Source organism: Sporosarcina sp. QA0331 (assembly GCF_055808055.1).
This window is the reverse complement of the sequence record NZ_CM147850.1, coordinates 2,476,077-2,895,000: the sequence shown is the minus strand read 5'-3', so window position 1 is coordinate 2,895,000 and position 418,924 is coordinate 2,476,077. Positions and strand designations below refer to the sequence as shown.

The 418,924-nt window shown below is 41.6% G+C and carries 420 protein-coding genes, 38 tRNA genes, 5 rRNA genes, 1 other RNA gene, 8 pseudogenes and 4 riboswitches (2 of these 476 only partly in view); of the genes and pseudogenes, 357 read left to right on the top strand and 115 right to left on the bottom strand.

What is annotated here, in order from left to right:
* The 19 genes from AC0L13_RS14775 to AC0L13_RS14685 all read left to right on the top strand — a co-directional run.
* Positions 1 to 1,824 (top strand): 23S ribosomal RNA (locus AC0L13_RS14775); it begins 1,110 nt to the left of the window's first position.
* Positions 1,825 to 1,969: 145 nt separating this feature from the next.
* Positions 1,970 to 2,085, top strand: a 5S ribosomal RNA gene (gene rrf, locus AC0L13_RS14770).
* A gap of 49 nt (positions 2,086 to 2,134) precedes the next feature.
* Positions 2,135 to 2,209: transfer RNA gene (locus AC0L13_RS14765), tRNA-Asn, on the top strand.
* A gap of 3 nt (positions 2,210 to 2,212) precedes the next feature.
* Positions 2,213 to 2,303: transfer RNA gene (locus tag AC0L13_RS14760), tRNA-Ser, on the top strand.
* A gap of 18 nt (positions 2,304 to 2,321) precedes the next feature.
* A tRNA-Glu gene (locus tag AC0L13_RS14755) sits at positions 2,322 to 2,396 on the top strand.
* Positions 2,397 to 2,560: 164 nt separating this feature from the next.
* Positions 2,561 to 2,636, top strand: a tRNA-Val gene (locus AC0L13_RS14750).
* A gap of 172 nt (positions 2,637 to 2,808) precedes the next feature.
* A tRNA-Met gene (locus AC0L13_RS14745) sits at positions 2,809 to 2,883 on the top strand.
* 3 nt (positions 2,884 to 2,886) lie between these two features.
* Positions 2,887 to 2,962, top strand: a tRNA-Asp gene (locus AC0L13_RS14740).
* Positions 2,963 to 2,971: 9 nt separating this feature from the next.
* Positions 2,972 to 3,047 (top strand) — tRNA-Phe (locus AC0L13_RS14735).
* Between the two features lie 12 nt (positions 3,048 to 3,059).
* Positions 3,060 to 3,132, top strand: a tRNA-Thr gene (locus AC0L13_RS14730).
* Between the two features lie 12 nt (positions 3,133 to 3,144).
* A tRNA-Tyr gene (locus AC0L13_RS14725) sits at positions 3,145 to 3,229 on the top strand.
* A 6-nt stretch (positions 3,230 to 3,235) separates the two neighbouring features.
* Positions 3,236 to 3,309: transfer RNA gene (locus AC0L13_RS14720), tRNA-Trp, on the top strand.
* A gap of 22 nt (positions 3,310 to 3,331) precedes the next feature.
* A tRNA-His gene (locus AC0L13_RS14715) sits at positions 3,332 to 3,407 on the top strand.
* A 39-nt stretch (positions 3,408 to 3,446) separates the two neighbouring features.
* Positions 3,447 to 3,522, top strand: a tRNA-His gene (locus AC0L13_RS14710).
* A 9-nt stretch (positions 3,523 to 3,531) separates the two neighbouring features.
* A tRNA-Gln gene (locus tag AC0L13_RS14705) sits at positions 3,532 to 3,603 on the top strand.
* Between the two features lie 4 nt (positions 3,604 to 3,607).
* A tRNA-Gly gene (locus tag AC0L13_RS14700) sits at positions 3,608 to 3,682 on the top strand.
* Positions 3,683 to 3,692: 10 nt separating this feature from the next.
* Positions 3,693 to 3,766 (top strand) — tRNA-Cys (locus AC0L13_RS14695).
* A gap of 34 nt (positions 3,767 to 3,800) precedes the next feature.
* Positions 3,801 to 3,881 (top strand) — tRNA-Leu (locus AC0L13_RS14690).
* 83 nt (positions 3,882 to 3,964) lie between these two features.
* Positions 3,965 to 4,045: transfer RNA gene (locus tag AC0L13_RS14685), tRNA-Leu, on the top strand.
* Positions 4,046 to 4,143: 98 nt separating this feature from the next.
* Here AC0L13_RS14685 and AC0L13_RS14680 read toward each other — a convergent pair.
* Positions 4,144 to 4,857, bottom strand: coding sequence for a B3/B4 domain-containing protein (locus AC0L13_RS14680; protein WP_473640857.1), 714 nt, complete (start codon positions 4,855 to 4,857; stop codon positions 4,144 to 4,146).
* A gap of 55 nt (positions 4,858 to 4,912) precedes the next feature.
* Between AC0L13_RS14680 and queG the strand changes: the two genes are divergently transcribed.
* The 3 genes from queG (at position 4,913) to AC0L13_RS14665 (ending at position 7,795) form a co-directional block, all read left to right on the top strand.
* A complete protein-coding gene (queG, locus tag AC0L13_RS14675; protein ID WP_473640855.1) occupies positions 4,913 to 6,052 on the top strand; it encodes a tRNA epoxyqueuosine(34) reductase QueG in 1,140 nt (379 codons plus the stop codon).
* 1 nt (position 6,053) lies between these two features.
* On the top strand, positions 6,054 to 6,527 hold the full coding sequence (gene trmL / locus AC0L13_RS14670; RefSeq protein ID WP_473640853.1) for a tRNA (uridine(34)/cytosine(34)/5-carboxymethylaminomethyluridine(34)-2'-O)-methyltransferase TrmL: 474 nt from the start codon (positions 6,054 to 6,056) through the stop codon (positions 6,525 to 6,527).
* 437 nt (positions 6,528 to 6,964) lie between these two features.
* The gene (locus tag AC0L13_RS14665; RefSeq protein WP_473640851.1) at positions 6,965 to 7,795 is read left to right on the top strand and encodes an aldo/keto reductase; all 831 of its coding nucleotides are present in this window, start codon (positions 6,965 to 6,967) and stop codon (positions 7,793 to 7,795) included.
* Between the two features lie 70 nt (positions 7,796 to 7,865).
* Here the strand turns inward: AC0L13_RS14665 and AC0L13_RS14660 are convergent, their stop codons facing one another.
* Genes AC0L13_RS14660 through AC0L13_RS14650 form a run of 3 tightly spaced genes read right to left on the bottom strand, consistent with a single transcriptional unit; the run spans position 7,866 to position 9,623 of the window.
* Positions 7,866 to 8,720 (bottom strand): RluA family pseudouridine synthase, encoded by an 855-nt coding sequence (locus tag AC0L13_RS14660; protein WP_473640849.1) that lies wholly within the window; start codon positions 8,718 to 8,720, stop codon positions 7,866 to 7,868.
* On the bottom strand, positions 8,720 to 9,196 hold the full coding sequence (locus AC0L13_RS14655; RefSeq protein ID WP_473640847.1) for a thioredoxin family protein: 477 nt from the start codon (positions 9,194 to 9,196) through the stop codon (positions 8,720 to 8,722). Before AC0L13_RS14655 ends, AC0L13_RS14660 begins: the two co-directional genes overlap by 1 nt.
* 1 nt (position 9,197) lies before the next feature.
* A complete protein-coding gene (locus AC0L13_RS14650) occupies positions 9,198 to 9,623 on the bottom strand; it encodes a disulfide oxidoreductase (protein ID WP_473640844.1) in 426 nt (141 codons plus the stop codon).
* Between the two features lie 129 nt (positions 9,624 to 9,752).
* Between AC0L13_RS14650 and AC0L13_RS14645 the strand changes: the two genes are divergently transcribed.
* The gene (locus AC0L13_RS14645) at positions 9,753 to 11,297 is read left to right on the top strand and encodes a GNAT family N-acetyltransferase (protein WP_473640842.1); all 1,545 of its coding nucleotides are present in this window, start codon (positions 9,753 to 9,755) and stop codon (positions 11,295 to 11,297) included.
* A gap of 59 nt (positions 11,298 to 11,356) precedes the next feature.
* Here the strand turns inward: AC0L13_RS14645 and AC0L13_RS14640 are convergent, their stop codons facing one another.
* A complete protein-coding gene (locus AC0L13_RS14640; RefSeq protein WP_473640839.1) occupies positions 11,357 to 12,691 on the bottom strand; it encodes a hemolysin family protein in 1,335 nt (444 codons plus the stop codon).
* A gap of 163 nt (positions 12,692 to 12,854) precedes the next feature.
* Here AC0L13_RS14640 and chrA point away from each other — a divergent pair, with 163 nt between their 5' ends.
* From chrA to AC0L13_RS14620, 4 genes are all read left to right on the top strand, one after another.
* The gene (chrA, locus tag AC0L13_RS14635) at positions 12,855 to 14,036 is read left to right on the top strand and encodes a chromate efflux transporter (protein ID WP_473640836.1); all 1,182 of its coding nucleotides are present in this window, start codon (positions 12,855 to 12,857) and stop codon (positions 14,034 to 14,036) included.
* A gap of 725 nt (positions 14,037 to 14,761) precedes the next feature.
* Positions 14,762 to 16,501, top strand: a complete 1,740-nt coding sequence (locus AC0L13_RS14630; protein ID WP_473640834.1) for an ABC transporter ATP-binding protein — start codon at positions 14,762 to 14,764, stop codon at positions 16,499 to 16,501.
* A gap of 1 nt (position 16,502) precedes the next feature.
* Complete coding sequence (locus AC0L13_RS14625) at positions 16,503 to 18,254, top strand: ABC transporter ATP-binding protein (protein WP_473640832.1); 1,752 nt, start codon at positions 16,503 to 16,505, stop codon at positions 18,252 to 18,254.
* Between the two features lie 940 nt (positions 18,255 to 19,194).
* A complete protein-coding gene (locus AC0L13_RS14620; protein WP_473640829.1) occupies positions 19,195 to 20,451 on the top strand; it encodes an MFS transporter in 1,257 nt (418 codons plus the stop codon).
* A 159-nt stretch (positions 20,452 to 20,610) separates the two neighbouring features.
* Here AC0L13_RS14620 and AC0L13_RS14615 read toward each other — a convergent pair whose 3' ends face one another.
* Positions 20,611 to 20,769 carry a hypothetical protein gene (locus AC0L13_RS14615; RefSeq protein WP_473640827.1) on the bottom strand — a complete coding sequence of 53 codons (159 nt, stop codon included), beginning with the start codon at positions 20,767 to 20,769 and terminating at the stop codon, positions 20,611 to 20,613.
* A 47-nt stretch (positions 20,770 to 20,816) separates the two neighbouring features.
* Positions 20,817 to 21,020 (bottom strand): YheE family protein, encoded by a 204-nt coding sequence (locus tag AC0L13_RS14610; protein WP_473647034.1) that lies wholly within the window; start codon positions 21,018 to 21,020, stop codon positions 20,817 to 20,819.
* Between the two features lie 70 nt (positions 21,021 to 21,090).
* On the opposite strand from AC0L13_RS14610, the gene AC0L13_RS14605 reads away from it, so the two are divergent.
* From AC0L13_RS14605 to AC0L13_RS14590, 4 genes are all read left to right on the top strand, one after another.
* A complete protein-coding gene (locus tag AC0L13_RS14605; protein ID WP_473640825.1) occupies positions 21,091 to 21,483 on the top strand; it encodes a ferritin-like domain-containing protein in 393 nt (130 codons plus the stop codon).
* Positions 21,484 to 21,621: 138 nt separating this feature from the next.
* Complete coding sequence (locus AC0L13_RS14600) at positions 21,622 to 21,849, top strand: helix-turn-helix transcriptional regulator (protein ID WP_473640823.1); 228 nt, start codon at positions 21,622 to 21,624, stop codon at positions 21,847 to 21,849.
* 2 nt (positions 21,850 to 21,851) lie between these two features.
* Positions 21,852 to 22,154, top strand: a complete 303-nt coding sequence (locus AC0L13_RS14595) for a hypothetical protein (RefSeq protein WP_473640821.1) — start codon at positions 21,852 to 21,854, stop codon at positions 22,152 to 22,154.
* Between the two features lie 14 nt (positions 22,155 to 22,168).
* The gene (locus tag AC0L13_RS14590; protein ID WP_473640819.1) at positions 22,169 to 23,479 is read left to right on the top strand and encodes a serine hydrolase; all 1,311 of its coding nucleotides are present in this window, start codon (positions 22,169 to 22,171) and stop codon (positions 23,477 to 23,479) included.
* A 48-nt stretch (positions 23,480 to 23,527) separates the two neighbouring features.
* Here the strand turns inward: AC0L13_RS14590 and AC0L13_RS14585 are convergent, their stop codons facing one another.
* From AC0L13_RS14585 to AC0L13_RS14575, 3 genes are all read right to left on the bottom strand, one after another.
* The gene (locus tag AC0L13_RS14585; protein WP_473640817.1) at positions 23,528 to 24,307 is read right to left on the bottom strand and encodes an ABC transporter substrate-binding protein; all 780 of its coding nucleotides are present in this window, start codon (positions 24,305 to 24,307) and stop codon (positions 23,528 to 23,530) included.
* 18 nt (positions 24,308 to 24,325) lie between these two features.
* Positions 24,326 to 25,348 (bottom strand): hypothetical protein, encoded by a 1,023-nt coding sequence (locus AC0L13_RS14580; protein ID WP_473640814.1) that lies wholly within the window; start codon positions 25,346 to 25,348, stop codon positions 24,326 to 24,328.
* 70 nt (positions 25,349 to 25,418) lie between these two features.
* Positions 25,419 to 26,438, bottom strand: coding sequence for a S66 family peptidase (locus tag AC0L13_RS14575; protein WP_473640812.1), 1,020 nt, complete (start codon positions 26,436 to 26,438; stop codon positions 25,419 to 25,421).
* A 104-nt stretch (positions 26,439 to 26,542) separates the two neighbouring features.
* Between AC0L13_RS14575 and AC0L13_RS14570 the strand changes: the two genes are divergently transcribed.
* The 13 genes from AC0L13_RS14570 (at position 26,543) to AC0L13_RS14510 (ending at position 37,069) form a co-directional block, all read left to right on the top strand.
* Entirely contained in the window at positions 26,543 to 27,025 is a 483-nt protein-coding gene (locus AC0L13_RS14570) for a DUF6843 domain-containing protein (protein ID WP_473640810.1), read from the top strand.
* 23 nt (positions 27,026 to 27,048) lie between these two features.
* Entirely contained in the window at positions 27,049 to 27,339 is a 291-nt protein-coding gene (locus AC0L13_RS14565; RefSeq protein ID WP_473640808.1) for a hypothetical protein, read from the top strand.
* A 2-nt stretch (positions 27,340 to 27,341) separates the two neighbouring features.
* On the top strand, positions 27,342 to 27,989 hold the full coding sequence (locus AC0L13_RS14560; protein ID WP_473640806.1) for a glyoxalase: 648 nt from the start codon (positions 27,342 to 27,344) through the stop codon (positions 27,987 to 27,989).
* 175 nt (positions 27,990 to 28,164) lie between these two features.
* Complete coding sequence (locus tag AC0L13_RS14555) at positions 28,165 to 28,692, top strand: sigma-70 family RNA polymerase sigma factor (protein ID WP_473640804.1); 528 nt, start codon at positions 28,165 to 28,167, stop codon at positions 28,690 to 28,692.
* Positions 28,682 to 29,695, top strand: a complete 1,014-nt coding sequence (locus AC0L13_RS14550; RefSeq protein ID WP_473640802.1) for an LCP family protein — start codon at positions 28,682 to 28,684, stop codon at positions 29,693 to 29,695. The genes AC0L13_RS14555 and AC0L13_RS14550 overlap by 11 nt, the downstream gene beginning before the upstream one ends.
* Positions 29,696 to 29,929: 234 nt before the next feature.
* The gene (locus AC0L13_RS14545; RefSeq protein WP_473640799.1) at positions 29,930 to 30,400 is read left to right on the top strand and encodes a tetratricopeptide repeat protein; all 471 of its coding nucleotides are present in this window, start codon (positions 29,930 to 29,932) and stop codon (positions 30,398 to 30,400) included.
* Between the two features lie 642 nt (positions 30,401 to 31,042).
* The gene (locus tag AC0L13_RS14540; RefSeq protein WP_473640797.1) at positions 31,043 to 31,663 is read left to right on the top strand and encodes a zf-HC2 domain-containing protein; all 621 of its coding nucleotides are present in this window, start codon (positions 31,043 to 31,045) and stop codon (positions 31,661 to 31,663) included.
* 81 nt (positions 31,664 to 31,744) lie between these two features.
* Entirely contained in the window at positions 31,745 to 32,887 is a 1,143-nt protein-coding gene (locus tag AC0L13_RS14535) for a DUF445 domain-containing protein (RefSeq protein ID WP_473640795.1), read from the top strand.
* Between the two features lie 13 nt (positions 32,888 to 32,900).
* Positions 32,901 to 33,251, top strand: coding sequence for a YlbF family regulator (locus AC0L13_RS14530; protein ID WP_473640793.1), 351 nt, complete (start codon positions 32,901 to 32,903; stop codon positions 33,249 to 33,251).
* Between the two features lie 72 nt (positions 33,252 to 33,323).
* Positions 33,324 to 34,832: a coproporphyrinogen III oxidase gene (locus AC0L13_RS14525; RefSeq protein ID WP_473640791.1), complete on the top strand. Its 1,509-nt coding sequence runs from the start codon at positions 33,324 to 33,326 to the stop codon at positions 34,830 to 34,832.
* Positions 34,833 to 34,887: 55 nt separating this feature from the next.
* A complete protein-coding gene (locus tag AC0L13_RS14520; protein WP_473640789.1) occupies positions 34,888 to 35,271 on the top strand; it encodes a VOC family protein in 384 nt (127 codons plus the stop codon).
* Positions 35,272 to 35,396: 125 nt separating this feature from the next.
* Entirely contained in the window at positions 35,397 to 36,176 is a 780-nt protein-coding gene (locus AC0L13_RS14515; RefSeq protein ID WP_473640787.1) for an enoyl-CoA hydratase, read from the top strand.
* Positions 36,177 to 36,256: 80 nt separating this feature from the next.
* The gene (locus tag AC0L13_RS14510; RefSeq protein WP_473640785.1) at positions 36,257 to 37,069 is read left to right on the top strand and encodes an STAS domain-containing protein; all 813 of its coding nucleotides are present in this window, start codon (positions 36,257 to 36,259) and stop codon (positions 37,067 to 37,069) included.
* Positions 37,070 to 37,075: 6 nt separating this feature from the next.
* On the opposite strand, the gene mgsA is transcribed toward AC0L13_RS14510, so the two are convergent.
* Both mgsA and AC0L13_RS14500 read right to left on the bottom strand, forming a co-directional pair.
* Positions 37,076 to 37,522 carry a methylglyoxal synthase gene (mgsA, locus tag AC0L13_RS14505; RefSeq protein WP_473640784.1) on the bottom strand — a complete coding sequence of 149 codons (447 nt, stop codon included), beginning with the start codon at positions 37,520 to 37,522 and terminating at the stop codon, positions 37,076 to 37,078.
* Positions 37,523 to 37,598: 76 nt separating this feature from the next.
* Positions 37,599 to 37,784 carry a YhzD family protein gene (locus tag AC0L13_RS14500; protein WP_473640782.1) on the bottom strand — a complete coding sequence of 62 codons (186 nt, stop codon included), beginning with the start codon at positions 37,782 to 37,784 and terminating at the stop codon, positions 37,599 to 37,601.
* Positions 37,785 to 37,946: 162 nt separating this feature from the next.
* On the opposite strand from AC0L13_RS14500, the gene AC0L13_RS14495 reads away from it, so the two are divergent.
* From AC0L13_RS14495 to yhaM, 8 genes are all read left to right on the top strand, one after another.
* Entirely contained in the window at positions 37,947 to 38,144 is a 198-nt protein-coding gene (locus tag AC0L13_RS14495) for a helix-turn-helix transcriptional regulator (protein WP_473647032.1), read from the top strand.
* A 2-nt stretch (positions 38,145 to 38,146) separates the two neighbouring features.
* Complete coding sequence (locus AC0L13_RS14490; RefSeq protein WP_473640780.1) at positions 38,147 to 38,458, top strand: hypothetical protein; 312 nt, start codon at positions 38,147 to 38,149, stop codon at positions 38,456 to 38,458.
* Between the two features lie 19 nt (positions 38,459 to 38,477).
* A complete protein-coding gene (locus tag AC0L13_RS14485) occupies positions 38,478 to 38,780 on the top strand; it encodes a DUF2178 domain-containing protein (protein ID WP_473640778.1) in 303 nt (100 codons plus the stop codon).
* 63 nt (positions 38,781 to 38,843) lie between these two features.
* Complete coding sequence (locus tag AC0L13_RS14480) at positions 38,844 to 39,743, top strand: ABC transporter ATP-binding protein (protein WP_473640776.1); 900 nt, start codon at positions 38,844 to 38,846, stop codon at positions 39,741 to 39,743.
* Complete coding sequence (locus tag AC0L13_RS14475; protein WP_473640774.1) at positions 39,736 to 40,989, top strand: ABC transporter permease; 1,254 nt, start codon at positions 39,736 to 39,738, stop codon at positions 40,987 to 40,989. The genes AC0L13_RS14480 and AC0L13_RS14475 overlap by 8 nt, the downstream gene beginning before the upstream one ends.
* A 121-nt stretch (positions 40,990 to 41,110) precedes the next feature.
* Positions 41,111 to 42,340 carry a metallophosphoesterase family protein gene (locus tag AC0L13_RS14470; protein WP_473640772.1) on the top strand — a complete coding sequence of 410 codons (1,230 nt, stop codon included), beginning with the start codon at positions 41,111 to 41,113 and terminating at the stop codon, positions 42,338 to 42,340.
* Positions 42,337 to 45,225 carry an ATP-binding protein gene (locus AC0L13_RS14465; RefSeq protein ID WP_473640770.1) on the top strand — a complete coding sequence of 963 codons (2,889 nt, stop codon included), beginning with the start codon at positions 42,337 to 42,339 and terminating at the stop codon, positions 45,223 to 45,225. Before AC0L13_RS14470 ends, AC0L13_RS14465 begins: the two co-directional genes overlap by 4 nt.
* Complete coding sequence (gene yhaM / locus AC0L13_RS14460; RefSeq protein WP_473640768.1) at positions 45,222 to 46,160, top strand: 3'-5' exoribonuclease YhaM; 939 nt, start codon at positions 45,222 to 45,224, stop codon at positions 46,158 to 46,160. The genes AC0L13_RS14465 and yhaM overlap by 4 nt, the downstream gene beginning before the upstream one ends.
* 256 nt (positions 46,161 to 46,416) lie before the next feature.
* Here yhaM and AC0L13_RS14455 read toward each other — a convergent pair whose 3' ends face one another.
* Positions 46,417 to 47,298: a peptidylprolyl isomerase gene (locus AC0L13_RS14455; RefSeq protein WP_473640766.1), complete on the bottom strand. Its 882-nt coding sequence runs from the start codon at positions 47,296 to 47,298 to the stop codon at positions 46,417 to 46,419.
* 141 nt (positions 47,299 to 47,439) lie between these two features.
* On the opposite strand from AC0L13_RS14455, the gene AC0L13_RS14450 reads away from it, so the two are divergent.
* Complete coding sequence (locus AC0L13_RS14450; protein ID WP_153010094.1) at positions 47,440 to 47,532, top strand: YjcZ family sporulation protein; 93 nt, start codon at positions 47,440 to 47,442, stop codon at positions 47,530 to 47,532.
* Positions 47,533 to 47,580: 48 nt separating this feature from the next.
* Here the strand turns inward: AC0L13_RS14450 and AC0L13_RS14445 are convergent, their stop codons facing one another.
* Positions 47,581 to 47,766: a hypothetical protein gene (locus AC0L13_RS14445; RefSeq protein ID WP_060210602.1), complete on the bottom strand. Its 186-nt coding sequence runs from the start codon at positions 47,764 to 47,766 to the stop codon at positions 47,581 to 47,583.
* Between the two features lie 59 nt (positions 47,767 to 47,825).
* Positions 47,826 to 48,425, bottom strand: a complete 600-nt coding sequence (locus AC0L13_RS14440; RefSeq protein ID WP_473640763.1) for an HTH-type transcriptional regulator Hpr — start codon at positions 48,423 to 48,425, stop codon at positions 47,826 to 47,828.
* 496 nt (positions 48,426 to 48,921) lie between these two features.
* Here AC0L13_RS14440 and AC0L13_RS14435 point away from each other — a divergent pair, with 496 nt between their 5' ends.
* The 12 genes from AC0L13_RS14435 (at position 48,922) to AC0L13_RS14380 (ending at position 57,374) form a co-directional block, all read left to right on the top strand.
* Complete coding sequence (locus tag AC0L13_RS14435; protein WP_473640761.1) at positions 48,922 to 49,305, top strand: hypothetical protein; 384 nt, start codon at positions 48,922 to 48,924, stop codon at positions 49,303 to 49,305.
* Positions 49,306 to 49,984: 679 nt separating this feature from the next.
* Positions 49,985 to 50,419 (top strand): NUDIX hydrolase, encoded by a 435-nt coding sequence (locus tag AC0L13_RS14430; protein WP_473640759.1) that lies wholly within the window; start codon positions 49,985 to 49,987, stop codon positions 50,417 to 50,419.
* Between the two features lie 60 nt (positions 50,420 to 50,479).
* Positions 50,480 to 51,058, top strand: coding sequence for a histidine phosphatase family protein (locus AC0L13_RS14425; RefSeq protein ID WP_473647029.1), 579 nt, complete (start codon positions 50,480 to 50,482; stop codon positions 51,056 to 51,058).
* Positions 51,059 to 51,177: 119 nt separating this feature from the next.
* Positions 51,178 to 51,807 carry a histidine phosphatase family protein gene (locus AC0L13_RS14420; protein WP_473640757.1) on the top strand — a complete coding sequence of 210 codons (630 nt, stop codon included), beginning with the start codon at positions 51,178 to 51,180 and terminating at the stop codon, positions 51,805 to 51,807.
* Between the two features lie 64 nt (positions 51,808 to 51,871).
* Complete coding sequence (satA, locus tag AC0L13_RS14415) at positions 51,872 to 52,396, top strand: streptothricin N-acetyltransferase SatA (protein ID WP_473640755.1); 525 nt, start codon at positions 51,872 to 51,874, stop codon at positions 52,394 to 52,396.
* A 124-nt stretch (positions 52,397 to 52,520) separates the two neighbouring features.
* Positions 52,521 to 52,832 carry a hypothetical protein gene (locus tag AC0L13_RS14410; RefSeq protein WP_473640753.1) on the top strand — a complete coding sequence of 104 codons (312 nt, stop codon included), beginning with the start codon at positions 52,521 to 52,523 and terminating at the stop codon, positions 52,830 to 52,832.
* A gap of 61 nt (positions 52,833 to 52,893) precedes the next feature.
* Positions 52,894 to 53,136 (top strand): hypothetical protein, encoded by a 243-nt coding sequence (locus tag AC0L13_RS14405; protein ID WP_473640751.1) that lies wholly within the window; start codon positions 52,894 to 52,896, stop codon positions 53,134 to 53,136.
* A gap of 428 nt (positions 53,137 to 53,564) precedes the next feature.
* Entirely contained in the window at positions 53,565 to 54,503 is a 939-nt protein-coding gene (locus AC0L13_RS14400; RefSeq protein ID WP_473640749.1) for a M23 family metallopeptidase, read from the top strand.
* A gap of 271 nt (positions 54,504 to 54,774) precedes the next feature.
* Complete coding sequence (locus AC0L13_RS14395) at positions 54,775 to 55,158, top strand: hypothetical protein (RefSeq protein WP_473640747.1); 384 nt, start codon at positions 54,775 to 54,777, stop codon at positions 55,156 to 55,158.
* A 96-nt stretch (positions 55,159 to 55,254) separates the two neighbouring features.
* Complete coding sequence (locus AC0L13_RS14390) at positions 55,255 to 56,049, top strand: alpha/beta fold hydrolase (protein WP_473647027.1); 795 nt, start codon at positions 55,255 to 55,257, stop codon at positions 56,047 to 56,049.
* A 29-nt stretch (positions 56,050 to 56,078) separates the two neighbouring features.
* A complete protein-coding gene (locus tag AC0L13_RS14385) occupies positions 56,079 to 56,351 on the top strand; it encodes a DUF4190 domain-containing protein (RefSeq protein WP_473640744.1) in 273 nt (90 codons plus the stop codon).
* Positions 56,352 to 56,516: 165 nt separating this feature from the next.
* On the top strand, positions 56,517 to 57,374 hold the full coding sequence (locus AC0L13_RS14380; protein WP_473640742.1) for a hypothetical protein: 858 nt from the start codon (positions 56,517 to 56,519) through the stop codon (positions 57,372 to 57,374).
* Positions 57,375 to 57,382: 8 nt separating this feature from the next.
* Here AC0L13_RS14380 and AC0L13_RS14375 read toward each other — a convergent pair whose 3' ends face one another.
* The 5 genes from AC0L13_RS14375 to AC0L13_RS14355 all read right to left on the bottom strand — a co-directional run bounded on the left by AC0L13_RS14375 (position 57,383) and on the right by AC0L13_RS14355 (position 60,717).
* Positions 57,383 to 57,559 (bottom strand): hypothetical protein, encoded by a 177-nt coding sequence (locus AC0L13_RS14375; RefSeq protein ID WP_473640740.1) that lies wholly within the window; start codon positions 57,557 to 57,559, stop codon positions 57,383 to 57,385.
* A 141-nt stretch (positions 57,560 to 57,700) separates the two neighbouring features.
* Positions 57,701 to 58,063, bottom strand: a complete 363-nt coding sequence (locus AC0L13_RS14370; protein WP_473640738.1) for a YtxH domain-containing protein — start codon at positions 58,061 to 58,063, stop codon at positions 57,701 to 57,703.
* A 175-nt stretch (positions 58,064 to 58,238) separates the two neighbouring features.
* Entirely contained in the window at positions 58,239 to 59,357 is a 1,119-nt protein-coding gene (locus tag AC0L13_RS14365) for an RNA-guided endonuclease TnpB family protein (protein WP_473647025.1), read from the bottom strand.
* Between the two features lie 294 nt (positions 59,358 to 59,651).
* Complete coding sequence (locus AC0L13_RS14360) at positions 59,652 to 60,176, bottom strand: tryptophan transporter (RefSeq protein WP_473640736.1); 525 nt, start codon at positions 60,174 to 60,176, stop codon at positions 59,652 to 59,654.
* 115 nt (positions 60,177 to 60,291) lie between these two features.
* On the bottom strand, positions 60,292 to 60,717 hold the full coding sequence (locus AC0L13_RS14355) for an HIT family protein (RefSeq protein WP_473640733.1): 426 nt from the start codon (positions 60,715 to 60,717) through the stop codon (positions 60,292 to 60,294).
* A gap of 151 nt (positions 60,718 to 60,868) precedes the next feature.
* Between AC0L13_RS14355 and AC0L13_RS14350 the strand changes: the two genes are divergently transcribed.
* The 6 genes from AC0L13_RS14350 (at position 60,869) to AC0L13_RS14325 (ending at position 69,530) form a co-directional block, all read left to right on the top strand.
* Complete coding sequence (locus AC0L13_RS14350) at positions 60,869 to 61,618, top strand: ABC transporter ATP-binding protein (protein ID WP_473640730.1); 750 nt, start codon at positions 60,869 to 60,871, stop codon at positions 61,616 to 61,618.
* On the top strand, positions 61,602 to 62,813 hold the full coding sequence (locus AC0L13_RS14345) for an ABC transporter permease (protein ID WP_473640729.1): 1,212 nt from the start codon (positions 61,602 to 61,604) through the stop codon (positions 62,811 to 62,813). Before AC0L13_RS14350 ends, AC0L13_RS14345 begins: the two co-directional genes overlap by 17 nt.
* 99 nt (positions 62,814 to 62,912) lie before the next feature.
* On the top strand, positions 62,913 to 63,146 hold the full coding sequence (locus AC0L13_RS14340) for an IDEAL domain-containing protein (protein WP_473640727.1): 234 nt from the start codon (positions 62,913 to 62,915) through the stop codon (positions 63,144 to 63,146).
* Positions 63,147 to 63,385: 239 nt separating this feature from the next.
* Positions 63,386 to 65,368, top strand: a complete 1,983-nt coding sequence (uvrB, locus tag AC0L13_RS14335; RefSeq protein WP_473640725.1) for an excinuclease ABC subunit UvrB — start codon at positions 63,386 to 63,388, stop codon at positions 65,366 to 65,368.
* Positions 65,369 to 65,375: 7 nt separating this feature from the next.
* Positions 65,376 to 68,246 carry an excinuclease ABC subunit UvrA gene (gene uvrA, locus AC0L13_RS14330; RefSeq protein WP_473640723.1) on the top strand — a complete coding sequence of 957 codons (2,871 nt, stop codon included), beginning with the start codon at positions 65,376 to 65,378 and terminating at the stop codon, positions 68,244 to 68,246.
* Between the two features lie 117 nt (positions 68,247 to 68,363).
* Positions 68,364 to 69,530, top strand: coding sequence for a DUF4097 family beta strand repeat-containing protein (locus tag AC0L13_RS14325; protein ID WP_473640720.1), 1,167 nt, complete (start codon positions 68,364 to 68,366; stop codon positions 69,528 to 69,530).
* 111 nt (positions 69,531 to 69,641) lie between these two features.
* Here the strand turns inward: AC0L13_RS14325 and AC0L13_RS14320 are convergent, their stop codons facing one another.
* The gene (locus AC0L13_RS14320) at positions 69,642 to 70,202 is read right to left on the bottom strand and encodes an N-acetylmuramoyl-L-alanine amidase family protein (protein ID WP_473640718.1); all 561 of its coding nucleotides are present in this window, start codon (positions 70,200 to 70,202) and stop codon (positions 69,642 to 69,644) included.
* Positions 70,203 to 70,370: 168 nt separating this feature from the next.
* Between AC0L13_RS14320 and hprK the strand changes: the two genes are divergently transcribed.
* The 12 genes from hprK to AC0L13_RS14260 all read left to right on the top strand — a co-directional run bounded on the left by hprK (position 70,371) and on the right by AC0L13_RS14260 (position 81,099).
* The gene (hprK, locus tag AC0L13_RS14315) at positions 70,371 to 71,321 is read left to right on the top strand and encodes an HPr(Ser) kinase/phosphatase (protein ID WP_473640716.1); all 951 of its coding nucleotides are present in this window, start codon (positions 70,371 to 70,373) and stop codon (positions 71,319 to 71,321) included.
* Between the two features lie 4 nt (positions 71,322 to 71,325).
* Positions 71,326 to 72,132 carry a prolipoprotein diacylglyceryl transferase gene (gene lgt / locus AC0L13_RS14310; RefSeq protein WP_473640714.1) on the top strand — a complete coding sequence of 269 codons (807 nt, stop codon included), beginning with the start codon at positions 71,326 to 71,328 and terminating at the stop codon, positions 72,130 to 72,132.
* A 15-nt stretch (positions 72,133 to 72,147) separates the two neighbouring features.
* A complete protein-coding gene (locus AC0L13_RS14305) occupies positions 72,148 to 73,092 on the top strand; it encodes a nucleoside recognition domain-containing protein (protein WP_473640712.1) in 945 nt (314 codons plus the stop codon).
* Complete coding sequence (ppaX, locus tag AC0L13_RS14300; protein WP_473640710.1) at positions 73,085 to 73,735, top strand: pyrophosphatase PpaX; 651 nt, start codon at positions 73,085 to 73,087, stop codon at positions 73,733 to 73,735. The genes AC0L13_RS14305 and ppaX overlap by 8 nt, the downstream gene beginning before the upstream one ends.
* Positions 73,732 to 74,256, top strand: a complete 525-nt coding sequence (locus AC0L13_RS14295) for an acyltransferase (protein WP_473640707.1) — start codon at positions 73,732 to 73,734, stop codon at positions 74,254 to 74,256. Before ppaX ends, AC0L13_RS14295 begins: the two co-directional genes overlap by 4 nt.
* A gap of 101 nt (positions 74,257 to 74,357) precedes the next feature.
* On the top strand, positions 74,358 to 75,881 hold the full coding sequence (locus AC0L13_RS14290; protein ID WP_473640705.1) for a tetratricopeptide repeat protein: 1,524 nt from the start codon (positions 74,358 to 74,360) through the stop codon (positions 75,879 to 75,881).
* A 93-nt stretch (positions 75,882 to 75,974) separates the two neighbouring features.
* Positions 75,975 to 76,925 (top strand): thioredoxin-disulfide reductase, encoded by a 951-nt coding sequence (gene trxB / locus AC0L13_RS14285; protein WP_473640703.1) that lies wholly within the window; start codon positions 75,975 to 75,977, stop codon positions 76,923 to 76,925.
* 552 nt (positions 76,926 to 77,477) lie between these two features.
* Positions 77,478 to 77,960: an NUDIX domain-containing protein gene (locus AC0L13_RS14280; protein ID WP_473640701.1), complete on the top strand. Its 483-nt coding sequence runs from the start codon at positions 77,478 to 77,480 to the stop codon at positions 77,958 to 77,960.
* Positions 77,960 to 78,847: an RNase adapter RapZ gene (gene rapZ / locus AC0L13_RS14275; protein WP_473640699.1), complete on the top strand. Its 888-nt coding sequence runs from the start codon at positions 77,960 to 77,962 to the stop codon at positions 78,845 to 78,847. The genes AC0L13_RS14280 and rapZ overlap by 1 nt, the downstream gene beginning before the upstream one ends.
* A 4-nt stretch (positions 78,848 to 78,851) precedes the next feature.
* Entirely contained in the window at positions 78,852 to 79,835 is a 984-nt protein-coding gene (locus AC0L13_RS14270; protein WP_473640697.1) for a gluconeogenesis factor YvcK family protein, read from the top strand.
* A gap of 27 nt (positions 79,836 to 79,862) precedes the next feature.
* On the top strand, positions 79,863 to 80,810 hold the full coding sequence (gene whiA / locus AC0L13_RS14265) for a DNA-binding protein WhiA (protein ID WP_473640695.1): 948 nt from the start codon (positions 79,863 to 79,865) through the stop codon (positions 80,808 to 80,810).
* Between the two features lie 31 nt (positions 80,811 to 80,841).
* Positions 80,842 to 81,099, top strand: coding sequence for an HPr family phosphocarrier protein (locus AC0L13_RS14260; protein ID WP_473640693.1), 258 nt, complete (start codon positions 80,842 to 80,844; stop codon positions 81,097 to 81,099).
* A 101-nt stretch (positions 81,100 to 81,200) separates the two neighbouring features.
* On the opposite strand, the gene AC0L13_RS14255 is transcribed toward AC0L13_RS14260, so the two are convergent.
* A tRNA-Arg gene (locus AC0L13_RS14255) sits at positions 81,201 to 81,272 on the bottom strand.
* A 184-nt stretch (positions 81,273 to 81,456) separates the two neighbouring features.
* Between AC0L13_RS14255 and clpP the strand changes: the two genes are divergently transcribed.
* The 15 genes from clpP (at position 81,457) to ssrA (ending at position 96,416) form a co-directional block, all read left to right on the top strand.
* Complete coding sequence (gene clpP / locus AC0L13_RS14250) at positions 81,457 to 82,065, top strand: ATP-dependent Clp endopeptidase proteolytic subunit ClpP (RefSeq protein ID WP_473640692.1); 609 nt, start codon at positions 81,457 to 81,459, stop codon at positions 82,063 to 82,065.
* 202 nt (positions 82,066 to 82,267) lie between these two features.
* Complete coding sequence (locus tag AC0L13_RS14245; RefSeq protein ID WP_473640690.1) at positions 82,268 to 82,846, top strand: LemA family protein; 579 nt, start codon at positions 82,268 to 82,270, stop codon at positions 82,844 to 82,846.
* A 20-nt stretch (positions 82,847 to 82,866) separates the two neighbouring features.
* Entirely contained in the window at positions 82,867 to 83,664 is a 798-nt protein-coding gene (locus tag AC0L13_RS14240) for a TPM domain-containing protein (protein ID WP_473640688.1), read from the top strand.
* A gap of 261 nt (positions 83,665 to 83,925) precedes the next feature.
* Entirely contained in the window at positions 83,926 to 84,153 is a 228-nt protein-coding gene (locus tag AC0L13_RS14235; protein ID WP_473640686.1) for a glutaredoxin family protein, read from the top strand.
* Between the two features lie 135 nt (positions 84,154 to 84,288).
* A complete protein-coding gene (locus AC0L13_RS14230) occupies positions 84,289 to 85,323 on the top strand; it encodes a sugar-binding transcriptional regulator (protein ID WP_473640684.1) in 1,035 nt (344 codons plus the stop codon).
* A gap of 50 nt (positions 85,324 to 85,373) precedes the next feature.
* Positions 85,374 to 86,381 (top strand): type I glyceraldehyde-3-phosphate dehydrogenase, encoded by a 1,008-nt coding sequence (gene gap, locus AC0L13_RS14225; RefSeq protein WP_473640681.1) that lies wholly within the window; start codon positions 85,374 to 85,376, stop codon positions 86,379 to 86,381.
* Between the two features lie 444 nt (positions 86,382 to 86,825).
* Positions 86,826 to 88,007: a phosphoglycerate kinase gene (locus AC0L13_RS14220; protein WP_473647023.1), complete on the top strand. Its 1,182-nt coding sequence runs from the start codon at positions 86,826 to 86,828 to the stop codon at positions 88,005 to 88,007.
* Between the two features lie 13 nt (positions 88,008 to 88,020).
* A complete protein-coding gene (tpiA, locus tag AC0L13_RS14215) occupies positions 88,021 to 88,782 on the top strand; it encodes a triose-phosphate isomerase (RefSeq protein ID WP_473640679.1) in 762 nt (253 codons plus the stop codon).
* On the top strand, positions 88,775 to 90,301 hold the full coding sequence (gpmI, locus tag AC0L13_RS14210) for a 2,3-bisphosphoglycerate-independent phosphoglycerate mutase (RefSeq protein ID WP_473640677.1): 1,527 nt from the start codon (positions 88,775 to 88,777) through the stop codon (positions 90,299 to 90,301). The genes tpiA and gpmI overlap by 8 nt, the downstream gene beginning before the upstream one ends.
* Positions 90,302 to 90,318: 17 nt before the next feature.
* Positions 90,319 to 91,614 carry a phosphopyruvate hydratase gene (gene eno, locus AC0L13_RS14205; protein ID WP_473640675.1) on the top strand — a complete coding sequence of 432 codons (1,296 nt, stop codon included), beginning with the start codon at positions 90,319 to 90,321 and terminating at the stop codon, positions 91,612 to 91,614.
* Between the two features lie 298 nt (positions 91,615 to 91,912).
* The gene (gene secG / locus AC0L13_RS14200; RefSeq protein ID WP_473640673.1) at positions 91,913 to 92,140 is read left to right on the top strand and encodes a preprotein translocase subunit SecG; all 228 of its coding nucleotides are present in this window, start codon (positions 91,913 to 91,915) and stop codon (positions 92,138 to 92,140) included.
* Between the two features lie 160 nt (positions 92,141 to 92,300).
* Positions 92,301 to 93,047, top strand: a complete 747-nt coding sequence (locus AC0L13_RS14195) for an alpha/beta hydrolase (protein WP_473640671.1) — start codon at positions 92,301 to 92,303, stop codon at positions 93,045 to 93,047.
* Positions 93,048 to 93,135: 88 nt separating this feature from the next.
* Entirely contained in the window at positions 93,136 to 95,424 is a 2,289-nt protein-coding gene (rnr, locus tag AC0L13_RS14190) for a ribonuclease R (protein ID WP_473647021.1), read from the top strand.
* Positions 95,425 to 95,484: 60 nt separating this feature from the next.
* Positions 95,485 to 95,952, top strand: coding sequence for an SsrA-binding protein SmpB (gene smpB / locus AC0L13_RS14185; RefSeq protein ID WP_473640669.1), 468 nt, complete (start codon positions 95,485 to 95,487; stop codon positions 95,950 to 95,952).
* Positions 95,953 to 96,055: 103 nt separating this feature from the next.
* Positions 96,056 to 96,416: a transfer-messenger RNA gene (gene ssrA / locus AC0L13_RS14180) on the top strand.
* A gap of 244 nt (positions 96,417 to 96,660) precedes the next feature.
* Here ssrA and AC0L13_RS14175 read toward each other — a convergent pair.
* Entirely contained in the window at positions 96,661 to 96,978 is a 318-nt protein-coding gene (locus AC0L13_RS14175) for a tyrosine-type recombinase/integrase (RefSeq protein WP_473647019.1), read from the bottom strand.
* Positions 96,979 to 97,058: 80 nt separating this feature from the next.
* Positions 97,059 to 97,598 carry a GNAT family N-acetyltransferase gene (locus tag AC0L13_RS14170; protein WP_473640667.1) on the bottom strand — a complete coding sequence of 180 codons (540 nt, stop codon included), beginning with the start codon at positions 97,596 to 97,598 and terminating at the stop codon, positions 97,059 to 97,061.
* Positions 97,599 to 97,729: 131 nt separating this feature from the next.
* On the opposite strand from AC0L13_RS14170, the pseudogene AC0L13_RS14165 reads away from it, so the two are divergent.
* The 14 genes and pseudogenes from AC0L13_RS14165 to AC0L13_RS14100 all read left to right on the top strand — a co-directional run bounded on the left by AC0L13_RS14165 (position 97,730) and on the right by AC0L13_RS14100 (position 115,822).
* A pseudogene (locus AC0L13_RS14165) lies at positions 97,730 to 98,118 on the top strand (arsenate reductase/protein-tyrosine-phosphatase family protein).
* Between the two features lie 961 nt (positions 98,119 to 99,079).
* Positions 99,080 to 101,851: a TrlF family AAA-like ATPase gene (locus AC0L13_RS14160; protein ID WP_473640664.1), complete on the top strand. Its 2,772-nt coding sequence runs from the start codon at positions 99,080 to 99,082 to the stop codon at positions 101,849 to 101,851.
* Between the two features lie 246 nt (positions 101,852 to 102,097).
* Entirely contained in the window at positions 102,098 to 104,344 is a 2,247-nt protein-coding gene (locus tag AC0L13_RS14155) for an AAA family ATPase (protein ID WP_473640662.1), read from the top strand.
* Positions 104,325 to 105,212: an HNH endonuclease gene (locus AC0L13_RS14150; protein ID WP_473640659.1), complete on the top strand. Its 888-nt coding sequence runs from the start codon at positions 104,325 to 104,327 to the stop codon at positions 105,210 to 105,212. Before AC0L13_RS14155 ends, AC0L13_RS14150 begins: the two co-directional genes overlap by 20 nt.
* On the top strand, positions 105,193 to 105,582 hold the full coding sequence (locus tag AC0L13_RS14145; protein ID WP_473640657.1) for a hypothetical protein: 390 nt from the start codon (positions 105,193 to 105,195) through the stop codon (positions 105,580 to 105,582). The genes AC0L13_RS14150 and AC0L13_RS14145 overlap by 20 nt, the downstream gene beginning before the upstream one ends.
* A gap of 558 nt (positions 105,583 to 106,140) precedes the next feature.
* Positions 106,141 to 108,288: a transglycosylase domain-containing protein gene (locus AC0L13_RS14140; protein WP_473640655.1), complete on the top strand. Its 2,148-nt coding sequence runs from the start codon at positions 106,141 to 106,143 to the stop codon at positions 108,286 to 108,288.
* A 348-nt stretch (positions 108,289 to 108,636) separates the two neighbouring features.
* Positions 108,637 to 110,130: a serine hydrolase domain-containing protein gene (locus AC0L13_RS14135; RefSeq protein ID WP_473640653.1), complete on the top strand. Its 1,494-nt coding sequence runs from the start codon at positions 108,637 to 108,639 to the stop codon at positions 110,128 to 110,130.
* Between the two features lie 257 nt (positions 110,131 to 110,387).
* Positions 110,388 to 110,537: a hypothetical protein gene (locus tag AC0L13_RS14130; RefSeq protein ID WP_473640651.1), complete on the top strand. Its 150-nt coding sequence runs from the start codon at positions 110,388 to 110,390 to the stop codon at positions 110,535 to 110,537.
* 201 nt (positions 110,538 to 110,738) lie between these two features.
* On the top strand, positions 110,739 to 111,077 hold the full coding sequence (locus tag AC0L13_RS14125; protein WP_473640648.1) for an ASCH domain-containing protein: 339 nt from the start codon (positions 110,739 to 110,741) through the stop codon (positions 111,075 to 111,077).
* A 278-nt stretch (positions 111,078 to 111,355) separates the two neighbouring features.
* Positions 111,356 to 112,396, top strand: coding sequence for a threonine aldolase family protein (locus AC0L13_RS14120; RefSeq protein ID WP_473640646.1), 1,041 nt, complete (start codon positions 111,356 to 111,358; stop codon positions 112,394 to 112,396).
* A gap of 110 nt (positions 112,397 to 112,506) precedes the next feature.
* Positions 112,507 to 113,541, top strand: coding sequence for a serine hydrolase domain-containing protein (locus AC0L13_RS14115; protein WP_473640644.1), 1,035 nt, complete (start codon positions 112,507 to 112,509; stop codon positions 113,539 to 113,541).
* A 61-nt stretch (positions 113,542 to 113,602) separates the two neighbouring features.
* On the top strand, positions 113,603 to 113,911 hold the full coding sequence (locus AC0L13_RS14110; protein WP_473640642.1) for a hypothetical protein: 309 nt from the start codon (positions 113,603 to 113,605) through the stop codon (positions 113,909 to 113,911).
* Positions 113,912 to 113,953: 42 nt separating this feature from the next.
* A complete protein-coding gene (locus AC0L13_RS14105) occupies positions 113,954 to 115,006 on the top strand; it encodes an ankyrin repeat domain-containing protein (protein WP_473640640.1) in 1,053 nt (350 codons plus the stop codon).
* A gap of 75 nt (positions 115,007 to 115,081) precedes the next feature.
* On the top strand, positions 115,082 to 115,822 hold the full coding sequence (locus tag AC0L13_RS14100; RefSeq protein WP_473640638.1) for a YwqG family protein: 741 nt from the start codon (positions 115,082 to 115,084) through the stop codon (positions 115,820 to 115,822).
* Positions 115,823 to 115,888: 66 nt separating this feature from the next.
* Here AC0L13_RS14100 and AC0L13_RS14095 read toward each other — a convergent pair.
* Positions 115,889 to 116,839 (bottom strand): annotated as a pseudogene (locus AC0L13_RS14095) (SMI1/KNR4 family protein); the annotation flags it as partial.
* Positions 116,840 to 117,104: 265 nt separating this feature from the next.
* Between AC0L13_RS14095 and AC0L13_RS14090 the strand changes: the two are divergent.
* From AC0L13_RS14090 to AC0L13_RS14035, 12 genes are all read left to right on the top strand, one after another.
* On the top strand, positions 117,105 to 117,641 hold the full coding sequence (locus tag AC0L13_RS14090) for a sigma-70 family RNA polymerase sigma factor (RefSeq protein WP_473640636.1): 537 nt from the start codon (positions 117,105 to 117,107) through the stop codon (positions 117,639 to 117,641).
* Positions 117,642 to 117,643: 2 nt separating this feature from the next.
* On the top strand, positions 117,644 to 118,042 hold the full coding sequence (locus AC0L13_RS14085; RefSeq protein WP_473640633.1) for a helix-turn-helix transcriptional regulator: 399 nt from the start codon (positions 117,644 to 117,646) through the stop codon (positions 118,040 to 118,042).
* Entirely contained in the window at positions 118,032 to 119,339 is a 1,308-nt protein-coding gene (locus AC0L13_RS14080; protein ID WP_473640631.1) for an FtsW/RodA/SpoVE family cell cycle protein, read from the top strand. Before AC0L13_RS14085 ends, AC0L13_RS14080 begins: the two co-directional genes overlap by 11 nt.
* A gap of 189 nt (positions 119,340 to 119,528) precedes the next feature.
* On the top strand, positions 119,529 to 119,639 hold the full coding sequence (locus tag AC0L13_RS14075) for a putative holin-like toxin (RefSeq protein ID WP_473640628.1): 111 nt from the start codon (positions 119,529 to 119,531) through the stop codon (positions 119,637 to 119,639).
* Between the two features lie 297 nt (positions 119,640 to 119,936).
* Positions 119,937 to 120,893, top strand: a complete 957-nt coding sequence (locus AC0L13_RS14070; RefSeq protein WP_473640626.1) for a hypothetical protein — start codon at positions 119,937 to 119,939, stop codon at positions 120,891 to 120,893.
* A gap of 201 nt (positions 120,894 to 121,094) precedes the next feature.
* Positions 121,095 to 121,571, top strand: a complete 477-nt coding sequence (locus AC0L13_RS14065; protein ID WP_473640624.1) for a hypothetical protein — start codon at positions 121,095 to 121,097, stop codon at positions 121,569 to 121,571.
* 113 nt (positions 121,572 to 121,684) lie between these two features.
* Positions 121,685 to 122,326 carry a DUF3885 domain-containing protein gene (locus AC0L13_RS14060; RefSeq protein ID WP_473640622.1) on the top strand — a complete coding sequence of 214 codons (642 nt, stop codon included), beginning with the start codon at positions 121,685 to 121,687 and terminating at the stop codon, positions 122,324 to 122,326.
* Positions 122,327 to 122,450: 124 nt separating this feature from the next.
* Positions 122,451 to 122,639: a hypothetical protein gene (locus AC0L13_RS14055; RefSeq protein ID WP_473640620.1), complete on the top strand. Its 189-nt coding sequence runs from the start codon at positions 122,451 to 122,453 to the stop codon at positions 122,637 to 122,639.
* Positions 122,640 to 122,667: 28 nt separating this feature from the next.
* Positions 122,668 to 122,901, top strand: coding sequence for a permease (locus tag AC0L13_RS14050; RefSeq protein ID WP_473640617.1), 234 nt, complete (start codon positions 122,668 to 122,670; stop codon positions 122,899 to 122,901).
* Between the two features lie 69 nt (positions 122,902 to 122,970).
* The gene (locus tag AC0L13_RS14045) at positions 122,971 to 123,534 is read left to right on the top strand and encodes a hypothetical protein (RefSeq protein WP_473640614.1); all 564 of its coding nucleotides are present in this window, start codon (positions 122,971 to 122,973) and stop codon (positions 123,532 to 123,534) included.
* A gap of 117 nt (positions 123,535 to 123,651) precedes the next feature.
* Complete coding sequence (locus AC0L13_RS14040; RefSeq protein WP_473640612.1) at positions 123,652 to 124,092, top strand: serine hydrolase domain-containing protein; 441 nt, start codon at positions 123,652 to 123,654, stop codon at positions 124,090 to 124,092.
* 9 nt (positions 124,093 to 124,101) lie between these two features.
* Positions 124,102 to 124,554 (top strand): serine hydrolase domain-containing protein, encoded by a 453-nt coding sequence (locus AC0L13_RS14035; protein ID WP_473640610.1) that lies wholly within the window; start codon positions 124,102 to 124,104, stop codon positions 124,552 to 124,554.
* A gap of 322 nt (positions 124,555 to 124,876) precedes the next feature.
* On the opposite strand, the gene AC0L13_RS14030 is transcribed toward AC0L13_RS14035, so the two are convergent.
* Positions 124,877 to 125,506, bottom strand: coding sequence for a hydrolase (locus AC0L13_RS14030; protein WP_473640608.1), 630 nt, complete (start codon positions 125,504 to 125,506; stop codon positions 124,877 to 124,879).
* A 145-nt stretch (positions 125,507 to 125,651) separates the two neighbouring features.
* Between AC0L13_RS14030 and AC0L13_RS14025 the strand changes: the two genes are divergently transcribed.
* The 9 genes from AC0L13_RS14025 (at position 125,652) to ltaS (ending at position 135,153) form a co-directional block, all read left to right on the top strand.
* Positions 125,652 to 126,500: a LysR family transcriptional regulator gene (locus AC0L13_RS14025; protein WP_473640606.1), complete on the top strand. Its 849-nt coding sequence runs from the start codon at positions 125,652 to 125,654 to the stop codon at positions 126,498 to 126,500.
* A 92-nt stretch (positions 126,501 to 126,592) separates the two neighbouring features.
* Complete coding sequence (locus AC0L13_RS14020) at positions 126,593 to 127,840, top strand: MFS transporter (RefSeq protein ID WP_473640604.1); 1,248 nt, start codon at positions 126,593 to 126,595, stop codon at positions 127,838 to 127,840.
* A gap of 330 nt (positions 127,841 to 128,170) precedes the next feature.
* The gene (locus tag AC0L13_RS14015; protein ID WP_473640602.1) at positions 128,171 to 129,184 is read left to right on the top strand and encodes an ornithine cyclodeaminase family protein; all 1,014 of its coding nucleotides are present in this window, start codon (positions 128,171 to 128,173) and stop codon (positions 129,182 to 129,184) included.
* Between the two features lie 16 nt (positions 129,185 to 129,200).
* Entirely contained in the window at positions 129,201 to 130,163 is a 963-nt protein-coding gene (locus AC0L13_RS14010; RefSeq protein WP_473640600.1) for a threonine ammonia-lyase, read from the top strand.
* 368 nt (positions 130,164 to 130,531) lie between these two features.
* Entirely contained in the window at positions 130,532 to 130,675 is a 144-nt protein-coding gene (locus AC0L13_RS14005; RefSeq protein ID WP_473640598.1) for a hypothetical protein, read from the top strand.
* A gap of 250 nt (positions 130,676 to 130,925) precedes the next feature.
* Positions 130,926 to 131,048: a hypothetical protein gene (locus AC0L13_RS14000; protein ID WP_473640596.1), complete on the top strand. Its 123-nt coding sequence runs from the start codon at positions 130,926 to 130,928 to the stop codon at positions 131,046 to 131,048.
* Between the two features lie 291 nt (positions 131,049 to 131,339).
* Complete coding sequence (locus tag AC0L13_RS13995; protein WP_473640594.1) at positions 131,340 to 131,858, top strand: RNA polymerase sigma factor; 519 nt, start codon at positions 131,340 to 131,342, stop codon at positions 131,856 to 131,858.
* On the top strand, positions 131,842 to 132,888 hold the full coding sequence (locus tag AC0L13_RS13990) for a hypothetical protein (RefSeq protein ID WP_473640592.1): 1,047 nt from the start codon (positions 131,842 to 131,844) through the stop codon (positions 132,886 to 132,888). The genes AC0L13_RS13995 and AC0L13_RS13990 overlap by 17 nt, the downstream gene beginning before the upstream one ends.
* Positions 132,889 to 133,197: 309 nt before the next feature.
* Complete coding sequence (gene ltaS / locus AC0L13_RS13985; RefSeq protein ID WP_473640590.1) at positions 133,198 to 135,153, top strand: lipoteichoic acid synthase; 1,956 nt, start codon at positions 133,198 to 133,200, stop codon at positions 135,151 to 135,153.
* A 298-nt stretch (positions 135,154 to 135,451) separates the two neighbouring features.
* Here ltaS and AC0L13_RS13980 read toward each other — a convergent pair whose 3' ends face one another.
* The 4 genes from AC0L13_RS13980 to AC0L13_RS13965 form a co-directional block, all read right to left on the bottom strand.
* Entirely contained in the window at positions 135,452 to 136,534 is a 1,083-nt protein-coding gene (locus AC0L13_RS13980; RefSeq protein WP_473640588.1) for a GerAB/ArcD/ProY family transporter, read from the bottom strand.
* A gap of 99 nt (positions 136,535 to 136,633) precedes the next feature.
* The gene (locus AC0L13_RS13975) at positions 136,634 to 136,858 is read right to left on the bottom strand and encodes a hypothetical protein (RefSeq protein WP_473640586.1); all 225 of its coding nucleotides are present in this window, start codon (positions 136,856 to 136,858) and stop codon (positions 136,634 to 136,636) included.
* The gene (locus AC0L13_RS13970) at positions 136,855 to 138,066 is read right to left on the bottom strand and encodes a Ger(x)C family spore germination protein (protein WP_473640583.1); all 1,212 of its coding nucleotides are present in this window, start codon (positions 138,064 to 138,066) and stop codon (positions 136,855 to 136,857) included. The genes AC0L13_RS13975 and AC0L13_RS13970 overlap by 4 nt, the downstream gene beginning before the upstream one ends.
* 23 nt (positions 138,067 to 138,089) lie before the next feature.
* Positions 138,090 to 139,760, bottom strand: coding sequence for a spore germination protein (locus AC0L13_RS13965; RefSeq protein ID WP_473640581.1), 1,671 nt, complete (start codon positions 139,758 to 139,760; stop codon positions 138,090 to 138,092).
* Between the two features lie 605 nt (positions 139,761 to 140,365).
* Here AC0L13_RS13965 and AC0L13_RS13960 point away from each other — a divergent pair.
* Positions 140,366 to 141,949, top strand: coding sequence for an alkaline phosphatase family protein (locus tag AC0L13_RS13960; protein WP_473640579.1), 1,584 nt, complete (start codon positions 140,366 to 140,368; stop codon positions 141,947 to 141,949).
* 24 nt (positions 141,950 to 141,973) lie between these two features.
* On the opposite strand, the gene AC0L13_RS13955 is transcribed toward AC0L13_RS13960, so the two are convergent.
* A complete protein-coding gene (locus AC0L13_RS13955; RefSeq protein ID WP_473647017.1) occupies positions 141,974 to 142,801 on the bottom strand; it encodes a metallophosphoesterase in 828 nt (275 codons plus the stop codon).
* A gap of 213 nt (positions 142,802 to 143,014) precedes the next feature.
* Here AC0L13_RS13955 and AC0L13_RS13950 point away from each other — a divergent pair, with 213 nt between their 5' ends.
* A complete protein-coding gene (locus AC0L13_RS13950) occupies positions 143,015 to 143,236 on the top strand; it encodes a hypothetical protein (protein ID WP_473640577.1) in 222 nt (73 codons plus the stop codon).
* Positions 143,237 to 143,308: 72 nt separating this feature from the next.
* Here the strand turns inward: AC0L13_RS13950 and AC0L13_RS13945 are convergent, their stop codons facing one another.
* On the bottom strand, positions 143,309 to 143,875 hold the full coding sequence (locus AC0L13_RS13945) for a YkoP family protein (protein ID WP_473640575.1): 567 nt from the start codon (positions 143,873 to 143,875) through the stop codon (positions 143,309 to 143,311).
* A gap of 140 nt (positions 143,876 to 144,015) precedes the next feature.
* Here AC0L13_RS13945 and AC0L13_RS13940 point away from each other — a divergent pair, with 140 nt between their 5' ends.
* Complete coding sequence (locus tag AC0L13_RS13940) at positions 144,016 to 145,140, top strand: MGDG synthase family glycosyltransferase (protein ID WP_473640573.1); 1,125 nt, start codon at positions 144,016 to 144,018, stop codon at positions 145,138 to 145,140.
* A gap of 20 nt (positions 145,141 to 145,160) precedes the next feature.
* On the opposite strand, the pseudogene AC0L13_RS13935 reads toward AC0L13_RS13940, so the two are convergent.
* Positions 145,161 to 145,355, bottom strand: a pseudogene (locus AC0L13_RS13935) (thiol-disulfide oxidoreductase ResA); the annotation flags it as partial.
* A 302-nt stretch (positions 145,356 to 145,657) separates the two neighbouring features.
* On the opposite strand from AC0L13_RS13935, the gene murA reads away from it, so the two are divergent.
* Positions 145,658 to 146,968 carry a UDP-N-acetylglucosamine 1-carboxyvinyltransferase gene (gene murA, locus AC0L13_RS13930; protein ID WP_473640571.1) on the top strand — a complete coding sequence of 437 codons (1,311 nt, stop codon included), beginning with the start codon at positions 145,658 to 145,660 and terminating at the stop codon, positions 146,966 to 146,968.
* A gap of 149 nt (positions 146,969 to 147,117) precedes the next feature.
* On the opposite strand, the gene AC0L13_RS13925 is transcribed toward murA, so the two are convergent.
* Positions 147,118 to 148,566 carry an amino acid permease gene (locus tag AC0L13_RS13925; RefSeq protein WP_473640569.1) on the bottom strand — a complete coding sequence of 483 codons (1,449 nt, stop codon included), beginning with the start codon at positions 148,564 to 148,566 and terminating at the stop codon, positions 147,118 to 147,120.
* 109 nt (positions 148,567 to 148,675) lie between these two features.
* Positions 148,676 to 148,853: riboswitch (Lysine riboswitch) on the bottom strand.
* 149 nt (positions 148,854 to 149,002) lie between these two features.
* Here AC0L13_RS13925 and AC0L13_RS13920 point away from each other — a divergent pair.
* Complete coding sequence (locus AC0L13_RS13920) at positions 149,003 to 149,338, top strand: VOC family protein (RefSeq protein ID WP_473640566.1); 336 nt, start codon at positions 149,003 to 149,005, stop codon at positions 149,336 to 149,338.
* A gap of 270 nt (positions 149,339 to 149,608) precedes the next feature.
* Here AC0L13_RS13920 and AC0L13_RS13915 read toward each other — a convergent pair whose 3' ends face one another.
* Positions 149,609 to 150,148: a hydrolase gene (locus AC0L13_RS13915; protein ID WP_473640564.1), complete on the bottom strand. Its 540-nt coding sequence runs from the start codon at positions 150,146 to 150,148 to the stop codon at positions 149,609 to 149,611.
* 210 nt (positions 150,149 to 150,358) lie between these two features.
* Here AC0L13_RS13915 and AC0L13_RS13910 point away from each other — a divergent pair, with 210 nt between their 5' ends.
* Positions 150,359 to 150,943 (top strand): helix-turn-helix domain-containing protein, encoded by a 585-nt coding sequence (locus AC0L13_RS13910; RefSeq protein ID WP_473640561.1) that lies wholly within the window; start codon positions 150,359 to 150,361, stop codon positions 150,941 to 150,943.
* A gap of 284 nt (positions 150,944 to 151,227) precedes the next feature.
* Here AC0L13_RS13910 and AC0L13_RS13905 read toward each other — a convergent pair whose 3' ends face one another.
* Positions 151,228 to 151,494, bottom strand: a complete 267-nt coding sequence (locus tag AC0L13_RS13905; RefSeq protein WP_473640559.1) for a YqhV family protein — start codon at positions 151,492 to 151,494, stop codon at positions 151,228 to 151,230.
* Between the two features lie 242 nt (positions 151,495 to 151,736).
* On the opposite strand from AC0L13_RS13905, the gene AC0L13_RS13900 reads away from it, so the two are divergent.
* From AC0L13_RS13900 to AC0L13_RS13890, 3 genes are all read left to right on the top strand, one after another.
* Positions 151,737 to 152,375 carry a TetR/AcrR family transcriptional regulator gene (locus AC0L13_RS13900; RefSeq protein WP_473640557.1) on the top strand — a complete coding sequence of 213 codons (639 nt, stop codon included), beginning with the start codon at positions 151,737 to 151,739 and terminating at the stop codon, positions 152,373 to 152,375.
* Positions 152,376 to 152,570: 195 nt separating this feature from the next.
* Complete coding sequence (locus AC0L13_RS13895; RefSeq protein ID WP_473647015.1) at positions 152,571 to 153,224, top strand: GTP pyrophosphokinase; 654 nt, start codon at positions 152,571 to 152,573, stop codon at positions 153,222 to 153,224.
* A 212-nt stretch (positions 153,225 to 153,436) separates the two neighbouring features.
* Complete coding sequence (locus tag AC0L13_RS13890) at positions 153,437 to 154,042, top strand: RraA family protein (protein WP_473640555.1); 606 nt, start codon at positions 153,437 to 153,439, stop codon at positions 154,040 to 154,042.
* 126 nt (positions 154,043 to 154,168) lie between these two features.
* Here AC0L13_RS13890 and AC0L13_RS13885 read toward each other — a convergent pair whose 3' ends face one another.
* The 11 genes and pseudogenes from AC0L13_RS13885 to AC0L13_RS13835 all read right to left on the bottom strand — a co-directional run bounded on the left by AC0L13_RS13885 (position 154,169) and on the right by AC0L13_RS13835 (position 161,915).
* Complete coding sequence (locus tag AC0L13_RS13885) at positions 154,169 to 154,804, bottom strand: 2OG-Fe(II) oxygenase (RefSeq protein ID WP_473640553.1); 636 nt, start codon at positions 154,802 to 154,804, stop codon at positions 154,169 to 154,171.
* Positions 154,805 to 155,078: 274 nt separating this feature from the next.
* Entirely contained in the window at positions 155,079 to 156,305 is a 1,227-nt protein-coding gene (locus AC0L13_RS13880) for a PqqD family protein (RefSeq protein WP_473640551.1), read from the bottom strand.
* Between the two features lie 67 nt (positions 156,306 to 156,372).
* Positions 156,373 to 157,560: an HD-GYP domain-containing protein gene (locus tag AC0L13_RS13875; protein WP_473640549.1), complete on the bottom strand. Its 1,188-nt coding sequence runs from the start codon at positions 157,558 to 157,560 to the stop codon at positions 156,373 to 156,375.
* Positions 157,561 to 158,141: 581 nt separating this feature from the next.
* Positions 158,142 to 158,624, bottom strand: coding sequence for a DUF2621 family protein (locus tag AC0L13_RS13870; RefSeq protein ID WP_473640547.1), 483 nt, complete (start codon positions 158,622 to 158,624; stop codon positions 158,142 to 158,144).
* A 159-nt stretch (positions 158,625 to 158,783) separates the two neighbouring features.
* A pseudogene (locus AC0L13_RS13865) lies at positions 158,784 to 158,933 on the bottom strand (ferredoxin--NADP(+) reductase); the annotation flags it as partial.
* 31 nt (positions 158,934 to 158,964) lie between these two features.
* On the bottom strand, positions 158,965 to 159,204 hold the full coding sequence (locus AC0L13_RS13860; RefSeq protein ID WP_473640545.1) for an indolepyruvate ferredoxin oxidoreductase subunit alpha: 240 nt from the start codon (positions 159,202 to 159,204) through the stop codon (positions 158,965 to 158,967).
* A gap of 21 nt (positions 159,205 to 159,225) precedes the next feature.
* Positions 159,226 to 159,702: a DUF1189 family protein gene (locus tag AC0L13_RS13855; RefSeq protein WP_473640543.1), complete on the bottom strand. Its 477-nt coding sequence runs from the start codon at positions 159,700 to 159,702 to the stop codon at positions 159,226 to 159,228.
* A 45-nt stretch (positions 159,703 to 159,747) separates the two neighbouring features.
* Positions 159,748 to 160,239, bottom strand: a complete 492-nt coding sequence (locus tag AC0L13_RS13850) for a flavin reductase family protein (RefSeq protein ID WP_473640541.1) — start codon at positions 160,237 to 160,239, stop codon at positions 159,748 to 159,750.
* The gene (locus AC0L13_RS13845) at positions 160,240 to 160,776 is read right to left on the bottom strand and encodes a YwhD family protein (RefSeq protein WP_473640539.1); all 537 of its coding nucleotides are present in this window, start codon (positions 160,774 to 160,776) and stop codon (positions 160,240 to 160,242) included.
* A 68-nt stretch (positions 160,777 to 160,844) separates the two neighbouring features.
* Entirely contained in the window at positions 160,845 to 161,465 is a 621-nt protein-coding gene (locus AC0L13_RS13840) for a superoxide dismutase (RefSeq protein ID WP_473640537.1), read from the bottom strand.
* 153 nt (positions 161,466 to 161,618) lie between these two features.
* Entirely contained in the window at positions 161,619 to 161,915 is a 297-nt protein-coding gene (locus AC0L13_RS13835; protein WP_473640535.1) for a hypothetical protein, read from the bottom strand.
* 185 nt (positions 161,916 to 162,100) lie between these two features.
* Between AC0L13_RS13835 and AC0L13_RS13830 the strand changes: the two genes are divergently transcribed.
* The 9 genes from AC0L13_RS13830 (at position 162,101) to AC0L13_RS13790 (ending at position 170,663) form a co-directional block, all read left to right on the top strand.
* On the top strand, positions 162,101 to 163,462 hold the full coding sequence (locus tag AC0L13_RS13830; protein ID WP_473640533.1) for a sensor histidine kinase: 1,362 nt from the start codon (positions 162,101 to 162,103) through the stop codon (positions 163,460 to 163,462).
* Positions 163,463 to 163,482: 20 nt separating this feature from the next.
* Complete coding sequence (locus AC0L13_RS13825) at positions 163,483 to 164,160, top strand: response regulator transcription factor (protein WP_473640531.1); 678 nt, start codon at positions 163,483 to 163,485, stop codon at positions 164,158 to 164,160.
* Positions 164,161 to 164,222: 62 nt separating this feature from the next.
* The gene (locus AC0L13_RS13820; RefSeq protein WP_473640529.1) at positions 164,223 to 164,957 is read left to right on the top strand and encodes an urease accessory protein UreH domain-containing protein; all 735 of its coding nucleotides are present in this window, start codon (positions 164,223 to 164,225) and stop codon (positions 164,955 to 164,957) included.
* Positions 164,958 to 165,248: 291 nt separating this feature from the next.
* Complete coding sequence (locus tag AC0L13_RS13815) at positions 165,249 to 165,959, top strand: cytochrome c biogenesis CcdA family protein (RefSeq protein WP_473640527.1); 711 nt, start codon at positions 165,249 to 165,251, stop codon at positions 165,957 to 165,959.
* Positions 165,960 to 166,203: 244 nt separating this feature from the next.
* Positions 166,204 to 167,235 (top strand): C40 family peptidase, encoded by a 1,032-nt coding sequence (locus AC0L13_RS13810; protein ID WP_473640525.1) that lies wholly within the window; start codon positions 166,204 to 166,206, stop codon positions 167,233 to 167,235.
* Positions 167,236 to 167,445: 210 nt separating this feature from the next.
* Positions 167,446 to 168,912: a multicopper oxidase family protein gene (locus AC0L13_RS13805; protein WP_473640523.1), complete on the top strand. Its 1,467-nt coding sequence runs from the start codon at positions 167,446 to 167,448 to the stop codon at positions 168,910 to 168,912.
* Positions 168,913 to 168,952: 40 nt separating this feature from the next.
* Entirely contained in the window at positions 168,953 to 169,474 is a 522-nt protein-coding gene (locus tag AC0L13_RS13800) for a CueP family metal-binding protein (RefSeq protein ID WP_473640521.1), read from the top strand.
* 189 nt (positions 169,475 to 169,663) lie between these two features.
* Complete coding sequence (locus AC0L13_RS13795) at positions 169,664 to 169,990, top strand: four-helix bundle copper-binding protein (RefSeq protein WP_473640519.1); 327 nt, start codon at positions 169,664 to 169,666, stop codon at positions 169,988 to 169,990.
* A gap of 109 nt (positions 169,991 to 170,099) precedes the next feature.
* Positions 170,100 to 170,663 carry a YdhK family protein gene (locus tag AC0L13_RS13790; RefSeq protein WP_473640517.1) on the top strand — a complete coding sequence of 188 codons (564 nt, stop codon included), beginning with the start codon at positions 170,100 to 170,102 and terminating at the stop codon, positions 170,661 to 170,663.
* An 85-nt stretch (positions 170,664 to 170,748) separates the two neighbouring features.
* On the opposite strand, the gene AC0L13_RS13785 is transcribed toward AC0L13_RS13790, so the two are convergent.
* Both AC0L13_RS13785 and AC0L13_RS13780 read right to left on the bottom strand, forming a co-directional pair.
* Positions 170,749 to 171,726 carry a tRNA dihydrouridine synthase gene (locus AC0L13_RS13785; protein ID WP_473640515.1) on the bottom strand — a complete coding sequence of 326 codons (978 nt, stop codon included), beginning with the start codon at positions 171,724 to 171,726 and terminating at the stop codon, positions 170,749 to 170,751.
* Positions 171,727 to 171,928: 202 nt separating this feature from the next.
* Positions 171,929 to 172,690, bottom strand: a complete 762-nt coding sequence (locus AC0L13_RS13780; protein WP_473640513.1) for an NRDE family protein — start codon at positions 172,688 to 172,690, stop codon at positions 171,929 to 171,931.
* Between the two features lie 227 nt (positions 172,691 to 172,917).
* On the opposite strand from AC0L13_RS13780, the gene AC0L13_RS13775 reads away from it, so the two are divergent.
* A complete protein-coding gene (locus tag AC0L13_RS13775) occupies positions 172,918 to 173,793 on the top strand; it encodes an AraC family transcriptional regulator (protein ID WP_473640510.1) in 876 nt (291 codons plus the stop codon).
* A gap of 110 nt (positions 173,794 to 173,903) precedes the next feature.
* Here the strand turns inward: AC0L13_RS13775 and AC0L13_RS13770 are convergent, their stop codons facing one another.
* A complete protein-coding gene (locus AC0L13_RS13770; RefSeq protein WP_473640508.1) occupies positions 173,904 to 174,290 on the bottom strand; it encodes a DMT family transporter in 387 nt (128 codons plus the stop codon).
* Positions 174,291 to 174,292: 2 nt separating this feature from the next.
* A complete protein-coding gene (locus tag AC0L13_RS13765) occupies positions 174,293 to 174,826 on the bottom strand; it encodes a TetR/AcrR family transcriptional regulator (protein ID WP_473640506.1) in 534 nt (177 codons plus the stop codon).
* A gap of 190 nt (positions 174,827 to 175,016) precedes the next feature.
* Between AC0L13_RS13765 and AC0L13_RS13760 the strand changes: the two genes are divergently transcribed.
* The 8 genes from AC0L13_RS13760 to glmS all read left to right on the top strand — a co-directional run bounded on the left by AC0L13_RS13760 (position 175,017) and on the right by glmS (position 181,793).
* The gene (locus AC0L13_RS13760; protein ID WP_473640504.1) at positions 175,017 to 175,886 is read left to right on the top strand and encodes a DMT family transporter; all 870 of its coding nucleotides are present in this window, start codon (positions 175,017 to 175,019) and stop codon (positions 175,884 to 175,886) included.
* Between the two features lie 21 nt (positions 175,887 to 175,907).
* The gene (locus tag AC0L13_RS13755) at positions 175,908 to 176,315 is read left to right on the top strand and encodes a hypothetical protein (protein ID WP_473640502.1); all 408 of its coding nucleotides are present in this window, start codon (positions 175,908 to 175,910) and stop codon (positions 176,313 to 176,315) included.
* Between the two features lie 29 nt (positions 176,316 to 176,344).
* Positions 176,345 to 176,539, top strand: coding sequence for a DUF6366 family protein (locus tag AC0L13_RS13750; RefSeq protein ID WP_473640500.1), 195 nt, complete (start codon positions 176,345 to 176,347; stop codon positions 176,537 to 176,539).
* Between the two features lie 22 nt (positions 176,540 to 176,561).
* Positions 176,562 to 177,176 carry a hypothetical protein gene (locus AC0L13_RS13745; protein ID WP_473640498.1) on the top strand — a complete coding sequence of 205 codons (615 nt, stop codon included), beginning with the start codon at positions 176,562 to 176,564 and terminating at the stop codon, positions 177,174 to 177,176.
* A 110-nt stretch (positions 177,177 to 177,286) separates the two neighbouring features.
* On the top strand, positions 177,287 to 177,937 hold the full coding sequence (locus tag AC0L13_RS13740) for an SDR family oxidoreductase (protein ID WP_473640496.1): 651 nt from the start codon (positions 177,287 to 177,289) through the stop codon (positions 177,935 to 177,937).
* Between the two features lie 189 nt (positions 177,938 to 178,126).
* Complete coding sequence (locus tag AC0L13_RS13735) at positions 178,127 to 178,609, top strand: RNA polymerase sigma factor (RefSeq protein WP_473640494.1); 483 nt, start codon at positions 178,127 to 178,129, stop codon at positions 178,607 to 178,609.
* Positions 178,599 to 179,492 (top strand): zf-HC2 domain-containing protein, encoded by an 894-nt coding sequence (locus AC0L13_RS13730; protein ID WP_473640492.1) that lies wholly within the window; start codon positions 178,599 to 178,601, stop codon positions 179,490 to 179,492. The genes AC0L13_RS13735 and AC0L13_RS13730 overlap by 11 nt, the downstream gene beginning before the upstream one ends.
* Positions 179,493 to 179,990: 498 nt before the next feature.
* On the top strand, positions 179,991 to 181,793 hold the full coding sequence (glmS, locus tag AC0L13_RS13725) for a glutamine--fructose-6-phosphate transaminase (isomerizing) (protein ID WP_473640489.1): 1,803 nt from the start codon (positions 179,991 to 179,993) through the stop codon (positions 181,791 to 181,793).
* Between the two features lie 319 nt (positions 181,794 to 182,112).
* Here the strand turns inward: glmS and AC0L13_RS13720 are convergent, their stop codons facing one another.
* Positions 182,113 to 182,511, bottom strand: coding sequence for a multidrug DMT transporter permease (locus AC0L13_RS13720; protein WP_473640487.1), 399 nt, complete (start codon positions 182,509 to 182,511; stop codon positions 182,113 to 182,115).
* A gap of 742 nt (positions 182,512 to 183,253) precedes the next feature.
* On the opposite strand from AC0L13_RS13720, the gene AC0L13_RS13715 reads away from it, so the two are divergent.
* The 5 genes from AC0L13_RS13715 (at position 183,254) to AC0L13_RS13695 (ending at position 187,589) form a co-directional block, all read left to right on the top strand.
* Positions 183,254 to 185,152, top strand: coding sequence for an endonuclease MutS2 (locus AC0L13_RS13715; protein WP_473640485.1), 1,899 nt, complete (start codon positions 183,254 to 183,256; stop codon positions 185,150 to 185,152).
* A gap of 214 nt (positions 185,153 to 185,366) precedes the next feature.
* Complete coding sequence (locus tag AC0L13_RS13710; RefSeq protein ID WP_473640483.1) at positions 185,367 to 185,810, top strand: NUDIX hydrolase; 444 nt, start codon at positions 185,367 to 185,369, stop codon at positions 185,808 to 185,810.
* A gap of 84 nt (positions 185,811 to 185,894) precedes the next feature.
* Positions 185,895 to 186,098, top strand: coding sequence for an alpha/beta fold hydrolase (locus tag AC0L13_RS13705; RefSeq protein ID WP_473640481.1), 204 nt, complete (start codon positions 185,895 to 185,897; stop codon positions 186,096 to 186,098).
* Complete coding sequence (locus tag AC0L13_RS13700; protein WP_473647013.1) at positions 186,099 to 186,638, top strand: alpha/beta fold hydrolase; 540 nt, start codon at positions 186,099 to 186,101, stop codon at positions 186,636 to 186,638.
* Positions 186,639 to 186,785: 147 nt separating this feature from the next.
* On the top strand, positions 186,786 to 187,589 hold the full coding sequence (locus tag AC0L13_RS13695) for a nucleotidyltransferase (RefSeq protein ID WP_473640479.1): 804 nt from the start codon (positions 186,786 to 186,788) through the stop codon (positions 187,587 to 187,589).
* A 195-nt stretch (positions 187,590 to 187,784) separates the two neighbouring features.
* Here AC0L13_RS13695 and AC0L13_RS13690 read toward each other — a convergent pair whose 3' ends face one another.
* The gene (locus AC0L13_RS13690) at positions 187,785 to 188,321 is read right to left on the bottom strand and encodes a lysozyme inhibitor LprI family protein (protein WP_473640477.1); all 537 of its coding nucleotides are present in this window, start codon (positions 188,319 to 188,321) and stop codon (positions 187,785 to 187,787) included.
* A 228-nt stretch (positions 188,322 to 188,549) separates the two neighbouring features.
* Here AC0L13_RS13690 and AC0L13_RS13685 point away from each other — a divergent pair, with 228 nt between their 5' ends.
* Both AC0L13_RS13685 and AC0L13_RS13680 read left to right on the top strand, forming a co-directional pair.
* Positions 188,550 to 189,824 (top strand): helix-turn-helix domain-containing protein, encoded by a 1,275-nt coding sequence (locus AC0L13_RS13685; protein ID WP_473640475.1) that lies wholly within the window; start codon positions 188,550 to 188,552, stop codon positions 189,822 to 189,824.
* Between the two features lie 15 nt (positions 189,825 to 189,839).
* Positions 189,840 to 191,054, top strand: coding sequence for an MFS transporter (locus AC0L13_RS13680; RefSeq protein ID WP_473640473.1), 1,215 nt, complete (start codon positions 189,840 to 189,842; stop codon positions 191,052 to 191,054).
* 97 nt (positions 191,055 to 191,151) lie between these two features.
* On the opposite strand, the gene AC0L13_RS13675 is transcribed toward AC0L13_RS13680, so the two are convergent.
* On the bottom strand, positions 191,152 to 191,337 hold the full coding sequence (locus AC0L13_RS13675; RefSeq protein ID WP_473640471.1) for a hypothetical protein: 186 nt from the start codon (positions 191,335 to 191,337) through the stop codon (positions 191,152 to 191,154).
* Positions 191,338 to 191,453: 116 nt separating this feature from the next.
* Here AC0L13_RS13675 and AC0L13_RS13670 point away from each other — a divergent pair, with 116 nt between their 5' ends.
* The 11 genes from AC0L13_RS13670 (at position 191,454) to AC0L13_RS13620 (ending at position 202,953) form a co-directional block, all read left to right on the top strand.
* Positions 191,454 to 191,891, top strand: coding sequence for a GNAT family N-acetyltransferase (locus AC0L13_RS13670; RefSeq protein WP_473640468.1), 438 nt, complete (start codon positions 191,454 to 191,456; stop codon positions 191,889 to 191,891).
* 119 nt (positions 191,892 to 192,010) lie between these two features.
* Entirely contained in the window at positions 192,011 to 193,309 is a 1,299-nt protein-coding gene (locus tag AC0L13_RS13665; RefSeq protein ID WP_473640466.1) for an NCS2 family permease, read from the top strand.
* Between the two features lie 278 nt (positions 193,310 to 193,587).
* The gene (locus tag AC0L13_RS13660) at positions 193,588 to 194,595 is read left to right on the top strand and encodes an LLM class flavin-dependent oxidoreductase (protein ID WP_473640464.1); all 1,008 of its coding nucleotides are present in this window, start codon (positions 193,588 to 193,590) and stop codon (positions 194,593 to 194,595) included.
* Between the two features lie 56 nt (positions 194,596 to 194,651).
* The gene (locus AC0L13_RS13655) at positions 194,652 to 194,984 is read left to right on the top strand and encodes an ArsR/SmtB family transcription factor (RefSeq protein ID WP_473640462.1); all 333 of its coding nucleotides are present in this window, start codon (positions 194,652 to 194,654) and stop codon (positions 194,982 to 194,984) included.
* Positions 194,985 to 195,003: 19 nt separating this feature from the next.
* Entirely contained in the window at positions 195,004 to 195,960 is a 957-nt protein-coding gene (locus tag AC0L13_RS13650) for a TIGR03571 family LLM class oxidoreductase (protein ID WP_473640460.1), read from the top strand.
* 107 nt (positions 195,961 to 196,067) lie between these two features.
* Positions 196,068 to 197,267, top strand: coding sequence for a Bcr/CflA family multidrug efflux MFS transporter (locus tag AC0L13_RS13645; RefSeq protein ID WP_473640457.1), 1,200 nt, complete (start codon positions 196,068 to 196,070; stop codon positions 197,265 to 197,267).
* Between the two features lie 452 nt (positions 197,268 to 197,719).
* Complete coding sequence (locus tag AC0L13_RS13640) at positions 197,720 to 198,679, top strand: NAD(P)-dependent alcohol dehydrogenase (RefSeq protein ID WP_473640455.1); 960 nt, start codon at positions 197,720 to 197,722, stop codon at positions 198,677 to 198,679.
* A 151-nt stretch (positions 198,680 to 198,830) separates the two neighbouring features.
* Positions 198,831 to 200,282, top strand: coding sequence for a 4-hydroxyphenylacetate 3-monooxygenase, oxygenase component (hpaB, locus tag AC0L13_RS13635; RefSeq protein ID WP_473640452.1), 1,452 nt, complete (start codon positions 198,831 to 198,833; stop codon positions 200,280 to 200,282).
* An 86-nt stretch (positions 200,283 to 200,368) separates the two neighbouring features.
* Positions 200,369 to 201,625 (top strand): GNAT family N-acetyltransferase, encoded by a 1,257-nt coding sequence (locus AC0L13_RS13630; protein WP_473640450.1) that lies wholly within the window; start codon positions 200,369 to 200,371, stop codon positions 201,623 to 201,625.
* A gap of 28 nt (positions 201,626 to 201,653) precedes the next feature.
* Positions 201,654 to 202,520, top strand: a complete 867-nt coding sequence (locus AC0L13_RS13625) for a GNAT family N-acetyltransferase (protein WP_473640448.1) — start codon at positions 201,654 to 201,656, stop codon at positions 202,518 to 202,520.
* Positions 202,521 to 202,602: 82 nt separating this feature from the next.
* The gene (locus AC0L13_RS13620) at positions 202,603 to 202,953 is read left to right on the top strand and encodes a DUF3139 domain-containing protein (RefSeq protein WP_473640446.1); all 351 of its coding nucleotides are present in this window, start codon (positions 202,603 to 202,605) and stop codon (positions 202,951 to 202,953) included.
* Positions 202,954 to 202,978: 25 nt separating this feature from the next.
* Here the strand turns inward: AC0L13_RS13620 and AC0L13_RS13615 are convergent.
* Together AC0L13_RS13615 and AC0L13_RS13610 are read right to left on the bottom strand one after the other, a co-directional pair.
* A pseudogene (locus AC0L13_RS13615) lies at positions 202,979 to 203,314 on the bottom strand (MFS transporter); the annotation flags it as partial.
* Positions 203,315 to 203,527: 213 nt separating this feature from the next.
* Positions 203,528 to 204,169, bottom strand: a complete 642-nt coding sequence (locus AC0L13_RS13610; protein WP_473640444.1) for a hypothetical protein — start codon at positions 204,167 to 204,169, stop codon at positions 203,528 to 203,530.
* 189 nt (positions 204,170 to 204,358) lie between these two features.
* Between AC0L13_RS13610 and AC0L13_RS13605 the strand changes: the two genes are divergently transcribed.
* The 3 genes and pseudogenes from AC0L13_RS13605 to AC0L13_RS13595 form a co-directional block, all read left to right on the top strand.
* On the top strand, positions 204,359 to 205,177 hold the full coding sequence (locus AC0L13_RS13605) for a ZIP family metal transporter (protein ID WP_473640442.1): 819 nt from the start codon (positions 204,359 to 204,361) through the stop codon (positions 205,175 to 205,177).
* A gap of 194 nt (positions 205,178 to 205,371) precedes the next feature.
* The gene (locus tag AC0L13_RS13600) at positions 205,372 to 206,043 is read left to right on the top strand and encodes a hypothetical protein (RefSeq protein ID WP_473640440.1); all 672 of its coding nucleotides are present in this window, start codon (positions 205,372 to 205,374) and stop codon (positions 206,041 to 206,043) included.
* Between the two features lie 4 nt (positions 206,044 to 206,047).
* Positions 206,048 to 206,122: pseudogene (locus tag AC0L13_RS13595) on the top strand (four-helix bundle copper-binding protein); the annotation flags it as partial.
* On the opposite strand, the gene AC0L13_RS13590 reads toward AC0L13_RS13595, so the two are convergent.
* Positions 206,109 to 206,249 carry a cation transporter dimerization domain-containing protein gene (locus tag AC0L13_RS13590; protein WP_473640438.1) on the bottom strand — a complete coding sequence of 47 codons (141 nt, stop codon included), beginning with the start codon at positions 206,247 to 206,249 and terminating at the stop codon, positions 206,109 to 206,111. The pseudogene AC0L13_RS13595 and the gene AC0L13_RS13590 overlap by 14 nt on opposite strands.
* Before the next feature lie 182 nt (positions 206,250 to 206,431).
* Here AC0L13_RS13590 and AC0L13_RS13585 point away from each other — a divergent pair, with 182 nt between their 5' ends.
* The 3 genes from AC0L13_RS13585 to AC0L13_RS13575 all read left to right on the top strand — a co-directional run bounded on the left by AC0L13_RS13585 (position 206,432) and on the right by AC0L13_RS13575 (position 207,807).
* Positions 206,432 to 206,740, top strand: coding sequence for a hypothetical protein (locus AC0L13_RS13585; RefSeq protein ID WP_473640436.1), 309 nt, complete (start codon positions 206,432 to 206,434; stop codon positions 206,738 to 206,740).
* 69 nt (positions 206,741 to 206,809) lie between these two features.
* Entirely contained in the window at positions 206,810 to 207,127 is a 318-nt protein-coding gene (locus AC0L13_RS13580) for a hypothetical protein (RefSeq protein ID WP_473640433.1), read from the top strand.
* 329 nt (positions 207,128 to 207,456) lie between these two features.
* The gene (locus AC0L13_RS13575; protein ID WP_473640431.1) at positions 207,457 to 207,807 is read left to right on the top strand and encodes a hypothetical protein; all 351 of its coding nucleotides are present in this window, start codon (positions 207,457 to 207,459) and stop codon (positions 207,805 to 207,807) included.
* A gap of 295 nt (positions 207,808 to 208,102) precedes the next feature.
* On the opposite strand, the gene AC0L13_RS13570 is transcribed toward AC0L13_RS13575, so the two are convergent.
* The gene (locus tag AC0L13_RS13570) at positions 208,103 to 208,972 is read right to left on the bottom strand and encodes a cation diffusion facilitator family transporter (protein WP_473640428.1); all 870 of its coding nucleotides are present in this window, start codon (positions 208,970 to 208,972) and stop codon (positions 208,103 to 208,105) included.
* Between the two features lie 197 nt (positions 208,973 to 209,169).
* Positions 209,170 to 210,141, bottom strand: a complete 972-nt coding sequence (locus AC0L13_RS13565; RefSeq protein ID WP_473640425.1) for an arsenic resistance protein — start codon at positions 210,139 to 210,141, stop codon at positions 209,170 to 209,172.
* 271 nt (positions 210,142 to 210,412) lie between these two features.
* On the opposite strand from AC0L13_RS13565, the gene AC0L13_RS13560 reads away from it, so the two are divergent.
* The 9 genes from AC0L13_RS13560 (at position 210,413) to ltrA (ending at position 221,417) form a co-directional block, all read left to right on the top strand.
* The gene (locus AC0L13_RS13560; protein WP_473640423.1) at positions 210,413 to 211,069 is read left to right on the top strand and encodes a sugar transferase; all 657 of its coding nucleotides are present in this window, start codon (positions 210,413 to 210,415) and stop codon (positions 211,067 to 211,069) included.
* Positions 211,070 to 211,109: 40 nt separating this feature from the next.
* On the top strand, positions 211,110 to 212,420 hold the full coding sequence (locus AC0L13_RS13555) for a tyrosine-protein kinase domain-containing protein (RefSeq protein WP_473640421.1): 1,311 nt from the start codon (positions 211,110 to 211,112) through the stop codon (positions 212,418 to 212,420).
* 38 nt (positions 212,421 to 212,458) lie between these two features.
* Entirely contained in the window at positions 212,459 to 213,760 is a 1,302-nt protein-coding gene (locus AC0L13_RS13550; protein ID WP_473640419.1) for a lipopolysaccharide biosynthesis protein, read from the top strand.
* Positions 213,753 to 214,931: an O-antigen ligase family protein gene (locus AC0L13_RS13545; RefSeq protein ID WP_473640417.1), complete on the top strand. Its 1,179-nt coding sequence runs from the start codon at positions 213,753 to 213,755 to the stop codon at positions 214,929 to 214,931. Before AC0L13_RS13550 ends, AC0L13_RS13545 begins: the two co-directional genes overlap by 8 nt.
* A complete protein-coding gene (locus tag AC0L13_RS13540) occupies positions 214,928 to 216,046 on the top strand; it encodes a glycosyltransferase family 4 protein (protein ID WP_473640415.1) in 1,119 nt (372 codons plus the stop codon). The genes AC0L13_RS13545 and AC0L13_RS13540 overlap by 4 nt, the downstream gene beginning before the upstream one ends.
* 67 nt (positions 216,047 to 216,113) lie before the next feature.
* The gene (locus AC0L13_RS13535; protein ID WP_473640413.1) at positions 216,114 to 217,799 is read left to right on the top strand and encodes a GNAT family N-acetyltransferase; all 1,686 of its coding nucleotides are present in this window, start codon (positions 216,114 to 216,116) and stop codon (positions 217,797 to 217,799) included.
* Positions 217,800 to 217,942: 143 nt separating this feature from the next.
* Positions 217,943 to 218,578: a hypothetical protein gene (locus AC0L13_RS13530; protein WP_473640411.1), complete on the top strand. Its 636-nt coding sequence runs from the start codon at positions 217,943 to 217,945 to the stop codon at positions 218,576 to 218,578.
* Positions 218,571 to 219,560, top strand: coding sequence for a polysaccharide deacetylase family protein (locus tag AC0L13_RS13525; protein WP_473640409.1), 990 nt, complete (start codon positions 218,571 to 218,573; stop codon positions 219,558 to 219,560). The genes AC0L13_RS13530 and AC0L13_RS13525 overlap by 8 nt, the downstream gene beginning before the upstream one ends.
* Before the next feature lie 594 nt (positions 219,561 to 220,154).
* Positions 220,155 to 221,417 (top strand): group II intron reverse transcriptase/maturase, encoded by a 1,263-nt coding sequence (gene ltrA, locus AC0L13_RS13520; RefSeq protein ID WP_473640407.1) that lies wholly within the window; start codon positions 220,155 to 220,157, stop codon positions 221,415 to 221,417.
* A gap of 74 nt (positions 221,418 to 221,491) precedes the next feature.
* Here the strand turns inward: ltrA and AC0L13_RS13515 are convergent, their stop codons facing one another.
* The gene (locus AC0L13_RS13515) at positions 221,492 to 222,148 is read right to left on the bottom strand and encodes a hypothetical protein (RefSeq protein ID WP_473640405.1); all 657 of its coding nucleotides are present in this window, start codon (positions 222,146 to 222,148) and stop codon (positions 221,492 to 221,494) included.
* 266 nt (positions 222,149 to 222,414) lie between these two features.
* Here AC0L13_RS13515 and hutH point away from each other — a divergent pair, with 266 nt between their 5' ends.
* Positions 222,415 to 223,893: a histidine ammonia-lyase gene (gene hutH, locus AC0L13_RS13510; RefSeq protein WP_473640402.1), complete on the top strand. Its 1,479-nt coding sequence runs from the start codon at positions 222,415 to 222,417 to the stop codon at positions 223,891 to 223,893.
* Positions 223,894 to 223,943: 50 nt separating this feature from the next.
* Here hutH and AC0L13_RS13505 read toward each other — a convergent pair whose 3' ends face one another.
* Together AC0L13_RS13505 and AC0L13_RS13500 are read right to left on the bottom strand one after the other, a co-directional pair.
* On the bottom strand, positions 223,944 to 224,387 hold the full coding sequence (locus AC0L13_RS13505) for a hypothetical protein (protein ID WP_473640400.1): 444 nt from the start codon (positions 224,385 to 224,387) through the stop codon (positions 223,944 to 223,946).
* Positions 224,388 to 224,445: 58 nt separating this feature from the next.
* A complete protein-coding gene (locus AC0L13_RS13500; protein ID WP_473640398.1) occupies positions 224,446 to 225,678 on the bottom strand; it encodes an NAD(P)/FAD-dependent oxidoreductase in 1,233 nt (410 codons plus the stop codon).
* A gap of 80 nt (positions 225,679 to 225,758) precedes the next feature.
* Here AC0L13_RS13500 and AC0L13_RS13495 point away from each other — a divergent pair, with 80 nt between their 5' ends.
* The gene (locus AC0L13_RS13495) at positions 225,759 to 226,655 is read left to right on the top strand and encodes a 5'-3' exonuclease (protein ID WP_473640396.1); all 897 of its coding nucleotides are present in this window, start codon (positions 225,759 to 225,761) and stop codon (positions 226,653 to 226,655) included.
* Positions 226,656 to 226,826: 171 nt separating this feature from the next.
* Here AC0L13_RS13495 and AC0L13_RS13490 read toward each other — a convergent pair whose 3' ends face one another.
* The 3 genes from AC0L13_RS13490 to AC0L13_RS13480 form a co-directional block, all read right to left on the bottom strand.
* Entirely contained in the window at positions 226,827 to 227,345 is a 519-nt protein-coding gene (locus AC0L13_RS13490) for a C39 family peptidase (protein WP_473640394.1), read from the bottom strand.
* A 23-nt stretch (positions 227,346 to 227,368) separates the two neighbouring features.
* The gene (locus tag AC0L13_RS13485) at positions 227,369 to 227,824 is read right to left on the bottom strand and encodes an STAS domain-containing protein (RefSeq protein ID WP_473640392.1); all 456 of its coding nucleotides are present in this window, start codon (positions 227,822 to 227,824) and stop codon (positions 227,369 to 227,371) included.
* A 115-nt stretch (positions 227,825 to 227,939) separates the two neighbouring features.
* Positions 227,940 to 228,257, bottom strand: a complete 318-nt coding sequence (locus AC0L13_RS13480) for a thioredoxin family protein (RefSeq protein WP_473640390.1) — start codon at positions 228,255 to 228,257, stop codon at positions 227,940 to 227,942.
* A gap of 210 nt (positions 228,258 to 228,467) precedes the next feature.
* Here AC0L13_RS13480 and AC0L13_RS13475 point away from each other — a divergent pair, with 210 nt between their 5' ends.
* The 37 genes and pseudogenes from AC0L13_RS13475 to AC0L13_RS13295 all read left to right on the top strand — a co-directional run bounded on the left by AC0L13_RS13475 (position 228,468) and on the right by AC0L13_RS13295 (position 267,832).
* Positions 228,468 to 230,852 carry a 3-hydroxyacyl-CoA dehydrogenase/enoyl-CoA hydratase family protein gene (locus tag AC0L13_RS13475; protein ID WP_473640388.1) on the top strand — a complete coding sequence of 795 codons (2,385 nt, stop codon included), beginning with the start codon at positions 228,468 to 228,470 and terminating at the stop codon, positions 230,850 to 230,852.
* Positions 230,853 to 230,882: 30 nt separating this feature from the next.
* Positions 230,883 to 232,058, top strand: a complete 1,176-nt coding sequence (locus tag AC0L13_RS13470) for an acetyl-CoA C-acetyltransferase (protein ID WP_473640386.1) — start codon at positions 230,883 to 230,885, stop codon at positions 232,056 to 232,058.
* Positions 232,059 to 232,652: 594 nt separating this feature from the next.
* Positions 232,653 to 234,440 (top strand): acyl-CoA dehydrogenase family protein, encoded by a 1,788-nt coding sequence (locus AC0L13_RS13465; RefSeq protein WP_473640384.1) that lies wholly within the window; start codon positions 232,653 to 232,655, stop codon positions 234,438 to 234,440.
* Positions 234,441 to 234,513: 73 nt separating this feature from the next.
* The gene (locus AC0L13_RS13460) at positions 234,514 to 234,873 is read left to right on the top strand and encodes an arsenate reductase family protein (protein ID WP_473640382.1); all 360 of its coding nucleotides are present in this window, start codon (positions 234,514 to 234,516) and stop codon (positions 234,871 to 234,873) included.
* Between the two features lie 452 nt (positions 234,874 to 235,325).
* Complete coding sequence (locus AC0L13_RS13455; protein ID WP_473640379.1) at positions 235,326 to 236,315, top strand: ABC transporter ATP-binding protein; 990 nt, start codon at positions 235,326 to 235,328, stop codon at positions 236,313 to 236,315.
* Positions 236,312 to 237,346, top strand: a complete 1,035-nt coding sequence (locus tag AC0L13_RS13450; protein WP_473640377.1) for an ABC transporter ATP-binding protein — start codon at positions 236,312 to 236,314, stop codon at positions 237,344 to 237,346. The genes AC0L13_RS13455 and AC0L13_RS13450 overlap by 4 nt, the downstream gene beginning before the upstream one ends.
* Positions 237,347 to 237,487: 141 nt before the next feature.
* On the top strand, positions 237,488 to 239,323 hold the full coding sequence (locus tag AC0L13_RS13445) for a peptide-binding protein (RefSeq protein ID WP_473640375.1): 1,836 nt from the start codon (positions 237,488 to 237,490) through the stop codon (positions 239,321 to 239,323).
* Positions 239,324 to 239,391: 68 nt separating this feature from the next.
* The gene (locus tag AC0L13_RS13440) at positions 239,392 to 240,357 is read left to right on the top strand and encodes an ABC transporter permease (protein ID WP_473640373.1); all 966 of its coding nucleotides are present in this window, start codon (positions 239,392 to 239,394) and stop codon (positions 240,355 to 240,357) included.
* A gap of 14 nt (positions 240,358 to 240,371) precedes the next feature.
* Positions 240,372 to 241,289: an oligopeptide ABC transporter permease gene (gene opp4C / locus AC0L13_RS13435; protein ID WP_473640371.1), complete on the top strand. Its 918-nt coding sequence runs from the start codon at positions 240,372 to 240,374 to the stop codon at positions 241,287 to 241,289.
* 229 nt (positions 241,290 to 241,518) lie between these two features.
* A pseudogene (locus AC0L13_RS13430) lies at positions 241,519 to 241,626 on the top strand (ArsC/Spx/MgsR family protein); the annotation flags it as partial.
* Positions 241,627 to 241,706: 80 nt separating this feature from the next.
* On the top strand, positions 241,707 to 242,090 hold the full coding sequence (gcvH, locus tag AC0L13_RS13425; protein ID WP_440500178.1) for a glycine cleavage system protein GcvH: 384 nt from the start codon (positions 241,707 to 241,709) through the stop codon (positions 242,088 to 242,090).
* Positions 242,091 to 242,282: 192 nt separating this feature from the next.
* Positions 242,283 to 242,624, top strand: coding sequence for a toprim domain-containing protein (locus AC0L13_RS13420; RefSeq protein ID WP_473640368.1), 342 nt, complete (start codon positions 242,283 to 242,285; stop codon positions 242,622 to 242,624).
* 12 nt (positions 242,625 to 242,636) lie between these two features.
* Positions 242,637 to 242,945, top strand: a complete 309-nt coding sequence (locus AC0L13_RS13415; protein WP_473640366.1) for a thioredoxin family protein — start codon at positions 242,637 to 242,639, stop codon at positions 242,943 to 242,945.
* Positions 242,946 to 243,001: 56 nt separating this feature from the next.
* Positions 243,002 to 243,106: riboswitch (SAM riboswitch) on the top strand.
* A gap of 97 nt (positions 243,107 to 243,203) precedes the next feature.
* Entirely contained in the window at positions 243,204 to 244,217 is a 1,014-nt protein-coding gene (locus AC0L13_RS13410; RefSeq protein WP_473640364.1) for a methionine ABC transporter ATP-binding protein, read from the top strand.
* Positions 244,210 to 244,878, top strand: a complete 669-nt coding sequence (locus AC0L13_RS13405) for a methionine ABC transporter permease (protein WP_473640362.1) — start codon at positions 244,210 to 244,212, stop codon at positions 244,876 to 244,878. The genes AC0L13_RS13410 and AC0L13_RS13405 overlap by 8 nt, the downstream gene beginning before the upstream one ends.
* Positions 244,879 to 244,933: 55 nt before the next feature.
* A complete protein-coding gene (locus tag AC0L13_RS13400) occupies positions 244,934 to 245,782 on the top strand; it encodes a MetQ/NlpA family ABC transporter substrate-binding protein (RefSeq protein WP_473640360.1) in 849 nt (282 codons plus the stop codon).
* Positions 245,783 to 245,939: 157 nt separating this feature from the next.
* Positions 245,940 to 247,139 (top strand): dicarboxylate/amino acid:cation symporter, encoded by a 1,200-nt coding sequence (locus AC0L13_RS13395; protein WP_473640358.1) that lies wholly within the window; start codon positions 245,940 to 245,942, stop codon positions 247,137 to 247,139.
* Positions 247,140 to 247,589: 450 nt separating this feature from the next.
* Positions 247,590 to 248,369 carry a Fe-S cluster assembly ATPase SufC gene (sufC, locus tag AC0L13_RS13390; RefSeq protein WP_473640356.1) on the top strand — a complete coding sequence of 260 codons (780 nt, stop codon included), beginning with the start codon at positions 247,590 to 247,592 and terminating at the stop codon, positions 248,367 to 248,369.
* A gap of 18 nt (positions 248,370 to 248,387) precedes the next feature.
* Positions 248,388 to 249,692 carry a Fe-S cluster assembly protein SufD gene (sufD, locus tag AC0L13_RS13385; protein WP_473640354.1) on the top strand — a complete coding sequence of 435 codons (1,305 nt, stop codon included), beginning with the start codon at positions 248,388 to 248,390 and terminating at the stop codon, positions 249,690 to 249,692.
* On the top strand, positions 249,692 to 250,912 hold the full coding sequence (locus AC0L13_RS13380; protein WP_473640352.1) for a cysteine desulfurase: 1,221 nt from the start codon (positions 249,692 to 249,694) through the stop codon (positions 250,910 to 250,912). Before sufD ends, AC0L13_RS13380 begins: the two co-directional genes overlap by 1 nt.
* On the top strand, positions 250,912 to 251,352 hold the full coding sequence (gene sufU / locus AC0L13_RS13375) for a Fe-S cluster assembly sulfur transfer protein SufU (RefSeq protein WP_473640350.1): 441 nt from the start codon (positions 250,912 to 250,914) through the stop codon (positions 251,350 to 251,352). The genes AC0L13_RS13380 and sufU overlap by 1 nt, the downstream gene beginning before the upstream one ends.
* Before the next feature lie 21 nt (positions 251,353 to 251,373).
* On the top strand, positions 251,374 to 252,771 hold the full coding sequence (sufB, locus tag AC0L13_RS13370) for a Fe-S cluster assembly protein SufB (RefSeq protein WP_473640347.1): 1,398 nt from the start codon (positions 251,374 to 251,376) through the stop codon (positions 252,769 to 252,771).
* A 230-nt stretch (positions 252,772 to 253,001) separates the two neighbouring features.
* A complete protein-coding gene (locus AC0L13_RS13365; RefSeq protein WP_473640345.1) occupies positions 253,002 to 254,051 on the top strand; it encodes a 2,3-butanediol dehydrogenase in 1,050 nt (349 codons plus the stop codon).
* Positions 254,052 to 254,217: 166 nt separating this feature from the next.
* The gene (locus AC0L13_RS13360) at positions 254,218 to 255,078 is read left to right on the top strand and encodes a DUF72 domain-containing protein (RefSeq protein WP_473640343.1); all 861 of its coding nucleotides are present in this window, start codon (positions 254,218 to 254,220) and stop codon (positions 255,076 to 255,078) included.
* Positions 255,079 to 255,080: 2 nt separating this feature from the next.
* Positions 255,081 to 255,905, top strand: coding sequence for a sulfite exporter TauE/SafE family protein (locus AC0L13_RS13355; protein WP_473640341.1), 825 nt, complete (start codon positions 255,081 to 255,083; stop codon positions 255,903 to 255,905).
* Between the two features lie 3 nt (positions 255,906 to 255,908).
* The gene (locus tag AC0L13_RS13350; RefSeq protein WP_473640339.1) at positions 255,909 to 257,324 is read left to right on the top strand and encodes a bifunctional metallophosphatase/5'-nucleotidase; all 1,416 of its coding nucleotides are present in this window, start codon (positions 255,909 to 255,911) and stop codon (positions 257,322 to 257,324) included.
* A 41-nt stretch (positions 257,325 to 257,365) separates the two neighbouring features.
* Complete coding sequence (gene yunB, locus AC0L13_RS13345; protein WP_473640336.1) at positions 257,366 to 258,181, top strand: sporulation protein YunB; 816 nt, start codon at positions 257,366 to 257,368, stop codon at positions 258,179 to 258,181.
* 53 nt (positions 258,182 to 258,234) lie between these two features.
* Positions 258,235 to 258,410: riboswitch (Lysine riboswitch) on the top strand.
* Between the two features lie 140 nt (positions 258,411 to 258,550).
* Entirely contained in the window at positions 258,551 to 260,128 is a 1,578-nt protein-coding gene (locus AC0L13_RS13340; RefSeq protein WP_473640334.1) for a Na+/H+ antiporter NhaC family protein, read from the top strand.
* A gap of 322 nt (positions 260,129 to 260,450) precedes the next feature.
* A complete protein-coding gene (locus AC0L13_RS13335; RefSeq protein WP_473640332.1) occupies positions 260,451 to 261,659 on the top strand; it encodes an ABC transporter substrate-binding protein in 1,209 nt (402 codons plus the stop codon).
* A 76-nt stretch (positions 261,660 to 261,735) separates the two neighbouring features.
* Positions 261,736 to 262,611, top strand: coding sequence for a branched-chain amino acid ABC transporter permease (locus AC0L13_RS13330; protein ID WP_473640330.1), 876 nt, complete (start codon positions 261,736 to 261,738; stop codon positions 262,609 to 262,611).
* 11 nt (positions 262,612 to 262,622) lie between these two features.
* Positions 262,623 to 263,573 (top strand): branched-chain amino acid ABC transporter permease, encoded by a 951-nt coding sequence (locus AC0L13_RS13325; RefSeq protein ID WP_473640328.1) that lies wholly within the window; start codon positions 262,623 to 262,625, stop codon positions 263,571 to 263,573.
* Positions 263,563 to 264,357 (top strand): ABC transporter ATP-binding protein, encoded by a 795-nt coding sequence (locus tag AC0L13_RS13320; protein ID WP_473640325.1) that lies wholly within the window; start codon positions 263,563 to 263,565, stop codon positions 264,355 to 264,357. Before AC0L13_RS13325 ends, AC0L13_RS13320 begins: the two co-directional genes overlap by 11 nt.
* Entirely contained in the window at positions 264,350 to 265,060 is a 711-nt protein-coding gene (locus AC0L13_RS13315) for an ABC transporter ATP-binding protein (RefSeq protein ID WP_473647010.1), read from the top strand. Before AC0L13_RS13320 ends, AC0L13_RS13315 begins: the two co-directional genes overlap by 8 nt.
* A gap of 209 nt (positions 265,061 to 265,269) precedes the next feature.
* Positions 265,270 to 266,196 carry a lipoyl synthase gene (gene lipA, locus AC0L13_RS13310; protein ID WP_473647008.1) on the top strand — a complete coding sequence of 309 codons (927 nt, stop codon included), beginning with the start codon at positions 265,270 to 265,272 and terminating at the stop codon, positions 266,194 to 266,196.
* Positions 266,197 to 266,212: 16 nt separating this feature from the next.
* Complete coding sequence (locus tag AC0L13_RS13305) at positions 266,213 to 266,515, top strand: YutD family protein (RefSeq protein WP_473640323.1); 303 nt, start codon at positions 266,213 to 266,215, stop codon at positions 266,513 to 266,515.
* Between the two features lie 106 nt (positions 266,516 to 266,621).
* Positions 266,622 to 267,071, top strand: coding sequence for a DUF86 domain-containing protein (locus AC0L13_RS13300; protein ID WP_473640322.1), 450 nt, complete (start codon positions 266,622 to 266,624; stop codon positions 267,069 to 267,071).
* A 2-nt stretch (positions 267,072 to 267,073) separates the two neighbouring features.
* A complete protein-coding gene (locus AC0L13_RS13295) occupies positions 267,074 to 267,832 on the top strand; it encodes a TIGR01457 family HAD-type hydrolase (protein WP_473640319.1) in 759 nt (252 codons plus the stop codon).
* 90 nt (positions 267,833 to 267,922) lie between these two features.
* On the opposite strand, the gene AC0L13_RS13290 is transcribed toward AC0L13_RS13295, so the two are convergent.
* Positions 267,923 to 268,159 (bottom strand): YuzB family protein, encoded by a 237-nt coding sequence (locus tag AC0L13_RS13290; RefSeq protein ID WP_473640317.1) that lies wholly within the window; start codon positions 268,157 to 268,159, stop codon positions 267,923 to 267,925.
* 139 nt (positions 268,160 to 268,298) lie between these two features.
* Between AC0L13_RS13290 and AC0L13_RS13285 the strand changes: the two genes are divergently transcribed.
* On the top strand, positions 268,299 to 269,363 hold the full coding sequence (locus AC0L13_RS13285) for an NAD(P)/FAD-dependent oxidoreductase (RefSeq protein ID WP_473640315.1): 1,065 nt from the start codon (positions 268,299 to 268,301) through the stop codon (positions 269,361 to 269,363).
* A 78-nt stretch (positions 269,364 to 269,441) separates the two neighbouring features.
* Here AC0L13_RS13285 and AC0L13_RS13280 read toward each other — a convergent pair whose 3' ends face one another.
* On the bottom strand, positions 269,442 to 269,768 hold the full coding sequence (locus AC0L13_RS13280; RefSeq protein WP_473640313.1) for a YuzD family protein: 327 nt from the start codon (positions 269,766 to 269,768) through the stop codon (positions 269,442 to 269,444).
* Here AC0L13_RS13280 and AC0L13_RS13275 point away from each other — a divergent pair.
* Positions 269,767 to 270,089: pseudogene (locus AC0L13_RS13275) on the top strand (NifU family protein). The gene AC0L13_RS13280 and the pseudogene AC0L13_RS13275 sit on opposite strands and share 2 nt — an antisense overlap.
* Before the next feature lie 51 nt (positions 270,090 to 270,140).
* Here AC0L13_RS13275 and AC0L13_RS13270 read toward each other — a convergent pair.
* Both AC0L13_RS13270 and AC0L13_RS13265 read right to left on the bottom strand, forming a co-directional pair.
* Positions 270,141 to 270,401, bottom strand: a complete 261-nt coding sequence (locus AC0L13_RS13270) for a hypothetical protein (protein WP_473640311.1) — start codon at positions 270,399 to 270,401, stop codon at positions 270,141 to 270,143.
* A gap of 52 nt (positions 270,402 to 270,453) precedes the next feature.
* On the bottom strand, positions 270,454 to 271,149 hold the full coding sequence (locus tag AC0L13_RS13265; protein WP_473640309.1) for a DUF2225 domain-containing protein: 696 nt from the start codon (positions 271,147 to 271,149) through the stop codon (positions 270,454 to 270,456).
* Positions 271,150 to 271,273: 124 nt separating this feature from the next.
* Between AC0L13_RS13265 and AC0L13_RS13260 the strand changes: the two genes are divergently transcribed.
* The 4 genes from AC0L13_RS13260 to AC0L13_RS13245 all read left to right on the top strand — a co-directional run bounded on the left by AC0L13_RS13260 (position 271,274) and on the right by AC0L13_RS13245 (position 274,135).
* Entirely contained in the window at positions 271,274 to 271,639 is a 366-nt protein-coding gene (locus AC0L13_RS13260; protein WP_473640307.1) for a HesB/IscA family protein, read from the top strand.
* A gap of 284 nt (positions 271,640 to 271,923) precedes the next feature.
* Positions 271,924 to 273,141, top strand: coding sequence for an NAD(P)/FAD-dependent oxidoreductase (locus AC0L13_RS13255; RefSeq protein WP_473640305.1), 1,218 nt, complete (start codon positions 271,924 to 271,926; stop codon positions 273,139 to 273,141).
* Between the two features lie 66 nt (positions 273,142 to 273,207).
* Positions 273,208 to 273,705 carry an NUDIX domain-containing protein gene (locus tag AC0L13_RS13250; RefSeq protein ID WP_473640302.1) on the top strand — a complete coding sequence of 166 codons (498 nt, stop codon included), beginning with the start codon at positions 273,208 to 273,210 and terminating at the stop codon, positions 273,703 to 273,705.
* Positions 273,706 to 273,808: 103 nt separating this feature from the next.
* Positions 273,809 to 274,135 (top strand): YuiB family protein, encoded by a 327-nt coding sequence (locus AC0L13_RS13245; protein WP_473640300.1) that lies wholly within the window; start codon positions 273,809 to 273,811, stop codon positions 274,133 to 274,135.
* Between the two features lie 59 nt (positions 274,136 to 274,194).
* On the opposite strand, the gene AC0L13_RS13240 is transcribed toward AC0L13_RS13245, so the two are convergent.
* The gene (locus tag AC0L13_RS13240; RefSeq protein ID WP_473640298.1) at positions 274,195 to 274,674 is read right to left on the bottom strand and encodes a divergent PAP2 family protein; all 480 of its coding nucleotides are present in this window, start codon (positions 274,672 to 274,674) and stop codon (positions 274,195 to 274,197) included.
* 152 nt (positions 274,675 to 274,826) lie between these two features.
* Here AC0L13_RS13240 and AC0L13_RS13235 point away from each other — a divergent pair, with 152 nt between their 5' ends.
* Positions 274,827 to 276,338 (top strand): leucyl aminopeptidase, encoded by a 1,512-nt coding sequence (locus tag AC0L13_RS13235; protein WP_473640296.1) that lies wholly within the window; start codon positions 274,827 to 274,829, stop codon positions 276,336 to 276,338.
* Between the two features lie 123 nt (positions 276,339 to 276,461).
* Positions 276,462 to 276,704 (top strand): hypothetical protein, encoded by a 243-nt coding sequence (locus AC0L13_RS13230; RefSeq protein ID WP_473640294.1) that lies wholly within the window; start codon positions 276,462 to 276,464, stop codon positions 276,702 to 276,704.
* A gap of 44 nt (positions 276,705 to 276,748) precedes the next feature.
* Here the strand turns inward: AC0L13_RS13230 and mnhG are convergent, their stop codons facing one another.
* The 7 genes from mnhG to AC0L13_RS13195 all read right to left on the bottom strand — a co-directional run bounded on the left by mnhG (position 276,749) and on the right by AC0L13_RS13195 (position 282,617).
* Positions 276,749 to 277,126, bottom strand: a complete 378-nt coding sequence (gene mnhG / locus AC0L13_RS13225; RefSeq protein WP_473647006.1) for a monovalent cation/H(+) antiporter subunit G — start codon at positions 277,124 to 277,126, stop codon at positions 276,749 to 276,751.
* Positions 277,110 to 277,391: a Na(+)/H(+) antiporter subunit F1 gene (locus tag AC0L13_RS13220; RefSeq protein WP_473640292.1), complete on the bottom strand. Its 282-nt coding sequence runs from the start codon at positions 277,389 to 277,391 to the stop codon at positions 277,110 to 277,112. Before AC0L13_RS13220 ends, mnhG begins: the two co-directional genes overlap by 17 nt.
* Complete coding sequence (locus tag AC0L13_RS13215; RefSeq protein WP_473640290.1) at positions 277,388 to 277,867, bottom strand: Na+/H+ antiporter subunit E; 480 nt, start codon at positions 277,865 to 277,867, stop codon at positions 277,388 to 277,390. Before AC0L13_RS13215 ends, AC0L13_RS13220 begins: the two co-directional genes overlap by 4 nt.
* A gap of 120 nt (positions 277,868 to 277,987) precedes the next feature.
* A complete protein-coding gene (locus tag AC0L13_RS13210) occupies positions 277,988 to 279,466 on the bottom strand; it encodes a Na+/H+ antiporter subunit D (RefSeq protein ID WP_473640288.1) in 1,479 nt (492 codons plus the stop codon).
* Positions 279,459 to 279,800 (bottom strand): Na(+)/H(+) antiporter subunit C, encoded by a 342-nt coding sequence (locus AC0L13_RS13205; RefSeq protein WP_473640286.1) that lies wholly within the window; start codon positions 279,798 to 279,800, stop codon positions 279,459 to 279,461. The genes AC0L13_RS13210 and AC0L13_RS13205 overlap by 8 nt, the downstream gene beginning before the upstream one ends.
* Positions 279,800 to 280,222, bottom strand: a complete 423-nt coding sequence (locus AC0L13_RS13200) for a Na(+)/H(+) antiporter subunit B (RefSeq protein ID WP_473640285.1) — start codon at positions 280,220 to 280,222, stop codon at positions 279,800 to 279,802. Before AC0L13_RS13200 ends, AC0L13_RS13205 begins: the two co-directional genes overlap by 1 nt.
* Complete coding sequence (locus AC0L13_RS13195; RefSeq protein ID WP_473640283.1) at positions 280,209 to 282,617, bottom strand: Na+/H+ antiporter subunit A; 2,409 nt, start codon at positions 282,615 to 282,617, stop codon at positions 280,209 to 280,211. Before AC0L13_RS13195 ends, AC0L13_RS13200 begins: the two co-directional genes overlap by 14 nt.
* Before the next feature lie 162 nt (positions 282,618 to 282,779).
* Here AC0L13_RS13195 and AC0L13_RS13190 point away from each other — a divergent pair, with 162 nt between their 5' ends.
* Positions 282,780 to 283,340 (top strand): DUF5366 family protein, encoded by a 561-nt coding sequence (locus AC0L13_RS13190; protein WP_473640281.1) that lies wholly within the window; start codon positions 282,780 to 282,782, stop codon positions 283,338 to 283,340.
* Positions 283,341 to 283,590: 250 nt separating this feature from the next.
* Here AC0L13_RS13190 and AC0L13_RS13185 read toward each other — a convergent pair whose 3' ends face one another.
* Together AC0L13_RS13185 and AC0L13_RS13180 are read right to left on the bottom strand one after the other, a co-directional pair.
* The gene (locus AC0L13_RS13185) at positions 283,591 to 285,450 is read right to left on the bottom strand and encodes a transglycosylase domain-containing protein (RefSeq protein ID WP_473640279.1); all 1,860 of its coding nucleotides are present in this window, start codon (positions 285,448 to 285,450) and stop codon (positions 283,591 to 283,593) included.
* 61 nt (positions 285,451 to 285,511) lie between these two features.
* Entirely contained in the window at positions 285,512 to 286,744 is a 1,233-nt protein-coding gene (locus AC0L13_RS13180) for an MFS transporter (protein ID WP_473640276.1), read from the bottom strand.
* 219 nt (positions 286,745 to 286,963) lie between these two features.
* Between AC0L13_RS13180 and AC0L13_RS13175 the strand changes: the two genes are divergently transcribed.
* Entirely contained in the window at positions 286,964 to 287,743 is a 780-nt protein-coding gene (locus AC0L13_RS13175; protein ID WP_473640274.1) for a peptidylprolyl isomerase, read from the top strand.
* Between the two features lie 23 nt (positions 287,744 to 287,766).
* Positions 287,767 to 287,979 carry a hypothetical protein gene (locus tag AC0L13_RS13170; RefSeq protein WP_440500126.1) on the top strand — a complete coding sequence of 71 codons (213 nt, stop codon included), beginning with the start codon at positions 287,767 to 287,769 and terminating at the stop codon, positions 287,977 to 287,979.
* Between the two features lie 160 nt (positions 287,980 to 288,139).
* On the opposite strand, the gene AC0L13_RS13165 is transcribed toward AC0L13_RS13170, so the two are convergent.
* Positions 288,140 to 289,312, bottom strand: a complete 1,173-nt coding sequence (locus AC0L13_RS13165; RefSeq protein ID WP_473640271.1) for a MalY/PatB family protein — start codon at positions 289,310 to 289,312, stop codon at positions 288,140 to 288,142.
* Between the two features lie 83 nt (positions 289,313 to 289,395).
* On the opposite strand from AC0L13_RS13165, the gene AC0L13_RS13160 reads away from it, so the two are divergent.
* From AC0L13_RS13160 to yugI, 6 genes are all read left to right on the top strand, one after another.
* Positions 289,396 to 289,656, top strand: a complete 261-nt coding sequence (locus AC0L13_RS13160; RefSeq protein WP_473640269.1) for a DUF1871 family protein — start codon at positions 289,396 to 289,398, stop codon at positions 289,654 to 289,656.
* A gap of 105 nt (positions 289,657 to 289,761) precedes the next feature.
* On the top strand, positions 289,762 to 290,316 hold the full coding sequence (locus AC0L13_RS13155) for an RNA polymerase sigma factor (protein WP_473640267.1): 555 nt from the start codon (positions 289,762 to 289,764) through the stop codon (positions 290,314 to 290,316).
* On the top strand, positions 290,306 to 292,489 hold the full coding sequence (locus tag AC0L13_RS13150) for a hypothetical protein (RefSeq protein ID WP_473640265.1): 2,184 nt from the start codon (positions 290,306 to 290,308) through the stop codon (positions 292,487 to 292,489). The genes AC0L13_RS13155 and AC0L13_RS13150 overlap by 11 nt, the downstream gene beginning before the upstream one ends.
* 95 nt (positions 292,490 to 292,584) lie before the next feature.
* Complete coding sequence (locus tag AC0L13_RS13145; protein ID WP_473640263.1) at positions 292,585 to 294,285, top strand: RNA polymerase sigma factor sigma-70 region 4 domain-containing protein; 1,701 nt, start codon at positions 292,585 to 292,587, stop codon at positions 294,283 to 294,285.
* 39 nt (positions 294,286 to 294,324) lie between these two features.
* The gene (locus tag AC0L13_RS13140) at positions 294,325 to 296,046 is read left to right on the top strand and encodes an RNA polymerase sigma factor (RefSeq protein WP_473640261.1); all 1,722 of its coding nucleotides are present in this window, start codon (positions 294,325 to 294,327) and stop codon (positions 296,044 to 296,046) included.
* A gap of 111 nt (positions 296,047 to 296,157) precedes the next feature.
* Entirely contained in the window at positions 296,158 to 296,532 is a 375-nt protein-coding gene (gene yugI, locus AC0L13_RS13135) for a S1 domain-containing post-transcriptional regulator GSP13 (protein WP_440500119.1), read from the top strand.
* 348 nt (positions 296,533 to 296,880) lie between these two features.
* Here yugI and AC0L13_RS13130 read toward each other — a convergent pair whose 3' ends face one another.
* Complete coding sequence (locus AC0L13_RS13130; RefSeq protein WP_473640258.1) at positions 296,881 to 298,191, bottom strand: sigma 54-interacting transcriptional regulator; 1,311 nt, start codon at positions 298,189 to 298,191, stop codon at positions 296,881 to 296,883.
* Positions 298,192 to 298,332: 141 nt separating this feature from the next.
* Between AC0L13_RS13130 and pruA the strand changes: the two genes are divergently transcribed.
* The 3 genes from pruA to AC0L13_RS13115 all read left to right on the top strand — a co-directional run bounded on the left by pruA (position 298,333) and on the right by AC0L13_RS13115 (position 302,489).
* Positions 298,333 to 299,877 (top strand): L-glutamate gamma-semialdehyde dehydrogenase, encoded by a 1,545-nt coding sequence (gene pruA, locus AC0L13_RS13125; RefSeq protein WP_473640256.1) that lies wholly within the window; start codon positions 298,333 to 298,335, stop codon positions 299,875 to 299,877.
* An 87-nt stretch (positions 299,878 to 299,964) separates the two neighbouring features.
* Entirely contained in the window at positions 299,965 to 301,158 is a 1,194-nt protein-coding gene (locus AC0L13_RS13120) for an ornithine--oxo-acid transaminase (RefSeq protein ID WP_473640252.1), read from the top strand.
* 86 nt (positions 301,159 to 301,244) lie between these two features.
* Entirely contained in the window at positions 301,245 to 302,489 is a 1,245-nt protein-coding gene (locus AC0L13_RS13115) for a Glu/Leu/Phe/Val family dehydrogenase (protein WP_473640250.1), read from the top strand.
* A gap of 43 nt (positions 302,490 to 302,532) precedes the next feature.
* Here AC0L13_RS13115 and AC0L13_RS13110 read toward each other — a convergent pair whose 3' ends face one another.
* Positions 302,533 to 302,769, bottom strand: a complete 237-nt coding sequence (locus AC0L13_RS13110) for a DUF378 domain-containing protein (protein WP_473640248.1) — start codon at positions 302,767 to 302,769, stop codon at positions 302,533 to 302,535.
* A 105-nt stretch (positions 302,770 to 302,874) separates the two neighbouring features.
* On the opposite strand from AC0L13_RS13110, the gene AC0L13_RS13105 reads away from it, so the two are divergent.
* Positions 302,875 to 304,041 carry an iron-containing alcohol dehydrogenase gene (locus tag AC0L13_RS13105; protein WP_473640246.1) on the top strand — a complete coding sequence of 389 codons (1,167 nt, stop codon included), beginning with the start codon at positions 302,875 to 302,877 and terminating at the stop codon, positions 304,039 to 304,041.
* Positions 304,042 to 304,079: 38 nt separating this feature from the next.
* On the opposite strand, the gene AC0L13_RS13100 is transcribed toward AC0L13_RS13105, so the two are convergent.
* A complete protein-coding gene (locus AC0L13_RS13100; RefSeq protein WP_473640244.1) occupies positions 304,080 to 305,090 on the bottom strand; it encodes a cation diffusion facilitator family transporter in 1,011 nt (336 codons plus the stop codon).
* A 15-nt stretch (positions 305,091 to 305,105) separates the two neighbouring features.
* A complete protein-coding gene (locus AC0L13_RS13095) occupies positions 305,106 to 305,828 on the bottom strand; it encodes an MgtC/SapB family protein (protein WP_473640242.1) in 723 nt (240 codons plus the stop codon).
* 117 nt (positions 305,829 to 305,945) lie between these two features.
* Between AC0L13_RS13095 and AC0L13_RS13090 the strand changes: the two genes are divergently transcribed.
* The 24 genes from AC0L13_RS13090 to AC0L13_RS12975 all read left to right on the top strand — a co-directional run bounded on the left by AC0L13_RS13090 (position 305,946) and on the right by AC0L13_RS12975 (position 314,540).
* Positions 305,946 to 306,848, top strand: coding sequence for a DMT family transporter (locus AC0L13_RS13090; protein ID WP_473640240.1), 903 nt, complete (start codon positions 305,946 to 305,948; stop codon positions 306,846 to 306,848).
* 294 nt (positions 306,849 to 307,142) lie between these two features.
* A 16S ribosomal RNA gene (locus tag AC0L13_RS13085) occupies positions 307,143 to 308,694 on the top strand.
* A gap of 357 nt (positions 308,695 to 309,051) precedes the next feature.
* A 23S ribosomal RNA gene (locus tag AC0L13_RS13080) occupies positions 309,052 to 311,985 on the top strand.
* A gap of 159 nt (positions 311,986 to 312,144) precedes the next feature.
* Positions 312,145 to 312,260: ribosomal RNA gene (rrf, locus tag AC0L13_RS13075) — 5S ribosomal RNA — on the top strand.
* Together the 16S, 23S and 5S rRNA genes with 20 tRNA genes alongside form the textbook arrangement of a ribosomal RNA operon.
* 239 nt (positions 312,261 to 312,499) lie before the next feature.
* Positions 312,500 to 312,575, top strand: a tRNA-Val gene (locus AC0L13_RS13070).
* Positions 312,576 to 312,597: 22 nt separating this feature from the next.
* A tRNA-Thr gene (locus AC0L13_RS13065) sits at positions 312,598 to 312,673 on the top strand.
* Between the two features lie 6 nt (positions 312,674 to 312,679).
* A tRNA-Lys gene (locus AC0L13_RS13060) sits at positions 312,680 to 312,755 on the top strand.
* A 30-nt stretch (positions 312,756 to 312,785) separates the two neighbouring features.
* Positions 312,786 to 312,867 (top strand) — tRNA-Leu (locus tag AC0L13_RS13055).
* Positions 312,868 to 312,874: 7 nt separating this feature from the next.
* Positions 312,875 to 312,949: transfer RNA gene (locus AC0L13_RS13050), tRNA-Gly, on the top strand.
* 8 nt (positions 312,950 to 312,957) lie between these two features.
* A tRNA-Leu gene (locus tag AC0L13_RS13045) sits at positions 312,958 to 313,046 on the top strand.
* A 17-nt stretch (positions 313,047 to 313,063) separates the two neighbouring features.
* Positions 313,064 to 313,140 (top strand) — tRNA-Arg (locus AC0L13_RS13040).
* Positions 313,141 to 313,155: 15 nt separating this feature from the next.
* Positions 313,156 to 313,232, top strand: a tRNA-Pro gene (locus tag AC0L13_RS13035).
* An 11-nt stretch (positions 313,233 to 313,243) separates the two neighbouring features.
* A tRNA-Ala gene (locus AC0L13_RS13030) sits at positions 313,244 to 313,319 on the top strand.
* Positions 313,320 to 313,338: 19 nt separating this feature from the next.
* A tRNA-Met gene (locus AC0L13_RS13025) sits at positions 313,339 to 313,412 on the top strand.
* A 7-nt stretch (positions 313,413 to 313,419) separates the two neighbouring features.
* A tRNA-Ile gene (locus AC0L13_RS13020) sits at positions 313,420 to 313,496 on the top strand.
* A gap of 19 nt (positions 313,497 to 313,515) precedes the next feature.
* Positions 313,516 to 313,608 (top strand) — tRNA-Ser (locus AC0L13_RS13015).
* Positions 313,609 to 313,808: 200 nt separating this feature from the next.
* Positions 313,809 to 313,883 (top strand) — tRNA-Met (locus AC0L13_RS13010).
* Between the two features lie 3 nt (positions 313,884 to 313,886).
* Positions 313,887 to 313,962 (top strand) — tRNA-Asp (locus tag AC0L13_RS13005).
* Positions 313,963 to 314,048: 86 nt separating this feature from the next.
* A tRNA-Phe gene (locus AC0L13_RS13000) sits at positions 314,049 to 314,124 on the top strand.
* 6 nt (positions 314,125 to 314,130) lie between these two features.
* A tRNA-Gly gene (locus AC0L13_RS12995) sits at positions 314,131 to 314,201 on the top strand.
* A gap of 4 nt (positions 314,202 to 314,205) precedes the next feature.
* Positions 314,206 to 314,279: transfer RNA gene (locus AC0L13_RS12990), tRNA-Ile, on the top strand.
* Between the two features lie 6 nt (positions 314,280 to 314,285).
* A tRNA-Asn gene (locus tag AC0L13_RS12985) sits at positions 314,286 to 314,360 on the top strand.
* 9 nt (positions 314,361 to 314,369) lie between these two features.
* Positions 314,370 to 314,460: transfer RNA gene (locus tag AC0L13_RS12980), tRNA-Ser, on the top strand.
* Between the two features lie 8 nt (positions 314,461 to 314,468).
* Positions 314,469 to 314,540 (top strand) — tRNA-Glu (locus AC0L13_RS12975).
* 490 nt (positions 314,541 to 315,030) lie between these two features.
* Here the strand turns inward: AC0L13_RS12975 and AC0L13_RS12970 are convergent.
* Positions 315,031 to 315,780, bottom strand: coding sequence for a TraR/DksA C4-type zinc finger protein (locus tag AC0L13_RS12970; RefSeq protein ID WP_473640238.1), 750 nt, complete (start codon positions 315,778 to 315,780; stop codon positions 315,031 to 315,033).
* Positions 315,781 to 315,948: 168 nt separating this feature from the next.
* Entirely contained in the window at positions 315,949 to 316,860 is a 912-nt protein-coding gene (locus tag AC0L13_RS12965; protein ID WP_473640235.1) for a 1,4-dihydroxy-2-naphthoate polyprenyltransferase, read from the bottom strand.
* Between the two features lie 197 nt (positions 316,861 to 317,057).
* Between AC0L13_RS12965 and AC0L13_RS12960 the strand changes: the two genes are divergently transcribed.
* The 5 genes from AC0L13_RS12960 (at position 317,058) to AC0L13_RS12940 (ending at position 323,333) form a co-directional block, all read left to right on the top strand.
* The gene (locus AC0L13_RS12960; protein ID WP_473647004.1) at positions 317,058 to 318,443 is read left to right on the top strand and encodes an isochorismate synthase; all 1,386 of its coding nucleotides are present in this window, start codon (positions 317,058 to 317,060) and stop codon (positions 318,441 to 318,443) included.
* Complete coding sequence (gene menD, locus AC0L13_RS12955) at positions 318,436 to 320,145, top strand: 2-succinyl-5-enolpyruvyl-6-hydroxy-3-cyclohexene-1-carboxylic-acid synthase (protein ID WP_473640232.1); 1,710 nt, start codon at positions 318,436 to 318,438, stop codon at positions 320,143 to 320,145. Before AC0L13_RS12960 ends, menD begins: the two co-directional genes overlap by 8 nt.
* Positions 320,138 to 320,962, top strand: coding sequence for a 2-succinyl-6-hydroxy-2,4-cyclohexadiene-1-carboxylate synthase (menH, locus tag AC0L13_RS12950; RefSeq protein ID WP_473640230.1), 825 nt, complete (start codon positions 320,138 to 320,140; stop codon positions 320,960 to 320,962). The genes menD and menH overlap by 8 nt, the downstream gene beginning before the upstream one ends.
* Positions 320,963 to 320,981: 19 nt before the next feature.
* A complete protein-coding gene (menB, locus tag AC0L13_RS12945) occupies positions 320,982 to 321,800 on the top strand; it encodes a 1,4-dihydroxy-2-naphthoyl-CoA synthase (protein ID WP_440501003.1) in 819 nt (272 codons plus the stop codon).
* Positions 321,801 to 321,875: 75 nt separating this feature from the next.
* On the top strand, positions 321,876 to 323,333 hold the full coding sequence (locus AC0L13_RS12940) for an o-succinylbenzoate--CoA ligase (protein ID WP_473640227.1): 1,458 nt from the start codon (positions 321,876 to 321,878) through the stop codon (positions 323,331 to 323,333).
* 28 nt (positions 323,334 to 323,361) lie between these two features.
* Here the strand turns inward: AC0L13_RS12940 and AC0L13_RS12935 are convergent, their stop codons facing one another.
* Together AC0L13_RS12935 and yidD are read right to left on the bottom strand one after the other, a co-directional pair.
* Positions 323,362 to 324,330 carry a metal ABC transporter solute-binding protein, Zn/Mn family gene (locus tag AC0L13_RS12935; RefSeq protein ID WP_473640224.1) on the bottom strand — a complete coding sequence of 323 codons (969 nt, stop codon included), beginning with the start codon at positions 324,328 to 324,330 and terminating at the stop codon, positions 323,362 to 323,364.
* A gap of 119 nt (positions 324,331 to 324,449) precedes the next feature.
* Positions 324,450 to 324,680, bottom strand: a complete 231-nt coding sequence (yidD, locus tag AC0L13_RS12930) for a membrane protein insertion efficiency factor YidD (protein ID WP_473640222.1) — start codon at positions 324,678 to 324,680, stop codon at positions 324,450 to 324,452.
* A 102-nt stretch (positions 324,681 to 324,782) separates the two neighbouring features.
* On the opposite strand from yidD, the gene AC0L13_RS12925 reads away from it, so the two are divergent.
* From AC0L13_RS12925 to AC0L13_RS12900, 6 genes are all read left to right on the top strand, one after another.
* Positions 324,783 to 325,232, top strand: coding sequence for a Dps family protein (locus AC0L13_RS12925; RefSeq protein WP_473640219.1), 450 nt, complete (start codon positions 324,783 to 324,785; stop codon positions 325,230 to 325,232).
* Positions 325,233 to 325,294: 62 nt separating this feature from the next.
* Positions 325,295 to 325,474: a putative motility protein gene (locus tag AC0L13_RS12920; protein ID WP_440501011.1), complete on the top strand. Its 180-nt coding sequence runs from the start codon at positions 325,295 to 325,297 to the stop codon at positions 325,472 to 325,474.
* Positions 325,475 to 325,592: 118 nt separating this feature from the next.
* Complete coding sequence (locus tag AC0L13_RS12915) at positions 325,593 to 326,915, top strand: NAD-dependent malic enzyme (protein WP_473640216.1); 1,323 nt, start codon at positions 325,593 to 325,595, stop codon at positions 326,913 to 326,915.
* Positions 326,916 to 326,973: 58 nt separating this feature from the next.
* On the top strand, positions 326,974 to 327,336 hold the full coding sequence (locus AC0L13_RS12910) for a transposase (RefSeq protein ID WP_473640214.1): 363 nt from the start codon (positions 326,974 to 326,976) through the stop codon (positions 327,334 to 327,336).
* Between the two features lie 91 nt (positions 327,337 to 327,427).
* Positions 327,428 to 327,823, top strand: coding sequence for an NUDIX hydrolase (locus AC0L13_RS12905; RefSeq protein WP_473640212.1), 396 nt, complete (start codon positions 327,428 to 327,430; stop codon positions 327,821 to 327,823).
* A complete protein-coding gene (locus AC0L13_RS12900) occupies positions 327,813 to 328,607 on the top strand; it encodes an alpha/beta hydrolase family protein (protein WP_473640210.1) in 795 nt (264 codons plus the stop codon). Before AC0L13_RS12905 ends, AC0L13_RS12900 begins: the two co-directional genes overlap by 11 nt.
* A 42-nt stretch (positions 328,608 to 328,649) precedes the next feature.
* Here the strand turns inward: AC0L13_RS12900 and AC0L13_RS12895 are convergent, their stop codons facing one another.
* The 3 genes from AC0L13_RS12895 to pckA all read right to left on the bottom strand — a co-directional run bounded on the left by AC0L13_RS12895 (position 328,650) and on the right by pckA (position 332,968).
* A complete protein-coding gene (locus tag AC0L13_RS12895) occupies positions 328,650 to 329,834 on the bottom strand; it encodes an amidohydrolase (protein WP_473640208.1) in 1,185 nt (394 codons plus the stop codon).
* A gap of 13 nt (positions 329,835 to 329,847) precedes the next feature.
* Positions 329,848 to 331,233, bottom strand: a complete 1,386-nt coding sequence (locus AC0L13_RS12890; RefSeq protein WP_473640206.1) for an MFS transporter — start codon at positions 331,231 to 331,233, stop codon at positions 329,848 to 329,850.
* Positions 331,234 to 331,381: 148 nt separating this feature from the next.
* Positions 331,382 to 332,968 (bottom strand): phosphoenolpyruvate carboxykinase (ATP), encoded by a 1,587-nt coding sequence (gene pckA / locus AC0L13_RS12885; RefSeq protein ID WP_473640204.1) that lies wholly within the window; start codon positions 332,966 to 332,968, stop codon positions 331,382 to 331,384.
* Positions 332,969 to 333,139: 171 nt separating this feature from the next.
* Positions 333,140 to 333,257, top strand: a riboswitch (SAM riboswitch).
* A gap of 186 nt (positions 333,258 to 333,443) precedes the next feature.
* Between pckA and metK the strand changes: the two genes are divergently transcribed.
* A complete protein-coding gene (gene metK, locus AC0L13_RS12880) occupies positions 333,444 to 334,646 on the top strand; it encodes a methionine adenosyltransferase (protein WP_473640202.1) in 1,203 nt (400 codons plus the stop codon).
* A gap of 308 nt (positions 334,647 to 334,954) precedes the next feature.
* Here metK and AC0L13_RS12875 read toward each other — a convergent pair whose 3' ends face one another.
* Positions 334,955 to 335,467 (bottom strand): gamma carbonic anhydrase, encoded by a 513-nt coding sequence (locus AC0L13_RS12875; RefSeq protein WP_473640200.1) that lies wholly within the window; start codon positions 335,465 to 335,467, stop codon positions 334,955 to 334,957.
* Between the two features lie 81 nt (positions 335,468 to 335,548).
* On the opposite strand from AC0L13_RS12875, the gene AC0L13_RS12870 reads away from it, so the two are divergent.
* The 9 genes from AC0L13_RS12870 (at position 335,549) to nhaC (ending at position 344,878) form a co-directional block, all read left to right on the top strand.
* Positions 335,549 to 336,337 carry an alpha/beta fold hydrolase gene (locus AC0L13_RS12870; protein ID WP_473640198.1) on the top strand — a complete coding sequence of 263 codons (789 nt, stop codon included), beginning with the start codon at positions 335,549 to 335,551 and terminating at the stop codon, positions 336,335 to 336,337.
* Positions 336,338 to 336,356: 19 nt separating this feature from the next.
* Positions 336,357 to 336,950 carry a histidine phosphatase family protein gene (locus tag AC0L13_RS12865; RefSeq protein ID WP_473640195.1) on the top strand — a complete coding sequence of 198 codons (594 nt, stop codon included), beginning with the start codon at positions 336,357 to 336,359 and terminating at the stop codon, positions 336,948 to 336,950.
* A gap of 70 nt (positions 336,951 to 337,020) precedes the next feature.
* On the top strand, positions 337,021 to 337,548 hold the full coding sequence (gene lepB, locus AC0L13_RS12860) for a signal peptidase I (protein ID WP_473640192.1): 528 nt from the start codon (positions 337,021 to 337,023) through the stop codon (positions 337,546 to 337,548).
* A 63-nt stretch (positions 337,549 to 337,611) separates the two neighbouring features.
* On the top strand, positions 337,612 to 337,800 hold the full coding sequence (locus AC0L13_RS12855; RefSeq protein WP_473640189.1) for a hypothetical protein: 189 nt from the start codon (positions 337,612 to 337,614) through the stop codon (positions 337,798 to 337,800).
* A 116-nt stretch (positions 337,801 to 337,916) separates the two neighbouring features.
* Positions 337,917 to 340,067, top strand: coding sequence for an ATP-dependent helicase (locus AC0L13_RS12850; RefSeq protein WP_473640186.1), 2,151 nt, complete (start codon positions 337,917 to 337,919; stop codon positions 340,065 to 340,067).
* A complete protein-coding gene (gene crcB / locus AC0L13_RS12845; protein WP_473640184.1) occupies positions 340,064 to 340,441 on the top strand; it encodes a fluoride efflux transporter CrcB in 378 nt (125 codons plus the stop codon). The genes AC0L13_RS12850 and crcB overlap by 4 nt, the downstream gene beginning before the upstream one ends.
* Entirely contained in the window at positions 340,438 to 340,797 is a 360-nt protein-coding gene (locus AC0L13_RS12840; RefSeq protein WP_473640182.1) for a fluoride efflux transporter FluC, read from the top strand. Before crcB ends, AC0L13_RS12840 begins: the two co-directional genes overlap by 4 nt.
* A gap of 73 nt (positions 340,798 to 340,870) precedes the next feature.
* Positions 340,871 to 342,937: a catalase gene (locus AC0L13_RS12835; protein ID WP_473640180.1), complete on the top strand. Its 2,067-nt coding sequence runs from the start codon at positions 340,871 to 340,873 to the stop codon at positions 342,935 to 342,937.
* A 561-nt stretch (positions 342,938 to 343,498) separates the two neighbouring features.
* Complete coding sequence (gene nhaC, locus AC0L13_RS12830; RefSeq protein ID WP_473640178.1) at positions 343,499 to 344,878, top strand: Na+/H+ antiporter NhaC; 1,380 nt, start codon at positions 343,499 to 343,501, stop codon at positions 344,876 to 344,878.
* Between the two features lie 39 nt (positions 344,879 to 344,917).
* On the opposite strand, the gene AC0L13_RS12825 is transcribed toward nhaC, so the two are convergent.
* The 3 genes from AC0L13_RS12825 to AC0L13_RS12815 form a co-directional block, all read right to left on the bottom strand.
* Positions 344,918 to 345,451 carry an isoprenylcysteine carboxyl methyltransferase family protein gene (locus tag AC0L13_RS12825; RefSeq protein ID WP_473640176.1) on the bottom strand — a complete coding sequence of 178 codons (534 nt, stop codon included), beginning with the start codon at positions 345,449 to 345,451 and terminating at the stop codon, positions 344,918 to 344,920.
* A gap of 10 nt (positions 345,452 to 345,461) precedes the next feature.
* Positions 345,462 to 346,541, bottom strand: a complete 1,080-nt coding sequence (locus AC0L13_RS12820) for a type III polyketide synthase (protein ID WP_473640174.1) — start codon at positions 346,539 to 346,541, stop codon at positions 345,462 to 345,464.
* A gap of 148 nt (positions 346,542 to 346,689) precedes the next feature.
* Complete coding sequence (locus AC0L13_RS12815; protein WP_473640172.1) at positions 346,690 to 347,142, bottom strand: YaiI/YqxD family protein; 453 nt, start codon at positions 347,140 to 347,142, stop codon at positions 346,690 to 346,692.
* A gap of 149 nt (positions 347,143 to 347,291) precedes the next feature.
* Between AC0L13_RS12815 and AC0L13_RS12810 the strand changes: the two genes are divergently transcribed.
* Positions 347,292 to 347,522 (top strand): hypothetical protein, encoded by a 231-nt coding sequence (locus AC0L13_RS12810; protein WP_473640169.1) that lies wholly within the window; start codon positions 347,292 to 347,294, stop codon positions 347,520 to 347,522.
* Positions 347,523 to 347,689: 167 nt separating this feature from the next.
* Here the strand turns inward: AC0L13_RS12810 and AC0L13_RS12805 are convergent, their stop codons facing one another.
* Positions 347,690 to 348,721: a DUF4097 family beta strand repeat-containing protein gene (locus tag AC0L13_RS12805; RefSeq protein ID WP_473640167.1), complete on the bottom strand. Its 1,032-nt coding sequence runs from the start codon at positions 348,719 to 348,721 to the stop codon at positions 347,690 to 347,692.
* Positions 348,714 to 349,037 carry a PadR family transcriptional regulator gene (locus AC0L13_RS12800; protein ID WP_473640165.1) on the bottom strand — a complete coding sequence of 108 codons (324 nt, stop codon included), beginning with the start codon at positions 349,035 to 349,037 and terminating at the stop codon, positions 348,714 to 348,716. Before AC0L13_RS12800 ends, AC0L13_RS12805 begins: the two co-directional genes overlap by 8 nt.
* A gap of 175 nt (positions 349,038 to 349,212) precedes the next feature.
* Here AC0L13_RS12800 and AC0L13_RS12795 point away from each other — a divergent pair, with 175 nt between their 5' ends.
* From AC0L13_RS12795 to AC0L13_RS12695, 21 genes are all read left to right on the top strand, one after another.
* Entirely contained in the window at positions 349,213 to 349,668 is a 456-nt protein-coding gene (locus AC0L13_RS12795; RefSeq protein WP_473640163.1) for a hypothetical protein, read from the top strand.
* Between the two features lie 16 nt (positions 349,669 to 349,684).
* Complete coding sequence (locus tag AC0L13_RS12790) at positions 349,685 to 349,840, top strand: hypothetical protein (protein WP_440501045.1); 156 nt, start codon at positions 349,685 to 349,687, stop codon at positions 349,838 to 349,840.
* Between the two features lie 72 nt (positions 349,841 to 349,912).
* On the top strand, positions 349,913 to 351,289 hold the full coding sequence (locus tag AC0L13_RS12785) for a leucyl aminopeptidase family protein (RefSeq protein WP_473640160.1): 1,377 nt from the start codon (positions 349,913 to 349,915) through the stop codon (positions 351,287 to 351,289).
* A 357-nt stretch (positions 351,290 to 351,646) separates the two neighbouring features.
* Complete coding sequence (locus tag AC0L13_RS12780) at positions 351,647 to 352,588, top strand: phosphotransferase enzyme family protein (RefSeq protein WP_473640158.1); 942 nt, start codon at positions 351,647 to 351,649, stop codon at positions 352,586 to 352,588.
* A 173-nt stretch (positions 352,589 to 352,761) separates the two neighbouring features.
* On the top strand, positions 352,762 to 352,917 hold the full coding sequence (locus AC0L13_RS12775; RefSeq protein WP_473640156.1) for a hypothetical protein: 156 nt from the start codon (positions 352,762 to 352,764) through the stop codon (positions 352,915 to 352,917).
* 1 nt (position 352,918) lies between these two features.
* Positions 352,919 to 353,443, top strand: a complete 525-nt coding sequence (locus AC0L13_RS12770; RefSeq protein WP_473640154.1) for a histidine phosphatase family protein — start codon at positions 352,919 to 352,921, stop codon at positions 353,441 to 353,443.
* Positions 353,444 to 353,475: 32 nt separating this feature from the next.
* Positions 353,476 to 353,907: an NUDIX hydrolase gene (locus AC0L13_RS12765; RefSeq protein ID WP_473640152.1), complete on the top strand. Its 432-nt coding sequence runs from the start codon at positions 353,476 to 353,478 to the stop codon at positions 353,905 to 353,907.
* Positions 353,908 to 353,934: 27 nt separating this feature from the next.
* On the top strand, positions 353,935 to 354,669 hold the full coding sequence (locus AC0L13_RS12760) for a glycosyltransferase (protein WP_473640150.1): 735 nt from the start codon (positions 353,935 to 353,937) through the stop codon (positions 354,667 to 354,669).
* A gap of 175 nt (positions 354,670 to 354,844) precedes the next feature.
* On the top strand, positions 354,845 to 355,774 hold the full coding sequence (locus AC0L13_RS12755) for an RNA polymerase sigma factor (protein WP_473640148.1): 930 nt from the start codon (positions 354,845 to 354,847) through the stop codon (positions 355,772 to 355,774).
* Positions 355,775 to 356,033: 259 nt separating this feature from the next.
* The gene (locus AC0L13_RS12750) at positions 356,034 to 357,230 is read left to right on the top strand and encodes a serine hydrolase domain-containing protein (protein WP_473640146.1); all 1,197 of its coding nucleotides are present in this window, start codon (positions 356,034 to 356,036) and stop codon (positions 357,228 to 357,230) included.
* Positions 357,231 to 357,243: 13 nt separating this feature from the next.
* A complete protein-coding gene (locus AC0L13_RS12745; RefSeq protein ID WP_473640144.1) occupies positions 357,244 to 358,095 on the top strand; it encodes a pentapeptide repeat-containing protein in 852 nt (283 codons plus the stop codon).
* 53 nt (positions 358,096 to 358,148) lie between these two features.
* Complete coding sequence (locus AC0L13_RS12740; protein ID WP_473640142.1) at positions 358,149 to 358,664, top strand: GrpB family protein; 516 nt, start codon at positions 358,149 to 358,151, stop codon at positions 358,662 to 358,664.
* Between the two features lie 87 nt (positions 358,665 to 358,751).
* Positions 358,752 to 359,486 carry a class I SAM-dependent methyltransferase gene (locus AC0L13_RS12735; protein ID WP_473640139.1) on the top strand — a complete coding sequence of 245 codons (735 nt, stop codon included), beginning with the start codon at positions 358,752 to 358,754 and terminating at the stop codon, positions 359,484 to 359,486.
* A gap of 47 nt (positions 359,487 to 359,533) precedes the next feature.
* A complete protein-coding gene (locus AC0L13_RS12730; protein WP_473640137.1) occupies positions 359,534 to 360,043 on the top strand; it encodes an NUDIX hydrolase in 510 nt (169 codons plus the stop codon).
* Positions 360,044 to 360,131: 88 nt separating this feature from the next.
* Positions 360,132 to 360,677, top strand: a complete 546-nt coding sequence (locus AC0L13_RS12725) for a GNAT family N-acetyltransferase (RefSeq protein ID WP_473640135.1) — start codon at positions 360,132 to 360,134, stop codon at positions 360,675 to 360,677.
* 100 nt (positions 360,678 to 360,777) lie between these two features.
* A complete protein-coding gene (locus tag AC0L13_RS12720) occupies positions 360,778 to 361,326 on the top strand; it encodes a DJ-1/PfpI family protein (protein WP_473640133.1) in 549 nt (182 codons plus the stop codon).
* Between the two features lie 86 nt (positions 361,327 to 361,412).
* Complete coding sequence (locus AC0L13_RS12715) at positions 361,413 to 361,904, top strand: GyrI-like domain-containing protein (RefSeq protein WP_473640131.1); 492 nt, start codon at positions 361,413 to 361,415, stop codon at positions 361,902 to 361,904.
* Between the two features lie 74 nt (positions 361,905 to 361,978).
* Positions 361,979 to 362,371: a hypothetical protein gene (locus AC0L13_RS12710; protein ID WP_473640129.1), complete on the top strand. Its 393-nt coding sequence runs from the start codon at positions 361,979 to 361,981 to the stop codon at positions 362,369 to 362,371.
* A 38-nt stretch (positions 362,372 to 362,409) separates the two neighbouring features.
* Positions 362,410 to 363,315, top strand: a complete 906-nt coding sequence (locus AC0L13_RS12705; RefSeq protein WP_473640127.1) for an alpha/beta fold hydrolase — start codon at positions 362,410 to 362,412, stop codon at positions 363,313 to 363,315.
* 21 nt (positions 363,316 to 363,336) lie between these two features.
* Positions 363,337 to 363,807 (top strand): hypothetical protein, encoded by a 471-nt coding sequence (locus AC0L13_RS12700; protein WP_473640125.1) that lies wholly within the window; start codon positions 363,337 to 363,339, stop codon positions 363,805 to 363,807.
* Positions 363,808 to 363,825: 18 nt separating this feature from the next.
* Positions 363,826 to 364,152 (top strand): MazG nucleotide pyrophosphohydrolase domain-containing protein, encoded by a 327-nt coding sequence (locus AC0L13_RS12695; RefSeq protein ID WP_473640123.1) that lies wholly within the window; start codon positions 363,826 to 363,828, stop codon positions 364,150 to 364,152.
* Between the two features lie 77 nt (positions 364,153 to 364,229).
* Here AC0L13_RS12695 and AC0L13_RS12690 read toward each other — a convergent pair whose 3' ends face one another.
* The 4 genes from AC0L13_RS12690 to AC0L13_RS12675 are packed head-to-tail and all read right to left on the bottom strand — an operon-like array spanning position 364,230 to position 367,300.
* Complete coding sequence (locus AC0L13_RS12690; RefSeq protein WP_473640121.1) at positions 364,230 to 364,796, bottom strand: SurA N-terminal domain-containing protein; 567 nt, start codon at positions 364,794 to 364,796, stop codon at positions 364,230 to 364,232.
* 36 nt (positions 364,797 to 364,832) lie between these two features.
* The gene (locus tag AC0L13_RS12685) at positions 364,833 to 365,789 is read right to left on the bottom strand and encodes a TRM11 family SAM-dependent methyltransferase (protein WP_473640119.1); all 957 of its coding nucleotides are present in this window, start codon (positions 365,787 to 365,789) and stop codon (positions 364,833 to 364,835) included.
* Entirely contained in the window at positions 365,786 to 366,346 is a 561-nt protein-coding gene (locus AC0L13_RS12680; protein ID WP_473640117.1) for a branched-chain amino acid aminotransferase, read from the bottom strand. Before AC0L13_RS12680 ends, AC0L13_RS12685 begins: the two co-directional genes overlap by 4 nt.
* A 51-nt stretch (positions 366,347 to 366,397) precedes the next feature.
* Entirely contained in the window at positions 366,398 to 367,300 is a 903-nt protein-coding gene (locus tag AC0L13_RS12675; RefSeq protein ID WP_473640114.1) for a cation diffusion facilitator family transporter, read from the bottom strand.
* 284 nt (positions 367,301 to 367,584) lie between these two features.
* Here AC0L13_RS12675 and argH point away from each other — a divergent pair, with 284 nt between their 5' ends.
* Positions 367,585 to 368,913 (top strand): argininosuccinate lyase, encoded by a 1,329-nt coding sequence (gene argH / locus AC0L13_RS12670; protein WP_473640112.1) that lies wholly within the window; start codon positions 367,585 to 367,587, stop codon positions 368,911 to 368,913.
* A gap of 87 nt (positions 368,914 to 369,000) precedes the next feature.
* Here argH and AC0L13_RS12665 read toward each other — a convergent pair whose 3' ends face one another.
* The 4 genes from AC0L13_RS12665 to AC0L13_RS12650 all read right to left on the bottom strand — a co-directional run bounded on the left by AC0L13_RS12665 (position 369,001) and on the right by AC0L13_RS12650 (position 373,088).
* Complete coding sequence (locus AC0L13_RS12665; protein WP_473640110.1) at positions 369,001 to 370,563, bottom strand: YndJ family protein; 1,563 nt, start codon at positions 370,561 to 370,563, stop codon at positions 369,001 to 369,003.
* A complete protein-coding gene (locus AC0L13_RS12660) occupies positions 370,556 to 371,173 on the bottom strand; it encodes a DUF4166 domain-containing protein (protein ID WP_473640108.1) in 618 nt (205 codons plus the stop codon). The genes AC0L13_RS12665 and AC0L13_RS12660 overlap by 8 nt, the downstream gene beginning before the upstream one ends.
* Positions 371,170 to 372,072, bottom strand: a complete 903-nt coding sequence (locus tag AC0L13_RS12655; protein ID WP_473640106.1) for a DoxX-like family protein — start codon at positions 372,070 to 372,072, stop codon at positions 371,170 to 371,172. The genes AC0L13_RS12660 and AC0L13_RS12655 overlap by 4 nt, the downstream gene beginning before the upstream one ends.
* 236 nt (positions 372,073 to 372,308) lie before the next feature.
* On the bottom strand, positions 372,309 to 373,088 hold the full coding sequence (locus AC0L13_RS12650; RefSeq protein ID WP_473640104.1) for an enoyl-ACP reductase FabI: 780 nt from the start codon (positions 373,086 to 373,088) through the stop codon (positions 372,309 to 372,311).
* Positions 373,089 to 373,285: 197 nt separating this feature from the next.
* Between AC0L13_RS12650 and argC the strand changes: the two genes are divergently transcribed.
* From argC to AC0L13_RS12590, 12 genes are all read left to right on the top strand, one after another.
* The gene (argC, locus tag AC0L13_RS12645; RefSeq protein ID WP_473640102.1) at positions 373,286 to 374,320 is read left to right on the top strand and encodes an N-acetyl-gamma-glutamyl-phosphate reductase; all 1,035 of its coding nucleotides are present in this window, start codon (positions 373,286 to 373,288) and stop codon (positions 374,318 to 374,320) included.
* A 13-nt stretch (positions 374,321 to 374,333) separates the two neighbouring features.
* Positions 374,334 to 375,560 (top strand): bifunctional ornithine acetyltransferase/N-acetylglutamate synthase, encoded by a 1,227-nt coding sequence (gene argJ / locus AC0L13_RS12640; protein ID WP_473640099.1) that lies wholly within the window; start codon positions 374,334 to 374,336, stop codon positions 375,558 to 375,560.
* On the top strand, positions 375,523 to 376,302 hold the full coding sequence (argB, locus tag AC0L13_RS12635; protein ID WP_473640097.1) for an acetylglutamate kinase: 780 nt from the start codon (positions 375,523 to 375,525) through the stop codon (positions 376,300 to 376,302). Before argJ ends, argB begins: the two co-directional genes overlap by 38 nt.
* On the top strand, positions 376,299 to 377,444 hold the full coding sequence (locus AC0L13_RS12630) for an acetylornithine transaminase (RefSeq protein ID WP_473640095.1): 1,146 nt from the start codon (positions 376,299 to 376,301) through the stop codon (positions 377,442 to 377,444). Before argB ends, AC0L13_RS12630 begins: the two co-directional genes overlap by 4 nt.
* 141 nt (positions 377,445 to 377,585) lie before the next feature.
* The gene (locus AC0L13_RS12625; RefSeq protein ID WP_473640093.1) at positions 377,586 to 378,803 is read left to right on the top strand and encodes a CynX/NimT family MFS transporter; all 1,218 of its coding nucleotides are present in this window, start codon (positions 377,586 to 377,588) and stop codon (positions 378,801 to 378,803) included.
* 68 nt (positions 378,804 to 378,871) lie between these two features.
* On the top strand, positions 378,872 to 379,822 hold the full coding sequence (locus AC0L13_RS12620) for a stalk domain-containing protein (RefSeq protein ID WP_473640090.1): 951 nt from the start codon (positions 378,872 to 378,874) through the stop codon (positions 379,820 to 379,822).
* A 160-nt stretch (positions 379,823 to 379,982) separates the two neighbouring features.
* Entirely contained in the window at positions 379,983 to 380,282 is a 300-nt protein-coding gene (locus AC0L13_RS12615) for a hypothetical protein (RefSeq protein ID WP_473640088.1), read from the top strand.
* A 402-nt stretch (positions 380,283 to 380,684) separates the two neighbouring features.
* Positions 380,685 to 381,824, top strand: a complete 1,140-nt coding sequence (locus AC0L13_RS12610) for a sensor histidine kinase (protein ID WP_473640086.1) — start codon at positions 380,685 to 380,687, stop codon at positions 381,822 to 381,824.
* Positions 381,817 to 382,449 (top strand): response regulator, encoded by a 633-nt coding sequence (locus AC0L13_RS12605; protein ID WP_473647002.1) that lies wholly within the window; start codon positions 381,817 to 381,819, stop codon positions 382,447 to 382,449. The genes AC0L13_RS12610 and AC0L13_RS12605 overlap by 8 nt, the downstream gene beginning before the upstream one ends.
* Positions 382,450 to 382,575: 126 nt before the next feature.
* The gene (locus AC0L13_RS12600) at positions 382,576 to 383,508 is read left to right on the top strand and encodes an ABC transporter ATP-binding protein (protein ID WP_473640084.1); all 933 of its coding nucleotides are present in this window, start codon (positions 382,576 to 382,578) and stop codon (positions 383,506 to 383,508) included.
* A gap of 12 nt (positions 383,509 to 383,520) precedes the next feature.
* The gene (locus tag AC0L13_RS12595) at positions 383,521 to 384,786 is read left to right on the top strand and encodes an ABC transporter permease (RefSeq protein ID WP_473640082.1); all 1,266 of its coding nucleotides are present in this window, start codon (positions 383,521 to 383,523) and stop codon (positions 384,784 to 384,786) included.
* Positions 384,786 to 385,886 carry an ABC transporter permease gene (locus AC0L13_RS12590; protein WP_473640080.1) on the top strand — a complete coding sequence of 367 codons (1,101 nt, stop codon included), beginning with the start codon at positions 384,786 to 384,788 and terminating at the stop codon, positions 385,884 to 385,886. Before AC0L13_RS12595 ends, AC0L13_RS12590 begins: the two co-directional genes overlap by 1 nt.
* A 58-nt stretch (positions 385,887 to 385,944) precedes the next feature.
* Here AC0L13_RS12590 and nspC read toward each other — a convergent pair whose 3' ends face one another.
* Genes nspC through speD form a run of 6 tightly spaced genes read right to left on the bottom strand, consistent with a single transcriptional unit; the run spans position 385,945 to position 392,301 of the window.
* Complete coding sequence (nspC, locus tag AC0L13_RS12585; protein WP_473640077.1) at positions 385,945 to 387,087, bottom strand: carboxynorspermidine decarboxylase; 1,143 nt, start codon at positions 387,085 to 387,087, stop codon at positions 385,945 to 385,947.
* 17 nt (positions 387,088 to 387,104) lie between these two features.
* Positions 387,105 to 388,304 carry a saccharopine dehydrogenase family protein gene (locus AC0L13_RS12580; protein ID WP_440501078.1) on the bottom strand — a complete coding sequence of 400 codons (1,200 nt, stop codon included), beginning with the start codon at positions 388,302 to 388,304 and terminating at the stop codon, positions 387,105 to 387,107.
* 24 nt (positions 388,305 to 388,328) lie between these two features.
* The gene (speB, locus tag AC0L13_RS12575; protein ID WP_473640074.1) at positions 388,329 to 389,180 is read right to left on the bottom strand and encodes an agmatinase; all 852 of its coding nucleotides are present in this window, start codon (positions 389,178 to 389,180) and stop codon (positions 388,329 to 388,331) included.
* Positions 389,170 to 390,021: a polyamine aminopropyltransferase gene (speE, locus tag AC0L13_RS12570; RefSeq protein ID WP_473640072.1), complete on the bottom strand. Its 852-nt coding sequence runs from the start codon at positions 390,019 to 390,021 to the stop codon at positions 389,170 to 389,172. Before speE ends, speB begins: the two co-directional genes overlap by 11 nt.
* Positions 390,018 to 391,445 (bottom strand): aminotransferase class I/II-fold pyridoxal phosphate-dependent enzyme, encoded by a 1,428-nt coding sequence (locus AC0L13_RS12565; protein WP_473646999.1) that lies wholly within the window; start codon positions 391,443 to 391,445, stop codon positions 390,018 to 390,020. The genes speE and AC0L13_RS12565 overlap by 4 nt, the downstream gene beginning before the upstream one ends.
* 43 nt (positions 391,446 to 391,488) lie before the next feature.
* Complete coding sequence (gene speD, locus AC0L13_RS12560) at positions 391,489 to 392,301, bottom strand: adenosylmethionine decarboxylase (RefSeq protein ID WP_440501083.1); 813 nt, start codon at positions 392,299 to 392,301, stop codon at positions 391,489 to 391,491.
* A 392-nt stretch (positions 392,302 to 392,693) separates the two neighbouring features.
* Between speD and AC0L13_RS12555 the strand changes: the two genes are divergently transcribed.
* A complete protein-coding gene (locus AC0L13_RS12555) occupies positions 392,694 to 393,116 on the top strand; it encodes a DUF1801 domain-containing protein (RefSeq protein WP_473640070.1) in 423 nt (140 codons plus the stop codon).
* Positions 393,117 to 393,269: 153 nt separating this feature from the next.
* Here AC0L13_RS12555 and AC0L13_RS12550 read toward each other — a convergent pair whose 3' ends face one another.
* Positions 393,270 to 393,410: a hypothetical protein gene (locus AC0L13_RS12550; RefSeq protein WP_473640068.1), complete on the bottom strand. Its 141-nt coding sequence runs from the start codon at positions 393,408 to 393,410 to the stop codon at positions 393,270 to 393,272.
* Positions 393,411 to 393,468: 58 nt separating this feature from the next.
* Between AC0L13_RS12550 and AC0L13_RS12545 the strand changes: the two genes are divergently transcribed.
* The 9 genes from AC0L13_RS12545 (at position 393,469) to nadX (ending at position 405,423) form a co-directional block, all read left to right on the top strand.
* Positions 393,469 to 395,364: a PrkA family serine protein kinase gene (locus AC0L13_RS12545; RefSeq protein WP_473640066.1), complete on the top strand. Its 1,896-nt coding sequence runs from the start codon at positions 393,469 to 393,471 to the stop codon at positions 395,362 to 395,364.
* A 77-nt stretch (positions 395,365 to 395,441) separates the two neighbouring features.
* Positions 395,442 to 396,599: a sporulation protein YhbH gene (yhbH, locus tag AC0L13_RS12540; RefSeq protein WP_473640063.1), complete on the top strand. Its 1,158-nt coding sequence runs from the start codon at positions 395,442 to 395,444 to the stop codon at positions 396,597 to 396,599.
* On the top strand, positions 396,596 to 397,999 hold the full coding sequence (locus tag AC0L13_RS12535) for a SpoVR family protein (protein WP_473640061.1): 1,404 nt from the start codon (positions 396,596 to 396,598) through the stop codon (positions 397,997 to 397,999). The genes yhbH and AC0L13_RS12535 overlap by 4 nt, the downstream gene beginning before the upstream one ends.
* A 276-nt stretch (positions 398,000 to 398,275) precedes the next feature.
* Positions 398,276 to 398,782 carry a GNAT family N-acetyltransferase gene (locus tag AC0L13_RS12530; protein WP_473640059.1) on the top strand — a complete coding sequence of 169 codons (507 nt, stop codon included), beginning with the start codon at positions 398,276 to 398,278 and terminating at the stop codon, positions 398,780 to 398,782.
* Positions 398,783 to 398,802: 20 nt separating this feature from the next.
* A complete protein-coding gene (locus tag AC0L13_RS12525) occupies positions 398,803 to 399,738 on the top strand; it encodes an aminoglycoside phosphotransferase family protein (protein ID WP_473640057.1) in 936 nt (311 codons plus the stop codon).
* A 1-nt stretch (position 399,739) separates the two neighbouring features.
* Positions 399,740 to 400,267 (top strand): DinB family protein, encoded by a 528-nt coding sequence (locus AC0L13_RS12520; protein WP_473640055.1) that lies wholly within the window; start codon positions 399,740 to 399,742, stop codon positions 400,265 to 400,267.
* 161 nt (positions 400,268 to 400,428) lie between these two features.
* On the top strand, positions 400,429 to 401,442 hold the full coding sequence (locus AC0L13_RS12515; RefSeq protein ID WP_473640053.1) for a YcjF family protein: 1,014 nt from the start codon (positions 400,429 to 400,431) through the stop codon (positions 401,440 to 401,442).
* 236 nt (positions 401,443 to 401,678) lie between these two features.
* Positions 401,679 to 404,546, top strand: coding sequence for an S-layer homology domain-containing protein (locus tag AC0L13_RS12510; protein WP_473640051.1), 2,868 nt, complete (start codon positions 401,679 to 401,681; stop codon positions 404,544 to 404,546).
* Between the two features lie 76 nt (positions 404,547 to 404,622).
* The gene (gene nadX, locus AC0L13_RS12505; protein WP_473646997.1) at positions 404,623 to 405,423 is read left to right on the top strand and encodes an aspartate dehydrogenase; all 801 of its coding nucleotides are present in this window, start codon (positions 404,623 to 404,625) and stop codon (positions 405,421 to 405,423) included.
* A gap of 4 nt (positions 405,424 to 405,427) precedes the next feature.
* Here nadX and AC0L13_RS12500 read toward each other — a convergent pair whose 3' ends face one another.
* Positions 405,428 to 406,237 (bottom strand): DUF2935 domain-containing protein, encoded by an 810-nt coding sequence (locus AC0L13_RS12500; RefSeq protein ID WP_473640049.1) that lies wholly within the window; start codon positions 406,235 to 406,237, stop codon positions 405,428 to 405,430.
* Positions 406,238 to 406,407: 170 nt separating this feature from the next.
* Between AC0L13_RS12500 and AC0L13_RS12495 the strand changes: the two genes are divergently transcribed.
* Positions 406,408 to 407,319 carry a methyl-accepting chemotaxis protein gene (locus tag AC0L13_RS12495; RefSeq protein WP_473640046.1) on the top strand — a complete coding sequence of 304 codons (912 nt, stop codon included), beginning with the start codon at positions 406,408 to 406,410 and terminating at the stop codon, positions 407,317 to 407,319.
* A gap of 77 nt (positions 407,320 to 407,396) precedes the next feature.
* On the opposite strand, the gene ypfJ is transcribed toward AC0L13_RS12495, so the two are convergent.
* Together ypfJ and AC0L13_RS12485 are read right to left on the bottom strand one after the other, a co-directional pair.
* Positions 407,397 to 408,233 carry a KPN_02809 family neutral zinc metallopeptidase gene (gene ypfJ / locus AC0L13_RS12490; protein WP_473640044.1) on the bottom strand — a complete coding sequence of 279 codons (837 nt, stop codon included), beginning with the start codon at positions 408,231 to 408,233 and terminating at the stop codon, positions 407,397 to 407,399.
* Positions 408,234 to 408,358: 125 nt separating this feature from the next.
* On the bottom strand, positions 408,359 to 408,781 hold the full coding sequence (locus AC0L13_RS12485; RefSeq protein WP_473640041.1) for a YusW family protein: 423 nt from the start codon (positions 408,779 to 408,781) through the stop codon (positions 408,359 to 408,361).
* Between the two features lie 245 nt (positions 408,782 to 409,026).
* On the opposite strand from AC0L13_RS12485, the gene AC0L13_RS12480 reads away from it, so the two are divergent.
* The 13 genes from AC0L13_RS12480 to AC0L13_RS12420 all read left to right on the top strand — a co-directional run.
* Positions 409,027 to 410,265: a hypothetical protein gene (locus tag AC0L13_RS12480; RefSeq protein WP_473640039.1), complete on the top strand. Its 1,239-nt coding sequence runs from the start codon at positions 409,027 to 409,029 to the stop codon at positions 410,263 to 410,265.
* A 27-nt stretch (positions 410,266 to 410,292) separates the two neighbouring features.
* Positions 410,293 to 411,480 (top strand): hypothetical protein, encoded by a 1,188-nt coding sequence (locus AC0L13_RS12475; RefSeq protein ID WP_473640037.1) that lies wholly within the window; start codon positions 410,293 to 410,295, stop codon positions 411,478 to 411,480.
* Between the two features lie 14 nt (positions 411,481 to 411,494).
* The gene (locus AC0L13_RS12470; RefSeq protein ID WP_473640035.1) at positions 411,495 to 412,196 is read left to right on the top strand and encodes a hypothetical protein; all 702 of its coding nucleotides are present in this window, start codon (positions 411,495 to 411,497) and stop codon (positions 412,194 to 412,196) included.
* A gap of 127 nt (positions 412,197 to 412,323) precedes the next feature.
* Positions 412,324 to 412,557: a hypothetical protein gene (locus tag AC0L13_RS12465; protein ID WP_473640033.1), complete on the top strand. Its 234-nt coding sequence runs from the start codon at positions 412,324 to 412,326 to the stop codon at positions 412,555 to 412,557.
* 173 nt (positions 412,558 to 412,730) lie between these two features.
* Positions 412,731 to 413,660: a heme o synthase gene (gene cyoE, locus AC0L13_RS12460; RefSeq protein ID WP_473640031.1), complete on the top strand. Its 930-nt coding sequence runs from the start codon at positions 412,731 to 412,733 to the stop codon at positions 413,658 to 413,660.
* A gap of 176 nt (positions 413,661 to 413,836) precedes the next feature.
* Positions 413,837 to 414,634 (top strand): basic amino acid ABC transporter substrate-binding protein, encoded by a 798-nt coding sequence (locus tag AC0L13_RS12455; RefSeq protein WP_473640029.1) that lies wholly within the window; start codon positions 413,837 to 413,839, stop codon positions 414,632 to 414,634.
* Positions 414,635 to 414,705: 71 nt separating this feature from the next.
* Positions 414,706 to 415,422: an amino acid ABC transporter permease gene (locus tag AC0L13_RS12450; RefSeq protein ID WP_473646995.1), complete on the top strand. Its 717-nt coding sequence runs from the start codon at positions 414,706 to 414,708 to the stop codon at positions 415,420 to 415,422.
* Positions 415,419 to 416,141, top strand: coding sequence for an amino acid ABC transporter ATP-binding protein (locus AC0L13_RS12445; protein ID WP_473640027.1), 723 nt, complete (start codon positions 415,419 to 415,421; stop codon positions 416,139 to 416,141). The genes AC0L13_RS12450 and AC0L13_RS12445 overlap by 4 nt, the downstream gene beginning before the upstream one ends.
* Positions 416,142 to 416,285: 144 nt before the next feature.
* Positions 416,286 to 416,936 (top strand): SIMPL domain-containing protein, encoded by a 651-nt coding sequence (locus tag AC0L13_RS12440; RefSeq protein WP_473640025.1) that lies wholly within the window; start codon positions 416,286 to 416,288, stop codon positions 416,934 to 416,936.
* A 121-nt stretch (positions 416,937 to 417,057) separates the two neighbouring features.
* Entirely contained in the window at positions 417,058 to 417,507 is a 450-nt protein-coding gene (locus tag AC0L13_RS12435; RefSeq protein ID WP_473640023.1) for a GNAT family N-acetyltransferase, read from the top strand.
* Between the two features lie 12 nt (positions 417,508 to 417,519).
* Entirely contained in the window at positions 417,520 to 418,284 is a 765-nt protein-coding gene (locus AC0L13_RS12430; RefSeq protein WP_473640021.1) for an alpha/beta fold hydrolase, read from the top strand.
* Between the two features lie 17 nt (positions 418,285 to 418,301).
* Complete coding sequence (locus tag AC0L13_RS12425; RefSeq protein WP_473646992.1) at positions 418,302 to 418,850, top strand: NUDIX hydrolase; 549 nt, start codon at positions 418,302 to 418,304, stop codon at positions 418,848 to 418,850.
* A 2-nt stretch (positions 418,851 to 418,852) separates the two neighbouring features.
* On the top strand, positions 418,853 to 418,924 hold the 5' portion of the coding sequence (locus tag AC0L13_RS12420) for a Rossmann-fold NAD(P)-binding domain-containing protein (protein ID WP_473640019.1). It continues 471 nt past the right edge of the window; only the first 72 of its 543 coding nucleotides appear in the window; the start codon lies at positions 418,853 to 418,855; its stop codon lies beyond the right edge, outside the window.

Below are 418,924 nucleotides of genomic sequence, written 5' to 3'. Positions count from 1 at the left end.
TTAGAAGCAGCCACCATTTAAAGAGTGCGTAATAGCTCACTGGTCGAGTGGCGCTGCGCCGAAAATGTACCGGGGCTAAACGGATCACCGAAACTGCGGATTGACACCTTTGGTGTCAGTGGTAGGAGAGCGTTCCAAGGGCGTCGAAGCCAGATCGTAAGGACTGGTGGAGCGCTTGGAAGTGAGAATGCCGGTATGAGTAGCGAAAGAAGGGTGAGAATCCCTTCCACCGAATGCCTAAGGTTTCCTGAGGAAGGCTCGTCCGCTCAGGGTTAGTCGGGACCTAAGTCGAGGCCGAAAGGCGTAGACGATGGATAACAGGTTGATATTCCTGTACCACCTCCCCGCCGTTATCAGCAATGGGGGGACGCAGAAGGATAGGGTGAGCGCGCTGTTGGTCATGCGCGTCCAAGCAGTGAGGTGTGGAACGAGGCAAATCCCGTTCCTATAACATTGAGCTGTGATGGCAAGGGGAATTATCCCCGGAGTCCCTGATTTCACACTGCCAAGAAAAGCCTCTAGCGAGGCGGGAGGTGCCCGTACCGCAAACCGACACAGGTAGGCGAGGAGAGAATCCTAAGGTGATCGAGAGAACTCTCGTTAAGGAACTCGGCAAAATGACCCCGTAACTTCGGGAGAAGGGGTGCTCTGGTAGGGTGTTAAAGCCCGAGAGAGCCGCAGTGAATAGGCCCAGGCGACTGTTTAGCAAAAACACAGGTCTCTGCAAAACCGTAAGGTGACGTATAGGGGCTGACGCCTGCCCGGTGCTGGAAGGTTAAGAGGAGAGGTCAGCGCAAGCGAAGCTTCGAATTGAAGCCCCAGTAAACGGCGGCCGTAACTATAACGGTCCTAAGGTAGCGAAATTCCTTGTCGGGTAAGTTCCGACCCGCACGAAAGGCGTAACGATCTGGGCACTGTCTCAACGAGAGACTCGGTGAAATTATAATATGCGTGAAGATGCGCATTACCCGCGACAGGACGGAAAGACCCCGTGGAGCTTTACTGTAGCCTGATATTGAATTCCGGTGCAGCCTGTACAGGATAGGTAGGAGCCTTGGAATCCGGAGCGCCAGCTTCGGAGGAGGCAATGGTGGGATACTACCCTGGCTGTATTGGACTTCTAACCCTTGCCCGTGATCCGGGCAGGAGACAGTGTCAGGTGGGCAGTTTGACTGGGGCGGTCGCCTCCTAAAGTGTAACGGAGGCGCCCAAAGGTTCCCTCAGAATGGTTGGACATCATTCGTAGAGTGCAAAGGCATAAGGGAGCTTGACTGCGAGACCTACAAGTCGAGCAGGGTCGAAAGACGGGCTTAGTGATCCGGTGGTTCCGCATGGAAGGGCCATCGCTCAACGGATAAAAGCTACCCCGGGGATAACAGGCTTATCTCCCCCAAGAGTCCACATCGACGGGGAGGTTTGGCACCTCGATGTCGGCTCATCGCATCCTGGGGCTGTAGTCGGTCCCAAGGGTTGGGCTGTTCGCCCATTAAAGCGGTACGCGAGCTGGGTTCAGAACGTCGTGAGACAGTTCGGTCCCTATCCGTCGCGGGCGCAGGAAATTTGAGAGGAGCTGTCCTTAGTACGAGAGGACCGGGATGGACACACCGCTGGTGTACCAGTTGTCTTGCCAAAGGCATCGCTGGGTAGCTATGTGTGGACGGGATAAATGCTGAAAGCATCTAAGCATGAAGCCCCCCTCAAGATGAGATTTCCCATTACATTTGTAAGTAAGATCCCTCAAAGAAGATGAGGTGGATAGGTCCGGGGTGGAAGCGTGGCGACACGTGCAGCTGACGGATACTAATCGATCGAGGACTTAACCTTATCGGTTAAAAAAGTACGGTTGAACTTGAGTTCAGCAACAATGTTGGTTTTATCCGGTTTTGAGCGAACAAAATAATTTATTTTGAAAAAAACGCTTGAATTATTCACCAGATATGATATAATAATTCTTGTCTTGTGAAAAAAGTCCAGTGATGATGGCGAAGAGGTCACACCCGTTCCCATACCGAACACGGAAGTTAAGCTCTTCAGCGCTGATGGTAGTAGGGGGCTTCCCCCTGTGAGAGTAAGACGTCGCTGGGCTGTCATTCTTCAAATGACTTAATGAGTGAAAAACTCATGCTAACATTATTCCGCAGTAGCTCAGTGGTAGAGCAATCGGCTGTTAACCGATCGGTCGTAGGTTCGAGTCCTACCTGCGGAGCCAATTGGAGAGCTGTCCGAGTGGCCGAAGGAGCACGATTGGAAATCGTGTATACGCTAACCGCGTATCAAGGGTTCAAATCCCTTGCTCTCCGCCAGATTTATTACATGCATATGGCCCCTTGGTCAAGCGGTTAAGACACCGCCCTTTCACGGCGGTAACACGGGTTCGAATCCCGTAGGGGTCACCATTTCACTAACAGCCTTTCCACTTTAGATGCGACTTCTGTTTAAAGTGGGAGAAGCAAGCAGGTCGCGGAAGCGATTGAAGGAAAGAGGGAGCGTACTTAAGTACGCGACTGAGTGAGTGAAAGAAGCTGACAAAGAGATGCGCAGCTTATCACAATTTAAACCCGGAGGATTAGCTCAGCTGGGAGAGCACCTGCCTTACAAGCAGGGGGTCGGCGGTTCGAACCCGTCATCCTCCACCATAATTACCTTAAAGAAAATTGCAACAAAGCAAATTGAATTATTATTATCGCGGGGTGGAGCAAATCACATAACGCAGAATGTGATTTGTGTAATTTACTAAAAGTAAATTACAACAAAGTCCCAAAATAAAACCGAATGCGTAGGCTTTAAAATTCCTACAACTAACATTATCGCGGGGTGGAGCAGTGGTAGCTCGTCGGGCTCATAACCCGAAGGTCGCAGGTTCAAATCCTGCCCCCGCAACCAAAAGGTCCCGTGGTGTAGCGGTTAACATGCCTGCCTGTCACGCAGGAGATCGCCGGTTCGATCCCGGTCGGGACCGCCATTTTTATGTGGCTCAGTAGCTCAGTCGGTAGAGCAAAGGACTGAAAATCCTTGTGTCGGCGGTTCGATTCCGTCCTGAGCCACCATTTTAATATTATGCCGGTGTAGCTCAGTTGGTAGAGCAACTGACTTGTAATCAGTAGGTCGTGGGTTCGACTCCTATCGCCGGCATATGCTTTTCTTGGTGGGGTAGCGAAGTGGCTAAACGCGGCGGACTGTAAATCCGCTCCCTCCGGGTTCGGCGGTTCGAATCCGTCCCCCACCACCATTTTACAGGGGCATAGTTTAACGGTAGAATAGAGGTCTCCAAAACCTTTGGTGTGGGTTCGATTCCTACTGCCCCTGCCATTTCTGTTTAACCAATACTATGGCGGTCGTGGCGAAGTGGTTAACGCATCGGATTGTGGTTCCGACATTCGGGGGTTCGATTCCCCTCGTCCGCCCCATCCATGTAGTATTACGTATTTATAACTCATTTTATTATGGCGATTGTGGCGAAGTGGTTAACGCATCGGATTGTGGTTCCGACATTCGAGGGTTCGATTCCCTTCAGTCGCCCCATTTAGTTTTTGGGGTATAGCCAAGCGGTAAGGCAACGGACTTTGACTCCGTCATTCGTTGGTTCGAATCCAGCTACCCCAGTTTTGCGGAAGTAGTTCAGTGGTAGAATACGACCTTGCCAAGGTCGGGGTCGCGGGTTCGAATCCCGTCTTCCGCTCCATCTTTCTTACGGCGGCATAGCCAAGCGGTAAGGCACGGGTCTGCAACACCCTTACCACCGGTTCGATTCCGGTTGCCGCCTCCATATTTCATGTATGCTGTAAGTAATTTGTTATTATGCCCGAGTGGTGGAATGGCAGACACGTCGCACTCAAAATGCGATGCCGCGAGGCGTGCCGGTTCAAGTCCGGCCTCGGGTATCCACATCGAAAAGATGCAACCCTGGTTGCATCTTTTCTCTTTCTACATTATTGTAATAAATGTTCTTGGTATTCTCAACTATGCCCAAGTGGTGGAATGGCAGACACGTCGCACTCAAAATGCGATGCCGCAAGGCGTGCCGGTTCAAGTCCGGCCTTGGGTATCCAGTACAAATAAAAAACGCTCCTTCCACATTCGCGTGGATAGGGGCGTTTTCCATGAGGCGGAGTCGTCTATTGCTAGTCTATCGTACGTGTGTGTTCAAAAATTGAATGGTTCCTTTCCATTCACTATAACGGAAGAACTCTCTTCATCAATCACATAGCAAGACGCCTCTCCGCCGCTAATGGACGTAAACATATTGCCGCATGCAGTAGTCAGTTTCAAAGCTTCCTCCTTGTCCATAGAAGGTCGGAGAAATAGAACGTGCAGCGCATCCGTCGTCTCTTCCGTAACAGCCGTTCTGATAGAGTCTACATAAGGGCTGCCGAAAGGGCTGTATTCGTCTTTTAATTGAAGAATGTGGTGTAATGTGTTGAAACGACCATTCAAACCGTCATAACCGTCTTCTTCTCCGCCTACGGTTAATTGGATATCTCCGACAAGCTTAGCTGCGTCGTAAATGCCCGCGGGAATTTCATATTGGAGAGAGAAAAACGTATTAAGGTCAACCGCAGTATGGACAGTGCGCAAGTAATTTTGCTTCTTAATTCTTCGGTATAGAGCTTCTACAGATGGTCGGTATCGATTTGGATCTGCTCCAAAAGCTTTCCACGTCTCTCTCCATTCCTTAATGCCTGGAAAGTCAGTCAAAGGTTTGGTGTCCAATTCGAAAAAGAGCTGTTCTTGGAATAATTGGAGCCTTCCTCTTAGCATTTGAGGAGATTCAGACACTGTAATTTTGGTATAATGGATAATGCCCAATTTCAATCCGGGCATCTGCTTCAATAGATGTTTATCTAAAGTTATTTTCATCCTCATCACCTTTGTTATCTTTTAATCAATCCTATCATAAAGGAGGCGGAATGTTGTGAATGTCGCTCATCTACAGTCGTCAATAAAAGAATATGCAGCTACGATCGGCATCGATAAAATCGGCTTTACAACCGCCGCTCCTTTTCTTGAATTAAAAAATAGGCTGCGGCGTCAACAGGAATTGGGCTATCAATCCGGCTTCGAAGAAAGTGATGTTGAAAAACGGACAGAACCGCTCATGTTGCTTGATCGCGCTGAAAGCATAATTTCCATAGCGATCGCTTACCCTTCTAAAATGGCAGATGCGCCAAAAGGGAAGAAGGGAGAGCGGCGAGGCATCTTTGCGAGGGCATCGTGGGGGATGGATTATCATCACGTTCTTCGTGAAAAGCTGCAGCTCTTAGAATCGTTTATTTCCGAAAAGATGCCAAATGCGACAATGCGTTCGATGGTGGACACAGGAGAACTTGTTGACCGGGCTGTGGCCGTTCGGGCGGGAATCGGCTGGTCCGGTAAAAACTGTTCAGTTATCACACCTGAGTTCGGTTCGTATGTTTATTTAGGGGAAATGATTACGAATATCCCGTTTGCGCCTGACGTTCCGATGGAGGATCAATGCGGGGATTGTACGCTCTGTTTAGATGCCTGTCCCACAGGGGCTTTGATTCAAGGAGGACAGCTCAATGCACAACGGTGTATCGCCTTTTTGACACAGACGAAAAAGCCTCTACCTGAGGAATTCCGTGCAAAAATTGGAAACAGGGTATACGGCTGCGATACATGCCAAACTGTTTGTCCGAAAAATAAAGGTAAATACAATCTTCACCAGCCGGCGTTTCAGCCTGAACCCGAATTGGCGAAGCCGCTCCTCGTACCGATGCTCAGTTTGTCGAATCGTCAATTCAAGGAAACGTATGGACATATGTCGGGTTCTTGGAGAGGCAAGAATCCGATACAACGGAATGCCATCTTGGCACTTGCTCATTTTAAGGACAAGACTGCTGTACCTACTTTGTCGGAACTGCTTGTGAAAGATCCGCGTCAGGTCATCCGTGGGACAGCCGCATGGGCACTCGGACAAATTGGGACGAGCGAAGGCATCGCAGCGGTTGAAAAGGCATTGCGTACAGAAGAGGATCCGGACGTACGGATCGAGATGGAAAAAGTATTGGAAACTATAAAAAGGAAGTGCTGAAATGGCGATACATGTCGCATTATTTGAACCGTTGATACCCGCGAATACAGGCAATATCGCTCGTACATGTGCCGGGACAGGAACAAAATTACATCTTATAAAACCACTTGGATTTTCCACTGATGATAAAATGCTCAAGCGTGCCGGGCTGGATTATTGGCAATACGTAGATATTACGTATCATGAAGGGATACAGGAGTTTTTTGACGCATATCCTGGGGCGCAGTTTTTCTTTATTACGAAATTCGGGGAACGGACGTATTCAGACTTTGATTTTTCGGATCCTTCCCAGGACGTCTTCTTTGTTTTCGGGAAAGAAACGACAGGTCTGCCTGACGAAGTGATTGAACAGAACAAAGAAAACTGCTTGCGCATACCGATGAATGATCATATAAGATCACTGAACCTATCCAACACGGCTGCGATTCTTATTTACGAAGCGCTACGACAACAATCATTTTTAGAGTTGAAATAGCAAAAGCGGAGGATGGCGGTAAGCTGTGACAGGCATAAGGCAGATCTGCGAAACGGTGGTCTTTGCCGTGCAGAGGAGCTGACTTATGGCCCGAGCAGCTGCCATCCGAAGCTGGATGATAAAAAAACGGGACAGCCAATTATGGCATGTCCCGTTTTTACTACTTATTTTTTTACTTTACCTGGTTTATCTTCGTATCCACCTGTAAGGATTGCAGAAAGGAATGCGAAGCAAACGCCCATGATAAGGATAAGATTCATCAGATGTACCTCCTGTAAAATCAGTAGTCCTTCAATTAGTATACCCTAATCAGTTAGAAATTGAAATGACTGGACTGAAAAATTGTGTCATTCTGATTAACAATTGATGATCTTTGTTCGTCAAAATTAATAAATACAGGTACAATAAAAGCAGAAACATGGTAGGAGGAGAGTGGAATGGATTATTTCGACGGTAAGGTGACACTATCAAACGGAGTAGAAATGCCTCAACTTGGTCTTGGCGTTTACAAAATGACTAATAGTGAAGAGACGATACAGGCTATCTCACATGCATTGAAAGTCGGCTACCATGCTATCGATACAGCCGCAATCTATGAGAATGAGAAAGAGACAGGCGAAGCGATCCGGCAATCGGGAATTCCGCGTGAGCAGCTATTCATCACGTCAAAAGTGTGGAACACTGACCAAGGGTATGATGCGACATTAAAAGCGTTTGAAGCCTCATTGGAAAGACTCGGCATGGAATATTTGGATCTATACTTAACCCATTGGCCAGTGGCGGGTAAATTCGTGGATACATATCGTGCAATCGAACGGCTTTATGATGAAAAACTGATCCGGGCTACAGGAGTATCCAATCATCATATCCATCATCTTGAGCAGGTTTTCAATGTTGCGAATGTGAAGCCTATGGTGAATCAAATCGAATTGCATCCTCGGCTTACACAGGAACCTCTACGAAACTTCTGCAACGAACATAGCATTGTTATCACTTCATGGTCGCCATTGGCAAGAGGAAGGCTTATGGACGAACCGACATTGCAACAGATCGGGATGAAATACGGAAAGACGCCTGCGCAAGTTATGATAAGATGGCATTTGCAACATGGATTAGTTGTCATTCCTAAATCAGTGACACCAGCCCGCATCGAGTCAAACATCGATGTTAATGACTTCGAGTTGGCGGTGGAGGATATGATGAAAATCGATGGCCTCAATCTCGACGAGCGAACGGGTACAAATCCGGAAACATATGATGAAGCGTAAAGTTACCAATTTCTCTATATAAAAAACGCGGAAAGAATGAACTGAATCATTCAATCTTTTCCGCGTTTTTTTATATAACTTCTATCGTAGTCTGTTCTTTTGTAAAAGGATGCTCGAAAGAAACCTTTTTCGCCACTAATCGGTAGTTGCCATCGGCAGTTTCACTTCCGCCATAAAGTGTATCGCCTTTGACAGGGTGTCCGATATGGGAGAAGTGTACCCGGATCTGATGGGTTCTTCCGGTTTCAAGGCTCGCCTCTACAAGTGTTGTGTCATTGTTTCGTTCAATGACACGGTAGCGGGTGATGGCGTCTTGCCCGCCTGGAGACACTCGGCGACGCGTCGGATGGTGGCGGTCCCGTCCAATCGGATATTGTAGCGTCCCTCGCATCCGTTTCAAGCGTCCACCCACTTCTGCATGATAGATTCGTGTTATGGCACGTTCCTCGATCATCCGGTCGAAAAGCGCTTTTGCAATTGGATGCTTCGCAACGAGTACGATCCCTTCCGTCCCTTTGTCAAGACGGTGGATATGCTCTGCATAAGCTCCGCCATTCCTTACAACATGCGCCATGATGGCATTCATGAAAGTCCCGCCTGCATCGTCATCATCAGGATGGATGGCGATGCCCGCCGGTTTCGTAGCGGCGATGATATGCTCATCCTCGAATAGGATGGAAATTGTCGCTCGATCATCCGGCTTATAGGATGATATGGCATCTTTGAAGTGAAAAACAAGTTCTGTCCCTTCTGCTAAAGGCGTGCGCCAATCAATAGGCTGCTCAGCTATATCCGTAACAGCCTTCTCCATCCTCATTTGATGGACAGTCTTCTTACCTGCTTTCCAATCATCCCGAAGAAGTTCCTCAATTGTTAATCCGTCCTGAATCATTCGAAAACGGAAGACTGTATGCAGTTTTTCCATCATTCTTTATCATACGCATCGAAGAAGGCTTTAATATCATCCTCTGGATTTACAGGCAAGCCAACGATACGGGAAACTTCTTTTCCATCCTCATAATGGATTAATGCCGGCCAAGATGTGATGCCGTACGGTTGCGATTTATTGCCGAATTCAAGCATATTGAATTGATATACATCAATCCCTTTTTCTTTCGCAATTGGCATGAGGATTGGTGTCATCTGCTGGCAGTATTGGCACTCGGGGTGGAAGAAGTATGCAGTAACGGATTCACCTGAAGTGACCTTTTCGTAAAGTTCATCCGGAAGGACGATATTGCTGTAATTTTCATTGCCCAGCAAGTCGATTGTCGGTTGTTTAAGATTGTTTGTTCCATATGGATTGTCCTTCAGCTTATCTTTGTTGGTTTGGTTATTCAACACGATGATTAAAGCGAAGATGGCGACGATGACACCGCCGATGATAAGTAATTTCTTCAATTCAATTAGACTCCTTTTGCCATTTCAATAAGAAGAGGCTTGTAATGAGGATCAGCACAAATGCCGTCAAAGCCATGAATGGAATTGTGATGAATCCAAGGTAGTTCACATACTGTCCTGTACAGGATACATTTCCGCAAGCGGGCGCGCTGTCTTGTAAAAAACGCAGTTTCTGCAGTCCATAATGGTAGATTGAAATGGAACCGCCGACAATCGAAAAGACGGCTGTTGTCAATGCGATTTTTGCATTTTTCTGGAATAAAGCGACACCGGACATCAACACGATCGGATACATAAAGATGCGTTGATACCAACACATTGTGCAAGGTTCAAATCCACGTACGTTTGAAAAGTACAAAGATCCTAATGTCGCGATAAGGGAAGTAGTGAAAATGAAAACAAGACCGTTCTCCAAGCGTTTATGCATACCATCAACTCCTGTTCCTACGACTCCACTTTGATTATACGGTGAAGGTGTATTCATGTAAAATAATCGCAACTAGATGACTTTACTTCATCAATTATGGGTACATATTATGTAGAAAGGGTGAAGTGGATGAGTGAAGAAATTGATTTATCATCATTTGAAATGAGTATGGTCATCCGGGAGATGAAAGAGGATGACATCGAAAAGATTTTAAAGATGCAGGAAGTATGCTTCCCAGGCATGGATCCTTGGGAGGAGGGGCATTTGAAAAGCCATCTGTCCATATTTCCGGAAGGGCAGTTCGTAGCTGAGCTCGATGGGGAAATTATCGGATCTTGTTCAAGCTTGATCATCAATTTTGATGAATACGATGATCGTCATTCGTGGGATGATATTTCCGCGCATGGTTATATAACGAACCATAATCCTGAAGGCTATAATCTATACGGCATCGAAGTGATGGTCCATCCGGATTATAGAAGGATGAAGGTGGGGCAGCGACTGTATGAGGCGAGGAAAGAGCTTGTACAACGGTTGAATTTGAAATCGATTATTATCGGCGGAAGAATCCCGAATTATCATCGGTATGCTGCGGAAATGTCTGCCCGTGAATATGTAGAAGCGGTAACGCGACATAAAATTTATGACCCCGTGCTCACGTTCCAGCTTTTAAATGACTTCACGCTCATGCGGATCAATCCGAATTATTTGCCTGACGATAAAGCATCAAAAAGATACGCAACATTGATGGAATGGAATAATGTCGATTATAAGGCGACGACGAAGCGGCATTATAAGACAAGCTATCCGGTTCGTATTTGCGTCGTCCAATATTTGATGAGAAAAATATCTTCATTCGAAGAAATGGCAAATCAATGCGAATACTTTGTGGATGTTGCGTCTGATGCAAACTCGGATTTCGTTGTCTTTCCTGAAATATTTACGACGCAGCTCATGTCGTTCTTGGATGAACCTTCTCCAAGCAGGGCCGTACGGAAGATGACAGAGTACACACCACAGTACATCGAATTGTTCACGAATCTTGCCGTACGCTACAATGTGAATATTATCGGAGGCTCCCATTTCGTCGAGGAAGAGGATGAGGAAATTTACAATATCGCCTATCTGTTCAGAAGGGATGGGTCAATCGAAAAGCAATATAAAATCCATATTACGCCGAATGAACGGAAATGGTGGGGAATTAGCCAAGGCGATGAAATAAAAGTGTTTGACACCGACTGCGGAAAAATCGCCATCCAGATCTGTTATGATATCGAATTTCCGGAGCTTGCGCGTATTGCGACGGACAAAGGGGCGAATATAATCTTCACTCCTTTTTGTACAGAGGATCGACAAGGTTATTTGCGCGTTCGATATTGTGCACAGGCCCGGGCAGTTGAAAACCAGATTTACACAGTTATTTCCGGAACGGTCGGCAATTTGCCGCAAACGGAGAACATGGATATCCAATATGCGCAGTCAGCCATCTTTGCGCCATCCGATTTTGAATTCGCGAGGGATGGAATTGTAGGAGAGACGAATGCGAATTTGGAAATGGTGTTAATTGGGGATGTGGATCTTGAAATTTTGCGAAGACAACGCCAAGACGGAACGGTAAAACAGTTGAAAGACCGCAGGCATGATGTGTACCGAGTGGAGTATAAGAAAGGCTAATATGCACATAAACGGCATCCCTCTTAAGCGGGATGCCGTTTAGCTTTTATCTACTATATTTACGCTTCGATCTGCAGGTCAGCAGATCCATTCGTTTTTTCATTTTTCATGACTTCTAAGTAAAGGATATGATGTCCTTCAACATCTTTCACAGTGAACTCATAGCCTTGTTCAATGATTTTTTCACCCGGAACGGCTTCGAAACGTTCCGACATGAACCATCCGCCGATTGTATCGATATCTTCTTCATTAATATCGATGTCGAGTACATCGTTAACGCTTTCAATTAACATTTTCGCGTCCAAAATATAATGGTTTTCATTGATTTTCTGAACTTCAGGCACTTCATCTATATCAAACTCATCTTGGATTTCTCCAACAATCTCTTCTAAAATATCTTCAATTGTCACGAGTCCGGAAGTACCGCCGTATTCATCCATCAGAATAGCCATGTGAATCCGTTCACGTTGGATTTTAAGCAATAAATCACCGATTGCCATCGATTCGATGACCCGGATGATCGGTTGCATATATTCGCTGACGGGCTGATCTCCTGTTTCAGGATCTTTAATGTAAGCGGTCAACAGGTTTTTCATATTCACCAAGCCGATGACATGGTCTTTATCGCCGTCTGTGACCGGGTATCTAGTGAATTGCTCGACACCCATTAATTCAAACATTTCCCTCAATGTGACATCTTTCTCAATTGTCATCATTTCAGTACGTGGCACCATGATTTCTTTGGCGAGCCGATCATCGAACTCAAATATCTTGTTGACAAACTTATATTCCGACTGGTTGATTTCCCCACCTTTTAAGCTATCGGATAAAATCATCCTCAACTCATCCTCAGAATGGACCATTTCCGATTCTGAAGCTGGTTTGAAACCGAAAAGGCGGATAATGGCACGTGCCGATCCGTTCATCCCTTTAATGACAGGGTACATAATGAAGTAAAAAAATATGAGCGGTTTCGCTGATGCCAGCGTAATGGCTTCCGCTCGCTGAATTGCGATCGTTTTAGGAGCCAATTCACCAACTACCACATGTAAAAACGTTACGACTGTAAATGCGATGATGAAAGAAAGGATGGTCGCAGCATTTGGGGCAATATCAAATTGGGTAAAAACTGGCTTCATAAGTAGTTTGACGGTCGGTTCGCCTAGCATACCGAGACCTAAAGCAGTTATCGTTATTCCCAATTGACAAGCGGATAAATACTCATCGAGATTGCTAATGACTTTTTTTGCTGTAATCGCCCGGCGGTTCCCTTCCGCAACAAGCTGGTTAATCCGTGTTGTTCGTACTTTCACTATTGCAAATTCACTCGCAACAAAAAATGCGGTGAGTGCGATCAAGGCAGCAAATGCTGCCAATCGTATGGCAATGTCCAAATAAGTTTACTTTGCCCCGCGCCCGAATGAGGGGTAGAACAAAGTGCACACCTCCTGTAAATTTAAAATGGGTATTTAAGATAATGATAAATTATTTACAAGAAAAAAACAAATGGTTTTGCCTAAGTTTTGTATAATGGATGAAATAAACGGAGGTGTAGTTTTGAAGAAACGGGGTAGTGCAACAGAGATTTTACGTACATCTTTGCTGCTAGGACTAACATCTTTCGGAGGTCCCGCGGCCCATATCGGTTATTTCCGAGATGAATATGTAAAGAAAAAGAAATGGCTCGACGATAAAATGTATGCGGATATCGTGGCGTTATGCCAATTCCTGCCTGGTCCTGCAAGCTCGCAAGTCGGGATTGCGATCGGGTTGATGCGGGGCGGTTTACTAGGAGGGATTCTTTCCTGGATTGGTTTTACATTGCCGTCGGTGTTGCTTTTAATGGCATTCGCATGGTTAATTTCATCGACAGCAACATTCGACCTCGGATGGATTAAAGGATTGAAAATTGTTGCAGTTGCTGTAGTAGCACATGCACTTGTCGGAATGAGCAAGTCACTGACGCCTGATCGGCCAAGAATAACACTCGCTCTCACTGCGGCAGTTTTAACATTATTGATTCCAACTGCGATTGGCCAAATCGCCATCATCGTAGGAGCTGGAATCTTCGGGTATGCGCTGTATCGGAAAGAACAGGCACCGAAGCCGGAGTCAATCGATCTTTCATTTGGAAAGAAGACGGGAGTGGCGGCATGGGCAATTTTCTTCTTGCTGTTCATCATCGTTCCGGCGATTAGAACTTTCATAGAAAATACGTTCCTTGCGATTTTTGATATTTTCTATCGGGTCGGTTCAATCGTTTTTGGCGGGGGGCATGTCGTATTGCCGATGCTGGAACGGGAAGTCGTGCCGGCTGGCTGGATGGATGCTGAGACGTTCATTGCAGGATACGGGGCGGCACAAGCCGTACCTGGACCTCTTTTTACATTGTCCGGTTATTTGGGACATTTGATGAATGGACCGTTGGGGGCTGCGGTTGCGGTAATTGCGATGTTCTTGCCTTCATTCTTGCTTGTCATCGGCACATTGCCATTTTGGTCGGCAATTCGATCGAAGCCTGGAATTCAAGCAGCCTTAAAAGGGGTGAATGCGGCGGTCGTCGGAATTTTGCTCGCCGCGCTATATGATCCCGTTTTCACAAGCTCTATCGGCCATCCAGTCGATTTTGGAATTGCAATCATCGCTTTCGGTCTTTTAATGTATTATAAAATGGCTCCTTGGCTAGTAGTGCTGATTACGGCTGTATTAGGAGCGCTATCTCATTTGTTCATAGGATGATGTATTTTAGATGCGACTCTTGCATACAATGAAAAATGCCAGGAAACGTTCTCCTGGCATGCCCATTTCTATATATACTTTGCCGTGGGGTTCTGTTGATGAACTTTGCCGCACATCAATTACAACCGGTAGAAGACCACTTCATCAATTGCTTTGAGTGGTATAGTGTTTATTACCCGATTGCCATGTATTAAAACAATGGAGCTAAATTGTGCAGAAATGTATTGACAAATGGAAATTATCAGTGGTACTGTTGAATTATTCGAAAATCGAAATAGTGAGGAAGGTGCGGAAAATGAAAAAAATCCTTTTTATCAAAAAACAATCAAATTTGAATACCGTGCTGACCTGCTCTTTCTCTATTCTATGAAATGTACCAGGGCGGCATGACTTAGTCGTCCCTTTTTTTGAGCACACGCTTATGTTAAAAGGCGTGTGCTTTTTTGTCTTTAGAAAGAATATTTGGTGTTTCCACGTTATTTAACGTGTGAGATAAGGTGAAACTTCAATCAGTGGTGGTTTTCCACTGATTGTTAGTTGAGCCAATCAGGCATTTGCTGGCTGATGATTCCCACAGGAATCTTACAGCGAGTTAATGCGTGGTATAAAAAAATGAAGGAAAGGAGCGCTGGTTATGAAAATTATCAATCAGCAACGGAAACTATTAAAGAAGGAATCTCTAGAAAGTGGATAGTTGAAAGAATTGAAGGAAGAAGGTTGAAAGTATGTTTTCGGTTTTATTTAAATTAAAGTGGTTTTTCAAAGAAAACCGCAAAAGGTATACGGTGGCACTTGTCCTCTTAATGGTGGCGAATGTGCTCGTCATTTTACCGCCGTGGTTAATCGGGCAGGCGATTGACGCCATTTATACGAAGACGATGACGACGCATCTGCTTGCACTTTTCATCGGAGCGATGTTTCTTATCATGCTTGTCGCATATGTCGGAAACTTCGTCTGGCAGTATCAGCTTTTCGGAGGAGCATATGTAATTGAAAGGCAACTGAGGACACGGCTTATGCGCCATTTCCTTAAAATGACTCCGACATTTTATGAGAAAAACAAGACCGGGGATCTGATGGCACGTTCGACGAATGACCTTCGCGCGATTTCGGAGACAGCAGGTTTTGGGATTATGACGCTCGTCGACTCGACTGCGTATTTAGGGACGCTCATTATTACGATGGGATTCGTCGTCTCTTGGAAATTGACATTAGCAGCAATTTTGCCATTGCCAATCTTAGCTTATATATTGCAAGTGCTCGGAAAGAAAATCCACGAACGGTATATGACAGCCCAAGAGGCATTCGGGGACCTGAATGACAATGTGTTAGAGGCTGTGGCAGGTGTCAGGGTCGTTCGTGCATACGTACAAGAACGTGCTTCGGAGCAGCGTTTTGCGGATATGACAGAAGATGTCTACAAGAAGAATATGCATGTTGAAAAAATCGACGCGCTGTTCATGCCCTTTTCGAAAGTGCTTACGGCGCTGACGTATATGATCGGACTCGGGTATGGTGCCTATTTAGTATCGGCAGAAGAAATCACGTTAGGAAATCTCGTTACGTTCAATGTCTATTTAGGGATGATCGTCTGGCCGATGTTTGCAATCGGAGAGTTGATTAACGTATTGCAGCGCGGAAATGCTTCCTTGGATCGTGTTATGGAGACGCTTAATTATGAGGAAGACGTGAAAGATCCTGATAAGCCAGTCGACGTCGATCAACCTGAAAGTGTCGGCTTCAATGACGTCAGCTTCACGTATCCAATGTCACATGCGGTCAATTTGGATCATATCGAACTTCAATTGGACCGTGGCCAAACGCTCGGCATCGTCGGAAAGACGGGAAGCGGGAAAACGACGTTCGTCAAGCAGCTACTGCGTGAATATCCTGCAGGGGACGGAGAAATCGTCTTCTCGGACGTTGCTCTTCAATCATTGAAGAAAGATCAAGTCCGTGATTGGATTGGATACGTACCACAGGATCATGTTCTTTTCTCACGCTCCGTTCGGGATAATATCCTGTTCGGGCGTCCGGAAGCGACAGAGGAAGATATTGCGGAATCAATCCGTCTATCCCATTTTGAAAAGGATTTACAGATGTTACCATCGGGACTTGATACACTTGTAGGTGAGAAAGGCGTTGCATTGTCAGGTGGTCAGAAGCAGCGTATTTCAATCGCTCGTGCTCTCGTGAAAAATCCAGAAATTCTTATTCTCGATGACTCGCTCTCGGCGGTTGACGCGAAGACGGAAGCGAAGATCATCGAAAACATTCAGTCAGAACGTTCAGGGAAAACGACGATAATCACGACGCACCGTCTATCCGCAATTCAACATGCGGATTGGATTATCGTGCTTGACGATGGACGTGTCATTGAAGAAGGAAGACATGAAGACTTGCTTGCGAATAACGGATGGTATAAAGAGCAATTCGACCGCCAGCAGATCGGGGAGGTTGAATAAGATGAGTACCGGAAAACGTTTAGTGCGGTATGCGCTTGATTATAAGAAGCTTTTAATTACTGGAATTATCCTTCTCGGATTCGCTGTTGCAGCGGATTTGATGGGACCGATGATTGCGAAGAAGATTATTGACGATCATATTGCCGATGCAGTTGATAAGACGATCAATTTTACACCAATTGCTAAACTGCTAGCTGTATTCTTTGGGCTAGCTGTAGTGACAGCTATTTTAAGGTATTTCCAATATTTATTGCTGCAAAATGCTGCAAACCGAATTATTCAGAAGATGCGGAACGAATTGTATGGGCATATCCAGACGTTGCCGATCCGATATTTCGATAATTTGCCTGCAGGAAAAGTCGTCGCGCGAATTACGAATGACACGGAAGCAATCCGAAACTTGTATGTGACGGTCGTTTCACAGTTTGCAATTAGCGGGATGTATATGCTTGGGATTTTCATCGCCCTTTTCATTTTGGATCCGAAAATGGGAGCCATCACACTTTTCGTCTTGCCAGTACTATACGTCTGGATGAAATTGTATCGGAGATTCGCTTCGAAAGTGAACCATATTATCCGGAGCAAAAACAGTGAAATGAATGCGATGATCAATGAATCGATCAACGGCATGACAATCATCCAAGCTTTTCGCCGGGAAAAGCAGATGGATGGTGAATTCAATGAATTGAATGATGAACATTATAAGTATCAAAGTAAATTATTGAAAGTCGAGGCTGCGACGTCCCATAATCTAGTCGACATTATCCGCTCGCTAGCATTCGTCTTTCTAATCTGGTATTTCGGCGGTGCTTCGTTGTCGGCGGAGAGTGTCATTTCTGTCGGTATGCTATATGCATTCGTCGATTATATTACACGGCTATTCAACCCGATTACGGGAGTCGTCAATCAGTTTGCGCGACTTGAACATTCCCTCGTGGCAGCAGAGCGCGTCTTTAGTCTGATGGATCGCCAAGGAGAGCCGGTCAGCGATGAAAAGATTGCCCGGTATCGTGGAAACGTCAGATTCGAAAAAGTATGGTTCGCTTATAAAGATGAGGAATATGTGTTGAAGGATATATCATTTGAGGCGAAGCAAGGGGAAACCGTCGCACTCGTTGGTCATACCGGATCCGGAAAAAGCTCTATCATGAACTTGCTTTTCCGTTTCTATGATGTATCGAAAGGTAAGATCACGATCGATGGAATGAATATCGGGAACATGTCGCGCCAAACAATACGTGATCATATGGGAATCGTATTACAGGATCCGTATTTGTTCAGTGGGACAGTAGAGTCAAACATCAGCTTGGGTGATGCACGCATTTCACGCGAAAAAGTGCAAGAGGCGCTTGACGCGGTCGGTGGAGAACGCGTACTAAAGCATTTGCCAGGCGGGATTGACGAGCCGGTCGTGGAGAAGGGAAGCACACTTTCTTCGGGGCAGCGCCAGCTCATTTCATTCGCACGCGCACTTGCCTTCGACCCGGCGATTCTGATATTGGATGAAGCGACATCTAACATTGACACGGAAACAGAGGAAATCATCCAGCATGCGATGGATGTGTTGAAGAAGGGACGGACGACGTTCATTATCGCCCACCGTTTATCGACCATTAAAAACGCGGACCGCATTTTAGTGCTGGACCGCGGCGAAATCGTCGAGCACGGCAATCACGACGAGTTGCTTGCGCTCGGCGGACAGTATGCACAAATGTATAAACTGCAGGCGGGGAACGGTTCGAAAGTTGGGTAATTTGTAGATATGGGCTGTCACGGAAAGTCAGAACAATGACTTTCCGTGGCAGTTTTTTTATTTTAGAAGGCGAGCGTCTAAAGTCGGTGGTTGCGCGTCCAAAGCGAAGGGTTGCGCGTCCGTCCAAAGCGAAGGGGTGCGCGTCCGTCCAAAGCGTAGGGTTGCGCGTCCAAAGGGAGGAGTTGCGCGTCCAAAGTGAGGGGTTGCGCGTCCAAAGCGAGGGGTTGCGCGTCCAAAGGGAGGGGTTGCGCGTCCAAAGGGAGGGGTTGCGCGTCCAAAGGGAGGGGGTTGCGCGTCCAAAGGGAGGGGTTGCACGTCCAAAGGGAGGAGTTGCGCGTCCAAAGTGAGGGGTTGCGCGTCCAAAGGGAGGGGTTGCACGTCCAAAGGGAAGGGTTGCGCGTCCAAAGGGAGGGGTTGCGCGTCCAAAGGGAGGGGTTGCGCGTCCAAAGGGAGGGGTTGCGCGTCCAAAGGGAGGAGTTGCGCGTCCAAAGTGAGGGGTTGCGCGTCCAAAGCGAGGGGTTGCGCGTCCAAAGGGAGGGGTTGCGCGTCCAAAGTGAGGGGTTGCGCGTCCAAAGGGAGGGGTTGCGCGTCCAAAGCGAAGGGTTGCGCGTCCAAAGCGAAGGGTTGCACGTCCAAAGGGAGGGGTTGCGCGTCCAAAGCGAAGGGTTGCGCGTCCAAAGGGAGGGGTTGCGCGTCCAAAGCGAGGGATTGCACGTCCAAAGGGAGGGGTTGCGCGTCCAAAGCGAGGGGTTGCGCGTCCAAAGGGAGGGGTTGCGCGTCCAAAGGGAGGGGTTGCACGTCCAAAGGGAGTATCCCGCGCTTAAAGCAAGTTGTCCCGCATACAAAGGTTTGATTATAATGAAAATTCCGTTGCGAAATGTTTCGTAAACACGTATATTTAGAGTGTCGAAGTATTTGCTGCGGAAAGTTGGAATTAAAGATGAAATGGTTCAGTGAATGGGGACGTAAATTTTCCTCTTTCAATCGGAATGTCAGGCTTTTTATAATCGGGAACGCGCTTATCCAAATCGGGATGGGTGTTTTCATGGTCATGTACAATTTATACATACGAGAATTAGGGATGCCGGAAACGGTAAATGGGAAAGTGATTTCCATGACTGCGATGGCTTCTGCAATCATGCTAGTGCCTGCCGGGTTTTTAAGTGATCGATTCGGGCGAAAATGGATGATTGTTGGTGGTGCAGTTTTAACGGTGACGACGCTATTCTATAGGGGGATTGCAGTCGCAGAAACTCCTATTATTACGGCTGCATTTTTGACGGGTTTATTCATGGCATTCGTTCAAGTATCAGGCATCCCGTTTCTTGCGGAGAACTCATCCCCGACGGAACGGGTAAAGCTGTTCAGCATCAATTTTGCAATCGTTACTATCGCGAATGTATTCGGCAGTTTGGCAGGCGGGATCATTGCGGACGTGTTGGAAACAGTATTCAATCTAAGCGCAACTGAAGCGATTCGATATGCGTTGCTTTTAGGAGCGGCTATTTTTACAGCAGGCTTAATTCCATTATTCAAATTGCAGGAGAGATCGACTGAATCCCCGAAGGAAAAAAAGGAGCAAATAGAAGAGGCCTCACTAGCAGATGATAGCTTCAAGCGGAATTTAATTGTCATCTTCCATTTTTCATTTGCAAGCTTATTGATCGGATTCGGTTCTGGTTTAGTCATTCCGTATTTGAATTTGTATTTTGCGAATCGTTTTGATGCTTCCAATTCCTATATCGGACTTGTTTTATCATTAGGTTCAGCAATGACCGCGGTAGCCGCGATGATTGGTCCAGCACTCTCGCGGAAAGTTGGTAAGGTGAGGGCAATTATTTTATTCCAAGCGTTGTCGATCCCTTTCCTACTATTAACGGCGTATACGACATCATTATGGTTGGCGTCACTAGGATTCTTGCTTAGACAGGCGCTCATGAACGCGGGCAACCCGATCCAAAGCGCCGTCGCGATGGAAGTCGTATCCGATAAATACAAGGGACTCGCCAATTCCATGAACCAGATGGTGTTCAATCTTGGGTGGGCAACGATGGGCTCGGTCGCAACTGGATTAGTCGTTGCGCACGGATCCTATTGGGGCTACGCATATGCATTCACGATTACTGCTGGACTGTATATTGTATCGTCATTCTATTATTATTTCATATTCGGAAGAAGGAAGTTGGCGGGGGAGTAAAAATGGGCAGATCCCAATTTGGGATTGCCCTTATTTATCGTCTAGACTCCGGGCGCCAGAGGCTCGGGGTCATAAGTCAAAGATGCTCTGTGGCAAAAAGCGCCACGCCGCATCTTCGCCTTATGCCCATCGCCTCTAAGCAGGCGCCCTGCGCTTTTGTTATTCGCCGCGTCTATACTGGGTTTCTTTCCAAGCGTTTTGCTCATTAGGCACCCGGCTTTTATCCTCAAAGACGTTTTCAGTTTTCTGGTTTTGCACTTTCAATTGATCTTTTTCTTTCTGCAATTGCTCAGGGGTCTTTTCATTATCCTTCATCATATCTATCGCCTCCTTATCGAGGGATAGTATGGCCGGAAAAATTTCCATCATTCATAAACATGGAATGTCATCAGCTCGTGGATCATTTTTATGACGTTTGCTTCGTCGGTTGGCGTTTCGCCGGTCCACTCAATAGTGCCGTCTGGTTTATAGTCTCCCGTGAAACGTTCGTTTTTATAAAAAAATGAAAACGTCCAACCAGGTAAGCTGCCGCCCGCAAACATCGGTTTATAGCTGAAATGCTGAAGCAATTGAATCGCTCCTTTCATAGACAAGCGCCCGTCCGCATAAAGTGTACAAAAGACGCGAAAGGGTGCTGACGTGTTTGTCGATAAATTAAAGCAAGCCATCGAGGGTGAATACAAGGACTATTATTTTTACAAGTCCATGTATGAGAAAACAGACGATCCGCTTTGGCGGGACTTCATCCAACATGCATATGAGGATGAAAAAAGCCATTATGAAATGTTTCAACAACTCTATTATATGATGACTGGGACGTTTGTACAAAATCCAAAGAAACCGATTCCATGCTATAACTTCAAGGAATGCGTCAAGCAAGCACTTGTCGATGAATTGGATGGAGTAGAGACGTATAAGGAAATGTTGTTGACGATTCCTTTTCAGCAAGCGTACAACCCGCTCTTCATCGCTATGCATGACGAGATGGAGCATGCTATTCGGATGTCGACGATCTATAATTCATTAAGGTAATTAAAAACACGAGACCATCTTTACGATGCTCCCGTGTTTTTTATATGCCGACAAGTAAATTATTTCAGACTATATGTAAAAAATACTTTACTTAGTGTTAAAAATATATTACACTATATTTATAAGAGGTGAGCTGAGATGTCGTATTCTAATGAAAGAAAGATTCGTAATCGAATTGTTGTATTAAGAGCTGAAAAAGGATTATCACAAAAAGAAGTAGCCGACGGGTTGGGCGTTAGCAGGCAAACGATAATTTCGCTTGAAAAAAACAGGTATAATCCATCACTGAAATTAGCCTTTGATATAGCATTATTTTTTGGTGTGGATTTACACGAAGTTTTTCAATACGAAGTGGGGGAGGAATAAAAATGGAAGTTTTTCTAGCTGTTCTACGAATTATTTATGTACTCATTTTCTTTGTCGCAGTCTTTATCTCGCTGAAATTCGAAATGGGCGAGGAGAATAAGGATGAGCGGGGAAAGAGCATTTCAAACAAATCTTATGGAATTGTATTTCCTTTAATTCCATTAGGATGGTTTTTAATCGAGTTGTATGACCATTTCATTAGTCATTTGGATTACGATACATACAAATTAGTTATTTGGTTTTTAATTTCAGGTTTAATGATCCTTCATGGAATCCTCATTTCGGTGTTCAAGAGAATCTATTAAAAGGAAGTGACTAAGTGAACATTTATGCTTGGATTGGGATGTTAGGTATTATAATTCTTACACCTTTGTCTTTACTTAAAAAAGAGAATCGAACGAAAGAGGAAATAAGAAGGGTAATTGTGACGGAGATAATTGCGCTATCAATTATTATGGCGGTCCTATTGTTTAATGTGAATTATCTTCTTGCAATTGTTGTTGGTTTTATTGCAATGATCGTATTTAATAAAAAAACGTATACAAAGAAGAGATTAATAACTTATGGGGCAATTATTCTTGTCGTAGGAATTTCAATCATTTCTATCTTTCGAGATAACCCTGATTATGTTTTAAAGCATGTAAAAGAAAATCCGCAAACGACATCTTTTTACTTAGCGGAAAATGGCGTTGAATTAATCACTTATCAATCCGATGTAGTCCGACCATTGGCAAGCACGGTGAAGATGTTGATTGCTGTTGAATATGCGATGCAAATAGATGAAGGATTGTTGGATAAAGATAGCCGCGTATCCTTGGATGAGCTATCCCGGTATTATTTTAAAGACACGGATGGGAATGCACATGAAGAGTGGCTGAAAACGATGGAAAGCGATGGGGAAATTACTGAAAATGAAGTAACGCTACATGACGTTGCAAAAGGAATGGTGACCTATAGTTCCAATGCCAATACAGATTATCTAATCCATTTGCTTGGCGCAGATGCTATCAATGAGCGTGCAATATCCCTTGGGCTTACGGAGCATGAAGAAGTCTATCCGATTGTCAGCGCTCTTTTAATTCCGGAATATTGGAAAAGTGAATCGATGAACAACGAGGAACTAATTAGCGATCTTGAAGCGATGCCGCCTAAGCAATATCGAGAGTTAGCGATGCATTTAAGTACCCAACTGAAGGAAGGAGTTATCAAGATTGAAGATTATACATTTAATTTGCCCTTACAGGTACAAAAAGTATGGTCGGATCGTCTGATTGGTGCATCAGCTAATAATTATGGAAAGTTATTGGCGGTAGTTTCGAATGATCAGCTTCCTGAGAAAGCTGCTGAGACAGCAAGGGATTTACTTGAGTGGCCGATGCAACTAAACGAAGGCAACAAGAAGCGTTTTGTACATCTTGGTGCAAAAGGTGGATCGACTGCATTCATTTTAAACGACGCAATGTACGCAGAAAATCATAATGGCGATAAAATTCAAATGGTGATCTTTACCGATGATTTAAGCTTTTGGGAAGGAATGCTCATTCGAAACAATCTTAATTCGTTTGAATCAAACTTGCTTGGTAATGAAGAATATCGTCTAAAGATCCAGAAAGAACTCTCCGATTTGTAATGAATGTAAAAAGCCAGCATCGAAGTTGATGATGATGGCTTTTGTTTACTATATTTCTAACTGTTGTTGAAAGTAAGCTGCGGCTTCAAGCATCCTTGGTCCATACCAGAACATTTCCCCGTCAACGAGGACCGGTTCAGTTTCCGGCATCATGTCCAAAAACTCGCTGAAATGTTTTTCTTTAAACGGAAAGGGCTCTGATGCAAGCAATACGTAATCCAATTTCGCTTTTTGAAAATCGTCGGCTGTAACGGCGGGATATCTGCCATCCGCTTCGGTAAATGGATTGACAAATCCCATCTTTTCTAATAACGAGTTGATGTATGTATCTTTCCCGACGACCATATACGGCTTTCTCCAAATGACGTAGCCGATGCGCTTACTAGCTGCTTTTGGCAAAGAGGCGAATTGGAATTGGATAGAGTTAATTAACTTCGCGGCAGCATCATCCCGATCTGTCAGGGTTCCCATTTCCTCGATCATCTTGTATGCTTCATCTACCGATTGAACTTCGGCGACGTACACAGGGAAGAATTTCTCCAGTTCCTCTACAATTTCTTTCGTATTTTCCTCTTTTTCAACGACGATAAGATCCGGCTGAACGTCTTGGATTGCTCCCAGTTTGATGTCCTTTGTGCCTGCAACAGCGGGTACATTTTCGACCTTGCCTTTCGGATAGATGCAAAATCGGGTCCGCCCGACGATTTTCTTTTCTAGATCAAGTGCAAATAATGTGTCGGTAATGCCCGGACATAATGAAACGATTCGTTTTGGTGGGAAGGGAAAAGTAACGCTTCTTCCGACCCGGTCTATAACTGTTTTATTCAAAACTTTGCTTCATTCCTTTCACCCAAAGAACTTTGCTGCTGCCTTGGCTACATCTTCAGGAGCTTTCAATGACAAAGGTTCTCCATGCAAGTAATTGAAAACATTCATATCGCTTGTTTCAAGCATCCCTATTGTTATTCGGGGGATCAGCCGGAAATGAACTTTCTCGTACGTCTGCTTATTCACTGGGATGAATAACGCAGCATTGAAGCTTTCCAATCCGACTTCCTTGAAATAGCTGAAGAAACGGAGAAGGCTTTTCGCAAGATCATCATAGCTTTCAGCAGCCAGTTCATTGAAAGAATCCGCTTCGAAAACCCCGATGAAGTCGCAATGGCCCTTAGGAGCATAAGCGTGCATCCAGTTGATGTTGCCTTCTTTTCCGATCCAGCGTTCGTTCAGCTTGCTTTCTTCAGAAACAAGTGAAGTAAAGTAGTTCCTTCCTTCATTTTCATAATAAGCATGACTGTTTGATGTGACGGCTGCCTGATAATTCGTCGGCTGTTCGGAAGCCAACACATGGATATGCGGATGAAGGATGCTTCCTCCGGATGGTGGCAAGTAGTTCCAATTGACGGAGACATACTTCGTTTTTTCATCAAACTCCAGAACGTTTTGGATATACTGATGAGCAGCTTTAAAAGCATCCGCAATAAGGGCTTCCGTAAATTCCTCGAGCTTCACATAATGTTGATTGGACATGCGGACAACTGCATTATGCTTGCTGTAAGGGAAGAGATTCGGAAAGACTACCGCTTCTTTTCCAACAAACCGTCCGCCTTCCACGAGTTCATCAGGGAACCGAGGTGTGATTTTAGATACATTTTCAGCGCAGAAAGGGCATTTTGCACCTTCCGTCGCCTTGGCAAGCTCAGAATAATCCTTAGTCACGAATGGGGCGTCCGGATCGAAAATGATCCGGGACGTTTCACCGGTTAATGGATCGAATCTGATTTCTGTTTTTCTGTCAATCAGCTTCCCGTCTTGCATCGGGTCGTGGAATGTGAAAAATTCTTCATGTTTGCGAAAAGAAATTGGCATCGTCATACTCCCCCTTAAAAACAACTTTCTTCCATTCTATCGTTAACTGACAGAAAAGTCAGCCGGATGATTATCGAAATGTCGTTTTCACACGACCTTTTCCATTTTTAACTGACACTCGTCCGTGTGCCCCGTTCACGAATGTGATTTGTGGGGGTACATGCCCTACATCAGAGTCGTAAATGACCGGCAATCCAATCAGCTCTTTTATTCTTTCCATTGAATCTAGTACAGTAAAGCCACCGACTTCTTGACCAGCAGGGGAGCGACCGAAAATGATTCCTGAAGCATTGTTAAACCATCCTGCATAGACGAACTGAAGCATTGACCTATGGAAATCAGCAGCGTTCAATTCGCAGTTCTCGAAATACCATAAAATCGGCTCATCATTCAAGAAGTTCTTCTGAAATGAAGCGATATCGCCATAAGTAGTTCCAACGAGATGGCGGATTGTATCAATGCAGCCGCCTAAAAAACGTCCTTCCAATTCAATAGTATCTGTTCCGATCGTCTTCCATTCTGTAAGAGAATCGAGTTTATATACATAAGGGTCATTCGGTGCATCGTGCTGCCATTTGGATTGGAACTTTTCAGAGGAATGTTGTTCAATGCTTGATCCTTCAGGAGTTTGTAATACATTCGTAAACTGACTTGCAACAGGTTCCCATTCATCACTACGCAATTCAACGAAGTTCGGACCATGTGCAGTCGCAATACCGGTTTTGACTGACATCGCAAATAGGAGGGTGCTCAAATCCGAATAACCTAAAATCCACTTCGGGTCAATTGCCTCCCAATCGATCAAAGGCAATATTTCCATCAGAATTTGTCCTCCCCAAGGAGGAATAATTGCGTTGATTTCTGGATTGTTGAACATATCCATTAGCTCTGTTGCACGGATTTCTTTCGCCGCTGAAGCAGACTTATTTTGTGTCCACACTGTATCACCTACGCTTACCTTAACCCCCCTTTTTTCAAATTGGTGTTTTGCATGATGGACGAGATGGTGAAGACTTTCATCAACTCCAGACGAAGGAGCTGTCACGCCAATAGTGTCTCCTTGCTGCAATGGTCTTGGATAGCGGATCATAAGAATCACTCCATTTTTATTCATAGTATATGGTAAGATAGTTGTAGAGTAGTTTATCAAGTATTCTTAAAACTGTCACTACTATTTATTGGAGATGACGATTAATGAAGCAGGGGATTTCCATAATCATTTTAGTTACAATGTTGTTTTTGTCTGGTTGTGGACAAAGCGAAACGAAAGCAATTTATTTAATCCCTGAAGGCTACACGGGTTATGCAATGGCGGTCTATAATGTGCAAGGAGCGCATGCTCTCACATATGAAGGGGATCTCGCAATCCATCACATAAACGAAGACGGTTATTTTGCAACATCCTTGCCTGATATGCAATATGGTACGGTGACCGATCACTATTATTATGTAGATCCAGCAGGAAACAGGACGCCAATCGATCCAACGTGTATCCATACTTTTGGAACAGGCGGATTTACTACAGATAAAGTGGATATCCTCTATACCGGAATAGAAGTGACCGACAGTTGTTCAAAGGAATTTGCCAATGGCATAGAAAACTTTGAAGACGGTCCGAAAATGGAGATTTTGAATAAGGTGACGAAAAAATTTTACGGCGTTGAATTGCATCCATAAAAGTAGGGAAAGGCGGAATGGCATTGCTGAAATATAAAAAGATGTTTGTACTGAGTGTCATCCTTGCAGTTGCTTCTGCATTTATACTTCCGGGGAATGAATATGGATTCGGATGGCCATTTGCATGGATGGAGTATTATGGGAACTCCTCAATTACATTTGGATCGGAGCTATTTCAACAGAATAATTTCGGAGCTATTTTCTTCGACCTATGGAATTTAATATTCGGGGCATTACTTATTTATGCTGTATTATTGTTAATGTACAAAGGTTTGAATAAATTAAATAAAGATGCAGAGATAGGGGAAAAGTGAAGATGATCAAGTCTGCGAAACTATATACAAATAACATAAAAGCATTACGTCGTTTTTACGTAAACATACTGGAACTCGATATGACCGAGTCGACAGCTGAGCAGTTTACTGTAAGGATCGGCGAATCACAGTTGACATTCCAGCAAAGTGAACAACCCGCATTTTATCATTTCGCCATTAATATCCCGGGTAATCAATTTTCCATGATGAAATATTGGATGCTGGATCGTGTGACGCTGAGTCGCGAAGAAGGGCGGGATGAAGTTTATTTTCCAAGCTTTGATGCGGATTCGATGTATTTTGAAGACCCAACCGGCAATATTGTTGAATTGATCGGTCGTAGGAAACGTGATCTTTTTGGAGATTTGACAAAAGAATCGTTCTTAAATATTAGTGAGATCGGAATGACAACCCCTCATGTTGTCGAAGTAGGCGATGAGTTGCAGGATCTTGGTATCCCGTTACGCAATGGAACCGAAGTGGAGCCAAATGAGCTGAACTTCCTCGGACGCGGTGATACCTTTATCGTCCTCGTTCCAACAGGTCGTCGTTGGTATTTTTCAAAAAAGGTATCGGAATCATATCCGCTTGAGCTAACTTGGAATGATACGCATATCAAATTGGATGAAGAAGGAAAATTGGCTCTTTGAGAGGCCTATGCAATAATTCCAGACTGTAAAATAGGAACAATAACCAAAAAGCCTGTATCTATGATTACTTTGTGATCTAAGATACAGGCTTTTTAATCAGTCATAATTGAACCCATTATGTTTTGGTAATCGTCTAATAGCGAATTCGTAATTGATTGAAGGGAGGGATTGTAAAGTGGACAAGGAAGAGAAAGATTACGTGTTGGAAAAACTGATGATTGAATATGGTAATGAATTGGTGCGAGTGGCATTTTCTTATGTGAAAGATACAGAGATAGCGAAGGACATGGTTCAAAATACATTTATCAAATGCTATAAAAAACTGGATTCGTTTCGAAATGACGCACAAATTAAAACTTGGCTCTATCGTATAGCTATTAACGAATGCAAAGATTATTTAAAAAGTTGGAATTACAAAATGGTCAAAGTAAAAAGTTTTATAAATGAAACGGCAAGATCCATATCCCCATCAGTAGAGAAAACTGTTATTGATAAATACAAAAGCGACGAGATGAAAGACGCAATTTTTTCCATTCCAAAAATGTACCGGGAAGTTGTATATCTATACTACTATGAGTCGTTAAAGGTAGAAGAAATATCCAATGTCTTAGATATCCCATTTAATACGGTAAAAACTCGATTGAGAAGAGCAAAACAAAGATTAGAGCCGTTGATAAAGGAGGCTGAACTTAATGAAAGATAAACGATTAAGAGATAAGTTTTATAATACGTCTGATCACGAACTAAGATTTACGAAAGAAGACCGTAATAAAGTGTTTCAAAAAATACATAATCCAGAACAGAAGGATTATACAAAAAAGAGATCACTTATTTCTTTTTCAAAAAAATTCGCTCCGCTTACAGTTTCTTTATTAGTGGTGGGTTTATGTATGTTTCTGTTTATTCCATCGACCCTTCAAGGGAACATTACTAATGAAATTAAGGAAAATAACGTAGGGAATGCAAGTGAATCAATATTTAAAGAAGACGAGTTGTTCATGACCACTCTACTGACAGTGAAAGATGTTAATAATAGAATACCTATTAACCTTTTACTTACGTATAATAAAGAAAAAAATATGATGAAAGTTCTATCAATCCCTCGTGATACTTATGCTCCAATACTGGATAAAGAAAGTACGACCCCATATGAAAAATTGTCACATGCTTATGTAAACGGTTCGGGAGGAGCTGAAGATGTAAGAACAGCTGTATCTAACCTATTTGATTTAACAATTGATTATTATGCTGTTATTGATTTAGAAACCCTTTCAGAAATGGTTGGCTCAGTGAGTGGTATCGAGTACGAATTACAAGAAGATATTCGGGTAAGGGCAATATCAACAGTAGCATTCGAGTTGAAAAAAGGGACGAATCGTTTGAATGGAGAAGAGGTTGTCGCCTTACTGATGGATGCTACAGTAGGAGGAAGCCTAACCGAAGAAGATCAATTAAACCTTATTAACGCAGTTATAAATCAAACAACAAACGGATTAACAGAGACACAATTTAAACAATTTACTACTGAAATAGAAGGCAATTTTCCAATTGAACAATTGTTTGAGAATGAAAAGGAACTTCCCTCAATACAATTGGTATCTCTAAAAGAAGGGATGATCGGTTCAAAGATCGATGAGGCTTACTATATTAAATTTGAACAAGACTTTTTAACCTCAGTTATAGAAGAGTTATCTACATTTGAGTAAATCATTGGGGATTTTTTTGTGAAGATGAAAAACCAAATCACCTAATCCAAAAAGATCATTCTTGATAACTCTTGTACTCAAATGGGAAAGCATGATAATACTGTTCATTATTCCTCATAAAACTAACAAGATAGATACTTTGATAGAAGCAATATAATTATAGTTGTAAATATTCAAAATAAAATGTACGATAGGATGGCAAGGAATGAAATAGATAGATTAGAGGAGACTATGATGAAGAAGAGAAATTTTGTTTTTGTTTTTGTAAGCTTAATTTCTGTAATTGGTTTGTATCTTCTATTGAATGTGGAAAAGGACTATAGCCAGCTTTCAATTGAAGAGTTGCACGATTTGGCACTAAACGATGATGTAGAAGCACAAGGAATTTTAGCCTACTATTATCAAGAAGGAATAAATGTAAATGTTGATTTTGAAGAAAGCTTAAAATGGTATTTAGAAAGTATTAATAATGGAAATACAACAGCTATGATCAACTTAGGTTATCTATATGGAAATGGAATAGGTGTAGAAAAAGATTTAACAAAAGCATTTGAATTGAATTTGAAGGCTGCTAATAGTGGAGATTCGGATGGGATGTTTAACGTAGGGAAGAAATATGAGATGGGTATAGGAGTTGTTCAAGATACTGCAAAAGCTAATTACTGGCTGGAGAAATCCGAATCATCAAAGGGAACAATAAAGTAATTGTCCCGTTAGAAAATTAGAACATACAATGCTTTGTCTTGTTCAGTCCATCTATTTAAAAATTGCATATATACGCTGAATACGTCCATTTTGAACAGAGATTGTTCAAAATGGATTTTTTTATTGGTCTTGATATTGGCACCATTCCTAATGCGGTGAGAGTTATAGTAAAACCCCATACAAATAGCTTTTTTAATTCAGACAAAAATAATTATATGTTTCTTGTAACGAATATGATTTTCATTCTATATATAAGTAGGCAAGCCATTATAGAGGAAGGAGGATAATGGTACGTGCAAAACATCAGTTTGGTTATGTCAGATCGCCAAGCATACCCATTATGATCATTTGAAAAAGGAGAAATATAGAAATCATGCAAGCTTTGAGCAATTGACACAAACTGGCGTTCACTTTCAGTCCAATGAGGATTCACCAGATGTTGCACTACTGAAAGAAGATATCCAACAATTAATTCATATGGAAATCGAGAGATTAAAGGAGCCGTATCGAGAAATCTTTCTGCTTCGCACAAAACTTAATTGAGCTTTAAAGAAATTGGGCTTATCTTTGGAAAAACTGAAAACTGGGCGAGAGTTACATATTATCGTGCGAAATGCACTTTAGCAGAATGGATGGAACTAGATGAAATGTAATGTTATCCGAGATTTATTACCTTCTTACATTGATGGAATTTGTAGCGAAGAAACGATTGACTTGGTAGAAGCACATATCGATACTTGTGATGATTGTAAAAAAGTCTTGCAATTGATGCAACAGCCCAATGAACAGATAATCGAATCTAACTTTGAAGAAGCGAAAAAACCGTTTAAACGCATTAATAAAAAGCGTCGTTTACAAGTATTTATAGGATGCTTAATTACCTTTGTGATTACTATAATCGGTTCTCTAGTCGTGCAAGATGTAGGAGTTGTTAATCAATTATTTTTTCCAAAGGTTACTGGGATAGTGGAAATAACAGGGGAGCGTGGAGAATGGCATGACATTAGTTTCTCCTATGACGGGATTACTTCACAAGATTACGTAATATACGATAGCCTTTTTTGGACAAAGAAGGTTATTAACGATGCGAATAGTGAGAACGATGTGTGGCTACGAGTGAAAGATGAACAGGGGAATATTATCATAGATGAGTTACAAATTTCACCTGGAACTGGCAAGGAGTTAAAAAAATTAAAGAAAAATAAAAAATACTTCTTTGAAATAAACGCACCAGATGGAAGGTATTTTATCAATGCGGTTTAAGATGAGAGGGTCGAATGTTTTTTCCAATTGAAGGCGTTCTGTTATAATGGAAACCGAACGAAATGGAAATAAGGTGAAGCGATGGATTTCATATGGACGTTGTTGTTTATGGCTTTCATTGGGGCGTTGATAGGTGCTTTTACGAATCATTTGGCAATAAAAATGCTGTTCAGACCCCATGAAGCGAAATATATCGGAAACTGGCGGCTGCCTTTTACACCAGGGTTGATTCCAAAACGGCGTGACGAGCTTGCCGTGCAATTAGGGAGGACGGTCACGAATTATTTAGTGACGCCCGATGTATTGAAAAATAAATTACTGACTCCAGAAATGGAAAGAAAAGCGGAAGCGTTCCTCCAAAGCAAGCTTGAGGAGCATGTACTACAATCGGACAAGACATTGCATGATTGGCTGCAAATGGCGGGTGCGAACGATGTTGTTGAGAAAGCGGAGCGTAAAATCGAGTCTCTACTTGACGCCCAACTCATGAGCGTGCGCACGAAATTGACATCGGGCACAATTGAAGAGATTGTGCCAATAGAGTGGCAGGAACGGGCGAAAGCACATATTCCTGTAATGACAAACTATGTCCTGAAGCGATCTGAGCAGTTTGTGGATTCGTATGAAGGAAAAGTGATGTTCCAAAAATTGATCAATGACTTTCTTGAGTCAAAAGGGACATTCGGCGGCATGTTGAACATGCTCTTCGGCGATTCCAACTCGCTTGTTGAGAAGGTGCAGCGGGAAGCATTGAAATTCATCAATGCGCCAGGAACTTACAATCTCTTGCATTCAGTTATCGATAAGGAATTTGAGAAGCTGCAAAAACGGCCGATGGGGGAACTGTTTGCTGGGTTTAATTGGGGTGGACTGTTCACTTCCGTCAAAGCATATGCTAACAAGGAACTTGCGCTAGATGCTCGATTGAATAAAACAATTCAGGATTATTGGCCGAATGGTTCCGACTGGACGGCAGAAAATTTGACGCCAAAAGTTACGCAGTTCGCTTTTGATCAAGCGCAAAAGCAGTTAGAGGAATCATTGAAAAAACTAAAGCTCGATCAAATTGTCAAAGAGCAAGTCGATACTTTCCCAGTAGCTGTCTTAGAAGATCTCGTCCTCGGCATTTCAAAGCGGGAATTCAAAATGATAACAGTTCTTGGCGGGTTTTTAGGCGGTCTCATCGGGATTGTGCAAGGGTTAATCGTCTTGTTTACAAACTAAGGGGGAATATAGGATGACTATTAATATTTATGACGACTTGAACAAATTGGAGTCTACATTTCGGAAGACAGACGAATTTGCAGAGGTGAAAAACGCGATTGAGGAAGTGAAGAATGATGAGCAGGCGCTTGAGCTGTTCAAAAGCTTCCGCAAGATCCAAATGACTCTTCAACAAAAGCAAATGCAAGGCGAAGAAATAGCACATGAGGAATTGGAATACGCCCAAAAAACGGCTCAATTAGCTCAGCAAAATGAAAAAATCATGCAAATGCTGCAAGCGGAAATGAAATTGAGCGGCCTAATTGAAGAAGTGAACCGTGTACTGATGAAACCGGTTCAAGAAATGTATGAATCCATGCAATAAAACCGGCTCAGCCGGTTTTTTTGTGTTATTATTTCAGGTATTAGAAACGATAATAGAAAGATGGATCAAAACATGCAAAAAATAATTCTTACAAAACCATTCGAACAAGATTGGATACGGATGTTCACCCATCTCGCTAACCTCTTCTTCGAACAATCGAAAGTCCTCACAGATCCAAAAGAAGAAGGAATTCTTGTCGATCTATCCATAAGTAAAGACAATGGAACAATTCAAGGATACGCCTATTTAACGTACGATGGCAATGAATTCAATGCGACGTTTATTGAACAAGTAACGACGGACAATTCCGAAACCGAGACACGTCAGCTGAAAAGGGTTTATTCCCACGTATTCCTCGAAGTTTTGGAGCAGCTCACCGGCATGAAACAATCTTGGGGAATTCTGACGGGAATTCGTCCGATGAAACTTTTCCACAAGTACCGCCAACAAGGACATGATGTCGAAGCGGCAAAACGTCTTTTAATGGAGAAGCACCGGATTTCCGAAGAGAAAAGTGAGCTTTTAGCAACGATAGAGAACGTTCAGCTACAGGCAATCCCTGACTTGCATCAAATTGAAAACGATGTGAGCATCTATATCGGCATTCCATTTTGCCCGACAAAATGTGCATATTGCACGTTTCCGGCTTACGCAATCCATCGGAAAAACGGCCGTGTCGAATCTTTCCTTGACGGGTTGCATGAAGAAATTCGTGAGATCGGGAAATGGTTGAAAGAACGGGACATCAAGATTACGACAATCTATTTTGGCGGAGGAACGCCGACTTCTATCGAAGCAGATGAAATGGATGCCCTTTATAAGACGATGTATGATTCATTCCCTCATATGAAAGAAGTGAGGGAAGTAACTGTCGAAGCGGGGCGTCCTGACACAATTACGTCTGCTAAAATCGATATCCTGAAAAAATGGGGCATCGATCGGATCAGCGTCAATCCGCAATCGTATACGGATGAGACGTTGAAGGCGATTGGCAGGCATCATTCCGTCCAAGAAACGATCGATAAATTCTGGCTGTCCCGAAATATGGGGATGAAAAACATTAATATGGATCTTATTATCGGCTTGCCGAATGAAGGGCTCGAAGAATTCCGCCATTCGCTTGATGAAACAGAAAAGATGCAACCCGAGTCGCTGACAGTCCATACGCTTTCATTCAAACGGGCTTCCGAGATGACGAGGAACAAAGAGAAATATAAAGTGGCGGATAGAGAAACGGTTGAACAGATGATGAAGATGGGCGAGCAATGGACGAAGGAAAACGGTTATGTTCCGTATTATTTGTATCGCCAAAAAAACATTCTCGGTAATTTAGAGAATGTCGGATATGCGAAGCCGGGCGAAGAGAGCCTTTACAACATCATTATTATGGAAGAAGTGCAAACGATCATCGGAATCGGTTGCGGCGCATCGAGTAAATTCATGGATCCGGCTACCGGCAAAATTACCCAATTCCAAAATCCGAAAGATCCCGCTGCCTACATCCTAACGTTTGAAGAATATATCGAAAAGAAAATTGAGCATCTTGAAAGGATTTTTCCTCAGACAATCCAAGTTGACTGAGCGCAAAATAATGGAGTTAGTTGAGTACCATATATAAAAAATGGAGGCAAAAATAATGAAAATCATTGTTACAAGTTTATTCGTAGATGATCAAGAGAAAGCGCTAAAGTTTTATACGGAAAAGCTAGGCTTTGTAAAAAAGCACGACGTTCCAGCCGGAGAGTTTAGATGGATTACGCTAGTTTCTCCTGAGAATCAAGAAGGTACCGAACTTTTGCTTGAACCGAATAACCATCCTGCGGCCAAAGATTATCAAAAAAAGATATACGCAGATGGCATCCCAGCAACAATGTTCGCAGTTGAAGATATTCAAAAAGAATTCGAGAGATTACTGGAACTCGGTGTGAAGTTTTTTATGGAGCCGAAGACAATGGGCGAAATCACTCTAGCGGTCTTCGACGATACATGCGGAAACCTAATTCAAATTGTGCAACAGTAATTTTATAACTTGCAACAACCCCTGTCATTTTGTGATAGGGGTTTTTAAAAAAATAAAGGGTTTCTAGAATAGTCATCGAATAAGTAGTAATGAATGGTTATTCATTAATGAAGGGGTGGAATGTGATGTACTCTACAATTGAACTGACGAAGGAAGGGCGCCTTGCCCGGTTAAAGCTAAATAGGCCAGCTTCCATGAATGCGATGGACGACATAATGATGAAGGAATTAGCGGATGCTTTCGAAGCATTGAAATCAGATACGGAAGCCCAAGTATTGATCATCCATGGAGAAGGTAGAGCATTTTCGGCTGGTGGAGATATTAAGAAAATGGTTGACCCGGATTCACCAATGGATATTGGAAAGGTGATGATCGATGTATCGCGCTTGGCAAAAGAGTTATACGAACTGCCGCAAATTACGATTGCTTCAATTCACGGCGCTGCAGCTGGGCTCGGTTTCAGCATGGCGCTCGGCTGCGATGTCATCGTTGCTGAAGAAAACAGTAAACTTGCGATGAACTTTATCGGAATTGGTCTTGTGCCTGACGGAGCGGGCCATTTCTTTTTGAAAGAGCGAATCGGAGTGCCGATGGCGAAACAACTCATCTGGTCCGGAGAAGTGATGAACGGAGAAAAGGCGAGAGAAAAGGGGCTTGTCGATCAAGTAGTTCCGGACGGGACTGTTGGCCAAGCTTCCGAAGCACTCGCACAAAAGTTTCTATCGGCTCCAATCGCAGCGATGCTTGCCTCCAAAAAGATTTTACATGAACAGAAGATTGCTGAATTGGAAAATGTGTTGCGGTTGGAAAGCGAAATGCAAGTAAAGATGCGAAAAACAAAAGACCATTTGGAAGGAATTAAAGCATTCGTAGATAAACGAAAACCAGTTTTTATAGGAGAATGATTTTACGTACAGCTGTTGTCCCATAATAGAGGATAACAGCTGTCACTACCTGAAAGTATAAAATCAAGTGGAGGGAATTTATGTCAAATTCAATTGATTTCGAAGTGAATAGATTTATTAAAGAACATGGGGAGAGCTTTGAAGAAGAATTATTGAAAGAGGCGTCAACAGTAAGGGCAAAAATTAATAACATACTTGAAGTGGGGAATATTGATTTAATCAATAATGCACATAAACTTGTCAGTTATACGATGGAATCTAAGTTGGAAGAACTTCAGCAATTTGCTGGAAGGGAAGGAATTGCTTGGGCAACTCATTCATTGACATTAGCGTTTAAATTGGAGTGGGTGCAAGCCATCCGTAGGACAGTTTGGACGTTCGTTCAAAAATTTATCGATGAATATAAGGTGGAAATTGACTTTTTTCAGTTGGAGAAACAGATTAACATTTCTATCGATAAATTCCTAAACGCTTTTTTCATTAGTTACTCCTCCTATAAGGATGAACTATTGAAGGCTCAAAGGGAATTGGTTGAAAACCTATCGGTACCTATCATCCCGATTACACCTACTGTTTGCATTCTTCCTATCATAGGTTCCATCGATTATTACAGGTCGAAAGTGATGGAAGAGAAGGTGTTGATGGAAGTTGGAAGATTGCATATTCAAACATTACTAATGGATCTATCAGGAATAGCTGATATGGAAGCGGAAGTGATTGATGAGTTAAAGAAGATCATTGACGGGGCAGCCATGATGGGATGTACGACTGCAATTACGGGATTAAGACCGGATGTCGTTCGGGGTATGGTGCGTCTAGGTGTACAATTCGATAGGAATACTCAAATGGTCGGAACGCTACAGCAAGCATTGAGCATTTATTTTACAAATTGAAAAGACTTAATCCTCTACGGGATCAAGTCCTTTTGATTTGTATTTATCTGCTGTGTCGCGCCATGTGAAATATCCTCTTTCCACTGCAGCAATTAACAGTTCGGCTGTTGCGATATTTGTTGCGAGAGGTATTCCATATACATCGCAAAGGCGCAGCAATGCGCTAACGTCAGGCTCATGGGGTTGGGCTGTTAGCGGGTCGCGGAAGAACAGGATCAAGTCCAGCTTTCCGGTAGCGACCATGGCGCCGATCTGCTGGTCCCCTCCTAGTGGTCCGGACATCATCCGGTTAACGTGGAGCCCGGTTTCCTGCATAATCCGTTTTCCAGTTGTACCAGTTGCATATAACTCATATTTCGAAAATACATGTTTGTATGCAATCGTGAAATTCACCATTTCATCTTTTTTCTGATCGTGGGCAATGAGTGCAATATTCAAGTGGAGCACCTCCATACTGTGGCTTGCCCCATTAACATATCATAGCGGCACAATTGAAGCCAAATCTTATAAATGGTTTTGCCAATAATTATTATACGTGAAACAGCAATAGCTTCCCTGCCGGTGATGCGAGGCGATGCGTTTGTTCAAGGAGATTCTTTTCTTCGAGCAATGCATGGCCTTTTTCTTTTGCCGAGTCATCGTTTTCTGCCGTAAATGTTTCCTCTGCAATTAACTTTCCTGTTTTTTCATAAGCCGTCAATTTATAAGTTCTCAACCTGATCACCCTTCCGTCCTTTTCTCCATTATACTATGAACGCTTCAAAAATGAATAGTTATTCATTTCGAAAAATAATTTGTAAAGGTTGCTTGACATTTCGCATATAGTAAAGTAACCTTTACGTAAAGCGACCTTTACAATGAAAGGGGGAGCATGTAACTGAATAACTTGATAAAAGAAATGCGTACTGAGATGGGATTGACGCAAGATGATCTTGCGGAAAAGCTGGAAGTATCAAGGCAGACAATCATCTCTCTTGAAAAAGGCAGGTATAATCCATCGTTGGTATTAGCATTTAAAATTGCGAAGCTCTTTGATTGTCGCATTGAGGATATCTTCAAACCGGAGGAGGAGTGATTATGTACGAAGAGTTTGACATTTGGGTATTTTTGTCGGGGTTGCCGCTTGGATTAGCCATATGGGCAATCGTTTGGTTTTTTGTGAGAAAAAAAGGGAAAAAAGAACGTATTTTTGATGAAAGATATATAAATCTCCATCGACACGCAAGATCAATCTCCTGGAAGGTGATGACTGGTGCCATTTTAATTGCTTGGATCATCGTCATGATTGTTGAAGGAGCGAAATTGGCGTTTTTCATCCTAACCGCGCTGTGGGTCATTCATATGCTTTCATGGCTGATTGGGGCAGCGATTGCCAACAAACATCATTAATCGGAAAGGCGGGGGGATTATGATACCAACAATTGAAAGTTTAGCAGGGTTCATTACGGGCGCGGGTGTCGTCTTATTCATAGCCTTCCTTTATTTCAGGAAAGGCAAAAAGGAACGTCGTTTTGATGAGAGATATGAAGAAGTTCATACAAAAGCGAGAACGATATCGTGGACGATAACCCTTATTGTCCTTATGTTCATGTGGCTAGGATCTTTGCTGTTTGAAGGTCCGAAGCTCGCATTCCTGCTGTTGGCGATAACATATGGAGTGATGCTCATTTCATATGGTATCGGAGTTGTCATAATGAATAAGCGGATTTGACGAAACTATTGGCCTAGGAAGCACGTAAATGAATGAAGACAGATAAAGGAAGGGAAGAAAAAAATGGCATTACAAATCGAGAACGTCACAAAGCGGTTTGGAGATTTCACCGCTGTCGACCAATTGAATCTCACTGTAGACAAAGGGTCTATGTACGGATTCCTTGGCGCGAACGGGGCTGGTAAAACAACTACGTTCCGCATGATTTTAGGGTTATTGAATGCGAATGAAGGGCATATCACTTGGAACGATAAAACAATCTCTTACGAAACGAGTCCGGAAATCGGCTATTTGCCGGAAGAACGCGGCCTGTACCCGAAGATGAAAGTGGAAGACCAGCTCATCTTCCTTGGCGAGCTGCGCGGGATGAAGAAACCAGATGCCAAGAAGGCAATTGATTATTGGCTGGAACGATTCGAAGTGTCTCAAAACAAGAACAAAAAAGTGGAGGAGCTGTCAAAGGGGAATCAGCAGAAGATCCAAGTCATCGCCGCCCTTATGCATGACCCGAAGCTGCTTATCCTTGACGAGCCGTTCTCAGGCCTGGACCCGGTGAACGTTGAAATGCTGAAGCGGGCGATCACAGATTTCCGAAACAACGGAGCGACCATCCTCTTCTCGAGCCATCGGATGGACCATGTCGAAGAATTATGCGAGCGGCTCAGCATTATTCATCGCGGTAAACAAATTGTAAGCGGCTCGTTGCGGGACGTGAAACGGTCATTCGGCAGACAAAATGTACGAATCCGATCTGATTATGATTTGAAGAATCTTGATAATGTACAGGGAGTCATTTCTGTCGCCCATTCAGTCGAGGGTGCTCTGTTCCAAATCGAGAAAGAAGAAGTCGCGAACGATTTGTTAACGGCTGCATTGCAAGCTGGGCCGATCCGTCATTTTGAAATCGAAGAGCCTTCCTTGCAAGACATTTTTATCGCAAAGGTGGGGAAAGAATATGCGTGAGTTTTGGATCGTCTTTAAACAGGCATTTGCGTCAAAGGCAAAATCAAAGTCTTTTATCATCACAACCGTACTCATGATTGCAGCCATCTTTTTATTAGCAAATATCTCAAAAATCATTGAGACGGTTCAGGACGTGACAGGATCAGGAGATTCACAGAACGCCCTTCAAGTCGTTGATTCAAGCGGGGTGCTCGTCGATAAGCTGCAGTTGCAGTTAGCGGACGATATTTCGATCGAGGCGACCGATGAATCGGAAAAGAATCTTGAGGATAAAGTATCGTCTGGGGAAATCGATTCATTCCTTAGTCTCTCCGTCGATGATGCTGGGCTTATCCATGCGAAATATACGACGATGAGCATGATGGATTATTCGTTCCCGATGCGTATCCAAGATGCATTGCAATCAATCCAAACCGAAATGAAAGCAGAAGAGCTTTCACTTACGGGTGCACAAGTTCAAACTTTGTTTACACCCATCCAATTTGACCAGAAGAGCGTCTCACCTTCCGCAAAATCGGAAGAAGAGCTGAATCAGGCGAGAATTCTCGTCTATGTTCTCATGTTCGTCATCTATATGGCGGTCATCATGTATGCGAGCATGATTGCGATGGATGTGGCGAATGAAAAATCTTCTAGAGTAATGGAAATCCTCATCTCAAGCATCTCACCTGTAAAGCATATGTTTGCGAAGGTGTTAGGAATTGGATCATTAGGGATTCTTCAAATTATCATTTACGGAATAACAGGCTACATCGCATTGAAAACGTCTGCGACGGAAGTGCCTGGAGGGTTTTCAGATTTCTTCAGCATGAAAGATGTAAGTATCAGCACATTAGTGTATGCAGCGGTGTTCTTCGTGCTCGGATACTTCCTCTATGCAACGCTTGCTGCATTACTAGGTTCGTTAGTTAGTAGAGCAGAGGATGTTCAGCAAATGATTATGCCGATGACAATGCTCATTGTCGTAGCATTCATCATCTCTGCGACGGGCTTGAGCAACCCTGAGCTCGGCTATGTGACATACGCTTCATACTTCCCATTCTTTGCCCCGCTCGTCATGTTTTTGCGGGTCGGCATGCTCGATTTGCCGATGTGGGAACCGTTGCTTTCGATCGCCATTTTGCTGTTGACAATTTTTGTTCTCGGCTGGTTCGGTGCTCGTGTATACCGTGGCGGCGTCCTAATGTATGGACCTTCACGTTCATTGAAAGACATTAAAAAAGCGATTCAATTAGGGAAAGAATGATGACAAGCCGTTTTTCGTCGAAAGGATCGACGGAAAGCGGCTTTTTCATGAATTATTTTCTAATCTGCTTTCACGTATGGTAAAATTAGAACAAATATTCGTGAGGAAGGGAAGATGCTTGTTGTCTACAATCCGTTTTATACATACGGCAGATTTGCATCTCGATAGTCCGTTCAAAGGGATGACAGGCCTGCCTGCTGCCCGTTTGAATGAATTACGGGAAAGCACATTTACTGCTTTCAACCGACTCATTGACTATGCGGTCGAATCTTCACCGGACTTCGTGGTAATTGTTGGAGATATTTATGACGGAGAAGACCGAAGCTTGCGGGCCCAGCGGAAATTCCAGGAAGGGATGGAAAAGCTCCATACAGCAGGAATTCCAGTCTATATCACGTATGGGAATCATGATCATCTAAGCGGGAACTGGACCCGTTTCAAGCTGCCGCCGAATGTCCATGAATTTTCCGGGGAAGTAGAAGAAATGTCATTGACGGTAAGAGGACAGGACGTCGTAATCCATGGCTTCAGCTACCCGAATAGACATGTTAAAGAAGAAATGGTCAGCAAATACCCGACCGCTTCAAACAATCAATCGTTCCATATCGGGCTATTACACGGAAGTCTCGCCGGAAACGATACACATGCGGTCTACTCGCCTTTCACAATCTCGGATTTGCAGTCAAAGCATTATGATTATTGGGCATTGGGCCATATCCATCTCCGTCAGCAATTATCGGACAACCCTCCGATCGTCTATCCGGGGAATATTCAAGGACGTCATCGGAATGAATCGGGTGAAAAAGGGTTTTACGAAGTGGAGCTCAGTAAAACAGATGCAGTTCTGTCATTCGTTGCGTCATCAGCCGTCCATTTCGGACGTATTCAAATCCCTTGTGCCCGAATTACGCATGCGAATGAATTTCTTGCGGTTTGCGAGGAGGCACTTCTTTCATTCGCAACAGAGCATGGGCCAGCCGTCGTCGATGTTGAAATCGTACATCTCGACGATGAAACAGCCGCTTTCTTTACACAGACAGCAGAAGATATATGGCTGGACGCAATCCGTGAGGTGATGGAAGGCCAGGAACCGTTTGTATGGGTGCAGCGTTTGACGAGCGTCGTCGCTCTCCATAAGCAGGAAAACAATTCGCTTGTAGAATCCGTACTTGGACAAGTTGACAGTTGGTCGACTGAACAGTGGAAACAAGTGCTAGAAGATGTTTATCAACATGTACGAACCGCTAGATACCTCGATCCATTATCGGATTTAGACATCCATGATTTACGGAATGATGTTGAGAAGCTCTTGTTGAATGAATTGCCTACACTGTTGGAGGTGAATCAGTGAAAATTAAACAGATAGTCATTTATGGCTTCGGGAAGCATGAAAACAAGACGATCGAATTCAGTGACGGCATCAATGTCCTCTACGGGCACAATGAAGCGGGCAAGACGACGATCCAACAATTCATTATGCAAACGCTTTTCGGTTTTCCACAAAAGAATAGTGCGCAGCTTCGATATGAACCGAAAGCGGGCGGTAAATTTGGCGGTCAAGTCCATCTGCACGATGATGTGTATGGAAACTGCATTATTGAGCGCGTGAAAGGAAAATCATCGGGGGACGTTACCGTTTATTTCGAAGATGGCACACAAGGCGGGGAAGAAGCTGTCAAAGCTATCGTCAGACAGTACGATCGCGCTTCGTTCGAATCAATTTTCTCTTTTTCTCTTCTTCAGTTGCAAGGCTTCGAGCGGATGGATGAAACCGAGTTAAGTAGGACGCTCCTCTCCTCTGGCACAACTGGCGTCGATACATTATTGCGTGTTGAAAAAAAGATGGAGAAGGAGATGGGGGATTTATTCAAAAAAACTGGTCGCAATCCGGAAATGAATGTCCTTGCCTCCGACTTGAAGGAAATGGAGAAGGAGCTGAAAAACGAACAGGAACGGATTTCTGCATATGCTCCGAAAACGAAACGTATCTATGAACTTGAAAGGGAATGGGACGAAGCTAAACGAGCGTATGATTCATTGCGGGAGCAATATCGGGATCTGGAAGTAGATCTTCAATTATTGCCGTTGAAGGAGAGGAAAATAAAACTCTCAAACAGACTGGAAGAAGTACATACTAACTCTTTTCCAGCTGACGGAATTCGTCGCTTTGAAACGATTACTAGCAGACTGACAGAGATGGAAGCAAAGAAACGCGGTTTGGAAGCCGAAATAACAGCGCTGGCAGAGAAGATGCCGGATGATCCTATTCCGGAGAGACTTACGGAAATCGAGCGTTTGCTTGCGCGTGAGCCGGAGTGGCATGAATGGCGTTCGACAATCGGCGCGCTACGCGAAAATATGGCGCAGTTAAAAGTGAAAAGACTCCGCCTGCTGGACCGTTTAGGCTTGGATAACGCGGATACGGTGTTGCATGCGGACGTTTCGATTCATCAAGAAGAGCAATTATATGAACAACTGCAGAGAGCGGCTGCAATGGATCAGCAAATCGGGTATATGGATAGGCAACTCTCACAGTTGGAGAATGAATTGCGGGACATTCGAAACGAGCAGCTTACTTTGCAAAAGAACTCACCTTCTGAAGTGGAGAGGAAGAAAGCAGAGGAGTGGCCATCTATTCGAAATCGGCTGGCCGAAGCGAAAGCATTTATTCAAATGGGACAGTCGAGGCGAGAAAATGGAAATTCAACAATGGTTTTGATTTTGCTCGTTGTGGCGGCTGCCTTGTCCGTTGTAGGATTGTTCAGCGACCAATGGATCGTCGTTGGACTTGGTGCGGTTCTTGCTGTGATTGCTGTCATTTCAAAACTTGGGAAACGCGGAGGTCAGCCTTCCCAAAAAGATATGGATATGAAGCGATTTGTAGAAGCTTACACAGGACAGGAATCAATAATGGAAGCCATTGTTGAAAAAGTGCGGGACTACGAACAGAAGCAAAGCAGGCTAGCGGAAGTCGCACAATCAACCGAGCGGAAAATGGGAATGCTTGAGGAAGAGTATGGGGTTATTATGCAAGAGAAGGAACAGCTTGAAACATTATTAAGCGGATTCTTTCTTGCTTATGGCCTACGGAAAATACCGAACTCTGGAATCCTTCATGAGTTTTTCAGCATGGTCCGCTCGTTGCAAGAAATGGAGCGTGAGTTGGAAGACAATGAGCGCAAGTCGGACGCGATCCAAGAAGAGATTCGCTTGAGGAAAGTGGAAATAGAAAGTCTTCTATCGACGGACGTGCAGGAATCATCGATCTATGATCAATTGCGTACGGCCTATATTTCATCAAAAGAGAAGTCGCAATCATTTAAAACGATCACGCGTAGGATTGAAGAAATCAAAATACAGAAGCAAGAGGCGGAAGAGCTTCTATCCTCGTTGCGTAGTCAGCAACAGGAGTTGTTCAGAGACGCCGGCGTAGAGACGGAAGAGCAGTATTACAAAGCTTATACGGCATTTCAGGAAACGCTCACTTTGACGCAGCAAATTGACGATATTAATTCCCAACTCTCTATGCATGGCGCAATTGATAAAGAGCTTGGACGTCCGGAAAGCGAACTGCGGGCGGAACTCCACAAAGTTGAAAAGCGCATTTCTGGACTGGAAGAAGAGATGAATTCGTTAGTGAAAGAAAAAACCGCTTTGGAAGTTGAAACGGAGAAGTTGTTAACCGACGATTCCTATCAACGGAAACAGCAACTGTTTGAAATGAAGAAAGCGGAATTTGCCGAGCTTGCGAAACAATGGTCAGTCCGCCAAGCGATTGTCGCTGCTATCAGTGGCATGATGGAAGAGTTAAAGGAGAAAAAGCTGCCTGAAGTGCTGAACAGAGCGGAAAAACTGTTCAGTGAACTGACGGGGGGTGCTTATATTTCTCTCGTATTATCGGAAAATGGTTTATTCCAAGCTGTTGCTCAAAACGGAATCCGTTACCCGATCATTGAACTGAGCCAAGCGACGAAGGAGCAGGCATATATCGCATTGCGACTTTCGTTAGCCAGTGCTAAAGAGGAAACAGCTCCGTTTCCACTATTGTTGGATGATCCTTTTGTCCACTTTGACGAAACTAGATTTTCACGTATGATGACAATAATGGAACGGCTAAGTGCGAAGCATCAGTTCATCTACTTCACATGTCATGATAAGATAGTAGAATACTGGTCGAATGCAACGATTATTAACGTTTCCGAGATAGGAAGCGCCAAGGGGGCGATGACAAGGTGAAGAAAATATTGGAACATCAAGTCGGGGAACCGGTTGATATTTTTTTACTCATTAAACAATCGACGAAGGGTATTACACAACAAGGAAGCCCTTTTATGACACTCATTTTGCAAGATAAAAGCGGTGATATCGAGGCGAAACTTTGGGATACCGGTGAAGAGCAGGAACGTCTATACGCTGCTGCAACGATCGTCAAAGTCGGCGGAGAAGTGCATGAGTACCGGGGGAAAAATCAGCTGCGCATTAAAAGCATACGGCCTGCAAAAGAAGAGGAAGGCGTGACAATTTCAGATCTCGTTCCTTCATCTGCAAAAAGTAAGGAAGTCCTTTTTGAAGAGCTATTGCAATATTTCTTTGAAATGAAAAACCCGCATATCCAGCGAATTACGAGACATCTGTTAAAGAAACATCAAGCAGACTTCCTCGTTTACCCGGCTGCGACAAGGAACCATCATGATTATGTATCGGGCTTGCTTGATCACGTCGTCTCGATGCTGAAGCTAGGAAAGGCAATTGCCGAACTGTATCCGGCTTTGAACAAAGATCTGTTATACGCCGGCATTATTTTGCATGACATCGGGAAGGTCTTTGAGCTATCAGGCCCTATCGGCACGCAATATACGGTAGAGGGGAATTTGCTCGGACATATTACGATCATGGTGAATGAAATATCGAAAGCGGCGGATGAACTCGAAATCCAAGGGGAGGAAGTGATGCTTCTTCAGCATATGGTCTTGTCCCATCATGGAAAAGAGGAATGGGGAAGCCCGAAACGCCCAATGCTGATGGAAGCGGAAATCCTTCATTATATCGATAATATCGATGCGAAAATGAATATGCTTGGCCGGGCATTGTCCAAAACGGTGAACGGTGAATTTACAGAGCGGATTTTCCCGCTGGATAACCGATCATTTTACAAACCGAATATTGATTGAAAAAAGGCTGCCGCAATTCGATATGAATTGCGGCAGCCTTTCAGCCTGTTGACAAACGCTCGCATCCGTTGTTGCTCGTTTCGCTCGTCCGCTCATGAAGTTTAGTTCTATTCGCGTCTTCGCTCAACTTCGCGCCTAGGCTGGCAAGCGTTTTCAATCAGGCTGAGGAAATTCCTGCCCATTGCTACATGCCTAAAAAAGAGTGTAGACAAAGTCAAAGAACGACTTTGTCTACACTCTGGCAGCCTTTTTGTTATTACTTTTCTTCTTCTTTTGTGTCAGCGCTTGCTGGCAAGTAGCTGTCCAAAGCTTTTTTGAACTCATCGACTTTAATGTCGACATCAGCAGCTTTGATTAGTTCTTGAAGCTTCTCTTCGAATTGGACACGTTTCAAGCCATCTTCGATTTCAGCTTTGATTTCATCTTCTGTTTTTTCGGTTTCGGCTTTACGAGTGTCGAGCAATTCGATGATATGGTAACCGAAGCTTGTCTTTACAGGCTCGCTAATTTCGCCTTTTTTAAGAGCATATACTGCGTCTTCAAACTCCTGCACCATTTTGCCAGGACCGAACCATCCGAGGTCTCCGCCTGAATCTTTCGCAGCTGGCTCAGTGGAATATTCCTTCGCTAATTCTGCGAAGTCTCCTCCGTCTTTCACTTTAGCTAATACTTCTTTTGCAGTCTCTTCGTCTTTAACGACGATATGGCGCGCATGAACTTCTGTTTTCGCACGTTCTACGCCTTTTGCGATATCTTCATCAGACACTTTCAATGACTCGATCATTTTCTTTTGAAGCATTTGAGATTTTACGTTCTTCTCAAAGAACTTTTCAGTGATTCCTTGTTGTTGGAGGTACATTTCAAAATTTTCCCCGAAAGGTTCTTTTTGTGCTTTGATTTCCTCTTTCAATTCCTTATCAGAGATTTTATATTCTGTTTCTAATGCTTGTTGAAGAAGCAAGTTTTCAACTACTTGTACACCAATTGCATCCTTCATTTCTTCATATAGATCTTCTTTTGTAATATTTCCGACTTTGGTTGTAGCGATGATTTCATCATCAGCCGCTTTTTGGTCGTTACATGCTGCTAACGTTAAAACCGAAGCTGCCATTGTCATTGCAAGGATTGTCTTTTTCATTATTTTTTCTCCCCTAACTTTTCTGTACGACAGTTGATACTATAACATAAAAACGTCCATAAAACAAAAAGGTTCCTTACCGAAATGCCTAAAACGATAAAAGTCCAACGCATAGGATACAGAGAGAGAGGAGGTGCTCCAATGAGTGGATATGGCCAAGGCTCTTCTGGATTCGCTTTGATTGTTGTGTTGTTCATCTTGTTAATCATCGTCGGAGCTGCGTTCATTTACTAAAAGAAAAAGTCCAACTCCCTGTTAAAAGGGAGTTGGACTTTTTCATCCTTATACGTTCAATAAGACTTCAAGATAGAACGAAAGAATTAAGATCGTAATAAGAATATTGACGGTACGATATATTTTTGGTTGCTTTTCTTCAGGGATTTCCCGTGATTGACATAGAGCGAATGTCATCTTGTTGATTTGGAATAAATAAAACAATGAGAACATGACAGTTACGATAAGGATCAAATCAATTCCTCCTCTTTACAGCTTCACTTTATCATAGCAGACATTTGAGGAAAATGACATTAATTTTCTTCGACGGCCTGTAATTCGGGAACTTCTAGCGACTCTCGTTGGTTATGGTCCAAGGAAACTAAGTCATCATCAAAAGAATTATCAATCCGTTTAAAGCCGAGCTCAAAGATTTCCATGAAGTCTTCACCGTAAATATTCCGGATGACAGACATGACTTCTAAGAACTCGGGAAACTTCCCATAAATGCTTTTTATTGGAAGTGAGCCGTCCAAGATGCCGTGTTCGGAGTCATAATAGTGTTCATTCATGCCAGTAATAAGTTCTTCACCTTCTTCGGTGACTGATACATATGTATTCCGACGATCGTCTTCTTTTTTGAAGAATTGCAAGTATCCTCGTTCTTCAAGCTTTTTGGAGAAGTTGAAAGCTGTGGAAACGTGCATGACGCCAAATTTTGCGATGTCAGAGATAGTTGCACCTTGGAGATGGTAGGCGATCCATAGAATATGGTGTTCATTAATATTCAAGTCATAAGGTTTTATCCATTGCTGCCAGTCTTTTTCGACAGCTTTCCAAAGTGCTTTTGACATCTGGGCAACGCGTTGACTATAAATCATTGCTTCTTTTTGGGAAAACTTTTGCTCAGCCATAAGATACCTCCAACATCAAATAGTTAGTCTTTTTTCATTATAGCAGGAAAACTTCAAATTAAAAAGTTGAAATTCCAAAAATACTATATATTCTTAAATGATTTTCTGTGTCAATATGAAATTGGTCGTATTTACCAAGCACATCGAAGCAAAAAAAATATTCTGAACGCGTTGATTTCCGTTTCAGGCGGACGGTGAACCGTTTTGGCATTCCTGTTCGCAACACTTCGCATTTGCTCGCAAATGCCATTCTTCGTAACAGTATTCGCTAGTCCCCCAAGAGTCGCCGCCTTCCGCTACAATCAACTAAGTTTCGTATTTAAGAACTATCAAAACGAAAGAGTGTCATTGTTAATTTAGGTATTATTTGAATAACATCTTTGGCAGTCGTGCTTAATTGTAGTGGGATAATTCCTTTTATACATTCGTATATTTAAGTTAAAAAGGAAGTGGACAGACGAAAAAGAGGAATGGTGCTTTAGTTGGCACATTGATTATGTTGTTTATTTTGAGCCTGTCATTTTTGAACATGTCCTCGTTAAAAGGAGAAAAGAATGAAGCTGCCTTTTCTATAAGTTCTGAAGCAGATAAGGAACTGGAAAGAGCGGAGGAGATGTCAAAGGAGATTTTTAAAGAGGGAGGCTTGTTGGAACAAGTGACCGTGAAGTTAAAAGAAAAAGGTTATGAATTTCAAACGTTGCTTGCGGTTTTTTCAAAAGAAGATATCCGAGTGAAATATGTTCTAGTAAATATAGAAGCTGGTGAATCCGTGCAAGATGAGATAAGAGCGATTTTCTTTGATTCAGTTCGAAATAGCAATCTAGATGCCAATTCGTTTGAGCTTAAAATTGGTGATAGCAATGATGGTCCGGATTGGTGAAAAGAAATAGGTCTTTTATTCAAGATAAACAGCAAGGAATTAAGGAGTAATTCAAAGAATATTCCATTTTATTTCGAATCGTGATACAGTTGATTTACGAATAAATACTTCCAAATATTCCTGTATTAGAAAAGTCGTAAGTGAGGTGGTTCCCGTGACAATATTCATTATGTTAGGTGTACTCTTTATTGTGAACTTTGTTGTTTGCAGTTTTGTAAGTATTCTATTCCGGCAAACTCGGAAGGTCGATTGGGGAATGTCTCTCGTAATGAGTTTTATGATCTCGATTGCTGCTATAGGGATATTGGGAGCCTGACAATAATAGTAACACCTTCGATGATGTTCACATAACAAGTGATCAATCGGAGGTGTTTGTTTGTATTAGTATTTAGATGGTAAAGGGAAAGGGAGTAAACTGTCTGGAATTCGATGTAAGACCTAGAAAAGGATTCTAAGATCAAACGTATGTACCAGGTCTGATAAACAGCGTGATAATTGCATGAAGATGAAAACTTTATACTTAGCAATAACGGTAATATTGATGATGTTCATTGTTGGTTGTACGAATAACCAATATGAAGAAGAAATGACTGATAGTTATGAGAGTATTAGAAAAATCGCTTGGGAATATATCGAGAAGCAAGGTTGACTTGTATAGCGAATTAAGGGAGAAAAGTGTATGAAAAGAGTCAATGTTGTTTATGTGCTTTTATTCGATGAAAATAATGAAAAAGTATTAATGGTGAAAAATAAAGGGGAGGGTTCATCTTACTATACTCTTCCTGGTGGTGCAGTAGAAGATGATGAAACATTGGAGGAAGCAGCAATTCGTGAGGTTAAAGAAGAGACTGGAGTAGATGTTGAAATAGACGGTATTCTAACTGTCAGTGAAGCATTTTTTGAAAAGAGAGGTCATCACACTATCCTCTTCACGTTTAAAGGGAAAATAATTGGAGGAGAATTAAACATCTCCTATCCTGAAGAAATTGAAGAAATTACTTGGATGGAATCAAGTTTGGCAGAAAGCTATATACATATACCAATAGAAATGAAAGGATTAATAAAAAACAATTCTCAAGTACCGTATATTTTTAGGGGTAAGGTTATTCATTGACTAACCGTTTCGTCGAAAGAGATGTATAGAATATGATGAAGGACAAAGGGGAGAATCAAAATCACTGAAATATGCTTAATTAGACACGGAGAAACTGATTGGAATGCAATAGGAAAGCTTCAAGGAAGAACGGATATCCCATTAAATGAAAATGGAATTTTACAAGCTAAGGAAAGTAGTGAATTCCTTAAAACATCACATTGGGATGTCATCATAACTAGCCCTCTTAAAAGAGCAAAACAAACAGCGAAAATTATAAATAGCAATGCCAATGTATCTCTTGTAGAAATGGAAGAGTTTTTGGAAAGAGACTATGGGGATGCTGAAGGAATGGCATACGAGGAAAGGAAATCAAAGTTTCCGGATAATATATATCCAAATCAAGAAGAAAGAACGTCTCTTAATAACAGGGTCATGCAAGGTATTGAGAAAATAAATCAAATGTATGAAGGCAAGAAAATACTTCTTGTTGCTCATGGTGCAGTGATTAATGCTATTTTAGCCATATTATCAGATGGTAGGATAGGGGCGGGAAAAACCAAATTAATAAATGCATGTATCAGTAATATTTACTTGCATCAAGATAAATGGCATATACAAGACTTCAATCAGATTTCGCATCTTTCAAAGCACATCTAAATTGGATGGAGCAAGACTGGATGAATAGTAACACCTCGATTGTTCACTTAACAAGTGCTAATCCGTAGGTGTTTTTTCATGGAAATACGACGGCTTAAATGATTATAGGGGGAAATGGGATGAGCAAGTTAATCTTGATTCAGCATTGCCAATCGGAGCATCATGTGAATAATATGTCAGGTGGTTGGACGGATACTCCTTTAACTGACTTGGGTAGAAAACAAGCAGAACTGCTTGGAGAGAAGTTAACAGGATTGGTAGAGGAAAACGATTTTACTCTGTATTCATCTGACTTATTGAGAGCATCTCACACCGCGGAGATAGTCGGAGCGCAGTTAGGTGTAGGTGTCATTCATGATCAAGGACTTCGAGAAATTAATACGGGTGTCGCAGCGGGTAAAACAAAGGATTGGGCGAGGGCAAATAGAAACCCGCGGACGAAGAGTGGATTGGATTTAGATTATCGTGAGTTTCAAGATGGTGAAAGCTGGCGAGAGTTTTATAGTCGAGTTTGCAGTTGTATGGATAGAATATATGAGTTGAAAAAGGATAAACATCTCGTGATTGTCACACATGGGGGGACCTTGGGATACATACTTGCTTGGTGGATGAAATTCGAACCGGAAATGATCGTGAATGCATACTTCTCCTCATCTGTAGGTGGCATTACTGTACTGAGTCAAAATAGTTATCAGCAAAACGTTGTGATTAAATTTAATGATACATCGCATTTTGATTTAATTAGCTGATGTGGTGCGATGGCCTTTTCTTCTTCAATTAACGGGCACGTCTTTCAAATGGAAGGAGATTGATATGATAATTAAAATGACTCGATTAAACATGAAGGACTTTAACGAGCCAAACGAAGACTTTATTGTTTTTGGGAGAATTGTACCGACGTTTGTCAACTATGTTTGGAACTATACAGAGGAGATATTTCCTGAACCTTATTTCAAGAAGTATGAAAATGATGAAATTGATATGAGCTACGTTGAAGAAGATGGGAAAGCAGTATTTTTATATTACGATAAAAACAGATGCATAGGTCGAATTAAAATAAGGTCAAACTGGAATGGATTTGCGTTAATTGAGGACATCGCTGTTGCAAAAGATTATAGAAAAAATGGTGTGGGAAAAGCGTTATTACATAAAGCTTTTGAGTGGGCAATGGAGAAGAACTTTATTGGTTTAATGCTTGAAACGCAAGATATTAATATATCAGCCTGTCGTTTTTATGCCAAAAACCACTTCGTAATAGGTGCTGTAGATACTATGCTATATTCAAACTTTCCAACAGCAAATGAAATTGCGATTTTTTGGTACTATAAATTTAATTAATTGCAGATAAAGAGAATGTTGTTGCTAATATACCCGTTCTACTTGTACCCCCAAAACTTATGAAGTAATTGGATATATAGCAGGTGAATAAAAAACTATTAAACTAATGCAAGTAAGTTGAAAAGTGGATTCTTATACGCTTGTCGAAGTAGATAGATTAGAAAGGTATGAAATAGTGGAAAGAAAGTTTAGTAAGTTTTCTGTTGCATTAATTATCATTGGAATTTTCACTACGTATATGGGATTCCTACCATTTAATATTTTGGGGTGGTGGGGAATATTCATTGGTTTTGGTATCTATCTAACGGGCTTTGTGCTTGGTATCTGTGCTTTCTTTAAAAAAGAAAAAGGGTTTATGAAGTATATTTCGTTACTTTCCATTTTATCAAGTGTTTTATTTATCGCATTTCTTTATGGAGTCATCGGCGAAATTTAAGGTAAATAATTTAGTGATGTAATTCACGGGGCGGTTTAGATAGTGAAATACTACATTTGTTATGGAGGTGTGTTTTATGAACATAAAAGAAGTAGATAGCAAAGTGATTATAGATGACTTTGAATTTTATGGTCAAATTGAACAAGAAAAATATTGTTCTAAGTGCAGGTCTAATTTAATTTATTATGATGACTATGATACATATTTTTGTCCTAACTGTAATTATTGGATTGAGTCTAAATGTAGTGATCTTAATTGCAAATATTGCTCTAATCGACCAGAAAAACCATTACCACGGAAATAGTGTTATTGAACAAACTATTTGAATGTAGTGGTTTAGCTATTTCCGGCCTAATAGGCGCGTAATAGGGGTAATGATTCAAACTTTTGGGATCGTAGCCATTATCGACTCTTACTAATAATGTATTTTTATTTGGCTATGTTAAAGATAAAGGTTGATTTATAGTAAAACGGTATGGGCACATGTACCCTTCATCTGATTATGTAAAATGAGAACAAGTTAGTGAAGGTGTACACTTAATCTAACGAAGCAGGTTAGCACAACATTGAGTATCGTATCGTCGTACATAAGTGGGATATACAGCGCAATAAAGAAATGTTACCAAACGAACGTTTGGGAATATATAAAAATTTGAAACTTCCAATAAATATGTTTCGTATAAGTAGATGGATGGAGATTTCTTATTCAAACGATGAAATTGGAGGATACAAATGTCAAAATTAGATTTAAATAATTTCGGACAATACTTTATCAATGAAGAGTTTGAAATGCTTTATAAAGCTACATCAACAGATTTTCAACAACTGCTAGGGTTAAATGAATTTCAGAATGTCTGTCATTCTTATAAGCAGGGTATAAAGGAACTAGAGAAGTCTTCTGAAAAGGAATGGTTTGGTACAACACAAGTTGTCTGGTTAAGCCAAAACAAAGAAAAAATGATTCAGTTGGCATACGACCAAAATCAAGTGATTACAAGTCTCTATTTTAAACCTTCTATAACTTATCCCTCTGACCAAATATTGACCAAAAAAAAAAAAAAATTTTGGGGTGGTACAAATGAATTTGATAATTATCATTATGCCTACGAAAACCAACGCTATGCTTATGATTTAGTGCGAGTAAAAAATGGGTCAACATATGAAGGTACAAATTTAATAAATGACAATTATTATGCTTTTGGTACAGAAATTGTCGCTCCTTTACATGGAAAAGTCGTAAAGGTGGTAAATGGGATTAAGGATAATGTACCGGGGGAGATGGATGAACAACATCTAGCAGGTAACTATGTCGTGATTGAACATCCAAATAAGGAATATAGTATGATTGCACACTTAAAAGATGGCTCGATAGTAGTTAAGGAAGGTGAACTTGTTAAAGAAGGGCAGTTAATAGGGCAGTGTGGGAATTCTGGAAATTCGTCAGAAGCACATATCCATTTCCAAGTAATGGACCGCCCACAATTTGAAAAAGCAAAATCAATTCGTATCCAGTTCCAAGATCAACTCGAACCAGTACAGGGTGATATAGTGAATCCGTTGCCTTTTGTGGCTAATAAAATGGATACTTTCGATAAAATAGATAACTCTTTAACATTTACGGAGATAGTGATGACGATTCCGAAAATCATTGGCCAGTATTTTAAAGGATAAAGAGAAATTTATAAAATTTACAATGTCGACCAATGTTAAACAATCCTCAGTTTTTGCTACATTGTAAATCTACAAAAATCTAGCGAGAACAAAGTAAGCTCATGTAATTATGCTTTGATTACCCATTTAGATAATTAAGTTCATAAAGGTAATAATGGTTGTGAAGTATTCTACTTAAACTCACGGGAGCTTTAGTAAAAAACAGACATCAAAATGCAATGAGCTTGGAGATGCAATTCACAGCTCATTTATTATATGGTGGAGTTGCGTTTTGAAAAAAGTAATTGCACTACTTGCATTGTTCCTGTTATCTGCCTGTCAAATGAATAAGAATGATTTAACATTTGTTGGTGAAGGGAAAGATTGGTTAGCTGAAGTAATCGTTATTCAAACGGATGGAGAAGAAACTTATCAAATTCAAATTAAGTACAAAGGAAAAAACTCAGATGATATTGACGCTTTTAGTTATTATGTCGAATCAAAAAGTAATGGAGTACTAGACTTCGGCTCGAATGAGGCTACGTTAAATAAAGAAGGCGAGTATCATAACCAATCATTAAGTTCAAATAGTCCTTCAACGAGTACTGATGATGAGTTAGTTATAAAAGTAGATTGGAACGGTACAAGCGAAAGTTTTGATTTGAGAAGTAAGTAAGTGATGCACGAATAGTTTTTTCGGAGGAGAAACAAAGTGGAAATCTCTTCTGTAAAGATGGGCACATCTTATTTTACAGGGAAAGGAAATACATACATGACTATTTATCATAAAGTAATCGGAGAAGGATTCCCGATAGTAATGCTCCATGGTTGGTCACTTGACCATCAAGTAATGTTACATGCTATGGAACCGTTATTCGAGAAACGAAGCGGATGGAAGAGAATATATATAGACTTGCCAGGTATGGGGCATTCCGAAGTACAACCATCTATTAAGAGTTCAGACGATATTTTAGAAGCGGTAGTCAGTCTGTTGGACGAGATTATCCCTGGGCAACCGTTTGTTATTTGTGGTAATTCATATGGTGGTTATATTGCGAGAGGGATAGCTCGTTTACGGCATGGGCACGTTCGTGGATTACTGCTGATGGCACCAATGACAATACCTGAACTTGGCGAAAGGGAAGTACCCAAGCAAACAGTTCTAAAAAGAGATTCCAACTTAATATCAGAATTGTCTACAGAGGATGCCGAAGAATTTTGCGCCATGGGGGTTGTGCAAGGTAAAACTGAATGGGAAAGGTTTAGAAATGAAATTTTACTTCCTTCAAAACAAACAAACTATGATTTCATCAACGAAATTCGTCAAAGTAGTTATGGCTTTACCTTCGATATTTCATCCAAACTGGAGTACCCTACGCTGATCATTACAGGGCGGCAGGACAATGTAGTCGGATACAACGATGCATGGCGACTAATAGAAGATTACCCAAGGGCAACTTTTGCTGTGCTTGATATGGCTGGTCACAATCTACAAATCGAGCAACCCGATGTATTTAATACATTAGTTCATAACTGGTTAGATAGACTTGAGTCGGAAGTTAATTGACTATAATGCAAACGAGGTGAAAAAGAGAAATGCAAGTTGCTGAGAATACTCAAACAAACAGTAATTCGGTAGTTTCTTTAACGCTTGGTATACTTTCAATCTTACTACCGTATCTCGGTTTTATACTTGGTGTGATAGGAGTTGTAGTTTCAAGAAAAGCGACAAAAGAAATTGTGAAAACCAATGTAGGAGGCCGTGGTTTAGCTACTTCTGGTTTAATTTGCAGCGTAATTGGAATCGTGATTCACACATTTGCGGTCGTGGCTATTATCGCTTTCTTTTCACTAACTACTGTAAATTAGTTTAGGGATTTTTGAAAATGACTAACATGTATTTGAAGCAAGCTTTCAATTTGAATTGTTAGCGCAACTGAAGAAGATCGAAACCTAATCCTTGTATAAATAATGGGGCAGGATAGCTGAAAAAATTTCGGGAAAGATACTTATAAAGAAAAGAGGTGGGCTTTAGTGAAGAAAAAACTCTACTTTCTTTTTTGTATCTTCTTTCTAGTGAATAATACTGTTATTTTTGCGAAGCAAGGAGCACTCAACCAAATAGCTGTTAATCCGATCAAGTCAGCCAGCAGAATGGTTGAAGAAATTAAGAAGGATACCAATCGGCCTTTTTGGGAGCAATTAACGACGCATTCATTGGAGCATTCTGATGTTCAAACTATCAAAGTTGAAAATAATTCCGGACTTCAGCGTGTGTTCAGCATCAATGATGGTTTTCAAGAAAGTGTACTGAGAAAAGTGGTCTACTGGCTTAATAACTCTAGCCGCGTGGATGGAACAATCGAGTTATCTTTAGATAACCCATCCAATAAGTTGACGTTACAAATGTCAAATGATTATCTGATCAACATTGAACCCGCTTATACATGTGTGACTGACAATGCGCGTATAATATGCACGGCTAAAGAAGGGGAATTAATTGTTTCGGAAAATAAACAAAGGGTCCGAATAAAGTCACAACCTCTTTATGATTGGCTTATGGTAGGGTGGAGAAATGAATTGGATGGACCTACGAAAGAAGAGTTACTTGAAGAGGCATTGTTTTCACGTTATTTATACCTTTTAGACCCAACTTATTCGGAATATTTCATGTGTCCGAAAATCAAAATCGAACCCATTGACGGGGATTCAAGACGACATCTCATTTTTGCTAGCGCTTTAAACTATTCAGGACATCATGGCGGAGATTATAACAAACTTACTTTTTCCGTAAGTGATTCTAATTTAACAGGGCTACAAATAACAAATATAGAAATAAAAAAACATATTTCACAGGAAGAAATCCAAAAACAATGCCAGACGATTGAATAAATATAGTTTTACGAGATGGATGTTGCATTCGGCAAATAGAACCGTCCAAAGCGAGCCGCTCCGCGTCCAAAGCGAGCTGCTGCGCGTCCAAAGCAAGCCATCCCGCGTCCAAAGCAAGCCATCCCGCGTCCAAAGCGAGCTGCTCCGCGTCCAAAACGAGCCGCCCCGCGTCCAAAGCAAGCCATCCCGCGTCTAAAGCGAGCTGCTCCGCATCCAAAGCGATCTACTCCGCATTCAAAACAGACCTCCCAATCACAGAAAGCACCAAGATTAGATCGAAAAAAGCCAAACTCATTATAACTAGAGTTTGGCTTTTGTCATGTCTTTCACTTCTGTTGTGCCGCGATGGATTGTTCCAATTCTGCGAGCGAGTTCTGGATTGCTGAAAGTTCCTTTTCAAGCTTAAGTCTGTTAGTCTCCGTAGAGAGCTGCCATTGTTCGATCGATCCCTTAATTCCATTGACGGCTTCAGGAACTAATTCTTTCGCTTCCTTCGTCATATGAGTGATGGAGTCTTTCAACGCGGAGATTTTTCCTTTAACATCTTGCATTTTATGCTTCATATCAGCTGAAGCGTTTTTAACGGACGAGCGAATTTCGCTGCCTGTTTGTGGAGTGGAAAATAACACAGTGACAGCAGCTGTCACCGAACCTGCAAGTAGCCCAGCGAGAAACGTAGATGCTTTCATGGGGGAGTGCACTCCTTTCATTTTGAATAGTATTCCTTTTCATAGTTTAAGTGAACTACCCGCCACTTATAGACCGCTAAGTCTGTTTAAAGTGGGGACTTCTCGACTTATCGTTGCTTCTGCTAGCCAACGAAAACTAACCGAGCTAACCCTCTTGTTCCAAGAGTTTTTTGTTTCAAGACAGATTTAATAACAGCATTCCTTCATTTTTTATATTGATGGCGGCATTCCAATCCCGATCGGCAACGAATCCACAGTCGCAATTGTAGGTTCGCTCAGAAAGAGGAAAGGCAATCTTTACACTCCCACAACTTGAGCACATTTTGGACGAAGGAAACCACTTGTCAATTTTGATTAGGTGCTTACCTTGTTCATCCAATTTGTATCGAAGATATATTGTAAACATTCCCCAGCCATTATCGGCAACACTTTTGCCTAAACGGAGAGTTTGCGACATCCCTTTTATATTGAGTTCTTCGATGAAGACGCAATCATATCGATTTACCAAATTCCTGGATTCTTTATGCAGAAAGTCTTTTCGTTGGTTTGCTACTTTTTCATGTAGCTTTGCAACTTTTATTCTTTGTTTTTCCCAACGAGAAGAACCTCTTGTTTTCCGGGATAATACACGCTGTTCTTTTGCTAATTTTTCTTCAGCCTGTAGATAAAATCTTGGGTAATTGGCTTTCTTACCCTCTTCGCTCTCGACAAACAGACCGTTCATGGCAAAGTCTAAGCCGACCGAATGGCGGATTTCATTTTTTTGTGGGTTGTGCTCATACTCTGTCAGAATAGATATATGGTATTTACCTGTTGCAGCGCGTGATACTGTACATGACTTGATGACATGATGGGAAGGAATTTCGCGATGCTGCCTTAATCTGATTGGTTGAAGTTTCGGTAATTTGATATAACCATCCAAAAGTTTAATATTTCCGTTGACCATGTTTGTTGTATAAGATTGCCTTGACTTGCGTTTCTTAAACTTAGGATATTTTGATTTACCTGAAAAGAAGTTAGCAAATGAGGTTTGTAGATTCAATTGTGCGTTCGCAAGGGCTAAACTGTCTACTTCTTTGAGCCACTCAAATTCTTTTTTATACTTAGCTGGAGTTGGGAATTTTCGTTTCTTCAGCAAGTCTTTGTTGTCTTTGAATTGTTCATATGCATCCCTTTGTTCAGCCAGCATTATGTTATAGACAAAACGCACACAACCAAAAGTTTTCGAAAGAATTTGTTCCTGTTCCTTTGTCGGGTACAAACGGAATTTATAAGCTTTGTTCGCCATATCAATTCACCTCACTTATTATATAGATCGTCAAATTGCCTTGGAAGTTCTAACTTGATATCTCTCGAACTACTTAATAATAAACTTTGAGGAATTTTGACAACTCTGTGTTTGGACTGATTTTACCATAACATAAAAAGAAAGACCATTTTGGCAATCCGACTGTGAGTTCTTACCTTTAACTATGGAATTCCGCCTATTACACACTTGAAAAGGGATTGCTTTATGAACTGGTTAAAACATGGCAAACAGTTTCGGGCAAATGAAAAAAGCTTCCCCCTGAGGGAAAGCTTGATGTTATTAGTTTGATAATGCTGTTTTGAATGAAGTGCGTTTCAATAATGTCTTAATGATCGGGGAAATGATAAAGAAGGCAACCCCATTCATTGCTATTGCAGGAAGAACGACTGTGACGAACAAAAATCCGAATGGAATGTTTATGCCCATGATGAAGATGGCGACAGATAGGAAGATTGTTCCGGATAACAGTGTTCCGCAGCAAGTGATGATAATCGAAACGATTAAATTGTTTGCGGCTTTTCTGAGCAGTGCAATGACTGCAAAAACGACAAACGCTGTAATGAACTTATCGATGACATTTGGAATGAATCCTCCTGGAAGGCTTGTAAAAATTCCTGAAAGGACTCCTGTCGTAGCTCCGAGCAAAAAGACGCTTCTAACATCCGGAAATAAAAAGATGCCGATGAACATCATCGTCAACATGAAGTCTGGCTTCATGCCTTCCCCATAACCCGGTATGACCAAGTACAAAGCGGCCCCCACTGCTACTAGCAGCGCCATCAACGTAAGATTTTTCGTATTCAATTCTCATCTCTCCTCAACTAGACTCTAATTTTTTCGTTCTCCTGACGTATCCTCGTGATCGGCAGCGAAAACTTACATAAATTATATAGGTAATTTTATGAACTAGCAAGTGACATTAATTGCCGAAGCGGCCTCTAATCTGCTCTGCAATTTCCTTGATACGGTCTTGTGTGAACTCTTCCACCTTCGGATTCCAGTCCGATTGGAAGCCATCCGTTTGATCATATCGCGGGATGAAATGCATATGGAAGTGGAATACAGCTTGGCCGGCTGCCGCTCCATTGTTTTGAAGCAGATTCATTCCAGCAGGCGTGAACTCCTCTTTTAGAACGTTCGCGATTTTCGGGGCAACCGAGAATAAATGGGATGCTTCTTCTTCGGTCATTTCATACAGATTCTCACGATGGTTTTTTGGAATTAGCAAAACATGCCCTTTCGTTACGGGCATTACGTCCATAATGGCGATAACGTGCTCATCTTCATAGATTTTTTCGCTAGGGAGGGTGCCTTCAGCGATTTTACAAAAGATACATGATGTCATTTGAGGTCATCCTTTCCGATTCTACGTCTCCGTTTAGGAGAAGTATTCATTAATGACAACAGTGTAGCATATTTTCTGTTAATGCGTGAAAGATGGACAAAGCATTCCGGTTCGATGTTTGGTAAAATGGAAACAAGAATGGAGGATGACTATGGCGATTCTTGAAGTAAAAGACGTGACAGGCGGATATACACGAAAACCTGTCTTGCATGATTTATCATTTGAAATTGGAAAAGGCGAGCTTGTCGGGTTGATCGGCTTGAACGGTGCCGGAAAAAGTACGACGATCAAACATATTATCGGACTAATGAATCCACATGAAGGCGAAATCGCAGTAAATGGTGTCACGTTTCGTGAAAACCCTGAAGCATACCGTCAAGCGTTCACATATATTCCGGAAACACCGATTTTATATGAAGAGCTTACACTGAAGGAACATCTAGAGTTGACAGCAATGGCGTACGGATTGGATCGGGAAGTGTTCGAGGCGCGCGCTGAAATGTTATTGAAAGAGTTCATGATGGAGAAACGGTTGAATTGGTTTCCATCACATTTCTCAAAAGGGATGCGACAAAAAGTCATGATTCTTTGCGCGTTTTTAGTGGAACCTTCGCTATATATTATCGATGAACCGTTTGTCGGGCTTGACCCGATCGGAATCCGTTCATTGCTTGATCAAATAGAAGAAAGAAAAGCGAACGGCGCTTCCGTACTGATGTCGACACATGTGCTTTCTACTGCTGAAAAATATTGCGACCGGATTATTTTGCTGCATGAAGGACGCGTAAGGGCGCAAGGGACGATGGATGATTTGAGGAAAGCCTTCAACAGACCGAATGCTTCTTTGGACGAGCTATATATTTCGATGACCGGGGACCATGATCATGAACAGCTTGCGTGAAATCTGGAGCGATCGTTTTGTCCGTTACATGACAGAACTGCAAAAGTATATGAAGTTTGTTTTCACAGGTCACATAGCAATCGTGCTGCTCTTTACAATTGGGGCAGGCGGATATGCATACAGTGAATGGTTGAAAGAAGTACCGTCCGAATTCCCTTCTGCAATCATCGCGGCGGTTCTAATCGGCGCAGTATCGTCCATCTGCTCGCCGGTTACATTGTTGAAGCCCGCAGACATCGTCTTTTTCCTTCCGATGGAAAACAAACTTGAAGAGTATTTGAAACGGTCTTTGCGGTATTCGCTATTTTCACAGCTACCGCTGCCGTACATTTTATTTATCATTCTATTACCTTTGCTAGCAGCGACAGATGTTGCAGGGAAGCCTCAATTCTTATTGACTGCCATCGTCATTTTGCTCGTGAAATGGCTGTATGTCGAGACAGAATACCATTATCGGCGTGCCAATGAAGGAGAGGGAATTTGGAAAGACCGCCTCGTCCGGTTTGTGCTAGCAGCGCTTCTTCTCTATGTGATGCTTGCTGGTAATCCTTTTTTCATACCTCTCATCGGTGTGCTTATGGCTGTCTATTATTTATTCTGGAAGAAAAGAAGTGCAGCAAAACCTTTCCCGTATGAACATTTCATATCGTTGGAGCAAAATCGTATGATGCGTTTTTATCGCTTCGCCAATTACTTTACGGACGTGCCGCATTTGAAAGGCTCGGTCAGCCGTCGTGCATGGCTTGGGTTCCTATTGCGCTCTGCACAATTCGGACAAACGTCGCCTCAACGATATTTGCTAAGAAGGACGCTCGTACGCACGGATGATATATTTTGGCTTTGGGTCAGATTGACGGCTTTATCAGTACTAGGTGTTGCCCTCATTCCGTTTCCGATTGTCGTCTATATCTTTATCGGAGCGTTGGCATTCGCATCATCCATTCAATTGGTTCATGCATTGCGGGCGGGTGACGATTTCCGAATGGATATGCTTTTCCCGGAATCTGAAAATACACGGACACCTGCCATACGAAAAACAGTGAGCGGAGTTCAATTATTACAAGCGATTATTGTACTTGTGGTGGGTCTAATTGCAATCGGAATATCCGTGACACCGGTTATTATGGCGGTACTTGTATTTATTGTTTCCGAAGTAACCATTCGAATGTCGAATGAAAAAAAAGAAGAGATTTGATCGGTTATCTGAAAAAGTAATAATAGAATATTCTTAAAAACCTTGCAATTGATCCCGGGATTTATGTATAATAAAAAAAAGGCATCAGGGGTGAGGGAGATGGAAAACAATTATTCATATGCCGAGTTCTTAAAAGCCGTGGGGAAAAATAGTACTTCGCTTCAAGCGGAGAGACTATTGAATGATATTTACATGGATCTATTCCTGAACCATATTCATCGAGAACAAACGAAAAAACGTCTCTTGAGGCTGATTGATCTTGCGCTTGATGAAAAGGACGAGTGCGCTTTTAACAAGCTTACGGATGAATTAGTGAAACTGGAAGAAAACTAAACAAATTTGCAGCGGGCTGCCAGCTAGTCGAAAACCGATTAGCTGCGTAGACCCGCTTTTTATTATTTCGCTAGAATAGCTAGGAAAAAGATGTGCTCGTAACGCTTCCCTTGTACTCGCAAAAGCCGTTCTTTGTTACGGCTTTCGCTTTTATTTATTTGAACATACGTTCTCTTATTTCTTTGGTATTGGCAAAGTCTATGGTAAAATGGAAATAATTCAATTGGGGAGGGGCTTCCATGGTCCAGAAATTTGATTTGCACGCTCCTTATGTTCCGTTAGGCGACCAACCTGCTGCCATTTCAAAGCTTGTGGAAGGCATACAGGAAGGGAAAAAGCATCAGACGCTTTTAGGTGCGACCGGGACAGGGAAGACGTTCACCGTTTCGAACGTTGTAACGGAAGTTAATAAACCGACACTAGTCATTGCACATAACAAAACACTTGCAGGCCAATTATATAGCGAATTCAAAGAGTTTTTCCCGAATAATGCGGTGGAGTATTTTGTCAGCTTCTATGATTACTATCAACCGGAAGCCTATGTACCGCATACGGACACATATATAGAAAAGGATGCAACGATCAACGATGAGATCGACAAGCTGCGCCACTCCGCAACATCTGCTTTGTTCGAAAGGAATGATGTGTTGATTGTCGCCTCGGTATCTTGTATATACGGCCTCGGTTCGCCTGAGGAATACGGGAAGCATGTCGTCTCGCTCCGGACAGGGATGGAGATCGGTAGAAATGAGCTGCTGCGTCGATTTGTCGATATCCAATATTCAAGAAATGACATCAACTTCACGCGGGGTACATTCCGAGTGAGAGGGGACGTTGTGGAAATATTCCCAGCCTCGCAAGACGAAAACTGTATCCGCATCGAATTTTTTGGAGATGAAATCGACCGTATCCGTGAAGTGGATTCACTTACGGGAGAAATTTTAGGGGAACGCGAACACGTCGCCATCTTCCCGGCGTCCCACTTCGTCACAGGTGAAGATAAAATGGTGAAGGCGATTGCGAATATCGAAACGGAGTTGGAGGAAAGACTTGCTGTATTGCGCAAGGAAGATAAACTTCTTGAGGCACAACGACTTGAGCAGCGCACTCGGTACGATTTGGAAATGATGAGGGAAATGGGTTTCTGTTCAGGGATTGAAAACTATTCTAGGCACTTGACATTGCGACCTGCGGGGGCTACCCCTTACACATTGCTCGACTATTTTCCGGATGATTTTCTGATCGTCATTGATGAAAGTCATGTCACTTTGCCACAAATCCGAGGCATGTATAACGGTGACCAAGCGCGTAAGCAAGTACTGGTCGATCACGGGTTCCGCCTGCCTTCAGCTTTGGACAATCGACCGCTTATGTTCGATGAATTCAGGAGGTATGCAAACCAATCGATCTACGTATCCGCAACACCGGGTCCTTATGAAATCGAGCATACACCTGAGATGGTTGAGCAGATCATCCGACCGACAGGATTGCTTGATCCGATTATCGACGTACGGCCGATTGAAGGACAGATCGATGATTTGATTGACGAGATCAATGAGCGTACAAAACGGAACGAAAGGGTATTGATTACTACATTGACGAAAAAGATGTCCGAAGACCTTACCGACTATTTGAAGGATATCGGCATCAAAGTCCAATATTTACATTCGGATGTCAAAACACTAGAGCGGATTGAAATTATTCGCGAACTCCGTTTAGGTAAATACGATGTCCTCATCGGCATCAACTTGTTGAGGGAAGGGCTCGATATTCCTGAAGTGTCGCTCGTTGCGATTTTGGATGCGGACAAGGAAGGATTCCTTCGTTCGGAACGTTCCCTCATACAAACGATCGGACGGGCAGCACGTAACTCCGAAGGAAAGGTCATCATGTATGCAGACCGTTATACGGATTCAATGAAGAAGGCGATCGACGAAACGAAAAGACGCCGGGAAATCCAAATGGCATACAATGAAAAGCATGGAATCACTCCAACGACGATCAAAAAAGCAGTACGTGAAGTTATTCGAGCGACTCAAGTCGCTGAAGATGATATTTCAGCTTTGGAAAAAGTGACGAAAGGCAAGAAATTGTCGAAGGACGATAAGGTGAAATTGCTTGCGAATCTCGAGAAGGAAATGAAAGAGGCGGCAAAAGCGCTTGATTTCGAAAGAGCTGCCGAATTGCGCGATACGATTTTAGAATTGAAGGCTGAAGGGTGAAAATGCGATGAAAAATACGGAAATAGTCATTCAAGGGGCAAGGGTTCACAATCTGAAAGATATTGATGTCCGCATCCCGCGTGACAAGCTCGTCGTTATGACCGGCTTGTCAGGCTCGGGGAAATCGTCTCTTGCATTCGATACGATTTATGCGGAAGGGCAAAGGCGGTATGTCGAATCGCTTTCTGCATATGCGAGGCAGTTTTTAGGTCAGATGGACAAGCCGGATGTGGATGTGATTGAAGGGCTGTCGCCTGCAATCTCGATTGATCAGAAGACGACGAGCCGCAATCCACGTTCCACTGTCGGGACAGTTACTGAAATCTATGATTACTTACGTCTACTATTTGCACGGGTCGGTAAGCCGATCTGTCCGAATCATGGAATTGAAATATCCTCTCAGACGATCGAGCAGATGGTCGATCGCATTATGCAGCTGCCGGAACGTTCCCGGCTTCAAATCCTTGCGCCTGTTATATCCGGCAGGAAGGGAACGCATGCGAAGCTGATCGAGGACATTAAAAAACAGGGTTATGTCCGGATTCGCGTCAATGGGGAAGTAATCGATCTCGATGACAATATTGAATTGAATAAAAATAAAAAACATACGATTGAAGTCGTCATTGACCGGATTGTCGTGAAGGAAGGAATTGAAGCCCGTTTAAGCGATTCACTTGAGTCGGCGCTTCGATTGGCGGAAGGGACAGTGCTCGTCGATGTGATCGGTGTCGAAGAATTGCTGTTCAGTGAGCACCATGCATGCCCAATTTGCGGATTTTCCATCGGCGAACTCGAACCGCGGATGTTTTCATTCAACAGTCCGTTCGGGGCTTGCCCCGATTGTGATGGTCTTGGGACGAAGCTTGAGGTTGACCCTGAGCTTGTCATTCCGGACACGTCCCTTTCTTTGAAGGATGACGCAATCGCTCCTTGGATTCCGACAAGCTCTCAATACTATCCTGAACTATTGAAGACAATCTGTAAGCATTTCAAAATACCGATGGATGTACCGGTGAGCGACTTGCCAGATGAAGATTTGAACATCATTTTGTACGGTTCGAAAGATCAAAAAATCAAATTCCAATATACGAATGAATTCGGAAATACACGTGTGAACAACATTTATTTCGAAGGTGTGCTCGCGAATGTGGAGCGCCGGTTCAAGGAGACGTCCTCCGATTATATTCGTGAACAAATGGAGAAATATATGGCGAGCCGCGCTTGTCCGACTTGTCACGGGTACCGATTGAAAGAGGAAACACTCGCGGTTAAAGTGAATGGCACGCATATCGGAGAAGTGACTGCGTTGTCCATTACGGAGGCAGATCGTTTTTTCAGCAACCTCGTGCTTTCTGAAAAGGACATGCAAATTGCAAGATTAATATTGCGAGAAATCGCTGAAAGATTAGGATTCCTCATTAACGTCGGGCTTGACTATTTGACGTTATCGAGAGCGGCTGGCACATTGTCGGGTGGTGAAGCACAGCGTATCCGGCTTGCGACGCAAATCGGATCTAGATTGACGGGCGTCCTTTACATTTTGGACGAGCCTTCGATCGGTCTTCATCAGCGTGACAATGATCGTCTTATCGGAACGTTGCAAAGCATGCGTGATATAGGGAATACGCTTATTGTCGTAGAGCATGACGAAGATACGATGATAGCTGCCGATTATTTAATCGACATCGGTCCAGGTGCAGGTGCTGCGGGAGGGCAAATTGTTTCCGCCGGCACACCGGAAGAAGTGATGAACGATCCTAATTCATTGACCGGTCAATATTTGAGCGGAAGGAAATTCATTCCTCTGCCAATGGAACGACGGAAATCCGATGGCAGGGTCGTGTCCATCAAAGGTGCTTCCGAGAACAATTTGAAAAATGTCAACGCAGATTTCCCGTTAGGCCAATTCATTGCGGTGACAGGCGTGTCAGGCTCAGGGAAGAGTACGCTTGTCAATGAAGTGCTTTATAAAGTGCTTGCGCAAAAGCTGAACCGATCGAAACAGAAACCGGGACAATTCAAGTCCGTTACAGGCCTTGAAGAGTTGGAAAAAGTTATCGATATTGACCAATCTCCTATCGGACGGACTCCGAGATCGAACCCGGCGACATATACAGGGGTCTTTGATGATGTTCGGGACGTCTTTGCCATGACGAACGAGGCAAAAGTAAGAGGCTACAAGAAAGGTCGCTTCAGTTTCAACGTAAAAGGCGGACGCTGTGAAGCTTGTCGTGGAGACGGGATCATCAAGATCGAAATGCATTTCCTTCCCGACGTATATGTCCCTTGTGAAGTATGTCATGGTAAAAGATATAACCGTGAAACGCTTGAAGTGACATACAAAGGGAAGAATATCGCGGATGTCCTTTCCATGACCGTTGAAGATGCGCTCGTTTTCTTTGAAAACATTCCAAAAATCAGCCGGAAACTGCAAACGATTGTCGATGTTGGTCTAGGCTATGTTCAACTTGGGCAGCCTGCCACGACTTTATCTGGTGGGGAAGCGCAAAGGGTTAAGCTTGCATCGGAATTGCATCGACGTTCAAACGGAAAGTCGTTTTATATTTTGGACGAGCCAACGACAGGTCTTCATGTCCACGATATTGAAAAGCTTCTTCACGTATTGCAGCGTCTCGTCGATTCCGGAAATACCGTCCTTGTCATCGAACATAATTTGGACGTTATCAAAACCGTCGACCATATTATCGATCTCGGACCTGAAGGCGGAGACAAAGGCGGGCAAATCATTGCGAAGGGAACTCCTGAGAAAGTGGCGGAAAGTGAAGTTTCATACACCGGCCGCTATTTGAAGCCGATTTTGGAACGTGACCGACAAAGAATGAAAGACTTAATCGAAGCTGCCGCTGGAAAAGAATGAAACCTTCTGATAGATGATTCGTATATATAGTAAGGTTGAAGGAGTCTCCACCAGTTTTGCATGAGGCGGAGGTTCCTATACGAAAAGAAATCTCAAGCATACTTAGGAGGCGGAACAATGCAGAATGAACGCAAACGTATCTTGACAATGTTGGAAAACGGCACAATTTCAATGGACGAAGCATTAACCCTTTTAGAAGCGATGGAGAAAAAGCAACCATCGACTGACAATGGGTCTACCCAAACGGCTGAAACAAAATTCACCGAGGAAGATGCAAACCAAGATAACGCAAAAGACTTTTCCGGACAATCAAAAGGCAAAGATCCAGCTATGGATGAATTCATTGAAGATATTCGGAAAGATTTCGTAACTGTAGGAGATCGTTTCATGCAGTTCATGCAATCCACTGTGGAAAGAATGAAAGGATTCGATTTCGATATGCCATTTGGCGGCGGATCCACATTCCATCACACGATTGTGAAACAAGCCGATGACCTGGATGAAATTCTCGTCGACGTCGATCACGGAAGCGTCTCGATTCATGCAACAGACAATCCGGAAATTCGTGCGGAATTCACCGTCAAATCCTTTAATGGACGATCGGAAGAAGATGCGAAAAAAGAATTTCTCGATAAATTAATTTTCCTTAAAGACGAAGGAAAGCTGCGCTATTTAAGTGATTTGAAATTAAGTCAGGTCACTGTCGACTTATTCATTCCAAAACAGGATTATCGTAAAGTTTCCGTAAGACTACTGAATGGTAATTTTAACTTGAAGGATATTACGGTCGATCGTCTCTATTCAAAAACAGCGAACGGAAAAGTCGATATTGAACGGATCACTTTTAAAGAAGCTGAGCTGGAAGCGGGTAACGGGTCGATTCGTTTGAACGAAAGCACAGGCGATACGCTTGAGGCTGAAACAATTAATGGCCGTGTCTACGTTTCTGGTAAAGTGAAGGATGTTGAAGCGAAATCGTTGAATGGTCATGTAGTTGTGACAACAACGGATGCTGAGGCACAAAAAATTGATGCCAAAACAGTGAGCGGTTCTGTTGAGCTGTACATTCCATCTGATCTTTCACTTCGAGGTGAAATCTCGACGAATATGGGACGTTTGGATCTTCAGCTAAATGATGTCAACAAAACGACAGAACAAGAACAGTTTCTGAGCCGCACGATCATTTTCAACAAGGATGCAGAAGGCGATGCCACGCCGCTCCACGTTCACGGGGAAGCGAAAACAGGCTCTGTGATTGTTTGCTATAATGTGAAGCATAATTAATGTAAAAGACTGCCCAGAAAGTTAGTGGAAACTGACATCTGTGGCAGTCTTTTTAAATGAAATCCGTGTCTCGCTCAAGAAAACAAATCCGCGCTCAAAGCAAGCCGCCGGTCAGATGATTTTCTCATGATAAAGCCAATTCAAAATGCCGAAGCTGATCGCTCGTGCGCATTGCACGCGGTACGCTTTCGATAGTAAAAGAGCAGCCTCTTCGCGATTAGTCATAAAACCGCACTCCACTAGCACAGCGGGCATCTTTGTATCCCTCAACACTGCAAAATTTGCGGTTTTTACCCCACGGTCTTTTCGTCCGCAAGCAAGTATCAATGAGCTGTGTATCTGTTCAGTTAATGCCGCGGTGCGTTTGCTCGCTTGTGGATACATATACGTTTCGATGCCTTGCACGTCATTCCAATTGGTGCCGTACGCATTTGCGTGGATGGATACGAATGCGTCTGCATTCAGTCTGTTGGCGATCGAAGTCCTTTCCTGCAAAGGTACATCACGTCCATTTTCATATGAATAAATGACGTTTACTCCTTCCAGCACCAAACAATGCTTTACGATTTCGGCTACGACAGAATTGAAATAGAATTCCAGTAGTTTTCCATCTGGGGAGCGTTTTCCAGATGTATTCGGCCCGTGTCCTGCGTCAAGGATAATTAATGCCATCTTATCTCCTCCTCGCTACTTATATAGTTTGATGCGCATCATTCGTGGACAAATTCGGACGAAATCATTTCAATTGAATTCGTTCATGGTAAAATGGTGCATAGGGTTTGCGTAAGGCGAAATCTTTCGCGAAGCGGTCGAGAAATTATATAGAAAGTAGGGGGATTAATGTCAGTTGTTACAGTGGAAGACGTTCAAAATCGTTTTGGACTAGAAATTGTTGCAGGCGTAGAAGGTATTGAACGGAAAATCCTAACGAGTGACATATCACGACCGGGACTTGAAATGGCCGGTTATTTTGATTTTTACTTGGCTACACGAATTCAGCTGCTCGGGAAAACAGAGCTTTCTTTTTTCAATAAACTGGATGAAGCGGATCGTCAGGATCGTATGGATCGACTCTGTTCAACTGAAACACCAGCTTTCATCATAGCGCATAATTTTGAATGTCCAACAGAACTCAAACAATTTGCAGACGAGCGACGAATCCCAGTGCTGCAGACCGAACATCCGACGACAAGGTTCTCAGGAATGCTGACTAATTTCCTTGAAGGCCAGCTAGCTCCGATGACGACAGTACACGGTGTGCTCGTCGATGTATACGGCATAGGAGTATTACTTACCGGAAAAAGCGGTGTCGGTAAAAGTGAAACCGCTTTGGAGCTTGTAAAGCGAGGCCATCGTCTAGTCGCGGACGATGCTGTGGAAATACGGCAAGTCGCGAAAAACGTTTTAATCGGAAACTCGCCGAAGCTGCTAAGGCATATGCTAGAAATTCGTGGAGTCGGTATAATCGACATGATGATGCTTTTTGGAGCAAGTGCCGTAAGGGATGACAAACGGATTTTAATGGTCATCGATTTAGAGACGTGGAATCCGGATAAAGTGTATGACCGGCTAGGCATCGATGGCGAGAAGATGAAAATCATGGATTCTGATTTGACAAAGCTTACGGTTCCTGTAAAGCCGGGTCGAAACTTATCGGTCATTATTGAAGTGGCCGCTATGGATTATCGGATGAAACGATTGGGCATCAATGCAGCAGAGACATTTTCGAGAAAGCTAGATATGGCGATTAGCCAAGATGCAAGAAAATCTGATGAAGAGGGGATAGAGTAGACTCATGTTCGATTTACTAGCGATTGACCCGACGGCTTTCAGTCTGGGACCAATAGATATCCGTTGGTATGGAATTTTAATAACAACTGGTATTGTTCTTGCATTCATCGTCGTTCAAAAAGAGATGGTGAAGCGGGGAATGCACCCGGATTTCTTGACGGATTTACTTATTTGGGCAGTGCCGATATCCATCATAAGTGCAAGAATTTACTATGTCATATTTTCCTGGGATTCATATAAAGATAATCCTGCAGATGTATTCAAAATATGGGAGGGCGGTATTGCCATCCACGGTGCATTGATAGGTGCCTTCTTAACGACATACTTTTATACGAAACGTCGAGGCATTTCATTCTGGAAAGTGGTGGACATCGCAGTCCCTGGTATATTGATCGGTCAAATTATCGGTCGTTGGGGGAATTTCATTAATCAGGAAGCACATGGCGGTCCAGTGTCGCAAAGCTTTTTAGAAAACACATGGATTCCTGAATGGATCATGAATCAAATGACGATTGATGGTGTAACGTATCATCCGACGTTCCTTTATGAATCGTTATGGAATGTTGTCGGTCTTATCATCATTTTGCTATTGCGGAGAGTCCGGTTAAAGCGTGGCGAAATGTTCTTCTTCTATTTGACATGGTATTCAATCGGAAGATACTTCATCGAAGGAATGAGGACGGACAGTTTGTACGGCGGCGATCTTCGTGCTGCGCAAATTGTATCCATCATCGCCATAGTATTTTCGGTGTCAATGTTCATTTGGAGAAGATTTGTTAAGAAAGTTAAAGTGGAATATCAAGATAAATAGAAGAGAGATGGGGAAATGCAGACGCTTCGAGCTGGTTTGGCCGCTGGATTGAAAACGACGTGGACGTTAGGGAAAGTCATTTTCCCGATTACTCTCCTCGTTGTCATATTGCAACATACACCTGTGTTGCCTTGGGTAGTCAAGTTGATTTCACCGTTCATGGGTTTATTCGGACTGAGCGGGGAAGCAGCGATTCCGTTAGTACTTGGCAATGCATTGAATTTATATGCAGGTATTGCGGGAATCCTTTCGCTCGACCTGACAGTGAAGGAAGTTTTCATTTTGGCTGTTATGCTCAGTTTTGCGCATAATATGTTCATTGAGACGGGAGTCGCGTTAAAGGTCGGCGTGAAACTGTGGATTGTTTTAGTCGTTAGATTTGGTTTGGCTGCTTTTTCAGGCATCATTATCAACTTGTTTTGGAAGGGCGGCAGTGAAATTGCACAGTACGGCATGGCGCCTGAAGTGTCCGCTGTTCCGGAAGGTTGGTTGGAAATTGGATTGCTCGGGTTACAGAAAGCGTCATTTGGCGTCTTGCAACTTGCGCTTATAGTCATTCCGCTTATGATTATTGTTCAATTTTTAAAAGACAACAACTACTTACAGAAGTTTTCGGAGAAACTGGCACCGTTTACGAAGGTCATCGGTGTCCAACCGAATGCATCGATGACTTTGGTTGCCGGACTCGTTATCGGTCTTGCCTACGGGGCAGGCGTCATGATTCAAGCTGTACAAGAAGATGGCGTCAGCAAAAAGGATGCAACGCTTGCATTCATTTTCCTGATTGCTTGTCATGCTGTCGTTGAAGATACACTCATATTTTTGCCTTTAGGCATTCCGATCCTGCCATTGCTCATTATCCGCCTAGTCACAGCGTTCGCGTTGACGATTGCGGTTGCTTACTTATGGAAACAGGCAGAACGAAAAAGGGAGAAGGAGGTAACAGTTCTGAATGGATAAAATTACAACATTGTTATTTGACTTCGATGGAACGTTACTAGACACGAACGAACTCATCATTCAAACGTTCCAAACGGTTTTGAATGCACACTATCCGGGAAGGTTTGAAAGAGAAGATATCCTGCCTTTCCTTGGACCAACGTTAAGGGAAACATTCGACACCATCGATCCTGAAAAAACAGAAGAACTGATGGCTGAATATCGTACATGGAATTTGGCGAATCACGATTCTTTTGTTAGTGAATTTGATGGGGTTACGGAAACGCTTAGACAGTTGAAAAATAAAGGATTGAAAATGGCTATCGTCTCGACGAAACGAAATGAGATGGTCATGAGAGGCTTGCGGCTCATTGAAGCGGAAGAACTCTTTGATACGATTGTCTGCTTAGACGATGTGCATCATGCGAAGCCTGATCCGGAGCCATTGATTCTTGCAATGGAACGATTGAACTCGTCTCCGGAGGAAACGATGATGATTGGTGATAATATTCATGATATCCTCGGAGGAAAGAACGCTGGAGTTCGAACGGCTGGTGTAGCTTGGTCAGCTAAAGGCGAGAAATTCATCCGGGAGCAGGAGCCTGACTTTGTGTTGCAGCATATTTCAGATTTGCTGTCGATCGTAGAAGGCGACGAGGCTTGAGACGGACCGAGCGTTATCCTGCCGAAGGAAATGCGAACTCACTTTGGCACATATACAAAACGGTTTCATTTCTAAAAGTGGCAAAGAACTTCGTTTTTATCCAAATCGGACGGTATACGCCTTTCATTCCGATGAAGAATTTCATCTATCGAACATTTTTAGGAATGAAGATAGGGGAAAAGACATCATTTGCATTAATGGTCATGCCGGATACGATGTTTCCTGAACGTATTACGGTTGGGGACAATTCAATCATCGGATTCAATACGACGATTCTTGCCCATGAGTATTTGATAGAAGAGTATCGAATCGGTGATGTCGTTATCGGCGATCGCGTTATGATCGGTGCAAATACGACAATCCTTCCAGGCGTGGAAATTGGGGACGGCGCAATCGTATCGGCAGCTTCACTCGTTAACCGTGACATTCCCGCAGGTGCTATGGCAGGGGGCAACCCTGTGCGAATCATTTACACTGCAGAGCAGTTGGAGGAGCGTCGAAAGGCAGCTAGTGGTGATTGACAAGAAATAGGATGACGGAAATAGAACTTATGATATAATGAAGCCAGCTGATTGGAGGGACGTGTAAAGCGTTCCTTCTAATTTTTTTCGGAGGAATTTGATTGGATAAAAAGTATAAGAACATAGATAAGAAAGTCATTTCATTTATCCCTGACGGTGAATTCTACTATCAAAAAGGCGTTAAAGCTATGCAGCGCGACCGTTTTGATGATGCTCATAAATATTTGCAAAGGGCCGTTGAACTGAGTCCTAATGATCCACTTATCCTTATGCAATACGGTATTCTCATTATGGAAGAGGGAATGTTTGAGGAAGCTTATGAAATTTTGGCAGCAGCGCACGGTCTCGATCCGGAAGAGGAAGATATTATCTTTTATTTGGCAGAAGTCCACGCTCATTTAGGACTTCTTCGCGATGCGAAGATATATGCAGAAAAGTATATAGCATTGGCGCCTGATGGACCTTTAGCAGATGATTCGATGGAAATTATCGATTTTGCCGAACAGGAGGAAGCCTTTTTTACCGACGAGGAAATGCCTGACGGGGAAGTGTACTTCCTTCAAGAGAAAGCAAGAAGGCTGATGGAAGAGGGCTCGTTTGAAGACGCTATCGAAATTTTGGAGTCGATCATCACCGATTATCCTGATTTTTGGGCTGCCTATAATAACTTGGCGCTCGCCTATTTTTATATCGGTAAGATTGATCAAGCGAAAGAATTGTTGTTTGATGTTCTCGATAAGAATAAAGGAAATCTGCATGCATTATGCAATCTCGCCGTCTTTTATTATTACGAGAAAGATAAAGAGGAATTGGACTCGATGCTCGAACTTCTCATGAAAATAAAGCCGTATCAATTTGTACATCGCTATAAATTAGGAGCTACATTCGCATTAGTCGGCAAGCATAAAGAAGCGTACGGTTGGCTTAGAAGCTTGCAAAAACGTGGTTTTGAAGGGGATGCCGGCTATTATTTCTGGCTCGCTCATTCCGCATACTTCTCCGGCCATGAACAAGTCGCGAAGGAATCGTATGAAAAGCTTGTAGAATTGGATCCGTCGAAGGCGGGCTTTGAGCCATGGAAAGATGTACATTCATCAACCAAGCCAGAATCCTATGAACAAGATCGTGAATTTTTATTAAGTAAAATTACGAATAAATATAGAAGTGAAAGATTGTTAGGGTTTTATTTGCTTGGAAAATCAGCACATAAACAGGAGATCGTTTCACATCCTTCGTATATTGATCTTGAAAAGTTAAGCGTTATGGAGCAATTATTTCTGGCGCATAGCCTTGATTACGAATTCACGGTTGAAAATGAATTTGACCATTCATTCATGCGCGCCTTGGAAGCGACCGAGTTGTTATATGAGAAATATAAACCGTTGGAACGGCAAGGGACCCATCTATTCCAAATGTGGTTCACCCTTTGCGAAGTGGGACTTGTCCGATCCTATCATTTCAGAAACCCCGCAGCATTGGCTGCAGCGGCGGATTATATGTTTCAGTCCTCACGTTATAAAGGCGTTACAAAAGCGGCAATTGCCCGTACTTACGACATTTCGGTGCCTACGTTAACGAAATATGTCAGTGATTTGATGGAGTTTTTGCCGCAATTCAATGTGTAAGCAGCGAACTATCATGTAAGCATATATATTGATTGGCTCCTCGGAATCTTATACGATTTGGACAGTGGTATATGTACTGGAGGAGGATAAGGTATGACAACCGAGAAAATATACGACGTCATCATCATTGGCGCTGGACCAGCTGGAATGACTGCTGCGGTTTACACATCCAGAGGGAGTTTATCGACTCTTATGTTGGAGCGCGGCATCCCGGGCGGACAAATGGCAAACACGGAAGAAATCGAGAACTACCCTGGATTTGAGACGATCCTCGGTCCTGATCTTTCGACAAAAATGTTTGAACATGCGAAAGCTTTCGGAGCTGAATATGCATATGGCGACGTCACAGAAATCATAGATGAGGGAAATCTCAAAACGATCAAATCGGGCAATAAAGAATATAAAGCGCGTGCCATCATTATTACAACAGGTGCCGAGTACCGAAAAATGGGCATCCCTGGTGAAAAAGAACTGACTGGCCGCGGCGTCAGCTATTGCGCAGTATGTGACGGAGCTTTCTTCAAACAGAAAAACATCGTCGTCATCGGCGGCGGAGATTCCGCAGTCGAAGAAGGTGCATATTTGACACGCTTTGCGGATAAAGTGACAATCATTCACCGACGCGATGAACTACGTGCACAAAAAATTCTTCAAGACCGCGCATTTGCAAACGATAAAATCGACTTCATCTGGAATTCGACTGTTAAGCAAGTGAATGAAAAAGATGGCAAAATCGGCTCCGTTACACTCGTTTCTACAGTGGACGGCACTGAAAAAGTAATGGAAACTGACGGCATGTTCGTTTATATCGGCATGGACCCGTTAACGGCACCATTCAAACATTTAGGCATCTTGGATGATCATGGCTATATCGTGACTAACGAAGAAATGGAAACGAAAGTACCTGGCATCTACGCAGCAGGCGACGTCCGCCAAAAAACGTTACGCCAAGTCGTAACAGCAACAGGCGACGGCAGCATCGCAGCCCAAGCATGCCAAAAATACATCGAAGAACTATCAGAAAAAATGGCTGCTGAAGCTTGATTCATCAAAGAGATCCTTTATGGGGTCTCTTTTTTATATGGAAAATATCTCTTTTCGGTCTCCATTGCTTGGAGTGAAGGCACGTAGACTCCTGCGAAAGCGAAGCGTTGGGAGCAGGATGCCTTAATTTCTGCATAGTACACGCAGAAATACGGCAAATCGAACCCTTCGCTGTTCGATTGGCTCACCGCTCACCCGTAGAAAGTGTCAGCCTCTCCGCTTTTGTTACCGTCTAGACTCCGGGCGCTAGCTGCTCGGGTCATAAGGCAGCCCTGCTGTACGGCAAAAAGCGCCGTTTCGCATGTCTGCCTTATGCCTGTTGCAGCTGTGCGAGCGCCCTCCGCTTTTGAATTAATCTATCCTTAATATTCCTGTAACCGTTCTGCAATACAAAAAGGTTATGATAAGAATATCAATTGACCCCCCTTTTTAATATAGCAACATTTTAAAGACGATCTGCCCTTCAAACGGCAGGTGGTCTTCTTTTTTTGTCGTTTGCTTTCAAAACATTGTATAATGGTTATATGCGCATTGAGAAGTGAGGAAATGGTCATGCAAAGAATCGCAAATTTACTTATAGTCAAAGACAACCAAGTTCTTTTATTGAAAAAACCGAGACGGGATTGGTATGTTGCTCCCGGTGGCAAAATGGATCCAGGTGAATCGATATACGACGCAGCCATCCGTGAATTTACAGAAGAAACTGGCGCAACACCCGTCAATCCGCACGTAAAAGGCATCTACACGATGATGATTATTGATAAAGAATCACAGGAATTGCTAAACGAATGGATGCTATATACTTTCGTTGCGAGGGATCTCATTGGAACGCCTTATGAATCAAACAGAGAAGGACTGCTCGAATGGCATCCTGTCGAAAGTTTGAAGATACTTCCAATGGCGGAAGGAGATCGGACGAATTTGTTATTTGCAGCCTCCCAAACAGGCGTGCAATATGGTACATTTTACTATACAGAAGAGTTTGAACTATTGGATGAACACATACAAAAATCAATGGAAGGTGACCTGGATTAATGGAGAATGAATTACCGAACAGCGATGTCGAATTAGTTATCATTACTGGTATGTCAGGTGCGGGGAAAACAGTTGCCATGCAAAGTTTCGAGGACCTGGGGTTCTATTGTATCGATAATTTGCCTCCTGAATTGCTCGTTACTTTTCTCGATTTGATGATGAAGTCGGAAAATAAGATGAGACGGATTGCCGCGGTCATGGATACAAGGGGCGGCGACCTGTTTGACGCCTTGATCGGGGCGTTGGATAACTTACTGAAAATGGACGGCGTGTCGACGAAGTTGCTTTTCTTGGATGCGGATGATGAAACGCTCGTCAGACGATACAAGGAAACAAGAAGGTCACACCCATTAGCAGTAGGCGGACTGCCATTAACAGGTATCCGAAAAGAAAGAAACCTCTTAACAGAATTAAGAGGCCGGGCACGTTCCATTTACAACACATCCGAATTGAAGCCGAGGGAATTAAGAGAAAAAATCATGTCGACATTCTCCTCCACCGGGGACACTTCATTCACCCTCAATTTCATCTCTTTCGGTTTCAAGCATGGCATGCCGATAGACGCAGATGTTGTCTTTGATGTCCGTTTTTTACCGAACCCCTATTACATCGAAGATTTGAAACCGCTAACTGGTTTAGAGAAAGAAGTTTATGAGTATGTGTTAAAATGGAATGATACGCAAGTATTGATTGAAAAGTTGACAGATCTGTTCAAATTCATCATTCCTCAATATAAAAACGAAGGTAAATCGCAAGTCGTCATCGCGTTTGGATGCACGGGCGGACAACATCGTTCCGTGTCGCTGGCGGAGTACTTCGGAAATCGTTTCAAAGAGGAATATAAGACGTTAATTACCCATCGGGATGTAGAGAAGAGAAAGGGTTGACAATATGCTGCAATCCGGAAAATTGAAGAAAATAGTCGTCTTTGGAGGCGGGACCGGATTGTCCACGTTACTGCGGGGGTTAAAAGCCTATCCAGTCGATCTGACCGCGATTGTAACGGTTGCGGATGACGGAGGAAGCTCGGGACGACTGCTGGATCAATACAATATCCCACCGCCAGGGGATATCCGTCAGGTGATGGCAGCGCTTTCAGATGTTGAACCGTTAATTGAGAAAATGTTCCAATACAGATTTTCCAACTCGGACGATTTGAAAGGGCACTCACTCGGCAACCTTATGCTAGCTGCTTTGACAGATATTACAGGCGATTTTGCCCGCGCTGTCGAAAAGATGGGCCGGGTGTTGAACATTAAAGGGAAAGTATTGCCTGCCGCCAACCAAAAGATCACCTTGCATGCTGAGCTCGATGATGGCACAATTGTAACCGGTGAATCTAAAATTCCGGTGTATGGGCGCAAAATTCGAAAAGTCTATGTATCTCCGCAAGAAGTGGAACCTTTGCCTGAAACGGTAGAGGCTATCAATGAAGCGGACTTGATCATATTTGGGCCAGGCAGCTTATATACGAGCATTTTGCCGACGATACTTGTAAGGGATATTCGTGATGCCGTTCTAGCGTGCCGTGCGAAGAAAGTATATATTAATAATTTGACGACGCAGGAAGGCGAAACGTATCAGTACACTGCTTCCGAGCATGTGAAGGCATTATATGATCATGCCGGCAGTCAATTCATTGACACGGTACTGCTAAACAAAACGGATTTTCGAACTTTATTAAACGGGGAAGAGCCGTCCGATATTCAGCTCCCTGTAGAAAATGATATTGAAGCATTGCAATTGCTCGTCCCTACTATCGTATTAGGGGACTTTTCGACGGTTTCGGACGGAAGAATTATCCATGATGCTGAAAAAGTCGCATCGTGGATTATGGGTTATATGGAAGGTACGATCGTTAGCGAGGAGACCTGATCATCGCCGAGAGAGAGGGGGAAAATCATGTCTTTTGCATCTGAAGTGAAGAAGGAACTGACACAAATCGATTCCAAGGAATGCTGTGTGAAAGCGGAAATTGCCGCCTTCATTAGGATGAACGGTGCCCTATCGTTTTCAAATAAACAATTGAGCTTGGACGTACAAACAGAAAATGCGGCAATTGCAAGAAGACTTTATTCAAACATCAAGCGATTATATCCTTATAAAGTCGAATTGCTCGTTCGTAAAAAAATGCGCCTGAAGAAGAACAACGTCTACATATGCCGAATTCGGGATGGTGCAAAGCAATTATTAGAGGACCTTTATATCCTGACAGGAACCTTTCAATTTAAAAATGAAATTGTAGAGCAATTGGTTAAAAAGAAATGCTGCCAGAAGTCCTATTTGCGTGGTGCATTCCTCGCAGGAGGTTCTGTCAACAATCCCGAAACGTCCTCCTATCATTTGGAGATTTTCTCTTTTTACAAAGAGCATAGCGAAGCGTTAGTGGAATTAATGAATAAATACCAATTGAATGCGAAATCGATTGAACGGAAAAAAGGCTATATCGCCTATTTGAAAGAGGCGGAGAAGATTTCAGATTTTCTTGGAATCATCGGCGCACATGTATCGTTGATGAAATTTGAAGACGTTCGGATTCTGAGAGATATGCGAAACAGCGTCAATCGCCTTGTCAATTGTGAAACCGCTAACTTGAATAAAACAATCGGAGCGGCACAACGGCAAGTTGAAAATATTAAATTCATCCAGAGTACGATTGGATTGGATCAATTACCTGACCGTTTGCAGGAAATCGCTCAGCTGCGCATCGATAACCAGGACGTCACATTGAAAGAGCTCGGTGAAATGGTGAGTGGCGGTACGGTTAGTAAATCGGGCGTGAATCATCGCCTCCGTAAAATTGAAGAAATCGCGGAAAGCCTCCGCAGTGGAGGAATTGTTAGCCGATAAAATAGACGAGTCAGAGAGGAGTCGAAGGAGTATGGCAGAAAGAACGCTTGAAGTAAAAATGAAAACCGGATTACAAGCACGACAAGCTGCACTTTTCGTGCAGGAAGCAAATCGATTCACGGCGGACGTTTTTTTGAAAAGAGATGAACGCCAAGTGAACGCGAAAAGTATTATGGGTGTAATGAGCTTGGCAATCGCGAGAGGTGCCGAAGTGACATTGATCGCTGAAGGCGTCGACGAGGAGCAAGCAATCGAAAAGCTATCTGCGCTTGTTGAGAACGAAAATTAATATAAAAAACAGCCGTTTCACTATGTAAATAGGAAACGGCTAAAAAATAAAAAAGCCGTAAACATGTTTTCATGTTTACAGGCTTCTTTAAAAACTCTATACGCCCTCGGCAGGAGTCGAACCCACATTTCAAGAACCGGAATCTTGCGTGCTATCCATTGCACCACGAGGGCAATTTATTACTGCTATCAGTAACAGACAAGATTAATTATACAAAGAAAGTGGTATGATTGCAATACCTAATTTGAAAGCGTTATATTTGACCTTTATTGACCATAATATGTATGATAGATGTACAGTTGAAACAACTGGTTTCAGCAGAACGAAAATCCTGACCCATCATAAGGAGGAAATAACATGAATTTAATACCTACAGTTATTGAGCAAACGAACCGGGGAGAGCGCGCTTATGATATCTACTCCCGTTTATTGAAAGACCGTATCATCATGCTAGGGAGCGCAATCGACGACAATGTAGCAAACTCGATTGTTGCGCAATTGCTTTTCCTAGAAGCAGAAGATCCAGATAAGGACGTATCGATCTATATCAACAGCCCGGGCGGCAGCATCACTGCGGGGATGGCGATTTACGATACGATGCAATTCATCAAACCGGACATCCAAACAATCTGTATCGGTATGGCTGCATCAATGGGATCTTTCCTTTTGACTGCAGGAACGAAAGGGAAACGTTATGCGCTTCCTAACGCAGAAGTAATGATTCACCAACCACTTGGAGGAGCGCAAGGGCAAGCGACTGAAATCGAAATCGCAGCAAAACGCATTCTTTTCCTACGTGAAAAATTGAACACGATCCTTTCCGAGCGCACAGGCCAGCCTGTCGAAGTAATCGCGAAAGACACAGATCGTGATAATTTCATGACAGCTGAACGTGCGAAGGAATATGGTTTGATCGACCACATCATCACGCGCAGCGACATGAAAGAATTGGATTCGAAAAAATAATAGCTGTACTTGAGACCGACTCTGTTTATGGAGTCGGTTTTTTATATTACCTAAAGATCCATTCTTATGAACAAGTGCTCAATTATTTTATTGCGGGTTTGAAACCTTTTCGCAAGACATACGATAAATAGTATACCTGCTCAAGTGTTTGGGAGTCGATTCCGGTTGGGTAATGAAAATATATCGAATGGAGTGTGAAAAGATGAAAAAGATATTAGGACCATTAGCGATAATTGTTGTCATTCTTGTAATTCTCGGCGTCATGCTCGTCCCGAGCTATAACAAATTTGTCAATCTGGAAGAGGATGTCGATAAGTCGTATGCACAAGTTGAGAATCAGCTACAGCGCAGGCTTGATTTGATTCCCAACTTGGTGAGCACGGTCAAAGGATATGCAAGTCACGAGAAAGAAGTAATTGCTGAAATATCCGATGCACGTTCGAAGCTTGCGGGAGCTAGCGGACCGGAAGAGCAGGCAGCTGCTGATACTGAGCTTTCGAACGCACTTGGCCGATTGCTCGTCGTTGTAGAAAACTACCCGGATCTAAAAGCGAACCAGAACTTTACACAATTGATGGATGAGCTTGCCGGAACGGAAAACCGAATTGGCGTTGCAAGGATGGACTACAACAACGTCGTAGCGGATTATAATCGACAAACAAAGCGTTTTCCAGGTAGACTCGTCGCTTCAATTTTTGGATTCGACGAGAAGGAATATTTCAAAGCGGATGCAGCTGCGAATGAAGCGCCTAAAGTCGATTTCGGAGATGACAGCAAGTGATCCGTAGGGCATTCCGATGCATGATCATTGTATGTCTTACCATCATGATCATGCCGGCAATGGCGTTCGCAGCTGACGTCCCGCCATGGAATACACAGGATTACTTCATACAGGACCATGCGAATATCCTGTCAACGGAACAGAAAGCCGAGCTGAACCGGTTAGGTAAACAGTTGAATGACGCAACGGGGGCAGAGCTTGCGGTACTCACTTTACCAAGTATAGGGGACGAACCGATAGAGGATTTTGGTGTAAAGGCGTTCAGGGAATATCAGCTTGGTAAGAAAGATGAACAAAACGGTGCTTTGCTAATTGTGACGACCATTCCGAATTCAGATGATGACAGGCATTTTAGATTGATCACGGGCTACGGTCTGGAAGGTGCCTTACCTGACGGGAAAGTCGGCAGGATTATGGATGAAGTCGCTGTACCGTATTTGCAAAATGAACAACCAGATATGGCGATTATGAATGCATACAAGTCTTATTATAATGAAATTGCTGAGGAGTATGGATGGGACGGCGAAGTTGCCGAAGTGAACACACTCGCAGGACAAGGTGGTTCGGGCATTGGCATCCCATCACCAATTATCATATTAATCATCATCTATCTGCTATTCCGCTTTATGGGTGGCGGCCGCGGAGGTGGCGGCGGTCCAGGTGGCCGAAGAAGAGGTAGAGGTGGCCCGATTTTCTTCCCTGGCTCCTTTGGAGGAGGCGGCGGTTTCGGTGGTGGCGGAGGCTTCGGCGGCGGTGGAGGTGGCTTCTCCGGTGGTGGTGGATCAACCGGCGGAGGCGGCGCTGGACGAAGTTGGTAATAAATTTTACTATGAATTTCAATGAAAGGCAGTTCGAGGTTTGAACTGCTTTTTCTATTGGTTTGTAGAAGCGTCCGCTTGACTCCTGCGGGAAAGCGAGACACGCGAGACCCTGCAGGAGTGAAGCGACGAAGCGGCTCGGTGCTCGCCCGCGGTAAGCTTCGGAAAACCTGAGAGGACATTTACGGCATTCCGCAAAACTTTTTGCGGAATGCCGTTTTTCATTTATACTAAAAGAAAACGGTAATCGAGGTGTCCAGTATGCATGTCCAGTTCTACACAAAAAAAGGCTGTCATTTATGTAACGAGGCGGAATCGATGATGAAGCTCGTTCAGGAGGATTTTCCGCTAACGTGGTCGACGATCGACATTGAAACAGATGATGAAAGCCATGAAAAATATATGCTAATGATCCCAGTCGTAGAGAAGGATGGCGAAGTCCTTTTATACGGTTCCATCAGCTACGTTGACTTGGTTGATTTATTCTAAAATATGTTAAGAAGTTTGAACTTATTGGCAGTAAGGTATATACTAATAATAAGAAATATATTTTTTTGCACTAGGTGGGACAAATAAAATATAGGTGGGCCAAAAATGTCCTATCGTTGAAAGAGGGGCTTTCCTATGATCTCGAAAATTATAGAGGCGCAAAGAAAGCTTGTGCCAGAAATGATGGAGTTATTGCATCAGCGGTACAAAGTTTTAAAATTCATTGAAGTGGCGGGTCCGATTGGCAGAAGACCGCTTGGCCAGATGGCGGACATTTCGGAACGGGAATGTCGAAACCTGATGGAGATGTTGCGGTCAGAAGGACTGATTCGTGTTGCGAAAGAAGGCGCTACCATTACGCTAGAAGGGGCAGCCGTCCTCGACACACTCGGGTCAACAATCGAAGAATGGACCGGACATGGATTGATTGAAAGGAAATTGGGCGAATTGCTAGGCATTCAATGCGTGCAAATTGTTCCCGGAGATTGTGATGTAAATCCAGCGGTGAAAAGTCTGATTGGTAAAGAAGCTGCTGAGGAATTCATGAGTCGAATAAGTGACAGCCAAATTATTGCTGTCACGGGAGGCAGCTCGGTAGCGGCAATTCCGCATCATATTCATACGATCGAAAATGCCGACCGTTTACACTTCATTGCTGCAAGGGGAGGGGTTGGCGACGATATCGGATTACAAGCAAACGTCATCGCCGCCTCTTTCGCTGAAGCGAGCGGAGGGACATATAGCACGTTTTACTACCCCGAATCGCTAAGTGCTGAAGCGCATGAAGTTTTCAAGCGGGAGCCTACCGCCATCGAGATGATGGAACTGTATGAGAAGACAGATTGCGTCCTGCATGGAATTGGGAATGCGCACCGTATGGCAGACTTGCGCAATACACCTGAGAACGAGATTATTCATTTGCAAGAGCAAGATGCAAAAGGTGAAGCATTCGGCTATTACTTCGATGGCAGCGGAAATGTCGTCCATCGTATTCGAACGGTCGGTATTCAGACGGAGCAGTTGAAGAAAGTTCCGCTTATTATTGCTGTAGCAGGCGGGAAAAGCAAAGCCGAAGCGATCATGTCCTATATGGCAAGCGCTCCCCGACAAACGATTCTTGTCACGGATGAAGGAGCAGCGCGTGCCATGCTGATGAAAATGGAAGGTTAACACGAGTGAATAACGCAAATACTTGTATAGAATCTTAGGAGGTAATGGAAATGACGATTAAAATGGCAATCAACGGATTTGGACGTATTGGAAGAGTAGTTATGAGAGAAGCAAGAAAGCATGATGAAATCGAAATCGTGGCAGTAAACGATTTGACAGATGCACAAATGCTAGCGCATCTATTGAAATACGATTCGGTACACGGGATTTTTGAAGCTGAAGTTAGCTCAGAAGAAGACTACCTCATCGTCGATGGAAAGAAAATTAAAGTATATGCTGAAAAAGATCCTTCCCAATTGCCTTGGGGCGAATTGGATGTCGATGTCGTCATCGAATCGACTGGCGTATTCCGGGATGAAAAAGCATTGATGAAACATATCGAAGCAGGCGCGAAAAAAGTAATCTTGTCTGCACCTGCAAAAGGAGACATGAAGACGCTCGTCATGGGTGTGAATGAAGAGTCTTATGATCCTCAAAATGACAATATCGTTTCGAACGCATCATGTACGACAAACTGCCTAGCGCCTGTCGTCAAAGTGTTGCAAGACAAATTCGGCATTAAGCGCGGTATGATGACGACTGTCCACTCATACACGAATGACCAACGCATTTTGGATTTGCCGCATTCCGACTACCGACGTGCGCGTGCAGCTGCTGAGTCAATGATCCCTACGACGACTGGTGCAGCTTCAGCAGTAACGAAAGTCATTCCAGAATTGAAAGGGAAATTGGACGGAATGGCTGTCCGCGTGCCGACGCCGAACGTATCTCTCGTCGACTTCGTAGCTGAACTTGGAACAGACGTAACAGCGGAAGACGTGAACGCTGCTTTGAGAAAGGCTTCGGAAAATGAATTGAAAGGCATTCTCTTCTATAATGAGATTCCGCTCGTTTCGACGGATTATAACGGCAACACTGCATCATCGACTGTCGACGGTCTATCAACGATGGTATTGGACAATAATATGGTGAAGGTCATCGCTTGGTATGACAATGAATCAGGTTATTCTGCCCGATGCATCGATTTAGCCCTTTACATGAATGAAAGAGGTATCTAACTTATACGTCTAGACTCCGGGCGCCAGGGACTCGGGGTCATAAGGCGAAGATGCTATGTGGCAAAAAGCGCCACGCCGCATCTTCGCCTTATGCCTGTCGCCCCTAGGCAGGCGCCCTACGCTTTTGTAACGACTAGACTCCGGGCGCATGAAGGCTGCCTTAATTTCTGCAAAAACCGCAGAAATACGGCAAATCGAACCCTTCGCAGTTCGATTGGCTCGGGTCATAAGTCAGCTCCGCTGCACGGCAAAGGGCGCCGTATCGCAGATCTGCCTTATGCCTGTCGCAGCTAAACGAGCGCCCTTCGCTTTTGTATTAGCCATTCTTATGGCGACCCATTATAATAGATAGATGGGTAGGAGGAACGGAGAGACCCGTTCCTTTTTTTTACATTCCTCGCCGTTTTTGGCGCTCAACTTTCTTGGAAGGGTGCGGTTTACATGATAGCCAAACAAACAATCAAAGATATTGAACTGAACGGGAAACGCGTTTTTTGCCGCGTCGATTTCAATGTGCCGATGGAAAACGGTGAAGTAGCGGATGATACGAGAATCCGCGCCGCTGTTCCGACAATTGAATTCATGGCAGAGCAAGGGGCGAAAGTCATTCTCGCCAGTCACCTTGGAAGGCCAAAAGGTGATGTGAACGAAGAAATGCGACTTACGGCAGCCGGTAAAAGATTATCGGAGCTACTTGGAAAAGACGTGAAAAAGCTTGATTCTTCCATCGGAGAAGAAGTTGAACAAGCAGTCGCCGACATGAAACCGGGCGACATCATTCTTCTTGAAAATGTCAGATTCCATGCTGGGGAAGAAAAGAATAATCCGGAGCTTGCGAAAAAGTTTGCGGATCTAGCCGATGTCTTCGTCAACGATGCATTCGGAGCGGCACACCGTGCACACGCTTCTACTGCGGGGATTGCACAATACATTCCGGCTGTAAGCGGATTCTTGCTTGAGAAGGAACTGGAAGTGCTCGGGAAGGCATTGTCGAACCCGGAGCGTCCGTTCACAGCAATTATCGGCGGCGCGAAAGTGAAGGACAAGATTGGTGTCATTGACAATCTCCTGGACAATGTGGACCACTTATTGATCGGCGGCGGCCTATCGTATACGTTTACGAAAGCGCAAGGCTATGAAACAGGCAACTCGTTAGTCGAAGAAGACAAAATTGAGCTCGCTCAATCATTCATTCAAAAAGCGAAAGAGAAAAACATCAAACTCCATTTGCCAATTGATGCAGTAGTGGCCGATGCATTTTCCGAGAATGCCAATGTGAAAACGGTGAAGATCGACGAAATCCCGGATGGTTGGATGGGTCTCGATATCGGACCGGAAACGGCTGAACTGTATGCGGATATCATTAAAAATTCCAAGCTCATCATTTGGAACGGGCCGATGGGCGTGTTCGAAATGGAACCATTTGCTGCAGGTACGAAGAAAGTTGCGGTGGCAATGGCTGAAACGGAAGCTTACACAGTTATTGGTGGAGGAGATTCTGCCGCGGCTGTCGAAAAGTTCGACGTTGCAGATAAGATGGATCATGTGTCAACTGGCGGCGGCGCGTCATTGGAGTTCATGGAAGGAAAAGAATTGCCTGGCGTAACTGCGCTGAATGATAAGTGACGGAGGAAGAAAAATGCGAAAACGAATCATTGCAGGAAACTGGAAAATGTATAAAACGATCGGAGAAGCAAAGAACTTTGTAACTGAAGTGAAAGACCGCTTGCCGGAAACAGATAAAGTCGAAGCAGTCATTTGCCCACCTTCTCTATACTTGTCCGAACTTGTAGGGTTAACAGAAGGCACTCCTTTGAAAATTGGTGCTCAAACGATGCATGATGTCGATGAAGGTGCGTTCACAGGAGAATTAAGCCCGAAAATGCTGGCGGATCTGAATGTGCCATTCGTCATTCTGGGCCATTCTGAACGTCGCCAATATTTCAATGAAACGGATGAAGCGGTGAATCGTAAAGTATTGGCAGCCTTCTCGAAAGGATTGACGCCAATTGTTTGTGTCGGTGAAAGCCTTGACGAGCGGGAAGCTGGGAAGACTGTAGAAACAGTAGCAGACCAAGTGAAAAAAGCGTTTGAAGGCGTGAGCGCAGAGCAGGCAAAAGCTGCAATCATCGCCTACGAGCCGATTTGGGCAATCGGAACAGGCAAAACGGCGACAGCGCAAGATGCGAATGAAGTATGCGGGGAAATCCGCGCTGAAATCGGAAAACTATACGACGATGGAACAGCTTCGGCAATTCGCATTCAATACGGCGGCAGCGTGAAACCAGGCAACATCGGCGAACTTCTGTCGATGGAACATATCGATGGTGCGCTTGTCGGGGGAGCTAGTCTTGAACCGGATTCATTCCTTGAAATGATCGGGGTTGCGGCGAATGACTAAAGCACCTGTCGCATTGATTATTTTGGATGGCTTCGGGCTGAGGGAGGAACGGTTCGGCAATGCGGTTGCACAAGCGAGCACACCGAACTTCGACATCCTTTGGAATGAATATCCGCATTCTACGTTGACCGCTTGCGGTGAAGCTGTCGGCCTCCCTGAAGGGCAGATGGGGAATTCGGAAGTTGGCCATCTGAACATCGGCGCAGGCCGGATCGTCTATCAAAGCTTGACGCGAATCAATAAGTCCATCAAGGACGGGGACTTCATGGCGAAACCGGCGTTGCTTGGGGCAATTGACCATGTAAAACAGAACGACTCATCCCTTCATCTGATGGGACTGCTTTCGGACGGCGGCGTACATAGCCATTATGAGCATTTATTTGCCCTCCTTCGGCTTGCCAAAATGAATGGCATTAAAAAAGTATATATACATGCATTCCTGGACGGACGGGACGTCGGACCGCAAACAGCTCCAGGCTATGTCGAGCAGACAGAAAAGGTGTTGGAAGGACTCGAAGTCGGTAAGATCGCCACAGTTTCTGGCCGATTTTATGCGATGGATCGGGATAAAAGATGGGACCGGGTGGAGCGCGCATACCGGGCGATTGTAGACGGTACGGGTGCTACATTCAAAACAGCTACGGAAGGCATACTATCTTCGTATGAGGCTGGCATCCACGATGAGTTTGTGGAGCCGTTCATCATTGAGGAAGATGGCAAGCCGCTCGCAACAGTGAAAGACGGGGACGCGGTCGTCTTCTTCAATTTCCGTCCCGATCGTGCGATTCAATTATCGAGGGCGTTTACAGATCCGGCGTTTGACGGCTTCCATACAGGACCTGAAACGTTCGAAAACTTGAAGTATGTCACATTTACACAGTATAGTGATGAAGTTAGGGCGGACGTTGTTTTTGGAAATGAAAATTTGCAGAACACGTTAGGTGAAGTGCTTTCGAAAAATGGGCTTCGACAGCTGCGCATTGCCGAAACAGAAAAATATCCGCATGTGACGTTTTTCATGAGTGGCGGCAAAGAAGATGAATTCGAAGGCGAGAAAAGGATTCTGATCGCAAGTCCGAAAGTCGCGACGTATGATTTAAAGCCCGAAATGAGCGCCATTGAAGTAACAGAGGCGTTGCTGAAAGAGATCGAGGATGAAACGCAGGACGCGATCATCCTCAACTTTGCAAATCCTGACATGGTCGGGCATAGCGGAATGCTTGAGCCGACGATTAAAGCGATCGAAACGGTCGATGCTTGCCTTGGAAGGATTATCGACGCATTGTTGCTAAAAGGCGGAACGGCAATCGTCACTGCGGATCACGGGAACTCCGATGAAGTCGTGACGATAGAAGGAAAGCCGATGACCGCTCATACGACAAATCCGGTGCCGGTCATTATTACAAAACCTGATATCGATTTGCGGGAAGGCGGTATACTATCAGACCTTGCCCCGACAATGCTAAAATTATTGGAAATCGAACAGCCGGAAGAAATGTCCGGAACACCATTATTCTAATAAAGGGAGAGATTGAAATGCCAATCATTACTCATATCCAATCAAGAGAAGTTCTTGATTCACGCGGAAATCCGACTGTTGAAGTCGAAGTGTTTACAGAAAGCGGAGCGTTCGGCCGTGCCATCGTTCCTTCAGGAGCTTCCACAGGTGAATACGAAGCAGTCGAACTACGCGACGGCGACGCATCCCGCTACCTTGGAAAAGGAGTTTTGAAAGCGGTCGATCATGTCAACGAAATCATTGCGGATGAAATCGTAGACAATTATTCAGTGCTCGATCAAGTTGTCATCGACAATGCGCTGCTTGAACTGGAAGGTACGAAAAACAAAGGCAAGCTCGGCGCAAATGCGATCCTTGGCGTTTCAATGGCAGTAGCACACGCTGCAGCGGATTACTTGGACGTTCCGCTTTACCAATACCTTGGAGGAGTCAATGCGAAGCAATTGCCAGTTCCAATGATGAATATTTTGAATGGTGGCGAGCATGCGGATAACAACGTCGACATCCAAGAATTCATGGTCATGCCTGTAGGCGCGGAATCTTTCCGTCATGGTCTTCGCATGGGAGCTGAAATTTTCCATAGCTTAAAAGACGTGTTGAAATCGAAAGGCCTTAACACTGCAGTAGGTGATGAAGGCGGCTTCGCACCAAACTTGGCGTCTAACGAAGAAGCGCTTGCTACAATTATGGAAGCAATCGAAAATGCTGGTTACAAAGCCGGTGAAGAAGTACTGCTTGCAATGGATGTAGCTTCTTCCGAGTTCTACGACAGCAAAGAGAACCTATACCGTCTTGCAGGAGAAGGAATTACAAAAACTTCTGAAGAAATGGTTGCATGGTATGAAGAGCTATGCTCAAAATACCCGATTGTTTCGATCGAAGACGGTCTTGACGAAAACGACTGGGCTGGTCACAAGTTATTGACAGAGCGCCTAGGCTCGAAAGTCCAATTGGTCGGAGACGATCTATTCGTTACGAACACAGAGAAATTGGAGCGCGGTATAGAAGAAGGCGTCGGCAACTCAATCCTTATCAAAGTGAACCAAATCGGTACATTGACAGAAACATTCGATGCGATCGAAATGGCGAAACGCGCGGGCTACACAGCAGTCATCTCTCACCGTTCCGGCGAATCCGAAGATACAACAATCGCTGACATCGCGGTCGCGACTAATGCGGGTCAAATTAAGACTGGTGCACCTTCCCGTACAGACCGTGTTGCGAAATATAACCAATTACTTCGCATCGAAGACCAATTGGATGAAACAGCTGTCTACTTAGGAGCTAAAACGTTCTATAACTTAAAAAAATAACAACAATAATCAGCCGGCTTTGACCGGCTGGTTGTTTTTAAGTTTGTAGTTCGTATTCTTGAGCGCGGGACAGGAATCTTGAGCGCGGGACAGGAATCTTGAGCGCGAAACTGGAGTCTTGAGCGCAGAACTGAAATCTTGAGCGCGGAACTGGAATCATGAGCTCAGAACTGAAATCTTGAGCGCTAAACTAAAAACATGAGCGCAAAACCGCAATCTTCCCGAAACTTGTTGTAACAGTTAAATATGTTTGATAGAATATAAATGTTGTTATGCTCGATTCAGGAGGTGGAACAAAGTGCATCCTTTGTTAATGACGTTGCTATTAATCGTATCATTGGCGTTGATCGTCGTTGTATTATTGCAATCCGGAAAAAGTGCAGGTCTGTCTGGAGCCATCTCCGGTGGTGCCGAACAACTTTTTGGAAAACAGAAAGCACGTGGACTAGACTTAGTGCTTCAAAGAGTGACAATTGTACTTTCAATTTTATTTTTCGTTTTGGCGATCGCCATCGTGAAATTTTAATCGGAACTATATAATCACATAACTGACAAACGCCTGGCCACCCGTATGGTCGGGCGTTTTTTTCCATCATAAAAAGGGAAAGATAGGATACATAAGGCTTTTTTATTTAAATCTGCATGAATTTTTGTAATGCTGGGATGGAAGGGAAAGGATGAGGGATATGAGAATTGCACAGCCGAAGCCATTCTTTTTTGAAAGTGGCAAACGGGCCGTCTTATTATTGCACGGCTTCACAGGAACATCCGCAGACGTCCGGATGCTTGGCCGTTTTCTAGAAAAGAATGGCTACACATCACTAGCTCCGCACTATAAAGGACACGGTGTCCCGCCTGAACAACTGATCGAAACAGGTCCGGACGAATGGTGGGAAGATGTCATCGCGGGCTATAATGAATTAAAGGAAGCGGGCTACGAAGAAATCGCAATCGGCGGATTATCACTAGGTGGCGTATTTTCATTGAAATTAGGGGTTAAAATGCCTGTGAAGGGTATTGTAACTATGTGCTCGCCAATGGTTATGAAAACTCCGGATAAATTGTATGAAGGCGTTTTGAAATATGCCTCCGACTATAAAAGATATGAAGGAAAATCGAAAGCCGAAATCGAAGAAGAAGTTGAAGCGCTCCGCGGCAAAACGATGCCATCTCTTGCTGAGTTGACGCCGCTAGTCGATGAAGTAAAGGGACAGCTTCCGGAAATCGATGCTCCGCTTCTCGTCATCCAATCACGAAAAGACGAAGTGATCGATCCTAATTCGGCCAACATCATTTACGAGAATGCATCTTCTGAAAAGAAGCAGATTGAATGGTATGAAAAATCCGGCCATGTCATTACACTTGGACCGGAAAAAGAACATCTTCACGAAACAGTATTTGAATTTCTTGAATCACTAGACTGGAACGTGTGAAAATGAAATCAGTTGACGATAGTTATGAATGGAGGGATGGTAATTGGATTTTATTGACGAAGAGTTAAAAACAAGACTGTTGTCTTTCATGAAAGAGGAATCGTATAAGCCATTGACGGTTCAGGAAATCCAGGAGTCATTAGGCATTGAAGGGGCTGCAGAGTTCAAGGAGCTCGTAAAGATGCTCGTGCAGCTCGAGCAAAAAGGCGAAATTGTCCGCTCACGCACAAACCGATACGGCGTCCCTGAGCGCATGAACTTAGTAAGAGGTAAATTCATCGGACATGCGAAAGGGTTCGGGTTCGTCACGCCGGAAACGGAAGGGATGGACGATATTTTCATTCCGCCTCCTGAAGTGAACGGTGCGATGAACGGGGATATTGTTCTCGTACGTGTTTCGAAAGGCGATTACGGTGACCGTCGCGAAGGCTCGATTATTCGAATCGCTGAACGTAAAACGACGAAGGTTGTCGGGACGTACCAAGATAACCGCGGCTTCGGCTTTGTCATTCCGGATGATAAAAAGCTTCCGATGGATATTTTTATCGGCAAAGGAAATTCACTCGACGCCGTCGACGGACATAAAGTCGTCGTGGAAATTACAGATTGGCCAAGTGATCTGAAATCCGCAACAGGCATGGTCGTACAAATCCTTGGACATAAAAACGATCCTGGCGTCGATATTTTATCGATTATCCATAAGCACGGCATTGAAGTCGAGTTTCCACCTGAAGTGATGGAGCAGGCGAATAAGACGCCAGATGTAGTGCAGGAGAAGGATCTGTTCAAACGCACTGACCTGCGGGAAGATCTTGTAATCACAATTGACGGGGCGGACGCGAAGGACTTGGATGATGCCATTTCCCTCGTGAAGAATGAGGATGGCTCCTATGTATTATCCGTCCATATTGCGGACGTCAGTCACTATGTACAGGAAAACACACCGCTTGACGACGAGGCGTTCGAACGGGCGACAAGCGTCTATTTGACGGACCGAGTCATTCCGATGCTTCCTCATAAGCTGTCAAACGGCATTTGTTCCTTGAATCCGCATGTCGACCGTCTGACGATGTCGTGCCGGATGACAATCGATCGAAACGGTAAAGTGATCCATCATGAAATATTCGAAAGTGTCATCCAATCTAAGGAGCGGATGACATATACGGACGTCTACAAGATCATCGAGTTAAAAGACGAAGAGCTCATGAAAAAATACGAGCATATCGTTCCGATGCTGAATGATATGGCCGAGCTCGCGTCCATCTTGAGACAGAAACGGATCGACCGTGGCGCGATCGACTTCGATTTCAAAGAATCGAAAGTGATTGTCGATGAAAAAGGATGGCCGACTGATATCGTGTTACGGGAACGTACAGCAGCGGAACGCCTTATCGAGGAATTCATGCTCGCGGCGAACGAAACGGTTGCAGAGCACTTCCACTGGATGCAAGTGCCGTTCCTTTACCGGATCCACGAAGACCCGAAAGTGGAAAAGCTTCAGCGTTTCTTTGAGTTTCTAACAAACTTCGGTATCGTCGTGAAGGGTACTGGGAATAAAGTGCATCCTCGTGCATTGCAGGAAATCGTTGAGTCAATTGAGGGCATGCCGGAAGAGACCGTCATTTCGACAATGCTCCTCCGCTCGATGCAGCAGGCGAAGTACTTCGAGGAAAGCCTCGGCCACTTCGGATTATCAGCTGATTTCTATACGCACTTTACATCGCCGATCAGACGTTATCCTGACTTGATCGTCCATCGACTGATCCGTACGTATTTGATTGAAAAGGACGTATCATCCGAGACAATTGCGCATTGGAACGCTAATATGTCTGAAATCGCTCAGCATACATCAGAGCGTGAACGCCGGGCAGTCGATGCGGAACGCGATACAGACGCATTGAAGAAGGCACAGTACATGCTCGATAAGATCGGCGAGGAATTCGATGGCGTCATTTCGTCAGTTACGAACTTTGGTATGTTTGTGGAACTCGAAAATACTGTCGAAGGACTCGTCCATGTCAGCTATATGACGGATGACTATTACCGTTTCGATGACCGTCAAATGATGATGATCGGCGAGCATACCGGCAAACAGTTCAGAATTGGGGATGAAGTGACGATCCGTGTCGTTTCCGTCAAACCTGAGGAATCAGCAATCGATTTTGAAATTGCGGGGATGAAGCAGTCCTTCCATCGCGCACGGAAAGAGACGCCGAAGGTTATCCATGCGAAGAAGCCATCAAGTGGCGGAGGGCGTAGGGGAGATTCCGATAAGCCTAAAGGTGAGAAGAAAAAAGGTGCACCAAGCCAAAAGAAGAAATTCTACGAAGGTGTAGCAAAAAAGAAGAAGAAACAGGCTCCAAGAAAGAGAAAATAAGAGTGGCGGCATTCGTTCAGGCGAATGCCGTGGCATTTTTAAATGTGGGGGGATACCATTATGGCGAAAGGTCAAGGGAAAGTACTGGCCGTCAATAAAAAAGCGAACCATGACTTTGCGATTGAAGAAACGATTGAAGCAGGGATTGTGCTGCAAGGAACGGAAATCAAGTCGATCCGTAATGGCAAAGTGCAATTGCGCGATGCCTTCGTTCTAATCCGAAACAATGAAGCATGGATTTCCAACATGCATATCAGCCCGTACGAACAGGGAAATCAATTCAACCACGACCCATTGCGTTCGCGGAAACTGCTGCTCCACAAAAAGCAGATTGCTGCGCTGATCGGTCAAGTGAAGCAGGACGGATATTCAATCGTGCCGCTGAAAATGTACTTGAAAGATGGCTTTGCAAAAGTATTGATCGGCGTTGGTAAAGGGAAGAAGCTTTACGACAAGCGAGAAGATTTGAAGAGGAAAGAAGCAAAACGCGAAGTGGAACGTGCCTTCAAAGCGAAACAGCAATATTGATTTTTACGTCAAAATGTAGTATGATACTAGTAGTGATATAGTTCAGAAGCCTTCCAACAGGCATTCCTGACATCCCTTTAAAGGTGTAACAACCTTTACTAACGGGGACGTTACGGATTCGACAGGGGTGGTCTGGGCTTGAGCTGCGCGTCGGAGGGATCGTCTCCGTCAGAAACGACAGTTAATAATAACTGGCAAAACAAACAACAACTTAGCATTCGCAGCGTAAGCTGATGAATCTGCCTAGCAGTTCCATCGCCCATGTGGCATTGTTAGGCTCACCTATTAGTGGGATACGGTAACGGTCGCCTCCTGAGGCCGTTGCAAGAGACTATCAGGATAGCGCTCAAGACGCCTTGATTGACGGCATAATGCAGTGCGAATCGCAAGTAGTCAATCTACACGCGTAGACGCTGAAGTAGCAGAGCCTTTGGACGCGGGTTCGACTCCCGCCGTCTCCATAGTTTAATTTCATGGAGTTTCAAACAGTGTCAAAACCCTTGATATTCAAGGGTTTTTCTTTTACCCTGTTTCATCTGATAACATATAGTATCAATCAAACGTAGTCAAAAACGTAGTCAAATCGTAGTTATTTATCTACATCTCAATGTAGTTAGCAAACTTCAATATTGCTTCTTCTTTTGCCTTCTTCGTAACATGAACATAGATGTTCATTGTCGTCTGAACATCACTATGTCCTAAACGATCTTACACTTCTTTCAATGTAGCTCCCGCTTCAAATAACAATGAACAATGGGTATGGCGTAAACCATGTGTAGTTATTGTGCCGATGCTAAATTTCTTCTGCACATGTACAATCCATTTACGGGTTTTCGTAGGCTGCAAATACTCATTATGCTCATTGCTGAATACTAGCTGCTTTGGTTGAAGCGTATTGAAACTGAGCTTTAAATAATCCTGCTTCTGCTTTTTCTTCCACTCTTTTAGCACGGTAATTGTTTTGTCGTCCATTTTGATGGAACGTGCTACGCCAGTTTTAGTGGATTTTACAGTAGTAAAAAGAATTTGCCCTCTTTTTGCATTTTTGCCATTGGCTTCGGATAGTTGGTCTTATACTGTACGATGCCCTATTCAAATTGTTAGCTTTATAATTCGAGTCTGGCACCTACTTCTGCATACTCTATATCTTTTCTTTCTGCATTCCAATTACCCCCTGTTTGTCCGTCCCATATCGCTCCTGTTTCAACGAAACCGACAGACGCAAACAACTTCCGGACGGCTTCGTTTACCATCCAATATGATGTAGCAACTGCATCGGCTTTTCCTTGAGGAAACGACTTTATGTAATCAATAACTTTCATCATTGCTTGTTTGCCAAATCCTTTGCCTTGATGCTTTTTATCAATCATAAAGCGATTAAGTCCATAAGTAGATTTATCTCCATATTTCTCATATAAAAATGCACTTTCCGGCAGTTCGAAAAATCCAATATCGACATAGCCTATGACTTCATCATTGTTGCATATAGCGAAGATCATAGGGGGTTTTTCGTCGTTGAGTATCTTTACATAGGCTTTAGCCAAACAATATATGCTGGAATCCACATTTCCTTTCTGCTCGTCTGTCATGCTTAACTTCAACACTGCCTCAAAATTATCGTGGGTAATTTTTCTTAATTCAATCATTTTTCTTCCCTACTTCCGAAAATATAAATTCGCTGCATCTGCCCGTAACGCCGTTCCCCGTCCTCCGTGCCTTAACGACACCAGTATAGTATAAAAACCCAGATGTTTCCACATGAATATTCCAAGCCCCTCTGCGGTCTGCTCGCCGCCGCCAAGGGGCTTTTCATATAGAAAGCCAAAAATACAAAGGAGGATGGCAAGTTCTCAGTGCAGGAATTGAAGCACACGGGGTAAATCCGAATGCGATAAAAGCGATGAAAGAGGCGGGCATCGATATTTCAAATCAAACATCGGATACTATTGATTCGGAAATCCTAAATAATGCAGATTTTGTTGTTACGCTTTGTGGAGATGCAGCTGATAAGTGTCCGACGACACCCTCACATGTTAAACGTGCTCATTGGGGATTTGATGACCAGCTAAAGCAGAAGGAACGGATGAAGAAAAGTGGACTTTTTTCCAGAAGGTACATGATGAAATAGGTGCTCGGATTGAACACTTCGCTAAAACTGGTAAATAACAACGGATAGTTAAATGAGCTTATGGCAATAACGTTGAAAATTTATCCCCGCAAGCTGTTTTTTGTTCAAACGTAGTCAAAAACGTAGTCATATATTATCAACGCAAGCTATAAATGCATACAAGCATTGGTATTATAGCATTTGCATGAGTAGTGGGTTCGACTCCCGCCGTTTCCATAAAATTTTAATACTGCACGAATAGAAGCATGGACTCTCTGAAATGGGGAGTTTGTGCTTTTTTTTGCGTGCTATTAAAAATTATACAGTGAATCTCGAAAAAGCCTTTTGTGTCAGGTGCATTGTGCCCTATTTAATAATGGGAAGCATTAAATAAAATCAATATAACATACGTTCCAATTCATTCCTTAAATATGATAAAATAGTCATGACATAAATAGTTAATTTTTCTTATTGCTACGCAAATGCAATATAGAAGATGTAGTGTTGATATTGCTCGTAAAAGTTTACTGCCAATTACTGTTACTCAAATTCAAATTTAATCATATCGAACCTCCCTGCCCGCCCAATAAACAGTACTCTTTCTAATCTAATACGCATTACACAAAATATCATTATGCAGGGGCTCCTACTATTGCATTGGTTTATATTCCCAAACAATTAGGATAAGTCGGGACTATCATAATGAAATTGGAGAAGTTGCTTTTTATCAAGCGAGGATCTCATTTGGACACGAATGAATGATTATAGGTGATATCAGTCTAAACGACTACCCGTGCATCAATTAAAAGAGACTATTAAGATAACGTTTAAGATGCCTTGATTGACTGCATAATGCTGCGCGAATTGCAAGTAGTCAATTTACACGCTTAGACATAGATGTATTGGAGCCATTGGACGTGGGTTCGAATCCAACCGTCTTTTTATTTATGGATTAAATCAAGATATATGTTAGGTATCTATAATAGTTTTTTTAAAATAATCATTATAGGAGGGTTTAAAGTGGAAGAATTTAGTGGCTTGAATTGGTATAAATGTGATTTGCATTTACACACTAGAGCTAGTGAGTGTTTTCGAGAAAAAAGTGTAACAGCAGAACAATGGGTTCAAAAATGTGTAGAACAAGGCCTCCATTGTGTTGCCGTTACTGACCATAATACTGGCGATGGAATTGACGAAATTAAGGCTGCGGCTGAAGGGAAAGTAGTTGTGTTTCCTGGTGTTGAAGTAACTTGTGGAGACTCAAAACAACACGTATTAATTTTATTTGATCCTTCGAAAAATAGTTCTTACGTGAATGAGTTCTTAACTTATATTAGTATCTTTGAAGAAGATAGAGCAAAAGAAACTACTAGTACTAATCTTAGTATTTTCGAAGTAGCCGAGAGAGCAAATGAACGCGGAGGATTAGCTATTGCTGCTCATATCGATCAGTTCTCCGGGTTATCACCTTTATCAAACGAAAATAAAAATGCAGTGTGTTTAGATAAGAATATCTTTGGCATCCAAGTAGTACACGACTTTTTATATCAAAATTCACTTCCTTCGGATACAGAATTACAAAATTTATTCGATAATTTATATAACCAAGTTGGAATAGATACTTGGAAACCCTGGGTAAAAACTGCTCAATTCTATAAAGACAAACCTATTGCCATGTTGACTTTTTCCGATAATCCAGCCGCAGATAAAGATTCCAAACATGGACTAAATGGTATAGGTAGTCGATTTACTTGGATTAAAATGGATGAGGAAATTACGATTGAAAGTTTAAAGCAAGCACTATTAATGCCCGATGTACGCATTGTTAATGACTTTAATTATAGTGAAGATTCAAAGTTTTATTCTAATACATATATTAAAAAATTAGAAATAAAAGATACAATTTATAACGCGGGACATTCGAACACAATTAATTTCAACCCTCAGTTAACAACTATTATTGGCGGTCGAGGGACTGGTAAATCAGGGATTTTAAGATTGATGAGAAATTCACTAGATATGGTAAATGACATAAATAAACATGAGGATATATTGAAGGATCATAATGAATTCTGTCGTAAGAATTCAGGTGATTTAGGTGTTTTCACTGATCAAACGAAAACAATAATGGAAATTGTAGTTGATCAATCTAGATTTATTTTAGTTTTCGAATTTAACAGTGGCCAACCTAAGTATAGATTAACTGTAGAGTATTCTAACGGAGAAACATCAGAAATACCATCGGATGAAATACCTGCATTTTTAGGTCAGTTCAACATAAATTTATTTTCTCAAAAACAAATTTATGATATATCCAAGAGATCTGATGCATTAAGAAATTTTGTTGATTCAAATATTCCAGAGTTAAAGGATGAAAAACAAACATTAAATAATATAATAAACAACTATAATAGCAACTTGCTCAGTATTGTTGAATACGAAAAAAGTTTATCAAAAAAATCTAGTCTAGAAGTTAGACTAAAAGAATTAGAAATCGAAAATGATAAAATTAATGCTCCAGAAGTCATTGAAATATTGGGCAATGCCAAATCATTTTCAGAAGAAAAGAATTTACTTATCTCAGTACTAGAATCAATTAATATTAAAATTGAAGCAATACAAAAGGTATTAAACTCAAAGATTGAACTATTAAATAAAGAACAATTTAGATCTGAATACGAAGAAGAAATTAATATTATTAATTCTGATATAGAAAGTTTTTTAACAAGTCACAATGACCTTATGTCCCGTGAAGTTAAGTCTTTAGAAGACTTTAAAACGACTTTAAAACATAATCTAAATACTTCTCAGTGGTCACAAAATCTCCTGGATCACAAGGAAAAACTAGAATTAAAACAGAGTGAACAGGGTGATATTAATCAACTTTTGTCACAGAGAAAACATATAACAGAAGAGATTCAAAAAACAAAAAATATATTAGAAGAATTAACGAAAGAAGAAACCATTCTAGAGGATTTAAAGACAGAAAACAAGGAAAATATAAAAGCGATTCACGCTGCTAGGAGAGATATACGCAATTTAAGACACAACTTTATAAATAATGTTTTAAAAGATAATAATTTGTTAAAAGGTGAGGTAAAGCCCTTTAGAGACTTTAAATATTATGAACAAATTCTCCGAGAGCATTTACTAAAACCGACGGGATTTGATAATGATTTTGCAACAATCATTGAATTTATTAAAGAGGGAAATACTCTCCAAAAACTAAAAGAATTAGTAAACATATTTAAGAACATAAGTAGTAACAATGGAGAGAATCCATTACGATTATCTGCAAGATTTATAAGGGTTATAGAAGATTTAAATAAAAACAAGGTTGAGTCTTTGGATATTTTATTACCAGAAGATGAAGTTGTGATGTTGTACAAAGCAAGTAAAACGTCAAATTTTAAACCGTTGAGTAACGCTTCGGCTGGTCAGAAAACATCTGCAATCTTAACATTAATTTTAAGCACGGGGGATAGTCCATTAATCTTGGATCAACCTGAAGATGATTTGGATAACTCACTAATATATTCACTAATTGTAGATCGTATTATTAAATCAAAAAACAATAGACAAATAATCATAGTAACTCATAATGCAAATATACCGGTTAATGCTGATTCTGATTTGGTTAATGTAATGGACTCAGAGAATCTAATCTTTAACCCTAAAGAGCACGGTAGTATTGATAAACCTGTAATTAAAGAGTCCATTTGTACCATTATGGAAGGTGGAATTAATGCGTTTAAATCCAGAGCGTTAAAGTATGATTTAGAATTGATTTAAAGCACAATACAAAAGTTTTCGACACATAGGAAGAAAATATAAGCTAATTAATTTAAGGCATCAGGTTCTACTACAATTCAAAATTGTAATGGAACCTGGACTTTTTTGTATGCATGATTGGTGGATAGAGGTATAGTTTTGCCCCTGATTTAGAAACTATATTAAATTCTTTACCGTTGCCAAGAAGACAGAAGATATATTAAAAGAAAAGCATTTAGTATTAAAATAAATAATTAGGAGATTAACATGAAATCAATAGTGAAATCAATATCTGATTTAAAGCCAAAAATGATTATAGATAATGAGTCTATTACAAAAGTATTTAGATGTGCGCCTCAAGGAGGTATGAGAAGGTCACTGAAGACGAATACTCTAGTTTTAATTAGTAATTACACTAGTGATTTATACTCTAATGCAGAGAAAGAAGGTGATGGCATTTGGAGGTTTTCTGGAATGGGTTCGGAAGGAAATCAAAGTAAAACATATAGACAAAATAAAACATTGTATGAATCAAATAGTAATAACGTTGAGTTACATTTATTTATAAAAAAAGAGGCAAGAAATAGTTATGAATATATAGACAGGATGTTATTGGTGGATGAGCCTAAGAGTTATAATTATTTTGGTAGAGAGATATTACTTTTCCCTCTTATAAAAGCTGAGAAGATAATGAACGTTACCGATTTTTTATTAACATTTACTAAGACAGAATTAATGGAACTAAATTTATTAGACGGTGGAACAAACTATTTGTCAGGGGAAAAATATGAGAAATTATTTGATTTAATGAAAATAAGTAATGTTAATACGCTTATTGGTAATGATGGATGGTTCATTAATTCGCAAGGATATTTTTATAATCAATTTTCACCAAAAATAAAATGGGGTAAAATTGAGACGTTATTCGAAAAAGATGAATTTAATGCAAGTAACTTATTTATAGGTCAAAATAAATATATAAATCCTTATTTTAAGGGATCTTTAGTATATAGTGAAGAGAGAAATATTATAAAGAAAACTGACAGTTACATTGGAGAAAAAAATTTTAGATTACACACTTTGAAAGTTAGAAGATACAATGCACGATATGAAGTTAATTTTAGTGATGAAGAATTAAATGGTAATTCTAATAACATTTTTTTTACTACTCTTTTGATAGGGCCAAATGGAACAGGAAAGAGTTTTATACTATCATCTGTTCAAAAAATATTCTTAGATGTATATTTAATGAATATATCACAATCACCTCGGCATACTAAAGATTTTGATTTTGAAATTATATATATATTTGATGAGGTAAAATATTCAATAGCCAAAGAAAAAAAGAAGTTTATTTTCAGTAAAGCAAATACAATTGTCAGTTTGAAAGAAATGTTAATTCCAGATCGAGTTATAAGTAGTGCATTTAGTATTCAGGACCGATTTTCTCTGAAAAAAGACAAAAGTAAATTAGTAGATGAATATCATTATTTCGGTGTGAAAAATCAAAATGTAGAGGATTTAACACAGTCTTTAACCAGTACTATAATTGATGCAGCAATTAATGATGCAGAGTTCTTAACCAACTTTAAAAATATTACTGATTTTTTAAATTTTGATCCCGAATTAAAAATAGTATTACCATATAATAATAGAATAAATAAAGGAAACTTATATTGGGAAGACTATATAAAAGATGGAGTTAAAGTTAATGGAGAAATATTAAACCTTAACGACTTAGAGGAATTTATTGAAAAAACTAAAAGAGGGAATAACTCGGGTTTGGATAAAAAATCCGTATTTAATTACACAAAAAATAATTTAGAAATACATTTAAAGTGTTCGGATTCAATTGTATATGAAGAGATGTTTGAGGAATTTGAAATCTTGAGTAAACAACGTAAATTAGATTTATTTGAAAAACCGATTATAAAAATGAAAAAAAATAATAGTTGGGTTTCTATTGAAGAAGCTAGCTCGGGAGAATTTCAATATCTGTCAAATATGATTAATATTTTATCTAAAGTAAAGAATAGCTCGCTTATACTTATTGATGAGCCTGAAACTAGTTTACATCCAAATTGGCAATTTAAATATATGTCTGTATTAGAAAAGATTTTCAAAAAATATAAAGGTTGCCATTTTATTATGGCGACACACTCACATTTTATGGTATCTGATCTGAAAAATGAGTCGTCTAGTTTAATCGAATTAAAAAAACAATCAAATGACATTATTATTTCCAAAACGATTAATGAATACGTTTATGGCCGTTCGGCGGAAGATATATTATATGAAGTTTTTAATATGCCTACTTCTAGAAATTATTATATTGCAAGTGATATGGACGAAATTTTAAAAGCAATAAGTTTAAATGAAGTTAATGATGAGATTAAAGAAAAAACTATAAAGTTGATGATTGTTAAAGAACATTTAAAGGAGACAGATCCACTAAAAAAACTAATTGAAACGATTAATTTGAGGGTGAATAAAAATGAATCCTACACCAATTAAGTATAAATTGTCAGATCTACGTAAAATAATTACAGCTAAACATCAGTGGGAATCAGCTGCGGGTAAGAATTTAATAAAAGATCTGAGGAAGCATTTAGAAAAAACCTTTAATAAAAAATGTTATTATTGCCAAACTAGGATTAATATTGGAAATGTTAGTCCGGAAATAGATCATATTTTATACAAAGATAAGTATAAATATTTTAGCTTCAGGCCAGAAAATTTAGTTTGGTCATGTAAAATATGTAATACTAATAAAGGCACAGAAGATGCTTTAATACCATCAAATAGTCTACATACTCAAAATTATTTATTCAAAGATTATAATGCCTTTAATACAAATAATTTCAAAATAGTTCATGCGTATTTTGATAATTATGAAGATCATCTTGATTTATTAGATGAAATATTCCCAGTACCTAAAGATTCCAGTGCAAAAGGAACTAAAACCATCGAAGTTTGTAAATTGTACCGATTAAGCTTAGTTGAAGATAAAGTACATGAATCTATTAATATGACAAATGCAATTGTTAAAGCATTTAAAAGTAAGAATTGCGATGAAATTATAGAGAAGTATCAAAAAATACTAGAGCAAGACCAAATAGTATATGATGTTCTAAAGTATCAAAATGTTAAAGATTTAGCTGATGGAATAGTAATGTATGGTTGTGATGATATAATAAAAATAAGTTGTAATCATTTTATTAACTATTACTTTCAATGCAAACAAATAATTGAAAGTTATTTGGTTTTAAAGGAGTATTTAAATTCTAAAAATACATTTTCAGATGCATTTAATACCTATAAAATTAATTTAGGTATAAGTCAGACATCTATTGAAGGTTTGTTTGAAAAAAATTTTACATAGTTTTAAAATTGCATATGAAAGTGGACAAGTTTCTGTTAATATAAATTCAAGAATAAAAGATAAACTCTTTACATGTATTGATGAACTATATAGTACTAGTAATAATATTAAAAGATTAAAATTTTTATTATTAAACAAGGATAAACTTAAAGCTATATTAAAATTGACAACTAAAAAAGCAGTTAAAGATAGTTTTGATAGTTTAGATATTTCGATTCTAAGTAAAATAGAAAATACAATTGAAATTTATAAAAAATACGAAGATGTTAGTAAATACTTTTATTCAGTAGGATTACTACCAAGTTTGTATAAATGTTATGAGCTTATTGAAGCGGATAAGAATTTATATATTAAAATGAAATCGTTATAACTGAATAGTCAAAACGTAGTCGAAAAATTCTATTGCTCCCGCGTCTATTGATGTAACAGTACTTATGAGACGATTGGTTCAACTCCCGCCTTCTTCAAGAGAATCAATGGAAAACAGAACTAATGAAGTATGAATTCCAGGAGTGGGAATTCATGCTTCTTTTTTTGTTGATTTTTATTGTAATCAACAACATCCCAAGATCAATCAAACAGCTCTCGTAGGCAATTACTTAAAAAGCGTGGATTATTTTGGGTTCGTACCGAAATCTTTCGTTGCTCCGTATCTTGAAGATGGGAAATGCTAGAGCTGATCACAAGTTTTCTTCGAAGTTGCCTAGTTTCAAGACTTACGTTATTTATCTCAAAAACAAGAGAAATCTGTCGGCAACTGATTTGTTCCTTGAAAGGCTGAAGAAATAAATGAAATTGTATTTTAACCGTTTTGACACTTGCCTTCGCACATTTTTTACTCCCGAAAATTTTATATTTAAGTTACGTTCTTCTTTTCAGTATGCTAAACTTGTATTTTCCGAAAGGCAATGAAGAAGGTGGATTTCATATGGGAAGAATTGAACATAAACAGCAACAGAAACGATTGAATAGAGGAAAGAAATGGTCAAACATAAAAAAACCAATCCGAATACTATTATCCGTATTGCTACTTGTAGTCCTTTGTGGATTGGTAATCGTGAATTTATTGATTTCATCAAGTGATGTGAGTAAATTAGAAGAACCTGAACCGAGACCGACGTTTATTTACGATCAAAACGGAGAGATCGTTAGTAAAATTTCAAATGCTAACATTGAAGGAGTTGACCTAGATCAAATTCCTAAAGAGTTGATTGAAGCAGTGATCTCTGTTGAGGATCAACAATTTTACAAACATGGTGGGATTAATTATTTCGGGATTGCGCGGGCATTTACTCAAAACCTGTTAAAAGGAAAAGTTGTTGCAGGTGGGAGTACGATCACTCAACAGCTTTCAAAAAATGAATTTCTCACGCAGGAACGTACGTACTCTCGTAAATTCAAAGAATTGATTCTAACGAAGAAAATCGAGAGAACGTATTCAAAAGATGAAATACTGGAACGCTACCTGAATCAAATCTATTTTGGCGAAGGAGCATGGGGGGTTCAACGGGCTGCGCAAATCTATTTTGGAAAAGATGTAAGCGATTTGACGTTAAGTGAATCTGCTACATTGGCGGGATTAATTAAAGCACCTTCCCATTACTCTCCTTATAAAAGTCTAGAAAAGTCGGTAAAACGACGCAACATTGTTTTATCATTAATGAAAAGTGAAAAGTATATTAGTCAAGCGGAGTTCGATGAATCGATCGGACAAGAAATTGTGTTAGCCGATTCAACAGTAACGGATTATAAAGGGAAATATCCATATTATATTGACTATATTATTGACGAGGCGGTCAACAAGTACAAGCTAACGAAAAATGAAGTGCTCTATGGAGGATTACATATTTATACAGCGTTAAATCCTGTCATCCAAGATGCCCTTGAAGACGTGTATGAGGATGACCGCTATTTTCCGGAGAGTAAGCCGGATCAACTCATTCAAAGCGGTTCGGTCTTCTTGAATCCCAAAACTGGTGGGATTAGTGCCTTGGTTGGGGGGAGAGGAGAATATACGTATGGACGCTTTAATAATGCAACCGAGCTCGTTAGACAACCGGGATCATCCTTGAAACCACTTGTCTACACGGCTGCGCTCGAGCAAGGCTATCATATGTCGGATTTGCTTGTAGATGAACCAATCGACATTAATGGATATTCCCCGCAAAATCTCGATCATAAATTTAGAGGGCAAGTGACAATGTACGATGCAGTCACTCATTCGTATAATATCCCTCCTGTCTGGCTCTTGAATAACATCGGAATTGAAAAAGGTGTCCGCGCCGTAGAGCGGTTCGGAATCCCATTGGATGAAAATGATCATAATCCTGGCCTGGCATTAGGGGGCTTGCACAAAGGTACTTCACCCCTGCGAATGGCTCAAGCTTTTTCTGCATTCGCGAATAATGGAGTCATGATGGATGCTCATGCTATTTTAGAAATAAAAGATTCAGAAGGCGAAGTCATTGGAAAATGGCATGAACAGTCTGAAGAAGTAACAGAAGCGGAAGTTGCCCAGCAAATGACCTATATGCTGCAAGGCGCTGTCGAAGAAGGTACGGCCAAGAAAGCTCAGATTTCAGGAATGGAAATTGCTGGTAAAACAGGTACCACCCAGCTGCCATTCACGGGTGTGGATGGATCAAAGGATCATTGGTTCGTCGGATATACACCAGATATCGTAGGTGCGGTCTGGTTAGGCTATGATCAAACGGATCCCGAACATTACTTAACATCGACTAGTAGTTTCACAGCGCCACCAATTTTCGGGCAAGTCCTATCAAGGTCAATGAGTGAATATCCTACGAAGAAATTTGATTTATCATTAATCGAGAAAGATAAAAAAGAGCTTGTGAAACAGAAAGAAAAGTTGAGGGAGCAAGAACAAAAAGCAGAAAAAGAGAAAATGAAACAGGAGAAGAAAGAAGCGAAAGAACGGAAAAAAAGAGAGAATAAAGCCAAGAAGGAAAGAGAGAAAGAAAGGAAAAAGAAAGAAAAGGAGAAACGGGAAAAAGAGATAGGGAAAGAAATAGAAGATAGCCTTGACCGATTGAAGAAGTGGATTCAAGAAGGATAAAGCGAAATGCAAAAAGGAAATTTGGCCACTTTTTATAATCAACTTGATTTCGATGTTTTTAGCGCACAAGACGCCTTAAGTGATGGTATAATGCAGCCACGCATCGCATGTAGTCAATCTACACCCATAGACGCTGAAGTATTAGAGCCTTCACTTAAATCCAGTTGTCGAAGTTGATTAAATGTAAGACTAAACTCCAAATTTTTTTGATTAAAGTGCCTGACCCCCGATACAGTCATGTATTACCTCATTGGGATTCAGGCATTTTTTCTGAATTAATTAGCGCCCTTAAAGGGTGAAAGGTACTGATCAGGCATAATCTATCATTGTTCAAAAAAGGGGGATCTTATGAAAAAAACACTTGTTTCTATGATAACGATACTTCTATTGTTCTTAGGACTCCCGCAAAGAAGCTATGCGATGTCAGATGCGCAGGCTGAGGCTATACAGGCGCTGCTGGACGATGCTACTCGTATATCCGGTGTGCCGGGCTTGTCAGTCTCAATTCTAGCCGATGAGAAAGAATTCTATTACGCCTCCGGTTATGCAGACCTTAAAAAAGGAATACCCGCAAGTGAAAACACATTATACGAGCTGGCCTCGGTCAGTAAAGCCTTTACCGGCATAGGCATACTGTTGCTGGAGGAGCAAGGACTTTTATCTATGACCGACTCAATTCACGACTATTTACCCTGGCTTACGCTAAAATATCAAGGGAAACCTGTTGATATGCAGAGCCTTACTCTTAATAATTTTCTTCATCATACAAGCGGTCTGACCAATAATAAACATGCCCAGCTTATCCCTCAAGGCAATACGCCTGATATGCTGCAAAAGACGGTGGAAGTGCTGGTGGATGCTGATTTATCCTTTCCTCCTGGCAAACAATATACGTATGGAACCATTAATTATGATGTGTTAGGTCTGGTTATCGAGCAAGTATCGGGTCAAAGCTACGAAAGCTTTATGAGCGAACAGGTATTCAAGCCGCTAGGCCTTAACCAGACATTCGTCTATAAAGAGGATGCCATGGCTACTGGACAGCTGGCACAAGGTTATCGTTCTTCTTTTTTTAAAACAACCCCGTATAACGCACCGGATTATTCGGGAAATAAACCCGCAGGCTATATCATCTCTTCTACAAAAGATATGGCGCGATGGATGGGTATTCAGATGGGAATTGTGAAGGATATACCAGACATATTCAACGCCACTATTCAAAAGTCGCATCAGGGGGATCGATCCGTTCAGGCTGTTGACACTATGTATTATGCAGCAGGCTGGACGGTAAACGCTGACCAAACGATTATCGAGCATTCAGGAGAAAACCCAAACTTCAGAACCCAAGTAGTGCTATTACCCAATGAACGAACAGCTATCTGCTTATTGGCCAACGGCACCAATATTAATAACAGCATGGTACTAAAAATCAAAGATATAGTAGACGGCAATTTGTCGCAAACCTATAAAATAAGCAGCGCACAGCTATTGGATATTCTTTTGTCAATAGCCACCATTACTTGTTGCTTGTTAACTGTTTTATTTTTTGTTTTGGGATTCCGAAGGCAGAAATTAAATAAAAAGCAGCCAATAACAAAAAAAAGAAAAATTGCATCCTTCATTTTACTACTAGTTACAGCGGCTCTAAGTATAACAGGCTTTGCCCTTGAGTGGTCGAGCATACTTGTTTGGGAAACCTATAGTATTCTTACTGCCCTCATTTCGGTAACACTATTAACAGCAAGCCTTGCATGGCTTGTATACTCTGGCCGATATAACCGTCCGCAAAATACGCATTACCTCCTTCGACTTGATGGCATAAATGAAGAGCCTAACGTTTAGTCATGCCCAGTGAGGTTGGTTGCATTCCTACTATCACTATCCGGACACAAAAACGCCTCCCGTATTCCTGTTTGCATTGTGGCACGTTTCCTCCTACTCGTGCCAATGTCGATGACCTTTTTGGACATTAAGAAATGAAGAGCTGCATGGAATAAAACAGCTAGGAACTTTAGGAAAAAGGTTTACGTCAGTAAAATAAGGTATATGATATTTGTGGAATAGATTCTCTTAAAAGATAAGAAAAGTAGGTGAACAAAGTGGGGAAATATCAATTAGATACCAAAGGTAAGATGGCTGTGGCAAAGTATCATGAAAAAAACAAGCCCGCTCAATTTGATAAAAAGCAGCAACTTGAAAAAATACGTGCGGAGTATTTGAAAAAAAAGCAAAAACAAACGGATAACTAATATGAATGAAGACATAGGAAGACTAAAATCTCCCTATGTTTTTCTTATTCGAGGCTCGGGCTATAATTATGGAAAAGGTTGCATTCGCGTTAAAAAATCGATAAAGATAGAAGATACGGTTTGTTGACGGCATATACAACAAACGGAGTCGGATTGCAGAAGAAGAAAAAATATATTCTAGAGTTTATGGGGTGTTGTTAAGTGGTGCATCAAATGGGATTGTATGGTGAATATTTTCACGCAATTAGAGAAAGAAAAAAGACGGTAGAAGTCCGATTGAATGATGAAAAGAGAAGGAAAATCAAAGTTGGGGATACAATCGAATTTATAAAGGTTCCCCAACAAGATGAAACTCTAAAAGTACAGGTAACGGATCTTAGAAGTTATGATACTTTTGAAGCAATGTACAATGATATTCCTCTTAAGGATTTTGATTGTGAAGGTTGGACAATGAAAGAAATGATAGATGGAACATATGAAATATACACTCCTGAGGCAGAAAAGGAATGGGGTACATTAGCAATTATGATTGAATATTAAAGTGGCATTTATTCAGTTAAAAGGGCTTTAACGGCATAAAGAAGCACCCGTTTTTCATTATCGGGCCAGGCAAAAGAGGGGGAGTTATTGCTGAATGATAGGGGAACAGGGTTCGACTTAGCAATCAATATATGATTTTATGGAAAGCACCATAGAAAAGTATAATAATAAGTATATCTTTACCTTTATGGCAAAGATATACTTATTTTTATTTTCAGAAGAAGATATACTTAAAAATAAGATTTAACTAAACTACTGCAAGGGTGGATGGATGATAAATGATACGTTTTGAAAGTGATTATTTAGAAGGCGCTCATGAAAAAATACTGAATCGACTACTAGAAACAAATAAAGAACAAACGCCTGGATATGGAATGGATGAGTATTGTGAAAGGGCTAGAACATATATTAGACAAGCATGTGATGTAGAGGATGCAGATGTACATTTCTTAGTTGGCGGAACACAAGCAAATACTACGATTATCTCTTCCATATTGCGCCCACATCAAGGAGCAGTTTCTGCAATTACGGGTCATATTGCAGGACATGAAACGGGGGCAATTGAAGCGACTGGACATAAAGTGCTTACTTTGCCGAGTGATGATGGGAAAATTAATGCAAAACAAGTAAAAGAATTATATGATGCTCATTGGAATGATGCCACTCATGAACATATGGTACAGCCAGGTTTGGTTTACATTTCTCACCCTTCTGAGAACGGGACAACTTACAGTAAATCCGAATTGGAGGAATTGAGCAAAGTTTGCCGGGAATGTGGTTTGCCATTATTTATGGATGGAGCTCGATTAGGGTATGGTTTGGCTGCAAAAGACAACGATCTATCGCTAAGGGATATCGCAAGACTTTGCGATGTGTTCTATATCGGTGGAACGAAAATAGGAGCATTATTCGGAGAAGCTGTCGTCATCACAAATGATGATCTTAAAAAAGACTTCCGGTATTTGATCAAACAAAAAGGGGGATTGCTCGCTAAAGGGAGATTATTAGGGATCCAGTTTGAAACCTTGTTTGAAGATGGATTATACTATGAGATTTCTAAGCATGCTGTAGACTTGGCGATGATGATTCGAGAAGCGTTTGTTGAAAAAGGGTATGCATTAAAATATGATTCCAAAACAAATCAACAGTTTCCCATTTTACCAAATGATGTGTTGAGTGAATTGAGTAAGAACTATTCATTTTCTTTTTGGGAAAAAGTCGATGATACACAAAGTGTTGTGAGATTTTGTACGAGTTGGGCTACAAAAAAGGAAAATGTAGAACAATTGATTGAAGATATTAGAAATCTGGATTGTTAATTGAAGGCTTCCCATTAGTTCGATGAACTTTTGGAAAGCCTTTTTTCTGCATGCAAATAGACATCAATTAATATAATCAAACAGTCTATTAGAAGGGACGTTGGAAACGAATGGTGACTAACAAATACGATGAGATATTTAGCCGTGTTGTGAAATCAAAGCAAATACATGAGTCTGTTCTATTTATCCAAAATGGAAATGGAGATTTCTCATACAAAAATGAGTATGGGGGCAAAAGTATAGATGCACCATTACTCATGGCAAGTATTACGAAGTTGTTTACAACTACATGCATTTTACTATTGCTCGAGCAAGGTAAACTGTCATTCGATGATAAAGTGACACGTTTTTTCGATCATGGGAATCTTAGTGGACTCCACCATTATAAAGGACAGGAGAATACCGAGAAATTGACAATAGCTCATTTGTTGTTTCAGACAAGTGGGTTACCGGATGTATCTGAGGAAGGTAAAAATAATCTTCGAAAACTTGTACTCCAGGAAGATATGAACATTACAATTGATGAATTAATAGCATTGACTAAAGAGATGAAACCACACTTTGCACCTGACACATTGAATAAATCACATTATGCGGATATCAACTTTGATATCCTTGGAAAGATTATCGAATCCGCTACAAATTCCTCATTGAAAGATGTCTTTAAGGAGTTCATTTTTAAACCTTTGGGACTTGAGAAAACATATTTACCAATAGATGAGGATGATTTTATTCCTAATGTTTATTATAAAAACAAAGCGCTTTCCCTTCCGAAGTATTTAAAAAGCTGTCCTGCGAGTGGAGGGGCAATTAGCACTGCCCGCGAAATGATGGTCTTTATTAAAGCATTTTTTGGAGGTGAATTATTTAATAAAGATATTTTCCATCAGTTGCAGAAATATAAGAAGTTGCAAATAACCTATTATCCCATTCAATATGGCGGTGGCTATATGCGAATCCCCTTAAGCGGACTTTCAATGTTTTTTATGGGTAAGGGGGAATTGATTGGACATTCGGGTTCGACAGGCTCCTTTGCTTTTTATTATCCAGAGAAGGATCTGTTTTTTGTAGGCGATGTAAACCAAGCTTCGAATCCAGCAACAGCAATACGATTGGCAATGCGGCTTGCTGTTTCAAGTGAATAAAAGGAACTTGGAGCTGACAATGGTACAATGAGAAAAAGAATTCCGCAAAGGAGGGGTACAAGTGAGTGACATAAACTCTCAAAATTGCAATCTAAATATATGGTATTACCTGTCTGAAGAAGTATGGGATAAAGTAGCAACTATATATGAGAGTATGCCGGGGTGGATAGGATATAAAAATGGACTTCCTTATTGGTTCGGGGATGAAGATGATGATGTTTTCATCACAGCTTCCGTTGAACCAAGCGGATTATCATTTTATGCACAGATGATTGATGATGATTGGCGTTCTTGGATAGAGAGATTTAAAGTGGAAGCGACACAAGTATTAGGATTTGCTGTCGGTGAACCAGAGGACGGATTTATGTAACAATGCAACAATATGTAAAAATGACGTAGGGAGAGAAGCGGGATGGGCAGGAAGAGAAAAACCTTACCGAAAAATTTCGATGAACTAATTGAAGCAGGTGACATATCAGCATTAAAAGAGGTATTTGCCAAATGCGAGTTGGATGCCCGAGGTGGTTATAGTAAATCAACAGCATTGAGCTTTAATCTTCCAAATGAATTGTATCGATGGCTCGTGGAACAGGGTGCTGATATAAATGCGAGTGACAGTTACGGAAGCACGGCTTTACATAAACATGCAATGAGTTGGTGGGGGAATTCTGAATTGCTGCTTGAGTTAGGTGCAGATCTAGAAGCCCTTGATTATCAAAAAGAGACGCCTTTATTTGCCGCTGCGAGTTCATTTAAGCCGCATGCAGTTCATACGTTGGTTGCTAATGGTGCAAATATCAGCGCAGAAAATAAGATGAAACAGACTCCTTTAGAAAAAGCTTTGGCCATGTGCAGAAATATAGATATTGTTCATATGGCGGAAGTTGCCGATATTTTGCTGAACGCTGGAGCAACGGTAACGCAAAAAATGAAAGACTCGGTTATGCGGATTGGGAACGAATTTGAATTTCATAGAGAAGGATTTAATAAAGATTATTTGAATGAAACGGATGAGGCACTTTACCGTCTATATGAGCTATTTGATGTTCCCCCGGTAGGGAAACGGAAGACGCACGATGGCACTTCTCCCATAACAGTTTCAACAAAGGGATGGCAGGCTCAGCACCATGAACTTTGGAATTTCCTAATACCTTCAAAAGGACATGCGAACACCGTGCAGGGTGAGGTGATCCGCATTACTGGTAAAGTGTCCTATGAAGTTTTAGATAATGGCGGCATCAATTGGGATAATGAATTTCGTCAGATGCTTAAGAGTTTGACCCATTACTTTAGTTTGGGCACGTCATTACATCCCGACGAACTTCAAGAAGCAGCGACATTAGTGAAAAAACTACACAAAGGCTATGGTAATGATGAACCTGCGAGACTGTGCGAAATGGCAGTGCAATGGGTACTAAGCAATCCGAATCCAATTACGTTGGAACAGCCCGACTATAAGCGATGACTTATGTACGACTAATTCATTTGTGCCATATGTAGTGATGTTCATTAGCAGAAAATAGAATGGGGGAAGCTGACAATGTTGACATACGAAATTCCTGAACTCTTGAAGGAACATGAAAACCTAATTAAAGGCACTTTCAGATATAGTAATGAAATAATTTTTAAGCGGGAAGAAACAAAACCTTGGGATAGTAAATTAGGTGGCTGTCCCTATTTGAAAAGCAGTGAAGAATATCCGATCGATGAAGATGGAAACCCTATGTTGTTTCTGGCACAAATCAATCTGGCTGATCTTGAAAATCAAGATGAATTACCAGAAAAGGGATTACTGCAATTTTTTGTTGTAAATGATGATATGTATGGTTTGGAGGATCCGATTTTAGTAAAATATATTGAAGATTACGAGGAAAATGAAGACGGTTTAGTAAAGAAACATCCTTATGAAAATGAAGAATATAACTGGAATCTTCCTTTTTCACATAGCGGTAAAATGTATTTTACAACAAGAGAGATGCCTATGTCTTCCTCATTAGATCTGTTTCGAAAAATTTTTATGAATCAGCTGTCAGAAGTGGAATATGAGCAACTGAGTGATGATTGTTATAGCAGCGATAGCAGAATTGGCGGTTATCCTTATTTTGTTCAGAATGACTATATCGGTTTTGATGATAGTGATTTTCTATTAATGCAACTGGATATCGATGAGGAATGCGGCATTATGTTTGGAGATTCCGGGAATTGTGTTTTCACTATTCCGAAGAGTGCTTTGAAAAACAGGGATTTTTCAAAAGTAGTGTATGATTGGCAATGCTGCTAGTGCTTGCCGTTACTAACAGTGAATGAAGAAGAGCCCGCTTTAACAGCGAGCTCTTCATGAACCTGATTAAGACTTTTGCAACGTCTTAATTACTTCCTCAGCATAGGAATCAGTAAAGTGGATCATCCCGTTCTCCTGAACAATCCGTCCTTCCTGCATGCGGATATCAAGCCAATCGGTAATGAAGGAAGGGGCATAGCCGCCTTGGCCGAAATCATCCCCAAATACGATGATATTCGGATATACAGCTATGTATTGATCGCGACTGGTGTCTGGATTCGACTTCGTATATAACCAAAACTGTACGTCATACATGACATACGATAAATCGTCTGCGTGAAATGAAAAATGGCCTTTCTCTTCGACAATCTGCGTACATATGCTGCGGATTTTCTGTCTCACCTGCTCCACTTCTGTTATCCGAGAGCATAGCTCCTCCAGCAAAGGAGAAAATTTGCCATGTGCTACTTTCTCCAGAGCCTCTTCTTTATCTTCTTCGGAAGTGTCATATTGTTCATCGTTTACTAAGCCTTTGATAAATTCCTCGAAATTATCAGCTAGGAATGTAATTTTATAATCATCTTCTTGATCGACATGAACAACTGCTGGTTCACCATCTGAACCGCATGCCCGGTAGTCTAACATGACGACATCATGACCGGCTGAAGGACAATCACAAATCACCACGCCGATGTCAGGATATCCCCATTCCTCAATCATAAATGGACTACCGAGATCCCCGCACAGTGAATAGCTTTTCTCGCGACCAATTCCCATAATCCCTGAAATGGCAATATGATCTTCCGCCCAAGAAGTTGGTTCCTCTGTTGGAAAGTTGGTATTCTTCGGCACCCCGCCATTCCGACGATTCATCAGTTGAATATAAGAGGATGGAAGCTTGTAACCAAGCTCTTTCCCAATAGAATCAATCAGTTCATCCGTTGGCGACTCGGATTGATAAGATTCTATTACATACTCGCTGTCCTCCCAAAAATCAGCTAAAAAACTATCCGAAAAAAGATGTTTGTCTTCTTTATGTCCCTCGTTATCTATTCGCTTTTTATCCATTTCTTCCTCCCAATGATATCTACATTTTTTGGTAGCCTCTGCCATTCAAATAATAGTAACATTTAGAAATAAAGGATTCTAGAATTATCCCGGTAATGCTAAATACAAAGGCTGTATATCGCTATTATTAGAAGTTCAAATAGATTGCTATATATTACAAATAAAAAACTTCTGCCAATCGGCACTCGTCTAATGTTATGAAGGGGGATATGAAGTGGATAGCTATTCAATTGAACAAACGAAGTTACTTCCGTATGAAAAGATCATCGATGAGCTCATGATTGATTATGGTCAAGATATATTACAGCTTGTTATGCAATACGTACATAACCTGTCCGTTGCGGAAGATTTAACACAAGAAATTTTTGTAAAGTGCTATAGGGCATTGCCAACATTCCAGTTTAATTCTTCAATGAAAACTTGGTTATGGCGCATTGCGATTAATCATGCAAAAGATTATTTGAAAAGCTGGTATGCAAAAAATGTAGAAGTGACTGAAGATAATCGAATCGCACAAGTGAAAAGTGGGGATTGTGTCGAGCAGCAAGTTATCAGGCAACAACAAGATGAAGAACTAGCACGCGTTGTGTTTGCACTTCCGGTGAAGTACCGTGAAGTAATCTATTTATGCTATTACGAGGAGCAATCGATGAAGGAAATAGCAGATGTCCTGCAGCTAAACGAAAGTACCGTGAAAACGAGATTGCGTAAAGCAAAACAATTATTGAAGAATCGATTGGAGTGTGAGTAGGAGTGGAAGAACGCTTAAAAAATTTGAAAAAAGCAGTCGATCAAACTGTCTTTAATAAAGTAGAATTTAAAACAAAACATCGACAGCAAATACATAAACAGTTACAAGTATTATCCCTACAACAAACATTACTATCCATGCTCACAGAATCAAAGTCAGGCACGGAAATAACGCAAATGCTGCATGTCCGTGGTGTCGAGCAAATTGTTCATAATGAAGGGATGATTTATTCGGTTTTACATGAAGCCGAGCAGCACGGTTGGCTTTCTGCAAGGTGGGAAAGTGGTGTGAAGTACTATCAATTAACGAATCTCGGGAAAAAGCAATTACAGCAAGACAATGCGCATGAAAAGCTATCTCTTAAGGAACTAATTTTGGGGGTGCGCATGAATGTCGATTAAGGAGTTTCTACAGCAAGTTACAAGCTATATCCGTTCAAAAGAGGCACGAAGCTATATTGAAGAAGAATTAAAGTATCATCTGATGAAATCCAAACAAGAGTGGGTGAATGTAGGCTACTCACCAAATGAAGCTGAGGAAAAAGCGGTTGCTGAAATGGGCTCTGCTTCACAGCTCGGAAAATCAATGGACAAAATTCATCGGCCAAAATGGGATTTCTGGCTAATTGGCGCAGTGTTGCTATTGATTGCCGTAAGCATTACACCGATCTTAACGACAGATTTCAGCCATCGATTTGGTGTAGATATGACGGGTTACTTTGTTAAAAATAAAATCATTCATATTATACTAGCCGTTGCAGGGATAGCTGTCATCATGTATTTTGATTATCGTAAACTGCAATGCTATAGTATGTTCTTTTATAGAGGGGCACTGTTGTTATTAATCGTTCTCTGGGCTATGCCGAACATCTTTGTTAATGGAGAAGCAATGTATAAAATAGGTCCAATTCGTTTGCAGGCATGGATGGCACTTCCGTTGTTATTAGTAGCCTTTGCAGGATTTTTCACTGAACGCAAATGGAGAGGTTGGAAACTGACTGGATTATTTCTACTTCCAATATTCTTATTCATGATGATAGGAAGTCTTTCTGTAACGCTACTATATATGGGAGTAGTAGCCGTTTTGTTTAGCTTTAGCTATTTCAGCCGAAAAGTGAAGCTTATAGTATTTTCAATAATGGGGGGAATTGGATTTTCAATAGCGGCAATTGGTGTTTATGCATATCACTATTTACTTGAGCCATATCAAACAGTACGCATCAGAGCGTTTTTACATCCTGAATTATATGCGGATTCAGCAGGCTACATGATGCTCCAATTAAATGAAGCACTTGCACGGGCTGGCTGGTTCGGATCAGATAGGATTCACTACATTCCTGAAGCCCACACTGATTATGCTTTGGTACAGCTTATTCAATCGTATGGCTATGTTGCAGGGATCGCAGTCATTATTGTCATACTCGCTATTGCGCTACGCATTTTATGGTTGGTTTATACCATGCAACAATCATTTGGTAAGTTACTCGTTATCGCAGCAGGAATATTATACAGCTGCCAGAGTATTTACTCCGTTTTAATGGTGTTTGGCTTATTACCACTAACAGGAATACCGTTACCTTTTATCAGTTATGGGATTACACCATTACTGATAAATGCCTTTTTAATCGGCTTAGTCTTAAGTGTTTATCGTAGAAAAGCGTTTGTCGGAAAACAGGCAATTGGACACAGGTTCAACTAACACTGTCTCAATAAGATCTTATGGAAAGCAACAAAAAAAGAAGCACAAATTCTCTGCATAGGAGATTTATGTTTCTTTTTTAAATTCAGAATTCCTAGTCGTATTTTAGAGAATAAGTGATAGAATGGAAGGTACAGCGACATACGGCGGATGGGCGGTTGGCACTCCCTTGAGAAAGGGGGTGTTTATATGGTGACATTTGAAGCAATAGCAATGATGTTCCAGTTTGGAATGTTTCTCGTAGCAACGGCAACAGCCATTGTAGCGATGATTGCTCTATACACCGAAAGAAAAAAGTAACTACCCTCCGCTAACCGGCAAGTAAGCAGGGCAGTTACTCTTGTAAAAACTCTTATGCTAATGGCCGACCGCACTTCATGCGGATGTCAGCTGTACTGACTGGGTGTTAGCGCACCCGGTCTCTTTTATTATATGTTCAGTTTACCACAATCATACGGAGAATACACATGTTCTGACAAGTGAATGGATATGCACTAGCGAAAAAGTTACGGAGTTGATATGTGGTAAACCTAATGCGGATAAAGATAATATAACTTTTGATTTGTAACTGGGATATAAAATAGGGGGTTGTGAAGTGTGATAGATACAGATAAAAGTCAACACATAGAGCAATGTATTATTAAATATGAAAAAGTTATAAATAAGGCAAAAGATAATGAGGAATTAGCAACGATCGTCAAATCAATGTCATTTGGACTCATAAAAACCAACTACGATAGTTGGTTAGATGAGTGCTTTTTACATCAAGACTGGCAAAAGTGGAATGATTTAATTTTCCAGCAAATGCGTCATAATTTACTTCCGGGAAGTAGCGGAGCCTATGACCATTGTCAAAATTTCTTACATATTTTAGAGGCATTCGCTTGCGGGGATTATGAAACAATGGAGCGCATTCTTCCATCCGAACTGGGTTTAACTAACAATGGCTACCCGTTCTATGTGGTGATGAGCAATCTCTTGAGTGCAATGTGGTATAGAGATGAAATGCTATTCCCAAAAGCGCTCGAGGCTGCCGAAAAATTTGTTGGCACGAAGAAACCACAATGGGAATGTTCAGGAGTTGCATTTCTACTTTCATTACACAAAGAAGATGCCGAGGAAATGGGGAGCCATTTACAAAATTTTTGTTCAGGATACATGCGTACAGATTTTAGTAAAGCGATCAAACAGCTATGTGTGCCTGCACATGGTCTTTATTGTTTGGCAAAAATCTTATTGCCCTCAGAGGTATTTCAACAAATAAAAATGCCAGAACACAAAAACTTTTCTCAAGGATTTGCAAAATGGAGAAATGATAATTCACAGCCCAGATTAAATTTATACTTTGTATATCCGGCACCTTTGGAAATCCTCAATCAAATTTATATGGCTCCAGTTGCTAAAAGCATTATTTCACAACCATATCTCCATAGCGATAGTTCTTATCAATCTCCGCAATTAAAGAAAAAATGGTTTCTTGATGAAGGGGCAATGCTAATAGCCTTTGTTGAAAATTTGAACTTTACCCCTACCGAGGAAAACCGTCAAAAATAAGTATGGAAGAAGCATGTTCACTCCGATTGAAGAGGACGTGCTCTTTTTTTGCATCGATCATTGAATGAACAAACGGCTAATCTAAATTTGCTTTAGACAAAACACAATAGCCGGCATGATATAAGTTGTAACCTTCTCAAATAGAATTCGTTTAAATTTACAGGGAATTCTACTACTTTATAAATGAGAGGGAATAACAAAATGATAAGAAAAAAAGTAATGATTATCGTGATCGCAATTATGTTAACGATATTGTTAATTAAAGTCTTCAAAAAAGAAGTATGGGATGTGAATGAACAACTTTTGAAACAAGAAGTTATGAATATTGAAAGTTCCGTTGAGTCCGTGAATTTATCCGATATCACTCCATTTGAATGGGATTTAGTATATTCTTTTGACCCATACACACCTAAAGATATAATTTATCAAACCGTTGGCTATAAGTGGGATTCAATCAGTGAAACGGTAAACGGAGGCATGAATCAATTAGTTTTTATGAAAAATGAAAAAGTGGTTTGTTATTTGTATGGCTATCCTGCAAATAATGGTTATGGAATCTTCTTTAGCAGCGAAGGTAAAGATGTCTCCGCTCCTGCTTCTATACTGAGCGTTGAAGATGATTTAATATTCCAAGTTGTAAGAGGGGATAACGTTGTTCTTCTAACGAATAATGAATGACAGGGTGCAATCCAAATTGTTATATATTCAATGGTGCCTATATCGCACAAGAACCAGTTTCCTCGCAAAACACGTGCGGTTAGAGAGAGTATTTCCTGAAAGAAGGGTGGAACATGACGCTAGATGACTTTATGATGAATAGTTTTCCAGGTTTGAAGTTAGGGTCACCTCTGTTTTACTCATGGGATGCGAGCATCCGATTCGAACTAGGAGTAAACGAAAGCCCTGTCAGTATTCATGAGAACCCATTGTATTTACAAGGGGCTTACCGACGGGCAATCGATTTATTCGAAGCCCTGCATGCTCCTGAAGATGAGATCTATCTTGTGGTCGACGTCCACGATTTTGGAAGTGGGTATGCCCTGCGGCGGAAGTTGAATGTCTTTTCAAAGTACGTGAAAAAGAAATCAGCATTGCTTCGACTGCAACATGAGAACCGACCGTACATCTATCCGGAAGATGATGAAGACGGGACCTATCGTACACATCGGTTCAGTCTAAGATGCTGTCGGTCAGATTTTCGATATGCGGCACTTCTGAAGGCGATATGCAACCAGGATATGGGTATCAGTCCGAGCATCTACTATCCCATCTACTTTGTGAATGTAACGAAGGGAACAATCTACTATGTCTATGATGACAGAGGCTGTGATTTGCTAGGAATGGACACGAAAGCAATTCGATGGGTGTATAAAGAATTTAACGACTGGATTTTAGATTATGACCGCGCAAAGATCGATGAGGTATTCACTTAATCTGCATCCGTAGTGGGAGAAGCCTTACCATGTGTAAGGTTATTCTTCAATCAGGCCACGATTGCTTGGGACGAGGATTTGCACTGTTCATCGAGCCTTTTGATTAAGAAAGGGAGGGACATTCATGCCCTATGATAATTTCAGTCAGTTTATCGTAAGTCTATTCATTTGGTGGGTCATCCTACTCGTTTTTCAAAGGCTAGGCAATCGGTATCCCGGCAGGAATACTTGGAAAAAAGATGTGTTACTAACGTTGATCCAAAGCTTTGTTATCTTGCTTATTCTTCTTCCAATTTTATCTTACTTTTTTTAAACCAATCTATACACGGGGAGGCAGTTGCATGTGGAGTTTCAGCACTTTTAAAGACAAACGGTATTGGATTCTTTTGATACCAGCAATCATTATTTTAGTATTGTACGTAGTTTTTACCCCGGATTATATTCTTGGAAAGCCATACGTTGCCCCATTATCAATGCTTATAGGTGCAGTTTTATTCTGGACTACATACCACCTGTGGAAGTATTTTGGAGATAAAAAGAAAAGGGATAAAACAGAAGACCGTCACGAATTGTAACTTGCCTGTCCAATAAATTGTACTGCTCATGGGCTCTTATGAGGGATAATGCAAAAGGGGATGGGATTTTTGATACGACAGTATCTTTGGCTTATTAAACTCTTGGTCATGATAACATTTGCACTCCTGCTGACGGGCTGTGGCAAGACTAGTTCGGATATTAATGAGTACCTGAACACGGGCACCGCCATCGATACGGAAGCAAAATACGTGATGCCGGTTCTTGACGATTTGCCGACATACAGGACCATCGACTACCGACATACGCAAAAGAAAATGTTCCTCTTCGAAGCCAACTCGGTAGCACTTGTGGTCGAATATGACACGCAAAACTATGAAAGCGAAAAAGGGAAACTCGCGGAAAATCTCGCAGCCTCCAAACTGGAATCCGCGTCTGAAACGACGGATAATACGAGTCGCACGAATGAGGAGTTCTCATTCAACAGTTATGTGTTTCGAGTGTTGGAAGGAGACGGCTTTCCGAAATCGTTTGGAATGATTGGCACATCCGATGAACACCAACGCATCGCGTATTTGTACTTCTACGATTTTGATTTGGATACAATCGGAGAACCAGGTGACAGCAACCGCATGTCAAAATTTGTGGAAAGCTATTTCGACTATGAATTCTGATGTCTTATAGCAAGTCTTTCACTTTAACGTCATACAAAAGATTTTATTGGGAGAATAGAAGATAGTATTGCTTAGATATTAAAGCTTATAATTGGTACGAGGGGGATTAATAGGCGAATGAAATCCTTAACCGAATTTCAAAAGCTACTAAAAAAAGATAAAATTGATAGCGTCATTGTCCAGAGGAATAATGCTGTGGTATTTGAATACTATCGAAACAATAAAATGAAAGAAAAGCAACACAAAATATACTCTGTCACAAAAAGCATCCTATCAGCACTGATCGGGATTGCGATAGACAAGGGCTATATCGAAAATGTCAATACACCAATTAGTAATTTCTTTCCGGAATTTAATAAAGATAAAGAGGATCAGAGAATTACAATCAAACACCTGCTGACCATGACTTCTGGGTTGCACTGGCCGGGGAATAATAGTATGATACCCAGCAAAAATTGGGTGAATTTTGTACTTCAGCAGGACATTGATCATCTTCCCGGTAAAGAAATGGTCTACAGTTGTGGTTCTTCACACTTGTTAAGTGCAATCTTACAATAGACTACTGGATTGAATACAGAAGCCTTCGCTAAAAAGCATTTATTTACTCCTCTAGGAATAACAGATTATAAGTGGAACCGTGATGCCCAAGGTATAGCCATTGGTGGTTTCGGATTAACGTTGAAAACGGTTGATATGTTAAAAATCGGTACGCTTTATGTGAATAAAGGACGTTGGGAATCTAAACAAATTTTGACCCCTGATTGGATTGACGAATCTACAAGTCCAAAAGTCAAAGTTGATGATGGTAATTCTTACGCGTTCCACTGGTGGAATAAACAATTTGACAATCAAATAGGTAGGATTGCACTCGCGGTTGGATATGAGGGGCAATATATTATTATCGCACCTGACTATCAATTAGTAGTAGTTATGACAAGCAGTATTAAAGATGATTCATCAAGACCTTTATATTATTTTAAGGACTATCTATTGCCCTATGCCGACAGTCAGTTACCCTAAGCCATTACAATCTGGAAGAAAGTATGAAAAAGGTAAATTGAACAAAAGAGAGAGTCTTGGCAAATATACGGACTCTCTTTTATCGTATTTAATAGTTTATAACAAAACCTAAAAAGAACTGTTTTGACCACAGCAGCCTTAGAATGGAGCCGTTCTCCTTTTAAGCAATCGTGAACTCATACCCCATCACTTTGCTGCTGTCACTAAACCCGAGATACTATCTATGTCTACTACGCTTTGGCTGAAGTTAAAATAGGAATGCCCGTATACTTGAATTATCATATAATCACTGCGAAAGAGTACCTCCATAAAGAATCAAAAGTTAATAATGCATCGCTGCTTTTGATTGCAATTTCTTTATCTCCACAACCCCCTTATCAACACAAGTCTCTATATACCCAACAATCTGCTCAAGAGTAAATACAAGCAGCTTCTCATATAATACGTTGTCTTTTTCATACTCCGTATCCACAATGACAGAAGGTAGGAAGTCCATGACTTCTTTTGAGGATACTTCTTCTAAATCTGGCGCGATTGGAATTTGGGACAGACTATTTTTCAGCTCATCCTTAAGCCCATAGTACTCGAGCAATTTTCCGTTAAGTAGCTGAAAGTCATTATGATAGCGTTTGAATAATTCATGATCAGCCTCCATTCTGTTTTTAAGCCACGGAAGGTAGAAGCCCTTAAGCCAAATGTCATCTGCTATTAAATGTGTGAAGTAGCCCAATACATAAAGATTTTCAGCTTCATCTTGGTATTTCTCCAAGAAAGCCATATAATCAACATATCTTGAATAGTCTTGCAAGTCCCCCGCGAAGAAGTGGGATGTATCCTTGGATGAAACGGCGTCAGGGGCTACGCCACCAATCAGAAAGGGAACCTTATCTTCTATCGACAGCTTCTCTGCTATTTTATGTGCAATGATTGCGTGCATAATTCTTGAACCCATAGTGATCCTCCTATTATCGTAAATTTATGAATTAACGCTAAATGTTCTGGCAATTTCTATCGTAAACGACTACTATGAATCTGTAAAATTGATTTATTGAATGTATGCAATCGAAAAAATAGATTGTTGATTCGGAGGATCAGTAATGGATATAGAACAGATCAAAGCTTTTTTAGTTATTAATGAAACGAGGAATTTTACGAAAGCGGCGGAAATTCTTCACATTGCCCAGTCGACCATTACAGCAAGAATACGAACGCTGGAACAACAAATCGGAAAACAGTTGTTGCTGCGAAATAATAAACAAGTAACTCTGACAAGGGCGGGGGAGTTGTTTGTACCATATGCGGAGCGTTTGAATGAATTAGTCCAGATAAGTATGGAAACGATTCTGCTCGAAGATCGATTTACGGATAAGTTAGTGATTGGGGGTCCTTCATCGATATGGAATTACACATTCCACACCGACATATTGAATTTCAAGTCGAGTCATCCCGAGATTGCTTTGGATTTAATGGCTCATACGAATGAAAATACAATACAAAAAGTAATTGATGGAACGATTGATATAGGTATTGTTTATTCAAGGCCACGCCATCCAATGGTCGATTATGAACTAATACAGGAAGATTATTTTGTTTTAGTGGGGAGAAAGGATTTCGAAACGATTGAATTGAATGCATTAAGAGGTGGGGATTTTCTATTCCTCGATTGGGGTAAGCCTTTCATGACGTGGTTTAATGAAATCGTAGGACCCCATTTCATTCCTGCATTCAAGATCAATCAAACAGCTCTCGTAGTCAATTACTTAAAAAGCTGGGATTATTTTGGATTTGTACCGAAATCATTCGTTGCTCCATATCTTGAAGAGGGGGAACTGCAAGAGCTGGATCACAAGTTTTCTTCGGAGTTGCCTAGTTTCAAGACGTATGTTATTTATCTCAAAAACAAGAACCGGTCGGCAACTGATTTATTCCTTGAATGGTTGAGGTAATAAATGAGATAAAGCACTTTGATGATAGATGCTACGCGCTAATAAATGATATACATAAATTTAAACCAATGCCCAATTAGGAGTGATCAGCATTGTCGGAATCAACGAAAGGGGAACGTAAATTTCCTGTCAGTATCATTGTTGCATTGGTTACTGCTATAAGTCTTTTAGGAGATTCAATGCTATATATTGCATTGCCTTTGTACTGGAAAGAGGCGGGACTTGACTCCATTTGGCAAGTTGGTGTGCTATTATCCATTAACCGTTTTATCCGTTTGCCATTTAACCCACTTGTAGGATGGCTTTATAATAAGATTTCCCTAAAAACCGGGTTAGTGATTGCAATTCTATTAGGTAGTATCACGACGTTAGGCTACGGATTGTTGAGCGGGTTTATTGCCTGGATACTTTTACGTAGTCTTTGGGGAATTGCATGGTCGTTTTTCAGAATCGGAGGTTTATCCATTGTGGCCTTTGATACGGATAAAGACAATCGGGGTAAATCAATTGGTCTTTACAACGGATTATATCGATTAGGCAGCTTATTTGGTATGTTAGTAGGTGGGCTGCTCGTGCCGATTATTGGGTTAAGTGCCGTATCGATTATTTTTGGTTGTCTGACTCTGTTCGGACTACCTTTGATTTTAATGTATGTTAATACAAATTCCTTGAAGGATAAAGAGCAGGATAACAAGGCTGTCATTATTAAAGAACGATTTGTGAGCAAATTTAAACATGGCAGAGGAATGATTATTTTTACAGGCTTCTGTATCACTCTGCTTATTCAAGGGGTTTTCATCTCGACACTAAGCTCTTTAATTGAGCAAAACCATGGAGAAAGTGTCGTCTTATTTGGATCTGTAATGAGCGTTACTTTCCTTGCGGGAATTATTTTATCGATACGATGGATATGGGAACCGTTTTTAGGAGCACGGTTTGGGATTTGGTCTGATGGACCTAAAGGAAGAGCGCCTTTACTAGTTCTATCATTAATTTTCGCAGGTTTAACGTTTGGAATTATTTCCAATGAACTTCCACTCGTTGTTATGATTTTCTTTACTTTCTTAGTGATGATTGGAGCTACATCACTTACAACTATTGTTGATGCAATTGCTTTGGACATTTCAAAAAACACAAATGTAGTTTCATTCCTTACCACTTATACAATTGCTCAAGATCTTGGAGCATCTTTAGGTCCTTTTATTAGTTTCATGATTTTTGGTTTAGCAAACGGATTCACTTACGTTTACTGGGGAGGCGCAAGCGTATTTTTATTCCTGGCAATCCTTTGGTCATTTCACTATAAAAGAGAAAGAAGATCAATTTCATTAACTGCATAGAAACTTCTTTGTGAGAAAATTAAATACTGCAATTTTGTGAAACACTCATAAGGACTAAGGAAAACTTGTGTCATTGTTCAATTTTGGTTTTCTAATGGCAAGTACATTAAAAGTTTGCCCCCGCAAGCTTTTACGACTCTTGATTGATAATCTTTTATGTGATACTATTATTGCAATTAAAATAACATGGTGCTGTTTTTGCCCCCGGGTAAAAACATAAAAAAGCATTGAGTCTCATTCCCATTAGGGCCTATTTTTAGGAGGGGTGAGATTCAATGCTTTTTGTTTTTTAAGCCATTGTTATTTAGATAAACAAGGAGGGGAAAGCCATTGTTTGAATTCAGAGTCTTAAGTAACGAAGTTGTTAAACAGGTGTTAAAAATCAATCAAGTGATTGATTTAGTTGAAACAGTTTACAAATCTAAAAGTGAGCGTAAAACTGAAACATGGCCAACTATTTTCTATGATTTTGAACCGGGGAAGGCAGATATGGACATTAAATCAGGCTATTTAAAGAGCGAAAAGTTATTTGGACATAAGACGGTAACATGGTTTGCTGAGAATGAAGAAAAGGGCATCCCAACTTTATTGGGAACGATTTCTGTATTTGATGCCGAAACAGGTAAACCTTTAGGGATAATGGATGCTTCATTTATAACAGGGATACGAACCGGGGCATCTGGTGCGATAGGTGCAAAATACTTAGCTAGAAAAAACTCCAAGCATCTCCTCATTATTGGAATAGGAAACCAGGCAATTTTTCAAATCGCAGCTATATTAACCGCTTTGCCTGAGTTAAATAGAGTTAGGATATGGGCACGAAATGAAAGTAAGCTGAATAGCTTTGTTGGCAGTGTATCGCAAAGACTGCATGTTGAATTTGGAATAGATACAGAAGAAATTGTATTTGAAGTAGTTGAACGTTTGGAGGATGCAGTTAAAAACAGCGACATTATTATTACTGCGACATCTTCAAAAGTTCCATTTTTGAAGCATGAATGGGTGCAAAGAGGAACACACATATCTTGCATAGGCGCTGATATGGTAGGGAAACAGGAAATAGAATCAGAACTCATGTCGAAAGCGAGCATTTTTGTAGATGATAAAGAACATTGTATACAAGTTGGAGAGATTGAAATACCCCTTAAGCAAGGCATAATTTCTGAGGGAAATATTTCTGGTGAGATAGGGGATGTTATCCTGGGGAAGGTTAAGGGAAGGTCCTCCGACGAACAAATAACTGTATTTGATGCAACGGGAATGGCGCTTTTGGATATCTATACAGCAAATATTGCACTAAAGACTGCAGGTGAAAAAGATCTTGGTACAAAATCAGAAATTTAAAAGGTGGATGGAGACAATGAAGTTTAATTATATTGATGTGAAAGATGCTTATGAACGTATTGAAAAACACGTTAGAAAGACACCGCTTGAGGAATCCTTTTACCTAGGAGATGAAAGCACAAAATACTTCTTTAAACTTGAGTCTTTTCAAAGAGCAAAAAGTTTTAAAATACGTGGTGCGTTAAACAAGATGATGACATTAACTAAAGAGGAAATGGAGCATGGTGTTGCAGCTATTTCCTCTGGCAACCATGGAAGTTCAGTAAGTTATGCAGCTTCAATTCTTGGAATAACAAATGTGAAAATTATAGTTCCTAAAACGACCCCCGAAAGCAAAATAGATAAGATCCGATATTTTGGAGGAGAGGTGATCCTTTTAGGAGATAATTATGATGAAGCCCATTCGCTAGGAATGAAGTATATTGAAAAAAACAATTTAATATATATTGATGCTTACTATGACGATCCTTTAATTTATGGTGGTCAGGGTACAATTGCAATTGAAATTCTTGAACAAAATAAAGACATTGATACCATTGTAGTGCCTATAGGGGGAGGAGGTTTAATTACAGGAATAGCTGTAGCGGCTAAATCTATAAATCCGGAAATTCGAGTCATAGGAGTGCAAACTGAAGCATGTCCTGCCATGATAAAATCTTATGAGGACAATACCTTTTATGAAGAATATCCAGGAGAAGAATCAATATGTGATGCTCTTGTTGGAGGGATTGGTAAGCTCAGCTATGAATTAGCAAAAGATTACGTTGATGACTTTATTGCTGTATCAGAAGAGTCTATAGCAAAAGCGGTTAGTTTCATGGCGAAAAAGGAGAAGTATATTGTGGAAGCAGGTAGCTGCACAACAGTAGCTGCTATTATGAACTACAGAGAGCAAATTGGAGGGAAAAACGTTGCTCTCGTTTTATCCGGTGGTAATATTGATGGGGAAGTATTGACTGATATTTTATTAAAGTATTAATTGAATGGGTTCATTTGCAGTACAAAGAGCTTGCCCCCTCAACAAATTTTAACAAACGTAGTCAAATACGAAATCAAGCATTTTTAAGAGCAACTATAGCCGCTTAACGTCATTGGTAGAATAGCATTTTCAGCAGTAGTGGATTCTGCCAGCTGTCTCCATGAAAATTGTGAACAATAGCACGTAAAAGAAGCATGAATTTCCAAGGGCGGAGATTTTATGCTTCTTTTTTGTTACCTTTTGTAAACTCGATCTGTGTTTATATTAGATTTACTAAAACCAGTGTGAGTCATTATTGGTATAATGTATTTGTCATCGTCGGAATTTTTAAAGAAACTCAGCAAGAGAGTAGTCATGATGTGAAGCGATTGTTGAAAGTCTTAATGTGGTTAATGGCTGCGGTTGCAATTTTAGTATTGGCTGTCATCATTGCATTTACTGTATCGGTCAAACCGAGTGTATTCCTCATTCAAAGGCTATTTGATCAACCGGTAATCATAGCTGCCCAGTAGATTTGCAGCAAATCGCATCCATTCAATCGGATGATAAGTTCATGAAGTTTTTTGTCAATACGGTTGCCCGTGTATTGATTGGAACAAAAGACTGGAAAATAGTCATGAAATCAGGCAAGCCTCTCTACCGAATTACATTACCGTGAACTTTCCACCAACGTATATAACCGATGGGAATGCTTTTTCATTCCAAGAGCAGGGGATGGCATTAGTAGAATAGCTACAATCCCTCAAAATCCCGGTGGAGGCCTTGTTTTTTAATGACGTAGAGAAGGAGTTTTTCCACGAGTATCAGTTTGACTACCCGTTGGATGAAGCGAAAGAGAGCTTGCAACAGACAATCGATTTTATTGACAGACAGCTGAAGCGATGAACAAGGTGTTTTGAAAGTACTTTGCTAGCAAGAGGGGAACGTTTAGAACAACTTAATAGAGAAAACCGAGAAAACCGAAAACGGATTCGACAGATTACCTAAATCAATTCGGATTTCAATCAGAAGCTGGCACTCTAAGCAAGTAGATCATACGAAACAGAAAAGCGTTAATCCTACAAAGGATGCTGCTTTTCTTTTTGTGTGTCTGGAATTTTTCGTGATGAGATAGGCAAGTGTGACGCGTTCTTCTTTCATTACGTCTAAGTGGATAGAAAGAGGGAGGGAACGTTTTTGGAACAGGCAGACTTGGAAAATTGGTTTGATAAATATAGTGATTCGGTCTTAACGTACATACTGTTAATGGTTCGAGATTATCAGCAAGCAGAGGATTTGACTCAGGAAACATTCATAAAAGCATATAGGCACCACCAACAATTTGAAAGCAGATCCTCAGTGAAAACTTGGTTATTTACGATTGCGCGGAACGTAACAACCGACTACTTTCGAAAGAAGCATCCGCTGCAACATTATTTCGGTTTGACGTTGGAAGCGAAAGATAACGAACCAGTTCCGGAACAGCTGGTTGCGATGAATTTTCAAAACGAACAATTGTACCGCGCGATTCAGCAATTAAAACCGACTTACCGACAAGTTATCATTTTACGGAAGTTAAAGGAATTTTCAACAGAAGAAACCGCGCTCATTCTAAAGTGGTCCGAGAGTAAAGTGAAAATGACGTTAAAACGAGCGCTGGAAAAACTTAAACGGGACATGAGTGAAGGGGGAGTTACGCATGAAGTGTTTAGATGAGCAGCTGCGTGAATTAGAAGCACAATTACACATGACAGATAAATCAAAAATGCAATTAAGAAACCGTATTTTGCATAATACTCATGCCAAGACGAGACACCGCTTCAAATCTTTTGGCTGGATTGCTGTCGCTTGTATAGTTTTGATTTTTACGTCGCCCATTTACTCGCCTACCGCAGCACGTGTCGTTTCCAAGATCATTCCGATTTCAATAACACCTAGTTTTTCGGATGGTTCGTATAACCCTGATTTAACATCTCAGCTTTTTGATTTCGTTACGAGAGAAGGGTATGATGTGAATTTCATAGGAGTGTCACCCTCGCCTTATACCGTTGAGGTTTCGCTCGTTTTGAAAGCGTCTGCTTTAACTAAAGCAACCGAAGATTTGGAACCGAAAATAACGGATTATTTATATAACAACGGCTATGACCAGTTTGATTTAAAAATATCAAGTGTGACTGAAGAGCGAAGAGATACTAGGAGCGATGACACATTCAATTTATATGATCAAGTAAGTGAGATTGTGAAAGAAGTTTTCACATCCTACGGATATGCAAAAGAAGCAGACTATGAATTAACCGGACTAGAAAAAACGTGGTTTTCTCACATCGTCACAATCGATATGCCAGACCATATTCAGGAATCGGATAAAATTATTGAGGATATTGAAAATGAAATAAAGGCAAAGAATCTAGATGTTAAAGATGTTAAAGTGCATAGCTTCAATCTCAAGCACCGTCAACAAGACAATCGCTGGGCATATGTAGCATCTGATTTATATGATGCGATGGCCGGGAAGTCTGCTTATCAAGTTACAGGTATGTCGTATAAGGTGAAAAATGGTGCTGCCTTCGTCACCATTAATACTGAATTGAATAAACCGCTTCCCGAAGAAGTAATAGAAGAAATCCAAAACGCGATACAAGAATATTTTGAGTTACCGGAGACGAAAGAACAAATTGGAGACGACCCTTTTACCATTCAATTTTTACTGAATAACAAAAAGGCATTTATTACAATAACAAACTAAGTACACTCAATTAATGCATTTTAGAGAAAGCTGAAAGGACACGAGTTACGGTCCTTTCAGTTTTTTTATAATTCCAGGCCCAAAAAAACTAGGAATTTAATAATCGGAAGCTGGCACTTTAACTTACAGCGCGTGCCGTAAGTAGTCAATCTACATGCGTAGACGCTTAATTATTCAAGCCTCTGACGTGGGTTCGACTCGTTTTGGCTCTATGTAACTTGACAAAAATGTAAAAGAGGAGTACTATATTTTAGCTATAGAAACAAAATTATTTTAACATAACTTTTTCAATAGAAGGTTGGTGTTTACATGAGAAAACAATGGAATGTTAAAGATTTTCTATTACACAACTTTTTAGGAATATATGCAGTAGCTGTATTGATGTTATGGATGAAAACATATATCGCTCAAGCCACACAGTTTGAGCTAGGAGTAGAAGGACCTCTTCAGCAATTCCTTTTACTGCTAAATCCGCTCGGTTCAGCATTGCTATTTCTAGGAATTTCATTTTTGTTTAAAGGAAAGAAAAAATATACAGTGCTCGTCGTCATGTACATGCTCATGTCGATTCTTTTATATGCGAATGTCGTCTATTACCGGTTTTTCAGTGATTTCATTACAATTCCTACCCTTATGCAAACGCAGAATTTCGGGGATTTGGGCGGAAGTGTTCTGTCCCTGCTAAAACCTTATGATATTTTGTTCTTTGTGGATGTATTCGTCATGATGTACCTTCGATTTTCACGTAAGGTACAAAAAGAGACAAATCGTGTAGGATCTAAAAAAGCGGCCGCCATTATTGCTGTCGCCTTAGTAATTTCTATCATCAATCTAGGGCTCGCTGAATCGAGCCGTCCTCAACTGTTGACTCGAGGTTTTGACCGAAACTATATTGTGAAATATCTAGGGATGTATAATTACACGATTTATGACTCGGTGGAAACGGCGGCAGCGTCATCGCAAAGAGCTTTGGCGGATAGCAGTGATCTTACAGAAGTGATCAACTATACACAATCTGCTTACGCCGAACCGAATCCATCCTATTTTGGGGCAGCCAAAGGAATGAACGTCATCTATTTGCATTTAGAATCATTCCAAAACTTTTTGATTAACTACAAATTGAACGGAGAAGAAGTTACACCGTTTTTAAATTCATTAACAAAAGATAAGAATACGGCGTATTTCGATAACTTCTTCCACCAAACAAGCCAAGGCAAAACGTCCGATGCGGAATTCATGTTGGAGAACTCCCTATTTGGGCTGCCGCAAGGATCTGCTTTTATAACGAAAGCACAAAATACGTACCAAGCGGCCCCAAGTATCTTAAAGGATTACGGTTATACATCCGCTGTCTTCCACGGTAATAACGGCAGCTTCTGGAATCGAAATACCATTTATAAAGAATTTGGATTCGACCATTTCTTTGATGCGAGTTATTATGATACGAGTGACCCAATTGACATGGCGGAATATGGATTGTTGGACAAACCGTTCTATGAGCAATCTGAAAGTATGTTGAGTTCACTGCCGCAACCTTTTTATACGAAATTCATTACGGTTGGAAACCACTATCCGTATGCTATGAATCAAGACTTAGTGACAATCGATAAAGCACAGACTGGGGACGCCAGTGTGGACGATTATTTCCAAACTGCGCGGTATACAGACGAAGCGATTGAAAAAGTCTTCACTCGATTAAAGGAAATGGGCTTATATGATAACTCGGTCATTGTTCTGTATGGCGACCATTATGGCATTTCCGAGAATCATAAAAGAGCGATGGCAAAAATCATGGGAAAAGAAATTACCCCTTATGAAAGTGCAAACTTGCAGCGCGTTCCTTTATTCATACATGTTCCTGGAATGAAAGGCGGCATCAACCACACGTATGGCGGCCAGACAGACCTTCTTCCGACATTATTGCATTTGCTTGGAATTGATACGAAGGACTTTGTTCAATTCGGTTCCGATTTATTCTCGGAAGAGCATAATGAAGTTGTCCCGTTTCGAAATGGCGATTTTATCAGCCCAACGATTGATTCAATTAATGAAAAGTTTTATGATAATCAAACAGGCTTACCACTCGACGAACGTCAAATGGAGCGTGCCAATGCATTGAAAAAAGAAGTGGATTATAAATTGGAGCTTTCCGATAAAGTCGTGAATGGCGACTTATTGAGATTTTATACGCCAAACGGGTATACTCCTGTCGATTCTTCTCAGTATAACTACACTAAAGATGCAGATGTACAATCAAACGAATGACATATCGCAGTAGAAGAAGCATGTTCTCTCTTAATGGAGAGGGTGTGCTTCTTTTTGATTGCCCATCAACATGATATATTAAAAAACAGCCGAATGGAGAGGTGCACTTCGTTATCTTCAAAGCGTTTTACATTTTGCTATATCCCTGGTGTGGGGAGCGTTTCATCAAATAAATATTGGTAGGAATAATGGACAAAGCGATCCATAAAATCTAAATTATTCCATACGTGAAATGAATTTGAAACGTAATTCCTGATCTCACGTTCCAGAAGACAGAGAACCACCGTCACTCTCCGCTTCACTTTTTTCGTTTCCGGAGGAGTGCAATTCCCAGTAATGCAAGTGGAATAACGAATTGGACGAGTAACGCCAAAGGGACAAATGTGCCGACCGTATATCTTGTGAAATCCATTTGCCTTGGAAGTGACCAAAAGCTAAATATAAAGACTAAAATTCCTAACGGCCAGATAATCGAACGATAGCTGGAGAGATTTAACAATTGTGCTGTGCCTAGCGAAACAACATAATAAAAGACAGAAATTTTCACAAAAGCTCCAACAATCCAAATGGCCATGACGATAGCTTCTACGTTATCAATAAACTCACCGACTCGGACATATTTGGCAACATTCAACAGTGGATAAATTTTTGAATCTGTCGTTGGACCTAGTATAAAAAGAACGATTAAATCAACGACCACGAACGTAACCATGACAGCAACAACGGACAGCATTCCAAATCTTTTGCCCTTTTCACCATCCGTTAAAAAAGGGAAGAAGAAGGAAAGGAGAAAAAATTCCGTGAACCATGCGCTAGGGACAATTGCCCCCTTGATAGGAGGTATTATACCATCCGCTAATATTGGAAAGATATTTCGATATTCTAAGTCTGGCAACAATAAGAAAATCATTATGAATTGTGGAAGAATGAAAAAGGGGACGAAAATTATTGCGACCCTTCCTAATACTTCTAACCCTCCACGAACGGCAAGGGCACATGTGAAAATCATCATTGTAATAATTACACTGATTGGCGTATCATCTAGGAAAGAGGTAGTAATAAATTGAGCATATTCTCTGACGATTTGTCCGGTTGAGCTAAGATATAAAAATAAGATAATAATACCAAAGATTTTCCCAGTAAACTTACCAATAATTTGCTCACTATATTGGATCACTGTTTGCTTAGGATAAAGCTCATGCAATTTATATACGATATACACGGTAGCAAAACCGAGAAGAGATGCCAGAATAGGAGAGATCCAGAAATCCGTTTTCGCATATTTCGCAGTAATGGATGGTAACGAAAGAATAACGGTAGCCAAAATTGCCGGGTAGATCATAATTGCCATCTGAAGGGAGGAGATTTTACCTTTTTCCATTCATTTTCTCCTTTCCAATGTTAGTAAATGCAGATTTATGCTGAAGGTACATTTTCCCACCGGACAAAGCAAACTTCTATGAGGACCATCGCACATTCGTTATTCGACTTCCATAAATTTACTAAATGGATGAAAAATTGCTTCTAGCCATGTTATTGGACCCGGTATATTGGGGAGATCAAATAGAGACAGACCCAATCCGATGGAAAGCAGCACGATAAATACCCATTTGTCCTTTTTCGGATCTTGTTTCATTTTCGGCCATTCAAACAAAATAATGATTGCGATAACGACCAACGTGATAAAGAAAACTCCCCATCTCAATTTTTCTTCACCTCATCCTCTGGTAATCCCCCTGGTCTGCTAATACTACCTCCATGACGGATATTTGTCTTAATCTCAAAAATCACCTCAACTTCAGGGTATATTTCATCCCATTCTTTTTGGGCCTGTCTCATTTGCTGCGGATATTTTCGATAAAATTCGTTGGCAAAATCGGTAACATCTGCTTTGAACTTATGCTGTACTTTCTCAAGTGCAAGCTCAATCCGACTTTTAATTGCTTCTTGATACTCCTTTTCTACCTTATTTACGATAGCAGGCTTTGACATATCCAGCTTTGTTTCATTTTGAAAGATTGAGCCTTCTGTTTTTACTTTCACACGCATTCTCCATGTTCCATTTTTGATTTGTGGATGCAGTTTGACTCTAGAGGTGACAGGATAAATAGATACGAGCCCTTCCTCTCCTTCTAGTTTTATATTCACTGTAGCCTTTATGATCTCATCACGTAACCATAATAAGCCTCTCGTTTCTTTTTCTGTAATCTTCCCAACCATTTTATCCTTTCGAAAAATAGCGGATCCATCTATTTGGACAAACTGTATTGGTTCCCCTTGTGTTATTTCCTGATATCCAATCCGAACATATGGTAATGCAACAGCTTGACTCATCCCAGTTAACATAATATCTAAATCCTTAATCGTCACACCTATTCCTGATCCAAAATCCATTAATGCTCGCATCGACTCCGCCGAGTATCGTTCTAAAGTAGTAGGTACATCCAAAAGGCTCTTTGCATCCCCCTCGCTCACAAAGACAAAGGCATTCTCCTTTATTTGAGGTATACGTTGCAAGAAATCCAAGTGTTCTTGGATCCCTTCCTCTGCTAATTTTTCTCCAAAGATGAACACGTCCGTTTGACCCCAAAAGAGTTTGCGCGGTAGTTTTCCCTGTAGTTTAGATAGTGCATCTGAAATATTACTCCCTACTTGTCCCGCTGACGTTATAACTTTGTCTCCTCCACTACCTTGGCCACCACCGGCACTAAAGGATTTAGGTACAAATACTTGGACGGTGACTTCGATTTGCTTATCGTCTGTTATATCGATGGCTACTGCAGTAACAATGGACAAATCATTAACTTCTGTCCGATCCCAGCATCCACTTAATAAAAGGATAGAAATCATAAAAAGGATTAAAAGGATTTTTCCTCTTTTCCGATTGTTTTGTTCCTTTTCCTTTACCATCATGATTATTTCCCATCCTCTAAGGTTCAACTTGTTTCGCCGCCTTTTACGGGGTTAGGTTTTTGTTTAGGGGACTGTCGACTTACATTGGCTTCCCCAGTTAGATGTGGACGTGTATTCATCTTCCACAATGGAGCCCTCCATAGTACATCCTTTAACTCACTTGTTTTTAATGGTGCTAGCGGCGTTAAATAGGGAACACCAAACGATCTTAATGTACATAAATGAATAACGATTACAATAATACCGATCATCATACCAAGTAATCCTAATGTACTAGCAAGTAGCATAACTGGAAAACGTAGCATCCGGATTGCAAGTCCAGCCGCGTAACGTGGTATCAAAAAAGAGGCGATGCCCGTTACTGCTACGACAATAACCATTGGTGCAGATACCAATCCCGCTTGGACCGCAGCCTGTCCAATTACAAGTGCGCCGACAATACTGACAGCGGAACCAATTTGCTTCGGTAAACGAACCCCCGCCTCCCTTAGTGCTTCAAACATAATTTCCATTATCAGTGCTTCCAATAAGGCTGGAAAAGGTACCGCCTCTCTTGATGCCGCAAAGCTTAGCAGTAATTCAGACGGTACCATTTCTTGATGAAACGTCAATATAGCTATATAAAGAGAAGGTAACAATAGAGAGATGATTAGGAAAAAGTGGCGTATCAAGCGAATAAATGTACTGACCATGAAACGATGATAATAATCCTCTTGTGATTGTAGCAATGAAAAGAATGAAATAGGTCCAATTAAACTAAACGGTGTTCCATCTACTAAAATTGCCGCTCTTCCTTCAAGCAAATTTGCACAGACAATATCTGGTCGCTCTGTCGATAATATTTGAGGAAATGGAGAGTAAGGGTTGTCCTCAATCAATTCTTCAATATATTCGCTTTCTAAAATTCCATCAATTTCAATTCGGTTTAACCGATTTTTAATCTCTTCAATCAGCGTTTTATCTACAATTCCTTCAATATATAAAAGAGCAATCGACGTTTTCGTATATCGTCCGATTTTCATAGTTTCTATTTTAAGCGAGGGGCTTTTAATGATGCGACGCACAAGCGATGTACCTACCTGCAGGTTTTCCGTAAATCCCTCTCGTGAACCTCTGATTACTCCTTCCGCGACAGGCTCCTCAATAGAACGCTTTTCAAATTTAACCAATCCCAAAGAAAACGCATCGCCTTCGTTTAATAGAATGGGATTTCCTGATAAGATTGAGTCTATACAATGATCCAATACTTCCATTTTCTTCACTTGGGCTAGGGGCAATTTTGTTTCAAGAAATGTTTGTAGTGGCTGCTCATCATCAGCAATTTCAGGCATCAGTGGAGCTAGAACAGATTTCTCAATTCCCTCTACATTAGAAAGCCCCTCAATGTAAATAATCATTGATTTCCTTTTGCCAAAAAGTAAAAAAGGACGAAATACAACATCAGAGCTCTTTTCAAAAATGGAATGAAAGTTTTTTACATTACGGTCGAAATTAGGATCTAGTTTTACCTGCGCTATATTTTCTCCCTGTTCTTGCTGAGATTGCGTCTGCGTTTTTATATAAACTGGCCGTCCTAACAATTTATTAACACGTCGAATCAATCGAATCCCACCTTCATTTTTAGGAAATCCACGAAGAGAACAGGCATTAAAAATGCCCTGAATTCCCAACATCCAATAATCTAATGTATCCATTTAAGTGCAACGAGGTTATTTGAAAATAATTTTCAATTTTGTTCTCTTGATACAAGGGGACAAACCAAAGATGATAATAAAAAAACCCTAATTAGTAGGGTTATCGAAATTTAGAATTGTTATACGCATATTATTAATATTGTTTTCCGTAACACTCACTCTGTTATTATTATAGGATATGCTTGATATGGTTGGCAGGCCAAGAAGAATTAGATGGAGTTGGCGGAGTAAGTGAACTGTGTTATGAGCCATTATTTGGTCAGACTTTACCATACAATCCACATCTAAAATTCCATTGAAACCATATGTCTATCTTGTTGCTCTTAGCTATATTTGAAAGGAGGGAGGGGAGTCCATAAAGCCTAAGCGTTCGGATTCGTGAATATATCGCGACCATAATGTTATCCAACTACGATGATCAGCAACAGGGCAATTAATTTAAGTTCAAGCCCTTTTAGTCCACACTGTAAGAACCAAACGATAAATGACATTATTTCTATTTTGAACTTTACCATCAATTATATCGAAGAAAACCGAAGAAATTTGTATTTCCATACCTCATTCTTGCCATACTAACAGTTATTAGATATCAAAAGGGTGAAGTTATGGTTATTAGGATTTTAATTTCTGTAGGAATAGTTTTTCTTGCTCTAGTCGGTTTGTATTGGTGGGGTTTGAAAACTCCAACACAAGACTTAAACGAAGTTTCAGTTACGCCAACTTCAAAACCTGTAGTTTTATTAGTAATTGACTCACTGATGGATGAACCGTTACAAAAAGCAATCAAAGAAGGAGAAGCTCCTGCTTTAGAATTCTTTATGAAGCACGGTCAATACGTTCCTGATACCGTTAGCTCTTATCCTACTATGTCAGTTACAATTGACAGTACATTATTAACTGGAGAGTACGCAGAAGCGCATAAAGTACCTGGTCTGATTTGGTTCAAGCAAGGTGAAAATCGATTAATAAATTATGGGACAGGAATAAAAGAAGTACGTAAGCACGGAGTAAAGCAGGTAATAAATGACGGCTTAATTCATTTAAATCAAGAGCATTTAAGCGAGGATGTAATCACTATTCATGAAGAGTTGGCGAGCACCGGGATCCAATCCGCATCGATCAACGGGCTTGTTTATCGTTCGGTCTCTCCTCAACGATTAACCATTCCCAAACTCGCATCTATGGCAAAACTCATCCCTCATAACTTAGAAATCAACGGACCACCCCTTCTGTCATTGGGGAGCATCTCACAATACAACCCTGAAAATAATCAAAACAATCAAATCTGGAGGAAAATGGGGTTCAATGATCGATTTACTGCAAATGAATTGAGTTACCTCATTCGAAAAGAAAAAATACCTCCTTTTACCTTTGCCTACTTCCCGGATTTAGATAAGAAGGTTCATGACAACGGACCAATGGAAACGGACGGAATTGAGGAATTGGATAAACAACTCCAATCTATTCTAAATTCGTACAAAACTTGGGATGAAGCGATTCAGAAAACCATCTGGATTGTGTATGGCGACAGTGGGCAAACTTCTATTTTGAACGACCGCGATGTCTCTCTTATCGATTTACAATCTTTATTAGAAAAATACCGTATTTTGAATATAAAGGACACCATTGATAAACAAGATGAACTTGTGCTAGCTGTAAATGAACGTATGGCTTACATTTACTTAATTAATGAGCAAATCAGTTATACAGATATAATTTCAGAGTTAAAAAAAGATGAAAAAATTGGTTTTATCGCGTGGAAAGAGAATGATGTAAATCATGTGGTTACTGCTGGATCAGATGAGAAACTCACATTTTTACCGGATGGTAAGTATATCGATTCCTACAATCAATCTTGGGCATTGAATGGATCCAGCGCACTATTGGATTTGTCCATAAATGATCAAAATGAAATCCAATACGGCGATTATCCCGATGCGCTTGCAAGACTGGATGGAGCACTCCACTCCCATGAGGGCCGTTTCGTTGTTATCGATGCAAAACCAGGGTATGAATTCATCGGAAAACATAGTCCTACCCATGTAGGCGGAGGTGGACACGGATCCTTACACAAAGATGATTCATTAACACCGCTCATCATCGTTGGAACTGAAAGCAAACCTCAGCATAATCGTTTAGTGGATTTTAAAGACTGGATACTTGAGTTGATCAAAAAACAAGGTGAGTGAAAGGTACTTTCACTCACCTTGTGATTACAAAGCTGATGGCAATGTCAAATGATGAAGTGTAATTTCCGGACGACTCCCAAAACGGATATTAAGGCCCGTCTGTCCCAATCCTTCACTGATATAAAATGGTTTTCCCTCGTGTTTATGCAACCCCTTTATCATATTTAAGCTTACCAGTTTCCCCATTTTTACAAGATGATAAGGTTTTGGCCAATGAATTTGTCCACCGTGAAAGTGACCAGAAAGTAAATAATCATACGGGACATTTTTCATAGTAAGCACTATATTCGGATCATGCGTTAATACAAGATTGTACCCATTCGTAAGACCCTCATAAGACTTATCCACGTTACTTCGGTTCGTACAAAAATCATCTATACCGATGATGTTGATTTTTTGCCCATTATTCCATAACACATCATTTTCATTTATCATTGTTTTACAGCCATTCTCATCTAATAGCTGCTTTAATTTAATGAAATCGGGGTTCCGTAAAACATAATCATGGTTTCCAAACACTGCATAAATACCATGTTTAGCATTTAGTTCATTCAACACTTTTACATAGGGTAGTAGTTTAGGAATCGTACGTTTGCGATCTAAAAAATCACCCGTTAAAGCAATTAGATCGATTGACTGATCGATTAGAATGGAATAAAGATGTGAAGGTGTTACCGATATATTTTCAAGATGCATATCGGAAATGTGGAGTACACGAAAAGGTTCTCCCACTACTTGTGTGGTCGCATCTGATTGATTTATGAACACATTGTTAACTAAAACCTGCTTAGTATTTTTATACCCTTTTATAAAAGTTACGGCCAGGATAGCTACAATGAAAATAGTAAACAAAATAAACATGTAAAATCTCCTCCCCCTATCAAATATAATATAGAGGAGGTTCTATTGTTAGCTGTAATTTATGGAATTGATACATAAATTAATACCGATACAATATTCTATTTATATTAATAATATGAAGGAAAATAATGCTTAGGATATTGAATGTCTGTTTTCCGATACTAAAGACGGTTCAAAAAACCATCATGAAAGGAGATGATTGGAATGCGGTTATTTACTTTAGGTGCCATCGGGGCAGCTGCGATTTACGGTGTTGTTAAAGGAATGAAAAATGGTACATTGAAACAACTTGTACAAAATATCCCGAACCAATTAAATGTGCAGAACTTACAGCAATTGGCGAAACCGTTGCAACAAATGACGCAGCCGTTACAAGGGATGACCACTAACGATTTAACCAAAAACCTACCAAAACAGCAAGGCTAATCATTTAGTCCATTTTCTAAAAAACGCCTATAGGCTATGCACGTAATCGCAAAGCATGCCTATAGGCTTTTTTTACGCAATCTTCTTTGTAATCGTACCATATTTTTCACATATGACACCCTTTGACATAAATAAGTATTGTGGTGTAGGCTTCTTTTCTCTTTTTGATGAGGAAGAAAATGTATGGATTGGGTAAAGTGCCATCCGTTTAAACCACAAATACAAAAGATTGGACAATGGAACAGATTCAAAACCTAAACGCGTATACCCTTTATCGATCATTGTAATACCGATGATTCCTTTGATTTCATTTTTGTTATAATGATGCGTAATAAAAAATGCAAGATCAGGCAAAGACGCTTGTACTTTCTTATAAAGGAAAATTGACTTTTTAAAATGATCATCCATGCATACCATTTCTTTCAGTATACGGACATTGTGCAAATGAATTTTAATGAGAAGGTCATTTTTTTGAATGATCGTTCCGTCTGAAAGAACAACTTCACGACCTTTATAACGGGTTAAACGAACTCGAAAAACATTCATATTTCCAGTAATTTGTTCGAGGCATTGTAAACGACTGCAGAAAAAGTAAACCGAGTCAAACAACCCCCATAAATGAATTAGACGCTGTTTCATCTCCACTTCCCTTTCAAGTGTAGTTTTAACGCCATTACATCTTTTAGGGTAACCATTTGTCATTCAACTATTTATAAATTCGTGTTGGATGAAATGATCAATGGGAAACATACTACAAATAAAGACTGGCGGGTGCATGTATGAATCGGATATTATTTCTGCCCTTCTTGCAAATATCATCAGGCCATCACCAAGTTGCAAATGGAATTATCCATTCTCTTCATAAAACAGATGAAGTATTTGAATGTGAAAAAATTGACATTTTGTCATATAGCTACGGACGCATTGAAGTGTTCATCTCAAAGTTCTACCTAAATTGGATTCATCACTTTCCCAACTTATATAGCTATCTCTATAAGAAATCGGCTTACAAAAATGTAGCTTTGAAAAAACGGTATTATTTGTATGAATGGCTGTTCTTATATTGGATGGAAAAGTTAGTGAAAGAAAAGAATCCGCAGCTGATTATTTGCACACATGCATTACCGTCCTATTTGTTGAACCGTTTAAAGCAAAAAGGGAAACTATCCATTCCAGTTATTAATGTCTATACCGATTATTTCATTAATCAGATATGGGGAATAGAATGTATCGACTCTCATTTCGTTCCAAATAAAGAAATAAAAGAAGAATTAATAGAGCGCGGTGTCAAAGCTGATCATATTGTTGTTACGGGGATTCCAATTCATGATCATTTCAAGGAGCATGTGAATGTAAGGAAATCAGAAGGGGTAATTTCCGTATTACTATCGGGAGGGAATCTTGGTACAGGTTTACTAAAAACCTTTATTAAAACGCTACAACCTTCTGGAAAAATAAAGTATACGGTCCTTTGCGGGAAAAATACCAAGTTATTAAATTGGGTCAAACAATTAAATCATCCGTTTATTCAAGCGGTCCCTTATATTTCGTCAAAAGAAGAAATGAATGATCTCTACGATACGATTGATGCGATAATTACGAAGCCGGGGGGCGTGACGGTAAGCGAATGTTTATATAAGAAAATCCCTATCTTTGTTTATCATGAATTGCCAGGACAGGAAGAAATCAATTTACGTAATTTGAAAAACTGGGGGCTTGTGTATCACCTAAGACATTGGCAAGAAAGCCGAGATTTAGAGGAGAACATATTGAAGGTCTTGCATTGTGACAAGCAACAGAAACAGCTGATTAAGCGAATAGATAATTATCACCAACATTTATCAAAACGGGATATTTCTACCTTTGTTGAAAAGCTATTAGCTAATCATGGTACGACTTCCTAATATAAATTATTGTAAAGTGTTTAGACAACGACTAGGAGGCCATTCAAAATTGAAAGACCTCCTCTAATTTTCCATGTAGTAGGCAGCGGTTTAACATTATAAGTTTGCATAACGCTTTTCGTATTATCGAATAAAGTAGGGAAGGTCATCCCGTATTGTCCAGCGAATGTACGAACTTTAAAACCCGATTCAGCAATTTTGACTGCTAATATTTGTACACCCTGGTTTACCTAGTGTGCCAATCATAATGGAATTGACCCGATGTCTCAAATTTTAATGAGTCGGGAATTTATTTTTCTTCATTCAACTTGTTATTAATGGTATTCTGTAATTAAAAACACTAAATATTTCTACAAGATTTTAAATTCGTAAATTAACTGCATTGTTGGTTATTATTTGATAATATAGTAGGTATTGAAGGAAAAATGATAGAAAACAAAGGTTGGTTTCAGTGGAGTAATAGAATAACAGCAATTCCTTTTTAGTCTTTGTCCATTCAACATAGGGAGTGAAAGTATTGAAAGCTATTCATGTAGAATACTCACCGAACATTAACGGTGTTGTTCAAATTCCAGGTTCCAAAAATAGCTCATTGGCTCTACTTGCGGCAGCTTGTCTTACCGATGAAACCATAATCTTTCAAGGAATACCAAACATTGCAGATTTCCGCGTTATTTGTGAAATGGGAGAAGAAGTTGGTCTGAAAATTACACGTGAACTATCCGGAGATGTTTCCATTGATCCAAGAATGATTTTCACTACTGATTTCGACCCTGTAAAGTCTTCCTCATTTAGAACTGCTTATTATTTTGTTGGTGCATTACTTGCGAAGTATGGAAAAGTATCAGTAGGTTATCCTGGCGGCGATAATTTTGTCAGTCGACCAATGGATCAACATATTAAGGCGCTAGAAATGATGGGTGCTACGTTTACATATCATAAGGATTACTATGAGGTCGAAACAAAAGGATTACATGGGGCAACTATTTATTTTGATACGATCACTTCAGGGGCGACGATAAATGCAATGTTAGCTGCAGTAAGGGCTAAAGGTAAGACGGTGTTGTTGAATGCTGCACGTGACCCGGAAGTTATTGATACAGCGATTTTTCTAAAAACGATTGGCGCAAAAATAAGTGGGGCTGGAACGGACACTATTCGTATAACAGGAGTGAATCAGTTACATGGCGGAACGCATCGTGTAATTCCGGATCGTTTGATAGCAGGTTCATTCTTAATTGCCGCTGGTGTAGCAGGAGGGAATGTAACGGTAACCGATGTCATCCCAGAGCATTTAGGATCCTGTATTGCGAAGCTCGAAGAAATTGGAGTAGAGATCGATGTGCGAGATAACTCTATCACTGCAAATTCAACAGGAAAACTGGCTGCCTCACGAATTAGAACAGGTATGTATCCAAGTTTTGCAACAGACTTACAGCAACCAATGACAACCTTATTTACTCAAGCTTCAGGGAAAAGTATTGTAGCTGAAAAAATTTATCCGAATCGTTTTCAACATGTCGGTCAACTGAGAAAAATGGGAGCGGACATTAGAGTACGGTCAGGAGTTGCTTTTGTTAAAGGGAAAAGCAACTTGATGGGGACTGTAGTTTCTGCTTCAGATATTCGTGCTGGTATTTCATTGATTCTGGCAGGTATGGTTGCAGAAGGCACTACTTCCATTACTGGTGTTGAACATATTGAACGTGGTTATGAAGATGCCGTAAAAGCTTTTCAATCTCTAGGAGTTCGGATTAGAAAAGAAGATGTTAACTCTAGATTTGATAACCAGGTTTATGAGAGCATTCAAAAACGATGCATAAAGTAAATAATTATCGAATCACAAACGAAAACTATAAAAACCGGTTCCAATCATTATGGATAAATGATTGGAGCCGGTTTTTTTAGCTCGAACTCGGGGTAAATGAGTAGCCGAATGGAGAGGGGGAACCTCTCATCCAGCTGTATTTCATATCATCATTTACTTTCAAAGTCACAATCCTTCAATGGAATCAACTTTGTTTTATACTTAACTTTATAAATCATCCAAACGATCAAGAAGAGGGGGAGACCGATATAGGAAACGAGTGCGCCGTTCCAATCGATGTCACCACCCGTAAAGGCTTGGAAATTTTGGCCGGCAATGATGAAGATACATAGGACCAAGGCCAATAAAGGACCGAATGGGAACCATTTTGCGCGATAAGGAAGATCCGATAGCTTACCGCCTTGCGCAATAAAGGCTCTTCTGAAACGGTAGTGACTGATAGCAATACCGAGCCACGTAACAAATCCAGCCATCCCCGATGCGTTCAACAGCCAGACGTAAACAGTACCGTCCCCGAAGAAAGTGGATAGGAAGGCAAGGGAACCGACTAATGTCGTGGCGATCAAAGCGTTGACTGGCACGCCTCTTTTATCCAATTTCCCTAAGAACTTCGGCGCTTTCCCATCACGCGCCAAATCCCAAAGCATACGCGTAGACGCGTACATGCCCGAGTTACCCGCAGATAAGACGGCTGTCAAAATGATGGCATTCATGACAGAAGCGGCAAAAGCGAATCCGGCCCGTTCAAATACGAGTGTGAATGGACTGACGGAAACCGACTCACTTAATAATCGTGCATCTGTATACGGGATAATCATCCCAATGACGAAAATCGCAAAGATGTAGAAAAGAAGGATGCGCCAAAATACGGAGTTCACCGCTTTTGGAATCGTTTTTTCGGGATTTTCACTCTCACCTGCAGCCACTCCAAGTAATTCCGTACCTTGGAATGAAAAGCCTGCAGCCATGAAAATACCCAGTATGGCAAAGAATCCTCCGTTGAACGGTGCATCGTCAATCGTAAAGTTCGTAAAGCCGATCGCTTCGCCGCCCATGATGCCAAAGATCATCAGAAACCCGGTAATAATGAAGATGATGACGGTCACAACTTTAATGAGTGAAAACCAAAATTCGGTTTCTCCAAAACCTTTGACAGACATATAGTTGATGCCGAACATGATCAGAAGGGCAAGCCCGCTCCACAAGAACGAAGGGCTTTCAGGAAACCAGAATTTCATGATCAATACAACAGCTGCCAGTTCCGCGGCAATCGTGATTGCCCAGTTATACCAATAATTCCAACCAATCGCAAACCCGAATGCTGGATCGACGAATCGTGTGGCATATTCTTTGAATGATCCAGCCACCGGCATATAAGCTGCCATCTCCGCAAGGCTCGTCATTAGGAAGTACACCATGATCCCGACAGCGGCATAAGCAACCAACGCCCCTCCAGGCCCAGCAGCATGGATTGCTCCGCCACTTGCCAAGAAAATCCCCGTTCCAATCGAACCTCCAAGAGAAATCATCATCAGATGACGGGCTTTCAATGTTCTTTTCAATTGAGGCGTATTCGTAGATGTTAACTTGTTCTTCATGTTGTCCACTCCTCTTTGTGACGGAAGGTTGTTACATCTATATAGTTTAACCAAATAAAAAACAGCCATCAGGGAAAATCGACGGCTGTTGGATATGTGCGTTAATCCTTCCGAAGATAGTTCTCCACGTTGAAAACGTGACAATGATGTTCCTGTTCGAAAACATCACCAGCATGGATAGCCAATGATCTATCCATACTTCGGCAACTTATCCTTTCAAACGGAGTCAGCAATCTCAGAGAATCTCGTCCGTCCTACTCTTATAAGCAGCAGCCTCTATCCCATCGGTGAATGGGAGTATTAAATTAATGAATAAATTATAGGGCAATATTATTCATAATGCAATGGTAAACATTACACATTCAACTTCTTCTGGAGTATAGAAGTGTGTTAGAATATTTGTAATTCACCATGCGATGAAAGGGGTAATAGATCTATGAAATATAAAGTATCGGAAAACATCGGGTTTCAAGTAGAAAATATCGAGAAAGCTAAATTATTTTATGAAAATGTTTTAGGCTTTAAACAGCCTGAAAAGAGCTTTGTCAATGAGATAGGGTTCCGAACGGACAACAATAACATTTTCTTAATTGAAGGCGATACCAACCTCGGACCCGTATTGGAAGTTTTCGTAGGGGATCTTGAAAAAGCGAAGCAGCATTTATTGGAAAATGGATGTGAGATAGTTCGTTGGGAAGGCAAAGGGAAGGATTGCTATGTGAAAGACCCATTTGGAATGGTTTTTAATGTGTGGGAAGAGAAAAAAATTTAAGAAGTGGGGCTTTTTCATCCGAAAAGAAAACCAACCACGGTAACCCTATAAATAAGTTGACTATGTACGGATTTCATCAAAGGTTCACGGAGTTGCTGAAAAAGGAAATGATCCCCCTTTACGGTTGTAAAGGGAGATCATTGAATTGAATCAATAATAACTAGCGGTACTTCTTAAAGGAATTTGTAGGCAATTCACCAGCTTCGGCGCATTTAATATTTTCTGTTTCCAAACGATGCATAATTTATTTGGTGTGCCAAGTGTCTCGCGCTACTTAATAATCTTCAAGACTTGTTTAAACTCTTTCGCATCCGCTGATTCCAGCAATTCATAAATTGCCATTTCAACGCTTGTTCCGAAAATGCCAAGTGCCTTCATTTTTTCTAGCCCAAGTTGTTTATTTGCCAATGTGCGGGAAGATACGGCATCTTCCACGACTTGTACATCATAGTGAGATTCTTTTAGATCGGCAGCTGTTTGGTAGACACAAATATGCGTTTCGATGCCCGCAATTAGGATTTTCTGTTTTTGCGTTGCTAGCAGCGCATTTTTAAACTCTTCAGTTTTCCAAGCGCTAAACGTCATTTTAGGGATAGATGTAAGTCCTTCCATTTGTTCAGCCACTTCTTCCACGGTAGGCCCTAAACCATCTGGATACTGTTCGAGCCAAATAATCGGCACATCCAAAATCCGCAAACAGCCAATCAGCTTCCTCAAATTATCGATTAACGCCTCACTGTCATGCACAATTCTAGCCAATTTCCCTTGAACATCTACAAGTACAAATACCGTTTGATCTTTTGTGAACATATGAGATTCCAGCCCCCTTTGTATACTTGACTTTGGTTGTTGGGTATTCTTTAACCAATCATACCATTATTCAAAATTATTTTCGGTGCAATCTATAATCTAAATTGGCCGCTGTTGATCATTAACTCAATCTATGTATAACTCTACGGAGCGTTTGTTGCTGCTAACGAGATAAACCCCTAAGATGGAATAGAGCAGGAGGAGAAAATGATGGATAATCGTAAAGTTGGAGAGTTGATTTATAATTTGCGAAAAGAAAAAGGGCTGACACAAAAACAATTAGCCGATCAAATGAACATTTCTGATCGAACAATTTCAAAATGGGAGCGTGGATATGGCTGTCCTGATGTCACGCTATTACCAAGTTTGTCCGCCTTGTTAGGAGTAAATATAGAAAACATTTTAGATGGTGAATTAACGTCGAATGAATTTGTAGGAGGAAATATGAAAAACACGAATTATTTTGTCTGTCCGTCATGCAATAATATTGTACTAGCTACTGGTGATATTACCTTATCTTGCTGTGGAAGGAAATTAGAGCGATTAGCTGCAAAGAAAGCAACAGACGAAGAAAAGCTATCAATTCAAGAAATTGATAATGAATGGTTTATTTCAAGTGATCATCCTATGACAAAAGATCATTATATATCATTTATTGCGGTTGCTACGGGTGATCAAGTTCAGATTATTAAACAGTACCCTGAATGGGGTTTACAAACACGCATCCCGAAACGTAAACATAGCAAACTGTTATGGTATGATACTCAATTGGGTTTATATTATCAGCTTTTGTAATAGTTCAATATATCACAGGTGTTATGACTCAGATATACAAACTCGGTGACCCTTTCCTCAACTAATTCAAATCAAAACTGTTTTAGAACCTAGCGTCCATCCCTAATTATTTCAATTATATACGTACAGTAGGTTGAAGTAGTTCCGAAATATGTACTACAACTCCAAACAGAAAAAACCATTGGAATGAAATTCATTCCAATGGTTTTTGTTGTTGTTTTATAAGTAGGCACGCCTTAGCACCCGCAACAGGGAAGTGGAATGTTTGTATCCTAAACATTCCTTTAGTCGGATTTCAAGCTAATAAGAATTAGCGTGATTCCAGCAAAAAGACAGATCATTCGTGTGAGAGAAATTTTTTCAGCGAGACCGAATAATGCAACCCCAGTAGTGATGATCAACACACAAGGTCCGACAAGAGCCAAAAGTGTGTTGATGTAAAAAGCTTTTTCTAAGTCATTGAACTTGTACATGAAAAGGGCGGCGGTGATGTCCACACTGCCGGAAAAAATCCGCAACAAGATAATTAGTAATAATGCTCTTTCAATCAATTACGATGCCTCTTTTCCTTCTAGGTTCATCCATTCCTATTTTTATTTTCCGGCAGGACTTTTTCTACTATATGAATGTCAGTGTCTGTTCATTATAGGAAGTTCATTTTCGCTAAGAAGGTTTGCGGTCGTTTATGTGACACGGTGTCATGTTTATTGTTGACTTATGACATGCTGTCACCTATAATCGATTTATCGATAAAAGTGACACGGTGTCACTTGTGGACGGGAGGAATAATGCTATGCCAAAACAAACATTTTTCCACTTACCTCAACATAAGCGAGTCACTCTCATTCAAGCTGCTAAAAGGGAATTTTCTCGCGTTCCCTTACACGAAGCGTCAATTGCCAATATTATTAAAGAAGCTGAAATACCAAGAGGGAGTTTTTATCAATATTTTGAAGGGAAAGAAGACCTCTTTTATTATCTGTTAAACCAAATATCAGAGGAAAATAGTGATCGGTTTATTGCTTTCTTGAAGGAGAAAAACGGAGATATATTCGAAACGTTACTTGCTTCATTTCACTTTATGATTCAAAATCACAGGAATCAAGAACATAAAAGCTTTTTCAAAAACGCTTTTCTAAACATGAATTATAAAATGGAAAATATATTAGCGAGCGATATTTACCAAGAGAATAAAAGAAGTCAGTATGTAGAATTGATCAGTTTAATCAATGCCGGAAATTTGAATATAAAAGATGAACGAGAACTTCATCATATTTTTAAAATCGTCATGGCCATCACTTTTCAAAACCTTATTCAAGCGTTCGTAAAAGATTTAACGAATGAAGAGGCTTTACAAAATTATGTTGAGCAAATGGAACTGCTAAAAAGAGGACTAGTCAAGGAAGAGAAAAGTAATGATGAGGACTCTTAAACCAGTGAAGAAGGAAAGCAGCCGTTTACACAACATTATTAAAAAACTACAAAAACAAGGCATTGATGCACAAATATGCAAACGGCCGGATCCTTTAAATTCATGAATAGAAGGGGTATTACAGTATTGGAAAACACAACTTTTGAAGGCCTTGAACTATTGAAGGCAACTAAGAATGAAGTAACAAGGTTTGTGATGACATACAAGTTCGCAATAGACGAAGTGAATACGAAGTTAAACATCTTGAAAGAGGAATTTCAATATATTCATGACTATAACCCCATTGAAAATAGTATCTCGAGAGTAAAGACGCCTGAGAGCATACTTAAGAAAGCATATAGAAAAAAATGCGGCCTTTCATTAGCGTCGATAAAAGAAAATATTAAAGATATAGCAGGGATACGCATTACCTGTTCTTTTATTTCCGATATATATCGAGTGAGTGAAATGATTACAAAGCAACGGGATATCACCGTCATTGAGTGCAAGGATTATATTAAGAACCCTAAACCTAATGGGTATCAAAGCCTTCACCTTATTATTAAAATTCCTGTATTTATGTCGGACAGAGTAGAGCATACATATGTGGAAATCCAAATTAGGACGATCGCAATGGACTTTTGGGCAAGTCTTGAACACAAAATATATTATAAGTTCAATAAGGAAGTTCCCGAGCGAATTACGAGGGAATTAAAGGAAGCCGCCGTCTCTGCTACGGAGTTAGACAAGAAAATGGAAAGGCTCCATGAAGAGGTGAAGGTGATTAAAAGTATGGAGAATGAAGATGAGCATGTAATGAATTCATTGGCGAGTGGAAAAATTACACAGCTTATGGGCTTATTGAATTAAATTTAGGTAAATATAATTAGACAATAATAAGCTGTAGAGTTCAGCATTCTCGAACTCTACAGCTTATTTTATTTATTCACTTCATCTTCATTATATAGTTTAATACGTTCTAGACTAGGATTTTTGCAACAGTAATTGCAAGAATAGATGAAATGTTGATCAAGTAATACTTATTCCAATGGATATGGTAAAGGCCGACAGTATATACTACTATGAGTTATGCAAAAGAAAGGGTGCTTAATATGTATGGTAATAGGATTGTCAAAAACATCATCAGGCCAGAAAGAAACGAGTTGCTTAAACTAAAAAAATACACAACTCCTGATGTTTGCGACGTAATTAGCACTTATGACTGTATGGATAGTAATATTAAGCCTTGGATAGGAAAGGGACAGTTAATTGGTCCAGCTATTACAGTAAAAGTTCCTATCGGTGAAGGCGGCATCATTCCTGAAGCAATTGATTACGCGAAAGAAGGCGATGTAATTGTTATCTCTGGAAAAGGAAATACAAACAGTGCTTATTGGGGAGATCAAAGAAGTAAAAAGGCACTTACTAAAGGAGCTATTGGAGTAATCATCGATGGCGCTTTCAGAGATTTTGATGATTGTGAGAAAGTTGGATTACCTATTTACGCGAAAGGTTTAACGTCTGGTTCCTCCGGTAAATCAGGCATTGGAGAAATCAATGTGCCTATTAGTTGTGGCGGAGTAGTTGTATCGCCGGGAGATATTATCTTCGCAGATTATAATGGGGTCTGTGTCATCCCATCTGAGTATCTTTCAGAGGTTACTGAACGCCTAGAAAAAACATTCTAGAGTTTGGCTTAGTTGATAGTTCCTCAATAAAAATAATCCATCCGTCGAGCAGTAGCTCATAAGGATGGATTTTTTCATACAATCTGATCTAGGGAACCTGCTATTATCAATAGGTAGCGGTGTTTGCTACCTGACTCTTTGTTTTCTCATCCATTGCGTCGCGACCCACTTTTCACCAGTGATGACGGGTGCGCCACCGTGTAAAGTTAAATCATTTAGGTCTTGATCGTTATAGAAGTATTCGAAGTAGACTGCAGTCCCTTTTTTAGGTGATACCGAGAATTTCAGTTTAGGGAAAAAGGTTTCTCCACCTTCTTCTACATCATTTAAATACATCACGAGCGTACTAATTCTATTGTTTGTTACTTTGCTTGTTGATGAAAAGAAATCATAATGAGCTTTATACTGTTGACCAGGTGTATATCGAAGGATTTGAAGACCTTCTCCATGTTCAATAGGTATGTTCATAATCGTTGAGATTCTCTTTTCGATCCTCTCAACAATTTCGTTTTCACTTTCTTCGATAAACATACTGCTACTCGTTCTCAACTCATTTTCTTCGCGTGTCGTTCCAATCTTTGAACGTTTCATTCTGTCAGAAGACAATTTGATCAGTTCATCGCATTCTTCGTCACTTAAAATATTTCCTAAAACGACTACCAAAGGCTCCTCTAATCTAGCGACAATATCAATTTCTCTATCTGTAATGATTTTGCTTCCAACATGATTAAATATTGTTTGCTCTTTATTCTCCGTTATCAACTTCGAACACCTCTTAAACTGTTTAGTTTTCAAAACAAATACGTTTTTGGGCAATAGGTTTACTTGTCATAACGGCTTTCTTGTACGGTTTCCACTTCCTTTTGGAATTAAATTCAATTTATTTTATCACGTTGTTTTATATCTCGTAAAATTTTAACTGAAGGATTTTTTCGGAACTATTTCCCAATTGTACTTTATGGCAAATTAAAAAGGGATTAAAAATGATAAATCATTTTAATCCCTAAAAAATATGGAGAAGCAATCATTTGAGTTCTTACGCCTTTCTTTTCGAGTATAAGAATAGACCTAACAACAGTACTGTTTGTCCAAGAAAAGCAATGGCGTCCCAAAAAGCAGAAGGAGTCGAAGACCGAAGTAAATTAGAAAAAACTTGTGAGTAAGCATAGTAAGCTTGTGGCAGGAAGTAAAAGACAAGTAGACTAAGTGATAACAAAATCCCACCGATATAAAATACGCTGTACATACGTACGATTCGTTGCTCGCCATCAAACGTCTCTGCATCCCTAGAATCACTTCTTAAAAACGGCAGCCATCTGCTTACATACTGCATTCCGCTTTCCATCAAGTTATAACATCCTGTTATATTTTCAACGAAGTAATAGACATCTGTTTTCATGTAGAAACAGCATTGATAGATCGTTTTAATGAAAATATCAAAAACGACTATTCCAAGTATCCCTATTAAAATTGCATTCGCTTCCGGAAAGAGAAGTTGTATTGTTATTGCGATGAAAACACAAGCTTGTTCGAATGACATGCCGGCAAAATATAGGATATTTCTTTGCCTTGGCGCCAGTTTCCATGCTGAAGTTAAGTCTGTTTCAAAAACGACAAATATAAGCCTGTTCCCAATCCCTAACTTAGCGGGTAAATCATAGGATCTGATAGCCAAAATATGTCCGAACTCATGAATGATTATTAAAATGAGGGAAATGAGCATGTAGGTGATGATATTAAGCATCATCGAATCGAATAAAAATATATCTTGATAATGGGGGAATAATCCAGGGTTCCAGATGATCAGTGAAATATTGATCAATACTAAAATGAGATAAATCTTATTCGTTATCCCATTAAAAAAGAAACGTCCGACAGAAGGGGGGATCCATGTAAATCCACCCGAAGCCTGAACTTCTTTTTTTTCAGTGACATTTTCCCCGTCTATCTTTTCAACAAGACCTAATTCGATAAGCTGTCCGCCAAATTCAATCAAGTCTACGTTTTCATTCGGATATTTCTGCTGCAGCTCTGCTTCGATTGCCCCTAATGTTTGGCCTTTATTTATCCTCTCAATCGCATCAATACAAATCACTGGCATTTCAAAAAAGTCACCAGAGACAGGTTCTTCTACGATATAATTCTTCTTATCTTTTTGTATGGATAAAGGATAAAGAGTGATTTGTGATAGCAACGTTAATTTCAAATCCCACCACCGCCCTTTAAAAAATGAAAATGGAATGCTATCACAATAGCATCCCATTTGTAGGATTCCTTAAACTTTTGGAATTAAGAAACACCACCAACATGTTACTTTAACCTTCTTAAGTTTACGGATTTTCATGTTTGCGCCCCTCCTTTGAGGTATGATTCTTATTGTATTGTATAGAGATTGTTATCCAATCCGGATACACTTGTTTAAAAACTTCCACTAATTCAGGATCGAACTGAGATCCTTTTCCATCCACTATTCGTTTATAAGCTTCTTCAAAAGGAAGCGCTGGTCGATAAGACCTTGTGGAAGTCATCGCATCAAAGGCATCTGCAACAGCTGTAATTCTAGCTACTAGTGGTGTTTCTTCTCCCACGAGTCCATCAGGATATCCTTTGCCATCCCATCTTTCATGGTGGTGATAAACGACGGCAATATTGTCACCGATTCCTTCTACATCTTCAATTGCTTTAGCTCCTACGACAGGGTGGGTTTTAATAACTTCATATTCCTCATCTGTTAGTTTACCATGTTTCACCAAAATGGTGTCAGGAATATTTACTTTACCTATGTCATGCAATAAACATGCATAATAAAAATAATGTAATTCAGATTCATTTACTTTCCCTGTTGCTTTTGCAAGACTCATTGCATATTCCGCCACACGCTCGCTATGTCCGCGCGTATAAGGATCTTTTAATTCTAATGTAGCGATAACGCCTTTAACCATACCGGCTAATTGCTCGTCAAAGGAAGTTTTTAATACTTTCACATAAGTTAAGATTCGATGAAGAAGAATGTAAGAAATACCGGCCAATATAATGAGAATAATAACTGGAAATAATATAATAGGATCTTTTACAAATACGCCTACTAGTAAATATTTTAGGATTAATCCTGATGTAATAAGATGGAAAAAACGTTTGTTAATAAAAATTGGTGAAAACATTATAATAACTAACTCGACTAGGTTGCCGCTCGAATAAGAAACTTCTTTGCCAAAGTAATAATAAATATCCGTTACTATGTTCGTAACTAAATACGTTATGACGACAATATACTTAACCTTCTCGGGCTTTCCCTTTTTGAAGAAGTAGATTGTAACAGGTATAAGACAGATAATGACAAAGTGTTTAATGAAATTTAATAGATACCAAACTCCATCTGGTTCTACATTCGCTGTCCACGGAAATAATGGAAACAGGTTATAATAAAAAATATCATATAAAATAAACACAATATAAAATAAGATCATAAATAAAACAGTAGCTCTTTTTTCTTCTTGTAATAAGGATGTATTCTTCATTTTTCTACCCCAGCCAGTACAGCTTTAGGGTGATGTAGTTGTAACTGTCTCATTATGACTAGCTTCCTTCGTGATAGATTTTACTTTATACATTCTTTTATCGGCAATTGTTAATAAATCTGAAGTGTTTTGCCCGTCTTGAAGAGGGGGAAACGCAAAAAAATAAAAGGGAGCCCGATCATGTCTGTACATGATGGGCTCCTTCATTTTGGAGTTTCAATCTAATAGTTTTACCATGGCGACTAATCTATCTTATATATAAAGACGATAGATTTTCAAATAGAATTTTAAGATAGGGGCTATTTATCTGGTTTGAAAAGACTTGTAAATCTTAGTGAGGATTTTAAATAATGATTCTGGATGAAATCTGGCAAGGATCAGGAGAAGCGCCAGAAGCATATGCTTGGTAATTGTTAACGTTATAGATGAGACAAATTATAAGTTCATGTTAGACCGATTTTCCATGTAGAGTATAAACAAGAAGAGAGGATGTGTATTAGTCATTTCCCCTTCTTCTTCTTGTTTGAAAGGTTTGGAACGCGACGGACAAATCGTCCGAGATCAGTTCCTTCGATGTATAATTATCTTGTTTTAAGTTTATGACGTTCCTTCCAATCTTGTCGATAATCATCTTTAGACAATTCAAAAAGGTGTTCATATGGAGCCACATCAATATTCTTTTTATGAAGTTTTTTCCTTAAAAAGCGATGGTCCTTTTTGGGTGTTCCGATTATATAGCCTTCAATAAGTATTTCTTGTGTTATTTTTTTAGCTTCTTTATTTAAGGCGATTTCACCAATTTTACCAGCTATGGTCCTTCTTGCAACGTCTCTAAAAAGCTCTGGGACTGGTGAGACTAAATCTTCCAAAAGGGATTTTTCATCATCGCCCCACATATGCTTTGTTTCGTTAATATAATATTCTTCCCAATCCATATCTGATCTGCCGTCTGCTTTTGGTAACTTCTTTAAAAACTTTCGAAACATAAAAAAACCACCTATTGCCATAAAAACAATTAATACAACACACCAAAACACGATAAAATAGCTAAAGATCATTGACATTATTTATTCACCCGACTTTATTTTTTGATAAAATATGTCTTGAAACGACAGAATCGTTTCGTATAAACAAAACCCCACTGTTCTAAGTGAAGTAACAGTGGGGTGTTTGTTTGTAAATCGGTCCGCATATAAATTTGGCTTACTATGTGTTGCCTATAGTTAACTAAAAACGGTAGTACTATAGAGAGGTTGGAATCCCGTTTTCGGGGCGATGTATGCTTTTGCATTATTCACGGAGATGGGCGCTTCACCGAGCCCAGTCGCGATCAACTTAAATTTGCTATCATAAGTTGTAATGTCGCCTGCTGCATTACTTAATCATTCATTTCCAAACAACACTTTATGCAACTCCAAAGAATTCTTTTGCCTTTAGGATTGATGTAGATTCTTTTGCAGGCACCTCTTCATCAAAATAGATAGCTTCAACCGGACATACTGTCTCACACGCGCCACAATCAATACAGCGATTCGGGTCAATAAGAAATTGGTCGTCTCCAAAAACGATACAATCTACTGGGCAAACATCCACACAAATCCCCGCTTGTTCATGTATGCATGCTGATGTTATAACAAATGACATTCTTTTAACTCCTCTCATGATTTATATCTTCTTGATTTTAGGATAGGCCAGGACAATATTCAGGAGAATGGTTGTAAATATAATGAATCCTATTAAATTAATAACATTGTGTTTAAAGCCGAGTATGTCAAAAAATACATAGAGCAAAACTGGATAGGTTAATGAATATACGGTCATTTTCCATAAAAGTTGATATACTAACTTTCTTTTGGTAATCGCTTTTATTATCATGCCAACAAGCGCAAGAAGTGAAATTCCACTGATTCCTAACAGGATGATGAACAACGAGTATACAAACAAGACCAGTAAAGCTTCTTTTGCAAAATTACCATTGCCTACGGAATTGCTGATAAGTCGTATCCCATTCGGTAATGAAATCAACAGATGAAGGAAAATAATATAAATAAAAAAGTCTTTTGTTTTAATTCGATTCAGTTGGAAATAGTTGCGATTGACTGGCAATAATAGGTTGATTTTTAATGTATGTAATAACCCCATGCCGTTAAGCCTCCATTATAAGTCCATATTAGAATGCTATTATTCTTAATGGAAACTTGCGGGCAATGCACCCATCCCTCTTTGGTGATAAAGTAACGGTGATTTCTTTTCAACAGAGATATTGGATACTTCTCCAATTAGAATTGTATGATCTCCTGCCTCGATTCGGTTATACACTTTGCATTGCAGGGTAGCCGTTGTCCCTTCGATGATAGGCAGGTTGAAATCTGAAAGTTGCCATGTGCAATTTTCAAAACGTTCTTTGCTGTTCATACGGCTCGCGAACAATTTGGCGATATCAGCTTGATTGTCTGCCAATATATTGACGGCAAAATACTGCGTATCCTTGAATGCATCGTACGAAGAACTCTTATTATCAATTGACCACAAGATCAGCAATGGGTCGAGTGACACTGAGGCAAAGGAGTTAACTGTCAATCCCATCGGATTACCTTCTTCGTTAGTTGCAGTAACAACAGTAACACCGGTGGGGTAATTAGCCATTGCTTCTTTAAATGCACTTATCTTATCCAACAATTAATTTCCCTCCCTAAACAGTAGTTGTTCCTTCAATTCCGCACTTGAACGCTCAAAATACCCTTCATCATAATCTTTTAGGTAGTGACTTAATAGCACTAACGATTTATCATCCATATGTGATAGGATAAATTTCCCTTTTAACGACTTATCCATATTGTTCACATGCTCAGGCAACGACTTATATCCAAGCTTGATGCGCCGTTCTTCCCTAGAAACTAATACCTCGCAAGCAGCAGCGCCGTAATAATAAGGGCCAGATCCAATGTTTTGAAGTGTAAGCCATACAATCCAATAAAGTTTAGGATTTGGCCCTGCATGATCTTTATCTGGCTGAAAGCGGACCTTCTTTTCTATTTTGCTTTTCGCATGCAATGCGTCCATGTCGATATAAACGTCATTATTTTCAGGATCAATAATTAGAGGGGTCATATTATCAAGGCTGATTGAACCGATACCGAATCCGCCATCACCGTCGGTTGGATCGCCGCTTAGGATTGTAAATGTCATCTTCTGCTCTTTTTTTCGTTCCGCCAATATGTTTTCCTCCTTTATAACAGACAAGATAATGAACCGAACGGCCGCTTATCTTGTCTCTTTGATGTTTATTTCACTGCTTCATCATATTTTTTAGAGACAGCATCCCAATTAACGATTTTAAAGAAGTTTGTAATGTATTCAGGCCTTCTGTTTTGATAAGACAAATAATAAGCGTGTTCCCAAACATCCAAACCTAGTATTGCTTTGTTGCCTTCAATGATAGGGTTATCTTGATTAGGGGTGCTTGTGATTTCAAGCTGATTATCTTTATTGACGATCAGCCATGCCCATCCAGAGCCGAATCTTCCCGTTGCAGCTTTCGCAAATTCTTCTTTGAACTTTTCAAAACTGCTAAAATTCTTATCGATCGCTTCTGCCAACTCACCTGTCGGTACATTATTTTCAGACGGAGACTTGAGGGTTTCCCAAAACAGCGAGTGGTTTAAATGTCCACCACCATTATTTCGAACTGCCTGCTGAATGGATATTGGCAATGAATCCAAATCCGATAGAAGCTCTTCCAGCGTCTTATTGCTTGCAGCTTCTTGTCCTTCTAATGCTGCATTCAGATTGTTTACATAGGTTTGGTGGTGTTTCCCATGGTGAATCTCCATTGTTTGTTGGTCAATTACTGGTTCTAATGCGTTAAAACCATAACCCAATTCTGGAAGTGTAAAAGTAGACATGTAAATTCCCCCTGTATAATTGTTCATTTTTTATACTTTATAAACCTATTAGTATATAAAGTGTCTATCATGATAATAGGATATGCGATCTACAGAAGTCAACTGTGTTGCCCGCCGCTAAATAAATTGCTTTAACACTAGGGAGAAAATAAATTAGCTGGATAATCCATCTTCATCAAAAATGATGAGAAAATGGCAATGGATATTTCCGTCGGATTTGCATTTTGTTCGCTGCACATTATTCGTATTTAACACTTCTTTAAACATATTCGTTTCGCAATGGCATGCCTGCTTGTATTTTTTAGAAACTTCAAAGATCGGGCAATTGTGTTCAATGAGTTCGAATTGATTGTCGCTTAGTTTAACGACATCAGTGGGAGGGATAAGGTGATTACCCTGAAAATAAATCGATTCCTCTTTTTGTTGTTCAATGATACATGCTCCTTTCATGTCTACCATGGCTCGTATGTTGAAATGCCTCTATAGTAATTACTATACTAAAGAGATTTGGATAAAGTGTGCAGACACAAAGACGTCATCATTTCATGGGAACGCGTGGATTATCCTTTCGTCTGCATATCTTTTTGATAATTATTTTCTATACTAATTGCATGAGGAGAGGAGAACGGACTGTATTGAATAAAATTTCGACAAAACTGGCTGCATACTTTATCATTTCTTTCCTTGTCCTTGAAACGGTTCTAATGATGTATCTGCACCAAAATATTGTTCATACAAGAGTGGATGAAGAATATTCTCGTCTGTTGGCAACGGGCTCCAATCACCGGAACGTCTTAATCGATCATTATTCAGATGAGACGATTACCCACATTGTTTTAATGGAAGCCGAAGGAGACAGGGGAGTTATCATTACCGACAAGAACGGGGATATTATTCGAAGTTCGGATGGAAAGCTGGATGAACTCCTTCCGTCACGCGCCTTCTTACAAAACTCATTGGTTCAAGATGATCGAATCATCAAACAAGAATGGGAAGATTCTCCCTATATCATAAGTGCTCATCCATACAAAATTGACGAGAAGTATTCGGGGTATGTGTTGATGTTTCAAAGCACTGAACCACTAGAACAGCTAGTGCGCAAGCTGAATCTTCATTTCGGCTTAGCAGGTGGAGCAATTATTGTCATCCTGTTTATCATCTATTCGATTTTGTCCAAATTTCTTACTCGCCCTTTGATTCGAATGAAGGAAGCGACAGAGAAATTAAGCGATGGAAATTTCGATGTTAGCCTTCCGGCAGGAGGGAATGATGAGCTTGGCGAATTATCGATTGCGATTCGGAAACTGGCCAATGATTTGGAGAGGATGAAAAAGGAGCGGAATGAGTTTCTTGCATCAATCTCTCATGAATTAAGCACCCCGTTAACCTACTTGATTGGTTATTTGAAAGTGGCTATGAGGCCCGATTTGACTGAAGAGCAGAGAAATCATTATTTAATGATTATCGCTGAAGAATCGAATCGAATGAAGGATTTAATGAAAAACCTAATGGAGTTAGCAAAAATGGATGAATTGACATTTTTAGTTTCAAAGTCGGATTTTTCTGCGCAAAAATTCGGTGAAGATATTTATCGACTTGTCCAACCTTCTTTTGCTTTGAAGAACGTCCATCTGAATTTGATAGCCAACAAGGATTTTCAGATTCATGCAGATCCAGTGAGACTGGAGCAGGTAGTACTGAATCTTTTGGACAATGCGTTAAAGTATTCAAATGAAAACACCACTGTGAGGTTTGAAATTTGCAAAGAACAAAATCGAACGGTCCTTACAGTTGCGGATGAAGGAATCGGAATCCCGGAAGAACAAATCGATATGATTTTCGAGAAGCTTTTCAGAGTCGAAAAATCCCGCTCGAGAACGTTTGGCGGTTCAGGTCTTGGACTCGCTATTGTGAAGGAATTGGTGGAAGCCCATGACGGATCGATCGAAGTGAAAAGTGAGTTAGGCAAAGGGAGCGAATTTACAATTAGGGTGTAAATCGGTAAGGAGTTGAACAAATGCAATCGATTTTGCTGATAGATGACGAACAGAGAATGCTTGACTTACTTGGGTTATTTTTAGAACCCCATGGATTCAACTGTATAAAAGCACTAACCGGAAAAGAAGGACTGGACATCGTAAAGGAAGAAAAGATCGATCTTGTTTTATTGGATGTGATGATGCCTGATCTGGATGGTTGGGAAGTTTGCAAGAAAATACGGGAAATATCGACCATCCCGGTAATTATGCTCACTGCGAGGACAGATAAAGCAGACATCGTAAAAGGTCTTGAATTCGGGGCGGATGATTATATTACAAAACCTTTTGATGAGAGGGAGCTTGTGGCTAGAGTGAATGCATTACTCCGCCGCGCTTCAAGCGAAGTCTCCGAAAACAGCAATACAGTGTACGGAGAATTCACCTTGAATCGGGATTCTTATTCATTGCATTACAAAAACATGGAAGTGCAACTGACGTTAAAGGAATTTTATATTATTGAGGCGTTAATCACTCACCCGAAAAGAACATTTACACGTGAACAGCTTTTACGTACAGCGTGGGACTATAACACCTTCACGGATATTCGGACAGTGGACTCGCATATTCGGAATTTAAGGGAGAAACTAAAAGTTGCAGGTTTCCCGATTCATGACTTCCTATTAACGGTGTGGGGAATCGGATATAAGTGGAACTGATGCGTGAATCTTGGCCAGAAATAGATAAAATGCTGAATAAATTATAGGAGGAGTGATCCTCGATGTATACGTTTTTATCGAAAATTAGCCAAGTCATCACGGAGCCGATTACGGGTCTTATTCATTCGTACGCAGATTTTCCACTCATGTTTGCATTACTGTTAGGGGTGGTTGGCGCTGTTGCACCTTGTCAATTGACAGGGAATATGAGCGCCATCACGCTATACGGCAATCGTACAGTTCAGTTCAAGACTGATTGGCTCGAATTTTTTGCTTTTATTGCAGGAAAGGTTGTCGTTTTCAGCGCATTTGGTCTGTTGGCATGGGTGTTCGGTCAAGCATTCGAATCCAAGATGACGGAATACTTTCCGATTTTCCGTAAAGCGATAGGCCCACTCATCATTTTTACTGGACTTGTCCTATTGGGCATTTTGAAACTGAGAATCTTTCAGCATATGACGATACATATTCCGGTACGAATACGAGAGGGGAAGGTAGGTTCCTTTTTGTTAGGTGCGAGTTTTTCACTTGCATTTTGTCCGACAATGTTTGTTCTGTTTTTCGTTTGGCTCATGCCAATCGTTTCCTCCACCTCGTATGGACTTGTACTCCCCGCTGTCTTTGGGATTGCCACATCGTTTCCCCTGATCCTTCTATTCCTGATGATATGGCTTTTTGAAACAGATCGCCGAATCATGAGGAAAAGTGTGAAAATTGGCCGGGTCATTCAACGTATAGCGGGGTTGCTGCTTGTGTTGATCGGATTATTTGATACGTTGACGTATTGGGGGATCTAACGATTGTCTATATATGACGAACAAAAGAAACCGACATTCAGAATCCACCGTTGCTTTCCATTTCAGGCGGACGCTTTCGAAGCGAACAGCGAAGGGTTCGATTTGTCGTATTTCTGTGTTCTTTGCAGAAATTAAGGCAGCAACGCTGCGCTTGTGCTTGCAAACGCCGTTCTACGTAACGGCGTTCGCTGGAGTCGCCGCCTTACACTTCAAGCAACTGAAAACACTAAATACAAATCAACTGTCTATCTTATATAGCGAAATGCTTTTATCTCTAAGGAGTGTTCCTATTTGTTCACTGATCTGAATTTATTTCTAGCATTTGGAGCAGGTCTGCTTAACTTCATATCTCCATGTACGTTACCGCTGTATCCGGCTTTCATTTCCTATATTACAGGCATGTCACTGGATGAATTGAAATCGGATAAAGTGAAAATAAAGAAAAATGGTATGGTACATACGATTTTATTCCTAATTGGCTTCTCCATCATTTTTATCTTTCTTGGATTTAGCTCTTCTTTCGTAGGTACTTTCTTTATTCAATACCAGGATTTACTTCGGCAAATTGGTTCCATTTTCATCATTCTCTTTGGCTTGATGATCATCGGTCTGTTTACACCGGAATTCCTGATGAAGGAAAAGAAACTGCAGTTTAAAAACCGGCCGGCTGGCTATTTTGGCACATTTCTTATCGGACTCGCGTTTGCAGCAGGGTGGACACCTTGTACCGGTCCGATTACGGGAGCTGTTTTCATGCTTGCTTCCCAAAATCCGGGTGCAGGTATCTGGTATATGCTTACTTATGTTCTAGGATTCGCAATTCCGTTTTTCCTTCTCTCCATTTTCATTACCCGAGTTAAATGGATTCAAAAATATAGCCGTACAATTACTAAAGTTGGTGGCTATATTATGATTGCACTTGGGATTCTACTATTTTTCGATGGGTTGACGTTAATCATTGCGTGGCTCAGTCCATTTTTCGGTGGATTCATGGGGTTTTAACACTAATCTATATATCGAAACGCTTAGAGGGAATTTTCTAAGCGTTTTTTAATGGGAGAAAATTGTTATGTACACACTTTAGTTTTGAAAATGCAAATCCTTAAAAAATACTAAAATTAGTAATGTGAATGTAATGTAATTGTAAAGGGGAATTCATAATTAATATGTTACTGTTAATCTAGAAATTATAAAAAATAGATAGCCAGATAGATAGAAATTAAAACAGTTGGGGTGGAAATTGGTAATGCGTGTTATTAAATTAGTAATGGCTGTGCTTCTTATGGGCACGATTCAATTTACGATGTTAAATAAAGTCGATGCTGCAAATTCAAGTGAGATAGCAGCTTATGCAGAAAAGTTTTATGGTACTCCTTATAAATTCGGAGGTACAACACCCGACGGTTTTGACTGCTCAGGATATATACGATACGTCTTTAACAAGTTTAACATCAGTTTGCCAAGAACATCGGAAGATCAGTTCAGGGTTGGGACTCCGATAAGTAAAGACAATCTGATGCCAGGGGATCTTGTGTTTTTTGCTAATACATATAAAAGTGGTATCTCCCATACAGGGATCTATTTAGGGAATAACGAATTTATATCAGCAAAGAGCCAAGGGGTACTTAAAGCCAATTTAAAGACAGACCCTTATTGGGCACCTAAGTATGCGGGTGCAAAAAGAATATCAAATACCAATGTAGCTTTTGACCCGGAGCCAACAAAACCTGCTGAACAGATGAGTGAAGAGTTTAAAGATCTATCGGTAAAGCATCCAGCGTTTGAGGCAATCATTGCATTAAATAAAATCGACGTCATAAAGGGTTACGAGGATTCCACATTCAAACCCGAAAAGTCAATTACACGCGGACAAGCAGCTGCAATGATAAATCGTAAGCTTAAGTTAAAAGCAACTACCGAAGTGACGTTTAAGGATGTTGCGCCAGATCACCAATATGCTGCAGATATCGCGGCTTTGAGTGAAGCAGGAATCTTTAATGGATATGAAACTGGAGAATTTGGTATTAATGACAAACTAACACGTGCACATCTTGCAGGAATTGTTGACCGAGCGTTTGACCTTCAGAGTCAAGTGAATGGGAAAGTGCAATCCGCGTCTAAATATAGTGATGTACCGACAAGTCACTGGGCTTTCGGGGCAATCCATGCTTTGAAGACATTGGATAAGTCAACAGTGTTTCAAACAAAAAACTTTAGCATCGGGAAAGAAGCAACACGCGCAGAATTCTCAGTAGCAATATACAGTGCAATGGATTGAAAATGAATATATGAAGCAAAGCCCTTAATGACCATTATTGGAGTCGTTAAGGGCTTTTATTATTTAGTAGCAACATTGGAGTACCAGTCAATATGCAAATTCTATGCATTAATTATGACGTTTCTTAAACACAACTCGTACATGCATATTTTTTTGATATGTTCCTGATATCCTGAAAAAAGTAATAATAAACGAGAGGAGTTAATAGTGGTGGGAATAAAAATAAAACTTGCTGCAGTAGTAATTAGTATATTGGTTATCAGCGGTTGTAGTAAAAATGCCCAGCCCGTAAAGGAAATGAATCATTCCACTATGGGTGACATGATGGAAGGTCATATGAGTCATGACGAGGTAGTCATGTTAAATGACTCAACAGGGGAAAATGAATTGAAAATTCCTACTATGCTTGAACGGAATGCTGGAGAAGATGCAGTATACACAGTTCGGGCACAAAAAGGAAAGACCGAAATATTTAATGGAACTGAAACAGAAACGTTTGGATACAACGGATCGTTTTTAGGCCCGATGCTCCGCTTTGAAAAAGGTGACAAAGTTAAAATTAGAACGATAAATGAGCTGGACGAAGAGACCACTTTTCACTGGCACGGTCTGGAGGTAGCTGCGGACGTGGACGGTGGCCCCCATGATGCGCTAAAACCTGGAGAAGAAAAGCTGATTGAATTTGAAGTGGCACAAGAGGCAGCTACTTTATGGTTTCATCCTCATCCTCACGGCAAAACTTCTGAACAGGTATACAATGGACTTGCCGGTTTGATTTATATTGAGGATGATAATTCGAAAAGCCTAGGATTGCCAAGTATTTATGGTGAAAATGATATTCCTTTAATTTTTCAAGATCGTAATTTTGATGATAAGAAACAATTGAATTACAGCGCTACAAAGAATGAAGACGGAACAATCGGCGATACACTACTGATCAACGGGACGTTGAATCCCAAGTTGACTGTAAACAGAGAAAAGGTGCGTCTCCGTTTATTAAATGGATCGAATGCAAGAAATTACACATTCAAATTGAATACAGAGGATTCTTTTGTTCAAATTGCAACAGATGGCGGTTTATTGAATGAACCGGTTATTTTAAAAGAAGTGACATTGACTCCTTCCGAGAGAGCAGAAATTGTTGTTGATTTTTCACAGGCTAATGTGACAGATGAATTGGCATTAATAAATGAGGATAGATCAGTCATCTTACCTTTTGAGGTTTCTGACCAAAGCGGTGCTGTCAGCAGAATACCGGGAGAAATGAATGATTTTTCATTGACAGAAGAAGAAATGGACTTGCCCGTTACTAAGAAGATAGAGCTTTTTGGAATGATGAAGATGGTAGCGATAAATGGAAAGAAATTTGATCCGGAAAGAATTGACTTCAAACAGGGGCAGGGCGTTACGGAAGTGTGGGAGATTTACAACAAACCGGATATGATGGGTGGTATGATCCATCCATTCCATATTCACGGTGCACAATTTAAAATCATCTCAAGAGACGGAGAAGCACCGCCGGAAAATGAACGAGGATGGAAGGACAGCATTTCTGTAAAACCAGATGAGAAAGTGAAAATAGCGATACAATTTAAGCATAAAGGTGTATATATGTTCCATTGTCATATTCTTGAACATGAAGACAACGGAATGATGGGGCAAATTTTGATAGAGTAGCATATTGCATGTAGCGTAAAGAAAAGGAGAGAAATCAATCATGAAAAAAAGTGTACTCGTTGCATTCGGTTTATTGCTAAGCTTTGTGTTAGTCGCTTGCAGCGATGATTCGTCAGTTGGAAATGAAATTGAAGATATAAAAGGGAAGGTACATGAGTATAGCGTTGGAAGTTTTGGTGATGATGTAACAGCGTCCATTACTTCTCATGAACTAATTGTGAAAGACAAAGGCAAAGAATCGACATTTGACTTGCCAAATGATGAATTCTTCGTTTCCATTGCCCCATTTATTACAACTACGCATCCTTGTGGAATCCACAGTTTAACAGGGTGCCAAGGTGAATTAGTTAACGAGGATTTCGACGTGTTTATTCAAGATGAAGATGGCAACGTTGTGGTCGATGAAACGATGACTTCTTTAGAAAATGGATTTATTGATTTGTGGTTACCGCGAAATAAAAATTTTCCAGTGAAAATTACACATGACGGGAAAACGGTTAACTCTAACATATCTACCTTTGAAGGCGACAATACTTGTATTACAACGATGCAACTATCCTAAATACTTACTCATAATTCACTTGGAATCGTGAAGTATTAACCATACTTTTCACGGTTCTTTTTTATTTCTTATGATGGTTCAAATACGAAACGAGAAATAAGGATTTTATAAGGAGTTATGCAATTTCCGTTTATATTAATTCTCCCGGGGGAAAAAATACACCGAATGAAAATCTCAGGAGGTGCGTCTATGAATACGAAATACGCAGAAACTATTAAGGTGATTCTAGAATGTCTTAAGGAATGCAATACTTGTTTCGATGCATGCTTGAAAGAAGAAGATGTTAACATGATGGCTGATTGCATTCGGTTGGACCGAGAATGTGCCGATGTGTGTGCATTCGCTGCCCAAGCGATAACGCGTAATAGCCCATTCTCTACTCAGGTTCTAGAACTCTGTGCTGAAATTTGCGACCGTTGTGCTGAAGAGTGTGATCAGCATGACATGGATCATTGCAAACGCTGTGCAGAGGCTTGCCGTAAATGCGCCGAAGCATGTCGTCAAGCATTAGCGTAAACGATACTGAAAAACTTTATTGGAGGAGCTATCCCGAGAAATGTAACACGGTTTCTTGGGATAGTTTCATTCATAACTACTTTAATGAAAACAGAGGTGCAGTAGACAAATGAAGAAGCATGTATTTTTTCTAGGTCTCGCGATGGTTGTCGGTTTAAGTGGATGTGGGGACAAAACGACCAACGAGAATCGTACAGACGTTAATAATGAACCCCAACAAGAAGATATGGAAATGGAGATGAACCATTCCGGCTCAGGTGAAGTTCCTGCAAACTTGAAAGTGGCTGAAAATCCAACCTATGAAGTCGGAAGTGAAGCAATCATAGAAACTGATCATATGAAAGGGATGAAGGGTGCCGTTGCGACCATTGTGGGTGCTTATGATACGACAGCTTACGTAATTTCATATACTCCGGAAGCTGGCGGAGAAAGAGTGGAAAATCATAAATGGGTAATCCAAGAGGAAATTAAGGATGCTGGTGATAAAACATTGGAGGCAGGTACTGAAGTCACTGTAGAGGCAGACCATATGAAAGGGATGAAAGGAGCGGTAGCGGAAATTGATTCAGCTGAAAAAACTACAGTTTACATGATTGACTATATGCCAACTAATGGTGGTGAAAAAGTAACTAACCATAAGTGGGTAACAGAAGATGAACTTTCAGCTAACTAACGATATGAAAGGAACGCCCCATATGTTGAGGATATTTCAACTTATGGGGCTAATTAGTGTTATATGCAATTAAATTGGATCTGACTCAATCCAATCCGTTCTCCATAACTGCTTTTACTAACCGACGTACTTCATCCGTCGTTTTTGTATTCATCAATTCGTTTCTCAATTCAGCAGCGCCTCTAAATCCGCGAATATAGATTTTGAAAAAGCGGAGAAGCGGTTTGAATGGACGTGGTTCTTCTTCTGTTGAATATTTATCATGGAGATCCAATTGCAACAGCAGTAAATCTAGATACTCTTTCACGCTATGTTCTCTCGGTTCTTTCTCGAAAGCAAAAGGATTCGTGAAAACACCGCGGCCGATCATGACGCCATCGACGCCGTATTGTTCTACTAGTTTTAGTCCTGTTGAACGGTCAGGAATATCGCCGTTGATTGTTAACAACGTATTTGGAGCAATTTCATCTCGTAACTTTTTTATTTCAGGGATCAATTCCCAGTGAGCATCCACTTTGCTCATTTCTTTTCTTGTACGAAGGTGAATGGACAGGTTTGCAATGTCTTGCTCCAATATATGTCGTAACCATTCGTGCCACTCGTCAATCTCGATATAGCCTAGTCTTGTTTTTACACTGACTGGCAATCCACCCGCTTTTGCTGCTTGGATGATTTCAGCTGCAACTTCAGGGCGTCGTATTAAACCCGCCCCTTTTCCGTTAGCCGCAACGTTTTGCACCGGGCATCCCATGTTGAGATCGATGCCTTTAAACCCGAGTTTCTTCATGTCGATGCTCATCTGTTTAAAATACTCAGGTTTATCACCCCAAATATGCGCGACAATCGGCTGCTCATCCTCTGTGAACATCAAACGGCCACGAACGCTTTCTCTTCCATTCGGATGACAATAACTTTCCGTATTCGTAAATTCTGTGAAATAAACGTCAGGTGGTGCTGCTTCGGCAATGACATGACGAAACACGACGTCAGTCACATCTTCCATCGGTGCTAATATAAAAAACGGCTTCGGTAGATCAAGCCAAAAATTATCTTCGTTACTCATTTTGTATCCTCCTGTTGCATGCAAAATCATTTGCTCATCAAATAGTATCATTTATTGCGGCCGAATGCACTGATACATTCTCGAAAAGTAGTAGTTTGTATGCATGATAAAGACTTTTCATTCCAAGGGTCCATTCTTTCTAACAAGGGCTCATTCTTTCACTGTCGAGGTCCATTCTTTCTAACAAAGGCCCATTCTTTTATTACAAGGAAAAACTGAATGTACGGTCTTCCAAAAACTCTCCGTCCCGGTACGTCCGTTCCACGAATGTGATGTTATTCTCATGATCGATGAGCAGGGCTGTCGATGAACGGGTGCCATATCCTTCTGATTTAATGAATAGGGAAGAAAGAACCCGTTCCAATTGTATTCCCACTCCTGTATCAGGAAGTTGCTCGTCTGGAAACGGTTCGGTATCCTGCAACATGTCGAACAATTCGTCGGGCTGAATAACGCGTTTTTGTTCAACGAGCTTATGAAGATTTGTTTTCCCTTTAACGACTTTTGGCCATGGTGTATCAAGAAAATGGTTGCACAGCCCATATGTCCCGGGGGTAATCTTCTTCACTTCATTTTCGACATTCGAATAATAGCACAACTTATCTACGGTGCCGACGATTACGTTGAATCCCGCATACTCGGCCTTCTTTAGCTGCAATGATTTCAAAAATTCAGCGGCAGTCAAATCGGAATCGAGGAAATCAGTCACAATTTCACCACGCGACCGAACGTTCTTCTTTTGCTCAGAAGGATCTCTGTAGTTAGTCAGTGCAGCAAACCGACCTTTTTTCGTAATGCCAAGCCATGTCCCGCGTTGGGATAAATCCCTGCCTGCCAACAGATAAGGCTTGTCTTCCCAAAAATGTGCTGGAGCAGTAGGGCGTTTGTAAAACTCATCCCTGTTTGCAGCTACGATCAAACGGTAGATCGAATGGTCCTGAAAATGAAAGTTAATCAAACACATGACAACATCACTTCTCCTTTCTAAAAGTATACAATGTTATAGGGGTCTTTAACTACAGAAAATGGACTCTCAATTATTGACTTGTTCTTTCACATCCATAGATAGATGCGCGCATCAATTCATCATTCATTTAGAAAAACAAAATATTAACCCGACAAAATGGGGCATGGAATGTCGGGATGAAACATTCAACTCCTGTTATTCTATTGAGGAAAGGAGGTCAGATAATGGATTTGCTTAAGAGCATGAATGATGCAATGAGGTACATTGAGGATAACCTCACGAATGAAATAGATTTTATTATGGTGGCAAGAATAGCTCATTGTTCCGAATATCATTTTAAAAGGATGTTTTCTTTTCTTGCAGGTATAACATTGTCAGAATACATTCGCAGTAGACGATTGAGCTTGGCTGCATTTGAGCTTTCAAATAGTAATGTAAAGATAATTGATATGGCAGTTAAGTATGGATATAATTCTCCAGACTCTTTTACTAGAGCTTTTCAAAACTTTCATGGTGTAACACCATCAGAAGCAAGGAACAACGGACAGCAACTAAAAGCCTTTCCACCAATGACCTTCCAATTATCAATTAAAGGAGGAAATGAAATGAATTACCGAATTGAACAAAAAGGTGAGTTTAACATAGTTGGTATTATGAAAAGAGTCCCGATTATTTTTGAAGGCGAAAACCCGGAAATTACAGCGATGTGGAAATCTTTGACGATGACAAAAATAGAACAGTTAAAAAAACTTTCAAATGTGGAACCGGTAGGGATTATTCAAGCATCAACAAACTTTTCTGAAGGACGTATGGAAGAAAAAGGAGAGCTTGATCAGTATATAGGGGTGGCAACTACACAAGGATGCCCTGAAAACTATTCAAAATTAGAAGTTCCTGCCTTAACTTGGGCGATTTTTGAATCAACTGGACCTTTCCCTAGTACACTACAGGAAACTTGGGGAAGGATTTATTCTGAGTGGTTTCCATCTTCCAATTATCAAGTTGCAGAAGGACCAGAAATCTTGTCGATTAAAACTCAAGATTTAACTTCACCATCTGTGACAAGTGAAATTTGGATTCCGGTTTTAAAAAGGAAATAAGATTAAGGAACTTCCGCGCAACCCAAAACAAGTTTGCGGGATCAATATTGGAAAAACGAAACAAGCAAGATTTGAAAAAACACAGTCCGCTTAGGGCTGTGTTTTTTTCGTTATTTGGTCGAGCCATCGTCCATCGCTACTGATGATCCACTAGTTTTATCATTACTCGATTCGCCATGCCCCGGTCCAAATAAATTCAAGATCACTACACCTACAAGTATAAGAGTGATTCCTACAATACTAGCCAAATTGATTTTTTCCTTCCAAATGCTAACTGAAATTATCACAGTAGCGACAATCCCAATACCTGACCAAATGGCATAGGCAGTATTTAAGGGAATTGTTTTAAGAGACAAGGATAAAAAGAAAAAGCAGCTTATGAAAGCGATGACGACCCCGATTGTAGGGAATAGCTTTGAAAATCCTTCGGAAGCTTTTAATAAGGAAGTACCAACGAGCTCCAGAGAAATCGAAAGTGCTAAATATAAATAGGACATCGTTATTCTGCCTCCTGAATCATATCAATAAGTTCATGTAAAACTTGTATTTGAAGATCCTTAGATAATGGTTTCATTCCAAATATCTCTGAAAACCACAAACCATCTATAGATAATCTTGCGATCGTTGCTTTGACTGGATCAATTCCATCATTACTTAATTCTTTGAGCAAATTATCGTATTGTTGCCGAAAGCCATCTAATAAATCGGGATTATAAAACATCGCGGCCATAATTGAACTTAGATGCTTATTGTTATCGATATCGGAATAGGTCGATGTTACGTAAGCTCTGCTCCATTTTCCGTGTTCTATTTTATCGTCATTCACTAACGTCAAAATGCTATCGAAATAATTGTTTGACCAATCTTCCACCATTCCTTTTATTAACGCTTCTTTATTTGGATAATGGTACAACAGTCCACCTTTACTCATCCCAGCCCTTTGAGCGATCGCTTCTAATGTGAGTTTGACGACTCCTTCTTCTTCCACAAGTTCCGATGCAGCAGTTAATAACCTTTTTTTCTTGTCATTCATAATAACTCCTCCAAACCAACACTCTTTTTAGTGTACCGTCTGGACGGTTTTTTATCAATTGCTTAGACCTTGTAGTATTTGTAACGAATGATAGGTTACCTCTCTACTTGCTAACTTTACATGCTATACTCATTTTACGAACTTTATAAATTTTTAATAATTCGGTGTGTTTTCGAAGGGGAATACAATGATGAACAAATGGCTTTTTGGATTTTTAGTCGTATTAACTACATCTTTAATGGGATCAGCATTCGCAATCGGAAAGATTGGATTGGTTTACGCGACACCCATTATGCTTGTAGCCCTGCGCTTCCTTATAGCCGGGGTCATTATGGCGATAATTGTAAAATGCTTACGAATCGCTCATCCTAAGCAGATGGCGGATTGGATGAAAATTGCGCTGATCGGATTTTTTCAAACGGCAGGTGTCATGGGATGTATTTTCGTCAGCTTACGGACGATAACAGCGGGGCAATCCTCTATATTAACTTTTATGAACCCGCTTTTGGTTGTTATATTTGGAACGCTTTTCATGAAAATGAAATATAGTTGGCGACAATGGTTCGGTGTTATTTTAGGTTTTATTGGTGTGATGATAACGCTTGGTGCACAGGTGGACTTGAAAATTGGAACCCTTTTTGGCTTTCTGTCTGCCATTTCGTGGGCAATCGGAACTTTACTGATTAAAAAATGGGGCGTTCAATTTAACACATGGGTTTTAACAGCTTACCAAATGTTATTTGGTGGTCTGATTTTATTCGTTGGAAGTTTTCTATTGGAAGAACCTTCATTTCAAATTACAGCAATATCAATAACCATCCTATTATGGCTAGCACTCATGGCCTCCATCGTTCAATTTGCTGTTTGGTTTTATCTTTTACAAACTGGCGAGCCCGGCAAAACAAGCGCATTCTTGTTTTTAGCTCCATTCTTTGGAGTCCTTACCGGATGGTTACTACTGGATGAAACAATTGCATGGAATGTAATAGTAGGTGGTGTATGTATATTCATCGGCATCTTCATGGTGAATTGGACAGCTAAGGTAGTGAAAAGTGTATGAGAAAGGAGGAGAAATTTCAATATGGAAACAAGCTATAAAACAATATTTGACCGTTTCTCTCTCTATTTATTAGCGATTTTTGTTTCCCCCGTACTGTTTGGAGCTTTTATGGCACTCTACTCAATGATCGCTTTTAAAGACTCTTGGAGTTTTGGTCCAACCGTCTTAGTTGTGGCTCTATATTCGTGGCCGTTCTTTGGATTTGGAGCCTTTCCTATTTCATTGTACATCGATTTTTCAGCTCGATTAAAGGAGCATCCGAACTGGGTAAAGGCGTTAGTATATGCGTGTTCCGGTGGCTTGGCAGGTCTTATTGCAAGCGTTATACTTTATGGTCTTTACTCAATGATTTTCATGTTCCTCTTTGGTATGGTCGGCGGAGTTCTTCATTTTATCGTATTGGTACTGATTAAAAAGTTCATCAAGTAGTACTCTCGCGTGAAGGTGGGGGAATTTCGTTGAATAAAGATAAAGAAAGTCCAGAAGAATTAAGAGAAAGATTGAGACAAGAAGAATTGAAAGGAAACCCTGCAGGAGGTATTCACGGCGGGGGGCTCCAAGATCTTGTTGGAGGATTAGGATGGAAGGGGACCGGCATATTAATTCTTTTACTACTAGTTGCAACCATACTCTATTTTGCTTTCTTCAACTAGAGAAAAAAAGGGGATTTTATAATTGAAAAAAGCTGCTTACATATTCATATTCACAATATCTTTACTATTAACTGGCTGTCTTGACGAAAAGCCAGGGGGTGCCTCCTCTAAGATGACAATTGAACCATATACCTTGAATGAACACGAAAAGCTGCTTGTTAGTAAAACGGGAGTCGGGCATATTGATTTCTTCAAGTTAAATGGCACACTTGGCGAAGATGAGGATTTGGAGCTTACCGTGGAGCTGTTTAAAAACGGAGAGTTTCAGGAGGAATTGATGAAGACTTGGGGCGTCCTTGATAAAAAAAATAAAGACATCCTTATTTCCTTTGGAATAAGTGATTTCAATGGCGAGGATGACTTTGAGAAAACCTTAAAATTGATATCCGGCATACCTTCCGGCCTAGCGACAACGGAATATACAACTACCATGACAGCTTCTTCTATTGGTAACTTAATCGGCGATAAGATTACTCTGAAGAAAAACGAACCTGTTAATTTAGTAGCGTGGGCAGGCACAACTAAAAACTCGTTGCGGTCTATAGGAAGTGTAAATGGCGAACTGCCTGAAGGCCTTGATGAATTTGAAACTGCGTTATTATATAAAATTGTATTAACTGATAAAGACAAAGAATAACGATTACTGACAGTTACTATTGAAAAGATGAGTTACAGGCAACACCTTGGACAAAGGTCTACCCGTTTGAAACAATGTTTATGTAGATAAATAGGAAGGGAGTATCCAACATGAAAGTATTCTTAATCGGAGCGAATGGTCAGGTAGGAAAGCATATTGTGAATCTCCTTCAAGCGAGTGAAAAACACGAATTAACGGCAATGGTGCGAAGTGAGGAACAGGCACAGCAACTCAAACAAGCTGGCGTAAATACGGTTCTTGCAAATCTAGAGAGTAGTGTGGAAGATCTGGCTGAAGCAATGAAAGGTTCTGATGCCGTTATTTTCTCAGCAGGATCAGGTGGGAAGACGGGGCCGGATAAAACATTGCTAGTTGACTTGGATGGGGCTGTGAAATCCATGGAAGCGGCTGAAAAAGTAAGTGTAAGCCGTTATATCATGGTAAGTGCGTTTCAAGCCTATGACCGAGAATCTTGGAAAGACAGCCCAATTAAACCGTATATGGTTGCAAAACATTATGCGGACCGGTTGCTAGTAGCTAGTAATTTAAACTATACAATCTTCGGACCTGGGCTTTTACTGAATGAACCGGGCACAGGAAAAGTAGCTGTTGGAAATGATCTTGAAAAAGGATCTATCCCACGTGAGGATGTGGCAAGAGCGGTTGTCGCATCATTGGATGAGGAGCGGACATATAAGAAGATTATTGGCTTAATGTCTGGTGAGACTGAAATAAATGATGCATTACAGAACATTGAGTGAGGATTACTTCGGTATATAATCTAATTAAAATATGAGAATGAACACGGACTGATGGTAACTCACAGTCCGTTTTTTTATGTCTCATTTAGACGTCGAAATGGTACAATGTGCCGAATGAGAAAAAATAACAAGAATGTTTGTAACGAAACGATGTTTTTTTAGATATATAGGGTGAAAGGAGGTAGGACGTTGGGGGAGCTAACGGAAGTATATGAACAAAATGCCGAACAAGTTTTCAAATATTTAATGGTCCTCTGTCGAGATGCTAACATTGCAGAGGAACTAACACAAGAGACTTTTTACCAAGCTGTGCGTTCAATCGATACGTACAATGGTGAATGCAAAATGTCTGTTTGGCTATGTCAAATTGCAAAGCATACCTATTATAAGTTCGTCGATAAGCAAGTTAAACAACCGCAATCACCGCAACTGCTGAATCAAGTGCCTTCAGTAGAAAACAAACTAATCGAAGGTGAAGATAAAATTGCACTTTATCGGACAATTCATTCGTTAGAAGATCCGTATAAAGAAATTGTGTTACTTCGTATACTGGGCGGCTTAACCTTTAAAGAAATCGGAGAAATCCTCCTGAAAAATGAAAATTGGGCTAGGGTTACCTTTTACCGCGCCAAATTAAAATTAAGAGAGCGAGTGAGCTTGAATGAAGACTGAATGCTATATTGTCCGTGATTTATTACCATCATACATAGACCAGCTATGCAGTGAGGAAACGTCAAGATTTATAGAGAATCATATCGCTACTTGCGAACAATGCGCGGAGCACCTGCATCAAATGCGTGAAGAATTTGACGTTCATGAGGAGCCAGATGTTCAAGCTAGGATTGAACAAAAAAAGCCTTTCCAAAAGGTAGCACATTATTTCGATGTACAGAAGAGTTTTATGACCTTTTTAAGAAGATCGTTATGGATTTCGATCATCGTGACAGTTGGTTTTTTTATTCACTCTTTAACGATGTTTATTGATCTTAACCAAGATCGACAAGAAGCACAAGGGATTGAAGAGCAAAAACGGAGTATCTTGGAAGACGCATTCGGGGTATTAGAAACACAAAAAGAACCGGATGAAACAGCACTCCTATCGGTATTCCAAAAATACAATGGGGAGCTCCAGTATTTGGCTGTATTTTCTACTGAGGATATAGAAGGCTTCACGCTTTTACGAGATGGGAAAACAGAGCCTTATCCAATTGATTACAAGCGTTTACAGGAAGGACCCACAACTATTTATCCGATTAATTATGCGCACGCAGCGCTTGTAGTTGGAAAGAATGGGATGATTACAGAGTCAATTATTCCAAATGATTATGATATAGGTACAGTAGCAATGGCTGATAATCAATGGATTGTACAATATGAATATCAGGATTCCTATCTTGAAACAATTGAAAAAGCCCATCAAATTAAGTATTATGGCCCTACTACCTGGACGGTCTTCCAGTTACCGATTGTATTGTTCATCATCACTGCATTCATACTCGGCAACTGGCTAATCCAAAAACGAAATTCAAAACCTGTGGAAAATATATTAGACTAACGTAAAAAACAGAGTTAACTTCCAATGTATGGAGTTAACTCTGTTTTTAATAAAGTTGATTACCCCAAGACTATTTCATATTGGAAGTAGTAAATGAAAACTAATGGAACTTCCTCTCCATTAAGATTTAGAGCAATAGGCTTTATCCGTAATTATGACACTGCGGTTTGACAATAAAATAGCGAGTTTTGTATGATTAAAAAATCGGTTGTCAACCGACCCGTCAAGGAGGGGAATTATACGGAAAATCGGAAACCAATGAAAGCGCCAGTGCTGGGAAAATCGGATGTCCCACATTCCCAGCAGACGAGGTGGAGGAGTATCGAAACAGTCGGCGGATGCCTCCCGATCGAAACGCCCGATTGTAACTTTTGCCTACAAAACATCCGAGCAATCGGACGGACAACAAGGCAAAAAGGCTATTCTAACAAGTAAAAGGCAAACACTTCGGAAATTCCGAGGTGGATTTTGTCATTTCTTCATGAGGAGGAAATCAATATGTGTGGAATTGTCGGTTATATTGGAGAGCGGGATACGAAAGAGTTCTTACTTAAAGGGCTCGAAAAACTTGAATATCGTGGATACGATTCAGCGGGACTTGGACTTCTGACAAAGAGCGGCGTGGAAGTCATCAAAGAAAAAGGACGGATCGCGGATTTGCGAAATGCAGTTGATCCATCCATCGAGTCCAAAACAGGGATCGGCCATACGAGATGGGCGACACATGGGATACCAGATAAGAAGAATTCCCACCCACACCAAAGCGAATCCGGACGCTTTACGCTTGTGCATAACGGCGTCATTGAAAACTATGTACAATTGCAAAAGCAATACTTGCAAGACGTGAACTTGAATTCGGAGACCGATACTGAAGTAATCGTACAATTAGTTGAAGTGTTCGTACTAAATGGCATGACAACTGAAGAGGCTTTTCGTCATACGTTATCCTTATTGCACGGTTCTTACGCTATTGCCATGCTGGATACGGAAGATCAAGGAACAATCTACGTCGCGAAAAATCGCAGTCCGTTGCTCGTCGGTGTCGGGGAAGGCTTTAACGTCGTCGCATCCGATGCGATGGCAATGCTGCAACTGACGGACCAGTTCATCGAGCTCCATGATGAAGAAGTCTTACTCGTCACAAAAGAAGCCATCCGCATCATGACGCTCGACGGTACGGAAATCAACCGAGCTCCTTATACAGCAAAACTCGACATGAGCGATATCGAAAAAGGAACATACCCGCACTATATGCTCAAAGAAATCGATGAGCAGCCAGGCGTAATGCGCAAGATTTTAACGGCTTACACAAATGATCACGAGGAACTCACTATCGACCCGGCGATCATCCAAGCAATTAAAGACGCGGATCGACTTTACATCATTGCGGCCGGCACAAGCTACCATGCTGGCTTGATCGGCAAGCAATACTTCGAAAAGCTCGCAGGCATCCCAGTCGAAGTGCATATTTCAAGCGAATTCGGCTACAATATGCCATTGCTTTCGAAGAACCCGTTGTTTTTATTCATCACCCAATCCGGGGAAACAGCCGACAGTCGCCAAGTGCTCGTGAAAATCAAAGCGCTCGGCTACCCGACGATCACAATGACAAACGTTCCAGGCTCCACGTTGTCACGAGAAGCAGACCATACTTTGCTTCTCCATGCAGGTCCAGAAATTGCGGTAGCATCGACGAAAGCGTACACAGCCCAAGTCGCCGTGCTCGCCGTCACTGCATACGTTGTCGCAAAACAGTTCAACAAGGAAATCGATTTCGATTTGAGACAGGAACTCTCCATCGTCGCCAACGCCATCCAAACCCTCGTCGACTCGAAGGATGACATGAAACAGATTGCGAAGGAGTACCTTGAAACAACACGCAACGCTTTCTTCCTAGGGCGAAACATAGACTTTTACGTCAGCCTGGAAGGCGCACTCAAACTAAAAGAAATCTCCTACATCCAGGCAGAAGGATTTGCCGGCGGAGAACTGAAGCATGGAACAATTGCCCTTATTGAAGAAGGTACACCAGTTTTCGCCTTAGCGACTCAAAAATCCGTCAGTCTCAATATCCGAGGCAATGTCAAAGAAGTCGTCGCTCGTGGCGCGCATCCGTGCATCATCTCTATGGAAGGCACGGAAGAGGAAGGCGATCGTTTTGTCTTGCCGCCTGTACATGAGTTACTGACACCAATCGTTTCAGTTGTTCCGTTACAGTTGATTGCGTATTTCGCATCGCTTCATCGTGGGTGCGACGTGGATAAGCCACGGAATTTGGCGAAGAGTGTTACGGTGGAGTGACTAGGCTTTTTTAATAATTTATAATAAAGTTTGATTAAAAATAACCTCTTCGGTATTATATCCGTAAGAGGTTATTCTTTTATTTTATAGACAAAAATTTGGTATATAAATTACATAGAGATTTTAATTGGTTATATGAAAAACATGGTGGGAAGCTAGAAACCTATTAGAAAAAAATTTTTAGAGGTATTAGAATTAGAATATCCAAACCCCCTCCGGCTTTTGTCGTTTTAATATACTTAGGGTTGCTCAAAATACTATTTCAGCATATTGAACTTAAAAAGAGAGACCCCCAATATTAATTCCCGTTTACTATGCGTTAGACAGACATTTTTGATTGATTGCTCAAAGGATTCGAGCGCATAACCAATGTAAACCAGACGGCAAACCCAAGATAAACTACTGTCAAAATAACGAATATGAAATCAAACTGCTCCGCCAACTGCCGAAATAGGGCAAAAAAGACAACGATGTAATGTATCAGATTTCCCAATACGACAGGTTTGTTATAGATGCCGCCGATCCGGGCAGAACGTGTAAACCAGTTCAACATTGCGAACCCTAAATATAGTCCTCCGATGATTTGCAGGAGAATCAGAATAATGGGTGAAGGGTCAATCCCTAATATTTTTGAAATTTCTTCGGGAATAAAGGTTCCTGCCAACCCCAACAACCCCATTATCACGGCACTACTACTCAAAAGCCATTTTGTTTTCATTTTTTTCCCCTTTTCATCTAATATTGGAATTTTATAAACAACAACCAGAGAATTCTAAACAAGCTTTTATCCATAAGTATTTCCCCACCAAACACAACAATCGTTAAATTAACCTTTATATAACATCTGGATAGATAATTTATTATATTCGCCGAAACTCCACTTTTTACCTTTAAGCAAGAGCTAGCTTCAACAAATTTTGTGTTCCCTAATTTAGAGCATTTCAGCAGAAATAATGTAGTACCGTTTAAAGTTATACCGGTTTAAAAAAACGTTGCACCGATGTGGTGCCCCCTTGTGTAAGAACGTTTATGGGATATTTGACATTCTTTACATATCCCTAATCACTACGTATAATAGACCTGTAAAGTCGATTTCAATGAGCATATCAAATAAATTATAAGTGGTGAATTTTGTGAGTGCGGTAGTTTCTAAATAAGAAAACATTATAGGAAATAAGGAAGTTTTAACAACAGGGGATTTCAGTTATATTCACCCCCTTATTTTGTTGTGGACTTATTTCCACTTATGAAGACACCTACCATACTTTACAAACAAGTGCATCACTTCATGATTAGAACTATCGTTATTGATGGTTTTATTTATGTATTTTACTTTTGCATTGTAAATGTAAGCTGCGGTGGATGCCGCAGCTTTTTTATATTTATATCCAACTCATTGGAATTTTGCCGTTAGGTTTCTTCATTGCTGATCTAATAATCACATGGAGGAGAATGAAAACATGAATGAAAGTACTTTTGAAAAATTACAATACAACGAACTAAAAGAGATCGTAAAATCTTATTGCGTTAGCGGACTAGGCAAACAACTATTTGATAAACTAATTCCCAGTTCTAACTTAAAAGTAGTCAAACATCGATTAACCGAAACATCTGAAGCACGTGCTATTCTGGATGCAGGAGGAAACGTACCTTTCATGGGTGTTTCCAACATTGAACATACAATTGACAAATTGGAAAAAGGCGTAATTTTAGCCCCATCAGAGCTTTTAAGTATTTCCGATTTTTTGAGAGGTTGCCGAAAAATAAAAGTTTTCATGTCCGGTAAAGAATTTTTTGCTCCGACATTATCGTCATATGCCAATTCCATGACAGAATTCATGGAGGTAGAAGAGGAAATTAACTTTTCTATAAAAAATAATCAGATTGACTCGGACGCCAGTAAAGAACTCAAACGTGTTCGTCAACATATCCAAACAACTGAACAAAAAATAAAGGAACGATTAAATAAATTTCTAAACAGTAGTTCAAATAGAAATTACATTCAGGAATTCATAATTAGTATCAAGAATGATCGCTATACAATACCAATAAAATCCTCATACAAAAATCAAGTACAGGGAACTATCATTGAAAAATCATCTAAAGGTTCAACAGTCTTTATGGAACCTAGTATAGTGCAAAAATTAAGTGTTGAACTAGCAACATTAAAATCAGAAGAGGCAATGTTGGAATATCAAATACTAGCTACTTTAACAGGTCTAGTGACTGAAAATCTTCAAGCCATTAATATTAATATTGAGCTTATTTCCCAGTACGATATGATTTTTGCTAAAGCTAAATATAGCAAACATGTGGATGGAATTGAGCCAAACATAAATGATTATGGGAATATAAGATTAATAAATTGCAAGCATCCATTACTATCGGGTCATGTTATACCACTTCAGTTTCAGATTGGGAGCACTTATCGTAGCTTAATCATAACCGGACCTAATGCCGGGGGAAAAACAATTGTGCTGAAGACAATTGGCCTTGTTACTTTGGCAACTATGTCTGGGTTCCATATTACTGCTTCGAAAGAAACTGAAATTGCAGTATTTGAGCGCATGTTTGTAGATATTGGTGACAATCAGAGTTTAGAAAATGCACTTAGCACGTTCTCTTCTCACATGAAGAACTTGTCAGAGATACTTCGATCAGTAAACAACAATACTCTGTTACTATTTGACGAGATCGGCAGTGGGACAGAACCAAATGAAGGAGCAGCATTAGCAATCTCCCTCTTAGAAGAGTTTTATCTTAAAGGATGTATTACCGTTGCAACAACGCATTATGGAGAAATAAAACGTTTTTCCGAAATGCATAGTGACTTTATGAACGCCGCCATGCAATTTAATCATGAAACTTTAGAACCGTTATTTAAACTTCTCATCGGGCAGTCTGGGGACAGTAATGCTTTATGGATCTCTAGAAAAATGAATGTACCGGAAAATGTTTTAAAAAGAGCAGAAGAGTATATGGAAAATAAAGAATATCGCTTGGAACGGTTAAATGAGAGCAAAATCCTAAGACCAAAAACAGTGGTTGAAAAAGTCAATAAAAATATCGACTATCAAAAAGGAGACCGTGTAAAACTGCTTGACCACGATAACTTTGGAATAGTGTATAAAGAAAAGGACAACTATCATAACGTTACTGTGTATTATCAAAAACAATTTATTGAAGTAAACGAAAAACGCTTGGCACTTGAGTTAAAAGCTGAAGAGTTATATCCAGAGGGCTATGACTTAGACACTTTATTCATTGATTACAATACTAGAAAACTAAATCATGATATAGAGCGAGGATCGAAAAAAGCACTTCGTAAAATCCAGAAAGAAATTCGAAATAATAAATAAACAAAAAAGAATCCCACTTTCGTTCGAAGGTGGGATTCTTTTGTACTTTAAATACTTACGGGTTTTGTTTGCACCGTTTTACCCCTTTTTTTGATATGATTATCTAAAGTTTTTTTGTCGAAAAGAAAAATGACATTTGATATTAAACAATGTTGAGGGACCGATATAGTACGAAGAATAATAATAGTAGACTCTATTCAATGAGGAGAAGTTAATGAACTACATCCAATCACTTAGAAAATTTATTGGGACGAAACCGATTATTGCACCTGGTTCAGCAATAATCGTGATGAATAAAAAGAATGAATTATTATTACAATTACGTTCAGACACAAACGATTGGGGAATTCCCGGTGGCGGTATGGAGTTAGGAGATAGCTTTGAGGAGACGGCTAAAAAAGAATTGTATGAGGAAACTGGACTTATTGCAAATCGCTTAGAAATATTGGGAGTAGCTTCAGGCAAGGAGTTTTATTATAAATTTCCCCACGGAGATGAGATATATAATGCTACTGCTATTTACAAGGCGGTGGATGTAACCGGAGACATGAAAAGAGATGAAGAAAGTTTAGAGTTAGCTTACTTTCCAATAGATTCTTTACCTGCATTAAACTACACTACTCAAAAAATATTAGAAAAGATTGGGTATTTAAAGTGAGTAAAATCGTTAGTAATTTATGTAAAGATCAGTGAGCTGCTTATACAGCCTCTATTTTTATTAATAGAAATAGGGTGATCTTTGTTGGTGGAAAAATACATAACAGTTGAAAACGGGGAAGTATGGACTGAAAAAAGAGGGCAAGGTGTTCCAGTCACTTTAATAAGCGGAGGACCAGGATCAAGCAATTATTTAGAACCTGTATCCAGTCTAATTGAGGATGCTTGTGAGGTAATTATGTTTGATCCAAAAGGCTGCGGGCGTTCTAGTTATAATGGAATTGGGTAAATTGGGTATGATATCGAATCAGCTCTTCAAGATTTGGAACGAATTCGTGAAGAATATGGGCACGAAAAATGGATTGTAGTCGGACATTCTTGGGGAGCTGATTTAGGTTTAGCTTACTCAATGTTATTTCCACAATCTATAGTAGGATATGTTTCTATATCGGGGACAGGAATTCAAAATGATCGGGAATGGAAGGAAACGTATATTAGGAAAAAGGCTGAAAAAGATGAATTGAAACCTGATTTTCAGTACGAGGCAAACAAAATTGTCCATCGTTCCTTAATCAATTCTTGGAGATCATTCATTAAAAAACCACTGTTACTAAAAGAGATCTCCGAGATTACAGCACCCTCATTATTCATTTATGCTGAACATGATATCCGTCCAGCTTGGCCAATTATGCAGATCTCGAACCTAATATCTAACTCTAGATATATTGAAATTAAGGGAGCCGAGCATTATATCTGGCTTAGTGATAAGAATAAGTTAAGTGAAGTACTCAGAGACTTTATAAAGAATTTTTCTTGTTCTTCTAAATGATCAATTTTGTTCAGTAGCATATCTCAAATATGATATACTCTTAGTGAATTAGAAATGGAAGGAGCATTATACATGTGTTGCTCATGCTGTCCGGTCGTTGAAAAATCCCTTATCTAAAAAGAAATTATTAGATAAGGAGATTGAAAAATGTTAATCCAAAATAAAATTATTCAAAGTGTTAAAGATAAATGTAATAAAGATGAGTTGGTTTCAGCGTGTATGATGTATGGATCTTTCACTAAAGGTGAAGGAGATCGATATTCTGATGTTGAGTTTTATATATTCATTCAAGATGATAAAATGGAGAATTTCAGTTCGAGACATTGGGTTTCTGAAATTTATCCGGTTGACTTGATCTTTTACAATGAGTATGGAACTGAGGTAGCGATTTTTTCAAATATGATCCGTGGAGAATTTCATTTTCTTCCTGTATCTAAAATAGAAATTATAAAAAGTTTTAAGCCTACTGGAGTTTTCCCAGATCCAGAGTCTATGTATATTTACGATTCTACAGAGCAATTAAAGCCTTTGCTTGATGATTTAGGCGGAGCTGGACCAAACCGAATGACTGATGAAAATGTTAATTTCGCTTTTAATAACTTCGTGAATGCTTGGTTGATGGGCGTGAACGTTATGAGAAGAGGAGAATTAGCTCGGTCTCTCGAGGCTTTAACCTATGTGCAAAAGTATATTTTACAATTGATAAGGGTAAAGGAAAATACGGTTGAACGCTGGTTAAACAGTACAAAAAATTTAGAAGAAGATATAAGTGCAGAATCGTATAAGGACTATGTATCAATAACCTCTGAATTAAATGAAGATACCATAAAAACTGCTTATACGAATGCGTTGAATATAATTGAAGCATTGTATGTAAGACTGGGGTCTATCTATAAGGTCGATGTAGACAAAAATCTAATTAGTAAGCTTTCTAGCTATCTGAAAGAATAAAGTAGCTAAGCCCGCTGTTAAAAACAGTGGGCTTTTCAATTAGTCGGCTTAATCATAGAGTAGGAGAATGTCGCTTCAAACCTGTAGAAAATATATTAGACTAACGTATACCAAACAGAGTTAACTTCCAAAATGCATGGCGTTACCTCTGTTTTTTTTATGGTGTTTCATGTTGATTGACACAAGGCCATCGGGTCAATTTTTCATATAATCCTCAACTAATTCATAGCATCTCTCTTCTGTAAGATCTGCCAGCACAACGACATACTCCAAATGTTCTTGTGTACCGCCTTCGTATTGTAGCGAAGCTTCCTTTGCAGTATCATCTCTATAACTTATCCAGTTTCGTTGTTCATCTCTCAATTGATTCATTTCTTCTGAAGAAAGTTGCTCTTGTAGGACTCCGTACACTTCATTCAATAATCCATCCCACAGATCATATCGATCTCCTTCGACCTTTTTCAAAGCGTAAGTTGAAGAATCGTTGGAATACGTTTTTCGTATTTCTTCGACTTCTTCGTTAATATCGGCAAGTTTTTGTAAATATTCTTCCTTCATAGTGCCATTTTCATCATCAATACCTGTATCCCCGTTGTTGGTGTTTGAAGTGTTTTCTGTTGATTCAGTAGTAGAGGAATCGTCATTTCGCGACTCATCAGATGTGTTTCCACAAGCAGCTAATGCAACAAGTACCATTACCATTCCTATTACTGATTTCCAATAGTTTTTCATGACAAACCAACTTTCATCATTAGATTTACTCCTGTGTTACTACAGGATGATAGGAATTTCTCTTCTACTATACAATATCAGAAAATCCTATTGTTCAGGCTAACGGTGAAATGTAGTTCGCATTTGTGTAAGTGCTTTAGAAATAGAAAGATGAATGCTGATAATTGTCAAAATGTACACAATAAATAATTCAAAGAGTTTGATAAAATGAAACTGGAGGTGAAAGCTGTGACTGATTATAAAATGAAGAATTGGGGACGGCTTATAAAATATCATCGTCAGCAGCAAGGATTAAAGCAAGATGATGTAGCAGTGGGTATTTGTACACCTTCTTACTTGAGTCGTATTGAAAATGGCGTTGTCATTGCTGAAGAAAATATTTATGAAATGTTGTTAACGCGTTTAGGCATTGATTTGTCTCAAGAAAAAGCTGATTTAGAAATGAAACATGTTTTTCTTGAAACGATATACGCAAAACTACTTTCAAATGAAATTCTTACACAAAACGAATTAACAAGGCTAAAGTCTCTTCAAACAGAATCATTTCAACAAGAAGTCGATTTGCTAGCTGGACTGGTTTATAGTCGGTGGTTATTTTCGATTGATGAGTTAATAGAAGCTAGAGAGATGCTACTAAAAATCGAGCCGTTTATCACTTGGCATCAATACAGGGCAACTCAAATGTATATTGCGGTCACAACGAATGTTCATTTATCTTTCTTAGAGTTTCGGGAGATCATCTTACGAGAACAACAGCACCGAGTTAGCAACTATATGAATACTGCTAGTCGTTTTGAGCAAGCGAATTATTATTATCATTTAGCTTTTGCCCACCATCGCTATTATTCGTTCCAACAAGGATTATATTACATCAATACTGCGACAGAAGCGTTCTCCCATCAATATAAACCTTTGTTCCAATTGAAGCTTTATTCGATGAGGGGGGTTATTCTGAATGATTTACATAGATACCAAGAGGCATTAGTGGAATTTGAAGCAGGACAAGATTTGTTGAGAAATGTTTCCGCATTACAGACACCGCTTCAGTGGAGTTCTCTGTATAATAATATTGCCTACTGCTTTGAATGTCAGGGATTATTCATGGAAGCCGTGTCATTTTATGAGGAAGCAAATCGTTTTCAAGATGATTTACATACAGTTATTAATTGGATGCGGGCTAGTTATCAACAAGGGAATGAAGAAGCGTTAAATAGGCTTTTTAGTATCTACCCAAGGGAACGTTTCACTGTTCTCCATCATCAATATCAGTGGGATTTACTAAAATATGCAAGTGGGTGCAACCTCGAGCTTACTAAATTGAAAGAGATAGAAGAAATGGTCTTTCCCTATTTTGAGCAGCAAGAATATTATTCATTAACATTGTATTATGCACCATTATGGGCTGCGTTTTATGAGGCTCTTCATGCATATAAGCAAGCTAGCACTTGCTTCAAATATGCATTTCTCGCGAGTGAGAAGGTACGTCAGCGTATGAGCAGCTAAAGGAGGGGGGGCAGGATGCAGTTTTTAAAACAATATGGATTGTTATTGGGAGGATTAGGCTTTTCCAATTTAGGAAATTGGATTTATCTAATCGCATTGAACTTGGCTGTTTGGCATGTAACGCATTCGCCTGCAGCAGTGGCAGGGATTTATATTGCAGGACCAGTTGCCCGTATTTGTAGTAATTTTTTTGCGGGCTCTATCATTGACCGCTATGATAAAAAACGTTTAATGGTGTATAGCGATATTATTCGAGGAATCATTGTTAGTGTCATGCCGTTTTTACCGTCCATTTGGCTCATCTACGGCTTCATTTTCGTAGCAAACATTGCAAGTAGTTTCTTTGGTCCAAGCAGCACTTATGTCATTACAAAGCTAGTAAAGGATGAGGATAAATTAAGATTTAATGCGTTAAACAGTACACTAAGTTATGGTTCTTTTATGATTGGACCGGCACTTGCCGGAGGAATTATCGCAATAAGTAATACAAGTGTTGCAATGTGGGCAAATGCTTTTACATTCTTCGTCTGCGCATGGGCGATTGCCTCATTGCCGAACATCGAGAATGAAGCAACCGAAAAAAGTAGTCATTTGACATTCAGCGTCATCCGTGATGATTTTTCACAAGTTTGGGACTATATACGGGGAAAGCCTAAATTACTTATCTTTTTTGCGGTGTATATTACTGCATTAATGTTCGCCTTTGCACTTGATTCTCAGGAGATGACCTTTTTAAAGGATGTCTTACATACAACGGATGCGACGTATGGAATCGTTGTAAGTGTTGCTGGGATCGGAGCAATTTTTGGCGGAGTATGCGCGACGGCAATGGTTAAAAAGCTCTCGCTACAAACGTACATTGGTGCTGGATTTTCTTTGACAATGGCAAGCTATTTACTCTTTTATTCCTCTACTGTTCTATGGTTGGCAATCATAAGCTTTATAGCGCTTGGATTTTTTATGGCATTTAACAATGCGGGATACGCAACGATGTACCAAACAACGATCCCTCCTATATTAATGGGACGCTTTGGTAGTTCACTTGATCTGTTGCAAAGCGTGGCGCAAATCATTTTGACATTCCTCCTAGGCATTCTTGCTGAGTTGTTTTCTTTACAAACGGTAGCAATAGTTTTTTCATCATTAGCTCTGCTATTAGCTATCTATTTATATTTCTATATAGTGCTCCATACTAAACAGTTTTCTTTGAAAGTGGTAAATGAAAACTAACCAGACAAGGCTGGCATAATGCTGACGTGCTGAAAAAAAGTGGAAGTAAGCGATAAAAAAGACTCAGACTACTATATCTGAGTCTACACTACTTTTACTATTTCCCTAATAGAGCCATCAAACCTTTAAATATAAGGGCCAGGGAAAAAATCAAAATAGCTACGATCCCTATTATGTCAGTGATGGGCTCTAAACCCGCTAAAAAGGTACCCGATAAGGGAATCTTTACTAATGCAAATCCAGCTAAAATACTAGCCAACATCAATAAAATCAATCGATCCATTCAGTTAACCCCCTTTCATTACATAATATGAATGCGGTTCGAGCGGAGCAGGGGTAACGTTTTGTTCAGTATATGTTGAAAGAATAGTAAAGAAGAGATTGAAGAAGGAGATTACAATGAACACATTAACTAGTAAAGAACTTCACACTCAAAAAGAAATTCTTGAAGCTTTTCCAGTAATGAATCAACTACGAACTCATCTCGATGAAAAAGCGTATCTTGATCTAGTACTAGAAGCCAAAAAGAAGGACATGTATCGATTATTCGCACTGTACGATCAAGGAGAAATTGTTGCAGTTACCGGCTTTAAACCAATGATTACTCTTTACTATGGTCAATTTGTATGGGTGTGTGATTTAGTCACTGATAACAGAAAGCGCTCAAACGGATATGGCGAGAAGCTTCTTTCTATCGTTCATGAATGGGCTAAAGAAAATAGCTATGAACGTGTCGCCTTATCTTCAGGTTTACAGCGAATCGATGCGCATCGATTTTACGAAGACAAAATGGGCTATAACAAAGTCAGTTATGTATATAAAAAAGAATTAAGGTAGAATAGTTTCTCGGTGAATCAACTTCTCCAACTTTTGAGATTTAACACTTGCTAATTCCTCTAAAAACGAATAATATATGTGATGGAATAAATAATGTTCGTCTTTGGAGGGGTTACTCTTTGTTTAAATTGCAAGAAAACAATACAACTGTAAAAACGGAAGTCCTTGCAGGGTTCACGACCTTTTTTACGATGGTCTATATAGTAATTGTCAACCCAATCATTTTAAAAGATGCAGGTGTCCCGTTTGATCAAGTGTTTACAGCAACGATTATTGCCACAGTAATCGGGACGTTGTGGATGGCGCTCGCAGCAAACTACCCGATTGCGATTGCACCGGGGATGGGCATGAATGCATATTTTGCCTATTCAGTCGTTGGTACAAATGGTATTACGTATGAAACAGCGTTCTCGGCTGTGTTCGTTGCGGGCATCATTTTTGTTATTTTATCGCTAACGTCTTTCCGAAAAGTGTTAATCGAAGCGATTCCAGATAACTTGAAGCACGGGATTACAGCGGGGATTGGCTTGTTTATCGCCTTTATAGGGATGAGACAAGCTGGCATGATCGTCTCCCATCCATCGAATCTTGTGGCGCTCGGAGATCTTCATTCCCCAACTGTGCTATTTGCTTTGCTTGGACTTGCTGTAACGCTCATTTTGATGGCGTTGAGAGTGCACGGTGCATTGTTCCTTGGCATGATCATTACGGCAGTCGTTGCCTTTTTCACAGGGCATTTATCGTTTGACCAAGGTTTCGTTCAAATGCCGTCACTTCCGGATGGAATTATCATTTCCAATCCATTCACTGCCTTCACGGATGTATGGCAGCATATGCTGTTCCCGGTCGTCTTTTCATTCCTTATGGTGACGATTTTTGATACAACAGGAACGATGATCGGTGTTGCACAACAAGCAGGTTTAATGAAGGACAATAAAATGCCACGGGCACGCCAAGCACTACTTGCTGACTCTGTTGCAGCAACAGCTGGTTCAATGTTCGGAACGACTCCAACGAGTGCATATATCGAATCATCTGCAGGTGTCGCGGCAGGAGGAAGAACAGGGCTCACTACGGTTACTGTCGCTATTCTATTTATTGTTGCAGCGTTTTTCGGACCGCTTGTTAGTGCGGTTTCTGGCTTATCTTCCATTACAGCACCAGCATTGATTATCGTCGGCAGTTTAATGATGGGTGCTATTGCGAAGATCAAATGGGATGAGATTGACGAAGCGTTTCCCGCTTTTCTTATCATCTTAAGCATGCCACTCACGTCAAGCATAGCAACAGGGATTGCGTTAGGGTTCATTTCTTATCCGATCTTGAAGGTCGTTACTGGGAAATGGCGTGTCGTCCATCCGCTTGTGTATGTGTTTGCAGTGCTATTCTTTTATCAATTGGCGTTTCTGCCGCATTAATCTTTGCTTTTAGAGAAACGAGCGACTCCCAATTCCATGGGGGTTGCTCTTTTTTTCTTCCCAAAATTAAAGAATAGTGAACACACATGGATTGACATTGTAAAAACAAAATCGTAATATCGCTATATCGGGATATTGCGATTAATTATTTATCCTGTTCTTTTGCAGCAAAGATAGAACAAGTAGGGGGATATGATAAGTGGCTGCATTACTACTTAACATCGATATATTTCGATATTTAGATTTAATTTATATAAAAAATGAAAGGATGACATCTAATGAAAATTAGTGTTCTAGATCAAACTCAATTATTAGAAGGCATTTCAGCAGAAGAAGGTTTTGCACAATCGGTGGAGTTAGCGAAATATGTGGATCAATTAGGATACCATCGTTACTGGTTATCAGAACATCATAGTTCAGATGCGTTAGCTGGATCTTCTCCAGAAATTTTAGCTAGTCATTTGCTAGCTAAAACAGATACGATTATGGTGGGGAGTGGCGGCGTTTTGTTGCCACACTATAGCGCATACAAAATAGCGGAAAATTTTAAGGTCATGAGTGCACTTGCGCCGGGTCGTGTAGATCTTGGGGTAGGACGTGCTACTGGTGGTCATCATTTATCAAATATAGCTTTGCAAGGGGAAAGAAGCAGGAATAGAAATATTGATACGTTTCCTGAACAAATTGATCAAGTGTTAGAATATATGGAGGATAAACTACCTGATACCCATCCTATAAGAGGGTTAGAAACAACACCTGTCATCCAGCAAAAGCCTGATTTATGGATACTGGGTACTAGTAATTCTTCAGCTATATTAGCAGCAGCAAAAGGATTGCCTTATGCATTTGCGCAATTTATTAACTATCAGCCGGGTGGGATGGAACAGGCGATCAAGCTTTACGTTGACAATTTTAAGTTATCAAGAAATCTGGATAAACCACAAGTGCTTGTTACAATGAAGATCATTGTAGCGGATACTGATGGGGAAGCGGAAAAAATTGCACAAACGGCATTGCGGTTTAACTACTATTTACACCGAGGTCGTCTTACCCGCCTAGTAGAACCGGAAAAAGCGCTGTCACATATCTTAAATCCGGCTGACATACGAGAAATAGAAGCAGTTAAAGAAACATATATCATTGGCTCTAAAGCAACAGTAGCTAAAAAAATCAAGGAATTAACAACTAAATTGCCTATTGATGAACTAATGGCGATTTCACCTATTTACGATTTTGAAAAACGAAAGCGTTCCTTTGAATTGTTAAAAGAAGCTGTGAGTGACTAATCATCTTCCTCAAGCTGCTTTTTATAAAGGAGCGCTATAAAGGAGATGGAGAAGCGATGGAACAATCTATTACTGATGATAAATTAGTTGCTATCTTTAAAGCTTTGTCGAATGAAACAAGGTTGAAGATTTTACAAATGCTTAAAGAGCCGGAAAAGCATTTTCCTCCACAAGTCCACGTCCATAAGGGAGAAGACTTCTTTGGAGGGGTTTGTGTTGGAGATATTCGAGATAAGATTGGTTTAGTCCAGTCGACGACTTCTCAATATTTGTCTTTATTGCAACAGAGCGGCCTATTAGAGACGAAACGAATAGGGCAGTGGACGTATTATCGTCGAAATGAAGAAATGATTCAACAACTGGAACGATATATCGGTAAAAGCTTGTAATACTAGTAGGAGGATTTATATGTGTCACGAACGGAATAAAGCATTTAATCGGCTCTATCAAAAAGATAAATTGACACTTGGATTTTTAACACCTTTTGAACCGATGACAAACGAGCTTCCGAAAATGGAAAACACAGTGGAACTCACTCGTAAAATTGAGGAATTTGGATTTTCAGCAATCTGGTTACGGGATGTGACGATGCATGATCTCAGTTCGAGTGACCATGGACAGCTCTACGATATATGGATTTATTTGACCCACTTAGCTGCACAGACGAATCAGATCGCATTGGGTACTTCAAGCATTGTCCTCCCGTTGCGTCACCCCGTTCGCGTGGCGAATGTGGCTGCTTCCATAGATCGTTTGTACCCTGATAGACTAATTATGGGAGTTGCGTCAGGGGACCGTAAAAAAGATTTTACTGCTTTAGGTGTTGAGAGAGAAAACAGAGGGGACATCTTTAAGGAAAGTTTTACGGTATTAGAACGGTTGCTGAAAGAAGAAAAACCATCATTTGCGTCTTGTTTTGGTACGATTGATGGTGAAAACTTGAGGCTGATGCCGAAACCAGTGAGCGCCATTCCGACGTTAGTAACCGGATTTAGTCAACAATCCTTGGAGTGGATTGCGAGCCATGGGGATGGCTGGATTCAATACCCGCGGGGCATTGAAGAGCAAGCCATCTTGATAAAAAATTATCGTGAGTTAGTTGAAATTAATTGTCTAGGTGTATTCAAACCGTTTACTCAAACCTTATATATCGATTTATCGGAAAACCCCGATTATGAGCCTGAGCCGATTCCGTTAGGCTATCGTTTAGGCCGTAAGCATTTATTGGAGTTATTATTCAAGTTCCAAAGAATTGGAGTAAATCATTTGGCATTCGTTCCTTATTTCGCGAGACGACCAATGGAAGAAATCGTTCAGGAAATCGGGGAAGAAATCTTGCCTTATTTCCCGACACACGATTTTTAAGCTTATATCTTTTGTTTTAGATATTTTGGTGATAAAGTAAAAACTTATGTTTACATAGGTAGGTAACGAATTTGCTGCCTTTAAGCTTAGAAAGGTTGAAAACATTCATGAAAACATTAACAGGAACTAAGCGCTTAAAGCTGGCATTGCTTTTAGGAACGCTGGCAGCAATGGGTCCCTTAACCATTGATATGTATTTGCCGTCATTTCCGACAATTGTTACTGCTTTTGGCACAACTCCTTCCTTAGTACAAGTGAGTTTGACGGCGACGTTAGTCGGAATCGGTTTAGGACAGTTAGTGCTAGGTCCGATGAGTGACGTTCATGGACGGAAGAAACCATTGGTCGCTGCACTGATCGTTTATTTGGCGGCATCAATCCTTTGTGCATTTGCACCCAATATTGGATTATTTATTGCGGCTCGTTTCTTGCAAGGATTTGCTGCGTCTGCGGGAATTGTCATCTCCAGAGCAGTTGTCCGGGACGTGTACAGTGGAAGGGAGTTAACGAAGTTTTTCGCACTCCTCATGCTGATCAATAACTTGGCCCCGATCCTCGCACCTCTTCTAGGAGGAGTCATTCTCGCGTTTTCGGATTGGAAAGGCATCTTTATCACATTAAGTATCATCGGTCTTTTATTGGCAGTTGTTGTGATTTGGAGGATGGATGAATCATTGTCGCACGATATGCGAGTCCCGAATAATCTCGCCCAGACAATGAAAAACTTCCAATCATTGCTAAAAGACCGTAGTTTTATGGGGTACGCCCTTGCACAAGGGTTCATCATGGCGGGGATATTCGCTTATGTGGCGGGGACTCCATTTGTGTATCAAACGATTTACGGTGTTTCTCCGCAAGTGTTCAGTGTGTTATTCGGCATGAATGGAATAGGGCTCATCATCGGGTCGCAAGTCGTCGGGCGCTTAACGGGTCTTGTGTCTGAACAGCGCTTTTTACAGACTGGGTTATTCATTTCCGTCACTTCAGGCGTGTTATTACTGATCGCAGTGCTGTTGCATGGACCACTTGTCACAATCGTTGTGCCGATCTTCTTTTTCGTTGCGTCGATTGGCATCATTGCTACATCCTCGTTTTCATTGGCGATGGAATCGCAAGGGCATATTGCAGGAAGTGCCTCTGCACTGCTAGGATTATTGCCATTCGTCTTAGGCTCAATCACTGCACCACTCGTTGGCATTGCTGGAGAGGAAACAGCAATTCCGATGGGCGTTATCATTTTTGGTACATCTATCATTGCACTGCTCTCTTATTACGGACTTGCACGGAGGAAGAGCAGGGAAACGTAACAATAAAAGGCATTTGGGAATCAGAGTATTCCTAGATGCCTTTTATTTACAATTACGCTATTTGGTTACCCAAGGAATTCTTCTGTAGAAATAACTTTAGCATACATGCCGTTTAGTGCACCGACAAATGCGTAGTGAACTTGTTCAGCTGTCCTTGCCTTCATAAGACAAGTCAGGTGTCGAACATGCATCTTCATGACAGATAAAATACTTGCAAAAGTCACTGTTATCAAGTGCAAGAAAGGAATTCCTGCAAACTTTGCCATCAGTGTAAATCAACTATAAAAAGAGCAACCCCCAATATCTTTCAGATAATGGGTGATGGCTCTTTCTGTTTTTCGTGAACGGGAATTTATTCTTATTATTATTTCGGGTAAAAGTAATTCAATTTGAGTTCTACGAAGAAGATTTGCCGACTAAAGTATGAAAGGTCACTAAAAGGAGGCAGACAGATGAAAGCAGCAATTTACAGATCCTACGGCCCCCCTGAAGTCATGGAGATAACAGACGTCGAGCAACCAACCATTAAGGATGACGATAGGGTGTTGATAAGAGTGCATAACGCCTCGGTCAATCAATATGACAATCTGTTTCGAAAGGGCTATTTGCCTACCCGGTTAGAGAATGGTCTTACAAAACCTAAAACGCTTATTCTGGGTTTAGATGTTGCAGGCACTGTTGAAGCGGTCGGCAAAAATGTACAAAGATTCAAGGTAGGAGATCGTGTTTTCGGGAGTTGTCTCGGATCCCATGCGGAATTTGTCTGTCCTCTTCAGAGTAGTTTATGTTTTATGCCTAAGAACGCAACCTTTCAGGAGGCAGCGGCTATCCCATGTGCTGCTCAAACAGCGCTTCAAGCATTGCGCGATGTAGCCCAAGTAAAGCAAGACAAGAGAGTCTTGATCTATGGTGCATCAGGAGGCATTGGGCACTTTGCTGTTCAGCTTGCCAAATACTTTGGGGCTGAAGTAACTGCGGTTTGTAGTACTTCAAATCTTCAATGGGTTAAAGATCTTGGGGTACATTACGTGATGGATTATACAAAGGAAGATTTCGCGGATAATGGAAAAAAGTACGATGTTATTCTAGATGCGGTTGGGAAGCGGACCTTTTTCAGTTGTTTGCGTTCCCTCACCGAGACAGGTGTTTATATAACAGAACACGCAATCAACCCTATGTATCACCCAATACAATTGATGTTAAGCCCTTTGATTCGTCGTAAGAAAGCAAAGATACATCTTACAAAACCGAATGATAAGGATCTAGATTTCTTATGTACACTAATGGAGGAAGGGAAACTGAAACCTGTTATTGAGATGTGCTATCCTTTGGATCAGATTATAGAGGCACATAAGCATATTGCAGGTGGACGCACAAAGGGAAAAATCGTGCTTGAAGTCAAAACGGGGTGATTGAAGAAGGCTAAAACAAGTTTCTTCAACTAACCCGCCCCTTTTGCTAAAGAAGGAATAATAGCATGCTCTATTCACATAGATTGATTTTAGGTTGAACGACTCTAATCGAATACTTTTACTAAATAGCGATTAAATTGGGGAGTGAATTATGGGCTCTATTAACGGGAGAGATTATATTAACCGATTAAATAAGCTACATAATGAAATTTGGTATGACGGTGAAAAAATTGAGGGGCCGCTCTCTGAACATCCAGCCTTTAAGGGACTTATTCAGTCAAAAGCCGCTCTTTATGATTTGCAACATGACCCGAAAATAAAAGATGAGATGACATTTATTTCTCCAGTGTCAGGAGAAGCGATCGGTCTTTCTTATTTGCAACCAAAAACGAAAGAGGACTTAGTTAGAAGAAGAAAGATGACTGAACATTGGGCTAGGTATTCAATGGGGATTATGGGAAGAAGCCCAGATTATTTGAATACAGTTATAATGAGCTTCGCTTCTTCAGTTAACTTTTTAAGAAATAAAGAAAATTGTTTTCCTAATAATCTCCAAGCATTTTATGAATATGCCAGAGAAAATGATTTATCGTTTACACATACATTTATTTCTCCTCAAGTAAACCGTGCCCAAATTTACATGGAAAATAGCGATGAGCCAATTGCAGCAAAAGTTGTTGCTACAAATGAAGAAGGAATTATCATTAAAGGCGCCCGTCTTCTTGCTACGCAAGGGGGCTTAACAGATGAAGTTTTAGTATTTAGTGTCGGTAAGTTTTTACTTGATGAAGAACAAGCTTTCGCTTTTTCTATTCCTTCTAATACGAAAGGAATAAAGTTCATTTGCAGGGATACATTCATGGGAGGTCAATCTTCCTTTAATCATCCATTGAGCTCACGGTTCGACGAAATGGATTCGATCATTGTTTTTAACAATGTATTGGTACCTTGGAATAGAGTTTTTTATTACAATAATGTAGAGGTAGCCGAGGAATTCCCAATTCAAAGCTCGTTCCATCACTTTGCGAAGCACCAAGTATTGACTAGGCAAATTGTTAAAACAGAGTTCGTCTTAGGGATTGCTGAGCTTTTGATTGAAACGATTAATATTAGCGGATACCAACATATCCAAGAAAAGATGTCGGAAATTATCATAGGGCTAGAAACGATGAAAGCCTTATTGGAGAAAGCGGAAAATAACGCGGAAGTAGATGAATGGGGATATATGCGGCCAGAAATATTTCCGTTACAAGTAGCAGGTAACATCTTTCCGAAAATCTACCCTCGATTCACCGAAATTATCCAGCTTATTGGAGCAAGTGGAATGATTGCATTGCCAACCGAAAAGGCATTTCAATCTAGTATTCGAGATGACTTAGATTATTATCTTAGAGGAGCAACGAAGTCCGCAGAGGAACGTGTACAAATTTTTCGTTTAGCTTGGGATCTAACAATGAGCTCCTTTGGAACAAGACAAACCCAATATGAGCGTTACTTTTTTGGCGATCCCATTCGATTAGCGAGTGATTTATATAAGAGATATCCCAAAAATGAATATGTACAGATGGTTAGTAAATTCTTAGATCTAATTAAAGAAGAGTAACTCCCAAGACAATGGGCAGTTGCTCTTTTTTTTAGCGGTTTACTCGCATAATTCTAACACTTATAATTTTGGAAGGGGGGATATACATGATTCGTTTAGTAACTACAAGCGATTTAGAACAAGCTGCTTCTTTAGCAGCGATGGCTTATCCAGGGATGCAAATATCGGGTGAGGAAGCTCAAAAAGGATTTATTGAGAGACTGACCCTCGAAATTGAATCTGAAAATAACTTAAAGTATTACGGGTTATTTAATGAACAAAATGAGTTGTTAGGGTTGTATAAACTTCATGATCTAAAAGGGAATGTAAATGGAAAGATTATTCGTATTTGGGGAATTGGCACGGTTGCAGTTCACTTTTTCCATAAGAAAGAAGGGATAGCGAAACAATTGCTGCAACATTTTCATGAGCTTGCTAGACAAGAGAATGTCGGGATTGTATCGTTATATCCTTTTAGCACGTCTTTCTATCAAAAGATGGGATACGGTTATGGACCAACACGCTATCAATATAAACTGAAGCCTACAAGCTTTCCAAACAGTGGTGATCGAAAGAAAGTAGTCATGTTGTCTCCGGCCAATGAGGAAGAGATTGTTGCCGTATACAATAAGTTTGTATCGATGCATCATGGCATGATAGAACGGACTTGGCATGAACGGAACTTAATTAAGAAAAAAGCTACCTACTATGCGGGAATGTATGATGGAGATGAGTTAGTCGGTACACTTGCTTATACATTGCAACCAGTGAAAGATAGTCATTTTCTTCATCATGACATGAATATTTTTGAATGGGTATGGACGAAACCAAGCGCGTTCATTGATATGTGTACGTGGATTCATTCACAGCAGGATCAAGTAGATCGTGTATTTGTTCGAACGCATGATGAATCACTCATCTATCAACTTGAAGATCCGAAGAATGATAGCAATCGTTTGATTCCGAGCGTTTATCATGAAATCGGAACGGTTGGTACAGGGCTCATGTATAGAATTAGCTCTATTACATCGTTTGTGGAACAAACGAATTTTCATTCGCTAGATCGGCCTGATGGCCCTGTAACGATTTCTTTATTTGTTCAAGATTCGTTTATTCAAGAGCAAAACGGGGGTTATCGTTTAACGTTTAGTGAAGATTATTGGAGCATTGAAAAAACCTCCATTTCTATCGAAGAAGTTGACTTGAACATTGCGGTTTCAGATTTAAGTTCCTGGTGGATTGGCTGTGTCAGTTTGGAGCAGCTAGTCCAATATGGAAAAGTAGAAGTGAACAATTTGTCAGCAAAACAGTTAGACCGATGGTTTATGCCTTCTACGAAACCAGTGTGCCTAACTTCGTTTTAAATAAATCACAATAAAGTGAGGGCAAGCCATGAACATTTCGTATAAATCGATGTCTTCGTTAAGTTTTGAAGAAGCACATATTCTATTTAATCGCGGGTTTGAAGGCTATTTGATGCCGATGAATTTATCTTTTGATACATTTATAAGCCGTTTTGGCAATGATGGATTATCTCCGGCATTATCAATCGTTGCCTATGATGGAGAAGACCCTATCGGCTTTGTGCTTCAAGGCATACGAGAAGCGGATGGTCAAAAGATTTCCTGGAATGGGGGAACAGGCATTATTCCGGAATACAGGGGGAGGAAGCTGGGGGTTCACTTGATGGAGGAAGCGGAAAAACTCTTAAAGGAACATAATGTTTCTGTAGCGACATTAGAGGCGCTTTCTGAAAATGAGGCAGCTATCACTCTATATGAAAAGTGTGGTTACAAAGTAGAGGACGATTTGCACTTTTTACAGGCAAACGGATTGTTAGCTAGTCAATTGCCGAATCTTGACGGTTATGAAATGAAAAGAATTCCCGCTGCCCAAACGATTGGCTCGGATATATTTCCGAGTATCGTTCCTTGGCAAACGGATCCTAGCAACACCCCGAAAATAGGTGGAGAAGCTGTATTGCTTACAAAGAATGGGGAAGTGCAGGCAGCTTGTCTAATACGGAAAAAATGTGTATTTGGCAATGCTACGGAAAGCATTACGTTGTTTCAAGTGAAGGAAAACGGAAATGAGGATGCTCTCAACAAGCTTCTTGCTCATGCTTTGGAATATGACCAACCGATCAATCGTACAACTTATAATTTCCTAACAGGGAATGGTCGTGTTGTTTCCTCTTTGCTTGCAAGCGGTTTTGAAAATACGCCCATTTCACAGGTTTTTATGACGAAAAAAATCTAGTCATGAAACTTGTACTTGAGATTGGGAGTGAAACTTTTAGTGACCTCTGAAGTATGTAAAGACGAAGGGGGGCTTGGACAGCATGAGATTTACGATAATACTAGCAATCATTGCACTGCTGTTGATTGGTGCTACTGGATTTAATCGTGTATATATACAGAAGCATTTCGCAGAAAAAGCATTTGAAAAGTATATTGATGAGCAAGGGATTTCAAGCAGTAACATCGAGCGCAAAGAGTTGAAATGGGATAAACGTCGAAAGAGTTACTTCATGATGGTACATTATAAGGATGATCCGGGATTCCGCTACGATTATCGGCATAACAAATTTATGAAACGCTTGATTAAATTAGTCGTTTCTCAAAGTGATGAATTTAACGATGAACCAGTGACGCCAATCGAAAAAGGAATGAAGTATCCACCGCTTGAGTGAATGCTTCATCCCTTTTTTCTTTTCGCTAATGATTTGTAGTAACCCTATTGTTTCGAATGAGAATAAACACGACACTCGCGATTACGGATAGTAGTCCTACTAGGATAACGTATTGTATTCCCAACGTTGAGATGAACAAGCCCCCTACAGCTGTCCCAACTGTTGTTCCTATATTTGCGGATGATAAAAATAAGCCATTCGCAAAGTCAGGAGCTTCAGGTGCTGCAGATGTGACGACATATTGAGTAATGTTCGCTGATATTCCAGCCAATACTCCCCAAAGTAAAATAATCAGAACCATTGGCAAGGTAAGCTGTCCCATGAAAAATTGAATGATATAGACAGTGCCCAATAGAATAGGAAGAGAGCTCGTTTGACACTTCCTTCATGATGATGATCGTAGCGCTCGTCATTGTAGCTATTGTTGCATTTACAATCAATGAAAAACCGAAAAAGATCAACATACAGTAGATCATCCAGCAGAGGTAAAACTGGAAGCGTAACTTGAAAATCTAATAATTAACGATAAAAGCAAACAGTTTTCCTCCATGGAAAGACTGTTTGCTTTTTTCAGTTACAATGTTGGAAAAGTGATTATCATTTCACCGTCGGTATTAATTACTTCGATGGTTGCGTGGTCAAATAGATAAGGTGTGTCATTTCCATCTTGGGGCTTGATTTTCTCGTACATGTTTCTTACAGATAAAACCGGGAATGTTACAGGTATGAATCGCCCTTTATGCAACACTTTCATATTGCCCATTAAAAACAATTCTTTACTGGAAGCTGCGAAGCTTAAGTGGCCAACTTCCTTCTTGCCGCTTTCCGATAGTAATTTAACGTTTTGCAGCAACGAAATAATGCATAAGATGAAGTCATTAATAACTTCGGGAGGCAGTTTTTCCAGACCTTGTTCAGTGAATAATGCGTTGAAGCCATTCCGAATTTCTTTAAAGGAAAACATATTCTCGATTTTTTGCTTTTTCCCTTTGCCGAGATTATTTATAATTTGTTTGCACTCATCGAAGAACGTTTTCACATAACCCGTACAATTTTCTCTATGTACAATAAAATCTCCCAGTTCCTTAATTACTTTATTATCTTGTACATCTTCTTTTACAAATAGTAGAAAGCTTAAGAGATCTTTTTCGTCAAACTTCCTATCTGCAAACTTTCTGTAATAATAATCAAAGATTTGTTGTTCTTTGTTGTCCACTGCTCTTCACTCCTTAACATCATGATGTAATCGCAGCATGCGTACATCCATTACTCCATCATACCACGCAATGTTTCGTGAATAATATTATTTCGACTAGACCTACTTGGAATTATAATGTTGCACAAGGGAAACATTAGACATATAATAGCACTATCGATATGACAGTAAGAAGTAAGGAGAATAAATATGATGGATTATTTTTTAGGGCTAAGTCCAGTCTATCAAGCATTGATCGCCACATTATTCACATGGGGGATGACTGCAATTGGGGCTGCTTTAGTCTTTACTACAAAGAAAGTTAACCAGAAGTTAATGGATGGAATGCTAGGATTTGCAGGCGGTGTAATGATCGCGGCCAGCTTTTGGTCGTTGCTAGCCCCTGCTATTGAAATGGCTGAAACAAATAGTTCGTTTCCATCTTGGTTTCCAGCAGTTGTCGGCTTTTTATTGGGAGGTCTTTTTCTAGGAGTGGCGGATAAAATCATTCCTCACTTGCATCCAAGCTCTTCCATGAAAGATGCAGAGGGCATCAATCCTGCCGGTAAGCGACGGAGCACACTTCTTGTCTTCGCGATTACTTTGCATAATATACCTGAAGGTCTCGCAGTGGGTGTGGCATTCGGTGCAGTGGCGGCTGGCATGCCGTCCGCTACAATGGCTGCCGCGATTGCTTTAGCAGTTGGAATCGGGATTCAGAACCTGCCTGAAGGAACTGCTGTTTCGATGCCGCTTCGCCGGGACGGGATGTCGCGTCGGAAAAGTTTCTTTTACGGACAATTCTCAGGAGCGGTAGAACCGATAGCGGCTGTGATTGGTGTACTTGCAGTGACAACGATGCAGCCACTTCTTCCATTCGCCTTAAGTTTTGCTGCGGGCGCAATGATCTTCGTCGTCGTGGAAGAGGTCATTCCAGGTTCGCAGGAAAATGGCAATAAAGATTTAGCTTCGCTTTGTTTAATGCTTGGATTTGCTGTAATGATGATATTAGACGTCGCATTTGGATAAGGATGCATATGAAACAAAGGACTTTAATCAGCATGGACGGTTTATTTCACCGTTCATGCTTTTTATTGTTGAAGATTTTCTACATTCATCATTCATGTAGAATGTAGACGTTACATACCCTTGTAAGGTATAGGCTCTTTCTATTACAAAGGGAAATAAAGATTATTTATTGAATAGGTGGTGGCGTAATAGATATGTATCATGTATTTATTGTAAGCTCGATCGTTTTATTAACTTTAATCATTATAACTTTGATGTCGCATAATAGAAAGGCGTTTGGGCCAATGCACGGTATGGTTATTTCGATGTTTTTTGGAATGAATGTCGGGTTGACTGCCGGATTATTATTTGGTGTAACTTTTCAAGGCAATCTATTCCTTTCGACACTTTTCGCAATGACTATTGGCGTATTTGCCGGCTCATTGTGCGGGATATGCTTTGGCATCCTGCCGATAATAGAAGGATTGATGGCTGGGTTGATGGGCGGCATGATGGGGGCTATGGTCGGGGAAATGTTACGAGTTGAACAGTCAATAAGTTTCATACAGATTTTCTTGTTTTTATCAATCAGTACAATCTTTCTTATAGCGATATTGGGAACTCCTAAAAACGCCAGAGTAAAGGAAAGAAAGTGGCTACTCAAACCTTTGGCACTTTTGATTTTTGCAGTTGTTCTCATAATAGGTGGAAATTCTATAGCGGAGAAAGATGCATTTCAAAAGAAAAGAAATATACCAGAAAACCATCACTCACAGATGATGGAGTTTCATGCTCAAGTTTTTAATGTTAATGCATTGGGGAAAAATACACAGAATGCCATAAGCAGGAAGTGTGTCCGTGAATACCAAATAAGAAGAATGTCTTAAAGCAATCCAGGAGTGTGTAAAGGCGTGCAATACCAGTTTTGACGCATGCTTGAAAGAAGAAGACATCAAGATGATGGCACACGTGTAGCGATATTATGTGCTCCTGTTATTGTAAACATTGAATTTATAATTATTTCCACATTGATAACTTTGTAATTTCCGTAGTATCTACCTTTAATTTCTATTATGCCTTTAACACCATCCACTTTTGCGATTACGTCTCTGTAAAGTTTAATTTTATCAACATCCGCTAGTCCCTATCTCATTAATGTACAAAACCATATTCTACTAAGGAACCAATGAAAAGGAGAGTATCGATGGGTTCAAATTGGTTCTTATATTGTTACTGTCTGCTAATAGACTGTAAGCAGAAAGAGGGGTGATAGAAATGAGTCGAGTTTGGAGAAACAATGACTTTGGTAACAATGGAAACAATCAATCGGAATCTCGAAGTCGTGCTGAGAATGATTTTGAAATTGACAACGATTTAAGGACGGATGTTGATACAGATGTAGACAACAGGATTCAGGACAAGAATACAAACGTTGCAAGAATCACTAACAGTGGTAACGCAAAAATTTGGTTGGATATTGATGTTGATTCTGATTCAGATTCCCGTTCTCGAGTGCGCGCTGAATCTGATGCTGATGCTGATTCGGATCAGGAACAAGAGCAAAACCAAAGATTTGAAGTGTAACTTCCGTAAGAAGGTGGGATGGTCGATAACACCTATCCCGCCTTTTCTTTCTGAAAGGAGGGGGTAATCTTGAATGATTATCGGAATAGGAGTAATAACGACTCTACGATCAAGGAGATAGACTTCAACAGATCCCAAATTGGTCAAAGTGGGAATTCTGACGTAGATGTAAATGTGAATGTGACTGTCGACACATCTTCTATTGCCTACGCATATCTATGTTCCATGTTGGCAACCAATAAAATGACCAATGAAGAATTCGAAATGGCTTTAAATAAATTGGAAGAAATAACAAATCGTAAACAAAATAAAGAAAAAAAGGAAAGGTCTTCAGGTATTGAAAACATAGATCACTACAGACAGAAAAAGCGTAACTATTTTTGGTAAATAAGTTGTCTAAAAGGTCTTCGTGGAAAAAATCTATGAAAATTTCGATTATCTACTCGTTACTTTACTTGAATCATTTCAAGTGAGTCAGTTAGTTTTTCATAGTATGTAGACTGGGAAAAACACATATTCAACTAAAGGGCAATCTTGTGGAGGACAGAAATTAATGGTTAAGTTACTTATTTGTAAATAAATTTTATTGAGAATCCGCTAGTCCCTATCTCATTATTGCTATAAAACCATATTCTACTAAGGAACCAATGAAAAGACGAGTATTGCCGAAATCAAATTGGTTCTAATATTTGTAAACAAAAAGAGGGGTGATAGAAATGAGTAGAGTACAGAGAGAGCGGAGAAAACGGAGAAATAATTTCTTTTTTGATAATGGGAACAATCAATCGGAATCACGTAACCGTTCCAATTCGGATTCTCGTAGCCGTGTTGATAATGATTTTGAAATTGACAACGATTTAAGGACAGATGTTGATACAGATGTAGACAACAGGATTCAGGACAAGAATACAAACGTTGCAAGAATCACTAACAGTGGTAACGCAAAAATTTGGTTGGATATTGATGTTGATTCTGATTCTGATTCCCGTTCTCGTGTGCGCGCTGAATCTGATGCTGATGCTGATTCGGATCAAGATCAAGAGCAAGACCAAAGATTTGAAGTCTAACTCCCCTGAGGAGGTGGGATGGTTGATAACGCCTATCCCTCCTTTTTCTTTGTGATAGGAGGGAGGTAAGCGTGAGATTATGAGCATAGGAATGACAACAAATCTGCGATAAAGGAGATAAAGTGGAGAATTATAATTGGACAACGGAAAGTGAGTTGTTGCCAAATATAGAATTTCAACGGACTAGTTAACCCCTAAGATAATCTGTTGTGATGGATTCTGCTTTGCTTAGGACGAAAAAAATATCCCCCGGATCTTAGACGTTTTATGAGAAACGAATTACGGGGGGAAAAATTTAATTAGGCTCCACATGGACATGAACATCATATACTCCGTAGTCATTGATCATGATGTTTTCTACTTGTGTAGCGATATTATGGGCCTCTGTTATAGTAAGCATCGAATTTACAAGGATTACAACGTCGATAACCTCGTTATTTCCGTAGTATCTACCTTTAATTTCTATTATACCTTTAACTCCATCCACTTTTGCAATTACGACTCTGTAAAGTTTAATTTTGTCTACGTCAAAACCATCCGAAAGTTCATGTGAAGCTTTTTTAAAAATATCCCATGCTGTTTTACAAATTAATAATCCCACGATTAGGGCAGTTAGTGTATCGATCCAAGGCATGCCTAATTGGGAAGCAAAGATACCTATCGCTGTTCCTATACTTACCCAAGCATCTGAAATATTATCTTTTGCAGCGGCCATGACTGCTGAGCTATTTATTCTAATTGCTATTTTTCTATTGTAACGATAGACAAAATACATCACGAGTGCCGAAAAAATACCGACATAAGCAGCACCAATGTGGGGTGACTCCTTTCCGTTTTGGAATATTGAGGAAATTGCATCGTTCAATACTTGAATACCGACCCCTAACATAATAAAAGATGCCACCATTGAAGCAATTGTTTCACTCTTCCAATGGCCATAACCATGGTCTTTGTCAGGCGGTCTTTGAGACAGCCTTAAACCGATAAGAACAGCGATGGACGCGACAATATCAGTTGTATTGTTGAGGCCATCCGCTTTTAACGCAGCAGAGTCGCTCAAATATCCGACTACCAATTTTATTATAGAGAGCAATATATAAGCGATAATACTAATAATGGCTCCGCGTTCGCCTAATTTAAGGTCATTATATTTCTGATTATCCATGCCTTACCCCTTTTTCATTATAAATATCAAAGGTTTCCTTGGTGCAACAAAAAACCCTCGACTGTTTCCAGTCGAGGGTTTGGTATTGAAAAATTGGTTTTAAATAATTTATAAAATATAACATACTTATCACTCTTTAAATTAATGATGTTTATTTACAATAGCATGATCTTGACAAATTAGCAAGGTTTGGATTGTTATATCGTTTTGTCACGCAAAAGTAAATTAGGGACGACACGTATATATATTAGTGAACCGATAAGCTCCACGATTGTCTGGGTTACGATTATGGCTACAACTAAATTACTTACATTTTCAGGAAAAGCCAATGCGAGGGGAAGGACGACTAGTGAATTACGAGTAGCTCCACTGAAAATCACCGCACGCCCTTTTTTAACCTCAAGCTTGAATAAGGTTACAATGAAACGAGAGATGAAAGGCATAATGACCATAAAAGCGATATAGATCGGAATTACTTTACTAATTAAATCTATGTATGCATATAATTTTCCTATTTGAGAAGCAACAATAACAAATAGAGTAAGAGCCATGAATGGAACTGGAAGCCATGAGGAGAATTCAATAATGTTAGCTCCGGTTTGTGATTTTTTCGAATGAAGCTGAATAAGTATTGCAACTCCAAGCGGAATAACGATTAACCCAATAAATGATTCGAAAAATGGCTCCGCTTCCACTATTCCTACGGCTTTCTTTCCCATGAATAATGATAAATACAAAGGTAATAGGAGCATCTGTGTGACGAAAAGAATTGGGGTCGCCATTAGTAATAGCTTTTCATTTCCCCGTCCTAGAGCCGTGAAAACAATAACATAATCAATGCATGGGGTTAACAATACTAAGTAAACACCGAGTAACAATGGGGGATGGTCCGGCAATAACTTGGATAGTAGCCAAACGATGATTGGCACCGCAATATAGTTTACCGTCAATAAAGCCCCAATAAAACGGCGATTCTTAAATGGATTTCTCAATGATGCGAAAGGAATTTGAGAAAACATACTATACATCAAAATAGCAATGACTACAGTAATCGTGATATCCAATCGTCCTGCTAAATCAGGCGCCGATAATCCTAATACGGCTGCACACATTATAACAATTACATACAGAATAATTTGAGTTTCTTCCATTTTTTCTCTTAATATCATTTCAGCAAGTCCTCCGGTATGCTCTGATCAATTACCTCTCGTTGTGAATTACTTACTTCACCATATTAGCATTTCAAACATCCTGTTGTAAGGCGGACGGATAGTTTCATCGTTCATGCTTTTTGGTGCTTGGGATAATATTGTCGTAATTAGTTCCTAAAAAAGTTTTAACCGAATAAGACTAGGCTGCATATAATAAATGAGGCAATCAATTTAATAGAAAGGCGGAATTACTGTAATTGCCAAAAGGGATAGTCCGGAGGGAAGGAATGTGAGTAGAGACTGTCAGTCATACGAATCGGCGAAGTCAATGTCTTTCGATAAAAATCAAATTGGAAAAAGGATATTTGATATTATCGCGAGCGCTTTGCTGATCATTTGGTGTATACCTATATTTCTAATCGTACCCTTACTTATTATAATTAGTTCGGGACGCCCGGTATTTTTCACACAGAAAAGGACGGGGAGGAATAAAAAAGAGTTCACAATCATAAAGTTTCGTACAATGAGACAATCAAGTGATGGCAGCAATATACGTAATTATGACTGGAAAGATGGAGTCCCAGACGAATTTGTATTCAAATCAGGATTCGATTCAAAAGTGACCCCGATTGGAAAAGTGTTACGGAAGTATAGTTTGGATGAGGTTCCGCAACTGTTCAATGTTTTGTTTGGCACAATGAGCATGGTAGGGCCACGACCGGAAATTCCTGAGATCACGTCGTATTACAATTTAAAGCAGGAGACAAGACTACTCGTGAAACCAGGCATGACTGGATATGCACAAATTAACGGCCGTTCAGAAATTAACCACGGCCAAAAAATCGAGTACGACCTTTACTATATTCAAAACCGTTCAATTCTTCTTGATATAAAAATACTGTTCGCGACAGTGAAGCTTGTAGTAAAGGGGAAGGGAGCATTTTGAATGGGTATGTTTGTGAATCGAAAAGGCGATCTGGTCGAATATGAATGAAGATGTGAATTTTTCAGAAATCGTCCACGTATTGCGCAAAAGAACGAAACATATATTGCTTACTCTTGCTTTTTTTCTTGTATGTGGCGGTGCAATCGGTTTTTGGATCCCTCCAATTTATGAGGCCGAGCTGGATGTGCTTGTTAACGCGCATTCTAATCGAACGAGTCCTGTTCCATCAATGGGAGAAATTGATACAAGCCTAAGATTGGTAGAAACGTATAAACAGATTATGAAAAGTGATCGTGTCAGCAAAAAGGTGAATTCTGCATTGGATGGACGATATCCTAAAGAGATAATCCGGAAAAAGGTCAAGATTGAGTCAGGGAATGGATCTCAAATCATCACAATTGTCGCGAAAGACGACACTGCAGAAGATGTAGCTATGTTGGCCAATACGTATGCCACTATCGTCAAAGAAGAAATTATGGATCTGATGAATTTAGATAATGTGACGATTATGGCTGAAGTATCAGCTGACACGGATACGACAAAAGTGAAGCCGGATTTATTCTATTATCTTCTCATTTCCATTTTTGCAGGTGCTCTAACATGCATAGCGGTTATCCTTATACAGGAAATCCATTTCGGGTATGTGGATTCCGAGGAAAAAATAAATAAAACTTTACACCTCCCGTTAGTAGGCACCATTAAGAAATTGGAACGGCGGAGTAAAGTAGAGAAGTCTTTGAAAGGGCAGGAAAAGCTTTTCCACCGTGTAGAAGAGAATGATTTTGGAAAGTTAGTTGCAAATGTTGTTCATCAAATGAAAAAAGAAAACTTTAAAATACTCCTTGTGACAAGCGCCATGAAAAGGGAAGGCAAGTCATTTGTTGCAAGCCATCTCGCCGCAGCTTTGGCTAGCGGGGGGAAAAAGACCGTTTTCGTTGATGCTGATCTACGAAAGTCGGATGGATCAATCATTTTCGATCTCGTTGATAGGAAAGGCATGACTTCCATTGTGAGCGGGTTCTATTCACTAATTGAGTCATCACAAGAAACAGATCATCCTTATTTGACCTTCATTGGAACTGGACCTTTGCCACTCGATCGACTTTCATTGCTGCAATCCCAGGAATGGGCAACGGTTATGAAAGATTTGCATGCTGTGTATGACTACGTAATTATTGATGCCCCAGATATGGCTTTACCGGATGTTCATTTCCTCCTACCAAACAGTGATGGGGTTTTATTTGTATTGGATCAAAAGGCGTCGAAAAAGGAAGTACTTACAAGCATTAAATCGATCCGAAATTTGAACGGCAATATTATAGGTGCAGTCACGAATAGGCAGAAAGGTTAGTAGTAAGGGGGTAATCAATAGGGAATGGAGTAGGACAAATGAATGCTTTCTCTAAATTTAAAGAAAAGCTATTTCGAAATTCATTTCTCAAACATTTATCAGTGTTAATGGCTGGAACCGCCTTATCAAATTTATTGATTATCATGACGACACCGATTTTGACGAGACTTTATTCGCCGGAGGATTTCGGCAGCCTATCCATCTTTCTATCAATTCTATATACATTGACCATCATCGTTTCGCTTCGCTATGAGACAGCAATCCCTTTGCCTGAAAAAGAAGAAGACGCTTTCCATCTTCTAATTCTTTCAACATGGATTGCAGTCGTTATGAGCGCTCTGACATTTGGAACAGTCATCATTCTATATATCACAGATATCCTGCATATCCCAGGTATTGAAGGGCATATATGGCTACTATCATTGAGTCTTTTAGGCATTGGCCTGTTTCAAGTGTTGAATTGCTGGGCAATCCGAACAGAGGAGTTCGATTCAGTATCGAAATCGAAAGTGATGATGAATTCAGGCCAAGTCGGTTCCCAAATGCTGTTAGGACTTTTATCTCCAACTGTATTAAGTCTCTTGGTCGGTGAAGTGGTGGGAAGATTCTCTGGTGTTATAGCTTATATGAAAACATTAAAGCGGAATCGGCTTCGTTCCTATCCGATTTCGATTGTGAAAATGAAACAGGTTATGAAGCGGTACAAATCTTTCCCGCTCGTATCAAGCTGGTCCGCTCTATTGAATAATGCAGGAACCCAGCTGCCGGTGTTTTTCCTTGTCGCAGTATTCGACACAAAGACAGCTGGATTCTTTTTTCTCGCCCAAAAGATATTGACGGTTCCCGAAGGACTTCTCGGATTTTCGGCTTCTCAAGTGTATATGTCTCAGGCTGCCCAACAAGCAAGACTGTCGTATCGAGAGTTCAGGACATTCTTTTGGGATATTGTGAAGAAGATGATCATAATGGGAAGTGTGACAATCGGCGCAATCGCATTAGTCGCTCCACCGTTGATCCAAATCGTGTTCGGCGATGTGTGGACAGATACAGGAGCTTTTATCCAAGTGTTATCAATCATGTATGTCATGAGGATTATCGTTCATCCACTCGTTGCGAACTTTTATGTGTTTGAGGCGTTGAAAACCCAAACAGTGGCGGAAGCAATCCGCTTCCTCATGATTGTCCTATCACTCATTCCAGCGCTTCAATTTGCAGATAGTCCCATCCTTGCAATATTGTGGATCAGCATAGGAACTTCAATCGGCTATGTTGCTATAGGATTCTTTACATGGTTCATAATGAAAAAGAATTACATGAATGAGGCTCAATCAAATGGGTAAGCGTTATTCAATGCTGCAAATCGTATTATTCATAACAATGCTCACTAGCTCTATCGTGTTGATTGAACCATCCCCATACGATCTATTTATGATGCTCTTCCTATCCATCATACTTCTCTCACTTCATTTGAAGATAAATACAACTATTCTTTCCCCGATCGTTTTATGTTTGGTGTTTTTGCTGACAAATGCAATCTCCATGTTTTTTGTACAATATCCTGCATCTACGATTTTTTATTTCATTATTACTTTTTATTTAGTCGTGACTTTTATTTTGTTGATCGGTTTTTTTCAAAAAACGAGTGCAAAAACTTTCCATGTCATTCTTGGAGGATATTATTGCGCCGCTTTGGTTGCGACGATCATCGGGTTGCTCGCATACTTCTATTTGCTTCCGTCGAGTGATTTGTTTTTACTGTTCGGAAGGGTGAAGTCGACGTTTAAGGATCCGAATGTTTTCGGGCCGTTTCTTGTCATTCCGGCTTTGTATGCACTTTCCCTTTCCGAAATGGCTAGAAAAAGGACAGGGAAGAGAGTAGTGCATTTTTTATTGTTCATCTTGCTGACTATCGGCATTATTATTTCATTTTCTAGAGCGGCTTGGGGTAATTTTGCCATCTCTCTATTTCTCTATATGTTGATGGCCAAAAGGGGGATCATTGCAGCTAGGCTCCGTACAGCCATTTTTATAGTCATTTTGGCGATCCCTGTCGTCGTTGTACTTATTCAATCGCCTGCGATTGAGGATTTGCTTTCCTCGAGACTTACGATAAAAAAATATGACAGCGACCGATTTGGCACGCAAAAGGAAGCGTTCCACCACGGTTTTTCCAACTTGCTCGGCATGGGGCCAGGTCAGTCTGAATTGGAGTTTCAATATTCCCCACATAGTTTGTATGCAAGAGTATTTACTGAAAACGGGGTAGTCGGTCTTCTCTCCATTTTATCGATCATATTGCTTTCAATTTGGCGGTCTTATAAAAATTATCGACATTCCGGTTATTTGGAAAGTCCTCTATATGCCATCATTTTTTCTTCACTTGTCGGTCTCTCCTTCAATAGTTTTTTCATTGATACATTACATTGGAGGCATTTTTGGATTGTGATGGCGCTCGCTTGGCTGCCGTATGAAACGGTGACACAGTCCGAAGAGAGGAGTGACTTGCCATGAAGGATAAAAACTTCAAAATTGTCCAAGTGATTACGAGGATGGATACGGTAGGAGGTGCTCAAATCCATGTTCGCGACATCGCTATCTATTTGAAAAACCATGGATACGACGTTCAGTTGATATTTGGGGGCATGGGGAATGTACATGATTCGCTTAAAGAAATTCCAATCCATTCTGTTCGCCATCTTGTCCGAGAGCTGAATCCTATTTCGGATATAAAAGCATTTTTTGAATTAAGAAAGCTTCTAAAAATAATTAAGCCAAATCTGGTTGCTACCCATTCCTCAAAGGCAGGCATAATCGGCCGCCTCGCTGCCGCGTCACTACGCATCCCCGTTATATTCACAGCTCATGGCTGGTCATTTACAGATGGCATTCAAAATCCAAAAAAGTTGATTTATCAATGTGTAGAAAGGATAGCAGGATATTTCACTTCAGGTGTCATTGCAGTTTCAGAATATGACAGAGAGCTCGCCCTTAAGCGCAATGTCGTACGAGAAGACAAGATCATCTGTATACAAAATGGAGTTCATGATGTTGTGTGTCCACAAAGAGTGAAAGTGGAAGTGGAAGAAGTCCGACTCATTATGATTGCGCGTTTTGCTCATCCGAAGATGCAATTGCAGCTTCTCGAATCTCTTGTACTATTGAAGGAGCTGAAATGGACGATGCATTTCGTAGGTGACGGACCTGAAAGAGAGAAGACAGAACGATTCGCCATTGAAAATGGAATGATCCATAAAGTCCACTTCGAAGGCTGGCGTCAAGACATTGACGATATGCTAGCGACATCTCATATTTTCATCCTCCTATCGAAATACGAAGGCCTTCCGCTCTCCGTTTTGGAAGCGATGCGGGCTGGACTGCCGGTCATTGCAACAGATGTCGGCGGAGTGAAAGAAGCGGTCACTGCGGAAAACGGCATTTTAGTGCAGGTCGATGATTCGCATGCTTTAACGGGAGCGCTTGAAATAATGATAAGAGATCGTGAATTACAAGGAAGGATGGGAGCCAACGGAAGAAAATTATTTGAGGAAAAATTCACGTTTAACAAAATGATGGAAGAGACTCTCGATTATTATAAAGCGATTACAGGAAAGGGCAATTTGGATTGAAGAATCGCTAAATAAGAGCCCGCCATCTATATCTGATGTTTTCATTAAAGGGAGAAAGGGTGAAGAGTTGGAGCTTATTCGAATTAATACATTGGAACAAATACTCAAAGTGAAAAACGAATGGGCTCAAATTCTTGCGTCCAATGAGAACACAAACCCTTTCATCGAGTTCGATTGGATTTCACTTTGGACGAAACATCTCGGTAAAGACAAATATATAGAAATTATAGCTGTAAAAAGTGGGGATTCCTATATCGGTTTCTTTCCATTCGTGAAAAAGAATAGTATTTTTGGTGTTGTTTACGGAATGATCGGTTTAGGTCAAACCAATTATATGGATTTTATCGTCATGAAGGACAGATTGGAAGAAACGGTCATATTCGTTTTAGAACAATTAATGAAAGAGCGAAGACAAATTATCTTTAATTTGCATGGAATATTGGAAAGCAGTCCGACATACGGGGTCCTCGTAGATTTGTTAAATGAAAAACGATATGGCCATTCGATTCACAAGGTTGTCACTCCATATATTAATCTGGAAGAAATACAAATGAATGAATATATGGATAAACGGAAGAAGCTACATCGGTTGGAACGAAGAGAAAAAAGACTTCATCTATTAGGAAAAGTCGAGTATAAGATATGTTCGCAAGACGAAATGGATCTCATTTATGAAATCCATAACAAAAGATGGGAGAAGAGAAGTGATACGAGTGGATTTACGAATGAAGTTGAACGCGAGTTTTTCAAAGAACTTTTCCTAGTTGACAGTGATCGTTTGAAGACGATTGTCGATGCTCTTTATGTGGAAGGGAGGATGATCGCGTTCAATTATGGATTTTTATGCGGTAGTCGGTATTTAGGATACGTGCTAGGTTATGATGATGAATTCGATTCATTCAGTCCTGGAAGGATGTTAGAAAAGGAGTCAATTATCGATTTCGTCACGAAGAAAGGAATAGCCGTTTTTGATTTGAGCATTGGGTATGAGCCATATAAATTTGAATGGAATACACATCTTGATTACACTGCAAAATTCGTTTTCTCTTCTAAAGGAATACTTGCTTCCTCTGGGAGATTGCTTTTTTCATTGAAAGAAAAGATGATCGACCAGCTTAAGAAAAATAGAAAGATTGTAAGCTTTAAGAGAGACACATTAGGTTATTTGAAGTATTTGGCGAGGAAATTACTCAAGAATCCGGATCGTTTCGATAGGAAAAAGACGTTCCACCAATTAAAGGGGAAAATTATCTCATTCTTTTGGAAGAAAGAGCATTCGTTCATTATGAAAAAAGAAGTAGAACGGACGAGAAAGCCAGGCCTAGGAGAAGGATTTGCTGAGCTGACATTGAAGGATGCAATTTATGATACAAGGTTCAAAGGGCAGGACTTGAAGCTTATTTGCACAAAACTGTACGGGGGTTATCAGGCGTATTACAGATATGATGACTGTGATGGAGAAATTATTTGGACGAATCGGAAAGTGCTTCGGCTCAGTAGTATCTCTTACATAAAAGAGCTACGGAAAAATGCCATTTGGTTGGAGGGATGGAACGATCGAAACATTGTGGATATATGCAAGTTCGTAAACAAAGAGCATCTTATTCATTCCATACTTCTTGAAGTAGATGCCAAGAATCGAAATGCAATAAGGAAGTTGGAAGAAGTGGGCTTTGAAATTGAAAAGTCGGTGTTTGGCACAACGAGATTCGGCAGGCGGAAGCTGCAAGTAAATGAAAAACGGGAGAATTAGGAGAGTCCATATTGATATCCATTCATCGAGCCTTTTTCTTTTTCCAATTTTGCAATAGGTATTTCGACAAAGAGGCAATGCCTCTCAATGAGGGAAGCTCTTTAACAGGCTATTCTCACTGCTTAGCGAAGGATGAGAGGCTTATGCCGATACAAACAATCCATATTCAACTGCAAAAAAATAAGGAGACATTATTTGCGGAAATTGAAAAGGAAAACAGAAGGCAAATCCGTAAAGCAGAAAAACGGGCGATGCAGTTTTTCGCTATAGAGCAACCTTCAGATTTGGATCTAAAAAAATTTCAAAAGTTTTATAACCGGCATGCTAAGAAGAAAAACACTTATCGTTGTCGTTCCTATCATTTGAACACAATGAAAAAGCTGGCCGAAAAGAATGGCCTTGTCTTCACTTATATGACAGATGAAGATCATAAAAACATCTACTGTTATCGTATATATGTTACTGACGGGGAAACGGCGATGACTTTATACTCCGCTTCTAACATTGGGCTTCAATCAGTATCTGAAACGAAACGGATTTTGAGTGAAGCAAATCGGTACTTACTTTGGAAAAATATTTTACGTTTTAAAGAGAAAGGAGTAAAAGTGTTAGATATGGGTGGACTGACGGAAGAACCTTCTATTCAAAAGTTCAAAAAGGGATTCGGAGGAAACATAGTTACAGTTTATTCTGGATATGTAGCTAACTCGACACTCGGCAGGCTTGTACTTATAGGAAGGAAAAGAATGCTCAAAAAAGGCAGGGGAAAAGATGATTGAGCAAGGGGCCTTCATCATCTCCTTGGATTTTGAATTGAATTGGGGAGTGCACGACGTATTTACGTTGGAAGAGTACGGGGAAAACATTTTAGGGGTTCGGCAAGCAATCCCGAAAATGCTTGCTCTCTTCGAGCAATACGATATTCATGCGACGTGGGCAACGGTTGGTATGCTTTGCTTTAGTGATAAAAAGGAAATGAAAAAATACATTCCTTCCATCCTCCCTTCATACGTAGACCAAAATTTTTCGCCTTATGGCAAGTTGAGCGCAGTAGGTGAGAATGAGGAAAAGGATCCGTATCATTTCGGATTGACATTAGTTCAGCGAATTACAAAAGTACTTTACCAAGAAATCGGAACTCATACCTTTTCTCATTATTATTGTTTGGAAAATGGGCAGACTGCAGAACAATTTCAAGCGGATTTACAAGCATCCATGAGACTCCCGAATTTGAGTAACCATAAGATCAGTTCTCTAGTGTTTCCGAGGAATCAAACGAATGCCCCTTATTTGAAGGTATGCAAAGCGTCAGGAATCGAATCCTATCGGGGGAATGAAGAAAATTGGGTGTATGAAGCTAGCGGATATAAAGGAAGAAGCAAGTTGAAAAGAGCAGTCCGTCTGTTGGATTGTTATGTCAATCTAACGGGACATCATACGTACCGAATTAGCAATGATAACGACGATTATCCAATTAATCTGCGCTCAAGTAGATTTCTTCGTCCGTATAATCCTAAGCTTAAAATGTTTGAACCATTGCGCTTGAAACGGATTAAAAAAGGTATCGAGCATGCAGCCAAACAGAAAGAGATCTACCATCTATGGTGGCATCCGCATAACTTCGGCACATTTTTAGATGAAAATCTCAAATTTCTAACAGAAATACTCGACCATTTCGCAAAGATGCGTGAAGTATACGGCATGCAAAGTATGAATATGGGAGAAGCGGCAAAGGAGTTCTACAAAGATACATTACATTAATAAGCGAAAAAAGGAATCCGAAGATGGATTCCTTTTTCATGTTGTGCGCCCAGCATGGGCGTAGTCTATAGGGTGCAAGTCCCGAACTGTGAAGGCAGAAGTAGCAGTTAGCTTAACGCAAGGGTGTCCATGGTGACATGGAATCTGAAGGAAGCGAGCGGCAAACCTCCGGTCTGAGGAACACGAACTTCATATAAGGCTATGTATGATTGGGTGAGTTTGCAATTCAAAACAAAGCCCTTTCTGCCGAAGGTCATATGTAGTAAATGAAGCAGATAGATGGAGGGAAAGACTACGTTCTTACCTGGGGAGGTCTGATTGGTATGCCAAGTACACTTGGTAACCTACTCAGTGATGGGTAGCTGAACAATCAGAAGTCAGCAGACGCCATAGTACCATTCGAACTCGAGAAGAATGGGAAGGGCTGAACAATTAAGAGAGAACAACATCTTGGCATTCAGCAACCTGCGAAGAACACAGATAACCGATAAGGCATGCTTGAAGGAGGAAGTGGTGAATTCCACGGGGGACTTCGAGATGGTGGAGCAGGACTGGCATAAGAAGAACCGTTGTTCACGGAAAGAGGCGTAACGCATGTTGATGGAGCGAATACTGTCACGTGAAAACCTGCTTTCTGCCCTGAAACGGGTGGAGCGCAATAAAGGAAGCTACGGTGTGGATGAAATGCCCGTACAAAACCTACGGAAGCACATCCTAGAACATTGGGAATCCATGAAAATGGAACTTCTTCAGGGAACCTATGAACCGCAACCTGTCCGCAGGGTCGAAATCCCGAAACCTGACGGGGGTGTGCGTCTATTAGGTATCCCTACCGTGATAGACCGCTTTATCCAACAGGCGATAGCCCAAGTATTAACTTCTCTATATGACCCGACATTCTCAGACCATAGTTATGGATTTCGTCCTAATCGAAGTGCTCACGATGGAGTCAGAAAAGCAAGAGGGTACATACAGGAGGGAAATCGCTGGGTTGTCGATATCGACTTGGAGAAATTCTTTGATAAAGTGAACCATGACAGACTCATGGGGACACTTGCGAAACGAATCAAAGATAAACATCTTCTTAGATTAATCCGTAAATATCTCAAATCGGGCATCATGATAAATGGTATCGTGACAATGAGTGAAGAAGGGACTCCGCAAGGAGGACCTTTGAGTCCACTCCTTTCCAACATCGTCCTTGATGAACTTGATAATGAATTGGAGAAGAGGGGGCATAAGTTTGTCCGATATGCCGATGACTGCAATATCTACGTGAGAACACAGAAAGCAGGTAATCGGGTCATGAGCTCCATCACTTCATTTATTGAAGGTAAACTTAAGTTGAAAGTGAACCTGAATAAGTCCGCAGTTGACCGTCCATGGAAAAGGAAGTTTCTTGGCTTTAGTTTCACAAGTGGTAAGGAACCGAAGGTTCGCATTGCCAAGGAAAGTGTGAAGCGAATGAAGAACAAAATCCGTGAAATCACTTCAAGGAAGATACCTTATGCGATGGAATACCGGATCAAGAAACTTAATCAATATCTGATGGGATGGTGTGGATATTTCGCACTGGCTGACACGCCAAGTGTGTTTATTAAATTTGACTCGTGGATTAAAAGAAGACTACGAATGTGTATGTGGAAGAACTGGAAGAAACCAAGTACAAAGGTGAGAAAACTCATTGGACTAGGCGTCCCGAGGGGAAAAGCATATGAATGGGGCAATTCACGTAAAAGTTACTGGAGAATATCTAAAAGTCCGATACTACACAGAACCCTTGGGGACCCGTATTGGAGTTCCCAAGGGCTTAAAAGTCTGATATCTCGTTACGAAGACTTGCGTTATCAATCTTAATTGAACCGCCGTATACCGAACGGTACGTACGGTGGTGTGAGAGGTCGGGAGTTAATCACTCCCTCCTACTCGATTTAAAAACAAGTAAACTGGTCAATCCGGTTCAAATCGATTCCGAAAAACACCCAACGGCGACGGCTAGGACTCCAACGGTATCCTGCGACAGAAGTACGGCCGACGAATGTAGGGAAGTACCAGAATCCATTCCGTCTTGATGTCCAGACGAACGTGTATCGGAATAGGCAACCTCTAATTGCTCCCGGATCAACTGCGAAGAGTTGTGGTTGATTTCCACCAGGATAGGACGGTGTAAAGTTCGGTGGGGGTGCTGTCGGCGCTTGTTGCCCGCCTTGCCCTGGCGGGAATCCACCGCCCGGAAAACCACCGCCGGGAAACCCGCCGCCTGGGAACCCTGGAGTTTGCCCCGGAAAGCCTCCACCCGGGAATCCTGGTCCTTGGCCTGGGAACCCCGGTCCTTGGCCTGGGAATCCGCCTCCTTGAAACCCACCGCCCGGGAATCCACCAAATGGTAACTGAGCCGTGTATCCTCCGTTACCCATGTCATAGCTCGGCATAGCCATGCCTGTCATATAGTCATCCATCCCGTAGCTCGACATACCTGCGCCGGGCATCCATCCGTCCATCCCCTGTTGCATTCCATGTCCCTCCCCCGTATATCCTTCTGGTAACTGCGGGTACCACTGTTCTTCTTCGTGATTCATGTTCGTCATCATTTCTCTCCCTTCAAGCGATTCCTCCTATTTATATGTAGCAGTTAGAGAAATGGGTTGGACTCTTGGGTAAGGGAAACTTTTTTCTTCTGTTTTCATTTAAATTAACTAGAGTAGGTCGTAAACGAATTTTCATTCATTCAGCACACTAAAACAACAGCACATTACTATAGAACAAATTTTCGTAAAAATCACCAAAATCCTTTTAACATCGTGTACGATGGACAGTAGAAATAAGATTTTCTTTAGCTGAAAGGATGTTTTGGATGATTGAATTAACTGGAGCTTCTCTTACACTCGAACAGATGGAAGATATTTTATATAAAGGGAAACAGGTAGTGTTGAAGGCTAATGCATTGGAACGCGTTCAAAAAAGCCGGGAAGCTGTTGATCGGATTGTTGAGAACGATAAAACGATATATGGTATCAATACCGGCTTTGGCAAATTCAGTGATGTAAAAATTGATGAGAAAGATACGAAGGCTTTGCAGCTTCATCTCATCCGCTCACATGCATGTGGTGTCGGCGAACCTTTTTCCGAAACTGTTTCGCGAGCTATGGTCGCCTTGCGATTGAATGCGCTTCTTAAAGGCTTTTCGGGTATCCGGGTTGAGGTGCTAGAACGTTTTGCATTCATGGTGAATAACGGAATTCACCCGGTCATACCACAACAAGGATCACTAGGTGCGTCAGGAGACCTTGCGCCGCTTTCCCATTTGGCATTAGTGCTGTTAGGAGAAGGATTCGTGTGGAGAGATGGCGGTCATGTGCCGGCTGCGCAAGTTTGGAAGGAATTCGGGATGGAGCCGATCGTTCTTGAAGCGAAGGAAGGGCTTGCATTAATTAACGGCACGCAGGCAATGACTGCCCAAGGCGTCGTCAATTATTTGGAGGCGGAGAAACTTGCATACTGCAGTGAATGGATTGCCGCTATGACAATGGAAGCGTTGCATGGAATTACGGATGCTTTTCATCCTGCAATACATGAGGCTCGCGGTTATAAAGAGCAAGTGGACGTTGCGGCAAGAATATTGGATTGGCTGGAGGACAGCCAATTGACGACAACACAGGGGGAGAAGCGCGTACAAGACGCCTATTCAATCCGCTGTATACCACAAGTCCACGGAGCCAGCTGGCAAGTGCTATCATATGTGAAAGAAAAACTGGAAATTGAAATGAATGCAGCGACAGATAACCCACTCATTTTTGAAGATGGCGAGATTGTCGTGTCAGGCGGGAATTTCCACGGACAGCCAATCGCATTTGCGATGGACTTTTTGAAAATTGGTGTCGCTGAACTTGCAAATATTTCCGAGCGTCGTATTGAGCGGCTCGTCAATCCGCAATTGAACGAAGGGCTGCCGCCATTCCTTAGCCCGCAACCTGGCTTGCAATCAGGGGCGATGATCTTGCAATACTCTGCAGCAAGTCTTGTGTCAGAAAATAAAACACTGGCACATCCGGCATCTGTCGATTCGATTCCTTCATCTGGCAACCAAGAGGATCATGTATCGATGGGAACGATTGGTTCGCGGCACGCCCAGCAAATTATTAAGAACGCAAGAAATGTATTGGCAATTGAAGCATTATGTGCAATGACGGGCTGTACGTTCCGAGGCGTTGAAAAAATGGCACCAAAAACACGCAAGACACTTGAAGGACTGCTGCAAGTCGTAAAACCGATTGATGAAGATCGGATTTTCGGACCGGATATTGAAAAGATTGCAGACTACTTGAATAAATAATTAGTAGAGGCTGTGCGGGAAATCAGTGTGGACTGAATTTCCGCCAACCTCTATTTATATATGGCTAGTAGCGAATCGAGTCCAAAGCGAGTCGTCTTGCGTCCAAAGCAAGACGTCGCGCGTCCAAAGCAAGTCGCTGCACGTCCAAAGTAAGTCGTCGCGCGTCCAAAGCAAGTCGCTGCACGTCCAAAGTAAGTCGTCGCGCGTCCAAAGAAAGCCATCGCGCGTCCAAAGCAATCTGCCTCACGTCCAAAGTAAGTCATCGCGCGTCCAAAGCAATCTGCCTCACGTCCAAAGCAAGTCGCCGCACGTCCAAAGTAAGTCATCGCGCATCCAAAGCAAGTCGCTGCACGTCCAAAGTAAGTCATCGCGCGTCCAAAGCAATCTGCCTCACGTCCAAAGTAAGTCGTCGCGCATCCAAAGCAAGTCGCTGCACGTCCAAAGTAAGTCGTCGCGCGTCCAAAGCGAGTCGTCTTGCGTCCAAAGTAAGTCATCGCGCGTCCTAAGCAATCCGTTCCGCGCTCAAAGCAAGCATGGAGACCTCCATCTCTATTATAAAATCATCTCTCCATTCACTTCCTCAGCATTTCTTGTCAACTGCACAATATGTGCTGCGGGGTGTTTAATTCCACATAGCTGATCAGCAAGTATTTCTGCGCCTAACATGCTGTAAACCGTGCCGTTTCCTCCGTACCCCAACAGATAAAGGTGATTTTTTCTATATGGATGCTCGCCGATGAATGGCAAATTGTCTAGAGATTCCCCGAAGGTGGCACAATAGGCGTGAGCGATTTGTATTTCCAAGTGAGGGAAGACTTTATTAAAACTCTGGCGCAATTCGTTGCCGCGTTTAGTAATCAGTTCATCCGAAATTTCGACCTCGCCGCTGTTTTCATCCAATCCACCAATGATGATTCTTCTGTCAGCAGTAGTTCTCATATACAGATAAGGACGTTTCGTCTCCCAAATAAGCGCATCGTTATACCAAGCGGGCATCTCTTTCACTGGCTCGCTCACGATGACGTAAGAGCGTTTGATGTCCGCACCGTTCCGTTTGCCAATCGGCAATGTTTCGTAGCCAGTCGTAAAAATGATATTTTTTGTTTGCATGTCTCCATCTGTTGTAGAGATTTTTACATTATCTCCATATTCATTCACATCCAGCATTTCCGTGAATTCAAATAGGTGAGCACCTCTCGTTTCGGCAAGATCAAAAATTCCGTTTGCAAACACATAAGGATTCACTTCCGCATCACCGAATGTCACAATGGCGCACGGCCGATCCATGCCGGCATTGCTCATTAGGGATTCCCTGTCCCAATAAGTGCACGGAAAGCCGTATTTTGTTAATGTTTGATATTCTTTTTCTATTCGCTTTGCATCATCCTCATCACTTGCGTAATAAATGCTTTCTTTACGAATAAAATGAGAATCAACTGGTAGTTGGCTGGCGACATTCTCCAATTGTTCTATCGCTTGTAAACAGTTCCTATAAAAATCAACAGCATTGGTTAGCCCGATCTGTTCAATCAATTCATGAAGCATGATATCATTAGAGTATTGCAGAAGACCTGTATTTGCGGATGTGCTTCCAGTCGCAAGCTGCCTTTTATCCAAAACTGCGATTTTTAAATCTCGTTCTACTAAGGATAAAGCGGTCAATGCGCCTGACATGCCACCTCCGACAATGATTGCATCATAGCCTTCCTCTTTTTTGGTCGGTTTTTTTCTATGCGTTGATTGATAAGTAGTCGGCCAATACAATGAGCCTTTATATAAATCCATAAGTATACCCCCTTACCATGCTATACCCATTTACTAGGGGTTAGAAAAGCGAAATACAATTATATTAGGAGATGATAGTAATGACAGTTGAACAAAAGCCGCATATTTTACTAGTTGACGGCATGGCTTTATTATTCAGATCGTTTTTTGCAACTTCAGCGATGGGACATTATTTTCCAAATGAAGCAGGAGTACCGACAAACGGAGTTCAAGGATTCGCTCGACATGCATTGACGGCAGCTTCGATTTTCAATCCAACCCATATGGCGGTTTGTTGGGATATGGGTGCACATACATTCAGGAATGATCTGTTTGACGGCTATAAAGCAAACCGCCCGGAACCTGCGCCAGAGCTTGTTCCACAATTTGACATGACACGGGAATTATCCGAGCTGATCGGTTGGAAGAACTATGGAATTCCCGGAATGGAAGCTGACGATTTGATCGGCTCGCTCGTCTGTGAATGGGAGGGCAAGGCAGATATCACAATTGTTACAGGGGACAAAGACCTTTTACAGCTATTGCGTCCTGGAGTGAAAATCGCTTTCATGAAAAAAGGATACAATGTATATGATATTTATTCCAAAGAGCGTTTCGTTGAAGAATACGAGATTGCACCCGAGCGATTCGTCGAAGTGAAGGCGTTCACGGGAGATACGAGTGATGGCTATCCGGGTGTAAAAGGGATCGGTCCGAAAACAGCGTTGAAACTCGTGAAAGAATATGGAACTGTCGAAAATATCATCGAGTCATTGGCGGAACTCGCCCCGGGGATGAGGAAGAAGATCGAAGCAGATATGGATATGCTGCTTTTATCCAAACAGCTGGCACAAATACATTGCGAGCTTGATTTTGATGAGTCTCTCGAGCAATTAAGCCTTCCCGATTTTACCGGATTGAGGGAACATCTGGAGGAGAAAGGCTATTCAATGGTAATAAGACAACTGAATTCCTTATTTCCGGAATTAATTGCTTAATCGTGGACGTTTATGCGTGAGTTTTACGTTTTATGAGCATTTGCAGGCGATTTTGCTTGTTTGAAAGAGTTTATGCGTTTCTAAAAGCGTTTATGGACTTTTCTGTTGGATTATGCGTATTTGGAAGCATTTATGCGTGTTTGGATGAATGGAAGATAAAAAACCACTGCCTTACTTGTCGGCAGTGGTTTTTGCAATCTTTATAAATGAAAGGATGGACCGGTTAGGTTCATAAGGAATTTCACGGACACGGCTTTCACGGTTCCGTCCACCGTTATCATGGACGAGCAAGATGATTCCGCGATCGTCTTCCTTATAACCAATGACCGGAACCCAATGATAATCAAAAGCATAATCGCCGAACCATTGAAAAGTGAACCATTTATCGAACTTTGCCGCAACTGGCCGCCCTTCATTGATTTCCTCCATTAACTCCTCAATGCTACATTGTTCAACCTTCCATCCTGAACCGAGTAGTTTTCGAAGATTGTGGATGAAGCGCCACTTAAATAGTCCGATTCGAGTCCCGCCGAGAATTCGGTAAAGTCCATTCACATTAATGTTGGAATCGTCAAGATGATGGCGGAGGATGGTGTATGCTGTTACTGGACCGCAGGCAGAAGGCTGGAAACGCATATCGATTTCGTCGTCGTATTGTGATTGACCTTGAAAACCTTCTACCTGTTTCATTTCCCATCCCTCCACAAACCGATTTATAGCGAAGCTTTCTGTTCTTTTAGGAGTACTTTAAGTGCCATCCTGAAATTAATATACGATTCAAAATCCATTTGGACTCCAGCTGCAATGATCTTTCTGACGATTTGCGGATTGAAACCGACTGAAATCGGTCGTACATCCATCAGTTTCAACGTATTGTACAGTATTTGCAGTTCAAGCGCGAGAGAGTCATATTCATGCAATTCCTTTTCATTCAAATCAGCAGCCGTGAAATCGAAAACGACGCAAATTACATTGCGATGTTTGTCGAGATATTCCAAGACGAGGTTGCGGATCAGCTCGAATCGCTCTGCTCCTGAATAGCCGACAACCGGAACAAGAATTGTATCATCGACAACTGATGAAATGATTGGTACGGAAGATCTTTTGATTGTTTCTTCTAAGTCGGCAATTCTTTTTTTATATTTTTCTATTTCTTTTTCATAATCCATTTGGCACCTCGGCATATACGTTTTCTTTTATTATACGATAAACCGATAGAAAAGAGGCACAATAAAAGAGGAGGAGACTCATTGGATGGCCTCCTCCTCTCGTTATATCTTTAATTTATTTCACAGTTTCAAGAAAATCGGTCACTTGATCCGGTGTTTTTGCGTTTGCGCTATGCAAATGCGCCTTTTTCTCTCCATTTTGGAAAATAAGTAAGCTTGGAATTCCCATTACTTCGTATTTCTCCGCGATTTCAGGCAACACGTCACGGTCTACGTCATACCATGTATACGTATCATATTCTTCAACGATTGGGTCGATGAACATATCCATGCGTGTGCAGTCCGGGCACCATCCAGCTTGGAATTTGATAAGCGATTTGTCGTCACTATTGATAACCTTGTTGAATTCTTCAACTGTAGTAATTGATTTCATATTTACCACACTCCTTTAGTATGTAGTGTACCTTCTTTTTATGAATGAACATAGAAAAATGCCCATAACAAAAAATAGGGGGAAAATACATTTCAATATTGCGAAAAAGAAGAGAATGATTTAGACTGATAGATATAGAGACTGTTTCTATTTTTTTTGCTCATAAAATGAATGAGTGTTCATTCAAAAGAAAAAGGGAGGCTTCGCAACGTGGCATATCAAATCAAGAAAGCGGCAGTATTAGGTTCAGGTGTAATGGGATCTGGCATTGCAGCCCATCTCGCCAACATCGGCATTCCTGTCCTTCTGCTGGACATCGTTCCAACCAAGCTGACAGAACAGGAAGAAGCAAAGGGCCTTACATTGGAAAACCCTCAAGTCCGCAATAAATTTGCGGCAACTGCTTTGCAGAAACTTTTGAAGCAAAAGCCGGCACCATTGGCTGCTAAACAAAATCTATCACTTATCGAAGTTGGTAATTTCGAGGATGACTTGGAAAAATTAAAAGACGTTGACTGGATTATAGAAGTCGTCGTTGAAAATCTGGATATTAAAAAGAGTTTGTATGAAAAAATAGATGCAGTACGGAGACCGGGGACAATTATCAGCTCCAACACTTCAGGCATCAGCATCGAAGCGATGGCAGAAGGACGTTCAGAAGACTTCCAAAAGCATTTCCTCGGAACTCACTTCTTTAATCCGCCGCGCTATTTGAAGCTGCTTGAAGTGATTCCAACGAAAAAGACGGATCCTGAAGTTCTCGCATTTTTATTGAAATTTGGAGAGGATCGTTTAGGAAAAGGTGTCGTCATCGCGAAAGACACACCGAATTTCATTGCGAACCGAATTGGAACGTATGGCCTTCTCGTAACACTTCGCGAAATGGAGAAGAGGGGTTATTCGATCGGCGAAGTCGACTCGGTGACAGGAACTCTCATCGGCCGACCTAAATCCGCCACTTTCCGTACATTAGATGTAGTCGGATTGGATACATTCATGCATGTTGCTAAAAATGCGTACGACAAGACGGAGGGCGAAGAGCAAAAAGTATTTGAGCTTCCTCCGTTCATGAAGAAAATGATTGATAACGGATGGCTCGGTGCGAAATCAAAGCAAGGTTTCTACTTGAAGGAAGGTAAAGAGATTCTTGAATTGGATCCGAAGACATTCGAATACGGACCGACGAAAAAATTGAAAACGCCTTCAATTGAAATGGCGAAGCAACAAAAAGGTCTTGCGAATAAAGTAAAGACGCTCGTATACGCAAATGACCGGACAGGAGAAATCCTTTGGAGCATCCTTTCGCCGACGTTGCGCTATTCAGCTGAATTGACGGGTGAAATTGCGGACGATATCGTCGCAATCGACAACGCGATGAAATGGGGCTTCGGTTGGCAGCAAGGACCATTCGAAATTTGGGATGCGGTCGGCGTTGCGAAATCGGTTGAAAAGATGAAAGAGGAAGGTGCCCAGATTCCTCCATTCGTAGAAAAAATGCTCGAAAACGGTGTTGAATCCTTCTATAAAGAAGAGGAAGGCGACCTTTACTTCTATGACGGAGAAGGCTATAAGCCGGTGCCTATTAATGAAAAAGCGATTGACTTGAAACGGTATAAGAAAAAGCATGGTGTCATCAAAAAGAATACAGGTGCAAGCCTCATCGATCTTGGCGACGGCATTGCGCTTCTAGAGTTCCATTCACAAGCAAATGCAATCGGCCCTGATATTATCCAAATGATCAATTTTGCAATTGACGAAGTGGAGAAAAACTACAAAGGACTTGTGATCGGAAACCAAGGAAAGAACTTCTGTGTAGGTGCGAACCTTGGCATGATCCTTATGGAAGCACAAGACGACAACATCTTTGAACTTGATTTCATTATCCGTTCATTCCAAGATGCAATGATGAAAATCAAGTACAGCCGGAAGCCGGTCGTCGCGGCACCATTCCAAATGACGCTTGGCGGAGGAGCAGAAGTAAGCTTACCGGCAGCGCATATCCAAGCATCGATGGAAACGTATATCGGCTTGGTGGAAGTCGGTGTCGGTTTGATCCCTGGAGGCGGTGGCAACGTAAATCTATATACGAAACATTTGAAAGGTTTGCCGCACGGTGTGCAAATTGATTACCAATACGTCGCGAATAAAGTATTCGAAACGATTGCGATGGCGAAAGTGTCAACTTCTGCCGAAGAGGCGAGAGAGAATAACTTCCTAAACTTCGCGGACGGAATAAGCGTCAACCCGGATCACTTAATCTATGACGCGAAGCAGGCAGCACTCGCATTGCATGAAGCCGGCTATACACCGCCGAAGAAAGAGAAAATCCCAGTAACCGGAGATTCCGGGTATGCAACGATGCTTCTCGGAGCTGAAGGTATGTACCTGTCAGGATATATTAGTGAGCACGATTTGAAAATAGCGAAAAAGCTCGCATTTGTTTTATCTGGCGGAAAAGTGCCGTATGGAACACTTGTCGATGAACAATACATGTTGGATCTTGAAAGGGAAGCGTTCCTGAGCCTACTCCAAGAACCTAAATCCCAACAACGAATGCAGCATATGCTCCTCAAAGGGAAGCCGCTGCGCAACTGATCTGCACATATAGCAAAAGGAGGAAGTCAAATGCGTGAAGCAGTAATTGTAGCAGGTGCAAGGACGCCGGTCGGAAAAGCAGGCCGCGGCTCTCTAGCAACTGTACGCCCAGATGATTTAGGGGCTTTAACAATTAAAGAAACATTAAAACGTGCAAATGGATATGACGGTCCGATCGATGACTTAATCATTGGATGTGCAATGCCGGAAGCTGAGCAAGGTATGAACGTCGCCCGTAACATCGGGGCACTTGCAGGATTGCCTGATACGACACCGGCGATTACAGTCAACCGGTTCTGTTCTTCGGGTCTACAGTCGATCGCTTATGCAGCGGAACGGATCATGCTTGGTCATTCCGAAGCAATCATCGCTGGCGGCGTCGAATCGATGAGTATGGTACCGATGATGGGGAATACAATCCGACCGAACTTCAAACTCGCTGAAACAGCACCCCAATATTATATGGGGATGGGCCATACAGCTGAACAAGTGGCAGTGAAATACGGCGTTAGCCGAGAAGACCAAGATGCATTTGCAGTCCGTTCCCATGAAAAAGCGGCAGCAGCCATCGCCGAAGGGAAGTTTGTAGATGAAATCATCCCTGTAGAAGTCGTGAAACGATTTGTCGATGCAAAAGGAAAATACCAAGAGAAAACGGTCCTATTTGAAATGGACGAAGGCGTGCGTACCGGCACATCGATGGAAGTGTTGGCTAAATTACGCCCAGCTTTCTCAGTGAAAGGTTCCGTGACCGCAGGAAATGCATCGCAAACGTCTGACGGTGCTGCATCTGTGCTAGTAATGGACCGTGAAATCGCTGAAGGGAAAGGCTTGAAGCCAATCGCGAAATTCCGTTCATTCGCCGTAGGGGGCGTTCCACCTGAAGTGATGGGTATCGGGCCGATTGAAGCAGTTCCGAAAGCATTAAAGCTTGCGGGACTATCCATCGAGGATATCGACCTATGGGAATTGAATGAAGCATTCGCATCGCAATCATTGCAAGTCATCCGCCACTTAGGCTTGGATATGGATAAAGTGAACGTCAACGGCGGCGCTATTGCACTCGGCCATCCGCTCGGCGCAACTGGATCCGTCCTGACATTGAAGCTAATGAATGAATTAAAGCGCCAGGGCAAACAATTCGGCGTCGTCACAATGTGCATCGGCGGCGGAATGGGCGCAGCCGGAGTATTTGAAATGCTATAAGAAAAGTGGAAGGCGCTTGCTCAGTAGAGGTTCGCAGTCTAATTGCGCCGCGTCCTGATAGTGCCTTAATTTCTGCAAAATACACAGAAATACGGCAAATCAAACCCTTCGCAGTTCGATTGGCAACGACTGAATGACCCGAGCATCTAGCCAGCCTCAGGCATAAGGCGAAGATACGAAGTGGCGGTCTTTGCCACGTAGCAGTATTGACTTATGACCCGAGCATCTAGCGCCTGAAGTTGGACAGTTAGAAATGCTTTATGAGCTTTTAAGCGCCTTTATGCGTGTCTGCGTGGAGTTATGAGTCTTTCCGGCGGATTATGCGTCTTTGAAACCGTTTATGCATGATTCCAGGGAATTATGCGTAATTGAAATCGTTTATGCGTCTTTGCAATGAATTATGAGTTTAATAAGCAGGTAATCAGGATTGAAGCGGTGGGCGGCGACTCCTGGGGGAACAGCGGGACAGGTGAGACCCGCATTGTCGCATAGCGACCGAGGAGGCTCACCGCCCGCCCCCCGGAAAGCGTCCGCCCAGAGCGGAAATCCGGTTTACTGGTGTTTTATTGAGATAAATTACAAGGAGGAATTATGATGACTGAAACAACAACAAAGGATTTCATTCGCGGAGGAGCATTCCTCATCGAAGATATCGACGCATCACGCGTGTTTACACCTGAGGATTTTTCAGACGAACAAAAAATGATCGCAAAAACAACAGAAGACTACGTCAAAAACGAAGTGCTTCCTGTTGTCGAAAAACTGGAAAACCATGAATTTGAGCATTCTGTCAGACTACTTAAATCTGCAGGAGATCTTGGTCTACTTGGAGCGGACGTACCAGAAGAATATGACGGCTTAGGACTCGATAAGATTTCTTCCGCTTTGATTTCCGAGAAGATGTCTGTAGCTGGCGGCTTTTCCATCACCCACGGAGCGCACGTCGGAATCGGAACATTGCCAATCGTCCTTTTCGGTAACGAGGAACAAAAGAAAAAGTACTTGCCAAATTCCGTTACAGGCGACAAAATCTCAGCTTATGCATTAACTGAACCAGGTTCCGGTTCAGATGCACTTGGGGCAAAAACAACTGCAAGATTGAACGAAGCAGGTACGCACTACGTATTGAACGGTGAAAAACAATGGATCACGAACGCAGGATTCGCAGACGTATTCGTTGTCTATGCAAAAGTGGATGGCGATAAATTCACGGCATTCATCGTGGAAAGGGAATTCCCTGGCGTTTCTGTCGGTGCAGAAGAGAAGAAGATGGGGATCAAATCATCTTCCACACGTACGCTTATTCTTGAAGACGCGCAAGTGCCGGTTGAAAACCTGTTAGGTGAAATCGGAAGAGGCCATATTATCGCTTTTAATATCTTGAACATCGGTCGCTACAAATTGGGAGTAGGTACAGTTGGAGGTTCTAAACGTGCTTTTGAATTGGCGGTTACGTATGCGAATCAGCGCCAACAGTTCAAAACACCGATTTCGTCATTCAATCTTACAAAAGAAAAGCTTGCGACAATGGCTTCGAAGATCTATGCAGCTGAAAGCTTAATTTACCGCACAGTCGGTTATTTTGAAGAGCGCAACAGCCAAATGACGCCGGAACAGCAAAAAGACGGAAAAGCGGTTGCAGCTTCCATTGCTGAATACGCAATCGAATGCTCCATCAACAAAGTTGTCGGTTCTGAAGTGCTTGACTATGTTGTCGACGAAGCTGTTCAATTACATGGCGGATATGGTTTCATGCAAGAATACGAAGTTGAGCGAGCTTACCGCGATTCCCGTATTAACCGTATTTTTGAAGGAACAAACGAAATCAACCGCATGATCGTTCCGGGCACTTTCTTGAAAAAAGCAATGAAAGGCGAATTGCCATTGCTTGAACAAGCGCAAAGCTTGCAGGAAGAGCTGCTCATGATGATGCCTGAAGAAATTGGCGACGAAGCACTTGCTCAAGAAAAAGTTCTTGTGAAAAATGCGAAGAAAATCGGTTTGCTTGCAGCAGGAATGGCCGCTCAACGATTCGGTACGAAACTTGAATCAGAACAAGAAGTTCTTGTGAATATTGCTGATATCGCAAACAACATCTTCGCTATGGAATCTGCATTGCTCCGAACAGAAAAAGCGATTGCGAAAAACGGGGAAGAGAAGGAGAAACAAAAAATCCTGTACACAGAAATCTTCTGCCAAGAAGCGTTCGAAGCAATCGAAAAGGATGCGAAGGAGACCCTTCTTGCATCAGTCGAAGGCGATAACCAACGAATGATGCTTTCAGCACTTCGCAAGTTGACGCGTTCAAATCCTTACAATATTATTGCGAAAAAACGTGAAGCATCTGTCAAATTAATCGACGCTGAAAAATACGTAGTATGATTGAACGCCACCTGGGATTTTTTATTCCAGGTGGTTTCTCTGTTATACTTGGGGAAAATGGAGGTGTTGCGACATGTCGATGACTTACTATGGTTATCCGAAATGCGGAACTTGTAGGAAAGCGAAAAAGTGGTTGGAAGACAAAGGACTGGAATTCGAAGATGTCAACATTGCTGAAAATCCACCGACAAAAGAGGAACTCCAAAAAATGATCGGAAACTCCAGCATGGACATTAAGAAGTTCTTCAATGTGAGCGGAATGAAATACCGTGAATTGAACTTGAAGGACAAGCTCCCAGAAATGACGGATGATGAAAAAGTGGAGCTGCTAGCTTCAGATGGCATGCTTATAAAAAGACCGATTGTGACAGACGGCACAAAAGTGACTGTCGGCTTTAAGGAAGATCAGTTTGAAGAAGTTTGGAGAGCCTAATATACATTCTTGCCTTTATCTTTAACACCGAAAATCGCCGCAAATGTTGTAATTTCAACGTTTGCGGCGATTTTTTCTATAGTTATAAGTGCGTACTATTTCACTTTTTTGTTTGTTTTAAAATTTTCATTTGTCATCCAAGGATTGCTTTTATCGGGTGAGAACTTGCATTCGACACGATTCCATAGATAAATAATCCGGTCTATTTATCCAATTAGTATTTCGTCTTCCGAAAATTTACTGACACGAACGGTATTCCTGAAAATACAAAATGCGACAATTATCTACTATACCTTACAATATATTACTAAATAATCGATTGACAATTCAGTTATTTATCATTAGCATTATATACAATTGTCAGATTTATTAAATTCTAAATCTACTAAATTTGTAGTCTATCCCAATTCTCACAGACTCGTGATTTCTACCAAAAGGAAGGGAGTGTTTATATGAGTAGTCAGCCGGTATTGGATGTTCAGAATTTAAAAACGTATTTCTATTTGGATCAAGAGTTAGTTGCGAAAGCTGTAGATGACGTCACCTTTTCAGTTTACCCAGGGGAAACTGTGGCGATTGTCGGCGAATCGGGAAGTGGGAAAAGTATAACCGCGCTTTCCATTATGCAATTGATTAATAAGCCTGGTCGGATTGTGGAAGGCAGTATTCACGTAAAGGAAAAAGATCTTCTAAGTTTAAAACCGAAACAGATGACGACTATCCGTGGCAACCATATTGGAATGATCTTTCAAGAGCCCATGACTGCTTTAAATCCTGTATTCACGATTGGCAATCAGATTACCGAAATGATACGGAAACATAAAAAGGTGTCTAAGCAAATTGCAGAACAGAAAGCAATTGAATTACTTAGAATTGTTGGTATCCCACGCCCCGAAGAAATCACCAAAGAATATCCTCATCAACTTTCGGGTGGAATGAGACAGCGTGTGATGATTGCAATGGCAATCTCATGTGAGCCTGAACTCATTATCGCCGACGAACCTACTACAGCGCTGGATGTTACGATTCAGGCCCAAATATTAGACTTGCTCCTTGAAATGCAAAAGCGTTATAACATGGCACTTCTTCTCATTACTCATGATTTGGGCGTTGTCTATGAATATACCGACAAAGTCATTGTCATGTATGGCGGACAAATCGTTGAACAAGCCTCTACAAAGCAGCTCTTATCCCTCACGAAGCATCCCTATACAAAAGGTTTGTTGGACAGCTTGCCTAAATTAGATGAGGATGTAGAGCGATTAGGAACCATCAAAGGTACCGTCCCTGCTGCATATAACTTCCCGGTAGGCTGTAGGTTTTCAACCCGCTGTCCATTTGTAATGGAAAAATGCAAACAGGTAAATCCGGAGTTACTTCAATATGGCACAGATCATCTTGTTCGCTGTCATCTTTATAAAGAAGGAGGCGAGAGTCAATGACAATGTTGACAAAACAGCAAGAGGCTCTTAATGAAAAACGGTCGATAGATGAGGATGTTCTCGTCGAAGTGCGCAATGTAAAAAAGTATTTTTCTATTAAAGGTGGCATTTTGCAAAAAACGGTCGGGCAATTAAAAGCAGTTGACGATGTTTCTTTCACTATTCGAAAAGGTGAGACGTTAGGGATCGTCGGTGAATCCGGCTCTGGAAAATCGACACTCGGACGGGTTCTTATCAGATTACTAGACCCGACAGCTGGTCAGATTATCTTTAATCAGACCGATATAACCAATTTAAAACAACGACAAATCAGACCAATCCGTGAGGACATGCAAATAGTCTTCCAAGATCCGTTTGCATCCTTGAATTCCAAGATGAGTATTGAACAGCTTATTGAAGAGCCTTTGCTTGTCCAAGGGAAGTTGGCAAAACCTGCACGCAAACAAAAGGTGTTAGAGGTGCTTGAGAAAGTTGGATTACGTAAAGATGACTTACAAAAATATCCTCATGAATTTTCTGGGGGTCAGAGACAACGAATCAGTATCGCACGTGCACTTGTCCTTAATCCGAAGTTTGTTATTTGCGATGAACCTGTATCTGCTTTGGATGTGTCAATTCAAGCTCAAGTTCTTAATTTAATGAAAGACTTACAAGATGATTTAGGACTTACTTACTTATTCATCGCACATGATTTGAGTGTCGTAAAGCACATTAGTGATCGTGTAGCTGTCATGTATTTAGGAAGGTTTGCAGAAGTCGCACCAAAAAAACAATTATACGAAAACGCATTGCATCCATACACAGAAGCACTACTCTCTTCCATTCCAATCATTGACTTGAATGAAGAAAATGCAAAGAAAGTAAAAATCAAACTTGAAGGGGATTTACCTAGCCCAGCTAACCCACCTTCAGGGTGCACGTTTAGAACTCGATGCCCTAAGGCTTACGATCGGTGTGCTATTGAGAGACCTGAACTTTTAGAAATTGAGAAGGACCATTTCGTCGCTTGTCATTTATATAGTGAAAGTTAAATATACTTTAGCATCCATGACAACTTCATATAAGTTTCATTTTACTTATTCATGCAGTCACTTTTAGGGGGTGTTTCATGGCTCATTGCTGCAAGGATTCATTTTGTTCTACAACTAAAGTAAATAAAGGGGGACGCTATTTTGTTAAAACATTTTAAACACAGATTTGCTCTTCTGATTTTATTGTTGATGATAGGAATGATTTTAGCAGCATGTAACAAAGACGATGAGAAAGAACTGGGCGATCCAAACGGGTCTAAATCTCCTGATGTGTCGGAAACAGATGACGGTGAAGAAGATGCAACAGATGACGGTGGACCAAAAGACGGAGGAACAATTGTAGGTGCTATGTATTCTGCACCAGCAGGAATGTTCAATCCAATCTTTTATGAAGAAGCTTATGAGGCAAACATTTTAGACTTTACACATGAAGGTTTAGTAACACAAAATGAGAAACTTGAATTCATTCCAAGCCTTGCGGAAAAGTGGGAAGTAAATGATGATCAAACCGAAATCACGTTTTTCTTGAAAGAAGGCGTGAAATGGCATGATGGAGAGGACTTCACAGCTGATGATGTTGTCTACACTTATCAAGCAATGTCTGATCCTGAATATGAAAACGCTGGTGGTGTACGAGTAAACTACGTAGCTCCTTTACTCGGATACGAAGCCTATCAATCAGGAGAAACGGATGTGTTTGAAGGAGTAGTAGCAGATGGGGACTATACAGTGACATTCAAGTTCGCTGAACCGAACGTATCACCACTTTACTATGCGAGCTTCCCAATTATCCCTGAACACATTTTCAGTTCTATTTCTGTGAAGGATATTCCTGAAGCTGCTGAATCAAAAGATCCTGGCAAAGTAATTGGTACTGGACCTTTCAAATTCGCTGATATGATTGAACGCGAACAATATATTCTTGAGCGCAATGAAGATTATTGGCAAGGTGCTCCACGATTAGACAGCATTGTTTGGAAAGTAGTTGCACAATCTGTCATGATCGGACTGCTTGAAAAAGGTGAGATTGACTTTGTAGCAAGTCCTGGCGGGATTGCTCCAGCTGATTATGACATTGTAGCTGACTTTGGAAATATTGAAATTATAGAACAAGCTGACTTTGGTTATCAACTAATGGGCTTCAAGCTGAACCACAGAACGACAGCCGATGTAGAGTCCGGTGCGTTGAATCCTGATAACTGGATCCCGAACAAAAAATTGTCTGATCCTAAAGTGCGTCAAGCAATTGCTCACGCAGTTAATCGTCAAGGTCTTGTCGGTTCAGGGCATGGCGAAGGTCTATTACATGGTCGTGGACAGCCGATCAATTCGCCAATCGCACAACAAATGTGGGCATATGACGAATCTGCGGTTACCGCATATGAATATGACCCTGAAAAAGCTGGCAAAATTTTAGATGACCTCGGCTATGTTGATGTTACAGGCGACGGCTTCCGAGAAGATCCGGATGGCAATGAATGGATATTGAATTTTGATTATCCTACTGGAAACGAACTACGTGAACGTTCTGCTCCTATCCTTCAATCGGACTTGGAAAATGTAGGTATTAAGGTCAACCTACGCCAACCTGCTGAAATGTCAGTTTATGTACCTGGTTTGACAAATGACAATACGGATTGGGATCTCTACCTCATTGGTTGGAGCTTAAGTAGTACAGATCCAGATCCAGCTGGTCTATGGGCGACTAAAGCGGGTTACAACTTCTCCCGTTGGAACAGTCCAACATCTGAGGAGTTAATGCAAAAAGCTGTAAAAGCTCCTGACGCTTTTGATCAAGATTACCGTTCTAAGGTGTATGCTGAATGGCAAAAACATTTCTCTGAAGAATTGCCAGCATTGCTCCTTTACGCGCAAAACAGTCTTTGGGCATACAATGATCGTATTCAAGGTATCAAGATTCTTCCACATACCATGTACCAAGATGCACATGAATGGTGGGTCGAGGACGCGGAATAACGTGAAGGAAATATGGAGGGTATACGTCAATCGTATACTCTCCTCCTTCCTAGGTAGGGGGAAAACGAATGTACCAATATATAATAAGACGAGTCTTACAATTCATCCCAATGTTATTTGCATTATCAATCATCGTTTTCGGCTTAGCAAAGGCAGCTCCTGGTGATCCATTTTCAGGCAAGATTCTTGATCCGGAAGTCGGTATGGAGGTATATGAAAAACAACGGGCAGAGCTTGGTTTGGACAAACCGATTCCAGTCCAATATTTGCGCTGGGCAGGAAAAATTGCACAAGGCAGTTTCGGTGAGTCGATTACTTATAAAGGCAGATCCGTTGAGAGTCTAATTAAGGAGCGCTTCCTAAACACTGTATATTTAGGGTTATTCGCACTCTTGATTACTTTACTAGTCGCGATTCCTATCGGGATATATTCCGCACGACATCCATACTCACTGTTGGATTACGGATCAACGACATTCGGCTTTTTCGGACTAGCCGTTCCAAACTTTTTCTTTGGTCTGGTTGTCATCTACTTATTCTCCATCAAACTAGGGTGGTTTCCTGCACAAGGGACACTTTCTTCCAATAAGCTAACAGGCTTTGCAGAGTTCAAAGATAGAATTCATCACATGATTTTACCAGGGTTGACGCTTGGGTTGGCAAGTACAGCTAGTTATATGCGTTACATGCGATCTGAGGTAATGGACGTTCTTGGCAGTGATTTTATTAGAACAGCCAAAGCGAAAGGGATGTCGAACAATAACGTTCTTTACAAACATACACTTCGCAACGCGCTAATTCCGGTTATCACATTACTCGGCATGGAACTTGGCCCTTTACTTGGCGGAGCAATTATTACCGAACAGGTTTTCAACTTCCCTGGTATCGGCACACTTTTCATCGGTTCCGTCATTAACCGAGATTATCCAGTCGTTATGGCGATTACTCTTTTATTGGGAGTTGCAATTCTTGTAGGGAATTTGTTGGCAGATATATTTTATAGCGTCGTAGATCCGAGGATTCGCTATGACTGAGGTGGTGAGGATATATGCATACTGTTAATGAAAAAGAAAATCAACATGATGAACTACAGATTGAAACAACGAGGAAACATCGAAGTCCCTTTCAGTTATCTCTTCGGCGTTTCCTGAAAAACAAGCTCGCTATCGCAGGTATGATTGTTCTCATCATTATCATTGGGTCAGCGGTTTTCGCACCTCTCTTGACGGACCATGATCCGAAAGCGCACAATCTTTTAAAGGTTGAGCAAAAACCAAGCAAAGAACACATTCTAGGAACGGATAGCTCGGGTCGCGATAATTTCTCGAGATTGCTATACGGTGCAAGAGTTTCATTGACCATCGGTATTAGCACAATGGTTTTCACCGTCTTGCTAGGCATGATTTTCGGGACACTTAGTGGCTACTACGGCGGCAAAATCGACAGTATTATTATGCGGATCACGGATTTGTTTCTAGCTTTACCGTTTCTCGTCTTAGCACTGACAATCATTGCCCTTTTGAAAAAAGTTACGATCGGGCTGTTCGTTGTTATCATTGCAGTTACTAGCTGGCCGACATTATCGAGGATTATTCGTGGTACTTTCCTTTCCTTACGTGAACAGGAATTTGTCCTTGGCGCAAGAGCAATCGGTGCAAGCGACTTCAGAATCATCTTCAGACACTTTTTACCGAATGCAATTGGGCCAATCATTGTAAACGCGACATTATTAATGGCTGCAATGATTATCGTCGAATCCGGACTTAGCTTCATCGGCATGGGAATTCCCCAACCGACACCGACATGGGGAAATATGATTTCAGAGGCGCAAGGTTTACGTATTCTACGGTATCATCCTGAAGCGTGGATTCCGCCAGGTCTCGCAATTCTCCTAACGGTTCTCAGTATCAACTTCATTGGGGACGGACTAAGAGACGCGTTCGATCCAAAAAGTGATAGACGATAAAATGTATAATCCTGATCAAACTCCGTGACGACATTTTCTGTAGTTTTTAATTAATACTAAACTAAAAGGGGCGAAGGGAAATTCAATATTTTCCATTCGCCTGTTTTAGTATAACGACTTTCTAGACAACCACTTTTGCTTCACCTACAAGTAATGATATAGCCGGCTTCATAGGAAATTATCAATATAAGAAAAAGTTATATATGGTATTATAAGAATAATACTATAAGTATTGGCCACTGAAGGCATGCTCATAAAAAGTCCGATTGTAACGGACGGCTCAAAAGTGACTGTCGGCTTTAAGGAAGACGAGTTTCAAGAAGTATGGGGAGCATAATATACTTTCTTGTCTTTAGCTTCGGAATATGTCAAAATTGAATGTGAATCAATAAATGTTTACTTATGGAGGGTTATGGGATGAGCACACCTAAAGACTTGCGTTATTCAGAAGAACACGAGTGGGTAAAGGATGAAAGCGGAAAGTATCGTATCGGTATTACTCATTTTGCACAATCCGAACTTGGCGATATCGTATTCGTTGAATTGCCACAAGTTGGGGATGAGTTGAAAGCAGACGAGCCGTTCGGAAGTGTTGAATCGGTGAAAACAGTATCTGAACTTTACGCTCCGATTAGCGGTAAAGTCGTCGAAGTGAACGAAGAATTGGAAGACAGCCCTGAATTGGTGAACGAATCTCCATATGAAGGTGCTTGGATGGTTGTTGTAGAAGCTTCGGATGAATCTGAGCTTGACGCACTTATGTCAGCTGAAGACTACGAAAAAATGACTGTCGGCGAGTAATCGTCAAAGTAGCGCCTGGATCTATGACTCCGGCGCTTTTTTCAATATCCCCACGTCTAGACTTCGGTCGCCAGAAGCCCAGGTCATACGTCAAAGCTGCTTTGTGGCAAAAAGCGTCACTCCGCATCTTTACCTTATGCCTGTCGCTTCTAGTCAGGCGCCCTACGCTTTTATTAAAGGAGGGCTGGAAAAATGGACAGTCAAAAAGTCTTGATCGTTGAAGGCGGATCGGACCGGAAAAGATTGCAGAAAGTGCTTGCGGAACCGGTTGAAATCATTTGCACGAACGGGACAGTCAGTCCGTATCGGGTCGAGGAGATGCTCACGCCTTATGAGGAGTTTGAACTGTTCGTTTTTCTAGATGCCGATGAGTCGGGGGATAAGATCCGCACTTTATTCAAAAGGTATTTTCCTGAAGCGATACACCTTTATACGGAACGAACGTACCGCGAAGTTGAAACAACTCCATACCGTGTGCTTGCAGCCGTCCTCCTAGCTGCAAATTTTGAAGTGCATCCCGAATTTTTACTTTGAAGGTGATAAATAGTGGCCAATATCGAAAACTGGACACGTGAACAATGGGAAAAGAGCAAAGACGATTTTCCAAAATCGATTTTTTATTTATATACACCAATGTGCGGAACATGTGCAATTGCTTCAAAAATGATGGAAGTCATTGCTGCTATGAAGCCTGACTTGCCCATTGGAAAGGCGGACTTGAATTATGTAGAAGAGCTCGCTGTTGATTATGAAATTGAAAGCGTCCCTTGTTTACTAATTCAGAAGGATGGAGAAGTGGTACATAAGATCTATGCGTTCCATTCTATTCCGCATCTTCTCGAAAAGATAGGTTGACATACTGCCGAGAGACATGATATAAGTATAGCTATTAACTTTAACTGAATATGTCGCTCTTATAAAGAGAGGTGGAGGGAAGTGCCCTATGAAGCCCGGCAACCGTCACGAAAGTGAAATGGTGCCAAGTCACACAAAGCATTTGCTTTGAGAGATGAGAGATCGGATGGACGTTTATTTTTATAAAACGTAGTAGCCTTTCTGCTTGTCTGCAGAAAGGTTTTTATTTTGGACAAGATAGTAGTAGAGGTGATAATGATGATTCAATTGAAAGACGTTAAGAAAAGTTTTGGTGCAACGAACGATGAAATCTTGGCGGTAGATGATGTCTCCTTAACGATTGATGAGGGAGAGATCTTCGGCATCATCGGTTATAGTGGTGCTGGGAAAAGTACATTGATCCGCTTATTGAATGGTCTTGAGACACCAACAACTGGGACAATCAAAATTGGAAACCGTGAAATTTCGGCATTCACAGGTAAAGAGCTTCGGGAAGCAAGACAAAAAATCAGCATGATTTTTCAACACTTCAACTTGCTCTGGTCCCGGACTGTTAAGCAGAATATAGCTTTTCCGCTTGAAATCGCTGGAGTGAAAAAAGCGGAACGGGAACGAAAAGTGGCGGAACTGATCGAGCTTGTCGGTCTGAGCGGCAGAGAAAATGCTTATCCATCGGAACTGTCAGGCGGTCAAAAGCAACGTGTCGGTATCGCAAGGGCGTTGGCGAACGATCCAGAAGTGCTGCTTTGTGATGAAGCGACTTCCGCGTTAGACCCGGAAACGACAGATGCTATTCTTGATCTTCTAACAAGTATTAATGAACGGCTCGGGCTGACAATTGTGCTCATCACACATGAAATGCATGTCATCCGGAAAATCTGTCATCGCGTGGCGGTCATGGAAGCTGGAAAAGTAGTTGAAATCGGTCTGGTTCTTGAAGTATTTCAATCACCGCAAGCACCGATTACAAAGCGCTTCGTTTCCCAAGTGACGGAACCTGCGGGAACTGAACAGGTTCTTGCGCATATACCAGGAGGCACGCTCATAAAACTCGCATTTGTCGGAGAGAAGACTGAGCATCCTGTGTTGGCAAGTTTGATTCGAAAATTCGACATTGACGTAAATATCGTCCAAGGGAACATATCCCATACAAAAGGCGGCGCTTATGGCTCGCTTATATTACAGCTTCTTGGCAATGAAAATGATGTTGATAAGGCGATTGCCTATCTCCATGAGCTAGGTGTACAGACAGAGGTGATCGGCAATGATTGAAAGTTTATTTCCAAATGTAGATTGGGGAAAAATGTGGGAAGCAACTGTAGAAACGTTATATATGACGGGGCTTTCTACTTTATACACATTCGTATTCGGACTTGCATTGGGCGTTCTTCTTTTCTTATCAAGTCCAGGCCAACTATGGAAAAATAAATTGGTGTATGGCTTGACGGGAGCATTTGTGAATATTTTCCGCTCTATTCCATTTATCATTTTGATTATATTACTTATCCCGTTTACGACATTGTTGGTCGGATCAATCCGCGGTCCAGAAGCAGCAATCCCTGCTCTTGTCATCGGGGCTGCACCGTTTTATGCGCGAATGGTCATGATCGGATTGCGTGAAATCGATAGAGGTGTTGTCGAGGCAGCAAGATCGATGGGTGCGAAAACAAGTACAATTATCTTTAAAGTGTTGTTGCCTGAATCAATGCCTGCCCTTATTTCGGGAATTACGGTAACGGCGATTGCGCTTGTCGGCTATACAGCAATGGCTGGAGTCATAGGTGCCGGCGGGCTCGGGAATCTCGCGTATTACGAAGGATTCCAGCGAAGCCGCTCTGACGTGATGATTGTGGCAACTATTATTATCCTAATTGTTGTATTTGCGATTCAAATTATCGGCGATTTTGCAGTGAGGAAATTGGACAAACGATAATTTACAGGAAGCACCTGTTAATTATAAAAAACAACTACGAATGGAGAGAAAAATGATGAAAAAGATTTTATCCACATTATTATTAACGGTTCTTGTGCTCGCACTAGCAGCATGCGGAACGAAAGATAAAGAAGATGGCGCTAACAGCAATAATGCTGGTGGTAAGGAAGAGAAGACTAAAATCGTCGTCGGCGCATCCAACACGCCGCATGCTGTCATTTTGGAAGAAGTGAAGCCATTGTTGAAAGAAAAAGGCTATGACTTAGAAATCGAAACATACCAGGATTATATTTTGCCGAACAAAGACTTGGAATCAGGTCTGTTGGATGCGAACTATTTCCAAACTATCCCTTACTTGGAAAGTCAAATTGCTGATTTTGGCTACGACTTTGTCAATGCGGGTGGAATCCATATCGAACCGATGGGTGTTTATTCGAAAAAATATAAATCACTAGATGAATTGCCGGACGGTGCGACTGTCCTTATGAGCAACTCGGTTTCAGATCACGGCCGTGTGCTTGAAATGCTTGAAAAAGAAGGATTGATCACACTTGCTGAGGGTGTTGATAAAGTTAAAGCTGAACTTGATGACATCGTGGACAACCCGAAGAATCTTAAGTTTGAACCGGATTATGAAGCAGCTCTAATGCCGACACTATATAACAATAATGAAGGTGATGCTGTTCTCATCAATTCCAACTATGCAATTGATGCTGGTATAAATCCATTGGAAGATTCAATTGCTCTTGAAGAGACTGATTCACCATACGTCAACGTCATCACAGTCCGTTCAGGTGATGAAAACAGCGCAGCAATCAAAGCACTTGTAGAAGTGTTGCAAACCGAGGAAATCCAAGAGTTCATGTTGAAAGAGTGGGGCGGCTCAGTCGTACCAGTAAAATAATTTAATAAGCCGTCCGCTTCCATCTATTGGATGCAGACGGCTTTTTTTCTCCGTCAAAAGTACAATAACTCAAAATAACTGTTCCTATTTTTCCTTTACTATGATAAAGTGGTGTTGTTGTTTTTATAAACATTTGTACATCTGAGGAGGACATCTTATGAAGTGGAAGGTCGGCCTTATATGGCGAATCGTTATCGCTATAGGGCTTGCGGTGGGGCTAGGACTGTTGCTCCCGAAAATACATGAAGGATTCGCAGGTTGGTTCACAAGCTTATTTGCAACGTTCAATATGATTTTCGGCGGCTTCTTGAACTTTGTCGTACCATTTATCATTATTGCATTTATTGCACCAGGAATTGCGAAACTGGGCGCTGGATCCGGAAAACTTTTAGGGCTCGCTACAGTACTTGCATATGCCTCTACAATTGTAGCAGGGATTTTGGCATACTTCGCTGCCATGTCAATTTTACCGAGCTTCATAGGTGGCATTGGTGCTGAATCCGTTGCCGATTCAGGAAAATCACCAGCTGAAGCATTTTTTGAACTTGAAATGACACCTATTATGGGGGTCATGTCAGCATTGCTTCTCGCATTCATTTTTGGAATCGGTATGGCATCCATTAATAGCAAAACAATGCTTTCTTTCTTTGAAGAGATGCATGTTCTTATTGAAAAAGTCATTTCATTTATTATCATCCCGTTATTGCCATTCCATATTTTCGGTATTTTCCTTAACATGACACATAGCGGACAAGTTGCGAAGGTCTTATCGGTCTTTTCACTCGTCTTCGTCATGGTCATAGCATTGCATTTGCTCATGCTTGTACTTCAGTACACTGTTGCGGGGACTCTTTCAAAGAAGAATCCGTTCTACCTTATGAAAACTATGGCACCTGCATATATGACTGCAATCGGAACACAATCATCTGCAGCGACCATTCCAGTTACATTGAGACAGGCGAAAAAGACGGGTGCTTCGGAAAAAGTGACGGACTTTACGATTCCCTTGTTTGCAACGATCCATTTGTCCGGAAGTACAATCACTCTAGTATCTTGTTCAATCGGAGTATTGCTCATGAACGATATGCCGTTCAACTTCTCTAGCTATCTGCCTTTCATCCTTATGCTCGGCGTAACGATGATCGCTGCTCCTGGAGTTCCAGGCGGAGCTGTGATGGCGGCAGTAGGACTTCTTAGCACAATGCTAGGATTCGATGAATCAATGGTTGCACTCATGATCGCACTTTACATGGCACAGGACAGCTTCGGTACAGCCACTAACGTAACAGGCGACGGAGCCCTTGCAATGATCGTAGACCGCCTAACACCAAAAGTAAAAGGCGTAGAAGCGAAGTAATAATTTATTTTTAAAAGTAGAAGAGGGAACTGATTTTTCCCGACTTCTACTTTTTCTTTTATTTGTAGTTGATGTAATAGGATTTATTTAGGATTGAAGCGTAAGGTGGCGACTCCTGTGGGAAAAGCGTGTCCAGGTGAGACCCCGCAGACGCTTGCGTCGAGGAGGCTCACGGACCGCCCGCAGAAAGCGTCCACCTGGAGCGGAAATCCGTTTACTAGCAAACCAAGACAGTAAAATATATTCATTGATTCTCAATAAGCACCAGATAAATGAAAATGGGTTACTATGCAAATTATATGATGAAACGTTGAATTAATCGTATTTCTCCCACAAAACGATAATAATTCTTAATGATTTGCAACAATGTGCCGAATGCGCTAAAATTAGAATGATACTAAATAGAGAATGGTTTACCCCGTTCATCTTTATCATATTGGAGGTATTGGAATGGCAACTTTGGAAATCAAAGACCTTCACGTCGAAATTGAAGGTAAAGAAATATTGAAAGGCGTCAACCTAACAATCAATACAGGTGAGATCCATGCGATCATGGGACCTAACGGAACCGGTAAATCGACACTTGCATCTGCAATCATGGGCCACCCTAAATACGAAGTCACTTCCGGAACAGTCACGCTTGATGGCGAAGACGTGCTTGAAATGGAAGTGGATGAGCGCGCGAAAGCGGGACTATTCCTTGCAATGCAATACCCAAGTGAAATTACAGGGGTAACGAACGCAGACTTCATGCGTTCAGCAGTCAATGCACGCCGTGAAGAAGGCGATGAAATATCCCTCATGAAATTCATCCGTGAATTGGACAGCAAAATGGATGTCCTTGAAATGGATCAAGATATGGCAACACGTTATCTAAACGAAGGATTCTCAGGCGGAGAGAAAAAACGTAATGAAATCCTACAATTGATGATGCTGAAACCAAAATTTGCAGTGCTTGATGAAATCGACTCTGGACTCGATATCGATGCATTGAAAATCGTTTCTAAAGGCATTAACGAAATGCGCGGTGAAGGTTTCGGATGCTTGATCATTACTCACTACCAACGTCTCCTTAACTACATCACACCTGATTTTGTTCACGTTATGATGCAAGGCAGAGTCGTTAAATCCGGCGGAGCAGAACTTGCGAAACAGCTTGAAGAGAGCGGTTATGATTGGATTAAAGAAGAATTAGGAATCGAAGACGAAACAGTTGGACAAGAAGCATAAGAAAGGGGACGATTCAAAATGACGGTTGAAACAAAAATGGCATTGACCGAACAGGACGTCCACTCTTTTTCCGCAAACATGAATGAAGCCGATTGGATGGCAGAATTCCGCGCAGATGCGTTAGCGAAAGTGGAACAGCTTCCGATGCCAACACCAGATAAAACAAAAATCGATAAGTGGAACTTTACTGAGTTCCCTGCACATGCAGTGGAAAGCTCCACATATGCTTCACTCGCCGAGTTGCCTGCTGAAGCGAAGGAATTGGTCGGCGACGATCAAAAGAACATCTACGTACAACATAATAATACGCCTGCATTCATCTCACTTTCAGATGATTTAAAGGCGCAAGGCGTTGTTTTGACTGATATTTTCACAGCTTCACGCGAACATGCTGATCTGTTGAAAAAGTATTATATGACGGATGGCGTAAAATTGGATGAGCATAGACTGACTGCTTTACACGCAGCACTTATGAATGGCGGCGTCTTCGTCTATGTACCGAAAAATGTCGAAGTTGCAGATCCACTTCAAGTTCTATTTTTACATGATGATGCACAAGCATCTCTTTTCAATCATGTCATCGTCGTAGCAGATGCGAACAGCTCTGTGACATATGTAGAAAACTATTTGTCAACAGTCGAAGAGGCTGCAGGACAAGCGAATATCATTGCGGAAGTATTTGCAGGCGATAATTCTAAAATTGTCTATGGAGCAGTTGACGTCCTTGCAAAAGGATTCACGACATATGTTAACCGTCGTGGAGTTACTGGAGCGGACGCGCGCATCGAATGGGCGCTTGGCTTGATGAATGACAGCGACACAATTTCAGAAAACATTACACATCTCGTCGGAAACGGTTCTTCAAGTGATTTGAAGACTGTCGTTGTCGGTCGAGGCAGCCAAAAGCAAAACTTTACCTCTGAAATCGTCCATTGGGGACTCGATACAGATGGATTCATCCTTAAACATGGCGTTATGAAGGAATCTGCTTCTTCAATCTTCAACGGTATCGGCAGAATTGCCAAAGGTGCTACAAGATCGAACGCTGTCCAAGAATCACGGGTTTTGATGTTAAGCGAAAAAGCACGTGGAGATGCAAACCCAATTCTATTAATCGATGAAGACGATGTAACTGCAGGACACGCTGCGTCTGTAGGGCGTGTAGATCCGCTTCAATTGTTCTACTTGATGAGCCGTGGGATTTCGAAACAGGAAGCAGAACGCCTTGTCATCCATGGTTTCCTTGCACCTGTCGTAAGCAAATTGCCAATCGAAGGTGTCAAGAAGCAATTGACGGAGGTAATCGAAAGGAAAGTGCGCTAATGCTCAGTAAAGAGATCCGCAACCATTTCCCGATACTTGACCAGGAAATCAACGGGCACCCGCTTGTTTATTTGGACAGCGCCGCGACTTCTCAAAAGCCGCGGCAAGTCATTGAGGCAATCAGTGACTACTATTTGTTCAATAACGCGAACGTCCACCGTGGAGTTCATACATTGGGCAATAGGGCTACGGATCAATATGAAGGTGCGCGTGAAAAGGTCCGCAAATTCATTAATGCAAAATCTACGCAGGAAGTGATTTTCACCCGCGGAACTACAACAGCACTTAACATGGTAGCCCAAAGCTATGGACGCGCGAATATCAACGAAGGCGATGAAATCGTCATCACCCATATGGAACACCATTCCAACATTATTCCGTGGCAGCAATTGGCGAAGGAAAAAGGCGCAGTCCTGAAGTATATCGTTTTGGAAGAAGACGGAACACTCTCCCTTGATAAAGTTCGTGAAACAGTAACAGATCGTACAAAAATCGTATCGATGATGTACGTTTCCAATGTGCTTGGCACGATGAATCCTATTAAGGAAGTGACCGAGATTGCGCATGCCCACGGCGCCGTTATGGTCGTGGATGGTGCACAGGCTGCTCCTCACTTGAAGTTGGATGTCCAGAACTTGGATTGCGATTTTCTCGCTTTTTCAGGCCATAAAATGTGCGGCCCTACGGGGATTGGTGTCCTTTATGGGAAAAAAGATTTATTGAATGAAATGGAGCCGGTTGAATTCGGTGGTGAAATGATCGATTTCGTCGGTCTCTACGATTCTACGTGGAAAGAGCTTCCGTGGAAATTCGAAGGAGGTACGCCGATCATTGCAGGTGCTATCGGATTGGGTGCCGCCATTGATTTCTTGGAAGAAATCGGTCTAGACCAAATCGAACGGCATGAACACGAGCTAGCGGGTTATGCTATGGAGAAAATGTCATCGATGGAAGGCCTTTCGATTTATGGACCACAGGATCCAGATAAGCGTGCAGGCATCGTGACATTCAATTTGGATAACGTTCACCCGCATGATCTTGCCACGGTACTAGATATGAACGGAATCGCAGTGCGGGCAGGTCATCACTGCGCGCAGCCACTTATGAAATGGCTAGAATGTTCAGCGACCGCCCGTGCAAGCTTCTATGTATACAACACAAAAGAAGATGTTGACTGTCTCGTAGAAGGACTCCGTATTGCAAAGGAGTATTTCCAATAATGCCTACAAACAATTTAGATCAGCTATATCGTTCAGTCATCATGGATCATTATAAAAATCCACGGAACAAAGGTGTGCTGGAAGAAAACAATGTTACAATCGACATGAACAATCCGACGTGCGGCGATGTCATCCATTTGACTCTAAAAGTCGAAGACGGCATTGTGCAAGATGCAAAGTTTGAAGGGGAAGGCTGTTCCATCTCCATGGCTTCCGCATCGATGATGACACAAATCATCAAAAACAAAGACGTGGATACTGCAGTTAAATATGCCCATGTGTTTTCTGATATGATGCTCGGCAAGGAAATCGACGACACCGTCGACCTTGGCGACATCGAAGCCCTTTCCGGCGTAGCCAAATTCCCTGCACGCATCAAATGCGCAACACTAGCATGGAAAGCAATGGAAAAAGGGGTAGGAGAAAACGCTGAGCAATAATGAAAGAACGGAGGAATAATGATGGCTAAAAAAATGCCTGAAATTGGCGATTACAAATATGGTTTCGCAGATAAAGACGTATCTGTTTTCCGTTCGGAACGTGGTTTGACACGTGAAATTGTTGAAGAAATCTCCAAAATGAAAGAAGAACCACAATGGATGCTAGACTACCGTCTAAAATCCCTTGAAATCTTCTATAGCAAACCAATGCCTCAATGGGGCGGAGATTTGAACTCCCTTAACTTCGACGAAATCACATATTACGTAAAACCTTCCGAAGCGACAGAGCGTTCATGGGATGAAGTGCCTGAAGAAATCAAGCGCACATTCGATAAACTAGGGATTCCTGAAGCTGAGCAAAAATACCTTGCTGGTGTTTCTGCACAATACGAATCCGAAGTTGTTTATCATAACATGAAAGAAGAGCTTGAAGACATGGGAATCGTCTTCAAGGACACAGATTCAGCGTTACGTGAAAACGAAGAGCTGTTCAAAAAGTATTGGGGAACAGTCATTCCAAACACAGATAACAAGTTCGCAGCTTTGAACTCTGCTGTTTGGTCTGGAGGTTCATTCATCTATGTGCCACCTGGCATCAAAGTGGATACTCCACTTCAAGCCTACTTCCGTATCAACTCGGAAAACATGGGTCAATTCGAGCGTACGTTGATCGTCGTAGATGAGGGCGCAAGCGTCCACTACGTAGAAGGATGTACAGCTCCTGTTTATACAACGAACTCTCTTCATAGTGCAGTCGTTGAAATCATCATTAAAAAAGATGCATACTGCCGTTACACAACGATTCAAAACTGGGCAAACAATGTGTATAACCTAGTTACGAAGCGTGCAGTATGTGAAGCGAACGCTACAATGGAATGGATCGACGGCAATATCGGTTCGAAGCTTACGATGAAATACCCTGCATGTATCCTCAAAGGTGAAGGTGCACGTGGTATGACATTGTCCATCGCGTTGGCTGGTAAAGGGCAACACCAAGATGCAGGAGCAAAAATGATGCACTTGGCGCCAAACACGTCATCAACAATCGTTTCTAAATCGATTTCCCAACACGGCGGTAAAGTTTCGTACCGTGGTATCGTCCACTTCGGACGCCGTGCAGATGGCGCGCGTGCTAACATCGAATGTGACACGCTCATCATGGATAAACTATCGACTTCTGATACGATTCCATACAACGAAATCTTAAACGATAACATTTCACTCGAGCACGAAGCGAAAGTTTCCAAAGTATCAGAAGAACAACTGTTCTACTTGATGAGCCGCGGAATTCCAGAGCTTGAAGCGACTGAAATGATCGTCATGGGCTTCATCGAGCCATTCACAAAAGAATTGCCGATGGAATACGCAGTAGAAATGAACCGCCTTATCAAGTTTGAAATGGAAGGTTCAATCGGGTAATAAACAACACGAAAAACCGCCTCCTTGCAGGCGGTTTTTTCTATTTACTTACTGTAAAAAAATATACTAGATTCCATATAACATACTAATTTTCTAATTCATATATTTTGCCTTATTGTAGTTTAAGTGATATAATTATCTTGAATTAAAGGTACTTTAATTTAATTCTTCTATTTCCATTTTAGAAACATCGCAGTAGATTTTTCATCAAAAAATAGGAGGTATGAAGTATGAAAGCAGCAGTATGGTATGGTGAGAAAGACATCCGTGTGGAAGAACGTGAACTGAAGCCTTTGCATGACAATGAGGTTACAGTGCGTGTAGCATGGGCTGGTATTTGTGGTTCAGATTTACATGAATATCAAGAGGGCCCCGTGTTTATCCCGGTTGATGCACCTCATCAGTTAACTGGACAACAAGCACCACTCACAATGGGACATGAATTTGCGGGTGTTGTAGAAAAAGTGGGGAAAGATGTAACATCGATCCAAGTTGGAGATCGTGTTGCAATTAACCCTATGTATACGTTCGGTAATAAACATGAAGATGTGGATGCTTATGATGGCTTCCAATTCATCGGCTTAGGGTCGGACGGCGGATTTGCTACATATGTAAACGCAGGTGAAAACTTTATTTATAAATTGCCGGAAGGCATGACATTACAAGATGGTGCATTAGTTGAACCTACGGCGGTTGCTGTACAAGCTATAAAAGAAGGAAATATGCAGTTTGGTGACACAGTAGCAGTATTTGGTGCTGGTCCAATTGGATTGCTGACGATAATTGCTGCTAAAGCAGCGGGTGCAAGCAAAATCTTTGCATTTGATTTATCGGAAGACCGCTTAGAAAAAGCTAAAGAACTCGGCGCAACACATGTATTCAATTCAGGCCAAGTTGATCCAGTACAAGCTATTAAAGATGTTGTACCTGATGGTGTGGATGTCTCTTTTGAAGTTGCGGGTGTTGCACCGACTTTCAAACAAGCGATCGACGCAACACGCGCTCGCGGTACGATGGTCATCGTATCAATCTTTGCTCGTCCAATTGAATGGAATCCGATGCAATTGACGAATACTGGCGTTAAAGTAACTTCGACCATTGCCTATACACCAACTACATTCCAACAAACAGTTGATTTAATCGGGACAGGTCAGTTGAAACCACAAGGGATTATCACTTCTCAAATTGAATTGGATGATATTGTGGACAAAGGCTTTGAAGCTTTGACGAATGATAAAACGCAATCGAAAATTCTAGTGAGATTAAGCGGAGAAATGTAACTCTCCATTTAAACTGAGGCAGCCAATTTATGGCTGCCTCTTTTGTTTGTCCGAAACGATGCATCCCACCCCCATCCGCAAGTCCAAGATGCAAAATGGCAGAATCCCCCCGTAGACATATGATATGATGGGAAATATTCATCTACGAACGGAAAAGAGGGTTACTATGATTCAAATTGGATTGACGGGTTGGGGCGACCATCCGGATGTTTACTCGCCGACCTCCAAGAAAAATGAAAAATTGATTGATTACAGCTCCCATTTTCCAATCGTTGAGCTAGACGCATCTTTTTATGCCATTCAACCAGAGCGTAATATTCGAAAGTGGATTAACGAAACGCCCGATGACTTTCAATTCATCGTAAAAGCATATCAAGGAATGACGGGACATCAGCGAGGAAAGTTACCGTATGATACTCCCGAAGAAATGTTTCAGCAGTTCAAGCTTTCCGTTGATCCGATGAGGGCTGCTGGCAAGCTTGCTATGATTCTAGTACAATTTCCTCCTTGGTTTGATTGCAAACGCGAAAATGTAGACCAAATTAGATACATTCGAAGTCAACTGGAAGGGTACGATGTAGCAATCGAGTTTCGCCATCAATCATGGTACGATTCATCCATGCGGGAAGGAACACTTACATTCCTGAAAGATTTGGATTTCATCCACACCGTTTGTGATGAACCACAATCTGGTGACGGCAGTGTTCCGCTCGTTGCCGAAACAACTCGCAACGATAAAGTATTCGTCCGTCTGCATGGCAGGAATGTAAATGGCTGGCGCAATACGACAGGAGATAATGAAGCGTGGAGAAAAGTTCGCTATCTCTATAATTACTCAGACGGTGAATTGGCGGAAATTCGTCAAGTTGTCAATAAATTAAAGAACGAATCGAAAGATGTATTTGTCATCTTCAATAATAATTCTGGTGGCCATGCAGCTGAGAACGCTAAACGTTTTCAAAAAATGATGGGTATTGACTTCCAAACACTTGCACCTAAGCAGCTTGACTTTTTTGAGGAGGAATGAGCATGGCATATTTATTGTTGGCGATTATTGGTGCAATATCCGGCATTATGGGGTCAATTGTTGGCCTAGGTGGCGGTACGATACTCGTGCCGCTGACATTATTAGTCGGAATCGACCTCGGTTGGATTCCGGGCATAACACCGCAAAGTGTAGTCGGGATATCAGTCATCATGATGATTTTCAATGGTCTTTCTTCCACTATTTCGCATATGAAAGGAAAGACGGTAGACTTCCGGACTGGTTGGATCTTTTTTGCAGGTTCCATACCAGGCTTAATGATTGGGGCGTTTGTAAATAAAGGGATCGATCTGCCATCATTTAATTTATACTTCGGCATTTTGCTTATCGTTCTATCTATCCTTTTACTGGCGCGTAAATATTTGAAACCGATCCAATGGTTTGTCGAGCACGGCAAGCCGAGGACGTTTATCGATACGAATGGAGAAACTCATGTGTATGGGTACCCGATCTGGTTTGCGCTTATTTTGACATTCATCATCGGATTCGCTTCCGGACTGTTCGGCATCGGAGGAGGCACGATGATTGTACCTGCGCTCATCCTATTGTTTTTGTTCCCGCCGCATGTAGCTGTCGGTACATCGATGTTCATCGTCTTCCTATCGGCAATCGTGAACTCTGCCACCCATATTTCTTTAGGGCATGTGCCTTGGCTTTATGCGCTTCCTGTTATTCCGGGTGCTTATATCGGCGGTATGATCGGGACGAAGCTCAACAAGAAGATGAATTCCGATACATTGGTTCTCGTGCTGCGGCTCATGCTGTTATTATTCGGGGTAAGATCAATCATCGAGGGGATTTGGGGTTGAGTCATGAAACGCCAAGTAGAAACAATCCATTTTTATCATACGAATGATATTCATAGCCACTTTGACAGCTGGCCAAAGATCAGCAGATATCTTCTTTCCAAAAGGCAACAGCATAAAATGGGAGGCGAGGCATGCTTCATTTTCGACATTGGAGACCATGTCGACCGGTCCCACCCATTTACGGAAGGGACGTTTGGAAAAGGAAATGTCGCATTGCTGAACAGTGCTGGATATGATGCGGTAACAATCGGCAACAATGAAGGAATTACGATGTCCAAAAAAGCTTTAAACAGCCTTTATGAGGGAGCGGATTTCGACGTCGTACTATGCAATTTATCGGAGATGGATGGCTCATTCCCGAAATGGCTGATGCCTTATAAAATATATGAAACGGAACAAGGCGTAAACATTGGAGTCATTGGCGCAACAGCGATGTATACGGCGTTTTATGAGAAATTAGGGTGGCATATCGAAGAGCCGAGACGATTACTGAAAAAAAATGCCGAACAAATCCGGCATGAAACAGATATCATTATTTGCCTTTCGCATTTAGGTGTACATGAAGATAGATTTCTCGCGGAAGAATGCGATTTCATCGACGTCATTTTAGGTGCGCATACCCATCATTTATTCCCTGAAGGAGAATTGGTGAATAACACATTGCTAGCCGCTACAGGTAAGTTCGGCGAATACGTTGGACATATTGCCATCCAATTAGATATGGATACAAAGAAGGTTGTCGGGAAAAAAGCGGAAGTTATCCATGTGAATGAGTTGGAAAGCCGTGAAGAAGATATACAAGAAGTGAATGAACTTATCCAAGCGGGGAATAAAGCACTGGATGAAAAAGTGTTCTTCAATGCAAGCCCGTTAAAACAACAGCTTTTTGTAGATAGCCCGATGTCCTCATTTTTTGGAAGGGCATTAATCGATTATACGGGTGCGGATTGTGCTATGTTCAATGCAGGTATTTTCCTCGGCAGCCTCGAAAAAGGCTGGGTGACAAAAAGGATGGTCCACTCCTTGTTGCCACATCCGATCAATCCCTGTACGATCAAATTGGACGGGGCGGAGCTGCTGGAAGTTTACAAACTGGCAGGCAATGAATCATGGCCGGAGACAGAAATTAAAGGGCTCGGATTCCGCGGTACGTACATGGGCAAAATTATCTTTGAAAGGTTATTCAGGAAAAGTGATGGAGAACTGTATGCCGGCAATCGAAAAGTGGTAACCGGGCAATCCTATACACTTGCAACGCTTGATATGTTTACATTCGGATTCTTTTTCCCGGTACTAAAAGACGCAGTTAAAGAATATCATATGCCTGAATTGATTCGGGATGTCTTCATTTGGTACGGGATGAAAAGGGATAGCCAAAACGGATCTGAGACAAGGAAAGGCAACTTTAAACAAGAATGAACGACCCCGTTCCTGCATAATATTAGGCAGGAGGGGTCGTTTTGAGATTTTATGGGCAACCGTCTCGAAATTATAGAAAAAGGAACAGATATCGCCGTTCCAGTCCAAATGGCAAGCCTCGTCGAAAGCGCCGTTTGTTGCCGCTCATCTTTCCGGCATTCCTCGTAACAATCGCCCTATTTCTATACTTTGTCAACTCAAAACTCACTCCGATTTATCTGCAATATGCGGAAGTTGAAACGGAGAGGATTGCGGCGCATGTTATCACACAGGCGATTAAATCACGATCTACGGACATTTATGATGTGAATGAAATCATCGAAAATGTACCGAATGATTCACCTGGAATGGTTACCAATACATTGAATGCTGAAATCATCAATAAATCGAGGGCGGAGATACATAGCCTTGTGGAGGCTTATCTCAAAATGGCCGAGAGCGGAAATTTAGAAATGCTGCCTCTAAGTGAAAACATCGAATATGATCCCGATGCGATGGAGGCTGACGGTGGTGTCGTCTTCTTCGTACCATTGGGGCAAGCAACAGGTATCCCGATGATCGGAAATTTCGGGCCTAAAATTCCAATTCGATTCCATGTCATCGGGGAAGCGCAGACGACTGTCGAGACGGGTATTACAGAGTTTGGCATAAATAACGCAATGGTGGAAGTGAATATTTTGGTGACGGTGAATGTCCAAATCATCGTTCCGTTGGCAACGCGGAGAAGTGTCGTGGAGCAGAAAATCCCTGTAGCGATCGGATTGATTCAAAGCCCGATTCCTCAAATTTATAATCGGGGCGGCGACAATCCTCCTCAAATAGAAGTTCCATACCCAATCGTAGGCAGTGGGGAATAAACGCTTGAAATAACATTGAGTACCTGTTATGCTAGTAGCCTAAAGAGGAACACCGATTAGGTAGAGGCTGCAAGACTTATTAGTAGTGGACGCGAGATTGGCATCGTAGACCGCCCATGAAAGGAAGTTTTGCCGAAGCTTGGAATGGAACGCCGACCATCCATGCTGGGGTCATTTCGAACAGGAATGGCACTGTCATGTGCATAATGCATGATGAGCTACAGATCGTACGTTAGATAAAACATCTCAGATATTATCTTACAAACGAACCGTAGAATAAGCCGACACCTATTACACATTCTAGTGTAAAGGGTGTCGGTTTTTTCTTTCTAAATCCTACCGTTCCGAAAAATTGGAGGAATGTTTTTTATGATAGGCACTTGGGTTTCAATTTTGCCGCCAATCGTGGCAATTGTTATGGTATTGACGACGAAAAGGGTACTCTTATCCCTTGGAGCGGGAATTGTGACAGCTGCATTATTAGTCGCTAGTTTTTCCCCAGTCGATACGTTACAAAATCTATGGACTGCGATGATTGTCTCTTTCTGGGATGAAGGAGAAGTAAATATCTATAATATTTACATTATGACTTTTATTTTATTGCTAGGAATCTTGACAGCATTTGTCAGTCTATCCGGTGGGAGCAGGGCTTTTGCAGAATGGGCAATCAAACGTATTAAGACGAGACGTGGCGCGAAGGTGTTGACTGTTCTGCTTGGTATCCTCATTTTCGTAGATGATTATTTCAATGCGTTAGCAGTTGGACAAATTGCAAGACCAATTACAGACCAGCACCGCATTTCACGAGCGAAATTGGCGTACTTTATCGATTCTACATCGGCTCCGATTTGTGTAATTTCACCGATTTCGAGCTGGGGAGCATTTCTCATCGGCCAATTGGCACTTATTTTTAGTACATCTGCCGCAATCAATTACTCTCCGCTTTCCGCGTTCCTGATGATGGCACCGATGAATTTTTACGTTATTGCTACATTAGCAATGGTATTTTTCTTTGCTTGGACAAATATTGATTATTTTGATATGAAAAAACATGAGATGCGTGCCCAAGAAAAAGGGGAGCTCTTTGATCCGAAAAAAGAGATTCCGGGACAATTAAAAGAAGATTTTCCGATTCACTCCTATGGACGTGTCGTTGATTTGATTGCTCCTATCATTACACTTGTCGTCATTACATTAGGAATGATGATTTGGACAGGCTACCGTATCGGCGGCTCGTCGAGCATTTGGACTATTTTCGAAAACACTGATGTACCTTTGTCATTGGTAGTAGGTGGTCTTGCCGGAACAATATTGGCGGCAATCCTATACATTTCCCAAATGGGTAAAAACGAGACTGCTTCCTATAGCCTTATTGGCAAAGCGTTCATTAGCGGTGCTAAAGCGATGATGCCTGCGATTCTCATCTTGATTTTCGCATGGGGATTAACAGATTTGATCGACGTATTGGAAACAGGTCCTTTCTTGTCGGGCGTCGTAGAACAGTCAAATGTACCCGTCCATTTCTTGCCGGTTATCATGTTTGTACTTGCTGGTTTAATGGCGTTTTCAACTGGGACTTCATGGGGTTCTTTCGGTATCCTTCTTCCGATTGCCGGTACGATTATGATTAACGCAGAACCTGAATTGCTTCTTCCTGCGTTGTCCGCCGTATTGGCAGGAGCTGTATTCGGGGATCACTGTTCACCGATTTCTGATACGACGATTCTTTCTTCAACAGGTGCGGGATCCAATCTCATGGACCACGTATCGACGCAGCTCCCTTATGCCCTGATTTCAGCGGGCATTGCTACAATCGGCTACTTTGTCCTCGGACTTACTGGATCGGTTTGGATCGGTCTTGCCGCGGTTATCATTTTAATCGCTAGTTTACTCACGACTTGGATTTCAAAAAGGAATAAATCAGAAGTGAAGGCAACTTCATTCTAATAGAAATAAACTGTCACATCTACCGTTTAGTTACGGAGGAAGTGACAGTTTTTTTATTTGATAAAGAATAAACCGGTCTCTCCAATCATAATTATCCGCTATCGGACATCCGTTGCCACGAGCCGGTCACTTTCACACGCCAAATTACCTACTCATAATACTCAGAAGTGTTTAAAGAGAATGATAAATTAGTATAGACTAATAGTTCAGTTTGTTTTACAATGGACTTGTTCACATAATAACGGTATTTTCTGATAACTGGAACTTGGGAGCATAGGTTGAAAGTATTAGAAATACTAAAGACAAAGGGGGAACATTGTTCATGAAGAAAAAATTAGCCAAAGTATTCGCCGCAACTGCTCTATTCGCAGGGCTACTGGCAGGTTGTGGAGCAGGAAGTGGTGGAAGTGGATCAAGCAGTAGTGGAAGTGGATCAAGCGGCGGTGGAAGTGGAGATACGATTAAAATCGGTCTCAACCTTGAATTGACAGGGGGCGTTGCATCATATGGTACAGGGATTAAACAAGGAGTAGACCTTGCTGTTGATGAAATCAATGCTGCTGGAGGAGTAGATGGGAAGCAAATTCAACTAATTCCAGTTGACAATAAGTCGGATGGCCAAGAAGCGACAAATGGTGCTATTAAGTTAACTGACCAAGATAAGGTCGTAGCGATTATCGGCTCTGCAACAAGTGGTAATACAATCGCGCAAGTAGAAATAGCGAATAATAGTAAAACGGTGTTAATCACTCCTTCTGGCACTAGCTTGGTCGTAACGGTTAACGATAAAGGAGAGCTCAATGATTATGCATTCCGGACAACTTTCATTGACCCGTTCCAAGGAACAGTCGCTGCAAACTTTGCTTTGAATGAATTAGGAGTTAAGACCGCGGCTGTTTACGGAGATAACGCAAGTGACTACGCTAAAGGTTTAGGAGCTGCGTTTATTGAAACGTTTGAAGCTGGTGGCGGTAAAATTGTTGCTCAAGAATCTTATATCGCAAAAGATACGGATTTCCGTTCAACTTTAACGCGCATTAAAACAGCAGACCCTGAATTTGTCTATATCCCTGGATACTATGAAGAAGTAGGGTTAATCGTTAAGCAAGCTCGTGAATTAGGAATCGATGCACCACTAATGGGTGGAGATGGTTGGGATTCTCCGACATTAGTTGAACTAGCAGGAGCGGGTGCGTTAAATAATACATTTGTTACAGCCGCGTATTCTGCTGAAGATCCGGATGAGTTGATTCAAAACTTTGTTAAGGCATTTACGGAAAAACACAATGAAGCGCCAGATGGATTTAGTGCATTAGGATATGACACAGTGTACTTATTAAAAGATGCGATTGAGCGTGCTGGTGCGGTCGATTCAGTGAAGATCAAGGAAGCATTGGAGCAAACAAAAGACTTCCCGCTTGTCACAGGAGCACTGACAATCGATGAAAACCATAACCCGATCAAGTCTGCAACGATTTTGGAATATGTAGATGGACAAATGAAGTTCAACTCAAAAGTAGATCCCGAATAATGATGAAATGGGAGGAGTTTCCTCCCATTTCTAATTCTCATAAAAATGAACTTAATGAGATAGGAGTGAAAAATTCATGGAATGGATTCAACAGCTGGTGAATGGTATTTCACTCGGAAGCATTTATGCATTAATTGCACTAGGCTACACAATGGTATATGGAATTATAAAACTTATTAATTTCGCACATGGCGATGTATTCATGGTCGGTTCATTTATTGGATTCTATTCCATTGCGGGATTAGGCCTCGACTTCTTTACAGCGCTAGTATTAGCGATGGTTTTTTGCGCACTGTTCGGGATGCTCATTGAACGGATTGCTTATAAAAGACTAAGAAATGCCACAAGGATTGCGGCGTTAATAACAGCTATCGGTGTATCTCTCTTAATTGAGAATGGCTTTATTTTTGTCTGGGGTCCGCAGCCTAAGGCATTTCCTGATGTAATAGTAAATGGAACTATTGAAATTTTAGGGGCGAGCATCAGCGTTAAATCGATCCTGATCCTTTCTGTTTCCATCATTCTAATGGTGATCCTTCAATTCATTGTCCATAAGACGAAAATCGGGAAGGCGATGCGTGCGGTTTCCCATGACAATGAGACGGCTAAATTAATGGGCATTAATGTTGATAATACGATTTCCGCAACTTTCGGTATAGGGTCAGCTTTGGCAGGTGCTGCTGGCGTAATTTTTGGTTTGTACTATACGAAAATCGATCCGTTAATGGGGATTATTCCAGGGATTAAAGCGTTCGTAGCGGCGGTTCTCGGGGGGATTGGCATTATTCCGGGTGCTATGGTTGGCGGCCTAGTCTTAGGAGTTGTTGAAACAGTTGTAAATGCCTCTGGTTTATCGCTATGGAGAGACGCGGCTGCTTTTGTCATCTTAATCCTAATATTAATCTTCAGACCGAATGGGATCTTCGGTAAGAATACGCGTGAGAAAGTGTAGGTGAGAGAAAAATGAAGAAAGCAAAACGATTTTGGCTTTTTATTTTGTTAGCGGTAGTTATCTATAGTGTCGTCCAATTACTTATCACGACTGGAGTATTTGGCTCCTACTATTCCAATACCCTCATTTTAATGGCCATAAATATCATTTTGGCGGTCAGCCTACATTTAGTCATAGGAATTACCGGTCAGTTCTCTATTGGACATGCGGGATTTTTGGCAGTAGGTGCATATATTTCTGCCATTCTTACGATGAAATTGGGACTTCCGTTCATCGTCGGGATCATCGCTGCAGGAATTATCGCGACATTAGCAGGCCTTGTCGTCGGAATTCCAACCTTGCGTTTAAGAGGGGATTACCTGGCCATCGCAACGCTTGGATTTGCAGAAATTATCCGAATCATCTTTTTGAATATTGACTACGTGGGCGGGGCAGCAGGAATGCAAGTCTCACATTACACGACGTGGACGTATGCGTTTGTATGTTTAGTCATTACCATTTTAGTCATTTCTAACTTTACGAACTCTAGGCATGGTCGTGCATGTATTTCAATTCGTGAAAATGAAGTAGCTTCTGATGCGATGGGCATTAATACGACTTTTTATAAAGTTGCCGCGTTTGCAATCGGTGCTTTTTTCGCCGGAGTTGCAGGCGCATTATATGCACACAACTTCTATATTATTCAACCTGTAAACTTTGGATTTTTAAAGTCCTTCGATATTTTGATATTTGTTGTGCTAGGTGGACTTGGCAGTTTGTCTGGTTCAGTCATTGCAGCTATTTTGCTAACAATCGTTTCTACTTACTTACAAGGGTTTCCTGAAACTCGTATGATTATTTATAGTCTTGTCTTGATATTAGTTATGCTGTATCGTCCTCAAGGATTAATGGGCACACGTGAAATAACAGATCTGCTGCCATTTAAAAAGGTGCGGAAAGGAGTGGCACAGCATGTCAAATAAGCCGTTGCTCTCCGTACAAAATGTAGGCATCAATTTTGGGGGATTAAAAGCTGTATCAGGATTTAATATGGAAATCCACCAAGGGGAATTAGTTGGTTTAATAGGACCGAATGGGGCTGGTAAAACGACGAGCTTCAACCTATTAACAGGTGTGTATACACCAACATTTGGTGAGATCACTTTCAATGGCAAAAGGCTTCATAAGCTTGCACCCTTTCAGGTAACGCAAAGGGGAATTAGCCGTACATTTCAAAACATCCGTTTGTTTAATGAACTATCTGTTTTAGATAATGTGAAAGTAGCGTATCATTCGTTAGCCAAGCATTCGATGGTCAGTTCAATACTGCGTTTGCCTTCTCATTTTGCTGGGGAAAAAGAGATGGAAGAAAAATCGATTGAGTTTTTAAAGATATTTAATTTACATGAAGATTTACATTCTCTAGCAAAAAATTTACCCTATGGAAAACAACGAAGATTAGAAATTGCACGGGCGTTAGCAGCGGGCCCTAAACTACTATTGCTCGACGAACCAGCTGCAGGCATGAACCCTCAAGAAACAAAGGAGCTTATGTCGCTTATCGCATTTGTCAGAGAAAAATTTGATTTGACAATTTTACTGATCGAGCATGACATGAACTTAGTCATGGGGATTTGTGAACGGATATATGTACTGGACCATGGGGTCTTAATAGCCGATGGAACACCAGAAGAAATTCGCAATCATCCGAAAGTCATCGAAGCTTATTTAGGAGAGGAGGTCCCAGCTGTCCATGTCCATGCTTAGTGTGAAAGACATCGATGTATATTACGGAAATATTCATGCTCTAAAAGGGTTGAGTTTAGAAGTAAACGAGGGTGAAATCGTTACGCTAATTGGCGCGAATGGCGCAGGGAAGTCGACCCTACTAAAAACATTGTCAGGACTATTAAAACCAAAGTCAGGAACGATCCATTATTTGAATTCTTCTATTGTTGGAAAGCCTGCTCAATCGATTGTAAAAGCAGGGATATCCCATGTACCTGAAGGGCGCCGAGTGTTTGCTAACATGACTGTAGAAGAAAATCTAGAGTTGGGAGCTTTCACAAGGAAGGATAAGAAAGGAATCGCGGATGACTTGTCGAAAATCTATGAAACATTTCCAAGATTACTTGAGCGAAGAAAACAGTTATCCGGGACGCTTTCTGGTGGTGAACAGCAGATGTTGGCAATGGGTAGAGCGATAATGGCTAAACCGAAACTGTTACTGCTTGACGAGCCATCCATGGGGCTTGCACCACTTATGGTTCAAACAATCTTCCAGGTAATCGATGATATTAACAAAGAAGGTACGACTATTCTATTAGTTGAGCAAAACGCGAATATGGCACTCTCAGTTGCGAGCCGAGCATATGTCATTGAAACGGGTCGCGTGACTTTATCCGGCACGTCAAAAGAGCTTCAAGCAAGCGAGGATATTAAAATGGCCTATCTTGGTGGTCATGTATAAAATAAATTTAAATTAGCGTGATCTGTTTGGAATGAATCAAACGATAAGGAAAGTGGCCATAATACGGCGCTTTCTTTTCTTTTTTACTACGTCTTTTCTCTGCTATCAATAGTTGTTGGATGTCAGAATATATGTTACATTGACTGAAGGTGATATAAGCAAAACAAGCAAATAGATTGGAGTCGGTTATCGTGTCATGCAGACCAGAGATAGGGAAAAAGACAGAACATGTTCGAAAGCCCGATTGGCTTAAAATTAAGTTGAACACGAACGAAAACTATACAGACTTAAAAAAATTAATGCGCGAAAAAAACTTACATACTGTCTGTGAAGAAGCTCGTTGTCCAAATATCCACGAATGCTGGGGCGAACGCCGCACGGCTACATTCATGATTCTTGGCGCTGTTTGTACTCGCGCTTGCCGTTTCTGTGCCGTGAAAACCGGATTGCCGAATGAGCTTGACTTAGCTGAGCCGGAGCGCGTCGCGGATTCCGTATCCCTCATGAACTTGAAACACGTTGTAGTTACAGCTGTTGCGAGAGACGACTTAAAAGACGGAGGATCGGCGGTATTTGCTGAAACAATCCGTGCCATCCGACGCAAAAACCCATTTACGACCGTCGAAGTGTTGCCATCTGACATGGGAGGAGATTATGATAATCTCGAACGTTTGATGGACGCGAAGCCGGATATTTTAAATCACAATATTGAAACGGTTCGCAGATTGACACCTCGGGTCCGGGCACGTGCGACATACGACCGTTCATTGGAACTTCTGCTCCGTGCAAAAGAAATGCATCCGGAAATCCCTACGAAGTCCTCGTTGATGCTTGGACTTGGTGAGACAGTGGAAGAAATCATTGAAACGATGGATGATTTGCGTGCTCATAAAGTGGACATTATGACAATCGGCCAATATTTGCAACCAACGAAAAAACATTTGAAAGTTCAAAAATATTATACGCCTCAGGAATTTGCAGAGCTTCGTAAAATTGCAATGTCAAAAGGCTTTTCACATTGTGAAGCAGGTCCGTTGGTACGTTCAAGCTATCATGCGGACGAACAGGTCAATGCCGCGGCAAAAGAAAAACAGCGTATTGGGGACGAACTATTAGAGTCAACAGTACATAGCTAAAATGGCGGTGATAAGTTTGGTAATAATGAATAATTATGAATATGAAATCATTACGGATTACCGGAATGGTTTCAATGAAGAGGCATTGGTCGCGAGATTCAGCGACGTGCTTTCTAAATATGACTATATTTTAGGCGATTGGGGTTACGGTCAGCTTCGACTGAAAGGTTTTTACGAGGATCGTAATTCCAAGGCGACATACGAATCGAAAATTAGTACATTGCAGGATTATCTATATGAATACTGCAATTTCGGTTGTGCCTACTTTGTCCTTCGAAAAGTAGGAAGAGTAAAAGTGCAGCCTGTCGAACAAGAATAAGATGGATGAACCGCCTCGTACACAGAGAACTGTGTGCAAGGCGGTTCATTCGTGTGTTCAATATGATATGATGAAGTGGAGTTTAGACTACCGGGAGGGAACAATTTTGTACTTTATCGATCGTCAAAAAATCAATGAAACACTCGCGTATATGGAAAGCCTTCTCGCTTTATTTGAAGGGCATCAAAAATGGAATGAAAGTAAAGTTCAAGCTTTGGCACTTGAAAGAATTGCACACACGATTGTCGAATCAATCATCGATGTCGGAAATTCAATGATTGACGGCTTCATTATGCGTGATCCGGGAAGCTACGACGATATTATCGACATAATGGAAGATGAAAAAGTGATTACAGCTGAAATGGCGAATCCGTTGAAAAAAGTGATCGGACTCCGAAAAATGATTGTCCGGGAATTTGTCGATGTCGATAATGACGAGATCGAATCGGTTTTGAACGAAGCAAAAGAAGAAATTAAAGCTTTCCCAATTAAGGTAAGACATTACTTGGAAAACGAACTTGGTCCTGTATCCGCCTTCAGTCCGATGGAGCAGTAATGATGGATCATTATAAAGCGGTTTGTTTTGACTTGGATGGGACTGTCTATCGAGGCAATGAAGTGATTCCGGAAGCCGCTATTTTGATCGAAGGACTTCAGCGGAATGGCATCGAACCTTATTATGTAACGAATAATTCTTCTCTCACGGCAAGACAATTTCAGTCAAAGTTACTTCAAATGGGGATTAGGACAGGGCCAGATCAAATTATGACATCTGCAATTGCATCCGCGAAATATTGCAAAGAACATTTCGAAGGTGCTTCTATTATGATGATCGGGGAAGAAGGGCTTGAACTAGCTCTTCTTTCTGAAGGGTTCCAGCTAACTGCAAGTAACCCTGACGTCGTCGTTATCGGAATCGATCGCGGCATTACATATGAAAAGCTCGCTGCCGCCAGTTTAGCGATTCGCGCAGGGGCGCATTTTATAGCGACGAATGGAGATCGGGCATTCCCGACAGAAAGAGGTCTCGTCCCGGGAAATGGGTCATTTGTGAAGCTTTTGGAATCGACAACGGACCGTAACGCCATCTATGTCGGAAAACCTGAATCGCATATGCTGCATTTCATTCAACAAAAAGGGTATAGAAAAGACGAGATGATCATGATTGGAGACAATTATGAAACTGACATCCAAGCAGGGATCCGCTTTGGAATCGATACGATCCATGTAGAAGGCGGCGTGACAAGCTTGGAGACGGTAAAGAAGCAGTTGGAGCTTCCGACATATCTATACAAAAGCCTTTCGGATTGGAAATAATCAAAAGCGCATGGAGCTGAACGACAAAAAGAACCGTAATAAAGAATTACGGTTCTTTCGTCTAGCTCCTGGCGCACTTCACTTTTGGATTTAGAATAAAGGATTCTCTTCTATGTACTGATAGATCTGTTCCGTCAGTTCTTCCGGTGTGTCAGCTTCGACGACTTCACCGTTGACGAGGGCATATAATCCTTCAGCACATTTTGTGCAATAACTGAGACAACCATATTCTAATACATCTATATTCGGATCCTTTTCCAACGCTTCCAATGTTTTCTGTGAACCGTTTGCAAGATTGCTCATACAGAATTCTACGATCGGATTCACGACGATCACCTCACCTACTTGGCATGCTACTCTTATTTTCACCTGCCGTCAAATAGGATGTCTTATTGTGAAACTTCTCACAAACTGTTATAATTGCGATGGGAATATATCGGAAAATCGATTGGCAAAGGAGAAAGCTATGAGAAAACTAGTGCTATTAGGTGCAGGCTACGGGAATATGCGTATTTTGCTTCGTCTACTCAACAAAGAATTGCCCGCCGATCTGGAAATCACATTGATTGACAGGACACCATTCCATAGTCTTAAAACAGAATTCTATGCACTCGCAGCTGGAACGGCACCGGATTCGGATATCCGAGTCGCGCTACCTGCACATGAAAAGCTAAAGGTCGTTGAAGGGGAAATCGCAGAAATTAAATTGAAAGATAAGGCGATTGCTCTTAAAAACGGCGACGAAATTACGTATGACGAGCTTGTGATCGGACTCGGCTGCGAAGATAATTACCACGACGTACCAGGAGCGGCTGAATATACGAGCAGCATCCAGACAATTGGCCAGTCGCGTGCCACGTACAAGCTGCTTCAAGGCCTTGGTGGTGGTGCGACAGTCGGTATTGTCGGTGCGGGACTGAGCGGCATCGAACTAGCAAGTGAATTGCGTGAAAGCCGGCCAGACTTGAAAATTAAATTATTCGATCGGGGACCACGTATCCTGAAAGATTTCCCTGAAAGACTAAGTAATTATGTCAAAGATTGGTTCGACAAGCATGATGTTGAAGTCGTCTCCAACTCGAACATTACGAGAGTTGAAGAGAATGTTTTGTTTAATCACGAAGACGAAATCCATGTTGATGCCGTCGTATGGACTGCAGGGATCCAGCCAGTAGCCATCGCTCGTGAAATGGATGCGGAAACGAACAGGGGACGCATTGTGCTGAACCAATACCATCAAATTCCGGGTTATGAAGATGCATACGTTGTTGGTGACATCGCAGACCTTCCTCACGCGCCGAGCGCACAGCTTGCGGAGGAACAGGCAGAACAGATTGTTCGCGTGCTCCGCCTTGTATGGAATAACGAACCTCTGCCAGATGAGATGCCCGAAATCAAGCTCAAAGGCTTCATGGGCTCTTTAGGAAAGAAACAAGGCTTCGCTTATCTAGCAGACCGTACTGTGACAGGACGGATAGCAAGACTACTGAAGTCGGGTGTACTGTGGATGTATAAATGGCATAATGGATAATAGTAAAAAACCTTTTCCAAAATTAGCGGAAAAGGTTTTTTCGTTCTCAGTTAACTAGTTTCATTATCAATCATGACATTATGCAGGGATGAATCCATGCTTTTCCAATTCATTGAATACCGGTTTCAACTGGATATAGCCTTCGCCAATGACTTCATCCTCGATCATGACAAGCGGATAAAAATATTCGTCATTCCTCACTTGCTCAGCAATGCCTTTCTTTTTCGGATCTTCGATGTCCGATTCGATATCGATATATTCAATATCAAAAGGCTGCCCTGGATACTTCCTGCCAATTGCTGCTTGCAGCCACTCATATGTATCTTTTGAAGAAGGAGCATTCACACAGCTTGCGCATATAATATCGGCCCCATAAATTTCGATTTTCACTTTGTGCTTCTCCATGAATATGACCCCTTTCGATTCTCTATTGGATTTTTTCTGCAATCCAGTTTATAATAAGTATAATGAAAGGAGAGAAATAATACAATGACAGATACAGCTATGATGGAACCTGTACAAGAAGTTTTAAATAAATTACGCCCTTTCCTCCTGCGTGATGGAGGAGACTGTGAGCTTGTCGATATCGAAGAGGGAGTTGTAAAGCTTCGTCTCCTAGGTGCATGTGGTACATGCCCAAGTTCGACAATCACTTTGAAAGCGGGTATCGAGAGAGCTTTGCTTGAAGAAGTGCCTGGAGTCGTGGAAGTTGAACAAGTATTCTAATTGAAAAAGGGACTGCCCAGAAAGAAAATTCTGCGGCAGTCCTTTTTTGTTTCATTTTATAAAGGGCGCGTCCAAAGCTAGGTGTTTGACGTCCAAAGCAAAGCGGTCCGCGTCCAAAGCTAGGTGTTTGACGTCCAAAGCAAAGCGGTCCGCGTCCAAAGCTAGGTGTTTGACGTCCAAAGCAAAGCGGTCCGCGTCCAAAGCTAGGTGTTTGACGTCCAAAGCAAAGCGATCCGCGTCCAAAGCGAGATGTTTGACGTCCGAAGCAAAGCGATTCGCGTTCAATGTGAGGAATCCAAAGTCCAAAGTCATTCGTTTCGTGCCTCAAATCGAGACGCTCCGCGCCCAATGCATTCCAGTCTATTTATGAATGAGCACTTTTCTCACGTTGCTCCCTAATTTCCTGCCATCTTTCTTTCGCCATCTCAATAATTTGAGGGTCGGTCGATGTCCTTTGACTTTCAATCACTCTTGAGAAGTTCCGGATCGCGGCTTCCGTATCACCGATTAGATGGGAAAGCTCAGCCATCAAATACAAAACTTTCGTCTCCGACATTTGCGTCCCAGCATGATCCCCTGAAGTATAGGCATCTGTATACAAATTACGAGAAACTGTTCTGAAACGTTTCCCTGACTCGAAGTCTCCTATGTCATCGTATAGCCAAGCGATTCGTAGCGTAATGCCTGCCATCGTTAATGACTTCTCATTCTTTAGATTCGCACTTACATAAGCGAGTTTATAAGCTTCAATTGCCTCTTCATTAGTCCGTTCTTCCCCGAACGATCTGCCGCTCCATAGGGAAGTGATCTTTTGGGCGATTTCTTCTTTCACACCCGGTGCAAAATAGCTGGAAAACTCATCTGTATAGGCAAAACCACAACTGGGACACACGGCTGCATTATATAAAATCGGGTTGACGCTAGAATCCGTATATATTGGTTTAAAGTCGCTTTCATGCTTCGTAACACGGACGAAGCGTGACCGGATCTTCGTTGTAGTAAATTTCTCCTTGCAATTCAAACAATCCGTTTTCTTGACATAAGTAGGACTGATTTCCAATTACCATCATCCTTTCGCACTATATATTTCATTATACACCATCTTCTTCCGATTGGAGTGTATATGATTGCGTAATCGGTAAAATCATTGATATGATAGAAGAAAAGCGGGAAGGTGGATGTAAATGAAACAATATGTTGAAATTACTGAAGCTGCAGCGTTTCATGTGAAAGAAATGATGAATCATAACGGTGAGGAAGGTTCATTCCTTCGCGTTGCAGTAAATGGCGGAGGTTGCAGCGGATTAACATATGGCTTAGGATTCGAAGAGCAACAGTCTGATGATGATTTCCTTTTAACACAGCACGGTATTCAAATTGTTGTCTCTAAAGAGGATGCAGGAATCCTTGAAGGGACAAAGGTTGACTACAAAGAGTCTTTGATGGGTGGGGGATTCACAATAGACAATCCGAACGCCATCGCGTCATGCGGCTGCGGAACTTCATTTAGAACGGCTAAGAAAGTTGGAACTCCAGAAGCTTGCGATTAATCTTATTATAGATCCGAACGCTATTGTGCCCAGGCGCAATTACTAACGATCCCTCCTTCATCCAGACAAGCCTTTCGGGTTCATCTGGGTGGGGAGGTTTTTATTGTTATATTCCAATTAATGATTTTTATCATTATGATGTTGAAAAGGCCTACTAAAAAGGCTACTATTGAAGAGTAGAAGTTTGTCGAATAAAGGCAAATGCCAGGACTGGACAAATCGTCGCAAGAACTGATTTTCAACGGACCCGGCACATAATAAAAATAAAGGTGGTTTCGATTTTCGTGAAAAGACCGACAATCTTAGTATTAGGTGCGGGTTACGGTGGTTTATCCACAGTCGTCAACTTGCAAAAATCAATCGGCACTGACGAGGCTGATATTGTACTTATTAATAAAAATGATTATCACTACGAGTCGACTTGGCTTCATGAAGCGGCTGCAGGAACTTTGTCGCCTGAACAAGTTCGCTATGATATTAAAAGTGTCATCAATGAAGGAAAAGTTAAATTTGTAAAAGCGGAAGTTCAAGCAATTGATATTCCAGGAAAAGTGGTCACAACTAATGTCGGTACGCATACTTACGACTACCTTGTCATTGCATTAGGCTTCGAAGGTGAAACGTTCGGCATTAAAGGCCTAGACACATATGCATTGTCTATCGCTAACGTAAATGCGGCTCGTCAAATCCGTGAACATATCGAATATCAATTTGCAACATGGTCTCTTGAGGATGAAAAAGACGATAGCCGTCTGACAATCGTTGTCGGCGGAGCGGGCTTCACAGGAATTGAATTCCTAGGGGAACTTGGCAATCGTGTACCTGAGCTTTGCAAAGAGTTCGATGTTCCGCAAGAGAAAGTACGTGTTATCTGTGTAGAAGCGGCACCTATGGTGTTGCCAGGCTTCGATCCTGAATTGGTAGACTACGCGGTAAGACAATTGAAAGCAAAAGGAATTGAATTCTCCATCGGTACGCCAGTTGTAGAAGCAACTCCTGAAGGCGTCAACATTAAAAAAGGCGAAGATGAATTCGAATTCATCAAAGCTGGCACTGTCGTTTGGGCAGCTGGTGTTCGAGGCAATCGCTTGATCGAACAAACTGGTATCGAAAACATGCGTGCACGTGTCAAAGTTGAAAAAGACCTTCGCGCTCCAGGACATGATGACGTATTCATCGTTGGTGACTGTGCATTGATGATCAATGAAGAAACGAATCGTCCATACCCTCCGACAGCTCAAATCGCTATGCAACAAGGCGATATGTGTGCGAACAACTTGATCGCATTGATCAAAGGCAACCCGACATCCGAATTCACTCCAGATATTAAAGGAAGCATCGCTTCTCTTGGTGATGACGATGCAATCGGTGTCGCTTTCGGTAAGAAATTGATGGGTAAAAAAGCTTCATTCATGAAAAAAGTAGTTGATAACCGTTCCCTATTCATGATCGGCGGAGTAGGCTTGACTATTAAAAAAGGTAAATTCAACTTTCTAAAATAAGAATCGCATGTAACTAATTCACACCCGCCTATTTCGTGGCGGGTGTTTTTTTCAAGGGGGATATGAATGACAAAAAATAAACGAGGAAATGTTTGGCTAGGAGCATCTGCTATTGTCATGAACAGCAACGGTGAATGGCTCGTCGTCAAAAAGACATACAGCGGATTGAAAGGGATGTGGTCGTTGCCGGCCGGCTTCGTGGAAGCGAATGAAACTGCCGATCAAGCCGCGATCCGAGAAGTAAAAGAAGAGACGGGACTTGATTGCAAACTAGAAGGGATGGTCGGTTTCCGTACCGGCATATTGCAAGGCAATATTAGTGACAATATGGCAATTTTTCTATTGCGCCCTGAGCGAGATGATCAGCTCTTAATTCCCCAAGAGAAAGAAATCTCGGAAGTCGCTTGGAAAACACCATTTGATTTGAAGGATGACCCCAATGTGTCTGCAATGATCCATGAAATTGCAGAAAGGGCAATAGAGTCAGGGCTGCTTGAAATGGAACAGATGGATCCAGGAGATTGGTTTGGATACACCTCATACAAACTCTTTTATAAAAAATGAACAAAAGTAATCTAATTTCGACAAATCATTGAATTGACACTGTTATATTGAAAGCATGCACCTGTTCCTGTAAAATGGTGAATGGAAAGCGGAGGTAAATAATTTGGGAACAATTTCATTGACACATGTCGTTTTATCCATAATTATTTTCATGGTCATGTTTTTCGGAATAGGCTTCTTGCTAAATATGCTACTCCGTATGACGTGGTTAATGGCGATTGTCTATCCAATCGTCGTCATTTTGATTATCGACGAAGTGAAAGTATTTGATTACTTCACAAATCCGGGCCATTCTTTCAGTTTGCTCGGCGAAAAAATTATGTCTCTTCATGCAGCCGATATTATCATTCTTGCAAGCGGGCTTGTCGGCGCCATCATTTCAGGGTTTGTCATCAAGTTGTTAAGAAAGCAAGGGTATCAAATGTTTTGAGTTTTAATCTACGATTAAAGAAGAAGGTGTCCCCATTCGGGAGCACCTTCTTCTTTGTTTTATGACACGATAAATGAATAGGTGACGACTGAAATAAGAATGCCCGTCACTGAACCTGCAAATACTTCGCTTGGCTTATGGCCTAAAAGGGTTTTCAACTCCATGATCTTTTGCTGCCCGTCTTTCTGTTGCCAGCCTTTCACTTCTGTCACAAACGTTTGGAAATCCACTCTCATTTGATTAATGATGAGTGCCTGTTGGCCTGCTTGGTAGCGGATCCCTGTTGCATCGAACATGACGATGACTGCAAAAATGGCAGATACCGCGAACAGCGGGGAATTGAGTCCGACTTCGTAGGCAATGGCAGTTGTCAGCGCGGATACCGCGGCTGAATGTGAGCTCGGCATGCCGCCAGTGGATGTCATCAATTTCCAGTCCAATTTTCTTGTCAATAAAAAGTGGATCGGAATCTTAACGAATTGAGCGAAAAAAATCGCAAATAATGCCGCGAGGAGCGGAGTGTTTTGCAATAAGGACATAATTCCACTCCTTTTCTAATGAAAAATCTACAAATAGTATACCATATCAATTGTCGTTGACTATCGAAAGTCCGATTTTTTTGAATGATTCTTTTGGTTCGACAGTGTGTTGGTATATAATAGAGGATGTATGAAAAGTGGGAGGTAGTCAAATGAAAGCATCATTTATTGAACCTGAATTCGGTAATGTAAAATCGGAAGTCCTCGTTGTAGGCGTTCCGGAACATCCTGAGAATGTAGAAGGGTGGAAAACATTTGCCGACTCATTCAGTCCACGTCTGATGGATTGGGCCAAATCTGGGGATATTAAGACTGATTTCAAAAAAGTCATCAAAATGCCTGCATTGGAGGTGCGAGGATATGAGCGTGTCATCTTCATTGGTCTCGGGGCATCAAAAAAGCTGACGGAAGATCGTTTACGTCAAGCATTTGCAGCATTAGGCAAAGAATTGAAATCATCCAAGGCATCATCAGTGGCCATTTGGACAGCTCCGTTTACGAATGAAGAATTGACATGTGAAGATGTCGTCTTCGCTGCAGCAGAAGGAATCGGCATGGGCTCTTATCAATTTGAAGGGTATAAGACTGATTCGAACGAAAGAGATGTAGCATTAACAGATGTGACATTTTTAACAGCGGCAGATGAAGATGAATTGAAGGCGGCATTCGAAGTAGGCAGTACATATGCAAACGCGGTAAATGAGGCACGTACGCTAGTCAATACACCGCCAAATATTCTAACTGCAACGAAAATGGCGGATTATGCCAAGGAACTTGCGGAAAAACATGAATTTGAAATTGAAATTCTCGGCAAAAAAGAGATGGAAGAGCTTGGTATGGGTGCAATCTTGGCAGTTAATAAAGGATCCGTTGAAGAGCCCCGTCTCATCGTATTGAAATATGCTGGAACTGAACAGTGGGAAGATGTTGTTGGTCTTGTCGGCAAAGGAGTGACGTACGATACAGGTGGCTACTCATTGAAACCTCGTGAAGGAATGGTCGGCATGAAAGGCGATATGGGCGGAGCGGCAGCAGTGCTCGGAGCGATGAATATCATCGGAGAGCTGCGTCCTGCGAAAAACGTAATCGCTGTTATCGGAGCGACGGACAATATGGTTTCAGGCGAAGCGTTCAAGCCAGATGATGTCATTACGTCACTAAGCGGCAAAACGATTGAAGTGTTGAATACGGATGCAGAAGGAAGACTCGTTCTTGCCGATGCAGTCACGTACGCGAAGCAATCCGGAGCGAATTATTTGATCGATGTAGCGACGCTTACAGGCGGCGTCATTGTCGCACTAGGCAATGACAAGACTGGGGCGTTGACGAATGATGAAGCGTTTTTTGAAGAGTTCATGCAAGCCTCATTGGAAACAGGTGAATTTGTATGGAGATTGCCGCTTACAGAGAGCGACAAGAAACGTATCCGAAAAAGCGATGTTGCCGATTTGAACAATTCACCAGGCCGTGACGGTCATATGATCTTCGGTGGTGGATTTGTCGGTGAGTTCGCGGAAGACACTCCATGGATTCATCTGGACATCGCAGGCACTTCAGATGCGTCTGCTGCCCATGACCTCGGTCCGAAAGGTGCTACGGGTGTTATGGTCCGTACTCTTGCTACAGTTGTCGAGCGTATGGCTGATACTGATGAGACGGAATGAAAAGCTTATAGTTTTCTGTTGCCTATTGGACGCCGGGGCTGCCGTTATTGAATTGACCTATAGGCGTCCGTCCCTCCTCACTTAGCCCGTCACGAATAGGATAAGTGAGAAAGGGGGGTATAGATGGTACGTTTTGATAATAGGCACCGTGGTGGTTATGGAAGGGATTTCAGAAGGCATGACGGATTTGGATTTGGGGTAGCTGGTCCCTTTTTAGGAGGTTTAGTAGGCAGCTTCCTTGGTAACGCCTTGTTCCCACCTTATTATCCGTATAACTATCAGTTTGGGTATCCATACAGTTATTATCCTTATGGATATGGGTATCCTCCGTATTACAATTTTCCACCATACGGCTTTCCATATTAAAAAAACACACTCGGCATCCGATGCTGAGTGTGTCTTTTATTTGTTTAATCCTTTAAACGTTTCAAATTACTTTCTTTCATCTCTTTGACAGCATCTTTCAAGTCATCTCCGACGGTCAATTCAGTCGGTTTAATCCCTGACATATAAGCGGCGCGACCCATCAAATGGCCGCCGATCGGTGAAGTGATGAACAGGAATAGGATTCCAAGAAGCAGCGAGATACTGAAATGGCCTTCCTTCAGCCAGAAATGAAAGAACACGCCAAGCAAAATACTTAGTACGCCAAGTGTGGCGCTTTTAGATGCCGCATGCGCACGTGTATAGACGTCGGGCAAACGTAAAATACCAATCATCGTCACAATCGTGAAAATGAGGCCGACGACAATCGATGTAACAATTAAGATATTAGCGATTACGGTCATGTTCAATGATTTCTCCTTTCTCGATGAACTTGGAGAATGATACTGTACCGATGAATGACATGATTGCAATCAGCAAAATAACATTTATGAAAAATGGTGTGTCGAACAAAATGGAGATTAGGGCAATTGCCGAAATGAGCATAACACCTATCCCGTCAAGCGCAATGAGCCGATCAGGCACGGAAGGTCCGCGGAATACACGGATCATGACACCAATCATCGACAATACAACAAGAATTAGAGATACCCAAATGAATGTCATCATGCTCGGCTCACCTCCATTATCGCTTTTTCAAATGAATTTTTTATCGAATCGATCGCTTCATCCACATCATCTACATCGATTGCGTGGATGTATAATGTCCGTTGATCGTCAGATACATGAAGTACAATTGTTCCTGGCGTCAACGTAATCAAGCTCGATAAAAGTGTAATTTCCCAGTCATGCTCCAACTCGGTCGGCAATGCGAATATCATGGGCTGAAGCTTCAGTTTGGGACGTATAACAAGCATTAGTACAGAAATATTTGATAGTATCAATTCTTTTAAGAACAGAAGCGACAATTTAATAGCCGCCCAAAGACGCCAAATATAGAGCCTTGATTTGAAAAATCGTCTCGTTATGAAAATTAATATTAAGCCGATCAAATAACCGATGATGAAAGTTGTCGCAGTCAATGAGGAATTCATGAACATCCAGATGACGGCGATGAAAAAGTTCAACAATATTTGAAATGCCATCGACATCTACTCCTTTATCCCGCATTAACTGGCTGTGATCCTCTATTAGTGGGGCAACAGCCAGTAAATGCCCGATTAGTTCAACTAACAATCAGTAGAATACCACTTCTGATTGAAGCCTCACTTTAGCACCGCATCAATATAGATGGATGGTTGTAGTAATACGTCCGTGGCGTCTGTCACATAGGGGAGAAGCCATTCTGTGCCGACCCCATAAAAGACTGATAGAACGACTAGCACGATCGTTGGAAGCAACATTCGTGAATACGGTTTTCGATTCGTTTTGGGCAGTTCTACAGGCTCTCCCCAGAACGCATAGATGAAGATCCTAATGACAGATAGCAGCACGATAAGGCTAGATGCAAGCATAATAATACTTCCCAAAATATTGCCCGCCTCAAATGCTCCTTGGACAATGAGCAATTTCCCGATGAATCCGCTTAACGGTGGAATGCCTGCCAATCCGAAAGCGGCAATCAAGTAAAACCATCCAAGAGGGGCGTGGGTCTTCATCAATCCGCCCATTTTCCGTAAATTCGACGTCCCGGTCACATAAATGATAATGCCGATCAATAGGAACAAAGCTCCTTTGATAAGCATGTCATGCACTAAGTAAAAGATCGCGCCGGAAATACCCGCTTCATTCATTTGAGCTGCTCCGAAAAGAATGACGCCGACTGCAATGACGATGTTATAAATGATGATCTGCTTCAAATCGAAGTATGCTAGCGCACCGATGCAGCCGACAATGACGGTCAAAATGGATACAATCATCAAAATCTCGTGGGTGACTTCGATATTGTGAGTGAAAAACAACGTATACGTCCTCATAATCGCATACACACCGACTTTCGTCAGCAACGCACCGAACAGGGCGAGTACTGGGATAGGCGGTGCAGCGTACGATCCAGGAAGCCAGAAGTAGAGCGGGAAAATCGCCCCTTTGACCCCGAATACGATCAGCATGAGAACAGCGATCACCGTAATGATTCCAGGTTGGCCGACCTCTGCAATCTTCACCGAAATATCAGCCATGTTCAACGTACCGACGACGGAATAAAGAAAAGCGACAGTAATGACAAATAATGCTGAAGAAACGACATTAACAAGTATGTACTTGATCGATTCACGCAATTGCTTCTTTTCGCCGCCAAGGACAATCAGTAAATAAGAGGCGATCAGCAACACTTCGAAAAAGACGAACATGTTGAAAATATCGCCAGTCGTGAAAGCACCGTTCACGCCTGTCACCATGAAGAGGATGGCAGGGTAGTAGAAGTATCTTTCACGTTCTTCCCCGATTGCGGTGAAGCTGTAGACAACAACGAACAATGTTATTAAAAGAGTCGTCGTGACGAGCAGTGCGGAGAACATATCCGATACCATCGATATCCCGAACGGGGCAGGCCAACTACCGAGCGTGACAGCTAGAACCCCTTCCGACTTGACAGTCACTAGCAAGCAGAACGAAGCGATCAGGCTGATGATGACACCGACCAATGACAGCGCCCTTTGGATTCGGACATTCTCTTTAAAGAACAGCAACAGAATCGCAAAAAGGAAAGGGAGGATGATCGGTAATAAAGGTAAGTTAATCATGTTCGTCATTTCCTTTCATTTGATTCATGTCATCGGTTTTATGGACAGCGTAAGCACGGTAAGCCATCACGAGCATGAAGGCAGTGACACCGAAGCTGATGACAATCGCTGTTAAAATGAGCGCTTGCGGCAACGGGTCTGCAAAGTCCGTCACACCTTCCGAGATGACGGGGGGTGCCAGGCCTCCAAGCCCACCCATCGTAAGGATGAGCAAATGGGCGCCATGGCTCAATAATCCTGTCCCGATGATTACTTTCAAAAGACTTCTAGATAGGATCAAATAAACTGCTGCAGTGAACAAGACACCGATTAAAATAGCCATTACCAATTCCATTACGAATCCCCTCCAATTGACTGGATGATTGTAATAGCCGAGCCTACGACGACGAGGAATACACCAGCATCAAACACCATCGCCGTATGAAGGGAAGTCTTGCCGAATAATGGCAAGGTAAAGTAGTCGAAAGCATGCGTGAAAAACGGGACATTGAAAAAGATGGAACCAGCCGCAGTCCCGAGCGCCAATATTAACCCGATTGCAGTCATGATCGTAAAATTGAATGGCAAAGCTTTCTGCACAGTTTTCAAATCGAAGGCTAATAGGAGTAGAATAATCGCTCCTGTCGTCAGCAAACCACCGACGAAGCCTCCCCCAGGTGTATAATGCCCAGCAAAGAAAATATGGATTGAAAAAAGGAAAATGATGAAAAATACTACTTTTGTCGTCGTCTGTAAAATGACGTCATTTGTTTTCATCTGAACTCTCCTTTCTTGCCAAACGAAGTTTAATCATTCCTAGAACGCCGATTCCGGCAATCGCCAATACGGCTATTTCGAATAAAGTATCAAATCCACGGTAGTCCACAAGGATGACGTTAACGATATTCCCCCCGCCAGCTTCTGTTTCAACCGTTTCCTTGTAATAACGTGAAATGGATTCGACAAGCTTCTGTGAATGGGAAGACAAAGCAACCAACGTCACAGTTACGCCGACTCCAAGGGCGATAATGGCGTTCACCAATTTATTGCTCTTTTTCTCGCCATGATCGGATAGCTTCGGCAAATGTTGAAATGCCAATAAGAACAACGCAACCGACACAGTTTCAATAACCAATTGTGTAAGCGCCAAATCGGGCGCTTTGAAAATAACGAAGAATAGAGCGACCGAATAGCCTACAGCTCCAAGCGATATAATCGCCCCAAGCCTCGTTTTTGATAGCAATACGAAAGCAACTGCAAGCAAAAGGATGACAGCATTGATCAAACCGTACACGCTTATTTTTGAAAAACTGGACATATCCATGACAAATGCATCTTGTAGGAAGAGCATCGCTATCGTTGTTACCGATAAAAATGCAAATATGTACAAAAGATACGTACGGATGAGCCCTGTCATATAAATGCGAGATAGGCGGTTCATGCCTTTTTCGCTAAATGTCATTGTTCCGTCATACAGCGCATTCAAGGAGACAGAATCAGGCTGAATCCCATAAAACTTCTGCCATTTAGACAGCGACATGTAGAGAAGGCCACCAATAAGTATGATGCCGACCGTCATCCACAGTTCAACAGATGCAAAGCCGTGCCAAGCGGAAACATGGACCGCTACTTCTGACGGATGTGAATATTGATACGGTTGGATAGCCATGACGGCAGGCTTAACGAGCCATTTGCCGACAACATTCGGTATGAAGAAGATTGCAACGACGAGCGAAGCAAGAACTACCGGGGATATGAGCATTCCGACAGGTGCTTCATGTGGCTCGTGCGGCAACTTGCCAACCTTCTTTTGTCCGGCGAATGTTTTGAACACAAAGTAAAAGCTATAAATGAATGTGAATACACTCGCTATCCACGCTATAACTGGGAAGACGACTCCCCAAGTAGCAAAATTGAATAACTCAAAGTGACGGATTGCATTCATTGATTGTAAAAACATCTCTTTACTCAAGAAGCCATTGAATGGCGGTAAGCCAGCCATTGACATCGAACCGATAAATGCGACAGTGAAACTGATAGGCATGATGCTCATGAGACCGCCAAGCTTACGGATATCTCTTGTCCCCGTTTCATGGTCGACAATTCCTGCTATCATGAACAAGCTTCCTTTGAAAGTCGCATGGTTGATCAAATGGAAAATGGCAGCGAACATTGCAAAGGAGAACAATGCTTCATTCACATGGAACGTAATAGCTCCTGCGCCAAGCAATGACATGATTAAGCCAAGCTGACTGACGGTTGAAAAAGCTAAAATGGCCTTTAGATCTGTCTGCTTCACTGCGAATAGCGAACCCCAGAACAAAGTTAGTAAACCGATACCGGAAACAAGCCAAATCCACACTTCCGACGCTGCGAAAATCGGAGTGAACCGCGCAACAAGATATAATCCTGCCTTTACCATTGTCGCTGAGTGCAAATAGGCACTGACAGGTGTAGGCGCTTCCATGGCATCTGGCAACCATATGTAAAATGGAAACTGCGCAGATTTCGTGAATGCCCCAAGTAAAATGAGCACGAGGGCTAATGTGAAAAATTCATGTCCAACGTATGTGGACGATTCGGCAATAAGCTCCCGAATGGAGAATGTACCTCCCATTATACCTAGAAGGATGAACCCTCCAAGCATCATCAGCCCTCCGAAAACGGTTATCATCATTGATTTTAAAGCACCGAATCTAGAACCGTCACGAGTATACCAATAACCAATCAATAAAAATGATGAAATGGATGTTAGCTCCCAAAACAGATATAGCGAAATGACATTATCCGATTGGACAACCCCGAGCATTGCACTCATGAATAGAAGAAGATAGACATAAAAGTTACCTAGCTTCTCCTTGTTCTTATCAAGGTAAAAAATCGAATACAGTACAACTAGCGCTCCAATCCCTGTGATAAGCAGGGAGAATAAAATACTCAACCCATCCAGATAGGATACGAATGAGATACCGAGCGAAGGAATCCATTGTAGTTCAGATAATGCATGTCCACCGTCCATTGTCGTCTTGATGAATGTTGTATAATAAACGAATAAAACAACAGGAACAGCAAGGACGAACCATCCAGTATGTATACCTTTTATGTTTTGAAAAAGGAACGGTATGAATAGTGCCGCCACAATCGGCAGAAAAATCAGTAATACAAATTCCAAAGTAATCCTCCTTCCAATGAGTGAATCATTATTCTTTGCATTGTTTAAAAGTATAACGTAAATGACGATGGAATGCATAGGACACATTTGGATATTGTTGCGATTTTGGTTTACCTTCTTATATTATAGGGAAAGAGAATTTATTTGCTTCCGGGGTGTCAAATGAGAAATCCGTATCTTTTTGGCTATTTGCCTTTTCTGACAATTACACTTTTTAGTTTGACGTTCGGTGTCTATTTAGTGGGGGCATCGATTGTTTTTTTTGGTCAAATCGGTTTATATGCAGGCATGAGGGAGTTTTTGACGGATACACAGCTGCGTCTTTTTCTTCTAGTCATTTATTCGCTTGCTTTTTTTATGATTTTTTCGGCTTTGAAGCTGATAGCAGAGACGATTCATGAGACGGCGATGCTGTTTTTCTCGATTGATGCGATAGGGGAGTCGTATAGTGAGGCGAAGAGCGGCAACTTGATTTATTTTATTGGAGCGCTCGCTTCGGTAGGCGGTATACAGTCGGTGAAGATTCTTTTAGTGATTTTCTTGTTGACGACATTTGTCTATTTTGTTTTTATGATGTTTAAATTGAGTAAGTTCATGACGATTCCAAGTATGATAGGTTTGTTGTTTTTTGAAATATTCGTATGGGGCATCTTTTTATCGGGTGTTATTTATATTGTTTTGAAGCTTTATAATGGTGTTCTTGCGAGTCTTCCAGTTGTTTAGAAATGATGATTCCAGTTTTCCGAAGCTTACCGCTCGCTTTCCGCGGGCGTTGCCTCAGCCAATCGAACAGCGAAGGGTTCGAATTGTATGATTTCTGCGATTTTGGCAGAAATCATACATCCGGTGCTCCCAACGCTGTGCTTTTGGTCGCAAAAGCCGTTCTTCGCGACGGCTTCCGCAGGAGTCGAGCGGACGCTTCTCCAAACCAAATTTTATTGTACAGTTTACATAGTTCCAATCAAGATAAACCTTATTCTGGTACATACAGCAATTCGTTGAAAGCGCGCAGGTGTAGTTTTTGGTTGCTTAGGTGTTGGATGGATGATGGTTTGTCGTAGCCGATCCAGACTGCGGTTGTGTATTGGTCGTTCATGCCTGCGACCCATAAGTCTTTGTAATGGTCGGTTGTTCCTGTCTTTGCTCCGGTGTAAGTTGTTGTGTTGCGGATTCCTCTTCCTGTTCCATTTACTACGACGTCTTGCATTAAGTTGCGGATTGTCGAAACGGTTGAGGCGGACCATACTTTCACTGCTTCATCTTTCCATTCGTAGAGTGTATTTCCCTGACGGTCTTTCACAGCTTGGATTGCGTGTGGTTCGGAATACATGCCATCCACGAAGCTTGAATAGGCGGAAGCTAGTTCGAGCGGGGACAATCCTTTATGGAAACCACCTAGAGCAGCAGGATAGGTGAAGTCCTCGTCGGTAACGTTTTCGAATTGGAATGCACTCAAATGATTAAAAGCCTCGTTAATTCCTACCTTATGGAACAACCTCACAGCCGCTGTGTTATGACTATGACGGAACGCTTCCTTCACGGTCGTCATCCCATACGTATATCCGCCAATATTTGTCGGACAGTACGAACCGATGCAAATACTACTGCTGTCGATCGGCGTACTTTCCTTGTATGGGCCGCTTTCAAGGTAAGGGGCGTATACGAGCAAAGGCTTGATGGCGGAGCCGGGTTGTCTTACAGCTTGATAGGCTCTGTTGAAATCTCCTTTGCGAAAGTTTTTTCCTCCATAGACGCTTACAATTTCTTTTGTCGAATTATCAATGACAGCGGCTCCCGCTTGTAAATTCTTCGTTCTTAACAGAGAAGACAGGGAAGATTCATCATGTTTTTGCTTCTTTGAATCAAGGGCTGTCTCAATTTTTATTCCTCCAGCGATCACTTCAGCAGTTCGCTTTTTCAAAGCTTCGATATGCGTTTGTTTTTCACTAGGGGTCGATGCAGCCTTGATGGATGCTGTAAATCCTTCCGACTGACCAATTAAGTCTTCTAGTTCGGCTAGAACATAAGAGCTGTACATATTAAATTCATTCGCCTTTTCTTTTACGTCTAACGTTATTTTTTCTTGCTTCCACATATCCGCTTCCTGCTCCGTAATGACACCGTTTGTTGAAAGAACGGATAAGAGAAGCTCTTGCCGCTTTTTCGTATTGTCAAAATAACGGAGCGGGTCGTAACGGGAGGGATTATTCGGGATTGCAGCGATGAATGCCATTTCGGCAGGGGTTAATACATCGAGAGGGCGATTGAAATAAAAAGTGGCCGCCGCACCGACACCATATACTTGATTGCCGAAGAACATTTCATTCAAATACATTCCGAGGATGTCATCTTTTGTTGACTGCTTTTCCAGTTCTGCTGCATACAGCAGCTCTTTGAATTTCCGTTCGTATGTCTTTTCAGTCGTCAAAAATCGCATCCTTACGACTTGCTGGGTAATCGTGGAACCCCCTTGGCTCATATCATCGTTTCTCGCATTGACTGCGAAAGCTCGAGCAATTGCAGCAATGTCATATCCTTTATGATCAAAAAATCCTTGATCTTCACTTACTAGAAACAGCTGCTGAACAAAATCAGGAATGGAATCCAAAGGAAGCGGCTGCCTCCATTCCACATATTCCTCCGCAAAAATCCTTCCGTTCCGGTCTGTCATTGAAATCGGAATGCTGATGGAAGGTTCGGTAAGTTCAATTGTCTCTCCGATTGTATTTTTCAAAACTTGTGCTTTCGACCATTCTTTGGCAACGGCCTGCTGAATGACAAAAAGCAGGGGAATCATCATGATCGTGATGATGAAGCTACTAAACTTTTTCAAAATGGACCCCCTTCCTATGAAAAAATAATAGCACATTTCCGATTTGGAAATGTGCTAAATTTCATTTGTTGGATTGTCCGCTTTCTGATGCCAGGAAATCTTCAAAATCCTGTACTGGTTTTCTTTTCGCGTAATAGAGGAACGCAAAGCCTAACAAGAATAGGACGCCTGTAAGGATGAATACCGACGAAATGCCGATGAAGCCACTGACAATCCCTCCGAACATCGGACCGATAATATTGCCAAGAAAACGGAAGCTCGAATTGTATCCCATTACTTCTCCTTGGATATCGATTGGTGCTTCCCGCCTTACAAGGGCAGTCGTGATCGGAATCATGCCGCCTATTGCAATTCCGAATAGGAGCCGCCAAATCATTAATTGCCAAATGGAAGAGACAAATGCTTGTGGTACGATAAAGATGAAGGAGAGGAGCAACAATATGCCGAGCACTTTTTCGTACCCGATTTCATCCCCCATTTTCCCCCACTTCCTTGCGAACAGCAGGTTTCCAACACCGGCAGCACTGAAGGTGAGACCTGCCAGAAAAGCGACATCTTTCGAATCTGTCAACCCTGCAACATATAAGGAAAGGAGGGGCTGGATGCTGAAGTTCCCAATTTGGATTAGTGATGTCACAATCATGACATTCAACATGAGCCGATGGTGGAGCAGCCCGCCGAGTATCGTTTTTCGTGAATATTGAACTGACTTTTTTGTTTTGACTTTCTTTTGTTCTTTAATCCCGAACAAGACGATCAGCGCTGCAACGACGACTGAGAACGCAGTTATAATGAACGTATATTTAAATCCGAATGCATCGGCCATTAAGCCGCCAAGCACCGGCCCAAACAATGTCCCCGTCACGCTTCCCATTTGCAACGTCCCGAGCTTCTTTCCTGCTTCTTCCCTTGCTGTTTGAGATGAAACGAATGCAAGTGATGTAGGTATGAATCCTGTGACGACACCGTTGAACAGCCGAAGGATGAAAAACGCTTCGACAGAATGGACGAATCCCATTAGGAAGACGGATGTCGCAATCCCGAATCCGTTTATGAGCAATATCGGTTTAAATCCGTATTTATCGGCGATACGCCCCCAAATCGGTGACATGATCAATGCTGTTATAAACGTCGCTCCGAAAATCAGTCCCGCCCATTTTTGGACGTATGCATCTGAATGATCCCCGAACGTCTCGATATATAAAGACAAGAATGGCATGATCATCGTCATTGTTCCGGCGACTAGAAAGTTTGCGAACCAAATGATGATAAAATTACGTTTTTGTACATCCATGTAAAGTGACCCGCTTTCATATGACCCGCCGAATTTTATTCACTACGGCGATGAGTTAATTGGAAATCATTTATCAGAGTAGAGATTCCCTTTGCCTGACGTAAGTAAACGTTACTATGATTTATCAATTATAAAACAATTCGAGTGTCGAAGGAAATTACATGCTTATCAATCGAAAAAAAGGGAGGGGTATGGTAAACTGATTCAGGGTGAATGATTATGAAAAAGATGTCGCTAACTTTGCTTTCAATCTTTCTACTATTGCTGCTTGCCGCTTGCGGACAAAGTGAACAAAAGGGGCAGGAAACAGCAACAAATGGCTCGTCTACTACACAAAGTGAAGACGATGAGCAAGAAGAACAAACTGATGACAAGTCATCAGATGAAGCGACCAAAGAGGAGGACACGACTATGTATCCACAATTATCGAATGAAGTAGCAGCAAACGAAGCTCTAGTCGTCATGAATACGACAATGGGTCCTATTAAAATTAAACTATTCCCAGAACAAGCACCAAAAACAGTTGAGAACTTTTTGACGCATGCAGAAAACGGCTATTATAATGGAATCATCTTCCACCGCGTTATCAAGGATTTCATGATTCAAGGCGGCGACCCGACTGGAACAGGAATGGGTGGGGAAAGCATCTACGGCAATTCATTTGAGGATGAATTCACGATGGATCTTTTTAATCTACGAGGGGCATTGTCAATGGCGAATGCCGGCCCGAATACAAACGGAAGCCAATTCTTCATCGTACAAGCTTCGAATCCTCCTGCCACAGCAGCACAATTGACACAAGGCGGCTGGCCTGAAGAAATCGCAAAAGCATATGAAGAGAATGGTGGTACGCCTCATCTTGATCAGAAACATACTGTTTTCGGTCAAGTAATCGAAGGAATGGATATTGTAGATAAAATTGCAACGGCTAAAACTGATCGATCAGATAAGCCAGTTGAAGAAATCTCAATCGAATCGATTGAAATCATCCAGAAATAATACACGTTAGGAAGTGTACGTAAATGAACGTTCTGCTAATGCCGTTCCTTTACTTTCCAGAAGATAAATCCGAATATATCCCAGCAGCGATTTCCTTTTTCTTTTTCATGATTCTACTTGTCATTACGTTTAGATGGATTAGGCGAAATTCGAAAAAGCAGGAAGAGGAAACACGTGAGCTGGAAGAACGAATCTTGCGCGAACGTCGCGAAGCGAGAGAAAAACAAGATTTTTAATGAAAAAAAGGCATGATCCGATGTTGGATCATGCCTTTTTACGTGGTGGGCTAAAAATGAGCTATTTCATGCTCCAAAAAGGAGGTTCCGCGCTCAAAACAAGCGTCCCCTTAATGAAAAAGGACGAAATCCTCTTCAGATTTCGCCCCTTACATCGTTTTTATTCCATTGCCTTGATAAATCTTGCCACTCCATCTTCAACAATCGCACGTGGAGTAGCGACGTTCATGCGGAGGAATCCGCGGCCGGCTTCACCATATTTCGTACCTGGCTCGAGTGCGAGCTTCCCTTTATTCAAAAGCCTATCCATCATCTCTTCTTCAGGAAGTCCTGTGCCCCGGTAATCGATCCACAGTAAATAAGTTGCCTCCGGTTTATGGATTTGGATTCCCGGAACAGCCTCCGTTAACGTGTTAATGACATAATCCATATTAGATGAAATGATTTCAAGCAGATTCATTAGCCATTCTTCACACTCCGTGAATGCAGATACGAGGGCCGAAGCGGCAAATGCATTCAATTCCATTTGGCCATGTGCCATTGCACTTTGCTGCAGTGCTGTACGAAGTTCTTCTTCCTTTGTAATCATGACGGCAGCTTGTACACCTGCCAAATTGAAAGTTTTCGTCGGGGCGATGCAAGTGATGACTCTTCCGCCTTCCTCTTCTGCAAGTATTGCAAGAGGAGTATGCTTGAATCCAGGAAGGACAAGGTCGGCATGGATTTCATCCGAAAGAATTAACACATCATACTTCTTGCATAAACGAAGAATGTTGCGCAATTCTTCCTCCGTCCAAACAACGCCCCCAGGGTTGTGCGGATGGCATAAGATAAATAATTTAATATCTTGCTGCAAGCTTTTTTCAAAAGCATCGAAGTCAATCGAGTATTTTCCGTTTTCTTCCCGTAACATGCACTCAACAATATTCCGCTTTTGATGACCTGGTACATTGAAGAATGGCGGGTAGACAGGTGAGGTAATTAAAATATTATCGCCGACATTTGTAAACGTCTCTACGACCGTAGCGATTGCTGGAACAACACCATGATGGAACAGCATCCATTCATTTTCAGTTTTCCATCCGTGACGCGATGACAGCCATGTCCGTACAGCATCTTTACATTTCGTGCATATGTACGAATATCCAAAAACACCATGGTCCAATCGTTCTTGCATTGCGTCAATGATCGGCTGTGGTGCCTTGAAATCCATATCCGCGATCCACATTGGCAAAACTTCCGAAGCGTCTTCCACCCCGTAAACGGCTTCCATATTGCCCCATTTCACCGAGCGGGTATTTTTGCGGTCAATCACTTGTTCGAACTCTTTCATACCAATATCCCTCAATTCCTTTTTTCTTTTTCATTACTATGCTATCATAAATGAAACAAAAGAAAAAAATAAGGTGACTCGTCGTGCAAACAATTGAAATGAATAAAAAAGCAATCTTGCTGCTTGAAGAATGGGATCCTTTTAATGTCGGCAGAAAAGCGTATGAACTTGAAATTGCCGATGTTGTTGCTGATCTCCAAGTTCTTGATCACCCGACGGATCTTGCAAAACGAATTCGTGAGATCTATGAACACTCTTTTGAAATATGGATTCCAATAGAGAAATGCATGCAGATAGCTTATAAGTTATTGGCGATAAAATATGAAGCAAAATGTATAGTATAACAATGACCGCATCTACAAAAATGTAGATGCGGTTTTTTAATTATGAAACAAATCGTCACACCACGTCGTATCACCAATAGAAGAGATAGAGAGTGAGGGGGCATTATGGAAGAGGTTGATTTGATCACACGCGCGCAAAACGGAGACAGAGAGGCGTTTGCCGAATTGATGCAAATGCATTTTCGTACAGTTGAGAAGTTCGCGTACCAGTGCGGTGTGCGCCTTGATGATATACCAGATGTAACACAAGAAGTGTTTATCAAGCTATATAGATTTCTGCCGCAATTCAATCAGCAAAGATTTACGACATGGTTATATAAAATCACATTGAATACAGCGCGCGATTACTATCGGAAAGAAGGAAGGGAAACAGCGAAGGAGGAGCGGATGAAAAAATCCGGAAAAGAATCTACTCAACAATCTGCCGAATTACAAGTTCTCCTTTTTGAAGAAGATCGTCAATTACATGAAGCAATCGTACAACTGGATGAAAAATATAGGTTTCCTCTAATTTTGTTTTATTTTCAAGATTTGACGTACCAGCAAATTGCGGATGTATTAAACATTACGTTAGCTTCAGTGAAAACTCGTATTTTCAGAGCAAAGGACAGCTTGAAAAAAGAGATGGATTTGAAAGGAGGGGTAACAAATGGCCAATGACAATTTTGAAAAGCGAATGGAGTTTTTGAAAAAATCATATGAACGTGTCCCCACCTCATTTGATCCGGACGAAGTGTTCAGAAAAATCGACGAAGAAGGGAAACGCCAACCACAAGAACAGAAAGAAGCATCTAAAAATAATATGAGACAGCGTATTACTGTTTGGGCAATGAGCATTGCGAGTGTCTTCATTATCGGGCTTATTGGAGCAGGATTTCTAGCCGATCAAAAAAGGGATTCCGAAGAGAATAATATCGATTCGGCTGAGCTGGATGAATACATCGAGGAACTGAAAGCGAAGTACGAAGTGGAAAAGGAAAAGCGGCGGGAAATGCTGAAGTTGGATGAAGAACACTTTGAGAAGTATATAGGATCAAGTGCAATATCATTGTTTTCTATGGAAAGTTACGTCAAGAATATTAACCAATACGAAAATGCAAAGGAAATTCTATATGATGTATATAATCGTGCGGTTGAAGAAATAAAATTACCATCTGAAATGATTCAAGATCTGAAGAGAAAGCCTTTGACGGAAGATGAACAAGGAAGCATCGAATTTATAGCAACATACCGTGAAAAAGTGAAAAGTCTGCTCTTCGTTTACGGTTCGATCAATTCCCAAAATTATGATGCGATTAGAGAATTTGAAGTCAGTTCATCTGTTGATAAAGCGGAAATCATCATGCATACAACCAACAGCTTCCAGGAACAGCTACAAAACATTATCAACACGATGAAGGAGCAATCTATCCGCCTGGAAACAGATAAATATATAGGTGAAATCGGTGCGCGGTATTATGAGTCCCAGTTGCATCAAGAGCTCAATTCAAATCTTCATCCGGATACGTATGGATACCGTCAAATGTTAATTTATGAGCCGTATATGTTTGGTGGCGTTCTAGAACATCCTCTCCTTCAATCGAGTTCAATGGTTCAGGATATGGAGTATACCCTCATTAATGTGGAACAAGATTCTACTTTATATCCAATTTTAAAATCATATTATATTATGTTGTTCAATGAAATTATGAAAGGCAGCGAATACACAAAAATCTTTGACGCGGATGGCGTATTGCTTCCCGAATATCAAGAGGCGTGGAGGAATATGGCTAGCGGGGGGCAGGCAACTCCGATGCGTTACATTTTGGAACCAATCATCAAAGAAATGGAGGCTTCGGGTTGGAGAGAGTCCGCAAGCTGGGATTCTTTGAATTACGATGACTTGGAAGAAGCGCTCGTCCTATACAGGGAAGGGTTGCTTGAGGAATATATGTATGGGGAAAGACCGGATTTTCAAGACGTGGCCATTCGATTGCCAGATGCTTCATTTGAGCGGGAAGTTCAAGTTTTGTACGAAAGTTTTAAGAAGTCATATGATAAATCCTTGCTGAAAGGGGCATCGCCCGTTCATGTGCTCGCCATGTTTGATTATGCGAATGAATTGGATGACCCTGAAACGATGTATTATTTAACCAATGAAAACTATTTGAAGTATGACGAGTCAGGTATAGAATATACGCTTGAAATGTACGTGGAGAACTGGAGAAAAGGCCTTTCATACTTCAATAAACCTGGAGATGTACGGTTTAACGGGCAAGAAGTCTACCGAGATCATCATAAGTTCTATAGCTCGGTAAAATTTCCGGGATCGGTTGGAGAAGTTCCGATGGTCTTTAATGAAGAAGGTGTTTGGGAAGTCGGAACGAAGAATATTAGAGTACTTCCTTCTTATCATATGAGTCCAGAAATGGATTTCAAAGATGAAATAATGAGTATGAGTGCTTTTTACTATGAAGGGATGGTCAGTACTGACGATATTGAAGGCTATTTAAGATGGAGCCAACCACTCGATATTCTCGCCATGTATTTCTATGCCGGCGATAAAGGCTTTTATGAAATGCAATATGAACTATTCTTTCAAGGAGAAGGATCTGAAGTTGTCGATAAGGAAACGTATTTAGAAAATCCCGAGAAATATTTTCCTCCTTTCGATGAGCAGATGTATAAAAAAGTTTCCTTCCAAGGTCTGGAGCAAGACGACAACGGTAACTGGCCTGGCATCGTAACACTAACAGTCGACAGAGAGCTCTATCCAGAACTACCACCTGAAAGGAAATTCCACATGTACTGGACAGAAGATGGCTGGAGAGTCAAATTCAAACCGTTTGAATAATCAAAAGCGAAGGCTGCCGAAATTTGGCAGTCTTTTTTCTGTCAATTTGGTATAGTTGAAGTAGGTGTAGTTTTGCAAGGGAAGTGGGGATATGGGTGGATGTTATAAAGAAAAGAATTCTACACGGGGACCTAGAAGCTTTCAAGGAATGGATGGAAAAGCATATCCGGACAATTGAACGATTTGCCGTGCAATATGGAGCTTCGTTAGAAGAGGCTGGAACTGTTTCAGAGAAAGTCTTTAGAAACGTATATAAAGGTCTTAGGGATGTAACAGATTTGAAAGAAAGCACTCTTTTTATAAGTGTTTTAGAGGAGTTGGATGGTAGGCAAACGGCCGAAATTTTGGGCGGTTTCTTCTCGTTTGAAGAGGATAATGAACTGCACCGCAAATTGATTGGAATGCCAACAAAATACCGGGTTCCTTTCATTCTAGACCGTTTCCACATCAAATCACCTATAGAAATTGCTGAAATAACAGGGATGACTGATCAACAAGTAGAACTGGCTCTGACTAAAGCATTTTCCCTAATGGATGAGCCCAACTTGGATAAGAAACTGGAGTTTTTGAATAAATCCTATGAACGACTTTCGTCATCTTATAATGAAACGAATATATTTTATTCAAAAGTAGAAGAATCGCAGCCAGTTGAACAGAAAAGACAAACTGCTCAAAGGAAGAGGCCTTACTTGTTTTGGGGTGTCGGCACTGGCCTCTTAGTCGTATTGTTGTCAATTATCACTTATACAAACAGCGGCGCTTATCAACTGAAATCCGGTGAAAAATTCATTGAGGAGGCAAAAGTTTCTTTCCAAGAGGAGCTGGAACGTAATTTGAAGCTGGCTGGCCTCCCTGCTCCCCAATTTCTCAGGAATGACATTTATGCTGAAACATACGGGGAAGATACAAGAAGGGAATTTGACTGGTTGATTGCTGAATTGAATGATCAATTGAAGAAAGACGGCAAGTTTGATCAGTTAAAAGCGAAATCTGATTTTGACGCATTAATAAGTAAGCTTATGATCCCTTCCGAAATGGTTGCGGAGTTATCTAAAAAGCCTTTAGTGAGTGACGAAAAGAAAAGTATGGAATTTTTGAATGAATATTTTAGAACGAGTAATATTCTTTTAAATTCTTACATGAACATTTTATATGGGAACGAAAATCTGATATTTGATGCCGGATTGGTTGGTGAGGAAGGCTTTGATTATGATTTATTTACTGAGAATAAATCGAAGTTCCCTGAAAAGATCCAAGAAGCGATTATCGGTATGAAGGAACAGGGCTTTTATTTGAAGGGGGATTCTTCTGAAGATATTGTGTATCCTCAATATGGTGATTCCGAAATGACTGGAATTCTTCAAGAAAATCTGCATCCTAATATGGATATTTATATTTCCCTTTTGACAGATACCTTATATAATTTCCATCTGCGTCCGATTGATGAGCAAGTCGATCTGCTATTGCAGGCGGAAAAGGCGGTACTCCAGGCTGAAGAGCATCCGGTGCTTTATTCAAACACTTTCAATTTGTATATATGGATGATTTATTCCGTAACTGGAATGGTAGACCAAGCGGAAATTCGCGATTCAACCGGTGTTATTAAAGAAGAATACAAAGAGGCGTGGACGCGCGTTGCCTTCAATGGAAAAGATTCACCTGCGGCTCAATTAATGAGGGAAGTTGTAGTAGACATGGAGGAATCAGGCTGGACGACCTCCCGAAGCTTAGAAAAGTTTCAGTACTTCTACCTAGAAGGAAAATTGCGGGAACTGATTGGCGAAATGAAGAAGTAAATCGTAATGTTGTCAGTCTCGTGTAATGGAGGATAATAAATGGACAGTTTACAGAGAAAAGTCCTGACTGGGAATCGACAAGATTTTAAAAAATGGATGGAATTGCCTATACAATCGATCGAACGACTTGGCATGCAAATTGGATTGACACCACAAGATGCAGCAGAATTCGTGAAGATGATATTCGGCAATCTATACAAAGACCTTGGTCAGTTAAGGGAAGAGCAGCTTGAAGAAAATGCGTTACTCAAAACTGCAATTCAAAAGTTGAAAGAGTGTCAAATGCTTGCTTCTGAAACGGGATTGTTATCATTTGCAGAGGACAATGAACTTCATGCACGGATAATCGACCTGCCAATTGAAGAACGGATTGTATTCATTCTTTTTAATCTCCATGAAAAATCCAAGGTAGATATCGCTTGGATCATGGAAACGCCACTTGAAAACATTGAGCAATTACTATATAAGGCACAAGCCAAGCTGAATGAACCGGATATTGAAAAACGATTAGAATTTCTAAACAAGTCATTTCATCGACTTCGGTCATTTTATGATGAGAGAAATATATTTTATCCAACACAGATAGAGACATTGACTATCGATAAACCGGTCGATAAGAAAAGGCGGAGAAGGAAGCCGCTTGTACTGTGGCTTGCGGGGGCTGTCATGCTTGTCATCATCTTGTCAGTCACTGTGCTGCGAAGTGAGGCTTATCAGCAATCTTCAGCTGAAAAGTTTATTGAAAGCAAAAAGATCTCATTCGAACAAGAACTGGATGATCGATTCGAGTTGATCGGTTTGCCTAAGCCGGATGAAACAGACGGAGATAGTTCGCTTTATCTATACGTGGCTGCTGATATTTATGGCAACGAAACAGAACAAAAATTTAATTGGTTTATCCGGGAATTGGAAAAGCAAGTAGAGAATGAAGGGAAGATTAATAAAAGAGAAGCGGCCAAAAGGTATGATGAATTGATCCATGAATTGAGATTGCCATCGGAAATGTTGGAGCAACTGAGAAATAAACCTATAAAGGATCGTGAACAAAGTATTGAGTTCTTGGATGAATTTGCAAAGAAAAATGAATTCCTAACAAGCGCTTATACGAGAGTTTTCGGAGAACATTCCGATATCATTTTTGGATCGGAACTGATCAGTGATGGAATGGTAGATATCGAAGACCTTATGAAGAAAAAATCGGAATTCCCGATTGAATTGCAAAATGCCATGAATGGACTGGACACGCAATATTATTCATTGGTTGCCATTAAAGATTATGTGCAGTTATCTTTAAAATACGATAATCCCGAAGTGAGGGAGACGTTACAGCGAAACCTTCACCTTGACGCGGACGCATATATATTTTTAATAATGGGTGGCTTGGATGCCCTGTATTTCGGAACTTTCCAAGAGCAAATGGATGCACTCCTTGAACTTGATAAGCAATTGCCAAAGACAAAAGAGAGTGACCCGTTAATCAACAGATTTGACGTTGGCTATACAAGGTTGGTCTATTCTATGGCAGGTTTTTTCGACGGCGATGGAATTTATGGACAAAATACAACGGTCACGGAAGAAGTTCGCGAGAAGTGGAAGAAACTTGCTGAGATTGGTGAAAGCTCTCCTGCGGGTCTCGTCATGCAGGAAATCGTTGATGAAATGGAAGCATCCAATTGGAGGATATCTTTTGAAGACGATATTCACTCGCAGCTCTTTGAAAGAGTTAAAGATAAGCTTAATGAGGCAAGAAGAAATGATTGAATCTTTACAATTTACCTATCGAATATTTTGATTGGAACCGGCTTTCTATGGTATAATTGCGGATGGCCGTATAGGCAGATTCGATACCAAAAAGATTGGGAGCTGTTTCACATGGGTAAAAAATATGAAGTGGGGGAAGAGTTGACGGGCAAAGTGACGGGCATCCAACCATATGGAGCATTTGTCGCACTTGATGAAGAGACGCAAGGTCTCGTTCATATTTCAGAAATAACATATGGATTTGTCAGAGATATCAATGACTATCTAGCTGTAGGCGATGAAGTGAAAGTGAAGGTGCTTGAGGTTGATCATGATGCAGGAAAGATCAGCTTATCCATCCGTGCACTTCAAGAGGCGCCGAACAACCATCATAAACCGGGCCGCCCCCGCAAATCGCTGCAAGATAAAGTTAAAGAGCACGATGCGGAAGGCTTCAATTCATTAAAAGACAAGCTGAAAGACTGGATCGATCGATCAGGATATTAACAAAAGCGGAGGGTGGCGGACCGATGCTCCTAACGCTGCGCTTTTACTCGCAAAAGCCGTTCTTCGTGACGGCTTTCACTGCGACAGGCATAAGGCAGATCTGCGAAACGGCGTTTTTTGCCGTTCAGCTGAGCTGACTTATGACCCAAGCAGTTGCCACCCGGAGTCTAGACGGTAACAAAAGCGAAGAGTTCGCAAAGACGTGCTCGTAACGCTACGCTTTTACTCGCAAGAGCCGTTCTTCGTCACGGCTTTCACTGCGAAGGGTTCGATTTGCCGTATTTCTGCGGTTTTTGCAGAAATTAAGGCACCCAAAAAAAAGAAAAAACGGGAGAAGGCCATTTAAGCCTATCTCCCGTTTTTTAATTTCCTCAATCGGTACTGAAGATTTTGCCTGCTCATGCCAAGTGCAGTCGCAGTTTTAGTAATGTTGTCGTCATGAAGTTTCATTGCCTTTTGTAAGTAATATTCTTCCGCTTCCTTCAAATATCGATCCAGCGGCATAAGTTCCTTTTCAGGATTCACGATAAAGTCGACTGCTTGTGTAGGTGTATTGCCTGCATCACTTTTCAGTCGGAAATGAAGAGGCAACATTCCATATGTGATTTCCGTCTCTGTAGTGGCGAGAGAAGAGATTTCATCGAGCAAAAATTCAAGCTCCCGCATATTCCCTGGCCAATCATAGCGTAGGAACAGCTCCTCCACTTCCTTCGTGATTCCGGTGAGCGACGTTCCGAAGCGCTCTTTCCGTTTGGCAAAATACGTTGTGACAAACGAAAGTATATCTTCTTTCCGCTTTCTCAGAGGGGATATCCTGATTGTAAAAGAAGCAAAGAAATAATAAAGCTCCTTCAATAGACTTCCTTTTGCAATCAATTCGACGGGATCGTCGCCGATGCTTGCGATGAATTGACGGCCAGGTTGAGCAGCGTTTTTTAAAAAAGTGTAAAGGTTTTGCTGAAGGGAAATGGATAATAAATCGATACGCTCACAGAATAACGTGAATGGCTCCGACATATTCAAGTCTTCGTCGAGTCGCTCGATAAGCGCTGCATCCGATTGGTGACAATGAAGAGTATAGAACGGTCCATTGGCAGGTGACAATTCGTTATGAATGCTTTCGGCAATTAAGTCTTTTCCAGTGCCTGACTCACCGATGAGCAGCACAGGCAATTTTGCACTTGATGCTTTGCGGGCTGTCGATACGACAGTTTTCATCTCATCTGATTCAGCAACAATTTGATTGAATGTGACTGGATCGCTGTTTTTCCGCAACGGATGAAGGACAAACCTTTCCAGTGCTGTTACATCTCTTGCAATTTCCACAGCGCCGACAAGTTCACCGTCTTGAAATACCGGGTACGTATCATTGATTGTCGTAATTTCATATCCTTTGCGATTCCAATACGTCTGCTTGACATTCAGCTGCTCGATTCCGCTTTGAAGCACCTTCAATAATGTGCTCTCTTCCTGATCGAAGTTGAATAACTCCAGGATGGAGCGATCTGCGACTTCTTCAAGCTCCAAACCTTCTATCGCTTTCATCTTATCGTTATAGATAACAGTTCTGCCGGCATGATCTACTGCATGGATACCGACACCGGCCCGGTTCACCGCGAATTCGTATAAGGGAAAAAGGTTCTTTTCGATTTTATTCACGAATCAACACCGTCCGTTTATATTTTTTTGCAAAATAAACAAAAACACTTGAAATGTGCAACAATCTCTTGCATTATTATATATGTAATCACAGATTAAATGCAAATTAATTTTGCTGCTAACTACCTGAGGAGGAGTAAAATGATCCCATACAAACACGAACCATTCACAGACTTTACACAAGCTGAAAACCAAAAAGCATATGAGGAAGCTTTGAAAACCGTTGAAGGCTACCTTGGGCAAGACTACCCGCTAATCATTGGCGGCGAGCGTATTATGACAGAAGACAAACTTGTTTCGACGAACCCTGCTAATAAAGAGGAAGTAATCGGCCGTGTTTCTAAAGCGAGTAGAGATCTTGCTGAAAAAGCGATGAACGTAGCTGACGAAACGTTTAAAACGTGGAGCAAAGTGAAGCCGGAATTCCGCGCGGATGTATTGTTCAAAGCTGCGGCTATTATCCGTCGCCGCAAGCATGAGTTTTCAGCGCTTTTGACAAAAGAAGCGGGTAAACCATGGAATGAAGCGGATGCGGATACAGCAGAAGCAATCGACTTCTTGGAATACTACGGCCGTCAAATGCTTAAGTTGAAGAACGGAATGCCAGTAGAAAGCCGTCCTGGTGAATTCAACCGTTTCGACTACATTCCTCTTGGAGTTGGAGTTGTTATCTCCCCGTGGAACTTCGCATTGGCGATTATGGCAGGTACAACTGTAGCTGCATTGGTAACAGGGAATACTGTTCTATTGAAACCTGCATCTACAACAACGGTTGTTGCTTACAAATTCATGGAAGTGCTTGAAGAAGCGGGAATGCCTGCTGGCGTAGTCAACTACATTCCAGGTTCAGGCGCAGAAGTCGGCGACTACCTCGTTGACCACCCGAGAACACGCTTCGTTTCCTTCACAGGTTCACGCGAAGTCGGTACTCGCATTTATGAGCGTGCAGCAAAAGTGAACGAAGGCCAAATCTGGTTGAAACGCGTTATCGCAGAAATGGGCGGTAAAGATACAATCGTAGTTGACAATGAAGCGGATCTTGAATTGGCGGCACAATCGATCGTTAAGTCAGCATTCGGATTCAGCGGACAAAAATGTTCTGCATGTTCACGCGCGGTCATTCACGAAGATGTATATGATCAAGTCGTTGCACGCGTTGAAGAATTGACGAAAGGATTGACGTACGGTGATCCTTCGAAACAATCCAACTTCGCAGGACCGGTTATCGACCAAGCTTCATTTGATAAAATCATGAGCTACATCGAAATCGGAAAAGAAGAGGGACGTCTCGTTGCTGGTGGAGAAGGAGACAGCTCTAAAGGATTCTTCGTTGCACCGACTGTATTTGCAGATGTTGATCCGAAAGCACGTGTCATGCAGGAAGAGATTTTCGGACCAGTCGTTGCTATTTCTAAAGCGAAGAGCTTTGATGAAGCAATCGAAATTGCCAACAATACGGATTACGGTCTAACAGGCGCAGTCATTACAAACAACCGTGAGCATATTGAACAGGCTCGTCAAGACTTCCATGTAGGAAACTTGTACTTCAACCGCGGCTGCACAGGCGCTATCGTCGGCTACCAACCATTCGGCGGATTCAATATGTCCGGAACGGATTCAAAAGCAGGCGGTCCAGACTACTTGCAACTTCATATGCAAGGTAAAACGACATCGGAAACATTCTAATTTAAAGCTCGATAGCACGTTATTTTAAATAGGAAGCAGTTTACAAACTGCTTCCTGCTATACATACAAAATGGGGAGGGGAAATACATGTCGGTTTCTGAAAAGATCATTTCACAAACGAATAAATACGGGGCGAACAATTACCATCCACTGCCAATTGTTATTTCTGAAGCGGAAGGTGTTTGGGTCAAGGATCCAGAGGGGAATAAATATATGGATATGCTATCCGCATATTCAGCTGTGAACCAAGGACACCGCCACCCGAGAATCATTAAAGCGTTGAAGGACCAGGCAGACAAAGTGACTTTGACATCACGCGCATTCCACAACGACCAACTGGGTCCGTGGTATGAAATGGTATGCAAACTATCTGGCAAAGACATGACATTGCCGATGAATACAGGGGCAGAAGCTGTGGAAACAGCTATTAAAGCAGCTCGTCGATGGGCTTATGACGTTAAAGGCGTTGAGGAAAACAAAGCAGAGATCATCGGCTGCAACGGTAACTTCCACGGACGTACGATGACAGCGGTCTCGCTTTCGTCAGAAGCTGAATATAAGCGCGGTTTCGGTCCGATGCTTCCAGGCATCAAGTTAGTGGATTTCGGAGACTTAAAAGCATTGGAAGAAGCGATTACTCCGAACACAGCTGCATTCATTATCGAGCCGATCCAAGGGGAAGCGGGAATCCTTATTCCACCTGCGGGTTATATGAAAGCTGCTTATGACCTTTGTAAACAGCATAATGTTCTTTTCATAGCGGATGAGATTCAAGCAGGTCTTTGCCGTACGGGTAAAATGTTTGCTTGTGAGTGGGAAGGCTTTGAGCCCGACATGTATATCCTAGGTAAAGCATTGGGCGGAGGCGTATTTCCTATTTCTTGCGTCGTAGCCAATAAAGATATTCTCGGAGTGTTCAATCCAGGCTCACATGGTTCCACATTCGGAGGCAATCCGATGGCGTGTGCAGTCTCAATTGCTTCTTTGGAAGTTTTACAGGATGAGAAGCTTGCAGATAAATCACTTGAACTAGGAAATTACTTCATTGAACAATTACAGAAAATCAATCACCCATCGATTAAAGAAGTGCGTGGACGCGGACTGTTCATCGGTGTGGAACTAACGGAAGCAGCTCGACCTTATTGCGAAAAGCTGAAGGAATTAGGATTGCTATGTAAAGAGACACACGACACGGTCATCCGTTTCGCACCGCCTTTAATCATTACAAAGGAAGAACTTGATTGGGCTTTGGAGAAAATTAATAAAGTTTTTACAAACTAAACAAATACTTCACAAAATCTATTAGGTGTATGATACAATATGTGCGGTAGAAAAAACATTATGAAATCAAAGAGGCGAACTTTTACATGACTGAAAACCTGAATCTGTTTACGTCTACACAAGTTGTCATTAAGGAAGCACTTGACAAATTAGGCTATGATGAAGGAATGTACGATCTATTAAAAGAACCAATCAGAATGGTGGAAGTTAGAATTCCAGTCCGCATGGATGACGGAAAAGTGAAGGTATTCACTGGATTCCGCGGACAACACAACGATGCAGTTGGTCCTACAAAAGGTGGCGTTCGTTTCCATCCTGCAGTTACAGCGGATGAAGTGCGCGCGTTATCCATGTGGATGACTTTGAAAGCGGGTATTGTCGACTTGCCATATGGCGGCGGTAAAGGCGGAATCGTCTGCGACCCGAGAGAAATGTCCATGGGCGAACTAGAGCGTTTGAGCCGTGGCTATGTACGTGCATTAAGTCAAGTAATGGGACCGACAAAAGATATCCCTGCACCAGACGTTTTCACTAATGCTCAAATTATGGCTTGGATGATGGATGAATATAGCAGAATCGATGAATTCAACTCTCCTGGTTTCATTACAGGAAAACCGATTGTTCTCGGCGGTTCTCAAGGACGCGACCGTGCTACTGCGGAAGGTGTAACGATCATTATTAATGAAGCGGCGAAAAAACGTGGAATTGATATGAAAGGTGCACGTGTTGTCATTCAAGGATTCGGAAATGCGGGAAGTTTCCTTTCCAAATTCCTTCATGATGCAGGAGCAAAAGTTATCGGTATTTCCGATGCTTATGGCGCACTTCATGATCCGGAAGGCTTGGACATCGACTATCTATTGGATCGTCGTGACAGCTTTGGAACAGTTACAACACTTTTCGATAACACAATTTCGAATGCTGAACTATTGGAATTGGATTGTGATATCCTCGTTCCAGCAGCTATCGAAAATCAAATTACTGAAAAGAATGCACACAATATTAAAGCGACAATCGTTGTGGAAGCAGCGAATGGTCCAACAACAGCGGAAGCTACAAAAATTCTTACAGAACGAGGAATTCTCCTTGTCCCTGACGTCCTTGCAAGTGCGGGCGGCGTAACAGTTTCCTACTTCGAATGGGTTCAGAACAATATGGGTTACTACTGGACTGAAGAAGAAGTTCGCGAAAAAATGACTACAAAAATGGTTGATGCGTTCGACAACGTTTATAACGTTGCATCAACAAGAAATATTGATATGCGTCTTGCTGCATACATGATTGGTATCCGCAAAACAGCGGAAGCATCAAGATTCCGTGGCTGGGCATAATTAGATAATAAAAAGCATCTCCTATAAAATGGGAGATGCTTTTTTATGCTTCTTCCGGCTCCGATACAGCTAAATGCTTGCTCTGTTTTTCTCGTAACGTATCAAAAAGTAAACCTAGTGATAGGAGTCCGGAAATTCCTACGATAATATAAAAGAAGCGTGCAAGCGGCTTTGCGTGTCCATCTGATAGTTGAGCGACGACATCAAAGTTGAAAATCCCGACGACACCCCAATTGAGTGCACCGATAATTGTAATAGCCAATGCTAGTTTTTGAACCAAAGCGATTCACCTCCTACTTTAAGGATTCCCAAACTAGGTCGTTCCATACTTGCATCGCTCAATTCATTCTTGGATAATGAACTGTAGAAAAAGGAGGTCATTTAATTGAAAGAATTTATTTTTCAAAATCCAACAAAATTGATTTTCGGAAAAAACTCCATCGCAAGGCTCGCTAAAGAATTATCGGCATATGGTGATAGGATCCTTGTTGTATATGGTGGAGGAAGCATTAAAAAGAATGGCCTTTATGAAGAATTGATGGAAATACTGAAAAATGAACAGAAAGAAGTATTTGAACTAGCAGGTGTAGAGCCGAACCCGCGCGTCAGCACAGCAAGAAGAGGGGCTGCCCTTTGCAAAGATCATAATATCGATTTCATTTTGGCAGTCGGAGGCGGATCGGTCATTGATTGTACCAAGTTAATTGCGACAGCTGCAAAATATGATGGCGATCCGTGGGATTTTGTCATTAAAAAAGACTTTCCTAAAGACGCAATTCCTTTTGGGACGATTTTGACTTTAGCGGCGACTGGTTCTGAAATGAATGCAGGCTCCGTCATTACAAATGAAGAAACTGAAGAAAAATACGGATGGGGAGGACCTTTCAACTTCCCGAAATTCTCTATCCTTGATCCTACTTACACGCTATCAGTTCCGGAAGATCAAACTGTTTACGGCATCGTCGATATGATGTCGCATATTTTTGAGCAGTATTTCCATAGCGCGACGAATACTCCATTTCAGGATGAGTTGTGCGAAGGTGCATTGCGAGCGATCATGGCAGCAGGTGAAAAGCTTGTTAATGATTTGGAGAACTATGAGTTGCGTGAAACGATCCTTCTAGGTGGAACATGGGGATTGAATGGATTTTTAGGTATGGGGAATGCCGGCGGTGACTGGGGAACGCATGATATTGAGCATGCGGTATCCGCGGTGTATGATATTCCACATGCAGGAGGATTGGCGATCTTGTTCCCTCATTGGATGAGACATACACTTAAGCTGAATCCAGCTCGCTATGCAAGATTGGCCGTCAACGTATTTGGAGTGCATCCTGAGGGGAAATCAGATGAGGAAATTGCACTTGAAGGAATTGATAAACTAAGGGAATATTGGACAGCTATCGGTGCACCTGAAAAGCTGGCGGATTACGGTATCGATAATTCGAAAATCGACATTATGGCTAAGAAGGCCGCGATTAATGGACCGCTCGGAAGATTTGCTCAATTGAGTGAAGAAGAAGTGAAATCCATTTTGGTAGCTTCGTTATAATAAAAAGAAAGTAGAGGGGGAATGGAATATTCCACCCTCTACTTTTTTCCTTCAGGGAGTTTCTTTCGAGCTTCTTCCGATATTGCAGGCTCTTTTACTCCTTGCCAAGTTTTGATGCCATCATCTTCATCGAATGAAATCATTGCTTCGCGGACCCCTTTTTGCTTCAATACTAAAGACATAAGCCTGTCCCTAACATCATCGATATATGCTACAGTTTGTGTGGGATCTACCTCAGCAACTATTTCGACATGTAGATATTCGCCTTCTTTTATGACTTCTACTTTTTGGATGTCCTTTATATCCGGATCTTCTGCAATAATTTGCGAAATATGGTTTAACATCTCTTCATCGGTTTCTCCAATTGCCCCTCTGGCATTTTCGAGGAATACTCTGCCGACGACATAAAACATCATAAAGCCAATCACCATGGAGGCAATTCCTTCTGCTTGCAGGAATCCTGTGAAATGGGCAATCAGGACTGCGATGAAAGCTAACAATCCGCCGATTGTTGCAACTAAGTCTTCCATGAAAACAAGTTTAGTGGCTGGTTTGGCTTTATTCAGATGAGTCAGGCTGTAGAAGAAGGCTTTCAAACCTTTATGGGCTTGTCCGGACTCATGGGCGATTTCCTTGGACGCCTTTAATAGTACGAAAAACTCCAATAGCGTTGCCAATCCAAGGACGCTTAAATTGATAAGGAGCCCTTTTGTCTCGGTTGGGTTCAATACATGATGCCAACCTTCCTTCACTGCCTCGTATGACATGATTCCGACGATGATGACTGCACCTAAACATACAAGGTTGACAACCCTTCCGAATCCATTCGGGAAATTGGGGGTAGGCGCCTTCTTGGAGAGGGCGGAACCGATATATACAAAAAATTGGTTCGCCGCATCTCCTAAGGAGTGCATCGTTTCTGCAAACATGGCTACATTTCCTGTTAACACATAGGCGACTGCTTTAAGGATGGCGATGGCAGCATTTACTGTACCCGCAAGTAGCGACGGTTTATTGCCATCCTTCAGCAAACGTAAAATATCTTTCATAGACATTAGCCTCCATTAAGGAAAGATTTCAATTTCAACTGATTCAATATAAGGTAGTTCGGTCAGTTCTGTGTACAATTGTGTAGTTCCTTTTTTAGGCAGCGCGTCAAGGCGAAAATCGACTTCATGCACTGAAGGTTTATCATCAAAGTGCAATTGGCGGATTCTTAGATTCTCCACTTTCATATTTTCGGAATTCAATATCTCGATCAAATCATCAATTTTACTTTTATCCGATATGACGACTATGCAGGCAGCTTCCTTTGAACGGATTCTTTTCGGACCGAACTTGCCAAGGATCGGTGCTATTACCTCGATGACAAAAAGGATGCTTAATACAGCGAACGCGGCTTCAATATAAAATCCGGCGCCGACAGCGATTCCAATGCTTGCCGCTCCCCAAATCATTGCCGCCGTTGTCAAACCAGTAATATTATCGTTATCTCTTCTTAAAATTGCTCCTGCGCCAAGGAAGCCGATTCCGCTTACAATTTGCGCTGCCAAACGTAGGGGATCCATTGTTACATTAATATCATTCCTTGCAGGAACAAGATATGCAGCTTCTATTGAAACGATAGTCAACAGGCAACTGAAGGTGGAGATGACTGCACTCGTCTTCAAACCGATTGGCTTCTTCTTAATTTCCCTCTCTACTCCGATAATTAAACTTAAACCTAAAGCAATTGCGATTTTAATCAAAACTTCTGGATACATCGAATTATTGATAACCCACTCCATTGACTTTTCCCCCCACTATCATCTACCTATGGAAGATGTGCTATACTCTTTGTATTGTCTTTAGCCTAAAACGGTTATAAACTAACCTGTATTCCTATTGAAAGAGAAGTGTGTATCATGGAAAAACCTTCATTTCATCCGTACATACCAATAATCGTAGGCGTCATTTCAGTGGCGCTTTCTGCTATTTTTGTAAAATTAGCTACAGCGGATGCCGGCGTCATTGCTTTTTATCGTATGTTGTTTACTGTTATTCTCATGCTTCCATTATTTCTAGTGAAATATAGAAAGGAAGTATTTTTATTAACGAAGAAAGACTGGATCTTTTCAGCGATCGCAGGAGTTTTTCTAGCCTTTCACTTTATTCTATGGTTTGAGTCGTTGAACTACACTTCTGTTGCAAGCTCAACTGTTCTCGTAACATTGCAGCCGATTTTTGCATTTGTCGGTACGTATTTCTTTTTTAAAGAAAAGCTGTCCTTTAAAACAATTTTATCGGCCGTCATCGCGATTGCAGGTAGCGTCATTATCAGTTGGGGTGACTTCCAATTGAGCGGAACCGCCTTTTTCGGAGATATGCTTGCTTTGGCTGCATGTGCGTTAATTACCGCATACTTGCTTTTCGGACAAGAAGTACGCAAACGATTGTCTCTAATTACTTATACGTTTCTTCTATACTCAATCAGTACAGTTACACTCTTTTTTTATGTCCTTATAAAAGGGGAGTCGTTCGGTCCGTATTCAACTTCAAATTGGTTCTGGTTCTTCCTGCTTGCGTTAATTCCTAACTTGCTTGGACACTCGCTATTTAATTGGGCGGTTAAGTGGGTCAGCACAAATGTTATTTCTATCGCGATACTTTTTGAGCCTGTAGGTGCGTCTGTACTCGCATTCTATATCCTTCACGAGAAACTTTCTGCAGCGCAAATAACTGGCGGAATCGTTGTCATTGCGGGGATTCTCTTGTTCATTGTCGATATAAAAAAGCTTCGCGAGAAATTATTTTTAAAAAAGGCTTGATTTCTTATTCGGTTATAATGTATATTATTACTTGTCCTTAAGAGGCAACAACAACTACGACGAAAACAAAAAAGAAATTCAAAAAAGTTGTTGACTCGGTAGCGACAAAGTGTTATGATTAAGAAGTCGCCGCAAAAAGCGAACGACAATGAACCTTGAAAACTGAACAGCAAAACGTCAACAAATAAAGTCTCATAGCCGACCCCGTCGGTGAAGAGACAAAACGAATCTCCGGATTCAAAATTGACATCTTAAATGATGCCGGCAAGAAACTCGAGCTACTCGAATTTCTCTATTATGGAGAGTTTGATCCTGGCTCAGGACGAACGCTGGCGGCGTGCCTAATACATGCAAGTCGAGCGGATTGAAGGGAGCTTGCTCCCTGATATTAGCGGCGGACGGGTGAGTAACACGTGGGCAACCTGCCCTGCAGATGGGGATAACTCCGGGAAACCGGGGCTAATACCGAATAATCGGTTCTTCCGCATGGAAGAACTCTGAAAGACGGTTTCGGCTGTCACTGCAGGATGGGCCCGCGGCGCATTAGCTAGTTGGTGGGGTAACGGCCTACCAAGGCGACGATGCGTAGCCGACCTGAGAGGGTGATCGGCCACACTGGGACTGAGACACGGCCCAGACTCCTACGGGAGGCAGCAGTAGGGAATCTTCCACAATGGACGAAAGTCTGATGGAGCAACGCCGCGTGAGCGAAGAAGGTTTTCGGATCGTAAAGCTCTGTTGCGAGGGAAGAACAAGTACGGGAGTAACTGCCCGTACCTTGACGGTACCTCGTCAGAAAGCCACGGCTAACTACGTGCCAGCAGCCGCGGTAATACGTAGGTGGCAAGCGTTGTCCGGAATTATTGGGCGTAAAGCGCGCGCAGGCGGTCCTTTAAGTCTGATGTGAAAGCCCACGGCTCAACCGTGGAGGGTCATTGGAAACTGGAGGACTTGAGTACAGAAGAGGAAAGCGGAATTCCACGTGTAGCGGTGAAATGCGTAGAGATGTGGAGGAACACCAGTGGCGAAGGCGGCTTTCTGGTCTGTAACTGACGCTGAGGCGCGAAAGCGTGGGGAGCAAACAGGATTAGATACCCTGGTAGTCCACGCCGTAAACGATGAGTGCTAAGTGTTAGGGGGTTTCCGCCCCTTAGTGCTGCAGCTAACGCATTAAGCACTCCGCCTGGGGAGTACGGCCGCAAGGCTGAAACTCAAAGGAATTGACGGGGACCCGCACAAGCGGTGGAGCATGTGGTTTAATTCGAAGCAACGCGAAGAACCTTACCAGGTCTTGACATCCCGCTGACCGGTGTAGAGATACGCCTTTCCCTTCGGGGACAGCGGTGACAGGTGGTGCATGGTTGTCGTCAGCTCGTGTCGTGAGATGTTGGGTTAAGTCCCGCAACGAGCGCAACCCTTGATCTTAGTTGCCAGCATTCAGTTGGGCACTCTAAGGTGACTGCCGGTGACAAACCGGAGGAAGGTGGGGATGACGTCAAATCATCATGCCCCTTATGACCTGGGCTACACACGTGCTACAATGGACGGTACAAAGGGCTGCGAACCCGCGAGGGGGAGCCAATCCCATAAAACCGTTCCCAGTTCGGATTGCAGGCTGCAACTCGCCTGCATGAAGCCGGAATCGCTAGTAATCGTGGATCAGCATGCCACGGTGAATACGTTCCCGGGTCTTGTACACACCGCCCGTCACACCACGAGAGTTTGTAACACCCGAAGTCGGTGGGGTAACCCTTACGGGAGCCAGCCGCCGAAGGTGGGACAGATGATTGGGGTGAAGTCGTAACAAGGTAGCCGTATCGGAAGGTGCGGCTGGATCACCTCCTTTCTAAGGATAATTACGGAATATGAACCTCCGGTTCATACGTTGACGTTTTGCGTTCAGTTTTGAAGGTTCATCTTCTGATGACCTTTCAAAACCTTGTTCTTTGAAAACTGGATAAAACGACATTGAAGCAACAAAACATCAAGTAATCAACCGAGTCGATCACTTTTGTGATTGAACAATACTTTTTTAACGAGTAGATTGTGTGCTTATCGCTAAGTACCACTACTCACCCGAGGATTGCGAGAAGCGAGCAGGACGAGGAAGCGACCGAACGAGGACCGGAGCGTGCTTACGCACGTGAGGACCGGAGTGAAGGAGCTGACAAAGTAATGCGAAGCTTATCGAAATCCGTATAAAGGTTAAGTTAGAAAGGGCGCACGGCGGATGCCTTGGCACTAGGAGCCTATGAAGGACGGCACTAACACCGATATGCTTCGGGGAGCTGTAAGTAAGCTGTGATCCGAAGATTTCCGAATGGGGAAACCCACTGCCCGTAATGGGGCAGTACGTTCACGTGAATACATAGCGTGAACGAGGCACACCCGGAGAACTGAAACATCTAAGTACCCGGAGGAAGAGAAAGAAACATCGATTCCCTTAGTAGCGGCGAGCGAAACGGGAAGAGCCCAAACCAGGAAGCTTGCTTCCTGGGGTTGTAGGACACTCTATACGGAGTTACAAAGGGACGGATTAGACGAAGCGGCCTGGAAAGGTCCGCCATAGCGGGTAAAAGCCCCGTAGTCGAAAGTTCGTCCTCTCCAGAGTGGATCCTGAGTACGGCGGAACACGTGAAATTCCGTCGGAATCCGGGAGGACCATCTCCCAAGGCTAAATACTCCCTAGTGACCGATAGTGAACCAGTACCGTGAGGGAAAGGTGAAAAGCACCCCGGAAGGGGAGTGAAAGAGAACCTGAAACCGTGTGCCTACAAGTTGTCAGAGCCCGTTAATGGGTGATGGCGTGCCTTTTGTAGAATGAACCGGCGAGTTACGATTCCATGCAAGGTTAAGCAGCGAATGCGGAGCCGCAGCGAAAGCGAGTCTGAATAGGGCGAATGAGTATGGGGTCGTAGACCCGAAACCAGGTGATCTACCCATGTCCAGGGTGAAGGTAAGGTAACACTTACTGGAGGCCCGAACCCACGTACGTTGAAAAGTGCGGGGATGAGGTGTGGGTAGCGGTGAAATTCCAATCGAACCTGGAGATAGCTGGTTCTCTCCGAAATAGCTTTAGGGCTAGCCTCAAACGAAAGAATCTCGGAGGTAGAGCACTGTTTGGACTAGGGGCCCATCCCGGGTTACCGAATTCAGACAAACTCCGAATGCCGATGATTTATGTTTGGGAGTCAGACTGCGGGTGATAAGATCCGTAGTCGAGAGGGAAACAGCCCAGACCGCCAGTTAAGGTCCCCAAGTATCCGTTGAGTGGAAAAGGATGTGGCGCTGCCCAGACAACCAGGATGTTGGCTTAGAAGCAGCCACCATTTAAAGAGTGCGTAATAGCTCACTGGTCGAGTGGCGCTGCGCCGAAAATGTACCGGGGCTAAACGGATCACCGAAACTGCGGATTGACACCTTTGGTGTCAGTGGTAGGAGAGCGTTCCAAGGGCGTCGAAGCCAGATCGTAAGGACTGGTGGAGCGCTTGGAAGTGAGAATGCCGGTATGAGTAGCGAAAGAAGGGTGAGAATCCCTTCCACCGAATGCCTAAGGTTTCCTGAGGAAGGCTCGTCCGCTCAGGGTTAGTCGGGACCTAAGTCGAGGCCGAAAGGCGTAGACGATGGATAACAGGTTGATATTCCTGTACCACCTCCCCGCCGTTATCAGCAATGGGGGGACGCAGAAGGATAGGGTGAGCGCGCTGTTGGTCATGCGCGTCTAAGCAGTGAGGTGTGGAACGAGGAAAATCCCGTTCCTATAACATTGAGCTGTGATGGCAAGGGGAATTATCCCTGGAGTCCCTGATTTCACACTGCCAAGAAAAGCCTCTAGCGAGGCGGGAGGTGCCCGTACCGCAAACCGACACAGGTAGGCGAGGAGAGAATCCTAAGGTGATCGAGAGAACTCTCGTTAAGGAACTCGGCAAAATGACCCCGTAACTTCGGGAGAAGGGGTGCTCTGGTAGGGTGTTAAAGCCCGAGAGAGCCGCAGTGAATAGGCCCAGGCGACTGTTTAGCAAAAACACAGGTCTCTGCAAAACCGTAAGGTGACGTATAGGGGCTGACGCCTGCCCGGTGCTGGAAGGTTAAGAGGAGAGGTCAGCGCAAGCGAAGCTTCGAATTGAAGCCCCAGTAAACGGCGGCCGTAACTATAACGGTCCTAAGGTAGCGAAATTCCTTGTCGGGTAAGTTCCGACCCGCACGAAAGGCGTAACGATCTGGGCACTGTCTCAACGAGAGACTCGGTGAAATTATAATATGCGTGAAGATGCGCATTACCCGCGACAGGACGGAAAGACCCCGTGGAGCTTTACTGTAGCCTGATATTGAATTCCGGTGCAGCCTGTACAGGATAGGTAGGAGCCTTGGAATCCGGAGCGCCAGCTTCGGAGGAGGCAATGGTGGGATACTACCCTGGCTGTATTGGACTTCTAACCCTTGCCCGTGATCCGGGCAGGAGACAGTGTCAGGTGGGCAGTTTGACTGGGGCGGTCGCCTCCTAAAGTGTAACGGAGGCGCCCAAAGGTTCCCTCAGAATGGTTGGACATCATTCGTAGAGTGCAAAGGCATAAGGGAGCTTGACTGCGAGACCTACAAGTCGAGCAGGGTCGAAAGACGGGCTTAGTGATCCGGTGGTTCCGCATGGAAGGGCCATCGCTCAACGGATAAAAGCTACCCCGGGGATAACAGGCTTATCTCCCCCAAGAGTCCACATCGACGGGGAGGTTTGGCACCTCGATGTCGGCTCATCGCATCCTGGGGCTGTAGTCGGTCCCAAGGGTTGGGCTGTTCGCCCATTAAAGCGGTACGCGAGCTGGGTTCAGAACGTCGTGAGACAGTTCGGTCCCTATCCGTCGCGGGCGCAGGAAATTTGAGAGGAGCTGTCCTTAGTACGAGAGGACCGGGATGGACACACCGCTGGTGTACCAGTTGTCTTGCCAAAGGCATCGCTGGGTAGCTATGTGTGGACGGGATAAATGCTGAAAGCATCTAAGCATGAAGCCCCCCTCAAGATGAGATTTCCCATTACATTTGTAAGTAAGATCCCTCAAAGAAGATGAGGTGGATAGGTCCGGGGTGGAAGCGTGGCGACACGTGCAGCTGACGGATACTAATCGATCGAGGACTTAACCTTATCAGTTAAAAAAGTACGGTTGAACTTGAGTTCAGCAACAATGTTGGTTTTATCCGGTTTTGAACGAATAAGTGTCGTTCGAAAAAGTTTTTTAAAAAAAGACTTGTAATTATCATCAGAATTGGTATAATCAATATTGTCGATTGAAAGACAATCTAGTCTGGTGACGACGGCGAAGAGGTCACACCCGTTCCCATACCGAACACGGAAGTTAAGCTCTTCAGCGCCGATGGTAGTAGGGGGCTTCCCCCTGTGAGAGTAGGACGTCGCCGGGCTAACCAATTCAATTCATTACATATGCAAGTTGACGACGAGAAGAATTGTACAAGCATACATAACTGATCGAATGAAGCTGATGCAGTAATGAGAAACTTATTGCGACTCTCGGTTTAAAGTGGGAGAAGCAAGCAGGTCGCGAAAGCGATTGAAGGAAAGAGGGAGCGTACTTCAGTACGTGACCGAGTGAGTGAATGAAGCTGACAAAGAGATGCGCAGCTTATCACACTTTAAATATGGAGGATTAGCTCAGCTGGGAGAGCACCTGCCTTACAAGCAGGGGGTCGGCGGTTCGAACCCGTCATCCTCCACCATACATTACAAACTTATGATTTTGCCGGTGTAGCTCAATTGGTAGAGCAACTGACTTGTAATCAGTAGGTTGAGGGTTCAAGTCCTTTCGCCGGCACCACTTTTTGAGCCATTAGCTCAGTCGGTAGAGCATCTGACTTTTAATCAGAGGGTCGCAGGTTCGAATCCTGCATGGCTCACCATTTCTTGACTCTCTGTCTTGATATGAATATGCGGGTGTGGTGGAACTGGCAGACACGCTAGACTTAGGATCTAGTGCCGTAAGGCGTGGGGGTTCGACTCCCTTCACCCGCACTTCAATGCGGAAGTAGTTCAGTGGTAGAATACGACCTTGCCAAGGTCGGGGTCGCGGGTTCGAATCCCGTCTTCCGCTCCATATGATTTGCCGGGGTGGCGGAACTGGCAGACGCACAGGACTTAAAATCCTGCGGTAGGTGACTACCGTACCGGTTCGATTCCGGTTCTCGGCACCATAAATTAATTATATATTGCGCCCGTAGCTCAATTGGATAGAGCATCTGACTACGGATCAGAAGGTTGTGGATTCGAATTCTTCCGGGCGCGCCATTCATTCTTGAAAAACGGGAAGTAGCTCAGCTTGGTAGAGCACTTGGTTTGGGACCAAGGGGTCGCAGGTTCGAATCCTGTCTTCCCGACCACTTCTTATAATGGGGCCTTAGCTCAGCTGGGAGAGCGCCTGCCTTGCACGCAGGAGGTCAGCGGTTCGATCCCGCTAGGCTCCACCATTATACTAATACTTTTCCTGGCGGCGTAGCTCAGCTGGCTAGAGCGTACGGTTCATACCCGTAAGGTCGGGGGTTCGATCCCCTCTGCCGCCATCCTAAAGGACCTTTAGCTCAGTTGGTTAGAGCAGACGGCTCATAACCGTCCGGTCGCAGGTTCGAGTCCTGCAAGGTCCACCACTATTTGAATAGTTATCACGGAGGAATACCCAAGCCTGGCTGAAGGGATCGGTCTTGAAAACCGACAGGGGTGTTAAAGCCCGCGGGGGTTCGAATCCCTCTTCCTCCGCCATTTATTTCAAAAGTGCAATAGTGGCTCCTTGGAAAACTAATTATGTAGGAATAATAAATCCTACAACTCACATTATCGCGGGGTGGAGCAAATTTCATCACGCAGAATGAGATTTGTGTAATTTCCTAAAAGGAAATTACAGCTAAGTCCCAAAACAAAACAATATGCGTAGGATTTGAAATTCTTACAACTCACATTATCGCGGGGTGGAGCAGTGGTAGCTCGTCGGGCTCATAACCCGAAGGTCGCAGGTTCAAATCCTGCCCCCGCAACCAAATGGTCCCGTGGTGTAGCGGTTAACATGCCTGCCTGTCACGCAGGAGATCGCCGGTTCGATCCCGGTCGGGACCGCCATTTATTTCCTTACATAGTATTTATGATTTGATGATTGCATATTTCTAAGTGACTCTATAGAAATTACCAGTTTTCCAAGTCAATGTGGCTCAGTAGCTCAGTCGGTAGAGCAAAGGACTGAAAATCCTTGTGTCGGCGGTTCGATTCCGTCCTGAGCCACCATTCCTTGCGGGTGTAGTTTAGTGGTAAAACCTCAGCCTTCCAAGCTGATGATGAGGGTTCGATTCCCTTCACCCGCTTCATGGGCCTATAGCTCAGCTGGTTAGAGCGCACGCCTGATAAGCGTGAGGTCGGTGGTTCGAGTCCACTTAGGCCCATCATATTCCGCAGTAGCTCAGTGGTAGAGCAATCGGCTGTTAACCGATCGGTCGTAGGTTCGAGTCCTACCTGCGGAGCCAATTTTATACGGGGAAGTACTCAAGTGGCTCAAGAGGCGCCCCTGCTAAGGGCGTAGGTCGCGAAAGCGGCGCGAGGGTTCGAATCCCTCCTTCTCCGCCATAAGAATTGGCCCCTTGGTCAAGCGGTTAAGACACCGCCCTTTCACGGCGGTAACACGGGTTCGAATCCCGTAGGGGTCATACAGATGGACTGCTTACGAAGTCCTCACATAAACAGGTGATGAAAAATTATTCATTTTTCATCACCTGTTTTTCTATTGTTAGAAATCCTTTCAAGGTTTATTGAACAGGATTATGGAAGAATGGGGGATACCCACGCATAACTGCTGCGAAGAGCACATAAACCTCGTTAAATGCTCATAAATGTTATGTAAGGCACATAACCTTAGGGAATGGCGCATAAAGTCTAATATCGGCTCATAATCTTTGTTAGAGAAGCATAACGTTGTAGAACTACGCATAACAAGATGTATATATCATCTTGTTGTTTATGCGCGATTTTACGATGTTATGCGTCATTATTTCGCTTTATGCGTAATTCCTAGAATTTATGCGTAGTTATTTCACTTTATGCGTATTTATGCTGTATACACACTTTTTCTTTATCGTGAGAAATCCTTTTTTAAAAAACTGCTGCAGAAAGTCGATATCTGCAGCAGTTTTCGTTTTCTTAGTTATCTCCCGTGTAGCTGTCTCTTTGATGATAGGGAATATCCCCGAGAGGTGATTCCATTCCTTCCTCGTCCAATTCTCCTTCATATTCTTCAGACATCTCTGACCGTACAAAGCCTCTTGTTTCCCCAGTGATATCGGTACTGACAAACTCTTCTATCTCTTCCGTTGCACCATCCATCAGTTCATTATCATATAGGGTATTATAATCATCATGATCCCCTGTGAAATCAGAAGGTGTTTCAGATGTACCGAATTTAGCTATTTCCTGAAAGCTGTCTTCACTGTCTCTTTCATTGTGATCTCTATCAGCGGCTTCTCTTCTGTCTGCGAAAGTGTTAGGGTTGGCCATGAGCAATACGTCCTCTTCTGATGGTCGATCGTTCGGGACATCACGTTCCGGTGAATGATCTATGCAGTATGTCGTGTAAGGAAGTACTTCTAACCTTTCGTACGGAATTTCAGTTTTACACACTTCACAATATCCGTATGTGCCGTTAGTCAAAGCAGCTAAAGCATGCTCCACTTTATCGGATTCATCGCCCGCATGGACATGTAAGGCCAGATCCTTTTGTCTTTCAAATAACTCTGTGCCCATATCTCCCGGATGATTATCGTAAGTTGATAATTCCCCTATTTCTTCTCTTGCGGAGTCTCTAATATCCGTTTCACTTTCTGTTTTTTGTAATTGTGATTTCATTTCCAAAAGACTTTTCTTCAGCATTGATTTCTGTTCAGCTGTTAACATGTTCAGCACATCCTTTTATGTTAGTTGTATTAGTATGGTCGGTGTCCAATCACTTCATAGCAATGAAAGCTTTGTATCTTCTCAATTCCTTTTGAAGCGATGAACTAAACATGGAATACAAATACAGAAAAAAATGGACCCGCCAAATTGGCAAGTCCACAGTTGTGCTTATAGGATATGGCCGATTAGGATGCTGATCCCTAATAATAAACCAAATAATGTGTTTGTGACAGCTGTATTCTTCATTGCTGGCATTACTTCCAATGGAAGTTGGTAAGCACGGAAGGTAGCGATAGCTTTCATCGGTTTTCGAACGCTTAGAAAAACGAGCAATGCCCATGGTGTCACATATCCGAAAACGATGAGTATGATAATCCAGCTATACGACACGATAAAGAAGGAAGCGAGGATTGTAATTGCTTTGGATCTTCCTACAAGGATCGCTAATGTCTTCCTGCCGCCTTCCTTATCACCCTCTAAATCGCGGATGTTGTTGGACATCATTATGGCAGCGACGAGAAGCATACTTGGAATGGAAATGAGCACAGCATCAGTCGTCACTTCACCTGTCTGAATATAGAAGGCGATTAATATCAGCAGCATTCCCATTACAACACCGGATACAAGCTCTCCAAAAGGTGTGTAAGCGATCGGAAGAGGACCACCGGTATACAAGTAACCGATCAGCATTGAAACGGCTCCAACGAGGGCAAGTGTCCATGACGTTTCCATACAAATATAAATTCCGATGAGAACGGACACTGCGTACAATGCAAGTGCAATGTTCAATACTGTTTTCGGTTTGACGCCATTCCGAACAATCGTGCCGCCAATTCCAACCGAGTTTTCATTGTCCAATCCACGTTTGAAGTCATAATACTCATTGAACATATTTGTAGCCATTTGAATGAAAAGGCTGGCAATGAGCATAGCTAAAAATAAAGGAAAATGAAGTTTTCCGTGAGTTAAAGCAATCATCGTCCCTAGGAAAACCGGAGCGAAAGCCGCAGTCAAAGTATGTGGTCTAGTAAGCTGCCACCATATTCGCCATCCGGAATCAGCTTTAATAGTATGTTGCAATGTATTCTCTCCTATCCTTGTGTTTCCGTTATCCATTGTACTCCAAAACGTCTGAAAGAGGTATCCTTGTTTGCATTATCTATGCGAGATTGAGGAAATTCCGGTATAATGGAACTAAGAAACTCATTCTTCTACAAAAAAAATAGTAAGTGTTTCAATTGGCAAGACGATGGATTGAAGATGAAGGAGAGAAAACGATGGGTCACAAGATGACGGATGTACGTGAAATGCAAAAAGTGGTGATATCTCCAAGTACACGCTTCTTCACGGAAACTGTCGAAGTGGGAAGGATATCACCCTTATCTTTTTTTGAAGCGGGTGCTTCTCAGTACAAAGACAAACGATTTTATTGGCAAAATGCGGACAAGACATTGACGCTTGTCGGGATAGGACATGCCTATACGTTGGCGAACGGTAAAACCGATGGCCGTTTTAAAGACATATCGGAGCAATGGAAACAGCTTTGCTCCATTTTAATAAAAGAAGAAAAGGATATTGATCCTGTTCTTTTCGGAGGTTTTTCATTTGACGAGGAAAACAGAAAGGAATCGGAGTGGAATGGATTCCCTTCCGGTTATTTCGTCGTTCCATCTTTTCAATTGAAGATCGAGGAAGGCAAAACGATGATCTCCATCAATATGATAACGGATCAAAAAGAAGCAGCGTTGGATTTTGAAAAGCTCCGGGAAGAGCGCGATAAACTGATCCATAATGCACAGGTGGAAGAGTTCGATTTTACGAATCACAATAAGATCGTCGCGACAACAGAACGAGGGAAAGAGCAATATTTGAGTGCGGTGGAAAACGCAACTGATTCAATACGTAAAGGAAAGGCTGACAAAGTCGTCATTGCTCGGGCGCTTGAGCTTGAATTTGAACAGGATGTCAATAGCGTCAAAGTACTGCATGCAATTACAAATGAACAGCAAGAAAGTTATCATTTTGGGCTTCAAAAAGGGAAATCGCTCTTTTTTGGTGCAACACCTGAACGTCTCATCGAAATCAAGAATGGGAAAGCGTACTCGGCATGCGTAGCCGGATCGATCCGGCGCGGGAAATCGGCTCAAGAAGATAAGGCACTTGGTGATGAGCTATTAGGCGATCGGAAGAACCGCGAAGAGCATCAGCACGTCGTCAGCATGATCTCTAATATTTTTAATAAATATTGCAGTGAAGTGCTCATTCCGAAAACACCCAAGCTGATGAAAATAAGAGATATTCAGCATCTCTACACATCTGTTGAAGGAACGCTCGGGCAGGAAAACGATATATTCTCATTCGTAGAGGCATTGCATCCGACACCTGCGTTAGGCGGAGTTCCAACGGATGTTGCATTGCAGATCATTCGGCAGGAAGAAGACATGGATCGCGGTTTTTATGCTGCTCCTATCGGTTGGACCGATGCTGCAGGCAATGGAGAATTTGCAGTCGCAATTCGTTCCGCACTTATAAACGAGGACAAAGCATATTTGTATGCTGGAGGAGGAATCGTTGCAGATTCCGTTCCTGAATTGGAATATGATGAAACTTGGGTAAAATTTAGACCGGTATTGCGGGCGCTTGGAGGAAAGTTGAATGGATGAACGACGGGTTTTGACAGATCATGTATTGCGAATGACAGATACGTTGCTACGGGCAGGTGTCAAAGAGGCGGTCATAAGCCCAGGATCTCGTTCAACGCCTCTCGCCTATGCATTTGCTTCATCAGAGCTGCAGACATATATGCAAGTTGACGAAAGATCAGCAGCGTATTTTGCGGTAGGTTTAGCAAAGGCATCAGGCAGACCGGTTGTACTTTTATGTACATCGGGAACAGCGGCATCTAACTATCATCCTGCAATCACTGAAGCATTCTATGCCCGTATTCCATTAATTGTCCTGACGGCTGACCGTCCACATGAATTGAGAGGTGTAGGCGCGCCACAGGCGATCGATCAATTAAATATGTACGGAAAGCATGTGAAATTCAGTGTGGATCTTCCATTGGCGGAAGATAATGAAGAGATCGATCGGTTTTTGGAAAGGCATGTCAATCGTGCCGTATCCGTTGCTTTGACAAAACCGATGGGACCTATCCATTTGAACATTCCACTTCGTGAGCCTTTGCTAATTGACTTTGATAGGAAAGCACGTGCATCGACTTTTGTCGAAAGTATTCACGGCGAGATCGAATTATCGGTTAATCAAAAACAAGCGCTTTCGGCTCTCTTTTCGAATGCGAAAAAAGGAATGATAATTGCGGGGGAATTGCCGGTTGGATTCGATAAAGATGCATTCTGGGATTTTGCAAAACGGCTGCAATGGCCTGTGTTATGTGATCCTTTATCCAACTTGCGTTCAGAAGTGCCTGCGGACTGCAAATCACTATGTATTGCGCATTATGATGCGATTTTAAAAAGTGAAACGTTTAAAGCGAACGCAGTGCCGGATACAGTGATCCGTTTCGGAGCACAGCCTGTATCGAAGCCGCTGACATTATTTTTGAAGAAATGTCGGCCGGAAGTGTTTATCGCTTTGGATGAGTCGCCGGAATTCAGGGATTCACTTGGCGTTGTTACCCATCACCTGCAATCCTCGCCCGTGTCCGTATATGAAGTTGCAGAACAGCAAGAACCGACTTCCTATGCTGACATGTGGTCCTCGGCGGATCAGTTTGCGGAAGCAGAGACTCTGCGTTACGAGGGCTTAGAAGGTGATGAAGGAGTCATTGCGAAAACATTATTCGATATGCTTCCTGACGGCAGTGATCTGATCAGCGGCAGCAGCATGCCGATCCGTGATGTCGACACATTTTTCTCCAAGACAGAGAAGGATGTCGCGATATTTTCCAATAGGGGAACGAACGGCATAGATGGTGTCGTCTCTACGGCATTCGGCATCGAGGCGGCACGAAACAGGCCGACCTACTTGCTCATTGGTGATTTGTCCTTTTTACATGACGTCAATGGATTAATCGTCTCCCGTTTCCATAAGACGAATTTGACGATCGTCATTGTGAATAATGACGGTGGCGGGATTTTTTCATATCTTCCCCAATCGACTGTGGAAAACCATTTCGAGGAGCTGTTCGGAACACCTACAGGATTAACGTTTGAACATATCGGCGCGATGTATGACGCTCAATACGCCGCTGTTCGTACTGTAGAAGAGTTCAAAGCTGAACTTCAAAATGAAAAGACGAAGGATGTCCGCATCATCGAAGTGTTTACGAGCCGACCGCTGAATGTAAAAGCTCATCGCGCGTACTGGGCAGATATCATAAAGGGGCTGGATGGAGATGAATGATCTTCAAATTCCAGTGCGTGGACTTTCAATACATGTGAAGATGGAGGGCGATCGTCATTTGCCCGCCATCGTTTTTCTACATGGGTTTACAGGAAGTTCTGCTACTTGGACAGAAGTTCGAAATGAATTCGAAGGGACATATCGGACAATTGCCATTGACTTGACAGGGCACGGGAAAACGACGATTCCTGACATGCCAGGGCGCTATTCGATGGAGGAACAGATTGAAGATTTGGAAGCGCTTTTTGAGTATTTGAAATTGGATACTTTTTATTTGGTAGGTTACTCAATGGGCGGTCGCATTGCACTAGCGTATACGATCCATTATCCAAATCGTGTTAAAGCATTGATTCTTGAAAGCTCGTCCCCAGGTCTTTTGAAAGAACATGACAGGATGGAGCGAAAAATAGCAGACAAATTGTTGGCTAATAAGATTATTGACGAAGGCATCGCTTCTTTTGTCGAAAAATGGGAGAGTATCCCCCTTTTTGAATCTCAAAAAAGTCTTCCTGCAGAGAAAAAGCAGGCAGTGAGGAGAGAAAGACTGCAGCAAAATGCCATCGGGCTTGCAAACAGTCTGTTAGGAGTTGGAACGGGCAGTCAGAAATCCTATTGGGAAGCCCTTAATTCGATATCAAATCCTGTTTTTCTTATAACGGGTGAGCTCGATGCGAAATTTGTAGCGATTGCCCGGGAAATGAGCGACCTTTCTCCTACATGGCGACATACAGTCGTTTCAGGGGCGGGACATGCAATTCACGTGGAAAAACCACGATTGTTTGCTACAATGATTATGGAGTATTTGAAGGATCTATAACAATTGGAGGAGGAAGAAAATGACTCGTCAATGGGAAACAATCCGTACATATGAAGATATTAAATACGAAAAGTACAACGGCATTGCAAAAGTGACGATTAACCGTCCGGAAGTACGCAATGCATTCCGTCCTAAAACTGTAATGGAGATGATCGATGCGTTTTCTCGTGCACGTGATGATGAAAGTATCGGTGTTATCATACTAACAGGTGAAGGTGAGAAAGCATTCTGCTCAGGAGGCGACCAATCGGTACGCGGTCATGGAGGATATGTAGGGGATGACGAAATTCCTCGTTTGAACGTCCTTGATTTGCAAAGATTGATTCGCGTCATTCCGAAGCCTGTCGTCGCGATGGTTGCAGGCTATGCAATCGGTGGCGGTCATGTATTGCACGTTGTATGCGATTTGACGATTGCAGCAGACAACGCTCGATTTGGTCAAACAGGACCGAAAGTCGGTTCATTTGATGCAGGATATGGTTCAGGTTACTTGGCACGTATTATCGGTCATAAGAAAGCAAGGGAAATTTGGTATCTATGCCGCCAATACGATGCACAACAAGCATTGGATATGGGTCTTGTAAACACTGTTGTTCCTTATGAGCAATTGGAAGACGAAACGGTCCAATGGTGTGAAGAGATGCTTTCAATGAGCCCGACTGCACTCCGTTTCATTAAAGCAGCAATGAATGCCGATACAGACGGACTTGCTGGTCTACAACAAATGGCCGGAGATGCTACTTTGCTTTATTACACAACAGATGAGGCGAAAGAGGGACGCGATGCGTTCAAAGAGAAGCGTAAGCCTGACTTCGGTCAATTCCCACGTTTCCCTTAATATTGTCATATATACCAAATTATCTAAGGCTGCCTTTTTACGAGGCAGCTTTTCTATTCGACGGAAGGTGAGTGTATGATTCCTAATTGGTTGCTTCAAAGAGCGTATATAACGCCGGATCGTATAGCCCTCTCATTTGGAGAAGAGCAATGGACATTTCGGCAACTATTGGAAGAGGCTTCGGAAATTGCACAGAAATTAAGATGGAATGGTTTGAATGAAGGCGATCGAATCGCTTTGTTGGGCCGATCGACGCCGGATATGGTGTTTGTCATTCACGGATGTCTTTTAGCGGGGCTAGAAATTGTCATGTTGAACAGCAGGCTATCATCCAAAGAGATTTATTGGCAATTGAATGATTGTGACGCTTCAACTTTAATCGTCGATGATGAATTTCTTGACCGTATCCAAGAGATAGACACCTCCAAGCTGACATTTTCTGCAATTGAATCAAGTGGAAAGGAAAGTTTCACAGTTACTGAAATATGGGACCCGTCAAGGACAATTACAATTATGTATACGTCAGGGACGACAGGTTTTCCGAAAGGTGTCCGGCAGACAGCAGGCAATCATACATCGAGTGCTTTGTCTTCCGTCTTGAATCTAGGATTAGCGGATGATGACATTTGGCTTTGCACGATGCCGTTATTCCATATTAGCGGTTTCTCGATTCTTGCTCGATCTGTCATTTATGGGATGGGGGTACGGCTATATGAAAAATTTGATGCAATTTCAATTGTGGATGAAATAGAAAATGGAACTGCAACAAGAATTTCCGTTGTGGCAACAGGATTGCACAGGATTCTCGAACAATTTGAGAAAAAAGGATCAGTTGCTCATCCATCCTTTAAGACGATGTTGGCGGGCGGAGGTCCGGTACCGGATGATTACTTGCGAAGAGCCGCTAATTATCAGTTGCCTGTTTTACAGACATATGGGATGACCGAAACAAGTTCACAGACCGCAACACTTTCCTCGGAAGACGCTTTGCGGAAGTCCGGATCCGCAGGCAAACCTTTATTTTTCAATCGTATTAAGATTAGAGATGCAGAACAGCCAGGTGATTTTGGAGAAGTGCTCATAAAGGGACCACATGTGACGCCAGGATATATTGGCCATGCATCGGAAAGAGATCCGTTAGAGGAAGGCTGGCTGCCGACGGGGGATATTGGTTATATTGATGAGGATGGCTATTTATTCATCGTCGATAGACGATCCGACTTGATTATTTCCGGAGGAGAAAATATTTATCCCGCGGAAATCGAAAACGTCCTTATTTCACATCCACACGTAAAAGAGGCGGGCGTTTGTGGACAGGACCATCCTGAATGGGGCAGTGTGCCAGTCGCTTTCATCGTCGGTGATGAAAATGTATTGGTGACCGATTTGGAAGAGTATTGTGTACAACAGCTTGCTCGATATAAGATTCCGAAAGCATTCCATTTTGTAGAAGAACTGCCACGGAATGCATCTAATAAACTTCTTCGCCGTGAACTGAAAGAGTGGGCGGCTACTGCAAAACATAAAAAGTAGAGAGGGGCCGCAGCCTCCTCTCTACTTTTCATTTGTTTGCTTGAAGTGCTTGTTCAAAAACGTGCAAGTTGCGTTCCATTAACGTGAAGTATGTTTCGTCATTGTTTATATCATCTTGCGTTAGCACCCCTAAATTATGGAGCATCAATGATTCCGCGCCGATTTCCTTTCTGACGACTTCCGTTAACTTAGATGAGACATTCTGTTCGAATAAAATATATTGAACATTTTCTTCCTTAGCTTGCTCGACGATTTGTGCAAGCTGTTTTTGTGACGGCTCGCTTTGTGAATTCAATCCAGCGATTGCTACTTGTTTCAGTCCATATTCATTCGCAATATAGCCGAATGCAGCATGTGAGACAAAATAAGTTTTCGTTTCGGCATTGGCAGCCATTTCTTTGAACCGCTCATCCAATTCCATCAAGTCGTCTTCCAATAGATCGAAATTCTTTTCGAACGTTTCTTTCTCATCGGGCATTTTTGCAATGAGCGCTTCTTTAATGGAAGAGGCTAGTTCGATGCTAAGAACTGGTGAAATCCAAACATGTGGATCGAATTGGCCGTGTCCGTGGCCATGTTCCTCATGTCCTTCTTCCTCGTCTTCATGATGTCCTTCTTCAAGTCGTTCCTCTGATATGGACTCTGCAGTTGCCACTAATTCTACATGTTCATTCTTTAACGTCTTTTGAGCACTTTCCACGAATCCTTCAAGTCCGAGACCGATATAGAAGAACAGATCCGCATCTGATAGCGCAATCATATCTTTTTGTGTCGGATCAAATGAATGCTCATCCGCACCTGCAGGATATATGGATTTCACATCGACTAAATCCCCGCCGATCTGCTCGGTGAAATTTTGCAAGGGGTAGACAGTCGTATAGACGGATAATTTCCCTTCATTGCTTGTTTCAGCATTGTCTTTTCCATTCTTATTCCCGCATGCACCAATGAGCAAAGTCATGAAGAGTGCAAGAAGAATGAGTGATTTTTTCTTCATAAATAAATCCTCCACTATATTAACAGTAATGATTACGATTTAAACACTTTCTAATAATACACGTTAACAATAGTTTCCGCAACTGAAAAGAAAAAAACCGGCAATTGCCGGTCATAATTTTATTTTTTCTTATCAAGCTTTTCCGGCACCGGATCAAAACCGCCTTCATGGAAAGGATGGCATTTTAATATACGTTGAATCGTCAGCCATGAGCCTTTCAGTGCACCGTGTTTCTGAAGTGCCTCTACACCATAATGCGAGCAAGTAGGATAGAAACGGCATGATGGCGGAGTGAGCGGAGAAATGATTTTTTGATATGTTTTAATAATACCGATTAATATTGTTTTCAATAGTGAACACCTTACTTTCTCATGTATGTTTATTTTATTTGTTCCAGTGGTAAATTAACAGGGAGATGCTCTATAAATACGAATTTGAAGAGGGGTTTTTTTATGTCTAAAGAATTAATGGAAGAACTGAATGTGCAAGTATCTACATGGTCAGTCATGTATGCCAAGCTGCATAATTATCATTGGTATGTAAAAGGGAAGCAATTTTTTACGTTACATGCAAAATTCGAGGAGCTTTATAACGAAGCAACTGCACATATGGATGAAATCGCCGAAAGGGTGTTGACTCTCGGTGGAACTCCAACTGCTACATTAAAGGAACATTTGGAGCAGTCTGTCGTAAAAGAGGCGAAAGGCGATGAACAAGCCGAGGATATGGTGAAAACAATTGCCGATGATTTTGATAAAATCATGAAATCCTTGAAAAAAGGAATGGAATATGCAGCCGAGGTCGGCGACGATATGACAGAAGACATATTAAATGCGACGTACCAAAGTATTGAGAAGCATCAATGGATGTTAAATGCTTTCCTAGGTGAAGAGAATAAATGAGCATCCATTCTTGAATAATCGATTTTTTCACCGATACTAGCATTGTAAAGGAGGAATGGTTTATGAACATGAACTCCATCATGGCAAGCCAATTGAGAAGTTTGCAATCTACTGTTCAATTGAGTGTCATGAATAAGGCTTTATCGGTGAATGCGACTGCAGTGACAGATATGCTGCAAAGTATGCAGGATCAACCGGCGGTTCATCCTTATAAAGGCTCGGCTGTCGATGTGAAGGCTTGAAGTAAAGAGCGCGAATTTCCTTGCAATCTAGGAAATTCGTGCTTTATTTTTGTTGCGGCTACTCAATATGTGTAAAATGGGGTACGAGAAGTAAGAGGATCTTATAGGAGGCGACATCATGTCACAAATCCAATTTATAAGAAATTTAATTATTGAAACGCCATCGAAACCGGGAAATTTTGCAAAAGTGGCAACAGCTATCGGTGTTTTAGAAGGCGATATTGGGGATATCCAAACAATAAAAGTCGGCACGTTATCGACAATAAGGGACGTTTCCATTCAGTGTACGAGCGAGGAGCAGTTGGAGAAAATTGTTTCTTCTATTAATGGAATCGGGGAAGGCATTCAAGTGCATGCGGTAACGGATGATGTATTGCATGCGCATGAGGGCGGTAAGATTGCAATGAAGAGCCGTGTGGAAGTCCGTTCATTAGGAGACCTTCGTCGAATTTATACGCCTGGAGTCGCCAATGTTTGTAAAGTGATACAAAATGATCCAGTGCAAGCAGATTATTTTACAGGCATTTCAAATACGGTCGCTATTGTAACGGATGGAACAGCAATTTTAGGGCTAGGCAATATCGGTCCTGTCGCAGGAATGCCAGTCATGGAAGGGAAGGCGGTCTTATTCGATCAATTCGCAGGTATTAGCGGGATTCCAATATTGCTTGATACGAGCGATCCCGATGCGATTGTGGAAACCGTTAAGCATATCCACCAAAGCTTTGGCGGAATTTTACTAGAGGATATCGGTTCGCCTCACTGCTTTGAAATCGAAGAGAGATTGAAGGCGGAGCTTCAAATCCCAGTCATGCATGATGACCAACATGGAACAGCAGTCGTCACACTTGCTTCAGTTCTTTCAGCATGCCGTCAATCGGGTGTGGAATTGTCACAATCCATTGTCGGTCAAATCGGATTAGGTGCTGCAGGTCTCGCAATCAGCAGGATGTTAATGGCATATGGCGTGAAAGAAATGCGTGGCGTCGATCCGAATCCAGAAGCGATCGATAGACTAAAGCAACATGGCGGGACTGCTTTGGATTCTGTTGAAGAAATTATGCAAACTTGTGACATCGTCATCGCAACGACTGGCGTGCAAGGATTAATCAAGCCTGATATGGTCCGTAAAGGACAAATCATTTTGGCACTGTCCAATCCGAATGCAGAAATCGATCCTGAAGTAGCTTTACAAGCAGGGGCCGCTTTTGCCGCCGACGGCAGACAAGTGAACAACATCCTTGGTTTCCCTGGAATTTTCAGAGGTGCTTTAAATGCTCATGCGAAAGATATTACATATCCGATGCTAATTGCTGCTGCATTAGCAATTCTGGAAAGTACAAAACCAGGTGATCTTGTTCCACATCCATTAGATCCGGCCGTACATGCTAATGTAGCGAGCGCTGTCGAACGTGTAGCAAATGAAGCCAATTCCAACTGAACACATTGAATCGTTTTTCTTAAATGAGCCATACTACGACAAAAAAGTGGGTGCTCACATGGAAAACGAAAAAGTCAGAATGTACGTCTCGATTGCGAATCAACAAATCTATCCGCATAAGCATGATTCGCCATGGGAATACGAAGTGGAGATGAGCAGGGAGTTTCTTCCGGTTTTCAATAATTTATTTTCACAAATAGGGCGTTTGGAATTCACAAATTTCCTTAGAGGACATACACGGCCTTATTTGCAATATCATTTTGACCGGGATAACCATGAAATTGATCGTCGAACGATGAAGCTATATGCGTTAATACATGAATTTACGGATGATGAAACGAAGAAGTTCATTGAACAGTTGCCTTATTTTACGAAGGGAACGCCAAAGATACCATCTGCTCCTGTTCAACCATCCAATTGATTGAGAAAGGACGTGAAGTCATATAGCAACGACATTTAAAGACTTACAAGGAGCGCATGTTGAGCTGACTTTCGGTGAGAATCGCTATGGAATGGAAGCGAGGCATGTGCTCGTTGTATTGAAACATGAAGGAAAATGGCTCGTTACACGTCACTCCGTTCGTGGAATCGAATTTCCTGGTGGCAAGGCGGAAGAAGGGGAAACAATTTCTGAAGCTGCGATTCGTGAAACGATAGAAGAAACAGGTGTGACAATTACAGATCTCGTCAAGTTTGCTGAATATGTTGTTAGGAGCAATGTGACATTTTGCAAGGCAGTGTTCACAGGGAAAGTATTCAGCATTGAAGAAAACCCCCAGTTGTTTGAGACAGAAGGTGCATTATGGATAACGGACGAACAATTGGCAAACTGCGATGAATTAAGTTTTCATATGAAAGATGCTGGGATGGTTGAAATTCGAAAGTGGGTGGATACATATGTTTCCTAATGGGGCGATTTTGCACAGAAGGGAATATCCATCCCCAAATCCACATATCTATCTTGAAGAAATAACGTATTGGTCGGATGGATTGAAAGTGAAAGGGTTGCTTGCTGAACCGATAAGCGGAGGCAACTATGAAGGGATTATTTACTTGCGCGGAGGCATTCAGCATGTCGGCATGGTACGACCTGCCCGGATTGCACAGTTCGCTTCACAAGGCTTTGTCGTCTTTGCTCCGTATTACCGTGGAAACAGAGGCGGGGAAGGGCGTGACGAGTTTGCCGGAGACGATCGGCAAGATGCAGTCAATGCTGTTGAAGTCATAAAGCAAAGTCCGAAGTTGAACAAGGACCGTATCCATCTGTATGCATTTTCCCGTGGAGGCATTATGGCACTTTGGACAGCGATTTTACGAGAGGACATTACATCAGTTGTAACATGGGCCGGTGTCTCGGATGTTATTTTTACATATAATGAACGGGAAGATATGCGCCGCATGATGAAGAGGGTCATTGGCGGCACGCCGAATAGTATGCCCGATGCATACAGAGAGCGCACGGCGTTATTCAAGGTGGATGAAATTGATGCTCCCATTTTGATCATACACGGGATGAAGGATGATAATGTTTCATTTGAACAGGCAATCTTACTTGAAGATGCTTTACGTGATAAAGATAAAGAGTACGACACTTGGTACTTCCCTGAGTATACTCATTACTTTCCGCCAGCTCATAATGCACAAATCGTCAGGGATTTATGTCATTGGATGAGACAGCAGGGGAATGAATAAGATCAATAAAAAAACAACCGTCATGGTTGTTTTTTTGTGGCTTTATTCACCCTGAATACTGCAAACTACTTGTCCAACGGCTTTAGCAGCAACAAGTAGTGCGTCTTCGTCGATATCGAATTTGGGATGATGATTGAAATATGGTTTTTCAACTCCTTTAGGAGTGCAGCCGATATAAAAGAAACAAGCCGGGAATCTTTCAGCATAGTATGCAAAATCTTCGGAAGGAGCCATTGGTGGTACTTCTTTTACCTCTGTTATTTCTTTCACATTTGCATTTATCAATGCTACAGCCACTTTTTCAGTCAGCTCAGGATTATTGTATAGTGGAGGATAATCTGGTGTGTATGTAAGGTCGCATTGTACATCGAACTCCGCTTCTAGTCCTTTGGCTAGGCGTTTGAGTTCCCGTTCGATCGTTTCTTGCGTTTCAACCGTCATATAACGAATATCCCCTTCAAGCACTACACTGTCTTTAATGACATTAAATGTGCCTGCTCCATCGAACGATCCAATTGTAATGACCCCAATGTCAAAAGGGCTAAGTCTACGACTAATAATTGTTTGAACTGCTGTGACAAAGTGAGCTCCTGCAACAATGGCATCATTCGCCAAATGAGGGGAGGAACCGTGTCCGCCTCTGCCTTGTATTTTTAGTTTCATATAAGCCCGTCCATTGAAAGCATAGCCTTTGTTGAAACCTACCATTCCAGCTGAAGCAATTGGCAATAGGTGAATGCCATACACTTCATCCAAATCATCCAGCACTCCGGATTCGATAATGCTTTTTGCCCCGCCTGGAGGAACCTCTTCAGCATGTTGATGAATGATTTTTATCGTCCCGGCTAATTCCGATTTCAGTTGGATTAAACAATCCGCCAGTATTAGCATATAGGCTGTATGTCCATCATGTCCGCAAGCATGCATGACCCCTTCATTTTTCGACTTGAAAGGAACTGGTGTTTCTTCAACGATTGGCAAAGCATCAAAATCTGCACGCAATCCAATTGTTTTACCGGGTTTTCCGCCTTTAATTGTAACGATAATTCCGTATCCATTTCCAACGTTCGTTTGAATTCCGACATCCTTGCCTTTGTAGAAGTCGGCTATATACTGAGCTGTTTTTTCTTCTTTAAATGACAGCTCGGGGTATTCATGCAAGTGGCGGCGGATTTCAATCATTTCATTTTTACGGTCGTCAAGCATGTTCATTAATTTATCTTTCACGATATCCACTCCCTTAATTAGCTTCGCTTTTCCCGGCATTATTAGGAACCATAAAGATGATTGATAATAATGCGATTCCGGCGAAAATGACATTGGCGATAATGCCTCCGGTAGCTGCAGTGTCAACACCGCTACTTTCTGATAGCATAGCATATACTGTCGCTGAGATTGCGACTCCAAAAGCTGAACCGAGAGAACTTGCCATTTTATAAATTCCAGAAGCGGCGCCTATTTTCTCGTCCGGCGCGTTCGATACAGCAGTGTCTGTAGATGGTGTTGCATAAATACCTAAACCTAATCCGAACAAAGCGAAACCAATAAAAACAACGACAGTATAAGCAACATCCGGTAAGAAAGTTAAGCCCATCACTCCAACGCCAATCAACGTCAAAATCGTACCCCAAAGCATCGGTTTTTTCGCACCGATTCTTTGAAGAATCTTTTCACCTACACGAATCATAGCAAGTACGGCAACTAAATAACCGATAGAGAGCATCCCCGATTGGAATGATGTAAATCCTCTACCTTCCTGTACATACGTATTCGCGACGACTAGCGTTCCGGCGACAGCATTGAGTAAAAAGTTAGAGACAGTTGCACCAGTATACGGAGCATTTTTAAACAATTTGAAATCAATCAATGCGTTTTCTTTACCGTTCTCGACTTTAATAAACGCAATAGCACCAATAATTGCAACGGCTATCAATACGGCTGTTATCCAGTTTGTCCATCCGATTTCATCACCTTGTGTAATGAATATATTTAACGCAAGCATTGTAATGATAAATACAATAAGTCCGCCAATATCGAATTTGGAATTACCTGTTTGTTTCGCTTTACTTTCCGGTGTGTCTTTTATGAGCCACAATGCAAGAATTGCAAAGATAATGGAGAAGATAAAAATCCATTTCCATCCCATATATGTTGCGATCGCACCGCCTAATAAGGAACAGACACCTGAACCTCCCCAAGAACCAATCGACCAATAACTGAGCGCACGTTGTCGTTCTGCCCCTTCAAAATAGTCTTTCACTAAAGCGATTGTTGAAGGCATAATACATGCGGCTGATAATCCTTGAATGATCCGGCCGATAATGAGTAGTAGTGAGCCGTTTGTTAACACTAAGCAAAGTGAGCCGATAATGCTTAGAATGAGACCGATATTTGTTAGTTTCTTTCGTCCGAATTTATCGGCAAGCCCACCTGCTGCTACAATAAAAATACCCGAGAAAAGTGCAGTTAAACTAATGGCAATGTTCAATGTCCCTGAAGAGACACCTAAATCAGTTTGTACTGCTGGAACGACGTTCACCATTGCTTGGGCGAACAACCAAAACGTCAGGACTCCAAATACGATTCCTGTTATTAATTTATTCGTACCTTTATAAGCAGTTGTCATATTTAGCTCTCCTTTTTGTAAGTCCTCAGTTCATTGTTTGCAGGCGGACTGATTCTATGCATGCAGATACTTATGAGGGGAGAGATACTATTTGCAAAATAATAAAAAGATCCTGATGCAATTTGCACCAGGATCTTCTTTTATTGTATTATGCGTTTGGTCCGCCTTTTTGAGTGATTTCTTCAGAAACATGACCGAATTTCTTGAAGTTCTCACGGAAAAGGTCCGCCAACTCTTTCGCTTTTTGATCATAAGCCGCTGGATCGCTCCAAGCGTTACGAGGGTTCAATACTTCAGTCGGTACACCGTCAATTGCTTTTGGCATAGCAAGGCCGAAAATTGCATTCTCTTCGTATTCCACATCGTTCAATTCGCCAGCGATTGCTGCACGGACCATTGTACGTGTATGTTTCAAAGACATACGATGACCTACGCCGTAAACTCCACCAGTCCATCCTGTGTTGACAAGGAAGACTTGTGCATCATGTTCGTCGATTTTCTTCCCTAGCATTTCTGCGTAGACCGTTGCAGGCAATGGGAGGAAAGGGGCACCAAAGCATGTAGAGAATGTCGCTTCCGGTGAAGTGACGCCGCGCTCAGTTCCTGCTAGCTTCGAAGTGAAGCCGCTTAGGAAGTGATACATCGCTTGTTCCTTCGTTAATTTGGAGATTGGAGGCAATACGCCGAATGCATCCGCTGTTAAGAAGACAATTGCTTTCGGATGTCCCGCAACAGATGGCATCACGATGTTTTCGATATTATGGATCGGGTACGCTGCACGTGTATTTTCAGTCAATGAATTATCGTCGTAATCCGGCTTGCGTGTCTTTTCATCCAAGACGACGTTTTCCAAGACCGAACCGAAACGGATCGCTCCGTAAATTTCAGGTTCTTTCTCTTGTGAGAGATTAATCGTTTTCGCGTAGCATCCGCCTTCGATGTTGAATACACCGTTTGCGGACCAGCCATGCTCATCATCACCAATTAACTTGCGGTTAGCATCTGCGGAAAGCGTCGTTTTTCCTGTTCCGGAAAGACCGAAGAATAAAGCGACATCTCCTTCTTCGCCAACGTTTGCAGAGCAGTGCATGGATAGGATTCCGCGCTCTGGGAGCAAGTAGTTCATAACGGAGAAAATAGATTTTTTCATTTCTCCCGCATATTCCGTACCGCCAATCAACACAATACGCTTCTCAAGTGATACAATGATGAAGGTTTCGGATTTCGTTCCGTCTACTGCCGGATCTGCTTTAAATGTCGGAGCAGCGATAACCGTGAATTGAGCTTCATGCGTTTTCAATTCTTCCTCAGTAGGGCGAATGAAAAGATTGTTTACGAATAAGTTTTGCCATGCGAATTCATTGATGACTTGGATGGACAGCTGAGATGCTTTATCTGCCCCAGCAAATCCTTTGAATACGAATAGCTCTTCTTTAGCTTTTAAATGATTTAGGACTTTCTTATATAATGAATCAAAGATTTCAGGTGAAATCGGGCGGTTCACTTTGCCCCAGTCGATTTTGTCTTTTGAAGATTCTTCTTCGACAATATACTTATCCTCAGGAGAACGGCCAGTATACTTTCCTGTCTCCGCAGTAAGTGCGCCATCTGCAGAAAGTTTCGCTTCTCCACGGGAAGTTGCTTTTTCAACCAGTTCCGCCACTGAAGGCTGTATGTTTACGTTGTTGCCTGAAAGTAACTCGTGTAATCCGTTTTCAATTTTAGCTGAAATCATTTTAAGTACCGTCCTTTGCATGTAATCCCAGTTGGTGGGTTTCATCACATTTCGTAAATAGTATAACACATTTAGAATAATAATCTATACTAATTCAAAACTCAAGCAAATATGCATAAAAATGTTTGACAAAGTACAAACTTTTTCGTAGGATTATTTATTGAACGGATACTCTTATCCCGAGCTGGCGGAGGGACAGGCCCTATGAAGCCCGGCAACCTGCGTGGACCATTTTGGCCGCGAGAAGGTGCCAAACCTGGAGCAAGGTGAATTCCTTGGACGATAAGAGTGAAAGGTGCTGCTTTTGAAATTATGCCTTTCCTCATGTATATTTACGTGAGCGAAGGGCTTTTTTATTGAATGAATTAAGCCCTTAATCCTTGTGTATGTTGACGTCGACTCTCTAGGCGCTGAACTTACTGGGACAATTAGAGTACCGTATCAATATTTGCAAGCTTTTAAGGAGGAAATGACAATGACAAATCGCCGATTGTTCACTTCAGAATCGGTAACTGAAGGCCATCCGGATAAAATGTGCGATCAGATTTCTGACGCCATTTTGGATGCCATCTTAGAGGAAGATCCGAATGCACGTGTAGCCTGTGAAACGACAATTACGACAGGACTCGTTTTGGTCATCGGAGAAATTACGACAACAACTTATGTAGACATACCGAAAGTCGTACGGGACACAGTGAAGGAAATTGGCTATACACGCGCTAAGTTCGGATTCGACTGGGAGACGTCATCCGTATTGACGTCCATCGATGAACAATCTCCTGACATCGCGGCAAGTGTCGATCAGGCCCTTGAAGCACGTGAAGGGACAATGACGGATGAAGAGCTCGAAGCGATCGGAGCAGGAGACCAAGGGCTAATGTTCGGATATGCTTGCAATGAAACACCTGAGCTTATGCCGATGCCGATCAGCTTATCCCATAAGCTTTCACGCAGACTTGCGCAAGTGAGAAAAGATGAAACTCTTGAGTATTTGCGCCCCGATGGAAAAACACAAGTGACAGTAGAGTATGATGAGAACAACCGTCCTGTAAGAATAGATACGATTGTCATTTCGACTCAACATCATCCTGATATTACACTTGAACAAATTCAACAAGACATTAAAGAACATGTCATTTACCCAGTTGTGCCAGCAGAGTTGTTAGATGAAGAAACAAAATACTTCATCAACCCATCTGGCCGTTTCGTCATCGGCGGACCACAAGGGGATGCAGGCTTGACAGGTCGGAAGATCATCGTTGACACATATGGCGGCTACGCGCGTCACGGTGGCGGAGCATTCTCCGGTAAAGATGCGACGAAAGTGGACCGTTCAGCATCATATGCTGCGCGCTACGTAGCGAAAAATATCGTTGCTGCAGGACTTGCAGATCGTTGTGAAGTTCAATTGGCTTATGCAATCGGTGTTGCAAAACCTGTTTCAATTTCAATTGATACGTTCGGAACAGGCAAACTCGAGGAAAGCAAGCTAGCGGAAATCGTGCGCGAACTATTCGATCTACGCCCTGCCGGTATTATTAAAATGCTTGACCTTCGCCGTCCGATTTACAAACAAACAGCGGCATATGGCCATTTTGGACGTACCGATGTGGAACTCCCTTGGGAGCAGACGGACAAAGCGGAAGATTTGATAGTGAAAGCTGGATTGACTCTTTAATATCTATAATGAAATCAGCAGCACTTCATCGGATACTCGATGAGTACTGCTGATTTTTGTTTAGCCAACAGAGTAAGGAATCTAAGAATCATTAATTTCTCAAAGCGACATTGTTTAACAGATGAAGGAACCTAACGAGAGTCATAGCGTTTATAATAGTAATAAAAAGTGAGGATGGGATTCTATAATGGCTATTAGTTTATGGTTGTTCCTATTAGTTGGCTTTGTTGCTTTGATCATAGTTGCAGGCATTATCATATTACTCGTTTCAAATAAATAAAGATGCTGCCCAATTGGACAGCACCCTTTCATTTTTGCATCTCTTTATAAATCCTGCCTTTTTCAACATAGCTGTTCAAAACACGTTTCATCTCCGCTCGATCTTCATCATTCAATTCGCGGACGACTTTTGCAGGGGAGCCGAAAGCCAAACAGCCAGGCGGTATTTTCTTACCGGGCGGGACGAGGCTGCCTGCACCGATGAAAGCTCCTTCGCCGATTTCGGCTCCGTCCAAAATGATTGATCCCATACCGATGAGTGCACCTTTGCGGACAATACAACTATGTAAAAGAGCTTTATGGCCGACCGTAACATCGTCTTCGATGAGCAATGTATTGCCTGGACTCTGATGAAGGCAGCTTAAATCTTGGATGCTCACTCGCTCGCCGATAATCGTCGGGGCGACATCTCCTCGGATGACCGTATTGAACCAAATGGAACTGTTTGCCCCGATCGTCACATCGCCAGTGATCGTTGCATACTCCGCAACGTAGACGGATGGGTCGATTTGTGGTGACTTTCCGTTGTAAGGATAAATCATGAACGTCTCTCCTTTTCTAAAAATCATGTATAATTTATCGTATCATAAAACTTTCATTAACATAAAGGGGAGGTGAGTGCCATGTGGAAATGGGAAGCAGAAGGGCAGCCGAAAGCAGTAATTGCGATTGTCCATAATGCTTACGAACATCATCGGCGCTATGCGTGGCTCATCCAAAAGCTTCGGAACGGAGGATTCCATGTCGTTACAACCGATTTGCCAGGTCATGGTTCTGAAAGCGGGAGAAGGCTCCATGACGAACCATTCGAATCGTATGTGGAACATGTAAGAAAAATGATCGATATTGCACTGCAGGATAATTTGCCATTATTCGTACTGGGACATGGCCTTGGCGCTACACTTGTCATGCATATTCTGCAACGTGAGAAACCGGAATGCGCAGGCTTTATTTTCAGTTCCCCTTGGCTCTCCATAAAACATCAGCCATCCAAGTTCTCAGGAGTGCTGACGAAACTTTCAAGTTCAATGAAATTGAACCATGACATTACAATTGAATTACTGACGCGAAACTATGATATGTACATAGAGTTTCAAAATGATCGGGACTATAGTTCAGCAGTCGTCGCATCTTGGTATCGCGAGTTGCTTGCATTGATGAAATCCGTTACAAGTCATGAAGAAAGCATTTTTGACACACCGGTTCTTATCCATACAGGGGAACAAGATAAGATTACAGATGTTTCATTCGCGAAAAGATGGCTGTTGAGCCAAAATCTTTCCGAATTTCAATACAAGGAATGGAAAAGGCTTTATCATGATCTTTATCAAGAGCCAGAGCGGGAAGAAGTGTATTTGTACATTGAATCATTCATGAACAACGTGCTTCGTTCGCTCGGCTATATTGTTTAAAGTAAAACTGCAAGGGGGAATGGTCGTTTTGACGATTATCGGGTTTGTTAGGCATGGTGTAACAGCGTGGAATAAGGAAGGAAGAGCGCAAGGCAGTTCAGATGTCCCGTTGGATGAAGAAGGGATTGAAATGGCGGAGCGTGTGGCGGATAGATTGTCCAAGGAGCAGTGGGATGTTATTTATACAAGCCATCTACTAAGGGCAAAGAAGACAGCGGAAATTATTGCTGAGAAAATGCCGGGTGTAGAACTTGCGGAAGATGCACGCTTGCGTGAAATTGGCGGCGGTTTGGTAGAAGGGACGACTGAGGCGGAGCGCATCGAGAAGTGGGGGGAAGATTGGAGACAGCTCGACATGGGATTTGAATCACAAGAGTCCATCGTTTCCCGCGGGTTGGAATCAATTGATGCAATCAAAAAGAAGCATGCCGGTAAAAAAGTGTTAGTCGTCAGCCATGGTAGCTTCATTAAGCGGATGTTGAATGAGCTCGTTACTGAAACCGTTTATGAAAAAAGCCTCGATAACACATCAGTGACAATTGTCGAGCTGAACGAAGATAAAAATCTTTGCCGTCTGTTCAATTGCACAGCGCATTTGCAGCAAGTTCTTTGAAAGTGAACCATTCATACGTTAACTAGTTTATACTATATACTATACAAATTGTAAGATCGGGGGCTTCTAAATGAAAAAAGAAACAACTTCTGAAATCTTTTCATGGATTAAAGCGATCGCCGTTGCTTGCGTGCTCGTGTTTGTCATTAGACACTTTCTATTCTCACCAGTCATCGTTTCCGGTCAATCCATGGAACCGACATTCGAATCGGAAAACCGAGTCATCATTTCAAAAATCCATAAACTTGATCATTTCGATCTGGTAGTTTTCCATGCGCCTGGATCGACAGAAGATTATATTAAACGAGTGATCGGTTTGCCGGGGGATACAGTTGTCATGAAAGATGACAGGCTTTTCATTAACGGGAAAGAGTATGAAGAGGACTATATCCAAGCAAATAAGGAACAACTATTCAAAGATCAAAAGTTGACGGAGGACTTTGAAGTTACAGTGCCTGAAGGACAGCTTTTCGTGTTGGGCGATAATCGGAGGAACAGTACGGATAGCCGAGCAATCGGTTGTATCGATGAAGACTCAGTCGTTGGAAAGGTTGGTTTCAGGTTTTATCCTCTCAATTCAATCGGTGTCCCTAAATAACTGGGATTAACTCTCCTTTAAAAGGGTATTCCTATACAGACTACCGAAGAAGGAGCGATTGAATTGTCTAAAGAACATAAAAACAAAGAGAGCAACAACAATAAAGATAATACGAACAGGGCCCAACTGGCGGGAACCGAGTATACCGACGAACAGCGGCATACGAACGAAGTCGCCTCCACTGCGTATCAAGGCAGCAAGAAGAAAAAAGTGGACATTCAAAACGATAGGCTTGAGTCAGGCGGCTTTTAATCGACAACCTCTGCGTAAATTGCAGAGGTTGTTTCTTTTTCATGGACGTAAAGTCTACAAAATGCGCGTTCGTATGGTAAATTAAGAACATCGTAAGAAGAAGGAGCACCAATGCAATGACTGATTTTTTTATAAGGAAAAAGAATGAACTACATATACAATTGAACGATGTTCAGAAAAACGCTGTTAAGCAAACGGAAGGTCCGTTGTTGTTATTAGCATGTCCCGGATCGGGGAAAACGACAACAATGATTATGCGGATCGGCTATTTGATCGAGGAGAAGAATGCGAATCCGAAACGCATAAAAGCAATCACATTCAGTCGAGCATCAGCGCGCGATATGACAGAACGTTTCAAACGTTTTTTCCCACAGCATCCTCCAGTCGATTTTTCGACGATTCATAGCCTCGCATTTACAATTACCCGCACCTATTTGCAAAAGACAGGAGTTACATTTGAATTGATCGAAGGCGGTGGGAATCAGAAACAACCTCTTACTAAAATGTCGTTGCTGAAACGGCTCTATAAAGAAACTCTTCGGGAAGACGGCACAGAAGATGAATTGACATCGCTGTCGACATTTATCAGTTTTCTGAAAAACAGGATGATCCATTTCAACGAATGGGAACAAGTTCAAGCTCCGTTCGACAAGGCAGGTACCATTGCGCTTGGCTATGAACAAATCAAATCGAAAACGCAAGGGCATCTTCTGCTCGATTTTGATGACATGCTGTCCATTGCAGAACAGGCATTACGAGTCGATGAACAACTTGCTGAGTTATTCCGCTCCCGGTATGACTATGTATTGACAGACGAAAGCCAGGACACTTCTCTTGTTCAGCATCGGATTGTCGAGCATCTCGTTGCGCATCATGGTAATCTATGTGTCGTAGCGGATGATGATCAATCAATTTATACGTGGCGCGGAGCTGATCCTGCCTATTTACTGAACTTCAAGCAAGTGTACCCAGATGCAAAGTTGCTTAGAATGGAGCAGAATTACCGTTCATCAAAAGAAATCGTAGATACCGCAGCTAAATTCATTACACGAAATAAGCAAAGGTATAGGAAAGAGATGCGGACGGACAATGAAGAAGCGGGACCGATTGTCATGAAGCAATTCGAAGACCCGAAACGGCTTTTGGAATATGTTACCTACGAATTATTGGATGAGCAAAACTTGGAGGAAGTGGCTGTTTTATTTAGAAATAACGCTTCCTCTACAATGTATGTCAACGAACTCCATCGAAGGGGAATCCCTTTCTACATGAAAGACGCAGATGATAAATTCTTTTCCCATTGGGTTGTAGAAGATATTTTGAATTTCATGCGGCTCAGCTTCAACGTAGAAAGGAAAGACGTTTTCGCAAAAATCGTCATGAAAATGAATCTATTCATCTCACGAGATATGTTATCCCGGTTCATGAATAAAGTGACATCCGGAAATGTATTTGAGGCGTTCATCCAATCTGTTCAGTTGAAAGGCAGCCAAATCGAAAAATTGGATGCTTGCATTGAAGTTTATAAAAAAATTCCCGATATGCGGCCTGCACAAGTAATCCGGATGATCAGATATGAACTTGAATATGAGGAAGCTTTGAAAAGTCGGGCGGCAAAATTCGGCTATCGAATCGATCAGCTTCTTGGCATTCTTGATACGCTTGAAGGAATCGCGTCTCAAGTGCGTACAATGGTTGATTTTGCAAATCGCTTGAAGGAATTGGAACAGGCGGTGCAGCAGGCGAAATTCAATCCACCCGCAAATGCATTGACGTTATCGACTTTTCATAGCGCCAAAGGATTGGAATTTAGGCGTGTGTTCATGATCGATTTGGTAAAAGGAATCATACCATCCGAAGAAGACGAAACTGACCCGATGTTGCTTGAGGAAGCAAGACGATTATTTTATGTCGGAATGACAAGGGCAAAAGAACGATTGGAGTTGCTGTCCTATCGAGAGGCGAACGGGAAGTCCAAAGAGGATTCAAGATTTTTGAATGAAGTTCGGGGGATTTTAACGAAGCCGGAAAAGAAAAACACCGAAAAGTTGCAGAAGGCTGATTTGTCGACATTGCCGGATCCTGATGGCATAGACAACAGAACAGAATTATCCGTCGGTATGCACGTCTTACACCGTGTATTTGGAAGAGGAGTCATCAATGGAATCGGTGAAGAGGATATACGGATTCAATTCGGACAGACTGAAAAGCAACTGTTGCTTGAAGCGATTTTATCACGTCGTCTATTGAAGAAGGTGGATCAATGAAACAAGCTCTTTATATCGGTTTTGCTGGTGCAATCGGAGCAATTTGCCGGGTAGGGATAGGAAGGTTGTTTATAGATGCATCAGATTTTCCGATGTCGACATTAACTGTCAACTTGATCGGAACATTTATCCTTTGTCTTCTCAGTGCAGGCGTTATTCAAAGGTTCACGGCTGATAAACAGATTCAAACGGCGGTGACAACAGGATTCATCGGTTCGTTTACTACGTTTTCCGCCTTCAGCATGGAAACGGTGAGCCTTATGCAAGATGGGCAAGTGATGCTAGCTATACTTTATGTTGCGGTTAGTGTTATCGGGGGGCTTGCCATAGGTCTATTCGGCTTTATGATTGGCCGCAGCATGGTGAAAGCATGACGGTAGTTGAAGCAGTAGTTATTGGAGTAGGAGGATTTGTCGGAGCCATCCTCAGATTTTTCATTTCCTCAAAGATGAATAAAGAGGAAGGGGTTCCGGTCGGGACGCTGATCGTCAATTTGACTGGCTCTTTCCTAATCGGTGTTATATTCGGCTTGGAGTTGCCGTTGCTTTGGACAGTCTTTATGGCATCTGGCTTGATGGGTGCCCTTACGACTTTTTCTACGCTGATAAAGGAGCTAATTCAGTTATGGAAGGGAGATCAACGCGAAAAATCGATTTTCTATAGTGTTCTGACTCTCGGATTAGGAGCCCTTTCGGCATATATTGGATTTAACATCGGCCAATTATGGTAATTTGCTGTTTGTTTGGAGAATCTCTTGACGGGAATAGAGTAGGAGACTACTGAAACCGAATGGAGGAAATGAAATGGATAGAAACCATTCCGTAGATGCTAACAGCAAAAATGAACAATTGGAGCATTATCGCTCACTCGACAAAGGGAAGAAATTGACGACGAATCAAGGACTGAAAATTTCAGAGGATGAACATTCATTAAAAGCAGGTTATCGGGGTCCGACTCTCATGGAAGACTTCCATTTCCGTGAGAAGATGACTCATTTCGACCATGAACGAATTCCAGAGCGGGTCGTCCATGCTCGGGGATATGCAGCACATGGCGAATTTGAATTATATGAGTCGATGAAAAAATATACGAAAGCCGCATTCTTACAGGAAGCAGGCTCGAAGACTCCCGTTTTCACACGGTTCTCGACAGTTGCAGGAAACCGCGGTTCAGGTGAGACAGTACGGGATGTCCGTGGATTCGCTGTGAAGTTTTATACGGAGGAAGGTAATTATGACCTAGTCGGTAATAATATCCCCGTGTTTTTCATTCAGGATGCGATAAAATTTCCGGACCTTATTCATGCGGTGAAGCCTGAGCCGCATAATGAAATGCCGCAAGCTGCTTCTGCGCACGACACATTTTGGGATTTTGTTGCAAACAATCAGGAATCGGCACACATGATCATGTGGCATATGTCCGACCGAACGATTCCGAGAAGCTTTAGGATGATGGAAGGCTTCGGAGTGCATACGTTCCGTTTCGTTAATGAAAAGGGAATTGCGCATTTTGTGAAGTTCCACTGGAAGCCGAAACTCGGTGTGCATTCATTAGTTTGGGATGAAGCCCAAAAGATCAACGGTAAAGATCCCGACTTCCATCGGAGGGACTTATGGGAAGCGATTGAAAGAGGAGATTTCGTCGAGTTTGAATTGGGCGTTCAGCTTATCGAAGAGAAAGATGAATTCATGTTCGACTTCGATATTTTAGATCCGACGAAGATATGGCCAGAAGAGCAAGTGCCCGTCAAAATTATCGGTAAGATGACATTGAACCGGAATGTCGACAATGTGTTCGCGGAAACCGAGCAAGTCGCGTTTCATCCGGGCAATGTCGTGCCGGGCATCGACTTCACGAACGACCCATTATTGCAAGGGCGCCTGTTCTCGTATACAGATACGCAGTTGATCAGATTGGGAGGACCGAACTTCCACGAACTCCCGATCAATCGTCCGGTCTGTCCATTCCATAATAACCAACGGGATGGATACGGCAGGCAGACGATCAATGTCGGCCAAGTGAGCTACCATAAGAATTCATTGGCGGACAATACCCCTTCCGTTTCAACCGAAGAGGAAGGCGGTTATGCACACTATCAAGAAAAAGTCGAAGGCCGAAAAATTCAAGCACGCAGTGAATCATTCACGGACCATTTTTCACAGGCGAAGCTTTTCTGGAACAGTATGTCGATTCCTGAGAAAAAACATATCGTAGATGCCTTCAGTTTTGAAGTCGGCAAGGTGAAGAGCATGAGCGTCAGACAGCAAGTCGTTGATATGTTTGCCAATGTGGATGTCGGGTTGGCAACGGCGGTAGCTGAAGCTGTTGGAGTTGAATTTCCGAAAGATGTCGAAGAATCGCCTGTCACAGAATCTTCGCCTGCTTTAAGCCAACTGACAACAGCTATGCTTCCAGACACGCGCAAAGTGGCAATCTTGATCGGAAGCGGATTCGATGGAGATGAAGTGGAAACGTTAGTTTCTTCGTGCTTAAATGCGGGGATGAGCGTAGACCTTGTTGGAGATAGATTCGGTGTCCGTTATGGTGAAAATGATTTGGCGGTTGAAATCGATGAAACGTTTTTGACTGTCCATCCGACGTTATATGATGCAATTTATGTAGTTGGCGGAGAGGCAGACAATATGAAGAAATTCACAATGGATATTGTCGATTTCATCAATGAGTCGTATAAACATTACAAAACGATTGGCATCGCGTCTACCGGAAAAGTATTTTTTGAGGCGTCTGACGCAGAAGCGGGGCCTGGCATCATTATGAACGAGGGCAACGGCGGATTCGCCGACAACTTTATTAATGCTGTTGCGGCACATCGCCATTGGAACCGGAAAGTATACGGCTGGGAAGAATAGGATTATTAAGTTGCCATACCTGTTTATGCGACGGGTATGGCAATTTATCGTGTTGAATTTGAAATTCGGACCGATGGACTGTTGACTTATCGGGCAGGGCTGGTAATATACTAACATGATCAATCAACGTTGAATTTGATAAATAACGGAGAGTCGACATAGTAATCCTGTTGTGGGCAGCAAACAGAGACTGAATGGATAGTGCAAATTCAGGCAGCATCAGGCATGAAGTACACCGACGGGTTTCTCCGATTGAAATGAAGTGGACGCAGGCTCACCTGTCGTCAACTAGGGTGGTATCGCGGAGAACTCCTTCGTCCCTTGTCAAAGGGATAGAAGGGGTTTTTTTCGTCTAGACTTCGGGTGGCAGAACTGCCTTAATTTCTGCAAAAACTGCAGAAATACGGCAAGTCGAACCCTTCGCAGTTCGATTTGCTTGGGACATAAGCCAGCTCTGCTGCACGGCAAAGAGCGCCGTTTCGCAAATCTGTCTTATGCCTGTCGCAGTTAACCGCCACCCTCCGCTTTTGAACAGTTTATGATAAATAGGAGGAGTTTTTTATGTTTCAAATAAAAGCGATCCATTCGCCGTCATTTTGGGAGTCAATCTGGCTTGTTTTCGGCATTGTGGCGATGATCAGCGTTAGTATAATAAAATTCGAGGCAGTACCCCATTTGCCGATTCTATTTTCGATTCTTTTATTAATTGGATATGGTCTTCTGAAAAGGATTCCTTTCAAAAAACTTGAAAAAGGGTTAGTCGAAGGGGCAGGGGCAGGCATGGGTGCAGTCTTCCTCTTTTTCTTCATCGGCATTCTTATTAGCAGCTGGATGATGAGCGGGACGATTCCTTCGTTAATTTACGCAGGGTTTCATTTAATAACCCCTACATTCTTTTTTGCGATTGTCTTCGCTGTCACGGCTATTGTCGGCGTCTCGATTGGAAGCTCACTTACGACAGTTGCAACGGTCGGTGTAGCGTTCATTGGGATGGCTAGTGTGCTTGGGCTTTCATTGCCAATTGCTGCGGGTGCTATTGTTTCGGGGGCGTTCTTTGGGGATAAAATGTCGCCGTTGTCCGATACGACGAATCTTGCGTCTTCTATTGTAGGAGTTGATCTTTTCGAGCATATCCGCAATATGGGTTGGACGACGATTCCTGCATTCATTATCTCATTGGTTTTATTTGGCATCTTGTCTCCATCCGTTACGACAGGGGAGTTCGACAAGATTGCGCTTTTTCAAGAAACATTGCTGGAAACAGGGATGATCCATTGGTATACGGTCATTCCGCTTGTTGCTTTATTTGTATTAACGATTGCGAAGGTGCCAGCTTTTCTTACGTTGGCAATCAGCTCTGCAGTGGCGGTCGTTATTTCATACTTTCATCAAAGCTATGAGTTTTCGCAAGTGCTCGGCATATTGTTTAGTGGATACGTTTCCGCGACGGGTGTGGCGGATGTAGATGCATTGCTGACACGTGGCGGAATGGAGAGTATGATGTTCACAGTCGCTTTAGTGTTATTGGCGCTTAGTATGGGAGGATTGTTGTTTACGTTAGGGATTGTCCAAAGTTTGTTGGCGCAGATTGAAATGCTTTTAAAAAGAGTATCTTCTGTTATTACAGCTTCGGCTATGACCGCGATCGGCATTAACGTTTTAATCGGTGAACAATATTTATCGATTTTATTAACAGGGCAGGCGTTTCAAACACAATACGAGAAAGTTGGACTTGCGAATAAAAACTTGAGTCGCGTTATGGAAGATGCAGGAACCGTTGTAAATCCGCTCGTTCCATGGAGTGTATGCGGTATTTTCATTTCGAAAGTGTTGGGCGTTTCAACATTCGACTATATGTTTTTCGCCTTCTTCTGTCTGCTATCGCCGATTTTGACGATTCTTTTTGGGTATATGGGGAAGACATTAACACGTACGACTTAAAAAAGTGAAACACCGGGGAGACTGCTTCCCGGTGTTTTGTCATTTATACAACTGAAATTCTTCTGTATAATTCGTCGCTTTCCGAAGTGCTTGTTCCTCTGCAGGAATGCGGACAGACATCATCCAAGTATTAAGGAGCGAAAAGATGAAAGCTGTAATCAAAGCATTAAATAATAGAGGGAGGACGAGCAATTCTGTTGCTACGATAATGTAATTCGGATGACGGAGCCATTTGTAAGGCCCTTTCCGGACGACTCGTGCATTCGGGAGGACAATGATTTTTGTGTTCCAATACTTACCTAACGAAGTGAGGCACCAAATCCGCAAAATTTGAGCAGCTAAAAAGATCCCTAACCAAATTGGCCATAAAGACGAAAGTTGGCGATGGAGGAATACAACTTCCGAAATGAGCACAATAAAAAAGAAGACATGCATAGCGACCATATATGGATAATGGGATGCGCCTGCTTCAAAAGCACCTTCGCTTTTCATCCATTTTTCATTTCGTTTTGCGATAAATAGTTCAATAAGCCGCTGCAAAATGATGATTGTAAGAACGATACCTATTACCATTTTTGACACCTCAATCCCATTTCAACAATAGCAATTCACCGCAAAAACCTGGACCAAGCGCTGCCATCAAACCATAATCGCCCGCAGACGGACCGGATTCCATGAATTGCTTTAATACATATAACACTGTCGGGGAAGACATATTCCCGTGATTCCGCAGCACATCTCTCGAAATATCGGTTTTTGAACTGTCAAATCCTAACGAATCTTCATACGCGGTCAATACTTTTTTGCCCCCAGGATGCGCAACGAAATGAGTAATGTCGTCTTTTTGAAGATTATAAGAGCCGAGGAATTCATGCACGAACGGTCCGAGCCAATTAGTGATGATCGATGGAATGCTTTTAGAGAAAATGACGTATAGCCCATTGTTTTGAATATCCCATCCCATGACATCCTCGGAGTCAGGCATCCATTTTGACGTTGTGCCGATGATGGTAGGGACAGGGATGTTGACGGTAAGTTCGGATTGATCACCTGATATAAGTGCACAAGCGACACCGTCGGAAAACAACGATACCCCAACAAGATTGCTTTTCGAATAATCGTCTTTTTGGAACGTCAAGCTGCAAAGTTCGATGGAGAGCACTAGCACATTTGCCTTCGGGAATGCTTTGCAATATTCGAAAGCTCGGCTCACGCCGGCAGCCCCTCCTGCACAGCCTAGCCCCCATATTGGAATCCGTTTTACGTCATCACGGAAAGGAAGCCTGTTCATAATGCGGGCTTCTATACTTGGCGTGGCGATGCCAGTGCTTGAAATGAAGAAAATGGCATCGATTTCTGAAGGGGAGACTTCATTAGTCAACGTACTAGATTGTTGCAGGCAGGCTAGTACAGCTTGCACGCCTAAATCGATGGCATGCTTGATGTATAAGTCATTTCGCTCTTTAAAATCATGTGCTTGACCATACCACTCAAGTGGCATGCAAACATCCCGCTTTTCAATATCACCGTTTTGAAAGACGTTCAAAAGACGTTCAATATCTTTGAATTTCCGGCTGAAAAGCGAGCGGGTCAATGCAACTGCTTCTGCTTGCTTCACCTCATGAGGGGGCAATACGGTGCTGACGGAAAGAATTTTTGGCATGGAAATACCTCCGATATGTTTATCATTCTGTTACCTTAGCAGTCAGATACTAAACATCGTTGAGAGTTGGATGAAAAATGGTAGAAGGGATTACAGTAGTTTATGAATGAGTAGAATCGAATATGAAAGCCCGACAAAAGAGCGGGCTTCAATCGGTTGGAGATAGGAGTAATTTGCATAGCTCTCGAAATTTCTCTTTAAATCTTTCATTGCTTTCCTTTGATCGCTTTTTCGGACCGCGTAGGCGTCCTCCCGCCATTCTGATTTTCTGTGCGGTATGTCTTGCGAATAAAAGCTGGTCGATGTTTTCATTCGTATACAGTCTACCGTTCTGATCGATCGGGTGGCCTTGCTTCGCCAACACCATGGCCGCTAATCCATAATCTTGGGTGACGACGATATCACCTTTTTGAACTTTATTAACGAGAACAAAATCGACAGCATCTGCACCTTTGGAAACGATAATCGTCTCCGCACCTTCCCGATGCATTTCATGAGCTGTATCGCAAATAAGTGTACAAGGCAGTTTGAATTGCTGTGCAATCGAAATCGTTTCATTGACGACCGGACAGCCATCTGCATCCACAAAAACCATAACCATGGAAAGACCTCTTTTCAATTGAAGTATGAAAGCGAATTTCTATAATCATACTATACATGGATTGATGCCTCACTATATCATATTCAATCGTTTTCATTTCATTCAAGAAGGGTAAGTAAATATAAAAATGTGAAGAGGAGCGGGTTTGAATGAAAATGGAAGAAGAAGCAAGGATGACGATAAAGGAGTCTGAAAGTTATGGACGTGCGATTAACGCTAGGAATGCAGCGGTTGAAAGGAATCAAGTTTACGAAGAGGAACAAATCATCCCAGCTGATCAACTTCCACCGCCATTGAGCGAAGAGGAGATTAAAAAACGGGTTGGTGCCGAGAACTTTAAAAACAATGATAGTGATTATCAGAACTCTATAAACAGTTAAAGAGGGCGAAGTTTCGCCCTCTTTACTTTTGGAACAGTTATCTATCGAATGTGAGTAGTTATCTATTGAATCACTAAAGTTATCTATCGAATATGAAAAGTTATCTATTGGATAGCAGGAGTTATCTATTGAATCCGTTCATTTATCACCAAAAAGGGACTAAGGAATCATCTCACCGTTATTCTTCCATTATCCGATTTCAGCCGGATTTGATGCAATTCTGCTCCGAAGCGGCTGCGTGAATTCCGCTCACCGTAAACGTCAATTCGTCCGTGTCCAGTTTTCGCCAAGATCGTCGCGTTGGATGCTTTCTGTGTCGTCGTAATTTCAATGCTTCCATTATCCGTTTGGAAATCAATGTTGCGATCCAAATGTTCCCCGGCAAGGACGATTCGGCCATTGTCCGTAATTGCCGTCAGTTCGCCTTCAACTTCGTCGAACTCAATGCGGCCATTATCCGATTCTGCATAGATTGAATCAGCTTCGATATTTCTTAGCGTCAACCGGCCATTATCAGTTTTTGCCTTCAGGCGGTCCGACTGCACTTTCGAAATTTCAATCCTGCCGTTATCCGTCTCTGCTTCAAGAGAAGTTGCTGCAAGTTCAGCCAATTCGATACGTCCGTTATCAGTGCGGCACTCGATTTGTTTCCCAATCAATTTTTCGGCGTTGATCCGTCCATTATCCGATTTCATGGAAATGGATTGATACAATTTCTTTGGAATAAACACGTTCAATGCCACACCTTTCGTATTGAAATTGAACAAGAATAACCAATGTGCTTTGTTTTTCAGTTTGATTCTTAGAGTATCTCCGAGAACTTCAGCGGTTAACTCCAGTTTTTCTCTTGCTCCCGTCAACTCGACTCTCGTTTCAGTCGTATCCGAAGGGAAAACGGTGAGCGCTCCATGCTGTACGTCGATATCCACTTTTGTAAAACTATTATCTTGTATTGTAATCACTTCACTTGTCGGGCTCACACTCATCTCGGCTGTCTCATTGAATGGGTACGCTTCCAATAGTTCAGCCGCAATTTTCGCAGGTGAACCAAGAGAAGCTGCAATTTCTTCTTCCGCTTTCCCATCCTCGCGACCATCCGAGAAATATTCGCGGATATCTTGGAGAATATCGTTTCTTTCATCAGTAGGCAAACGTTTCAAAGCACTTTCAAGCTCGTTGATAAATTGGTTTTCAGTCATGGCGAACGCCCTCCTCGATCAATGTATTAACCCCATCCGTAAAACTGCGCCATTCATCCAATTGTTCATGCAAATACTCCCGACCGGCATCCGTTAATTTGTAATATTTACGGGGAGGCCCTTCCGTCGATTCCTGAAGGTATGTCGTGAAATAGCCTTCTTTCGTCAGGCGGCGGAGCAGCGGATAGACAGATCCTTCAGAAATGGAAATCTGGTCGGATATTTTCTGTACCAACTCATAGCCGTATCGATCCTGTTTATCTAAAAGTACGAGGACACATAGATTCAATACGCCTTTTTTAAATTGGATATTCATGGATCATTCTCCTTTCCAGTACTATTTATTGAACACTACTGACTTATAAAATATACTGATTAGGAACAATATAACATATGGTATTATTCATTGCAAGGTACTGTAGAAAATATTTACACCGAAACTTTTCTTATGATGAGACGTATAGAAGGTAGCAAGTACGGAGGTGTTTTGTATGTTTGGGAGAAAAAAGTCGAAAGCGGAAGAAGCGAATAAAATCTATTTCAACGTTGGCATCATATCGGTCCATGAACTGGACGATACCCAATATGAAACGTGGACGGATGAATTGATGGATGCAGCTGAGAATGTTGGATCTACGTCTTCTTTAGTGCAGGCTAGCTGGGATAAAGATCAATTGAATATCCTTTCAAAGCGTTTTCCAGAAGTGGACATGAATGAAACGGTTTTTATGATAAATGAAATTATCAGTGAGGATGTTGAGAAGGAAATTAAACTGCTTGAGCAACAGCATAAATGGAAAAAGTTCTTTAATACGATTCCGCTTGCAGATTATATTGACGCGGAAGATCGGGTCGTCATGGACGCAAGTAAGACGCTCTTCTGCACGAACGATGTGCAGGAAGCGGCTGGTTTTCTCAAAGAGCAAGCAGGAAAAACAGACATCTAAGTGAGGAGGAAATAGTATGGAAGGAAGCTATTTTGTAGGATGGGGAACACTAGCATTAATCAACGCGGGAATTGCGCAAGGAAAAAATAGAAGCGGTCTGAATTGGTTTTTATTATCTTTATTATTCGGTCCTGTTGCGACGTTCTTCTTAGTCATATCCGAAAAAAGATAATTCTTTAAAAAGTGCTGACATATGGTAAACTATTTCTGTAATCGAAATAAATAGTCGTAGGGGGAATGGAAAATGTTAGAAGTAAAAATCATTTTCGCAAATGATGAATTAATTAGCGGAAACGAAACACGAAAAAATTTCGTAGCGCAGCAAAAGGCAGGTCATTGCTCGGTCTTGATCGAAGAGACGCAGTATGTCGTCATTAAGGAAGTCGAAAAGTCGAACTTGGAAAAGGTCCGTTCGACCGCGGGTGACATTGCGCGTGATTTAGCAGGACAAAAAGTGGACAAAGCGACTGTGCAAGAAGGCGTGCTAAGCAATGTATTTGCTGGCTTGGACAAAGAGGAAGTCTACACTGCATTTGCAGAAGGATGGGATCTCGGTTCCTACCAATTCCTATCATATAAATCTGAAGCAGAGCGATTCAACACGGAACTTGAAGTCGAAGAAAACGATTTGCAAGCAGCTATTCAATCGGGTAAAATCCGTGCAGCAGCTACTGCTTTCTCTCGTGACTTGATGAATGAATTGTCGGACGTCCTGAACCCTGAAACGTATCCTGAAGTATTGAAGCAAAAGTTCGAAGGGAAAGATGTTGAAGTAACTGTACACGGCAAAGAGCAGCTTGAAGAGATGGAAATGAACGGTCTCTTGACAGTAAACCGTGGCAGTAAATACAACCCATCATTCGTGGAAATCCGATATGAAGGAGATGCATCCAAACCGCTTGTTGCGCTCGTCGGAAAAGGCGTTACATTCGATACAGGCGGAATCAGCCTGAAAAGCGGAAAAGATTTAAGCAGCATGCGTATGGACATGGGCGGTTCTGCGGCCGTTGCAGGAGCAATGCAGCTTCTCGTCGATTCACAGGCGAAAGTGAATGTCGTCGCTTTAATTCCAATGGTTGAAAATACGCCAGATGCAAATTCCGTATTCCCTGGCGAAGTGATCCGTTATAAAAACGGAAAAACAGTACAAGTAGGCAATACAGACGCAGAAGGACGCCTCATCTTGGCGGACGCACTTATCCGCGCAGGAGAATTAAATGCGGAATACATCGTCGATATCGCAACACTTACAGGTGCTATCGTAAATGCACTAGGGTCTGAAATTGGCGGTGTCTTCGGCGACGAAGAATTATCGTTCGTCATGAAACAAGTGGGCGACCAAAACGGTGATTTTGTCTGGCCGATGCCGTTAGTAGAAGCTTACGACAAGTCATTGGCAAGTGATTACGCAGACATGAACAATATCAGTTCATTGAACTTTGCGGGCTCGATTACGGCAGGACTGTTCCTTCGCCGCTTCGTGCCGGAAAACAGCAAATGGCTTCACGTCGACATGGCGGGCATGATGAGCAAGTCAAGCGCATCGGGTTATTATGCAAAATCAGCAACAGGCTATGGTGCAAGGTTATTGGCTGACTACACTGTAGAAATTTCAAAATAATAAAGAACGAAGAGGATTGTATGTTCAAACTTGAATATACGATCCTCTTTTTATTAAACTTAATTTTTATTCAAATATTGAAAATACGATTAGGTATGTATAGAATAAAAGGAAATATCTGTTTTGTAGAATGAGTTTAAGAGTTTACTATTATGACAATCATTTGGACATTTATAATCCCCTTCCTTAACTATAATGTCTTAGTGAGATTTCGAACAATAAAAACAATCTACTGGAAGGGGAGAAATGAAAAAAATGGAGACCGAAAAAATACGAGAAATGGTTTAACCGAGTTATAAAATCAAAGCACATACATGAGTCTGTACTATTTATTAAGGAATGGGGGTGATATAAATTATGGAAAAAGAGATACTTAAGTTAATTAATGAAACATATCCAGTCGAGTTACTAGCAGTTGAAGAGGTAACTAACGAGATGTTCCGATGTACTGCAAAACACGATATATATTACGCAAGGATCACCAACTATAAAACTTATGAAGAACAACTAGAAGAAGTTACTTATACGAACTTCCTTTATGAAGAAGGATTAGGAGTATCGCCAACTATTTCTTCATTAAATGGAAATGTAGTAGAAAAGATAATACTTGGCAACAAAGAAGTGTTGACAGTTCTATACAAAGCAGCGCCTGGTATCCATTTACCAAGGGAGCAGTGGAACGCTCATGTATTAAAAGAATTAGGACGGCAAATAGGTAGATTGCATCGTTTTTCGAAGAAATTTGAAGAGCTCCACCAAGTAAAGTATATCAACGATTGGCATGATAATGAGGAATATGCTTTTCTCAGATATATCCCTAAAGAAGAAAGTGTGATTAGGGATATTGCACAAGAAGTTTTATCGACAATTAAAAGGTTGCCCAAAAACAGCTCAAACTACGGATTGCTACATGGAGATTTGTGGTTGGAAAACATATTGGTTGATGGTGAAACAAAGTTGACAATGGTCGATTTTCAAGATTGTGAGAAAAACTTTTATATTTTCGATTTAGCAGTTCCCATATACAGTGCGATCGAGTATTCGTTCGTAGGAGGAGGCAACATAGATGAATACGGGCGGGAGATCACAAGTGCAATTATTGACGGATATCAAGAGGAACATGAACTGCCTGCAGAAATGTTTGAACAACTTCCCCTGTTTATTAAGTTAAAGGAAGTATTTGAATACAGTTTAATGCATATGTACTGGAATAAAGAAAAGGTAACAGAAGAGCAGATTCGAATAATGAACCATTTTAGAATGAGAATTGAACAAAATCTTACGATGTTAAATATATAACACTACCAGTTTGGGTGGATATATATGGATTAAAGCTACAATGAATACATTAACAATGCAATGACATTGAAATCTTTGGTGGAGATACTGCAAAAGAATCTGCAGATTTATGAAGCAGATATGCAGACAGGTATACCTCCCTTATGTTTTTTATGATTGCGTTGGAGTAATCAATGGCAAACGGAAAATTGGGGAATGTAGGCTTGTCTATAGGTAATGGTGAAATGATTCATGCTTGGGACGAAGTGAGAATTGATAATTACCTTGACGTAGAAAAGTTACCAACTGCTCCCGGCGGTCTCAAAAGAAAATCTAATGAGGGGTATTAACATGATCTATGTAGTGAGACATGGACAAACAGATTTGAATAAAGATAGAAAAATGCAGGGGAGGATGGGGTTACCGTTAAACGAGTATGGAATCGAACAAGCTAAAGCTTTAAAAGAAAAAATACAGAAAGTAAAGGTTGATCTTGTATTTTCTTCCCCACAAGAAAGAGCTGTGCAAACAGCAGAAATCATTACCGATGTACGACCTGTATTGGATGATAGATTGGATGTATTTGATTTAGGTGAAGCTGATGGTTTACCTATAAGTAAAGTTAGGATGGTTGGGTCATTACCGGATACTTCTATCTATAAAGGGATTGAAGAACCAACTGAATTTGTAAGTAGAGTGTTTGAATTTATGAAAGAACTTGAAAAACAATATGGGGATAATAAGCTGAATGTTCTCATATCTGGTCACAGATGTACCACTGGTTGTATTGGCGCTTATTTCAAAGGGATACCTACAGATGGAAATATACTGAAATTCTCCTCTGATACGGGCGATTATAAGACATTTAATTTTTAGGATCTAATAACACAAAAGAGGGGGCAATGTTTTTGGGACAAGATACAACACATGTTTATTCACCACCTAAACATTTTGTATCAGCTGCAACTATTGTACTCAATGATCAAAAGGAAATCCTGTTAATTAAAGGACCGATGAGAGGTTGGGAAATGCCAGGTGGAATCGTTGAGGAAGGCGAGTCTTTGAAAGATGCCGCAATTAGGGAAACTAGAGAGGAATCAGGTATTGAAATTGAAGTACTTAAGTTTTGTGGGATATTTCAAAATGTGAACAAATCAATTTGTAATACGCTGTTTTTGGCTAAGCCAATTGGAGGCCAATTAACAACTTCACCAGAGAGTTTAGAAGTAGGGTTCTTTCCTATCGAACAAGCTTTGGAGATGGTAACCTTGGGGAACTTTAGGCAAAGAATAGAGTATTGTCTTGATAACAGTATTCAACCTTTTTATGTGGAATTTTAATTATACAAAGGGAGGGGGACATACTATATGAAAGCAAAAAAGGGTATTAAATTTTCAATTATAATACCTGCTCATAATGAAGAAAAGTATATTGGAAAATGTCTACGATCTATAGCCGAAGCATCAAAATCATATGAAAATCAAGCTGAAATCATTGTCGTGTTAAATCGTTGTACTGACAGAACTAAAGAAATTGCTGAATCATTCAATTGCATTACGATTGAAAATACCGACAAAAACCTTTCAAAGATTAGAAACGCTGGTGTTGATATAGCGAAAGGTGAAATCATCGTTACAATTGATGCGGATTCTCAGATGAACGAACATATGCTGTCCGAAGTGGAAAGATATTTAACAACTGGAAAATACATCGGTGGCGGATCGACAGGAAAATTTGAAAGAATGTCTCTAGGAATATTTGTTTCAACCTTATTGCTAATAGGTCCGCTACTCTTTAAGTATGGAGCTATAACTGTAGGGATATTTTGGTGTTACAAAAAGGATTTTAAGTCGATAAACGGATTTAATGAGAATATGCTTATGGCGGAGGATGCCGATTTTGCAAGGCGTTTAAAAGATTGGGGAAAGAAAAATGGGAAAAAATACGGAACGATAAAAAATGGGATGATCACTTCATGCAGAAAGTTTGATAGACATGGAGACTGGGCTTTACTTAAACGTCCGAAGTTAATCTTTGCATATCTAAAAGGGACCGATCAGAAATATGCAGACGAAGCATATTATGAAAATCAAGATAGATAATAAAAATACAATAGTTTATCAGTTACGAACTTATATACACAGCCCCTTTCAATGGATTAACTGATTTGACCATATCTTCTGCTAAACTTCAGCAAAATAAATTTTTTTCAGGAATCCGTATAATTCTCCCAGACTTATTCGTTATACATATGAAAGAAATTAAGGGGGCTATACTTTGGACGAACAGAAAATGAATCAGGTCATCGGGCTTTCAAAGGAATTACAGAAAGAATTTGAAACTGTTATAAGTGATTTAGGAGACGGATTATGGAGCTATTGTCGCTATCTAACGGGATCTCCCTGGGATGGTGAGGATCTATATCAGGAAACTTTGTTAAAGACTATGGGAGGTTTGTATCAACGTTGGCATGTTACAAATCTAAAATCATATCTTTATCGAATTGCGACAAATACATGGATTGACCATTGTCGTAAAGAAAAGCGGAACCTTGGAACGTTGTCTGAAGCAGATGTACCTGCGGTAGATTTTTCCGATGACCTTGATCTTGAAGTAGCATTGGAAAAACTGTTTCACCTTTTCACACCAAGGCAGACCGCTGTCTTTTTGTTAAAGGAGATCTTCCAATTCAAGGCAGACGAAGTGGCAAGTATAGTAAAAACAACACCCGGAGCTGTGTATGCTACGACAAGAAGAATGAAGGAAAAGCTAAAAGATGAGCCAGAGAGGTCATCGTCGAAAACGAAACCTATTGAGATTGAAAATCAAGTCATTCAGACTTATTTGAAGGCACTAACCAATGGCGATGTGGACGGAATTCTTAAAATGTTCACCGACCAGCCCCATTATGAAGCGTCCCTTGGTTTTCTGGAAACCACTAAGGATGAAATTAGAAATGGATCATTACATTTTGGATTGCCAGGCCACAGAGTGGAACAATATCTTCTATGGGGTCGGCCGATCATTGTTGTGCTAGCAGAATCAAAAAATGGCCCACTCATTCACGATATTCAGTACCAAGAGGTTGAAAACGGAAAAATTGTACTGCACAGAAGTTACTTTTTCAGGAAAGAGTTAATCTTTGCCGCATCAAAGGAGTTAGGTTTTGCTCCACAGCTAAATAAACCTCCATTGAATTGGGAATAGAAGTAATTATTAATTGGCTGTAAGGAAAAGTAACCACACTTGCAAGAGAATTGGGCGCGCTAATGATAATAAGCGCGCTTTTTATAAGAATCAGGCTGGTTTGTGGGATCATACAGAAGATTTTTTTATTCATGTTATATGACTCGCTAGCTATATAAAATTGTGTGCGGAGAGTGACTTAGTGAAATCACTGCAGTTAATATTAGAGAACTATATTAATAAGTATCTAGAATTATGGGATTTTTACGGAGTTATTCAAGTGATCAAAAAAGGGGAAGTGCTTTTCGAAAATGCTTATGGCTATGCAAGTATCGAGTTTGGGATAAAAAATGAAATGAACTCGCGCTTCTCCATCGCTTCCATGTCAAAACAGTTTACAGCCTTTGCGATTATGATTCTCTATGATAGAAATATTCTGGACATCGATAAACCCGCACATTTATACCTCCCTGCTGAAATGCAAATTGACGAATCGATCACTGTCCATCATTTATTATCGCATACCTCAGGTTTATACAATTTCACTAACTTCGAAAATGATTTTTTTGCTGGATACAATAGAATGAATTATTCACGAAACCAATTTTTTCAATTGTATATTAATAAAAAACCTACAAAGACAGCGGGAACAGTATTTGATTACAATAACTCGAACTATAATTTACTTGCATGGATCATTGAAACTGTATCAGGAGAAACTTACGATGATTTTCTACGAAACCACATTTTCTTGCCTTTACATCTGACGAACAGTGATGTTGATGATGGTAGTAAACCGATTAAAAACAGATCATGTAATTACGTAAAAGATTTCGATGCAACGATCAAAAGCCCGTATTACAATGAGAAGTTTAGTATCGGTGCTGGTGCCATCGTTTCGAACTGCGATGATTTGTACAAATGGTATACGTGTTTGCGGGATCGAAAACTACTTTCCGAGAAAGTGTATACTAGGTTTTTTAGTGTGAACAAAAATAATTATTGCTATGGACTTGAGTATCATCATGTTTACGGTACGGACAGCTATTTCCACGGAGGAGATAACCCTGGGATCAGTACTTATATGCAGAATTTTTTCGATGAAGATCTTTGTATCATCATACTTTCCAACAATGAGGAAATAAATCAGTACAGACTGGGCAATGCAATTTCAGATATTTTGCATCATATTGAGGTAGATGTTCCGGTAAAACATAAAGAAATTTCAATCAATGAAAGTCAGCTTAAAAAGTATTGCGGGACATATTTGAAAGATAAGATTGAAATCGAATTCCTGAATGGCAAATTATACTTTACGAGATTCTACGGTAATCTTCATATTGAGCTCTATCCAGTTGGTGAGGGGAGATTTTCTCGAAGATATTTTGATCAAATTCATCCTTATAGTATTGTAGAGAACGAAAACGGCGAATTGTCGTTTTTTGGATATGTAAAAAAAAGTGAAACTGAAATTTAGTGAGGATATTAAGATGGATAATGTAACAGCCAAAGAAATAAGAAAAAGTTTAACAGCTGATTGTTCAAAGTGTTTTGGACTATGCTGCACAGCGCTGACAATTACAGCATCGAGCGATTTTCCAATTAATAAGTCGGCAGGAACCCCTTGTTCAAATTTACAAAATGATTATAGTTGCCGAATTCACAGTAACTTACTAGAAAGCGGGTTTAAAGGATGTACCGTATTTGACTGTTTAGGCGCCGGGCAAATTGTTTCTCAAGTTACTTTCAAAGGGCAAAGCTGGCGAGACAATCCCGAAACTGGACATAAAATGTTTCAAGTGTTTCCGATCATGGAACAAGTACATGAAATGATTGCTTATACAGCTGAAGCATTGTCATATGACATTCCACTTATTTTGTCAGATCAATTGAGTGTACAGTTAAAAGAAATGCAGAACTTAACTATACTTGAAGCTGACCAATTACTATCCCTTGATTTAGTAATGTATAGGTTCAAGTTAAATAAATTACTTTCGGAAACAAGCGAGTATATTCGAGAAAGCATAATTGCAAAGTTACCTACTTCTAAAAATACCAAGAACTATAATCAAGAAAGAGCCGACTGGATTGGCAAAAAATTAAATAGCAAAGATTTAAGGGCTACAAATTTTAGGGGAGCATATTTGATTGCTGTCGATCTGAGGAATGCAGATTTAAGAGGCGTTGATTTTATTGGCGCTGATTTGCGTGATGCCGATGTAAGGGGAGCAAATTTATCTACAAGTATGTTCTTAACTCAAATGCAAATCAATTCGGCGAAAGGTGATGCAAAGACGTCATTGCCGACTTATATACAAAGACCTTCTCATTGGATGAGTTGATAGTATTGTGTTCCAATAAAGAATTTTAGGTTCAATGATAAGGAGGAATTTATTTGAAAGTAAGGCTATCGGAGTACGATGAAAATTGGGTTCGAATGTTCAATGATGAAGTACTTTTCTTAAGAGGTATATTTGGGGAGGAAATCATCAAATTTGAACATTTCGGGAGTACCTCTGTTCCGGGCATGAAGGCAAAGCCAGTCATTGATATGATGTGTCTTGTGAAAGACATTAGAATCATCGATACATTTAATGAGCAGATGCATTCGTTAGGGTATGATGTTGCTGGTGAATGGGGAATTGAAGGTCGACGGTTGTTTCGTAAGGGCAGGGAAAACAGAACTCATCACATTCATGTTTATCAGAAAGATAACCCACATATTCAAAGACATTTAGTTATGAGAGATTATTTGAGAACTCATCCCGAAGAAGTTGAACGATATACATATTTGAAAGAAGAATTGGCTCAGCAAAACGATGACACAGCTTTTTATAGCAAAGCAAAAAAGCCATTCGTTAATGATTTGGAACAGCGGGCTTTGAATTGGTTTGAAAACGAGAAATCCTAATGGAAGATGGAGGATTATGAACTTTGGGGTATATGGCAAGTCACCATATTTCCATGAGTATAATCAGTAAACAGGAGATGGTTGACTATGAAACAAAATAAGTACGATGATCCGGATTTCTTTTCTGCTTATGAACAAATGACTCGCTCCGTTAATGGACTTGAGGGTGCAGGAGAATGGCATATTTTAAAGGAGCTTATACCAGAATTAAAAGATAAAACTGTACTTGATTTAGGTTGTGGTTTTGGATGGCATTGTCGATATGCCGGTGAGCAGCAAGCAAAATTTGTGGTAGGTGTAGATATATCTGAAAAAATGATTCAAAGAGCGATTGAAATGACAAAGGATCCTTCAATTTCTTACATTCATTCATCAATTGAGGACATCGATTTTCCAGACTCCCAATTTGATGTGGTTATCAGCTCGCTTGCGTTTCACTATCTCAAGTCTTTTAACTCCATCAGTAGAAGAATCTATGATTACTTAAAACCAGGCGGAAGCTTTGTTTTTTCTGTTGAACATCCCATTTTTACTTCTCGAAAAGGGCAAGATTGGTATTATGATAACCAAGGGAACCGTCTGCATTGGCCGGTTGATAATTATCAAAAAGAAGGAGTGCGTGAAACGTTGTTCTTAAATGAAAACGTTACAAAATACCATCGCACGATTTCCACATATATAAATGATCTGCTTGATGCAGGATTTATGATAAGCGCAGTCAAGGAGTCGTTTCCTTCAGTCGACATGTTAAAGAGTAATCCTGAAATGGAAGATGAGAACCGAAGACCGATGTTTTTAATGATCTCGGTAGAAAAAAATTAAATATGTTTTTTTCTAAAAACATGCAATGAAAGACTGGAGGGATTCTGGTGGAGCTTTGGGATGTATATGACAAGAACAGGGTTAAAACTGGAAGGAAGCATGAGCGAGGGAAACCTCTTCCTGCTGGAGACTATCATTTGGTCGTCTCAATTTGGATTATTAATAGTAGACAAGAAATTTTGTTAGCCAAACGGCATCCGGATAAACATTATCCGAACATGTGGGAATGCCCTGGAGGGTCTGCTTTAGCGGGAGAAAACAGTCTGGAAGCTGCATTGAGGGAAGTAAAAGAAGAAATCGGTATAGATTTATCAAGTTGTAACGGCAAATTGATGAAAAGTGATAGACGTCAGAATGATTTTCGGGATGTCTGGTTATTTACTCATGATTTTTCTCCTGAAGAAACTGTGCTTCAATCTGAAGAGGTAATAGATGTTAAATGGGTTTCCATAGCGGAACTTGAAAGTATGTTTAACAATGGCATTGTGGTTCCTAGCCTTGGATATTTTAAAAGTTTCTTCTATGAAAAAGTTCAGCAACATGGACAGATAACTTGATTGAATATGTGCTGGAATTACTGATAAACCTCTGCAATTGATTATAACTGATTGCATTTTATTTGAAGAACCGATGGGAGACAGTAATATGATCAATAACCTAAGAAGCGAAAGAGTTATTCTTCGGGAAATGGAAGAAAAAGATTGGATAGACGTTCACAAATATGCCTCGCAAGAAAAGGTTTGTCAATATCAGCCATGGGGGCCAAATTCCGAGCAAGAGTCTAAGGAATTTGTGGATCAGATTCTAATTGACGCCAAAAAGGATCCGAGAAGCCGATTCGTCTTTGCAGTAGTTTTAAATGAAAGCACAGAAATGATTGGTGCTGGTGAGATAAATATTCGAGATTATAGCAATAGAGTCGGTGAGATAGGATACATAGTGAACCCCCAATACTGGGGGAAGGGATTTGCGACAGGAGTAGCGAATCTGTTAATTGAATACGGATTTAATGATTTAAATCTACACCGTATTTATGCCACTTGTGACCCGAGAAATATAGGATCATCAAAGGTCTTAGAAAAGGTAGGAATGATTAAGGAAGGTAGGATGCGTGAGGATTTATTACTAAAAGACGGTTGGCGTGATTCTCTTTTATACAGCATTTTAGAGCATGAGTGGATGAGGAAATAAATTACTGTTTGCGATAATTGAACAAGATACAGCGTCCGAATTAAAGAAATACTGCGAGAAGATGATTGTTTAATAAGAGTTAGGAAAAGGGTGAGTAAACTTGGTTGAAACTAAATATACAGGTATTTTGTTATATCCTCGATTTAGTGAATATGAACTTTCTGTGCTTTTATCAGTATTACATCAAGCTGGAAAACAGATTGTCTATATTGGATTAGACAGTCAAGTTGTAGAAGGAGAAGCAGGACTACGTTGTCTTCCCGAAACTACTATTAATGATATTGATCTAGAAAGAATCGATAGTATTGTGTTACCAGGAGTTGATGATTTTGAACACCTAGTAAACCACAAAGGGCTTTCATCTTTTTTACGTGAGGTTAACGATGGGAGACGTTTGATTGGTGCAATCTCAAGTGCTCCATACCTGTTATCGATGAGTGGCGTGTTGGCCGACAAAAAATATACGACGGGATTAACAGCAGACCAAAGAGAGTTTTTAAGCACATTTATCGAAGAAAACTTTGTAGATAGCAAAGTGGTTGTAGATGATTACATCATTACAGCGAGGGGTTCAGCATTTATTGATTTTGCTTTCAGATTTGGTGACTACTTAAATTTGAAGTATCAAAAAGAATGGTATTATTCATAAGCGTTATCCTTCTTAAGAATTTAAGGAATTCTCATATTGATTGACAATGATTTTTCATACATAAAAAACTACAAAGGGGAATTATAATGCAAAACTTCAATTATGAAATTGTAGAGATACCTGCCTATCGAGGAATCGGACTAAAATGGGAAGGTCCATACACAGAAGTTAGTACTTTGAAAGAACTTATTACTAGCATGAGTGATCGAGTAGGGGAGTTAGATCATGCGATCAATCCAAAAATGCAATTAGGGCTTTCCTATCATCTTAGGCAAGATGGGTTTGTACACTACTCTGTATATGAGGTTGGAGAAGAACAACAGCTTCCTGAGGGTATGGTGGAAATAAATGTACCGAAAATGACGTACTTAACGACACATCATAAAAAGGATCAAATCATTGGTCAAACTTACGATGAAATCTATCAGTGGCTGAAGGAAAATGACTATGAACCATTTAGGGAGTCTGACGTGGAATATTATGATCGTCTGCCGATAAAGCATGAAAGATATCCGCATGATCGCGATGTTAATCATCCTCATTTTGATATCTTAATTCCTATTAGTAAAAAGATATAAAATAAATAATCTGTTGTTCAATTGTTGGGCGATGTGACTTAGGACAATACGAAAGTATAAGGGAGAGTACAAAAATGATTAAGCTAAGATTATTTTTGTTATTATCTTTCGCAATCTTCCTAACCGGATGTAGCGGGGATGATCATACAGCAAGGGAACCGGACAGTCCTTTAAACACGACTTCCTTAATGAAAGAATACGCCCAACAAAATAATTACAGTCAGTTTGAAACCTTAATGCTGGCTGGATTCGATGAAGAAAGTATAACGGAGTTCTATGAAACTGTAAGACGCACAGCCACAGACAGTGCAGATATAAAAAACGTTACGTTAGTCACTTTTGATAATGGCAAAACGTTGCTTGTACATTTAACACCTATAGCCTCTGAAGATGGGGAAGTGTTAATACAAGATGTAATTGAAATTCCAGCAGAAATGGCAGCGTATATTGAGGAAGCGTTAAATTGAAAGCACTAGAAGTAAATTGTAACTACGATTGAAAAAGGATGATTTTAATTAACCAAAATATAGTCGTAAATAATAAAAATTTAGAAGTTCTACAAAAAGGAAGCCATGGAATACCAATCGTTATATTGACTGGGATGGGGTGCTCCTTTGATGATTGGCATGATATTACGGAGGAACTGAGTAATAAGAATAAAGTGATTATGTTTCATAGGCCAGGTCTTGGCATGAGCGAAATTGTGAATGAGAGCAGAACGACACAAGCTGTCGCTGACGAATTAGAGCAATTGCTTCTTCAATTGAATATCCACGAGCCAATTGTTTTGGTAGGGCATTCTTATGGCGGGCTATGCGCACAGCACTTTGTAAAATTATATCCTAATCACGTAATGGGGGTAGTATTAGTAGATTCTACTTCTATTGATTTTGGTATTCTCGATAAATTAAATTTGCCTGTTATAGATGAGGATTCTACTGATGAAGCGTGGATAAAAAAATGTAACTTTTATTCTTCAATGAATAGGGAAGAACTGAACAAAATAATCAGTCCTTCGTTAACGGCGAAACAAAGACAATTCCCACTGGAAATACAGGAAAGATTGTTGGAATTTCAAGTGAATCCTACATTGTACAAGGCGATGTGTTCTGAGTTGAAACATTGGAAAAAAGATGCGGAAATTATAAAGGGATTAGGTGATTTTCCCGATGTACCGCTATTAGTTATCAGCAGGGATAAAGAATACTGCATAAAGCTTGGCGTAGAGGAAGGATTTCCGGAATGGGAATTGCGGGTGTTTGAAGAGAAATGGCAAGAGCTTATTATTGAACAGGCAGGATTATCTAAGAAAAGCAAACTGGTTTATGCCGAACAATCAGGTCACTTAATATATTTGGATAGACCTGATGTTTTGATACAGTGTATCACTGATCTATGCATTGAATGTTGAACTGAAATAAGAGGTGATTATATGAAAAGAGTAGCGTTGGCAGCTTTTATTATTTCATTAATTACAGTTTCAACAGTATTGGCAACTACAGTATTTAATTCTAATAATAATGAAGCGGAAACACTAGTCCTTAAGTCTATCGAATATATGAAATCACATAAATGGGATGAATATGTGGGACTCTTCGATTTTGAACCTGAAGTTAGTGAGCATTTATTATCGTTTTTAAGAGACGGTGATGATCAGGGAAAGCAGGATGGAATTCATGGGATTCAAGATATAAAAGTGGTGAGTATGGAATTGACAAGTGATCCGGAGTTTATCTCAAAAGGTGACTATGTGTATGATGTGCTATTGGATATGAAAGTTCTTAATCCTTCCGAATTTCACCTGAACGGAGTTTCCCGTCATAGATATGTTCTGAATAGGACAAGTGAAGGGTTGAAAATAGAAACAGTATATTTGGATAAGAACTATGAGCATAAAAATTAAGCATTGTGAGGACGTATTATGGAGCAATTAACGTTTCAAGCATTACAAAGTTATTTAGCTTTAAAATACAAAGAAGGTCGCACCTCATCAGGGTTATTCATGAAATTAGTAGAAGAAATAGGGGAAGTAGCAGAGGTCCTAAATCAGCAAGAAGGCCGTAAATCAGTTACATCAGATGCTTCTCTTGAAAAAGAGTTAGTAGATGTAATTCATTACGCCGTAGCTATTGCAAGTATAAATCAAATTGATTTGTCAAAAGCAATTATTGAAAAAGACAAACATGCGGCAGTGAAATATAATCAATCTCCGAACTTGGAAGAGTTTTTGACCATGCAAAATAAATAAAAAATGATATCTCAGCAGGAAACCTGAAAGGCAAGGATCCCCTATTTGCCTTTCAGTAGATTGTTTCGAAGGGGTAACTATTTAATAAACTTCTCAATCTCATCCTTATGATCATCCACTAACGTATCCAACAACTGATTCATTTGTTTGTCGAATCCTTTTACATCATCGGCATCAATCGAGTCGAATGGCTGCCCAAGCTTCTCTTCAATATAAGCAACCATATATGCGCTTAGTTCATTCGTTATTTCGTAATGTTTAACGATATACTCATCTGGATCCATATTAAACTTTTTAGCCTGTGAGTCTGCAAATTTGCGCATGTCTTTTGCCATTTCGCTGTTGTCGTCTTTTGATAGATAAAGATCAACAGCTGAACTTTTCGTTGCTTGAATTTCCTGTAGCCTTTTGGAGACATCCAGACCCAATTTCTTCGCCTCTTGAACGGCTAATGTCGCTTTTATCATCCCATCAAGATTCTCTAAAACTTTATCATCCTCATACAAAAACCGCAGCTCACCAACTGTAATTTCTTCCCCTCTTACAACAGCAGCAACATCTTCATCATCGTACTTAGAAATAGAGTTGCATCCAGCCAGGATCATTAAACAACTAAGGAACACGACACTTGCAAAACTTTTCAATCATCCCACCCCTTTGTTTACATGAACACTCCCCATTCATTCACAAACAACGACTTGCCGTTGGAACGTCCCCTTTTTCGCTACACAGCGGTCAACAATCGTAAAGCCGGCCTCCGTAATCATATGATCCATCGGCTCAATCGTGACGACGACGAGTCGCTTCGTTATCCGCCTAGCATTCTTTAGAATGTCCAGTTGTCCTTCAGCGGTAATATGTGTAAACAGATTGTATGGCATATCGATAATCGCAGCATCATATGTATCCGTCACTTCGGAAATAGGGCCTTTGACAACTTCCCCCTCCAATCCGAAATGGGCGAGGTTCTTTCTCGAGCCAAGACAGACGAGAGGGTTGATATCCCTGCCGACCATGTTAATTCCCATGGATCGGGCTTCCACCAAAACAGTTCCAATTCCGCAGCATGGATCGATCGCCCGGATTCCCTCAGGATGGGGGACAGCAATATTAGCAACAGCTCTTGCAACACGGGTGCTTAGCGCAGTGGAATACATATGGGGCTTTTGCATATGAAATCGCCAAATCGGCTCGCTTACCTGCAAAATGCCGAAATGCCAAACCTCTTCAAGGAGAACGATTCCAAAGTTCACTTCCGGCTCCAGCAGCTCCGCTTCCCCTTGGATCACTTCGCCAATATCCCGCTCAATGCTGCGCCTTTCCGGTTGACGTAGTTTGGCAGTCGAGTCAAGGGCAATCGAGTTCATGCACGTCACCTTGAATGTTTTATGGCTGACGAATTCAGATGCTTGCTTTATTATTTCTACCAAATCGTTTCCGTAGAACAGGATTTCGAGACGTTCCTTCATGAAAGGACTCCTGCTCGGGTCAATCTTCGTTTTACTTTTAATGACGTTCGTCGGACTGTCAAAGCCGAAGAACGCTCTCATTTCCAATCGGCAAAGATCATGCTCGTCTACTTGCCGGACATATGTGTAAATGAATTCCCGGGTTTCCGTTTCGAATGCATGCTTCAATTTGCTGCCTCGATTGCTGCTAGCAACTTGAAAATGAAACAGTAGGCGAGATCCATCGCACCTTTTATTGACATGTCTTTATGGAAGCCGTCCAATTGATCGAGCGGTATATTGATGTCCCATAGTCCGTCCTGGTCGGAAAACATAGCACTATATGTTTTTGAGCCAACATTCGCCTCTAAATAATCCTTCAGGAAAGAACCCCATTTTTTTTGTACTTTCAATCCGAAAAGGACGGTCGATGTCTCGAAAACATCATCCATTTCAAAAGCGATTCCATCGACACTGATCGTTTCAAATGCATTTGATTCAACATACAAAAATTCTTCGGCATTTTTGGAAAAATAGGAGACAGGTTCATTCATGAATGACTCAGGTTCCTCTTTGATCACTTCTTCTGTCTCTTTTAGACATCTTTCAATGACGGGAAAGTTCCAATCTTTATGTTCAAATTCAGCATTTTCATCAATCAATCCTTGTTTCACAGCGTATTCTTTTTCAATTGGGAACAACGGCCTGTTCTCAGCGACTAGTTGCGCAAATTTATCTTTCAACATGGTAGACACTCCTTTTCATTCAACAGTATACCTTACTTCCTAGCACACTTTCTATTCACCCGGATACCAAGGGTTCAAATGGATGAGCACTTCATCCACATCGGCGTGTTCATTGATGATCAAATTTCGGATTTTACTTGAGATATCATGGCCTTCCTGGATTGTCAACTTTCCAGAAATACCAATCCTTAAATCGACGAGGACATAATGGCCATGCTCACGTGCGCGCAGTCGGTCGATTCGTTTTACTTCGGGAACGGTGTGGATTAACGCCGCAAATTCCTGAAGACGGTCTTCAGAGACGTTCTTTTCCATTAGTATATCCATCGCCTCTATACCGATTTCATAAGCAAGTCTGAGGACAAGTACCGAGACAATCACACCTGCAAACGGATCCCCGTACGACAGCAGGGAGATATGACAGGCATCGCCAATCAATGCCAAGCCGATACCGACAACAGCGGCAAGTGAAGCATAGACATCTGCGAGATGGTCGTATGCCGTTGCAATTAACCCTTTACTGTTCACTTTCTTTCCAATTCGCATCGTGTATATATAAAGTGCCTGTTTCCAAACAAGGGAGATGATTGCGGTGATTAATGCAATCACGCTTGCTTTAGCAGGTTCCTCGAAAAATGTTTTAACAGCTTCGTACCCAATATAAATGGCGGCAATACCTAAAATGATCGCTACGAGGCCTGACCCAATGACCTCCGCTTTCCCATGTCCGTATGGATGGTCATCATCGGCAGGCCGTTGGGAAAACCGCATAGACGTAAGGGCAGCTGCAGATGCAACTACGTCTCCGGCATTATGGAAGCCGTCTGCGAGGAGTACGGGACTGTTGAAAAGGACACCAACAAGAATTTTCAGGACAGTTAATACAATATTGCTCATCAGACTGATCCAAATCGCAAAGACTGAAGCGATGGAATGGTTTTGATTAGTTATCATTTACTATGCCTCCATACTGATTTTCCCGGGGGAAAGAAAAACCCCTGACAGATTGTTGTCAAGGGTTTGGGGAAATATAATCTATAATTGCGCCTGTTATTGAGTTTTATCATCGTCATCACTCTTTTTTTCGTCAATAATTTAAGCATAACACTACTTGAATTAGCGAGCAAGGAATTGACCGTGTGTAATAAACGGTTGTTTCGAATTTCATTGCAAATGAATAATGAATTCATTATAATACAATAAAGTGAATAAAAATACATACGAGAGGTTGATTATATATGAAACTTTGGGGTGGACGTTTTACGAGTCGTGCAGATGAAATTATGGAGCAGTTCAATACATCATTGCCTGTCGATCATAGATTGTACAAAGAAGATATCGCCGGAAGTCTGGCACACGTCACGATGCTCGTCCATTGTGATTTATTGACGCCAGAGGAAGGCGAATTGCTCGTACAAGGGTTGGAATCCATCCTTAAAGATATTAACGATGGCGAACTTGTAATTGAAGGTGATTATGAGGATATTCATTCCTTCGTAGAGATGCATTTGACGGAAAGAATCGGGGAAACGGGGAAGAAGCTTCATACGGCACGGAGCCGGAATGACCAAGTGGCGGTCGATATGCGCCTCTATGCAAAGAATAAAGCGGTCGAAGTGATGGACGGCCTTCAATCGCTGATTGATTCGTTGCACGCTAAAGCTGCTGCAAATAATGTCATTATGCCAGGATATACTCATTTGCAACGCGCGCAAGTCGTTACGTTTAGCCATCATCTAGGAGCGTATGAGCAAATGTTTAAACGCGATAAGAAACGAGTTGGCAACGCGCTCGAGCTACTCGATGAAAATCCATTAGGATGCGGAGCACTTGCAGGAACGACACATGCAATTAATCGAGACATTACGACGTCGGTATTAGGGTTTTTGAAACCGGTCAATAATTTCTTGGACGGTGTAAGCGACAGGGATTATATGCTCGAGCTGATGTCCGATTTCTCCATCATCATGATGCATTTGAGCCGTTTAAGCGAAGAGCTTATTTTATGGAGCAGCCAAGAATTCAAATTCATTACGATGGCAGATGCATATTCTACGGGAAGCAGCATTATGCCGCAGAAGAAAAATCCTGATGCAGCGGAGTTGATTCGCGGCAAAACCGGTAGAGTATACGGCTCTCTCTTCGCTTTGTTAACGACATTGAAAGGTTTACCCCTGACGTATAATAAGGACATGCAAGAGGATAAAGAACAATTTTTCGATGCGCTCGATACGGTCCTTGATTGCATGGAAATCATGTCAAAGATGATCGACACATTGCAAGTGAATGCCGATAATATGAAAGCAGCCATCAAAGGTGGCTTTCTTAATGCAACTGAAGTCGCCGATTACTTAGTAGCAAAAGGCACTCCATTCCGCGATGCACATGAAATCGTCGGGAAGATCATCATTTATTGCGAAACGGAAAAGAAGGCAATCGAGGATCTAACAGTTCAGGAACTGTCCGCATTCAGTGATAAAATAGCTGATGATATTTACAATTATATCGACTACGAAAACATTTTAACGAAAGGGAATAAGGGGTTAATGAAGGAAGTGGGCGAGTAAGTTAATATGACGGGAGCCGTACGCTCATAAATATCTGTTTCCCGCTCATAAAATGAGAAAGCCAGAGGAAATTCCCTCTGGCTTTCGTCATGCTTTACGGATTCTATATTCTATCGTCAAAAACGGTAACGAAAAAATCCACATTTCATGTTTTGCGGTCAATGAACCATCCCCCGCTTCGCTTACGACAAAATTTTCCTCCAGCGGCAGTCTAAAATACTTTCCAAACTTTGAAGTCAAATAGATTCCAGCATCTGAAGTCGGATTGGTTCTCCTGCTCGTTAACTGCAAGGCATCGCCGTGTTCACGAAGTTCCAATATGCCCGTCATCGTAGAAAAAGGGAGCGGCAATGCAATGTTCATGAACTCTTTGCCAGTAGAAGCTCTATGGTGAGAATAAAGGGCGATGAATGCATAGCGACTGTCGACCTTCCGGATCCATGCACGAACAGCATGTCTGCCATCCAAACTAGGCGTAAGAGTAATAATATCTCCTGTCATTTCCACTTCATTTCGATGAATCGGCAAGTTGATCTGCTCTGTTTTCCTGCTAATGAATGAATAAAAGAATGCAAAGGGTAAGTACCATTTTTTCCAATGAACGGTAGCAAAAAGTCGATAATCGATCGTGTTTTCATAAAAATCCACAATATGAGGAGAAACTTTGCTAACCCCATATAGCTTCATATCATCTACAAGGCCTCTATGCTTTCCAGATGCACCAAGCTGTTCAACACTTTGTATTCCTTTTATCCGACTGACCGGGAAGTTTGGCTGTTGAAAATTGGGTGAGGGAACGGATAACAGCCATCCAACGATGCCGAACAATGCAAAGATAACGCAATTCAAGACGCCATGGAACCGGAGCATGAATTCTATCGTGACGGAAGTAAGGCCAAAACCATTCCCGAGTACGTAAAGGAGCGAGAACATAATCGTCAGACCGAGAGATGTAAATGAAGTGACGACAAGCCACTTCTGCGTTCGTTTCGGATAGACAGTTCGCCAAGCAATCACGATCATTCCAGCTAGTCCGACGATGTAAAGAAGTACAGAAAATAATTCAATCCACCTTGAAAATGTAATCCCGATTGCTACAACCATTGGAGCGGCTAATAAAAGAATGCTATAAAACAAAAAGGTGCGCGGCTTATGTAACCTTCCAAGAAATCCTATGAAAATAGGCAATAAAAATGCGGAGTAATGAAAATGAATCCCGGTTAGCCACGTCAGTAATGGAGTGAAGCCCGTATCAATGTCCGCCACATAAGCAAAATACCAACCGCCGCCAAGTGCGATGTACATTAATCCCAGATCAATTGAAAACTCTTCGATATTTGTAAATCCGCGCTGCATGAACCGGGATAATCCGTATAATGCAATAATCGCAGTGAACAAGAAGTAGATAAGTGCCGGAAATGCAGCCCATTCGGGTAAAAAGATTAGGATAATAGCAACCGAAGCATAAGCAGGGACCGCGACATAAAAATAGTACTTCGAAAACCAATCTCCGCGATTCATGACAAATCGAAAAGCTACTGGCACGTAGACAATTTGTGCAATTGTCAGAAGTAAAAACGGCCACGGGTCTATGCTGAAAAAAGCGACGATGATGAACAATAGAAAGTGAAAAAGTACGTATTTACGCATTTTGAACAAACTCCCCTTCATAGGAAAACAGATGACCGATTAGTGGATTTTGCACAGTTACAGCGATGCGGAAAACGTTATTCGATTCATCGTAGCATTCCGTCACTGTCGCAAGGCCTTGAAATAGTTTCGGCAGTGGCACTTCGATTTTCCCAAGAACAAGTCGTTGATTCATAGAATGGATTGTTATCGCTCCTTCATCAGACACGTCGAATGCCAAATCCGAATAGACGAGAGGAGGTTCACCTAGATAATCTTTAATGACAAGATGGGTTTCATCTAAGCTCATGAGCGCATTGAAATAGCGTTTTTTCGTGCCGAAATGAAAGATGCGTTCCCAATGGATTTGACTTTCACTGTTGGCCCCAATCCGCGCTGTGTTCTTAATTGAGAAAGGAATGTTCTTGCCGCGTTCCGGGAAAAGCAGCTTCCAATTGACGCCGAGCCGAAATAGGGGATAGAGCCATTTCGGGCCTCCTTTGATTTCCTTCATCGTGCCTGTTGCTTCAAATGAACGTCCATCTGCAAAATCATAACGCATTTGCAGCATTGGATGCAGCAGATTAAAGTCATTGCCTAGAGCTTTTTTATAAATGGACAACGTATTCACCTTTTTCTTTTACAGCTTTTTGCAGTCGGAGTATCATCGCTACTAAAATACCCGATGAAGGAGAGGGCAAACAGCGACAAGTTGAATGTCACAGGGCTGAAAGGGTGTATGGCTGCTTCAGGAGCAGCAATGATTGCCGCAATAGTGAGCAACGGAAAGACGACGAGCTGCAACGCAAATAAATGCTTTTTCCTCTTATAAACAAGCCAAAGAATACCGAATAGCAATTCAGCGATACCTATGCCAATCAACAGTGTTGTTATTTGTGTTGCATTCAATGGAATCGTATTCGCAAGCATCCGCATTTCTTCCGGATGTTTCCCAATAATTTTAGGAATTAGCCCGTGATAGATCCAAATGAATGAAAATAGTATGGAAAGACCATAAGTCGTGAAAAAACGGAAGTATTGGGAGCGGGGAGCTTCTCCTTTTTCAAGCCATCTTTTCAACACATCAAAACTGAGGGCGGTTCCCCAGCCGATCATCGGGCGAAAAGCGAATGCATCGAACACTTTTCCGAGCGATCCGAAGTTCGCGTCATAATCATATTGCGTCAGGAATTTTGTCCCTTTTTGCTGTGGCTCATATTTCCAATACCCTTTCCCTTCTTTGATCGGCGAGAACCATTGGTTAGTTCCGAAATGCAAGGAAGAAGAGCGCGTGCCATCTCCTTTATTGAATGTCCCCGTACTTTTCCCCCAGCCTTCGACGGTAAGAAGAGGGGTGACGCTTCGTTTGTATGTAAACATTTGTGGCTCATCGTCTTTTATTGGCAAATAGGTGATGGATGAAAACCGTAAATCCCATTGCGAATGCAAGTCCGGATTTTGCGACGCATCCCAGACGTCATCTATAGTTGAATCAATTTCAATTTCGACGTAAATTGGCTTTTTTTTCATAAGGTTTCACCTCATTAGTAAGACGATGGGGAGGGGGGAATGTTTCGTTTCTGCTTATCGATCATTTTCACAAATTTACCGGTCTTTTCCCGCCAGTTATCGATCAATCTGACGTAGTTATCGATCATTTCCCAAAGTATATCAATCATTTCCGTGAATTTATTGTCACTTCGGGACTAATGACTCATTAAATTCACTTATTCCCATGAAAAAAAGGAGCCGGTAAGCTCCTTTTTTCATCCCATTATATTGTAGCCACCATCGACGTAAATGATTTCGCCGGTTACACCGCTAGAAAGGTCGCTTAACATCGCAATCGACATCTTCGCGACTTCCTCATTTGTAATATTGCGTTTCAACGGAGCTTTTTCTTCGATTTGCCCCAAAATCGTATTGAAGGAAGGAACGCCTTTCGCGGAAAGGGTACGGACAGCTCCTGCAGAAATCGCATTGACGCGGATAGCATCCTTCCCTAAATCATTTGCTAAGTAACGGACGGATGCTTCAAGCGCAGCCTTCGCAACACCCATTACATTGTATCCGTCGAGGACCCGTTCAGCACCTAAATAGCTCATCGTGATAATCGATCCGCCTTCTGTCATGAAACGACGTGCTTCTCTTGCTGTTGCGACAAGCGAATAAGAGCTTGAATCCTGCGCGAATGCATAGCCACTTCTAGTCGTTTCGACAAAATCATTTTTCAGATCTTCAGCGTGCGCAAAAGCGATCGAGTGGACAATTCCGTGGATTGTTCCAAGCGTTTCGCCAATCTGTGTGAATGCATGCTGAATGCTTTCATCTACATTCACATCACATTGGACGATCATTTTTGGCTCTAGACCGTTGTTTTCCAAGGCTTTTTCAAGCTTGGCAAGTGAACGTTCTTTACGATACGTGAAAATGACATTAGCTCCGACATCAAAAAGAGACTTTGCTACGCCCCACGCAATGCTTCGTTCGTTCGCTACACCCATTACGACAATATTCTTCCCTTTTAACTTTAATAAATCTTCCATAGTGACCTCCTCAATCGGTAGAAAACTATCACCTAATATTAGTACCTGATAATAACGATAGTATAGCATACTCTCCTCTAATTCAAAACTCCAATTCTAAAATAGGAAATAAAAATTGCTAATAAACTTATATTAATACAGTTGACTTTATATTTATGCATACGTATACTAATTCTAACGATTAAAGGGGTGGGGACATGAAGATAGGAATCATCGGCGCTTCCGGCTATGGCGGACTTGAATTGATACGATTATTGCATAATCATCCGGAAGTCGAACAACTCGATTTATTCACATCATCTGAGGAAGGGACTTTGTTTTCTAGCAAGTTTCCGCATACAACAAATATGTATGATCAACCTCTACTTAAAATCGATCATGAACAGTTGGTCGACTACGATGTGTTGTTTGCAAGCACACCGGCTGGAGTGACAAGTAAATTGCTGCCGCCGCTCATCGGTAGTAGTCCGAAATTGATTGACTTGTCCGGAGATTTTCGATTGAAAGATACTGCGGAATACGAGCGTTGGTATAAGAAAACTGCTGCACCGGCTGAAGCGATCGAGCAAAGCGCATACGGTTTGACGGAATGGAATACAGAAGAAATCAGTAAAGCGCAGCTTATTGCAAATCCCGGCTGCTATCCGACTGCAGTTCTCCTGTCTTTATTGCCGCTAGTTAAAGAAAAGCTGATCGATGCATCATCACTTATCATTGATGCGAAAAGTGGTGTATCAGGAGCAGGAAACACTCCAGGACCGATGACACATTTCAGTGAGACGAATGAAAACTTCTCAATTTACAAGATTCACGAACACCAGCATATCCCTGAAATTGAACAGGGGATAGCACAATTCGGTGCTCAGGAAATTCCGGTGACGTTTACAACACATCTCGTTCCGATGACGAGGGGCATCATGGCGACAAGTTATGCACCAGTAAACCCTGCCGTCACAGAAGAGCAACTCGTCGGTTGTTTAAAGGAAACATACGCAAGACGGCCATTTGTAAGGGTCATAAGTGAATCGAGCAAGTTTTGCACGAAGCAAGTTGCCGGTTCAAACTACTGTGATATTCATGTGAAGGTGGATCCGCGGACGAATCGGGCAACCATTGTGTCAGTCATTGATAATTTGGTGAAAGGGGCTGCCGGGCAGGCGGTTCAAAATATGAACGTGCAATTTGGATTGGATGAAACGACAGGTTTGACGCAAGTTCCATTATTTATTTAGAGGAGGAATTGGTATGGCGGTAGCAGTTCAACAGATGAAACGCGTTTCAGGAAAGAATATCGCGACACCGAAAGGATTCAAAGCGGTCGGCATCCATTGCGGACTGAAGTATAAGAAACACGATTTGGCGGTATTGCTCAGTGAAGTGCCTGCAAGCGTGGCGGGTGTTTTCACGACGAACGCCATACAAGCGGCTCCTCTTGTAGTAACGAAGGAAGTTGTGCAGCAAACTGGGCAAATGCAAGCAGTCATAATCAATTCCGGCAACGCGAATGCATGCACTGGGAAGCAGGGCATGATCGATGCACTTACGATGCAAGAGAAGACAGCTGAACAATTCGGTATCGCTACGAATTTGGTCGGAGTGGCGTCAACAGGCGTCATCGGTGAGAAATTAAATATGGAACCGTTGCTGAAAGGGATCGAGCAGCTAGAACCGACAAGCACTTTAGAAGGTTCTATCCAGTTTTCACAAGCGATTTTGACGACAGATACTGTCATGAAAAATACAGCATACCGTACGGAAGTGGATGGCAAGGAAATTACGATAGCGGGAACAGCGAAAGGTTCCGGAATGATCGAACCGAATATGGCAACGATGCTCGGCTTCATAACGACAGATGCCAAAATCGACTCCGTTCATTTGCAGGAAGCTTTGAAGTCCGTCACCGATGTGACATTCAATTCGATTACTGTGGATGGGGATACTTCCACGAACGATATGGTTCTCGTGCTGGCAAACGGATTGGCGGGAAATCAACCATTATCTCCAGCGCATCCAGAATGGGATTCATTTACCCAAACATTGCATGCGGTCGCTCAAGATCTTGCAAAGATGATTGCAAAGGATGGAGAAGGGGCGACGAAACTTATCGAAGTGGAAGTCGATGGAGCCGTAACGGATGCAGAAGCGAGAAAAATCGCCAAAACAGTCGTCGGCTCTCCCCTTGTTAAAACTGCAGTATTCGGCTGTGATGCGAATTGGGGAAGGATCATTGCGGCAGTCGGTTATAGCGGTGCGTCTGTCGATCCATTAGGGATTACGATTAAAATTGGTGACACGACAGTCGTAACAGCCGGTGAGCCGGTAAACTTCTCGGAAGAGGAACTGCTTCTTTATTTAAAACAACCGGAAGTGAAAATTTTCGTCGGGTTGAATAAAGGAAGCGGCAACGGAATAGCATGGGGGTGCGATTTGACATATGACTACGTCCAAATCAATGCTTCCTACCGATCATAAGCGGATTGTCATAAAGCTTGGAGGAAGCATGCTCGAAGGGTTGCAAAGCAGATTTTATAAGAAACTCCACGAAATGCTAAGCGAAGGCTATGAAATTGTCATCGTCCATGGCGGGGGGCCTTCCATCAACGCGAAGTTACGGTTAAATGCCATTGAATCCAACATCGACAATGGCATACGGATCACTTGTGAAAAGTCGATATCGATCGTGAAAGACGTATTGATCAGCGAAGTGAATCCCTCTTTAGTCCATCAGTTCAATTGTGCTGACATTGATGCAATCGGGCTGAGTGGATTCGATGGCAAGCTGCTGACGTGTTCTTTGTTAGATGAAAAACGTTACGGGTTTGTCGGGAATATCCAGACAGTGAATGATAGATTGCTTGAGAAATTACTGGCATCTGGAATCGTCCCAGTCATTTCTTGCATCGGTGCAACGGAATGTGGAAAGCCACTCAATATTAATGCAGATACAGTCGCAAGCAAAGTCGCGCTTGCCATTCAAGCGAAAAGTCTTATCTTTGTAACCGATACACCGGGAATAAAGATTGGAAGTGAAATTCAAACAGCTGTCTCCCCGGCTGAAATAGCGAATTGGATTGATGCAGGGGATATATATGGCGGAATGATCCCGAAAGTGCATGCCGCAATGGACTGCCTAGATGCAGGGGTTCCTTCCGTCCAAATCGTCGATCAGCATTTGGCGGGCACAACGATTGGATTTGAGGAGGTTTTCAGTTGAGTACTTTATTCAACAATTATGCACGTCGGCCGGTGCACCTAGTAAAAGGCCGGGGGACAGTCGTTGAAGACGAGAACGGTAAAAAATATCTCGATTTTACAAGCGGCATTGCTGTCGTCAGTTTAGGTCATGCGCATCCTGCTATCGTCAATGCGATTCAAACTCAAAGCGAAAAGCTTTGGCATATATCGAATTTATTCGAAAGTCCTGAGCAGGAAAAGCTTGCTGCGGCTCTTATGAAAGACACGCATTTCTCTCATAGCTTCTTTTGCAATAGCGGGGCAGAGGCGAATGAAGCAGCCATCAAACTTGCGAGGAAGCATACAGGAAAATCGACGATTATCACTTTTGAACAATCTTTTCACGGCCGCACATTCGGAGCGATGGCTGCGACGGGACAGGATAAAATAAAGCAAGGCTTCGGACCGATGCTCGAAACATTTAAGACGGTTCCATTCAATGATCCAGTGAAGCTGGAAGCCGCTATCGATAATGATGTGGCCGCCATCATGCTGGAAGTGATCCAAGGCGAAGGGGGCATTCACGCAGTCACGCCTGAATTCGCCTCGATCATTTCAAACATTTGCGAGTCAAAAGGGATCTTATGTATTATCGATGAAGTACAGACTGGAATCGGACGGACCGGCACTCGTTTTGCATATGAGCAGACGGGATTGAAACCAGATATTCTGACACTCGCTAAAGGTTTGGGCGGGGGCTTCCCGATTGGGGCGATGCTCGGGACATCCGCATTATATGATACATTCGGGACCGGCTCGCACGGGACAACATTCGGCGGGAATCCACTTGCTGTCGCGGTTGCTCAAACTGTCGTGGATCATATTTTTCAGGAAGAGTTCTTGAAAGGTGTCCGTGAAAAGTCAGCTGCGTTGATGAAGAAATTGTCAGAGGTTCTTCCACCGGACCAATTTAATATTAGGGGGCAAGGATTGCTCATAGGCATTGATTGTAAGGAAGACGTTGCGCCTTTCATTCGCCAAGCGGAAGAAGCAGGATTGCTTGTAGTTCAAGCTGGTTCAGACGTAATTCGTTTGCTGCCGCCGTTAACTGTGACCGATGATGAAATCGAAGAGGCAATTGCTATTTTGACATCCATTTTACTCGTACCGACGACTATATAGTGTAAAAACGGATCTCCTAGATTGGGGGATTCGTTTTTTCGTTGCGCTTTGCGCAAAACTTTCCCACTACACCATATCTTTTGATAGAACATCCATTATGATATGCTCAAATAGTGTGTATTACGAAATGGAGACGATACTATGAAACTTGAGGAAACTCATAGCAACACGAAGATACTTAGCTTTGGGAACAAAACATTGTTATTGATTATCGGCATTATTTTCATAGCATCAACTCTACGTTCACCTTTGACTTCTGTTGGTCCGATTATCGGGTCAATACGAGATAGCTTAGGGATCTCAAATGTGCTGGCGGGCTTCTTGACGACAATCCCTCTGTTGGCGTTCGCTTTTATATCACCGTTTGTACCGAAACTATCAAAAAGATTCGGAATGGAGTTGACCCTTTTCGTCGCTCTCTGCCTACTAACGGTCGGGATTTTAATCCGCTCGGCAGGCTCTATTCTTTTTTTAGTGGTCGGAACTTTCCTAATCGGTGTCGCGATCGCTTTTGGAAATGTATTATTGCCTGCGTTATTGAAGTTAAGCTTTCCATTACATATTGGATTAATGACAGGAATCTATTCAGTCGCTATGAATATTTCGGCTACTACCGCTTCGGGAATTAGCGCACCAATTGCAGTCAATACTGATTTCGGTTGGCAAGGTGCGTTAGGGATTTGGGCCGCCTTGTCTATGCTTGCGGTCATACTTTGGGTACCGCAGCTGAAAAATAAACTATCTGTGAAACCGGAAATTGAAAAAACGTTGTTGAAGAAGTCTACTATCTTATGGCGTTCGCCGATTGCTTGGGCAGTTACGTTTTTCATGGGTTTACAGTCATTGCTGTTTTATTGTACATCGGCATGGCTGCCCGAAATGCTCGTTTCTGATGGATTAACAGTAGAGAAGGCTGGATGGATGATTTCTCTTTTACAAGTTGCACAATTACCCATGACATTTATTATTCCGATACTTGCAGGCAGAATGAAAGATCAGCGGCTGCTTGTAATCGGCATTTCGGCATTATACTTGATAGGTTATGGCGGTGTTTACGCTGGGGAATTATCATTGGTTCCATTATGGATGATTTTAATTGGTATTGCGGGCGGGGCATCGTTCGGGTTGGCAATGATGTTTTTCACACTGCGGACAGAGACTCATACAGAGGCTGCAGAGTTATCGGGCATGGCACAATCATTAGGCTACCTTTTAGCAGCTATTGGGCCGGTGCTTTTTGGACTTCTTCATGACGTAACATCTTCTTGGGAAAGTTCGATGCTTATTTTACTCATCGGTTCACTGCTTTTTCTTATCAGTGGAATGAAGGCCGGACGAGATGAAAAGGTGATCCATTAAAAAAAGTGTAACTTTTACCAATGTACTCCGTCTCATTCATTGAATACCCAAATGAGGAGAGAGAGAAAATGAAAAAATTTGGAGCAGTAGCATTAACAGCATTATTGGCAGGAAGCGCATGGACACCTTATGCAGTTCAGGCAAACGATGACGTAATCCAGGTGGTAAAAGAAGAAGTGAAAGATGCTTCCGATTTCATGAAAGTGACAGGCGTTATTACTAATATTGAAAACAGGGAAAACGGTTTAATGGTAACTGTTGAAAGTGGCCCGGAGAACGTTACTAATTTCATTATCCAAGACAAGACACTTCTATTTGATAGCAGTTCTACAAATGAAATGAAACCGGGTAACTTGAAAAAAGGAATGAGAGTAGAAGGATATTATGACAAAAACAAACCGATGATCATGATTTATCCAACACAAACTACACCTGAATTATTCTTCGTTATTGACGAAGAAAAACCGGGCAGCGTCAAGGTCGGTAAATTCGATGACGACTATCTCAGCTTGGACAAAGAATTGAAGCTGAACTTGAGTGAAAAAACGACGTTGTTAAACCAGCAAGGCGATAAAATTGAAATGGCTGATTTGAAAGGCAAGGAATTGGTCGTATTTTATTCGATCACAACGAGAAGCTTGCCACCACAAACGCCTCCGACGAAAGTCATCGCTCTTGATCCATTGGGCAATGATGTAATCGGCGAACCGGTGGAGGAAAATTCGGAAATTCCGGAGTCTGTTTTGAACATGATTGAAAACGACCAATACATGAAAGACGGCGTGAAGATGATTCCATTGCGCAAAGTTGCAGAAGAACTCGGCTACAACGTTCTTTCCCAACCGAAAACAAATGGTGCGCTTCTCACAAAAGGGAATCTGTCCTTTACAATTTCTCGCGGAGAAAAGACATATGGATTTAATAAAAGCATCAGACAATTCGAGGTTGCTCCAGAATTGATAGGTGGCAATAAAACATATGTATCTGAAGATTTCCTTGAAATGCTTCATGGCAATTAATAATAAAGCGAAGCCCGGAAACTGCTTGTAATTAGCAGTGTTCCGGGTTTTTTCATTACTTAAATGGGTGATCAATAATTGTACACACTTCTTTGATAATCGGCTCATACACTGAAATAGAATGGGGAAACGAGACTCACCCAAAAAGGAAGTGTATGAATTGTATAAAAGGAACAATAATGAAAAAGTCAATTCATCGTATACCCTAAATGATCTATTAAAAGGAAAAGATTTGGAGATAATTGCTGCATCACTTCTATTATTGGGCAAGCTAAAAGTCGATTCTGTCATACTTTTCCGTAATAGCCCAACTATTACAGTGACATTACTCGGCGCTTTCCAGAATGAATCAAAAAACAATAATAAAATGGCTGATTTCTTAAATGAAAATGGGGATATTACAATTGATGAAATATTTGAAGGAATTCAAAGTCGTATGAATAGAGGACAGGGGAGATAAGAATGTCTGAAACAAAATCTTTTTCAGGGAGTTCATTCATAAACATAGTCATCTTAATTATCTTACTGCTATTAATCATCTTTGGTTCTACAGATATTAAAAATCTTACTGGTGCACCTTAACGTTAAACAAGTAGTATCATCGGTTTATTATTCGTTACCGATGATGCTACTTGTAATCGTTAAAGAGGACAGGTACTGCTATCTAAGCAACCCGTTATACATACTAGGACATGCTTTCAGTTTATTAACGATTATGGATATTCGAAATTTCAAGATGGAAGCAACTCCTAAGACGATAAGTCTTTTATTTTGGCCAATTAATATCAGACAAATGGCATAGTATTATGGTATTTTAGGCAAAGAAGATATTTTTCTATCTATGTCAGAGGAGTATTAGTATATGAAAAAAATGTATTTTATTTGGCTTGCTATCAATTTTGCTGTATGGACAATAACTTTTATATGCTTGCCACAAGGCTTAAATGAAATACAGCTTTTGAGTGTTTGCCTGTACTTAGTGGTATTGTTTATCATTCCTATTTTGACAGCTAAGCCTTCGTTGCAAATCTTCTTCTTTTGTATACAATCATTAACTACTATTATCATATTTTATCCTATAGGTCATGAGTTAAATCCATTTGTATTTATCGTTCATATGTTACTAATCGCCGAAGCTGTCTATTACCTTTCCCGGATAAACAGTTTGGTTGTAATTGGTGTCCAATTAGGAAGTATTCTTTGGATTATTATTAAATCTGACTTAATTGCAGCACAAGTTGCATGGAATGGACTTTTTTATCTATTAATGATGGTAGCTATGCTACACTATCAGACTATACGTCAGCGTGAAAATGACGTTCGAAAAAGGAATGATATGTTAATAGATGAATATAGGAATATGAAAAGGCAACTTGTAACGGAAGAAGAGCGGACAAGACAGGACGAGCGAATGTTGATCGGCCATGAAATACACGATTCTGTCGGTCATAAGCTTACAGCTTTGCTTATGCAATTTGAGGCTTTCCGCTTAACTGCAGCAGATCGGGACAAAGAAAAAATCGGAATTTTAAAAAGTCTTGCCGAACAAAGTTTGGAGGAGACGAGACGGGCTGTAAAATCATTTAAACAAAAAGAAGCTGGCGGATTGCAAGGTGTTATTCGTTTAATTCGTAAACTGGAATTGGAAAGCTTTATGAAAATCAATTTTTCTGTTAGGCATGGCGCATTCGCTGCACCATTGACTGGGGAGCAGTCCTTTGCAATTTATCGTGCCGTGCAAGAGGCGTTGACGAATATTATGAAGCACAGTTCCACTAGAGAGGCGCATGTTATGTTTGAATGTCCAGGCGGGACTGTCTTTCGTTTTGAAGTGACCAATTTAATAGCGACTTCTTCTATTTTTGTAGAAGGATTTGGTTTGAAAGCTATGCGAGATCGATTGGAAAAGGCTGGGGGATCTTTGGAAATTATTCAAGACGAGCGCTTATTTGTCGTTCGAGGCACTTTTCCATTAGTAGAAAGGAGCGAGTCATATCATTAAAGTGTTGCTTGCAGAAGATCAGGTAATGGTCCGCCAAGGTTTGAAGGCGATGATTGAAACGGATGAAGAAATTAAAGTGACAGGTGAAGTTGACAACGGCAAAGAAGCTATCCTTTTATGTGAGAGACAATATTTTGATGTAGCGATATTGGATATTAGGATGCCGGAAATGGATGGGATTCAAGCAGCCAAAGTGTTGCGCTCACGTTTTCCACATATGAAGATTCTAATGCTAACGACGTTTGATGATAATCAATATGTGATGGACGCGCTTAAATTAGGTGTGAACGGATATATGCTGAAAAATGGAGATACCGAATCACTAATACGATCGATTAAAAGTGCAATAGGTGGGGGCCTGTCACTGGAAGATCAGGTTGCTGCAAAGATAATACCTGCATTGCTTCAACATCAAGCGGCAGATTCGGCTGATCCATCGTTGACACCTAGAGAGCGAGCCATATTAAAATGTATTGGTGAAGGACTAAATAATAAGGAATTGGCGGAAAGATTGGGCTTGTCAGTTGGTACAGTGAAAAATCAAACGAGCCACATATTAGAAAAGCTAGGATTGCGTGATCGAACACAATTAGCGATATATGCAATTCGCCATCGTTTAGTATAAGTTAGAAAAAGTGACGAAAGTAATATCAATTTGATGATCCGGTGACCAGAGTCAGTAGTGGCTTTGGTTTTTTTATTTTATGATGTGTTTATAGGAAAGAAATCGAAAAAAAAGGAGGAAATATGCATGCTTGAAGCAATACGTTTAGGCAAGTCATATAAAGGCAAACAGGCTGTACAGGATGTCAATTTATACTTGGATAGAGGAGAATCCGTAGGGTTGCTAGGTCCGAATGGTGCGGGGAAATCGACGACAATTTCAATGATTTCTACACTGTTAAAGCCGACAAGCGGTGAAATAAAGTTGAATGGTGTTAATACGATCGACAAACCTGTGGAAATCCGAAGAATTTTAGGAGTCGTACCGCAGGAAATAGCGCTGTATGAGGAGCTTTCTGCATATGAAAATCTGAAGTTCTTCGGCTCCATTTATAAAATGAGAGGCAAGGAGCTTGAAAGTAGAATAGGAAAAGTATTAGAAATTGTCGGGTTGGAAGAGCGTAAAAAGGATACGGTAAAGACATTTTCCGGAGGCATGAAGCGGAGACTCAACATTGCAGCTGCCTTATTGCATGAACCTCAAATATTAATTCTAGATGAGCCTACTGTCGGAATTGATCCCCAATCAAGAAATCATATTTTGGAAACGGTTCGGGCATTAAACAAATCAGAAGGTACGACAATTTTATACACGAGTCATTACATGGAGGAAGTTGAACAGCTTTGTGACCGATTATACATTATGGACCATGGTGAAATAATTGCAGCCGGTACAAAAAGCGAATTACTTAGCATTTTATCGACTGAGGATACGATAAAACTAGAATTGAGTAAGCTCGACGAAACTTTTGTGGAGCAGGTTAAAAACATAGACAGTATACGTAAAGTAGAAGCCTCTCAGTTGCATTTGAGAATCATCGCTAAGAAAGGAAGCAATACGATTAGCGAGCTAGTCCATCTAGCCGATCAGCATCATGTACAAATAATTAATTATCATACTGTGACTCCTAGTTTGGAAGATGTGTTTCTTCATTTGACTGGAAGAACATTACGAAATTAAGGAGGTGTGAGCGTGTTAAGTTATATTAAAAAGGATTTGTTATTAGTTTGGCGTGATCGTAAAGAGATTATTATTGTTCTTGTACTCCCGATCCTTTTAGTGCTCGTATTGAACTTTGTCTTTGCTGGATTGCTAGACGACAATAATGAGTTGCCTACGGACTTACAAATTGCGGTAGTTAATAATGATGATGAAAAAGAGGCAATAGTGCAGCTGAAGGAAAAACTCATCCAAGAAGAAGCGTTCGAAGAAACAGAAGTGGGAGCGTTGTTGGAGCAAACAAGTTCTATCCGTCCTGGTCAAATGATAGTCGATTATTTAAGAAGTGAGGATATAAAGGAATGGATTACAGTTCATGAACTTAATGAACAGGATGCAGTGGAAAAAGTGAAGGAGGGTGAACTAGATGGCATTTTAATCATACCAAATGGATTTATGGTAAATAGCTTATATGCTGCTTTTGTAAAAGAATCTCCAACAGTTAAATTGCAATTCAAGATAGAAAAAGAGTCAACTAGCAATCAAATTGTACAAAATATAATACAAGGCTTCCTAGATAATCTTAACTTTCAATTTGCACTGCATGCAATTGAAGGTGCTGCGGTAGTGGATGTATCGTTTCCAGAAGGCGGATTTGAGGAGTTAGGAGCAGCGGCGCCCTTTACGTTGTCCCAATATTTCACGATTGCAATGGGAGCATTATTTTCCTTGTTTTTAGCAGTTACTGTAGCAACTAAAACAGGCGTTGAAATTAGACAACAAGTATTTAATCGGATTCTACTGACGAATAGTAACCCGTTGCATTTTTTAATAGGGAAAATGGTATCAACATTTATTCTAGTTTGGTTACAAGTTATGTTTGTTTTTATTGTGTCTCATGCCATCTTTGATGTATTCCCTCAGCGTTCTATGTTTTTTTGGGCAGGTACGGTAGGGGTTGTTACTTTACTTTCGTTATCGATTGCTGGGTTAGCAGCTGTATTCACCGTTGTTTCACTTAAAATGTTGAATATTGATGCAGCAAATGGGATCTTCATGGCAGTTATATTGCTATTTGGGGTGATTGGTGGAAATTTCGTTCCTATATATGTGTTACCTGATTGGTTAAAACAAATTGGAGAGTGGACACCGAACGGCTTATCCTTGATGATGCTGACAGAGTGGATTCAATTTGAAGAGTTATCTTCATTAGTCATGCCAGGTTTCCTACTTATCGTATTTATGTTGTTCTGTACTGTAATCAGCTTAGTTCTTTATCCGAAAAGGGGTGTAGCCTAATGAATTCAGTATTACGGGCGCAATTCACTAAAGACCGACGTAATCCGTTGCTCATTTTACTATTCATAAGTGGAAGTATTCTTGCTACCCTTTTGTTTGCGGGAGGTGTTTATTCACCAACATCTGTTCCAGTTTTCAGTGAGGAAGTAAATGCTTCGGAAATTGAGGAAAAATGGCTAAGGTTGCTAAATGACAATGAATATTATCGCTTTATAATAGTTGAGCCGGATAAAGCGCGTGAGGATGTTAGAGAGGGAAATGTCGATGTGGCGATTAAACTAAAGGAAATGGATTATAAACTTGTCGCAACGAATGAACTTCCTGGTGTCTCCTTAGTTAGGCAGTATGTAGAAAAAGTGTTTCAGAGAGAGGCACAAATTAATGCGATGGTCAAATCGGATAAAGACGGAAACATACGGAATGAAATTGAAAGCTATTTAACCGATGCACCATTCCAGGTTGTATCTCAGGGGCTAGACAATAAAGAAATTCCGAATTATAACTTAAAAATCCAATTAATGTTCGCTTTCACGTTTTTGGTTTCTATGTTTATAATCGGGTTTAAGGTTAACAATGTGACGAATGATAAGGTTTCAGGTATTTGGAATCGATTGCTGCTATCACCGATGAGCAAAACGAGTATGTATCTCGGATATATTTTATATAGTTTTTTAATCACGCTTTTTCAAATTATTGTGGTGTTGTTAGTCTTTAAATACGTGATGAAGTATGAGATAGGAGACAATTTACCGTTAATTATTTTGATCTCAGCATTTTTTACATTAAGTATGATAAGCTTAGCGATGTTAATTACTGGTTTTGTAAGAACACCCGAACAATTTTATGCGATTTATCCATCTTTCATTCCACTCATCCCGTTAGTCAGTGGGGCTTATATGATGCCCGGAACGATTACGAATCCAATACTATTGTTCATTGCTGATTTATTTCCCTTGAAGCATGCACTGGATGCGATTTTATCTGTTATTTTCTATGGTGCGGGCTTGCAAGATGTCATGATGTCGTTAATTATTATATTATTGATTGGAATCGTAGCAATGGGTATCGGAATAAATCTCATTGAGCGAAGAAACAATTAATTATTAAATGAATATAAAAGGATGCCACACTTCGCTCGGAAGTCTGGCATCCTCTTTTTTACGATAAACGCTCTTTAAAATCCTCAAAACCAAATTCTTTGATCACTTTGGGTCCATTGTCAACAGTATTCAACACGATCGATGGCAAATTCATCCCGTTGAATGTGTTGTTCTTCACCATAGAATAGTGGGCCATATCACAGAAAACAAGCTTGTCGCCAGCCGTCAGTGGCTGATCGAATGAGTAATCGCCAATGACATCACCCGCAAGACAAGTTGGTCCGCCAAACCGATACGTTATAGCTTTCTCATTAGGCATCCCTGCACCGACGATTTCAGGTCGATACGGCATTTCCAAAACGTCAGGCATATGGCATGAAGCCGAAGTGTCCAAAATGGCAATCGGCATGCCGTTATGCATCGTATCGAGCACAGTTGAAACGAGGAATCCTGTGTTCAGCGCAATCGCTTCACCTGGCTCCAAATACACTTCCAGACCATATTTTTCTTTCATGAACAGAATGGACTCGATCAGTTTTTCAATATCATAGTCGGGGCGCGTAATATGATGACCGCCGCCGAAATTGATCCACTTCATATCTTTCAAATACTCGCCGAACTTTTCATCGACAACTTTTATTGTCCGAGCAAGAGTGTCGGAGTTCTGCTCGCACATCGTATGGAAGTGCAAGCCGCTGATTCCTTCCAGCTCGTCCGGTTCGAAGTTCTCAAGCGTTACGCCGAATCGTGAGAAAGTAAAGCACGGGTTATACATATCGACTTCAATCTCTGAGTACTCGGGATTGATACGAATGCCGCATTCAATATGCTTCGGATAGTTTTTCACTTTATCCTTGAAACGTCTCCATTGATCGAACGAGTTGAAGACGAGATGATCGGAATAAGAGAGGATTTCTTCAAAATCTGCTTCTGAATAAGCAGGGGAGTACGTATGAACTTCTTTCCCCATCTCTTCATATCCTAATTTCGCTTCCAATAGACCGCTTGATGTTACCCCATTCAAATATTGTCCGATGAGTGGATAGACAGAGAACATTGAAAACCCTTTTTGGGCTAAAAGAATTTTGCAGCCTGTTCGGTCAATAACCGATTTCAGCAATTCTAAGTTTTTGATCAACAGCCCTTCATCAACTACATAAGAAGGGGAGGGGACTGCATGTGGATCGAAATTCAATTTCATTTGTTGCGTGCCTCCTATCAATCGATCAACTCTGGGTTAAAATCTTCCTGCCAAGGCAAACCGTATTCGTTCAATGCTTCCATGAATGGATCCGGATTGAACTCTTCGACGTTATACACGCCAGGTTTTTTCCACTCATCTTTTAGTAAGAGCATCGCGCCGATCATCGCTGGCACTCCTGTCGTGTAGGAGATTGCTTGAGAACCGACTTCGCGGTAGCACTCTTGGTGGTCGGATACGTTATAGACGTAATACGTTTTCTCTTCGCCGTCTTTCACGCCTTGGAAAATACAACCGATGTTTGTTTTTCCTTTTGTGCGCGGTCCGAGGGAAGCAGGGTCAGGAAGAACCGCTTTCAGGAATTGCAATGGAACGATTTCTTGTCCTTCGAAATTGATCGGCTCGATCGAAGTCATGCCGACATTTTCTAGCACTTTCAAATGCGTCAAATACTTTTCGGAGAATGTCATCCAGAAACGGATTTTTTTAATTCCTTTAATGTTTTGTGCAAGAGACTCCAACTCTTCGTGGTAGAGGAGGTAGACATCCTTTGGACCGATTTCAGGCAGATCGTATACACGTTTTTCGGAAAGTGGTGGAGTTTCGATGAACTCGCCGTTTTCCCAGTAACGGCCGTTTGCCGTAATTTCACGGATGTTGATCTCCGGGTTGAAGTTTGTTGCGAATGGATAACCATGGTCACCCGCATTAGCGTCCACAATATCGATCGTATGGATTTCATCGAAATAATGCTTTTGTGCATAAGCAGAGAAGACGCCTGTTACGCCTGGGTCGAAGCCACAGCCCAGAATTGCTGTAAGGCCAGCTTCTTCGAATTTCTCGCGATATGCCCATTGCCATTTATATTCGAATTTCGCCGTATCGAGAGGCTCGTAGTTTGCTGTGTCCAAATAGTGTACGCCTGTTGCAAGGCATGCGTCCATGATCGTCAAGTCTTGGTACGGCAATGCGACGTTAATGACGATGTCTGGCTTGAAGCTGTTGATCAGTTCAACTAGCTCATCGACATTATCTGCGTCGACTTGCGCTGTTTGAATTTTTGTACGACCGCCGTCAAGCTTTTCCTTCAACGCATCACATTTCGATTTTGTACGGCTTGCGATGCAAATTTCTTCAAACACGTCAGGTACTTGTACACATTTATGCACAACAACACTTGCTACTCCACCTGCTCCAATGATTAACGCTTTACCCAATCAAAACACCACCCATAATTATTTTTAGTCATGAATTGCTAATAAAAGTTCACGTAGAACTTTACAAGCGACTGCTGTTGAAACCCCGCTTTGATCATAGATCGGAGACAGTTCATTAACATCGCAGGCGACGATATTGAGGCCGCTGACTGTTAAAATCGCTTGCAATAATTCCATGAAACTGACGCCGCCAGCTTCAGGCGTTCCTGTGCCAGGGAAGACGGATGGATCTAATACATCCAAATCAATCGTCAAATAAACCGGTTTCCCTTGTAATCTTTCAACGACTTCTTCTAGTCCATTAAAATTAAATTTATTTGTGAATACACGATCTTTGCCCCATTGGAACTCGCTGCGATCTCCGGAACGGATGCCGAATTGGAAAATCCGATCGTCTCCGAGGATATCCCATACACGATGTATGACCGTCGCGTGCGATAGCTTCTCGTCGAGGTAATGATCACGCAAATCCGCATGAGCATCGAATTGAATAAGATGCAAATCAGGATATTGATCAGCAACGGCCCGGACTGATCCAAGAGTCACTAAATGCTCTCCGCCAATCATACAAGGGATTTTGCCGTCTTGCACGACTTTGCGTGTATACTCTTCGATTTGTCCTAAAGCCCTCTCAGTGTTCCCGAAGCTTAGCTCAAGATCTCCTCCGTCATAAACGGGGAAGTCTTCTAAATCTTTATCCTGATAAGGGCTATACGTCTCGATTCCGAATGATTCACCGCGCATCACTTTGCTTGCAAATCTTGTGCCTGGACGAAATGACGTCGTCGAGTCGAAAGGAGCGCCGAAAACGACGATGCCCGATTCGTTATATTCATTGTCACATCCGATGAATGTTTCGATATTTTTATTCAACATCTTCCAATTGCTCCTTTACGTAGTTCGGTAATGCGAATGAACCGACGTGGATGTCGGTGTTATAATACTTCGTTTGCAACCCGAGCTTATTCCAAGCATCTGCGTCCAAATCTTTAATTGGATCATATTTTTTCGATGCAAATCCGAATAGCCAGTGACCTGAAGGGTAGGTCGGAATGTGCAATTGGTACACTTTGCACACCGGGAAGAATCCGATGATCCGCTTATGCGCACGCTGCATACCAAGTGCGTCTTCCTCATAAAAAGGACTTTCATGTTGATTGACAAGAATGCCATCTTCATTCAACGCTTTATAGCAGTTGCCGTAAAACTCCCTTGTGAACAAGCCCTCTCCTGGTCCAAATGGATCCGTCGAGTCGACGATGATCAGATCGTATTCATCATTGCGGGAACGGACAAATTTCAGCCCGTCCTCGAAATGGAGATGAACGCGTGGATCATCGAGTTTACTTGCTGTTTGCGGGATGTACTCCCGACATACGTCAACGACCATCTCATCGATTTCAACCATATCAATATGTTCAATCGAATCATATTTCGTCAGTTCACGAATCGTACCACCATCACCGGCACCGATGACAAGCACTTTTTTAATATTAGGATTCGTCGCCATCGGTACGTGTGTGATCATGTCATGATAAATGAATTCATCCTTTTCAGTGACCATGACATATCCGTCTAACGTGAGAACACGACCGAACTCTGCTGTTTCGAGAATATCGATTTTCTGGAATTCACTTTTCCCCGTATATAGATGCTCATTGACTCTCATTGAAAATTGGACGTTCGGCGAATGATTTTCCTTAAACCATAAGTTCATTGCTCAGACTCCTTCAAAACATTGATATGCTCGATTTTACTATCTTCCGTACCTGTCATGAAGCTTCCTTTGTCTTTGCAATACTGGATGTACTGCAGAATTTCCGTAGTGATCATTTCGCCAGGCGCCAAAATGGGTATGCCTGGTGGATATGCCATGACAAATTCGCTTGCAATACGGCCGGCGCTTTCATTAATCGGAAGAGTTTCCTTCGGTGCATAGAACGCTTTTTGAGGTGTATAAACGACCTGTGGATTAATATATTCATGATCAAACAATCCACTTTTATCTTGACTATAGCGCCTTTTAATCTCTGCAAGCGCCGAGACGAGCCGTTCGAGATCTAAACGGCGGTCTCCGACTGATATGTACGCCAGAATGTTGCCGATGTCTCCGAACTCGATTTGGATGTCATATTCATCCCGCAGAATGTCATACACTTCGACACCAGCCAATCCTATCTCAAGAGTATGAACGGAAAGCTTAGTCGTATCGAAATCGAAAATCGTATCGCCATTTTTCAATTCCTCCGAAAAAGCATAGTAGCCGCCGATCTTGTTAATTTCATCTCGGGTATACTGTGCCATTTCCCCGACCTTCCGGAAGATTTCCTTACCATTTAAGGCGAGGTTTTTCCGCGAAATGTCTAAAGAGGAGAGGAGTAAATACGATCCGCTAGTCGTTTGCGTTAAATTGATGATCTGTCTCGTGTATCCTTCACTTACATCATTATTGATCAAAAGCAATGAGCTTTGGGTTAATGAACCGCCAGATTTATGCATGCTGACAGATGCCATATCAGCGCCAACAGACATTGCAGATGCAGGCAAATCGTCACTGAAATAAAAGTGTGTGCCATGTGCTTCGTCGACAAGGACAAGCATACCGTGGCGATGGGCAAGATCTGTGATTGCTTGCATATTGGAGCAAATGCCGTAATAAGTAGGGTTGTTGATAAGAATCGCTTTCGCATCTGGGTGCTCCAGGATTGTCCTCTCAACATCCTCCACGGACATGCCTAATGGAATTCCGAGTTCATTGTTCACGCCTGGATTGACATAGACAGGGATAGCTCCGCTCAGAATAAGAGCATTGATGGCACTCCGATGCACATTGCGGGGCATGATGATTTTTTCACCAGCTTTACAAGCCGTCATCACCATCGCTTGAACAGCGGAAGTTGTCCCATTCACCATGAAAAAGGCATGCTTTGCTCCGAAAGCTTCAGCTGCAAGTTCCTCGGCTTCCCGTATGACAGAAACAGGGTGTATTAGATTATCTAACGGTTTCATTGAATTGACGTCCACCGTCATGCAATTCTCACCTAAAAAAGCGGTCAGTTCCTCGTTTCCTCTGCCACGTTTATGGCCGGGGACATCAAAAGGAACGACCCGCATCTTCTTATATTTGTTTAGAGCCTCCATAATCGGGGCTTTCTGTTGTGAAAGAATGTTCAACACCGTCCTCTCACTCTTCGTATATATTGGAACCGCTAAAAATTTCAATCATCTCTTTACGTAAATTATTTGTAATATACAACCTTTCTTTCGGAGGGATTTCATACACATCCGTATTGAAAAGGTAATTTTGTAAATTGATGTCTTTGATCAGCAGTTTTGTATGAAAGATATTGGATTGATATACATTGACATCGATGGCATCATATTTTTGCAACGTTTCTTCATCGATATAATCCTGGATCGACGTCATCTTATGGTCCATAAATAACTTCTTCCCTCTATCATCACGAGTAAACCCCCGTACACGGTAATCAGTCGTAATGATGTCCGAATCAAAGCTGCCAATAAGATAATCTAAAGCGTTCAAAGGGGAAATCTCACCGCATGTCGATACTTCAATGTCGACACGGAATGTGGCGATCGAATTATCCGGGTGATATTCAGGATACGTATGGACGGTGACATGGCTTTTGTCCAAATGACCAACAACCGAATCCCGGGTTTTCAAAATGTCGATTGCCCCCCGATTGCAAGATTCATCGATCAATGCGACCGGCAGCGTCTCTTCCGTAATAAGGATGGTGACGCTTGCGCCTTGCGGATCATAATCCTGCTTGCTCACGTTCAACACATGGGCTCCGATGATTTCAGTTACATGATAGAGAATGTTTGTTAATCGTTCAGAATTGTACTGCTCATCGATATAGGCAATATAGTCTTTTTGCTCCCGCTCACTTTTTGCATAGCTCACATCATAGATGTTAAAGCTAAGTGTTTTGGTGAGGTTGTTAAAGCCGTATAACTTCAGCTTATTTTCCAACCTGAATATCACTCCTTTTCATTATCGTCTAGACTTCAGGTGGCAGCTACTCGGGTCGATTCTGTCTGGAAGCAAAAGGCAAAAAGCGCCTTTTGTTCCAGCCCTTCGTCGTACAGGATGTACTAGTGCCGACGTTGCCACAGGACGTGGCGAATTTAGTCGGCCACCGCCTGTCGCAGCTAAGCGCCATCCTCCGCTTTTTGTAGAAAATCATTTTAATTATAGAGTAAAATACTTCCGAGTCAAGATAAATTATTTCCGCTTTGCACTTCGCTGAAACAACCTCTATAGTAGTAGGTAAATAAAGGAGTTATCGTGCTTTTAACGTTAGTATAACTTCATCGCAATATCAAGTAATTGCATCATTCAGATTCATGAAAGGGGGATGGAAAATGTACGAACAAAAAACGAATGAAACAGACGCCAATGTCATTGAATTCATTGAAGCGGTCGAAAGCCCTAAAAAACGTGAGGATGCCTATCGATTACTGGACATTTTCACCGAAACGACCGGTTATGAAGCAAAAATGTGGGGACCGAGCATCATAGGATTCGGATCATATCATTACGTTTATAAGACAGGTCATGAGGGGGATGCTCCGTTAGTCGGATTTTCGCCGCGCAAAGCGAAAATCAGCCTTTATTTCGCTCCGGGTGATACCGAGCGTGAAGAGCTCCTTTCCAAATTCGGAAAGCATACCTCAGGAAAAGCGTGCGTTTACATTAATAAAGTGGACGATATCGACATCGAGGTGCTACAAGAGCTCATCGAACAATCAATCATATTTCTTAAAAAAACATATCCAGAAAACTAATCTGTGGTTGTCATTTACTTGTAAAAAGAGACTGGCAGAGGAACTTATTTTGTTCCTCTGCTGGTTTTTATTTTGATGAATCTCTAGAAAATCGACAGAAAAGGCGAGACTCCTGCGAAAGCGTAGAGTTGGGAGCACAGGAAAGAGGATGCCTTAATTTCTGCAAAGGACGCAGAAATATGGCAAATCGAACCCTTCGCTGTTCGATTGGCTGAGGCGACGCTCGCGGAAAGCGAGCCGTTCTGGCGATTTTCTTTTTTTGAAGACTACAGCTTGTGTTTTTGTAAGCCTCATTTTACAGAGCCTCCTTGCATACAATGATTGAAACCAGGCCCTGAATGGAGGGAAACGAATGGATATTTTGCGCAAGTTAGAGCATTTGCGTGAAGAAGAAAGCAAGTTGAAGTGGGAAGGCACCTTCGCCGAATACTTAGACATCTTAAAAGAACGTCAAGAAGTAGCACAGACGGCACATTCGAGAGTATATGAAATGATCAAAAGCCACGGAGAAACGAAAGAAAATGGCTATACAAAATTCCGCTTTTTTGAAAATGAAATTTATGGACTCGAGGATACAATCGAGCGACTTGTCAACGAATACTTTCATCCCGCAGCGAAACGACTTGACGTACGAAAACGTATTTTACTGCTCATGGGTCCCGTCAGCGGCGGGAAATCAACGATTGTCACTTTGTTGAAACGTGGATTGGAACAATATTCAAAGACGGATGATGGTGCGGTCTATGCGATTAAAGGATGCCCAATGCATGAAGATCCATTGCATTTAATTCCGGAATATTTACGAGATGATTTCTACGAAGAATTCGGCATTCGGATTGAAGGAAGCTTATCCCCATTGAATACGATGCGCCTTGAGAAAGAATATGATGGACGGATTGAGGATGTGCTCATCGAAAGGATTTTCTTTTCAGAAGACAAACGGGTCGGCATCGGAACATTTACACCATCTGACCCGAAATCCCAAGATATCGCAGATCTAACCGGGAGCATCGACTTTTCGACAATTGCCGAGTATGGCTCTGAGTCTGATCCACGAGCTTATCGATTTGACGGCGAGCTGAACAAGGCGAATCGAGGAATGATGGAATTCCAGGAAATGCTGAAGCTCGATGAAAAGTTTTTATGGCATCTATTATCGTTAACCCAAGAAGGAAATTTCAAAGCAGGAAGATTTGCATTGATAAGCGCAGATGAATTGATCGTCGCACATACGAATGAAACAGAATATCGTGCATTCATTTCCAATAAAAAGAATGAGGCACTACATTCAAGGATCATTGTCATGCCGATCCCTTATAACTTGAAAGTGAGCCAAGAAGAAAAAATATATGAAAAAATGATACGGGAAAGCGATATGGCCCATATTCATATAGCTCCTCATGCTCTCAGAGTTGCAGCTATCTTCTCCGTATTGACACGTTTAAAAATATCGAAAAAGCAAGGAATCGATATTGTGAAAAAGATGCGGTTATATGATGGTGAAAATGTGGAAGGCTTCAATTCAGCCGATTTGGAAGAGTTGAAAAAGGAATTTCCAAATGAAGGTATGGACGGCATTGATCCAAGATACGTTATCAATCGGATCTCTTCAGCTATTATCCGAAAAGAAGTGGATGCAATCAATGCGCTTGATGTGCTGCGTTCATTGAAAGAAGGACTGGATCAGCATGCTTCCATTTCTAAGGACGATAAAGAGGAGTATTTGAACTATATTTCTATCGCGCGTAAGGAATTTGATGAAATAGCGAAGAAAGAAGTGCAAAAGGCGTTTGTCTATTCGTATGAAGAATCTGCCCGGACATTAATGGACAATTATTTGGATAATGTTGAGGCCTTTTGCAATAAGCATAAATTGAAAGACCCTCTCACCGGCGAAGAGATGAATCCCGACGAGAAGCTTATGCGCTCCATTGAAGAGCAAATCGGTATTTCGGAAAACGCGAAAAGAGCTTTCCGTGAAGAGATTCTTATTCGAATTTCCGCATATGCAAGGAAAGGCAAACGGTTCGATTACAAATCCCATGAGCGGCTGCGCGAGGCAATTCAGAAGAAGTTATTCGCCGACTTAAAGGATGTAGTCAAAATTACGACTTCATCGACGACGCCTGACGAGACACATCTGAAAAAAGTTAATGAAGTCGTTGCAAGGCTTATAGATGAATATGGCTATAATTCTATTTCGGCAAATGAGTTGTTACGGTACGTCGGCAGTTTGTTGAACAGGTAATCGAATCCACCCATATCAATACCCGCCAGTCGTTGCATATAATAAAAAAATGAGTGGACTGGAGTAGGTGAATAGAAATGCATGAAGAGCAGAGCGAATCTTTTGTCGTCTCCCAGGAAAACTGGTCGCTTCACCGAAAAGGATATCAGGATCAGAAACGACATTTGGATAAAGTGAAAAAAGCGATCCACAATAATTTACCTGAATTGATCAGTGAAGAAAGTATTGTGATGTCAGATGGCAAGGACGTCATAAAAATACCGATACGATCATTGGATGAATATAAAATTCGATATAACCACAATAAATCGAAGCATGTCGGCCAAGGCGGCGGGGATAGTCAAGTGGGGGATATCGTTGCGAGTGACGGCAGTCAAAGCGCTGGAAAAGGGAAGCAGGCAGGCGATAAGCCAGGTCAGGATTATTATGAAGCGGAAGTATCGATTGCAGAAATAGAAGAAACGTTATTCAAAGAGCTTGAATTGCCGGATCTTGAAAAAAGGGAACAAGCAGAAATTATTGAAGAAGATATTCAGTTCAATGATATTCGGAAGAAAGGGCTCATCGGAAATATTGATAAAAAGCGGACGATCATCGCTGCGTTTAAGAGGAATGCAATGGAAGGTAACGCCGAGATCATGCCGATCTATAATGATGATTTGCGTTTTAAGACTTGGGATGAAATCGTCAAGCCACAATCGAAAGCTGTCGTACTCATGATGATGGATACGAGCGCTTCAATGGGCACCTTTGAGAAATATATGGCAAGAAGCTTTTATTTCTGGATGACGAAGTTTTTGCGGACGAAGTATGAAAAGGTGGATATTGAATTCATAGCCCATCATACGATTGCAAAAGTTGTTTCGGAAACCGACTTTTTCTCGAAAGGGGAAAGCGGGGGGACGATTTGTTCAACCGCCTATGAAAAAGCGCTTGAGCTCATTACCAAAAAATACAGTCCATCCCGTTACAATATTTATCCGTTCCATTTCTCGGATGGAGAAAATATGTCTTCGGATAACGGGAAATGCATGTCTTTAGTAGAAGAGCTTATGGAAGTATCAAATATGTTCGGCTATGGTGAAGTGAATGCGCATAGCCGATATTCGACCCTTATGAATACGTATCAAAAAATCGAAAATCCGAAATTCCGCCATTATGTGCTGAAGGAAAATAAGGATGTCTATTATGCATTGAAAAAGTTTTTCCATAAACGCCTGGAGGGATCCGTATGACGCAGCACAAGGCGCTTCAATATGCTGTAGAGGAAATAACGGAAATCGCCAAAGGGTTTGGATTGGATTTCTATCCGATGCGATATGAAATTTGTCCAGCAGATATCATTTATACATTTGGCGCGTACGGAATGCCGACACGATTTTCACATTGGAGCTTCGGAAAACAGTTCCATAAAATGAAGCTCCAATATGATTTAGGACTGAGCCAAATATATGAGCTCGTTATTAATTCCAATCCTTGTTATGCGTTTTTGCTAGAAAGCAATACGTTGATCCAGAACAAGCTGATCATCGCTCATGTTCTTGCCCACTGTGACTTCTTCAAAAATAATGCCCGCTTCGCAAATACGAGGCGGGACATGGTCGAAAGCATGACAGCAACGGCTGAACGGATTGCTGATTATGAGATGATTTATGGAAACGATGAAGTTGAACGTTTTCTGGATGCGGTGCTTGCCATCCAGGAACATATCGATCCTTCCTTAGTGAGGTGGCGCCACGGAATTGAAGAAGTGGAGCAGGAAGATACCGCTCCGGTTATCCGGAAAACAGCATACGATGACTTATGGGAAATGGATCATAAGAAATTGAAGCCGCCGACAGAAACGAAACGTAAAAAGGCGCCTCCGACCCCGGAAAAGGATTTATTACTTTTCATTTTGGAGAATAGTCGAGAACTGGAAGAATGGCAAAGAGATATTTTAACGATGATTCGTGAGGAAATGCTTTATTTTTGGCCGCAAATGGAAACGAAGATTATGAATGAAGGATGGGCAACTTATTGGCATCAGCGGATTTTAAGGGAAATGGATTTGACAACGGATGAAACGATCGAGTTTGCGAAGTTGAACGCAAACGTAATCCAACCTTCCAGAACGTCTATCAATCCATACTATTTAGGGTTGAAAATCTTTGAGGACATTGAGCGACGATATGACGACCCAACTGCAGAGATGCTCGAGTCTGGAATCATGCCTAGGTCCGGCAGGGAGAAGATGTTCGAAGTGAGGGAGATGGACTCCGACATTTCCTTCATCCGGAACTATTTGACGAAGGAACTCGTTCAAAAAGAAGATTTATATGTGTTCGAGAAAAAAGGAAGCCATTATAAAATTTCGGATAAAGAATATCGTAGTGTGCAAGACCGTCTCATCGCGCAGCGTGTGAATGGAGGATTCCCTTATATTGTTGTCCACGACGGGGATTACATTCGAAATGGGGAGCTTTACTTAGTGCATAAATTCGAAGAGACGGAGTTGGATGTGCCCTATTTGGAAAACGTCCTCCCTTATATTCACCAATTATGGGGACGTATCGTGCATTTAGAGACGTACGTGGATAATAAACAAGTCGTGTTTTCATATGATGGAAAGAAGGTTCATAGAAGATTTGTGTAAAGCTGCCGCCGCATTGATTTGGCAATGTGGCGGTTTTTTTGTAGAATTCGGTTAGGTCTAAAGTTACAAAATGACAATGAAATTTGGGAAATGAACGATATATGCTGGGAAATGATTGATAAGTTTGCAGGATTTATCGATAACTTGTGGGAAATGATCGATATATCACGGGAAATGAATGATAAAAAAACGAACATCAATTTCTTTTTATGAAATCAATTCTATTATTTCGCTATTTACTGTAAACTTAGAATAATAGTGTGAGGGGTGAGTAATATGAAAATTAGAGAAGCCGTACTAGACGATGCGGAAGGCATTGCCCATGTTCACGTGGACAGTTGGAGGACAACTTATAAAGATATTGTTCCAAACACCTATCTTCAACAATTGTCGTACGAACAGCGTGCTGAAAATTGGAGCAGGGGCATTGGGAATAATGCGTTATATGTCGCTGAAGATGAAAATGGCAGGATTGTCGGCTTCGCAACAGGGGGTAAGGAGCGAACGGGCAAATATGAAGCAGATGGAGAGTTATATGCAATCTATTTACTTCAAGATGTACAAGGTAAGGGAATTGGCAAGAAACTTACGCAAGTTATCGCACGAAGTCTGAAAGAACAAGCATTTTCCTCCATGCTTGTATGGGTACTTGATCGCAATTCATCAAAGGCATTTTATGAATCACTCGGCGGACAACCGATTGATGAAATGATGATCAACATCGGAGGAGAAGAATTCAAAGAAATTGCTTATTACTGGGACAATCTCGAAACATTAGTATAAAAATTTCGGACTATCCTTTAATGAAAGAAGACGAAGACACAATGAACATACCTACTTTATTTCAAGAAAAGATTATTAACTGCTTCGGAGAACCCGGAGAAAAATGGCTTGAGTCGTTGGAAGCCAATGTAACTCATATTGCGGAAGACTGGGGATTAACAGTGGAGAGCGTAGTTACAAACCTTTCCTATAACTACGTCATTAACGTAATCGATCAAGACAACAATCCATACATATTGAAAGTCGGATTGCCTGGATTCGATTTCAATAACGAAATTCGCACCCTGCAACTTTACAACGGGGAAGGGTGTGCAAAGCTTGTAAAAGCCGATGCAGATAGAGGAGCTATGTTGCTCGATAAGCTCCAGCCCGGAACGATGCTTTGTACAGAAACGGACGAAGAGGTTGTTATTCAAAACTTCTGCGACGTTTGGAAACAAATCCGTCGACCGTTGTCGGCTGCTGGTGATTTTCCAACAGTCTTAAACTGGGCGACTGCATTTGAAAAATATCAAAGCAATTACGCAGCAAACGACGGGCCGATACAAAACGAATGGATTAAGATGGCGGTTGCCTACCTGTATGAAATACAGCAAAACTCAACGGAAAGCGAGCTGTTGCATGGCGACTTGCATCACGAGAACATATTGCTTTCAAACGAAAGAGGCTGGCTTGCAATTGATCCGAAAGGAGTTGCTGGAAGTCCATATTTCGATGTCGTTTCATTCATGATTAATCATCTTTTCACAAAACCAGATCCTGAAGCTTTGCTGAAGTTGCGTGTTGATCTTATTAGTGAACGATTGCAATTAGATCGCGAAAAGCTTTTGAAAGCAGCAGTATCCATGTCGACTTTGTATGCATGCTGGGGAGTGGAGGACAAGGATCCTGACTGGGAAAACACATATCAATGTGCGAAATGGTTTAATGAACTACTAGATAAGGGGGAAATGTAAAATGAGTAAGGAAACGTTGTTTATTATCGATAAAAAAGAAGGTTTAAGCACAGAATTCGGCAAGCTAGTTTCGATGATGGACTATGCAAGAGCAACGACTCTTGATGAAGTGAAAGATCTGTCGGTAGATGAATTGGATTTTTTATATGCAGATGATGCCAACTCAATTGGCATGCTTTTAGCTCATTTTGTTTCAGTGGAAAAAGCGTATCAAATAGCAACATTCGAAAATCGAGATTTTACAGAAGAAGATATCGATAGGCTGAACCCAGGGTTAGATTTGGGGGATCTTGCTCGGGAAACGATAAAAGGACATTCTATAGAGTATTACTTCCATCAATTAGAGGAGACAAGAAAAGAAACAATTGAGAAATTCAAATCTTTACCGGATGCTTGGCTGTTCGAACAAGAACCATTTTGGTGGGACTTGCCTGCCAATAATTATTTCAAGTGGTTCCACGTCTTCGAAGACGAACTGAACCATAGAGGACAAATCCGCTTAATTAAGAAAATGATGAAACAAGCGTAATACGCGTTATGCTAAAACCTGTATGGGGCCATGCAGGTTTTTTCTTATGCTTTTTGATTTCATCGCAGACAGGGTATTGAATAAGAAACTGAATCTAATTGCAATACTATCCGTATGAATAGGAAGAGATCATTACTAAATGGAAGAGGAAGGTGATCCTGATGAGTCGACAATGGATGTCAGATGAGGACTTCGACAAGATTTTCGAAGAGAAGTCTTCCGAAATCAACGAGCAATTGGAAAGCGAAATCCTGATCGCTATGATCGGTGATGTGAACGCTGGCAAATCATCGACAATTAATCGCCTCATGGGCGACGAAGTGGCACAGGTCGGGGCAAAGCCTGGAGAAACACAGGAGATTAAGAAGTTTTCGTATAAAGATAAAATCATCTTCGTCGATACTCCGGGACTGGACGATATTTACAGCGAACACTCAGAGGAAACGATGAAATTTTATAAACAGGCGGATTTGATTTTATTCTTTTTAAATGCAGCAGGAACGGTTTTATCGGAAACTGAGCTGAAATCACTAAAGAGAATCGCCAAAGTGAATAAAGATCTCATACTCGTATTAAATAAAATTGATGCAGCCGAAGATATTCCTGGCCTCGTGAAATACGTGCAGGACCATACTGGATACGAATATCCGGTCACACCGATTTCTTCAAGGACAGGAGAAAATATCGGAATGCTGCAAAAAGAAGTGCTTACATTATTAGAAACGAAAAAAAAAGATATATTAATGGCGGCAAACATGGCCGATAAATCTGCAATCGCTAATCGCTGGATCCTCGCGGCAGGAGCGTCCGCCGCAACAATCGGCGCTGTTCCGATTCCAGGTTCCGATTTCGTTCCGTTGACAGCCTTACAAGTTAGCCTCATGTTGAAACTCTCAACCTTGTATGGAAAACCGATAACGAAAGACAACGCGAAAGAATTAATTATCGCAACGATTGTTGGTAATATCGGAAAGACGGTTTTCAGGCAAATTGTTAAGTTCGTTCCCGGTGCTGGCATGGTGGCAGGTGCAAGTGTAGCTGGCGGAATGACGATCGCTTTAGGACATGCCATCAAATATGCACATGAAAATGATATAGAACTTACTCCAAAATCATTAAAACCGATCTATCAAATGTTTTTGAAAAAGGCGAATAAAAAAGATAGGGGAAAATAAAAAGTGAGGAGGCGTAAGGAAACGCTTGATGCTATGGGGTTGTAGCTTTCTTGCGTAAAAAATCAGACGGTTATTTTCTATTTAAATTATGAAATAGAGTGGTAGACTGGAACTATATCCAGTTAATACCTCTATCAATTTTATAAAATATGATTAATAATGTTTGACGAGGGTATACGTATATGGGATGCATTGCTCTCAATTTATTAGTACATCTCAGAGGAGGAAATTTATTTATGGGTAACAACCAACCAAAAAAATATCGTAATTTCATGATCGGTGCAGCTTCAGCAGCATTGGTAGCAACAGCAGTAGCACCAGTGGCTAGCGCGGCAGAGTTTTCCGACGTGAAAGGGAATACGCACGAACAAGCTATTAAAGCATTAGTAGAAACAGGAGTTATTAACGGCTATCCCGACGGTACATTCCAACCGAATAAAACATTGACTCGTTCTGATGTTGTCAAAATGATGGGTAAATGGCTAGTATCACTAGACTATCAAGTCCCAACAGATTACAAGACAAACCCACGTTTCAAAGATCTTACATCTAAATCAAATGACGAACTCCTTAAATATGCTGCATTGGTAAAAGACAATGGCGTATTTAACGGTTACGAAGATGGAACACTCGGAGCAGGAAAAGATATCTCTCGTGAAAACATGGCGATCGTTCTTGTAAGAGCATACGACGCTATCCATAAAACAGATCTAGTAACTCTAGTAAAAGAAAAAGAATTCAACAAAGATGTAACAGACCTAGCGAAAGCAAAAGCGGAAGCTCGTCCATACATCGATGTACTAGACTACTTCGATATTACAAACCCGGTTGCACCGCAATTCAACCCGAAAAACACAACAACACGCGGTCAATTCGCTTCATTCCTCTACAAAACTTCTAACGTAAACGTAGAAGAAGTAGCTGACACTGAAGCACCAAAACTAGTTTACACTGGCGAAAAAACTCTTAACGTTGCATACGGTGCAGAATTCACACTTCCAGTTGTAACTGCAACTGACAACGTAGATGAAAACATTGAAGTCACTTCTGTTATTACAAACGAAGCTGGCGAAAGACTAACTGCTATCGACACAAAAGATTACGGCACATACAAAGTGACATACAGCGCGGTTGACGAAGCAGGAAACAGCGCTGAGGATTTAGTACTTACAGTAGTGGTTGCAGAGCCAACAAACCTTGAAGTCTCATCAGTTGAAGGAATTAACGCTACACAAGTTGAAGTTAAGTTCAACCTCCCAGTTGATAAAGCAACTTTGTTTGTAGACGGTAAAAGCGGAGCATTCAAAGATAATGTTGTATCATTATCATCACTCGACAATGTACGTCCAGGAGCGCTTACAGGTGAGTTGTCAAATGACGGTAAAACTTTGACGATTACAGCAGCAAACGTACTCTCTAAACGTTACGATGTCGTCATTAACGGTTTGAAATCATACAACGGCAAAGACATCGTGAAGTATGAGGAAATGGTTACAATTGCGGCAGACAAAACAGCTCCATCAGTCGCTAAAACCGAAAGAATTTCTGCTAGCTCATTCAAAGTAACTTTCTCTGAACCTCTTAAATCACTTGGAGATGTAAGCTATAAACTAGCAAATGGTTCAGCTGTTGCAAGTTCTGCTAAAGGTGTTACAAACAACTTTAAGGCTGGAGCTAAAGAAGTAACATTCACTCTAGGTACAGACGTAGCTGCTAACCAAGATGTTATTGCTACATTCATCGGCACACAAGACCAAGCTGGCAACTTGATTTCACCAAACCCTACAACAGTTACATTCCAAAAAGGTGACAAAGATGGAGTGAAACCAGCTGTAACAACTGTTACTCAAACTGGTGCTAAATCTTTCTCAATCAAATTCACTGAGGAATTGCAAACAGCTCCGACTGTCACAATCGGCGGCGCAGAAGCTTCTAAAGTAGAAAAAGATGCAAATGATCCAACTGTTTATAATGTAACTACATCAGCTGTGCTTGATGAAGCAAAAACTGTAGCTATTAGTGGTTTTGTTGACCTTAGCGGGGAAGCGGGCGACTCTGTTAGCAGAGTTGTAAGCTTTGTAAAAGATATTAATGCTCCAAAAGTTGCGTCTAGCAAAGTTGTCGCAGATGAAACAAACGGAAAAGAATATCTTGAAATTACGTTCGATAAAAATGTAGATTTAGGAAATGCTCCTACAGTTGACGGAATAGGTTCTTATGTAAAAGACTATGTAACAACTCCTGTTGCTGCTGAAGCACTTTCTGCTACAGCAATCGAGTACAAAAACGCTTCGAACAAGAAAGTCGTTCGCGTTGAGCTAGATACTTTCCTTGGCACTACGTTCGACGTTGAAGGCGCAGCATACACACTTGATTTGACATTTGCAAATGTTGCAAGCGAATCAGGAGTTACTGCTGACACAGCTAAAGTAACGTTTACTCGTGGAAAAGACAACACTCCTGCAAGCGATGCAGTCGTTAGCGTAGAATCTGTTGTTCAAGATGCAGATGATAACAATAAAGTATATGTCACATTTGATAAAGCGGTAGACGGAGCATCTGCGACGACTGTTGCTAATTATCAAATTGATGGTGCAGTAGTTGATTCTGTTAAATTAAATCCTGTTGCAAACAATAAGCAAGTTGCAGTTCTTACATTGAAACAGGATTCAAATAACTTCACAGGAACTCGCAACATCAACATTGCAAACGTGAAGGCACTAGGTTCAACTAAAGTGATGGAGCCATTCTTCACGAATAATGTATCACTTAAAGAGAATGTTGCACCAACAGTTACTTCTGCCAAATTAGTAGGAACAAATCAAGTTACTCTTACTTTCTCTGAAGCAGTAACTACAACTTCAGAAGCGAACGTTAACGATTTTGAACTTCTAATCGGCGGAGCGACAGTTGCAACTAAAACGGCTGTTACAACTCCTGCGCATACAGCCGGCGTTACTTCTGTAACTTTCACATTGGAAGATAATCTTTCTAATGATGATTTAGCAAAAACACTTGAATTGAAAGCTAAAAATACTTTAACTATTAAGGACGCTGCTGGCAATAAACTAGCTGTTCCTGCGAATATCACTATTTCTAGATAATAGTTATTTTATTCACTGAACCCCTTGGCAACAAGCCAAGGGGTTTTCCTGTATACTTATCTAAAAAGCGAAAGGACTGATCCCAATCAAAATAGGCCTAATCGGAAAAGGAAACCTGGGTACTTATCTCCTTCAAAAAATTAACAAAGAACAACTCCTGCCCAACACCAAAATCACTGCTATTCTCGATGAACGAGAGAAAGCTAGAGTTGAGCTTCCTGCGTTCGCCGATACATACGGATGTCAGGCATTCCTTGACATTGATACCTTCTTACAATCTGACATCGATATTGTCGTTGAATGCTCCAACATAGAAGCTGCAAAAAGATATGCACTTGACGTTATCCGAAAGAAAGACCTAATGATCATTAGCATTGGAGCGTTCGCTGATCCTTCCTTTGGCAATTTAGTAAAACAGGCCGCGCAAAATAGCGGACACCGTATCTACTTACCATCCGGCGCGATAGGAGGATTGGATGCTCTGAAGGCAGCTAATCTAGCAGGCGGACTCGATTCTGTCACACTTACTACTAGAAAACCTGCCCATTCATTAACCGTAGAAAAGATTACTGCGGAGCAAACGTTATTTGAAGGGCCAGCCCGTGACGCGATTGAACAATTCCCTAAAAATGCGAATGTTGCAATCGTGTTATCGCTAGCGGGTATTGGAGTTGAAAGGACGACTGTCCGTATTATCGCCGATCCTGCCGTCACACAAAATATTCATCATATCGCAGCAAAGGGGAATTTCGGCGAATTTGAGATGACAATCAAAAACAACCCGTCTCCGGATAATCCGAAGACGAGCCATATTACAGGATCCAGCATTTTAACAGCACTAGCAAATATCAGCAATGCAGTCGTAGTAGGTTCATAAAAGATTACCCTTGCACGCGTTCCTTTGCCGGATTGCAATTAGGATCAGGAGTGCCGGCTGTCTCTGCCAGTTTCATTAAATAGTAGCACTCCTCGCGAGCCATATGGTCAGCCATCAATGGAGTGAGCGCTCCTAAATTCTCTTTTTTTAGCCCCATTTCTTCGAGTTCGTCTAAGAACGTTTTGAAGATGGTCATCTCGAGGTGGACGTCGTTATGGAATTTTTCTAAGGCTGGAAATCGAGCCACGTTAGTCCGCAAAAATCCGGTCATTTCCACTGCCTTTAAATAGAATGCTTCCCAATCTTTCATGAATTTCCTGCTTTTCTTCTTCAACTGCTTTTCGACTCGGTCCATATTGGCGTCAATTGCACCGGCATGACCTGCAGCATCAAGCAACCAAATGAGGTCATGGTGAAGCGGGTGGACTGGGGGAGGAGAATTTCCTTTTTCCAAGTAGGAGAGAACCCGAATCGCTTCCTCGACTTCATTGACCATATGATTGATAAATGAAGGAGTTAGTGTAATTTTGATGTTGCCGACTAATTGTTCTTTAATAATCGCTAGTTTCAATTCTCGTATCGCTTCGCTTTCCGTCTTGGAAAGACCGGCCAAGGACACCAATTCAGTTTCGTTCAAAGATTGCTTTGATCGATCCAATAATGTATCAAATCGATCTCTGAATGCAGCAGCGGCGTCGATAAATTCAGTTTGGCCGGGAGCTAGCGAATCGTGGATAAAGCGGCTGTGATCGCCTAAAACTTGAAGCCAAAATTGCAGTTCATCCACTGCCTCTTTCTGAAATGAACGATCCAAAACTTCACCTCCTAGTATACTACTTATCATTCTATGAGAAAAAAATGGAATTATAACAATATCCAAGGTATTCCACTTCATCCCTGACTATGGTTAAATAGTAGTAAGTTCAGATATTCCGAATAATAGAGAAAAGTCAGTTCGTATGAAGGAAGTAGGAGGGGAATGAAATGGTGAAACAGGTAAATGAACAAGTAACGGATGATCATGTCGTAAAAGCGCTTGAGAAGAATCTTGCGATTATCCGGTATGATTTGGATCATAAAATTGCTTATGTGAATGACATTTTTGCGAATGCAATGGGATATACGAAAGAGGAAATGATCGGCATTCGTCATAACGATCTTTGTTTTGTTGAATATGTGAAAAGTGCTGAGTATGACAAGTTTTGGCGAGAGCTTCTGCGGGGCATTAGCCAACATGGAAAAATTGAAATGAAAGATAAAAACGGCGAAAAAGTATGGTTGGAAGCGACCTATATGCCGGTTTTCAGTCACGATGGCAGAAAAGTCATTAGCATTTCTAAAGTCGCTTCGAATATTACGAAACGGCAAAATTCCATCACCTCCGTTGTTGAAGAGCTGAGGCAGATGGCGGAAGGATTAACGGAACGTGCTGATATTGGAATGGAACGAAGCAAGGAATTGTTAGTGATCATCGAAGATATCGCGGCAATTTCTCATGAGAATACGAATACGCTGGGAAATCTGCAACTGCATGCCGAAAGCATCCAGCATATCGTGAAAACAATTAGGGAAATTGCGGCCCAGACGAATTTGCTCGCTTTGAACGCAGCAATTGAAGCGGCACGCGCAGGCGAGCATGGAAGGGGATTCGACGTCGTCGCAAAAGAGGTACGTAAATTATCCGCAAACGTCGAGAAATCAATCGTGGAAGTACGTGAAGGAGTCGAAGCAATTACGACGGAAATTAAAAACATTTCTAAAGGGACGACATTGGCTCAAGAAAACGTGGATCGATGCCAGCAGAGGATTGAGGTCGCAATGGAAGATTTTCTAGCCATCGCTTCATCAGCATCCGAGTTGGACAGCCAAGCGAAGAAAGTATCAAGTATTGTGTAAGACGTAAAAACAGGTGAAGGAGCAATCACTCCTTCACCTGTTTCATATTTATACACTTAAATGCTCATTCAATTCAATCAAAGATTCCCAGCGCCAAATGTATCTCCTTCTTCAAGATTCCCTGCTTCAAAACCTCTATAGAACCAACTCTTACGTTGTTCGGAAGTACCGTGCGTGAAACTTTCAGGGACGACATAGCCGCGTGCCCTTTTCTGGATCGTATCATCACCGACGGCACTCGCTGCGTTCAGCGCTTCATCCAAGTCGCCTTCCTCCAAGACACCCATCCCTTGCGCATGGTGCGCCCATACGCCTGCTAGGTAGTCCGCTTGCAATTCGAGTCGTACAGAGTATTTATTATACTCCTCTTCACTCACTTGGCTTCGTATTCTAGCCATATCGTCGCTGATGCCCAATAGTTTTTGAACGTGGTGGCCGACTTCATGCGCTATGACGTACGCCATTGCGAAATCGCCGGGTGCTTTGAACTGTGTTTGCAATTCATCGTAAAAACTTAAATCGATATATAATTTCTCGTCGGCAGGACAATAAAACGGACCGACCGCTGAACCTGCCATTCCGCATGCTGATTGGACACTTCCCGAATAAAGCACGAGAATCGGTTCACGATATTCCATTCCTTCTTTCTCGAAAACCTCTGTCCAAACATCTTCGGTATCCGCCAAAACGACTGAAACGAATTCAGCCAATTCTTTATCCTGTTCCGTTTCTACGTACTCTTTATTTGCAGGAGACGCTGTCAGATTAGAGAGCATATCACTCGGGTCCCCGCCGAGAAACATGATGATGAGGAGCATGACAATGCCGCCGATGCCTCCGCCAACTAGCGTTTTCCTTCCCATACCTCTCCGATCTTCCACATTACTGCTGCCTCTTCTACCTTTCCATTCCATGTGAATTGCCTCCTTGAAAACGTCAATGAATCTGAGTCGCTTAGATATGATTTACCCTTTTTCATGGATAATTAGCCGCAATATAAAAAAGATATCGAAATCCCGTCGGAATCCGATACCCATCGTTATTTGGAGAACATGATTTCTTTACTGTCATATCCTTTGAATTTTACTTCCAACCGAATCATTTTATACTCTTTGAAACCAAATGCTTCTGCGGACTTTTTAATTAATTCTGTTTCCTCGGCTTCTGGGTCAGGTTCCATTTTTTCGAACGCTTCCATTATTTTTTCTAAAGCCTTTTCACCATGTAGCGCGATCTCTTCTTTCTTATTTGTATATTCCGCCTCTGATCTTTCCTTTTTTTCCGTAAAGCTTGCATTCAAAGCCTGTTGCTCTTCATTCGTATCAATGGTGACGGTAAATGATGTGATGCCATATGTATCGACGACATTGTTCGCTTCGGATTTAGGAACAAGATTTTGGTTACTACATCCACTCAATATAATGAAACAACAGAAGATAAAGAAAGAAATCCAATTCTTCATATCCGATCATTCATCCTTTCGCTTCAACTATTTCTAACATAGCCGGTAATCTGTTCATATATACGAACATTCAATAAAATCCAGTTAAAAGAGATCAAACGATTTATTCCAACTCACTAGTTGATAGATTTAGAAGTATATAAAAATCTCACACTATTGTAATATTACAATAGTGTGTATATAGTGTAATATAATACATTATTTTGAAATAAATAAAAATGGCAATTGCAAAAGGGGAAGCGGGGATGAATCGAAATTATTTAAAGCATGAATTTTTGATTTCAGCAAGAAGTAGACGAATGATTCCATTTGTTTTCTTCATCACGGTTTTATTGCTTAGCTATTGTTTACTATTATGGCCGTTTGCGGAAACGAAGGAAGCGTTTAATCAAAAGGAGACGGAAGCGTATTTGAATTATTTGAAAGACCAGCAAAAACTATGGGAAAGTATCGGTAATACCGGCCTTGTTTATCCTTGGCATAGCTATTCCTATGATCGTCAGGTAGGTTCACCCGTTTATGCGACGAATGACTATAACTACGATTTGTTTTCCGGTATGCTGCAGTCTTTTGAAGATCGAAACTATGAGCGCTTGCTCAAACTAAGGACAACCTATTTGCAAGGCAATCCGGACGAGTATATGGAAGACCGGTTTTTATTCCAGACCGCGCCATTTCCTAGCAAGGACCGGCAGCATGCCTATATACAGACGATGATGAAGTATGAGGATTATCTTACGAACAATCACCCAATTACATTCGGGTTGATGTATGAGAAAACAGGGTTGCAAACTTTGCAGAATTTCCTTCGAAATTATGGTGTCTACATTCTTTTGTTTTGCGTGATTTATGTGAGCAGCGACATGTTGTCAAGGGATCGGAAACATCAGACGGTCCTTCAAGGCTTCCCGTTATCTTGGTACCGCCAGCTGAATCTGAAGTCATTTTCCGCGTACCTTTATTCCATGACGTTCATCGGAAGCGTGCTCATTATCGGCGTGCTCCTCATGACGATCCAATTCGGGTTCGGCCATTTCGATTTGTCGATTCCAATGATGATTCAGCAAAAAACGTTTACGACTGACGATTATAGTGTCATTTCGTTAGGGGCTTATTTAGGAAAGACCCTCATCGTTCTGCCGCTATTGGTCCTTCTATTCGTACGGTTGAATGTCATTTTAAGTTTGCTGTTTAAAAATGAATGGATCGTCCTTTTCATTAGCAGCTTGATTTTGTTCTCTGAACGCCTTTATGCAACGCGCATGACGAAAGAATTGTTCGGCAAGGACATCAGCCTATTCCCGCAGACGTATTTTGACTTCGGGAAAATTGTGGACGGGGAAAAGAATTTTTTATTGAACACAGAAACGATTACCTATGCAAAAGGCATCATCGTACTGCTCATTACTTACGTCATCATTGAAATCATTCTGTATATTGTTTCCATTGTCATTAACAAACGACGATTTTATTTATTAGGATAAGAGTCAGGAAGGAGGTACGCTCCAAACATGTTTTGGAAATACTTTTTGTTTGAATCAAAACTATTGCTGTTGAATAAGAAAAATTGGTTGTTAGGCATCGCCCTGATCCTATTTTTCCCGCTTTACTTTTCTTATTATAGTCAATTGGACTTTATTGACATACGGGAAGAAAAGACTGAGGAAGCGGAGAACTTCCATCAAGTTCTCGATAAATTTCCAGGTTCTGTTTGGGAAACCGAAGAAGGAAAAGAGATTCGCGAAATACTGATCGAGCAATCGTCGCTCATCAGCATGCAAAGGCTTTACTTAAGGGATGATGTAAACCCTGATGGCTTTTTTGGTGCAGGATCTAACTTCCACAAGTTTTTTGACGCAGGCCTGAAGCTGAATGAATTGCGTCTTGAATTGCACCGACGAGGAAATAAAGGGATCCAAAAAGACTACATTGTTCCAATTGACGAAATCCAAAAGGAGAAGGCACTTTTCCAATACCACAAAGATCATGAGCTTTCCCTCATCAAGGATCCGCTTGAAGCAAGCAATTACATGCCGGTTGCATTGAGCCTTGTAAGCGGAGTCATGTTTTGTCTCCTCGTCTTGTTTGCGGGAAGCAGCATGCTGTTACATGATCAGCACCATCCTTCCGTAATGACCGGGTTTCCGATTACGTTCATGGAAAAAGCATTCAGCAAAGTAGGCATCCATTTCGTGCAAATCATGCTCTTCCTTTGTGCAAGCATCACGATTGGCGGGTATTATGTCTCGCGAAAAACGGGGTGGGGGGATTTCAGGACGCCGGTGCTTATTTATCAGAACGCTGATTTCATCGCAGTATCGATGCTCCGCTATTTGTTTTACATGTTGGTCGCATTCGGCCTTATTGCCCTTTTGCTGTTGTTCACTTTCCTATTACTTAATCTTGTGACGAAAAATTTGTACGCGGCAATGGTCATCATTCTATTTGTATTGCTGTCCCCTCAACTTCTTTTAGTTGCCGGGGTGGAGACGAATTGGCTCTATCCGTTGAAATTCATTGACATCAGTGCGGTGTTAAGCGGAGATGCAGCGAAGGAATACGGGATCGAAAAACTGGATTTCAAGCATGCCTACCTGTGGCTTGTCGTATTGAATATTCTTGTCATCGCCGTCTTATATGGAAGAAATAAGCTATTACACATTCGGAAAGTGGAAACAGCACCAATACAATCAAGTTGAGAGGCTGAGGGAAGATGAAAAGGATAGTAGCAGGATTGTTCGTTTGCACGCTGATCTTATCCGGTTGCCATAACTTACAAGGAACGAGATCGGATAGAATAACCGCATATGCAGACAATTACGAAATTACCGGAGAGACAAAAGATGAAATCATCGGAACAGTTCATCCGGCCATTTTCACGACCGTCGATCGAAGCAACAAAGAGGCGAAAAGAACTTACGGACCGATGCCGACAAAAAAAGGAGCAAAGCTGACGATCGAGCCCGGAAGATACACATTGATGGGTCACCCATCAGGGAATATCTATATATACGATGAAGATGATAACTTACTCGTACGGGAAATCGTAGGGGACAAAGCTGGAGTGCCTAGCTTAACTGCCGACATCGATTCAACGTTCACCATCTTTTTTGACGGCGGCTATAATACTGTAACGATACAACCTGTGAAGACAGAGCTTTCCACAGAATTGACTACAGGAATATGGGATGTCGGGTTGGACATTGAACCAGGGAACTATACAATAAGCATCCCCTATGGGTATGGCTTTGTACAAATTTTTGAAGAGGGAAAAGACCCTCAACTATTCGAATTGATGGAAGGAGAATTGACAGGTTCTCAAAGTCAAGTGCAGTTGAAAGAAGGGCAGAAAGTGCGTGTATCAAAAGTTTCAATAGTTAATTTTGAACCATTGAGTGAACAGGATGGGAAATGAAACAAACGGCGGGTTGAAGTGTATCCGCTGTTTCTCCACTATTTCTAATATATCTTGCAATCTGGTCACATATACTATGGTAGGATAGAATGTAACCTTTATTAGAAATGGCATGGGAGTGAGAACTATGCAGACAGAAAAACAGATGTCGTTGAAAGATTGGATAATAACGTTAATTCTTGTATGTTTGCCGATTGTCGGCTTCGTTATGCTTATTATTTGGGCGACCGACAAGCAGGACCCGCGGAATACATTTGCAAAGGCGTACTTGATTGTAATGGGTGGAATCTTTGCCCTTATCATATTAATGTATCTCTTCATATTCATTTTTCTGTTATTTATAGGTGTAATGGCTTCGTAAATCCGAGGCCTTTTTTATTTTATTGATCAGTTTTGAATAAATTGTGTCAAATATAAAGGAAAACCTATGAATTTCCTAAGAAAAATCCGTAAATCTGTAAATTATTGCGGATGAAATGATATGATGGAAGGGATGAAACTTTGCAGAAATACCTCTGAGGAGCGTATATAGATATGACGAAAGATATGGATATTACTTATACTGAAAATAGCACAACTATAGATCAAAAATCAGGAACGTTGATAGCGGATTTGAAATCGCTTTTCAAGGGACCGGTATTGCTTGCCAATGCATTGCCCGTGTTTGTCGGCTTTTGGCTCGCTCTCCATTTCACTGGGGGCTCCTTATTTGCGAACAGCAAACTGTTTTGGCTGACGATTATCGGGAGTACAATCTTGATGGGTGGGGCGCTCGTCCTGAATAACTGGTACGACGTCGATATCGACACGGTCATGAAAAGGACTCAAAAGCGTCCAACTGTAACTGGCAACATTTCTTTGAAGACTGTATTGGGGATCGGTATTTCCCTTTCGGCGCTAGGGATGGTCATGCTGCTGTTTACGACGATGGAGGCAGCGATTTACGCATTCATCGGCTGGTTCACATATGTCATCATGTACACGATGTGGACGAAACGTAAATATACATTGAATACGGTTATCGGAAGTGTTTCAGGTGCTGTGACGCCGATGATCGGATGGGCTGCAATTGCACCAACATGGCATATCGTTCCAATCATGCTTTTTATCATTTTATTCATTTGGCAAATGCCACACACATTTGCGATTGCGATGAGGAAGTACAATGAATACAAAGCAGCCAACGTAGCGATGTTGCCGGTCGTTCACGGTTTCAAAATGACGAAGCGTCAAATGTTCGTCTACATCGCATGCTTGCTACCATTGCCGTTTTACTTAGGATCACTTGGTATGGTATTCATCGTTCTTGCTACGATTTTGAATATCGGATTCTTGATTGTCTCCATTCGTGGATTCTTTACAAAAGACGATGACAGATGGGCATATGTCATGTTCATTTATTCCGTCAATTATATAGCTATTTTATTTTTACTTATGGTAGCTGTTACACTGCCGATCTTTTAACAAAAACTGCTCCGTTGTCGAACGTTGACGACGGAGCAGTTTTTTTGTGAATAATTGAAGTTTCGCTCTTGATTGTTAATTGAAAATATTCAGTTGTGAATGAAAGCGTTTTCGTATATAATCAATTAAAGTATCAATCAATTCTGTAAATTAGTAGAAAACAAGGGGGAGTCCAAATGGAGAAATCAGTAAAACGTTTCCTGTTAGGCATCGCATTGGTGTGCACATCCATTATTCTAATCGGATGCGGCGCAGGTTCTACAAAAACGAGCGGATCGGGCGGCGATGATACAAGTGGAAAACGAAAATTGATTGTCGGTACGGACGCGACATATGCGCCGATGGAGTATATGGATGAAAAAGGGAATATTGTTGGAATTGATATTGACATTGTAAATGCTATTGCTGAAGCTGCTGGTTTCGAAGTGGAATATAAAAATTATGGGTGGGAGCCGTTATTTCCTGCACTGGATAACGAAGAAATTGATTTCGCTGTCTCTTCTATAACAATAGATGAGGAACGTAAGCAATCGTTTGACTTCTCTGATCCATACTTTATAGCCAATCAATTAATACTAGTTCAAGAGAGCTCGGATGTAGCTTCTTTCAATGATTTGAAAGACAAAAAAGTTTCTGTTCAAATTAATACTACAGGACATAAAGCTGTAAAAGAATTGCTAGGTAAAACGAGCAAAAATATCGTTGCAGCTGAAACGATGCCCCTTGCAATCAGTGAAATGATTAATGGAAATGCTGATGCAGCTGTAGGAGATAATGCTGTCATTCTTGAATACAAAGTTAATAATCCGAATGTTAAATTGAAAACTGTGGAAGATGATAGCTTTGAAAAAGAATATTATGGGTTGATGGTTAAAAAAGGAAACATGGAGATAGTTGAATTACTTAATGAAGGAATTCAAAAGATCAAGGAAAATGGGAAACTGAAAGAAATCACTGACCAAGACGTGGAGTAATTGTTTGCTTTTAAACTACTATACACATCTTGGAGGTGATGTTCTTGGAAGTCTTAGGTTTACGAATTGAAATGTTCGAAAACATATGGAGCTATCGGGAACTGTTTATCCGGGGGATATGGGTGACCCTCGGATTGACAGCGGTAGGATATATTGGGGGATTCTTATTAGGCTTGATTGTCGGGTTGGGTAAATTGTCAAAACGGAAATGGATTTACTATCCCGCAAAATATTATGTCGACTTTTTCCGGGGAACTCCATTATTAGTGCAAATTCTATTGATTCATACCGCATTGATTCCAAGTATGTTTGGGCATTCATTAGGATTTTTTGTATCGGGGTCGCTAGCACTCATGCTTAACAGTGCCGCCTATAACGCAGAAATTATCCGTGCTGGAATCCAATCGCTCGATAAAGGGCAGATGGAAGCTGCGCGTTCTCTCGGAATGCCACATAAAACTGCCATGAAATTGATCATCCTTCCGCAAGCATTCAGACGGATGATTCCGCCGCTCGGCAATGAATTGATTGCATTGTTGAAGGATTCATCACTCGTCACAGTCATTGCTGCGAGCGATCTTCTTTACGCTGGCAAAGTGGTCGCTGGCGCATATTCAAGATTCTGGGAGCCATATTTAACGGTTGCCGTCCTTTATCTCATTTTGACATTTATCTGTGGGAAGCTCATCAATTATATCGAAAACAGGTTCAGCAATAGTTATGTCCCATCCTCAAGAAGGTCTATTTTTTCATTGAGACGTTCGGAACCGGGAGGGGGATTACGATGATAAAAGTAAGAAACTTGCACAAATCATTTGGGAAATTAGATGTGCTAAAAGGTATTGATTACGACATTAAGGAGAAGGAGGTCATCTGTGTAATTGGTCCGAGTGGATCTGGGAAAAGCACATTTTTAAGATGCCTCAACCTTCTTGAAGAAATTACTGCGGGCGAAGTGTTTATAGATGGCGTGAAAATTAATGATTCCAAAACGGATATTAATGATATCCGGCGGGAAGTCGGAATGGTCTTCCAGCAATTCAACCTGTTTCCTCATATGCGGGTCATTGATAATATTACGATTTCACCGATTAAAATCCGGAAAATGAGTGAACAAAATGCGAAAGCGTTGGCGATGCAGCTACTTGAGAAAGTAGGTCTGTCCGATAAGGCGAATGTTTACCCGGAACAACTATCCGGCGGACAAATGCAAAGGGTTGCTATCGCAAGGGCGCTTGCGATGAAGCCGAAAGTCATGTTATTTGATGAACCGACGTCTGCATTGGATCCGGAAATGGTGAAGGAAGTATTGGATGTCATGAAACAGTTGGCCATGGAAGGGATGACGATGGTCGTCGTCACTCATGAAATGGGGTTCGCGAAGGAAATGGGAGATCGGGTATTGTTCCTGGACCAAGGGTTATTAGTAGAGGAAGGGACACCTGATGAAATCTTTTCGAATCCAAAGAACGAGAGAACAAAGGCCTTTTTCAGTAAGATTTTATAAGTAATAGAGGGGGTGTCCAAAAAGTCGAAATCGTCTTTCTGTGATGTCCTTTTTATTTTGATCTTAGGCGTCCAAAGCAAATTTCCTATAATAATTATTACCCCTCGCCTGGCATATGATGAATAAAAGACAAGGAGGGATTACGTGTATTACCCATATATCCGACAACAAGTCCGACAAAGTGCCCGCTCGATTACCGTCGTTGGTCATGGGGAGGTTTTTGCCTTACCTGACACAGCTACAATCCAATTGGAAGTTAGCACGACGAATGAACAACTTAGCGAAGCGCAACGGGAAAACGCAGCAATCATGACTAACATCATTCAAGCTTTGAATCAAATGGGCGTTCAACGAGAAAATATTCAAACCGTAAATTACTCAATATTTCCGAGATACGATTACGTGAATGGGGAACAAATATTTAAAGGATATGAAGTTTCGAATTCCATCTCGGTTAAACTCACTGATATTCAGCAGGTAGGGAAAGTAATCGATACGGCGGTAGAGCATGGAGCGAATCGGGTTTCCAATATACAATTCTCAGTGGAAAATGTTGATCGGTATAAGCAGGAATCTATTGTCAAGGCTTTACAGAATGCCCAGATGAAGGCTCAAACTATTGCCGACACTTTACACCTACAAATTGCACCGCAACCTGTGAGAATCAATGAAGTTGAAAATGGTAGTCAGCCTACTCCGCTTTTCAAAGCAGCTATGTCAGAAAGTGTATCAACACCGATTGAAGGAGGACAAATTAGCATCCGCTCGACAATGAGGGTGCAATATGAATATTAAGCATAAGCCACGTTCCGCAACGAACTGGCTTTTTTAATTTCCTTGAAAATTAGGAAGTGGCAGGTTTTTTGAAGTGTATTGTTGAATGTATATAAAAGACATTAATTGAGGGGGAGAGCAAATGAAATACATCGTTGAGAAGGTAAACGATTTGCGGGAATTGGATATCGAAGAACTCGTACAAGAAAGTGAACAGGAAGGCTATCGCTTCGTTACACGCCTTGTGAATGAATTTGAGGATGGCACTAATACGTTCAACAAGCCGGGCGAAGTATTGTTTTGTGTCAAAAATGAAGAAGGTTTCGTCGTAGCGATCGGTGGTATCAATCAATCACCGTTTTCACAAGAAGCTGATGTAGGACGTTTGCGAAGATTTTATGTGCTTGAAGCTGTCAGACGTGAAGGGGTCGGAACATTATTGCTGCAATCGATTATTGAACACGCTAAGCAGCATTTCAAAGAAATTACTGTCCGAACAGATTCAGCGAAGGCAGATGCTTTTTATAGGGCAGGCGGTTTTTCATTCGACGATTCCGCTTCTGAAACGACTCATATTTTGCAGTTCAGTTAAGGGGGAGTCAAGTTGCATAATAATTATATGGAATTCGGAAATAAAGAAGGACCGCTCCTCGTGTTCATTCACGGGGGCGGGGTTGGCGGATGGATGTGGGATAAGCAAATTACGTATTTCAATGAGTATCATTGCTTAGTTCCTACACTGCAAGGGCATGGGAACAGAAGTAATGAAACCTCCTTCTCTATCCGTGAAAATGCACTTGAAATAATTCAGTTGATTGAACAAAAGCAAGAGGAGAAAGACGTACATATTATCGGTTTTTCAATTGGCGCTCAAATAAGTTTGGAAATCGTGAGTCTGGCTCCAAATTTAATAATAACTGCAGTCATCAACAGTGCGGTAGTCATTCCAATGAAGTACATGATCTCCTTCATTTCCCCGACAATAAAGATGACATTTCCACTAATCAAAAATAAGACGTTCGCCAAAGCGCAAGCGAAACAACTATATATGGATGGCGAGTATTTCAATAAATATTATGAAGAAAGTTTAAAAATGAATGTCGACGCGCTAATTAATGTTCTTAAAGAAAATATGGCGTACTCACTCCCAAACAACTTTGCGAAGAGCAATGCACGAATTTTAGTTACTGCCGGGGAAAAAGAGAAAGGGCTTGTAAAGAAGTCTGTTCAGAAAATTATTGATGAGAATGAACATTTTGAACAATTTTTCGTCCCTCATATAGGGCATGGATTTCCTGTGGCTGAACCGGATTTGTTCAATCGAGTGGTGGAAGATTGGGTTATGCATCAACAAGTACATAAGCAATAACGGAGGGAAAAGCGTTGGTGAAATGGAAAGTGTTGAACAGTGAATACAAGTATAAATCACCATTTGGCAACTTAAGGAGAGACACTTGTCAAATGTCTGATGGAACGGTTATTGAAGATTACTACGTGAATGAGTATGCGGATTGGGTGAACGCAATCGTATTGACGGAGGATGAAGAAATCGTTCTGGTAGAGCAATATCGTCATCCTGGAAACGATTTTTATCTTGAAATACCGGCGGGGAAAGTGGAAGATGGCGAATCGTATGAAGAAGCGATTCGACGTGAAGTCAGGGAAGAGACTGGTTATGTTTCGGAGCAAAAGCTGATTCATTTAGGGGAGTTCATGGTCAATCCAGCCACACAGACAAATAAGGTCATAACTTTTTTAATGACCGATGGAAAACGTACATATGAACAAGAGTTGGATGAGACGGAAGTTGTGGAAGTGAAACATTTCCCTTTTGCTAGCATAGGAGAAATGATTCGAAACAAGGAAATCACTCAATTGTTCACAGTGACAGCTTACCATCTAGCAAAAGAATTCATGAGAAATGGAAGGGATTGAGATTGAAAAAGAAATATAATCACGCACTCGTTATTGGAGGAACGGGTATGCTCGCGGGAGTATCGACGTTCTTG

Coding starts and splice junctions, on each gene's coding strand:
- AC0L13_RS12700 (WP_473640125.1), top strand. CDS start 363,337: ATGAAAAGAGTAGCGTTGGCAGCTTTTATTATTTCATTAATTACAGTT.
- AC0L13_RS12905 (WP_473640212.1), top strand. CDS start 327,428: ATGGAAGCGAGGCATGTGCTCGTTGTATTGAAACATGAAGGAAAATGG.
- AC0L13_RS12780 (WP_473640158.1), top strand. CDS start 351,647: ATGGAAAAAGAGATACTTAAGTTAATTAATGAAACATATCCAGTCGAG.
- AC0L13_RS14100 (WP_473640638.1), top strand. CDS start 115,082: ATGTTGACATACGAAATTCCTGAACTCTTGAAGGAACATGAAAACCTA.
- cyoE (WP_473640031.1), top strand. CDS start 412,731: ATGACGAAAGATATGGATATTACTTATACTGAAAATAGCACAACTATA.
- AC0L13_RS14575 (WP_473640812.1), bottom strand. CDS start 26,438: ATGATCCGCTATCCAAGACCATTGCAGCAAGGAGACACTATTGGCGTG.
- AC0L13_RS13325 (WP_473640328.1), top strand. CDS start 262,623: ATGAAGAAAGCAAAACGATTTTGGCTTTTTATTTTGTTAGCGGTAGTT.
- AC0L13_RS12900 (WP_473640210.1), top strand. CDS start 327,813: ATGTTTCCTAATGGGGCGATTTTGCACAGAAGGGAATATCCATCCCCA.
- mnhG (WP_473647006.1), bottom strand. CDS start 277,126: ATGACCGTAATCGCTAATATCTTAATTGTTACATCGATTGTCGTCGGC.
- AC0L13_RS14515 (WP_473640787.1), top strand. CDS start 35,397: ATGTACTCTACAATTGAACTGACGAAGGAAGGGCGCCTTGCCCGGTTA.
- AC0L13_RS13565 (WP_473640425.1), bottom strand. CDS start 210,141: ATGATATTAAGAGAAAAAATGGAAGAAACTCAAATTATTCTGTATGTA.
- AC0L13_RS13645 (WP_473640457.1), top strand. CDS start 196,068: ATGAAAACATTAACAGGAACTAAGCGCTTAAAGCTGGCATTGCTTTTA.
- yhbH (WP_473640063.1), top strand. CDS start 395,442: ATGCATGAAGAGCAGAGCGAATCTTTTGTCGTCTCCCAGGAAAACTGG.
- AC0L13_RS13150 (WP_473640265.1), top strand. CDS start 290,306: ATGGCCAATGACAATTTTGAAAAGCGAATGGAGTTTTTGAAAAAATCA.
- AC0L13_RS13715 (WP_473640485.1), top strand. CDS start 183,254: ATGAATGAAAGTACTTTTGAAAAATTACAATACAACGAACTAAAAGAG.
- eno (WP_473640675.1), top strand. CDS start 90,319: ATGCCAATCATTACTCATATCCAATCAAGAGAAGTTCTTGATTCACGC.
- AC0L13_RS13120 (WP_473640252.1), top strand. CDS start 299,965: ATGTCGGTTTCTGAAAAGATCATTTCACAAACGAATAAATACGGGGCG.
- whiA (WP_473640695.1), top strand. CDS start 79,863: ATGTCTTTTGCATCTGAAGTGAAGAAGGAACTGACACAAATCGATTCC.
- AC0L13_RS13915 (WP_473640564.1), bottom strand. CDS start 150,148: ATGTTCACAAAAGATCAAACGGTATTTGTACTTGTAGATGTTCAAGGG.
- AC0L13_RS13440 (WP_473640373.1), top strand. CDS start 239,392: ATGTACCAATATATAATAAGACGAGTCTTACAATTCATCCCAATGTTA.
- AC0L13_RS12675 (WP_473640114.1), bottom strand. CDS start 367,300: ATGATAACTAATCAAAACCATTCCATCGCTTCAGTCTTTGCGATTTGG.
- rnr (WP_473647021.1), top strand. CDS start 93,136: ATGAAAGAGGAATCGTATAAGCCATTGACGGTTCAGGAAATCCAGGAG.
- pckA (WP_473640204.1), bottom strand. CDS start 332,968: ATGATTTCAGCTAAAATTGAAAACGGATTACACGAGTTACTTTCAGGC.
- AC0L13_RS12530 (WP_473640059.1), top strand. CDS start 398,276: ATGAAAATTAGAGAAGCCGTACTAGACGATGCGGAAGGCATTGCCCAT.
- AC0L13_RS13525 (WP_473640409.1), top strand. CDS start 218,571: ATGATTGAGCAAGGGGCCTTCATCATCTCCTTGGATTTTGAATTGAAT.
- AC0L13_RS12545 (WP_473640066.1), top strand. CDS start 393,469: ATGGATATTTTGCGCAAGTTAGAGCATTTGCGTGAAGAAGAAAGCAAG.
- AC0L13_RS13175 (WP_473640274.1), top strand. CDS start 286,964: ATGAAAAAGATGTCGCTAACTTTGCTTTCAATCTTTCTACTATTGCTG.
- AC0L13_RS14435 (WP_473640761.1), top strand. CDS start 48,922: ATGTTGTTTATTTTGAGCCTGTCATTTTTGAACATGTCCTCGTTAAAA.
- AC0L13_RS12790 (WP_440501045.1), top strand. CDS start 349,685: ATGGAAGGAAGCTATTTTGTAGGATGGGGAACACTAGCATTAATCAAC.
- AC0L13_RS13755 (WP_473640502.1), top strand. CDS start 175,908: ATGGAAACAAGCTATAAAACAATATTTGACCGTTTCTCTCTCTATTTA.
- AC0L13_RS13680 (WP_473640473.1), top strand. CDS start 189,840: ATGCAGTTTTTAAAACAATATGGATTGTTATTGGGAGGATTAGGCTTT.
- AC0L13_RS13835 (WP_473640535.1), bottom strand. CDS start 161,915: ATGAAAGGAGCATGTATCATTGAACAACAAAAAGAGGAATCGATTTAT.
- AC0L13_RS13740 (WP_473640496.1), top strand. CDS start 177,287: ATGAAAGTATTCTTAATCGGAGCGAATGGTCAGGTAGGAAAGCATATT.
- AC0L13_RS12810 (WP_473640169.1), top strand. CDS start 347,292: ATGAAAATGGAAGAAGAAGCAAGGATGACGATAAAGGAGTCTGAAAGT.
- AC0L13_RS14350 (WP_473640730.1), top strand. CDS start 60,869: ATGGCGATTCTTGAAGTAAAAGACGTGACAGGCGGATATACACGAAAA.
- AC0L13_RS12495 (WP_473640046.1), top strand. CDS start 406,408: ATGGTGAAACAGGTAAATGAACAAGTAACGGATGATCATGTCGTAAAA.
- AC0L13_RS12535 (WP_473640061.1), top strand. CDS start 396,596: ATGACGCAGCACAAGGCGCTTCAATATGCTGTAGAGGAAATAACGGAA.
- AC0L13_RS12465 (WP_473640033.1), top strand. CDS start 412,324: ATGCAGACAGAAAAACAGATGTCGTTGAAAGATTGGATAATAACGTTA.
- AC0L13_RS13090 (WP_473640240.1), top strand. CDS start 305,946: ATGGAAAAACCTTCATTTCATCCGTACATACCAATAATCGTAGGCGTC.
- AC0L13_RS13870 (WP_473640547.1), bottom strand. CDS start 158,624: ATGTCAATGATCTTTAGCTATTTTATCGTGTTTTGGTGTGTTGTATTA.
- AC0L13_RS14530 (WP_473640793.1), top strand. CDS start 32,901: ATGACTATTAATATTTATGACGACTTGAACAAATTGGAGTCTACATTT.
- AC0L13_RS12805 (WP_473640167.1), bottom strand. CDS start 348,721: ATGACTGAAAACCAATTTATCAACGAGCTTGAAAGTGCTTTGAAACGT.
- AC0L13_RS14525 (WP_473640791.1), top strand. CDS start 33,324: ATGCAAAAAATAATTCTTACAAAACCATTCGAACAAGATTGGATACGG.
- AC0L13_RS14580 (WP_473640814.1), bottom strand. CDS start 25,348: ATGCCAATTTCTTTTCGCAAACATGAAGAATTTTTCACATTCCACGAC.
- AC0L13_RS13360 (WP_473640343.1), top strand. CDS start 254,218: ATGATTCAAATTGGATTGACGGGTTGGGGCGACCATCCGGATGTTTAC.
- mgsA (WP_473640784.1), bottom strand. CDS start 37,522: ATGGAGGTGCTCCACTTGAATATTGCACTCATTGCCCACGATCAGAAA.
- speB (WP_473640074.1), bottom strand. CDS start 389,180: ATGTTGAATAAAAATATCGAAACATTCATCGGATGTGACAATGAATAT.
- AC0L13_RS14135 (WP_473640653.1), top strand. CDS start 108,637: ATGAAAAAAACACTTGTTTCTATGATAACGATACTTCTATTGTTCTTA.
- AC0L13_RS13950 (WP_473640577.1), top strand. CDS start 143,015: ATGCGGTTATTTACTTTAGGTGCCATCGGGGCAGCTGCGATTTACGGT.
- AC0L13_RS13820 (WP_473640529.1), top strand. CDS start 164,223: ATGTATACGTTTTTATCGAAAATTAGCCAAGTCATCACGGAGCCGATT.
- AC0L13_RS14030 (WP_473640608.1), bottom strand. CDS start 125,506: ATGGGTTCAAGAATTATGCACGCAATCATTGCACATAAAATAGCAGAG.
- gpmI (WP_473640677.1), top strand. CDS start 88,775: ATGACTAAAGCACCTGTCGCATTGATTATTTTGGATGGCTTCGGGCTG.
- AC0L13_RS14060 (WP_473640622.1), top strand. CDS start 121,685: ATGACGCTAGATGACTTTATGATGAATAGTTTTCCAGGTTTGAAGTTA.
- sufB (WP_473640347.1), top strand. CDS start 251,374: ATGGCTAAAAAAATGCCTGAAATTGGCGATTACAAATATGGTTTCGCA.
- AC0L13_RS12665 (WP_473640110.1), bottom strand. CDS start 370,563: ATGCGTAAATACGTACTTTTTCACTTTCTATTGTTCATCATCGTCGCT.
- argB (WP_473640097.1), top strand. CDS start 375,523: ATGACTACGTCCAAATCAATGCTTCCTACCGATCATAAGCGGATTGTC.
- AC0L13_RS13295 (WP_473640319.1), top strand. CDS start 267,074: ATGGATCATTATAAAGCGGTTTGTTTTGACTTGGATGGGACTGTCTAT.
- AC0L13_RS14485 (WP_473640778.1), top strand. CDS start 38,478: ATGATACCAACAATTGAAAGTTTAGCAGGGTTCATTACGGGCGCGGGT.
- AC0L13_RS12870 (WP_473640198.1), top strand. CDS start 335,549: ATGTGGAAATGGGAAGCAGAAGGGCAGCCGAAAGCAGTAATTGCGATT.
- AC0L13_RS12565 (WP_473646999.1), bottom strand. CDS start 391,445: ATGGAGGCTCTAAACAAATATAAGAAGATGCGGGTCGTTCCTTTTGAT.
- AC0L13_RS13405 (WP_473640362.1), top strand. CDS start 244,210: ATGATTGAAAGTTTATTTCCAAATGTAGATTGGGGAAAAATGTGGGAA.
- AC0L13_RS14120 (WP_473640646.1), top strand. CDS start 111,356: ATGATACGTTTTGAAAGTGATTATTTAGAAGGCGCTCATGAAAAAATA.
- hprK (WP_473640716.1), top strand. CDS start 70,371: ATGTCAGTTGTTACAGTGGAAGACGTTCAAAATCGTTTTGGACTAGAA.
- AC0L13_RS12850 (WP_473640186.1), top strand. CDS start 337,917: ATGACTGATTTTTTTATAAGGAAAAAGAATGAACTACATATACAATTG.
- AC0L13_RS14535 (WP_473640795.1), top strand. CDS start 31,745: ATGGATTTCATATGGACGTTGTTGTTTATGGCTTTCATTGGGGCGTTG.
- AC0L13_RS14540 (WP_473640797.1), top strand. CDS start 31,043: ATGAAATGTAATGTTATCCGAGATTTATTACCTTCTTACATTGATGGA.
- AC0L13_RS12725 (WP_473640135.1), top strand. CDS start 360,132: ATGATCAATAACCTAAGAAGCGAAAGAGTTATTCTTCGGGAAATGGAA.
- AC0L13_RS13670 (WP_473640468.1), top strand. CDS start 191,454: ATGAACACATTAACTAGTAAAGAACTTCACACTCAAAAAGAAATTCTT.
- nhaC (WP_473640178.1), top strand. CDS start 343,499: ATGTTTCAAATAAAAGCGATCCATTCGCCGTCATTTTGGGAGTCAATC.
- AC0L13_RS12715 (WP_473640131.1), top strand. CDS start 361,413: ATGCAAAACTTCAATTATGAAATTGTAGAGATACCTGCCTATCGAGGA.
- AC0L13_RS13400 (WP_473640360.1), top strand. CDS start 244,934: ATGAAAAAGATTTTATCCACATTATTATTAACGGTTCTTGTGCTCGCA.
- AC0L13_RS14075 (WP_473640628.1), top strand. CDS start 119,529: ATGGTGACATTTGAAGCAATAGCAATGATGTTCCAGTTTGGAATGTTT.
- AC0L13_RS13940 (WP_473640573.1), top strand. CDS start 144,016: ATGAATCGGATATTATTTCTGCCCTTCTTGCAAATATCATCAGGCCAT.
- AC0L13_RS13490 (WP_473640394.1), bottom strand. CDS start 227,345: ATGAAACAGGTAGAAGGTTTTCAAGGTCAATCACAATACGACGACGAA.
- AC0L13_RS13515 (WP_473640405.1), bottom strand. CDS start 222,148: ATGACGAACATGAATCACGAAGAAGAACAGTGGTACCCGCAGTTACCA.
- AC0L13_RS12820 (WP_473640174.1), bottom strand. CDS start 346,541: ATGCCAAAAATTCTTTCCGTCAGCACCGTATTGCCCCCTCATGAGGTG.
- AC0L13_RS13895 (WP_473647015.1), top strand. CDS start 152,571: ATGACATACAAGTTCGCAATAGACGAAGTGAATACGAAGTTAAACATC.
- AC0L13_RS14230 (WP_473640684.1), top strand. CDS start 84,289: ATGATCTCGAAAATTATAGAGGCGCAAAGAAAGCTTGTGCCAGAAATG.
- AC0L13_RS12485 (WP_473640041.1), bottom strand. CDS start 408,781: ATGAAGAATTGGATTTCTTTCTTTATCTTCTGTTGTTTCATTATATTG.
- AC0L13_RS12555 (WP_473640070.1), top strand. CDS start 392,694: ATGTACGAACAAAAAACGAATGAAACAGACGCCAATGTCATTGAATTC.
- AC0L13_RS13450 (WP_473640377.1), top strand. CDS start 236,312: ATGACAATGTTGACAAAACAGCAAGAGGCTCTTAATGAAAAACGGTCG.
- AC0L13_RS14510 (WP_473640785.1), top strand. CDS start 36,257: ATGTCAAATTCAATTGATTTCGAAGTGAATAGATTTATTAAAGAACAT.
- AC0L13_RS13505 (WP_473640400.1), bottom strand. CDS start 224,387: ATGACTTACTTTGGACGCAAGACGACTCGCTTTGGACGCGCGACGACT.
- AC0L13_RS13555 (WP_473640421.1), top strand. CDS start 211,110: ATGAATGAAGATGTGAATTTTTCAGAAATCGTCCACGTATTGCGCAAA.
- AC0L13_RS12925 (WP_473640219.1), top strand. CDS start 324,783: ATGTCTAAAGAATTAATGGAAGAACTGAATGTGCAAGTATCTACATGG.
- AC0L13_RS13180 (WP_473640276.1), bottom strand. CDS start 286,744: ATGGATGTACAAAAACGTAATTTTATCATCATTTGGTTCGCAAACTTT.
- AC0L13_RS12650 (WP_473640104.1), bottom strand. CDS start 373,088: ATGGAAGATTTATTAAAGTTAAAAGGGAAGAATATTGTCGTAATGGGT.
- AC0L13_RS13640 (WP_473640455.1), top strand. CDS start 197,720: ATGAAAGCAGCAATTTACAGATCCTACGGCCCCCCTGAAGTCATGGAG.
- AC0L13_RS13485 (WP_473640392.1), bottom strand. CDS start 227,824: ATGGATTATGAAAAAGAAATAGAAAAATATAAAAAAAGAATTGCCGAC.
- AC0L13_RS13455 (WP_473640379.1), top strand. CDS start 235,326: ATGAGTAGTCAGCCGGTATTGGATGTTCAGAATTTAAAAACGTATTTC.
- AC0L13_RS14150 (WP_473640659.1), top strand. CDS start 104,325: ATGAATCCTACACCAATTAAGTATAAATTGTCAGATCTACGTAAAATA.
- AC0L13_RS14050 (WP_473640617.1), top strand. CDS start 122,668: ATGTGGAGTTTCAGCACTTTTAAAGACAAACGGTATTGGATTCTTTTG.
- hpaB (WP_473640452.1), top strand. CDS start 198,831: ATGGGCTCTATTAACGGGAGAGATTATATTAACCGATTAAATAAGCTA.
- AC0L13_RS14245 (WP_473640690.1), top strand. CDS start 82,268: ATGAAAAAGATATTAGGACCATTAGCGATAATTGTTGTCATTCTTGTA.
- AC0L13_RS13165 (WP_473640271.1), bottom strand. CDS start 289,312: ATGAAAGAGTTCGAACAAGTGATTGACCGCAAAAATACCCGCTCGGTG.
- AC0L13_RS14650 (WP_473640844.1), bottom strand. CDS start 9,623: ATGCATAAACGCTTGGAGAACGGTCTTGTTTTCATTTTCACTACTTCC.
- AC0L13_RS14055 (WP_473640620.1), top strand. CDS start 122,451: ATGCCCTATGATAATTTCAGTCAGTTTATCGTAAGTCTATTCATTTGG.
- AC0L13_RS14235 (WP_473640686.1), top strand. CDS start 83,926: ATGCATGTCCAGTTCTACACAAAAAAAGGCTGTCATTTATGTAACGAG.
- AC0L13_RS13945 (WP_473640575.1), bottom strand. CDS start 143,875: ATGAAACAGCGTCTAATTCATTTATGGGGGTTGTTTGACTCGGTTTAC.
- AC0L13_RS12825 (WP_473640176.1), bottom strand. CDS start 345,451: ATGGTAATAGGTATCGTTCTTACAATCATCATTTTGCAGCGGCTTATT.
- AC0L13_RS12455 (WP_473640029.1), top strand. CDS start 413,837: ATGGAGAAATCAGTAAAACGTTTCCTGTTAGGCATCGCATTGGTGTGC.
- clpP (WP_473640692.1), top strand. CDS start 81,457: ATGAATTTAATACCTACAGTTATTGAGCAAACGAACCGGGGAGAGCGC.
- AC0L13_RS12550 (WP_473640068.1), bottom strand. CDS start 393,410: ATGAGGCTTACAAAAACACAAGCTGTAGTCTTCAAAAAAAGAAAATCG.
- speE (WP_473640072.1), bottom strand. CDS start 390,021: ATGAACTTATGGTTTAAGGAAAATCATTCGCCGAACGTCCAATTTTCA.
- uvrB (WP_473640725.1), top strand. CDS start 63,386: ATGGTCCAGAAATTTGATTTGCACGCTCCTTATGTTCCGTTAGGCGAC.
- AC0L13_RS14560 (WP_473640806.1), top strand. CDS start 27,342: ATGATCAAGTCTGCGAAACTATATACAAATAACATAAAAGCATTACGT.
- AC0L13_RS13720 (WP_473640487.1), bottom strand. CDS start 182,511: ATGAAAACAAAATGGCTTTTGAGTAGTAGTGCCGTGATAATGGGGTTG.
- nspC (WP_473640077.1), bottom strand. CDS start 387,087: ATGAAATTGAATTTCGATCCACATGCAGTCCCCTCCCCTTCTTATGTA.
- AC0L13_RS13970 (WP_473640583.1), bottom strand. CDS start 138,066: ATGATGGTAAAGGAAAAGGAACAAAACAATCGGAAAAGAGGAAAAATC.
- AC0L13_RS12815 (WP_473640172.1), bottom strand. CDS start 347,142: ATGGTTATGGTTTTTGTGGATGCAGATGGCTGTCCGGTCGTCAATGAA.
- AC0L13_RS13795 (WP_473640519.1), top strand. CDS start 169,664: ATGAATACGAAATACGCAGAAACTATTAAGGTGATTCTAGAATGTCTT.
- AC0L13_RS13630 (WP_473640450.1), top strand. CDS start 200,369: ATGATTCGTTTAGTAACTACAAGCGATTTAGAACAAGCTGCTTCTTTA.
- AC0L13_RS13315 (WP_473647010.1), top strand. CDS start 264,350: ATGCTTAGTGTGAAAGACATCGATGTATATTACGGAAATATTCATGCT.
- AC0L13_RS13675 (WP_473640471.1), bottom strand. CDS start 191,337: ATGGATCGATTGATTTTATTGATGTTGGCTAGTATTTTAGCTGGATTT.
- AC0L13_RS14280 (WP_473640701.1), top strand. CDS start 77,478: ATGCAAAGAATCGCAAATTTACTTATAGTCAAAGACAACCAAGTTCTT.
- AC0L13_RS14325 (WP_473640720.1), top strand. CDS start 68,364: ATGCAGAATGAACGCAAACGTATCTTGACAATGTTGGAAAACGGCACA.
- AC0L13_RS13900 (WP_473640557.1), top strand. CDS start 151,737: ATGCCAAAACAAACATTTTTCCACTTACCTCAACATAAGCGAGTCACT.
- AC0L13_RS14080 (WP_473640631.1), top strand. CDS start 118,032: ATGTCGATTAAGGAGTTTCTACAGCAAGTTACAAGCTATATCCGTTCA.
- AC0L13_RS13660 (WP_473640464.1), top strand. CDS start 193,588: ATGAAAATTAGTGTTCTAGATCAAACTCAATTATTAGAAGGCATTTCA.
- AC0L13_RS12710 (WP_473640129.1), top strand. CDS start 361,979: ATGATTAAGCTAAGATTATTTTTGTTATTATCTTTCGCAATCTTCCTA.
- AC0L13_RS12795 (WP_473640163.1), top strand. CDS start 349,213: ATGTTTGGGAGAAAAAAGTCGAAAGCGGAAGAAGCGAATAAAATCTAT.
- AC0L13_RS13570 (WP_473640428.1), bottom strand. CDS start 208,972: ATGGATAATCAGAAATATAATGACCTTAAATTAGGCGAACGCGGAGCC.
- AC0L13_RS14595 (WP_473640821.1), top strand. CDS start 21,852: ATGGAAGTTTTTCTAGCTGTTCTACGAATTATTTATGTACTCATTTTC.
- AC0L13_RS13100 (WP_473640244.1), bottom strand. CDS start 305,090: ATGAAAGATATTTTACGTTTGCTGAAGGATGGCAATAAACCGTCGCTA.
- AC0L13_RS14170 (WP_473640667.1), bottom strand. CDS start 97,598: ATGATTGAATTAAGAAAAATTACCCACGATAATTTTGAGGCAGTGTTG.
- AC0L13_RS13410 (WP_473640364.1), top strand. CDS start 243,204: ATGATTCAATTGAAAGACGTTAAGAAAAGTTTTGGTGCAACGAACGAT.
- AC0L13_RS14430 (WP_473640759.1), top strand. CDS start 49,985: ATGAAAAGAGTCAATGTTGTTTATGTGCTTTTATTCGATGAAAATAAT.
- AC0L13_RS14455 (WP_473640766.1), bottom strand. CDS start 47,298: ATGAAAAAGACAATCCTTGCAATGACAATGGCAGCTTCGGTTTTAACG.
- AC0L13_RS14195 (WP_473640671.1), top strand. CDS start 92,301: ATGAGAATTGCACAGCCGAAGCCATTCTTTTTTGAAAGTGGCAAACGG.
- AC0L13_RS13620 (WP_473640446.1), top strand. CDS start 202,603: ATGAGATTTACGATAATACTAGCAATCATTGCACTGCTGTTGATTGGT.
- AC0L13_RS13780 (WP_473640513.1), bottom strand. CDS start 172,690: ATGTGTTTGATTAACTTTCATTTTCAGGACCATTCGATCTACCGTTTG.
- rapZ (WP_473640699.1), top strand. CDS start 77,960: ATGGAGAATGAATTACCGAACAGCGATGTCGAATTAGTTATCATTACT.
- AC0L13_RS13625 (WP_473640448.1), top strand. CDS start 201,654: ATGAACATTTCGTATAAATCGATGTCTTCGTTAAGTTTTGAAGAAGCA.
- AC0L13_RS12510 (WP_473640051.1), top strand. CDS start 401,679: ATGGGTAACAACCAACCAAAAAAATATCGTAATTTCATGATCGGTGCA.
- AC0L13_RS13825 (WP_473640531.1), top strand. CDS start 163,483: ATGCAATCGATTTTGCTGATAGATGACGAACAGAGAATGCTTGACTTA.
- AC0L13_RS13730 (WP_473640492.1), top strand. CDS start 178,599: ATGAAGACTGAATGCTATATTGTCCGTGATTTATTACCATCATACATA.
- AC0L13_RS13235 (WP_473640296.1), top strand. CDS start 274,827: ATGAAAGCATCATTTATTGAACCTGAATTCGGTAATGTAAAATCGGAA.
- AC0L13_RS13465 (WP_473640384.1), top strand. CDS start 232,653: ATGACTGAAACAACAACAAAGGATTTCATTCGCGGAGGAGCATTCCTC.
- AC0L13_RS13200 (WP_473640285.1), bottom strand. CDS start 280,222: ATGAAAACAAATGACGTCATTTTACAGACGACGACAAAAGTAGTATTT.
- trmL (WP_473640853.1), top strand. CDS start 6,054: ATGGCGATACATGTCGCATTATTTGAACCGTTGATACCCGCGAATACA.
- AC0L13_RS13550 (WP_473640419.1), top strand. CDS start 212,459: ATGAATGCTTTCTCTAAATTTAAAGAAAAGCTATTTCGAAATTCATTT.
- AC0L13_RS12600 (WP_473640084.1), top strand. CDS start 382,576: ATGCTTGAAGCAATACGTTTAGGCAAGTCATATAAAGGCAAACAGGCT.
- trxB (WP_473640703.1), top strand. CDS start 75,975: ATGACAACCGAGAAAATATACGACGTCATCATCATTGGCGCTGGACCA.
- AC0L13_RS13605 (WP_473640442.1), top strand. CDS start 204,359: ATGATGGATTATTTTTTAGGGCTAAGTCCAGTCTATCAAGCATTGATC.
- uvrA (WP_473640723.1), top strand. CDS start 65,376: ATGAAAAATACGGAAATAGTCATTCAAGGGGCAAGGGTTCACAATCTG.
- AC0L13_RS13500 (WP_473640398.1), bottom strand. CDS start 225,678: ATGGATTTATATAAAGGCTCATTGTATTGGCCGACTACTTATCAATCA.
- AC0L13_RS14545 (WP_473640799.1), top strand. CDS start 29,930: ATGAAGAAGAGAAATTTTGTTTTTGTTTTTGTAAGCTTAATTTCTGTA.
- AC0L13_RS12970 (WP_473640238.1), bottom strand. CDS start 315,780: ATGTTAACAGCTGAACAGAAATCAATGCTGAAGAAAAGTCTTTTGGAA.
- AC0L13_RS14320 (WP_473640718.1), bottom strand. CDS start 70,202: ATGGCATTAATTATCCTTGACGCAGGACACGGGCCGAATACATCTGGA.
- lgt (WP_473640714.1), top strand. CDS start 71,326: ATGTTCGATTTACTAGCGATTGACCCGACGGCTTTCAGTCTGGGACCA.
- AC0L13_RS12875 (WP_473640200.1), bottom strand. CDS start 335,467: ATGATTTATCCTTACAACGGAAAGTCACCACAAATCGACCCATCCGTC.
- AC0L13_RS12840 (WP_473640182.1), top strand. CDS start 340,438: ATGACGGTAGTTGAAGCAGTAGTTATTGGAGTAGGAGGATTTGTCGGA.
- AC0L13_RS14475 (WP_473640774.1), top strand. CDS start 39,736: ATGCGTGAGTTTTGGATCGTCTTTAAACAGGCATTTGCGTCAAAGGCA.
- AC0L13_RS12760 (WP_473640150.1), top strand. CDS start 353,935: ATGAAAGCAAAAAAGGGTATTAAATTTTCAATTATAATACCTGCTCAT.
- AC0L13_RS14345 (WP_473640729.1), top strand. CDS start 61,602: ATGAACAGCTTGCGTGAAATCTGGAGCGATCGTTTTGTCCGTTACATG.
- AC0L13_RS13790 (WP_473640517.1), top strand. CDS start 170,100: ATGAAGAAGCATGTATTTTTTCTAGGTCTCGCGATGGTTGTCGGTTTA.
- AC0L13_RS14645 (WP_473640842.1), top strand. CDS start 9,753: ATGAGTGAAGAAATTGATTTATCATCATTTGAAATGAGTATGGTCATC.
- smpB (WP_473640669.1), top strand. CDS start 95,485: ATGGCGAAAGGTCAAGGGAAAGTACTGGCCGTCAATAAAAAAGCGAAC.
- argH (WP_473640112.1), top strand. CDS start 367,585: ATGAAACTTTGGGGTGGACGTTTTACGAGTCGTGCAGATGAAATTATG.
- AC0L13_RS14240 (WP_473640688.1), top strand. CDS start 82,867: ATGATCATTGTATGTCTTACCATCATGATCATGCCGGCAATGGCGTTC.
- AC0L13_RS14260 (WP_473640693.1), top strand. CDS start 80,842: ATGGCAGAAAGAACGCTTGAAGTAAAAATGAAAACCGGATTACAAGCA.
- AC0L13_RS12940 (WP_473640227.1), top strand. CDS start 321,876: ATGATTCCTAATTGGTTGCTTCAAAGAGCGTATATAACGCCGGATCGT.
- AC0L13_RS13810 (WP_473640525.1), top strand. CDS start 166,204: ATGCGTGTTATTAAATTAGTAATGGCTGTGCTTCTTATGGGCACGATT.
- AC0L13_RS13350 (WP_473640339.1), top strand. CDS start 255,909: ATGAAACGCCAAGTAGAAACAATCCATTTTTATCATACGAATGATATT.
- AC0L13_RS12480 (WP_473640039.1), top strand. CDS start 409,027: ATGAATCGAAATTATTTAAAGCATGAATTTTTGATTTCAGCAAGAAGT.
- gap (WP_473640681.1), top strand. CDS start 85,374: ATGACGATTAAAATGGCAATCAACGGATTTGGACGTATTGGAAGAGTA.
- AC0L13_RS12525 (WP_473640057.1), top strand. CDS start 398,803: ATGAAAGAAGACGAAGACACAATGAACATACCTACTTTATTTCAAGAA.
- AC0L13_RS13215 (WP_473640290.1), bottom strand. CDS start 277,867: ATGGCATTTCAAATATTGTTGAACTTTTTCATCGCCGTCATCTGGATG.
- AC0L13_RS13115 (WP_473640250.1), top strand. CDS start 301,245: ATGACTGAAAACCTGAATCTGTTTACGTCTACACAAGTTGTCATTAAG.
- AC0L13_RS12835 (WP_473640180.1), top strand. CDS start 340,871: ATGGATAGAAACCATTCCGTAGATGCTAACAGCAAAAATGAACAATTG.
- AC0L13_RS14105 (WP_473640640.1), top strand. CDS start 113,954: ATGGGCAGGAAGAGAAAAACCTTACCGAAAAATTTCGATGAACTAATT.
- AC0L13_RS13190 (WP_473640281.1), top strand. CDS start 282,780: ATGAGAAATCCGTATCTTTTTGGCTATTTGCCTTTTCTGACAATTACA.
- AC0L13_RS13855 (WP_473640543.1), bottom strand. CDS start 159,702: ATGGGGTTATTACATACATTAAAAATCAACCTATTATTGCCAGTCAAT.
- AC0L13_RS14375 (WP_473640740.1), bottom strand. CDS start 57,559: ATGGCTTGCTTTGGACGCGGGGCGGCTCGTTTTGGACGCGGAGCAGCT.
- hutH (WP_473640402.1), top strand. CDS start 222,415: ATGATTGAATTAACTGGAGCTTCTCTTACACTCGAACAGATGGAAGAT.
- AC0L13_RS13380 (WP_473640352.1), top strand. CDS start 249,692: ATGCTCAGTAAAGAGATCCGCAACCATTTCCCGATACTTGACCAGGAA.
- AC0L13_RS13990 (WP_473640592.1), top strand. CDS start 131,842: ATGAAGTGTTTAGATGAGCAGCTGCGTGAATTAGAAGCACAATTACAC.
- lepB (WP_473640192.1), top strand. CDS start 337,021: ATGAAAAAAGAAACAACTTCTGAAATCTTTTCATGGATTAAAGCGATC.
- sufU (WP_473640350.1), top strand. CDS start 250,912: ATGCCTACAAACAATTTAGATCAGCTATATCGTTCAGTCATCATGGAT.
- AC0L13_RS14600 (WP_473640823.1), top strand. CDS start 21,622: ATGTCGTATTCTAATGAAAGAAAGATTCGTAATCGAATTGTTGTATTA.
- AC0L13_RS14490 (WP_473640780.1), top strand. CDS start 38,147: ATGTACGAAGAGTTTGACATTTGGGTATTTTTGTCGGGGTTGCCGCTT.
- AC0L13_RS13545 (WP_473640417.1), top strand. CDS start 213,753: ATGGGTAAGCGTTATTCAATGCTGCAAATCGTATTATTCATAACAATG.
- ltaS (WP_473640590.1), top strand. CDS start 133,198: ATGAGAAAACAATGGAATGTTAAAGATTTTCTATTACACAACTTTTTA.
- AC0L13_RS12475 (WP_473640037.1), top strand. CDS start 410,293: ATGTTTTGGAAATACTTTTTGTTTGAATCAAAACTATTGCTGTTGAAT.
- AC0L13_RS14405 (WP_473640751.1), top strand. CDS start 52,894: ATGGAGGTGTGTTTTATGAACATAAAAGAAGTAGATAGCAAAGTGATT.
- AC0L13_RS13840 (WP_473640537.1), bottom strand. CDS start 161,465: ATGTCTACTTTTACACTTCCAGAATTGGGTTATGGTTTTAACGCATTA.
- AC0L13_RS13760 (WP_473640504.1), top strand. CDS start 175,017: ATGAACAAATGGCTTTTTGGATTTTTAGTCGTATTAACTACATCTTTA.
- AC0L13_RS13365 (WP_473640345.1), top strand. CDS start 253,002: ATGAAAGCAGCAGTATGGTATGGTGAGAAAGACATCCGTGTGGAAGAA.
- AC0L13_RS14305 (WP_473640712.1), top strand. CDS start 72,148: ATGCAGACGCTTCGAGCTGGTTTGGCCGCTGGATTGAAAACGACGTGG.
- AC0L13_RS13250 (WP_473640302.1), top strand. CDS start 273,208: ATGACAAAAAATAAACGAGGAAATGTTTGGCTAGGAGCATCTGCTATT.
- satA (WP_473640755.1), top strand. CDS start 51,872: ATGATAATTAAAATGACTCGATTAAACATGAAGGACTTTAACGAGCCA.
- AC0L13_RS13495 (WP_473640396.1), top strand. CDS start 225,759: ATGACAGTTGAACAAAAGCCGCATATTTTACTAGTTGACGGCATGGCT.
- AC0L13_RS14385 (WP_473640744.1), top strand. CDS start 56,079: ATGCAAGTTGCTGAGAATACTCAAACAAACAGTAATTCGGTAGTTTCT.
- AC0L13_RS14065 (WP_473640624.1), top strand. CDS start 121,095: ATGATAAGAAAAAAAGTAATGATTATCGTGATCGCAATTATGTTAACG.
- AC0L13_RS14390 (WP_473647027.1), top strand. CDS start 55,255: ATGACTATTTATCATAAAGTAATCGGAGAAGGATTCCCGATAGTAATG.
- AC0L13_RS12610 (WP_473640086.1), top strand. CDS start 380,685: ATGAAAAAAATGTATTTTATTTGGCTTGCTATCAATTTTGCTGTATGG.
- AC0L13_RS12920 (WP_440501011.1), top strand. CDS start 325,295: ATGAACATGAACTCCATCATGGCAAGCCAATTGAGAAGTTTGCAATCT.
- AC0L13_RS13320 (WP_473640325.1), top strand. CDS start 263,563: ATGTCAAATAAGCCGTTGCTCTCCGTACAAAATGTAGGCATCAATTTT.
- AC0L13_RS14420 (WP_473640757.1), top strand. CDS start 51,178: ATGAGCAAGTTAATCTTGATTCAGCATTGCCAATCGGAGCATCATGTG.
- AC0L13_RS13775 (WP_473640510.1), top strand. CDS start 172,918: ATGGATTTGCTTAAGAGCATGAATGATGCAATGAGGTACATTGAGGAT.
- menB (WP_440501003.1), top strand. CDS start 320,982: ATGACTCGTCAATGGGAAACAATCCGTACATATGAAGATATTAAATAC.
- sufD (WP_473640354.1), top strand. CDS start 248,388: ATGACGGTTGAAACAAAAATGGCATTGACCGAACAGGACGTCCACTCT.
- AC0L13_RS13285 (WP_473640315.1), top strand. CDS start 268,299: ATGAGAAAACTAGTGCTATTAGGTGCAGGCTACGGGAATATGCGTATT.
- menD (WP_473640232.1), top strand. CDS start 318,436: ATGGATGAACGACGGGTTTTGACAGATCATGTATTGCGAATGACAGAT.
- AC0L13_RS13330 (WP_473640330.1), top strand. CDS start 261,736: ATGGAATGGATTCAACAGCTGGTGAATGGTATTTCACTCGGAAGCATT.
- AC0L13_RS13480 (WP_473640390.1), bottom strand. CDS start 228,257: ATGAAATCAATTACTACAGTTGAAGAATTCAACAAGGTTATCAATAGT.
- AC0L13_RS13470 (WP_473640386.1), top strand. CDS start 230,883: ATGCGTGAAGCAGTAATTGTAGCAGGTGCAAGGACGCCGGTCGGAAAA.
- AC0L13_RS13355 (WP_473640341.1), top strand. CDS start 255,081: ATGGCATATTTATTGTTGGCGATTATTGGTGCAATATCCGGCATTATG.
- AC0L13_RS12695 (WP_473640123.1), top strand. CDS start 363,826: ATGGAGCAATTAACGTTTCAAGCATTACAAAGTTATTTAGCTTTAAAA.
- AC0L13_RS13220 (WP_473640292.1), bottom strand. CDS start 277,391: ATGATGACATTCATTTGGGTATCTCTAATTCTTGTTGTATTGTCGATG.
- AC0L13_RS13340 (WP_473640334.1), top strand. CDS start 258,551: ATGATAGGCACTTGGGTTTCAATTTTGCCGCCAATCGTGGCAATTGTT.
- AC0L13_RS12745 (WP_473640144.1), top strand. CDS start 357,244: ATGGATAATGTAACAGCCAAAGAAATAAGAAAAAGTTTAACAGCTGAT.
- AC0L13_RS12775 (WP_473640156.1), top strand. CDS start 352,762: ATGGCAAACGGAAAATTGGGGAATGTAGGCTTGTCTATAGGTAATGGT.
- AC0L13_RS14040 (WP_473640612.1), top strand. CDS start 123,652: ATGAAATCCTTAACCGAATTTCAAAAGCTACTAAAAAAAGATAAAATT.
- AC0L13_RS13770 (WP_473640508.1), bottom strand. CDS start 174,290: ATGTCCTATTTATATTTAGCACTTTCGATTTCTCTGGAGCTCGTTGGT.
- AC0L13_RS13530 (WP_473640411.1), top strand. CDS start 217,943: ATGCCGATACAAACAATCCATATTCAACTGCAAAAAAATAAGGAGACA.
- AC0L13_RS13205 (WP_473640286.1), bottom strand. CDS start 279,800: ATGGAATTGGTAATGGCTATTTTAATCGGTGTCTTGTTCACTGCAGCA.
- AC0L13_RS13600 (WP_473640440.1), top strand. CDS start 205,372: ATGTATCATGTATTTATTGTAAGCTCGATCGTTTTATTAACTTTAATC.
- AC0L13_RS12890 (WP_473640206.1), bottom strand. CDS start 331,233: ATGACAACTGCTTATAAAGGTACGAATAAATTAATAACAGGAATCGTA.
- AC0L13_RS13860 (WP_473640545.1), bottom strand. CDS start 159,204: ATGTCATTTGTTATAACATCAGCATGCATACATGAACAAGCGGGGATT.
- AC0L13_RS12435 (WP_473640023.1), top strand. CDS start 417,058: ATGAAATACATCGTTGAGAAGGTAAACGATTTGCGGGAATTGGATATC.
- tpiA (WP_473640679.1), top strand. CDS start 88,021: ATGCGAAAACGAATCATTGCAGGAAACTGGAAAATGTATAAAACGATC.
- yugI (WP_440500119.1), top strand. CDS start 296,158: ATGGGTAAAAAATATGAAGTGGGGGAAGAGTTGACGGGCAAAGTGACG.
- AC0L13_RS13960 (WP_473640579.1), top strand. CDS start 140,366: ATGGTTATTAGGATTTTAATTTCTGTAGGAATAGTTTTTCTTGCTCTA.
- AC0L13_RS14665 (WP_473640851.1), top strand. CDS start 6,965: ATGGATTATTTCGACGGTAAGGTGACACTATCAAACGGAGTAGAAATG.
- AC0L13_RS14630 (WP_473640834.1), top strand. CDS start 14,762: ATGTTTTCGGTTTTATTTAAATTAAAGTGGTTTTTCAAAGAAAACCGC.
- AC0L13_RS12910 (WP_473640214.1), top strand. CDS start 326,974: ATGGAAAACGAAAAAGTCAGAATGTACGTCTCGATTGCGAATCAACAA.
- AC0L13_RS14520 (WP_473640789.1), top strand. CDS start 34,888: ATGAAAATCATTGTTACAAGTTTATTCGTAGATGATCAAGAGAAAGCG.
- AC0L13_RS14550 (WP_473640802.1), top strand. CDS start 28,682: ATGAAAGATAAACGATTAAGAGATAAGTTTTATAATACGTCTGATCAC.
- gcvH (WP_440500178.1), top strand. CDS start 241,707: ATGAGCACACCTAAAGACTTGCGTTATTCAGAAGAACACGAGTGGGTA.
- AC0L13_RS13280 (WP_473640313.1), bottom strand. CDS start 269,768: ATGGAGAAGCACAAAGTGAAAATCGAAATTTATGGGGCCGATATTATA.
- AC0L13_RS13695 (WP_473640479.1), top strand. CDS start 186,786: ATGTTAATCCAAAATAAAATTATTCAAAGTGTTAAAGATAAATGTAAT.
- AC0L13_RS12960 (WP_473647004.1), top strand. CDS start 317,058: ATGGGTCACAAGATGACGGATGTACGTGAAATGCAAAAAGTGGTGATA.
- ypfJ (WP_473640044.1), bottom strand. CDS start 408,233: ATGGAATGGAAAGGTAGAAGAGGCAGCAGTAATGTGGAAGATCGGAGA.
- glmS (WP_473640489.1), top strand. CDS start 179,991: ATGTGTGGAATTGTCGGTTATATTGGAGAGCGGGATACGAAAGAGTTC.
- AC0L13_RS14440 (WP_473640763.1), bottom strand. CDS start 48,425: ATGGCTGAGCAAAAGTTTTCCCAAAAAGAAGCAATGATTTATAGTCAA.
- metK (WP_473640202.1), top strand. CDS start 333,444: ATGACAAATCGCCGATTGTTCACTTCAGAATCGGTAACTGAAGGCCAT.
- AC0L13_RS13925 (WP_473640569.1), bottom strand. CDS start 148,566: ATGAAGAACAAGTTAACATCTACGAATACGCCTCAATTGAAAAGAACA.
- AC0L13_RS14355 (WP_473640733.1), bottom strand. CDS start 60,717: ATGACATCATGTATCTTTTGTAAAATCGCTGAAGGCACCCTCCCTAGC.
- menH (WP_473640230.1), top strand. CDS start 320,138: ATGAATGATCTTCAAATTCCAGTGCGTGGACTTTCAATACATGTGAAG.
- AC0L13_RS12655 (WP_473640106.1), bottom strand. CDS start 372,072: ATGAAAAAAAAGCCAATTTACGTCGAAATTGAAATTGATTCAACTATA.
- AC0L13_RS14450 (WP_153010094.1), top strand. CDS start 47,440: ATGAGTGGATATGGCCAAGGCTCTTCTGGATTCGCTTTGATTGTTGTG.
- AC0L13_RS13140 (WP_473640261.1), top strand. CDS start 294,325: ATGGACAGTTTACAGAGAAAAGTCCTGACTGGGAATCGACAAGATTTT.
- AC0L13_RS13690 (WP_473640477.1), bottom strand. CDS start 188,321: ATGAAAAACTATTGGAAATCAGTAATAGGAATGGTAATGGTACTTGTT.
- AC0L13_RS13920 (WP_473640566.1), top strand. CDS start 149,003: ATGAAATATAAAGTATCGGAAAACATCGGGTTTCAAGTAGAAAATATC.
- AC0L13_RS14680 (WP_473640857.1), bottom strand. CDS start 4,857: ATGAAAATAACTTTAGATAAACATCTATTGAAGCAGATGCCCGGATTG.
- AC0L13_RS13230 (WP_473640294.1), top strand. CDS start 276,462: ATGGTACGTTTTGATAATAGGCACCGTGGTGGTTATGGAAGGGATTTC.
- AC0L13_RS14025 (WP_473640606.1), top strand. CDS start 125,652: ATGGATATAGAACAGATCAAAGCTTTTTTAGTTATTAATGAAACGAGG.
- AC0L13_RS13210 (WP_473640288.1), bottom strand. CDS start 279,466: ATGATTAACTTACCTTTATTACCGATCATCCTCCCTTTCCTTTTTGCG.
- AC0L13_RS14625 (WP_473640832.1), top strand. CDS start 16,503: ATGAGTACCGGAAAACGTTTAGTGCGGTATGCGCTTGATTATAAGAAG.
- AC0L13_RS12470 (WP_473640035.1), top strand. CDS start 411,495: ATGAAAAGGATAGTAGCAGGATTGTTCGTTTGCACGCTGATCTTATCC.
- AC0L13_RS13420 (WP_473640368.1), top strand. CDS start 242,283: ATGGACAGTCAAAAAGTCTTGATCGTTGAAGGCGGATCGGACCGGAAA.
- AC0L13_RS12520 (WP_473640055.1), top strand. CDS start 399,740: ATGAGTAAGGAAACGTTGTTTATTATCGATAAAAAAGAAGGTTTAAGC.
- AC0L13_RS14115 (WP_473640644.1), top strand. CDS start 112,507: ATGGTGACTAACAAATACGATGAGATATTTAGCCGTGTTGTGAAATCA.
- AC0L13_RS14010 (WP_473640600.1), top strand. CDS start 129,201: ATGAAGTTTAATTATATTGATGTGAAAGATGCTTATGAACGTATTGAA.
- AC0L13_RS12785 (WP_473640160.1), top strand. CDS start 349,913: ATGTTAGAAGTAAAAATCATTTTCGCAAATGATGAATTAATTAGCGGA.
- AC0L13_RS13095 (WP_473640242.1), bottom strand. CDS start 305,828: ATGGAGTGGGTTATCAATAATTCGATGTATCCAGAAGTTTTGATTAAA.
- AC0L13_RS12680 (WP_473640117.1), bottom strand. CDS start 366,346: ATGTTGAAAGATAAATTTGCGCAACTAGTCGCTGAGAACAGGCCGTTG.
- AC0L13_RS13335 (WP_473640332.1), top strand. CDS start 260,451: ATGAAGAAAAAATTAGCCAAAGTATTCGCCGCAACTGCTCTATTCGCA.
- AC0L13_RS14340 (WP_473640727.1), top strand. CDS start 62,913: ATGGAAAACAATTATTCATATGCCGAGTTCTTAAAAGCCGTGGGGAAA.
- AC0L13_RS13890 (WP_473640555.1), top strand. CDS start 153,437: ATGAGTTATGCAAAAGAAAGGGTGCTTAATATGTATGGTAATAGGATT.
- crcB (WP_473640184.1), top strand. CDS start 340,064: ATGAAACAAGCTCTTTATATCGGTTTTGCTGGTGCAATCGGAGCAATT.
- ppaX (WP_473640710.1), top strand. CDS start 73,085: ATGGATAAAATTACAACATTGTTATTTGACTTCGATGGAACGTTACTA.
- AC0L13_RS14570 (WP_473640810.1), top strand. CDS start 26,543: ATGAAGCAGGGGATTTCCATAATCATTTTAGTTACAATGTTGTTTTTG.
- AC0L13_RS13575 (WP_473640431.1), top strand. CDS start 207,457: ATGAGTAGAGTACAGAGAGAGCGGAGAAAACGGAGAAATAATTTCTTT.
- AC0L13_RS13260 (WP_473640307.1), top strand. CDS start 271,274: ATGAAACAATATGTTGAAATTACTGAAGCTGCAGCGTTTCATGTGAAA.
- argC (WP_473640102.1), top strand. CDS start 373,286: ATGAAGATAGGAATCATCGGCGCTTCCGGCTATGGCGGACTTGAATTG.
- AC0L13_RS13910 (WP_473640561.1), top strand. CDS start 150,359: ATGGATAATCGTAAAGTTGGAGAGTTGATTTATAATTTGCGAAAAGAA.
- AC0L13_RS13585 (WP_473640436.1), top strand. CDS start 206,432: ATGAGTCGAGTTTGGAGAAACAATGACTTTGGTAACAATGGAAACAAT.
- AC0L13_RS13460 (WP_473640382.1), top strand. CDS start 234,514: ATGTCGATGACTTACTATGGTTATCCGAAATGCGGAACTTGTAGGAAA.
- AC0L13_RS13785 (WP_473640515.1), bottom strand. CDS start 171,726: ATGAGTAACGAAGATAATTTTTGGCTTGATCTACCGAAGCCGTTTTTT.
- AC0L13_RS14400 (WP_473640749.1), top strand. CDS start 53,565: ATGTCAAAATTAGATTTAAATAATTTCGGACAATACTTTATCAATGAA.
- sufC (WP_473640356.1), top strand. CDS start 247,590: ATGGCAACTTTGGAAATCAAAGACCTTCACGTCGAAATTGAAGGTAAA.
- AC0L13_RS13800 (WP_473640521.1), top strand. CDS start 168,953: ATGAAAAAAAGTGTACTCGTTGCATTCGGTTTATTGCTAAGCTTTGTG.
- AC0L13_RS14155 (WP_473640662.1), top strand. CDS start 102,098: ATGAAATCAATAGTGAAATCAATATCTGATTTAAAGCCAAAAATGATT.
- AC0L13_RS12735 (WP_473640139.1), top strand. CDS start 358,752: ATGAAACAAAATAAGTACGATGATCCGGATTTCTTTTCTGCTTATGAA.
- AC0L13_RS13395 (WP_473640358.1), top strand. CDS start 245,940: ATGAAGTGGAAGGTCGGCCTTATATGGCGAATCGTTATCGCTATAGGG.
- AC0L13_RS12515 (WP_473640053.1), top strand. CDS start 400,429: ATGAGTCGACAATGGATGTCAGATGAGGACTTCGACAAGATTTTCGAA.
- AC0L13_RS14660 (WP_473640849.1), bottom strand. CDS start 8,720: ATGGAAAAACTGCATACAGTCTTCCGTTTTCGAATGATTCAGGACGGA.
- AC0L13_RS12935 (WP_473640224.1), bottom strand. CDS start 324,330: ATGAAGAAAAAATCACTCATTCTTCTTGCACTCTTCATGACTTTGCTC.
- AC0L13_RS12625 (WP_473640093.1), top strand. CDS start 377,586: ATGAAACTTGAGGAAACTCATAGCAACACGAAGATACTTAGCTTTGGG.
- AC0L13_RS12705 (WP_473640127.1), top strand. CDS start 362,410: ATGATTTTAATTAACCAAAATATAGTCGTAAATAATAAAAATTTAGAA.
- AC0L13_RS13540 (WP_473640415.1), top strand. CDS start 214,928: ATGAAGGATAAAAACTTCAAAATTGTCCAAGTGATTACGAGGATGGAT.
- AC0L13_RS12590 (WP_473640080.1), top strand. CDS start 384,786: ATGAATTCAGTATTACGGGCGCAATTCACTAAAGACCGACGTAATCCG.
- AC0L13_RS14480 (WP_473640776.1), top strand. CDS start 38,844: ATGGCATTACAAATCGAGAACGTCACAAAGCGGTTTGGAGATTTCACC.
- AC0L13_RS13880 (WP_473640551.1), bottom strand. CDS start 156,305: ATGGGATGCTATTGTGATAGCATTCCATTTTCATTTTTTAAAGGGCGG.
- AC0L13_RS12770 (WP_473640154.1), top strand. CDS start 352,919: ATGATCTATGTAGTGAGACATGGACAAACAGATTTGAATAAAGATAGA.
- AC0L13_RS13170 (WP_440500126.1), top strand. CDS start 287,767: ATGAACGTTCTGCTAATGCCGTTCCTTTACTTTCCAGAAGATAAATCC.
- AC0L13_RS13270 (WP_473640311.1), bottom strand. CDS start 270,401: ATGACTTTGGACTTTGGATTCCTCACATTGAACGCGAATCGCTTTGCT.
- AC0L13_RS14270 (WP_473640697.1), top strand. CDS start 78,852: ATGCTGCAATCCGGAAAATTGAAGAAAATAGTCGTCTTTGGAGGCGGG.
- AC0L13_RS13710 (WP_473640483.1), top strand. CDS start 185,367: ATGAACTACATCCAATCACTTAGAAAATTTATTGGGACGAAACCGATT.
- AC0L13_RS13155 (WP_473640267.1), top strand. CDS start 289,762: ATGGAAGAGGTTGATTTGATCACACGCGCGCAAAACGGAGACAGAGAG.
- opp4C (WP_473640371.1), top strand. CDS start 240,372: ATGCATACTGTTAATGAAAAAGAAAATCAACATGATGAACTACAGATT.
- argJ (WP_473640099.1), top strand. CDS start 374,334: ATGGCGGTAGCAGTTCAACAGATGAAACGCGTTTCAGGAAAGAATATC.
- AC0L13_RS12620 (WP_473640090.1), top strand. CDS start 378,872: ATGAAAAAATTTGGAGCAGTAGCATTAACAGCATTATTGGCAGGAAGC.
- pruA (WP_473640256.1), top strand. CDS start 298,333: ATGATCCCATACAAACACGAACCATTCACAGACTTTACACAAGCTGAA.
- AC0L13_RS13240 (WP_473640298.1), bottom strand. CDS start 274,674: ATGTCCTTATTGCAAAACACTCCGCTCCTCGCGGCATTATTTGCGATT.
- AC0L13_RS12915 (WP_473640216.1), top strand. CDS start 325,593: ATGTCACAAATCCAATTTATAAGAAATTTAATTATTGAAACGCCATCG.
- AC0L13_RS13965 (WP_473640581.1), bottom strand. CDS start 139,760: ATGGATACATTAGATTATTGGATGTTGGGAATTCAGGGCATTTTTAAT.
- AC0L13_RS14140 (WP_473640655.1), top strand. CDS start 106,141: ATGGGAAGAATTGAACATAAACAGCAACAGAAACGATTGAATAGAGGA.
- AC0L13_RS13655 (WP_473640462.1), top strand. CDS start 194,652: ATGGAACAATCTATTACTGATGATAAATTAGTTGCTATCTTTAAAGCT.
- AC0L13_RS13765 (WP_473640506.1), bottom strand. CDS start 174,826: ATGAATGACAAGAAAAAAAGGTTATTAACTGCTGCATCGGAACTTGTG.
- AC0L13_RS13980 (WP_473640588.1), bottom strand. CDS start 136,534: ATGGAAAAAGGTAAAATCTCCTCCCTTCAGATGGCAATTATGATCTAC.
- AC0L13_RS13875 (WP_473640549.1), bottom strand. CDS start 157,560: ATGAAGAATACATCCTTATTACAAGAAGAAAAAAGAGCTACTGTTTTA.
- AC0L13_RS14370 (WP_473640738.1), bottom strand. CDS start 58,063: ATGAAAGCATCTACGTTTCTCGCTGGGCTACTTGCAGGTTCGGTGACA.
- AC0L13_RS12450 (WP_473646995.1), top strand. CDS start 414,706: ATGTTCGAAAACATATGGAGCTATCGGGAACTGTTTATCCGGGGGATA.
- AC0L13_RS14615 (WP_473640827.1), bottom strand. CDS start 20,769: ATGATGAAGGATAATGAAAAGACCCCTGAGCAATTGCAGAAAGAAAAA.
- AC0L13_RS12445 (WP_473640027.1), top strand. CDS start 415,419: ATGATAAAAGTAAGAAACTTGCACAAATCATTTGGGAAATTAGATGTG.
- AC0L13_RS12865 (WP_473640195.1), top strand. CDS start 336,357: ATGGTCGTTTTGACGATTATCGGGTTTGTTAGGCATGGTGTAACAGCG.
- ltrA (WP_473640407.1), top strand. CDS start 220,155: ATGTTGATGGAGCGAATACTGTCACGTGAAAACCTGCTTTCTGCCCTG.
- AC0L13_RS13650 (WP_473640460.1), top strand. CDS start 195,004: ATGTGTCACGAACGGAATAAAGCATTTAATCGGCTCTATCAAAAAGAT.
- AC0L13_RS14620 (WP_473640829.1), top strand. CDS start 19,195: ATGAAATGGTTCAGTGAATGGGGACGTAAATTTTCCTCTTTCAATCGG.
- AC0L13_RS12800 (WP_473640165.1), bottom strand. CDS start 349,037: ATGAATATCCAATTTAAAAAAGGCGTATTGAATCTATGTGTCCTCGTA.